Annotated in this window: 406 protein-coding genes, 2 tRNA genes and 2 pseudogenes (2 of these 410 cut by a window edge); 162 read left to right on the forward strand and 248 right to left on the reverse strand. The window is 37.3% G+C overall.

Annotated elements, in window-relative coordinates; translation table 11 throughout:
• A protein-coding gene (locus tag AB1278_RS11795) for a TonB-dependent receptor (RefSeq protein ID WP_429814472.1) crosses the window boundary here: on the reverse strand, positions 1–1,318 show its 5' portion. Its footprint begins 1,067 nt before the window's first position; the window shows 1,318 of its 2,385 coding nt (coding positions 1–1,318); the start codon lies at positions 1,316–1,318; its stop codon lies off the left edge, out of view.
• Positions 1,319–1,500: 182 nt separating this feature from the next.
• Positions 1,501–1,785 carry a bacteriocin-like protein gene (locus AB1278_RS11800; protein WP_002979306.1) on the reverse strand — a complete coding sequence of 95 codons (285 nt, stop codon included), beginning with the start codon at positions 1,783–1,785 and terminating at the stop codon, positions 1,501–1,503.
• A 438-nt stretch (positions 1,786–2,223) separates the two neighbouring features.
• Between AB1278_RS11800 and AB1278_RS11805 the strand changes: the two genes are divergently transcribed.
• Entirely contained in the window at positions 2,224–3,012 is a 789-nt protein-coding gene (locus AB1278_RS11805) for an XRE family transcriptional regulator (protein WP_202840564.1), read from the forward strand.
• Positions 3,013–3,082: 70 nt separating this feature from the next.
• On the opposite strand, the gene xth is transcribed toward AB1278_RS11805, so the two are convergent.
• On the reverse strand, positions 3,083–3,862 hold the full coding sequence (gene xth / locus AB1278_RS11810) for an exodeoxyribonuclease III (RefSeq protein ID WP_429814476.1): 780 nt from the start codon (positions 3,860–3,862) through the stop codon (positions 3,083–3,085).
• Positions 3,863–4,051: 189 nt separating this feature from the next.
• Here xth and AB1278_RS11815 point away from each other — a divergent pair, with 189 nt between their 5' ends.
• Positions 4,052–5,287 carry a YaiO family outer membrane beta-barrel protein gene (locus AB1278_RS11815; RefSeq protein ID WP_429814479.1) on the forward strand — a complete coding sequence of 412 codons (1,236 nt, stop codon included), beginning with the start codon at positions 4,052–4,054 and terminating at the stop codon, positions 5,285–5,287.
• On the opposite strand, the gene AB1278_RS11820 is transcribed toward AB1278_RS11815, so the two are convergent.
• The 7 genes from AB1278_RS11820 to AB1278_RS11850 form a co-directional block, all read right to left on the reverse strand.
• Complete coding sequence (locus AB1278_RS11820; protein WP_429814482.1) at positions 5,284–8,721, reverse strand: sulfatase-like hydrolase/transferase; 3,438 nt, start codon at positions 8,719–8,721, stop codon at positions 5,284–5,286. The genes AB1278_RS11815 and AB1278_RS11820 overlap by 4 nt on opposite strands.
• Complete coding sequence (locus AB1278_RS11825) at positions 8,715–9,782, reverse strand: HEAT repeat domain-containing protein (protein ID WP_343641654.1); 1,068 nt, start codon at positions 9,780–9,782, stop codon at positions 8,715–8,717. The genes AB1278_RS11820 and AB1278_RS11825 overlap by 7 nt, the downstream gene beginning before the upstream one ends.
• Before the next feature lie 9 nt (positions 9,783–9,791).
• Complete coding sequence (locus AB1278_RS11830) at positions 9,792–10,148, reverse strand: response regulator transcription factor (RefSeq protein ID WP_110011584.1); 357 nt, start codon at positions 10,146–10,148, stop codon at positions 9,792–9,794.
• 12 nt (positions 10,149–10,160) lie between these two features.
• Positions 10,161–14,087 (reverse strand): response regulator, encoded by a 3,927-nt coding sequence (locus AB1278_RS11835; RefSeq protein WP_429814486.1) that lies wholly within the window; start codon positions 14,085–14,087, stop codon positions 10,161–10,163.
• 403 nt (positions 14,088–14,490) lie between these two features.
• Complete coding sequence (locus tag AB1278_RS11840) at positions 14,491–15,306, reverse strand: ferritin-like domain-containing protein (protein ID WP_137904970.1); 816 nt, start codon at positions 15,304–15,306, stop codon at positions 14,491–14,493.
• Positions 15,307–15,329: 23 nt separating this feature from the next.
• Positions 15,330–16,040 (reverse strand): ferritin-like domain-containing protein, encoded by a 711-nt coding sequence (locus AB1278_RS11845; RefSeq protein WP_110011587.1) that lies wholly within the window; start codon positions 16,038–16,040, stop codon positions 15,330–15,332.
• Positions 16,041–16,118: 78 nt separating this feature from the next.
• Positions 16,119–16,688: a fasciclin domain-containing protein gene (locus AB1278_RS11850; protein ID WP_110011588.1), complete on the reverse strand. Its 570-nt coding sequence runs from the start codon at positions 16,686–16,688 to the stop codon at positions 16,119–16,121.
• A 399-nt stretch (positions 16,689–17,087) separates the two neighbouring features.
• On the opposite strand from AB1278_RS11850, the gene AB1278_RS11855 reads away from it, so the two are divergent.
• Together AB1278_RS11855 and AB1278_RS11860 are read left to right on the forward strand one after the other, a co-directional pair.
• A complete protein-coding gene (locus tag AB1278_RS11855; RefSeq protein ID WP_395973674.1) occupies positions 17,088–17,597 on the forward strand; it encodes an RNA polymerase sigma factor in 510 nt (169 codons plus the stop codon).
• Between the two features lies 1 nt (position 17,598).
• Positions 17,599–18,423, forward strand: coding sequence for an anti-sigma factor (locus AB1278_RS11860; RefSeq protein ID WP_395973672.1), 825 nt, complete (start codon positions 17,599–17,601; stop codon positions 18,421–18,423).
• A gap of 83 nt (positions 18,424–18,506) precedes the next feature.
• Here the strand turns inward: AB1278_RS11860 and AB1278_RS11865 are convergent, their stop codons facing one another.
• From AB1278_RS11865 to AB1278_RS11875, 3 genes are all read right to left on the reverse strand, one after another.
• Entirely contained in the window at positions 18,507–19,904 is a 1,398-nt protein-coding gene (locus tag AB1278_RS11865) for an alkaline phosphatase (protein WP_429814492.1), read from the reverse strand.
• Positions 19,905–19,982: 78 nt separating this feature from the next.
• Positions 19,983–21,185 (reverse strand): GTP-binding protein, encoded by a 1,203-nt coding sequence (locus tag AB1278_RS11870; RefSeq protein ID WP_429814495.1) that lies wholly within the window; start codon positions 21,183–21,185, stop codon positions 19,983–19,985.
• Positions 21,186–21,188: 3 nt separating this feature from the next.
• Positions 21,189–21,527, reverse strand: a complete 339-nt coding sequence (locus tag AB1278_RS11875) for a MerC domain-containing protein (protein ID WP_429814498.1) — start codon at positions 21,525–21,527, stop codon at positions 21,189–21,191.
• A gap of 86 nt (positions 21,528–21,613) precedes the next feature.
• Here AB1278_RS11875 and AB1278_RS11880 point away from each other — a divergent pair, with 86 nt between their 5' ends.
• Entirely contained in the window at positions 21,614–22,003 is a 390-nt protein-coding gene (locus tag AB1278_RS11880) for a Fur family transcriptional regulator (RefSeq protein WP_429814501.1), read from the forward strand.
• A gap of 66 nt (positions 22,004–22,069) precedes the next feature.
• Here the strand turns inward: AB1278_RS11880 and AB1278_RS11885 are convergent, their stop codons facing one another.
• Complete coding sequence (locus AB1278_RS11885; protein WP_343641637.1) at positions 22,070–22,555, reverse strand: hypothetical protein; 486 nt, start codon at positions 22,553–22,555, stop codon at positions 22,070–22,072.
• Positions 22,556–22,854: 299 nt separating this feature from the next.
• Between AB1278_RS11885 and AB1278_RS11890 the strand changes: the two genes are divergently transcribed.
• Complete coding sequence (locus tag AB1278_RS11890) at positions 22,855–23,919, forward strand: IS110 family transposase (protein ID WP_227944447.1); 1,065 nt, start codon at positions 22,855–22,857, stop codon at positions 23,917–23,919.
• Between the two features lie 302 nt (positions 23,920–24,221).
• Here AB1278_RS11890 and AB1278_RS11895 read toward each other — a convergent pair whose 3' ends face one another.
• Complete coding sequence (locus tag AB1278_RS11895; protein WP_429814504.1) at positions 24,222–25,430, reverse strand: hypothetical protein; 1,209 nt, start codon at positions 25,428–25,430, stop codon at positions 24,222–24,224.
• A gap of 213 nt (positions 25,431–25,643) precedes the next feature.
• On the opposite strand from AB1278_RS11895, the gene AB1278_RS11900 reads away from it, so the two are divergent.
• Positions 25,644–26,135 carry a hypothetical protein gene (locus AB1278_RS11900; RefSeq protein ID WP_062669418.1) on the forward strand — a complete coding sequence of 164 codons (492 nt, stop codon included), beginning with the start codon at positions 25,644–25,646 and terminating at the stop codon, positions 26,133–26,135.
• Positions 26,136–26,198: 63 nt separating this feature from the next.
• Here the strand turns inward: AB1278_RS11900 and AB1278_RS11905 are convergent, their stop codons facing one another.
• Genes AB1278_RS11905 through AB1278_RS11915 form a run of 3 tightly spaced genes read right to left on the reverse strand, consistent with a single transcriptional unit; the run spans position 26,199 to position 27,811 of the window.
• On the reverse strand, positions 26,199–26,426 hold the full coding sequence (locus AB1278_RS11905; protein WP_062669420.1) for a hypothetical protein: 228 nt from the start codon (positions 26,424–26,426) through the stop codon (positions 26,199–26,201).
• A gap of 18 nt (positions 26,427–26,444) precedes the next feature.
• Positions 26,445–26,906, reverse strand: a complete 462-nt coding sequence (locus tag AB1278_RS11910; RefSeq protein ID WP_202840402.1) for an NUDIX hydrolase — start codon at positions 26,904–26,906, stop codon at positions 26,445–26,447.
• 59 nt (positions 26,907–26,965) lie between these two features.
• Positions 26,966–27,811, reverse strand: a complete 846-nt coding sequence (locus AB1278_RS11915) for an AraC family transcriptional regulator (RefSeq protein ID WP_429814509.1) — start codon at positions 27,809–27,811, stop codon at positions 26,966–26,968.
• 90 nt (positions 27,812–27,901) lie between these two features.
• On the opposite strand from AB1278_RS11915, the gene AB1278_RS11920 reads away from it, so the two are divergent.
• The 5 genes from AB1278_RS11920 to AB1278_RS11940 all read left to right on the forward strand — a co-directional run bounded on the left by AB1278_RS11920 (position 27,902) and on the right by AB1278_RS11940 (position 32,538).
• Entirely contained in the window at positions 27,902–28,885 is a 984-nt protein-coding gene (locus tag AB1278_RS11920; RefSeq protein ID WP_343638307.1) for a polysaccharide deacetylase family protein, read from the forward strand.
• A 146-nt stretch (positions 28,886–29,031) separates the two neighbouring features.
• Positions 29,032–29,421, forward strand: coding sequence for a DoxX family protein (locus tag AB1278_RS11925; protein ID WP_343638309.1), 390 nt, complete (start codon positions 29,032–29,034; stop codon positions 29,419–29,421).
• Between the two features lie 454 nt (positions 29,422–29,875).
• On the forward strand, positions 29,876–30,811 hold the full coding sequence (locus tag AB1278_RS11930; RefSeq protein ID WP_395974879.1) for an NAD-dependent epimerase/dehydratase family protein: 936 nt from the start codon (positions 29,876–29,878) through the stop codon (positions 30,809–30,811).
• Between the two features lie 121 nt (positions 30,812–30,932).
• Entirely contained in the window at positions 30,933–31,841 is a 909-nt protein-coding gene (locus AB1278_RS11935) for a helix-turn-helix domain-containing protein (protein WP_343638311.1), read from the forward strand.
• Positions 31,842–31,848: 7 nt separating this feature from the next.
• Positions 31,849–32,538, forward strand: coding sequence for a type 1 glutamine amidotransferase domain-containing protein (locus tag AB1278_RS11940; RefSeq protein ID WP_343638313.1), 690 nt, complete (start codon positions 31,849–31,851; stop codon positions 32,536–32,538).
• Between the two features lie 462 nt (positions 32,539–33,000).
• On the opposite strand, the gene AB1278_RS11945 is transcribed toward AB1278_RS11940, so the two are convergent.
• The 18 genes from AB1278_RS11945 to AB1278_RS12030 form a co-directional block, all read right to left on the reverse strand.
• The gene (locus AB1278_RS11945; RefSeq protein WP_429814514.1) at positions 33,001–34,518 is read right to left on the reverse strand and encodes a TSUP family transporter; all 1,518 of its coding nucleotides are present in this window, start codon (positions 34,516–34,518) and stop codon (positions 33,001–33,003) included.
• Between the two features lie 5 nt (positions 34,519–34,523).
• Positions 34,524–37,400, reverse strand: a complete 2,877-nt coding sequence (locus AB1278_RS11950) for a TonB-dependent receptor (protein WP_429814517.1) — start codon at positions 37,398–37,400, stop codon at positions 34,524–34,526.
• A gap of 385 nt (positions 37,401–37,785) precedes the next feature.
• On the reverse strand, positions 37,786–39,462 hold the full coding sequence (locus AB1278_RS11955; RefSeq protein WP_429814520.1) for an NADPH-dependent assimilatory sulfite reductase hemoprotein subunit: 1,677 nt from the start codon (positions 39,460–39,462) through the stop codon (positions 37,786–37,788).
• Between the two features lie 34 nt (positions 39,463–39,496).
• Positions 39,497–41,209 (reverse strand): diflavin oxidoreductase, encoded by a 1,713-nt coding sequence (locus AB1278_RS11960; RefSeq protein WP_429814523.1) that lies wholly within the window; start codon positions 41,207–41,209, stop codon positions 39,497–39,499.
• On the reverse strand, positions 41,199–42,044 hold the full coding sequence (cobA, locus tag AB1278_RS11965) for a uroporphyrinogen-III C-methyltransferase (RefSeq protein WP_429814525.1): 846 nt from the start codon (positions 42,042–42,044) through the stop codon (positions 41,199–41,201). Before cobA ends, AB1278_RS11960 begins: the two co-directional genes overlap by 11 nt.
• 23 nt (positions 42,045–42,067) lie before the next feature.
• Complete coding sequence (gene cysK, locus AB1278_RS11970) at positions 42,068–42,979, reverse strand: cysteine synthase A (protein WP_429814528.1); 912 nt, start codon at positions 42,977–42,979, stop codon at positions 42,068–42,070.
• Between the two features lie 27 nt (positions 42,980–43,006).
• Positions 43,007–43,837 carry a serine O-acetyltransferase EpsC gene (gene epsC, locus AB1278_RS11975; protein WP_429814530.1) on the reverse strand — a complete coding sequence of 277 codons (831 nt, stop codon included), beginning with the start codon at positions 43,835–43,837 and terminating at the stop codon, positions 43,007–43,009.
• A 6-nt stretch (positions 43,838–43,843) separates the two neighbouring features.
• Entirely contained in the window at positions 43,844–45,082 is a 1,239-nt protein-coding gene (locus AB1278_RS11980) for a sulfate adenylyltransferase subunit 1 (RefSeq protein WP_429814533.1), read from the reverse strand.
• Positions 45,083–45,176: 94 nt separating this feature from the next.
• Positions 45,177–46,085: a sulfate adenylyltransferase subunit CysD gene (gene cysD / locus AB1278_RS11985; RefSeq protein ID WP_062669446.1), complete on the reverse strand. Its 909-nt coding sequence runs from the start codon at positions 46,083–46,085 to the stop codon at positions 45,177–45,179.
• A 12-nt stretch (positions 46,086–46,097) separates the two neighbouring features.
• The gene (locus AB1278_RS11990) at positions 46,098–46,811 is read right to left on the reverse strand and encodes a phosphoadenylyl-sulfate reductase (protein WP_343638333.1); all 714 of its coding nucleotides are present in this window, start codon (positions 46,809–46,811) and stop codon (positions 46,098–46,100) included.
• Positions 46,812–46,894: 83 nt separating this feature from the next.
• On the reverse strand, positions 46,895–47,311 hold the full coding sequence (locus AB1278_RS11995; RefSeq protein WP_062669451.1) for an RrF2 family transcriptional regulator: 417 nt from the start codon (positions 47,309–47,311) through the stop codon (positions 46,895–46,897).
• 324 nt (positions 47,312–47,635) lie between these two features.
• Positions 47,636–48,130, reverse strand: a complete 495-nt coding sequence (locus AB1278_RS12000; RefSeq protein ID WP_429814537.1) for a GNAT family N-acetyltransferase — start codon at positions 48,128–48,130, stop codon at positions 47,636–47,638.
• 114 nt (positions 48,131–48,244) lie between these two features.
• Positions 48,245–50,395 carry a M43 family zinc metalloprotease gene (locus AB1278_RS12005; RefSeq protein WP_429814540.1) on the reverse strand — a complete coding sequence of 717 codons (2,151 nt, stop codon included), beginning with the start codon at positions 50,393–50,395 and terminating at the stop codon, positions 48,245–48,247.
• Positions 50,396–50,478: 83 nt separating this feature from the next.
• On the reverse strand, positions 50,479–51,744 hold the full coding sequence (locus tag AB1278_RS12010; protein ID WP_395973649.1) for an NAD(P)/FAD-dependent oxidoreductase: 1,266 nt from the start codon (positions 51,742–51,744) through the stop codon (positions 50,479–50,481).
• A 7-nt stretch (positions 51,745–51,751) separates the two neighbouring features.
• Complete coding sequence (locus AB1278_RS12015) at positions 51,752–52,750, reverse strand: 4-hydroxyproline epimerase (RefSeq protein WP_429814543.1); 999 nt, start codon at positions 52,748–52,750, stop codon at positions 51,752–51,754.
• Entirely contained in the window at positions 52,747–54,231 is a 1,485-nt protein-coding gene (locus tag AB1278_RS12020) for an aldehyde dehydrogenase (NADP(+)) (protein WP_429814546.1), read from the reverse strand. The genes AB1278_RS12015 and AB1278_RS12020 overlap by 4 nt, the downstream gene beginning before the upstream one ends.
• Complete coding sequence (locus AB1278_RS12025) at positions 54,228–55,151, reverse strand: dihydrodipicolinate synthase family protein (RefSeq protein ID WP_343638347.1); 924 nt, start codon at positions 55,149–55,151, stop codon at positions 54,228–54,230. Before AB1278_RS12025 ends, AB1278_RS12020 begins: the two co-directional genes overlap by 4 nt.
• A 93-nt stretch (positions 55,152–55,244) precedes the next feature.
• Positions 55,245–56,129: an AraC family transcriptional regulator gene (locus AB1278_RS12030; protein ID WP_429814549.1), complete on the reverse strand. Its 885-nt coding sequence runs from the start codon at positions 56,127–56,129 to the stop codon at positions 55,245–55,247.
• Positions 56,130–56,314: 185 nt separating this feature from the next.
• Here AB1278_RS12030 and AB1278_RS12035 point away from each other — a divergent pair, with 185 nt between their 5' ends.
• From AB1278_RS12035 to AB1278_RS12045, 3 genes are all read left to right on the forward strand, one after another.
• Positions 56,315–57,709 carry an aminopeptidase P family protein gene (locus tag AB1278_RS12035; RefSeq protein ID WP_429814552.1) on the forward strand — a complete coding sequence of 465 codons (1,395 nt, stop codon included), beginning with the start codon at positions 56,315–56,317 and terminating at the stop codon, positions 57,707–57,709.
• Between the two features lie 14 nt (positions 57,710–57,723).
• The gene (locus AB1278_RS12040) at positions 57,724–59,895 is read left to right on the forward strand and encodes a DPP IV N-terminal domain-containing protein (protein WP_429814555.1); all 2,172 of its coding nucleotides are present in this window, start codon (positions 57,724–57,726) and stop codon (positions 59,893–59,895) included.
• Between the two features lie 280 nt (positions 59,896–60,175).
• Positions 60,176–60,781 carry a DNA-3-methyladenine glycosylase gene (locus AB1278_RS12045; protein WP_411413157.1) on the forward strand — a complete coding sequence of 202 codons (606 nt, stop codon included), beginning with the start codon at positions 60,176–60,178 and terminating at the stop codon, positions 60,779–60,781.
• Between the two features lie 204 nt (positions 60,782–60,985).
• Here the strand turns inward: AB1278_RS12045 and AB1278_RS12050 are convergent, their stop codons facing one another.
• The 6 genes from AB1278_RS12050 to AB1278_RS12075 form a co-directional block, all read right to left on the reverse strand.
• Positions 60,986–61,414: a hypothetical protein gene (locus AB1278_RS12050; RefSeq protein WP_227942137.1), complete on the reverse strand. Its 429-nt coding sequence runs from the start codon at positions 61,412–61,414 to the stop codon at positions 60,986–60,988.
• A gap of 184 nt (positions 61,415–61,598) precedes the next feature.
• Positions 61,599–62,300: a LytR/AlgR family response regulator transcription factor gene (locus AB1278_RS12055; RefSeq protein ID WP_227942136.1), complete on the reverse strand. Its 702-nt coding sequence runs from the start codon at positions 62,298–62,300 to the stop codon at positions 61,599–61,601.
• Entirely contained in the window at positions 62,281–63,318 is a 1,038-nt protein-coding gene (locus AB1278_RS12060) for a sensor histidine kinase (RefSeq protein ID WP_429814560.1), read from the reverse strand. The genes AB1278_RS12055 and AB1278_RS12060 overlap by 20 nt, the downstream gene beginning before the upstream one ends.
• Positions 63,319–63,487: 169 nt before the next feature.
• The gene (locus tag AB1278_RS12065; RefSeq protein ID WP_429814563.1) at positions 63,488–63,883 is read right to left on the reverse strand and encodes a DoxX family protein; all 396 of its coding nucleotides are present in this window, start codon (positions 63,881–63,883) and stop codon (positions 63,488–63,490) included.
• Positions 63,884–64,246: 363 nt separating this feature from the next.
• Positions 64,247–64,750 (reverse strand): TlpA family protein disulfide reductase, encoded by a 504-nt coding sequence (locus AB1278_RS12070; protein ID WP_238349619.1) that lies wholly within the window; start codon positions 64,748–64,750, stop codon positions 64,247–64,249.
• Between the two features lies 1 nt (position 64,751).
• Positions 64,752–65,180 carry a rhodanese-like domain-containing protein gene (locus AB1278_RS12075; protein WP_202840347.1) on the reverse strand — a complete coding sequence of 143 codons (429 nt, stop codon included), beginning with the start codon at positions 65,178–65,180 and terminating at the stop codon, positions 64,752–64,754.
• A gap of 150 nt (positions 65,181–65,330) precedes the next feature.
• On the opposite strand from AB1278_RS12075, the gene AB1278_RS12080 reads away from it, so the two are divergent.
• Positions 65,331–66,989, forward strand: a complete 1,659-nt coding sequence (locus tag AB1278_RS12080; protein WP_429814566.1) for an FAD-binding dehydrogenase — start codon at positions 65,331–65,333, stop codon at positions 66,987–66,989.
• Between the two features lie 21 nt (positions 66,990–67,010).
• Entirely contained in the window at positions 67,011–67,814 is an 804-nt protein-coding gene (locus AB1278_RS12085) for an SDR family oxidoreductase (protein ID WP_429814569.1), read from the forward strand.
• A gap of 64 nt (positions 67,815–67,878) precedes the next feature.
• Here the strand turns inward: AB1278_RS12085 and AB1278_RS12090 are convergent, their stop codons facing one another.
• Positions 67,879–68,868 carry an aldo/keto reductase gene (locus tag AB1278_RS12090; RefSeq protein ID WP_429814571.1) on the reverse strand — a complete coding sequence of 330 codons (990 nt, stop codon included), beginning with the start codon at positions 68,866–68,868 and terminating at the stop codon, positions 67,879–67,881.
• A gap of 225 nt (positions 68,869–69,093) precedes the next feature.
• Between AB1278_RS12090 and AB1278_RS12095 the strand changes: the two genes are divergently transcribed.
• The 3 genes from AB1278_RS12095 to AB1278_RS12105 all read left to right on the forward strand — a co-directional run bounded on the left by AB1278_RS12095 (position 69,094) and on the right by AB1278_RS12105 (position 73,359).
• Positions 69,094–70,365, forward strand: a complete 1,272-nt coding sequence (locus AB1278_RS12095) for an NAD(P)/FAD-dependent oxidoreductase (RefSeq protein WP_202840339.1) — start codon at positions 69,094–69,096, stop codon at positions 70,363–70,365.
• A gap of 30 nt (positions 70,366–70,395) precedes the next feature.
• Positions 70,396–71,388 carry an SDR family oxidoreductase gene (locus tag AB1278_RS12100; RefSeq protein ID WP_343638383.1) on the forward strand — a complete coding sequence of 331 codons (993 nt, stop codon included), beginning with the start codon at positions 70,396–70,398 and terminating at the stop codon, positions 71,386–71,388.
• 123 nt (positions 71,389–71,511) lie between these two features.
• The gene (locus tag AB1278_RS12105) at positions 71,512–73,359 is read left to right on the forward strand and encodes a chloride channel protein (protein ID WP_429814575.1); all 1,848 of its coding nucleotides are present in this window, start codon (positions 71,512–71,514) and stop codon (positions 73,357–73,359) included.
• 164 nt (positions 73,360–73,523) lie between these two features.
• Here the strand turns inward: AB1278_RS12105 and AB1278_RS12110 are convergent, their stop codons facing one another.
• The 10 genes from AB1278_RS12110 to AB1278_RS12155 form a co-directional block, all read right to left on the reverse strand.
• A complete protein-coding gene (locus tag AB1278_RS12110) occupies positions 73,524–74,468 on the reverse strand; it encodes an aldo/keto reductase (protein WP_343638387.1) in 945 nt (314 codons plus the stop codon).
• 414 nt (positions 74,469–74,882) lie between these two features.
• The gene (locus tag AB1278_RS12115) at positions 74,883–76,691 is read right to left on the reverse strand and encodes a hypothetical protein (protein ID WP_202840331.1); all 1,809 of its coding nucleotides are present in this window, start codon (positions 76,689–76,691) and stop codon (positions 74,883–74,885) included.
• Between the two features lie 400 nt (positions 76,692–77,091).
• Positions 77,092–78,243 (reverse strand): efflux RND transporter periplasmic adaptor subunit, encoded by a 1,152-nt coding sequence (locus AB1278_RS12120; protein WP_202840329.1) that lies wholly within the window; start codon positions 78,241–78,243, stop codon positions 77,092–77,094.
• Between the two features lie 6 nt (positions 78,244–78,249).
• Complete coding sequence (locus AB1278_RS12125; RefSeq protein WP_429814579.1) at positions 78,250–82,587, reverse strand: CusA/CzcA family heavy metal efflux RND transporter; 4,338 nt, start codon at positions 82,585–82,587, stop codon at positions 78,250–78,252.
• A gap of 201 nt (positions 82,588–82,788) precedes the next feature.
• Positions 82,789–83,151 (reverse strand): hypothetical protein, encoded by a 363-nt coding sequence (locus AB1278_RS12130; protein ID WP_202840325.1) that lies wholly within the window; start codon positions 83,149–83,151, stop codon positions 82,789–82,791.
• Between the two features lie 133 nt (positions 83,152–83,284).
• Positions 83,285–83,854: a Crp/Fnr family transcriptional regulator gene (locus AB1278_RS12135; RefSeq protein WP_062669523.1), complete on the reverse strand. Its 570-nt coding sequence runs from the start codon at positions 83,852–83,854 to the stop codon at positions 83,285–83,287.
• A 95-nt stretch (positions 83,855–83,949) separates the two neighbouring features.
• Entirely contained in the window at positions 83,950–84,684 is a 735-nt protein-coding gene (locus tag AB1278_RS12140; RefSeq protein WP_429814582.1) for a siderophore-interacting protein, read from the reverse strand.
• Positions 84,685–84,686: 2 nt separating this feature from the next.
• Positions 84,687–85,862, reverse strand: coding sequence for an MFS transporter (locus AB1278_RS12145; RefSeq protein ID WP_429814585.1), 1,176 nt, complete (start codon positions 85,860–85,862; stop codon positions 84,687–84,689).
• Positions 85,863–85,946: 84 nt separating this feature from the next.
• Positions 85,947–86,555 carry a hypothetical protein gene (locus AB1278_RS12150; protein WP_202840321.1) on the reverse strand — a complete coding sequence of 203 codons (609 nt, stop codon included), beginning with the start codon at positions 86,553–86,555 and terminating at the stop codon, positions 85,947–85,949.
• Positions 86,556–87,132: 577 nt separating this feature from the next.
• Entirely contained in the window at positions 87,133–87,915 is a 783-nt protein-coding gene (locus AB1278_RS12155) for an AraC family transcriptional regulator (RefSeq protein ID WP_429814588.1), read from the reverse strand.
• A gap of 72 nt (positions 87,916–87,987) precedes the next feature.
• On the opposite strand from AB1278_RS12155, the gene AB1278_RS12160 reads away from it, so the two are divergent.
• Positions 87,988–89,193 carry a CynX/NimT family MFS transporter gene (locus AB1278_RS12160; RefSeq protein WP_429814591.1) on the forward strand — a complete coding sequence of 402 codons (1,206 nt, stop codon included), beginning with the start codon at positions 87,988–87,990 and terminating at the stop codon, positions 89,191–89,193.
• A gap of 12 nt (positions 89,194–89,205) precedes the next feature.
• Here the strand turns inward: AB1278_RS12160 and AB1278_RS12165 are convergent, their stop codons facing one another.
• Both AB1278_RS12165 and AB1278_RS12170 read right to left on the reverse strand, forming a co-directional pair.
• Positions 89,206–89,913, reverse strand: a complete 708-nt coding sequence (locus AB1278_RS12165) for a DUF421 domain-containing protein (RefSeq protein ID WP_429814594.1) — start codon at positions 89,911–89,913, stop codon at positions 89,206–89,208.
• Between the two features lie 53 nt (positions 89,914–89,966).
• The gene (locus AB1278_RS12170) at positions 89,967–90,737 is read right to left on the reverse strand and encodes an MBL fold metallo-hydrolase (protein WP_429814597.1); all 771 of its coding nucleotides are present in this window, start codon (positions 90,735–90,737) and stop codon (positions 89,967–89,969) included.
• 92 nt (positions 90,738–90,829) lie between these two features.
• Here AB1278_RS12170 and AB1278_RS12175 point away from each other — a divergent pair, with 92 nt between their 5' ends.
• Both AB1278_RS12175 and AB1278_RS12180 read left to right on the forward strand, forming a co-directional pair.
• Positions 90,830–91,144 (forward strand): winged helix-turn-helix transcriptional regulator, encoded by a 315-nt coding sequence (locus AB1278_RS12175; RefSeq protein ID WP_429814600.1) that lies wholly within the window; start codon positions 90,830–90,832, stop codon positions 91,142–91,144.
• 80 nt (positions 91,145–91,224) lie between these two features.
• Positions 91,225–91,779: a hypothetical protein gene (locus AB1278_RS12180; RefSeq protein ID WP_429814602.1), complete on the forward strand. Its 555-nt coding sequence runs from the start codon at positions 91,225–91,227 to the stop codon at positions 91,777–91,779.
• 102 nt (positions 91,780–91,881) lie between these two features.
• Here the strand turns inward: AB1278_RS12180 and bioA are convergent, their stop codons facing one another.
• From bioA to AB1278_RS12205, 5 genes are all read right to left on the reverse strand, one after another.
• Entirely contained in the window at positions 91,882–93,174 is a 1,293-nt protein-coding gene (gene bioA / locus AB1278_RS12185) for an adenosylmethionine--8-amino-7-oxononanoate transaminase (RefSeq protein ID WP_429814605.1), read from the reverse strand.
• Positions 93,175–93,597: 423 nt separating this feature from the next.
• A complete protein-coding gene (gene bioB / locus AB1278_RS12190) occupies positions 93,598–94,581 on the reverse strand; it encodes a biotin synthase BioB (RefSeq protein WP_202840309.1) in 984 nt (327 codons plus the stop codon).
• Positions 94,582–94,583: 2 nt separating this feature from the next.
• Positions 94,584–95,195 carry a dethiobiotin synthase gene (gene bioD / locus AB1278_RS12195; RefSeq protein ID WP_395973597.1) on the reverse strand — a complete coding sequence of 204 codons (612 nt, stop codon included), beginning with the start codon at positions 95,193–95,195 and terminating at the stop codon, positions 94,584–94,586.
• Between the two features lie 54 nt (positions 95,196–95,249).
• Positions 95,250–96,359, reverse strand: coding sequence for an aminotransferase class I/II-fold pyridoxal phosphate-dependent enzyme (locus tag AB1278_RS12200; protein ID WP_411413178.1), 1,110 nt, complete (start codon positions 96,357–96,359; stop codon positions 95,250–95,252).
• Entirely contained in the window at positions 96,352–96,975 is a 624-nt protein-coding gene (locus AB1278_RS12205) for a hypothetical protein (RefSeq protein WP_110011222.1), read from the reverse strand. The genes AB1278_RS12200 and AB1278_RS12205 overlap by 8 nt, the downstream gene beginning before the upstream one ends.
• 66 nt (positions 96,976–97,041) lie before the next feature.
• Here AB1278_RS12205 and AB1278_RS12210 point away from each other — a divergent pair, with 66 nt between their 5' ends.
• Positions 97,042–98,532, forward strand: a complete 1,491-nt coding sequence (locus AB1278_RS12210) for a PLP-dependent aminotransferase family protein (protein ID WP_343638421.1) — start codon at positions 97,042–97,044, stop codon at positions 98,530–98,532.
• Between the two features lie 446 nt (positions 98,533–98,978).
• Here AB1278_RS12210 and AB1278_RS12215 read toward each other — a convergent pair whose 3' ends face one another.
• The 9 genes from AB1278_RS12215 to AB1278_RS12255 are packed head-to-tail and all read right to left on the reverse strand — an operon-like array spanning position 98,979 to position 112,671.
• Entirely contained in the window at positions 98,979–100,166 is a 1,188-nt protein-coding gene (locus AB1278_RS12215) for a PepSY-associated TM helix domain-containing protein (RefSeq protein ID WP_429814609.1), read from the reverse strand.
• A 2-nt stretch (positions 100,167–100,168) separates the two neighbouring features.
• Positions 100,169–102,610, reverse strand: a complete 2,442-nt coding sequence (locus AB1278_RS12220; RefSeq protein WP_429814612.1) for a TonB-dependent siderophore receptor — start codon at positions 102,608–102,610, stop codon at positions 100,169–100,171.
• Positions 102,597–103,985: an AMP-binding protein gene (locus AB1278_RS12225; RefSeq protein ID WP_343638427.1), complete on the reverse strand. Its 1,389-nt coding sequence runs from the start codon at positions 103,983–103,985 to the stop codon at positions 102,597–102,599. The genes AB1278_RS12220 and AB1278_RS12225 overlap by 14 nt, the downstream gene beginning before the upstream one ends.
• A gap of 4 nt (positions 103,986–103,989) precedes the next feature.
• The gene (locus AB1278_RS12230; protein WP_002979498.1) at positions 103,990–104,235 is read right to left on the reverse strand and encodes an acyl carrier protein; all 246 of its coding nucleotides are present in this window, start codon (positions 104,233–104,235) and stop codon (positions 103,990–103,992) included.
• 1 nt (position 104,236) lies between these two features.
• Complete coding sequence (locus AB1278_RS12235; protein ID WP_343638432.1) at positions 104,237–105,640, reverse strand: MATE family efflux transporter; 1,404 nt, start codon at positions 105,638–105,640, stop codon at positions 104,237–104,239.
• Entirely contained in the window at positions 105,637–107,448 is a 1,812-nt protein-coding gene (locus AB1278_RS12240) for an IucA/IucC family protein (protein WP_429814617.1), read from the reverse strand. Before AB1278_RS12240 ends, AB1278_RS12235 begins: the two co-directional genes overlap by 4 nt.
• Before the next feature lie 7 nt (positions 107,449–107,455).
• Positions 107,456–108,772 (reverse strand): lysine N(6)-hydroxylase/L-ornithine N(5)-oxygenase family protein, encoded by a 1,317-nt coding sequence (locus AB1278_RS12245; protein ID WP_429814620.1) that lies wholly within the window; start codon positions 108,770–108,772, stop codon positions 107,456–107,458.
• Positions 108,765–111,173, reverse strand: a complete 2,409-nt coding sequence (locus AB1278_RS12250) for a GNAT family N-acetyltransferase (protein WP_429814623.1) — start codon at positions 111,171–111,173, stop codon at positions 108,765–108,767. Before AB1278_RS12250 ends, AB1278_RS12245 begins: the two co-directional genes overlap by 8 nt.
• A complete protein-coding gene (locus AB1278_RS12255) occupies positions 111,145–112,671 on the reverse strand; it encodes a pyridoxal phosphate-dependent decarboxylase family protein (RefSeq protein WP_429814626.1) in 1,527 nt (508 codons plus the stop codon). The genes AB1278_RS12250 and AB1278_RS12255 overlap by 29 nt, the downstream gene beginning before the upstream one ends.
• Positions 112,672–112,887: 216 nt before the next feature.
• On the opposite strand from AB1278_RS12255, the gene AB1278_RS12260 reads away from it, so the two are divergent.
• Positions 112,888–113,985 (forward strand): TauD/TfdA family dioxygenase, encoded by a 1,098-nt coding sequence (locus AB1278_RS12260; protein WP_110011213.1) that lies wholly within the window; start codon positions 112,888–112,890, stop codon positions 113,983–113,985.
• 294 nt (positions 113,986–114,279) lie between these two features.
• Here AB1278_RS12260 and AB1278_RS12265 read toward each other — a convergent pair whose 3' ends face one another.
• From AB1278_RS12265 to AB1278_RS12300, 8 genes are all read right to left on the reverse strand, one after another.
• On the reverse strand, positions 114,280–115,092 hold the full coding sequence (locus AB1278_RS12265) for an alpha/beta hydrolase (protein ID WP_429814629.1): 813 nt from the start codon (positions 115,090–115,092) through the stop codon (positions 114,280–114,282).
• 167 nt (positions 115,093–115,259) lie between these two features.
• Positions 115,260–116,237, reverse strand: a complete 978-nt coding sequence (locus tag AB1278_RS12270) for a 3-oxoacyl-[acyl-carrier-protein] synthase III C-terminal domain-containing protein (RefSeq protein ID WP_429814632.1) — start codon at positions 116,235–116,237, stop codon at positions 115,260–115,262.
• Between the two features lie 131 nt (positions 116,238–116,368).
• Positions 116,369–116,956 (reverse strand): Crp/Fnr family transcriptional regulator, encoded by a 588-nt coding sequence (locus tag AB1278_RS12275; protein ID WP_429814635.1) that lies wholly within the window; start codon positions 116,954–116,956, stop codon positions 116,369–116,371.
• 97 nt (positions 116,957–117,053) lie between these two features.
• Positions 117,054–117,575: an N-acetyltransferase family protein gene (locus AB1278_RS12280; RefSeq protein ID WP_429814638.1), complete on the reverse strand. Its 522-nt coding sequence runs from the start codon at positions 117,573–117,575 to the stop codon at positions 117,054–117,056.
• 17 nt (positions 117,576–117,592) lie between these two features.
• Positions 117,593–118,174 carry a nucleosidase gene (locus AB1278_RS12285; protein WP_120231116.1) on the reverse strand — a complete coding sequence of 194 codons (582 nt, stop codon included), beginning with the start codon at positions 118,172–118,174 and terminating at the stop codon, positions 117,593–117,595.
• Positions 118,175–118,209: 35 nt separating this feature from the next.
• Positions 118,210–118,584: a hypothetical protein gene (locus tag AB1278_RS12290; RefSeq protein ID WP_429814641.1), complete on the reverse strand. Its 375-nt coding sequence runs from the start codon at positions 118,582–118,584 to the stop codon at positions 118,210–118,212.
• A gap of 107 nt (positions 118,585–118,691) precedes the next feature.
• Positions 118,692–119,393: a DsbA family oxidoreductase gene (locus AB1278_RS12295; RefSeq protein WP_429814644.1), complete on the reverse strand. Its 702-nt coding sequence runs from the start codon at positions 119,391–119,393 to the stop codon at positions 118,692–118,694.
• Positions 119,394–119,599: 206 nt separating this feature from the next.
• On the reverse strand, positions 119,600–120,796 hold the full coding sequence (locus AB1278_RS12300; RefSeq protein ID WP_411413193.1) for an MFS transporter: 1,197 nt from the start codon (positions 120,794–120,796) through the stop codon (positions 119,600–119,602).
• Positions 120,797–121,051: 255 nt separating this feature from the next.
• Here AB1278_RS12300 and AB1278_RS12305 point away from each other — a divergent pair, with 255 nt between their 5' ends.
• The gene (locus AB1278_RS12305; protein WP_202840277.1) at positions 121,052–121,783 is read left to right on the forward strand and encodes an MBL fold metallo-hydrolase; all 732 of its coding nucleotides are present in this window, start codon (positions 121,052–121,054) and stop codon (positions 121,781–121,783) included.
• 10 nt (positions 121,784–121,793) lie between these two features.
• Here AB1278_RS12305 and AB1278_RS12310 read toward each other — a convergent pair whose 3' ends face one another.
• Entirely contained in the window at positions 121,794–122,135 is a 342-nt protein-coding gene (locus AB1278_RS12310) for a helix-turn-helix transcriptional regulator (RefSeq protein ID WP_202840275.1), read from the reverse strand.
• 599 nt (positions 122,136–122,734) lie between these two features.
• Between AB1278_RS12310 and AB1278_RS12315 the strand changes: the two genes are divergently transcribed.
• Positions 122,735–123,328 carry a Crp/Fnr family transcriptional regulator gene (locus tag AB1278_RS12315; protein ID WP_395973576.1) on the forward strand — a complete coding sequence of 198 codons (594 nt, stop codon included), beginning with the start codon at positions 122,735–122,737 and terminating at the stop codon, positions 123,326–123,328.
• Between the two features lie 41 nt (positions 123,329–123,369).
• On the opposite strand, the gene AB1278_RS12320 is transcribed toward AB1278_RS12315, so the two are convergent.
• Positions 123,370–123,999: a chloramphenicol acetyltransferase gene (locus AB1278_RS12320; protein ID WP_202840271.1), complete on the reverse strand. Its 630-nt coding sequence runs from the start codon at positions 123,997–123,999 to the stop codon at positions 123,370–123,372.
• A 213-nt stretch (positions 124,000–124,212) separates the two neighbouring features.
• Between AB1278_RS12320 and AB1278_RS12325 the strand changes: the two genes are divergently transcribed.
• Both AB1278_RS12325 and AB1278_RS12330 read left to right on the forward strand, forming a co-directional pair.
• Positions 124,213–125,058, forward strand: a complete 846-nt coding sequence (locus tag AB1278_RS12325; RefSeq protein WP_202840269.1) for an NAD(P)-dependent oxidoreductase — start codon at positions 124,213–124,215, stop codon at positions 125,056–125,058.
• A 10-nt stretch (positions 125,059–125,068) separates the two neighbouring features.
• Positions 125,069–125,515 carry a PPC domain-containing DNA-binding protein gene (locus AB1278_RS12330; RefSeq protein WP_429814650.1) on the forward strand — a complete coding sequence of 149 codons (447 nt, stop codon included), beginning with the start codon at positions 125,069–125,071 and terminating at the stop codon, positions 125,513–125,515.
• A 123-nt stretch (positions 125,516–125,638) separates the two neighbouring features.
• On the opposite strand, the gene AB1278_RS12335 is transcribed toward AB1278_RS12330, so the two are convergent.
• From AB1278_RS12335 to AB1278_RS12345, 3 genes are read right to left on the reverse strand one after another with little or no spacing between them, the layout of a single operon-like run.
• Positions 125,639–126,442, reverse strand: coding sequence for a helix-turn-helix domain-containing protein (locus AB1278_RS12335; RefSeq protein WP_202840267.1), 804 nt, complete (start codon positions 126,440–126,442; stop codon positions 125,639–125,641).
• Between the two features lie 18 nt (positions 126,443–126,460).
• Positions 126,461–126,862, reverse strand: a complete 402-nt coding sequence (locus AB1278_RS12340; protein WP_343638465.1) for a GlcG/HbpS family heme-binding protein — start codon at positions 126,860–126,862, stop codon at positions 126,461–126,463.
• A gap of 4 nt (positions 126,863–126,866) precedes the next feature.
• A complete protein-coding gene (locus AB1278_RS12345) occupies positions 126,867–127,658 on the reverse strand; it encodes an SDR family oxidoreductase (RefSeq protein ID WP_429814654.1) in 792 nt (263 codons plus the stop codon).
• 196 nt (positions 127,659–127,854) lie between these two features.
• Between AB1278_RS12345 and AB1278_RS12350 the strand changes: the two genes are divergently transcribed.
• From AB1278_RS12350 to pdeM, 6 genes are all read left to right on the forward strand, one after another.
• On the forward strand, positions 127,855–129,312 hold the full coding sequence (locus AB1278_RS12350; protein ID WP_429814657.1) for a S41 family peptidase: 1,458 nt from the start codon (positions 127,855–127,857) through the stop codon (positions 129,310–129,312).
• Positions 129,313–129,451: 139 nt separating this feature from the next.
• The gene (locus tag AB1278_RS12355) at positions 129,452–130,474 is read left to right on the forward strand and encodes a ligase-associated DNA damage response exonuclease (protein WP_429814660.1); all 1,023 of its coding nucleotides are present in this window, start codon (positions 129,452–129,454) and stop codon (positions 130,472–130,474) included.
• Positions 130,471–132,051, forward strand: a complete 1,581-nt coding sequence (locus tag AB1278_RS12360; protein WP_429814663.1) for an ATP-dependent DNA ligase — start codon at positions 130,471–130,473, stop codon at positions 132,049–132,051. The genes AB1278_RS12355 and AB1278_RS12360 overlap by 4 nt, the downstream gene beginning before the upstream one ends.
• A gap of 19 nt (positions 132,052–132,070) precedes the next feature.
• On the forward strand, positions 132,071–134,524 hold the full coding sequence (locus AB1278_RS12365) for a ligase-associated DNA damage response DEXH box helicase (protein WP_429814666.1): 2,454 nt from the start codon (positions 132,071–132,073) through the stop codon (positions 134,522–134,524).
• A gap of 128 nt (positions 134,525–134,652) precedes the next feature.
• Positions 134,653–135,255, forward strand: a complete 603-nt coding sequence (locus AB1278_RS12370; protein ID WP_429814669.1) for a 2,3-bisphosphoglycerate-dependent phosphoglycerate mutase — start codon at positions 134,653–134,655, stop codon at positions 135,253–135,255.
• A gap of 48 nt (positions 135,256–135,303) precedes the next feature.
• Positions 135,304–135,948, forward strand: a complete 645-nt coding sequence (pdeM, locus tag AB1278_RS12375) for a ligase-associated DNA damage response endonuclease PdeM (RefSeq protein WP_429814672.1) — start codon at positions 135,304–135,306, stop codon at positions 135,946–135,948.
• 60 nt (positions 135,949–136,008) lie between these two features.
• Here pdeM and AB1278_RS12380 read toward each other — a convergent pair whose 3' ends face one another.
• Entirely contained in the window at positions 136,009–137,229 is a 1,221-nt protein-coding gene (locus AB1278_RS12380; RefSeq protein ID WP_429814675.1) for an MFS transporter, read from the reverse strand.
• 150 nt (positions 137,230–137,379) lie between these two features.
• Between AB1278_RS12380 and AB1278_RS12385 the strand changes: the two genes are divergently transcribed.
• From AB1278_RS12385 to AB1278_RS12405, 5 genes are all read left to right on the forward strand, one after another.
• Positions 137,380–137,970 (forward strand): TetR/AcrR family transcriptional regulator, encoded by a 591-nt coding sequence (locus AB1278_RS12385; RefSeq protein ID WP_343638484.1) that lies wholly within the window; start codon positions 137,380–137,382, stop codon positions 137,968–137,970.
• A gap of 70 nt (positions 137,971–138,040) precedes the next feature.
• On the forward strand, positions 138,041–138,499 hold the full coding sequence (locus AB1278_RS12390) for a hypothetical protein (protein WP_343638486.1): 459 nt from the start codon (positions 138,041–138,043) through the stop codon (positions 138,497–138,499).
• A 2-nt stretch (positions 138,500–138,501) separates the two neighbouring features.
• Entirely contained in the window at positions 138,502–138,804 is a 303-nt protein-coding gene (locus AB1278_RS12395; protein WP_343638487.1) for a DUF3817 domain-containing protein, read from the forward strand.
• Positions 138,801–139,163 (forward strand): rhodanese-like domain-containing protein, encoded by a 363-nt coding sequence (locus AB1278_RS12400; protein ID WP_343638489.1) that lies wholly within the window; start codon positions 138,801–138,803, stop codon positions 139,161–139,163. The genes AB1278_RS12395 and AB1278_RS12400 overlap by 4 nt, the downstream gene beginning before the upstream one ends.
• A gap of 178 nt (positions 139,164–139,341) precedes the next feature.
• Positions 139,342–139,848, forward strand: a complete 507-nt coding sequence (locus tag AB1278_RS12405; protein WP_227942070.1) for a pyridoxamine 5'-phosphate oxidase family protein — start codon at positions 139,342–139,344, stop codon at positions 139,846–139,848.
• A gap of 101 nt (positions 139,849–139,949) precedes the next feature.
• Here AB1278_RS12405 and AB1278_RS12410 read toward each other — a convergent pair whose 3' ends face one another.
• From AB1278_RS12410 to AB1278_RS12420, 3 genes are all read right to left on the reverse strand, one after another.
• Positions 139,950–140,183: a thioredoxin family protein gene (locus AB1278_RS12410; RefSeq protein ID WP_343638493.1), complete on the reverse strand. Its 234-nt coding sequence runs from the start codon at positions 140,181–140,183 to the stop codon at positions 139,950–139,952.
• Positions 140,184–140,192: 9 nt separating this feature from the next.
• Positions 140,193–141,077 carry a dihydrodipicolinate synthase family protein gene (locus AB1278_RS12415; RefSeq protein ID WP_343638495.1) on the reverse strand — a complete coding sequence of 295 codons (885 nt, stop codon included), beginning with the start codon at positions 141,075–141,077 and terminating at the stop codon, positions 140,193–140,195.
• Between the two features lie 135 nt (positions 141,078–141,212).
• Positions 141,213–141,668, reverse strand: coding sequence for a cupin domain-containing protein (locus AB1278_RS12420; protein WP_330746358.1), 456 nt, complete (start codon positions 141,666–141,668; stop codon positions 141,213–141,215).
• A gap of 100 nt (positions 141,669–141,768) precedes the next feature.
• On the opposite strand from AB1278_RS12420, the gene AB1278_RS12425 reads away from it, so the two are divergent.
• Entirely contained in the window at positions 141,769–143,196 is a 1,428-nt protein-coding gene (locus AB1278_RS12425; protein WP_429814681.1) for a PLP-dependent aminotransferase family protein, read from the forward strand.
• 145 nt (positions 143,197–143,341) lie between these two features.
• Here AB1278_RS12425 and AB1278_RS12430 read toward each other — a convergent pair whose 3' ends face one another.
• Positions 143,342–144,478, reverse strand: a complete 1,137-nt coding sequence (locus tag AB1278_RS12430) for an Atu1372/SO_1960 family protein (protein WP_343638503.1) — start codon at positions 144,476–144,478, stop codon at positions 143,342–143,344.
• Between the two features lie 115 nt (positions 144,479–144,593).
• On the opposite strand from AB1278_RS12430, the gene AB1278_RS12435 reads away from it, so the two are divergent.
• Entirely contained in the window at positions 144,594–145,397 is an 804-nt protein-coding gene (locus AB1278_RS12435) for an AraC family transcriptional regulator (protein WP_343638505.1), read from the forward strand.
• Here AB1278_RS12435 and AB1278_RS12440 read toward each other — a convergent pair.
• The 16 genes from AB1278_RS12440 to AB1278_RS12515 all read right to left on the reverse strand — a co-directional run bounded on the left by AB1278_RS12440 (position 145,379) and on the right by AB1278_RS12515 (position 158,452).
• The gene (locus AB1278_RS12440; RefSeq protein ID WP_343638507.1) at positions 145,379–146,035 is read right to left on the reverse strand and encodes a DUF6766 family protein; all 657 of its coding nucleotides are present in this window, start codon (positions 146,033–146,035) and stop codon (positions 145,379–145,381) included. The genes AB1278_RS12435 and AB1278_RS12440 overlap by 19 nt on opposite strands.
• 73 nt (positions 146,036–146,108) lie before the next feature.
• On the reverse strand, positions 146,109–147,641 hold the full coding sequence (locus AB1278_RS12445; protein ID WP_429814684.1) for an FAD-dependent oxidoreductase: 1,533 nt from the start codon (positions 147,639–147,641) through the stop codon (positions 146,109–146,111).
• A gap of 20 nt (positions 147,642–147,661) precedes the next feature.
• On the reverse strand, positions 147,662–147,826 hold the full coding sequence (locus AB1278_RS12450; RefSeq protein WP_202840226.1) for a hypothetical protein: 165 nt from the start codon (positions 147,824–147,826) through the stop codon (positions 147,662–147,664).
• 36 nt (positions 147,827–147,862) lie between these two features.
• The gene (locus tag AB1278_RS12455; RefSeq protein WP_202840224.1) at positions 147,863–148,612 is read right to left on the reverse strand and encodes an SDR family oxidoreductase; all 750 of its coding nucleotides are present in this window, start codon (positions 148,610–148,612) and stop codon (positions 147,863–147,865) included.
• 8 nt (positions 148,613–148,620) lie between these two features.
• A complete protein-coding gene (locus tag AB1278_RS12460; RefSeq protein ID WP_343638512.1) occupies positions 148,621–149,418 on the reverse strand; it encodes an SDR family NAD(P)-dependent oxidoreductase in 798 nt (265 codons plus the stop codon).
• Positions 149,419–149,422: 4 nt separating this feature from the next.
• Entirely contained in the window at positions 149,423–149,923 is a 501-nt protein-coding gene (locus tag AB1278_RS12465) for a CinA family protein (RefSeq protein WP_330746351.1), read from the reverse strand.
• Between the two features lie 40 nt (positions 149,924–149,963).
• The gene (locus AB1278_RS12470) at positions 149,964–151,142 is read right to left on the reverse strand and encodes a zinc-dependent alcohol dehydrogenase (protein ID WP_429814689.1); all 1,179 of its coding nucleotides are present in this window, start codon (positions 151,140–151,142) and stop codon (positions 149,964–149,966) included.
• Between the two features lie 49 nt (positions 151,143–151,191).
• Positions 151,192–153,330, reverse strand: coding sequence for a catalase (locus AB1278_RS12475; RefSeq protein ID WP_429814692.1), 2,139 nt, complete (start codon positions 153,328–153,330; stop codon positions 151,192–151,194).
• Positions 153,331–153,388: 58 nt separating this feature from the next.
• Entirely contained in the window at positions 153,389–153,766 is a 378-nt protein-coding gene (locus AB1278_RS12480) for a hypothetical protein (protein ID WP_429814695.1), read from the reverse strand.
• 15 nt (positions 153,767–153,781) lie between these two features.
• Positions 153,782–154,099 carry a hypothetical protein gene (locus AB1278_RS12485; protein WP_202840211.1) on the reverse strand — a complete coding sequence of 106 codons (318 nt, stop codon included), beginning with the start codon at positions 154,097–154,099 and terminating at the stop codon, positions 153,782–153,784.
• 48 nt (positions 154,100–154,147) lie between these two features.
• Entirely contained in the window at positions 154,148–154,735 is a 588-nt protein-coding gene (locus AB1278_RS12490; RefSeq protein WP_429814697.1) for a ferritin-like domain-containing protein, read from the reverse strand.
• 72 nt (positions 154,736–154,807) lie between these two features.
• Positions 154,808–155,611 carry a KGG domain-containing protein gene (locus AB1278_RS12495; RefSeq protein WP_343638527.1) on the reverse strand — a complete coding sequence of 268 codons (804 nt, stop codon included), beginning with the start codon at positions 155,609–155,611 and terminating at the stop codon, positions 154,808–154,810.
• Between the two features lie 267 nt (positions 155,612–155,878).
• Positions 155,879–156,133, reverse strand: a complete 255-nt coding sequence (locus AB1278_RS12500; protein ID WP_429814700.1) for a hypothetical protein — start codon at positions 156,131–156,133, stop codon at positions 155,879–155,881.
• A 199-nt stretch (positions 156,134–156,332) separates the two neighbouring features.
• Positions 156,333–156,929, reverse strand: coding sequence for a Crp/Fnr family transcriptional regulator (locus tag AB1278_RS12505; RefSeq protein ID WP_202840207.1), 597 nt, complete (start codon positions 156,927–156,929; stop codon positions 156,333–156,335).
• Positions 156,930–157,247: 318 nt separating this feature from the next.
• Positions 157,248–157,481: a hypothetical protein gene (locus AB1278_RS12510; protein ID WP_202840206.1), complete on the reverse strand. Its 234-nt coding sequence runs from the start codon at positions 157,479–157,481 to the stop codon at positions 157,248–157,250.
• Positions 157,482–157,567: 86 nt separating this feature from the next.
• Positions 157,568–158,452 carry a DMT family transporter gene (locus AB1278_RS12515; RefSeq protein WP_202840205.1) on the reverse strand — a complete coding sequence of 295 codons (885 nt, stop codon included), beginning with the start codon at positions 158,450–158,452 and terminating at the stop codon, positions 157,568–157,570.
• 97 nt (positions 158,453–158,549) lie between these two features.
• Between AB1278_RS12515 and AB1278_RS12520 the strand changes: the two genes are divergently transcribed.
• Positions 158,550–159,971 carry a PLP-dependent aminotransferase family protein gene (locus AB1278_RS12520; RefSeq protein ID WP_202840204.1) on the forward strand — a complete coding sequence of 474 codons (1,422 nt, stop codon included), beginning with the start codon at positions 158,550–158,552 and terminating at the stop codon, positions 159,969–159,971.
• 136 nt (positions 159,972–160,107) lie between these two features.
• Here the strand turns inward: AB1278_RS12520 and AB1278_RS12525 are convergent, their stop codons facing one another.
• The 5 genes from AB1278_RS12525 to AB1278_RS12545 all read right to left on the reverse strand — a co-directional run bounded on the left by AB1278_RS12525 (position 160,108) and on the right by AB1278_RS12545 (position 163,426).
• On the reverse strand, positions 160,108–160,704 hold the full coding sequence (locus AB1278_RS12525) for a Crp/Fnr family transcriptional regulator (protein ID WP_110008853.1): 597 nt from the start codon (positions 160,702–160,704) through the stop codon (positions 160,108–160,110).
• On the reverse strand, positions 160,701–161,081 hold the full coding sequence (ytxJ, locus tag AB1278_RS12530; RefSeq protein ID WP_110008852.1) for a bacillithiol system redox-active protein YtxJ: 381 nt from the start codon (positions 161,079–161,081) through the stop codon (positions 160,701–160,703). Before ytxJ ends, AB1278_RS12525 begins: the two co-directional genes overlap by 4 nt.
• The gene (locus AB1278_RS12535) at positions 161,078–161,539 is read right to left on the reverse strand and encodes a DUF1569 domain-containing protein (protein WP_262896820.1); all 462 of its coding nucleotides are present in this window, start codon (positions 161,537–161,539) and stop codon (positions 161,078–161,080) included. Before AB1278_RS12535 ends, ytxJ begins: the two co-directional genes overlap by 4 nt.
• Positions 161,533–162,069: a YfiT family bacillithiol transferase gene (locus AB1278_RS12540; protein ID WP_429814707.1), complete on the reverse strand. Its 537-nt coding sequence runs from the start codon at positions 162,067–162,069 to the stop codon at positions 161,533–161,535. Before AB1278_RS12540 ends, AB1278_RS12535 begins: the two co-directional genes overlap by 7 nt.
• 214 nt (positions 162,070–162,283) lie before the next feature.
• On the reverse strand, positions 162,284–163,426 hold the full coding sequence (locus tag AB1278_RS12545) for a DEAD/DEAH box helicase (protein WP_343638544.1): 1,143 nt from the start codon (positions 163,424–163,426) through the stop codon (positions 162,284–162,286).
• Positions 163,427–163,640: 214 nt separating this feature from the next.
• On the opposite strand from AB1278_RS12545, the gene pncA reads away from it, so the two are divergent.
• Positions 163,641–164,246 (forward strand): bifunctional nicotinamidase/pyrazinamidase, encoded by a 606-nt coding sequence (pncA, locus tag AB1278_RS12550; RefSeq protein ID WP_202840198.1) that lies wholly within the window; start codon positions 163,641–163,643, stop codon positions 164,244–164,246.
• A gap of 84 nt (positions 164,247–164,330) precedes the next feature.
• Here the strand turns inward: pncA and AB1278_RS12555 are convergent, their stop codons facing one another.
• Positions 164,331–165,512, reverse strand: a complete 1,182-nt coding sequence (locus AB1278_RS12555) for a pseudouridine synthase (protein WP_429814710.1) — start codon at positions 165,510–165,512, stop codon at positions 164,331–164,333.
• Positions 165,513–165,614: 102 nt separating this feature from the next.
• Here AB1278_RS12555 and aroB point away from each other — a divergent pair, with 102 nt between their 5' ends.
• The 6 genes and pseudogenes from aroB (at position 165,615) to AB1278_RS12585 (ending at position 171,435) form a co-directional block, all read left to right on the forward strand.
• The gene (gene aroB / locus AB1278_RS12560; protein ID WP_343638548.1) at positions 165,615–166,661 is read left to right on the forward strand and encodes a 3-dehydroquinate synthase; all 1,047 of its coding nucleotides are present in this window, start codon (positions 165,615–165,617) and stop codon (positions 166,659–166,661) included.
• Between the two features lie 275 nt (positions 166,662–166,936).
• A complete protein-coding gene (locus AB1278_RS12565) occupies positions 166,937–167,584 on the forward strand; it encodes a porin family protein (protein ID WP_202840194.1) in 648 nt (215 codons plus the stop codon).
• 228 nt (positions 167,585–167,812) lie between these two features.
• Positions 167,813–168,428: pseudogene (locus AB1278_RS12570) on the forward strand (porin family protein).
• Positions 168,429–168,616: 188 nt separating this feature from the next.
• Positions 168,617–169,210, forward strand: coding sequence for a porin family protein (locus AB1278_RS12575; RefSeq protein ID WP_227942044.1), 594 nt, complete (start codon positions 168,617–168,619; stop codon positions 169,208–169,210).
• A 445-nt stretch (positions 169,211–169,655) separates the two neighbouring features.
• Positions 169,656–170,351 carry a porin family protein gene (locus tag AB1278_RS12580; RefSeq protein ID WP_429814714.1) on the forward strand — a complete coding sequence of 232 codons (696 nt, stop codon included), beginning with the start codon at positions 169,656–169,658 and terminating at the stop codon, positions 170,349–170,351.
• A 364-nt stretch (positions 170,352–170,715) separates the two neighbouring features.
• Positions 170,716–171,435, forward strand: coding sequence for a porin family protein (locus tag AB1278_RS12585; protein ID WP_137904080.1), 720 nt, complete (start codon positions 170,716–170,718; stop codon positions 171,433–171,435).
• Positions 171,436–171,524: 89 nt separating this feature from the next.
• On the opposite strand, the gene AB1278_RS12590 is transcribed toward AB1278_RS12585, so the two are convergent.
• From AB1278_RS12590 to AB1278_RS12615, 6 genes are all read right to left on the reverse strand, one after another.
• Positions 171,525–172,472 (reverse strand): glycerophosphodiester phosphodiesterase family protein, encoded by a 948-nt coding sequence (locus AB1278_RS12590; RefSeq protein WP_343638556.1) that lies wholly within the window; start codon positions 172,470–172,472, stop codon positions 171,525–171,527.
• Positions 172,473–172,608: 136 nt separating this feature from the next.
• Entirely contained in the window at positions 172,609–174,108 is a 1,500-nt protein-coding gene (gene purF, locus AB1278_RS12595; protein WP_411413207.1) for an amidophosphoribosyltransferase, read from the reverse strand.
• A 99-nt stretch (positions 174,109–174,207) separates the two neighbouring features.
• Entirely contained in the window at positions 174,208–174,930 is a 723-nt protein-coding gene (purC, locus tag AB1278_RS12600) for a phosphoribosylaminoimidazolesuccinocarboxamide synthase (protein WP_110008841.1), read from the reverse strand.
• 36 nt (positions 174,931–174,966) lie between these two features.
• The gene (locus AB1278_RS12605) at positions 174,967–175,662 is read right to left on the reverse strand and encodes a DUF3307 domain-containing protein (RefSeq protein WP_429814719.1); all 696 of its coding nucleotides are present in this window, start codon (positions 175,660–175,662) and stop codon (positions 174,967–174,969) included.
• A gap of 2 nt (positions 175,663–175,664) precedes the next feature.
• Complete coding sequence (locus tag AB1278_RS12610; protein ID WP_110008839.1) at positions 175,665–176,270, reverse strand: SatD family protein; 606 nt, start codon at positions 176,268–176,270, stop codon at positions 175,665–175,667.
• A gap of 463 nt (positions 176,271–176,733) precedes the next feature.
• On the reverse strand, positions 176,734–178,647 hold the full coding sequence (locus AB1278_RS12615) for an endonuclease (protein ID WP_202840184.1): 1,914 nt from the start codon (positions 178,645–178,647) through the stop codon (positions 176,734–176,736).
• 192 nt (positions 178,648–178,839) lie between these two features.
• Here AB1278_RS12615 and AB1278_RS12620 point away from each other — a divergent pair, with 192 nt between their 5' ends.
• From AB1278_RS12620 to AB1278_RS12665, 10 genes are all read left to right on the forward strand, one after another.
• Positions 178,840–179,979 carry an acyl-CoA dehydrogenase family protein gene (locus tag AB1278_RS12620; RefSeq protein ID WP_110008837.1) on the forward strand — a complete coding sequence of 380 codons (1,140 nt, stop codon included), beginning with the start codon at positions 178,840–178,842 and terminating at the stop codon, positions 179,977–179,979.
• A 23-nt stretch (positions 179,980–180,002) separates the two neighbouring features.
• Positions 180,003–180,500, forward strand: a complete 498-nt coding sequence (locus AB1278_RS12625) for a DinB family protein (RefSeq protein WP_429814723.1) — start codon at positions 180,003–180,005, stop codon at positions 180,498–180,500.
• Positions 180,501–180,873: 373 nt separating this feature from the next.
• Positions 180,874–183,804 (forward strand): reprolysin-like metallopeptidase, encoded by a 2,931-nt coding sequence (locus tag AB1278_RS12630; protein WP_429814726.1) that lies wholly within the window; start codon positions 180,874–180,876, stop codon positions 183,802–183,804.
• A 188-nt stretch (positions 183,805–183,992) separates the two neighbouring features.
• A complete protein-coding gene (locus AB1278_RS12635) occupies positions 183,993–186,212 on the forward strand; it encodes a reprolysin-like metallopeptidase (protein ID WP_429814729.1) in 2,220 nt (739 codons plus the stop codon).
• A 458-nt stretch (positions 186,213–186,670) separates the two neighbouring features.
• Entirely contained in the window at positions 186,671–187,384 is a 714-nt protein-coding gene (locus AB1278_RS12640; RefSeq protein WP_202840180.1) for a glycohydrolase toxin TNT-related protein, read from the forward strand.
• 10 nt (positions 187,385–187,394) lie between these two features.
• Positions 187,395–187,814: a hypothetical protein gene (locus tag AB1278_RS12645; RefSeq protein ID WP_429814732.1), complete on the forward strand. Its 420-nt coding sequence runs from the start codon at positions 187,395–187,397 to the stop codon at positions 187,812–187,814.
• 229 nt (positions 187,815–188,043) lie between these two features.
• A complete protein-coding gene (locus AB1278_RS12650) occupies positions 188,044–188,511 on the forward strand; it encodes a nucleoside triphosphate pyrophosphohydrolase family protein (RefSeq protein ID WP_110008830.1) in 468 nt (155 codons plus the stop codon).
• A 3-nt stretch (positions 188,512–188,514) separates the two neighbouring features.
• A complete protein-coding gene (locus AB1278_RS12655; RefSeq protein ID WP_202840171.1) occupies positions 188,515–189,078 on the forward strand; it encodes a TlpA family protein disulfide reductase in 564 nt (187 codons plus the stop codon).
• Positions 189,079–189,081: 3 nt separating this feature from the next.
• Positions 189,082–189,687, forward strand: a complete 606-nt coding sequence (locus AB1278_RS12660; RefSeq protein ID WP_429814735.1) for a DUF4230 domain-containing protein — start codon at positions 189,082–189,084, stop codon at positions 189,685–189,687.
• Positions 189,688–189,759: 72 nt separating this feature from the next.
• Positions 189,760–189,945 carry a hypothetical protein gene (locus AB1278_RS12665; RefSeq protein ID WP_429814738.1) on the forward strand — a complete coding sequence of 62 codons (186 nt, stop codon included), beginning with the start codon at positions 189,760–189,762 and terminating at the stop codon, positions 189,943–189,945.
• A 98-nt stretch (positions 189,946–190,043) separates the two neighbouring features.
• Here AB1278_RS12665 and leuB read toward each other — a convergent pair whose 3' ends face one another.
• The 4 genes from leuB to AB1278_RS12685 are packed head-to-tail and all read right to left on the reverse strand — an operon-like array spanning position 190,044 to position 194,354.
• Positions 190,044–191,168 (reverse strand): 3-isopropylmalate dehydrogenase, encoded by a 1,125-nt coding sequence (gene leuB / locus AB1278_RS12670; RefSeq protein WP_429814741.1) that lies wholly within the window; start codon positions 191,166–191,168, stop codon positions 190,044–190,046.
• Positions 191,149–191,757, reverse strand: coding sequence for a 3-isopropylmalate dehydratase small subunit (leuD, locus tag AB1278_RS12675; RefSeq protein WP_062669734.1), 609 nt, complete (start codon positions 191,755–191,757; stop codon positions 191,149–191,151). The genes leuB and leuD overlap by 20 nt, the downstream gene beginning before the upstream one ends.
• Before the next feature lie 15 nt (positions 191,758–191,772).
• A complete protein-coding gene (gene leuC, locus AB1278_RS12680) occupies positions 191,773–193,161 on the reverse strand; it encodes a 3-isopropylmalate dehydratase large subunit (protein WP_216444644.1) in 1,389 nt (462 codons plus the stop codon).
• A 29-nt stretch (positions 193,162–193,190) separates the two neighbouring features.
• Positions 193,191–194,354, reverse strand: coding sequence for a 2-isopropylmalate synthase (locus AB1278_RS12685; protein ID WP_082798676.1), 1,164 nt, complete (start codon positions 194,352–194,354; stop codon positions 193,191–193,193).
• A gap of 148 nt (positions 194,355–194,502) precedes the next feature.
• On the opposite strand from AB1278_RS12685, the gene AB1278_RS12690 reads away from it, so the two are divergent.
• On the forward strand, positions 194,503–196,047 hold the full coding sequence (locus tag AB1278_RS12690) for a hypothetical protein (RefSeq protein WP_288444622.1): 1,545 nt from the start codon (positions 194,503–194,505) through the stop codon (positions 196,045–196,047).
• A gap of 287 nt (positions 196,048–196,334) precedes the next feature.
• Here AB1278_RS12690 and AB1278_RS12695 read toward each other — a convergent pair whose 3' ends face one another.
• Positions 196,335–197,309: a dipeptidase gene (locus AB1278_RS12695; RefSeq protein WP_429814744.1), complete on the reverse strand. Its 975-nt coding sequence runs from the start codon at positions 197,307–197,309 to the stop codon at positions 196,335–196,337.
• A 242-nt stretch (positions 197,310–197,551) separates the two neighbouring features.
• Between AB1278_RS12695 and thrS the strand changes: the two genes are divergently transcribed.
• The gene (gene thrS, locus AB1278_RS12700) at positions 197,552–199,471 is read left to right on the forward strand and encodes a threonine--tRNA ligase (RefSeq protein WP_227942696.1); all 1,920 of its coding nucleotides are present in this window, start codon (positions 197,552–197,554) and stop codon (positions 199,469–199,471) included.
• 164 nt (positions 199,472–199,635) lie between these two features.
• Positions 199,636–200,136: a translation initiation factor IF-3 gene (gene infC / locus AB1278_RS12705; RefSeq protein WP_027372223.1), complete on the forward strand. Its 501-nt coding sequence runs from the start codon at positions 199,636–199,638 to the stop codon at positions 200,134–200,136.
• Positions 200,137–200,233: 97 nt separating this feature from the next.
• On the opposite strand, the gene AB1278_RS12710 is transcribed toward infC, so the two are convergent.
• Positions 200,234–200,797 carry a hypothetical protein gene (locus AB1278_RS12710; RefSeq protein ID WP_429814747.1) on the reverse strand — a complete coding sequence of 188 codons (564 nt, stop codon included), beginning with the start codon at positions 200,795–200,797 and terminating at the stop codon, positions 200,234–200,236.
• Positions 200,798–200,955: 158 nt separating this feature from the next.
• Here AB1278_RS12710 and AB1278_RS12715 point away from each other — a divergent pair, with 158 nt between their 5' ends.
• Positions 200,956–202,029 (forward strand): resolvase, encoded by a 1,074-nt coding sequence (locus AB1278_RS12715; RefSeq protein ID WP_429814750.1) that lies wholly within the window; start codon positions 200,956–200,958, stop codon positions 202,027–202,029.
• 306 nt (positions 202,030–202,335) lie between these two features.
• Positions 202,336–202,902: a hypothetical protein gene (locus AB1278_RS12720; protein ID WP_202840157.1), complete on the forward strand. Its 567-nt coding sequence runs from the start codon at positions 202,336–202,338 to the stop codon at positions 202,900–202,902.
• An 81-nt stretch (positions 202,903–202,983) separates the two neighbouring features.
• On the opposite strand, the gene AB1278_RS12725 is transcribed toward AB1278_RS12720, so the two are convergent.
• From AB1278_RS12725 to AB1278_RS12735, 3 genes are all read right to left on the reverse strand, one after another.
• Complete coding sequence (locus tag AB1278_RS12725; RefSeq protein ID WP_429814753.1) at positions 202,984–203,613, reverse strand: response regulator; 630 nt, start codon at positions 203,611–203,613, stop codon at positions 202,984–202,986.
• Between the two features lie 2 nt (positions 203,614–203,615).
• Positions 203,616–205,823, reverse strand: coding sequence for a tetratricopeptide repeat-containing sensor histidine kinase (locus tag AB1278_RS12730; RefSeq protein WP_429814755.1), 2,208 nt, complete (start codon positions 205,821–205,823; stop codon positions 203,616–203,618).
• Between the two features lie 61 nt (positions 205,824–205,884).
• Positions 205,885–208,353 (reverse strand): tetratricopeptide repeat protein, encoded by a 2,469-nt coding sequence (locus AB1278_RS12735; protein WP_429814758.1) that lies wholly within the window; start codon positions 208,351–208,353, stop codon positions 205,885–205,887.
• 976 nt (positions 208,354–209,329) lie between these two features.
• Here AB1278_RS12735 and AB1278_RS12740 point away from each other — a divergent pair.
• From AB1278_RS12740 to AB1278_RS12765, 6 genes are all read left to right on the forward strand, one after another.
• A complete protein-coding gene (locus tag AB1278_RS12740; RefSeq protein WP_076594815.1) occupies positions 209,330–210,151 on the forward strand; it encodes an alpha/beta fold hydrolase in 822 nt (273 codons plus the stop codon).
• Positions 210,152–210,381: 230 nt separating this feature from the next.
• Complete coding sequence (gene rpmI, locus AB1278_RS12745; RefSeq protein WP_034694453.1) at positions 210,382–210,579, forward strand: 50S ribosomal protein L35; 198 nt, start codon at positions 210,382–210,384, stop codon at positions 210,577–210,579.
• Between the two features lie 117 nt (positions 210,580–210,696).
• Positions 210,697–211,041 (forward strand): 50S ribosomal protein L20, encoded by a 345-nt coding sequence (gene rplT, locus AB1278_RS12750; RefSeq protein ID WP_002979659.1) that lies wholly within the window; start codon positions 210,697–210,699, stop codon positions 211,039–211,041.
• Positions 211,042–211,392: 351 nt separating this feature from the next.
• Complete coding sequence (locus AB1278_RS12755) at positions 211,393–212,574, forward strand: M28 family peptidase (protein WP_429814762.1); 1,182 nt, start codon at positions 211,393–211,395, stop codon at positions 212,572–212,574.
• A gap of 58 nt (positions 212,575–212,632) precedes the next feature.
• A complete protein-coding gene (locus AB1278_RS12760; RefSeq protein WP_395973513.1) occupies positions 212,633–213,808 on the forward strand; it encodes a M28 family peptidase in 1,176 nt (391 codons plus the stop codon).
• 195 nt (positions 213,809–214,003) lie between these two features.
• Complete coding sequence (locus AB1278_RS12765; protein WP_395973511.1) at positions 214,004–215,173, forward strand: M28 family peptidase; 1,170 nt, start codon at positions 214,004–214,006, stop codon at positions 215,171–215,173.
• A gap of 89 nt (positions 215,174–215,262) precedes the next feature.
• On the opposite strand, the gene AB1278_RS12770 is transcribed toward AB1278_RS12765, so the two are convergent.
• The 16 genes from AB1278_RS12770 to AB1278_RS12845 all read right to left on the reverse strand — a co-directional run bounded on the left by AB1278_RS12770 (position 215,263) and on the right by AB1278_RS12845 (position 230,902).
• Positions 215,263–216,627, reverse strand: coding sequence for a S41 family peptidase (locus AB1278_RS12770; RefSeq protein ID WP_395973509.1), 1,365 nt, complete (start codon positions 216,625–216,627; stop codon positions 215,263–215,265).
• Positions 216,628–216,690: 63 nt separating this feature from the next.
• Entirely contained in the window at positions 216,691–217,278 is a 588-nt protein-coding gene (hisIE, locus tag AB1278_RS12775; RefSeq protein ID WP_343638627.1) for a bifunctional phosphoribosyl-AMP cyclohydrolase/phosphoribosyl-ATP diphosphatase HisIE, read from the reverse strand.
• Positions 217,275–218,027, reverse strand: coding sequence for an imidazole glycerol phosphate synthase subunit HisF (hisF, locus tag AB1278_RS12780; protein WP_395973505.1), 753 nt, complete (start codon positions 218,025–218,027; stop codon positions 217,275–217,277). The genes hisIE and hisF overlap by 4 nt, the downstream gene beginning before the upstream one ends.
• Positions 218,020–218,742: a 1-(5-phosphoribosyl)-5-[(5-phosphoribosylamino)methylideneamino]imidazole-4-carboxamide isomerase gene (hisA, locus tag AB1278_RS12785; protein WP_227942710.1), complete on the reverse strand. Its 723-nt coding sequence runs from the start codon at positions 218,740–218,742 to the stop codon at positions 218,020–218,022. Before hisA ends, hisF begins: the two co-directional genes overlap by 8 nt.
• 2 nt (positions 218,743–218,744) lie before the next feature.
• A complete protein-coding gene (gene hisH, locus AB1278_RS12790; protein WP_395973501.1) occupies positions 218,745–219,323 on the reverse strand; it encodes an imidazole glycerol phosphate synthase subunit HisH in 579 nt (192 codons plus the stop codon).
• Positions 219,324–219,325: 2 nt separating this feature from the next.
• Positions 219,326–220,420 carry a bifunctional histidinol-phosphatase/imidazoleglycerol-phosphate dehydratase HisB gene (hisB, locus tag AB1278_RS12795; RefSeq protein WP_429814766.1) on the reverse strand — a complete coding sequence of 365 codons (1,095 nt, stop codon included), beginning with the start codon at positions 220,418–220,420 and terminating at the stop codon, positions 219,326–219,328.
• A gap of 83 nt (positions 220,421–220,503) precedes the next feature.
• A complete protein-coding gene (hisC, locus tag AB1278_RS12800) occupies positions 220,504–221,529 on the reverse strand; it encodes a histidinol-phosphate transaminase (RefSeq protein WP_411413223.1) in 1,026 nt (341 codons plus the stop codon).
• Positions 221,530–221,965: 436 nt separating this feature from the next.
• Positions 221,966–223,240 carry a histidinol dehydrogenase gene (gene hisD, locus AB1278_RS12805; protein ID WP_411413224.1) on the reverse strand — a complete coding sequence of 425 codons (1,275 nt, stop codon included), beginning with the start codon at positions 223,238–223,240 and terminating at the stop codon, positions 221,966–221,968.
• A 212-nt stretch (positions 223,241–223,452) separates the two neighbouring features.
• A complete protein-coding gene (hisG, locus tag AB1278_RS12810) occupies positions 223,453–224,310 on the reverse strand; it encodes an ATP phosphoribosyltransferase (RefSeq protein WP_429814769.1) in 858 nt (285 codons plus the stop codon).
• A gap of 247 nt (positions 224,311–224,557) precedes the next feature.
• Positions 224,558–225,655: a glycosyltransferase family 4 protein gene (locus AB1278_RS12815; RefSeq protein WP_429814772.1), complete on the reverse strand. Its 1,098-nt coding sequence runs from the start codon at positions 225,653–225,655 to the stop codon at positions 224,558–224,560.
• Positions 225,652–226,428 carry a polysaccharide deacetylase family protein gene (locus AB1278_RS12820; protein WP_429814775.1) on the reverse strand — a complete coding sequence of 259 codons (777 nt, stop codon included), beginning with the start codon at positions 226,426–226,428 and terminating at the stop codon, positions 225,652–225,654. Before AB1278_RS12820 ends, AB1278_RS12815 begins: the two co-directional genes overlap by 4 nt.
• Before the next feature lies 1 nt (position 226,429).
• Positions 226,430–227,359, reverse strand: coding sequence for a glycosyltransferase family 2 protein (locus AB1278_RS12825; protein WP_227942718.1), 930 nt, complete (start codon positions 227,357–227,359; stop codon positions 226,430–226,432).
• 5 nt (positions 227,360–227,364) lie between these two features.
• Positions 227,365–228,534 carry a glycosyltransferase family 87 protein gene (locus AB1278_RS12830; protein WP_429814778.1) on the reverse strand — a complete coding sequence of 390 codons (1,170 nt, stop codon included), beginning with the start codon at positions 228,532–228,534 and terminating at the stop codon, positions 227,365–227,367.
• A 29-nt stretch (positions 228,535–228,563) separates the two neighbouring features.
• The gene (locus AB1278_RS12835) at positions 228,564–229,376 is read right to left on the reverse strand and encodes a 2,3,4,5-tetrahydropyridine-2,6-dicarboxylate N-succinyltransferase (protein WP_089691708.1); all 813 of its coding nucleotides are present in this window, start codon (positions 229,374–229,376) and stop codon (positions 228,564–228,566) included.
• 72 nt (positions 229,377–229,448) lie between these two features.
• Positions 229,449–230,057: a methyltransferase family protein gene (locus AB1278_RS12840; RefSeq protein WP_429814781.1), complete on the reverse strand. Its 609-nt coding sequence runs from the start codon at positions 230,055–230,057 to the stop codon at positions 229,449–229,451.
• A gap of 299 nt (positions 230,058–230,356) precedes the next feature.
• Entirely contained in the window at positions 230,357–230,902 is a 546-nt protein-coding gene (locus tag AB1278_RS12845; RefSeq protein ID WP_343641090.1) for a C40 family peptidase, read from the reverse strand.
• A 181-nt stretch (positions 230,903–231,083) separates the two neighbouring features.
• Here AB1278_RS12845 and AB1278_RS12850 point away from each other — a divergent pair, with 181 nt between their 5' ends.
• On the forward strand, positions 231,084–231,722 hold the full coding sequence (locus AB1278_RS12850) for a hypothetical protein (protein ID WP_343641088.1): 639 nt from the start codon (positions 231,084–231,086) through the stop codon (positions 231,720–231,722).
• 39 nt (positions 231,723–231,761) lie between these two features.
• On the opposite strand, the gene AB1278_RS12855 is transcribed toward AB1278_RS12850, so the two are convergent.
• Positions 231,762–232,130, reverse strand: coding sequence for a hypothetical protein (locus AB1278_RS12855; protein WP_110008797.1), 369 nt, complete (start codon positions 232,128–232,130; stop codon positions 231,762–231,764).
• 384 nt (positions 232,131–232,514) lie between these two features.
• On the opposite strand from AB1278_RS12855, the gene AB1278_RS12860 reads away from it, so the two are divergent.
• Entirely contained in the window at positions 232,515–233,198 is a 684-nt protein-coding gene (locus AB1278_RS12860) for a hypothetical protein (RefSeq protein WP_429814784.1), read from the forward strand.
• A gap of 336 nt (positions 233,199–233,534) precedes the next feature.
• Here AB1278_RS12860 and AB1278_RS12865 read toward each other — a convergent pair whose 3' ends face one another.
• The 5 genes from AB1278_RS12865 to AB1278_RS12885 all read right to left on the reverse strand — a co-directional run bounded on the left by AB1278_RS12865 (position 233,535) and on the right by AB1278_RS12885 (position 240,223).
• Entirely contained in the window at positions 233,535–235,121 is a 1,587-nt protein-coding gene (locus tag AB1278_RS12865; RefSeq protein ID WP_110008795.1) for a hypothetical protein, read from the reverse strand.
• Positions 235,122–235,282: 161 nt separating this feature from the next.
• Entirely contained in the window at positions 235,283–235,897 is a 615-nt protein-coding gene (locus AB1278_RS12870; protein ID WP_110008794.1) for a response regulator transcription factor, read from the reverse strand.
• Positions 235,894–238,911 (reverse strand): sensor histidine kinase, encoded by a 3,018-nt coding sequence (locus tag AB1278_RS12875; RefSeq protein WP_429814787.1) that lies wholly within the window; start codon positions 238,909–238,911, stop codon positions 235,894–235,896. The genes AB1278_RS12870 and AB1278_RS12875 overlap by 4 nt, the downstream gene beginning before the upstream one ends.
• Positions 238,912–239,303: 392 nt before the next feature.
• Positions 239,304–239,717, reverse strand: coding sequence for an NAD(+)--rifampin ADP-ribosyltransferase (arr, locus tag AB1278_RS12880; protein ID WP_343641094.1), 414 nt, complete (start codon positions 239,715–239,717; stop codon positions 239,304–239,306).
• A 432-nt stretch (positions 239,718–240,149) separates the two neighbouring features.
• Positions 240,150–240,223: transfer RNA gene (locus tag AB1278_RS12885), tRNA-Ala, on the reverse strand.
• Positions 240,224–240,385: 162 nt separating this feature from the next.
• Here AB1278_RS12885 and AB1278_RS12890 point away from each other — a divergent pair.
• Complete coding sequence (locus AB1278_RS12890) at positions 240,386–240,922, forward strand: GNAT family N-acetyltransferase (RefSeq protein WP_411413229.1); 537 nt, start codon at positions 240,386–240,388, stop codon at positions 240,920–240,922.
• A gap of 494 nt (positions 240,923–241,416) precedes the next feature.
• Here the strand turns inward: AB1278_RS12890 and AB1278_RS12895 are convergent, their stop codons facing one another.
• Entirely contained in the window at positions 241,417–242,448 is a 1,032-nt protein-coding gene (locus tag AB1278_RS12895; protein ID WP_429814790.1) for a hypothetical protein, read from the reverse strand.
• Entirely contained in the window at positions 242,435–243,031 is a 597-nt protein-coding gene (gene pnuC, locus AB1278_RS12900) for a nicotinamide riboside transporter PnuC (RefSeq protein ID WP_429814793.1), read from the reverse strand. Before pnuC ends, AB1278_RS12895 begins: the two co-directional genes overlap by 14 nt.
• Before the next feature lie 256 nt (positions 243,032–243,287).
• On the opposite strand from pnuC, the gene AB1278_RS12905 reads away from it, so the two are divergent.
• The gene (locus AB1278_RS12905) at positions 243,288–243,749 is read left to right on the forward strand and encodes a PA2169 family four-helix-bundle protein (protein ID WP_202842374.1); all 462 of its coding nucleotides are present in this window, start codon (positions 243,288–243,290) and stop codon (positions 243,747–243,749) included.
• A 122-nt stretch (positions 243,750–243,871) separates the two neighbouring features.
• Here AB1278_RS12905 and AB1278_RS12910 read toward each other — a convergent pair whose 3' ends face one another.
• The 9 genes from AB1278_RS12910 to AB1278_RS12950 all read right to left on the reverse strand — a co-directional run bounded on the left by AB1278_RS12910 (position 243,872) and on the right by AB1278_RS12950 (position 250,189).
• A complete protein-coding gene (locus tag AB1278_RS12910; RefSeq protein ID WP_202842376.1) occupies positions 243,872–244,483 on the reverse strand; it encodes a DUF4142 domain-containing protein in 612 nt (203 codons plus the stop codon).
• Positions 244,484–244,612: 129 nt separating this feature from the next.
• Positions 244,613–245,221 carry an alpha-ketoglutarate-dependent dioxygenase AlkB family protein gene (locus tag AB1278_RS12915; protein ID WP_062670013.1) on the reverse strand — a complete coding sequence of 203 codons (609 nt, stop codon included), beginning with the start codon at positions 245,219–245,221 and terminating at the stop codon, positions 244,613–244,615.
• Positions 245,222–245,446: 225 nt separating this feature from the next.
• Positions 245,447–246,013: a ferritin-like domain-containing protein gene (locus tag AB1278_RS12920; protein ID WP_343641070.1), complete on the reverse strand. Its 567-nt coding sequence runs from the start codon at positions 246,011–246,013 to the stop codon at positions 245,447–245,449.
• Positions 246,014–246,176: 163 nt separating this feature from the next.
• Complete coding sequence (locus AB1278_RS12925; protein ID WP_429814797.1) at positions 246,177–246,500, reverse strand: alpha amylase C-terminal domain-containing protein; 324 nt, start codon at positions 246,498–246,500, stop codon at positions 246,177–246,179.
• Complete coding sequence (locus AB1278_RS12930; protein ID WP_429814800.1) at positions 246,404–246,766, reverse strand: ferritin-like domain-containing protein; 363 nt, start codon at positions 246,764–246,766, stop codon at positions 246,404–246,406. The genes AB1278_RS12925 and AB1278_RS12930 overlap by 97 nt, the downstream gene beginning before the upstream one ends.
• A gap of 163 nt (positions 246,767–246,929) precedes the next feature.
• On the reverse strand, positions 246,930–248,408 hold the full coding sequence (locus AB1278_RS12935; protein ID WP_343641068.1) for an alpha-amylase: 1,479 nt from the start codon (positions 248,406–248,408) through the stop codon (positions 246,930–246,932).
• A gap of 11 nt (positions 248,409–248,419) precedes the next feature.
• Positions 248,420–249,172 carry an SDR family oxidoreductase gene (locus tag AB1278_RS12940; RefSeq protein ID WP_429814803.1) on the reverse strand — a complete coding sequence of 251 codons (753 nt, stop codon included), beginning with the start codon at positions 249,170–249,172 and terminating at the stop codon, positions 248,420–248,422.
• Positions 249,173–249,196: 24 nt separating this feature from the next.
• Positions 249,197–249,766 (reverse strand): CinA family protein, encoded by a 570-nt coding sequence (locus AB1278_RS12945; RefSeq protein ID WP_411413236.1) that lies wholly within the window; start codon positions 249,764–249,766, stop codon positions 249,197–249,199.
• Between the two features lie 27 nt (positions 249,767–249,793).
• Positions 249,794–250,189 (reverse strand): low affinity iron permease family protein, encoded by a 396-nt coding sequence (locus tag AB1278_RS12950; protein WP_120230957.1) that lies wholly within the window; start codon positions 250,187–250,189, stop codon positions 249,794–249,796.
• Positions 250,190–250,563: 374 nt separating this feature from the next.
• On the opposite strand from AB1278_RS12950, the gene AB1278_RS12955 reads away from it, so the two are divergent.
• Positions 250,564–253,173, forward strand: a complete 2,610-nt coding sequence (locus tag AB1278_RS12955) for a TonB-dependent receptor (protein ID WP_429814806.1) — start codon at positions 250,564–250,566, stop codon at positions 253,171–253,173.
• Positions 253,174–253,263: 90 nt separating this feature from the next.
• On the opposite strand, the gene AB1278_RS12960 is transcribed toward AB1278_RS12955, so the two are convergent.
• Positions 253,264–253,845: a YdeI/OmpD-associated family protein gene (locus tag AB1278_RS12960; protein ID WP_429814809.1), complete on the reverse strand. Its 582-nt coding sequence runs from the start codon at positions 253,843–253,845 to the stop codon at positions 253,264–253,266.
• 162 nt (positions 253,846–254,007) lie between these two features.
• Between AB1278_RS12960 and AB1278_RS12965 the strand changes: the two genes are divergently transcribed.
• Positions 254,008–254,634 carry a hypothetical protein gene (locus AB1278_RS12965; RefSeq protein ID WP_429814812.1) on the forward strand — a complete coding sequence of 209 codons (627 nt, stop codon included), beginning with the start codon at positions 254,008–254,010 and terminating at the stop codon, positions 254,632–254,634.
• On the opposite strand, the gene AB1278_RS12970 is transcribed toward AB1278_RS12965, so the two are convergent.
• Positions 254,635–255,117 (reverse strand): MarR family winged helix-turn-helix transcriptional regulator, encoded by a 483-nt coding sequence (locus AB1278_RS12970; protein WP_429814815.1) that lies wholly within the window; start codon positions 255,115–255,117, stop codon positions 254,635–254,637.
• A gap of 2 nt (positions 255,118–255,119) precedes the next feature.
• Positions 255,120–255,608, reverse strand: a complete 489-nt coding sequence (locus tag AB1278_RS12975) for a GNAT family N-acetyltransferase (protein WP_395973460.1) — start codon at positions 255,606–255,608, stop codon at positions 255,120–255,122.
• Positions 255,609–255,776: 168 nt separating this feature from the next.
• Between AB1278_RS12975 and AB1278_RS12980 the strand changes: the two genes are divergently transcribed.
• Positions 255,777–256,757: a BtrH N-terminal domain-containing protein gene (locus tag AB1278_RS12980; RefSeq protein ID WP_429814818.1), complete on the forward strand. Its 981-nt coding sequence runs from the start codon at positions 255,777–255,779 to the stop codon at positions 256,755–256,757.
• Positions 256,758–256,949: 192 nt separating this feature from the next.
• A complete protein-coding gene (locus AB1278_RS12985) occupies positions 256,950–257,840 on the forward strand; it encodes a C1 family peptidase (RefSeq protein WP_429814821.1) in 891 nt (296 codons plus the stop codon).
• A 165-nt stretch (positions 257,841–258,005) separates the two neighbouring features.
• Here the strand turns inward: AB1278_RS12985 and AB1278_RS12990 are convergent, their stop codons facing one another.
• The 14 genes from AB1278_RS12990 to AB1278_RS13055 form a co-directional block, all read right to left on the reverse strand.
• Positions 258,006–259,421 (reverse strand): efflux transporter outer membrane subunit, encoded by a 1,416-nt coding sequence (locus tag AB1278_RS12990; RefSeq protein ID WP_202842408.1) that lies wholly within the window; start codon positions 259,419–259,421, stop codon positions 258,006–258,008.
• A 91-nt stretch (positions 259,422–259,512) separates the two neighbouring features.
• Positions 259,513–262,659 (reverse strand): efflux RND transporter permease subunit, encoded by a 3,147-nt coding sequence (locus tag AB1278_RS12995; RefSeq protein WP_062670038.1) that lies wholly within the window; start codon positions 262,657–262,659, stop codon positions 259,513–259,515.
• Positions 262,659–263,846 (reverse strand): efflux RND transporter periplasmic adaptor subunit, encoded by a 1,188-nt coding sequence (locus AB1278_RS13000; protein WP_202842413.1) that lies wholly within the window; start codon positions 263,844–263,846, stop codon positions 262,659–262,661. The genes AB1278_RS12995 and AB1278_RS13000 overlap by 1 nt, the downstream gene beginning before the upstream one ends.
• Before the next feature lies 1 nt (position 263,847).
• The gene (locus AB1278_RS13005; RefSeq protein ID WP_034694378.1) at positions 263,848–264,303 is read right to left on the reverse strand and encodes a hypothetical protein; all 456 of its coding nucleotides are present in this window, start codon (positions 264,301–264,303) and stop codon (positions 263,848–263,850) included.
• Positions 264,304–264,419: 116 nt separating this feature from the next.
• Positions 264,420–264,932: an N-acetyltransferase family protein gene (locus tag AB1278_RS13010; protein ID WP_429814825.1), complete on the reverse strand. Its 513-nt coding sequence runs from the start codon at positions 264,930–264,932 to the stop codon at positions 264,420–264,422.
• A 172-nt stretch (positions 264,933–265,104) separates the two neighbouring features.
• On the reverse strand, positions 265,105–265,335 hold the full coding sequence (locus AB1278_RS13015; protein ID WP_002979801.1) for a DUF2007 domain-containing protein: 231 nt from the start codon (positions 265,333–265,335) through the stop codon (positions 265,105–265,107).
• 61 nt (positions 265,336–265,396) lie between these two features.
• Positions 265,397–266,722, reverse strand: a complete 1,326-nt coding sequence (gene lat, locus AB1278_RS13020; RefSeq protein WP_202842420.1) for an L-lysine 6-transaminase — start codon at positions 266,720–266,722, stop codon at positions 265,397–265,399.
• A 111-nt stretch (positions 266,723–266,833) separates the two neighbouring features.
• Positions 266,834–268,384, reverse strand: coding sequence for an L-piperidine-6-carboxylate dehydrogenase (amaB, locus tag AB1278_RS13025; RefSeq protein WP_120230952.1), 1,551 nt, complete (start codon positions 268,382–268,384; stop codon positions 266,834–266,836).
• Between the two features lie 474 nt (positions 268,385–268,858).
• Positions 268,859–269,047 (reverse strand): hypothetical protein, encoded by a 189-nt coding sequence (locus tag AB1278_RS13030; protein WP_034694367.1) that lies wholly within the window; start codon positions 269,045–269,047, stop codon positions 268,859–268,861.
• Positions 269,048–269,125: 78 nt separating this feature from the next.
• The gene (locus AB1278_RS13035; protein WP_110008771.1) at positions 269,126–269,992 is read right to left on the reverse strand and encodes an SPFH domain-containing protein; all 867 of its coding nucleotides are present in this window, start codon (positions 269,990–269,992) and stop codon (positions 269,126–269,128) included.
• Between the two features lie 432 nt (positions 269,993–270,424).
• On the reverse strand, positions 270,425–273,694 hold the full coding sequence (gene ccsA, locus AB1278_RS13040) for a cytochrome c biogenesis protein CcsA (RefSeq protein ID WP_429814828.1): 3,270 nt from the start codon (positions 273,692–273,694) through the stop codon (positions 270,425–270,427).
• A 245-nt stretch (positions 273,695–273,939) separates the two neighbouring features.
• A complete protein-coding gene (locus tag AB1278_RS13045) occupies positions 273,940–275,076 on the reverse strand; it encodes a tetratricopeptide repeat protein (protein ID WP_202842430.1) in 1,137 nt (378 codons plus the stop codon).
• A gap of 137 nt (positions 275,077–275,213) precedes the next feature.
• Positions 275,214–275,795 carry a Crp/Fnr family transcriptional regulator gene (locus AB1278_RS13050; RefSeq protein ID WP_202842432.1) on the reverse strand — a complete coding sequence of 194 codons (582 nt, stop codon included), beginning with the start codon at positions 275,793–275,795 and terminating at the stop codon, positions 275,214–275,216.
• A gap of 361 nt (positions 275,796–276,156) precedes the next feature.
• Positions 276,157–276,792: a cysteine hydrolase family protein gene (locus AB1278_RS13055; RefSeq protein WP_202842434.1), complete on the reverse strand. Its 636-nt coding sequence runs from the start codon at positions 276,790–276,792 to the stop codon at positions 276,157–276,159.
• Positions 276,793–277,154: 362 nt separating this feature from the next.
• On the opposite strand from AB1278_RS13055, the gene AB1278_RS13060 reads away from it, so the two are divergent.
• The 5 genes from AB1278_RS13060 to AB1278_RS13080 all read left to right on the forward strand — a co-directional run bounded on the left by AB1278_RS13060 (position 277,155) and on the right by AB1278_RS13080 (position 283,561).
• The gene (locus AB1278_RS13060; RefSeq protein ID WP_429814831.1) at positions 277,155–279,734 is read left to right on the forward strand and encodes a DNA translocase FtsK 4TM domain-containing protein; all 2,580 of its coding nucleotides are present in this window, start codon (positions 277,155–277,157) and stop codon (positions 279,732–279,734) included.
• A gap of 83 nt (positions 279,735–279,817) precedes the next feature.
• Positions 279,818–280,279 (forward strand): hypothetical protein, encoded by a 462-nt coding sequence (locus AB1278_RS13065; protein ID WP_110008766.1) that lies wholly within the window; start codon positions 279,818–279,820, stop codon positions 280,277–280,279.
• A gap of 143 nt (positions 280,280–280,422) precedes the next feature.
• Positions 280,423–281,070: a LolA family protein gene (locus AB1278_RS13070; protein ID WP_202842440.1), complete on the forward strand. Its 648-nt coding sequence runs from the start codon at positions 280,423–280,425 to the stop codon at positions 281,068–281,070.
• Positions 281,071–281,180: 110 nt separating this feature from the next.
• Positions 281,181–282,638 carry an LptF/LptG family permease gene (locus AB1278_RS13075; RefSeq protein ID WP_137904035.1) on the forward strand — a complete coding sequence of 486 codons (1,458 nt, stop codon included), beginning with the start codon at positions 281,181–281,183 and terminating at the stop codon, positions 282,636–282,638.
• 131 nt (positions 282,639–282,769) lie between these two features.
• On the forward strand, positions 282,770–283,561 hold the full coding sequence (locus AB1278_RS13080; protein WP_202842444.1) for a hypothetical protein: 792 nt from the start codon (positions 282,770–282,772) through the stop codon (positions 283,559–283,561).
• 43 nt (positions 283,562–283,604) lie between these two features.
• On the opposite strand, the gene AB1278_RS13085 is transcribed toward AB1278_RS13080, so the two are convergent.
• The 3 genes from AB1278_RS13085 to AB1278_RS13095 form a co-directional block, all read right to left on the reverse strand.
• Complete coding sequence (locus tag AB1278_RS13085; RefSeq protein WP_062670066.1) at positions 283,605–284,666, reverse strand: 3-oxoacyl-ACP synthase III family protein; 1,062 nt, start codon at positions 284,664–284,666, stop codon at positions 283,605–283,607.
• A 197-nt stretch (positions 284,667–284,863) separates the two neighbouring features.
• The gene (gene frr, locus AB1278_RS13090) at positions 284,864–285,418 is read right to left on the reverse strand and encodes a ribosome recycling factor (RefSeq protein WP_034694343.1); all 555 of its coding nucleotides are present in this window, start codon (positions 285,416–285,418) and stop codon (positions 284,864–284,866) included.
• A 272-nt stretch (positions 285,419–285,690) separates the two neighbouring features.
• The gene (locus tag AB1278_RS13095; protein WP_429814835.1) at positions 285,691–285,882 is read right to left on the reverse strand and encodes a hypothetical protein; all 192 of its coding nucleotides are present in this window, start codon (positions 285,880–285,882) and stop codon (positions 285,691–285,693) included.
• Positions 285,883–286,323: 441 nt separating this feature from the next.
• Here AB1278_RS13095 and AB1278_RS13100 point away from each other — a divergent pair, with 441 nt between their 5' ends.
• Together AB1278_RS13100 and AB1278_RS13105 are read left to right on the forward strand one after the other, a co-directional pair.
• Positions 286,324–287,319, forward strand: coding sequence for a DUF4238 domain-containing protein (locus AB1278_RS13100; protein ID WP_429814838.1), 996 nt, complete (start codon positions 286,324–286,326; stop codon positions 287,317–287,319).
• 461 nt (positions 287,320–287,780) lie between these two features.
• Entirely contained in the window at positions 287,781–289,136 is a 1,356-nt protein-coding gene (locus tag AB1278_RS13105; protein ID WP_429814841.1) for a lipase family protein, read from the forward strand.
• A gap of 81 nt (positions 289,137–289,217) precedes the next feature.
• Here AB1278_RS13105 and pyrH read toward each other — a convergent pair whose 3' ends face one another.
• Positions 289,218–289,925 carry a UMP kinase gene (pyrH, locus tag AB1278_RS13110; protein ID WP_076355472.1) on the reverse strand — a complete coding sequence of 236 codons (708 nt, stop codon included), beginning with the start codon at positions 289,923–289,925 and terminating at the stop codon, positions 289,218–289,220.
• A gap of 167 nt (positions 289,926–290,092) precedes the next feature.
• On the opposite strand from pyrH, the gene porQ reads away from it, so the two are divergent.
• The 5 genes from porQ to AB1278_RS13135 all read left to right on the forward strand — a co-directional run bounded on the left by porQ (position 290,093) and on the right by AB1278_RS13135 (position 293,182).
• Positions 290,093–291,085, forward strand: coding sequence for a type IX secretion system protein PorQ (gene porQ, locus AB1278_RS13115; protein ID WP_110008755.1), 993 nt, complete (start codon positions 290,093–290,095; stop codon positions 291,083–291,085).
• Positions 291,086–291,169: 84 nt separating this feature from the next.
• The gene (gene cmk / locus AB1278_RS13120) at positions 291,170–291,844 is read left to right on the forward strand and encodes a (d)CMP kinase (RefSeq protein WP_429814844.1); all 675 of its coding nucleotides are present in this window, start codon (positions 291,170–291,172) and stop codon (positions 291,842–291,844) included.
• 95 nt (positions 291,845–291,939) lie between these two features.
• Entirely contained in the window at positions 291,940–292,290 is a 351-nt protein-coding gene (locus AB1278_RS13125) for a YtxH domain-containing protein (protein WP_047431084.1), read from the forward strand.
• 79 nt (positions 292,291–292,369) lie between these two features.
• Positions 292,370–292,678, forward strand: a complete 309-nt coding sequence (locus tag AB1278_RS13130) for a phage holin family protein (RefSeq protein ID WP_034694332.1) — start codon at positions 292,370–292,372, stop codon at positions 292,676–292,678.
• Positions 292,679–292,681: 3 nt separating this feature from the next.
• A complete protein-coding gene (locus tag AB1278_RS13135; RefSeq protein WP_202842456.1) occupies positions 292,682–293,182 on the forward strand; it encodes a phosphoribosyl-ATP pyrophosphatase in 501 nt (166 codons plus the stop codon).
• Positions 293,183–293,249: 67 nt separating this feature from the next.
• Here the strand turns inward: AB1278_RS13135 and AB1278_RS13140 are convergent, their stop codons facing one another.
• Positions 293,250–293,975, reverse strand: a complete 726-nt coding sequence (locus AB1278_RS13140; protein ID WP_429814848.1) for a TrmH family RNA methyltransferase — start codon at positions 293,973–293,975, stop codon at positions 293,250–293,252.
• Between AB1278_RS13140 and AB1278_RS13145 the strand changes: the two genes are divergently transcribed.
• The gene (locus tag AB1278_RS13145; protein ID WP_429814850.1) at positions 293,961–296,570 is read left to right on the forward strand and encodes a BamA/TamA family outer membrane protein; all 2,610 of its coding nucleotides are present in this window, start codon (positions 293,961–293,963) and stop codon (positions 296,568–296,570) included. The genes AB1278_RS13140 and AB1278_RS13145 overlap by 15 nt on opposite strands.
• On the opposite strand, the gene AB1278_RS13150 is transcribed toward AB1278_RS13145, so the two are convergent.
• Entirely contained in the window at positions 296,567–297,124 is a 558-nt protein-coding gene (locus tag AB1278_RS13150) for a SanA/YdcF family protein (RefSeq protein WP_395974871.1), read from the reverse strand. The two genes, AB1278_RS13145 and AB1278_RS13150, sit on opposite strands and share 4 nt — an antisense overlap.
• A 56-nt stretch (positions 297,125–297,180) precedes the next feature.
• On the reverse strand, positions 297,181–298,305 hold the full coding sequence (locus AB1278_RS13155; RefSeq protein WP_202842475.1) for a ferredoxin--NADP reductase: 1,125 nt from the start codon (positions 298,303–298,305) through the stop codon (positions 297,181–297,183).
• A 33-nt stretch (positions 298,306–298,338) separates the two neighbouring features.
• On the opposite strand from AB1278_RS13155, the gene AB1278_RS13160 reads away from it, so the two are divergent.
• The 13 genes from AB1278_RS13160 to AB1278_RS13220 all read left to right on the forward strand — a co-directional run bounded on the left by AB1278_RS13160 (position 298,339) and on the right by AB1278_RS13220 (position 312,217).
• Positions 298,339–298,899 carry a TlpA family protein disulfide reductase gene (locus AB1278_RS13160; protein WP_202842477.1) on the forward strand — a complete coding sequence of 187 codons (561 nt, stop codon included), beginning with the start codon at positions 298,339–298,341 and terminating at the stop codon, positions 298,897–298,899.
• A 23-nt stretch (positions 298,900–298,922) separates the two neighbouring features.
• Positions 298,923–299,894: a FecCD family ABC transporter permease gene (locus AB1278_RS13165; protein WP_429814853.1), complete on the forward strand. Its 972-nt coding sequence runs from the start codon at positions 298,923–298,925 to the stop codon at positions 299,892–299,894.
• Positions 299,895–300,236: 342 nt separating this feature from the next.
• Positions 300,237–300,359 (forward strand): hypothetical protein, encoded by a 123-nt coding sequence (locus AB1278_RS13170; protein WP_407846406.1) that lies wholly within the window; start codon positions 300,237–300,239, stop codon positions 300,357–300,359.
• A 769-nt stretch (positions 300,360–301,128) separates the two neighbouring features.
• On the forward strand, positions 301,129–301,506 hold the full coding sequence (locus AB1278_RS13175; RefSeq protein ID WP_227942768.1) for a GxxExxY protein: 378 nt from the start codon (positions 301,129–301,131) through the stop codon (positions 301,504–301,506).
• 95 nt (positions 301,507–301,601) lie between these two features.
• On the forward strand, positions 301,602–302,525 hold the full coding sequence (locus AB1278_RS13180; protein ID WP_429814857.1) for an ABC transporter ATP-binding protein: 924 nt from the start codon (positions 301,602–301,604) through the stop codon (positions 302,523–302,525).
• 165 nt (positions 302,526–302,690) lie between these two features.
• Complete coding sequence (locus AB1278_RS13185) at positions 302,691–303,143, forward strand: MarR family winged helix-turn-helix transcriptional regulator (RefSeq protein WP_062671553.1); 453 nt, start codon at positions 302,691–302,693, stop codon at positions 303,141–303,143.
• 53 nt (positions 303,144–303,196) lie between these two features.
• Positions 303,197–305,590 carry a 3-hydroxyacyl-CoA dehydrogenase/enoyl-CoA hydratase family protein gene (locus tag AB1278_RS13190; protein ID WP_120230936.1) on the forward strand — a complete coding sequence of 798 codons (2,394 nt, stop codon included), beginning with the start codon at positions 303,197–303,199 and terminating at the stop codon, positions 305,588–305,590.
• Between the two features lie 118 nt (positions 305,591–305,708).
• Positions 305,709–306,890 carry an acetyl-CoA C-acyltransferase gene (locus AB1278_RS13195; protein WP_062670092.1) on the forward strand — a complete coding sequence of 394 codons (1,182 nt, stop codon included), beginning with the start codon at positions 305,709–305,711 and terminating at the stop codon, positions 306,888–306,890.
• 118 nt (positions 306,891–307,008) lie between these two features.
• Positions 307,009–308,784, forward strand: coding sequence for an acyl-CoA dehydrogenase family protein (locus AB1278_RS13200; protein WP_202842483.1), 1,776 nt, complete (start codon positions 307,009–307,011; stop codon positions 308,782–308,784).
• A 145-nt stretch (positions 308,785–308,929) separates the two neighbouring features.
• Entirely contained in the window at positions 308,930–309,244 is a 315-nt protein-coding gene (locus AB1278_RS13205) for a hypothetical protein (protein ID WP_429814860.1), read from the forward strand.
• A gap of 26 nt (positions 309,245–309,270) precedes the next feature.
• Entirely contained in the window at positions 309,271–309,606 is a 336-nt protein-coding gene (locus AB1278_RS13210; protein WP_110008738.1) for a YegP family protein, read from the forward strand.
• An 81-nt stretch (positions 309,607–309,687) separates the two neighbouring features.
• The gene (locus tag AB1278_RS13215; protein WP_041461800.1) at positions 309,688–310,134 is read left to right on the forward strand and encodes a phosphohydrolase; all 447 of its coding nucleotides are present in this window, start codon (positions 309,688–309,690) and stop codon (positions 310,132–310,134) included.
• 34 nt (positions 310,135–310,168) lie between these two features.
• Entirely contained in the window at positions 310,169–312,217 is a 2,049-nt protein-coding gene (locus AB1278_RS13220; RefSeq protein WP_202842497.1) for a M48 family metallopeptidase, read from the forward strand.
• Here AB1278_RS13220 and AB1278_RS13225 read toward each other — a convergent pair.
• Both AB1278_RS13225 and AB1278_RS13230 read right to left on the reverse strand, forming a co-directional pair.
• A complete protein-coding gene (locus AB1278_RS13225) occupies positions 312,214–312,930 on the reverse strand; it encodes a DUF2490 domain-containing protein (protein ID WP_202842499.1) in 717 nt (238 codons plus the stop codon). The genes AB1278_RS13220 and AB1278_RS13225 overlap by 4 nt on opposite strands.
• A 71-nt stretch (positions 312,931–313,001) precedes the next feature.
• Positions 313,002–314,813, reverse strand: a complete 1,812-nt coding sequence (locus tag AB1278_RS13230; RefSeq protein ID WP_429814863.1) for a TonB-dependent receptor plug domain-containing protein — start codon at positions 314,811–314,813, stop codon at positions 313,002–313,004.
• A 631-nt stretch (positions 314,814–315,444) separates the two neighbouring features.
• On the opposite strand from AB1278_RS13230, the gene uvrA reads away from it, so the two are divergent.
• A complete protein-coding gene (uvrA, locus tag AB1278_RS13235) occupies positions 315,445–318,237 on the forward strand; it encodes an excinuclease ABC subunit UvrA (RefSeq protein WP_429814866.1) in 2,793 nt (930 codons plus the stop codon).
• A gap of 88 nt (positions 318,238–318,325) precedes the next feature.
• The gene (locus tag AB1278_RS13240) at positions 318,326–319,093 is read left to right on the forward strand and encodes a methyltransferase domain-containing protein (RefSeq protein WP_411413256.1); all 768 of its coding nucleotides are present in this window, start codon (positions 318,326–318,328) and stop codon (positions 319,091–319,093) included.
• Positions 319,094–319,246: 153 nt separating this feature from the next.
• Here the strand turns inward: AB1278_RS13240 and AB1278_RS13245 are convergent, their stop codons facing one another.
• Complete coding sequence (locus tag AB1278_RS13245) at positions 319,247–319,888, reverse strand: NAD(P)-dependent oxidoreductase (RefSeq protein ID WP_123278372.1); 642 nt, start codon at positions 319,886–319,888, stop codon at positions 319,247–319,249.
• A 344-nt stretch (positions 319,889–320,232) separates the two neighbouring features.
• Between AB1278_RS13245 and AB1278_RS13250 the strand changes: the two genes are divergently transcribed.
• The 3 genes from AB1278_RS13250 to AB1278_RS13260 all read left to right on the forward strand — a co-directional run bounded on the left by AB1278_RS13250 (position 320,233) and on the right by AB1278_RS13260 (position 323,404).
• Positions 320,233–321,342, forward strand: a complete 1,110-nt coding sequence (locus AB1278_RS13250) for an epoxide hydrolase family protein (RefSeq protein ID WP_202842511.1) — start codon at positions 320,233–320,235, stop codon at positions 321,340–321,342.
• A 145-nt stretch (positions 321,343–321,487) separates the two neighbouring features.
• Positions 321,488–322,918 (forward strand): S41 family peptidase, encoded by a 1,431-nt coding sequence (locus AB1278_RS13255; RefSeq protein ID WP_343639951.1) that lies wholly within the window; start codon positions 321,488–321,490, stop codon positions 322,916–322,918.
• 414 nt (positions 322,919–323,332) lie between these two features.
• Positions 323,333–323,404: transfer RNA gene (locus AB1278_RS13260), tRNA-Arg, on the forward strand.
• A 92-nt stretch (positions 323,405–323,496) separates the two neighbouring features.
• Here the strand turns inward: AB1278_RS13260 and AB1278_RS13265 are convergent.
• The 6 genes and pseudogenes from AB1278_RS13265 to AB1278_RS13290 all read right to left on the reverse strand — a co-directional run bounded on the left by AB1278_RS13265 (position 323,497) and on the right by AB1278_RS13290 (position 336,062).
• On the reverse strand, positions 323,497–326,460 hold the full coding sequence (locus AB1278_RS13265) for a response regulator (protein ID WP_238349679.1): 2,964 nt from the start codon (positions 326,458–326,460) through the stop codon (positions 323,497–323,499).
• A gap of 495 nt (positions 326,461–326,955) precedes the next feature.
• Positions 326,956–329,463, reverse strand: a complete 2,508-nt coding sequence (locus AB1278_RS13270; RefSeq protein ID WP_429814870.1) for a cation-translocating P-type ATPase — start codon at positions 329,461–329,463, stop codon at positions 326,956–326,958.
• A 75-nt stretch (positions 329,464–329,538) separates the two neighbouring features.
• Positions 329,539–330,003 (reverse strand): heme-binding domain-containing protein, encoded by a 465-nt coding sequence (locus tag AB1278_RS13275; RefSeq protein ID WP_429814873.1) that lies wholly within the window; start codon positions 330,001–330,003, stop codon positions 329,539–329,541.
• Between the two features lie 42 nt (positions 330,004–330,045).
• On the reverse strand, positions 330,046–331,200 hold the full coding sequence (locus AB1278_RS13280) for an efflux RND transporter periplasmic adaptor subunit (RefSeq protein ID WP_429814876.1): 1,155 nt from the start codon (positions 331,198–331,200) through the stop codon (positions 330,046–330,048).
• Between the two features lie 2 nt (positions 331,201–331,202).
• Positions 331,203–335,550: pseudogene (locus tag AB1278_RS13285) on the reverse strand (CusA/CzcA family heavy metal efflux RND transporter).
• Positions 335,551–335,675: 125 nt separating this feature from the next.
• Positions 335,676–336,062 carry a hypothetical protein gene (locus tag AB1278_RS13290; protein WP_202842525.1) on the reverse strand — a complete coding sequence of 129 codons (387 nt, stop codon included), beginning with the start codon at positions 336,060–336,062 and terminating at the stop codon, positions 335,676–335,678.
• A 239-nt stretch (positions 336,063–336,301) separates the two neighbouring features.
• Here AB1278_RS13290 and AB1278_RS13295 point away from each other — a divergent pair, with 239 nt between their 5' ends.
• From AB1278_RS13295 to AB1278_RS13310, 4 genes are all read left to right on the forward strand, one after another.
• A complete protein-coding gene (locus AB1278_RS13295; RefSeq protein WP_395973415.1) occupies positions 336,302–337,246 on the forward strand; it encodes a sensor histidine kinase in 945 nt (314 codons plus the stop codon).
• A complete protein-coding gene (locus tag AB1278_RS13300; RefSeq protein WP_429814879.1) occupies positions 337,243–338,022 on the forward strand; it encodes a LytR/AlgR family response regulator transcription factor in 780 nt (259 codons plus the stop codon). The genes AB1278_RS13295 and AB1278_RS13300 overlap by 4 nt, the downstream gene beginning before the upstream one ends.
• Before the next feature lie 234 nt (positions 338,023–338,256).
• The gene (locus tag AB1278_RS13305; RefSeq protein WP_429814882.1) at positions 338,257–338,505 is read left to right on the forward strand and encodes a hypothetical protein; all 249 of its coding nucleotides are present in this window, start codon (positions 338,257–338,259) and stop codon (positions 338,503–338,505) included.
• A complete protein-coding gene (locus AB1278_RS13310; protein WP_429814885.1) occupies positions 338,502–339,581 on the forward strand; it encodes an alpha/beta hydrolase in 1,080 nt (359 codons plus the stop codon). The genes AB1278_RS13305 and AB1278_RS13310 overlap by 4 nt, the downstream gene beginning before the upstream one ends.
• Before the next feature lie 250 nt (positions 339,582–339,831).
• Here AB1278_RS13310 and AB1278_RS13315 read toward each other — a convergent pair whose 3' ends face one another.
• The 7 genes from AB1278_RS13315 to AB1278_RS13345 all read right to left on the reverse strand — a co-directional run bounded on the left by AB1278_RS13315 (position 339,832) and on the right by AB1278_RS13345 (position 346,784).
• Positions 339,832–341,211 (reverse strand): MBL fold metallo-hydrolase RNA specificity domain-containing protein, encoded by a 1,380-nt coding sequence (locus tag AB1278_RS13315; RefSeq protein WP_202842535.1) that lies wholly within the window; start codon positions 341,209–341,211, stop codon positions 339,832–339,834.
• A gap of 11 nt (positions 341,212–341,222) precedes the next feature.
• On the reverse strand, positions 341,223–341,639 hold the full coding sequence (locus tag AB1278_RS13320) for an Hsp20/alpha crystallin family protein (protein ID WP_202842537.1): 417 nt from the start codon (positions 341,637–341,639) through the stop codon (positions 341,223–341,225).
• A 69-nt stretch (positions 341,640–341,708) separates the two neighbouring features.
• On the reverse strand, positions 341,709–342,080 hold the full coding sequence (locus AB1278_RS13325) for a hypothetical protein (protein WP_202842539.1): 372 nt from the start codon (positions 342,078–342,080) through the stop codon (positions 341,709–341,711).
• Positions 342,081–342,161: 81 nt separating this feature from the next.
• Complete coding sequence (locus AB1278_RS13330; RefSeq protein WP_202842541.1) at positions 342,162–343,214, reverse strand: response regulator; 1,053 nt, start codon at positions 343,212–343,214, stop codon at positions 342,162–342,164.
• Positions 343,215–343,225: 11 nt separating this feature from the next.
• A complete protein-coding gene (locus tag AB1278_RS13335; RefSeq protein WP_202842543.1) occupies positions 343,226–344,413 on the reverse strand; it encodes a PAS domain-containing sensor histidine kinase in 1,188 nt (395 codons plus the stop codon).
• A 119-nt stretch (positions 344,414–344,532) separates the two neighbouring features.
• Positions 344,533–345,408 (reverse strand): universal stress protein, encoded by an 876-nt coding sequence (locus AB1278_RS13340; RefSeq protein WP_202842545.1) that lies wholly within the window; start codon positions 345,406–345,408, stop codon positions 344,533–344,535.
• An 11-nt stretch (positions 345,409–345,419) separates the two neighbouring features.
• Positions 345,420–346,784 (reverse strand): L,D-transpeptidase family protein, encoded by a 1,365-nt coding sequence (locus tag AB1278_RS13345; RefSeq protein ID WP_429814889.1) that lies wholly within the window; start codon positions 346,782–346,784, stop codon positions 345,420–345,422.
• Positions 346,785–347,033: 249 nt separating this feature from the next.
• Here AB1278_RS13345 and AB1278_RS13350 point away from each other — a divergent pair, with 249 nt between their 5' ends.
• The 6 genes from AB1278_RS13350 (at position 347,034) to AB1278_RS13375 (ending at position 354,171) form a co-directional block, all read left to right on the forward strand.
• Positions 347,034–347,696, forward strand: coding sequence for a BON domain-containing protein (locus tag AB1278_RS13350; protein ID WP_202842549.1), 663 nt, complete (start codon positions 347,034–347,036; stop codon positions 347,694–347,696).
• 38 nt (positions 347,697–347,734) lie between these two features.
• On the forward strand, positions 347,735–348,499 hold the full coding sequence (locus AB1278_RS13355; RefSeq protein WP_429814892.1) for an MlaE family ABC transporter permease: 765 nt from the start codon (positions 347,735–347,737) through the stop codon (positions 348,497–348,499).
• Complete coding sequence (locus AB1278_RS13360; RefSeq protein WP_110008721.1) at positions 348,499–349,278, forward strand: ABC transporter ATP-binding protein; 780 nt, start codon at positions 348,499–348,501, stop codon at positions 349,276–349,278. Before AB1278_RS13355 ends, AB1278_RS13360 begins: the two co-directional genes overlap by 1 nt.
• Positions 349,279–349,290: 12 nt before the next feature.
• The gene (locus AB1278_RS13365; protein WP_110008720.1) at positions 349,291–350,334 is read left to right on the forward strand and encodes an MlaD family protein; all 1,044 of its coding nucleotides are present in this window, start codon (positions 349,291–349,293) and stop codon (positions 350,332–350,334) included.
• 436 nt (positions 350,335–350,770) lie between these two features.
• Positions 350,771–351,907, forward strand: coding sequence for an FIST signal transduction protein (locus AB1278_RS13370; protein WP_110008718.1), 1,137 nt, complete (start codon positions 350,771–350,773; stop codon positions 351,905–351,907).
• 2 nt (positions 351,908–351,909) lie between these two features.
• A complete protein-coding gene (locus tag AB1278_RS13375; RefSeq protein WP_411413268.1) occupies positions 351,910–354,171 on the forward strand; it encodes a PAS domain-containing hybrid sensor histidine kinase/response regulator in 2,262 nt (753 codons plus the stop codon).
• Positions 354,172–354,747: 576 nt separating this feature from the next.
• Here the strand turns inward: AB1278_RS13375 and AB1278_RS13380 are convergent.
• Positions 354,748–355,134 (reverse strand): Rid family hydrolase, encoded by a 387-nt coding sequence (locus tag AB1278_RS13380; RefSeq protein WP_202842553.1) that lies wholly within the window; start codon positions 355,132–355,134, stop codon positions 354,748–354,750.
• A 298-nt stretch (positions 355,135–355,432) separates the two neighbouring features.
• Between AB1278_RS13380 and AB1278_RS13385 the strand changes: the two genes are divergently transcribed.
• The 5 genes from AB1278_RS13385 (at position 355,433) to AB1278_RS13405 (ending at position 361,711) form a co-directional block, all read left to right on the forward strand.
• Entirely contained in the window at positions 355,433–355,786 is a 354-nt protein-coding gene (locus tag AB1278_RS13385) for a hypothetical protein (RefSeq protein WP_411413269.1), read from the forward strand.
• 130 nt (positions 355,787–355,916) lie between these two features.
• Positions 355,917–358,226 carry a TonB-dependent siderophore receptor gene (locus AB1278_RS13390; RefSeq protein ID WP_429814896.1) on the forward strand — a complete coding sequence of 770 codons (2,310 nt, stop codon included), beginning with the start codon at positions 355,917–355,919 and terminating at the stop codon, positions 358,224–358,226.
• Between the two features lie 3 nt (positions 358,227–358,229).
• Positions 358,230–359,675 (forward strand): ABC transporter permease, encoded by a 1,446-nt coding sequence (locus AB1278_RS13395; RefSeq protein WP_429814899.1) that lies wholly within the window; start codon positions 358,230–358,232, stop codon positions 359,673–359,675.
• Positions 359,676–361,022, forward strand: coding sequence for a DUF3526 domain-containing protein (locus AB1278_RS13400; protein WP_429814902.1), 1,347 nt, complete (start codon positions 359,676–359,678; stop codon positions 361,020–361,022).
• Entirely contained in the window at positions 361,016–361,711 is a 696-nt protein-coding gene (locus AB1278_RS13405; protein ID WP_202842563.1) for an ABC transporter ATP-binding protein, read from the forward strand. Before AB1278_RS13400 ends, AB1278_RS13405 begins: the two co-directional genes overlap by 7 nt.
• A 97-nt stretch (positions 361,712–361,808) precedes the next feature.
• Here the strand turns inward: AB1278_RS13405 and AB1278_RS13410 are convergent, their stop codons facing one another.
• Positions 361,809–363,104: a cryptochrome/photolyase family protein gene (locus AB1278_RS13410; protein WP_202842565.1), complete on the reverse strand. Its 1,296-nt coding sequence runs from the start codon at positions 363,102–363,104 to the stop codon at positions 361,809–361,811.
• A 187-nt stretch (positions 363,105–363,291) separates the two neighbouring features.
• Between AB1278_RS13410 and AB1278_RS13415 the strand changes: the two genes are divergently transcribed.
• Positions 363,292–363,534 carry a hypothetical protein gene (locus tag AB1278_RS13415; RefSeq protein WP_202842568.1) on the forward strand — a complete coding sequence of 81 codons (243 nt, stop codon included), beginning with the start codon at positions 363,292–363,294 and terminating at the stop codon, positions 363,532–363,534.
• A 13-nt stretch (positions 363,535–363,547) separates the two neighbouring features.
• On the opposite strand, the gene AB1278_RS13420 is transcribed toward AB1278_RS13415, so the two are convergent.
• Positions 363,548–364,675, reverse strand: coding sequence for an MFS transporter (locus tag AB1278_RS13420; protein ID WP_429814905.1), 1,128 nt, complete (start codon positions 364,673–364,675; stop codon positions 363,548–363,550).
• 460 nt (positions 364,676–365,135) lie between these two features.
• On the opposite strand from AB1278_RS13420, the gene AB1278_RS13425 reads away from it, so the two are divergent.
• Positions 365,136–365,747: a GNAT family N-acetyltransferase gene (locus tag AB1278_RS13425; RefSeq protein ID WP_411413274.1), complete on the forward strand. Its 612-nt coding sequence runs from the start codon at positions 365,136–365,138 to the stop codon at positions 365,745–365,747.
• A 50-nt stretch (positions 365,748–365,797) separates the two neighbouring features.
• On the opposite strand, the gene AB1278_RS13430 is transcribed toward AB1278_RS13425, so the two are convergent.
• Together AB1278_RS13430 and AB1278_RS13435 are read right to left on the reverse strand one after the other, a co-directional pair.
• Positions 365,798–366,712 carry a helix-turn-helix domain-containing protein gene (locus AB1278_RS13430; protein ID WP_280211672.1) on the reverse strand — a complete coding sequence of 305 codons (915 nt, stop codon included), beginning with the start codon at positions 366,710–366,712 and terminating at the stop codon, positions 365,798–365,800.
• Positions 366,713–366,788: 76 nt separating this feature from the next.
• Positions 366,789–367,586 carry an SDR family oxidoreductase gene (locus AB1278_RS13435; RefSeq protein WP_311229339.1) on the reverse strand — a complete coding sequence of 266 codons (798 nt, stop codon included), beginning with the start codon at positions 367,584–367,586 and terminating at the stop codon, positions 366,789–366,791.
• 134 nt (positions 367,587–367,720) lie between these two features.
• On the opposite strand from AB1278_RS13435, the gene AB1278_RS13440 reads away from it, so the two are divergent.
• A complete protein-coding gene (locus AB1278_RS13440) occupies positions 367,721–371,062 on the forward strand; it encodes a DEAD/DEAH box helicase (protein ID WP_429814908.1) in 3,342 nt (1,113 codons plus the stop codon).
• Between the two features lie 98 nt (positions 371,063–371,160).
• On the opposite strand, the gene AB1278_RS13445 is transcribed toward AB1278_RS13440, so the two are convergent.
• From AB1278_RS13445 to AB1278_RS13465, 5 genes are all read right to left on the reverse strand, one after another.
• Complete coding sequence (locus AB1278_RS13445) at positions 371,161–372,471, reverse strand: T9SS type A sorting domain-containing protein (RefSeq protein ID WP_429814911.1); 1,311 nt, start codon at positions 372,469–372,471, stop codon at positions 371,161–371,163.
• Positions 372,472–372,712: 241 nt separating this feature from the next.
• Positions 372,713–373,888: an acetyl-CoA C-acyltransferase gene (locus AB1278_RS13450; RefSeq protein ID WP_429814914.1), complete on the reverse strand. Its 1,176-nt coding sequence runs from the start codon at positions 373,886–373,888 to the stop codon at positions 372,713–372,715.
• 156 nt (positions 373,889–374,044) lie between these two features.
• Positions 374,045–374,545 (reverse strand): endonuclease V, encoded by a 501-nt coding sequence (locus tag AB1278_RS13455; RefSeq protein ID WP_227942822.1) that lies wholly within the window; start codon positions 374,543–374,545, stop codon positions 374,045–374,047.
• Positions 374,542–375,363 carry a GNAT family N-acetyltransferase gene (locus AB1278_RS13460; protein ID WP_429814917.1) on the reverse strand — a complete coding sequence of 274 codons (822 nt, stop codon included), beginning with the start codon at positions 375,361–375,363 and terminating at the stop codon, positions 374,542–374,544. Before AB1278_RS13460 ends, AB1278_RS13455 begins: the two co-directional genes overlap by 4 nt.
• Positions 375,364–375,534: 171 nt before the next feature.
• On the reverse strand, positions 375,535–376,575 hold the full coding sequence (locus tag AB1278_RS13465) for a M28 family metallopeptidase (RefSeq protein ID WP_429814920.1): 1,041 nt from the start codon (positions 376,573–376,575) through the stop codon (positions 375,535–375,537).
• A gap of 160 nt (positions 376,576–376,735) precedes the next feature.
• Here AB1278_RS13465 and AB1278_RS13470 point away from each other — a divergent pair, with 160 nt between their 5' ends.
• The gene (locus AB1278_RS13470) at positions 376,736–377,875 is read left to right on the forward strand and encodes an aminotransferase class I/II-fold pyridoxal phosphate-dependent enzyme (protein WP_429814923.1); all 1,140 of its coding nucleotides are present in this window, start codon (positions 376,736–376,738) and stop codon (positions 377,873–377,875) included.
• 164 nt (positions 377,876–378,039) lie between these two features.
• Here AB1278_RS13470 and AB1278_RS13475 read toward each other — a convergent pair whose 3' ends face one another.
• Positions 378,040–380,772 carry a sodium-translocating pyrophosphatase gene (locus tag AB1278_RS13475; RefSeq protein ID WP_429814926.1) on the reverse strand — a complete coding sequence of 911 codons (2,733 nt, stop codon included), beginning with the start codon at positions 380,770–380,772 and terminating at the stop codon, positions 378,040–378,042.
• 135 nt (positions 380,773–380,907) lie between these two features.
• Here AB1278_RS13475 and AB1278_RS13480 point away from each other — a divergent pair, with 135 nt between their 5' ends.
• Positions 380,908–382,629 carry an amidohydrolase gene (locus tag AB1278_RS13480; RefSeq protein ID WP_429814929.1) on the forward strand — a complete coding sequence of 574 codons (1,722 nt, stop codon included), beginning with the start codon at positions 380,908–380,910 and terminating at the stop codon, positions 382,627–382,629.
• Positions 382,630–382,711: 82 nt separating this feature from the next.
• Here AB1278_RS13480 and AB1278_RS13485 read toward each other — a convergent pair whose 3' ends face one another.
• The 11 genes from AB1278_RS13485 to AB1278_RS13535 form a co-directional block, all read right to left on the reverse strand.
• Entirely contained in the window at positions 382,712–383,323 is a 612-nt protein-coding gene (locus AB1278_RS13485) for an inorganic pyrophosphatase (RefSeq protein WP_047495607.1), read from the reverse strand.
• 17 nt (positions 383,324–383,340) lie between these two features.
• Complete coding sequence (locus tag AB1278_RS13490) at positions 383,341–383,853, reverse strand: hypothetical protein (RefSeq protein WP_137903997.1); 513 nt, start codon at positions 383,851–383,853, stop codon at positions 383,341–383,343.
• Positions 383,854–383,877: 24 nt separating this feature from the next.
• A complete protein-coding gene (locus AB1278_RS13495; RefSeq protein ID WP_202842594.1) occupies positions 383,878–385,053 on the reverse strand; it encodes a hypothetical protein in 1,176 nt (391 codons plus the stop codon).
• A 74-nt stretch (positions 385,054–385,127) separates the two neighbouring features.
• The gene (locus tag AB1278_RS13500) at positions 385,128–386,060 is read right to left on the reverse strand and encodes a phytanoyl-CoA dioxygenase family protein (RefSeq protein ID WP_429814932.1); all 933 of its coding nucleotides are present in this window, start codon (positions 386,058–386,060) and stop codon (positions 385,128–385,130) included.
• Between the two features lie 73 nt (positions 386,061–386,133).
• Positions 386,134–387,048 (reverse strand): hypothetical protein, encoded by a 915-nt coding sequence (locus AB1278_RS13505; protein ID WP_429814934.1) that lies wholly within the window; start codon positions 387,046–387,048, stop codon positions 386,134–386,136.
• On the reverse strand, positions 387,045–387,722 hold the full coding sequence (gene radC, locus AB1278_RS13510) for a RadC family protein (RefSeq protein WP_429814937.1): 678 nt from the start codon (positions 387,720–387,722) through the stop codon (positions 387,045–387,047). The genes AB1278_RS13505 and radC overlap by 4 nt, the downstream gene beginning before the upstream one ends.
• Positions 387,723–387,738: 16 nt before the next feature.
• On the reverse strand, positions 387,739–388,317 hold the full coding sequence (locus AB1278_RS13515; RefSeq protein ID WP_429814940.1) for a murein L,D-transpeptidase catalytic domain-containing protein: 579 nt from the start codon (positions 388,315–388,317) through the stop codon (positions 387,739–387,741).
• 16 nt (positions 388,318–388,333) lie between these two features.
• Complete coding sequence (locus AB1278_RS13520) at positions 388,334–389,002, reverse strand: ABC transporter ATP-binding protein (RefSeq protein ID WP_002979895.1); 669 nt, start codon at positions 389,000–389,002, stop codon at positions 388,334–388,336.
• 277 nt (positions 389,003–389,279) lie between these two features.
• Entirely contained in the window at positions 389,280–390,878 is a 1,599-nt protein-coding gene (locus AB1278_RS13525; protein WP_429814943.1) for a 2-oxo acid dehydrogenase subunit E2, read from the reverse strand.
• Between the two features lie 84 nt (positions 390,879–390,962).
• On the reverse strand, positions 390,963–391,964 hold the full coding sequence (pdhA, locus tag AB1278_RS13530) for a pyruvate dehydrogenase (acetyl-transferring) E1 component subunit alpha (RefSeq protein WP_202842607.1): 1,002 nt from the start codon (positions 391,962–391,964) through the stop codon (positions 390,963–390,965).
• A 317-nt stretch (positions 391,965–392,281) separates the two neighbouring features.
• Positions 392,282–392,635, reverse strand: coding sequence for an NIPSNAP family protein (locus AB1278_RS13535; RefSeq protein WP_202844242.1), 354 nt, complete (start codon positions 392,633–392,635; stop codon positions 392,282–392,284).
• A 242-nt stretch (positions 392,636–392,877) separates the two neighbouring features.
• Between AB1278_RS13535 and AB1278_RS13540 the strand changes: the two genes are divergently transcribed.
• From AB1278_RS13540 to AB1278_RS13550, 3 genes are read left to right on the forward strand one after another with little or no spacing between them, the layout of a single operon-like run.
• Positions 392,878–393,480, forward strand: coding sequence for a phosphatase PAP2 family protein (locus tag AB1278_RS13540; RefSeq protein WP_429814946.1), 603 nt, complete (start codon positions 392,878–392,880; stop codon positions 393,478–393,480).
• 8 nt (positions 393,481–393,488) lie between these two features.
• Positions 393,489–393,980, forward strand: coding sequence for a BlaI/MecI/CopY family transcriptional regulator (locus AB1278_RS13545; protein ID WP_227941383.1), 492 nt, complete (start codon positions 393,489–393,491; stop codon positions 393,978–393,980).
• Positions 393,981–394,003: 23 nt separating this feature from the next.
• Entirely contained in the window at positions 394,004–395,788 is a 1,785-nt protein-coding gene (locus tag AB1278_RS13550) for a DUF4153 domain-containing protein (RefSeq protein ID WP_429814949.1), read from the forward strand.
• 62 nt (positions 395,789–395,850) lie between these two features.
• Here the strand turns inward: AB1278_RS13550 and AB1278_RS13555 are convergent, their stop codons facing one another.
• Both AB1278_RS13555 and AB1278_RS13560 read right to left on the reverse strand, forming a co-directional pair.
• On the reverse strand, positions 395,851–396,087 hold the full coding sequence (locus AB1278_RS13555; RefSeq protein WP_330746192.1) for a hypothetical protein: 237 nt from the start codon (positions 396,085–396,087) through the stop codon (positions 395,851–395,853).
• A gap of 86 nt (positions 396,088–396,173) precedes the next feature.
• The gene (locus tag AB1278_RS13560; RefSeq protein ID WP_034696719.1) at positions 396,174–396,524 is read right to left on the reverse strand and encodes an RNA recognition motif domain-containing protein; all 351 of its coding nucleotides are present in this window, start codon (positions 396,522–396,524) and stop codon (positions 396,174–396,176) included.
• A gap of 346 nt (positions 396,525–396,870) precedes the next feature.
• Between AB1278_RS13560 and AB1278_RS13565 the strand changes: the two genes are divergently transcribed.
• The 12 genes from AB1278_RS13565 (at position 396,871) to AB1278_RS13620 (ending at position 408,487) form a co-directional block, all read left to right on the forward strand.
• On the forward strand, positions 396,871–397,284 hold the full coding sequence (locus AB1278_RS13565; protein ID WP_330746191.1) for a DUF6157 family protein: 414 nt from the start codon (positions 396,871–396,873) through the stop codon (positions 397,282–397,284).
• Positions 397,285–397,381: 97 nt separating this feature from the next.
• Positions 397,382–397,777, forward strand: coding sequence for an acyl-CoA thioesterase (locus AB1278_RS13570; protein WP_137903989.1), 396 nt, complete (start codon positions 397,382–397,384; stop codon positions 397,775–397,777).
• Entirely contained in the window at positions 397,774–398,334 is a 561-nt protein-coding gene (locus tag AB1278_RS13575) for a helix-turn-helix domain-containing protein (RefSeq protein ID WP_343643101.1), read from the forward strand. The genes AB1278_RS13570 and AB1278_RS13575 overlap by 4 nt, the downstream gene beginning before the upstream one ends.
• 166 nt (positions 398,335–398,500) lie before the next feature.
• Complete coding sequence (locus tag AB1278_RS13580) at positions 398,501–401,368, forward strand: heavy metal translocating P-type ATPase (protein WP_429814952.1); 2,868 nt, start codon at positions 398,501–398,503, stop codon at positions 401,366–401,368.
• Positions 401,369–401,372: 4 nt separating this feature from the next.
• On the forward strand, positions 401,373–402,101 hold the full coding sequence (locus tag AB1278_RS13585) for a DUF72 domain-containing protein (RefSeq protein WP_429814955.1): 729 nt from the start codon (positions 401,373–401,375) through the stop codon (positions 402,099–402,101).
• A gap of 296 nt (positions 402,102–402,397) precedes the next feature.
• On the forward strand, positions 402,398–403,264 hold the full coding sequence (locus AB1278_RS13590; RefSeq protein ID WP_411413285.1) for a polysaccharide deacetylase family protein: 867 nt from the start codon (positions 402,398–402,400) through the stop codon (positions 403,262–403,264).
• A gap of 64 nt (positions 403,265–403,328) precedes the next feature.
• Entirely contained in the window at positions 403,329–403,988 is a 660-nt protein-coding gene (locus AB1278_RS13595; RefSeq protein ID WP_429814958.1) for a YggS family pyridoxal phosphate-dependent enzyme, read from the forward strand.
• A gap of 56 nt (positions 403,989–404,044) precedes the next feature.
• Positions 404,045–405,229 (forward strand): sigma-54-dependent transcriptional regulator, encoded by a 1,185-nt coding sequence (locus AB1278_RS13600; RefSeq protein WP_110008675.1) that lies wholly within the window; start codon positions 404,045–404,047, stop codon positions 405,227–405,229.
• A gap of 99 nt (positions 405,230–405,328) precedes the next feature.
• Entirely contained in the window at positions 405,329–406,690 is a 1,362-nt protein-coding gene (locus tag AB1278_RS13605; RefSeq protein ID WP_110008674.1) for an MATE family efflux transporter, read from the forward strand.
• A 77-nt stretch (positions 406,691–406,767) separates the two neighbouring features.
• Positions 406,768–407,577, forward strand: a complete 810-nt coding sequence (locus AB1278_RS13610) for a pentapeptide repeat-containing protein (RefSeq protein ID WP_429814961.1) — start codon at positions 406,768–406,770, stop codon at positions 407,575–407,577.
• Entirely contained in the window at positions 407,577–408,203 is a 627-nt protein-coding gene (locus tag AB1278_RS13615) for a nucleotidyltransferase domain-containing protein (protein ID WP_429814964.1), read from the forward strand. The genes AB1278_RS13610 and AB1278_RS13615 overlap by 1 nt, the downstream gene beginning before the upstream one ends.
• Complete coding sequence (locus AB1278_RS13620; protein WP_429814967.1) at positions 408,200–408,487, forward strand: hypothetical protein; 288 nt, start codon at positions 408,200–408,202, stop codon at positions 408,485–408,487. Before AB1278_RS13615 ends, AB1278_RS13620 begins: the two co-directional genes overlap by 4 nt.
• Before the next feature lie 35 nt (positions 408,488–408,522).
• On the opposite strand, the gene AB1278_RS13625 is transcribed toward AB1278_RS13620, so the two are convergent.
• Together AB1278_RS13625 and AB1278_RS13630 are read right to left on the reverse strand one after the other, a co-directional pair.
• Positions 408,523–409,026, reverse strand: a complete 504-nt coding sequence (locus AB1278_RS13625; RefSeq protein WP_429814970.1) for an N-acetyltransferase family protein — start codon at positions 409,024–409,026, stop codon at positions 408,523–408,525.
• Positions 409,027–409,371: 345 nt separating this feature from the next.
• Positions 409,372–409,935, reverse strand: coding sequence for a Crp/Fnr family transcriptional regulator (locus AB1278_RS13630; protein ID WP_429814973.1), 564 nt, complete (start codon positions 409,933–409,935; stop codon positions 409,372–409,374).
• Between the two features lie 76 nt (positions 409,936–410,011).
• Here AB1278_RS13630 and AB1278_RS13635 point away from each other — a divergent pair, with 76 nt between their 5' ends.
• Complete coding sequence (locus AB1278_RS13635; protein ID WP_343643092.1) at positions 410,012–410,707, forward strand: HAD family hydrolase; 696 nt, start codon at positions 410,012–410,014, stop codon at positions 410,705–410,707.
• 123 nt (positions 410,708–410,830) lie between these two features.
• Here AB1278_RS13635 and AB1278_RS13640 read toward each other — a convergent pair whose 3' ends face one another.
• The 3 genes from AB1278_RS13640 to era all read right to left on the reverse strand — a co-directional run bounded on the left by AB1278_RS13640 (position 410,831) and on the right by era (position 414,735).
• Positions 410,831–413,233 (reverse strand): prolyl oligopeptidase family serine peptidase, encoded by a 2,403-nt coding sequence (locus AB1278_RS13640; RefSeq protein WP_429814976.1) that lies wholly within the window; start codon positions 413,231–413,233, stop codon positions 410,831–410,833.
• A 131-nt stretch (positions 413,234–413,364) separates the two neighbouring features.
• Positions 413,365–413,793, reverse strand: a complete 429-nt coding sequence (locus tag AB1278_RS13645) for a DoxX family protein (protein ID WP_110008670.1) — start codon at positions 413,791–413,793, stop codon at positions 413,365–413,367.
• A 66-nt stretch (positions 413,794–413,859) separates the two neighbouring features.
• Positions 413,860–414,735, reverse strand: a complete 876-nt coding sequence (gene era, locus AB1278_RS13650; protein WP_411413289.1) for a GTPase Era — start codon at positions 414,733–414,735, stop codon at positions 413,860–413,862.
• Between the two features lie 347 nt (positions 414,736–415,082).
• On the opposite strand from era, the gene AB1278_RS13655 reads away from it, so the two are divergent.
• From AB1278_RS13655 to AB1278_RS13675, 5 genes are all read left to right on the forward strand, one after another.
• Positions 415,083–415,646, forward strand: a complete 564-nt coding sequence (locus AB1278_RS13655) for a Crp/Fnr family transcriptional regulator (protein ID WP_202842640.1) — start codon at positions 415,083–415,085, stop codon at positions 415,644–415,646.
• Positions 415,647–415,920: 274 nt separating this feature from the next.
• Positions 415,921–416,985 (forward strand): IS110 family transposase, encoded by a 1,065-nt coding sequence (locus AB1278_RS13660; RefSeq protein WP_227944447.1) that lies wholly within the window; start codon positions 415,921–415,923, stop codon positions 416,983–416,985.
• A 233-nt stretch (positions 416,986–417,218) separates the two neighbouring features.
• Entirely contained in the window at positions 417,219–417,551 is a 333-nt protein-coding gene (locus AB1278_RS13665) for a DMT family transporter (protein WP_202842646.1), read from the forward strand.
• Between the two features lie 150 nt (positions 417,552–417,701).
• Positions 417,702–417,959, forward strand: a complete 258-nt coding sequence (locus tag AB1278_RS13670) for a hypothetical protein (RefSeq protein WP_429814980.1) — start codon at positions 417,702–417,704, stop codon at positions 417,957–417,959.
• Positions 417,960–418,166: 207 nt separating this feature from the next.
• A complete protein-coding gene (locus AB1278_RS13675) occupies positions 418,167–418,415 on the forward strand; it encodes a T9SS type A sorting domain-containing protein (protein ID WP_429814983.1) in 249 nt (82 codons plus the stop codon).
• Between the two features lie 55 nt (positions 418,416–418,470).
• Here the strand turns inward: AB1278_RS13675 and AB1278_RS13680 are convergent, their stop codons facing one another.
• From AB1278_RS13680 to AB1278_RS13705, 6 genes are all read right to left on the reverse strand, one after another.
• A complete protein-coding gene (locus tag AB1278_RS13680; protein ID WP_202842650.1) occupies positions 418,471–419,238 on the reverse strand; it encodes a class I SAM-dependent methyltransferase in 768 nt (255 codons plus the stop codon).
• Positions 419,238–420,047, reverse strand: coding sequence for a type I methionyl aminopeptidase (gene map / locus AB1278_RS13685; protein ID WP_110366009.1), 810 nt, complete (start codon positions 420,045–420,047; stop codon positions 419,238–419,240). The genes AB1278_RS13680 and map overlap by 1 nt, the downstream gene beginning before the upstream one ends.
• A 160-nt stretch (positions 420,048–420,207) precedes the next feature.
• Positions 420,208–420,639, reverse strand: coding sequence for a BT0820 family HAD-type phosphatase (locus AB1278_RS13690; protein ID WP_062670258.1), 432 nt, complete (start codon positions 420,637–420,639; stop codon positions 420,208–420,210).
• A 97-nt stretch (positions 420,640–420,736) separates the two neighbouring features.
• Positions 420,737–421,714 carry an acyl-ACP desaturase gene (locus AB1278_RS13695; protein WP_110008663.1) on the reverse strand — a complete coding sequence of 326 codons (978 nt, stop codon included), beginning with the start codon at positions 421,712–421,714 and terminating at the stop codon, positions 420,737–420,739.
• 150 nt (positions 421,715–421,864) lie between these two features.
• Positions 421,865–423,406, reverse strand: a complete 1,542-nt coding sequence (gene gpmI / locus AB1278_RS13700; RefSeq protein ID WP_202842652.1) for a 2,3-bisphosphoglycerate-independent phosphoglycerate mutase — start codon at positions 423,404–423,406, stop codon at positions 421,865–421,867.
• Positions 423,407–423,589: 183 nt separating this feature from the next.
• Positions 423,590–424,519 (reverse strand): DUF2268 domain-containing putative Zn-dependent protease, encoded by a 930-nt coding sequence (locus AB1278_RS13705; RefSeq protein WP_429814989.1) that lies wholly within the window; start codon positions 424,517–424,519, stop codon positions 423,590–423,592.
• 159 nt (positions 424,520–424,678) lie between these two features.
• On the opposite strand from AB1278_RS13705, the gene AB1278_RS13710 reads away from it, so the two are divergent.
• Positions 424,679–425,002, forward strand: coding sequence for a translation initiation factor (locus AB1278_RS13710; protein ID WP_002979957.1), 324 nt, complete (start codon positions 424,679–424,681; stop codon positions 425,000–425,002).
• 2 nt (positions 425,003–425,004) lie between these two features.
• Here AB1278_RS13710 and AB1278_RS13715 read toward each other — a convergent pair whose 3' ends face one another.
• The 3 genes from AB1278_RS13715 to AB1278_RS13725 form a co-directional block, all read right to left on the reverse strand.
• A complete protein-coding gene (locus AB1278_RS13715) occupies positions 425,005–425,904 on the reverse strand; it encodes a leucine-rich repeat domain-containing protein (RefSeq protein ID WP_429814993.1) in 900 nt (299 codons plus the stop codon).
• A 57-nt stretch (positions 425,905–425,961) separates the two neighbouring features.
• The gene (locus AB1278_RS13720) at positions 425,962–428,115 is read right to left on the reverse strand and encodes an alkaline phosphatase PhoX (protein ID WP_202842663.1); all 2,154 of its coding nucleotides are present in this window, start codon (positions 428,113–428,115) and stop codon (positions 425,962–425,964) included.
• A 276-nt stretch (positions 428,116–428,391) separates the two neighbouring features.
• A complete protein-coding gene (locus AB1278_RS13725; protein ID WP_429814996.1) occupies positions 428,392–432,450 on the reverse strand; it encodes a LamG-like jellyroll fold domain-containing protein in 4,059 nt (1,352 codons plus the stop codon).
• Between the two features lie 493 nt (positions 432,451–432,943).
• Here AB1278_RS13725 and AB1278_RS13730 point away from each other — a divergent pair, with 493 nt between their 5' ends.
• Entirely contained in the window at positions 432,944–433,354 is a 411-nt protein-coding gene (locus tag AB1278_RS13730; RefSeq protein WP_202842671.1) for a helix-turn-helix transcriptional regulator, read from the forward strand.
• Positions 433,355–433,542: 188 nt separating this feature from the next.
• Here AB1278_RS13730 and AB1278_RS13735 read toward each other — a convergent pair whose 3' ends face one another.
• Complete coding sequence (locus tag AB1278_RS13735; protein WP_429814999.1) at positions 433,543–435,372, reverse strand: cytochrome-c peroxidase; 1,830 nt, start codon at positions 435,370–435,372, stop codon at positions 433,543–433,545.
• Between the two features lie 231 nt (positions 435,373–435,603).
• On the opposite strand from AB1278_RS13735, the gene AB1278_RS13740 reads away from it, so the two are divergent.
• Both AB1278_RS13740 and AB1278_RS13745 read left to right on the forward strand, forming a co-directional pair.
• Positions 435,604–436,089: a hypothetical protein gene (locus AB1278_RS13740; RefSeq protein WP_429815002.1), complete on the forward strand. Its 486-nt coding sequence runs from the start codon at positions 435,604–435,606 to the stop codon at positions 436,087–436,089.
• Positions 436,090–436,110: 21 nt separating this feature from the next.
• A complete protein-coding gene (locus AB1278_RS13745; RefSeq protein ID WP_062670273.1) occupies positions 436,111–436,965 on the forward strand; it encodes a nucleoside phosphorylase in 855 nt (284 codons plus the stop codon).
• Between the two features lie 311 nt (positions 436,966–437,276).
• On the opposite strand, the gene AB1278_RS13750 is transcribed toward AB1278_RS13745, so the two are convergent.
• Together AB1278_RS13750 and AB1278_RS13755 are read right to left on the reverse strand one after the other, a co-directional pair.
• A complete protein-coding gene (locus tag AB1278_RS13750; RefSeq protein WP_429815005.1) occupies positions 437,277–438,038 on the reverse strand; it encodes a hypothetical protein in 762 nt (253 codons plus the stop codon).
• Positions 438,035–438,463, reverse strand: a complete 429-nt coding sequence (locus AB1278_RS13755) for a MarR family winged helix-turn-helix transcriptional regulator (RefSeq protein ID WP_120230865.1) — start codon at positions 438,461–438,463, stop codon at positions 438,035–438,037. Before AB1278_RS13755 ends, AB1278_RS13750 begins: the two co-directional genes overlap by 4 nt.
• A 110-nt stretch (positions 438,464–438,573) precedes the next feature.
• Here AB1278_RS13755 and AB1278_RS13760 point away from each other — a divergent pair, with 110 nt between their 5' ends.
• A complete protein-coding gene (locus AB1278_RS13760; RefSeq protein ID WP_429815008.1) occupies positions 438,574–438,846 on the forward strand; it encodes a hypothetical protein in 273 nt (90 codons plus the stop codon).
• Between the two features lie 70 nt (positions 438,847–438,916).
• Here the strand turns inward: AB1278_RS13760 and AB1278_RS13765 are convergent, their stop codons facing one another.
• Both AB1278_RS13765 and AB1278_RS13770 read right to left on the reverse strand, forming a co-directional pair.
• On the reverse strand, positions 438,917–440,194 hold the full coding sequence (locus AB1278_RS13765) for a hypothetical protein (protein ID WP_429815011.1): 1,278 nt from the start codon (positions 440,192–440,194) through the stop codon (positions 438,917–438,919).
• 252 nt (positions 440,195–440,446) lie between these two features.
• The gene (locus tag AB1278_RS13770) at positions 440,447–441,007 is read right to left on the reverse strand and encodes a DNA-3-methyladenine glycosylase I (RefSeq protein ID WP_429815014.1); all 561 of its coding nucleotides are present in this window, start codon (positions 441,005–441,007) and stop codon (positions 440,447–440,449) included.
• A 139-nt stretch (positions 441,008–441,146) separates the two neighbouring features.
• On the opposite strand from AB1278_RS13770, the gene AB1278_RS13775 reads away from it, so the two are divergent.
• Both AB1278_RS13775 and AB1278_RS13780 read left to right on the forward strand, forming a co-directional pair.
• Positions 441,147–441,446, forward strand: a complete 300-nt coding sequence (locus AB1278_RS13775; protein WP_114821904.1) for a hypothetical protein — start codon at positions 441,147–441,149, stop codon at positions 441,444–441,446.
• 120 nt (positions 441,447–441,566) lie between these two features.
• Positions 441,567–442,379: an enoyl-ACP reductase FabI gene (locus tag AB1278_RS13780; protein WP_202842680.1), complete on the forward strand. Its 813-nt coding sequence runs from the start codon at positions 441,567–441,569 to the stop codon at positions 442,377–442,379.
• A gap of 143 nt (positions 442,380–442,522) precedes the next feature.
• Here the strand turns inward: AB1278_RS13780 and AB1278_RS13785 are convergent, their stop codons facing one another.
• The 6 genes from AB1278_RS13785 to AB1278_RS13810 form a co-directional block, all read right to left on the reverse strand.
• Positions 442,523–443,962: a glycoside hydrolase family 30 protein gene (locus tag AB1278_RS13785; protein WP_202842681.1), complete on the reverse strand. Its 1,440-nt coding sequence runs from the start codon at positions 443,960–443,962 to the stop codon at positions 442,523–442,525.
• Positions 443,963–444,002: 40 nt separating this feature from the next.
• A complete protein-coding gene (locus AB1278_RS13790) occupies positions 444,003–444,812 on the reverse strand; it encodes a glycoside hydrolase family 16 protein (protein WP_429815019.1) in 810 nt (269 codons plus the stop codon).
• A gap of 96 nt (positions 444,813–444,908) precedes the next feature.
• Positions 444,909–447,131 carry a beta-glucosidase BglX gene (bglX, locus tag AB1278_RS13795; RefSeq protein WP_429815022.1) on the reverse strand — a complete coding sequence of 741 codons (2,223 nt, stop codon included), beginning with the start codon at positions 447,129–447,131 and terminating at the stop codon, positions 444,909–444,911.
• 9 nt (positions 447,132–447,140) lie between these two features.
• The gene (locus AB1278_RS13800; protein ID WP_202842686.1) at positions 447,141–448,565 is read right to left on the reverse strand and encodes a glycoside hydrolase family 30 protein; all 1,425 of its coding nucleotides are present in this window, start codon (positions 448,563–448,565) and stop codon (positions 447,141–447,143) included.
• A gap of 3 nt (positions 448,566–448,568) precedes the next feature.
• Positions 448,569–450,128 carry a RagB/SusD family nutrient uptake outer membrane protein gene (locus AB1278_RS13805; protein ID WP_429815025.1) on the reverse strand — a complete coding sequence of 520 codons (1,560 nt, stop codon included), beginning with the start codon at positions 450,126–450,128 and terminating at the stop codon, positions 448,569–448,571.
• Between the two features lie 11 nt (positions 450,129–450,139).
• Complete coding sequence (locus AB1278_RS13810) at positions 450,140–453,061, reverse strand: SusC/RagA family TonB-linked outer membrane protein (protein ID WP_429815028.1); 2,922 nt, start codon at positions 453,059–453,061, stop codon at positions 450,140–450,142.
• Positions 453,062–453,237: 176 nt separating this feature from the next.
• Between AB1278_RS13810 and AB1278_RS13815 the strand changes: the two genes are divergently transcribed.
• The 4 genes from AB1278_RS13815 to AB1278_RS13830 all read left to right on the forward strand — a co-directional run bounded on the left by AB1278_RS13815 (position 453,238) and on the right by AB1278_RS13830 (position 458,651).
• A complete protein-coding gene (locus tag AB1278_RS13815; protein ID WP_343644038.1) occupies positions 453,238–454,422 on the forward strand; it encodes an MFS transporter in 1,185 nt (394 codons plus the stop codon).
• Between the two features lie 16 nt (positions 454,423–454,438).
• Complete coding sequence (locus tag AB1278_RS13820; RefSeq protein ID WP_110008647.1) at positions 454,439–455,227, forward strand: NUDIX hydrolase; 789 nt, start codon at positions 454,439–454,441, stop codon at positions 455,225–455,227.
• Between the two features lie 128 nt (positions 455,228–455,355).
• On the forward strand, positions 455,356–456,534 hold the full coding sequence (locus tag AB1278_RS13825) for an acyl-CoA dehydrogenase family protein (protein ID WP_110008646.1): 1,179 nt from the start codon (positions 455,356–455,358) through the stop codon (positions 456,532–456,534).
• A 161-nt stretch (positions 456,535–456,695) separates the two neighbouring features.
• Entirely contained in the window at positions 456,696–458,651 is a 1,956-nt protein-coding gene (locus AB1278_RS13830; RefSeq protein WP_429815033.1) for a T9SS type A sorting domain-containing protein, read from the forward strand.
• A gap of 90 nt (positions 458,652–458,741) precedes the next feature.
• Here AB1278_RS13830 and AB1278_RS13835 read toward each other — a convergent pair whose 3' ends face one another.
• On the reverse strand, positions 458,742–461,105 hold the full coding sequence (locus AB1278_RS13835; RefSeq protein WP_411413300.1) for a patatin-like phospholipase family protein: 2,364 nt from the start codon (positions 461,103–461,105) through the stop codon (positions 458,742–458,744).
• Positions 461,106–461,272: 167 nt separating this feature from the next.
• A protein-coding gene (locus AB1278_RS13840) for a PD-(D/E)XK nuclease family protein (protein ID WP_429815037.1) crosses the window boundary here: on the reverse strand, positions 461,273–461,373 show its final stretch. Its footprint extends 2,587 nt past the window's final position; the window shows 101 of its 2,688 coding nt (coding positions 2,588–2,688); the start codon falls outside the window, past its right edge; its stop codon occupies positions 461,273–461,275.

Below are 461,373 nucleotides of genomic sequence, written 5' to 3' on the forward strand. Positions count from 1 at the left end.
CCAGGCGTCCATTGTGTTGATTCACAGTAAACTGGTTGGCACGGTACCGATCCAGAAGTTCAGCATTTTTTGAAAATACCCCCATATAATTCAGTTTGATGCTTGAAATCGGAGAATGGGTAAACTTGTAACCGGATTCAAATATGGCTTTATGAGATAGGCTTCTGATGTTGATGGGACTATATTCTATTTTGGGTTGTGGTTTTCCATGGCTATGTTTGGGGATTTTAGGGATTGCATATCCCGGAACCCCAAAATAGGAGTAAGAATTCTGATACGCGCCTCCTGCATACAATGATTTTCCGATATAACTGGTGCCTACATAAAATGAATTGCTTTCCGAATGACTGTTGGGGATCTCACCATCTTTTGTTTCCACATAATCTTTGATTCCGTTTACTTCACTTTTATATCGGTCTTTCACGGCATCCTGACCAGGAACATACAAATCGTTTTTCGGGTTGGGATAATATTTACCGTCAGCAGGATTGTAATACGTGGAACTGAATGTATACAGATCATCTTCTGAAAGCTCATACTCTATCATATGATCTTTGGCAAACTGGCTGATATAAGGAAAAAGGCTCTTGTTCAGGACACGTCTGGAATCTACATTGATCTGGCAAAGTGACTGTAAAATACTGTTGAAACCTACAAGCTCGGGATCATAACATCTGCCGTCTTTTGATTTTCCCGGAATTCTGACTATTTCCTGCTTCTGATTGGATGCTCCAACCGTCCAGACCCAGTTTTTAGCAATAATTCCTCTGGCTGAAAAAGTCTGTTTCTGACCACTATTACTGCCTCCCTCTAGGAGTCCTTTGAAATTTATCTTTTTTTCCGGAAGCTGTCTGGCAATATAATCTGTTTCAATATCTACAGCTCCTCCAATAGCTTTTCCACCATACAAAACCGATGCAGAATTTTTGTAAACAGTGATATTCTGAACACTGTTCATTTCTATATCCGTATTAAAATCCGGGCTTATTCCCGAAAGATCATTCACTGCCATTCCGTTTTCCAATATTTTTACCCGGTTTCCGCTTAAGCTTCTGATAACGGGAGCTCCGGAATTCGGTCCATATCCCGAATTTTGAATTCCGGGAATTTTACTCAATGTTTCTCCCAGTGTATTGGATTGAATGAAATCCAGTTTTTTTCTTGAAATATTGGCAGCGTTATAATTTGTTTTTCCCTGTACCTGAATGGACTCTATGTCTTTTACCGTTCTTTTTTCGGGGATAATTTTCTGCGCTTTCAGAAGTGATGACGAACAAATAAGTGAGCTGCCTGCCAAAAAATAAAAGGTCCTTTTCATGTGCATATACTTTAATGATCCGGCAAAGCTAGAAAATTAAATTTATTAATGCAACATTGTTGCTTTATTGCGGTTTATCAAAAGCCATTTAATAAATCTAAGTCACTGAAAAGGAATGATATGGATAAGAAAAAAACCGCCCTGAAAAGGGCGGTCTGTTTTTTACATGTAATGCTTTCTGACTAGCAAGTTGATCCGCACTCAAGTAATTTGATGTGGATTACACCATTAACAACACATTGTGTCTGGCATAAAGCGTTAGTTACAACAGTGCTTACACCGCCAACTACTCCACCTACTGTAGATCCTACGCCTGTAACTACGCCACCAACGATAGTACCTACACCGCCTACTACTCCACCAACTACTCCTCCTAGTCCACCTAGAAGTCCGCCGATTGGATCTAGTAATCCGTTACCTGAAATAGCTTTTAATTCGTTTCTGTCCAATTTTTTTAAGTTTTTCATAACTATAATTTTATATGATTATTACATCACGAATATATGAATAATAATAATGAAATTGCAAATTATTTTAAATAAATTAATTATATGTTTATATTATTTAATATTTCATTAATATAAATACAAATAATTGATAATATTATTTTCACTTATATGTGATTGATTTTCTAAAAGTTAAAAAGCATAACTCAATTTGTGGAATTTAGAGTTATTATTTTTGCATTAAATGTTAATTATTGATATTTATTTTTCAATGTGACTAAAACAGTTTCCAATGGTGCTGTAACAGGTAAAATGGATGACCTGAAATACCTGGATTTCCTAGTTTTAGATAAAAAATAAAAAAACATCAATGAAATTTGTATTCTTATCGGGTAAAACCCACTTGGGTTGATTGATAAAGGAATCAAATTTTGTATTTTTGCTGACATACTTATATCAATGTCAGTTTTTTCAAATAATATACGCTTTTTAAGAGCCAGGAGAAAGCTCTCCCAGCAAAATGTAGCCGATGAACTCATGATTTCAAGAGTCCGGTATTCAAAATATGAAAACGGAATTTCGGAGCCTCCTATCGAACTGCTTGTAAAAATTTCAAAATATTTCCATGTGAGTATTGATCTTATGCTTTCAGTAGATATTGAGAAGCATCCGATAGATGAAATGTTAAAGCTTCCGGATAACAGAATCGTTCTTCCGGTTGCAGTGGATACTCATGGAAATGATACCATAGAAATTATTCCTCAGAAGGCATCAATGGGATATCTGGAAGGTTATAGCGATATAGAATACATCGAAAGTCTTCAGCGTATTGCTCTTCCTTTTCTTACCAATGGTAAATACAGGGCTTTTCCTGCGGATGGTGATTCTATGCCTCCTTTCAGAAGCGGATCTTATATTGTAGGAAAATATGTAGAAGGAATCAATGAACTGAAACAGGGTAAAACCTATGTTTTTGTTACTTTAAATGACGGAATTACCTACAAACGTTTTAAAGAAAGAAAGGAAAATGCAATTTGTGTAAGTGCTGATAATTCATTTTATGAGCCTTATGATATCCCTTTTGAAGAAGTAGTGGAAATCTGGCAATATGCTTCAGGAATTTTCCCGGAAGATTTCGAGCCGGGTGATTATGAGAGCTACAACTTTAAAGAGATGTTCCGTGAACTGAGACAGGATATCAGGGATCTTGACAAAAAGGTTTCAGGCCGCCGCCGCAAACAATCTTAATAGTTAAAATAGATATCATATAAAGACTCCTGGTTTATTCCGGGAGTTTTTTATATATGAACTTCAGTTATCAGGGATGATCCGAAAGTTCAATCCAAACCGGAGCGTGATCGCTGCTTTTTTCCCAACCCCGTACATGTGTGTCTACTCCACCGGAAACCAGTCTGGGCTGTAGATAAGGACTTAATAAAATATGATCAAGCCTCATTCCTGCATTGCGGTCGTAGGCTTTGTATAAATAATCCCAGAATGTATAGATTTTCTCATCAGGATAAAGACTTCGCAGAGAATCCAGCCAGCCTTTTTTCTGGAGTTCTTTAAATGCTTTTCTTACTTCTGTTCTGTATAAGGCATCATTTTCCCAGCGCTCAGGTTTATAAACATCAACAGGTTCCGGAATAATATTGAAATCGCCGATAAGGATGGCGGGAAGTTCCATTTTGATAAGCTGGTTGGTTCGTCTCTTAAAACGTTTCAGCCAAGACAATTTATAATCAAATTTAGGTCCCGGATAAGGATTTCCATTGGGAAGATACAGGCAGCAGATGACCATTTGATCTATAATCGCTTCTATATATCGGCTTTGAACATCTTCTGCGTTACCTGGCAAAGATCTTTGTACTTCAGTTATTTCTTTATTTTTGGCCAATATGGCTACTCCGTTCCAGCTTTTCTGCCCTTTCCATATCGCCTGATATCCTGCTTTATTGATTTCCTGTATAGGGAAACGCTCCTGTGGGGTCTTTAGCTCCTGAAGGCAGACGATGTCTGGTGAAGCTTCCTTCAGCCACTTCAGTAAAACAGGAAGCCGGCCATTGATTCCGTTAACATTATAGGTTGCTATTTTCATGAGGAAGGTTTTTAGAAAATCAATTATTTTCAATTACGACAATAATTATTCCATCATAAATATCTGTTATTTGATATTTTGTGGAAGAATAATCTTAAAAAGATAAGTTTTGGTGAATAATCTCTGGGTAGAGAGATAAAAGTTCAATATATTTGTGATAAAGATGTAGCTCATTAATAATAAACTTCGATGAAAAGATATCCGACCTTTTTATTAGCATTACTTTTTCCCATTACCATGTATAGCCAGCAGAATCTTACTGCTGATGAATTGTTTGTTAAAGCCCGCACCACTGCTTTTGAACAGAAAGATTATACTACATCTATTGCCCTGGCAAAAGAGGCGCTGGTAAAAGCTCCCAATTATACCGATATTTCTGTTTTTTTGGGAAGATTATATACCTGGAATAAAGATATTGAAGCGGCAAGAGCTGTGTTTGAAGATCTTGGAAAAAGAGAGGTTCAGGATGAAGATTATTTCCTGGCGTATGCTTCACTCGAATACTGGAATGATCAGAATACAAAGGCAATTGAAATTATAGATAAAGGACTTTCTTATCATTCAAAATCTGAGGCATTACTGCTGCTAAAGGCAAAAGTATATTTTGGAATGGATAATTATGAAGAAGCTGACAAAGCGGTAACCACTCTATTATCTATTAATCCCAAAAATACAGAAGCGAGGGCTCTTGCAGTAAGAATCAAGGATCTGTCTTCTAAAAATGCTATTGGAATTATTTACAACTATTCCCATTTTGACAAGCAGTTTGATGATGACTGGCATATTGTGGGAGTAAGTTACAAAAGAATTACATCTATTGGTTCTGTAATCCTTCGTGGCAATTATGCCAATAAGTTTGCACAAGGCGGAACACAGATTGAGCTGGAAGCGTATCCAAGACTTTCCAAAATGTTCTATTTGTATGTTGGCGGAGGATATTCTGATGATGTAGGTCTGTTTCCGAAATACCGTACCGGAGTTTCCCTGAATGCCAATCTTCCTCATAGTTTTGAGGCAGAGCTGGGTTACCGTCAGCTTCATTTCAGCAACAATATCTGGATGTATACTGCGGCTGTAGGAAAATATTATAAAAATTTCTGGTTCAACCTTCGTACTTATATTACACCTGACAATAAAAATATTTCACATTCTTATACCGGAACGGTGAGATATTACACAAAAGGCGCTCAGGATTATGTTGCCTTTCAGATCGGAACCGGGATAAGCCCGGAAGAATACCGAAATAACCTTCTGGAAAATGAAACCTTTAAGCTTAAAACCTTTAAAATAGGTGCTGAGTATAATTTCTCTTACCGTTCTGTCAATCTTTTTTCTTTAGGAACCATGTATTATAACCAGGAATTCCGTCCTGGTGAGAGAGGAAATCAGTTTGACATTACTTTAGGTTACACCCGGAAGTTTTAAAACTTTGACCTTGTTTTTTTCTTAAAATTAACCATTACCGAATCCGGCATCAGTTTCTTTGTGGAATAAAACCGGACATTCATGCTTTTATACTGATTGAACCGGGTATTGATCTTGTTCAGGGATGCTGCATCATTGGAATTATCTTCCTCCATGTTCTTAAGGGTGAAAAGCTGCCCGTCATGGATATAATATTTCTCAGAAACAAAATCGATAAGCTGGTTTTTACTTTGCATCATAGGGATTCCGGCCTTGCTGATTTCAGAATCTGCTGAAAAGCCACGTCCTACCCATGTAACGGTAGAAGGTGTTTTGATTTGATAATTATTTCTGTAGTACGCCAGAATCGAAGGCGCAATATCAAAATGACTTACCGTTTTATAGAATCGCTTTGATTCTTTTAATAACGGAGAATAGATTAATAATGGCACATGGAATCTGTCAATTTTAGACTGTAATGTAATTTCAGGCATACTGTGATCTCCTGTAATGATGAAAATGGTGTTTTTGAAGTCCGGTCGTTTGCTGTAATTTTCAAAGAAATCTTTCATTGCATCATCTGCATTCAATACCGAAATGAGCTGATTTTTGTGGGCAGATGCCCATTTTTTCTGTTCAGGAGTTAAAATTCCTGAATTAAGCCTTTGATTGTACAGCTTTTCATAATAATCCTTATTGTTGATTAAAAAAGGATTATGGGTTGAAAGCGTAAGTATCATATTGAAATACGGTTGATTCTGTGGTTTCTGCTGCTGTTGCATTTTACTTAAAACAGCCTGATCTTCATATCCCCAGCTCTCCCCGTTGTTGGCAGGAAGTTTACTGTAAGGACTGCTGAAGGAAGCCTGGTCAATAATATGATCTACTCCGCTGTATTCCAGAAACTCACGGTAGCGGTCAAATGATGCATGACCTCCGTAATAAAATCCTGTTTCAAAACCGTTTGCTTTAAGGATATTATAAAGATTGAAATTCTCCGGTGTTTTTTCTATTTCAAGAAAGCCGTTCTTTCCGAAAGGAAGAGATCCTGTTAATGACGGTAATGCTCCGAATGTTCTTCCTGCTGAGCTTAAACTGTTTTCCCAATACAATCCTTTATGGGACAGTGAATCAAGATAAGGAGTGAAGTTTCCGATATATCCTTTTGGGGAAGTATACGCATGTCCGAAACCTTCCATCACAAGAAAAACAAGATTGGGAACTTTCTCAGATCGATTAAAGTAAGAACCTAAAAAATCCGGTGTGTTTTCTTTTCTCCAGAACGGATAGTTTTTATCAATCATTTCTGCATTGGCAGTAAAATCTTCATTATCACTCAGCAATTCAGTGAGTTCCGGATGGTCGCTGATAAAATTGTCTTTATTGGATTTAAAAAAATAAGCCCATTTACTTTTTGCTGCATTTTGATTAAACTCACTTTCGGAACTCAAAATCTTTGCTCCCACTACATTGGAAGGAATAAAAAATGCTGTTAACCCGAAAATCAATAGTATTATTCCCGGATAGATTGATTTTAAAGCTCCTTTTCCTGCAATCCACAAAGGAATCAAGGATCCCACGATTAAAATTCCCAGCAATGCAAAGTTTTTGAAGTTCAGCATTCCGCTTGCCTGCAAAATCTGCTTCATCTCTTCTTTGCTGTAGTATAAAAGGTCGGCACCCAAAACATTTCGGGTTTCAGAAAAATACAGGAACAAAATATATTGAGTAACTGCTACAATAACCAGGGTGATTATTCCCAGAATTTTTGCCCATCCTTCTTTAACAAAATTAATAATCAGATATATAATTCCGACACAGAATGTCAGTTGAAGCGCAAATAAAATGTTTTCTAAGAAAAGATGACCAATAATGGCTGATGTTTCAAATTTTGGAAAAGTATATTTGTACCACAGTGATTCTGCGGTTATTCCTAATAAAAATAAGGCAAAGAAAGCCAATGCCAGCATTCCCCATTTTTTAAGTCCTGCCTGAAGAATGGCATATATCCTTTCTTTCAGCGGTAAATGCTGTGTGCTTTGGTTGAAGCCCTGTCTTGTCATTTCGCCCCAGCCATGGGATTTTTTGAAATAATCTATAAATCCGTTAACGCCTGCTTTTACGACAATAGGATGAAAATAAAAAGGTTCGGAAAAAGCGGTAAAAATTAGTCTAAGGAAGTCTTTCCTTTTGGTATAAACCTGATGGCTGACAAGATCCACCAATATCGCATAGATGGAATAGAGGAATCCCATTGAGATGACGAGGGCAAACAAGATCAGAAAGAAGGGCCAGTTGATAATCCCAAGCAATAAAAAGATGATAAAGATAATATACCCTGAAAATTCGATGAGCGGCCCCAGAAATTCAAAGAAGAACCAGTAAGGAAGACTGATCATTCCTAATTTTTTATATTTCGGATTGAACATGAGTTTTCTGTGTTTCCACAGAGTTTCCATGGTTCCGCGCATCCATCGGTTTCGTTGTTTTCTGAGAATATCTTTGGATTCCGGAACTTCTGTCCAGCATAAAGGATCCGGAATGGTAAGTACTTCGTAAGGCTCATTCTTTTCCTCCATATACTTTCTCATTCTTACCACCAGCTCCATGTCCTCTCCCACTGTGTTTTTATCATAGCCACCGCAGGCCAGTACAATTTTCCGGTCAAAGACTCCAAAAGCCCCGGAGATCAGGATCAGTCCTGATGCTCTGGACCATGCCATACGTCCCAGTACAAAAGCCCGGATATATTCCAATGCCTGTGTTCTTCCCAAAAGAGATTTGGGCATATTGACACTTACTACTTTTCCGTTTTCAATGACACAGTTGTTGGCCAGACGAATCACTCCACCGCAGGCAATAAACTTTTTATCAGTCTGCTCCAGCATTGGTTTTGCGAGTTTTAAAATCGAATCCTGCTCGAGAATACAGTCAACATCAATACAGACCAGATAGTCTCCGGAAGAAATATTGACTCCAACATTTAAGGCATCGGCTTTTCCTCCGTTTTCTTTATCAACAACAATCAGTTTTTTGAAGGCCGGATTTTTACTTTTATAAACTCCTCTTACCGCATTGGTTTCAATTTTTCCCTGAATAAAATAAGCTACAGACTCAAGTTCGTAAGCCTCAATCAGCTTTTGCATGGAATCATCTTTACTTCCGTCATTTACAATGATAATTTCCAGATTATGATAGTAAAGAGATAACAGTGAACGTACATTTTCTACAATGGTCATTCCTTCATTATATGCCGGAGCTATAACGCTGAATACCGGAGCATTGGGATTGGCCGCAATAATGCTGTAGTCTGTAAATGTATTTTCTTTTTTATAACGTAATACAGCGCCAAGCGCATAAATTCCTATCCAGCCATAGATAAGGGCTACTGCTGTTCCGTAAATCAGAAACAGCCAGATAACAACTTCATAGATGATGTGTGAGAATTCTAACATGCTTTTTCCTGTAATGCGTATTTAATAATTTGAATTAATTCTTCAGGAGAGGTTTCCTTTTGGGATATCTCTTTCAGTAATTCCTGTTTCTCCAATGCACATAAAGCTTCTGCTGCATATACTTTTATCCCTGAATCCGGATTTTCCAATAACTGATCTTTCAGAAAATCCGTACTGTATTGGTCTTTTGACTTTTTCATGACTTTGAGAATCTCTTTCTGTACTTCAGCTGGCTGATGGGGATAGATTTCCATAAGATCAGCGATTGTTGAAGAATTTTCCAGCGATAATAAAGTTTGCACCGCCTGAATCCGTACATCAGCAGATGGATGATTCAACAAATCAGTCACTGTTGGATAAAGTGATAATATCTGAAATTTTCTTAAGAGTTTAAGGGTAAAAATAACTACGGATTCATTAGAGCTTTCCATCCAGCTTTTAATGCTGTCTCGGGAATTCTCCGGAATATGTGTTACGGAAATAAGCAGACGAAGCTGCTGCCATTCTGATATTTTGGAGGAAATGCTGTTCAGGAAATGAAGACCTTCGAATCCTTTAAAGTTAACCATTGCATATTGCGCCTCCTGATACACCTGAGCTGAAGGATGGGTTAAAAATGTAGAAATTTTTGGCAACGCTTCCTGTACGTGCATGGCGGTAAGTTCCTGTATTCCTCCTGCAATAATATGTTCCTTCTTTTGATTGAGTTTTTTCAATGCTTCTTCCTGAAGGCCATATTCATGAAATAAATCTTTAAGTTTATTCTGTGCTGCTCCGGAAAATTTTTTCTCGGATTCTGCCAGTTTCTGAAGAAACAGATTTCTGAATGAAGCACTACCAGATGCTGTTGAAAAATTAGTGTCTGCAGCCAATTCTTCTTCACCATATACAATCACTTCTGAGATCTTTTTATTGATCACCTCAGACCATCTTAAAACCCGGATAGATTCTCTGTACTGATAAAAGCTGTAGATCAGTACAACGATGATCAGTAAAAGTACTAAAGATAGCATTCCCAGGAAAACAAGAAAAAGAAAATGCACAGAAGTGGTGAGAAACATGGCTGTAGTTTATTTTGAAGAAAATCTTTTTATTCTTAATATCAATTCATTGGGACTGAATGGCTTTACAATAAAATCGGCTGCGCCCAAATCGAATGCATTCAATACTACTTCCTCCTGCCCCATACTGGAAAGCATGATTACCGGTATCTGCTTGCCCATGGTTTTAATGGCAGAAAGTATTTCAATTCCGGAGGCAAAAGGCATCATAATATCAGTGATAGCCAGATCTACCTCTCTCGTTTTAAGGGTTTCAATAGCGTCTTTCCCGTTTCGGGTCAGGATCACTTCGTGCCCTTCTTTTAATAATTTGTGTTCAATCGTTTTTAGAATCAGTTCGTCGTCTTCGGCGATTAGAATCAGCATAATTTTGGTTTTTTATTGTATTAAATTTTTAATTAATTGTAATCCTTTTGTTATTTCCCGGATCATTTCTTTTTCCATGGAGATAAAATCTATGTCGGGTTCCGCTTTACTCTCCCAGCTGGCCGCATTTTTTGTAAGCGTTACCAATCCTGCTGTTCCTGCTGTTCCTTTGAGCTTATGAAGGATCAGTTTCAGATTGGGACTGTCTTTTTCAGCTGCGCTTTTTTTAATATCTTCTTCAGCCTGAGTAAGCTGTTGCATGACAAGATCCAGGAATATTTTTCTAAAATCTTCATCATCATCACCTATCTGTTCGTTCAGAAGATTTATATCAAGATCATTTTCTGTATCTGTGGTATTCTCGTCCGGAACATTATTCTCCTCTGGAATATTATTTTCACCAGGAATGTATTTTTTCAGTATTTCCAGCAGATCATTTTGTCTTAAAGGTTTAGGAAGGAAGTCATTCATCCCGGAATCCAGACACTTTTCCTTCTCTCCCAACACATTACCGGCAGTGACGCCAATAATTGGGATATCAGAATATTCCGGAAGCAAACGGATTTGTTTTGTAGCTTCAATACCATCCATTACCGGCATCTGGACATCCATTAAAATGATATTGAATTTTTTTCCCTGACAAAGCTGCCATGCCTGGAGCCCATCCGTAGCTTCTGTAAGCTCCGCATCAGGAATCAATGAACCTATCATTTTATGGTTGAGAACCATGTTAACCGGATTATCGTCCACGAGTAAAACCTGTGGTGACTGCATCAAAAAGCAAGATTCGGTTTCCTGCTGTGAAATGCTGGTTACGTCTTTTTCCGTATTTTTCACAGCCCGGCTTAATGTTTTATAGAGTTCTTCTGATTTAATAGGTTTTAACAGGAAGTATGAATCGCTTTCCTGACGGAAATAATTAATCACATCATGTTCTTCAGATGAGGTATGAAGGATAATCAAAGGTGAGGATTCATTCTGCTGATTAAACAGGTCTTTGATTTTTTCTATGGTTTCCAGCCCGGAAATAATTGGCATATGGTAATCCATCAGGATAACATCAAAGCGTTCTCCCGCAAGTAAGATCTGAAGCGCCTCCATTCCATTGGCAGCCAGCTTTGAATCTATATTTTTATAAGCCAGCATGTGCTGAATAATAATCCTGTTGGCTTCATTGTCATCTACGATAAGAACCTTATTGATTGGCAGCTCTTCATCTTCATGACGGTCGGACATTTCATAAGGAACCTCTATATCAAAATAGAAGACAGAACCTTTATGAAGTTCGCTTACCAATGACAAGCTGCTTCCCATATATTTCAGAATATTATTGGAGATGGTCAATCCGAGACCTGTTCCTCCATAGCGTTTGCTGATCGAGCTGTTTTCCTGGGTAAAGGCATCGAAAATATGCTGCTGTTTTTCCTTAGGAATACCAATTCCGGTGTCTCTTACGGAAAATCTCAGGGTGATATTTTTGCTGTCCAGATTCAGTTTTTCTACTTTAAGTTCTATTTCTCCCTGTTCTGTAAATTTTACGGCATTTCCAAGAAGATTGATCAAAATCTGTTTCAGCCTTGATTCATCCAGCCAGATTGTTTCAGGAAGTCCCGGTTCTATATTCAGCAGCAATTCTATATTTTTTTTCTGCGACTGGTAAAGGATAACATTGATTACCTGACTTACCATGTCGTAAATATTGGCTTTTTCCACAATAAGATCCATTTTTCCGGATTCTACCTTAGAAAAATCAAGGATGTCATTGATGATATTCAACAGATTTTCTCCTGATTCATTAATATAGTGGAGATATTGAGTCTGTATCTCGTTCAATGGAGTTTTTAAAAGAAGGTCGGAAAAACCGATTACCCCGTTCAGCGGAGTCCGGATTTCATGGCTCATGTTGGCCAGGAATTCAGTTTTTGCTTTACTGGCAATATCTGCCATTTTCTTGGCATTTTTCAGTTCTCTGTTGATTCTTACTGAGGCTGTAATATTCTGGGCAGAAACAATAATTCCTCCTATAACATGATTGGAAAGATACCATGGTGTCACCTCTACGCTGTAATGCTGAATGATTTCTTTACCAGGAATTTCTATGGCCATGTCTTCATTCTTATAGGCCTTTCCGGCCAGTGCATCCTGATATATTTTTATTCTTTCATCCGGTACATTGGGCGATATCTTAAACATATTTTCACCAATAAGCCTGATGTCATTCATCTGAAACTCATCTTTCCAGCTTCTGCTTACAGAAACATAATTGAGATCTTTGTCAAACATGGCTACTGTAGCAGGTACGTATTTTACAAAAGATTGCAGCATAGCCTCTTTCCTGGCCAGCTCAAGGTAGATATTTTTGAAGGTATCAATATTCTGAATGATTCCATAGACTCTGGTGCATACTCCATCCTCAAATTCCGGGATCCCTTTTACCCTTACCCAGATCATCACGCCGTCATTCTGTATAAGCTGTAATTCTTCATCGTAGGGAACGCCTTCTTTTACAGCCTTTTCGAATAAAAATTCCAGCTTTTCCCTACTTTTTTCACTGTAAAAGCCCAGTGCATTTTCAAAATCGGGCTGGAAATCTCTATCTATTTTATGGATTTCCCTGGTAGACTGTGACCAAAAAACGGTATTGTTTTTCAGGTTGACTTCCCATCCACCCACCTGTGCCACAGCACTTGTCTGTTCCAGCATCTTTTTGGTTTGAACAAGGTCTTTTTCCAAACTTACTCTTTCAGTAACATTCAGGGCAGTACTTACCACATAAGGATTTCCTTCTTTGTTGATTTCCACAAGATTGTGATACATCCAGATCATTTCTTCACCTCCTTTTGTTTTCAGGATCATGGTTCCGAAATCTTCCTCGTTTTTATTGATTCTTTCGAGATATTGCTCGAGAAGGTGCCAGTTTTTTTGGGGAACAAGGTCTCTTAAATTCAATCTTTCTACTTCTTCGGAAGAATATTGCAGGGTTTCTCTTCCTTTTTCATTGACAGCAATGATATTACCTTCCATATCATGCATACTCATCAATCCTATGGCGTTTTCGAAGAAGCTTCTGAAGCGGCGTTCAGAGCTTTCCAGTTTAACCTTTTCTTCTATACGCTGGGTGATATTGATTCCGAAACAAAAAATCTCCGAGTGATTTTGATTGAGCTTTAAATACCATTCAATAATGATGGTTTGAGTATCATCTATCTTTGTTGAAGTCGTAAATGTAACTTCTTCATTGGTATCGGGAAGATTTTTGGAAAGCATTTGCAGCTGAGAATTGTGATTCCCTATCAGATCCATGAAATTCTGATTAATAACCTCTGCTTTATCTAATTGAAACACTCTCTCGAAAGTCGGATTCACATCCTTCAGCACAAAATCCTTATCCAGAACACAGATCAGATTATTGGAAATGGTAAAAGTCTGCTGAAAATACTCAGCCTGGAGATTTTTCCTTTTTCCCATGAGAACTTTTGTGACTGCTTCTCCTATTTTTTTCAGAGTTGAAATCTGATCATCTGTAATTGTTTTAGGTTTGTAGTCGATAACACAGAGTGTTCCTAATACAAATCCCTCATCATCAATCAGGGGAACTCCCGCATAAAACCGGATTCCACCTGCCAGAATAATTGCATTATCAGAAGATCTTTCGTCTAATAAAGTATCGTTGATAATAACAATATCACCACTGGCGATAGAGTATTGACATACAGTATTCTTCCGGTCTACAAAATCAAGAGCAAGCCCCACACAGCTTTGGATAGTCTGGGTTTCGCTTTCCATCATGGCAATAAGCCCTGCCGGGCAGTCTGTCACCAGACACGCTGTTTCTGCGAAAATATCTAACTGGGGGTCTTTTTCAAGGTTTAAAAGACCAAAATACTCCAGTTTCTTCATTCGGCTTTCTTCATTCGCAGGAATTGGATACTTCTTCATATATTATATCAACAATTAGAGACTTTTCTTTTTTGATTATTAAAAAATGATAATCAAGGCCTTAAAGTTTATATTTTAAATATTTTTAAGCGCTTTAAATTATTATTTTAATAAGTAAACCAAATTACAAAATAATTTTGTATTGTATTGCAGTAAATTTGTTAATAAAGCTATATGTGTATTTATTTTAAATTAGCTTACGTGAATTCTGTATTTATATTGAAATAACGAGCATTATGAAAATAAAAGCACCATAAGTGAATATGGTACTTAAAAGATGAATCGGGATGAATATAAGATATTGATTGTGTGTTTTCTTAAGGCCTGAGGATTGATTTAGAAAAAAGTCCATTCCCTGAAAATACGGAAATGGACTCACCACTTATCATCATCCAAATCACAACTATACTATGAACAGGGAAGCAATGGCTTGTGCATCGCTACCGCTTAAAATTTCGTCGTAGGCTGCAGAACCTGCTGCGGCACCAAATAAAGTTCCGGTATTATAACCTGCCTGGTTGGTATTTTCTTCTCCTGCATAAACCGGATTGGTGGCGGAGGGCATACTTCCTCCGTTGGCAAGCTCAATCCATCCTTTATTCGCTCGCATTCTTCTTACCTGTGAGGCATGTCTGGCTTCAACGGAGTGAATCTGTAACGCTGCCTGCAGAACCACTTTGTTGGACATCACATTTCCTGCCTGCCCTTTGTAAGCTCTCACTCCGGTATCTTCAAAAGCCTGCGCAAGGATAAGAAACTGGTTATAATCTGTAAAAGGCATAAAGTTTCCGCCGGCTGTAAAGTCAAAAATAGGTTTATTTCCGGGAGTTGTTCCTAAAGAAGTCAGTGTACTTTTCAAAAAACTTACATGAGCCGATTCATGCTTCGAAATCTGCATAAAAACAGTTCGGTCTCCATTGGGAATCAGTCCCGGGGTTGACAAACCTATGCTGTAATATTCATTTTCAAGATATTCCAGTACCAGCGCTAGTTGTAAAGCATCTGTAAGTGTACTTTTTAAAGCAGTACCTGTTAATGCTGTTTTGGTAGTTTCTGCTTTGGCAGGAGTGGCCATCATAGCACCCAAACCAAGGGGTACAGCTGCTGTAGCTGCTTTTTTCCCGAATAATGAAATATCAGTAATCGTTTCTAATCTTGATGCTTCCTTGGTGAAAAATTTATCATCAGAAAGTTTATCCAGTAATCTAAGAATATTCATAATGTGAGTTTTTAGGGTGATGTTTAGTTGATTCCTCTTTCTTTCCAGGTAAATGGTGTTTTGATAAATGCTCCGGCAGCCATTACGATATCTTTCGGCTCTTTGGCAAGATCAAGTCCGTTGGCGTCGATTACATCATCTCCTGAAAAATCTGCAGATCCGGGATTGATTAAATTTCTGATGGCAGAAGCATGTCTGGCTTCCACAGAAACTATTTTACCGGCAATAACGAGATAAGCCGGATTGGAAATGTATTTTCCTGCTCCATTGTAAGCTGCAACACCGGTATCTTCCAGTGCCTTTGCTGTAGCCAGTACTGAATTTCTATCATTAAAATTCACATTCGGATACTGGAATTCAAGCTTGGGAAGCACATGATCTGTAGCACCACTAATGGCAACTTTGAAAAAATCCCTGTGAATCACCTCATGATGATAGAGGTCTGTAAAAATCTCTTTTTCAATACTGGAAATTCCTGTATAAAAATTGTTGACCACTTTTGTATAAAAATCTGCTTCAAGCTGTTCCAAAGCATAGGCATAATTTAATACCCCTACATCTCCGGTTCCAAGATCGTACTTTGATTCTTCTATAATCTGGAAGTCATCATCATCATTACATCCGATGATGGTAAGGCCTGCAATAGCCAATCCTACTCCACTTAGTTTTAAAAAGCTTCTTCTGCTGGTATCAAGGGTTGCACCCTGATTAGAAACCTGAATTGTTTTTTTCATAGTATTTATTTTTAGTGTTGGATAAATAAGAGATAAAAACAGCACATTGGAATATGCTGTCTGAAATCTTAGAATTTGTTATGGCATCAATACTGTATCGATTACATGAATCACTCCATTAGACTGGTTCACATCAGCAATCGTTACTTTGGCGCTGTTTCCTTTTGCGTCTTTTATGTAAAGATTTTTACCTTTTGTCCAGAATGTAAGATCTTCACCCTGTACAGTTTTCATCATGCTTTTTCCGTTTCCTGCTTTTACAGCGGCCCATATTTCTTTAGCGCTATATCTTCCCGGAAGAACATGATAGGTTAAAATAGAAGTAAGCATCGCTTTATTTTCAGGTTTTACAAGGTTTTCTACGGTACCTTTCGGAAGTTTGGCAAAGGCTGCATCTGTAGGTGCCAATACTGTAAAAGGTCCCGCACCCTGTAATGTTTCTACCAGGCCGGCAGCTTTTACCGCAGCGACAAGGGTTTTGTGATCCTTTGAGTTGACTGCATTTTCAATAATGTTCTTAGAAGGATACATAGGAGCTCCCCCTACCATTACTGTTTTTTCTTTCATCGTTTGTGCAGTTACCTTCCCACTGAATGCAAATGATAGAGCTACCATTGCTAGAACTGTGATTTTTGATTGTGTGTTCATTGTAGTTATTTTTTTGTTAATTATATTTAATTCGTGCTTTTAATGTCATTTACGAGGTTGGTTTTATTTTAGATTGAAAAAAAAGTAAATTTATTTTAATGTATTGATTTTTAGTTTGTTAATTTTATCCCCGTAGTAATTTTATAATACTTTCGAATTTTAAAAACCGTTTTTTAAACCAATTCTGAGGTACAATAATGATATTCTCAACAGGATTATTCTATAGCTTTATAGGTAGAATTTCTGATATTGAATATTTTTCAATGATTTATATAAAATTGTGTACGAAATAAAAGATGTGTTAGATTTTATTGTCTATGTGTTTTATTTTATTACATTTGGAAAGAAAAAATAAAAGCTATTAAAACAACCTATTCTGAAGAGGAGCTTATCGTTTTATTGAAAGAGAAAAACGAAACTGGTTTTCATTATCTGTATGACCACTATTCCGGTGCGTTGTACGGGATTATTCTTCGGATCGTTCAGTCTAAGGAATATACCGAAGAAGTGATTCAGGATGTTTTTGTTAAAATATGGAATTCTATCCATCAGTATGATGCTTCTAAAGGGAGGTTTTATACTTGGATCATCAATATTGCCAGGAATACAGCCATTGATTATTTAAAATCAAAAGCTTTCCAGAATGAGCTTAAAAACCAAGCACTTCCGGATTTCGTATATAATACTGCAGAGCTTTCAACGACTAACCATTCTTCCGATTATATCGGATTTAACAACGTGCTGGAAGGTCTGGAAACAGACAAACAGGAGCTCATCAACCTTGCTTATTACCAGGGATATACCCAACATGAAATATCAGAAAAACTGAAGATACCGCTGGGAACGGTAAAAACGAAAATGCGGAATGCGCTGATGAAATTAAAGGATTTGCTAAAAGATTATCAATAAATTGAACACTAAAGAATACATATCATCCGGAATTATAGAATCTTATATTCTTGGCCATGCTTCTCCCGAGGAAGCAGGGATTTTGGAGTGTGTGATGAAGAATAATGCTGAAGTAAAAGAAGCTTTTGAAGAAGCACAGAAGACTTTGGAACATCTTGCTACAGCTCAGGCTGTAACACCTCCAAGTGATTTGAAATCGAAGATCTGGAACAAAATTCAGCAGGAACAGGTGGTTGAAGAAATAACTCCTGTTCTTCCGGCAGTTCTTCCTGAAGTAAAAAGAGAAACAGAAAATACTACAGAAAGAAATGATTTCAGGAAAAATACACCCTGGAAAACATATGCCATAGCAGCTTCTGTATTGTTCCTCGTAAGTGTTGCCGGAAATGTATTCTGGATGAACAGCCAGTCTGCCAGTCAAAAAGAAATAGCTTTAATGATAGCTGATAAAAAGCAGAAGGATCAGGCTATGGAAAAAATGAACCGAAAGATGGATATGCTTTCCAATCCCGATATGCAGATGGTTATGCTGAAGGGCGTAGAGAAGCACACAGACGCCAAAGCAATGGTTTTCTGGGATAAAAAAACAAAAGAAGTGTATCTGAATGCGGAAAAACTTCCTAAAGCTCCCGAAGGAATGCAGTATCAGCTCTGGGCCATAGAAGATGGAAAACCGGTAAATGCCGGAATGTACACTGAAGATAAAGACAGCAAAATTGCTTTGGCCAATATTCCCAAAGCGCAGGCTTTTGCCATTACACTTGAAAAAGCAGGTGGAAGTAATGTTCCTACTATGGAAAATATGTTTGTAATGGGGGAAATCTAAACCCCTGTTGATACAAAACAAGGCGGACACAATCAATCCGCCTCGTATCTCCCAAATAATTAAATATGAAAAAATATGAATGTCTAAACCAGACAGGCCTTCAGCATCAGATCGTGAAGGTCTGTATTTTTAATAAACGGCTGTAAAAGTTCATTTCCGGGGCCGTAAGCAGCGACTTCCACGTAATCTCCGGAATGATCCATGCTGATCCATCCTACGGAATTTCTGCTTTTCTGAATTTCTGAATACAGTTTAAAAGGCAGTTTCTTGTAATTATAAAGTCCCGCTTCCTCTTTTTCAAGACCGTTGTAGAAACTTAGCATATGCTTAGCTTCATCGTCACTCAGAGTAATCTTGTTGCTCTCATAAATCCAGTCTTTAATGTCTTTTACCGAATCATCTTTGTTAATCTTATTCAGAATGTATTCATTGGTGTATTTGTATTCTGAAATGCTGTTAAAATGTGTAGTAGCCTCTGCTCCGTAAATAGTTCCCGGATTAGCATTTCCATGGTCTGTAGTGATGATGACTAAAGTATTTCCGTCTTTTTCGGCAAAATCCATGACTGTTTTTACCGCTTCATCAAATGCCAGCTGATCATGGATGAGTGCCGCTACGTCATTGGCATGGGCAGACCAGTCTACTTTTCCGGCCTCGATCTGAAGGACAAAACCTTCGGAATGATCTTTCATCTGACGGATAGCAGTACCGGCCATTTCAGCAAGAGTGGGTGTATTTTTATATTCCGGAAGATGCGTTCTGTCGATGCTGTAAGGCAACGCTCCTGTATTGAAAATACCTAGCAGCTTCTCCCCTTCATTGACATCTTTCAGATCATTTTGTGTTTTCAGAATTCTGTATCCTTTTTTGCTGTAAACAGAATAAAGGTCTTTTTTATCTTCTCTTTTGGCAGGATTAAAAAATTCGTCTCCACCACCTAACAGCACATCGAGTTCAAGCTCGGCGTACATTTCAGCAATTTGAGGTTCAGCATTTCTTTTCGAAGAATTTACACAGAATCCGGCAGGAGTAGCATGAGTAATGGTTACCGTAGTCACGCAGCCTGCTTTTTTTCCTGCTTTTTTATATTGCTGCCATATCGGAAGATGTTTCTCTCCGTTAGCTCCGATGTTTAAAACTCCGTTTTTCACTCTGATTCCCCCTCCAAAGGCTGAACTTGCGGCAGCAGAATCTGTCACAACAGAACTTGCTGAAGCGGTGTCCATCAAAGCACGGGTTACCTTTTTATCATGATACAGATTAAGCCAGTTGCTTCCTTTTCCTAAAATATTCCGTGAATAAAGATCTGCCATCGAAAGTGTTCCAAGGCTCATCCCGTCACTGATCATAAAAATAATATTCTTAGCTTTTCCTTTCCGGTGCAGTTCGGTGCTCTTTCCGAAGCTCCAGAGATCAGATGGCGATAAGGTCAATAATCCTGAAAGTATTGCAGATCCTTTTAGAAATTTTCTTCTGTCCATATTGTTTTTGAAATAATGCTGAAAGTTATCGTATTTAATTCTTTATCGTAACTTTGTTGCATTAATTAAAAGTTAATTTTAAATATTCTTTGGGAACGGATCCTCGAAACTTCGTTTCTTATCGAATTGTTCCTTTTCTTTTTCATTAATAAGACATTGCTGAAGATCTGCCAGCATCTGATCTTTGTCCAGATTCTGCCCGATAAATACCAGTTCATTGATCCTGTCACCCCAGTTTTTATCCCATCTGCTTTCTATAAACTTCTGATTGTCTGAAAATGATGAATACTGAATCCTGTGGCTCATCGGCATGCTGCACCACCAGACTCCTGCTTTTTCGAGCCTGAAAGAACCTCCTGCCTGAGAGAAATTCAATGCATCATCAGGTCTTGAAGCCAGCCAGAACAGACCTTTTGCTCTGATGGTTCCTTCCGGATAATGATGATTCAGATATTCCCAGAGTCTTATGGGATGGAAGGGCTTTTTATCTCTGAAAACCAGTGAACTTATTCCATATTCTTCAGTTTCCGGGGTGTGATGATCAGCCTGTAACTCTTTTTGCCAGCCAGCGGATGACTGTGCTTTATCGAAATCAAAAAGCTGTGTATTCAAAATCTTTTGAGGATCAATTTTTCCAAACTCCGATTGTAAAAGGGTCGCCTCCGGATTTAACTTCCTGATTGCTGCTTTTAAAAAGCCAAGTGTCTCAGTATCGATAAGATCTGTTTTGTTTAAAATAATCACGTTGGCAAATTCAATCTGATCAGTCAGAAGATTAACAATCGTTCTGTAGTCGCCTCCCATATCAGTAAGATCGCGGTCCATCAGTAGTTCATTAGATCCAAAATCTTTCATGAAATTGAAACAATCGACCACCGTTACCATTGTATCAACATAACTGAAACGGGAAAGATCTATTCCGCTCTCTTCATCAACATAGGTAAAGGTTTGAGCTACAGGAATCGGTTCACTGATTCCCGTACTTTCAATAAGGAGGTAATCAAAACGGTTTTCACTGGCAAGACGTTCTACTTCTACCATAAGATCTTCACGAAGTGTACAGCAGATGCATCCGTTACTCATTTCAACAAGCTTTTCTTCTGTTCTTGAAAGCGTGTTTTGATTTTCAACCAGGCGTGCGTCAATATTAATTTCACTCATATCGTTCACTATCACGGCTACTTTTAAACCTTGTTTGTTATGCAGAATATGATTCAATAATGTCGTTTTACCCGCTCCCAGAAATCCGCTGAGTACCGTTACAGGAAGTTTCTTAGTCATGTTTTAATGTTTATGATTTTTAAAGTTGATGATATGACCTGTAATCAAACCGATAGCTCCGATATAGATCAGAGGAAGATGAACTTCAAACAGAAAATCTGTCAATATAGAAATGAAAATAAGGCTTAATGATATCCAGAACTGAAACTTCAGCCACCGGTTTTCCATTTTCTTTGTTATTCTCAATACCACAATGGCTCCAATGAAAAGGAAAACCAGATCAATATAAGGATTATGGGAGATTCCCAATGGAACAATTAATAGCAGTGGAAAGACAATACAATGAATCAGGCATAAAACAGCAGCGGAGATTCCTACAGCATCAAGAATTTTTGATTTCATAATAGTATGGATTAATTTTCTTATTGTAACTTTGTTGCAAAAGTAGAAATAAAAATTCAAATAACGCAACTTTGTTGCATTAAAATATGAGACAGGTCAGAAATACTCACGCCAAAACTGAAATTTTAAACCTTATTAATAGTTCGGATGTTGCCCTTACCCATTCTGATATTCAGAAGAAACTTGGAGATCTGTGCAACAGAGTAACCATCTACAGGGTTCTGGAAAGGCTTGAAAACGAAGGTGCGATACACAAGATCGTCAATATTGATGGTGTAGTGAATTTTGCAAAGTGCAGTGGAAAATGTACCCATGAACAGCATTTTCATAATCATATTCATTTCAACTGTAAGGAATGTCATTCCGTTACGTGTATTGAAAACGCTATTCCGGAAATCAGTCTGCCGGAGCATTTTATTGCACAGGAATATAATTTTATTATCAGCGGTATATGCCCGAAATGTGCTGATGCCTGAAAAAGAAAAAGGCAGAAAAGCGAATATGCTGATCTGCCCTTTTATTGTAGTGAAATATAAATTCTGTTATAAAGAAGAAATATAGACTTCTATCTTGGTACCGTCATAATTGAAGGTTCCGTCAGAATTCTTTTTACCCAATACCCATTTCATGTCTACAGGTACATTCCATGCTGATCCTAATGAAAAACCGTTAACAGAACGGATTTCATTACCATTTCCCGTAGTAATAGCCGAATGAAAGAATGTTTTGTCGATAAGCCTGTAAAAACCAATGGCTTTTCCTGCCGGAATAGGGGTATATCCATCCCACTTTTCTCCCGCCGGATAATTGAATAAGGTTAACCATTTTTGTCCTGCAGATTCGGCAAGCTGAGTAGGACTTATCCTGGCACCACGCATATACAATGCATAGGCAACCACATCATGACATACTCCACTGTTGTATTTCGAAATATTCTCTTCCCCAGAGAGAATGGAATGAGCAACGGGTGCTCTTTCAGATAGGGATAGCTGAGCCTTCCTGGCTCCTTCTGGTGTTATAAATGACATATTGTAATATTTTGTTTGGTGACGTAAAGATACGGCTTTAAAATTTAATCACTTATGTTAGAAAATATTTTAAGTTTCGGCTCCTATGTTTGCAAAAGAATAAATTTACATACAAAGCAAAAGGGGTGAGAGAACAGTTTTGGCTAAATAACTCAGGAAGTATATTGTGCTTTAGAAATGTCCTCACTTCTTTATTCCTTTTAGAGTTTGAACAGAATTTAAAGAATCGAAAAAGATATCTTGGATAATAATCAGGAGACAAAACGAAGGAAGACTTGCTTTTATTTAAAGATAAAAATATGAGTGCATTAAAACAGGTTGTAGGAATAGATGTAGCCAAAGATGAACTGGTGGCAAGTTTTGGCAAATTAATGGAAGATCTAAGTACAGAAATCAAAGATTATAAAGTTTTTAGCAACAGCGAAAAAGGCTTTGAATCACTTCTTAAATGGGTGTACAGCAAAAAGACACTTAATATAGAGGTTATTTTTGTCATGGAGGCTACAGGGGTGTATCATGAAAGATTTGCTCATTTTCTTTATGCAAAGGAAGAAAAAACAGTCATTGTGCTGCCTAATAAGATCAGTAATTTCATCAGGACTCTGGATATCAAAACCATTACCGATAAAAGCTGTTCCATAGCTATTACACAGTTTGGTTTAAGCAGAAAACTAGAATTATGGCAACCCGCAAACCTTGTGTATAAAGAACTTCAGCAGCTAAGCCGCGAGAAAAACCAGGTTATTCAGGAAAGGGTAAGGTGTATGAATCAGCTGCATGCTGAAAAGACTCAAGCTCTTCCGAATTCAAGAACCATAAAACGGCTGACCGAGCGTATTTCGCTATTGAAAAAACAGGAGAAAGAAATTAATGAGGATATGCTTGCACAGGTAAAGAAAAGTCCTGAGGCTACCAGGGGAGTTAATCTGTTGAGCAGTATTCCGGGTATTGGAAAATCAACGGCAATTGCTGTTTTAGCTGAAACCAATGGTTTTGAGCTAATCAGAAATAAAAAACAACTGGTAAGTTATGCAGGATTAGATATCCGCGAGAAACAGTCCGGAACATCAATAAAAGGTAAGCCAAGAATTAGTAAGAAAGGAAATAAAAATATTCGAAAAACATTACATTTTCCTGCCATGACAGCCGTCAAAATGAATAAAAACCATCAGGATTTGTTTCAAAGAATTACAGAAAAAACAGGAATTAAAATGAAGGGATTGGTTGCTGTACAAAGAAAACTCTTGGAACTGATGTATATTTTATTTAAAAATAAAACTTTTTATCAGATAGATTTTGAAGAAAGTAGGGTAAAAATCAAAGACGTTCACCCTACGCAAGCTAACTCAAGGTCGCTTTTATAAATATAAATGTATAAAAAATATTTGGAAGTTAACACAGAATCTAAAGCCAATGGAAGAATACTTTATAAAATAGGCGGGCTAAAGCCCGCTTCTATTGATATATAAATTAGGTATTATAGCAGAGACAAATGTAAATATTCAATAGGAACGGGCTTTAGCCCGTTTTAACAATTAAATACAGATATGTCGGCTTCAGCCAAAACTTAATATTGGCTAAGTTCAGGCTGAAACCTTTGAAAAATAAATAATAAAATGTGCGGGTTAAAACCCGCCTCTATTGATCAATATAATTAACAATTCATTTAACAATAATACATGCATTCATAGCTGAAAAGTTTCCCCTCTTTAAAAGTAAAAATAAAGAGCCCGGCATCTCCATTCTGAATGTGATATTCGTGTGGAGAAGAAATCCAGCGTGTTGAAAGCAATTCGCCAAAATGGTTGACAAAATCCTTTTCGTTATAATTAGAATCCATACGTTCATTTCCCAGAATCACAGCTTCGCCATTGTTGAAGGACATTTTGTAAATGCTTCCGGAAACTTTTCCTTTATATTCTTCAAAAGCAACCATCATATCAGAGGTTCTGTAAAAATATTGAGGATCCCAGCCGCATTCAGGGGTATTGGGAATGTCTTTTACCTTCTGCATCTCCAGCTGTTTCATCTGTGCATCAGTGATTTTTCCGTCAAAAAGCTTGGTTTCTTGCCATACAAAATGCATATTTAAGGCTTTCAGCTTTTTTTCATAAGCTTCAGTTCCAGGTTTTTTTGCCAGTTGATCTGCCAGAAGAAGTTCAAAATCAATATCTACTTTTGGATTTTCTACACTGGTATTGGATTCTTTCCAGTACTGTAATGCTTGTTTAAGGTTTTTATCTTCCTGCCATGCAATTTCACGTAATCTTCCCACCTGAGCCAGTTCTTTTTCCTTGTTTTTACCTTTAACTGCGAGATAATCTTTAAGAATTCTGTCGTAAGTAAGTCCGGTTCCCAAGTATTTCATCTGGATATATTCCGGATTCTCATGAAAATGATCCCCGATATAAATCCAGCCGTCCTCATATAAAGGAACATAATCTATACAGACAAGTTCGTTTAAAGCAGCCCTGCGTATGGCTGTACTTTCTGTGGTAGGAGCTTTTCGTACACGCAGCTCAGATACCTGCACATAAAAATGTGGACATTGATGTCCTTCTGTTCCTCTATAAAAATACTGAGCGGGTTCGCCGGCAGACTTTTTCCCACGCATGCTTTTTTGTAACGGCTGACGGTCTATAAATCCAATATCACCGTTGCTTACCTGTACTTTGTATTGCGTTTGGGTTGAATCCAGAACATAAACAGGAGCTTCGGTAGAAAATATTCCTAAAAGATCTTTATTTTTTCCACTTTCACGAAAGAGATATCCCCATTCTGACGTATAAACAGGGCGTTGGCCAGGGCTTTGTGCCATGGTATTATAAAAGCAGCACTGAAAAATGCCGGCTGCCAATAGTATCTTATTCAACATATTGTAATGCATATCCACAAAAACGATCCTGTTTTTTGCAGATGGTTCATAATGGTTTCTGTGGTTATTCCTTCAAAAATAATGAAAAATCAGGGTTTATGCCAAAGTTATTGTTATTCAGAATGGGTATAAATTCCATCCTATTCATCTGTTCCCATTGGGTAAAGTAAATAAAAATACTATTTTTATCGGCCAAAAAAGTAAAAACTCATTATGCCCACTGATGCTTCTCTTAAGCTGATTCCGATGACAACTTTCGTGCTGGAATATTATTCACACGAAGGATATGCCGATCTTCAGATTTTGAATCTGATGAATAATTATGCCAATTTCTTAAAGAAGCGTTTAACTCTTGGAATGTTTGTTCCTGTAGACCGTAAAGGAAATATTCTGAAAGAACCGAAAAATTATACCGCATGGAAATCTCTTGACCATAACGATGGAAGAAGAACGGATATTGTAGGTTTTGAAGAATATGCAGAGTACCAGAAGGCTGAGCAGAACTGTATGTTTGAAGGTTTTAAGGTAGATTATAATGGATATTCAAAAGTGAGAATCATTGCTTCATACGACCCTTCTATCGAATTGTCTTTTAATAAAAATGATCTGATCCCTACAGGCTTCAATGATGTAGAATCACTGACGGTATTTGATGATATCTTTTTAACATCCAGTGCATTAAAAGCAATTGGAATAAAACGATAAATTATAGTTGTACTATATAAAAAACCTTTATCAGTACTGATAAAGGTTTTTTGTTTTCTTGTTCTATCTGACACATTCCCCCGAATGGCAGTGGTAGCCTGATGGACAAAGCCCGTTGATGCAGGGACCGGCAGCATCAGGATAGCATCTTTCATCTGCACGGCAATGAGAATGAGGAGGACAAAGGGAAAGCAGATTGCCAAGGCAAACGCCTACAGGAAGAGGAAGATTCAGTTCTATTCCAATGGCTCCGATCATGTTTTTTAATGTTTTTCTGTTTAATTTTTTCATGGCTTTTGTTGTTAGGTGTTAGTGATTTTTTAATATACTTTCAAGTTCTGTAATGAAATCTTTCTGTGCCGGATTGATCCGTTTTTGTGCTTCCTCTGAAGCAAACCACTCCCATTGGTCCACTTCGGGAATTTCAATTATTTTGCCGGATTTGGGCGGCCATTCTAATGGAAAGCTATTGCTGTAAAGATCTGATGTATCAATATCTCCTTCCAGGGCCCATGCATAAACTATTTTTCCTCCTTTTTGTCTGATGGGTGATAATTCTATGAATTGGCCTTCTGCTGCTTTACCTGTTTCTTCTTTAAATTCCGTTAATGCCCTCACTAATGGATCTTCATCAGGAAGAATTTCTCCTTTGGGGATAGACCATGCGCCAGAATCTTTATTTCTCCAGAAAGGGCCGCCGGGATGAACCAGAAAGTAATACAGACTGTCTTTTTCTTTTTTAAAGAGCAGAATCCCGGAACTTGTTTTCATGGGTTTAAATATTTGATTATTAAAGATATAAAAAAAATATAATCAGATGATCAATAAGATCAGCCTTTCTTTTTAACCTGAGAGGGTGACATTTGTTTGTACGTTTTGAATATTTTATTAAAGTGGCTGGCATCATTGAAACCCAGCTTGTCAGCAATTTCACTGATATTATAATGACTCTGAAGTAAAAGCTTTTCAGCCGTTTTTATTTTATATTGTATAATATGCTGTTGTATGGAGAAGCCTGTCTGTTTTTTGATATAAATGCTGATATAATTGGGAGAAAGCATAAATTCTTCAGCCAGGTTCTCAATTTTCATTTTATCAGCATCGAGAGCATTGACATTGATATAGTACATGATCTTTTCAATTTTGTTAAGGTTTTGGGTGAGCCAGTTTTTTGCAGTGGCATTTTGCATTGTATTCCGGATCAAAATAGTCATAATGCTTGAAAACAGATCAGTAGTTATCTCTTTGTTATAGGTATTTTTATGGCTGAATTCATACAGAAGAATCCGGGCAAGCTGTAAAAGATGCTCCCTGTCTGTTTTACTCTTAATCGCCGATTCGTACACGAAGGAATGATCTTCCATCAGGAGCTGTACAATCTTTTTAAGTTCATTTTTTTTATTTAGCAGAAGATTTTCCCAGATATACTGTTCTGTAAATTTTATATAAATGAATTTTGTTTTGTTTTTAATTGAAAATTCATGTCCGTCACTGGGTCTCAGGAGAAAAACATCACCCTTTTTATAAGGGAAAGTAATGTTGTTGAGGTGATGAAATCCTTTTCCGCTTTCTATGATGATCAGTTCATAAAAATTATGATTGTGATATTCAACATCCCAGTTTTCCTTTTCAATGCTGAAAACATTAAAAGAGTTGAAATTAACGATTCGTTTCATAGCAGAATGAATTTTTACAAAATTACCATTAATTTTTACAATATATGCCAATGGATTATTGATGAATTTTGCCTTATCAATACATTCAAAATGAAATATATAAAACAATCAGTATTGCTGCTTGCCTCAGCAATTGTTCTGATGTCTTTTTCTGATCATCATGACAGGGATACAAAAGAAAAAAAGCAACAGCATGAAAAACAGGCTCCGGCAAAAAAATACTGGCCGAATGGTGCTCAATTGGTCATTTCCGTTTCTATGCAGTTTGAGACCGGCGGACAGCCGGAAGGCGCTGAAAGTCCTTTCAGTGGAACTCCTCTTCCTAAAGGACAGCCGGATCTTCCCGCAGAAAGCTGGTACCGCTACGGAGGAAATGAAGGAATTTACCGTATGCTGGATTTATGGAAAAAATATGACATTAAAGTTACCTCTCATGTCGTAGGAACTGCTGCTGAAAAGTATCCTGAAGTCGCTAAAGCTATTGCAAACGGAGGTCATGAAATTGCAGCTCATGGCTTTACCTGGGATAACCAGTGGAATAAAAATTATGCTGACGAACTGAATTTCGTAAAGAAAGGTGTGGATGTTGTTGAAAAAATTACAGGGCAGAAAGCTGTTGGTTATAATGCCAACTGGTTGAGAAGAAGCCCGAATACACTTAAAGTATTACAGGAACTGGGTTTTCTGTATCATATTGATGATCTAAGCCATGATGAACCTTTTATAACTAAAGTAAAAGGAAAAAACTTTGTAGTCGTTCCTTATACGCTTCGTAACAATGATATTGTCAATATTGAAGGGAAACAATGGAGCCCGGAGCAGTTTTTGGCCCAGCTGAAATTTGAATTTGACCGCTTGTATGAAGAAGGAGCTTCCAAAAGGAGAATGATGAGTATCAGTTTTCATGACAGAATCGGTGGAACTCCTGCAATGGTACATGCCATGGAGGAATTTATTCAATATACACAACAAAAACAGGGAGTCGTTTTTATGAGAAAAGATGATATTGCCAAAATGGTGATGAACGATCCCGATACTCCGGTTGACAACAGCGAAGAAAAGTTTAATAAGTAAGGAAGCTGGAAGCTGGAGGAAGGAAGTTATCGAAGTCTGTAAAAACAAATTAGAGATAATTGAAATGATGATAAACACATTGAAAGTGAATCCCAACAGATTTATATCTTCCAGCATCCCGCTTCCATGCTAAAAAAAATACCTTTATGAACAATACAAAAACAGCCTATTTTTTCCTTCGTGTATCGATGGGAATCAACTTTTTGGGACACGGATTGGTTCGTCTCGTGAAATTGCAGGACTTTGCATCAGGAATGATGAAGGGTTTTGAAACAAGCTGGCTTCCGCAGCCATTGGTGCACCTGTTTGGTGTCACTCTCCCCTTTCTCGAATTTACAATCGGCCTTCTGCTGATCATTGGTTTTAAAACCCGAATTGCGGCGATGGCCGGAGCTTCTCTCATTATCCTGCTTCTTTTTGGAAGCAGTACTGTTGAAAACTGGGAAGCAATGGGAATTCAGATGATTTATGCAGGCCTGTTCTATATTCTGATCAGCAGAATTGAGAATAATTACCTGGCCTTGGATCGAAAATAAAAACAGTAAGGCTGAAAAAAGTAAAGAATTACCTGATTATTATAAATTTTTTTACTCTTTATCCAACCACAAAAGTCACAAAAGGTTTCATTTTAATACACTTAAGTTTATTTAGGTAAAATGATATCGCAGGAAAGTTCACATAAGATGATAATCTTTGATTTTCACAAAACTTTGGTGTACTTATTACACACAATGTGTGGCTCTGAAAAAATTGAAGTATTTAAATCTTTTGTGCCTTTTGTGGTTAAAAATGATTCAATGCAGTATTTTTATTTTCTCAGCCTAATTATTTTCCTGCTTTTTTACATTGTTCAGAGATTATGTTACAACTTCCTTAGATTCAGTTACTCTGTTTTTATAGTTATGCCCGAATTTTGTATCAGAAATAAAAGAAACTGAAAGTATTGGGTTTATTTTCAGTGAAATGGGTAATCCTCAAAATTTAAAAATGATGCAAACTATATTAGGAGCCAACGGCCAGATTGGTGAAGAGCTGGCAAGAGAACTGAAAAGGAATTATACTTCAGATCTCCGTATCGTCAGCAGAAAGGCAAAAAAAGTAAATGATACAGATACTGTTTTTTCCGCAGATTTATCAGACAGGGAGAAGGCAGTTGAAGCTGTGAAAGGAAGTGAAATCGCTTATTTTACCCTGGGACTTCCTATGGATACAGGTTTATGGGAAAAGCAGTTTCTGACCATCATGAAAAATGTTATTGAAGCCTGTAAAATCAACGGAACAAAGCTGGTGTTTTTTGATAATACCTATATGTATCCTCAAAATAATGAAGTTTTAACGGAACAAACCGGATTCGCTCCTGTGGGAAGAAAAGGAAGGGTAAGACAACAGATGGCCGAAATGCTTTTAAAAGAAATGAAAGCAGGAACCATAGAAGCAGTCATCTGCAGAGCTCCTGAATTTTATGGTCCCGGAAAAACGCAGAGTATTACCAACAGTCTTGTTTTTAATGCCATTAAAGAAGACAAAAAGCTGAAAGTCCCTTTAAGAGATGATAAATTACGAAGCCTGATCTGGACTCCCGATGCGAGCCGTGCCACTGCTTTGATCGGAAATACACCGGATGCTTATGGACAGACATGGCATTTACCTGTAGATGATCATAAGCTGAATTATAAGGAATTCATTGCGCTGGCTTCTGAGGTTTATGGAAAAGAACTGAAATATTCGGTTATTCCAAAGCTAGCCTTTTCAATCGGATCCTTGTTCAATAAAAATGCAAAAGAGCTGTTGGAACTGCTTCCCAGATATCAATATAATAACCTGTTTGATGATTCAAAATTCAGAAAGAGATTCCCGGGATTTAATGTAACTACCTACAGACAGGGAATTGAACAGATTAAAAAAGAACAGCAAGCGACAAAATAATCACTTAAAATGAGTACCTTAGAAACACCAATACCACAACCGAAGGACAAAATATTCCCATCCTCCGGAGGGGTGGCGAAAATTCAAAGAATTTTTGACGGGGTGGTAAAAAAGAAATAAAATGAAAGCTCCAGAAAAAGTAACCTCCATCACAGCATTACACAGGTATCTGAATCTGAAAAGACCGTCTAATCCTTTGATCAGTGTGTTTGATTTTAATGAAGTAACTATAGATCCGAAGACTGTTCTGAGTACTGTGACCACAGATTTTTACGTGGTTTCCCTTAAAAAAGATTGTGCAGGGAGATGTAAATACGGACAGCATTATTATGATTTTGAGGATGGAATCATGTATTTTATTGCTCCCCATCAGGTATTACAGTTTGAAGATATTCTGCTTTCCGAAGTAAGAGGAAGTGTACTGGTTATTCATCCTGATTTTTTACAAGGTTATCCATTGGCCGCTATCATAAAGAATTATGGTTATTTTTCGTATTCTGCTAATGAAGCTTTGTATCTCTCCGAAAAGGAAGAAAAATCCGTAACGGATATCATGGATAATATCAGCAGGGAGATAGAAGCCAACATGGATAATTTCACCCAGGATTTGCTGGTTTCCAACATTGATTTACTGTTAAAATACTGCGACAGATTTTACAACCGCCAGTTTTTAACACGGAAAAAGGTGAATCATGATCTTTTGACACAGCTTGAAACTTTACTGGATGATTATTTTAAAAATGAAAAACTGCTGATTGACGGGATTCCTACTGTACAATTTGTGGCAGCTCAGATGAATATCAGCCCCAATTATCTGAGTGATATGTTAAGAGTTCATACAGGACAGACCACACAACAGCATATTCAGAACAGAGTGATTGAAAAGGCCAAAGAACTGCTTTCCACTACTACTTTATCTGTTTCTGAAATTGCTTATCATTTAGGATTTGAACATCCGCAGTCATTTCACCGTTTGTTTAAAAACCAAACTACTGTTTCACCTTTAGAATTCAGAAAATCTTTTAATTAATCGTATCATGATGAAAAAAATATTGCTAATCGTAACGAATATAGATCAGTATGCCAGTGGTAAGTTTAAAACAGGTTTATGGCTGAGCGAGCTTAGCCATATATATCATGCGGCAAAGGAAAAAGGATGGCAGATCACCATAGCTTCTCCAAAAGGAGGAAATACTCCTGTTGACCCCGAAAGCCTGAAACCTCTGGTCCTTGATGGAATTTCAAAAAAATATTATGAAGATCCTGAATTCATGAATGAACTGGCCCATACAAAAAGTCTCAATGAGGTAAAGAATGAATCTTTCGACTGCATTTATCTGGCCGGCGGACATGGAACGATGTATGATTTCCCTGATAATACTACTTTACAGACTATACTCAGAGATCAGTATGAAAATAATAAAATGGTTGCTGCAATCTGCCATGGAGTTGGAGGATTGTTGAATGTAGAGCTTTCAGGAGGAGCATATATGATTAAAGGTAAATCGATTACTGGATTTGACTGGTTTGAAGAAACCCTGGCCAGAAGAAAAAATGAAGTACCTTTTAACCTGGAAGCCGCTCTTAAAGAACGGGACGTACATTACAAAAAAGCATTTATTCCAATGACTTCTAACGTTATTGTTGATGGACATTTGATTACAGGGCAAAATCCTTTCAGTTCTAAAGAAATGGCTAAAGTAGTAATTCGTGAGCTTGAAAAATAAAGAGCGGGGATTGACAGTACAATATATGTTGTAAGATAAAGCGAAAAGTAAAACGCAAAGCTTAAAAAAGTAAGCTTTTTAATAAAGTGAGCAAATGGTTGCGACTATGTCGCTGATGAAGGTTTGGCTATACATGCGCTCAAAAAGAATCAATTGCGAAATCTAAATAATTGATGAGAGACTAAGGTATCCTGTATTTAATTTTATCGGAGATAAAATTCTTGCGCTTTACAGCAGTTTTTTATTAATCATGTTGCGTCTTTGCGTTTTCCAAAAACATTTTATATGTAGTTTAAAAAAAAATAAAAAAACGCAAAGTTTTAATGGTTTCAGATTCTTACTAAAAATGAGTAATGATAGTGTCAATACACTGCATCATTAATTTCCCCCCTGATGCCTCAAAATAAAGTAAACATTAAAATCTCTGCGTTTAATACTTTTTTTCTGTTTTTATATTTGTTCTTATGATAAAAATGATTTTGTTATTGTCACCAGACTCATTATAATTACTACTATTCCCACTACCACGAACATTTTCTTTGTCGGAAGCTTTGATGTAAGCATCGCAGAAAACGGAGCGGTAAAAACACCACCCAATAAAAGTCCCAGAACAATATTCCAATGGTGGATACCTATCGTAAAAATAAAGGTAATGGCACTGGTAATGGTTAGTAAAAACTTTGCAACAGTGGAACTTCCCACTACATATCGGGGAATCCTTCCCTCTTTGATCAGCGTTCCGGTTACCAAAGGTCCCCAGCCGCCGCCGGCAAAGGAATCAATAAAACCACCTACAAGTCCCAAAACTCTAAGATTGGTTCTTCGTTTGGTTTTAACTTGTCCTGATTTTTTATCTTTGAATGCATTTCTTAAGATATTGATTCCAAGATAAAGCGTGTAGCAGGCAATAATTGGTTTTACGATGTGAGCATAATGTTCACCATAATGAGACAGTGTTAAAGCACCGATAACAGAACCCACAATAGCCAATGGAAACAGCGCCCATACCATTTTTTTATTGACATTTCCCAGTTTATAATGGCTGAAACTCCCGGCTGCTGTGGTAAAAGATTCTGCGGAATGAATACTTGCGCTTACAACGGGAGGCGGGACATTCAGCAGTAAAAGGATTGTAGTACATATCACTCCATAGCCCATTCCCATAGATCCGGCGACAATTTCTGCCATAAAGCCCGCAAACAGCATCCAGTAAAAAATATGGCCATCTTTATTCAGAAAATGCTGAATATCATCAGATAAATTAAACTGATACACGACAAGGCCAAATAATCCGAAAAGAAGTAAAACACCAATGATGGCCAGATAAATATTGGCTTTTCTCTGGGCTGTTTTGGTGATACTGATCAGCTTTTGAATTTCTATATCCGGTTTTGCAGCAGCTTTTCCTTCGGACAGATATTCTGTTGTAATCTTATTAAGTTCTTTTACTTTATAATTAAAATCGCCTGTCAGTTGATTACGGATATGCTGCATATTGTCCAATACATGATCCATTTCGTCAGGAATCACTTCGGTAAAGGTTTCTCTTAATCTTTTAGCGATGGTTGGAGATTTTCCATTGGTGGAAATAGCTATTTTAAGACTTCCCTTTTTAACAATGGATCCTAAATAAAAATCACAAAGATCAGGTTTATCCGCAATATTGACCAGTACACTTTTTTGCTGGGCTTTTTCTCTGATTTCCCCGGCCAGTTCAATATCATTTACCGCAATAATGGCCAGATCAGTATCGTTAAAATCATGATCGTCATATGCTCTTTCATGAAGTGTTATATTGGAAAACTGATTTTGTAAAGTTCTGACCTCCGGAATGATTTCTTTGGCTACCAGTTTGATGGATGTTTCCGGTGAATTGCCCAGAACAGATTCCAGCTTTTCAAGGGCAACCTTGCCGCCGCCAATGATCAGAAGCGACAGGTTTTCAAGTTTTAAAAAGATGGGATATAAAGAATTGCTCATCCTGATTACAGTTTTAAGTCATAAGTAAAAGCGAGATAATACAGTCCTCCGATTTCAGGACCTGCTGCATACTGGAAGTAACGGCGGTTCAGCAGATTGGTAGCACCTATTTTAATATTTGCACGGATTTCAGGAAGCTTCCATGTTGCCTGTGCATCAATGGTGTAATAAGCGGGAATTTCTCCGGATGCTAAAGGACTTTCCCACATAAAACCGCTCTGCCATCTGGCTACAAGAGTGAATCCTATATTTTTAACAATCTCTCTGTTTCCTAAGCTTACATTTACCATCCATTTCGGAGTGTTGAAAGCTGTAATAAACAGGTCTGAGTTATTATTGGAAGCCAGATCATTATAGGAAACATTGGTGTTGATATTGTAATTTCCTGTGATATTATATCGGATTCCTAAAGATGTTCCGTAGCTTTTGTAGGTACTGTTGCTGTTCGTATAAACCCTGTATCGGTCCTGTTTACTTCTATCGAGCATCGCAAGTACGGCTGCACTGCTTCCTACCTGACTGTTTTTGGGAACAGCCACTTCTACCTGACCAAGGAATCCTTCGTAGATATTGTAATAAAAATCCCAGTCCAGCACCAGTTTATTATTGAAAAAAGTAGACTTATACCCTACTTCAAACGAATTGATTTTCTCCGGCTGTAATTTCTGAAGATTCGCTACCGTTAAAAGCTGTTTGTTATCCTGAGCTGCCTGAGCCTGGGTTTTTCCTGCGTCAACATCAGCGTTTACTGCTGAGGTAAATTTATCGATGGATGCCAGCGTATAAGAGTTTTCCAGATAGCCTAATCCATCATTCACTTTTGAAAGTCCGCCTACTCTTCTTACATTTCCGTTATTCACGAATGAAAGGGCTTCAAATAAAGATGGAAAACGATAGCCGTTTTGAAAAGATGCCCTGAAATTATGCTGTTTTACAGGGGAATACACTACACTTATTCTTGGATTTAGTTTGGCTTCAAATTCCGGGTTTCTGTCGATCCGTAAAGCGGCATTAATTTTTACTTTATCATCGAAGAAAAGCTTGGTAATCTGTGCAAAAGCCCCATATTTCTGATAGATAACCTCTTTCCCGAAAGTACCATTGGCTAAAGGAATGTTTCTTTCATTGACCGGACGGTTGAAATCAACAAAGTTATTTCCATCCGGAGTAATGCTGTACAAACGGTAATCTACTCCTGCAAGAAGGTTGAATATCTTCACAAACCTGCTGAAATCATAGGTCAGTTCCCCCTGATAAAAGCGGGATTTCTGTTCAAGCTTGGCTCCTCCTGTTGCCGGAGCTCCTGCTACTCCTGCATTGGCCGAATCCCAGTTATTAATTCCAATAATGGTATTTTTTAACTGTTCAAAGGCTGCAGTTCCCGGTACAGCCCTGTTTTTATCAGCTTCCTGACGGGCGAGAATAAATGCTTCGTTAAGATTGATTCCGGCATTCAGGCTGTTCTGAAGCGCGGTCTGGAATATATTTTTCCAGTTGGTATTGGAAAGATTCGTCAGATCAAGATTATCTGCCAAAGGTTTGAGATTATAGGAATCTCCTGTATTTTCTATCGATACATAAGCTCTGAAGGTTAATTCTCTTCCTGTGAGTTCTACTTTATGATTCTGAACCGTAGCATTCTGCAGACGGATTTTATTTCCTCTCTGGAAAGTTCCGTCCAGCAAGCCGTAGCGATACACATAAGATGTTCTCCACTGATCTCCGAAACGGTAATATAATCCAGCATCGAACTTGATATTTTTCACGTCAGGGCTTACCAGGTCTTTTTCCAGATATCCTGTCCGGGAAACATTGAATGTGGTAGGTTTTCCATTGTAATCTACTTTTACGGCAACGCGGTTGTTTCTTTCATCTCCATACTTATTCCAAAGATCTTCTGCGGGATTGTTGGGCAAAGCAAAATTAGGATTGGCGGTGACTAATGATCCTGGATTCTGATCTGTCAGATTATTGGATATCCAGTCGGTTCCACTGAAATAAGAGGCATTGACTTTCACTGCAAAGTTTTTATTGATCACTTTTGCAAAACGGACAGCACTTTCTCCCAAAGAACTTATTTTATGGTTCACATTGTCTACATGATTTACTCCGCCACGGAAATAAACACTTATCCCTTCAGAGGTAAACGGATCTTTGGTCTGTAAACTTGCCAGTCCGTTGATGGCATTCATTCCGTACAATGCAGAAGCCGCTCCCGGAGTCACTTCCATAGATTGAATATCCAGTTCTGTAGGTCCTATAGCATTTCCCAGCGGCACTCCCAATGTTGCCGACTGTACATCTACTCCATCTACCAGCTGCATGAACCGGAAATTATTGGGCGAATTAAAACCTCTTGAATTAGGAATTTTCAACGTAAGGCTTGAGGTTAAAAGCTGTAGTCCTTTTACATTTTCCAGGGTTTCATAAAACGAAGCAGCCGGACTTTCCCTGATGGTTTTGATATCAATTTTTTCAATGGCGATCGGAGATCTTAATATTTTTTCCGGAACTCTGGAGGCAGAAATTACCACATCATCAATAATGGTATTCTGAGGGTTTAAGCCTATCGTTATTTTGTTGGAAGGCGAAAGGATTTCAACAGTTTGACTGCTAAAACCATCTTTCTGAACAACCACCCGGAATGGAATGGTAACTCTTGTTCTGATTTTGAAGTTACCCAACTGATCCGTGAATGCGTTATCCTGTGTATTTTGGATCTGTACTTTTACGGAGTCAAGACCTTTGCTTGTTCCTGTGTTTTTGATGCTTCCGCTAAGCTCTATAAGCTGCTGCTGAGCTTCTGCCAGGTTAAAAAATAGAAATGTAAATGCAATAATGCCTGCTTTTGTTAGAAAATTTCCCTGCTTTTTGTTTTTCATTTTTCTTCATTTTTAAGGTTGAGAATGAAGCTGCCTGAATTTTTACATTGATTATTTTTACCACAAAAGGCACAAAAGTTTTTATTTTAAAACAATTTAGTTCAATTATATAAGTTTAAAAATGACACTGTAGAAAAGTTCACATTAGATGAAAATCAAAGATTTTACAAAACTTAGGTGTACTTATTATGCACAAAGTTTGGCTCTTAAAAAGCTTAAGTGTTTAAAACTTTTGTGACTTTTGCGGTTTTGAATCGAAAAACTTCAAACAGCTTTATATGTATCGTTATTTGAGAATCAACAACACATACACATTCGTCCGCTTAAATGAAGAGGTTGAGTTTTTTTGTTTTTTTTCAGATCATAATGAAAATCAGCCATATAATTAATTTAGGTTAAGTAAGTAACGGTATGAAAAATCACCAAATGTTTCCTCTGCCAGTCTTTTCTGTACATAAATCCCGAAAAGCTCATCCAGAGTGGTCAGAATTTCTTCTTCACCAATATTTTCTTTAAATTTTGTATTCAGTCGCATTCCTAAACGGTCTCCACCAATGTGAAGATTGTATTTCCCATAGGCTGTACCTACAAATCCTATTTCAGCATTGGGAGATCTTCCGCAGCCGTTAGGACAGCCGGTCATACGGATCGTGATATCTTCTTCCAGCAAACCATATTTTTCAAGGATAGGCTCTATTTTTGTGACCAGAGAAGGCAGATAACGCTGGGCTTCCGCCAGTGCCAGTGAACAGGTATTTAAAGCGACACACGCAACAGAGTTTTTACGTAAAGCACTTGCTCCGTCAGTATTTTCTGAGATTCTGTGCTCTTTTAAAATAGCTTCGATTTCAGCTTTATCCTTTTCGTCAATATCAGCAAGAATAAGGTTCTGGTTGCAAGTAAAACGGAAATTGGCTTTTCCTGTCTGCGCAATTTTTAGCAACCCTGATTTTAAAGGATATTCTGCTGTATTAAGGATTCTTCCGTGCTCTACAAATACGGTATAGAACCATTTTCCTTCATGATTCTGTATCCAGCCGTAGCGGTCTTTTCTTTGTGTAAACTTAAATTCACGGGCCGGCTCAAAACTGAAGCCTGCTCTCTTTTCTACTTCAGCTCTGTACTGATCGATACCTAATTTATCAATGGTGTATTTTAATCTTGATAATTTCCGGTCGCTCCTGTTACCAAAGTCTCTTTGTACCGTGATAATTTCGTAGACGGCTTTCAATACTTTTTCCTCGGTATCCACAAATCCAAGGATGGAAGCAAGACGGGCATACGTGGCTTCATTTCCGTGAGTGGCACCTAATCCCCCTCCGGCAGCAATATTGTAACCTACGATTTTATCATTTTCGATAATCGCGATTAAGGCAATATCATTGATGAATACATCCACATCGTTATTGGGAGGAACGGCTATTCCAATTTTCAGTTTTCTCGGAAGATATCTGTCCTGATACAAAGGATCTTCCTCTGCTTTACGATCTACCAGAAGTTCATCATCAATCCAGATATCATAATAAGCTTTGGTTTTCGGAAGACACATTTCACTGATTTTACCTGCCAGTTCGTAGGCTTCCTGCTGTAAAGGGGATTCCGAAGGATTGGCTGTACAGGTTACGTTTCTGTTGACATCTCCACAAGCGGCAAGTGAATCCAGATGCTGAAGATTGAAACTTTGAATGGTAGGTCTTAAATGAGATTTTAAAATACCATGCAGCTGAATGGTTTGCCTGGTAGTCACTTTTATCGTTCCCGTAGAATGATCTTCAGCCGTTTCATTCAATCCTACCCATTGCTCCGGAGTTAAAAAACCACCGGGAAGTCTTAACCTGATCATATAAGAATACAGCCATTCCAGTTTTTTGGAGACACGCTCTTCCCTTCTGTCTCTGTCGTCCTGCTGGTACATTCCGTGAAATTTGATCACAGTCTGGTCATCTTCTCTGATGGCTCCGGTGAAGTTATCTGCAAGACTTTCCTTTAAAGTTCCTCTGAGTCCGTTACTGCCGGTTTTAATTTTTTCTACCGGTGAAAGGTTCTCTTTATTGTTGTTCATAATCGTTTCCTTTAATTTTTACGGGTATTTCTTTTTAATACACATCTTTAGCATATCTGCCGCTCAGTTCCATTTCTTCCAGGTAGGTTACAGCATCATCTTTGCTGCGTTTTCCTTCAGTCTGGATAATGGTGAGAAGCGTTTGTTCTACATCACGGGCCATTGGTTCTTTAGCACCGCATACATACACCGATGCTCCGCCTTCAAGCCAGTAAAAAACTTCCTGGGCTTTTTGTTCCAACCTGTGCTGAACATATACTTTTTCAGCTGTATCTCTGGAAAAAGCAAGATCTAAATGGGTCAGACTGCCTGTTTTAAGAAAATCCTGCAGTTCTGCCTGGTAAAGGAAATCTGAAACAAAATTCCTGTCCCCGAAAAACAGCCAGTTTCTTCCTTCTGCACCTGTGGCATCACGCTCCCAAAGGAATGACCTGAAGGGCGCAATCCCTGTTCCCGGACCAATCATGATGATATCTTTATCCGCTTCCGGCAATTTGAAATGTCCTGCTTCCTGAATATAAAACTCTATTTCCCCTCCTTCTTTAAATTCACTCAGAAAGCCACTGCATAACCCATTATGTTTCTGATGGTCAATAAAGAATTCTGATTTAGCAACCGTAATATGAATTTCCGTATCACCATGAGCTTCCAGGGAAGAAGAAATGGAATACAGACGCGGTGCCTGAGCGGTTAATATCTGTAAGATTTCTTCAAATTCGTCTGCATTTTTTACAGGATAAATTCTAAGAAGATCAAGAAGACTTAATCTGACTTCCGGAATGGAATGCCCTGTTATTTTTGCATATTGAGCCACTACAGATTTAAGTAAATAGCTGATGTTAAGATGCTTGAGTAGAAGTTCTTCCACAGTGTCTGTAACTTTTGCTGTTTCAACCTGTTTTTTAGGATTAATTCCAGTGAGTGTAATAATCTCATCTACAACATCTTTTGAATTGAAAGGGATCACTCCCAAAGCTGCACCTGGTTGATAACTAAGCGCTTCTTCTGTTTCAATTTCAATATGATAGGTTTCTTTTTCTGAGGTAATATCGTTCAGATTGATAATGGCTGAAACTTTCCCCTGATATCTTTTTCTTCCGGCGGAAACTTTTGGGGCTGAAATATTTTTTGTACTCTGCCCCGCATTTTTATTGACTGTTTCAAATACATGCTCTATCCAATGGGAAGCTTCCTGTTCGTAATCAATGTCACATTTCTTTAATGGAATAATACGCTGGGCACCTAATATTTCAAAGCGTGAATCCACATCTTCTCCGGTTTGGCAAAACAGAGGATAACTGCTGTCTCCCAATGCCAGAACTCCGTATTTAAGTCCGCTGAGATCAATTTCATTTTCATGAATATAATCGTAGAATTTTTTAGCAAGAGCAGGCGGTTCACCTTCTCCCTGAGTGCTGATGATAATAAAGAAGAATTCCTCTTTTGTAAGATCTTTAGGCTTGTATTGGGAAAGGTCAGCCAGCTTTACCTGAAGCCCTTTTTTCTTTACGATACCGGCCAGTGCAGTAGCCAGTTTCTTACTGTTTCCGGTTTCTGTACCGTAAGCCAGCGTTATTTTCTTTACAGCATTTTGGGTAATACTAATAGTTTCCTGTGGTGGAAGAACACCCGGAAGTGAGGATCCTCCGGCAATACCCGCAAGATATCCGCTTGCCCAGATGGCTTCGTCTCTGGAGAGGTCTCCGGAGATTTGTTTTAATACATTTAATTTAGATTCAGACAGCATATTCAAAGAAATTTTGAGTAGTAGGGATTAGAGTTCCGTTTTCCACTGATTTGAAATAAAGGCCTTCCTGTTCTGCATTTTCAAGCCATGAAAATTCTTCATGCAGATTGACGATTTTGCCAACCACAACCAAAGAAGGGGAAGCAAAGGTTTTGTCTCCGAATTTTTCGTTAAAATCATCAAATGATGACGTATATACCTTTTGGAAAGGAGTCGTAGCCTGTTCAATGACTGCAATTTTTTTATCACCTGAAATCTGAAGTGCTTTCAGTTTTTCTACAAGAGGAGTAAGATTTCCTTTAGACATGTAGAAAACAAGCGTATCATTGGTGAGAGCAAGTTCTTTCCAATACTCTTCAGTTACAATCTCTGATTTATAATAGGTTAGAAAGCGGACAGAAGTAGAATATCCTCTTGCTGTTAAAGGCATCCCTGCAAAGGCTGCTGCTCCTAAAGCTGCTGTAATTCCCGGAATGATTTCGTAAGGAATATGATTTTCTTTTAAAGCCTGTAACTCATCAAGAATATTCGAGAATATGGAAACATCCCCTCCTTTTAGTCTTACGATGGTTTTATTCTGACGGGCATATTCCACCATCAAAGTATTGATATGAGACTGAGGGGTGGAAGCATTTTTGCTGCATTCTTTGCCTACATAGATGATTTCTGTGTTTTCATTAACGTAGGTTTCCAGAATCTCAGGACTTACAAGACGGTCGCATAAAACAACGTCTGCTTCTGCGATTGCTTTTACAGCTTTTACAGTGATCAGTTCAGGGTTGCCGGGCCCTGCACCGATAAGGAAGACCTTTGGTGATTTTATATTTGTTTTCATTGAAGTAGTTGTTAATTAAGGAATTAGAAAAGTCCTTCTACCGACAGATATCTCTCTCCGGTATCGTAATTAATCGTCAGGATTTTAGCGTTAGGTGGTATTTCCGGTAAATGTTTTGCGATGGCTGCTAAAGCGGCTCCTGTAGAAACTCCTACAAAAAGACCTTCTTTTTTAGCTGCGTTAAGGGCATATTCATAAGCTTCTTCTTTGCCTACTGTAATCACTCCGTCTAAAAGGGTAATATCCAGGATAGAAGGTACAAAGCCGGCTCCTAATCCCTGTAATGGATGTGGCGCAGGACTTCCTCCGCTCAGTACAGGAGATAATTCCGGTTCTACAGCAATTACTTTTACGTTAGGAAATTTTTCTTTAACCACTTTTGCTATTCCGGTGATATGTCCTCCGGTTCCTACTCCGGTAATGATATAATCAAGTCCTTCCGGAAAGTCTTTTAAAATTTCCTGAGCAGTGGTTTCTACATGTACTTTTACATTGGCTGGATTGTCAAACTGTCTCGGGATCCATGAATTGGGTGTTTCTTCAGCAAGCTCATTGGCTTTTTCAATAGCCCCTTTCATTCCTTTTTCTCTTGGGGTAAGCACAAATTTTGCTCCGTACGCTTCCATGATTTTACGACGTTCTATACTCATGCTTTCAGGCATAACAAGGATTAGCTTGTATCCTTTCACGGCAGCGACCAAAGCAAGTCCTATCCCTGTATTTCCGCTGGTAGGCTCTATAATGACACTGTCTTTATTTAATAATCCTTTGGCTTCTGCATCTTCAATCATCGCCAGTCCGATTCTGTCTTTAATGCTTCCGCCGGGATTGTTTTTTTCAAGTTTGATCCAGACTTCATGATCTGAACCGAAGAGTTTGTTGATTTTCACGACGGGTGTATTCCCAATCGTTTCTAATGCATTCTGAAATTTCATATCAATGTACTTTTTATTTTTGTTTTTTTAGATCACAAAGGTTAATGATTCCGGTAATGAAGAATTATCCTTTATTTTTATTTCACTTTTGTGGTAGACCAGAGAGTTGGCGGGGACATCCTGTGTAACCCAGACATTTCCTCCGATAATACTTTCCCTGCCTATGGTAGTTTCGCCTCCCAGAATAGTAGCTCCCGAATAGATAATCACATCATCTTCAATATTGGGATGTCTTTTCTGATGGGCTTTTTCTTTGGAAACATTCAAAGCTCCGAGGGTTACTCCCTGATAGATTTTGACATTATTTCCGATAACCGTTGTTTCTCCGATCACAATTCCTGTTCCGTGATCAATGAAAAAAGACTTTCCGATAGTGGCTCCCGGATGAATATCAATTCCCGTTTTACTGTGGGCATATTCTGAGATGACCCTTGGTAAAATTTTCACTTCCTGACTCCAGAGCTGATGCGAGATACGGTAGACATACGTGGCAAAAAAGCCGGGATATGCCAGGTATACTTCTTCCAGTGAATCAGCAGCAGGATCAAATTCCAGAATGGATTTTGCATCCAGCACCAGCTGATCATAAATTTCTGGTAAAGCTTCAAAAAACCGATTAACCTGTTTTTCAGTAAGGGTTTTATCTCCTGTTACCGTATTGATAAGGTCTGAAAGTGTTTTCTGGAGCGCTTCAAAATTTCTTTTCAGCTGATCTTCAGTATTGTCATCCTGAGGAAGGAAGAGTGTTTCATACAAATCCTTGACCCATTTTTTTGTCTTTATTTTATCAAAGAATCCATGAATACTATTGTGTTTGGTCTGGTGAATTCTTTCTATGAGTTGATCGGAAATTGCCATTTTTTTCTATTGAATTATGCAGGCTGCTACCGTTGAATTGGACGTTTCATCCACCAGAATGGCAGAGCCCGTTGTTTTATTATTGGTAAAGCTGTCATAGACCAAAGGCTGTGCCGTTCGCAGGGTAACTTTTACAATTTCATTCAGTTTAATCTCTCCATCGGCCTGTTCCCTTATAAGAGTATTCACATTGATCTTGTAATCAACCTCTTTTACTACTGCTTTTATCAGTCTGCTGTTTTGCTGCAAAAGGTATTTGTTTCCTGGCTGCAACGGTTTCTGATCCAGCCAGCATAAAAGAATTTCAAGATCTTTTTCAACGGTGGGAACATGTTCTTCCGTGGCAAAAATATCTCCACGGCTGATATCTACATCATGAGCTAGATGAATAACGGCTGGCTGGCCTTCAAAGGCTTCTTCTTTTTCAATGCCATTGATCTCGATTTTGGTGATTTCAGTGGCCAGGTCTGCAGGAAGTATATGGATTTTGTCTCCTTTGGTGAATTTTCCACTTAATATTTGTCCGGCATATCCTCTGTAATCATGCAGTTCTTCGGTTTGAGGACGAATCACGTACTGAACCTGAAAACGGCTTCCGTTATTTTTTTCTTCATGTAAAGTTACTTCTTCAAGATATTCCAGTAAAGAATTTCCTTCATACCAGTCTGTTCTGGAAGATTTTGAAACAATATTATCTCCTTTTAATGCAGAGATCGGGAAATAACTTACATCATTCAGTCCAAGATTTTCTGCAATTTTTGCATATTCTGATTTTATATTTTCAAAAACTTCTGCCGAATAATCTACCATATCCATTTTATTGATGGCTACAGCTACTTTCTTTAATTGTAATAAAGAAGCGATGATAGAATGTCTTCTGGTTTGTTCAATCACTCCTTTTCTTGCATCAATCAGAATAACCATCAGATCTGAGTTGGATGCTCCGGTGATCATATTCCGGGTATATTGTACATGACCGGGAGCATCGGCGATGATAAATTTTCTTTTTGCTGTTGAAAAATAGCGGTAGGCAACATCAATGGTGATTCCCTGTTCTCTTTCTGCACGGAGGCCATCTGTTAAAAGCGCTAGGTCTACCCCGTCTTCATTTTTGTTTTTAGAATGTTTTTCAAGGACTTCCAATTGGTCCTGTAAAATGCTTTTGCTATCGTAAAGCAGTCTGCCGATAAGGGTGCTTTTACCATCATCCACGCTTCCTGCTGTTATAAATCTTAATATATCCATCCGATTGTAATTATAAATGATAAGTGATAAATTATGAATGATAATTGATGAAAATACTTTGTGTAATCATTAATCAATTATCTTTTATCATTGACTAAAAATAGCCTCCTTTTTTTCTGTCCTCCATAGCGGCTTCTGTTACCCTGTCATCAATTCTGGTTTCGCCACGCTCTGAGATTCTTGTAGCTACGATTTCTTCAATAACGGCATCTATCGTAACAGCATTAGATTCCACAGCTGCAGTACAGGTCATATCTCCTACGGTGCGGTAACGGATTTTCTTAGTAGTAATGACGTCTTCCGGTTCTAAAACCACATGGGAAGAATTGGCCAGCCACTGTCCGTTGAAGTCGATTACTTCTCTTTCATGCGAAAAATAGATGGAAGGAAGTGCAATTTTTTCTCTTCGGATATAATTCCAGATGTCAAGCTCTGTCCAGTTGCTGATAGGGAAAACCCTTACATTTTCTCCTTTGTGAATCTTTCCGTTAAAGATATTCCAAAGTTCAGGACGCTGAAGTTTAGGATCCCACTGCCCAAATTCATCACGAACGGAGAAGATCCTTTCTTTGGCCCGGGCTTTTTCCTCATCTCTTCTGGCTCCTCCTATGCAGGCATCGAATTCAAATTCTTCAATAGTATCAAGAAGTGTATAGGTTTGCAGCCAGTTTCTGCTCGGGAATTTACCTTTAGCCTCAGTCAGTTTTTTACTTTTTATCGTGTCTTCCACTTTCCTGACGACCAGATTCACATCTAGCTGTTCCACCAGCTGATCACGGAAATCCAAAACCTCCTGAAAGTTGTGTCCCGTATCTACATGAACAAATGTAAACGGAATTTTTCCGTGGAAGAAGGCCTTTCTTGCCAGATGCGCCAGTACGATACTGTCTTTTCCTCCACTGAATAACAACGCCGGACGTTCAAACTGGCCTGCGACTTCTCTTAATATATAAATAGATTCGGCTTCTAACTGATCTAAATAATTTAAATGATGTATTGACATGTTTTTCTTTTTTTATTGATGAATATGCAGACCGCATTCTTTTTTGTTGGCATCTTCCCACCACCAACGGCCTGCTCTGAAATCTTCTCCTTCTTTGATCGCTCTGGTACAGGGCTCACATCCTATGCTCACAAATCCTTTTTTATGAAGGTGATTATAAGGTAAATGATGATCTTTTACATACGTTGTCACCTGTTCTGTCGTCCAGTGAAGGATGGGATGAAATTTGATGATTTTATTATCAGGATCCCACTCCAGCTGAGGCATATTCTGTCTGTTGGGAGAATGTTCGGATCTCAGACCTGTAATCCATACTTCATAGCCTTCCAGCGCTTTTCTTAAAGGATGAACCTTTCGGATGGTACAGCATGCTTTCCTTTTTTCTACAGATTGATAGAATGAATCAGGGCCGTTTTCTGTTACAAATTCTCTGAGCTCTTCCGTATCCGGATAATAGGCTTTGATGTTCTTTTTAAAGAAAGCCCTGGTGGAAGTCCAGGTTTCATAAGTCTGTTCAAAAAGTCTTCCTGTATCCAGGGTGAATATTTCAATATTTAAATCTTTAATCAGATGAGTGATGACCTGATCCTCGTAACTGAAACTGGTTGAAAAGATCACTTTACCCGGGAATCTTTCAGTCAGTATTTGCAGTGCATTGGTTTGAAAAGAAGCTTCATCAGCCTCTTTTACAAGATTTTCGAATTCATTTTTCAGACTGTTTTCCATTTTGAATTGAGATTTAAGTCTTGCAAATATATATAAAATTCTATAACTCCTATCAAAATAGTAGAATTTAAATAAAAAAAATTTTATTCTTTATTGATGAACTTGGTTAAGGTAGCTTCCATCATGCTTTTTCTGGTCTTTTCACGAACGATCATTAATTCTTTCCTCAGATAACATACCGCTTCATCCACACAATCATCACATGCTTCGTAAAAATTTAAAGAAACGCATGGTGTTAGCGCAATAGGGCCGTCGAAAATACGGTAAATGTCTGCTAATGAGACCTCATCAGGTGATTTTAAAAGGTAATACCCTCCTACTTTGCCTTGCTTGCTGTTGACAAGTTTTGCTCTTTTAAGTTCAAGAAGGATTTGTTCCAGAAATTTTTTGGGAATGTTCTCGTCTTGTGCAATAACGGAAGTTGGCAGAAAGCCCTGGTTATAATTCCTTGCTAATCTGACCATTGCTTTAAGCGCATATTTGCAACGTTTCGACATCATAATTCCTGCAAGTTATGATAAATTATCTGATAAATGAAATGTTTTTATGGCTGAAAACTTTGTATTTTAACCACAAATCGAAGATTCGACGAAGTCAAAAGCCACAAAAGATAAAAACACTTAAGTTGATTTTAAGTACAGATAAACTGCTGAGAAGTTCACTTAAGTTTAAAAATCGAAGATTTTTATAATACACAAACATCTGTGTAAATCTGTGAAATCTGTGGGAAAAGCTAACCACCCCGTCAAAAATTCTTTGAATTTTCGCCATCCCTCCACAAGAGGGGAATTCTAAGCCCTCCGTTTGTAATATGAGCCACAAGTTTACTCTTTCTGTAAAACAAAGTACGCCAGTTCCCTATCTTCTCGTGCAAGATTTTCAACTCTTTTAAAGCCGCTTTTCAAAAGTACTTTTTGGGAGCCGATATTATCAAGATCCGTTACTGCTACGATATCTTTCTGATGATTTATTGATAAACAGTGGTCAACAAGCGCTTTACAAACTTCCGTTCCGAGGCCTTTTCCCCAATAATTTTCTCCTAAAGTATAGCCTATTTCCAGCTGATCCGGATTGTCGAGAAAGATTCTGGCCAGACACATTCCTACAAAATCATTGTTCTGGGGATGGAAAATTCCCCATCTGCTGAATGGTCCCCCTTCATAATCTGCCAATGCTTTGTCAAACATTTCTTTATATTCCTCCGGGGTTTTGTAAGGCAGATATCGGGTTACATTTTCATTTTCAAAAAGAGTGGAAAATAATGAAAATTCTTCAGGGGTAAATTCACGGATGATGATCCTGTCGTTTTTATAATGCATTGAATATTGTTATCAAAGAATAAAATTACATAAATAAATGAAGAACTGCTCATAAACAGGATAAAAAAAATTGGGCTTACAATGAAGCCCAATCAACTGCATATGGATACTAAACTATTTTTTAATGAATTTTTGGGAAGATTTCCCTAAAGAAGTTTCAATATCAATTAAGTAAGTTCCGCTCAGGAAGTGTTTAACCTCAACCTTATCACCAATAACTTTTGCATTCATTTTTCTTCCAAACATATCATAAACAGAAATTGATTTAATTTCCCCTTTTGTTTTAATATTCAATACATCAGAAACCGGATTTGGATAGATGGAAGTTTCTGAGTTGGTTGTATCAACGTCTGCAGTGGAGAATGATAATGCACAAGGTGTTGTAATACTGCCATTTGGTTGTGTATTATATGCAAACTCAGTGACAGAATAATTTGAACCATTGGCCCCAACGCTCACTTTGAAATAGCCGTTAATATCGTAGCCTTCGAATTGGTTTCTAAAACCAACATAAGCGGTTTTACCAGACCAGGTAGTATAGGTAGGAGTATACACATCCAGTTGTCCGGGAGTCCAAGTTGGATACCCTATATTATTTGCATTCGTTATGGTGGTACAGGCTGGAATTAAACTAATATTTCTTGTTCCTGTTTGGCACACTAATCCTTTCCAATAAGTTTCCAATTTTAATTGATTGGCTCCATAGTACCACGCGCCATACCCTGCATCATCACTAAGCTCCGGATTAATGATAAAATATTTCCAGGTTGCCCCTGAGTTGGTGGTTACTGTTGTTGGTGTTGGGTTGGCATAACTTTCCAGAGGAGTTCCTGTAACTATTTTGTAAGGATCTTTATAAGAAAAAGTTAATGCCAAAGCTGTCGTTGATCCTAATGAAGTTACGCCTCCTGTTATAGCCGGATTCAGGAACGTAATTGATGAATTTAAGACCTGACTTTTAGAATGACTGGTTGCTGCACCATTTATAGTAAGTGTAGCTGTAGTAGGGCTTGTAACTACTATACTTGCAGTTAATCCTGCTGGTAATGAAGAAGTGAAATGTGTTCCCGAAGTAAGAGTTGTTCCATTGGGTACGGCAAATGTTGCTGTGTTCAGCGTAATCGTTGATATAGGTGCAGATGCTACTGTTCCATCTAATGACACAACTCCATTATTGTTTAAGTTCTCTGTAAATGTACTGTTGCTAAGGGCTAATCTTGGTGGATTATTGGCAACCCCGGTTGCAGCTAAGTTGGCAGGCTGCCATAAATTTATTCTCGAAGGATGGTTTAATGCTGCCAGCATTCTGTTCACCTGTCCATTGGTAAACATTTTATAACAGCCGGAAGAGCCGTTGTATCCCATATAGTTTTCAACGTTTACTTTTTGTCCAAGACAATTGTTTCCAGAGTTACATCCCAATCCGGAAGAAGCATTTTCTACAGGGGTGTCAGCAACTCCGTCACCATCATTACCAGGGTTCGAAGTTGAACACAGAACATTGAACGTGTGTTGAAGATTTAACCAATGCCCGAATTCGTGAGTAAATGTATCAGAAAACTCGTTTGAAGCCACTGTTCCTGCAGCATTAAATATATAACGTCCATTATACACCACTCTGGCTGTATTTACTGAACTCATGTATGAATCCGGATACCATGCAACTCCTGATTGATATAAATCTTTATTAGCATACAGATCATTTTGGATATACACATTCATATACTTTGTATTATCCCATGCATCTGTGCCAATTTGTGCATCATATCCACCTCCGTTGCCATATCCACCTTTGAAAGGGTGAAATACCACTCCGCTTGTAGCTTTTCCGGTTGGATCAATTTTAGCTAACCGGAATTCAATGCTTAATGCTCCTCTGATAGATTGGAAATAAGGATCTACAGTATTTGAATCCGTGTTGATTCCATTGAAATTTAAGTTGATTTGTTGCAGTAAGTCAACTACTTTTTGGTAATTTACTTTTACATTGCTTTGAGATTCTCCATACACATGAAAAACCACAGGGATGATGTAAGTTGGATTGCTCATCCTACTATTATTCAATGAGTTTTTGTTTGATCCCATTTTTTTTACGAAATCTTTGGTATATTTCTCAAAGTTTTCATATTCTGCCTTAGATTCGGGATGCAGCTCAAAATGTTTTTTCATCATTTCATCTGCTTTACACTCACGAGGTCTGTTTTCCTGAGCAAAACCTATTGCTGGAAATAGGGAAACAAGTAATAGTAATTTAAATTTTTTCATAATTTTTTGGATTTGGTGGTTAATAAATTATTTAAATAATCAAATTGTTTTTGGCTTGATTTGTGTGTGTTATGTGGTGTTTTTTAACTAAATCTTTCAGGGTTGAATATTTTTATCTCAACCGTTGGCTTTTGGTCATGGGCAAGTTCTGAAACTGTTTTTCCAAAAATGGGTCCTAAGCTTAGTCCCATCATTCCGCCGCCACCTGCGATAATCAGGTTTTTGAGTTTGGAAGACTGTCCCAGATAAGGCAGCCCATCCGGAGCGCAGGGCCTGTAGCCGAACCAGATTTCAGATTCTTTGGGTTTCTCAATCTGAAAGTCAGGTAAATAGTTGGGAATAGACCTGGTGATTCCTTCTACCCTTTTCATATTAATTGTATCATTGTGGGAAGCCAGTTCCATCGTTCCGCCAAAACGGATGTGTCCGTTCATAGGAGTTACTGCAACTCTGGCCTCAATTAATAAGGCAGCATGCTGTAAAGTATTAAGAGGATTTTCCGGTTTGTGCATGAATGAATATCCTTTTCCGGGCATCAACTGAATTTTGATTCCTGCCTTCTGAGCCAGTTCAGGGAGAAATGAACCTCCCGTCATGATAAATTGGTCTGCAGTAAATTCTTTACCATTCGCTATGACCTTTTTAATATTGCTGCCGGAAGTTTCAAAGCCAGTTACCTGATGATGGGTATGAAAAACGACATCATTATTTTTAAGATAAGAGATCATTTGTTTCATCAGTTTCATGGGATTCATATGGCCGTCGCATTTATAATTGACTCCTCCGATAACGTCCAGTTGAACATTGGGTTCAAGTTCCTGAATTTCTTTTTTACCCAGAATATCAACGGGTAAACCCATACTGATTGCCTTGTGGGCAAGCTCTGTTTCTTCTTCTGCAACTTTCTCGGTTTTATAGAGCATTAAAATGCCATTCTGACTAAGCTCAAAATCAAATTCATCATTTTGCGCGATCTCATTATAAAGTTTGCTGCTTGCCAGGTTAAGATCCCTGATGGCTGCTGCAGAATAGTCAACATGTTTCTGGTTGGAATGTTTTAAAAATTTCAATCCCCAGGATATAAGTCTCGAATTGAGTGAAGGTTTTACATAAAACGGACTTTTACTGTCGAACATCCAGCGTATTCCCTGTGCTACAACTCCCGGAGCTGCCAATGGGGTAAAATGACTGGGTACAATCATGCCTGCATTGCCATAAGAACAATTGTTGCTAAGATCATTCTGCTCTAGAATCTCCACTTGCCATCCTTTCTGCAAAAGATAATACGCTGAGCTTAATCCTGCTATTCCTGCACCGATGATCAGTGCTTTTCCTTTATTCTGTGCCATATGCCTGTTACATTACCTGAAAACCCTGCCAGTAAGGATCTTCATCATCAATAATTATATGATTGTATCCGGTAATTCTTGCCCAGCCTTCTACTGACGGAATAATGGCTGGTCTCCCATCTAAAGTAGTAGTCTCTTCAATTCTCCCGATAAATCGGGAACCGATATAGCTTTCATGAATGAATTCTTCACCTTCCTTCAGTTTTCCTTTAGCATACCATTGCGCCATTCTTGCCGAAGTTCCCGTACCACATGGCGAACGGTCTAAAGCATTTTCACCCACCAATACTGCATTTCTTCCGCTGGCTTCAGGATCTGTGGGTTTACCCGTCCACTGAATGTGGCTTAATCCTTTAATGTGTTCAATTTCAGGATGGATGAACTGATACTTTTCATTGAGTAATTTTCTGATAATCTTTCCATAATGAATAAGCTGGCTGGCCGTAAAATCAGAAATATCTCTGAAATTTTCCTGAGGATCTATAATCGCATAAAAATTTCCACCATAAGCAACATCGGCTCTTATTAATCCCAGATCCGGACATTCAACTTCCAGGTTTTCAGCATACAGGAAAGACTTTACATTCGTCAGTTTTACAGATTTTACTTTTTTTCCTTCCTGTACATAATCGATGAGGATAAGTCCTGCAGGTGTTTCAAGACGTAATTTTCCCGGGATTTTGGGAACAACAAGTCCTTCTTCAATAGCTATGGTAACCGTTCCGATGGTTCCGTGCCCGCACATGGGAAGACATCCGCTGGTTTCAATATATAAAACTCCGATATCGTTATTTTCATCTACAGGAGGATACAGAATACTTCCGCTCATCATATCATGACCACGGGGTTCAAACATCAATCCCTTTCTGATCCAGTCGTATTCTTCCATAAAGTGCAGCCGGCGTTTCATCATGGAATTTCCTTTTAAAACAGGGGCACCTCCTGCAACAAGACGTACAGGACATCCACAGGTGTGTGAATCTATACAAAAAAATGTTCTGTTCATGTGGTCTGTAATTTTAATGATCCTGAATTCACTGTTCCATCCACCATTCTGCTAATCTGTAATGGATTTTCATTCTTCAACTCATCCGGTAAGAATTCATCCGGCCAGTTCTGAAAGCAAACCGGACGGACAAATCGTTTCACGGCATCCGGTCCTACGGAGGTAAAACGGGAATCGGTAGTAGAAGGAAACGGGCCTCCATGCTGCATGCTGTACACCACTTCTACTCCTGTAGGCATTCCATTGAATAATAATCTTCCGCATTTATCTTTCAAAATAGTAATCAATGTACTGTTATCACGAACATCTTCATGGGTAGCTGCGATGGTAATGGTTAACTGTCCTTTTAGCTGGCGGGCAATTTGCATGAGATCTTCATCTGTTTCACATGCTACGACAATACCAAATGGACCAAAGACTTCTTCACTTAATACCGGATTATTCAAGAAATTTCCGGCACTGGTTTTTATCACTGTTGCGTTGCCCGAAGAACTTTCTGTTTCTGCTGATACAATGATTTCAACATCAGGCTGTTCTAATGCAATGCTTTTATTTTTTTCGAAATTGTCTAATATTCCTTTGTGAAGCATTTTAGCGGGAGCCACTTTTTGAATTTCTTCTTTTAATGTATTGATGAAACGGTTAAACGATTCTCCTTTCAATGCAATAAATACTCCCGGATTGGTACAAAATTGTCCTACACCCAGCGTTAAAGAAGTGATATATTCCTTTGCCAATGCTTCAGCTTTGGTTTCAAGCAGGTTTTGAAAGGCAAATACCGGATTGATACTTCCCATTTCTGCAAATACCGGAATAGGATTTTCACGGCGGCTGGCAATATCAAACAATGCTTTTCCGCCATTAAATGAACCTGTGAACGCAATAGCCCGGATATCCGGATGCTGGGTCAGATAAGCTCCGATCTCATAAGATGTTCCGGTAATATGGCTGAAAATTCCTTCAGGCCATCCGAAAGCTTTAACAACAGCGCTTATCGCATCCGCCATTATCTGTGAAGTCTGTGGGTGTGCCGGATGTGCTTTTATAATGACAGGACAGCCTGCACCGATAGCACTGGCAGTATCGCCTCCTGCAGTAGAAAATGCAAAAGGAAAATTACTGGCTCCGAAAACAACTACAGGTCCGATACCTACATTGTATTTACGGAGATCTCCTTTTTGTTTTTCAGGCTGGGCAAGATCAATTCTGGCCTCCGTATAGATCCCGTCAGCAACAGCTTTTGCATAGCTTCTCCATTGTCCTGCTGTTCTTGCCTTTTCTCCGGTAAGTCTGGCTAAAGGCAATGACGTTTCGGCATGAGTTACTGTTAAAAGTTCTTCTCCCAAGGCTTCAATCTGATCTGCTACAGCATTCATAAATTCGGCCCGTTCATTGATGGTGGTGTTTTTCAGAAACCGGAAGGCTTCAACCGCCATCTGAATTCTTTTGTCTATATTTTGAGTTGATGTTTCTTCCATCATAGCTGTATTTCTGGAATTAATAATACGGGACGATTCGCTCTGCCTTCTTCAATAATTTTTTGAATTCTTTCAGCTTCCTCTCCATGAAGTTCAAGACGTGGGGCTCTCACATAAGGATTGCTTATCCCTTCTGCTGTTGCAGCAAGCTTGATATACTGGATAAGTTTAGGATGAATGTCAAGTTCAAGCAATGGCATAAACCATCTGTAGATGGCAACAGCTTTGTCGTATTCGCCTGCTTTAATATAGTTGTACATGGCCATGGTTTCATTAGGAAAGGCATCTACAAGGCCTGCCACAAGGCCATCAGCTCCAAGCATCAGGGTTTCCAGGCAAATCGTATCTACACCTCCAAGAATTTTGATTCTTTTCCCAAAACGGTTGATCATTCTGGTTACATTCGCAAGATCTCTTGTTGATTCTTTGACAGCCTGAATGGTCGGATATTCAATAAGCTCCTCAAACATGTCAAGGGTGACATAAATTCCGTAATCTACAGGATTATTATAGATAAGGATCGGAAGATCCGTAGCCGTGGCCACCGCTTTGAAATATTCTACCACCTCGCGGCTGTCGGCTTTGTAACGCATTGGAGGAAGTAACATTAATCCATCAGCTCCCAATTCTTTTGCTTTTTGGGCAAAATGAACCGCATTTTTGGTGGTATTTTCAGAAAGATTAAGAATGACAGGAATTCTACCCTGCGTTATTTTTTTTGCGTATTTCAGCAGTTCAAATTTTTCTTCCGTTTCTAAAGCACTGGCTTCTCCCAATGTCCCGGCAAGGATAATTCCATGAACTCCTGCTTTAATCTGGGCTTCTGTATTGACAGCAAACATTTCAAAGTCTATCTCACCCTCTTTTGTAAAAGGCGTTAATACAGCAGGAAAAATACCTTCCCAGTTTAGTTTTGTACTCATATCAAATAATATTTATTCAAAACTAGGTGAATTTTAAAACGGTAAATGTTAATATTTTAATGTATTCTAACCGTATTTTAACATGTTGTTTTTTTATTGCTGTATGGTAGCCTCTTTGTAATGTTTCAGGTATTCTTTAGGAGAATATTTCATGATGGATTTGAAGACCCGGTTAAAATTGGTAAGGCTATTGAACCCACTGTTGAAGGCAACAGAAGAAATACTATACATATTGCTGGCAGTCAATAGTCTGCAGGCCCGCTGTACACGAAGCTCATTAAGATATTCAATATAAGTAATGCGGGTACGTTTTTTAAAAGAACGGCAAAAAGCCTGAGGAGTCATACAGGCTTCTTTGGCAATCAGATCAAGGGTTAGTTTATGTTGGGTAAAATTTTTCTTGATAAAAGTCTGGGCATCAATAATTCTTTTGTCTGTATCGGAAATATGATCAGGCAGTTTCTTTTCCGGAGATAAGGGAATATGCAGATGCCTGTTTTGCATAAGATGGTTTAAAATTCTTATAAAATCTATGATCTGATCTACTCCTTTTGTTTTTTGTAATGCCGCAATATTTTCTCCGATACTTTTTGTAAGCCTGGAAGCCACCTGAAATCCTACTTCTGAATGACTGATAAAGTTTTTAAGTTCTTCAAATTCCGGTAAGTCAAAAAATGCAGCGATCTTTTTATGAGGATCAAAAAAAATAGAGATGGAATGAACCTTCTGCTTTTCATTTTTTTCAAAATTACCTCTGAAAACATGGGACTGATTGGCTCCGAGATAGAAAATATCACCCGCCTCAAAATTAAAGAGATTCTGTTCTATGGCCAGTGTTCCATGTCCTTTAAGAATCCACATGATCTGGGTTTCGGTGTGGCGGTGGAAATAAGGATAGAAATTAGGCATTATATCTTCCTGAATACGTATACTTTTGTTGGTATCGGCAGGAACAGAAAACTGGAGACTCTTCATCATACTATGAATGCTTTACCGGGTTATTAGATTAGCAAGGTTAAAATATTGCTGAAGGTAAGCAAAATATGAACATTAAATATCATATTAAAATCCAAATTTTACATATTCTTATTTTTAATGAATAAAGTACTATAAATACTACAAAATCGTAACTTTAAAGTTTTAAAATAAAAACTATTCATAATATGTTTTCAGCACAAACTTATCAAGACAGAAGAGCAATATTACAGAAAAATGTATCCAATGGAATCTTATTATTTCTGGGAAATATAGAGAATCCTGTAAACTTTGAGCACAACCCTTATTATTTCCGCCAGGACAGTACTTATTTATATTATTTCGGGATTCAGGAACCCCGCATTGCAGCTATTATCGATATTGATGAAAATAAAACCATCATTTTCGGTGATGAGCTAAGTATAGATGAAATTGTATGGATGGGAAGGCAGGAAACCCTTAAGGAAAAAGGCCTGAAATCCGGTGTTCAGGAAACGTTACCTTACGCAGAACTTGCCCAATATATTGTAAAAGCACAGGCTTCCGGTAGAAAAGTGCACTACCTTCCTCCCTATCAGTCTTCCAATAAAATTTTGCTGGAAGATCTTCTTGGAATTAAAATTAAGGATTTGCAGCCTTCTGTTGAAATGATCAAAGCGATTGTCAAACAACGTTCTGTTAAAGAAGCTCAGGAAATTGTACAGATCGAACAGGCTGTAAATGTATCCAATGAAATGCATTTGCTGGCCATGCGTCTTGTGAAACCCGGAATGAAAGAATATGAAATTGCCAATGCGATCCAATATCTTGCCGCCAACCAAGAATGCCAGATGTCTTATCCTCCCATTGTGACGATCAACGGAGGTATTCTGCATAATCATTACCGTCTCAATACAATGAAAGAGGGAGACCTTTTCCTGAACGATTCCGGAGCAGAAACTTCAATGGGATATGCAGGTGATCTTACCAGAACCTTTCCTGTAGGCAAAACATTTACAACAAAGCAGAAGGAAATGTACGAAGTGGTTCTGAATGCTTTTAATCAGGCCCAGAAGCTTTTAAAACCGGGAGTACGGTTTAAAGATATCCACCTGAAAGCAGCACAACATCTCGTAGAAGGACTTGTCGATCTTGGACTGATGAAGGGAAATCCCGAAGATGCTGTAAAAAACCATGCTCATACGTTGTTTTTTCAGTGTGGACTGGGACACATGATGGGACTTGACGTACATGATATGGAAGACCTTGGGGAACAATATATTGGCTATACTGAAGAAGAACCAAAAGATACCAAAACATTCGGACTGAAATCTTTACGTTTAGGAAAAGCTTTGGAGTCCGGTTTTGTAGTGACAGTTGAGCCTGGTATTTATATGATTCCGGAGCTGATTGACATGTGGCAGGCTGAAAATAAAAACGCAGACTTTATTAATTATGATAAAGTAAATGAATACCGTAATTTCGGTGGAATCCGTGTAGAAGATGATTTCCTGATTACGGATGACAGTTACAGACTTCTGGGGAACGGATTGATCAAATCCGTTGAAGACATTGAAAATTACAGAGCTGAACATCTGGCTTAATTCAAATTATATTTATGAAGAACATAAAAAAACTAACAGCTATTGCATTGTATTTCCTGTGTTTGTCACCATTGGCGGCACAGAAGACACAATGGACTCCCGATGGCGATGCTTATTATTCATTTACTAAAAAAGGGGTTGAAATTGTTGATCTATTGCATCCCGGAAAAGATCAGACGCTTTTAAACAGTAGTGAACTGATTCCTGCCGGAAGTTCCAATGCTCTGCAGGTACAGAGTTTTCAGGTATCTCCTGATGGAAGAAGCCTGTTGCTATTTGCCGATACCAAAAAAGTATGGAGGGATAATACCCGTGGAGATTACTGGATTTTCGATAAAAACACCAAAAAACTGATCCAGCTTGGAAAAGGTTTGCCGGCTTCATCGTTAATGTTTGCAAAATATTCACCTGATGGAAAAAAAGTAGCCTATGTTTCTAAGCATAATATCTATATTGAGGATCTTGCAAATAATCAGATCAGTAAAATTACGAATGATGGTACCGACAGAATGATCAATGGTACTTTTGACTGGGCGTATGAAGAAGAATTCGGAACGCAGGATGGTTTCAGATGGTCTCCGGACGGCAGGAAAATTGCCTACTGGAAAATGGATGCCCGAAGTACCAGGAATTTCCTGATGATCAATAATACGGATAGCCTGTATTCGTTTACCGTTCCTGTAGAATATCCGAAAGTTGGAGAAAATCCTTCAGGATGCAGCATCTGGTTTTATGATCTGGCTTCCCAATCAACAAAGAAAGCTGATATAGCAGGTGATGAAGTACAAAATTATATTCCTAGAATGGAATGGGTGCTGGATTCCAGATCGGTCATTCTTCAGCAGCTGAACAGAAAACAGAATCAAAGTAAAATTATTGTTGCAGATGCGGATTCCGGAAGCAGCAAAACCATTCATACAGAAACAGAAACAGCATGGATTGATATAAAATCCCGATGGAATGATAATGATCCAAGCGGCTGGGACTGGATTGAAAATGGGAAAGAATTTTTATGGCTGTCTGAAAAAGACGGATGGAGACATATTTATAAAATAGATATGAGCGGTAAAGAAACATTGATCACAAAAGATGCTTTCGATGTTATCAAACCTGAATTTTTTGATGTTCCCAATAAACTGATCTACTTTTTGGCTTCTCCAGATAACGCTACTCAGAAATATCTGTATAAAGTAAGTATGAAAGGTGGAAAAGCTCAAAAAGTAACGCCTGAAGCTTTTAAAGGTTCTAACCAATATACGATTTCACCCAATGGAAAAATCGCTATGTTTACCAATAACAGTGTGAATGCCATTTCCATTGGATCTGTGATATCGCTTCCCGATCATAAAGAACTGGTTGCTGCCAAAAGATCTGCAAAAGCCGACCCGGCAAGATCTAAAGCAGAATTCTTCCAGATTACAACACAGGATGGTGTTACAATGGACGGCTGGGTAGTAAAACCTAAAAATTTTGATCCCAATAAAAAGTATCCTGTTGTTTTTACAGTGTATGGAGAACCGGGATCACAAACCGTTACCGATAACTTCTACACAGGCTGGAATTATTTATATACAGGTGATATGGCAGAAGACGGCTATTTATACGTGTCCCTTGAAAACCGTGGAACTCCTTCTCCAAAAGGACGGGAATGGAGAAAATCTATTTACCGGAAAATAGGACAGCTCAATATCCGTGATCAGGCAATGGGAGCTAAAGCTTTATTCGCAAAATGGCCTTATATCGATACTTCAAGAGTTGCCGTATGGGGCTGGAGCGGCGGAGGTTCTTCTACCCTGAACCTTTTAGGACAATATCCTGATATTTACCAGACAGGAATTGCAATTGCACCCGTTGCCAATCAATTATTCTATGATAATATCTACCAGGAACGCTATATGGGTCTCCCACAGGAAAACAGAGAAGATTTTGTCAACGGTTCTCCGTTGGCCTATGCTAAAAACTTAAAAGGAAATCTTCTGCTGGTTCACGGAACGGGAGATGATAATGTACACTACCAGAATACGGAAGTATATATTAATGAACTGGTAAAATATAACAAACAGTTTCAGCTGATGTCTTATCCTAACCGTACCCATTCTATTGATGAAGGAGAAGGAACATCACTGCATCTTGCTACCATGTTTACAAAATACCTGAAAGAACACTGCCCTCCGGGAGCAAGATAAAATAATGAAAGTCTCACATGGATGTGGGACTTTTTTATTTTCAATACATTTGATGCCAATAAAAATTCCCCGGATTACTCCAGGGAAAATAAGTGTCAAAACCTATAATTTTTTATAGTGGTGTGAAATGATGTACCTGAAAAATAACAATGGATGTGCCAAATTAGTCACTGTTTTATGAAATCTGACTTTTTGTGGTACCTTTTTAATTTCAGCTTCGTATTCTTCTGTTTTTACAGGATTATCATTACATTTGAATGAATAATTTCCAACATCATTCATGAAACTACCACTCTCCTACTATTCCAATCAGGATGTTCTTTTTCTGGCCCGGGATCTTTTGGGAAAAGTACTTTTTACAGAGTTCAATGGTGAAAAAACAGCAGGAATCATTGTAGAAACAGAAGCTTATTTTGGCGTGAAAGATAAAGCTTCGCATGCCTATGGCGGCAGACGGACAAACCGTACTGAAACGCTCTATAGCCATGGCGGAGTTTCTTATGTTTATTTATGCTATGGAATTCACCATCTTTTTAATGTAGTAACATCCGTGGAAGATGAGCCTCATGCAGTACTCATCAGAGCTGTTGAACCTCTGGTAGGAAAAGAAATTATGGAGCATAGAAGAAATATGCCTGCCTCTAAACCTGCTATTTCTGCAGGTCCCGGATCAGCTGCCAAAGCGTTAGGTATTGACCGGTCCTTTAACAAAAAAGAGCTCACCGGTCATGAAATCTGGATTGAAGATCACGGTATTTCTTATCCTCCGCATGACATTATTGCAGGTCCCCGGATAGGTGTTGCCTATGCGCAGGAGGATGCGCTTTTACCCTGGCGCTTTTTTGTGAAAGGAAATAAATATGTGAGTAAACCTAATAAAGCATAGTGAAAGAGAAATTATTTTTATACAATAATTCAGACTTCTTTTTTTTGCAGGGTTACATAATTTATGAGATTGATTATTGCATTACTCATTGAAGTAAGTGTTGTAGGGCTAAACTTTAATCAAAAAAAAATTGGCTTAAGACATGAGTCATAAGCCAAAACATTATTCAACATTCGAATAATAAACCAACCACATTTTATTGTATTATTGCTTTTCGCCTTCAAAATAAAAAGCTACCTCATTTTCGGATGCTTTCTGAGTGCTGATCTGAAGTGATTTTGATGAAATCATGTAGTTAAAACTACCCTGGCTGTCATTGCCCGAAACACTTACTCCAGCAGAATTGGTAACATTGAAGGTTTTAGAGGTTGCTGCTGAATACGCTTCACCTGATTTAGGCTGTACTTTAACATAGGAATCACCTGTCTTTGAAACATTAACTATTGCATTGTAATAATCTTGCCCCTGGATTTTCATGGTACCCTTGAATACTCCTGTTGCTACTTCAATGCCATGTGAGCCGGGAGCCGGATCATCATCATCATCACTGTTTTTACAGCTGAAGAAAATACTTCCTAAAGCCAACATTAAAAAGAATCTGCTCATTAGTTTTGAAATTCCGATTATTTTCATAATTCAAATATTTATTATTTACAGTTTCAAAGATGTACAAATGAATATGAACCGGAAAAAAATAGCTATAAATGGGCAATTTTTATCTACCAACTTCTTTTTGAGAAAAGTCAGTATTGCAAATACAGGTTTAATAATGGACGAAAAAATAAAATAATAAGGATATTAAATTAAAATACTCATACTAAAGCTCTATCAATGGTTTATAAGTTCTCCCCACCGGAAGCTTTTTTCCATTGATCTGAATAATATTGGCAGATTTTACTTCTATTTTTGACCGGGAAATAATATAGGACTTATGGATACGGGTAAACATTTTGGGGTTTAAAGCTTCTTCTATTTTACTGATGGGCATTTTAAAAGTGAGAGTCTCCGTTTTTGTATGAATATTAATGTATTCTCTTAAACTTTCGATGTAAATAATATCCTGGAGAATAATTTTAACCTTCTTTTTACCACTGTTCAGAAATATAAAATCACGTTCAGAAACTTCGAGTAATGCATCTTCTGCTTCCATTAAATGCTTGAATTTATCAATAGCAGTCAGAAAGCGGTCATAGGGAATGGGTTTCATCAGATAATCCGTGATATCAAGCTCATAGCCTTCTACTGCATATTGATGATACGCTGTTGTAACAATTACAAAAGGAGGATTTTTTACTTTCCTTAGAAAATCAAAGCCTTTTACTACCGGAAGATGAAGATCAAGAAACATTAAATCTACATCATGAATACTTAAAAGACTGCTGGCATATACTGCATCTGCACATTTTCCTACCAGATTCAATTCCTGATCCCGTAATATAAAATTTTCAAGAATTTCTGCTGCAATAGGTTCGTCTTCTACGATAATGCAATTGTATTTTTTAGAGGCTGATGGTGTCATGAAAATCAATGGTTAAAGTTACAGTATAGCGGTTGCTCTTCTCTTCCACGGAAAGCGTATGTTTTGGATAAAGAAGCTCAAGCTGTCTCCGGATATTTTTCAGGCCTATTTTTGTGGAATTTTCATGAGATTTTTCCTGTCTGGAATTTTCTACAAGGTAAGTAAGATTTCCGTTCTTTAAATGAATATCAACGGTAATAAATGCTTCTCCCAGGCTTTCGGAAACGCCATGTTTAAAGGCATTTTCTACAAACTGTATCAATATCAGGGGGGAAATTTCCTGTGAAGGATTATCAATATCTTCAGCAAAATTCACAGTCAGCTGATGGTACCGGATCTTCTGAATCTGTATAAAATCTTTAATATTTTCAATATCCTTGGCTATAGAAATGTTTTTTTCTGCAGCTTCATAAATATTATACCGCATTACTTTGGAAAGCTGGAGGATAACATCGGGAGTTTCATCTGCTTTTTTAAGAGCCATTCCGTAGATGTTATTGAGGGTATTGAAAAGAAAATGGGGATTGATCTGTGCTTTCAGCATGGTAAGTTCCTGATCCAGTTTTTCAGACTTTAACTGAGAGATCTGTTCTTTGAGTATATTCTTCTGCCGGGTAATTTCAACCCCGAAAATAAGACCTGTCATAAAAATAAGATCCATAAAAGAATTGAAAGCCACATAACCATTGATAAATCCGGAAACCTGCTTGCCGTCCAATGTTTCAATAACACCGTAAATATCAGGATATATGATAAAATGTGTTACGAACCGGTGGCCAAAAACAGCTGCTGTTACAATGAAAATATAGAGAATATATTTAAAAACAAATGTAAGATTAACCTTTTCATATACATACAGCAACACATAGGCTAACGGAATTTTAACCAAAAAATAACAGAGTTCCAGCATAAGGGCATTCTGAAGCCTTATTTGCCATTTGAAATCAGGAAACTGATACCTGGACCAGTAAAAGTCAAGGTAAACTTCCAGCGTATAATACAAGATCCAAAAAAGCAAATGAATCCGCCATTTAGATTGACTGTCTGATTTCAAGCTTATGATGATTTAAAAGTACAAAGTACCATTTATTAACCCAAATATAAACATATAAGTCTATCAAATGAAGCCAAAAATCTACAAACTGTTTCTTCTGAATCATTTTACGTGGCAAAGATTCTGGAATAGGTTAACTCTTATTTTTATTCATAAAATATAAAGAGACTTCAGGATACATGAGATTGAAAAAGCATAAGATCAGCAGGACATTGAATTCGATCCCATTGTTTCCGCCTCCTACTACAAACCAACCATTTTGCCAGTGAACATAATAAATCCCGGAAATAAAAATGAGAATATTACAGACCGCTACAGGCTTGATACATTGGTCAATCCAGAGTAAAGGCACTGATAAAAGATGAGTCAGTTTTATGACCCAGGCTATATAAATTCCTGCAGGGCTGAAACCCAATCTGTCCAGATAAGCATGTCCGAAATCATTCACATCCCCACTGAAAATAGAAATCACACTATGCATCAGTAATATCACTGAAAGTGCCAAACGAAGGTAAAAACTCTTTTTCATAGAAACAAAATTAGTATGCGAAAACATACACTTATCATTTTGTATATCAACAACTTTGAAAAAGGTATAAAAGTTTTAGTTTCAGCATAAATTGCAATTTTTATTATTGAGATCTATTGTATGCAATATTAAATCTTTTTAATATTTCAATATAAAGTGATTTAATAAATACAATTTAGTATATTTACATTCAGATAAGACATAATAATGAATTTCCCCCATAATCAGTAATCGGTCTTCATAAGATATTTTACATGATTATAAAAACGATTCTAAGACACAAATGCTTCTATCTTTTTCAACTAAAAAGAGTGGTACAATAACTTACCACTCTTTTATATTATAACCGGAAAAATAACTTGTTTAATTCTGTATCAAATTTTTCTTAATAAAATCTTCCAGTTCCTGGCCATGAAGGTTTTTAGCTATAATCGTTCCCTGTCCGTCAATAATAACATTAAAGGGAAGCTCATCTACTTCATACAGTTTTGCTACAGGGCTTTTCCAGAATTTTAAATCGCTGATCTGTATCCAGTTGATCTGAAACCTGTCGATTGCTTTCTGCCAGCTTTCCTTATTCTTGTCTAAAGAAACGCCCACTATTTCAAACTGATTTTTTTTAACCTGCCCGGAATAAGTGTCATACATTGTTTTCAGTTGAGGTTGTTCTTCTACGCAGGGTGCGCACCAGGTTGCCCAGAAGTCGATCAGAACCAGTTTCCCTTTTAATGCTGAAAGAGAAAATGAAGTTCCATCTGCCTTTGTCATTGTTATTTCAGGAGCTTTCTTCCCTACTTCTATGGTGTTCTGGGCAGAAATATATCCTGAAAACAGTATGAAAAATAATATTGTTAAAGAGTTTTTCATATTAATCATTTGTAGGATAATTTTTATCCAGCCAATCTGTTTTGATGTTTTTCGGAAGGTTTAAAAGCTTTGCATTTTTGAAGCCCAATTCCATTAACAATGCAAATGCAGGACGAATATTAGGACATTTTACAAAAGGACAGCAGCCACAATAGATCACAATTTCTCTGTTCTTAGGAATATCTTTAAGATAATTTCTCAGTTTTTCCAGGTTTTCAGGTTCATGAGTCGGTCCGATGTCTACAGAACCCTTCACAATAGCTTCAGGTCCTACTGAAATGATGACCAGATCGTTTGTTTTTTGATTTTCAATTCTGGAAGCCAGTAATGCCGGATCCATCAGCTGGCTGTCTTTCCATGGATCCTGTTTTTGCTGTGCCTGACTGAATATGGAACAAACCAGGCAGGCAATGATAAACAAATACTTCATACTTTTATTTTTCACAAAGATAAGTTGAAAAGTTCAGAGTTCAGGGCTGATTACTCAAAGCAGGCTTATTTAAATTTTTAATTTTAAACCCGATTCCGAATAATTTTATACATTTATCTAACGTATTGTTGAATCAAAACACGCTTAACAATGGAAGAAAAATTCCAGCCTGATACAATTATTATCGGAACCGGACTGGCAGGGCTTACCGCGGCGATGGAAATTACCAATGCCGGAAAAAAAGTATTGCTTCTGGATCAGGAAACAGAGCAGAATATCGGTGGACAGGCATTCTGGTCATTTGGAGGATTATTTCTGATTAATTCCCCCCAGCAAAGAAGAATGGGAATTAAAGATTCTTATGAGCTGGCACTGCAGGACTGGAAAGGTACCGCTGGTTTTGATCGTCCGGAAGATTACTGGCCCCGCCAGTGGGCTGAAGCTTATCTGAAATTTGCTGCCGGTGAAAAGTACGATTATATTTCCAAACTGGGAATCAGGCTGATGTTTATGGTGGGCTGGGCAGAGCGTGGTGATGGTTCGGCAACGGGTCATGGAAATTCCGTACCCCGTTTTCATGTGAGTTGGGGAACAGGCACAGGCGTGGTAAAACCCTTTGTAGAAAAAGCTTACAAAGCTCAGGAAAAAGGACTGCTTCAGATGAAATTCAGACATCGGGTAACTGAATTGATAGAGGAAAACGGCAAAATGAAAGGCCTTAAAGGAGATATTCTGGAAAATGATAACCAGGAAAGAGGTGCTGCAACGAACAGGAATGTCATCTCTGCATTTGAGTATACAGCGCCTAATATTATCATTGCTTCAGGAGGAATTGGTGCCAATCATGAGCTGGTAAGAAAAAACTGGCCGGAAAGATTGGGAAAAGCACCTGAAAATATGGTCTGTGGTGTTCCTGCTTATGTGGATGGAAAAATGATAGGCATTGCAGAACATGCCGGAGCTCATATCATCAATCCGGACAGGATGTGGCACTATACGGAAGGGTTACAAAACTGGAATCCTATCTGGCCTAATCACGGAATCCGCATATTGCCCGGTCCTTCATCATTATGGTTTGATGCGAAAGGAAAACGTCTCCCCGCTCCTTTTCTTCCCGGTTTTGATACATTGGGAACTTTACAGTATATACAGGAAACCGGATTTTCTTATTCCTGGTTTATTCTTACCCAGAAAATTATTAAAAAAGAATTTGCTCTTTCAGGTTCGGAACAGAATCCGGATATCACCAATAAAGATTATGCTCTTTTTTTGAAAAGGATTTTTGGTAAAAAGGCTCCGGGACCGGTAGAGGCTTTTAAAGAGCACGGAAAAGATTTTATTGTATCAGATAACCTGGAAGATCTGGTTAAAAGAATGAATGAACTGGCAGGAAATAATCTCCTGAAATATGAAAAAATAAAATCACAGATTCAAGCCAGAGACCGCGAACTCAACAATAAATTTTCAAAAGATACCCAGATAAATTATATCCGGAACACCCGGAATTATTTAGGAGATAAACTCGGGCGTGTAGCGGCACCACACAAAATTTTAGATCCTGAAAACGGACCTTTGATTGCTGTACGTCTTAATATTTTAACCCGCAAAACTTTGGGAGGAATAAAAACCAATCTGAATGGCCAGGTATTGAGGGAGGATGACAGCGTCATTGAAGGATTATATGCTGCCGGAGAAGCAGCTGGCTTTGGCGGCGGCGGAATGCATGGCTACAGAGCTTTGGAAGGAACATTTTTAGGAGGCTGCATCTTCTCCGGAATGAAAGCAGGAAAATATATCGGCGGACTTTAAAACTAAATAATAGTATTGAACATGAGCAGTTATTTTGATCATAAAGTCATTTGGATCACAGGTGCATCATCAGGCATTGGAGAAGCTTTAGTGAAAGAGCTTACGAGAAAGAGTAATGCCAAAATTATTCTTTCTTCCAGAAAAGAGGGCCAGCTTCATTCCGTGGCTGAAAATGCCGGCCTAAGTACAGATCGGTATGCGGTCATTCCTTTAGATCTTAAAAATTATAAAGAAATGCCAGCCATTGCAGCGAAGGCAGCTGAGAAGTTTGGAAAGATTGATATTCTGATTAATAATGCCGGATTGTCACAACGGTCGTTAGCCATGGAAACAGATATTGAAGTGGACAAACAGCTGATCGATACTGACTATATTGGAACAGTAGCACTTACTAAAGCAGTTGTACCTTATATGTTTGAAAATAAAGGAGGACAGATTGCTGTTGTATCCAGTCTTATGGGAATTTTTGGCGCTCCTATGAGAAGCGGATACGCAGGTGCAAAACATGCTTTACACGGTTTTTTTGATGCATTTCGGGCAGAATTATTCAGCCAGAATATTAAGATTACGATGATCTGCCCGGGTTTTATACAGACCGATATTTCTATTAATGCAGTCACCGGAGATGGTTCATTACAGGGCACAATGGATGATGCTACGAAGAATGGCATGCCTGTAGATATCTTCGCGAAAAAAATGCTTTATGCCATAGAGAAACAGAAAAGACAGAAAGCGATAGGAGGTAAAGAAGTGATGGCTGTTTACCTGAAACGATTTTTTCCAGGCTTGTTGGCAAAAATAATCCGTAAAGCGAAGGTAGTATAAAGAAAAGCCCGATTCTTTCCTGAATCGGGCTTTTGAGTTAGTTAACGATAATGGTTACCTTTATTTAATCAGGAACCTGCGCCTTTTCATAAATCAGTCCCTCATTTTTTAATTCTTTCCAGAATTCGGCAGGAATGTTGGTTTGCAAGGCATTCATATTATCTTTCACCTGCTCAGGCTGGCTGGCACCGGGAATAATGGAAGCGAATTCGTCAGCGGCCAGTACAAAATGCAGTGCGGCATCAATAAGGCTTATATTGTATTTTTCGGCAATGGAAGTCATCCTGGCTCGCTTTTCATGCATTCCTTTCGGAATCACATCTTTATAATTATAGCGTTCTCTTCCTGCTATATAGCCTGAATTGTACCCTGCTCCCGAAACCAGTTTTACCCCTGCTTTTTTAACTGCAGGAAGAAGACGGTCCACAGCATCTTCATGTTCGAGAATGGAATATTGCGTGGCCGACAAACAGATATCAGGATCAGCAGATTCAATACAGTCTAAAATAGGTTCTATTTTATTAACACCCATTCCCCATGCCTTTATAATTCCCTGACTGCGAAGTTCAGAAAGAATTTTAAAAGCTCCGTTTCTTGCCTGTTTCAGAAAATAAGGATAACGGTCCCCTACCTGATCTTCAGACAGATCATGAATATAAACAATATCAATATGACTCAATCCGGTTCTTTCCAGGCTGTCTTCAATGGATTTTTGTACAGCATAAGATGTATAATCATGGAAGAAGTCATAGTTAAGAGGCTTTTTCCACATCGTTGGAGGAACTTCAGATTCCGGAACCTGTTGAAAAAGTCTCCCCACTTTGGTTGAGAAAATAAAATCATCCCTGTCTTTATCTGTAAGAAAATGTCCAAATCTTCTTTCACTTTTGGTTAATCCGTACCACGGAGAAGTATCATAATACCGCACCCCGCTATCCCAGGCCGTCTGTAATATTTCATGAGCCTGTTCATCCGTAATGTTTTCAAAAGCTGTTCCTATTGCTACACCCCCTATTCCCAGTCGGTGCTTTTCTGTTAAAATGTCTGATTTCATATGTTGAATATTTAAAGTGTTGGATGATTGTTACAGTACAAACATCATGCTGCCCTCCATAGAAATGTTAAAAAGAAAATTGTAATGAAACACTGAAATCCGTACCAGCTGCCGGAACAATAGCTATTTCAGTATTTTGAATATTATGTTAAATATTTATTTCGCAGCTCCTTTGGTCTTGTTATTGAATGAATTTCAGTACACCATTTGAAATAATCACATACTATGAAAAAGCATATTCTAATCGTAGGAGGAGGATTTGCGGGCATCAACCTTATCAAATCTCTCAGAAATGATAAAAGGTTCAGAATAACTCTGGTTGATAAAAACAATTATCATTTTTTCCCGCCACTTATCTATCAGGTAGCTACTTCGTTTATAGAAGCTTCCAATATCAGTTATCCTTTCAGAAAACTGTTTTCAAACAATAAAAATGTGAAATTTCACATGGGCAGCCTTCTCAGGGTAAATCCTGAAAATAAGACCATAGAAACTGATACGGGGATTCTCAGTTATGATTATCTGGTACTGGCATTAGGGACAGAGACTAATTTTTTTGGAATGGAAAATGTAAAGAGATGTTCGCTTCCGATGAAAAATATAGAAGAAGCACTCTATCTGAGGAATCATATTCTGCTGACTCTGGAAGAAGCCGCTAGAAATAAAGACATTAAAGAAGCCGAAAAACTTCAAAATATCGTGATTGCCGGAGGTGGACCTACAGGAGTAGAACTGGCAGGAATGCTTGCGGAAATGGGAAAATATATAGCCCAGAAAGAATATCCGGAAATCAAACTGGGACTTTCCAATCTTTATCTTATTGATGCTTTACCTACTTTACTTTCGCCTATGAGCCAGCTGGCCCAGAAAACGGCCTATGAGAAGCTGAAAGAATTAGGAGTGAAAATCCTTTTGAATGTATCTGTAAAAGATTATAAAGACTGTAAAGTCATTCTGAGCGATGGAAATTCTATTGAAACAGAAACCCTGATCTGGACTTCCGGTGTCATTGGAAAAGAAATCCCCGGTCTGCCGGAAGAAACTATCGGGAAAGGCAGACGAATATTGGTGGATGACTATAATAAAGTAACCGGAACTACCAATATTTATGCGTTGGGAGACATATGTCTGATGCTGACAGAAGAAAAATATCCAAAAGGACATCCTCAGCTGGCTCAGGTTGCCATTCAGCAGGCTAAAAATCTCGCTTCCAATTTTAAACGGATAGAAGACGGAAAAATCCTGGAACAATTCCGGTACAATGATAAAGGAAGTATGGCCATCATATCAAAATACAACGCGGTAGTAGATCTTCCGAAAAATTCCTTTAACGGTTTTATAGCCTGGCTTACCTGGCTTTTCATCCACATCATTCCGCTGGTAGGGTTTAAAAATAAACTTCAACTGGCCATGGACTGGTTCCGGCTATTCATCACCAATAATCCATCCATCCGGCTTATTCTCTTTCCGAAAAGAAATACAGGAAACGGGTCATGATGAAATACAAACACTTAAATCTATCATATTATGAAAAATCAAAGAAGGCCTCCGTTTTTTGGAGAAACAGTCGTCATCACCGGTGCTTCAAGCGGAGTTGGTAAGGCTACGGCAGAAGCTTTTGCCGAACAGGGAGCTGATCTGGTATTGGCAGCAAGAGGAGAAGAAGCACTTACAGAAACCGCAGAATTATGCAGAAAACTGGGAGCTACAGTGATTGCTGTTCCTACCGATACTTCTGTTGCAGAAGATGTTCAGAACCTTGTCAGAGAAGCTTTGGAATTCAGCGGGAAAATTGATTATTGGGTGAATAATGCCGGAGTGCTTGCATTTGGAAAATTTGAAGAAATTCCGGTAGATATCAGCGATCAGATTGTGAAAACCAACCTTTTGGGGTATATGCATTCGGCACATGCAGTGCTTCCTGTTTTTAAAAAGCAGAAAAAAGGAGTCTTACTGAATAATATTTCTATTGGCGGATGGATGCCGGCACCTTATGGAACAGCCTATACGGCCTCGAAATTTGGCGTTCGCGGAATGGTAGAAACCCTGCAGGGTGAAGTTTCAGATTTTCCTGACATCCATATTTGTGCGCTTTATCCCGGTTTTCAGAAATCATCAGGAATAGAACATGCTGCCAATTATTCGGGAATAAAGCTCAGCACACCTCCTCCATCGTTTGATCCCCGTGAGCTGGCTGCTGCTATTGTGAAAACAGCTAAAAATCCAACTGAAGCCTCTTATCCGGACTGGTCTGCTGTTGTGTTTAAAAATTTATATGAAATGTTTCCGGGAATCATCCGTTATGTATCTTCTGCAGGAATGAGAATGATAATGAAGAAAGCCAATAAGGCAGAAAATACAGGTGGAAATGTCCGCCAGTCTTCCTCAGGAAATATGGAAATTGATGGGAAAACACTATTATCTGTTTCTACAAGACCTTTGATTTTGGCAGGAGCAGGAATCATTGGAGCATTGGCTGTTGGGCTGATTTTTTCAGGAAAAACGAAAGAAATAAGGTAAGATTAATAGAAATAAACAGTCATCGCTATAGTTTGAAAAAGGCTCTTTACTATATTTTTTGTGATATATTTCATAAATTTACAGAACTGTATCAATCTGATGATAGTGTAAAATATTTCGACGGTGAAAATTCACAACAAAAAAAAGTACCTCAGTTTCCTTAAATTTAAAAGAGATTTCCAGAAATACGGACTGGAAAAAGCACGCAGTTATGAGCTTATCCTGCATTGGCTGAACAACAGACTGAGTAGAAATCAATTTCTTGTTCTTTCCGGAATTCTGGTAGGCTGCACGGCGGGTCTGGCGGGAGTTATCCTGAAAACACTGGTGCACAATATCCATTATTTCATTACCAATAAGGTTCATTTTGAATATCAGATTTTATTCTATATTGTTTTTCCTTTCTTAGGAATCGTTCTGACAACGATGATTGTTCTTACCTTGTTTAAAGGTCAGGATCGTAAAGGAATCGGGGCTATTTTATACGAAATTGCACAGAATTCCAGTATTGTGGCTTCTGTTAAAATGTATTCCCAGGTAATACAAAGTGCTGTTACCGTAGGATTGGGAGGGTCTGCTGGATTGGAAAGCCCTATTGCCGTTACCGGAGCTGCTATTGGTTCCAACTATGCACAAACCTACAGGTTAAGTTATAAAGAACGTACGTTGTTACTGGCCGCCGGAGCAACTGCCGGGATTGCTTCAGCATTTAATGCCCCGATTGCAGGGATTATGTTTGCCTTTGAAATTCTTTTAACCGGAGTGGTTTTCACCGATTTCATTCCGTTGGTTGTAGCTGCGGTTTGCGGAAGTCTTTTATCAAGGATTTTACTTCAGGAAGATGTTCTTTTCAGGTTTTATACCAGGGATCCCTTCAACTATAAAAATGTTCCGTATTATCTTATTTTAGGGATTGTTACAGGATTGTATGCCCGTTATTTTGTGATTATTTCTCAAAAAGTAGAACATTTTATAAAAGGACTGCAGCTTTCGAGAATGCGTAAAGCTATGTTTGGAGGCGCCGTACTTTCCCTGTTATGTGTTCTTTTTCCACCGTTGTTTGGGGAAGGTTATGAAACAGTAAAAGCTTTTACGAATGGAAACACCTACTCCATTATTGAAAACAGTTTTTTCAGGTATTTTGAGATCGGAGACTGGACTATTATCATATTTCTTGTACTGGTATTGCTTTTAAAGGCATTTGCTACTTCATTTACAATCTTTAGCGGTGGAAATGGCGGTAACTTTGCTCCGTCTCTTTTTGCAGGTGGAACTCTGGGCTATCTGTTTGCGTTGGTATGCCAGCATTTAGGGTTTACAGATGTTCCGGTGACCAATCTCGTTTTGGTAGGAATGGCAGGAGCAATGAGCGGTGTTTTGTATGCTCCTCTTACTGCAATTTTCCTGATCGCTGAATCCAGCTTCGGGTATGATTTGTTTATTCCTCTAATGATTGTATCCATTATATCTTATCTTATTGCCAAATGGTTTTCCCCGATTTCTCCTGAATTAAAATCATTAGCTGATGAAGGAAAAATTTTTACGAATAAACATGACAAGAACCTGCTGTTTGCTTTAAGAACTGAAGATTTTATTGATCAATATTCACAGACAATTAATGAAAATGCTTCTGTTACAGAACTGTTTGAAATGTTGAAGAATGGTAATAAAAATATTTTCGCCGTTGTGGATGAGAACAGAAAATTGAAAGGAGTTCTGACGTTGGATGATATAAGGCCTTATCTTTTTAATAAAGAAATTGAAACGTCCCAGACGGTTACCCAGATTATGAAAGCACCACCTGCGGTTCTTCATCGTGAAAATAAACCTCTGGATATTCTCCAGACCTTTGATGATACAGGTGTATGGAATCTTCCGGTAGTGAATGATGGTAATGATTTCATCGGTTTTATCTCAAAATCCTCAATATTAATGAGCTACAGACAGCTTCTGAAAGAATATTCCGATTAATAGTAACAACAGAATATAACAATCGGAAACCTCAATTCCCCCTCCTCCGGAGGGTGGCAAAAATTCAAAGAATTTTTGACGGGTGGTTATCATCGTCTACTCAAAAAAAAACCGTTCATTGCTGAACGGATTTAATTTTTAATCTATAATGAAAGTCGAAAAAATTAGTTGCTCGCTCTATTAAGCAGCTCAATATCTTCCTGATCCAGAACAAGTTTTGGTGCATTGAAGACTGTTTCAAGCTGGGAAGCACTGGTAGCACTTACAATGGGTGCTGTAATCAGAGGATTGGTTAACAGCCATGCCAGAGAAACTGTCCCCTGTGTTGTATGATGCTTTGCACTTACCTGATCCAGCGCTTTTAATACTTCCAGTCCTTTAGGATTTAAATATTTTCTTACGCCCTCACCTCTTGCACTTTTTGCCAGATCTGCTTCATCACGGTATTTACCGGTTAAGAAACCTGCTGCCAAAGACCAATAAGGAAAGACACTTAAACCAAACTGCTCTGCCAGAGGGGCATAATTTTGCTCAAATCCATCTCTTTCCATTAGGTTGTAATGAGGTTGTAACGCAACATATTTGGGCAGATTATTCTTTTCTGCTGCTTCAAATGATGCTTTCAAACGTTCCGGTGATAAGTTGGAAGCCGCAATATAACGTACTTTTCCAGCCTTAATGATCTCATCATAAGCAGAAAGTGTTTCTTCCACGGGAGTAATATTATCGTCAAAGTGTGTATAATAAAGATCAATATGATCGGTCTGAAGTCTTTGCAGAGACTCATCTACAGATTTAAGAATATGTTTTTTGCTGATATCATAGCCATGTTCTTTCGTTTCTGAGCCTACTTTCGTAGCTAAAACGATATCATTACGGTTACATCTGCTCTTCATCCATTTTCCGATGATCTCTTCAGACTGTCCGCCTTTTCCATTCACCCACCATGAATAGGTATCTGCAGTATCTATAAAATTGAATCCTGCTTCAGCAAAGCGGTCCAGTATTTCAAAAGACTGTTTCTCGTCCAATGTCCATCCAAAAACATTTCCTCCGAAGTTGATGGGTGCAATCGTTAAATCGGTGTTTTTGATCTTTCTTTTTTCCATAAAAATAATTTTACTAAGTGATCTCTAAGGTAGGGAATATTAAGCCTGGAAAATATTCAAAATGACCATTCCGGCCATAGTTATTATAAATGGGAATGCTGATGTTTCCTCAGTTTTTTTGATTAATTGAATGTGTTGGAAAAGCGCAAAGGCGCAAATAATTTAAAAGCTAACTGCTTTAAGACGCAAAAATTTTATCTTCGATAAAATTGAATACTGCTTATTTTTATGTTTTTTGCAAAAAATCTATAGAATCTCTTAACATATCATTTTCTGAAAATCTTACATTGATTAAAGTTGAAATGTTCTTAGGCCTTTGCCGCTTCTAACAAAAATACATGTGATTTCATTAGTAAAAAAAATAAAAACAGCCATGTAAAAGCTGTTTTTATTATCTATCAATTAAAAATACGGTTATTTTTCAACCTGAGGAATGTCAATAGCGATAAGCTGAAGTTTGTATTCCTGTAACTGATGATAAATGGTTGACAAACCGTTGCTGAAGAATGGTGATGCTTTAAAAAGCTCATGATAATATTCGATACCCTCAAGAACATTTTTCCTGAAAGCATTCCATTTTTTTGTCTGCGAATGGGTAATCTGTGCAGTGGATTCGGTGATTTCCTTTCTCAGATAATCCACATACATTTTTAATTCATTAATAAACATATTCGGACGTTGGTTGTCTGAAAGAATATTGGAGTTTCCGTAGATATGTTTTACCATTTCCGAAAGAGAAACTTCCTTATCAAAAAAGGCAATATTCGGTCCCGGACATATTACAACGCCTTGCTTTTCCCCTTTGATTTCCAGATTCTGCTCCATGTATGCAGCATTCACAAGTCCTACACACAGACACGCTTTATTCGTAATGTCGGATTTTCTTTTATTAAATTCCTTTTCTGTAAGGGTTTCCTTATTGTCGTACAGTTCTTTGAGTTTGATATCCTGGTATTTTCTGGAAGCGGTACAGGTTCCTTCCGGAGAAAATTCTTTGCTTAATGCCAGAAGTTTTTTGGGACACGAGCTTCCATATTTACCTTTTGCTTCTTTTTCAAACTTTAACCGTTCATTGGATGTTCCTTTTACTGTATTGAAAGGCACTCCTAAAGGCGAAATATTACTCAGATAGAAATCCTGTTCTTTTGATCGTAAAAGTAAATTTCTGGTTTCTGCATCTACCGATGTTGCTTCGGGTACCAACAAAAACGGAGAACCCCATCCTATGCTGTCTACATTATAATTTGCCAGTAAAAACCCGTGTTCTTCAGCAGTTCCTACTCCACCCTGAACGGTAATTTTCATTTCTAAAGGTTCGGAAACTACATGCTTTCCTTTTTGTTCCAAAGCAGCTGTCATTAAGGAATGGGCTGATTGTATCAGATCGTTTTTTTTCTGCTTGAATTCTTCCATGATAGGCCCGAGAAGCATTCCTTCAGTGGCAAAAGCGTGACCTCCGCAATTCAATCCGGATTCTATTCTGTATTCAGAAACCCATAATCCTTTTTTGGCCAGAAAGTTCCCCTGAATCATTGCAGAACGGAAATCGCTTACTTTAAGGATAATTTTCTTTTTGATGTTTCCGTTTTCGTCCGGGAAAAAATCTTCAAACTCCTCCATATAGCTGTACAAACGGGGATTCATCCCTGCAGAAAGAACCATTGATGATGATAATTTGCTTTTGGCAAATCCGCGCAGTGAGGCATGAGCATCATTATACATCACAGGAAGCTGTTCATTATTCTGATAGTTGTCTTTATCTACTTTCGTCATGATATTGACATCAATACTTCCCGGTTTTAAATTCGATTCAATGAAGTTTTTAATATTGGAACTCCAGTTATCTTTTTGATTGATAAGATTTTGAAGGCTGTTTTTGAGGTCTGATGTATTCGGAAGCATAGCCATGAATTCCTTCAAAGCTTCCTTGTTTTTGCTGATTTCCTGTTTGAAAGATTCAAATTTTTCATTCACGATATCATCTACCATATCCAGATAAGCGGTAACTCTTTTTGCTCTGTAATCTTCTGTTTTTGTTGAGATTCCGAAATAGTCAAGATTGAACTTTTTGTTGTAAAAGTTCTTCATTTTTTCCAGGATTTCATCATCAATAATAGAGATGACGGAAGAAATTCCATACTGGGCAACACGAATCGGGCTGTCTATGGTATAAGCCAGTCCCATTACCGGAATATGGAAATTGTGCAAAGGTTTTTGTGTCATAAAGTTTTGATAAAAGTTTTTTATTGTTCATCTAAAAATCTTTACAACTATTCACTTCTTAAAAATATTATTTTAAAATGAATTATGCGTCAAATAGTATTTTAATTATTGAAAACATGTCAAATGTCATTTTTTTAATTGTTTGAAATAAAAAAGATCAGCTGAATAACTGATCTTTTCTTCTTGTCTGTTTTATTCTAACCACAAAAGTCCCAAAAGTTTTTGACACTTAACTTCTTTTCATAAGAACCTTGCTTAAACTTAATAAGTACACCTAAGTTTTTGAAAATCTTTGATTTTCGCTTATGTGAAATTTTTCTACATCATTATTTTCAGCTTAGTTAAGTGGCTAAAGTGTTTCAAAATAAAAGCTTTTGTGTCTTTTGTGGTTTCACATTAATTATTCTGCTTTGTTTTTAAGCATCATCAGAAGACTGTAAGCCCCTTTCTGTACAATTTTCTTATCCTTTAAAGCATCTGCTTTTACAATCTCCGTAAACTGATCGTCAGCAATTCCGGTGACCACTGGAATCATTTTGTAATTGGATTTTCCAAGGTCTTCAAAAACATAATTTTTGTTTTCAAAAGAAACGATCGCTTCGTTGGGAAGTCCCTGAGTGTAACGGCCGCTGATATTGACTTCGGCATTCACATACATTCCTTTTACAAATTCCCTGTTCACAGAAGATAATCTGGCGATTGCGGTTGCAGAACCGCCGTTTTCGATACTGGGAACTACACTGACAATTTTAGCATCGGATTTCACATCCGGATTCTGATTGTTGTACACCAGAATTTCCTGCCCCACTTTTACATCATTCACATCATTTTCAAAAACCTTTAATTCTAAAAGTAATCCAGCTGGATTAATCAGCTCAAATAATGTATCTGCCGGGTTGATATACTGCCCGTTATTCACAAGAATTTTACTTACAAAACCTGTAAAAGGAGCATAAATGTTGATTTTACTTCTGATATTTCCGGTAGTCAGACCTTTGGCATTAATTCCGATGATTCTCAGTTTTTCCTCAAGTCCTTTTAAAGTAGCATTCAAAGTAGAATAATCTGCCTGAGCAGTCTGCAGGGTTTTGTCACTGCTGGCTTTGCTTGTATTCAAATCTTTCTGACGGTTGAAATTCAGTCTTGCCGCTTCGAGCTGAGCTTTGGTCACCAGATAATCCTGCTGTAACTGTATAAACTGAGGGTCTTCTACTACTGCAAGCACTTGTCCTTTGCTGAAATGACTTCCATTAATGACATTGATCGATTTGATATGTCCACCCATGATACTGGAAACCAAACTGATATGAGATGGTGCAATTTCTGCCTTTCCGTTGAGCCTTACCAGCTTTTCCATATTCCTGTTCTGAATACTGGTTGTTGTTAACCCTACAGACTGAATCTGTTTTTCTGTAAGATGAACAGAGTTTTTGTCGTTCTTGGAAAATTTGGTGTTTTCGTAAACCGTTTTTTCTTCTTCTTTTTTACCGGAACATGAAGATAAAGTAAGGATGAAAGCAAGGCTGTATAGTGGTATATTCTTGAAATGCATGATATATTATTTTGAAATTAGGAATTGAAGTTCGGCTCCCGTTTGATTAAGCTTTTCCAGCTGATCAATATAATCTGCTTTGGTTTTTACGGCCTGATTCACAAGTATGACCCAGTCCAGATAATCTATTTCCCCCACTTCCATCTGTTTCTGAGCCGTTTTTAGAATAGTTTCAGATTTTGGAAGCTGTTTTTGGTCATAATTTTCGATGATCTGCTGTTGGTTCATATAGGTAGTCAACTGTTGTTTCAATCTGTTTTTAAGTTCAATTTCTTTTCTCTGGTACTGATTCTCGGAGATGGCTATTTTTGCCTGTGCTGCCTTTGCCAAAGCTCTCTGTCCTTTGGTGAATAGTGGAATTCCTACTCCTATCTGAACCGAATTGAACCGATTATTATTGATGTTTTTCATACTTTGATTGGTGTATCCTATAAGAAGATCCGGAAGCAGCCTGCTTTTTTCAAGCTGTACTTCTGCCTCTCCTACTTTGATCTGCTGCTGCAGATATTGAAGCTCAGGATGCTGTTGTACCATTTCTTCTGAAATCTGTAGACCAATATTCATCGTGGGACGATCGGCAACTGGTTGGTATGGAACCTCTGACTGAAGTAATAACTGAAGCTGAAGTTTTGCAATATTCAGGTCGTTTTCTAACGTATTCAACTGTACTTTGATCTGTTCTTTCTGGATTTCTGCGGTGGATTCCTCCAGAATATTCGCTTCTCCCTTTTTTAATCTTAATCCGGCTTTGTCTGCAAAATTATTGTAAAGCTGGCTGATGTATTCAAGCACTTTTTTCTTTTCCTGAAGCACCAGTATCCTGTAGAAAACACTTGTTACTTCCTTGGTAAGCTGTGTTTTGGTCAGATTCTGACTGATAACACTTGCAGACCATTCGGCATCCAGCATTTGTTTTCTTTTTGAATACACTGTTGGAAAACTGAATCTTTGAGTGATTCCGAATGAATTATCCGTTTCCTCGCCCTGAATCTGGCCAAATCCTCCGGTAATTTCCGTTTGTGGAATATCCAGATAACTGGATTTCAGTTCTTCCTGATACTCTGATACCAGTTTTGAATTTTTAAGCGTTCCGTTCTGCTGATAGGCTTTTTCCAAAGCCTGTTGATAAGTGATATTTTCCTGGGCCTGATAGCTTCCAAAGGAGATCATCAGTAAGAAAACAGACAGTTTTTTATAGTTGGTTTTTTTTGAGAATTTCATTTTATCTTTATTAATATGTTCAAAGAGGACGTATAAAATTGGAAGGACAAACAAGGTTAAAAGGGTGGCAAGCATCAATCCTCCGATGACTACGGTGGCCAGAGGTCTCTGTACTTCTGCTCCTGCACCGTTGCTGATGGCCATGGGAAGAAACCCCAGAGAAGCTACAAACGCAGTCATTAGAACCGGGCGAAGCCTGATTTTTGTACCCATGAGTACAATTCTGCTGGTGTTATTTATTCCGTTCTTTTTCAATCGGTTAAATTCTGATATCAAAACAATTCCATTAAGTACGGCAACTCCAAATAAAGCAATGAATCCTACCCCGGCGCTGATGCTGAAAGGCATTCCTCTCAATGCCAGAAAATACACCCCTCCTATCGCAGATAATGGAATAGCAGTATAGATTAACAAGCTGTGTTTTACAGAACCGAAAGCAAAGAATAAGAGCAGGAAAATCATCACTAACGAAATAGGAACTGCGATTCCCAGTCTGGCTTTGGCTTCATTTAAGTTTTCAAAAGCTCCTCCATAAGAAATGGTGTAGCCCGGTGATAATTTCAGGTTTTTATCTGCTTTCTGCTGAAGTTCTTCCACGATACTCTGAACATCTCTTCCTCTCACATTAAAACCTACAATAATCCTTCTTTTAGTATCTTCCCTCTGGATCTGGTTCGGACTGTTTTTAAGCTCTACTTTAGCCAATTGTGACAAAGGAATCTGTTCTCCTGAAGCAGTAGGAATCAAAAGATTCTGGATGCTGGTAATATCTTTTTTATGTTCATTATCCATTCGGACAACGATATCAAACTTTTTCTCACCTTCATATAAAGCGCCTGCAGTTTGTCCGGCAAAAGCCATATTAATTACCCTGTTGATATCCGCCACTGAAATATTGTATCTGGAAAGTTCCGAACGGTTATAATCAATCACAACCTGCGGAGCACCTACTACTGGTTCGATATATAGATCCTGAGCACCTTTTACGGTGTTGATGATGCTTCCCATCTTTTTTGCATAGGCGGCAAGGCTGTCCAGGTCTTCACCATAAATCTTGCAGACTACATCCTGCCTTGCTCCGGTCATCAGCTCATTGAAACGCATCTGTACAGGAAATTGAAAACTGGTTGTCAGCCCCGGAATAATGCTTAAAGCTTTGCTCATTTTGTCAGAAAGCTCAGAAAATGTCGTTGCAGAGGTCCATTCCTTTTTAGGCTTTAAAACGACGATCATATCTCCGGAATCCATCGGCATAGGTTCTGTGGGAATTTCTGCACTACCAATTTTCATGACTACTTTTTCTACTTCAGGAAACTGTGTTAAAAGAATATGCGCCGCCTGTGTGGTGGCTTTCTTGGTTTCATTGATATTACTTCCCTGAAGAATTCTCATTTCGACAGCAAAGTCACCTTCTTCCAAAGATGGTATAAATTCTCCACCCATTCTGGAAAGCGTAAAAACAGAACCTGTAAACAGGATTAGCACGCCAATAATGATAGTTTTTCTGAATTTAAGAGCTTTCATCAGTAATCGCTGATGTCCGGTTTCCACTTTACCCATGACGCGGTCCGAGATGTTTTCTTTTTCTTTTTTCTTTCTGCTTAATACCAGAGAACTCATCATCGGAATATAAGTCAGGGAAAGAATAAATGCTCCGATCAGGGCAAAGGCAACAGTTTGAGCCATAGGCTTAAACATTTTTCCTTCAATTCCCTGCAGGGTAAAAATCGGAAGATATACAATTAAGATAATAATCTGTCCGAAAACTGCACTGTTAACCATTTTGGTCGCAGAGCCTGAAACCTGATCATCCATTTCTTTTTTGGTGAGCATATTGTCTTTCCCAAAGTGCTTTTTATGGTCAAGCTGATGCAGTACGGCTTCCACAATAATGACAGCACCATCTACAATAAGACCGAAATCCAGCGCTCCAAGGCTCATCAGATTTCCTCCAACCCCGAAAATATTCATCATAATAATGGCGAAAAGCATGGCCAAAGGAATAACGGAAGCCACCAGTAATCCTGCTCTAAAATTTCCTAAAAATAATACCAGAATGAAAACAACGATCAAAGCCCCTTCCATCAGGTTTGTTTTTACAGTACTGATGGTATTGTTCACCATTTTAGCGCGATCAAGGAAAGGCTCAATCACCACTCCTTCCGGTAAGGACTCCTGAATTTTTTCCAGTCTTTGTTTGATATTTCCAATCACGACATTGGCATTTTCTCCTTTCAGCATCAGAACAATTGCTCCTGATACTTCTCCGGTGTCATTATAGGTCATAGCACCATATCTTGTCGCATAACCGATCTTGACAGACGCTACATCTTTAATATGCACGGGAATTCCTTCTTTAGTTTCCGCTACCTGAATGCTTCCAATATCTTCCGTACTTCCCACAAGTCCTTCGCTGCGGATAAACAGAACGGTTTCTTTCTTTTCAATATATCCACCTCCGGTATTCTGGTTATTCTTTTCCAGTGCTGCAAAAACATCATTGATGTTGATGTTAAATGCCTGTAATTTATTAGGATTAATGGCAATTTCATACTGTTTCAGTTTTCCTCCGAAGCTGCTGACATCCGCCACACCTTTTGTTCCCAAAAGCTGTCTTCGGACCACCCAGTCCTGGATCGTTCTGAGCTCCGTTTCATCATATACATTTTCGTAACCCTTTTTGGCCCTTACCACATATTGGAAAATCTCTCCCAATCCGGTTGAAATAGGACCTAATTCCGGTTTACCGATTCCGGCAGGGATATTGTCCTGAACAAGCTGTAAACGCTCCTGAACCTGCTGTCGGGCCCAATACACATCTGTCTTGTCATCAAAAACTACCGTCACCAATGACAGCCCGAAACGTGAAAAGCTTCTCAGCTCTGTAATTCCGCTGATATTGCTGGTAGCCTGCTCGATAGGAAACGTAACAAGACGTTCTATATCTGCTGCACCATAAGAAGGAGCAGTAGTAATGATCTGAACCTGATTATTGGTGATGTCAGGCTGGGCATCAATGGGAAGTTTAGAGGTTTCATAGACTCCAAAAAGGATGAGAGCTACTGTAAACAGAGCAATGATGAGTTTATTCTTTACAGAAAACTCAATAATTTTATTTAACATGGAAAAACTATTAATTGATAATCCGGAATGCTTTATAAAAGCTGAAATGCTCCCAAAACTTAAAGTATCAAAACATGCATTTGTAACTTCTTTGGTTAAGGCTTAAGCATCAATACAATGCATTACGAATTAATTGATATGTAACAAAAATTCACTGCTTTAGGTAAGAACATAAAGCATTAATTTTCAATGTGAAGTTGATTAAGAAAGCCGCGGTGGCTGGAAAATCTGAGAAAGGTATTGGTTGGAAAAGTCTTTTTCCTTGTAAATACTGCTTTTCTTTGAAACAGTAATTTCCTTAGGTTTTTTTATTTCAAATGAAAGTTCCGGAAGCTGGGCATGTACAGTCAGTACGATAGGAGGATTGATAAAAGGCAGTTTCTGATCGGTATCCCAGTCTGAATCCTGTTTGTGATTATCATAATGTTCCATTACAAATTCTGAAAGACTTCCGTGGTATTCCATGAAATGTTCCACAAACATAGGCACTTTCAGTACTTCCCCCGCATTGGTGGTAGCCAGCACATACATCATTGAACATAATATGGAGAACCATTTTAACATGAGTGCAAATATAGGGCTTAAATTTTTTCTGAATGGGCTTTAGTATTAATTTTTTGAGAATTTTAGCCAGTTTAAAAGCAGTTTAAATAAATAATAACTCGTCGTAAAAATGTTAGGTTTATCAAACAAAAAATCAAAGCCTTGACTTTAGTCTGCTCAATGTCTCCTGTGAGATATTAAGATAGGAAGCCACCAGTTTGTTGGAAAGCCGGCGTACAATAATCGGATTTTCTTCCAGTAACTGTTTGTATTTTTCAAGAGCATCCTGCACCATAAAAGACATCAGCCTTTTAGTGTTGGCAATACAGGCAATTTCAATATAAATTCTGTAAAATTTTTCCCATTGAGGAATAATGTCCAATAAATGATAAAAATCCTGATGGGTAATATAATAGACCTCTGAATCTTCTACTGCCTGAAGAAGTTCATCAGAAGGTTCCGAAGTAATAAAGGTATGAAGCGCTGTAGCGAACTGATTTTCAAAAGCAAAATATCTTGTAGAATCCTGCCCTTCCTTATTAATGTAAAATATCCGTAAACAGCCTTTTACAACAAAGAATGTTTTTTTGGGAGAATGAACATTGGTAACGAGAAGCTCGTTCTTTTTTAATTTGACAGGTTTGAAGTAAGAAAGAATAACTTTCAATTCTTCATCTGTTATTGATATTTTGCTTTTAATATATGAAACTAATACGTCTTCCATTTATTTAAATCAGTCACCGCAAATGTAGCAATAAATATGTTAAAACTTATTGCTGTTCCTGCTTCTTAAGTGCTTTCAGAAGTTTTTCCTTCCGGTTACCCTGCTCTCCAATAGGAACAGGTGTATAGGGCTTGGGTGTCCCATTTCAGGTTTGTTTTAAAATAGGTGCGAAGCTCATGTACAGTAGTATATTCTGCAGCGATGTAAACATATTCTTTCAATACACCTGATGGAAACTGAACAGATTTCACCACTTCGGCAAGCATGCTTCCCTGCTCAGGATGAAGATTGTACAGCCATTCAACTGAAATATCAGCTGCAGAACAAAACATAAGCTCATCCTCTTTACCTGCCACTTCCAATATTATTTTTGCTCTTACGTAGGAAGGAAACTGTTCTGCGATGGCACAGATCACAGGCAGAGCCGTTGCATCTCCTGCCATCAGATAAAAATCAGCATCCGGAATTAAAGGTTTTGTGCTTTCTTTCATTCCTATTTCCAATACATCACCTGGATTGGCCTTCAATGCCCATGCAGAAGCTGGTCCGTTGTCACCATGGGCGACAAAATCAATGCTTAATTCCCGGTTTTCCAGATCAATCTTTCTGTTGGTGTAGGTTCTGATAAGTGGCGTACTTCCCTTTTCAGCCGGGACAAAAATTTTATTATTAGAACCAGAGCGTACATGAGACAGCAATTCAGCCTGGCTATCATCAATATCAAATATCACACGGATAAGATGTGGTGTAAGATATTGTTTGTTTTTAACGGTAAATACAGAATGTATTTTTTTCGTTTCTTTTACTTGAGATATTAGGGAATGTTCCATTTTTATTTTTTGTTAAACAGTAAAATAATCATTGCAATCACACAGCTGATGCCTCCGAAGAGATAAACGGTCTGGTAATCAAACCAGCCTGCAATTAATCCTGCAATAGGCCCCGCGAGACCTAATGAAAGGTCAACAAATGCGACATAGGCTCCTAGTGCTGTTCCTCTCATCTGTGGCTTTACTTGTTGAATGGCAAGAACTCCCAAAGCCGGAAAGACCAATGAAAATCCTACTCCCGTCAATCCACATCCGATAATGGCCAATGTTTTGGATGCAGAGGTCCAGATCAGCATTTGTCCAGCCACTTCGATAATCAGAGAGATTAAGGCTATTGTAAAGCCACCGTATTTATCCGGAAAAGATGCAAAGAGAATTCTGGTCAGCACATAACATGCTCCCAAAACCATAAAGGGCAGTGAAGCATCACCCCAGTTTTTTTGGGAGAAAAACAAGGCAATAAAAGAAGCAATACATCCAAAAGCCATTGATGAAAAAGCAAGGCTCAGACCCTGACCCGATATGGTACCAATTACTTTGTAGAAAGGCATTCTTACATGATCTTTATCCACGGGAATAGAAGGAAGTTTTGCTGTGGAAAGCCAGCTTACCAGCGGAAGTAAGGCAATAAGAAGAAAAGCAGGAAAAATATTGTATTCTTTACTTAACCAGATACTAATGGGAGCTCCGATTGCAATTCCTGCATACATCGCGATACCATTCCACGTCATTACTTTGCCTGAGCTGGAATGGCCTGCGAGGCCTATTCCCCAGGTTAATGCACCGGTAACCAGGAAACTTTCGCCAATCCCATGAATAATTCTTGCTATCAAAAGGAAGGAAAGGGCCAGGAAAGGATGCGCCTGAAATAATACAGCCATTATATAAAAAATCCCGGCAGCAATGGCTAATATTACTCCCGACATTTTACTTTGCTTGGCACCTCTGGTATCTGTAATTTTTCCGGAATAGGCTCGGGTTAAAAGTGTAGACAATGACTGCAGTCCGATGACAAGACCTACAATAATACTGTCAAAAACTAAAGTGTTCTGAACAAATCCGGGAATTACTCCCAAAGCAATTCCTATGGTAAGATACACTCCAAATACCGAAATGATAATAGGAACAATCGCCTGATAGAAAGTAATAGTTGGTCCCTTTTCTAATGTTGTACTCATAAATTTTGTTTAAAATATTCGGGTGCAAAGGTCTCCGAACAATCAACACAAAACTTTGATCTAAGTCAAAAAAGGTACAGCCATTTAATCAAAATCCAGAAAACTATCAGTAAGCTGCTTCCACTGTATTTTTGCAATTCCCATCATTCCCCCTATAGCAATCGCGAAATTTCTGATGACATCCAGAAACTTAGCATTTCGGTTAGGTCTTTCATTTCGGCCGTATACAGCTGCTTGTAGATAATCGGTACTTCTGGATATTATGAAGGTTGAGCTGGCTGCAGAACTATAAAAATGAGCAATGTGACCGCTTTTCTTATTTTGAGGATTTACTGAAGGTTCGCATGTTATGGATAGGCTCTCTGAAAAACTATCCTCATAGAAACAGATATCTGTTATTTTTACCCAATCATATCCTTTTGCCTCTGCTTCTCCCGGGCCAGGAATATCAATCCGGATAAAATCTCCTATCAGAGGTTCGCGGTCGACAGGATCACCATTAAAATTATGCAGTTTAAATGCTGCAAATGCTTTCCCGCTGTAACTTTCCCATTGATTAACTGAAAAAAATCTTTTTTTTAATATTTCAAATTTTTCCGGAATCAGAGCCTGGTCAAATACTTTTCTGCTTTCCGTGTCATGAAAGCCTCCTGATTTTTGTGCAGGAACACCCTTAAGTATTTTTGGAATCATATTAGATTTTTAAGCAAAGTAGCATAAAAAACGTACAGAATTTATGCGCAGGATCATATAAATAGTTAAACAACTGTTTGAATACTAGCCGAGATAAGACATATTTTGACAATAATTCACTTTTTGGTATTTCTTCATTTTGGTTAAAAATCGTGTGTACAATTCTTCAGATGGCGAATTATATTTATTAGCATAGGTTTTTGTATTGCTAATTTCGGAATCTCAAAGAAATTAGGAAAGATTTAGGAAATAATTATTTTTTGATAAAATCCATAATTTTTAAAAAAAATAAGCTTATGATGTTTTGCATAACATGATTTTTGTTTATATTTGTGAATCGAAATAATTTTTTTTCATCATTTGTGTTTTTTTAAGGTCTCCATTCGTGGAGACCTTTTTATTTTCAATAATATCATAATTGAATATTGACTATTGAAGTGGAAAAATGGTGAAAATGTGAAATATTTTATTTTTCGATCCTGCTAATTGCTTTTGTTTAAGGGAATAGGATGAGTTTTATAATGTTAATAACTCTTCTTTTTGACAAATTTAAACTGTCTTTATACAGGTTTAAAACCTATTGAATGGTTTTAATAAAATCAGTCGGCCTGAACTTCATCACAGACTGAAAACTTCTGGTATAAGCCTGAACACTCTTGTATCCTACTTCATAAGCCGTCTCTGAAACCGTAAGACTCCCGGAGCTCAAATATTCCAGACTTTTGATGATACGAAGCATTTGCTGATATTTGCTTAAAGTAAGACCTGTTTCTTTTTTGAAAATACGCTCCAGAGTACGGAAAGATAAAAGCGCTGTATCACTCAGGTCTTCCATTTTGATCTCATTTCGGTAATGACTGTGGAGATGTTCTATGACTTTAGCAAGGCGTTTATCTTTAGGAAGACTGATATGAAGAGTCAGGGAATGTTCTACAAACCGTGGAAGTTCGTTGAACAATGCTTTCAGAAACAGGCTTTCATGATGATCTGGAGTCATCATCTTAGACCATTTCTCTGCATATTTTATCATTTCCTTTAAAACCGGAGGAACAGAAAATACCTTCACTTCTTGAGCAAAAGATTCTTGGATACTGATCTCCGCAAACATGATCATCAGTTTGATCTTTTCAGAATGGGAATTGGTTTTATGGACTGCATTTGGTGGGATCCATACGGCATGATTTTGAGGGAGGAGATAGATTTTTTCTTCGATAGTAATATACTGGAAACCACTCTCTACATACACGAGCTGCCCTTTCTGATGGTGATGCAGAACATTATCATGCACCCAGTTTTCTTCAAACCATACAAAATATGGTTTTTTGAGGTCATCTATTTTTATACTGTCATTAGCATTCATGTCGTTTCAGGTTAAAACTTTGGCAAAATTAAACAAAATTACTGTGCTAATTTTGTACAAAAATTTTTTATTATGATGAAGAGTGAAGTAAAAAAGAATGCTTCGTATGTTTTATTAATCATTAATGTTCTGGTTGTTATCTTGATTTCCAGCAATCTCCGCTCGCCGATTGTCGCAGTGGCTCCTGTTCTCGGAGAAGTAAGAGACGCTTTACAACTGGATAATTTTCAGGTGAGCCTGCTCACTTCTATTCCACTGTTTATGTTCGCTGCCTGTTCTGTACTGGTGAGCAGATTTTCTAATAAGTTTGGAATCAGTAAGCTTCTGATGTATTCCCTGATTATTTTAAGCTTCGGATTATTTTTGCGAATCACCGGATCTCTATGGCTTTTGTTTTTGGGTTCTCTATTTATTGGTTTGGGAATATGCATTGGAAATGTGGTTACTCCCGGATACGTTAAAAATAATTTTCCGAAGCAGATTGGTCTTATGACCGGAATTTTTGCTGTATCGATGAATCTTACCGCAGCTTTAGCTTCCGGATTCAGCGTGAAAATAGGAGAACTTACCGGATTGGGATGGAAAGGTTCTCTGGGAATCTGGCTGGTGATTGCCGCATTGGGTTTCCTGGTTCTATCATTGGAATTCATATTTAACAAAAGAAATCCGGCTCCATCTAAAACAACGCTTAGTACTTCAGATTTTAATATGTTCAAATCTGCCCAGGCATGGAATATCAGTATTTTTATGGGATTGCAGTCTTTATTTTATTATTGTCTGGTAGCATGGCTTCCTTCCTTTCTTGCTGACTTTCATATGCAGGGAGAAAGTTCGGGCTGGGTGTTCTTTGTGATTCAGATTACGATGATTCCTGTGACATTCTGCTGTCCGATTATTGCCAGTAAAATGAAAGATCAGAGACTTATGATCCTTTTCATATGTACCCTGATGTTCAGCAGTACAATGATGTTTGTCTTTCTGAAATCTCAGTGGATTTATGTGAATGCTGTGATTATCGGAATATCTAATGGATTGTCTTTCAGCCTGTCGATTCTGTTTTTTTCCACGAGAACGAAAAACAGCAGTAATGCGGTTAAAATATCAGGAATGGCACAGTCTGTCGGCTATCTGATTGCTGCTTTCGGTCCGCCATTGTTTGGAAAGCTGCATGATTGGGATATCTCCTGGAACAGTTCATTCTATCTGTTAAGCTGTGCTGTACTGCTGATGCTGTATTTTGGAATGAAGGCGGCAAGAAATAAATGTGTTGAGGATTAGGAAAGTTAAAGGTCAGGTTACCCGTCTTTTATTGCTGGACGCTACCCATTCTTCTTTTTGGCATCTTGGGCAGCTTCCGGCATTACCTGCTTTTTTATGCTCTGTATATCCGCAGAATATACAAGAATAATGTTTGTCTTCATGAATATATTGTAACGGATTATTTAATGAGTCTGGCATAATAGGAAGCCCGTATCTTACAGATTCTTCTTCTAAAAAGAAAACGCTGATCTCTCCTGATATTTCTTCTATGGCCATTTCAACCTGTCCAAGCTGCGAAACTCCTTTTAGCCTGAGTTCTGCAAAAAATTCGTCACTCCCGAGATTTTCTTTTTGAAAGTTTTTAATGGAGAATTCACCATTTTCTATCAGGCAGATGGACTTTCCTTCCACCAGATTTTCAAATTTTTTACTTTTTCCTATAAAATGGGTCACAATAGAATACAGGAGAATAATAACAATAAAAACTATAAGGGAAGAAATAATTCCGACATCCTTATTAAACATAGGATCTCCTGCTGCTGATCCCAGGCCGATAATGACTACCAATTCAAAGATTGAGAGCTGTTTTACCCCTCTTTTTCCTAAAATTCTAAGTCCGATGATAATAGCCAGAAACATAATCATCGTACGAAGAATGATCTCTAAAAGAAAAGACCATTCTTCATGTCCTAATAATAATTCTTTCCAATCAAGATTTAAGAGAAAAACTGACAGCATACACGTTATTTATCAGGGAATATTCAAAAAATAAGCCATAAAACCTATTTGTTTCATAGATATTTAAGGCTTACCTCTTCACCATCATCAAGTATAAAACATCTTCCCGCTATTCCGTTTTCATGGATCTTTTTCAGAATAAATTTTCTGTCTTCCCTGCAGTGGCTTAAGGCTTCCAGATGCGTTACCCAAACAGTGGATTCCGGAGCAGATTCACATACTTTTACGATATCTTCACTGGTCATAATAATAGGATCTCCTACGGAAAAAGTAGCAGCTCCACCCGCTACAATGATGTGCTGTGGCTGATGTTTGTCAATTTCTGCAGCAATTTCATCATACCAGATCGTGTCTCCTGCGATGTATACGGATTTATTGTCTTTTTTAAAAACAAAACCATTCACGATTCCCATTTTCTCTCCGATTTCCCCGGTTCCGTGCCGGCCTTTGGTTTTGGATATTTCAATAGTATTCCATTGAAGCTGATCCTTCAGAACGATGATATTGGTGAAGCCTTGTTCTGCAATCTGTCCTGAAATAACATCGGAACAGATGACCGGAATATTCTTGTCCAGGAGTTCAATAGCAGCAGCATCCCAATGATCAGGATGAAGGTGGGTAACAGCAACTGCGTCTACTCTTTCCAGCTTTTTCTTTAATTCTTCTTTATCAAAAGGCAGGTCTACAAGAGGATTTAGTAATTCACTGTCTGTCATGGGCATTTTTCCTCTGAAACCTTTGTCGCCGAGCATCGGATCTATCAGGATAGAAATTCCGTCAATATTAAGCAGTAATGTCGCATTGCGCCATAATTGTAATTTCATTTTGGGTATTTTTGTTTGACAAATGTATTACCAAATAACAGCAAAACAATCGAAGGTTACCAAAAAGTTAACCATAAATATTCAATTGACTTATGAATTTTGAGGAGTTTAAAAACTGTGGATTAAGACGAAGCCTGAATATTCTTTCAGGTAAATGGAAACCATTGATCCTGCACAACCTTTTTGAAGAAGACCGGGTACGCTTTGCGGAACTTTGGCGTTCTATGCCCCGTGTTTCCAAGAAAGTACTGTCCGAGCAATTGAAACAGCTGGAAGAAGACCGTATTATTGAAAGGATTGAAGTTTACAATTTCCCGCCGGAAGTCTATTATAAACTGACTGAAAAAGGCCGGAAGCTGGGCCCTATTCTTTTGGAATTGCATTCATGGGGAAATGAATTGGGATAAATTATTTTTAAATATTTTATATATTGTTGAAAATTACAATGTAATTTTAAGGACATAAAAACTAATAACAATCTTTACAAATGAAAAGAATCATTATTTTGATCTCCTGCGCAATAGGCACATGGGTAACTGCACAGATAGGGCCACCACCAACGATTCAAAGATCCAACACCACATCCCGCAGCCTAACTGTCAATTCAAGAAAAGGGACATTAATTGAGAAGAAAATCAGTAATTTAGGTAAATTTAAAAACCTGAATATTCAAAAAATTGTAACGACAGATGTTTCAGAAAATTCATCGGATACTTTTCTTGGAATTATGTATGAATATGAAACTTTTGATGAAATCTCCAAAAAGACACTCACTATTGACAAAAATGAATTGGGAAAACTGATTCAGGCTCTTCAGATGGTAGAACAGAAAGAAAACGAAAAAGCTGGCCAGGAAACCAGATATAAGTTTGTAACGACGAGTAATATTGAATTCGGAAGTGTTTACCGTGAAAAACTTTCTTCGTGGGTGAATTATATAAAAATTCCATCCAATCATTTTAATCAGAACTTACTGGAATTCAGTAAAGATGAATTAAAAGAATTGATAACTATTTTGAAGAAAGCAGAACAGGAAATTTAAAAAATACAGGTGCTTACATTCAACATAAAAACCTTATAGGTTTTCACAACCTATAAGGTATATTAAAAAAAATTAAAAATAATTATTACCGGAACGGATCGTTTATTCTCTAAACTGATCCAGCACCTCCGTAATATTCTGATAAACAAAATCCAATTCTTCTGATGTAATGCAGTATGGCGGAACCAGGTATATTACATTTCCCAACGGCCTCATGATAATCCCTCTCTGTAAGAAATCATTGTAAAGCTTCTTCCCTATTTCATTGAAATAAGAAGTATCATTCCCGGTTTTGAAATCGAACGCTAAAATAGTTCCGATCTGACGAACCTTTTCTACACGAGGATGTAAAGCAAGTGCTTTCACAAACTCTGAATGTTGATGAGTGATGCGGTTGATATTCATTTGAGTTTCATTTGTCAATAGTAATTCCATACTGGCAAGAGCCGCGGTACAGGCTAAAGGATTCGCTGTAAACGAATGCCCGTGAAATAAGGTTTTATAACGGTCTTCAGAAAGGAAAGCATCATAGATGTCATTGGAACAGGTAGTGATTCCCATGGGCATGGTTCCTCCTGTCAATCCTTTTGAAAAACACATGATATCCGGCTTTTCCGTAAGATAATCTGCTGCGAAAAGTTTACCTGTTCTTCCAAACCCTGTAAAAACTTCATCCTGGATCATGAGAACGCCTTCTTCTCTACAGAATTTCATTAGCTGGCTTAGGTCTTCAGCTTTATACATCAGCATTCCGGCAGCACCCTGAACTAATGGTTCATAGATAAAACAAGCGACTTCATCAGCTAATTCTTTAATCTGTTTCTGCAGACTTTCCAGGTTTTCTGCATTGGGTGTATCTATAAAAACAACTTCAAACAACATACTTTCAAAAGGTCTTGTCCAGAAGCTTTTTCCACTTACAGACATAGCCCCGAAAGTATCTCCGTGATAGGCATTTTTAAAAGCTAAAATCTTTGTTTTCTTTTTCTCTTTATTGTATGCATATTGAATACACATTTTCAAAGCAACTTCTACTGCGGTAGAGCCATTATCCGAATAAAAGACCTTTTCCTGACCAGCCGGAAGAAGTTTCAGTAAATTTTCTGAAAGCTGTACAGCAGGTTCATGGGTAAATCCGGCGAAAATCACCTGTTCCAGTGTATTCAACTGTTCAAAAACACGTTGAGCAATATAAGGATGAGAATGTCCATGTAGAGTTACCCACCATGAAGAAACGACATCCAGATATTTTTTTCCTTCGGTATCATAAAGATAAATTCCTTTTCCTTTTACAATAGGAATGGCATCATCAGCTGTTTTCATCTGGGTGTACGGATGCCAGTTGACCGTTTTGTCTCTTTTTTGAAGGCTGATTTCTTTTGTTATTGTATTCATATTTTGATGTAAAAAATAGAAATGAGTGATGGAGATGGATTTAACAATAATTTAGTTGAATATATTGAAATGTTGGATTGATCGCAAAGGCGCAAAGTTTTGTCATAGATTGCGAATATTTTAAGGCGCAAGAAAATCAAAGATTTTCAGCAAGGAATGTGTTATAATTTTCCCGTGGATTTTTTATATCATCTGTTTAATTTACACAATCTGCAATAGAATAAAAATTTGCAATGTTAAATTTTATCGTAGATAAAATCCTTGCGTCTTAAAGTATTACTTACTACAAAAGCTTTTGCGCCTTTGCGTTTTCCAACTTGTAGAGCAGTTTATAAAAATTCAAAAACCAATTTTATAATAAGCGCTATAATAAAAATAATCCAACTCATCACTCATAATTTATCATTTATAATTCATAATTATCTAGCAGCATGTTTCTTTTTTCATCATAGGTCTCAATCCTAAGGTCTGCAGCATCTGCATGTCTTCAGAAACTCCTGGATTAGGCGTTACCAATAAGGTTTCTCTTTCTCCCGTGAAAATGGAATTGGCTCCTGCCATAAAGCACCATGCCTGTTCTGTTTCAGTCATTTCTATACGTCCTGCGCTTAATCTCACCATGGAAGATGGCATTACGATTCTTGCTGTGGCAATCATTCTTACCATTTCCCAGGTATCTACTTTTTCATTATCGGCTAATGGTGTTCCCGCTACCCTCGCTAATGCATTGATGGGAACGGATTCCGGGTGTTTAGGCATTGTTGCCAACGTTAAAAGCATTGAAATTCTGTCTCTGTGAGTTTCGCCTAGTCCGATGATTCCTCCGGAACATACTGTGATTCCTGCCTTTCTTACATTATTGATCGTATTGATTCTGTTGTCAAAAGTTCTGGTAGATATGATTTCTTCATAATACTGTTCTGAAGTATCAAGGTTATGATTATAAGCATATAATCCGGCTTCCTGAAGTCTGATGGCCTGTTCTTCGGTAAGCATACCCAATGTACAGCAAACTTCAAGGCCAAGTTCGTTTACTCCTTTTACCATATCAATCACCCGGTCAAAATCACGGTTATTACGAACTTCACGCCATGCTGCTGCCATACAGAATCTTGAAGATCCCGAGTCTTTCGCTTTTTGAGCGTGAGCAATTACAGTTTCTGTAGGTAATAAAGCCTGTACTTTAATATCCGTGTGATAACGGGCTGCCTGTCCACAATAAGAGCAGTCTTCAGGACATCCACCTGTTTTGATGGATAATAAAGTAGATATCTGCACTTCGGAAGGATCATGCCATTCGCGGTGTATGGTGGCTGCTTTATAAATCAGTTCCATCAGAGGAAGGTGGTAAATCTCTTCGATTTCTTCTTTAGTCCAGTCGTTTCTCAATGTTGTTTTTGTATCCATTATCATAATTTTGTTATTACTAATTGCTTTGCAGCATGTTGTACAGATTCCTTATCCGTATTTCTGATTTCCGGGATCTTTATAACTTTTGTTTCTTTTTCGATAAAACTGCAGATTACTCTTTCTGTATCTTCCGGAAAATCTCCGTTAAGAATTAAATATTCCAGCTGAATTTCTCTCTGTTGTAAGGCTAAGATTGAAAGCAGGCTATGGTTGATACAGCCCAGGTAGTTTCTTACAACCAGCGCTGCAGGAATGTTTAATTCCTCAATCAGATCAATCATAAATGTAGTGTCTGAAATGGGTACCATAAGACCCCCGGCTCCTTCTACAATGAGTGGATTTGCTGTTTTGGGGAGTTGAAAATCATTCAGATTGATAGTGGTATTTTCTTCTCTTGCAGACTGATGTGGTGAAGCTGCCAGCTTTAAACGGTAAGTTTCCGGATGGCAAAAGTTGGTGTCTGTCCATTCTTCAATTTTATGACTGTCTGTATAATGAAGATCACCAGATTGTATCGGTTTCCAGTATTCTGTTTTAAAATGCTGAACCAAAACGGCTGAGCAAACTGTTTTTCCTATTTCGGTTCCTATTCCTGTTATAAATAATTTCATGTTTTTGTGATTCGGGGTTCAGAATTCGTGTTACGTGTTTTGAATCTTTTTGCTTTAAATAAATTCTTTAATGATTCCTTTCAGTTTTATAATTTCCTCTTCTGAATTGAAGCTGTGAAGGCATATCCTCAAACGTTCGCTTCCTTCTTTTACCGTTGGGCTGTATATCGCATAGGTCAAAAATCCTTCTTCAGATAAAATATCCTGTAATTCTTTCAGTCTTTGATTGTCCGGGATCACAATAGCCTGAACCGGACTTGTTTCTGCCGATGGAGACTGTAATTTACTGCTTCGGAAAACTTTGATGTTATTCTGAAGTTTTTCAGCCAGTTCATGATTTTGATCTAAAAATTCATATCCTGTTTTGATGCTCATCCATTGAAAATCCTGTGCTGATGTGGTATAAATGAAAGGACTTGCAAAATTGATCAGGTAAGATTTCACTGTTTCATTGCAAAGAATTGCTGCTCCATGAGCCCCGAGAGCTTTTCCATAGGTCACCACAGCTGCTGAAACATGGTTCTGTAACTGTAATTTTTCAATCAATCCATATCCAAAAACGCCGAAGGCGTGGGCTTCATCAACAATCAAAGAAGATTTATATTTGCTGGCAAGGGCAGCGATTTCCTGAACAGGAGCAAAATCTCCTTCCATCGAATAAAGACTTTCTATTGCGATATAACAATGTCCTTTCTGTCTTTTTAAAATATTTTCAAGATCTTCGATATCATTGTGTTTGAATTTCAGTTTTTTAGCATTGGATAGTTTGCAACCATCATGTACTGACCGATGAATCTGTTCGTCCACAATAATGGCATCATGACGGCTGGGAAGCGTTGAAAACAAAGCCAGGTTGGCATTGTATCCGGATGGGAAAAGCAATGCCGATTCAAAATGATGTTTCTGCGCAATCTCATTTTCCACGGAAACTGCAATATCACTGTTTCCGCTAATTAACCTTGAACCTGTGCTTCCCGAAAGCAGTTGAGGGTTATCCATAATCTTTTGCAGCAGTAATTGTTGAAGGTCTTTACTTTTTGCAAACCCCAGATAATCATTGGAATAAAAATCAATTCCATCGGATTGAAGCCTCAAACTTCTTAAGGTTCCCTTCTCTTTTCGTTTATCAAGGGATTCCTGAAAATGGGAAGTATTGCTAAGCATAATTTAATTGAGCTACTTCTTCTGTAATCGCATTAATCCACTCTTTATGCAGTTCTTTTTCTATGTCCAGAATATGGTCTGCATGATGCTTCCAGTCTGGCGAAAACTCATTGAGCTGATGAATCATTTCTTCCAGATGTCCTTCTTCTTCAAGGATAATGGATTTTACCATAATTTTAGAAGAAGCTTCGGTAAGTGCCTGCTGATAAACAGGGTAAAGTTCATCCGCCCGAACCTCAATAGCATAGGTTACGAAAAGATAGGCCGCATATTTGATATCTGTTTTATTAAGTTGGAAAGCTTCCTGAAGATAACGGCAGGCTTTAATATCTAATGAGTGAAGATATTGACTTGTTGCGATAGGAGCCAGAAGTTCTGTGCTTTCATAGGTTTTGCATAATTCAGGGTTTATTTTCCCAATCTGCTTTTTTAAATAATAAGCGTGGCGGTGTTCTTCAGCAGCGTGTTTCAGCTGGATTTGAGAAACTAATGTTGGATGTTCACATTTTGATATTTTTCTTGCACCGGCATTTTCCATAAATGAAAGCGTGTTCAGCCATTTGGCGTGGGTACTTCCTTCCTGTACAATTTTTTTTAACAGATGATGAAATTCCATAGATTTTTATTTTGATGTCAAAAGTAGTATATTGCCGGATGGTTGTATGGTGCCAGTTTTGATATTATGGATAGTCCGGTTAAAATTCCTTACGAAAGTTTTATAAAAATTGATAGAAAATCAGAAACATCTATTTATCTGCAGGTCGCTAATCAGCTGATCAATGCGATTCAGCGGGGATTTTTGCCTTTCGGAACCAAGCTTCCGGGGACAAGAACTTTCAGTGAAATGCTGGAAATCCATAGAAATACAGCGGTTGCAGTGTATGATGAACTTTCTGCGCAGGGCTGGACGGAGAGTTTTCCCAACAAAGGAACTTTTGTGATTGGAAAAGATCAGGAAAAACCTGTTAAGTTGAATGATTTTAAGCAAAATAACCTTCAGAACTACCCTGTTTCGACTGGTTTTTCATTCAAAACATCCAATATTTTAGATAATCCTTTTGAGCATTCCAATTGTGAATATGTCTTTAATGACGGGGTACCGGATATCCGCTTAACGCAAATCGGACAGCATTCACGGTTTTACAGTTCTATCCTGAAACGCAAATCCAGCCAGAAAGCTTTTGGACATTATAATCATGACGGAAGTGAATTTTTTAAAGAACATTTATCCCAATACCTTAATCTTTCCCGCGGACTTCCTATTTCTAAGAATAATCTCCTTATTACCAGAAGCACGGAAATGAGTATTTATATTGTTTCCGAGATTCTTCTTTCCAAAGGTGATACCGTATTAGTAGGAGCTTTAAGCTATTTTTCCGTTAATATGATCTTTATGAAAGCTGGGGTTGATATTGTTTCAATTCCGATTGATCAAGAAGGAATTATCGTAGAAAGCGTTCGCGAAGCTTGTAAAAAGCAGAAAATCCGGATGCTTTATCTGACACCGCACCACCACTATCCTACTACCGTTGCTTTGAGTGCACAGAGAAGATTTGAATTATTGGAATTAGCGAATGAATACGGATTTATTATCCTGGAAGACGACTATGATTATGAATTTCATTATGATAAAAGCCCCATTCTTCCTTTAGCCAGTGCGGATACGAACGGAATGGTGATCTATATCGGCTCTTTTGGAAAGTCTTTGGCTCCGGGATTCAGGACAGGATTTATTGTTGCTCCAGAGAATCTGATGACAGAGATGCGTAAATATCTGGGGATCATCGACCGTCAGGGAGATATTCTGATGGAAAGGGCATTAGGAGAAATGATTGCAGAGGGAGAAATCAACCGTTATCTGAAAAAATCTTTAAAGGTATATCAGGAAAGGCGTGATTATTTTTCTTTGTTGTTAGAAGAGAATTTGGGTGATTTTATTACTTTTCAGAAACCTTCAGGAGGGCTCGCTATATGGCTGGAATGGAATATTCCCTTGAATCTGATGCAGCTGAGCCGAAACTGTGCAAAAGACAATCTTTTCATTCCTAAAACGTTACTGTATCAGAATAAAGGTCTTACAGCGATGCGTCTGGGATTTGGAGATCTTAATTTTGAAGAGATGAATAAAGGGATTGAGGTGTTTTCAAAAAATGTGAAGGGATTGATTGGGTGATTAAATCTCTCGCAGATTTAGGAGATTTTGCAGATTTTTCATAGATACCAATAAAGTTTGTGAAAAAATACATCATATTTCCTGCTGAAAATCTAATATTGAGCGAAGTCGAAATATTCTTGCGTCTTAAAAATGCATGAATATTAAAAAAATTGCGTCTTTGCGACTTTCCAAAAAAAGATTATTTTATTTTTGAACGCGAAGGCGCAAATAATGACCAAAACAATGTGTTTTAAGGCGCGAGGATTTTATCTGCGATAAAATTGATACTGGATATTCTTGCTTTGAATAGTAAAAGTGAAGAGGCTACGTAAAGTGTCATTCTGAACGAAATGAAATGTAGTGAAGAATCTCTTAGTTAAATTATAATGAGATTCTTCCTTCGTCAGAATGACAAAGCCACAAAAACCACGTCATTTGACTTTTGAGATAACCTCTTCTCTTTATTAATGATGAGTAGGAAAAACTACTTTGTTCTTCTTATGTTTTGGTTTCTTCTTTTTCTTATTCAAATAGATAATAAAACCGGTAATCGGGAGTGATAGTGAGATAATTGCTGCCAGAAAATAGATAATTCTGGTGGTCAGTCCCAGGATACTTCCGGTGTGAAGATCATAATTTCTTTCTCTTAATGCGGTTCCATATCCTATATTTTTGTTTTTATACGATTGAGATTTTAAAACTTCTCCTGAATATTGATCAAAATTAAAATGTTCATTTCTGTATTGTCTTCCGTCATACGTCAGCTCAGCATAGTAGGTTCCTTCTTCCGATCTTGGAAAGTTGACAAGTACAGATTTTTTGTCTTTCAATCCTTTTTCCATAGTATTTCCAATCAGATTGAGAATATTTTCCCGGTTTGAAAATTCTTCGGAAGGAATTGTACTCTTAGCTTTCTTTTCTGTGGGCGTATTTCTGTTCAATGTGTTCTTTACCCATTTATCTACATCTTTAAAGCTCCATATCAATGCAGAATAAGAGATTAAAAGTAAAGGAATAATGGCATAGAATCCCAAAACATTATGAGCGTCATAATTAATCCTTTTCCAATTGGCCGATATTTTAATGAAAAACATTCCTTTCAGCATGGCTTTACTCATTTTTCGGGGATACCATATCACAAGTCCTGATAGAAGAATCACGGCAAATATCAATGTGGAGTAGCCGGTAATCGCTTTTCCGATTTTTTCACCCAGCAGAAGTCTTCTGTGAAGATCCAGTACAATTTCAAAGAAATCTTTTTTGGCATCTTCTACTTCCTGTACTTTTCCGGTGTAAGGATCTACGTAAATTCGATAATAATAAAGATAAGTTCCCCAATACGTCCATGCTTCGTTATCCATTTTTAAGGTACGGAATACATAGGTTCGTGAGGGATCGGAAGGAATGACAACTCTTTTGACTTTTAAACCTTCGGGAAGTGCTTTTTCTGCTTTTTCCGTAAGTTCAGACAAGGAAAGTTTTTTTCTTCCGATATTTTCAACGTAATATCTGTTGGGGTGAACAATATGTTTTAATTCTTCTTCAAAAGCCAGGATACATCCTGTAGCGGCCATGATAACAACTATAAGCCCGGACGTTAGTCCGAGCCATAGATGTAACTGATAGGCAATTTTTCTGAATTTCAGCTTCATTCTTAAAATTTAAAGCTTACCTCAGCAACAAAATTACGAGGCATCTGAGCGACTACCACTCCCTGCCCTGCAAAATATTGTGCATTCCCCAGGTTGTTCATTTTAAACCCTAATCTGTATCTTTCTTTTTCAAGAGAAATGGAAGCATTCACTAAAGTATAGGCAGGAAATACAAATTGTCCGGTAACCACTTTATTTCCGGTAATCTGTTTTCCAACACGATTTACCCCGAAACCAATTCCTAGTCCCTGAAGTCCTTTGATCGGAAGAATATAACTGATCCATGAATTGAATACATTGGCAGGACCTGCAGATTCCGGACGGCGCCCATCTACAGCGGGATCAGCCTTTTCATATCTGCTGTGATTGTAGCTATATCCGGCCATGATATTTAATCCCTGAACAGGGTTCATGATGGTTTCGATTTCAATCCCTTTGCTTCTTTGCTTTCCATCCTGAACAACAATATTGTATTCTTTTCCGTCACGGATTACGCCACTTCCTCTCTGGATATTATCGACAAGGATATCGTAGTATCCAACCGTGAAACTCACTTTGTTTCTCCAAAGATTTCCCTTGATTCCTACTTCCCACTGATTGGCCATCTGTGGTTTCATATCTCCGTTATAGTCCGGTAACTGCTGGGTAACAGGAGCTGTATAGCTGAAGCCGTTCATATAATTACCATAAGCAGATAACTGGTCTTTAAGGATCTGGTATACGATTCCAACTTTTGGAGACCATGCGGTCTGGTTAAAATCGCCCGTACGCTTGTTATCATTGAGGTTAAGCTGTCCTTTACTTTCATAATGATCCATACGTAAGCTTAAAAGCGTAATCAAACGGTCCGTAATATAAGTGACGTTTGAAATATAGGCTCCATAAAGGTTGGATGCAGAATTATTTCTCACCAAAGGTGTTTTACCTGCCTGAATGGCTGCCTGTGTAAATGCCTGGATTTTTTGAAGGGCAAGATCTTTAGAAATATTCGGGTATCCTTCTAAGCTTTGTCCGTTGACATTATCAAAGACTACAATTGGAGAATGGTTATTATTGATTGTCTGATTCAGATAATCCAATCCGATCAATACTTTATTTTTAATTTTCCCGATATTAAATTGTCCATTGAAGTTCTGCTGAACACTTGTAGAAGAAGCTTCAGAGTTCTGCCACTGTACATTACGTTCCAGCAGGGCATCACTGGTTGTCCCTCTGATAAACTGGTATTGATATAATCCTTCCGTTTTTCTGAAGTTTCTTGAAAGCAAGGTTTGCGAAGTCCAGTGATCCGAAATTTTGTAATTAGCCTCTGCTTTTACATTAATAGACGGAGCTTTTAAGGTCATATCATTGTTGGAATATGATCTTTTCCAGTCAAAGCCTAGTTCATCAGGATTATGGGCAAAATATTGCCTTGTTCTCGGAAGGAAAATAATCGGAGTATTAGTTCCTTCATAATTATAAATCTTAGCTCCCAGGTTAAATTTCAATCTTTCATTAACCTGGTAGCTTACAGTTGGGGCTACAAAGAATGATTTTCTGAATTCGGAATCTCTGAAACCATTCTGATACTGATAGGCTGCATTCAAACGAAATAACATATTTCTGGATTCTGTAATCGGGCCGTAAACATCAGCGGTAACACGGTTCAGATTGTAGCTTCCCATCAGATAAGAAGCTTCTCCTCCGAAATAATCTTTCGGTTTTTTGGTTACTGCGTTAATCAAACCTCCAAAGGAAGTTACAGAACCTCCATACAACGTTCCTGAAGGTCCTTTGATGACTTCAAGACGTTCAATATCGGAAGGATCAATCTCACCATTGGTATTGGCTGGTACACCATCTACCATCGATACTTTGGTAGGAAAACCTCTGAGGCTGTAGTAAAAACTTCCGTCTCCGGAACCTCTTCCCGGGCTTCCCTGCATTTTTACCATACCCGGAACATTTTTCAATACTTCCGAAATATCGTAAGTAAGCTGTTCTTTCATGATCTGCTGGTTGATGCTTGTATAAGCCTGTGGATTTTCAAGAACTTTCAAAGGCATTTTGGCCACTGAAGTACTGTCTTTATCCAGAAATTTATTTCTGCTTACTGCATATACGGTAATTCCCTCAATTACATTATTGTGTAACGGGGCATAGATTGCAGGGATTTCATAGACATCTTTCTGAATTTGGATGGGTTCCCTCATCAGTTCGATATCATTTAAAACCACCTGAAGCGTATATTCTCCAGGTGGCACATTTTCAAAGTAATATTCTCCTAAATTATTGGTTTTTGCCTGGTAAGGCGTGTTGACAAGCCTTAAAACAGCGTTTTTTACCGGTGCTTTTTCAGACAGCATGATTTTGCCATGAATCCTGTCGCCCTGTTGTGCAGAAAGCGAGTTGGAAGATAAAGCAATACCAAGAAGTAATATAAGGGTTTTAGATGTTTTCATGCTGTAGGTTTTGTAACAGAGGATAATTTATTTTACCGTTTTGTGATAATGGGAATGATTCTATACGTTCTGTGCGTACATACTGCGGGTTGATACGCAGTTTATTTTTAATGGTTTCGGTGATGATCTGAGGATCTATTTCCGGATTGTCATACAATACCACGATTTTTTTATCATGGGCATTCAGACATACGAAAGTATTGCCCTGCATTTCATTTTTAAGGATAAACTCTACCTCATCAAGATTAAGACGTATTCCGAAAAGCTTCATGATACGTTTTATTCTACCTGTGATATAATAAACTCCGTTCTCACCTTTTCTGGCGGTATCTCCAGTATGCAGTACGGAGGGCTGCTCATAAGTGGCAAGATCCTCCAGTTTATTCGCATACCCTCCGAAAATACTGACATGAGAAAACAGCAATTCATCCGTTTCAGGATCAATTTTGAAGCTTCCTCTTTCTACCACATTTCCAATTGATGTTTCTTCTTCCAGCAATCCTTCTGTGGTTAGGTAAGCCATTCTTCCTCCTGCTTCTGTCTGTCCGTATTGTGCAAAGAAATCTTTTTTAAACTCATGGCAGTAAGAGAAAATGATTTTTCTCAATTCCGCGTTAATCACGCCTCCGGTGTGGGTAAAATATCTGAGACTTGGAGAATCTTTTCTGAAAAATCCAATTCTGTTCAGATTTTCATAAAGAAAGGGAACTCCACCCAAAGTACTGTAACCGTATTCCTCCATTTCATCCCAGAATGCTTTCTGCATAATGTCTTTATCCGTACACACGATTCTTCCGGCACGCATACAGTTGGTCGTGAAAATAGAGAATCCGTATACAAAGTTGATCGGTACGTTTAAAGGAACCACATCTGTTCCCTGAATCGGCATGTACTGAAGGATGCTCAATGCGTTCTGATAAAGGCTTTCATCAGATAACTTAACCAGTTTCGGAACACCTGTTGTCCCTGAAGTACTCAAAAGGATTTTGATGTCAGGATGAATGGTAACTTCACTCTTATAATCATCCTTTGCGAAGATGCTGATGTTGTCTGAGAATGCTTTCAGAGAGTATCCTTCAATGGTTTCCCTTTGTGGATCAAAGATGTATTTCGGACGGTATTCTGCCTCAATACGTTCTTTAAATTCCTCATGAAGTTTCTGTCCCAGTAACGCAATGGTATGTGCTGTTCCATAAAAATTGAGGAGCACTTCAATGCTTGGAAGCTGATTATCATTGTATAAAAAGAGTAACCCTTTTTCTACCGGGTTTAAGCCTAAAGACCGGTACAGTGTTCCCACCGGTATTGTTGTACCGGTGGAAGCATCTGTAAACCTTAAGTTCTTATTGGCAATTACATTTTCTAAAATTTTCATAGGCTTAGTTTTCTACGAATACATCGTATTTTTTCATTTTTTCGCGAATCTTTCCGACGGTTCCCATCTCCAGAATATCGTTAAAATCAAACTTGATCTGATAAAACTGTTCAAGCGCTTCTACAATAAGAAGATGAGACATAGAATCCCATTCCGGGATTTCCTGATACGTTAGTTTTTCATCTACCAATTCTTTCTTTATGGCGATGGCAGAGGCGATAATTTCATAAAATTCTTCTGTAGTGTTCATTTTAAATTTTTATAGTTTTCCATTTTCCATTTCTAAAAATCATCAGGAATAACACTGCTAAGACAATTTCCGAAGAAACGATAGCGGTAAATATTCCTGTCAGTTCCCAATGAAGCTTTACCCCCAAGAGATAAGCCATAGGAAGCTGAATCACATAAAACATGACGATATAAAGTAGTGTAACCTGCATAATATTTCCAGCAGCATTCAGGGCACGGCTGATGACCATGGTAAATCCTAACAGCAGATAAGCCATTGATACCACATGGATATACTGCACAGCATATCTTGCGACCTCTGATTCTGTAGTGAAAAATTTCACCACATATTCCGCTGCAATCTGCCAGAATAGAGCTACGATCACCAGATACGTCATGTTGATCGTTCCGGCTCTCCAAACTGTTTTTTCAGCACGTTCCGGCTCTCCGGCACCCAGATTCTGACCAGTAAGCACTCCGGCAGCATTTCCTATTCCCCAGGCAGGCATCGTGGCTACCGAAGCAATACGCTGGGCAATAATATATCCTGCAAGGGCTGTAGTTCCGAAAGTGGAGATGATCTTCACCATAATCAGCCAGCTGGATGTTGGGATGATATACTGAACCAATCCTCCAAAGGCGAGTTTCAGAATCTTCTGCAGCAATGGAATATCAAGCTGAAAAGGAACTCTGATGCTGATGCTGGTTTTTCCTGTGGCGAATATGAATGCCTGATATACAACTCCTAATGTCCTTGATAAAACCGTAGCATACGCCAATCCCATCAATCCGAAAGCAGGAATAAATCCTAATCCGAAAACAAGGATCACTGCAAAAATGATATTCGAAATATGACAGATCCAAAGTGATTTCATGGCAATATCAGCATCACCAGCCCCTCTGAAAAGTCCATTCACAGACAAGCGGAGAATCACAAGCCCGATACTCAGGAAGACCAGTCTTGAGAAAGAAACTCCTTCGGTTACCGTACTGGCATTGATTCCCAGAAAATCAACAATTTCTGATGCAAAAAAGCTGGAAACCCCACCAATAAGCACTGCAAAAAACAGAGCCAGCAAGATGATGTATTGGGCTGTTCTTCCCATTCCTTCTTTATCTTTTTCGCCTGCTCTTCTGGCGGTAAGGGTTGCTGCTGCAATTCCCAAACCTACTGCTATGGCATAGGCAAAGTTGATGTAGTTATCTGTAATTCCCACAAGCCCAAGAACCTTGTCGCCTAATTTTGCGATAATCAATAGATTGACACTCACAAAAACAGACTCCATCACAAGCTCCATCACCATGGGAATGGCAAGACTAAAGATGGAACGGTTGATACTTCCGGAAGTCAGTTCAACTTTCTTTCCGGCTATGGCTCCATACGTAAAAACCGCTCCTTCTTTTAAGATATGCAGGAATTTCCTCATACTGCTGCTACTGGATTTCTATTGGCAATCTGATACAGCGGGTTAGGCAGTGCTCCGTCTTTTCTCGGAATGGCAAATGCCTTGTTTTCACTGTAACCGTTATTTTTCAGACGCAGACTGTTGATATAGAATCTTTTGAATGCCGGAACATACAGGTCATACTTTTCGTAACGTTCCTGAAGGTGGGTATTCTCAGCTTTATAATTTTCTACACAGTTGTGAACCAGTTCCCAGAACGTCTCTTCATTAAAGTTGGAATACGTATGTAAAGCATTCGACAGGTATCTGAAGAAGGCATCAAAAACTCCAAGCAAAATAAACAATGGGATATTTTCTTTATTGGAAGACTGGATCAAACCGTCTGCAAGATGTGCAGGAAGCTTTTCTCTGGCCTCTGTAGTAAGTACAATATCATCCACAAAGTCTTTGATGACGATTCTCTTCGGAACTCCGTTTTTCAAAACCACCATAATGTTTTCTCCGTGCGGTGTTACACATAATGAATGCGTGTAATAAATGTGTAATAATGGGGTAAGATAAGCATCAAGATAGCTTTCAATCCATTCTTTGATACTTACACCCGCTTTTTCTGCAAATGCCTGAACTAATGGAACTCCATTTTCATCTACATAAAGCAGAGAAGCCATGGTTACCATTTGCTCATCTTCTTTCAGATAATTTTCAGCACTTTCTCTCCATAATGCGCCAAGGAATTCATTATATTGGTAAGGTACGCTGGCAATAGCTCCATATTGTGGATGTAAATAAGTGATGGCAGCTTCTTCTCCTAGGAAAATAGTCTCTTTGTTCTCAAGGTAAGCATCATCTTTAATTAAGCCTTTTACCCAATCTGTAATAGCAGGAGCAATTTTCATCTGCTTGGGCGATAATCCTCTGATATTCCCTGTGCTCAGAATAGAAACCGCCGTTTTAAGGTATCTCTTTTTAGGATGATCTACATTGAATAAAGTACGGATACTCTGCTGCGGACTGTAGGTGTCACTACCCTCACCCAATTGTATTAAAAGTCCGGAAGCAATATCCCCGGCAAAATGAATCTGAAGCTTATGCTCCCACTGCCATGGATGTACAGGAATAAAATGATAGTCTTCAACAATCTTTCCTTCGCTGATCAGTTGCTGCTGAAAATCATTATACAGCAGGGCTCCTATTTCGGAACGATAAAACTGCTCTCTGTCAATATGTTCCAGAGACTGGAATGAAGATCTGCTTTTATGGGAAGCCAGCCAGATCACTTTTAGATTCTCATCGGCTTCAGGGGCAAATGTTTTCAGATCTCTTGGAGAAAAACCTAATCGGCTTTTGTTCACAATTACCCAAGGATGTCCGGTCATATTGTGCTCTACCGTCTGATAATCTGCATCAGCAAGGTCTTTTGAAGACATTACTCCTTTGGATAAAATTAAAGCATCACAATACAGCGTATGCAGTAATTCTTCCGTATATCTTGCAATGGTATAAGGATCTAAATCAAAAACAGACTGCATTTCAAGGAAGAAGGCCGCTACATCTACCGAAGACAGATCTTTACCGTTTTCGGTTTTTGTAATGCTGTTTTTATCGATGTGCCAATAATCCATCATTCTTTCCTGTCCGCGGAAGCTGTATGAAATATTTTCAAATCCTGTTTCCAGCTTGAAAACTGTATATCCGTCCTGATCTTCAAAGGTTACGACAGGTTTCAGAAGCTCTTCATGCATTAGTTCTGCGATGGTTTTGGCCATTAGGTTTCTGTTAGCCTGATTCCAGTTTTCCTGGCTTATTGTATTTTTTAAGTTGGTGTTCATTTTTTGATTAAATTTTGGCAGTTGGTAAATCAGCATATTTTTCTACATCAAAATCCTGGAAAGCAATTTTCTTTTCAATTTTATAATGCTCTCTTCCCAGAATATCATTGATGATGTAAGAATTACGGTACGCAGCCATTCCCAGATCGGTAGAAATATAGCTGTGGGTGTGCACTTCAGCATGAAGCACATAGATTTCGCCTCCGTTGTGGTCTATTGAGTAATTTCTGTTGACATCAAACAATCCGCTGGAATCTCTTTTGATTCTATCCTGAATATTCTTCAGGAACCCAGGCTCGTGATAACGGTATCCGGTTCCCAGAATCAGATAATCCGCTTCCTGATCATAAGGAACTTCCTGTTCCAGTTGGGTAAACTCAAGATTGATGAAATCCGGATTACTGTTGTCTACTCTGTTCAGCTGGCTGTTAGGAATAATTTTAAGATTAGGATCCGCATTATCGATATTCAGATCATAAATAAAATCATAGATATCATTGATCAGATCATAATTGATTCCTTTAAACTGAGCTTGCTGTTTGCTTAAAATGGTTTTCCTTGCAGATTCGCTTCTGTTATAGAAATAGTCTACATAATCTGGTGAAGTAAGCTCCAGTGTCAGTTTAGAATATTCCATAGGGAAAAATCTGTCGGGACGGGAATACCAGCCAAGATGCGTTTCTTCATTTCTGTTTTGAAGAAGATCATAAAAAACTTCTGCTGAACTCTGTCCGGATCCGATAATGGCAATTTTCTTTCCTTGAGATAACAATTCCTCTTTTCTATACAGATAAGAACTGGTATGAATAACACGGGAATCATCCTTCGGAATGAAAGAAGGAATATGAGGTTGTGTCCCTGTTCCTAAAATCAATCTTTCCGTTTTGAAAACCGTAGTTTCTTTGGTTTTGGTGTGAATCGTAGTCACATGATATAAACCGTCTTCATACGTAATATCCACTACCTGAGTAGAAAAACGGCATTGCGGAAGCTGTTCAATCACCCATTGACAATAACGGTTGTATTCTTTCCTCGGAATGAAAAAGTCTTCTCTGATAAAAAATTTATACAGTCTTCCGGTTTCTTTCAGGTAATTCAAAAGGCTTAAAGGATTTGTTGGATCGGCCATGGATACGCAGTCGCATAAAAATGGAGTCTGCAGGGTTACATGGTCGATCATCAGTCCCGGATGCCAGTCGAAACCATCTCTCTGGTCCAGGAAAAGGGTTTTCAGTTCCGAAATCGGATTGGATAATGCGGCAAGTCCCAGATTGAAAGGGCCAATCCCTATGCCTATTACATTGTATACGGCTTCGTTAGTCATTTTTTGTGATGTTTGTGGTGATTTGTACCTCTTTATTCTGGGGGAATTTTTCCCAGTACCATTCTCTGTAACAGAAGTTCAGATTGGCTTTTTTATGAGGCATTTCAATTACTTTTTCTACTTTGAAACCTACGTGGGCCTTGTTCATCATAGAAGCAAGAGAGTCTACAGATCCTTCGCCAACCATTTTTCCTACCTGTGGCTGTGCAAAAACATAATCCACCATAGATTGTGTGGATGGAGAAACGAATTTTTTCTTTGGATCAGTCGGTGCAATAAACTGGTGCGTTCCGTAATCTGTTGGCAATACTTCATAATAATCGCCTACGATATCTCTGCAAGCCCAATACACCTCGATATTGCATGAAGGTTCATCGTTTCCTGCGATGATGTAACTGTGGGCTTCATCACTTGGAAGCATCAGTCTGTAATAGGTTTCCAGCTCATCAATAGGCCAGTTCATCTGCCAGATTTTTACGGCATGTTCACGGTTGAACCATTCATGAAGCATTTCAAGGTCATTTTCAAGATCTATAGGACGCATACTCATAGTAACATCCTCTTTCTGGAAATACCTTTTGAAGAAAACCTCTGTTCCCTGCGGATTGATTAACTGATCCGAAAAGAAATGTTTGTGAAGAAGGTTCGGAACTTTAGCATAAGAAATTGAAGAAGCATTCACGCCTCCGTCTACATCAGCAACCGCCGACTGAAGGTTTGATTTTACGGCCCAATATCTTTGATTCAAAGCATAATCCGTTAAAGATGAAGGTTCACTGTCATGAAGATTTTCAAATTCCCTGTACAGAATATGGATTAATCTTCTTTCTTTCACCAATCCTGTTTTACCTAATGAAGCGATCAGAGCACTTAGATTGCTTACGAGAAGATGGTGAGAAACAATATCCAGAAGGCGTTCATCTCTGATAAAAAGATCTTCCACTTCAGGATAATCTTTGATCAAAGATTCATATTGTCCTTTGAAAGTTTCTTTGATTAAATAACCTTGTCCATCTCTCACATAAATAGATTGAGGAAGCAATTGATTATCCAATTGTACAAGCAGATTCTGCTGATGAACTTCCGGCGCCATGCCTAATTGATTGTACAATCTGTTTAAAGGAGAAAGCAATAGATTTACATACTTTTCAAACCAGATTATAGCTGCTTTTTCTGCATCTACACCCAATTGATTCGCAACATTCTTAAAGAAATGCGCCGTAAAATTGAATCCATCTGTAGATTCGTCCTGACAAAGCCTTGCCAATAGAATCACTTTATCTTCATTGGAAAAAGGATTTTCACGGAGCAGTATATTCAGACTGTCCATATTCTTCCCTTCATAATGAACGCTTAATGTGGAAGGCTCCAGCAATAGTTTAAAATTCGGAAAGTCATTTTCAAATGAGGCTTTTTCCTGCTGCCACCAGATAGCGGAAGCATATCCTCTGTTGAGATCTTTTAAACTATTGGCTCTCACGGAGCCTGTCATTAAAACATGCAGAGAGAATTTCAACATCCAGCTGAAATCCGGATTGTATACCGTTCTTATGGAGGATGTTGCATAAAAATCCTCACCTAGTGGTCCGATATGAATGATCTTACCGGAACCCAGCATTTCAGGGTATTCTGCTGTTGATAAAAGATATTGTGCCTCCCATGGATGGCATGGAACGATGTAAAAATCATTGATGTTTTCAAAATCGTAGCTTTCTGGCAGTGAAGTCCATTTTTCAAAGATTTCTTTTGCAGAAATTCTTGGAAGTGACTTTTCCGTGATGCAGTCTTTATGAATCAGGAAATAGTCCAGCTGGAATCCTTTTCCGAATTCAGGGCCGTATAACAACTGTTCTTCCTCAGAAAATCCCATTCTTGATTTGGTGAAAGGATGCAGATTGTGGCCTGCGGGAAGCATTTGCTCAGATTCAAGGAAAGAATACGTTAAAAGCTGATCATCCTGAAGACAGGCTTCTGTTGTCAGTTCCAGATTTCTTAAGCTGCTTTGAATTCTTTCCACAAAGTTTCTGAAACCCGTTTCATTTGTAGTTTCAGAAAGTTCTTTGTAAACCAGTTCAGTAAGCTTTTGATCATTCACTTCAAAAACTTCCTGGTTTTGATGATCTACCGCCCACAAAACAGATCCGTATTCATGAAAAAGAGTTTCGGAACGATAGGAAACCGGAGCAAATAAAAACAGTCCGCTTTTTTTCATTTCAAATCTCATAAACAATGAATAATCACTGTTCTGAAGAGCCTTTGCTGTAAGAAGATCATATTTCGGAACGCCCTGATAGAATTTTCCGTTTCCCAGTTCTCTCAGCATTCCGTTCAACAGAATTCTGAAAGTAATTTCCCGGGCTTTTTCTCCCGTTTTATTTTTCTGAATTAAAGTCTTTCCCATGCTTTTTGATTGTGGTGAGTATTTGATGAATGTCTTCCGTAGTCGTAATCGGGTTCAGGAACGTGAATTTCAGATAGAAATTACCGTCAACCTTTGTACTGGCTACAAGGATTTCTCCGCTGTAGAACAATTTCATCTTGATGTATTGATTCAAGGCATTCAGATCACTGATTTCCGGATTTACATACCTGAAAACAAGAACACTCAAGTCGGAATCTGAAAGGAGTTCAAAATCAGCATCTTCAGAGATCATCGCTGCAGCATCTTTGGTAAGATCGATCACGGTATCTGTATATTCTGCCAATTGTTCTTTCCCCATCATTCTTAGGGTAAACCAAAGTTTTAACGCATCAAATCTTCTGGTACTTTGCGTAATGGATTTATTGATCTGTGCCGGAATTTCTTCTTCATCCATTTCTTTCGGATTCAGATAATCGGCGTGGTGCTTAAGAATCAACAGTTCTTTTTTGTTTTTCACAATAAAAGCACTGCTGCTGATCGGCTGGAAGAATGACTTGTGGTAATCAATCGTTACAGAGTCGGCTCTTTCAATACCATTAATCAGGTCACGGTATTTCTCACTTAATAGTAAGGCACATCCATATGCTGCATCTACGTGCATCCAGATGTTATAGTGTTCTGCAATATTGGCAATATCATCCAGTGGATCAATGTTTCCAAAGTCTGTAGTTCCGGCTGTCGCTACAATTCCGATAGGAATATTTCCTAATTGCTCTTCCCTCTTAATGTATTTCTTTAAAAGAGAAATATCCATACGGAAACGTTCATCGGTCGGAACTTTAACAATACTTTTCTCACCCAATCCCATAATGGAAGCATTTTTCAGATTGCTGAAGTGAGATTTATCGGAAACGAATATTCTGAAACGGCTTGCCTCCGCTGGCAGACCATCCATTTTAATATTGTGATTGTATCTTTTCTGAGAAAAGCAGTCACGCATCATGACCAATCCCATCAGATTACTCTGTGAGCCTCCTGCGGTGAAAACGCCATCGCTTTCATTGGTATTGTATCCGATCTGACCCGCAGTCCAGTCGATCAGTTTTCTTTCCATAAAGGTTCCTCCCGCGCTCTGATCATAAGTATCCTGAGAAGAATTGATAGCACTTACAAGGATTTCTCCTGCCAATGCCGGGATTACTACCGGGCAGTTAAGATGAGCTACATATTGTGGGAGGTGAAAAGCGGTGGCATGTTTCACATAGATTTCATCTACTTCAGCCAGCAGCTCATTATAGTTGGAAAGTTTTTGATTAAGATCAATCTGTTGTACCATTCCTTTCATTGTTTTGGCTTCTATACCACTGAAAGGCTTGTTGTTTCTGTGAAGAAATTCCTGAACCAGGTCTAAAGTACTGTTGACAGCATTACGATAATGATCATAATTGTCAGGGTGAAAAATATTCCCAAAATTCCCCGAAACATGAGGTGAAGTTGTGCTTGTGAGCTCTTCAAGGGATATTAAATTGTTGTTCATAAAAGTTTTGTAATGTGATTTTTTTAATCTGTGAATTGTTGTGGTTTTTTCGATATATGGTTATATATATCTGATAGTCAGGTTTTTAAATTTTGCATTTTTTATTATATTTTATTTGGTGATTACGTAATTATTACTAAATTTGACTCGGCTATTGTTATTTAGAATAATTAAAAACAAAGATAAAAATTATTACTTAACACCAAATTTTTTTTAATGAATTCTACAGAAATTTTAGATAAAGACTGTTTAACAGCTGTAAAACTGCTTCCTACGGTCATAGAAGTCACCTCTCAGGAAAGAAGAATGATAAAAGATGCGGCTTTGCATCTTCAGAAAAAGTACGACACTTATGAAAACCGTGATTTTATAAAACATGTACATCAGCTGGCGTCTTATTTTTTACCAGAGAGAATTTTAAATATAGCGGCTGATTTTGCGAGTGACTTTTCAAAAAATCAATATGGTGCACTGATCTTTACCGGACTCATGGATATCGATCAGGAGAATATAGGCTCTACTCCTCCCAACTGGCAGGCGGCCGATTATTCAAAATTTAATTTATATGGCTTTGCATGTGCCCTTATCCATGGCGCACTTCCATCAAAACCGGTACAATATTATTCACAGCGTAAAGGCGGCGGACTGATCCATGCCATCATTCCTGATGAAAAAATGAAAGAAACACAGACAGGATCAGGATCTTCTACAGATTTATATGTCCATACGGAAGACGCTTTTCTGAAACATCAGGCTGATTTTTTAAGCTTTATGTATGTGAGAAACGAAGAGCAGGTTCCTTCAACGCTATATTCCATCCGTTCTCATGAGTCTATCGGGGAAAAGTACAGAGCACTTTTTGATCCTATTTATAAAATTCCGAAAGACGCCAACCTGGAAACGGGAAACAGTGAAGAAGAAACCCTGGATTCTGTATTGTATGGCAATTATAGCCTTCCTTTCATGAGATTCGATGCTGCTGAACAGCTTTTCAATTCCAGCATCAGACAGTCTGATGAAGCGCAGAATACACTGCATGAATTCTGGGAAGAAGCCCGACATTTGATTTATTCAGGATTTACTCCTCAGGCTGGTGATGTTATTCTTGTTAATAATCACTTATGTGCTCATGGAAGATCGGCCTTCCGTGCGGGAATAAGAAATATTGACGGTGTAGAACAGCCATGTGAAAGAAGGATCATGCTTCGTATGATGAGCAAAGTAAGTCTTATCGATATGAGAGCACACACCCTTACGGAAGATCCGTTCTTTGTGATAGAGGAACATCTGGGGAAAAATTTTCAACATTTTTAATAGAATGCCTGGTTAGTTGGCATTTTTGAACATTCAATCAATCGAAAACCTTTTTGGGCATAGCTCAAAAAGGTTTTTTATAAATTTTAAAACTTTACAAACCACAAAAGTCACAAAAGCTTATATATTAATACATTTTAGTTCAATGAAGCAAGTTTAAAATGATGCTGCAAAAAAAGTTCACACTAAGTTGAAAATCAAAGATTTTAGCAAAACTTATGCGTACTTATTCCGCATAAAAATTTGCTCTAAAAATTTATTTGGTTAAAAACTTTGTGTCTTTTGTGGAGTAATTTACTGTTTAAAAAATCTGTCAAACAAAGACAACTGTTCAGATAATGATCTGCTCCAGTATTCCGGAACGTGCCCGCCTAAAGATTCTGTGTAGAGATGCTGGATCTTCATTTCAGTCAGCTTTTTATGAAAATTCCTGTTCATAGTAATCATTTGAGTGTCTTCTGTACCACAGTCGAAAATATATTGCTGATCTGCTGCGGTCATCAGTTTTATTTTGCTGTCGGTAAGGAAACTGGGATTGATGGATTCGAGTGGTCCTAAAACTTTATTCACCATATATTTCTGATATCCTTCCCCGAACGAGTTGAAATCCAGTGCTCCACATGAACTTCCCACGATTCCAAATGTCTTGTTGTACGTAACCCCGATATTGGTAGCTCCATAACCTCCCATACTCCATCCTAAAATCCCGCGGAATTTTTTCTCAGCTTTCACAGGATAGTTTTTATCAATGAATTCTACCAGCTCTTTTCCAATAAAGGTCTGATACTGGGAATCCTTAACCATCGGGCTGTCTACATACCATGAACTGTAGTTTCCATCCGGAAGCACATAGATTGTTTTCAATTGCTGAGCTTTTTTAACCAGATCAGGAATATCCTGTTTGATAATCCTGTCCGGATTACCGCTGAAGCCATGAAGAATATAGACAGATGGATACCTGGTATTAGGCTGTAAATTGGGAGTGATGATCACTGTTTTGATTTTTTTATTCATTTTCGGACTGAAAATTTCCTGATGAATAATTTTTTGTGCTGATAACTGTACAAATGCAGTCAGTACAAATACAATGTTGATAAGCTTCTTCATGCTGAAAAATTTTTAATTAATCATAATCACTGGTATCATATTTCTTTAAACATAGTGTGTACCAATGCATCTTTAACAGAGCAAAATTGCAGCATAAAAAAAAGAAAAGCCTCAACCTATGTTGAAGCTTTTGTTAATTCTTTTCATAAAATTAGATCAGTCAATGATTAATATTTCCAAAGCATTAATCCCGCCTGATAGCCTGTTCCCAGTGTCCATATGAGAATATAATCTCCTTTTTTTAATGATTTTACTTCTTTTTGATATTGGTCTAAAGCTAAAAATGGACTGGATGCTCCGGTATACCCAAGCTCTTTAGAGTAAAAAGGAATTTTTTCCTCCGGCAACTGAAAGTAATCGCGGATAATATTGATATTCTTGATAGAAAACTGTGAAAATAAAAACAAGTCAATCTGCTTCAGACTTATCTGATTGCACTTTAAGAAAAGGGGGATATTTTCCAGTGCAAAATTGACACTTGCCATTCCGTCGAAAACACGATCCCAGGTTGCCAGATCGCCATGATGATGACCTGAACTTCCTTTAGGTGGGTAGAGCACGGTATTACAAAAGCTGCTGTCTGTATGATATAGTACATCTATTAACCCTGAGGTGTCGTCCCCATCATTTTCTACGATGAAAGCAAAAGCAGAATCTGAAAGACAAAAAGCAGTAATCGGGTTGTCAGGATCTAATATCCTCGAGAATTTTTCGGCACAAACTACCAAAGCTTTTGTTCCGGACCGGGTCCCTTTTAAATATTTTGACACCTGATCCAGCGCTATAAATGCTCCAATACAGTTGGCATTGATATCATAACATAAGGTATCCGGTTTTCCCTCTAATGCATGATGGATCTGGATAGCATCACAGGGAATATGATGTTCAGGAGAGCTGCTTACAAAAATAATAATATCTATATCGAGGATAGAAATATTACTTTCATTAAAAACTCCTTTTGCTGCTTCAATTCCCATAGAAAGTGTAGTTTCAAAAGAATTCTCCGGAACAATAAAACGTTCTGCCCTGCCTAATGCATTCTGGATTTTTTGTATTGAAATTTCCTGGTTTTCAAAGTGTTCAATAACAGCTGTATTATTTTCTACAAAATCAGGATGATAGAAATACGTGTGATGTAACTTCATGTCTGGTTAATATTTTAATTATATCTCTTATTTGTGATATAATGTAAATTTAACATAATGACAGGATATATCCCAGAAACATGAAATAAATCACTTTATAGGTGATTATTAAAAATGGATGGTAAATTTAATCAGTGCTTATCTCCGCTAATTTCCTTTTTGATCCGGCTAAGCTGTGTAGGTGTTATGCCCAGATAAGAAGCAATGTGATGCTGTTTTAATCTGTTATAAAGAGTGGTGTTTTCAAGCAACTGCAAATACCGTTTTTTAGCTGTTTCGTATTTGAGGGAAACTTCCAGAGGTTCTTTTTTAACTACCCAGTTTTTTTCCAGATAATACATATGAAAAAGAGCAAGGTCATGGTGTTTTTCAAGCAATCCCCGATAGGCTTTTGCGGGATATTGTATTACTGAGCAGTCTTCCAGTGCAACGATATTAAAATCGCTGGGTTCATTTTTTATAATAGCAGCTGTAGAAGCAACAAAGCTGTTTTCTTCAAAAAAGATTTTGTAAATGGTATTCCCCTGTTCATCTACTGTGTAATATCCTATCAGTCCTGACTTTAAAAAGTAATAATATCTGGCCATAGAACCGGATTCCAGCAGAAGATCGTTTTTGTGGTAGTATTCTTCTGTACAGATATCCAATAAATCTTTAATGGTTTCCTCAGATAAAGGATAATAGTGATTAATATGTTTTACAAATTCTGAATGCTTCATTTTGGTATTTGGAAAGTATAAAGGACTGTATTACACAATCATCTGTGAAACCCTGTGTAATCAGTGGTTACATACAATCTTTCTGTTTTGCAGAAAATTAATCCAATACTTTTTTCATCATCAGATCGGTCTGTTCTTCTTCCCCAAGCCTGAAAATATGCTTATCAAACTCAACGAATCCATTTTTTCTGTAAAATTGTAAAGCTTTCAGGTTTTTTTCCCAAACCCCAAGCCATAAGTATGATTTACCAAGCTGCTCAGCTGTTTCCAAAGCCTGGTTATAAAGAAGCTGGCCCACTTTTTTACCGTGATGGCTTTTCTTTACATAGATTCTTTCAATTTCAAGGGCGGTATCATCCTGAAGTTCGGTCTGTGCCTCTCCGGAATTGACTTTCAGATAGCCTACAGGATTGTCTTCTTCCCAGGCAATATAGAAAAATGAATCAGGATTATTCAACTCTGATTTTATTTTTTCTGTATTAAAACTTTCTTCCAGATACTTTTTCATGGCCTCTTCCGTATTATCTTCTGCAAAAGTTTCAGAAAACGTCTGTATTCCTAAACTTTGTACAATTTCTACATCTTCAGCGGAGGCTTTATTAATGATAATTGAACTCATAATGATAAGAATAAATGTTATGAAAAAAGGATTTTCTTAAATGCTTCGGAAGCCAGATGTACCTGTACACTCCAGTCGTCAGCAGCATCACTTCCTGCATCGTCAGAAATATATTTCAAACATAAAAACGGAATGTTTTCCTGTTGGGCAATCAATGCCAGTGGATAGGCTTCCATGTCTACAATATTGTAATCTGTCTCAGAGTGGTTCATTTCAAAACTGTCTCCGCTTCCACAGATTCCCTCTTTCAAAGTATCCATTTTAAGACCGTATTCCAATACAGGTGGTACTCCGGATAATGGTGTTTCATACAATTGAAACCCTAATCCTCTTACGTCCATGTCTCTCTGGATGAACTTTGTACAGCATACCACTTCTCCTTTGTGAAATCCTTTACTTCCTGCAGAACCTAAATTCACGATCAGTTTAGGTTTTCTTGTATGAATTTCTTTGGTTAATTCTATCGCTGCATTTACTTTTCCGATGCCGGTAATTAATTTGTTTTTATCGTCAAAAACGGTTCCTGCTTCGGAATCTAATGCAAAAACAAAAAGGGTATCATCTATTGAATAATGACTTTCGTTGTTAATTTTTATCATTGAGAAATCAGATTTATACAGCTATTGACACTGTATTACAAAGATACAACAGGTTTTCCTTTTTTTGCATTAAGAACGATAAATATTAAATAACATACAATAAACAGAAACAAAGGAATCTTGAATGCAAAATAATTAAACTTTTCTATGGGAGTTTGCACTATCCTGCCCATAATGGGTGAAAGCATCATCATAAAACTTAAAATTGTTACGAGTACTTTATTTTTCCATCTTGTAACATTAAGTATAGCACCTAAAAGCCCTAATATAGCAAAAATTTGCTCTATATTCCAGAAATCAAAAGCAGTAAATAGAAGCCAAAAAATAAATGGTAATCCTATCATTTGTCCCATTAAGATAATGAACAGGTAAGAAATAATTGAGGTATATCTAAAAATGTTAATGTTCATTTTCTTAAATCTTAGCGGATTTCATTGAAGTCTATCAAATATATAAATATTCAATTATATACCTAATTAAAAACCCCAAAATAAAACTATTTTGGGGTTCTCATATCTTAGATGCTGCATCCGTCTGCATCACAGGAAGCTCCGTTCTCACCGGAAATATCCTTAAACGGGCTCACCGTTTCTTTGTAAGTCTGCTGGAGTGCATTTTCAAATACCTCTGCAGGCTGAGCTCCGGAAACAGCATATTTACCGTTCAGAACAAAGAAAGGAACCCCGGAAATGCCATTGTTTCTTGCCTCCTGAATATCCTGATTCACTTCATAATCCAGTTGATCTGTTGTAATAGCCTGCAGTGCTTCTTCTCTGTCAATCCCTAAGCTTTCAGCAAGAGCTGTCAAAACTTCAGTATCTCCAACATTTTTGCCGTCAATAAAATGAGCGATAAATAATGCCTCTTCCATTTCATTGGATTTGTTGTGCTTTTTAGCCAGATGAAGCAATTTATGAGCGCTGAATGTATTGGTGATCAATGTTTTTCCGAAGTTGAAATCAATTCCGGCCCCTTTTCCCATTTGGGTAACCTGTCCCAGCATTTGAGCAGCCTGGGCTTCAGCTACTCCTTTTTTCTCTCTGAAATATTGAATGGTATCCTGAGTTTCTTTCGGATCTAAAGTTGGGTCCAGCTGAAAACTCTTCCACTCTATTTCTACTTCATCTTTAAAAGGAAGCTTATTCAAAGCCTGTTCAAAATTATTTTTTCCGATATAGCAAAACGGACACATTACGTCCGACCAGATTTCTATTTTCATTGTATTTAATTTTAAATCAAATTAATAGTACAAAGATAGGGTATTTTATTTAATGTAACAAAAATTATTACAATTTAATCCTCACAGCTGGGAAGAACCTGGCTGCGTTCTGCAGATCCGCGAATTGAATAAACATGAAAATAGAAGAAGCGGGATTTTATCTTTGATAAAATCCCGCTTCTTAAACAAATCAGAAATATTAAAATTTACATCGCTGCGTTTGCTTTATTGACTTTTTTTGAAAACAAAATATGGGCAATCAAAGCCAGTACTCCAAATACAGTTCCTACAAGACATACGCCGGTCCATTGAGCCTTTTGCCAGGCAATAGAAGCCAGCCATGTTCCCAGTGATCCTCCAATAAAGTAAGAAACCATATACACTGTATTCAGTCTGTTAACGGCATTGGATTTAATCAAAAAATAATTGGTCTGGTTCATAATATGGCTTGACTGTACCCCTAAATCTACAAGAATTACTCCTACAATCAGTCCCCAATAGGTTTCACCTGCAAAATAGGTAAAGCCCCAGCTTCCGATGACAATCAGTAAAGAATACAAGATAATTCTGTTAATATCCAGATACTTTTGAAGTTTTCCCACCTTAGCAGCAGCTAAAGCTCCTACAGCCCCGGCTAATCCAAAGCTTCCCACGACAGAAGAACCTGCATTAAAAGGTGGTTTTTCCATATGAAAAACCAATGTGGTAAACAAAGCACACATAGAACCGAATGCCATTGCCCCACGGAATGATGCCAGCTGAAGAACAGGCTGTGTTCTTGCAAGATGAGCTACAGACTGCATCAGCTCTTTATAGCTACCTTTAAAATTGGGCGACATTTCCGGAAGCATCTTATAGACAGCTAACCAGACAATGACCATCAATCCTGCCGCTATTCCAAACATAGCTCTCCAGCCCCAGACTTCTCCTACAATTCCTCCCACAAAGCGGGACAGAAGAATCCCGAGTAATAATCCGGACATTACCAATCCGATGTTGGAGGATTTTTCATTATCTGATGAAAGTTCTGCTGCAATAGGGACAAATAATTGTGGAATAACTGAAGTTGTCCCGATCAGTAAGCTGGCTGCATACAGCATCCATAATTGAGTAGCAAAAGTCATCCATAAAAGTGATCCGAAAACAAGAAACAAATCAATTAAAATGAGTTTCTTGCGGAAAAATTTGTCTCCCAACGGAACAATCAGCAAAAGCCCTAACGCATAACCGATCTGAGTCAGTACAGAAATTTTACCTGCTGCACTCTCAGAAACCTGCAGTTCCTCTGAAATAAGGGCCAGTAAAGGCTGATTATAATAATTGTTCGCCACCACCAGTCCGGAAATAACGGCCATAAGCCAGATAACAGTCCGGGAAATACCATTGGAAGAATTCTCCTGCATTACGTATAAAGTTTTATTTGAATTGAAAGTAGTCTGAAAGCAGATAACGATATATACTGTCAGATTTTTAAGAGATCAAAGATAATCATTAAAAAAGGAAATAATCTGCTCTTTTCTTTTACATTTTTACGAATGCTGCGTGATTTTGAGATAAGTAGAATGATTTCAGTATTCTGTCTGTCTGATTGTTTTTATGGATAATATATATTGACGAAAAACTTTTTGAATCTTAGAAATAATAAGGAAATTTGCAGCATGAAAATCATTCCACTTAAAGAAGGCAATTTTTCGGCAAGCAAAACCAAGGATTTTACGCTTTTAACAGAAGAAAATTTTGATAAGGCTGGTGGAATCAAAATGTCGGTTCAACCATTTCTTATCATCACTGAGAATGACCATATCCTTCTGGATGCCGGCATTGGCTGGAAAAACAGTTCCGGAACAACTGTGGTTTCAGAAATTCTTGAAAAGGAAAATATCCGTCCTCAACAAGTCACCAGGTTATTGCTGTCCCATCTTCATAAAGATCATATTGAAGGAGCTGTGAAGCTCACAGAAAATGGTTTTGAAGCCGCTTTTCCAAACGCTCAGATTTATATACAGAAACGCGAACTGGATTTTGCAATGGAAAATAAAGGCAATCCGTCTTTTGATTTTGAGATCCTGGAAAAACTGATTCAGCTCCCGAATATCACATGGATGAATGATGATAAAGGACAGATCACAGATGAAATTTCCTATGAAGTTGCAGGCGGACACACGCCTTTTATGCAGGTGTTCTGGATCAGAGAAAATAATGAAACTGTTTTCTATGGAGCTGATGACCTCCCGCAGGCTTCTTATTTAAAATATCATTTAGCTTACAAAAGTGATTTTGACGGTAGAAAGGCGATGGAATTACGGCTGAAGTGGGAAAAAGAAGCAAAAGAAAACCGCTGGAAAATCCTTTTGTATCACGATTTGGATAAAACTATTGTAGAAGTTTAAAAAAAATGGTTTAAATTTCATTAAACCATTTATAGATATCAAATTCCGAAGGGATATTGAGTTTTTTTCTGATCCTGTTTTTCCTGTTTTGTATCGCTTTTGGAGTTACAAAAATACAGGTTGCAATTTCCTTTGTTGTCATATTGAGCTTAAGGTAAATACAAAAGATCAATTCAGAATTTTTTAGTGCAGGCTGTATAGCAGATAACTTCTTAAAAAAATCGGGATAGACGAGTCTGAATTTATTCAGCAGTCGTGGAGAATTTGCTTTGGCAAGAGCCATAATTTCGTCTTGTACAAGAATCTTTTGATTCAAATCCTCTATGTTCGTTTCAGGTTTTTTATTTTTCATAATACTTTCTCATCTCTACTTATTTCAGATACGGCATCTTTTGCGCATATCAGTACAAAGTCTTTTTTTCTCTTTTCTATCTGTATTTTGCTGATTTACTAATTGAGGGTAAATTAATTTTTATGTATTCAAAATTCTGTTACTTTTAGTTAATATAATGTAATATTTCATAGTGTATAGGTTGTATTTATTGAATAATTATGTTAAAAAAATTCCACATGTGAATTTTATATCAATTTTATATTGGCAAAGAAAGAAAAAATGATTAAAATTTTATTAAAAGCGTGTACCACATAGATACCACGTTATTTTTTTAATAAAATTTCTTAACAGCTTTTATCAGCCTGTTTGCCATTGTTTGTACTGTTACTTTTTGATGGGTTGTAAATGTAGTGGATTACCAAGGTTACTTTTTATGATCTGGATCAATATTTAAACAAAAGAATTACTCAAAAAAAGTGATTATATGTGGTATATTAATGGTACCACATTGCATAGGAAATCAGGAAAATCACTGTTCCTTTATTATTATAAACTTTGAAGCATTAAACAGTCTCTTAAAGAGCATTTAAAATTTTAGCTGAAAATAAATTAGAACTATGATCACTGAAAATTTGCTCATCTCATTTGGAGCCAAGATTAAAAACTATAAAGCAGAAGATATCATTTTCCGGGAAGAAGATTCGCCAATGTATTATTACCAGATTGAAAAAGGAAAAGTTAAGCTTAATAATTATATGGAAGACGGGAAAGAGTTTATCCAGAATATATTATCAGACGGCCATAGCTTTGGAGAATCCTTACTTTTTGTAGACAGACCCTACCCGATGAATGCCATTGCAATGGAAGACTCCGGTATTTTCATCATGCCGAGACAGAACTTTCTGAAGCTGATCCAGGGTAATCCCGAAATTTCATTAAATATCTATCAGTGCCTTGCAGAAAGGATGTATTATAAATATATCATGCTCTATAATCTTTCTTTTCAAAATCCGGTTTCCAGGCTAAAACTCCTGATGGATTATCTGAAAAGCTATCATGATGATAAAAAGCCTTATACTTTCCAGATTCCTCTTACCCGGCAGCAGCTTGCTTCATTGACGGGATTACGTGTGGAAACCGTTATACGCACCATAAAACAGATGGAAAAGGATCAGATCCTGAAAATAGAACGTGGGAAGATTTATTACTAAAAACAAAAGTCGGTTTTAAGTCCGGCTTTTGTTATAATGTCTTATTCCTGATTCAGTTCTTTCTGGAACTCTTCCAGGTATCTGGCTATATGAATGCCGTCTGCCAACCCATGATGTGCTTCAATAGAAACGGGTAGATATTTTCTGCCTCCACGGATATTGAATCTTCCAAAAGCGATTTTTGGAACTGATTCTGTTGTATTAAAATCTGTAGGATGCAATATCGCACTGAATGAATTCCATGGAATAGTAGTATGTCTGATGTGATCTTTTCCCAGCCTTCCGTTGCTTAATCTTAGCCCCGTGGTTTCGTGTACTCCTTTTATTTCCTCCTGCAGTGCTGCATTGAATGTTTCAAAATCTTCTGAGAAAGGAGTGAATGAAAAACCGAAAGTACCATCCGGTCTTCCGATCGTACTACCGGCATGAACGGTGTCAAACTGTATCACCTGCCCATCAATAATTCTGAGTTTCAGCTCATCTACTCTATTAACGGCCACCATAGATTTGTGAAAATAATAGGCAAAAAATGAATACCCTTTTTCTTTGGCGGTATCATAAGCTTTTGTACAGTCCACCTCCGTTGTAAATCCAAAATAAGGGCTTGCCATATTAGAAAAAAATTCAAAATGTTCTTTTCTGTTCCAGTTGTCTATATCTACGATCTTCATTAATTCTTATTTGCTGCAAATTTCTGAAAGTTTATCCGGTTTTAAAAGCTTATGGATAAAAATATAATTAAAACTTAATTGGGTAAAGGGATTGTTTGGTCGATATTTTGCTGCAAAACAAACGTATTTTATATACTCATTGATCTCCTTTCAGAGGACTCATCTTCAATCAGGATATTAAGACTTACTCAATAAAAAAATAGAAAAAATACTATGGAAAAAATCGGATTCATCGGATTAGGAAATATGGGACATCCTATGGCAAAGAATATTGAAAAAGCTGGATTTCCGCTTTCAGTGTATAACAGATCTTCTGAAAAAGCCAAGGATTTTGAAGAAAAATCTACAGTCTGCATCCAGATTAAAGACCTTGTTCAAAACAGTGATATTATATTCACAATGCTAACCAACGACACTGCTGTAAAAGCAGTATACGAAGAAATTCTTCCACTAAATATTCAAGGGAAACTCTTTGTAGATATGAGTACGATCTCACCCGAAGCGTCTGCAGCAACATCTGCTGGTGTGAAAATAAAAGAGGCCTCCTTTATTGATGCACCTGTAGCAGGAAGCACCCAGCCGGCAAAGGAAGGAACCCTGATCATTATGGCAGGAGGTGAAGAAAAAGACCTTCAACGGGCTATACCCTACCTTTTGAAAATGGGAAAATCTGTAAAACATTTAGGTGAAAACGGAAAAGGTATTGCAGGAAAATTATCTGTCAATTATTTTCTGTCTGCCATTTATCAGGGGCTTGCAGAAACAGTTTTATTGGCCGGAAAGCTGGGGATTGAAAGATCAGACATGCTGGAAATAATCAACGAAAGTGCGAGCGGAAGCGGGGCAACCAAAGTAAAAACCCCTATGCTGACTGCCGATCAGTACGCTCCGGCATTTGCCCTTGACCTGATGCTGAAAGATATCCTTCTTGCCAAAAATGCAGGTGCCGATTATCCTCTGTCTGAGGCTCTGGTTCAAACCTATCAGAATGCACATGATAAAGGATTCGGTCAGGATGACGTTATAGGAATCATCAATTATTTGAAAACAATACAATAATATGGAAATCATGAATTATAAAGGAAACCATTGGTCTGCAAGGAAAGTGGATCATATTTACATCGTTAGTATTGAAAATCATTCCAATATTGTAGAAACTTTAACCGACTTTATCCAGAATCAGAATATCCGGGCGGGAGAAGTAACAGGAATAGGAGCTGTGAGTGAAGCCACTCTCCGTTTCTTTAATCCGGCCACCAAAAAATATGTGGACAGGACTTTCAAAGAACAGATGGAAGTCACCAATATTTCCGGAAATGTTTCTGAAATAGAAGGAAAACAAACCCTGCACCTTCACATTACGCTCGGAAGACAAGATTACACAGCTTTGGCCGGACACCTTCTGGAGGCAAAAATTCAGGGTGCCGGAGAATTTATTTTTTACCCTTTGGCAACGAGAGTTGTAAAAATTAAAAATGAAGAAACAGGAATCAACTTTTATGATTTTGATAAATAATCCGGTTCCCGTGTAGTATTTTTAATCAAATATTTATTGAATGTTTTATTCGTTACATAAAGGTAAATACAAAGACACAAGAGTATTTCCTGTGTCTTTGCATTTACGGCAAACCAGCAATGCTTAAACCTCCGTAGTCGTTACTCCGAATTTCTTTTTAAAAGAAGAATAAAAATGAGATAAATTCTCAAAGCCCAGATCAAGATAAATATCTGAAGGCTTTTTATCCTGAGTTTTAATCAAATAATAGGCTTCCTTCAGTCTTTTTTCTTTCAGCCACTGTTTGGGAGCCATTTTAAATATTTTACTGAAATCCCTTTTAAATCCGGAAAGACTGCGTCCCGTAAGCCTTGCAAAAGCATCTACGGAAACATTGAACATATAGTTTTTGTTCATAAACTCTGCAAGATCAATCTTATGAGGCCCGGAAAAATCAAAAAGAAGATTTTTAAAATCCGGATTGCTCAGCAAAAGTAACTCTATGGCTTCTTTCACTTTTAATGCCGCTAACTTTGGAGGAATTTCCTTTGTTTTATTGATGTAAGGAATAAGAGAAGCAAAATAACTCCCAAAGAAATCATCAGGCTCAAAAAACAACTGCTGATTACCCGGAAAAGGTGTATTTGCTGCTATTCTGTTCTCCGTGGCATACTGTCTTAATGTTTCATCATCAAGCGTAATAGAAATAAACTGATACTTTTCGTTAGCGGAAGGATATTTGATCGTTCTGATCAGTTGATTTTTCCTCACCAGAACTACTGTATTTTCTTTGATCACAGTTTTCCCCTGTTCATGAAAAGCATGCGTTTCTCCTGAAATCTGAAAACCCAGAAAATAATCAGGAATAAACTCTTCATGACCTCTGTAAGATTCAAATGCGCATGAATAAACCAGTTTATCAAATATGATTTCAGAAGTATTTTCCATGATACAAATATCTGAAATTTACGCAATAGCCTGCGCTCCTGCCTCGGCAATTTCTTTATCCTGTTCCGGAGTTCCCCCTGAAGAACCTATTGCGCCGATAATCTTTCCGGCTTTATCCTGTAATACGACACCGCCTGCGATAGTCAGAAGCCCTCCGTTAGAGTTCAGCATTCCATAGCCATGGACACCTGTTTCTGAAATGATTTCTTCCATGATATCACTGTTAACTCCAAACATAGCCGCCGTTCTTGCTTTTTTAAGGGCAAAATCAATCACTCCGTAAACACTGTCCAGTCTGGCTAATGCGATAAGATGTCCACCGCTATCTACCACGGCAATGCTCACAGGAATATTCATCAATAATGCTTTTTCCTTTGCTGCATGTAAGACTTTTTCGGCAGTTTTATAATTCAGTTCCATATGATTAGCTTTTTGTGTTCCATGCATCTGCCTGAAGCTGTTTTACAAAATCTTCAGTCTCCTTTGGATGTACATTCCTGAAATTACTGTTGTCATCTAAAGCTACATTTACAATTACTTCAGCCATAGATTGAGGATCAAGCTGGTGCGCTAAAGATTCTGCAGCTCCATCAAAAGCAGATTCCGGAGTGAAATTGATTTTCGGATCATACCAGTGGAAAATAGAATCTACTCCCCTGTCATTGAAACCTGTTCCAAATACACCCGGATTACAGGTTGCAATCTTGATATTGAATGGGGCAAGTTCAGTTCTTAAACCTTCTGCAATAGATTCCAGCGCATGTTTTGAAGCACAATAAGCAGCAACATAAGGAACAGTCCATAAACCTCCCATTGAAGAGGTGAAAACAACCTTCCCGCTTTTCTTTTCAACAAATTTTTTGATAAAACTCTGTGCAAGATTCAACGCACCAAAAACATTCACTTCAAACATAGAACGGATAATATCTACCGGTTGTTCTGCAATGGGACCTCCCTCCATAATTCCTGCGTTACTGATCAGAATATCTATATCATTGTATTTCTTTACAATATACTCCACATCTCTTGGGTTGGTTACATCCAGTTTATCCACGATCAAGGTTATTCCATGTTCCTTGGCTTCACGGATTAAATCACTCATCTGAGGATAGATCTGTGCAGTAGCAATTACCTGATGCCCTTTTTTAGCAAGCTCGAAAGCAGCAATCTTTCCAAATCCGCTTGCTGCGCCTGTAATTAAAATTGTTTTACTCATTGTATTCTTTTTTAATGATGCTCCAAAATTCAAAAATTTTTCAAAGGGCAATATTGGCTCAAGGTTCATTTTTATATTGCTGAAAAGCTCAAAAAAAAAACAGTGGAATAAGATTTTGTTTAATAACCTCTTTTTACATCATAAAAAGATAGATTTATCGTTAAATTTGTAACCTTTAAAAACTAAAAACCAACCTATGCTTAAAATTAAAATACTCCTTTTAATTTTTATCTCCTCTTCTTCTTTTAGCTATGCTCAAAACTGTAATTGTGAAAGTAATTATCAGTGGGTAAAAAAGACTTTTGAAGAAAATGATGCCGGATATCAGTATATCATTGATAAAAAGGGAATTTCAGCTTACCAGGCCCATAACGATGATTTTCTGAAAAAAATCAAAAATGCAAAATCTGATACGGAATGTACCCAGACTATTTATGATTGGCTTACATTCTTCAGATCCGGGCATTTTTCCATCAGAATGATCGAAAAAAGTAATCAGCAATCTCAGTCTCAAGCACCAGCCTCAACCACAAATGGAAAAACAGAAACGGTAACAATAGATATTGATAAATTTAAAAAAGAAATTGTTTCTAAAAAAGATTCTGATATTGAAGGAATCTGGGAAACCGAACCTTATACCATAGGGATTAAAAAATTTGGAGATGTATACAAAGGTTTTATCATCAAATCCGGAGCTGAAAACTGGAAACCGAATGACTTAAAACTGATTTTCAGTGCCGACAGGTCGAAAGGAGCTTTCTATGTAAGAAATAAATCCGGTCAGGAAATAAAGAGCATACGTTTGGTGGGAAAAAACTATCTTGAAATCAATGATTTTATCCTGAGAAGAGTTTCCCCTGCATTTGAAAAGGAAGAAGGAATTGAAACACACTATGAAGCAATAAAGGCTCAAAAACCTTTTCTGAAACCACTTAACAAAACAACATTGCTTTTGAGGATTCCTTCATTCAACGGGGCTTTGAAAAAAGATATAGACAGCGTAATTACAGCCAACAAATCTAAAATCGAAAGTACGGAAAATCTTATTATTGATATCAGGTATAACGGAGGCGGTAGTGATAACAGTTTTGCTAAAATTATTCCTTATCTCTACACCAATCCTGTCAGAAGTGTCAGAACGCAGTTTTATTCTACGAAACTGAATAATCAGAGAATGCTGGATCTTTATGAAAATTACCAGAAATACGGAATACCGGAAGACGAAAGAGAATATCTGAAAAAAGCGTATGATAAACTCAGCCAGAATCTGGGTAAGTATGTAAGTTTACAGGATGATGGAAGTACTGTAGGAATCAATAAGATGGATGAAATTTCTCCTTACCCTAAAAATGTAGGAATTATCATCAATAATGGAAATGGTAGTACTGCAGAAGAGTTTTTACTCGTTGCCAGACAAAGTAAAAAGGTAAAACTCTTTGGAACAACTACTGCCGGAGTGCTGGATATTTCCAATATGTATTTTGTAAATTCACCCTGCAACGAATTTAAACTGGGATATTCGCTCTCCAAAAGTTTCCGTATTCCGGATATGGCCATTGATGGAAAAGGCATTCAGCCTGACTATTTCATTGATCAGTCCATCCCAGATTATCAATGGATTGATTATGTAAACAATGTTTTGAATGAAAAATAAAATAATGAGCTGTTTTCAAATGGAGACAGCTTTTTTTGATGTTTTTCCGTAAAACAATCAGTTTTTACTTAATAAAAAATACCATATTATTAAAATTGGTTAAGTTTTTGAAGCGTATTTTTGTAAACCAGTCACACCATTGAAATTAATCACATTTACTAAAAAAGGAATTTACTGCCCGCAAGGGAAATTTTATATTGATCCCTGGAGACCCGTGGATATGGCGGTTATTACCCATGGCCACGCCGATCATGCCCGTTGGGGAATGAAAAAATACCTTTGTCATCATTTTACAAAACCTATTTTGTACCAAAGAATAGGACCGGATATCGAATGCCAGGGCGTGGAATATGGAGAAGTTATTACCATTAACGGAGTAAAACTTTCGCTTCATCCTGCAGGGCATATCATTGGTTCTGCACAGATAATGCTTGAATATAAAGGATATGTAACCGTAATTTCAGGAGATTATAAAGTTCAGAATGATGGATTGAGCACTCCTTTTGAGCTGGTAAAATGTAATGAATTTGTGACAGAAAGTACTTTTGGGCTTCCCATCTACAACTGGCTGGAAGTTCCGGATTTAAATAATAAACTTCAGAACTGGGTACTGAAGAATAAAGAAAATAACAAAACCTCTGTTTTCATTGGATATTCTCTCGGGAAAGCCCAGCGTATTATGAAAGCCGTGGAAGAACTGGGAAAAATATACGTTCACTATTCCATCGGAAAACTGAATGAAGCCTTTGAAGCAGTGGGAATTGATCTTCCTGAATATACCATTGCAGATTTCAGGGAACGTCCGAAAGAAGTGGAACACGAAATTGTGATTGTTCCGCCTGCTTTACTCGACAGCAACGTAATTAAAAAGATTCCGGATCCGGCTACTGCAATATGCTCCGGCTGGATGCAGGTTCGCGGTGCCAGAAGATGGCGCAGTGCGGACGCAGGATTTGCGATGAGTGATCATGCAGACTGGAAAGGATTGTTACAGACTGTGAAAGCAACAGAAGCAGAGCTTGTACACGTAACGCACGGACAAACCGAAGTTTTTTCAAAATATCTGAACGAAATCGGAATCCAATCTGATGTGGTCGAAACATTATATGGTGAGGATGAAGAAGAATCTGAAAAAGAAACCCTTGAAACCCCGGAATCATGAGACATTTTGCAGAACTTATCAACGCTTTGGAAACCACCAATAAGACCAACGCTAAAATTGATGCCATCATCGATTATCTGGAACGTGCTCCTGATGAAGACAAAGTATGGTTTATCGCCTTATTTACCGGGAAAAGGCCCAAAAGAAATGTCAATACCAATTACATGAAAGATTGGGCACTGGAAATTACCCGGCTTCCTTACTGGCTGTTTCAGGAATCTTACTCTTCTGTTGGCGATTTGGGAGAAACATTATCCTTAATACTGCCTCCTCCCAAGGAAAAAATAGAACGTACTTTATCAGAATGGATGAATGATATCGTAAGTTTAAAAGGCAGGACAGATGCAGAAAAAAAAGAATTTGTACTGCAGTCTTGGAATGGCCTGGATTATACCGAACGTCTGATTTTCAATAAATTAATTGGCGGGAGCTTCAGAATCGGAGTATCAGACAAAACGTTGATCAATGCCCTGACCAGGTTTTCCGGCCAGGAACCGAGTGCCCTGATGCACAGCTTAATGGGAAAATGGCTGCCGGATGAAGTTTCCTTCAGAGAACTTATTGATGCGGAAAATGTGAATCCTGACAATTCAAAACCCTATCCTTTCTGCCTTGCCTATCCTCTGGAAAAACCGGCTGAAGAATTGGGAAATCCCGACGAATGGCTGGTAGAATACAAATGGGACGGAATCCGCGGACAAATCATCAGAAGAAATGACGAAGTTTTCATCTGGTCAAGAGGTGAAGAACTTGTTACAGAACAATTTCCTGAAATCACAGAAGTCATAAAAGCCATGAAAGGTAATTTTGTACTGGATGGAGAAATACTTGCGGTAAAGGAGGGTAAGGTTTTAAATTTTAATGAATTACAGAAAAGATTAAACAGAAAAACTTTAACAAAAAAAATGCTCTCGGAAATTCCGATTGAAGTTTTTGTCTATGATTTATTGGAACTTGAAAATAACGACCTGAGAGAAAAGCCTATTTCCGCAAGAAGAGCTCTTCTTGAAGAGTTATTATGGAATGAAAAGCCCGAAAATATCAGTATTTCAAAAAGTCTGGATTTTGAGAAATGGGAAGAACTGGATGCTCTTCGTGAAAATTCAAGGGAAATAAACAGTGAAGGACTGATGCTGAAACAAAAAAATTCTCCCTATCATTCCGGACGGAAAAAAGGCGACTGGTGGAAGTGGAAAATCAATCCGCTAACCATTGATGCGGTCCTGATTTATGCTCAGAAAGGAAGCGGCAGGCGGAGTGCTTACTACACCGATTATACTTTTGCCGTGAAAAACGGTGATACATTGGTAACTATTGCTAAAGCCTATTCCGGATTAACAGACAAGGAAATCATGGAGGTGAGCCGGTTTGTAACCAAAAATGCCATTGAAAAATTTGGTCCTGTAAGAACTGTAAAAGCAGAACTGGTCTTTGAAATTGCTTTTGAAGGCATAGGATTCAGCAACCGTCATAAAAGTGGTGTCGCCCTCCGTTTTCCCAGAATTGTAAGATGGCGAAAAGACAAAACGGTAGATGAGATTGATGATTTGGAAGAAATTAAAAAATTAATACAATAGTATTTTAATCAAATATAAATTGGCAGCTTTTGAACATACCACCGGATTAAAGATCATCCAGCAATGGATGACCGATAAAGGTATTGCCCCTTTTAAATTTCAGCTGGAAACCTGGAAGAAATTTGGAAACGGATACAGCGGAATGGTGGTTGCTCCCACCGGTTTTGGAAAAACTTTTTCCGTGTTTTTAGCCTTGGTTTCAGACTTTCTCAATCATCCTGAACAATATAAAAAAGGATTGAAAATGATCTGGATAACACCCCTTCGTTCTCTTTCCAAAGATATTGCAAAAGCAATGCAGGAAGCTATTGACGAAATCGGACTTGACTGGACGGTAGGTGTAAGAAACGGAGATACCGATCCCAAAGTAAGACAGCAGCAGGTGAAGAAAATGCCGGAAATTCTTGTGGTAACCCCTGAAAGTCTTCATTTGCTTCTCGCTCAGAAAAATAATGAACGTTTTTTCACCGGAATGAAATGCGTGGCTGTGGATGAATGGCATGAGCTATTAGGTTCAAAACGTGGTGTGATGGTAGAACTCGGTATTTCACAGCTTAGAAAATATACCCCAAAAATGAAGATCTGGGGAATTACGGCAACGATCGGAAATCTGGATGAAGCCATGGATGTGCTTATTCCCTATGATATTAAAAAGACAAAAATAACCGCCAAAGAGCACAAAAAGATAGATATTATCCCGGTTTTCCCCAATGAAATTGAAATATTGCCATGGGCCGGGCACCTTGGCAATAAGCTCGCCGATAAAGTGGTTCCCATTATTCTGGATTCAAAATCTACCATTGTTTTTACGAACACCAGAAGCCAGAGTGAAATGTGGTATCAGTTATTGTTGGATGCACATCCGGATTTTGCGGGACAGATTGCCATTCATCACAGTTCTATTGATGCTCATTTAAGAATCTGGATTGAGGAAAACTTAAGTTCAGGAAAGTTAAAAGCTGTTGTCTCCACATCATCCCTCGATCTGGGTATTGATTTTAAGCCTGTAGACACCGTTATTCAGGTTGGATCTGCCAAAGGAGTTGCCCGTTTCCTTCAAAGAGCAGGACGCAGCGGCCACTCCCCTTTTGAAACTTCAAAAATTTATTGCGTTCCGACCCATTCTTTAGAACTGATTGAAGTTTCAGCGTTAAAAGAAGCCGTAAAGCAGAAAGTCGTTGAGCCACGGGAACCCCAGGTCCTGTGTTTCGATGTTTTGGTTCAGTTTCTTATGACATTGGCTGTTGGAGATGGCTTTTATCCTGATGAACTCTATGGAAGAATCAAAAAAGTGTATGCTTTTCAGGAAATGCTGGATGAGGAATGGAAAAGCATTCTCGAATTCCTGACCATTGGCGGCAGTGTATTAAAAAACTATGAAGAATTCCACAAGATCGTCATTATGGAAGACGGTCTGTATAAAGTCACTTCAAGGAAAATTGCAATGCTTCACCGGATGAATATGGGCGTGATTGTAAGTGATGCCATGCTGAAAGTGAAATTTATTTCCGGAGGCTATATTGGAATGATTGAGGAATATTTTATTTCAAAACTTAAAAAAGAAGAAAAATTTATTCTGGCCGGAAGAACCCTCGAGGTCGCCATGATTAAAGATATGACAGTCTACGTAAGAGCCGCTAAAGGAAGAGCTTTAGTCCCAAGTTATCTTGGTGGGAGGCTGCCGCTAAGTTCCAATCTGGGTCACTTTTTAAGAGAAAAGCTCTCCCATGCATTAAGTCCGAAAGCTTCTGAAAAAGAACTGAAGTTTCTGCATCCTTTACTGATCAATCAGGAAACCCGTTCCCATATTCCCAAAGAAGATGAATTTCTGGTGGAAATGATCAAGAACCGTGAAGGTTACCATTTGTTCATGTATCCTTTTGAAGGGCGTCTTGTGCATGAAGTCATGGCTGCTCTGATTGCCTACCGTATCTCAAAGCTCGCTCCTATTTCCTTTTCCATGGCCATGAATGATTATGGATTTGAGCTGTTCAGCGATAAGGAAATCCCTTTAAATGAGGATAATCTACAGCAGATTTTAACTCGCGAAAACCTGATGAATGATGTTATTGCAAGCATCAATTCTGCGGAAATGGCCCGGAGGAAGTTCCGTGATATTGCCGTCATTTCAGGAATGGTCATTCAAAATTATGCCGGACAGCAACGCTCCAACAAATCGCTGCAAAGTTCTGCAGGATTAATTTTTAAAGTATTGGAGGACCATGATTCCAATCATTTTTTAATAAAGCAGGCGTATACAGAAGTTTTTAATATGCAGCTTCAGGAACAAAGGCTTGTAGAGGCTTTTAAAAGAATTGAAAAATCGGAAATTATTTTAAAACATTCCCGTTCCTTTACACCACTGAGTTTTCCGATTAAAGTAGACAGCTTAAGACAAACGCTTTCCAGCGAAGGTCTGGATGCGAGAATTAAAAGAATGTTGAAACTGTCTGATATAAGTGATATTTCATAAATGAATTCCTAAGTTTCCTTCAATTTTAATCCTATTCTTAGCCTAATATTCTATGTTAATTTTCTTGATAAGATTAAATAATCATCGTAACTTAGAATATATCTTATAGAAGTTTAATAGAATTTAAAATGGAAAAATTGTTCCTGGTCCGTCACGGACAGTCACTCTGGAATCTTGAAAACAGATTTACAGGCTGGAAAGATATTGATATAACAGAAGCGGGTATTGAAGAAGCAAAAAAAGCAGGTATTGCCTTGAAAGGAGAAAGAATTGATATCGCTTTTACTTCTGCACTCATCAGAGCACAGCATACCCTCTCTATCATTTTGGATGTCATTGGAAATCCTGATATTCCTGTCATTCAAGATAAAGCACTCAACGAACGCTGTTATGGAAACCTTGAAGGATTAAATAAAGCAGACACCGCGCTGAAATATGGAGCCGAACAGGTTCACATCTGGCGCAGGTCTTATGATGTAGTTCCTCCCGGCGGAGAAAGTCTTAAAGACACTTATAACAGAGTGATCCCTTATTTTGAAAGAGAGATACAGCCGTTATTGAAACAAGGCAAAAATGTATTAATTGTGGCCCACGGAAATAGCCTTCGTGCCTTAATTATGTATCTGGAGCATCTTTCTCCCGAAGAGATCTTAGAAAGAGAGATTGCTACGGGTTTTCCTCTGACCTATATTTTTGATGAAAAATTTCACGTCAGCCGGAAAGTTAGCTGATCCGGTTTAAATAGCTTACCTTTAAACCTTCAATTTTCAATCCATCAAGTGTTTATAGCAACTAAAAATATTTCCATCCAAAATGAGACTTTCATTCTGACCAATCAGCGGGCGGCATTCTGGCAAAAAGAAAAAGCGTTAATTCTTTCCGATCTTCACATCGGGAAAACCGCTCATTTCCGAAAAAACGGTATTGCACTGGCCAATCATATTATGAAAAGTGATCTGGAAAGATTATCTGCTCTGATTGAATATTTTCAGCCGGAAAAGTTTGTGGTGGTTGGAGATTTGCTTCATGCCGGAGACAATTCTGATGTGGATGAATTCTGTATGTGGAAAAATCAATACCCTGATATTCAGTTTTATCTTATTGAAGGAAACCATGACCGGATTTCAAAAACGCTGGAAAAAAAGTTATGTTTTAATCATAAATCTGAATGGCTGGAAATAGATGATATTACGTTCATTCATGATTTTGATTCATCCAGATCCGGATTTCAGATTACCGGACATATCCATCCGGGAATTGTGCTGAATTCTGCGGTAAAGAATATCAGACTTCCCTGTTTTGCTTTAAGCAGCAATCAGTTATTACTGCCTGCATTCAGTGAATTTACAGGACTGGACACGAAAAATCTGCCTAAGAAAAGTACATTTTTTGTGTTTACGGATGCAGATATTTATGAGATTTAAGGTTCTTTTACTATTAAAAAATACCCCTGTCAACGTAAAAACCTTGACAGGGGTAAAAAACTATATATTTTTCTTGCTTAAACGGATACTGTAGATGGTTATTAAAACCGTAACAAACAGGAATAAAGCTCCTATCCATGGTGTGCTTGCCAGTCCTAAAGAGGATGTTACAATCATTCCACCTGCATAAGATCCGATGGCAATACCAATATTAAAAGCAGCAATATTAATCCCCGAAGCAACGTCTTCAGTTCCGGGCAGTTCTTTTTCTGCAATCTGGACTACCAACAGCTGAAGTCCGGGAACCGAAGCAAATGATAATGCTCCCAGAAGGAAAAGTGTAACGATACTGAATACCGGGCTGTTTACAGTGAAATAAAATGCCAGTAGTATCAGTCCTTGTGCAGCAAACATCCATAAAAGGGCATTCAGAGGATTTTTATTGGCTACTTTTCCTCCAATCAGGTTTCCCAGGGCAATGGCAATTCCATAAATCAAAAGAATAAAAGTGACTGTAGATTCCTGAAACCCTGTGATTTTCTGTAAAATGGGCGACAGATACGTAAATACCACAAACATACCTCCATATCCCATTGCGGTCATTAAAAAAGCAAAAATCAAACGCTTGTTACCCAGTACTTTAAACTGGCTTTTTAAAGAAGCTGTTTTTCCATTCTTAAGATTTTTAGGCACCAGTAACAAGCTGGCAACCAATCCGATAATTCCAAGGATCGAAACGCCGATGAAAGTCGCTCTCCAGCCGAAATGCTGTCCTATGAATGTTCCCAGCGGAACTCCCGTTACTATGGCGAGAGTAAGCCCGGCAAACATGATGGAAATTGCGGTAGCTCTTTTCTCTTCAGGAACCAGTGAAGCTGCAATGGTAGAACCTATAGAAAAATAAACCCCATGGGCCAATCCTGTAAGTATTCTGGCCAGCACCAATGTTATAAAGCTTGGAGCAATAGAAGCCAGCCCGTTTCCAATAACGAATAGCAGCATGATCGATACCAGCAGCATCTTACGCGGCATTTTCCCTGTGAGTGCTGTTAAGATCGGTGCTCCGATAGCTACTCCTATCGCATAAAGACTTACCAGAAGCCCTGCTGAAGGAATGGTAATTCCAAGGTCTGATGCTACTGTGGGAAGAAGTCCCACAATGACAAATTCCGTTGTTCCTATTCCGAATGCACTTATTGTTAATGCCCATAAAGCAGCAGGAAGACCTCTTTTGGCTGTCTGTGCTTCAGTATTGATCTGTATTTCTTTTTGAAAATTCATTGTCTTGTAATTTGTTGATATTGACAAGGCAAATTTCCGATGAATATTTGTATTATAAAAATTATTTAAATTCTATCAAAGTATCAGAATAATGATAGTTTTATTTTCCCTGTAAAATTTGTTTCTTTGCAACAATAATCAGCAGTTTTAATGAAGAAATCAGAAGCAACCCGTCTTACTATTCTCCAGAAAGCGTTCAAATTGATCTATGTGAAAGGTTTTCAGACTACAAGCATTGATGAAATTATTGCAACGACTCGGGTGACGAAAGGTGCTTTCTATTATCATTTTAAAACCAAAGATGAAATGGGGCTGGCTATTATCACAGATCTGATGAAACCCAACTTCAGAAAAACTTTCATTAACACTCTTCACAACAATCCGGATCCTTTAAAAAGCATTTATGATATCATGCACCATCTTTTGATGGAAAATGATTTTTTAAAAGTGGAATACGGCTGCCCTACTTCTAATTTTGTGCAGCAAATGGCTCCATGGCATAACGCCTTTACCCAGGCTCTTCACGAACTGTCAAAAGAATGGGAACTGGCGCTTGCAGAAAGTATTGAAAGAGGTAAAAATGCCGGATTAATCAAAAAAGAAGTAAGTGCAAAAGAAGTGAGTGTTTTTGTGATTTCTGGGTATTGGGGAGTAAGAAATCTGGGCAAACTTGAAAACTCAAAAGAAGTATATCTCACTTATTTAAAAGGGCTTAAGTCTTATTTTAAAAGCCTTCAGTAATTTTTTTATTAAAAAACATACTAAGTAGTATGTTTTTTGTTTTACCTTTGCTCTGTTCAAAAAATAACCCATGTATCAAACCCTGACTTTTTTACATTCCCAAACCCGTTGGCTGGTTTTAATAAGTTTAGTCTACGCAATTTTCCGGGCTTTTAAAGGATATTTCTCAGACCGGAAATTTACAGCAATAGATAATTCTGTGAGACACTGGACCGCTACAATTGCTCATATCCAACTGATTATAGGAATGATTTTTTATCTCAAAAGCCCTGTGATTCAATACTTCTGGAAACATTTTAATGAAGCTAAAGATTCATTTGAACATCTGTTTTTCGGGTTAATCCATATCGTACTGATGATTACAGCGATTGTCATTATCACAATTGGCTCAGCGCTGGCTAAAAGAAAGCTTTCAGATAAAGAAAAATTCAAAACGATGGGCATTTGGTTTTCCTGTGCGATGATCATTATTTTCATTGCCATTCCCTGGCCATTTTCTCCTTTTGCAAACAGACCTTATTTCAGATAATTATGATCAATTTATTTAAAACAAAAATCGGCAGACTGAGAATTCTGGCGATCCTGGAAGGAATTTCACTCCTGAGTTTGGTATTTATTGCTGTTCCGGTGAAATACTGGATGGGAAATCCCTTGTTTGTAAGGCTTATCGGCCCTGTTCATGGAACATTATTCCTGCTTTTCCTGTTCAACACATTGAGTGTAGGTGTAGAACAAAACTGGAAATGTAAAGAAATAACCTGGAAGGTAATTCTTGCCTGCTTTATTCCATTCGGGACATTTTATATTGACAAAAAAATACTGAGCAAGCTATGAAAAGTATTCTCCTCATTTTGGGTGCAGTTTTTATTCTGTACATTGTGTATAGGGTTTACCGGATGCAGACCTTGGACAACGGATTGCCCGAACTCATCAGAAAAGGAGCTGTTATTCTTGATGTAAGAACTGAAAAGGAATACCAGACAGGGCATATAGAAGGTTCCATTAATATTTCTTTAGGGACAATCAGAGAACGGTATGGAGAACTGGATCCTGAAAAAACATATATAATAGTATGTTCACACGGGCTTCGAAGTGTAAAAGTTGAAACTATTCTGAAAGAAAAAGGATTTAAACGTGTATACAACGGAGGCGCATGGAGTGATCTTCAGACAACATTAAGTAAGAAACAATAATCTTTCGATCATAATTTTAAGGAGAGATTAACTTTAAACCGAGTTTTCTAAATAAATTAAGCTTAGGTACCACACTTTGTTACTTTTTGGTCAGGTATTTGAAAGACTTAAGCAAATTATTCATCATTCTGCTGAATAAATTTCTTTTAGTTTACATTAATCACTTAAAATATTTAATATGTCAACAGAAAATCTTACCCACCTTGAAGCGATCAAAAAGATCAAAGAACTGTCAGAAAAAGCAAGAATATGTATGTTCTGTACAGAACTGGAAACCACTCCCATCAATTCAAGACCAATGACCCTTCAGGAAACAGACGACAGCGGAAATTTGTGGTTTATCAGCAGTGGAACCAGCAATAAGAATTTTGAAATCAAAGAAGACCGGAGAGTACAGTTGTTTTTTATGAATAACAGCGACTCCCAATATCTTTCGGTGTATGGAGAAGCTTCTGTTTATAAGGACAAAGCAACCATAGAAGATAAATGGTCTCCAATGGCTAAGGCCTGGTTTGATGGTAAAGATGATCCCAATGTTACGATTATCCGTGTGGAACCTAAAGAAACCTATTACTGGGATACTAAAGCAGGAAAACTGGTAAGCCTGTTTAGTTTTGTTGCGGCCGCAATCACAGGAAATAAAACCGATAATTCGGATGGTGTAGAAGGAAATGCAACGATTTAGAAAGCTCTGAATAAGCAATACATTTTCCCACAGATTTTACAGCGGGAAAACAAATAAACGGCTCAAGAAATTGAGCCGTTTATACTACAAAATTAATACTGTTAATTTTTCACCTCTTCCATAGAAGCTCCAAAATTAATATGAAGCACATTGCCTTTTGGTGTCACTAGAGCAGGCACAGATTTTACTCCAGCCTTTTCCGCGTCCTCAATTTTGCTTCTGTCATTACCCAAATGGACAATTTCTACATTTTCCAAACCTATAAGGTTAACGATATCATGCTCAGCGCTGATACATACAGGGCATCCTGCGTGGTAAAAAATGGATTTTTTCATAAGATTATATTAATTGATAAGGGTTTTCATAATATTTTTTAATTCTTCGGTTTCTTTTTCGTGAAGCGGTTTCAGAGGGCTTCTCAGATTTCCCCCATCTTCACCCAGAATATTCAGACCTGATTTCACTGCTCTCGGCAATCCTTTGTTTACAATAAATTTTAAAAGGTCAAACTGCTGATAGAAAATCGTTTTTGCTTTTTCAAGATCACCTTCTTCTACCGCATGATAAAGGCTGATATTCAGTTCAGGAATAAGATTAGGAGCTGCCGTACACCAACCCCTTGCTCCCGCGGAAAATGCCGCCAGAGCCAAAGGATTGGAACCGTTGTAGAAGGCAACGTCTTCTCCCAGTTCTCTTCTCAGATAATGCATTCTCTGAACATCTCCTGTACTTTCTTTAATCATCGTTACATTGGGAATTTCAAGCAGCCTTTTCAGTAAAGCCGGAGACATATCTACTCCACTGGTTGCCGGATTATTGTATGCCATAATCGGGATCGATATTTTGCGTGCTACCGCATCATAATGCGTTACAATTTCGTCATCGGTAAGTTTCCAGTAGCTCATAGGAATGATCATCACCGCATCGGCTCCTGCTTTTTCTGCGAACTGAGCATGATGGATGGTTTTCTCCGTGGTAAGGTTGGATACACCTACAAGCGTTGGAATTCTGCCTTTTACCTGCTGTAAAGTAGCTTCCGTAACTTCTTCTTTTTCTTCGTCAGATAAATAAGGCATTACCCCTGTGCTTCCCAATGGGGCAATTCCGTGGCTTCCGGAAGTGATCAGTCTTTCTACCAGATGTTTAAAAAGAGGAATATCTACTTTTTCATTTGGGTCAAAAGGTGTTATGGGATAAGCAATTATCCCTTTGAATGGAACATTTTTCATGTTTTGCTGATTTAAAATTTGAAAATAATTTTAACCATTAAGAAATATTGAGCATAGTTTCGCTTTGAAAGGAAAAATCATATCCGATATCAATAATTAACATACAAAAATTCTTAACGGTTTAAAGTTCTGGTATTAAAGGTCTCTGCCTTCTTCCTCTCTTAAGGCAACTCCCAAGTTCTGCAGCTGAGGCGCATTTTCGCAGGCAATATATTTGGCAGGTTCTGTATCGCTGAGATTCTGGTGTTTATGCCATGCCCATGAAGGAATATATACCGCATCTCCGGCTTCCCAATATACTCTTTCATCTTCTACTTCTGTCCATCCTTTCCCTTCAATGACAAATAAAACGGTTTCATAGGTGTGGCGGTGTCTGTTGGTTTGTTGTCCTGGGATAAGCCCGCCAATCGTCATGCTTACATTTTTACTCGGAAGATCTACAAAAAAAACCGGGTGTTTTCTTTCTGTTGAAAACTGATTGTGTTCTCCTGCATTTTCTACATTTTTATGAATCAAATGACTCGGTTTTACATACTTTGGTCTTGCAAAGGTTTCGTGGAAGTCTTTAGAACTGAATTGTTTCTTGTCCATGATTTTAAATTATTAGGGTTTTGTGCTTTATTGCATGGCAAAATTATTCTATCTTTGGACTGTTTAAATGATTCAGTTTTTATATAAATAGATAGTCCAGATGTTACGCCCTTGGAAATTAGAATTAGAAATTGATAAAAAGCTTGAAAAAGCAGTTTATCTACAGATTGCGGATACGATCATCTCTGATATACGTTCAGGAAGGTTAAAAACCGGAGACGCACTTCCGGGAAGCAGAAATCTTGCCCAGACCTTGAAAATTAACAGGAATACTGTTGTAGAAGCCTATCAGGTGCTGATCAATGAAGAGTGGGTAATTTCCAGAGAAAGGAAAGGTATTTTCGTATCGGAAAGACTCCCGGCTTTGCATGAAAAGAATGCAGAGGCATTACATAACCCATCTCATCAGCAGGTAATGTCTAATGGAATTGTAATCAATTTCGATGATGGACATCCCGACAGTAAAATTGCCCCTGTGACAGAGCTGGCCAGAGCCTACAGACAAATTTTCGGCATCAAAGCCAAGTGGCAGATGATGGGGTATGGAAATGAACATGGTGACACAGAATTTAGAAAAATGATTTCTCAGATGCTCAACCACCAGCGTGGAATGCATATTCATGAAAATGAAATTTCCATTACAAGGGGCAGCCAGATGGGAATGTTCCTTACCGCTCAGACACTTTTAAATCCCGGAGACATGGTTATTGTGGAAGATCCGGGGTATCAGCCTGCATGGCAGGCATTTGAGTATGCAGGAGCAAAGCTTTTGTCGGTCCCTGTAGATCAGGAAGGAATCCATATGGAGACTGTTGAAAAGCTTTTAAAGCAACATCAGAATATTAAAGCCCTGTATATTACTCCTCACAGACAATACCCTACTACAGTTACTTTGAGTCTGGCAAGACGATTACAATTAATTGAGCTGTCCAACCAATACAATATAACCATTATTGAAGATGATTATGATAATGAGTTTCACTTTGGATACCGCCCTATTCTCCCCATTTCAAGCTTTCCCGAACTGAACAATTATGTATACATCGGAACTTTAAGCAAGGTGGTAGCTCCGGCTTTAAGGATCGGTTATCTGGCCACTAAAAATCAGGAATTATTAAAAAGAATTGGTGATCTGAGAAAAATTATTGATGTACATGGAGATGTTATCATGGAACAGGCAGTTCTCCAGCTGATTAAAGAAGGAGCCATAAAAAAGCACATCAGAAAGGCCACTGTTCATTATAAAAACAAAAGAGATTTTGTCTTTGAACTGTTGACAAAATACATGAAAGATATTGCTGACTTTACATTGCCTGAAGGAGGCCTTGCCTTTTGGATTGTTCCCAAAACAAGGCTGGATTGGGATGCTGTAACAAAGCTTTTACTGGAAAAAAATATTAAGATTATTCATCCTAAACAATACAGTAAAAGCCAGGCAAACGGATTCCGGTTAAGTTACGGAGCACTTTCTGAAGAGCAGCTGGAGCAAAGTATCCCTGTTATCGCAGAGATTATCTCGGGTTTTTAACTTCCATAGATTTACACGATATTTATATAATCAAAAAATCAAATATTTTTTAAACTTATGTGAACTTCTCAGCAGGTTATCTTTAAACTTAAAAATCAACTTAAGTGTTTTAAACTTTTGTGATTTTGTTGTTTAGACCGGAAAATTATTCTACTTCAAAAACCGCCTGAATCTCTACAGAAGAGCCCACAGGAATGGAAGAAGCTCCCAAGGTAGCTCTGGCATGTTTTCCTTTTTCCCCGAAGATTTCAACAGCCAGATCAGAAGCCACATTCATCAGATCAGCATGTTTTGTATAATCATCTTTTGTATTGAAAATTCCCGTAAGCTGCACGCATTGTTTTACTCTGCTCAAATCTCCTCCTACAGCTTCATTTAACACTGAAATCACATTCAGCATGGTTACTTTTACAGCGTCTTTTACCTGCTGCTCATTCACTTCAACACCTAATTTACCCGGATTGAAAATTTTACCGTCTTTTAAAGCAACCTGATTGATAAATACAAGATTTCCGGAACGGACGAACGGCTGATAATTTCCCGCCGGCTTTGGAACCTGTGGAAGAATAATGTTTTTCTGTTTTAATATTTCACCAAAATTCTGATGATTTTCCGTAACAGCTAACGTTTTTTTAGGATGCGTATCTTTTAATGCCAATGTTATTTTTGCAAAATTTCTTCCCTGAATTTCAGCCATATTCCGCTCTCCTTTCGTAGGTCTTTCCACATCTTTTAAAGAAGCCATGCTGGTAATTCCCAAAACAGTATTTCCTTGCGGAATGGCTTTGTTCAGTTCTTCTGTTCCACGTATTCCATTAGACACGAGAACCATTCCGTGGACGGCAAGGCTGTTCCAGAACGCCTGAAGAGCAAGCTCCTTTCCTGCTCCGCTCCCGGCAGACATAAAAACAGTAGCCGGAATTCCTTCCAACGCATGATTGGTCCAGAGCTGAACAGTTCCGGATAAAAATTCACTCATTCCTGTGCTGATATTTCCGAAATAAACCGGTGAACCAAAAGCGATTCCGTCATAATGGGCCAGCTCATCTGGTGTTGCAACCGGAAGATTTTTCAGGTTTGGATTTTGTGATGCTTTGACAAGTTTTATATGGGAAACTGCGTTATTTTCACTTTCAATTCCTTTGGCGAGTTCCTTAGCCAGTTCGTAGGTTCCGCCATTGTCCGAATGAATAAGAACCAGTATGTTAGCTTTATTTTGTGCCATGATGTGGGTGGTATTTGATAATAAAATTAAGATAAAAAAAAGACATAGTTTTTTCATTCTGAATAAGATATAGTTTTTTTATGTGTTAAATCCTGTACCATGACAGTGACAGTACAAAATTACTATTGTCGTTTTTATTAAATTTGCCAAAATATACATTCAAAACGACAAAATGAAATGCGGACTGATTGAAAAAACGGAAAGCCACTTTGTAGATTCTATCAACAAGGAAGCTTATGTATGGTGTGAAAAAAACTGGAAACATGATGATTATGAGCACAAGCACAGCCGGGCTCAGCTCACTTTTGTGGAAGAAGGCTACCAGTACTTCCATATCGACCAGAAAATTTATCTTGTTCCCCAGCATCATGTCATCTGGATTCCTTCGGAAAAAGCCCATAAGATCACTTCTGAGGCACAAACAGTAAATCTGATGGTATTCCTGTTCAAATCCGTTTTTGAAGATGAATTTTACCGGCATGTTCAGGTATTTGCTGTTCCTGCTGTTTTAAAAGAAATGCTTTTGTATGCCTCAAAATGGAACCAGTTATTGGATGAAAATGAAGAACAGGACATTTTTTTTAAAGCTATTTTAAAAAGCCTTCCCAATTTCTGCAAAGAAAGCAGCAGTCTGCAGATTCCTGTTCCTACGGATTCAAGACTGATTCCTGTATGCAATGAAATTAATTCCAATTTTAAATATAATCCGGACATGGATGCTCTTGCCGAAAAAGCACAAATGTCTGTGAGGAGCCTCCAGAGAATTTTTAAAAATGAAACGGGAATTACGATACAGAAATACCTTCAGCTGACAAGGATTTTAAAAAGTATTGAACTGATAGATACCAGACAGTACACGTTGAGTGAAGTAGCCTATAAAGTGGGCTATCAGAGTTTGTCAGCTTTTACATCGTCGTATTTTGCCATTATGCAGACAAAGCCGAAAGTGAATAAAAATCAAGGCGTTTCGTCATGAGGCATATCAACGGGTTTTGATTCCGGAGAACCTTTTTCGCGAAGCCATATAGAGAGAAGAACCAGGGAAGCAACCGCCAGGAATTCACTCTGCCAGTTTTGAAAAGACTCAAACCAGAACCGCGATTCTGAAATGTATTGAAAGGCCGTTACAGCAGGTTTACTTTTCATCATTTGTTCATCATTAAAATCCTTAAGACTGCCATAGAAATGCAAAATGAAACTCGCCAGAAAAAGGAGAGCAAAAGCAATTGATAACGAATGTTTGTAGAGTTGCAGCCATATTCCGCCTTTTTTCACAGGCCATGGCGCTTTGGGGTGTGGTACAGGTTCTTTGTCAACATCTTCCTCTTCTGTCATAGATTTTGATTCACTGGAGCCTTTTTGCCTCAGAGAAATCGTTAATAAAACATACAGCATCATCTGGAGAAATTCGCTTTCCCAGTTTTCAAAAGTAGCCTGTATAAAATGACCGCTATGAATGTATTCACCGATCTTTAAAACAGGCTGGCCGTTTTCAATGAGTTCTTTATTTTCTGTTTTCCAGCCCATAAAAAATTGTCCTGCAAGAAAAATAATCATCAGAGTAATCAGAACAATACTTAAGCTGTTGCGATACAGGAAACTGGTGCGTGACATAGTTCTGAGTTTAAGGGTTAGAGTTCAATATTTAAAGTTTAAGGTTTAAAGTTTAAGGTTTAAAGTTTGGAGTTTATGAATCACGTTTTTGATAAGGGAATACCTTCTGGAGGTTCTTTGTGGTGGGTCCGGTAAGGATTTTTCCGTTGACATTAAATCGGGAACCGTGACATGGGCAATCCCAGCTCAACTCCGCACTGTTCCACCGGACTTCACATCCTGCGTGTGGACAGGTACTTCTGAGCAGATGTAAAGTGCCGTCATTTTCTTTGTAAAGAGCATAAGATTCTGATTCATATTTGATCACTTTCGCTTCACCTTCACCAACTTCTGAAAAAGAATCAATTTTCTCGGTTAAAATCTTATCTTTTATAAAATCAAAGGCCATAGTTGCCGTTTCTTTTACAAAATCTGAAAATCCTGCAACAGGTTTGATTCTGGAAGGATTGAACAGCTCTCCATATTTACTTTTTCCTGTCAGGATAAGGTCATGCAGGATCTGTGACGAAAGTGTTCCGAAGATCATTCCGTTTCCTCTGAAGCCTGTTGCCACAAAAATTCTTTCTTTGCTTCCGGGAAGTTTTCCTATATAGGGAAATCCGTCCACTGGCTCGTAATATTGGCTGGACCAGCTATAATAGACTGTTTCTACCTCAAAATATTTTCTGACATAATTTTCAAGTCTTGAAAAACATTCTCCGGTATTATCAGCATGCCCTGTTTTGTGATCTTCTCCTCCTGCAATCAATAGATTTTCGCCTTCAATATTCTGAATACGGTAATAATGATAGGGCTCGCAAAGGTCATAACCAAGCTCCCACGGATATTTGCCATTTTTCATGGTAAAAGCCATGGCATAGCTTCTGTAGGGAGCATTTGTAAAATGAAGAAGATTGACTCCAGGCGGAATATGGGTAGCATAGACTACATTTGAGGCCTTTATTTCCCCTTTTGAAGTTTTTAAAACTACAAAATCATTTTGCTCATCATGTTCTTCACAATGGCAGTTTTCTACAATAAAGCCGCCCAGTTTTATAAAAGCTTCGCAGAGCGCCTTACTATATTTTACTGGATGAAAATGCCCCTGCCCGGGAATAAGCACCGCTTCTCTGAATGGGATGGGAAAAGGAATTTCATTCACATAACTCATTTCATGACCTACCCTGGCTGCTCCTTCTACAATATCTTTTAACTGTTCTTCCTGTTTTTCATCCAGGGCAAAAAGGTAAGCTGACTTTCTTGTGAAATCACAGCTGATCTGATATTTCTGAATATTATCTTCAATAATGCTGATGGCATCAGTTCCGGATTGTGCATACAGTTGTGCATTATCCAGTCCAAAATCACGGATAGCCTGATTAAAGGTTGTATCAAAAAAATCGTTTAAATGGGCCGTTGTGCCGCCGGTAGTTCCAAATCCTATATTGGCTGCTTCGAGGATAACACATTTCTTTCCGGATTCCTGAAGTTTCAGCGCTGTTGAAACTCCTGTAATTCCACCTCCTACAATGGCAACATCAAATAATGAGCTGAGATCCGTTTCTGTAGAAAATTTTCTGATCTCTTCCTGCCAAATACTTTTTCTTGCACCGTCTCTGTACATCATCAGAATTTTTTATTGTTAACTTATTTGATACTCAGGGTATCACTTTCGGGCAGACCGGATTTATCGGTATTGGACGAACTGCTTTTCTGATCCCTTTTCTGGTTTTCGTCTTCATCAATATTACATCGGCAGGAAGTAAAAGCAAACAGGCTGATAACGCCTAAAATAAGTGCTGTAGTTTTCATATTTTAAATATTTTTATGTTTATACTTTTATATACTTTAGCCATTTACTATCAGCCCTCCATTGGGGTGTAGTACCTGGCCCGTAATCTGTGACGCATCATCACCTGCCAGAAACAGGAAACTGAAAGCGATTTCTTCAGGAGTAGCATTTCTCTCCAATGGAGGTTTATTGGGATTTTCTTTCTTTTCATCAAAAGTTTCTTCGGTAAGTGGTGTAGCCACTGGTCCCGGAGCAACGGCATTGATCCTGATTCCTTTGGGTTTTGCCTGCAGTGCCAGAGAACGGGTGAAGGAAACAATAGCGCCTTTTGTTGCAGAATAATCAAGGAGTTCAGGATGTCCCTGATAGGCGGAAACGGAAGTGGTATTGATAACGCAGCTTCCTTCTTTTAAATAAGGGAATACTACTTTTGTTAACAAAATCATTCCGACAATATTGGAATCAAAGGTCTGTCTGATGTTTTTCTCTTCAAGCTGCTCAATACTTTCTGCAGGAAACTGAATTCCGGCATTATTGATGAGAATATCAATTTTTCCGAATGCCGAGATCACTTCTTTTACCGTTTCTTCACAAAAATCATAATCATTGATATCTCCTTTGAAAATGAGACACTTTCTATTCAGATTCTCAATTTCCGCTTTTGTTCTTCCGGCGTCGTTGTCACTGGAATGATAAATAATGGCAATATCTGCACCTTCCAGGGCAAAAAGAAGGGCAACAGCCTTTCCTATTCCGCTGTCTGCACCGGTAATCAAAACTGTTTTATTGTCTAGTTTTCCTATCATAAGTCTTTTTATTCTTCTGTTGAAGGTTTCTGCATTTCTGCCATTCTATGAGCCGCCATACTGTCACTGGCTATATTCGCCATTGCTACAGAAAGTTTGTTTTTTAACCCTGATATTATTTTATCATCACCATTCATCAGAGCATGATAACCATCAGCAGCCACTTCTTCCGGAGATGCCAGATTATCACGGTCTTCAAGTATTTTGCTTCTGTTCATATCCGCTTTATTAAAGAAATCGGTATCGGTAGGTCCCGGTAAAAGAGCCGTCACAGTAATTCCGGAATCTTTCAGCTCTTCACGGATGGCCTCAGACCATGATAATACAAATGCTTTAGTACCGTGATATACCGAATGCCACGGGCCGGGAGCTTTGCTGGCTACAGATGCCAGATTTAAAATCTTTCCTGACCCCTCGGGCAGCCGGTCCTTTAAAAACAGTTTGGTCAATATGATGACTGAAATGATATTTAACTGAACAATGTCTACTTCCCTGTGGATATCCGTATCCTGAAATTTCCCGTACACTCCCTGCCCGGCATCATTCACTAATATTTCAGGGCTTATTCCATTCATTTTTAATTCGGAATAAAGAGAATAGACTTCTTCCTGTAAGAATAAATTTTTGGAGATGCTGATTACATTCACTCCGTAATTTTTGAATTCATCGGCTTTTCTTTTCAGCTCTTCATGATCTCTGGCCACAATAACAAGGTCATAACCGTCTTTTGCAAACAGTTTTGCCAGTTCGTAGCCTATACCGCTGGTAGCACCTGTAATGAGTGCATATTGATTTTTGCGTTCCATAGATTTATTTTAAGATTAAAAGCCTGTTGAGTTCACTTTTAAAACATCCCAAAATAAATTCGGTGTAATATAGCTGGGCATTCAGGGCTTGAGTTTTAGGATGTAATTCCAGTTTTTTAGTCAGGATGATCTCACCTTTGTAAGAAAATGAGAAATAGGCAAAAATTTTATACCCGGAATTGCGGATTGGTGTACAGTAACCGGTGGTGGCAATAGACCAGTCGGACTCGTAAAGCCTTGCTACATTTAAAGCCATCGTCTCTGCAATATTTTCTGAAACGCAGTCACATTCTTCGGCCTCCTGCCTGTTAACTTTCAGTAATTTTACTTTTTCTGACAAAGAATAGGCTGTCATTCCTCCTTTGTAGAACATGGTAGCATTTGGCATCTGTGAAAAAGCCAGCTGCAAACACCCTGAAGTAACACTTTCAGCAATTGAAATGGTTTCATCCGTGGTCATGAGTGACTGACTTATATATTCGAGAAGATTTTTTTGAAAATCCATACTATTAAATTTTGAGTAATTGGTTTATCGTTTATTTTAATTAAAAGCCTGCGAGCTTCCAGGGGTCAAGAACGACCTTTACACATCCGTCTTCTTTTTTATCAAAAATTTCGTATCCTTTGCTTACTTCATCAAGAGATAAACGATGGGTAATAACATCATCAAGGGTGATTTTTCCGGTCACCACATAATCCATGAGTTTGTCTATAATAGGATGAACATTGCACTGTCCTGCTTTAAGTGTAATTCCCTTGTCAAAAATTTGTCCAAGTCTGAAATTGTCATAATTAACGGGATAAACTCCCAGAACAGAAACAATGCCACCTCTCCTTACCGCACTCATGCATGCTTCCAGTACTTTGACAGAGCCTTTCTCAAAGTTTAAAACAGCTTTTGCACGGTCTATAAAACTTCTTTCCGGTTCAAAACCTACGGCTTCAATACATAGATCTGCACCCCGCCCGTCTGTCATATCCCTGATGTGTTCAATAGTGCTTTCAGCATCTTCCCACAAAATGGTTTCACATCCTGTAAGCATTTTGATTCTGTCTAATCGGTATTGAAGCGTATCAATTACAATAACTTTACTGGCGTTATGAAGAACAGCGCTTTTTGTGGCCATTGTCCCTACGGGGCCTGCTCCAAAAACAGCAACATTTTCTCCTCCTTTAAGCTCTCCCCACATCACTCCTGTGTAGCCTGTTGGGAAAATATCAGTAAGAAATAAAACCTGTTCATCACTAAGATTTTCCGGAACTTTTCTGGGACCAAAATTCGCGTAGGGAACTCTTACATATTGGGCCTGGCCACCGTCATATCCTCCATACAGGTCGGTGTATCCGAAAAGAGCTCCGCCTTTTTCTTTAAAAATACCTCCTTCCGGGCCGTAATAATCGGGATTACTGTGTTCACATGCGGTGGGAAGATCATGCTGGCAGAAGAAACAGCTTCCACAAGCAATGGGAAAAGGAACTACTACCCTGTCGCCTGCTTTCAGGTGACTGATGTTTTTCCCGGTTTCTTCTACGATACCCATAAATTCATGTCCCATTACCATGGGTCTGGCCTGCGGAATTCCTCCTGAATACATATGGAGATCACTGCCACAAATCGCTGTGGAAGTTACTCTCAGAATAATATCATTTTCATCCAGAATTCTGGGATCTTCTACGGTATCACAGGTAATATTACCTGGTGAATGAAAAACGGCTGCTTTCATAATCTAAATATTTAAAGTGATTGGTGTTGGTGTGAAGGGTGTTTTATGATTACGCGTTTCTCTCCTTTTCAAGATCCCAGACTCTGTGTTGGGCAATAGCCTGGATGAATTTATCTGCCGGATCTCCGTCTTCCCATGTAATGATTCCGGGATCCTCATGTTGTTTAGCGGCTACATTGGAATTGTGGTAAAGCACCTCCGTATCTTTTCCGAAGTAAATTGCTTTACAGTGTTTATAAGCTTCATTGATGAAATGCAGAACCAGATGTTTGTTTTCAGCAATCATCAGCTCTTTTACGGAATCTTCTCCCGGGCAGATCGCAAGGGCATCAAAACAGACACTTGCCGTACTGCTAAGAGAATGTTTCGGAGTCAGTTCTGAACCGTCATTCAGTTTTACGGGAGCAACACTTGTTGCAATCAGTTCAACTCTGGCACCTTCTGCTTCAAGTTTTGTTTTAAGATCATTGACAACTCCTCCATCAGCGCCATTAGCCAGAATAAAGCCAATTTTACGGCTCTTAATTGTATTTTTAACCGTATTCTTCATACTTAAAGCATCGGATATCTTTGTATGAGGTTCTCTTTCTTCGCTTTGAAGGTCTATGATGTTACTATCCGCCGGCAGACTTTGATTGGGCCATTCCAGTTTTTTAACTTTCACTCCTAATTTTTCTGCTACCTTCCAGGCAAGGTCTGTATCAATATAGGCAAGCTGTCCTACCAGTCTTTCTCTGATCTCAGGACGGGTTACTTTTGATAATTCAAAGATCAATGCATTCTGAAGGTGTGTTTTCTCCGGTGCAGACTGGCTGTTATAGAATAATTTTGCCTGTGAATAATGATCCACAAAACTTTTACTTCTTTCTCTGATCTTAACTCCGGAAACTCTTTCCTGCTGGGAGGTAAAGCCGCCTTCAGACATCATCGCCTGGAAAGGACATCCGCCGCCTATGGAATTCGGTTCATAACTGCTTTTTCCTTTCACGATCTGCTGTCTCATATGACCATCTCTTTGGTTGTTATGAACCGTGTTGATAGATCTGTTGATCGGTATTTCATGGAAATTGGGAGATCCCAGTCTTGAAAGCTGAGTATCGGTATATGAAAATAATCTTCCCTGCAGCAGCGGATCATTGGTGAAATCTATTCCTGGAATGATATGTCCCGGGTGAAAAGCAATCTGCTCGGTTTCTGCAAAGAAATTATCCGGATTTCTGTTAAGTGTTAATGTTCCGAAGAGCTGTACAGGAACATCTTCTTCAGGAACTATTTTGGTAGGGTCAAGAAGATCGAAATCAAATTTGTGCTCATCCTCTTCCGGTATGAGCTGTACTCCGAAATCCCATTCCGGATAATCCCCGTTTTCTATGGCCTCCCAAAGATCCCGCTTATGGAAATCAGAATCTACTCCGGAAATCATCTGAGCTTCGTTCCAGGCTACGGAATGAACACCTAACCTGGGTTTAAAATGGAATTTTACAAAATGTACTTTTCCTGCCTCATTGATGAATTTAAAAGAATGTACTCCAAAGCCTTCCATCATTCTCAGACTTCTCGGAATGGCTCTGTCACTCATCAGCCACATGATCATGTGCATACTTTCGGGCATCAGTGAAATAAAATCCCAGAATGTATCATGAGCAGATGCAGCCTGCGGAATTTCATTGTCCGGCTCTGGTTTTACAGCATGCACAAGATCAGGAAACTTAATAGCATCCTGAATAAAAAATACCGGCATATTATTGGCAACCAGGTCATAATTTCCTTCTTCGGTATAAAATTTTACCGCAAAACCACGGACATCTCTCGCGAGATCGGTACTTCCTTTACTCCCTGCGACGGTTGAAAACCGTACAAAAACAGGTGTTTCTTTTCCCAGCTCTGTTAAAAATTTTGCTTTGGTGTATTCTGCAAGGCTTTTAGTAAGCTTAAAAACGCCATGTGCACCGGAGCCTCTGGCGTGAACTACCCTTTCAGGAATTCTCTCATGATCAAAGTGGGTAATTTTTTCCCGCAGGATAAAATCTTCCAGTAATGAAGGGCCACGTTCGCCGGCTTTTAAAGAATCCTGATTGTTATTGATCTTTAAGCCCTGATTGGTAGTCAGTTTTTCATTATCATTGGAAGTACTGTGTACATCCAGTTGTTCTGCTTTTTTGTTGTGTTCGTTGGTGTTCATATTCATAATCTTTTTGTGGTTGGTGTATTTTCTTTCAAAAGCAGTAGATCATGGGACACAGAAATTAATCTGTCTTATTTCCCAGAATTTCAAGAATCCTGTTGATATATTCTTCTTCCTTCAGAACTTTATAATAAGCTGTTTTGGCATACAACGTGAAGGCAGGAGACTCATATCTTATTTCAGCATCCAAATCTGTGGTTTTCGTTGTGTTATTAAAATGAAACTCACGGATATTGAGGATGTATTCTTCCATATAATTGTCTATCACTCCTTTCAGGACTTCACAGGTAGCATTATTTTTAATCTTTTCTAAAGACTTGATCAGAAAAGCTGTAACTCCGTAAGAATTCATAATAGACGGAAATAAAGACTCATTCTCTATTGCATTATTTTTATCATTCAGGCCGGAATGTTGTAAAGTGTCGTTTTCAAAAGTCATATTTAAGAATGGTTTTTAGTTATTAGAAGCTTCCAGATATTTTTCAAAATAATGAAGGTCATTTTTATCTTTTATGGATAAATAAAACATGATCTGTTCCGGTTCTTTTAATCCGATACTGCCGAAGCAGTCGAAGTGAGCAATTAATGCCTGTATATTTTCAATATCAATATCTTTCAGAATAATAAATAAAAGAAAAATATTTTTTTTGATCTCTTTTGCATAGATTGCTGCCCCGTCTTCAAAACACTTCCCGGTATTCGGTATTTTTATAAAATCCTTATGTCTCAGTGTCTTTATTATTTTCTGGCATTCCATATATTTTGATTTCATGATTAAAATAAGCCATATAGAACAAGCTACATGGCTTATTACATAGTTTTAGTCTTCCTGTTCTGCATCAAAGTTGATGGATGTTTCTGCAATATCTGTAAGATAAGAATCGGTGTCTTCTTCTTCCTGAAGCGTTCTTTCAAGCAGATCGGCTGCCTTATCATGTCCCATAGTTATGGCAAGCTGGGCCAATCCGCCATAAGTGGCAATTTCGTAATGTTCTACTTTCTGTGCTGCAATAATAAGGGCAACATCTCTTGTTGCGGTACCGTCTTCTGTAGCTTTGATGACTTCTTCCCCTTCTTCAATAATCCCTTTGATAGCCTTACATTCTTTCTGTTCAGGCTTTTCATCAATGAGTTTGAAAACTTTTTCCAAACGCTTAACATGTTTTTGAGTCTGAAGGTGATGGTCTTCAAAAGCATCTTTCAATTCTTCAGCAGTAGCTGCTTCCTGCATTTTTTCCAATGCATCCAGAATGGCATTTTCAGCAAAATAAATGTCCTTCAGGGCACTCACAAAGAACTTGTGAAGGGGTGAATTTTTCATTTCATCCTGGTTGACAGTTGTCTTGTCTGCCGTACCTTTTTTGGTGGCAGAAACTGCCGTATTGGTTTCTAATATTTTATTGGGCATGGTGTAAATGGTGTTTGTTATTAAAGGATTACCTCTTTATATATGGCTAAAGAGGCAATCCTGGAAAAAGAATTATGAATTACGTCTGCCTCCGAATCCGGAACGACCTGAAGATCTTCCGCCTCCGTGGGAAGCTTGGCCTCCCATTCTGGCTATTCTTGTACGCTCAGATTTACTCATTGCAGCAAATCCTCTTCTTGAACTTCCTGAATTAGAGTTGGAGTTCGAGCCTCCTCTTCCTGAGCTGTTACTGTTGTTTCCTGATCTGGATGAACCTCCTCTTCCTGAATTGGAACCTGAGCCTGAAGATCTTCCGCCTCCGTGGGAAGCTTGGCCTCCCATTCTGGCTATTCTTGTACGCTCAGCTTTACTCATGGAAGCGAAACCTCTTCTTGAAGTACCATCTCCTGATGATGACCTGCCTCTGCCTCCTGATCTGGAGCCGGAACCAGAACTTGAACGTCCGCGGGAACCACCACCGGAGTTTCCTCCACGAGAACCACCTCTACCAGAAGTAAATCTTCCCTGGCTGTCTCTCTGCTGGTTACCGTTTCCGCCTCTGGAACCACCTCTTCCTCCTCTACGGCCTCTCTGATCATCATCATCGTCTTCTTCTTCGTCGTCATAATCATCATCTTCTTCATCATCATAATCGTCGTCGTATTCATCATAATCATCTTCATCGTAGTCATCGTCATAATCCTCATTTTCATTATCAAAATAATTTTCATATTCTGAAAAATCATCATCATAATCTTCATCTCTGGTTGCATCGTTGAAACCATGATCATATCCTAACTGATATACTTCTTCAAGGTTTTCTGATGAATGTGACTGTCCTCTTGAACTGCGGTTTCTTGAATTTCTAGTGTTCATAACTGAATTTTTTTTATTAATATTTGGTGATGTGTATTGCAGCCCGTGACTAGTATTAGACGGCAACAGTTGGATGTCGGTAATTTTAAAATGATAATAAAAGCAAATGCTTTTTACGTTCCTTTTTTACTAAGGTTTAGAAAATTGGATTGAAAATTTATATTTCAAATGTACGTCAGAATAATTCACTTTTTTATGACCTGGATCATGTTAATGCGGATTAATACAAAATTTTTCAGTCATTTATGATAATTCTGCCAGATTTTTTCATCTTTTCAAGAGCCCGGAATACATTTTCCATATGCATGTCCGTAGGATTGACAATCTGTTGTCCTGCCAATTCAATGTGGAATATTTTAGACAGTCTTCATGGTGATAGCTTTTCAGGTAATCCGGTAAACCTTTCAGCCTCCGCACAGCATTTTCTGATGCAAGACTCTGTCCCATTTTTAAAGTATAATAGATTTCCTGCGATAAGCAGGCATTCACTTCCATTGAAAGATCAGGATTCCCGTCTGTCATTTCAAAGAAAATATTTTTGGAAAGTCTTATAATACGGGAATCCTTTTTTTTGAAAACTGATTCCCGTTTTTATAGTTCCTGTCCTCTGCACTCATGGAGTACAGGAGACTTTCATCAATATTCATACAGCTTATCGTTTTCATATCTTCAGAAAGATTTAAATGAAAAAAATCACAAAATTTTCTATGTCAAATGAATGCTAATATAAAATTTTACGATTTTCAATTCTTACGATTTTATCCCTTTCCATATGTTTGATGGTCCTTATTGCGGTTTCTACACACAAACCTGTAAGACTAGCCATCTGTTGTCTAGTTAAAGGAATCAGGAATGAATAAGGACGTGCATCTTTCTGGAAACTCTTCAAATAATCCATCAGTCCTCTAAGTCGTATCGAAGGATTTTGCGATGAAAGATTCTGCATCATGATGAATTTATAGTAAAGGCGTTCGGAGAGAAAACTGTTGACCTCCATGTATAATTCGGGGTTTTGGTTCAGCAGATTGAAAAAAATGGATTTATGAAGCCTTAAAACAGTACATTCTGTAATAGCTTCAGCATTCATAGGATAAGGTTTTTCTATAAAAAGAATAGATTCTCCACAGCTTTCTCCGTCGGATAAAATATTCTGAATAAATTCTTTTCCTTCCTCATTATAATTATTGAGTTTTACTTCTCCGTTAATAATCTGGTAGTAGTAATTGGGTATATCCCCCTCGCAGAATATCACTTCTGAAGGGTTATAGTGTCTCGTTTCTGCTCCCGCTGAAATCAAAATGTTTTCGTCGATAACCATAATAGTTGTTTTTGGTGTTGTTTTCTTCTTCTCCTCTTCTTAATCTTAGTAAAATATATATTGGTAATCGATACTTAATGAGTGCAAAAAGTACACCTTAATGATTGTTTTAAAAGTTAAAAAAAGTTAAAAATATTAATAACTCTAATTGTATATTTTATTTATTGGTTAAGTATTACCACTAAAAATGCAATTAAATTGATTTTTTGATACCACATATTTAAGCTGTAATTTCAACAATTTGTAGAAATACAAAATAATAAAACCCATTTTTACTTAATAAAAACGGGTTTTTCAAAGTAATAACAGAAAAAACTGCTATTTCTTTGGAATTTTATTTTTAGGGGTTGTCGTGGTATCTGTAAGTTTTTCTGAGGAAACCGTATCACTGTGTACTGTATCGGAAGGGATTGGATTTACCGTGGAAACAGAATCCGTTCTGATGGTATCAGCTATGACAGTATCTGTTGTAACATTGGTTTCTGTTTTGGATTCTTTTTTACAGCTCAGGACCATAAATCCTATAAGCAGGCTTGATATAATAAACTTCATAATGCTCTATTTTGTGGTGATGTATCAAAAATAGACTATTGTGAAGCCGTTTTCTTATGACTTGAGTCATAATGCTTTATATTTAATTATTTTGCAAATTTTTTAGTTCCTGCAACACATAAGATGACGCCCACTGTCACCCCCAGCATTCCCACACTTACCTGCTCATGAAGAAGCCAGGCTGCGAGTGCCAAGCCAAAAAAAGGCTGGAGCAGCTGCAGCTGTCCAACAGTAGCAATTCCGCCTTGTGCCAGTCCTTTATACCAAAATATAAACCCGATAAACATGCTGAAAATCGAAATATAAGCCATTCCAAACCATCCCTGAAAACTAACATTTTCAATATCATCAGGAAAATAGATAAAAAATAAAGGAATCATAACAGGCAGTGCCAATACCAAAGCCCAGGAAATTACCTGCCAGCCGCCTAATGTTTTAGATAGCTTCGCGCCTTCAGCATAACCCATACCACATAAAATAACGGCAAGCAGCATCAGAATATCGCCAACAGGTGACGCTGATATCCCCTGCGAAACAGCATAGCCAATCACCAAAAGACTTCCTGTAATAGAGAAAAACCAAAATATAGGATGGGGTTTTTCGCCACCACGCATCACTCCAAATACAGCTGTTGCCAAAGGCAGCATTCCAAGAAATACAATAGAATGTGCTGAAGTAAGATATTGAAGTGCCAATGCAGAAAGAAGCGGAAAACCTACCACACAGCCAAGGGAAACCAAAAGTAATGGAATTAAATCTTTTTTAACAGGACGTTTTTCTTTACCCAGCCATAATACGATAAGCGCAAGAATTCCTGCAACAGCCGCACGAACAATCGTTACAAAAATGGGGCTCATTTCCATTACGGCTAACTTTGTGGCCGGCAAACCTCCACTAAATAATACGACACCTATAAAGCCATTGATCCAGCCACTTATATTTTCATCTTTTGATATTTGTTTTGTCAACATGGTATTCAAACTTTTTAACTGATGTTCAAAATTAGAAAGGATAATCCGATAAACACAGTATCAGTTTTGTATATTTGCATGAGCACAGTTTGACAATATGAGTAAAGAATTTTTGTACACGGAAATTGCAGACGGTATTGCAGGACAGATCAGAAATGGTATTCTTAAGGCCGGAGACAAGCTTCCTTCAGTGAGAATGCTATGTCAGGAACATCAGGTAAGCATGAATACGGCCAAGCGTGTCTTTCTGGAACTGGAATCCCAGTCTTTGGTAGAATCCAAACCGCAGTCCGGCTATTTTGTAAGTCAGCTGCTTTCAGCAAAACTCCCTTTGCCGGAAGTAAGCCGTCCGTCATTGATCGCCAATAATGATGAACCGGATGAGCTGATCAGTAAAGTATATGAAAATATGGGTAAAAAGGATCTTACCTTCTTCTCTATCGGAATTCCGTCGGGAGATCTTTTGCCGCAGGCTAAACTAAAAAAAGAAATTGTGAATGCCACCAGGGAATTAAAAGATGGTGGTACCGAATATGAAGAACTTCAGGGAAATCTGAAATTAAGAAGAATGATTGCGGTACGTTCCTTACAATGGGGAGGCAATCTGAGCGAAAATGATCTTATCACCACCAATGGAGGAATGAATGCCCTTTCTTTCTGTTTGATGGCTTTAGGAAAGCCAGGAGATACCGTCGCGATCGAAAGTCCCTGCTATCCCGGAATTCTTCAGCTGGCCAACGGGCTGGGATTAAAGGTACTGGAGCTTCCTACACATCCTACTACAGGAATAGAAATTGAGGCTTTAAAAAAGTTAATTCCCAAAATAGATCTTTGTCTCCTGATTCCCAATTTTAATTCACCGTTGGGAAGCTGTATGCCTGATGAAAATAAAAAAGAAATTGTAAAAATACTTTCTGAAAATAATATTCCGTTGATAGAAGATGATGTGTATGGAGACCTTTATTTTGGTTCCAGCCGTCCGAAATGCTGTAAATCTTTTGATAAAGACGGAAATGTACTGTATTGCAGCTCTATTTCAAAAACTCTGGCTCCTGGTTACCGCGTAGGTTGGATTGCTCCTGGAAAATATAAAGACAAAATCATGAAGCTGAAGCTTCTGCACTCTACCTCTTCTATTTCCATTGTGAATGAAGCGGTGGCTAATTTCCTGAAATCCGGAAAATATGAAAAACATCTTCAGCAGCTGCGCAGAACATTACAGATCAATTATCAGAATTATGTTCAGACCATTGCAGAATCTTTTCCGGAAGGTACGAAAACCAGCCGTCCACAGGGAGGCTTGTCTTTATGGATAGAATTTGATAAAAATATTCGTACAACAGAATTATATGATCTGGCTATCAAACAGAACATAAGTATCGCGCCCGGAAGAATGTTTACTTTTCAGGAGCAGTTTGAAAATTGTATGAGACTCTGCATAGGGCTTCCATGGTCGGAAAATACACAGGCCAAACTCAGACAGGTTGGACAGCTAGCCAAAAAGATTGATTTGAGGTAAGGAAGATAGAGGCTGGAAGATGGAAGTGATTATAGTTTTAAGAATAGATTTTTTCAATTCTTATTAATAAGGGTGTTTAACAGTTCTTTGTATTGATCAGAACTTCTGGCTTCCCTCTCCCATCTTCCAGCTTTTTTTATTTATTATCCGGGATGAAATTTTTCCTTGCCAGTTCTTTTCTTACTCGGCTCAGACTCTCAGGAGTAATTCCCAGATAAGATGCAATCATCCATTGCGGAACTCTCAGCAGTAAATCCGGATACATTTTGATGAATTTCATATATCTTTCTTCTGCAGTCTCTCCCAGCAAAGAGTTGATCCTGTTCTGAAGGCTTCTGATGTGTTTCTGAAGGAGAAAATCACTTCTTTCAATACTGTTCGGAAATTGTTCTACCAGTTTGTTGAAGAAGTCAGGATGGAGAAACAAAACCTCAGAATCCTCCACGGCTTCTATATAATAAATAGACTTTTCATTGAAATAAAGACTGCTTCGGTCAGAAATCAGCCAGCTTTCCGGAGCAAACTGTATAATATGTTCTTTTCCGTTTTTATCAATGGAATACATTTTTAAAAGCCCTTTTTCTACGAAGAATATATGACGGCAAATTTCACCATACTGAAGAAGAAACTGATTTTTTGGAATTTTCTTTACCTCATAGTGCAGGCTGCAGGTGTTCACATTCTGAAGTGGAACATTTAAAACTTTGGCTAAATAATTATTTATATTCTTCATGATACAATCTGGCTTAAAGAAATATCCTGGTGTGAAGCACTGTTAACAGGTTTTCCGTTCTCTATGACAATCAGCTGCGGACTTTCGTGTCTGATCTCAAAATCTGCGGCTATTTTGTTGGAAACAGGTCGGTGAGCCAATAAATCCAGATAGTATACATGTACCGGCTGCTCTGAATTCTCTACTTCTTTTTCAAAATTTTTCAGAACAGTTCTGCTGATAAAACAGCTTGTAGAATGCTTGAATATGGCGATCTTATTTTGAAAAGAATCTTCTATAGCTTTGGTAAGATCCTCTTCAGATTCTATCTTTTTCCAGAATGTTTTTTGCTCAGGGTTTTCACTTTTCCCACCGAATATTTTATCAAAAAAACTCATACATTAAATTGTTTTAGATGATGATCAAGATGCTTGTATTCTAAAAATGTCCAGTCTTTTTCAGTCATGTTTCCGAATAGTCTGTGGTGATCCGGCAAATTGCCATTTTCACAGGCTTCCCGGAATTCTTCCAGCGTTTTCAGCAGATTGGTTTTTGATTCATCAAAATCACATTCAAAATTAACGATTAGTTTTTGAAAAGTAGGCATGTTTCTCGGAATTCCATTATTGAAAACATACATTTCTATTTTAGTAAAAACCCCTATTGTTCCAAACAAGAGATTGATACGGGGAAGTTCCAGATTTTTCAAAGCTACCTGAAGAACCAGATCACAATGTTTTAGCATTTGGCACACGTTCATTTTTCCCCATCTTCCGGTGGAGTTTTCAGATAACAAAGAAATTCTATCTATAATTTCCTGATAGTATATTGGATTATTGAGACTCTTCCTTACCAACCTTTCTCAATCTTCAGGTTTTCAATATGAGCAAAATGATGATCACAGTGCCACACATACAATGCAAGACTTTCTCTTAAATTATAATTTTTCTGATGCTCGGGATGATGGAAAGTCCTTTCAAACTGTTTATTGGTAAGGCTTTTAAGAAGCACTACCCATCTCTGGTGGGTTCCTTTTAACATTCTCATAGCAGGTTTTACAGGCATATGAAAGCTGTCCTGAAGCTCTGCCCATTTTGCCTCGTTATACAGTTTTATGGTAGGGTTATCTTCTGTGAGAGCCAGTTTAAAGCGGATAAAACTGTTCATATGACTGTCTGAAAGGTGATTTATCAGCTGTCTTACCGTCCAGCCTCCTTCTCTGTAAGGTGTATCCAGTTGGTCGTCTGTAAAGTGTTCAATGAGATTCTTTAGCCGGCCGGGAAAGTCTTTAATGACTTTGATATAAGTATCCAATGTGATATCACAGATGTTTTCTGGCACTTCAAACGGTCCTATCGGGAACTTTTTTTTCTCTAAATCACTCATTGCTCAGGTTTTAATTTTTTAATGATTGCCGATCTGTATTATTATTTATTAGAATAATATACGAATTTCAGCTTGTGCGAATTTATCAAAAATTCAAGAATTTAAAGTGAATAAAGCATTAATTGTACCGATAATAATTTTTGTGGTACCGATTTTTTTATTAAAAAAGGTTTCAATTGTATACACTGAAACCCTTTTTATTTATTATAAATGATTAATATCCATGTAAATCAATACCTTCTGTTCTTTGCAGGGTTACTTTTCTACCCATTTTCTTTTGAATCACCCGGAAATGCTGTAATTCATCATCCGTCAGAATACTGATTGCGATTCCCTTTTCGTTAGCGCGTCCTGTTCTTCCAATACGGTGAATATAATCCAGAGGTGAACGCGGCAATTCATAATTGATAACACATGGCAGAGATTCAATATGGATTCCTCGTCCAATTAAGTCTGTAGCCACCAAAATCTGGGCTCCGTTTACTTTAAATTCTTCCAGGTTGTTTCTTCTCGCTCCCTGTGACTTCTGGCTATGAATGGCCACAGCTTTTATTTTATTCTTTTTAAGTTTCTCTACCAGATTATCCGCAGACCTTGTAGATGAGACGAAAACAAGTGCTTTTTCAACTTTCTTTTCTTTAATTAAATATCGTAAAAAAGGTCCTTTATTTTCGGGAGCAACATGGTATGCCAGCTGTTCGATATTATCAATTTCAACCTCTTCTTTTTTAATTTCTATAATCGCAGGATTGATGGAAAGACGTTCTTTCATTTCTGAAACTTTATCATTCAGGGTTGCTGAAAATAAAGTAGTCTGTTTCGCCACAGGCATCATGGCAAAAAGTTTATTCATTTCTTCGCCAAAGCCGAGCTGAAACATTTTATCAGCTTCGTCAATCACCAAATGCTTAATTCCTGAAATACTCAATGCATTATGATCAATTAGGTCTAACAGACGTCCCGGTGTGGCAATCAAAACTTCCACACCAAACATTCCTTTCATCTGTGGATTGATAGAAACACCTCCGTACACTGCCATTGTACGGACTTCTCTCTTTAGGTTATCAGTGAATGCCCTGAAAACTTCATCGATCTGAATAGCCAGTTCACGGGTAGGAACCAATATCAGAACCTGAACATTACGATCTTTTTTTACTTCTGCATTCTGTAATTTTTCTAAAATCGGCATCACAAAACACGCCGTTTTCCCGGAACCTGTCTGCGCAATTCCCATCAGATCTTTTCCCTGCAAAATGACAGGAACAGCCTGCTCCTGGATTGGAAACGGTTTTAAATACCCTAACTTTTTGACAGAACGAATAATATTGTGTGATAATCCTAACGATTCAAATGACATAAAATACTTATTTCCCGCAAAGATACGCTATTGATATTTGGTTCATGCCTCAAAACAGCATACGTTGCAGACAAAATTCAATTATTTTAAGTGTTAAGTTCTTCGTTGATAAGCATTGAAAAATTTATGTTGCCGATTTGTCCGATAATTAGGGTTTGGACAAATTTTTGAAGATTAGTTTTGTAAATTTATCAAAAATTCGAGAAATCAATATATGAAAAAAGCGTTAATAATAGTCGATGTACAGAATGACTTTTGTGAAGGCGGAGCACTTGCTGTCCCTGGAGCCAGCGAAATTATTCCATACATCAATCTCTTGATGGAGGAAAATGAATATGATCAGGTGGTTCTTACACAAGACTGGCATCCTGCAGGTCATAAAAGTTTTGCAAGCAGCAATGGAAGAAAGGTGGGGGAAAGCATTATTCTCAATGGAGTTCCGCAATTTATGTGGCCGGATCATTGCATTCAGGGGACTTTCGGAGCAGAATTCCATAAAGATCTGAACAGAGATAAAGTAACCCATATTATACAAAAAGGTAAAAATATTGAAATTGACAGCTACAGCGGTTTTCAGGATAACAATCACTTTATGAAAACCGGTTTGGATGATTTCTTAAAATATCACGACATTCAATTGGTAGAAATCGTAGGACTGGCATTAGATTATTGTGTTAAGTTCACTGCACAGGATGCAGTAGCTAATGGATATATAACCTGTCTTCATTTCAATGGAACACGTGCAGTAAATGTAAAACCAGACAATGCCAGAGATGCCATCTATGAAATGATTGAGAAAGGAGTAACTGTTCTGGGATAATAAATAAGACGTACAACGATATAAAAACAAAAAGCGCAGAATTATTTTCTGCGCTTTTTTATTCTTTACTCTCAAAAGTACTGTTTAAAGCATTTTAAGGTTGTTTACTTCTAGTTCTGTAAGGATTCTCCAGTGTCCTCTTTTGATATTCTTCTTCGTTAATCCGGCAAACATTACTCTGTCTAAAGCTTCCACTTCGTATCCTAATCTTTGGAAAATTCTTCTGATAACACGGTTCCATCCGATGTGGATCTCAATTCCGACTTCGTTTTTAGGTTTTCCCTCAATATATGAAATCTGATCAACAACAGCTAATCCTTCATCAAGACGGATACCTTCTGCAATAAGACGTAAATCTTCACCGGTAAGTTTTTTATCCAATGTTACATGATAAATCTTTTTGGCATCAAAAGACGGATGCGTAAGTTTTTTAGTCATGTGACCGTCATTGGTCAGTAAGATAACTCCTGTTGTGGAACGATCCAGTCTTCCCACCGGGAAAAGTCTGTATGGAGAAGCATTCGCAACAAGATCCATTACAGTTTTTCTGGCTTTATCATCTTTGGTAGTAGAAATATACCCTTTCGGCTTATTCAACAGGACATATACAGGCTTTTCAGGAGTAATGCTTTGTCCGTCAAAAACCACTCTGTCTGTTTTCTGTACCTGGTATCCCATTTCAGTTACCACCTTTCCGTTGACTTCTACCAATCCCTGAGTAATCAGCTCATCAGCTTCTCTTCTGCTGCAGATTCCGGAATTAGCAATATACTTATTAAGACGGATGCTGTCTTTGTTAACGTCTTTTTCAATTTTATTCAATCTCCTTTTCTGAACAAAAGATCTCGTTTTGTCATCATTCCTGTCATCACCGCTGGAAGGTCTTCTTCCGTATTTCAGACTGCCTCTTTCATACTTATCTCTTGTATCGAAATTTTTTCCTCCTCTCTTAGGCTTTCCAAAAGATTTCTTCTCATAGCTCTCACTTTTATTCGTGATATAAGGTTTTCTTTCAGATTTTGAACCAAAATCGTCATTGGAATTTTCGAAACTGTCCGTATTTCTTTTAAAAGGTTTCTTTTCAAATCTTGAGTTGGATCCTTTATGTTCCGGCCCTTTTTTTCCTCCGTCTTTAGAGAAAGGCTTTTTAAAAGGTTTTGATCCTGAAGAATTTCCAGATCTGGAAGCACGAGAATCATCAGAACTTTTCTTGGTTGAAATTCTTGGTCTCTTTGGTCTATCTGAATTATTATTATCTCTGCTCATTCTAAAAATTTATGCAAAGATAGTAATTTAGTTACGAGTTAAAAATTAAGAATCATAACTTTGCACTATAGTTTACATTTTTAACTTTACATACAATCAAAGATGATAACAATATTAAACGATAATTTTTCACAGCTCAACGAGTTTCTTCACCAGAAATCTTTCAGTAAAATTTTTATTCTTGTAGATGAAAATACTCATGAATACTGTCTTCCGGTTCTTCTGGGCAATATGGAAACTGATCTTGGCTTTGAAATTTTAGAGATCGAAGCCGGAGAAGAAATGAAAAATATCCAGACAGCCAATCAGCTGTGGGAAATTCTTACGGAAATGCAGGCAGACAGAAAAGCACTGGTTATCAACCTTGGTGGTGGTGTAATTACCGATATGGGAGGATTTGTTGCCTCTACTTATAAAAGAGGAATCCAATTCATTAATATCCCTACTACCCTTTTATCGATGTGTGATGCTTCCATAGGAGGAAAAACAGGGATTGATCTGATGCACTATAAAAATATGGTGGGAACTTTTGCTTTTCCTGAACAAATCTTTATTTATCCAAAATTCTTAGAGACACTGCCTTTTAAAGAATTAAGAAGCGGATTTGCAGAAATGCTGAAACATGGACTAATTGCTGATAAAAATCATTGGGACCAGCTGATTCAGATCCGTAAACTGGAAGTGGAAACCGTTGTTCCTCATATCCAGGCTTCTATGAATATTAAACAGAATGTAGTAGATCAAGATTTCCACGAACAGAATATCAGAAAAACGCTTAATTTCGGGCACACCATCGGACATGCTGTGGAAAGTTTATGTTTACAGCAGGAAAATCCTATTCTTCACGGGGAAGCAGTTGCGATGGGAATGATTGCCGAAGCTCATCTGGCATATCTTGAAAATCTTATCTCTGAAGAAGATTCAAAAATTATCATTGAAAACATCCAGAGATACTATCCATACCTCGACATCAGCGATTTTAAAGATGAAGATATTACCGCATTATTACTGAATGATAAAAAGAATACAGACAGTAAAATCAACTTTTCTCTGCTTACAGGGATAGGTTTCTGCAACTATGATCATCAGTGCAGCCAGAAAAATATCATTGAAGCTTTATCTTTTTATAGAAAACTGAATGATGCCTAGTAATTTTCATAAAATAATTTCATTTTAGAATACCACTTTTGACAAAAATGTCAATTTAGACAACATCTAAACAAATGTTTATTTAAAGATTTAAGTCATTAATAATCAAATGCATAAAATTAAAACCACTTAAACGCTAAGTGGTTTTTTTATTGATTTTAATCATAAAAAATATTTTTGGCAAGCAATTTGAAAGATACTCAGCGTTCAACTGAAAATGCTGAACAGTAGTAAAATTTAAAATTAAGAAAGAGTAAAATTAAAAAATTAAAGTTATGAAAAAGTTAATTTTAGGATTAGCGTTAACTGCAGGAACATTCGCATTCGCTCAACAGACAGGAAACACATCTTCTAATCCGGTAACATTTGGGGTAAAAGGAGGAATGAACGTTTCTTCACTTTCTAACGGTGCAGATTTAAGTGATTCTAAATCAAAAATTGGTTTTAATGCAGGAGTTTTCGCCAACATCCCATTAGCAAGTTCTTTTAGTGTGCAGCCGGAAGTTCTTTATAATGACTTAGGTTCAAAAGTAACAAGAGAATATTCAGTACTTGGTAATAATTATAAGAGCGAATATTCAAGAAATTTAGGATACGTTGCTGTACCGGTAATGTTCCAGTATAATGCAACACCTGAGTTCTTCCTTGAAGCAGGTCCTGAATTTGGATTTCTTGTAAGCGCTAAAGATAAGTTAAAAAGTTCAACAAACAACAGTAACAATACACAAGTTGCCACTCTTGACAAAGATGATTTCCAGACTTTTAACTTTGGTATAGGTATTGGTGCAGGATACTACTTCATTCCTAATTTAGGAATTACAGCAAGATATACTGCAGGTCTTACTGACATTTACAAGAATAATTCTGGTGATGCTGTAAAAAACAATGTATTCCAGGTAGGTTTAGCTTATAGATTCAAATAAGCTTACATTCACTAACAAATTTTATATTCAATATAAAAGATCAGATTAATTTTTTAATCTGGTCTTTTTTTATGTTAAAATAATATGGAGTTAATAATTCACCATCAATACCTCCCATATAGTTGATTTTTCATTCGTTAAAAACATATAAAGTCTATATTCATGGGGTTTGACAGCATATTGTTTGTTGCTTCGCGAACGTTAAACAACATAAAATTAAACTAATCTATGAAAAAGATTTTTCTAGGCCTGGCCATTATCGCAGGTACTTCACTTTGCTCAGAGCACTTCTGCATCTACTGAAGCTACTACTCCATCCACATCTTCTAAAATCAAATTCGGTTTGAAAGCAGGTCTGAACATTTCTACCCTTTCCAATATGGATATGAAGTCAAAAGCAGGATTCTATGGTGGTGTATTTGCCAATATTCCTGTAGCTAAGGATTTTTCAGTGCAGCCGGAAGTTTTATATAGCGCTACGGGGGCAAAAGGAAAAGGAGATAATAATACCCAGCTTAATTTAGAATATCTTTCTGTTCCTGTCATGTTCCAATATAAGGCACTTCCTAATCTGTATGTAGAGGCAGGCCCGCAATTTAACTTTTTGATTGATGCCAGATTAAAGAAAACTGCTTCTACGAGCCTTCTTAAAAATGGAACTCAATCTTTCGATTTTGGGATCGGATTGGGAGCGGGTTATTTTTTTACCAAAAATATTGGGGTGAATGTGAGATATACCGCAGGCTTATCTGATATTGTAAAAACAAAATATCAGTACGGATATGACAGAGAGGGATCTGTAAAAAATGGCGTATTCCAGATAGGATTAAACTACAAATTCTAAAGTTTACTAAGTTTTTTAATGACAAGGAGGCCGGATTAATTTTAATCCGGCTTTTTTACCGCAGATAAAAAAATATTCTTAAAAAATGTATACTAAGTAGAAAATTAAGAACATAAATTGATTTTGGCACGTAGTTTGTTTCTTAAAGAAATGTTAAATAAAACTTAATAACTATTAAAAATAAACTTATGAAAAAGATTTTTTTAGGCCTTGCGCTTGTAGCAGGTACTTTTGCTTTCTCTCAGAAGACTTCAACTTCTACTGCTTCTTCTTCTCCAGTTAGATTTGGTGTGAAAGCGGGTCTTAATATTTCAACTCTTACCGAGAATGATTTCAATTCAAAAGCGGGATTCTACGGAGGATTATTTGCCAATATTCCTGTAGCTCAGGACTTCTCTTTCCAACCAGAAGTGTTATACAACGGAATGGGTGCAAAAATTAAAGGGACTAATGATATAAAAGTAAACCTGGATTATATTTCTGTACCGTTAATGCTTCAATATAATGCCCTTCCTAACCTATACGTGGAAGCAGGACCTCAATTCAGCTTTTTGATTAACTCAAAACTGAAAGCTGATTCCAATTCTGCAGATGCTAAAGATCTGTTCAAAGGTTTTGACTTCGGAATCGGTCTGGGAGCAGGATATTATTTCACAGACAATATCGGAATTACCGCAAGATATGTGGCTGGTTTAACGGATGTTGCCAAAGACAGACCGGATCTATCTGAAGACAAAGCTAAAAACGGAGTATTCCAGGTAGGTTTAGCATATAAATTTTAAGAAATCAGTTTAGCTTTTTAAAGCAGACTTCTCATCAATACAGAGCCGGATTTAATATAATCCGGTTTTTTTATTTGTCCCGATATTTTGGCAAGAAATTTGCCTGTAGAATAATTGATTGTACTCTATCCGGAATTTTTCCAACTTACGGTTCATGTTTCACAATGAGTATGCTTTGATTCATTTGATATTCAATTGAATATCAGAATTACAATCTAACTATTACCATTAAACTTTAACGGAACTGTGTCAGCCAAGCTGGCAATATGAGTACACAACAGAATATGGAAAATATTTTGTCTGTTCAATAAGATACATTTTGATTTCAATAGAAAAAGTCAGGTTTATTAGTTTACGCCTGACTTTTTCGCTTATTATGACTTTTATCACTTTATCCTTTTGTGGCAGATATTTTGATCCAAAAAAGAAAATTAAACTTTAAATCATGAAAAAACTCTTTGCAGTAATTGTAATTGCAGGTTGCCTTTTCGCGAATGCGCAGGAAAAACATCAGTCAAAATCTTCTCCTGTCACTTTTGGTGTTAAAGCAGGTTTTAACGGTTCTACACTTACCAGAGGAGATGGCTATGAATATGATAACAATGAGAAAATCAAAGCAGGTTTTCATGCAGGAGTGTTTGCGAATATTCCTGTTTCTAAGAAATTCAGCATCCAGCCAGAGCTTCTTTTCAGTCAGCTGGGATCAAAATCAGACTATAACTACAGAACCAGCTCGGGAAACTACAGAAAGACACAACACTATGATTATAGGACAACATTAAATTACCTTTCTCTTCCTGTAATGGTTCAATACAATATTCTTCCGCAGCTTTATGTAGAAGCAGGTCCTGAATTCGGATATCTGCTGGGAGGAAAGACAAAAGGAGATTTAACCACTATCGAGACTACCGGAAATTCAGTTACAGTACAGCGTACGGAATATATTTCACAGAGCATTTCAAAAAGCCTTTTTAATCGTTTCAATGTAGGATTAGGTATTGGTGCCGGATATTATTTCACTGAAAACTTTGGCGTAACCGCAAGATTTACGGCTGGGCTTACCGAAGTTTACAAATACAACGACGGTGATAAAGTAAGAAATAATGCACTTCAGGTAGGAGTAGTATACCGATTTAAATAGAGATATTTATTATTTTCAAAACTGGTGCCGGGCTTTAAAAAGTCCGGTATTTTTATTTTTATTCTTAAAAAGTACCCGGAAGTCCTTTTAATTCATGGAAAAGCCAATTCCAGTTCAATTTTTTTTATTATTTCAATTATCAATAATAAAGTGTAATGAGCCTTCAACTATTTTCACAAAACATTCATTATATAAAATATTTATTCATCAAAAAGGGATAAATGGTTTAAAATAAACTTTTCAAAAATCATCTCAAAAGCCCTTTAAACAGGCATTTTTCGACTTTGGCAAGCAATTTGCAAAATACTTGGAGTCTGATTGAGAGATATCCGACACACAAATAGTAAAATTAAAAAATAAAATTATGAAGAAGTTATTTTTAGGATTAGCATTAACTGCTGGTACACTAGCTTTCGCTCAGGAGACAGAAACAAAGACGGAAACTAAAACAGTCAATGCATCACCACTAAAAAAAGATGTACAACCCATTAGATTCGGAATCAAGGCCGGAGGAAACTCAGCTTATTTCAGTGAGCAAAAGTTTGGAATTAACACACAACAACTAGGTTTCCACGCAGGTGCATTCGTTAATATTCCACTTTCAAAACATTTCAGCTTACAGCCAGAGGTATTATACAACCAAATGGGAGCAAAAGATGTAATTTCATCTACAGAAACTGATAATGGAATTACGAATGTAAAAACTAAAGAAGAAGGTAGAGTAAAGATGAACTATATTTCAGTTCCATTGATGCTTCAGATGAGACCTACAGAGAAATTTTACGTTGAAGCCGGACCTGAATTCAGTTATTTCATCAACGGAAAGACTAAAGGAGAAAGAAGTGTAGCAAGTACTACAGGAGGTGTTACTACAACCACTACAAGTTCTAATACTGAAGATATCGACAAAGATCAGATCAATAAATTCAATTTCGGATTGGGTCTTGGTTTAGGATATGATATCACATCTAACATCGGTATCAGCGCAAGATATGTAAATAGCTTGACAAAAATTGATAAAAGCAGACCTGCTGCTGAAAACAACAACAGAGTATTTCAGTTAGGTCTTAACTACAAATTCTAATTAGAAACCAATTTTTTAACCGAAGTGCATTAACCTTGCACGCATAAAATAGCCGGAAGATTTTCTTCCGGCTATTTATATCAAAAGTTTTATTCAAATATTCTCGGATCATCACTGATCACCCCATCTATTCCCATTTCTTTTAATTCCTTTAATCTTTCTCTGGTATTCACAGTCCATGGGATTACTTTCATGCCTAATGAGTGGCATTCCTTTACTAATTGGGGCGTTACAAGATTATGTTCCGGGCTGTAAATTGTAGGAGTAAAACTCAGGAACTTCATATCTCCGGCTACTCCATTCATATGATCAGGATACATTCTGAACTTTTCTACCGGAATATTTTTAAAATAAGCCTGCTGCTGGGCCAGCTTTTTATCATCAACCTTTTCTACGAGTAAAGCAGTCATTATTCCAGGATATTCTTTATGAAGAATTTCCAGTGTTCTTGGATCAAAAGACTGAATGATCACCCTATCCTGGATCTTTTTTTCAATAATGATCTTCATCATCAGATCCACAAACTCTTTGGGTTCGGGATGGAATATATTGTCTGAGAAAGGACGTGTTTTGGTTTCTATATTATAATAAGGTAACGGCCTTTTCAATTCACGGGCATAAGCTTCAGATGCATCAATGACGTCTGAAAAGAGAGGTTTCTGAACCTTCATTTTCTTTTGATCAGGATAGTTTTCCAGTTTTTTCATTCCTACATCAAAGGTTTTGATCTTTGCATAAGACATTTCATAAATTTTATAATAAAACCCCGAATCCTTGGGAATATAGGTTCCATTTGGTTTTGTTACCAATTCAGGTGAAAGAAAAGCATCATGGGAAAGAATTACTTTTTTATCTTTTGTTATGGCCAGATCCATTTCCAATGTGGAAACATTCATTTTTAATCCGTTTTTCATAGCCGGTATTGTATTTTCCGGGTAAAGGGATTTTCCTCCGCGGTGTGCCTGCCTGTCAAAAGATTGTGAAGCATAAAATTGGGTAAATACAATAAAAATACCCGTGAATAGTGCATTTTTCATATCCTGAAGTTTTAATCTTACAAAATTAAAACTCCACTGTATATTGTATAATAAAGGAATATTAAGCTTTTGCTACATTTCTAAAACAAAAGAACCAGGTTGTACACCCGGTCCTTTTTATATTTCAATAAAGAGACTAATTGAATAAATCTACTTCTTCTCCTTTTCCTACAGGATATTCTTCTGTAAAGCATCCGAAGCAGTGGTTGGCTGATCCTAAAATATCTTTCAGGTTATCGATACTTAAAAACTCTAAGGAGTCTACTCCCAGGTAATTTTTAAGTTCTTCCGTAGTCATATTGGCAGAAATCAGATCATCTTTGGACGGAGTATCAATTCCAAGGTAGCAAGGAGCGATAATTGGAGGGGAAACACTTCTGAAGTGAATTTCCTTTACTCCTGCATCTTTTAAAATTTTAACCAGTCTTTTAGATGTTGTTCCACGAACAATAGAATCGTCAATAATGACTACTCTCTTGTCTTTCATTTCAGAAATGATCGGGTTCAGCTTAAGATTCACTACCCTTTCTCTCATTTCCTGTGTAGGAACGATGAAACTTCTTCCGATATATCTGTTTTTGATCAAAACCGGACGAAAAGGTATTCCTGAAGCTTTAGAGAAACCAATAGCAGCCGGAACTCCGGAATCCGGAACTCCAATTACCAGATCAGCTTCTACAGGAGCCTGTTCCCAGATTTTCTCTCCGGATTTTTCTCTGATCTCGTAAACATTGATATTTTCTAAGGTAGAGTCAGGTCTTGCGAAATAAATATATTCGAAAGAACAGATTCTCTGCTTACCTTTCGCTTCATCCATCATATAAGAATGAAGTTTTCCAGGTTCGTTTTCGTTGGTATAAATGATCTCACCAGGAAGGATATCACGTACATACTGAGCACCCACAGCATCCAATGCTACAGATTCTGAAGCTACTACATAAGATTTTTCATCAATAGCCCCCAATACTAACGGACGGATACCGTTGAAGTCTCTGAATGCAAAGAATTTGTTTCTGGTCATCCCTACTACAGAATAAGCTCCTTCAATCTTTTCCATGGTTGCTTTAATCGCTCCACGAAGACCTAAATCAAGGTTTTTCTGAATCAGTCTCAGGATAACTTCAGAATCGGAAGTCGCTCTGAAAACTACGCCTTCAGCTTCTAATTCTGCTTTTAATTCTTTGGCATTGGTAAGATTACCATTGTGTGCTATAGAAAGTATAATCTGGTCATATTCGTTTTTCGCGAAAAATGGCTGAAAATTATATTTCTTCTTATCTCCTGCAGTGGTATAACGGGTATGCCCAATTGCAGAATTTCCCATAAAAGTTTCAGGTTCCTGAATGTCTTTATAAACATCTAAAACCAGTCCTTCGTCTTTCATGTTTGTGATTCTTCCATCCTTTAAAACGGAAATACCACAAGCCTCCTGACCTCTGTGCTGTAATGCAAAAAGGCCAAACTGTGAAAGAGAGAAAGTATCCAGATCATTATCCGAATACATTCCGAAGATCCCACATTCTTCATTAGGAGCATCCAGTCTTTCCTCTTCCTGAGTTCTGAAAAGATTTCTTCCGTAGGTCTGGGTTTTAAACTGTTTTAAATATTCACTTTTATGAATGTCTAAACTTTTCATTTCTATTTTTTCTAAATTAAAAGATTAAAAAATTTAATGATTAAAAAGATTACAGCCTGTTTAATTTTTAAATGGTTTAATCTTTAAATAAATTAAATCTTATTTCTGTAAAAGATTTTTAAGACGGTTGTAGATTTCAACATAAGCCTCAGTAACTTCTCCTAAGTCTCTTCTGAATCTGTCTTTGTCTAATTTCTTCATGGTATCTTTATCCCAAAGTCTGCAAGTATCAGGAGAGATTTCGTCTGCTAAGATGATTTCACCGTCTGAAGTTTTACCTAATTCGATTTTGAAATCTACCAGGATGATATTGATTTTGTCAAACAGGTCGATAAGGATATCATTGATATCTGAAGATAACTCATACATTTCGTCAAGTTCTTCGTAAGTAGCTGCTCCTAAGAAAACGGCATGGTGATCATTGATAAGCGGATCTCCCAATTCATCTTTTTTATAACAGATATCGAAGATCGTTACAGGAGATTTAATTCCTTCTTCCACTCCTAATCTTTGCGCCATGCTTCCTGCAGAGTAGTTTCTTACCACCATTTCCAAAGGAATGATAGAAACCTTTCTTACCAGCTGCTCTCTTTCGTCTAATTTTTTGATGAAATGAGTTTTAATCCCTTTCTCATTTAAGTATTCAAAAATAAGGGTTGTGATTGCGTTGTTCATTTCCCCTTTAAGGTCTACCTGACCTCTTTTTTGAGCGTTAAATGCTGTAGCATCGTCTTTGAAACGTACTACTACTTCATCAGGATTATCGGTTGCAAATACTTGTTTTGCTTTCCCCTCGTACAACATTTCTTTCTTTTGACTCATAATTTTACTTTCTAAATTGTAGTTAGATTTATTGATTTATTTTATTATTATTCCTGTTAAGACAGCCAGTCCAAAACTCAGCAGTGTACCAATTAATACATACTCCGTAAGTTTTCTCTGTTTTGCCTGTGCAAGGTCGCTGAACCTGAAAACAGATTTGGCAGCTACCATGAAACCTACGCCTTCCCAATGATTCACCATAATAAAAGTGAAAACCAGCAGACGTTCTAAAATTCCGATATATTTTCCGGCACTTGATAAAGATTCGGTTTGAATAGTGTTGGGGCCATCCGGAGCAGGTGTCCAGGATGACAATAAGGTTTTGATAAAAATAGAAGCAGGTGTTGTCAGAAACAGCGCCGCCATAATTACCTTCAAAAATTCCTGATTTTGTACGAAGCCAAAACTGAATTCCCCGAAATAAAAAGAAACTCCGGCAATCACTGAAACATGCAGCAGCTGATCAATGAAAAACCATCTTTTCTTAGTCTTTACATTTTGAAATATAAGTTTGGAAGCATCAATCATAAAGTGAGTAATTCCCACCAATACAGCGACCCACCAAAGCTGAAGATCCCAAAGGAAAACAAGGCTTAAAATAGTGTGAATCAGAATATGAAGGTATAAAAACTTACTTTTCAGTTTATGGTTCTCCTTATCTGCAACCCATGAATTTGGCTGAAGTATAAAATCTCCGAGTAAATGTGCCAATATGAGTTTGATGAAGATCATGCCTATAATTCTGAGATTTTCTTTCTGAAATACTGATTGGTTTCCACGATGAGCTCATAGTTGGCTCGTTTCAGTCTCTGGCTTACCGAAGACTGTGAAATAGCAAATCTCTTAGCAAGATCTTCCTGAGTGATATCCTGATTCATAATCATCTCATGAATGATCTCTGCCGTAGCCATTGTCCAGTTATCAAAATCCTTGGACGACCATTTCAACAGGATATTAAGATCTCTGTCCACCGGATCACTTGATGTTTTGATGGCAACAGTATGCCCGTCACTTTTAAGGTCATTAAGCAGTCTCCCGGAATTGACATAGGCTGTACCATTGGATTCAGTGATTTTCTCAGAAGAAAAACTTTCCTCACCAATACCTATGGCCATCCTTACATCTAAATTTTCAACACTTTTAATAAGAGATTTTATGGCTAGAAAACGCCAGAAAACGTCATCAATTCTGCATTTGAACTGGAACTCATCTCCTCTGTAGATTTCCCATGTGTGAGGAGCGCTTCCCCATTTTTCGAGAAGATGTTTAAGCCTGGTAATCCAAACTTCAGTGTCCGCATGCTGTGAATTTATAATATCACCGGTAATGACCGCTATCATACTGCAAATATAAGCATAATTACTTATATATAAAAAATATAAGCAGAAACACTTATAGATATTGATTATTAGTGAATCAGCTTATATCAATGATATAGTAAACATAAGGTTTTTAAGGCTTTATATAAAACTACTGAATAGCAAAACAGCAAAAAAATGTTCAATCTTTTATTATGGTGTCGACTTTAACTCTACTTTTTTATACTTTTTTTATAGTAAGAAGCTGTTCCTGCTATCCGCTCATACTCCTCGCGCCTATCTATTCCAACTCCTTAACCCTACAACTCTCCCACTTCTACTGCGGGGTAACCGCTGCTATCAGGGCTAGGACAGTCATTGCGGGTAAAGCGAAGCAATCTCATCAATTCCCTTTGCGTATTATTTAAAAATAAACCTAACAGGTTTTAGAAACCTGTTAGGTTTGGCTTGTCACAAAAATTATAGTATTCAAATTTGATTTTATTTACCTTTTAATAAACTGATGTACCTTTTCATCAAGCTTCAGGAAATAAGTTCCCGTTGGAATCCCTTGTACAGAAATATCTTTTTTATACCTGAAAGGATCTTTTTCAGTATAAATCACTTTTCCCGAAAGATCTATGATTTGGGCTGTCTTTATATGGGTAACTTCTCCGTTCACATACAGATAATCATAAACAGGATTCGGATATATTGTAAACTCATTATTAACAGTCATCAATTCCGCTGTAGACAATGTGCCTCCCAGATTCTGACAGTAATTGGACGGATAAGAATCCCATTCACTGCTAGTAAAAGTATTATTGGGTTGATTGATGGTGTTTTTTCTGTATAAAGATACGTTCCCGTTATTATTGGTCGTGTATTTTACCCCGATAGCATCCACTGTAACCGTTTTATTATACGCAAGTTCCACATAATTTCCTCCCGCAAACATCATAGGATCAGAAGCAGTTACAAATCTTGCCTCGCCAAGAGTATAGCATGATAAAGTGCCTTTCGGATTCAGGATAACAAAAGTTTCGTTGTTTCCTACCTTGCCTTCCAATTCGTATGTGTCGCCATTATAGAAATCTCCTGATATATTATTTTTAAACTGAATATTAATTCTGTAATTATTTAAATTAACCTCATGTCCTGTTTTATTGACAATTTCCAGCGCATTATTTTTCACAGATTCCGTATTTGTTCCGGATATATATTTGGTAATGATAAGATCCGGGGCATAGGAATCCGAAGCAATTGTTGAGGCTGTTACCATATTACTGAATGGAGATTCCAGGTATGCTTTATCAAAGGCTTTCACCGTAAAAGTATAGGTGGTTGACGGGCTCAGGTGATCGATGCTGATGGAAGTCCCTTTTGTAGTGGCAACAGGCGTTACAGATCCATTCATATAAATCCTGTATCCTAAAATATCCGCATCAGGAGAAGCCGTCCAGCTCAGATTCACAAAATAAGCATTCTGCTGGGTTGAAACCAGTGATCCGGGAGCCGCAGGAGCAATAGTATCAGGTGTTTCGGACCAGATCATATCAATCCACTCAGGATGATCAATAAATGGGTTTCTGTTTTTTTGTATAGTATAAACAGCATTGTTCCGGTCAATTTCTCTTTGCGAAACCGGATCTGCCGTATTCCACTGTTTCAGCATGGCAATATAGGCAAGATCAACTGCTCTTTCTTCCGTTCCGTCCAACGGACATTGGTCTGTAGCAGGAGTAAGATTGGCAGATGTGGTATAAGCGGTATTGAATGAACCTAACTTTCCTTCATAGCGTACTGCAAAGTATAACAATGACCTTGCAATATCACCTTTGAATTCATTAATAGGTTCATACACTCTTCCAGTATAAGGGTAATTGGGAATCGCTGCATTGGATATTCTCGAAGTGTTGGAAAAAATATAATGATTGGTATTATTTCCTGTTCCATATGGATAATTGCTTCTTCGCTGGTTGATCCATCCATCAACAGGAATTATAAAATTCAGATCCGAATACATAGGATAATCACTGATAGATGAGCTTGTACTGAATGTACTCTGCGGCATCATATGTTCCCGGTTGTACCCCAAACCTTCCGCACCAACACCTGCTACCAACTGATCTGTAGTATATTCATAAGAATCCGGCCCAGACGGAATTTCAGAATAGATATCCAGCAGATACTGAGTATTGGAAGCATCATGATCATAATATTTATCCAGATCAGTCTGGGCATATAACACTTTAAGATCGTCATAATGCCAGTTGATCATTTTTTCTGAAATAATATCGTGGATCTTTGATTTCAGGGCATATCCCGTCAGTCCGGCTGTTCCATCATAATACCCCGCAGGTGCCTGCGCAGCACTATAAGAAGAAATCAAAAGGATTGGAAGTAGAATTTTTTTCATGCCTTAAAAATTGGGAAACTAAAAATAGTGAAATAAAAAACGAATATGCCAGAATATTTTATTAAGAAAGTATTAATTCTCAAAATATAAAAAATTGAAAATTAGATGTATTGGTCGTTAATAATGCTGGGAAAATAATTTTTCTTTAGCATTCCATCAATTTGGTTATCTTTGGGAACTAACTATTATTATATGAATACTGAGACTATTGACAACATCAAAATGATAGCGGAGACGGCTAGAGAATTTGCAGAAAAGAACATCAGACCGAATATTATGGAATGGGATGAAAGCCAAACATTTCCAAAAGACTTATTCCACCAGTTGGGTGAGATGGGTTTTATGGGAATTGTAGTTCCTGAACAATATGGAGGTTCCGGCTTAGGCTATCATGAGTATGTTACTATTCTGGACGAAATTTCTCAGGTTGACCCATCTATTGGTCTTTCTGTAGCAGCACACAACTCACTTTGCACCAACCATATTTATGAATTTGGAAATGAAGAACAAAGACACAAATGGCTTCCTCAGCTGGCTTCCGGAAAAGTAATCGGAGCTTGGGGACTTACAGAGCACAACACAGGTTCTGATTCAGGAGGTATGTCTACAACTGCTGTAAAAGATGGTGATGAGTGGATCATCAACGGAGCTAAAAACTTTATCACCCACGCTATTTCAGGTGATATTGCCGTAGTAATGACGAGAACAGGTGAAAAAGGAGCTAAAAATAATTCTACAGCCTTTGTTTTGGAAAAAGGAATGCCTGGTTTTACTTCCGGAAAAAAAGAAAATAAATTAGGGATGCGTGCTTCTGAAACAGCAGAATTAATTTTTGATAATGTACGCGTACCGGATTCTCACCGTTTAGGTGAAGTTGGAGAAGGTTTCAAGCAGGCTATGAAAGTGTTGGATGGCGGTAGAATTTCTATTGCTGCATTAAGCTTAGGGACTGCAAGAGGAGCTTATAAAGCAGCTTTGAAATATGCAAAAGAAAGACATCAATTCGGAAAACCTATTGCAGATTTCCAGGCAATCAACTTTATGCTGGCAGATATGGCAACAGAAATTGATGCTGCTGAACTTCTTATCCAGAGAGCATCTACTCTTAAGAATGCAAAACAAAAAATGACAAAAGAAGGAGCTATGGCTAAACTATATGCTTCTGAAGCTTGTGTAAGAATCTCAAACAATGCAGTTCAGATCTTCGGAGGATATGGTTATACGAAAGATTTCCCTGCTGAAAAGTTTTATAGAGATTCCAAACTTTGTACTATTGGAGAAGGAACTTCTGAAATCCAGAGACTTGTCATTGGAAGAGATATTACAAAATAATTTTAAAAATAACACCGATACAAATGATTAAACAGGCACTTTTAGGTGAATTTCTGCATGAAGCAGAAAACACCAGAAAAATTTTACAGGCAATCCCCGACAGCGCACTGGATTGGAAACCGTCCGAAAAAAACTGGACAACCGGACAGCTTGCGTCTCACATTGCTGAAGTATACAACTGGTATGAATCTACTTTCAATCAGGACGTTTTTGATATGGGAACGTACAGGTATGACAAAGGAGACATTTCTAAAGCAGAAAATATCCTTGCAAAATTTGAGGAAAATGTTGCCAACGCACAGAAAGCTCTTGAAAACTCTGATGAAAATACCTATTTCAACGAGTGGAAAATGGAAATGGACGGAAATGTACTTTTCCCTCCTATGCCAAAGGTTCAGGTGATAAGAGCTTTTCTTTATAATCATTTGTACCATCACAGAGGTGAGTTGGTTGTTTATTTAAGAGCAACCGGGAACAAAGTCCCTGGACTTTACGGACCTACTGCTGATGATAAAATGTAGTTAAACATTGCATCAATATAATAGAAGCTGTTTCATTTTGAAACAGCTTTTTTTGTAGGAAGAATACAGAGCGGTACGGCAATATTCACTAAATATGATTTATCAATATTTATTTGCTAATAATTGAATTATTAATAAAATATATTGTCTCATTTTAATAAATTAACAAACAGAAAGCCGATATATTATTTTTTTAAAATTAAAATTCATTTTACGACTTTTATTTTTCTTTTATTAATGAGCATTTTCCATTATATACAATGTATTACATAATATATTATATACAAAGTCTAAATATTCCTTAAAAAATTTTGTTTTTCGTAATATATTTTTTATTAGATTTGACATTCCACAATCAAATTTAATATTTAATATGAAAAAACAATTAACGCTGATTGGAATGCTCCTTATTTCGGGTATTTCTTTCGCACAGACTGACCGTCTTTGGTCTGAAGGTTCAAAAAGAACTTCATCAGAGATCTTTGAAAACAAAACCAGTATCAGCAATCCAAAGGTTTACAGCCTGGATATCAACGGATTGAAAAACATTCTGGCAAAAGCTCCCAAAAGGCTGGCTGCAGGCGAAAAATCTGAAATCATTATTTCTTTTCCAAATTCTGAAGGCAGAATGGAAAATTTTAAAGTGAGGGAGAATTCCAATTTTGCCCCTGAGCTGGCAGCCAAATATCCGGACATCAAATCCTATGTGGGACAAGGTCTGGATGATCCTAATTCCACAGTCTATTTCAGTGTTTCTCCGCTAGGACTGTCCTCCATGGAAATTTATGGTGATAAATCGGCCGTTTTCATCGAGCCTTACACCAAAGATCTTTCTTCGTATGTAGTATACAGAAAATCTGACAAAAAAGATGATCTCAACAAGTTTGAATGTACAGTGGTAGATGCCGCACAGAAAGGAGTTTCCAATTCTTCTCTTGCTGCAAGACCTAATGCTGATGATGCCAAACTGAGAACATTCAGACTGGCACTGTCCTGCACAGGTGAATACACCACTTATTTCGGAGGAACAAAAGCTCAGGCTTTAGCAGCGATGAATACTACAATGACCCGTGTAAACGGTGTATTTGAAAAAGATTTCGCAGCGAGAATGGTTCTTATCGCCAACAATGACGCTGTCATCTACACCAATGCATCTACAGACCCTTATTCCGCAGCTTCAGGAATGAGCAACTGGAATTCCCAGCTACAAAGTACACTGACTTCTGTAATTGGTGAAGCCAATTATGATATCGGACACTTGTTCGGAGCTTCCGGAGGTGGAGGAAATGCAGGCTGTATCGGCTGTATCTGTACAAACGGATCAAAAGGAAGCGGATATACTTCTCCGGCAGATGCTATTCCTTCAGGAGACAATTTTGATATTGACTACGTAGCTCATGAAATGGGACACCAGTTCGGTGGAAACCACACCTTCTCTATGAATAATGAAGGAACAGGTGCCAATATGGAGCCAGGATCAGGATCAACAATCATGGGTTATGCAGGAATTACCAGCCAGGATATTCAACCGCATTCTGACGCATTTTTCCATGCAATAAGCATCCAGCAGATCACCAATAATATTAAAGCTAAAACCTGCTCTGTTAATACCAACACCGGAAATGCAATTCCTACAGCTAATGCAGGATTAGATTATACCATTCCAAAAGGAACTCCGTTTGTTCTTACAGGTACAGGAACAGATGCTGACGGAGATTCTTTAACCTATATCTGGGAACAAATGGACAACGCTTCTTCTTCCCAGACAGGAGCAAGTTCCGCTGCAAGTGCTACAAAAGCTTCAGGACCTAACTTCAGATCATGGACTCCTACTACTGGACCGGTAAGATATTTCCCAAGAATGGCTTCTGTTTTAGCAGGTGCCACCACTACCGCAGGTTCTGAAATCACAGTTGAGGCTCTTTCTTCAGTTGCCAGAACATTAAACTTCAGATTTACTGTTCGTGATAACAAAGCAGGAGGCTCAGGAAATAATTCCGATGATGCTGTTATCACTGTTAACGGAACTGCCGGACCATTCAATATCACTTCACAGAACTCTGCAACAACATACGCCGGAGGAAGTTCTCAGACAGTAACATGGAATGTGGCAGGAACTACAGCCAACGGGGTAAATGCTGCTAATGTGGATATCCTCTGGTCAACAGACAGTGGAAATACATGGACTACTCTATTGGCAGGAACTCCGAATGATGGCTCACAGGCAGTGACCATTCCTAATGCCAATACAACGACAGGAAGAATTATGGTAAAAGGATCAAATCACATTTTCTTTGATGTTAACAATGCTAACATCTCTGTAAATGCAGGTTCCGGAACTCCTGACACGGTTGCTCCTACAGCTCCTACCCTTGCTGCTTCAGGAACTACAGCTACAACCACTAACCTTTCATGGTCTGGAGCTACAGATAATGTTGGTGTTACCGGATACGATGTATACCAGGGAGCTTCATTAATTGGTTCTACGGCTTCTACTACATATACTGTAACAGGACTTACACCGGCAACTACGTATTCTTTCTCTGTGAAAGCAAAAGATGCGGCAGGAAATGCTTCTGTTTCCAGCAACACCGTAAGTGTTACGACTCTTTCCGGAGGAACAGTTACTTATTGTTCTTCTTCGGCCTCAAATACAGCAGATGAGAGAATTGGAAATGTGACATTCGGATCTATCAATAATACGTCTACAGGAACTGCAGGATACGAAAACTTCACTTCAGTTTCTACCAATGTTACAAGAGGAAGTGCTTATACAATTTCCATTACTCCGGTGTGGACTTCTACAAAATACAGCGAAGCCTACGCAGTTTATATTGATTATAACGGAGACGGAGACTTCACAGACAGCGGAGAGCTGGCATGGACAAAAGCAGGTTCTACAACCAGCCCTGTTACAGGATCTATTACAATTCCTGCTACTGCCACAGTTGGATCTACTAGAATGAGAGTAATGATGAAGTACAGCTCAATTCCTACATCTTCATGTGAAGCATTCACTTACGGACAGGTGGAAGATTACACCCTTAATATTATTTCTTCAGGAAAAGGAGATCTTCATAATACAAATGATCTGATCACGGATGTGAAGCTTTATCCAAACCCTGTGAGAGATATACTATATATTTCCAATACAGCATCAGAAGATTATAAGATCTTCGATATGGGTGGAAAACTAATTGACTCAGGAAAACTTCAAAGGGGCTCTGTGAATGTAAGCAACCTTATCAAAGGAGCTTATATGATTCAAATTGGAGAATCTTCTAAGAGATTTATTAAAAATTAGTAACGAATAGACTTTTTAAAATTAAACGATGTGAAAAACCGTTCTGCATAGAACGGTTTTTCTTTTTTTTAATTTTATACCATCTCTCACTTTATCACCTTTTCGTATCGGTATATCCGATAAAAAATTCATATAAAGAATACATTTTCAGTAAGTTTTTTTACTATTTTTGCTAAAAATACATGTAAGTGAAAAAACAATTATTGATGACGGGAATGCTCGCATTGTCGGGTATTTCTTTTGCACAGACCGATCGTTTATGGACTTCAAGCTCCATTAAAATATCCTCTCCCGTTCTTGAAAATATGTCAGTTTTTGAAGATCCGCAGCTTTTTCATCTGAATATAAGCGGATTAAAAAATGTATTAGCAAAGGCTCCAAAAAGATTAGCAGGGCAATCCGAAGTCATTATCTCTTTTCCCAATTCAACAGGGAGAATGGAAAATTTCAGGGTAACGGAAAATTCTAATTTTGAACCGGAACTCGCTTCTAAATATCCGGATATCAAATCTTACATCGGTGAAGGTGTCGAAGATCCTGCTTCAAAAGTTTATTTCAGCATCTCTCCTTTAGGATTATCTTCTATGGAAATCTACAGAGATCAATCTGCCGTTTTTATTCAGCCTTATACCAAAGACCTTTCCACTTATATTGTTTATAAAAAGTCTGACAGAAAAGACCATTTGAACAAACTCGAATGTACAGTTTCTGATGCTGCTCAAAAAGGTAATTTAAATGTCGTAACCCATAAAAATGCGGATGATGCTACATTAAGAACGTTCAGACTTGCACTTTCCTGCACAGGAGAATATACTTCTTATTTTGGAGGAGCAAAAGCTCAGGCTTTAGCAGCCATGAATAATACCATGACCCGCGTGAATGGTATTTTTGAAAATGATTTTGCAGCGAGAATGGTCTTGATTGCCAATAATGATGATCTTATCTATACCGATGCCGCTACAGATCCTTATTCTTCCTCTTCACAAATGAAAAACTGGAATCTGGAGCTGATGAACAATCTGAGCTCTTCCATCGGAAATAATAATTTTGACATAGGACACCTTTTTGGCAGAGACGGTGGTGGCGGCAATGCAGGATGTATCGGATGTATTTGTGACAATGACATGTCTACTTACCAAAGTCAGGGTATAACCTACCCAAGCAGCTATAAGGGAAGCGGATACACTTCTCCAGCCAACGGTAATCCTTCGGGAGACACTTTTGATATCGATTTTGTAGCTCATGAAATGGGACATCAGTTCGGCGGAAATCATACATCTTCTTATCGCGTTGAACCGGATTTAAAATCTGTGGAACCAGGTTCAGGATCTACCATTATGGGCTATGCGGGTGTTACCAGTTATGATGTTCAGAATAACTCTGATCCGTTTTTTCATGCCATAAGCATTGAACAGATCACCAATAATATCAAAGCAAAAACCTGTTCTGTGAATACCAGTACCGGTAACTCAATTCCTACAGCCAATGCGGGTCCTGATTATATTATTCCTAAAAGCACTCCTTTTATGCTTACCGGATCAGGAACTGATGCTGACGGAGACCAGCTTACCTATATCTGGGAACAGATGGATAAAGGAACTTCTTATGAAACAGGAGCTAATTCTGCAGCACAGGAATCAAAAACTCGGGGACCTATATTCAGATCATGGGCACCTTCAGCTTCTCCGGTAAGATATTTTCCGACAATGTCCTCCATTCTGGCAGGTTCTCTCAAAACCGCAGGAACAGAAATAGATGTTGAAGCACTTCCTTCTGTAGCCAGAGCTTTAAATTTCAGACTTACTGTTCGCGATAATAAAGCCGGAGGCGGAGGCAACAATTCTGATGATACAAAACTCACTGTTGATCCGGCAGCCGGACCATTTATGATAACCTCACAAAACACTGCTGTTTCTTATGTAAAAGGAAGCTCACAAACGGTTACATGGGATGTAGCAGGCACTACAGCAAATGGTGTGAATACCGCCAATGTAGATATCCTCTGGTCAACAGATAACGGCAGCACATGGACAATACTTATGACCGGAACTCCTAATGATGGTTCGGAGAATATTACAATTCCTGATACTTTAACCAACTCCGGAAGAATAATGATCAAAGGAAGCCATCATATTTTCTTTGATATCAATAATGCCAATATTTCTGTAAAAAATTCTAATGAAGATGCTGCTCCATCCTCTACCGAAATCAAACTGTATCCCAATCCTGTAAAAAATATTCTTACCCTTACAAACACCAGTAATGAAGGATATAAAATCTACGATATGTCCGGCAGGCTTGTAAGTGGAGGAAACCTCGAAAGCGGAACGGTCAATGTCAATAAACTAACCAATGGAACTTATGTCATCCAAATTCCAGAATTCACAAAACAATTCATTAAAAAATAGAAAAAATAGATTTGAAACAATAAGCTGCTCATTCGGGCAGCTTTTTCGTTTATTGAAATGCAAAATATGATCTTAAATCTATTTATCATTACAATAAATTTCAGAATAATAATTTATTTTAGATAAAACTACCAGAATTTGAGTTTTTTAATTTAAATTTATCGCATAACAATATTTCATTGTACCGTTTACCCAGATTGTATTTAAGGGAGCTCCAGATCGTTTTTGACATCTGATGCCATTGCTTCTTTTGAGTTGATTTTGGCATGAATTGGTTATTTACGGTCAGAAATCACATTATTAATCCAGATTCCGGTCCTTAAAATTTCTGCTATAGACCGGAAAACATCAGCAATACTTACGTCAGTATTTACTTAAGATCTTTATCAGGAAAGCGATGTTTCAAAAAGGTACCCTTCAAATACCTCTGTAATTTTAAAATATTTAAAATTTTTAATATGAAACATTTATTTAAGTACATTTTTTTTCTAGCCATTACTTCGTTCTCGGTTGCCTGTAGCTCTGACGATGATGAAGTAATAGACGTCAATCCGGATGTGACCACCGTATTCTACAAAAATGCAGATGAACTGGCAGTAACCTATGACTCCAATAATTCGGTAAGCCAGGCTATAAGAAATCAAGCTTATGACTTATACAAAAGGGGAAAATGGAGTGAACTGGAATCTCTTTTTAAGGCTAATAATTTAAATGGCGGATGGCCGCCTGCCAACGGAGGTTATAATATTGTTGATGATGTTCCTTTACAGGTTGGGCAGAAGTTCGACAGATACAGCGGCGCTGTCGGCAGTTATAACGGAACCGGGGTTCCTACATTAGGAGGAAGCTTTACAAGCCCTATCATCAACGGATATGTTTATACTTTTACACAAAGAGCTCTAAACCAGCCTGAAGACAAATACGATTTTTATTATGAAATTGATGTACTGAACAACTCCATGCAGTTTAAAACCCAGACAGCAGACATTATTCCGTGGTTCAGCCAGGCAGGAAAAGGTAAACAAACGATGTGGAAAATTCCTATTGATATCAATACAGGTTACCAGAAAACATGGAATAAGCTGGCAGAAGAAGGTTATATTAAAATTACCATTAAGAGAAGCCCAAGCGGAAAATATCCTAACTTAGCAGGCACAGTTATTCAGCCATAAATCAGCTCAGATGTATTCATTATCAGAAAAAATAAACATTATTGGAAAAGCTTCTGTTGAAAAAAACGTCTTTATCAATGACGAAGCTCTCCCATCAGCAATCACCACTTTCACCTGCTCTCATTGCGGAAACAAAAATAGAATTGCAATAGCACCTTATGAATCAGGGTTTCCTGTTCTGCAGCTGTATCATGAAGATAAAGTGGTATCTAAAAATGAATTGCTAAACCACGGAATGGTCAACGGAACCTCTCAAAGAATGTTTCATTTCGGAGAATTGACAGTTAATGATCTGCCAACTTTATATTTTGGAACCGACTGTTCTTCCTGTCATTCCAGTTTCATCTGTCTATTCAGCTATGGAGAAAAGCAGCCGGGTTTGATGATACTTACCATCTCCGGAGTCTGGAAATATGAAGAATCTAAATAATTGAGTATAATTGAATCACTTCAAAATAAAACCACAATTTTCAAGTTGTGGTTTTTAATTTTTATGGATTAAATTTCCCCATTGATAATACAGATTTTTGCAGTTTTTGGTTTAAAGATAGGATTGTATATTCAAAAACATTTTCCCAGACACTTTATTTTTACATTTCCTGCTGTACATTTCACATTTTGCAAATCCTTTTCTATCTTTGTGGGAAATAAAAAAATTCATGGATAAAATTGATAGTCTGAACCAAGTAGCAGAATTCCATACTACTTTCAAAGCCCCTATTTTAGATACCCCACAAATTCCTTCTCCGGAAAGATGCAATCTGAGAGTAGAACTTTTACAGGAAGAATTAAACGAACTGAAGCAGGCAATTGCTGACAATAATATTGTAGAAATTGCTGATGCATTGTGTGATCTTCAGTATGTTTTGAGTGGTGCGGTACTGGAATTCGGACTTGGCAACAAATTTGTAGAGCTATTCAACGAAGTTCAACGCTCCAATATGTCGAAAGCATGTGATAATGAAGAACAGGCAGAGGAAACTGTAGAATTTTACAAAGCGAAGGAAGTAGAATCTTTTTATGAAAAGTCCGGAGAAAAATTTAATGTTTACAGAAAGGCAGATCATAAAGTATTAAAAAACAAATACTACTCTCCTGCTGATTTAAAATCAATTATCGAAAAATAAAATATGAAAAAAATTATTACCAATATTGTTGCCTTTTCAACCTTGTTTTTGGCTTCACAGCAGCTTACTGCACAAAAAGTAGTGGTAAACCGTGAAGTTGAAACCCAGAATGATGGCAAAATGCTTTTGGGAAACCAGTTGAAAGAGCAGTTTTTAAAAGCTCCTTATGCAGATTGGTATGTGAAAGAACATGATGAGTATGTTCTTGATCAAAAGGCAGTCAGTGAATTAAAAAAAGAGAAAATCGGAACCTATGATATTATCGTTTTCATGGGAACCTGGTGTGAAGACAGCCACAGAGATTTTCCAAGACTGATGAAAATATTGGAAGCCGTAAGTTATCCGGAAAGTAAATTGAATATTATTGCTGTTAACCGTAAGAAAGAATCTCCTACCGGGGATGAAAGTCTTTACAATCTTCAGAAAGTTCCTACCATTATCCTGAAAAGATATGGAAAAGAAGTGGGCAGAATTATCGAAATGCCTACGACAGGATATATTGAAAGGGATTTGGTTCAAATTCTGAAAAAGAACGATTCGTCTGTTATCAAAGAAATTTTTAAATAGATTTTGAGAAATTATAGAACAATATTATCTTTTGCTGCAGGTGCCGGCGCAATGGTACTGCTCTTTTTTGGCCTGAAATCCTGCCTGAACCTTGGAAATAAAACTGAAAAGTCAGATTATTATATCCTGACCAATCAGATTTCCAAGATGAATAAGATGGTGGTCATGGAACAGAATACATCCAGCATGCAGAAAACCAAAATGGGTTATGAGGTTTTTGGAAAAGAAGTTTCCAGCAACAGTATTATTACCTACACAAAGACTAATGCACAGGTTTCTTATGATCTCAACAAAATGAAGATTGAAGTAGATTCCATCAACAAAAAGCTGATGATTACCGAGCTTCCTGATGCTGAAATCAGAATTACACCTAGCGTTGAAATTCAGTCTTTGGATGATTCTTTTTTTAACAGGATTTCGGAGAAGGATATTAAAAATGTTACCGCTAAAGCTAAGGAAACCGCAGAGAAATCAATTGATCAGAATCAACTGAGAAGTGAAGGCCGCAAACAACTCATGGAAAACCTGAATAATATTTTTGTATTGGCTAAGGCTTTGAATTATGAAATAGAAGACAAGACCGGAAAAATTGGTATTCTGGGTCTTTAGGTTAAAATATTTCTGTTTGGCAAACCCTTTGAATGATACTATCCATATTGTTTACATTTAAAATTCAAACTCATGGATACAAAAGGAAAAACCACCAGGAAAGAATCTGCCAATACCGCAGAAACCCAAAAGCAAAATCAGGATTTCCAGAATATTCCTGCCGCATCAAAAAAGGCCAATCCGCCTGATATTGATAAAGAAGATGTTCAGAAGTCTTCCAAAAACAAATCAGGAAAAACGGATAACACAAAAAAATAAAAGAGCTTTTAAGGCTTTATTTAATAATGAAAAACGAAAAGTTCCGTCTCATATGAGATGGAACTTTTCTTTCTAACTATCTAACTGAACTTTTGTTTCTATACAATGGTCGATTTTCCGATCTTAATATTTTCAAAATTGTAATAAGACTTTTCGGAATATCTGATATGATCGGCAATAAAGCTTCCCACTTCACTTGTGGAGTAATACTGTTTGCTATTAAGATCAATTGTGACATACTTATTTTCAATAGCATGCTCTACCGACTGTCTTAATTTTTCGGCTGCGGTCTTTAAACCAAGATGATCCAGCATCATCGCCACACTTAAAATAGAAGCAACAGGATTGGCAATTCCTTTTCCTTTCGCCTGCGGATAAGATCCGTGAATAGGCTCAAACAAAGCATTCTTCTCTCCTACTGAAGCAGATGGTAATAATCCTATAGAACCTCCGATCACACTTGCTTCATCGGAAATTATATCACCAAACATATTTTCCGTTACAATGACATCAAAATGCTTAGGATTAAGGATCAGCTGCATGGCTGCGTTATCTACAAACATATAATCAAGCTCTACATCCGGATATTCCGGTGCAATTTCCTGACACGTCTTTCTCCACAATCTTGACGTATCCAAAACGTTGGCTTTATCAATAAGCGTAAGCTTTTTCTTTCTTTTCTGCGCTTCCTGAAATGCCATATGCGCAATCGGAATAATATCTTCACGGCTGTATTTGCAGATATCATAAGCGTAAGCACCTTCCGGATCTGTAAATTTTTCACCGAAATAGATTCCGCTTACCAGTTCTCTGAAAATCTGAATGTCAGCGCCTTCAATAATTTCTCTTTTCAATGGGCTTTTATCAATCAGAGAGGCGTAGGTTTTTAAAGGACGGATATTGGCAAACAACCCTAACTCCTTGCGAAGTTTCAATAATCCCTGTTCAGGTCTTACTTTCGCTTCCGGATTATTATCAAAAACCGGATCACCAATAGCTCCGAACAGTACAGCATCAGACTCTTTGCAGATTTTCAGCGTTTCTTCGGGCAAAGGATTTCCAGTTTTAAAAATAGCCTCTGCACCGATTAATCCATATTCAAAATGGAATTTACATTGAAAAGCTTCAGCAATAGCATCTAATATTTTAATGCTTTCACCGATGATTTCCGGGCCAATCCCATCTCCGGGAAGAACCGCAATTTTAAAATAATTGTCGCTCATTTGCTTTTTGTGTTTTTAATTCAAATTCTGTGATCGTCTGCTTTCTGCTGATTAAAAAATCAATATCGTCATAGCCGTTCAGCAGGCATATTTTTTTATAGGAATCAAGCTCAAAGGTTTCTGTGGTGTCTTTAAAGCTGATGGACTGTAATTCCACATCAATAGCGATTTCATTATCAGGGTTTTCATTGATACCCTCCAAAATTTCTTTTAAAAATTCTTCGGAAACTTTTACAGGAAGAAGTCCGTTATTCAAAGCATTTCCTTTAAAGATATCTGCGAAATAACTTGAAACAATGACCTTGAATCCATAATCCGTTAAAGACCAGGCTGCATGCTCACGACTGCTTCCACAGCCGAAATTATTTCCTGCAACAAGAATCTCACCACCGAATTTGGGATTGTTTAAAACAAAGTCCGGATTAGGTTCTCCTGTATGAATATTGAATCTCCAGTCTCTGAACAGATTTTCTCCGAAGCCTTTTCTGTCTATACTTTTCAGGAATCTTGCCGGAATAATCTGGTCTGTATCTATATTTTCTGCCGGCAGTGGAACTGCGCGGGATTTTAAAACAACTAATTTTTGCATTTACTTTTAATCTGTTTAGTTTAAACTTTCAAAAGCTGATATTTTACCTTCTATGGCTGCTTTTGCTGCGGTAAGCGGGCTGGCAAGAATTGTCCTTGAACCTTGTCCCTGTCTGCCTTCAAAGTTTCTGTTGGAAGTGGAAACACAATATTCTCCTTCCGGGATTTTATCATCATTCATCGCCAGACATGCCGAACATCCCGGCTGACGAATCTGAAATCCTGCATCACTGAATATTTTATCCAAACCTTCCTCATAAATCTGTTTAACCACCTGTTGAGATCCGGGAACAATCAGCGCTTTTACAGCCTCAGATTTGCTTTTCCCTTTAATATACTGGGCTGCAGAACGGAAATCTTCTATTCTTGCATTGGTACAGCTTCCTATGAACACATAATTAACCTTGATACTGTTAACTGCCTGTCCGGCTTCCAGTCCCATATATTGTAAAGCTTTCTCTTCAGATTCATTTTGCGGTGCCGGAATCACTTCGCGGATTGAAATCCCCATTCCTGGATTAGTACCGTAGGTAATCATAGGATAAATATCCGAAGCATCAAAGCTGAGTTCCTGATCAAAAACAGCGCCTTCATCTGTTTTCAAGGTTCTCCAATAGGCTACTTTTTCATTCCAGTCTTCTCCTTCCGGGGCGAATTTTCTTCCCTTTACGTATTCAAAAGTAGTTTCATCCGGAGCAATCATTCCGCCCCTCGCACCCATTTCAATACTCATGTTGCAGACCGTCATTCTTCCTTCCATTGACATTTCTTCGAAGACATTACCTGCATATTCGCAGAAATATCCTGTTCCGCCGTCTGTTCCTATTTTTGAAATGATATAAAGAATCACATCTTTAGGCTGAACATTTTCGTTTAATTTACCATTGACGGTAATTCTCATTGATTTCGGCTTGTTCAGTAATAAACACTGGCTGGCAAATACCTGAGCTACCTGGCTGGTTCCAATCCCAAAGGCAATTGAGCCAAATGCACCATGGGTAGAGGTATGGCTGTCACCACACACAATGCTCATTCCCGGCTGGGTAATCCCTAATTCCGGAGCGATGATATGAACAATTCCCTGATATTGATGTCCCAATCCGAAAAGTTCAATATTATTTTTTTTACAGTTTTCTGTAAGCTGTTCTACCTGATTTCTTGAAAGATCATCTTTAATAGGCTGATCCTGATGCAAGGTAGGTACATTGTGATCCGCGGTAGCTACAATCTGTTCCGGTCTGAAGATTTCCAGATTTCTGGATTCAAGTTCTGCAAAAGCCTGAGGGCTGGTTACCTCATGAATAAGATGTTTGTCGATATAAATGATCTGAGGTCCGTCAGGAATGGTTTCTACCACATGGGCGTCCCATACTTTATCAAAAAGTGTCTTTTTACTGTTGTTCATTGTTTACTTTATCTTGATTTAAATCAAACCTATCCTATTTTTCTGGCGAAAGAATCCATCATAACACTCAGATCATCGTTGTCTATTTCTTTTTTAAGGTCAGCGATTTTCAAAAATTCCTGATACAGATAATCAAGTTCATTTTTGGTAACCTCATAACCGATATGCTTGAAACGGTAAGCCAATGCTGAACGTCCGCTTCTTGCTGTAAGAATGATTGAAGAGGCATTCACACCTACTTCTGCAGGATCTATAATTTCATATGTTTCCCTGTTTTTAATCACCCCATCCTGATGAATTCCTGAGCTGTGAGCAAAGGCATTAGCTCCTACGATGGCTTTGTTTGGTTGTACAGACATTCCCATCAGATCAGAAACCATAGCACTCATTTCATTCAGCATTCTGGAATTCACATCAGTATGCAGATTCAGATTTTTATGCTGTTTTAAAATCATGACGACTTCTTCCAGTGCTGTATTTCCTGCCCTTTCACCCAATCCGTTGATCGTACATTCAATCTGGCGGGCTCCATTAATTGCTCCGGCAATAGAATTGGCAGTAGCCAGTCCCAGATCGTTATGGCAATGACATGAAAGCACTGCTTTTTCAATTCCCTTTACATTTTCTTTAAGATATTTTATTTTCTGACCATACTCTTCCGGCAGGCAATATCCTGTGGTATCAGGAATATTCAGGACAGTTGCTCCTGCTTTGATCACCGCTTCACACACTCTCGCCAGATATTCATTATCCGTTCTTCCTGCATCTTCAGCATAAAATTCAACGTCTTCAACATATGTTTTCGCATATTTTACTGCTTCTGCTGCTCTCTCAATAATATCTTCTCTTGTTGAGTTGAATTTGTATTTAATATGAGAATCCGAAGTCCCGATTCCTGTATGGATTCTTGGTTTCTTTGCCAACTTCAGCGCTTCTGCTGCTACATCAATATCTTTTTTGTTCGCTCTTGTGAGTCCGCATACCTTTGCATTTTTCACCAGTTTTGAAATTTCTGAAACTGATTCAAAATCTCCCGGGCTGGAAATCGGGAATCCTGCTTCAATGATATCAATTCCTAATTCGTCAAGCCTTTCAGCAATAATCAGCTTCTGTTCCGTATTCAGTTTACATCCCGGAACCTGCTCCCCATCTCTCAGTGTCGTATCAAATATTTCGATTTTTTCGGAATTCATAAGTGAAGTTTTTTACTTAATTTTGGATCAAAACTACAGCTTGCGATATTTTTTCTTTTTCACTTTTTCTGAAAATTACAATATTCAACAGCTTAGAAAACAATTATATTTATTTGTTAATCAATAATTTAATTCCCCAAAATTTACAATGGCAGAATTGCAGAAAGATTTTTTGTTTGTATTGGTAAAGTCATTGACGACCTCTGAAAAAAGACAGTTTAAGCTCTACGTAAACCGCCTCGGAATTAACGTAGATGCCAAATTCCTATTGTTATTTTCTGAGATGGATAAGATGAAAGAATATGATGAAAGTATTATTATTGAGAAAAAGATATCTACAAAACAACAGCTTTCTAATCTTAAAGCCCATCTTTATAAACAGATTCTTGTAAGCCTTCGAATGAACCCGAGTCATCAGAACTACAGAATCCAGCTTCGTGAACAGTTGGATTTCGCCAACATTCTGTATCAGAAAGGGCTTTACAAGCAGGCTTTAAAAATATTGGATAAAACCAAACAAACGGCACTGGAACTGGATGAAAAAAGTATCGCTTCGGAGATTATCGACCTTGAAAAAGTAATTGAATCACAATTCATTACACGAAGTATCGAAGGCCGTGCAGAAGAGCTTATCAAACAATCTCAGGAGATCAGTAAACAAAACCGTTATACAACAAAATTATCCAATCTTTCGTTGAAATTATATAGCGAAATGCTGACCCATGGTTATGTAAAAAACGATGCAGACCGGCAGGAAGTCATGGACGTTTTTAACTCCGAGATTAAAAACATTAATCCTGAGAAATTGAATTTCACAGAGAAATTATGGTATTACAAAGCCCATGTCTGGAAAAACCAGCTTTTACAGGACTATAAATATACCTTGAAATATGCTTATCAATGGGTCGATCTTTTTCACAAGAAACCTGAAATGATCTATAGCCATCCTGTCTGGTATATCAAAGGGAATACGTATTTGCTGAAAATTTTGTTTTTATACGGAAATATTGATATTCTGGAGGAACATTTCCAGAACTTCAATACAATGGTTCATTCGGAGAATTTTGTTCAGAATGAGAACCTTCAGTCTCTTATTTTTCTTACTCAGTACAATACGCTGATGAATATTCACTTTGTAAAAGGTGAATTTTTTACAGGAACCAAGCTTATCCCTGAAGTGGAATTAAAAATGGAAAAGCTCAGAGAAAGGATTGATGAGCACCATTTTATGATTCTTTACCTTAAAATGGCCGCCATGTTCTTCGGAAGTAAAATGTTTGAAAAGTCCATTGAATATTCTATGAGGGTTATAGAATCCAAAGGAAATGTACAGGAAGACCTCTTGTTCCATACAAGAATTCTGATCTTAATGGCAAAATATGAGTCTGGCAATGATGAAGATTATGATGAATTTATTGCTTCTACTTTGAAATTTGCGAAGAAAATGAAAAAGCCGGAAGAATTCCATTTTGAAAGCATTCAGTTTTTTAAGAACCTGAATAATCAAATCCCGGATCAGAGACAAAAAGCTTTTGAAAGCTTTGATAAAAAGCTGGAAGAATATTCCAATAATGAATATTATAGACGTTCGTTATTCTATATTGACATCCACGGATGGATTAAATCTAAAGTTCAGAATGTGGACGTAATTGAGATTATCAAGCAGAAAGTAAAGTATAAAAGAAAGCATTAAATAAGAATATATAAAAATATATTTTTCAATAATTTACAATATTTTATTTCATGTAAAATAAAACATCAAAAAACATTTTTTAATATAATCTTTTATAGATTTAGGTATTAACAGGTCGCTCCTCCGGAGCTCTGATTTAAAACCAAATATTTTAACAGTTAGCTCCTATTGGGGCTGCTTATGATCCTGTCGGGATCTTCTGTTAGTAGAAAATGATGAAGTCCCGTAAAATAAAGCTCCTCCGGAGCGACCTGTTAATTATGCTGTGATGTAATCGGATGATGATTTTATTTATACATCTTCTTTATAAAACTCAATGCATTTTTATGGCTGATTTTTTCCATCAGTTCATGTGAAAAACGCTTCTCAATTTCTTTATTGATAGCATTAAATGCAGATGCATCATCATATCCTTTAAAGAAAAATGGATGACGGGATTTATCAGGATGGTTTTTACAGAAGAAAAAATCGGCACCATACGCAACTGCATCTTCTCCACCCAAATCAAGGCCGTACTGAATATGTTCATATAACATTTCCGGATTTGTATCATCGACACAATTGCGGATAAAATTGAGTCCGATCAGCCCTTTTCTTTTAATCACTTCTTTCGCCAGTTCATCGGGAAGATTTCTCTTTTTATCATGTACCTGTCTGTAGTTGGAATGGCTTGCGATAACAGGAATTTTGTAGTTTCTCTGATCAATATAATTAAGAATTCCATAGGCAAGCTGATCACTGGTGTGGGCAAGATCAATAGCAATGTTTTTTTCTGAGAAATAGTCAAGCAGAACTTTACCGTCATCTTTCAATCCTACATCGGAATTGTTTCCTCCTCCAAAGCGGTTTTCAGTATGATGGGTTATTCCAAGGTAAAGAATTCGTTGTGTTTTTTCAATCATCGCTTCCAGATTTTTAAAACCCGTTTCCAAAGTGTCATCTTCGCCACAGAAGCCGGATGCATTTTCAATAGAAGCGATAACTCCTACTTTGCCTATATTTTCAGGATTTTTATAATTGTTACCATCGAATAAGAAAAAACTTTCATTTTGCAGGAGATCTGAAAATATTTCGCTCTGTTTTGCTCCGTAAGCAGTACTATTTTGCCCTGTCGCGGAGTATATAGCCATCACCTGAAGCTTTACATTTCCTTCTTTTAAATAAGGAAGTGAGCATCCAAGTTCTTTGTCGTTAATTAATGAACCCGGCTCTAGCAAATAGCATAATAAATCGCAGTGAAGGTCAACATTTATAGCATTCATATTAATTGTAATTAATTTGTTTTTAAAGACTTACAAATAGACTAAGTATCTTAATATTGGTGTTATCTTGAATAAAAAATCAAAGGTATTTTTCTATGAAAAACGAAATATGGAATTCAGTGAGACTAAAACCATCTGCATCTTTTACATTTTTAATATTAATTCTCATTCTAAATATATGCTAATATAGTATTTTATCTAAAAATTCCGTATTTTTGCCTCTTAAAATTTCTTAGTAAACAATGATAAAAATTACACTTCCAGACAATAGTGTCAAAGAATTCGAGGGAGCAGTGACTCCCCTTGATGTGGCAAAATCTATAAGCGAGGGATTGGCTAGAAACACCATTTCCGCAATTGTTAATGACAAACAAGTAGAAACGACCACACCTATAACCACGGATTCTACGGTACAGCTTTTGACCTGGAATGATGATCTTGGAAAGAAGGCTTTCTGGCACTCTTCTGCTCACCTTTTGGCGCAGGCAATCCTTGAGTTTTATCCTGATGCTAAGTTGACCATCGGTCCTGCTATCGAAAGCGGATTCTACTATGATGTAGATTTCGGGGATGAAAGTCTATCTGAAAAAGATTTTGAGAAGATTGAGAAAAAGATCCTGGAAAATGCGAAGAAAGGCTCAACCTTCTCTTTATATCCGGTTTCAAAAGAAGAAGCTTTGAAGACGTATGCAGATAACCCCTACAAAGTGGAATTGATCTCTAATCTTAATGATGGGGAAATTACTTTTGTAACCCACGATAACTTCACAGATTTATGTCGTGGTGGTCATATCCCGAATACAGGAATCGTAAAAGCGGTTAAAATATTAAATGCAGCAGGAGCTTACTGGAGAGGGAATGAAAAGAACCCACAATTAACAAGAGTATATGGTATTTCTTTCCCTAAGCAGAAAGATCTTACAGAATATCTTGAAAGATTGGAAGAAGCCAAAAGAAGAGACCACAGAAAATTAGGTAAAGAACTTGGAATCTTCGCATTCTCTGAAAAAGTAGGTGCAGGTTTACCACTTTGGCTGCCAAAAGGTACTGCTTTAAGAAGAAAACTGGAGAATTTCCTTTCTGATGCTCAGAAAAAAGGAGGTTATGAATTCGTTATGTCTCCACATATTGGAGCCAAAGAATTGTATGTAACTTCAGGACACTGGGATAAATATGGTGAAGACAGCTTCCAGCCGATTAAAACGCCGAATGAAGGAGAAGAATTTTTGCTGAAGCCGATGAACTGTCCTCACCACTGTGAAATTTACAAAACTTCACAATGGAGCTACAGAGATTTACCAAAAAGATATGCAGAATTCGGTACGGTATACAGATATGAGCAAAGTGGAGAGCTTCACGGTTTAACGAGAGTTCGTGGATTTACTCAGGATGATGCTCACTTATTCTGTACTCCGGATCAGCTTTCTGAAGAATTTGAAAAAGTAATTGATTTAACGCTTTATGTTTTCAAATCTTTAGGTTTTGAAGATTTTGTGACTCAGGTTTCATTAAGAGATCCTGAAAACAAACAAAAGTATATCGGTTCTGATGAAAACTGGGAGAAAGCAGAAAGTGCGATCATCAATGCAGCAGAAAAGAAAGGCTTAAAAACAGTTATCGAATACGGAGAAGCAGCATTTTATGGTCCTAAACTTGACTTCATGGTGAAAGATGCTTTAGGAAGAAAATGGCAGTTAGGAACAATCCAGGTAGATTATAACTTACCGGAAAGATTTGATCTTCACTATATCGGAAATGATAATGAAAAGCACAGACCGGTGATGATCCACAGAGCACCATTCGGTTCTATGGAGCGTTTTATCGCTATTCTGCTGGAAAACACTGCAGGTGATTTCCCGTTATGGCTGAGCCCGGATCAGTTTATTATTCTACCAATCAGTGAAAAATATGTAGATTATTCAAAAAAAGTTTCACAATTTTTGGAAAATCACGATATTAGCGGTCAGATTGATGAAAGAAATGAGAAGACAGGTAAAAAGATCCGTGATGCTGAATTGAAGAAAATCCCTTTCATGCTTGTTGTAGGAGAAAATGAAGAGAAAGAAGGCACGATTTCTGTAAGAAGACGTGGTGAAGGAGATCTTGGAGCGATGAAGCTGGAGGATTTCGTTGCTTACTTCAAAAAAGAGGCAGCAATCTAAATTTTAAATAAAAAGATTGAAGGATTAAAAAATTAATAAAATCTTTCAATTTTAAATATTTAAATCAATTAAATTAAGTAATTAACCAATAAAATTATAATACAATAGCACAAAGATTTAACAACAGGGGCCCACAGAGACGTCCGGTACAAGAGGACGCTCACTTGATCAACGATAAAATTCGTGTGAGAGAGCTTCGTTTAGTGGGCGATAACGTAGAGCCAGGAATTTATCCAATTGACAAAGCAAGACAAATTGCGGCGGAACAAGAATTGGATTTAGTAGTAATTTCTGACAAGGCAGAACCATTTATTGCAAGAGTATTGGAATACAAGAAATTCTTATACGAGCAAAAGAAAAAACAGAAGGAACTTAAAGCCAAGCAGGTAAAAGTGGTTGTAAAAGAGATCCGTTTCGGACCTCAGACTGATGACCACGATTACGAATTCAAAAAGAAGCATGCTGAAAAATTCCTTGAAGAAGGTTCTAAATTAAAAACCTACGTATTTTTTAAAGGACGTTCGATTATCTTTAAGGACCAGGGAGAAATTTTGCTTTTAAAACTTGCTCAGGAACTTGAGCATGTGGGTAAAGTAGACCAGCTTCCTAAACTTGAAGGAAAAAGGATGATTATGATGATGAGTCCTAAAAAACCAGCAAAATAATTAAGTCATTATTTTATATAAAGAAACCTCAAATTACTTTGAGGTTTTTTTTATGCTAATGTTTTAAAAAAGATTGTGCCGGAGGCTACTCTGCTGTTTATCCTTCAAAATCCCCGCAATCATGCTCTGTGAAAAGGGGCAAAACTTTTTTGGTGGTAAAATATTTCGAAACTCTCTTGTTTTTTAACTCCAGCTTTTTACCTTCTATAACGAGTTCATAGACAGGTACTTTATCTATTTGAGTTAAAATATAGGTTCTTTCCGGTGTTTTAAAGATCGTTTTATTTCCTTCAATAGTATAAGAAAAATCATCAATTTCAAAAGTGTCTTTTTCATCACAGACGTTGCTCCATCTGATCTGCTTCTTTGTGATAGAAAGACTGGCCAAATCGCATGAGTAACAGTTCCCGGAAAATTCTATACCATATTTATCATGCACATTAGTGCTTTTACTATTCAATACATCAATAGGAACCAAGGTAGAAAAATCACCGGGTATCTCTACTATTTCCGGATCATTCTTCACGGGTTCCGGTTGAGATGCTGCCACTTCTATTTGAGTTTCCGGAGAAGTATTGGTTTCTGCTTTTTTGTCTGCAGAAGGTGAACAGGACGCTAATAAAGCAGTCACCATTGAAAGGCTGATTATTAAGTTTTTCATTCTTATAAAGTAAATTACAATATTGGGGTTATCATTTTGTAAAATTCTCCAAAATCCATCGTTCAAAATATCCCTGTTTTCGGCCATTTATTCCCTATATCAGGAGGTTTTGTTGGCTGCTGGTCTTAATACTGATACATTTGCGCAAAAATATAAAAATGAAAGTCATCAATCAATTCTTTATATCATCCCTGGTAATTCTTGCAGGATGTAACCAGAAGGATAAAACATCAGGGACACATCATGTAAAAACCGAAGTAAAGCAGAAAACGGTAACATTTGCCGATTTCAAAAAAATACAAGGCGTGGACAATGTTCAGGAGGTACCGTTTCAATTATTTACCAAACTGGATTCTGTACAGTTTTTTACCGCTCCGAGTACAGATGCTGCCCATTTGAAAATACCATACAATAAACTCGATAATTATTATGGATTTGAAGAGTTTGAGGACTTCTATTCTATTCACTACAGCATTAATAATAATATTTCGAACAGTATTGAAGCGTTTGTCCTGAAGTCGGAATTCACACCGGCATACGAACTTACGTTAAATGGGGTTGACCTTTATGAGATCAGAAGCAGCACTTTTAGAGAATCTAGTGATTTTAAGAATAAATCTTTTAAGAAATTCGGAACCATCGTGGAGATTTCAGAACAGGAATTTAAAGCCAGTTCAAAAAAACAAATTGGTGAAAAGCTGGTAAAAAATCCCAATATACAACTGCAGGCAGATAACTGGGTATACAAAGAAAACGGCAGAGAAGACGTAATTACGCAACATGAAAGTGTCTCTACCGAGACCGGACCGTTTGCCAATGAATATGTAGGAAGGTCGCCTTATTTAAACCTGGAAGTATTCAAAGAAAATTCTGATGAAGTTGCAGATTCCTACTATTCTTTTTACAGTTTAAAAAATGCAGTTATGTTTGAACTGAGTACCGAAGGTTATCCGCAAATTCTTCCTTCCAAAGGCTGGGTTACCTTCGTCTCTTCCAATCATGATGTGGGGAGTAATTTTGTTATTTCTAAATACTTTCCTCAAACTAAGAAACAGGACAACCTTTTATATGTGAATTTCACCAACTTTAAAATAGCAGATGATAAAAAGGCTTTCTGGACCGATAATGACACCTTCTTCGCAGAAGTCTACCCTCTTAATTCAGACTCTGGAAATGGTAAAAAACAGAAAACGGCTTATATAAAAGTCCAGTTAAAGGCTGATCTGTTTTAGTAAGAAAACTGAGACAATTAGAATCTTAATGGAAATAGAAGTTATTAAAGGAATATGAACTTGTGTAAACTTTTATATTTTGAAACATTAAGATCATATTAAGATGTTGAGAGTATTAAGGTAAGCTTCGCTTTAAGCTAAAAAATCAGAATGATTCATCTCAACTATACTTTATTTCTCAAATTCTTCTTAATGGTTTTATTTGATGAAAATTTCAACAATTTCAATAATAAAAACCCCTGAAATCAGCGAGTGCACAGGGAAATAAAGTCTAATATCTTTGCCGCAATTATTTAAAGAGATACAATGAAAAAATTAAGTTTGACCCTTCTTTTTTGTTTATTAAGTTTTATGACTTTTGCACAATCTTTAAAAGTCGTTATTAAGCAGGATGGAAAAGTAATTGAACCCGTGAATGATGTTTATGAACTGAAAAAATCTCCTTTTTTATTTGAAATCACGTCTTCCCATCTGGAAGGATTTTTAGTGGGTGCCACAACAAATAAAGACATCTATGCAGGAGCTTTGGGCGTTTTGAATACTGAAGTTCAATGGTTCCAGAATACAGGTATGGCCGAAGAGCTCTATAACAAGGATAAAGAAATGTTTCTGATGGATTCCGCGCCTTCATACTGGTATTATACAGATGCAAAAGATCACAGATTTGATAAAAACCCTAAAGGCAATGCAAAGCAATGGACTGCAACCCGTACGATTACAAGATTTTATGATATCATGGTAGATCAGCCCATCAGTTTAAAAGATTTTGACGGCAGCGTTTTCATCCTGATGTATCAGCCGGTTTACAATGACGAATATGATTTAGTAGACAAGAAGAATCTGTTCCAGGCTGCGTTGAAATTCAAAGATTAAGCGTACACACCCAAATTATTTGATTATATAAGAAAAAGGCTGCTTACATGATGTGAGCAGCCTTTTTTCGGGATGATTATTTTATTCGATAATCAAGCCGTATTCTATAGCTAATTTTATAGCTGAACTCAGGTTGGAGGTCTGAAATTTTTCGATAAGATTTTTCCGGTGGCTTTCTACCGTGTGCGGACTTATAAAAAGCTTTTCCGCCATTTGATTGGTGGTAAGTCCTTTTGCTGCTTCACCCAGAATTTCTTTTTCTCTTCGTGTCAGTTTCGGAACCTGACTTAATCCGTTTGTTGATTTTTTCTCCAGAACAGTTTGGGTTTGAGAGCATAAAAACCTGTTACCTGAATATACAGAGGTTATTCCTTCAAGGATTTCGGAAACTGAAGCATTTTTTTGAATATATCCCAAAGCCCCTTCAGCAAGAGTACTGTTGATGACGGGCAGTTCGTTATGAACACTAAGGATAATAATCTGTAGGCTGCTGTACTTTTTCTTTAAAGGCTTGATAAGTTCAATGCTGTTGGTATCTGCCAGATTAATGTCGAGCAGCAGAATATCAACCGCCTGTTTTGCAAGGCCTTCATTCATTTCGGAGACACTTTTGAAACAATCTACGACATCTATTGTTTCGCTGTTGCCTAAAATATTTTTCAGTCCTTCCAATAGAAGCGGATGATCGTCGGTTATGGCTACTTTTATCATGTTTAATGAATAGGGATTTGAAGTTCTATACTGGTGCCAATATTTAATTCGGAGGTGATATTTATGGTTCCTTTTAAAAACTGGACTCTCAATTCTATATTGTGAAAACCTGCCGTTTTTCTAACGTCTAAATTGGTATGATCGAAACCTTTACCGTTATCTTCTACTGTAAGATTTATTAGGTTTTCTTCTTCGCTTACCTGAACAATAATTTCGGAAGGATCAGCATGCTTGATAGCGTTGTTAACCAGTTCCTGGATGATTCTGTAAATAACCAGCTGCTTTTCCTTCGATATGGAATTGCTGTAATTGATAAACTCTGTATGGATTTCCAGAGCATGATTGGAAATTCGTGAAGCAAACTCCTGAATAGCCACTTCCAGACCGTATTTTGTTAATAAATCAGGCATTAGATTATGTGCCACCCTTCTCAGTTCTTCTACAGCACCATCGATCTGTTCAATTGATTTTGAAATTCCTTCTTCAATATTTTCGGATTGATGAGGATTTAAATAAGAAAGTTGATGCTTAGTTCCAGACAGCAAACCTCCCAGTCCGTCATGGAGATCACGGGCCAGACGGCCACGCTCCTGCTCCTGCCCTTCAAGCAATGCAGTAAGGGTAGATATTTTCGAGTTTTGCTTTTCCTGTTCAATGGCTAAAGCATGCAGTTCGTCTCTTCGTTTAATAGACCTGGCACGCTGCTTATAGGCATACAGCAACAAGAGAATCAAAATGATGAAAAAGATAATAAAAAAAATGTAGTACGTATTGATCTTTTCCTTGAATGCCAGAAGCTTTTTAAAGGTATTAATATCGTTATTCTTCTGTTGGGTTTCCAGTTTGGCCAAACGAAGCTGCTGTTCTTTTTTCTCGGATTCAAGTTCTGAAAATTTCAGTCTTTCACGCTGGTTTTCTTCTACCAGTTTTAGGTTGTTATAAACCTGTTCACGCTGTGCACGCAAAATATTAATAAGCTTAATTTCCTGAGCTTTCTTGTCGCTTTCGAGCTGTAGCTTGATGTATTTCTGCTCCTGCCGTTCTTTATCAAACTGGGATTCTAATCTTTTGGTGATATCCAGTTTTTCCTGATCGTAAATGCTCTTGTATTGATCAACATAGCTTTTATAATAAGTCAGTGCTTCTTTATAATTGCCCTGCTCTTCACTAATTCTGGATAGAGATTCAAGGATAGACAGTTCTATCATATGATTTCTTACCGGGCTTTTCCCAATTTCCATGGAGGCTTTCAGAAAATAAGATTTGGCTAAATCATAATTTTTATCCTGCAATGCCAATTCTGCCAGAATTCCAAAGGAAGAAGCAATGTGAATAGCATCACCAATCTCCAGACTCACTTTATTGGCTAACTGCGCATATTGCATAGCTTTATTACTGTCAAACCCAGTATATAAATTAGCTAAATTGATGGCAGCATATGAAAGGCTGTTTCTGCTAAGCATCGCATCTTTATTTTTATTAAAAGTCGCAATAGCCTGTAAATAATACTGTTCCGTTTTATTTCGAAACATTGTATTGGATGGCTCCTGTGTATATTTTTGTTCATATACGTACCCCATCCGCATGTAAGCATCAAAGATAAGATTGGGATCATTTTGTTTGGAAGCTAACAATAGAAATTGTTTGCTGTATTTTTCTTCCAGCTGATATTCATTCAGGTCAGAATAAATGGCAGATAATTCCTTGGCTGCATTACCCAATCTTCCATATAGTGTGGAAGTGGTTGGTGAGTTTTCATAATATTCCATCGCTTTCAGGTAAGCAGCGACAGCATCGGTCGTTTTATTATTGCGTACCAGAATCCAGCCTTTTGCATATTGTACATAACCTTTTGCTTCATTACTATTCGTTTTTAAGCTGTAGGCCTTTGCCATATCGAGGCTTTTTGAAGACTCCGCGGTTTTATTATCCAGCCGGTAATTCATGGCCTGCACCGCGTACAAAATTGTGGCATACTTTCCATCCGCCTGTCTTGCAGCAAGGGAAATATTAGTATCTAAAATCTGGTAAGATTTGGACTTAAGATTATGAAAAAATAGTGCTGTAGCGTACCTGGGAGCCAGGTTGAGCTGTTCTGCCGTATTGTTTGAGGCATGGCTGTATTCTCTTTCTAATTTGCTTAAAACATCCTGTGCCTGAGCAAAAAACGGACAAATAAGTAAAGTAAATATAAATAATAACCTGTGCATCAAACCCTTATCTTTATTAAATTGCATTCCATTAAGGAACGTAAATATAGGCAAATCCCTGCTAATCTGTTTCGAAACCATGCTTTTCAGCAAAAGCACTCCACTTCAGGTATTTCTTATCATTTTTAAAGGCCGGATCTTCACCATAATAATATAGCAAACGTTGAGTTGCATATTCGTAGGCACTGTAAATATTGGCCTGCTCATAATACTTAATGGCTTTCTTCAGATCCGTTTTTACTCCCATACCGTGCTCGTAGATAATGCCGTAATAAATCCCGGAATAAGATTGATCATAGTCTTTCTTCAAGTACACCAAAAGGTTTTTATAGTCTCTTAACTGGTAATAGATTTCTGAGATTTTATCGTAATTGTAGGCGTATTTTTTCTCAGCTTTCTGATAAAAATCCAAAGCTTTACTGTAATCCTGCTTCACGTGTTGTCCAAAATAATACAGATCACCCAGGTTGACAAGTGCCATTTCGTCACCAAGCTCGGCACTCTTTTCATAGGCCTCAATTGCTTTTTTGATATTAAAAGAATACCCTATTCCGTTGTGGTATAAAGCCCCGATATTATTCCAGGCTATAGGATGGTTTCGTTGTGCTGCTTTTTCGTAATATGTAATGCCTCTTTGCAGATCAAATAATGATTCTATTTCAGGATTCGTAAGCAGTAGCCCTATTTCTACCAAACTATCCATGTCACCCTTTTGAGCAGATAACTCAAAAAGACGAAGTGCTTCGTGGTAATTCTGGTTTTCCTTTTCGTCAAAAGCCATTTTTTTAATCGTTCCAACCTCCATGAATTGTTCGGCGTTCTTACCCGTCTGGCTTTTCCAACGGTTATAAAAGGAAGTAAAGTATTCCAGATCTTTTCCCCGGAATGAATACCGGTCCAGATAAACGGCACCATATTCGGAAGCCTCTACCCGGTGAATGCTTTTGTCTTCATGCATGCTCAACATATTTTCACCCTGATACAGAAACAACAAACCTTCTTCTGTTCTGTAATTCAAAGGATTGGAAATATAATCATACAATTGGGCTGACAGACCATTTTCAAAATCGAACAATTGATACCCTTCATTTTTTTGAACCGATAAAAATCCATTTTCCAGATAGTGAATCTGCTTAATTTCCGGCTGGGGAGTGATTAACCAATTTTCATTACCTGCATCAAAAAGTCCTGATCCTACGTTGGTTTCCAGGATAAAGACATTATTTTTATATCCGGCATTGTACTGTGCTTTTATTTTACTAATAGATTCATTTTCCAGCAGAAACTGGTGTTTTAAAGCATGATAAATCTTCCAGCTTTTGTCTTTACGAACAGCAAGAGTTTCATAATTATCAATTAAGATCATCTGATCTGCTTCGTCTATAATGAGGTGCCCTTTCTCGTCAATCAATCTACCCTTTTTGTCAAATTTGTTCGGTTTGATCCAGAAACAGGTACTTGCTTTTGAGATGCTGCCTTCTAAAAAGTCTCCGAGATAGTTTCCTTCTTTCGTATAATATTTTCGTTTGCCGGTACCTTTTTGCCTGGTGAAAAATAATTCAGGGAAATAATCATATTCATAAGGGTTTTCGCTTTCAACAGGAATAACCAGTCCGTTTTCATCACTGTAAACTCCAAATTTGCCGTCTTTTTCTACCCCAAAGAATCCATAGGCTGTTCTTTCAATAGCATCGTATTCCGCAGGAACCATCCATGTGTTTGAATAGATTTTTAAAATCCCTGATTTTCCATTCACTTTTACTTCACCTAAAGGTTCCTGCCCAAAATCGAATACGTCAAAAGCATCTTCATACACCGGAGAAATCCATTCTTTTCCGTCACTTTGCAGGTAACCGAACAAAGCCCCTTTTTGAATTACCGATATATTGTAGTAATCATCTGCTTCAAAAATATCGTCATAAACCGCAGGAGCTAAAACAGCACCTTTTGCATCTTTAAGGCCGAATTTCCCGTTCTCTTCAAATACAGAAGATGCCGCTTTTTTATAGGCAAGCTCTTCAAAATATCCTAATCCGTAATTAATCCAGTCGGTTTGTAAAATTTCAAGAAATGAGGAATATCCTGTCTGTGAGAACAAGGAATCCAGCAGCGAAAGATTGCGGGCTTTAACAGCCTTTTTATACAGCTTGCTTTTCTGCTGAATTTCTACCAGCCATTCCTTTGCCTGTACCGTATGTTCTTCTTCGTTCATATTGAAAACATCTGTTGCATTCAATACAAAAGTGTCATAAGGTAAAGCTTCCAGAAACTCGAACATTTTATTAACGGGTTCGTAATAAGCCTTCTTGTAATGAAGCTGATAAGTATCTGCCAGCAGATTGAAAAAATAACGCAGCTGAACAATTCCCTGATTTTTATCGGAGAAAAATTCAACGCCTTCCACTTTGATGTCTTCTGCGAGCAGAGGATACAGCAATAATGGAATTTCATAGTTCCACTCGCCCAGATAGGTATCGAATGTCTGATTTGATTTCTGATCGTAGTTGTATAAATAAATCCGGTGTGCCATTCGTCAAATTTTATAATGTCGGAAAGCATTACAGCATTCCCTGTTACCTGAAGTTACCTCCAGAGTAGCTGCATAATTCCAAAGATACGCAGCAATATTACTTTTACAGCTTCTTCCTCACTCCATTGTATCTGGCTAGTGTTTTTACCCATAGTTTTTTAGTGTTTATTCGAAATAAGAATTTATCGTTAAATCGGGTGTGAAAAAGAAAGCTATAAAAGTTATAAATTATTGTTTATCCGGGAGAGATTTTAACCGTTTTATCTTTATTAGATTTTTAGGTCAAAGATAAAAATAGAGACAGTATAAAAACATCCCTGATATCAGTGGTTTTTAGTTTAGTCTGTTTCATAATATAATGCATCGCATCTTCTTTATGGCCTGTAGGTTTCGGCCTGTTCAAATAAGATCATGTAACAATAAAATGCAGTTAAAACTACTCCGATAAGGCCGGAAATAAGAAATATAAGAAGGTAATACACCACTTTTTTATCTTTCTTTTGTATAAAATTGATAATGAAAGTAATCAGCGTGCACAGGAATCCTGCTCCAAAAAATATAATTAAGACAGCAAAAAATAAAGCTCTTTCCAGGTGTAAGTCTGCAGATGAAAGCATAAGGGTTTAAATTTACAGGTTAACAATAAGTTCAGCAGGTTCGACTGAACATAGAAATGATCAAACCTGCCTTAATTGTATGTTTCATATTCATCGTCAATATTAGAGAGAACCGTCAAATACCACAATCCCAATTATCAGGTATATTTTGTGCTGCCTTACTTTTTTGAGTGTTTTTCTTCATAACAAAAAGATTTTCAACCCACTTACTCTTTGAAAAGTGTTACCAACACAATACTATTGTTGACAAATTTTTAATCAATTATTATCTTAGATCAAGGTATTCTGAAGATTTTCTATCTACATTTGTGATATAAAAAATCAAACACACTATTTATTAATATTAAAAAAAAGAAACAATGAGCACACTTACATTAAAAGACGGAACAGAAATTTATTACAAAGATTGGGGGAAAGGACAGCCGGTTTTCTTTCACCACGGATGGCCATTATCAAGTGATGACTGGGATGCCCAAATGTTCTTCTTTCTGGAACAGGGTTATAGAGTAATTGCTCATGACAGAAGAGGACACGGAAGATCCGAACAGACACCTTACGGACATGATATGGATACTTATGCTTCTGATGTGGCAGAAATTGTTGAAGCGCTGGACTTAAAAGATGTGATTCATGTAGGACATTCTACAGGAGGCGGTGAAGTGATCCGCTATGTAGCAAAGCATGGTAACGGAAGAGTGGCAAAAGCTGTTCTGGTAAGTGCAGTAACTCCTATTATGGTTCAGAATGAGAACAATCCTAATGGAGTTCCCATCTCTGTTTTTGATGATATCCGAAATAATACGGCGAAACACAGACAACAATTCTTTATTGATATTACCTTCCCTTTTTATGGATACAACAGAGAAGGAGCCAAAGTTTCTGAAGGTATTCAGAGAAACTGGTGGAGACAGGGAATGAGCGGTTCTATCAAAGCACATTATGATTGTGTGAAAGCATTCTCTGAGACAGATTTCACCGAGGATCTTAAAAGCGTAGAAGTTCCGGTATTGGTAATGCATGGCGAAGATGATCAGATTGTACCTTTTGAAACCACAGGCAAGGTAGCTGCTACCCTTCTTAAAAACGGAAAACTGATTTCCTATCCTGGTTTTCCACACGGAATGCCAACTACAGAGGCTGAAACCATCAACAGAGATCTTCTGGAGTTTTTTAAATCATAATAAGAATAAGAACATCATTACGTTTTTATGAACGTATAGCACTGAAGGCAAATCCGTATTGATATGGGTTTGCCTTTATAATTCAACCCAAAAGACCTTCCTGTTGATATACATTAAAAATTCCTTTCGTGTATCACTTTTTTTTCGTAATTTTGCACACTATTATTCCTAATGTCTTTAGGAGTAGCCAAAACAGATATTGATAACAAAAACAATAAAAAAGCAAAACAATGCCAAAATTAAAAACGAAATCAGGTGCTAAGAAACGTTTTGCTCTTACCGGAACAGGTAAGATCAAAAGAAAAAACGCTTACAAAAGCCACATCTTAACTAAGAAAGAAACTAAGCAGAAGAGAAATCTTACGTCTACTTCTTACGTAGCTAAAGTGGATGAGAAAAGCGTTCAACGTCAATTAGCAATTAAGTAGTTTTTATAAATCTATATTCGGTTTATAAGAATTCAAACAAATTCACAATTTTAACCCTGAAACGGTGCAAATAAGAGCAATAACACTGCCGCCCTTTTCAAAAAAACAATTTAAATTATGCCAAGATCAGTAAATGCCGTAGCTTCAAGAGCTCGCAGAAAGAAAATTTTTAAGCACGCTAAAGGTTATTTCGGAAGAAGAAAGAACGTTTGGACTGTAGCTAAAAACGCGGTAGAAAAAGCAATGCAATATGCTTACCGTGGTAGAAAAGAGAAAAAGAGAAATTTCAGAGCACTTTGGATCACTCGTATCAACGCGGGAACCAGAGAGCACGGAATGTCTTACTCTCAATTTATGGGAGCTCTTAAAAAGAACAACATCGAACTTAACAGAAAAGTTTTAGCAGATTTAGCAATGAATCACCCTGAAGCTTTCAAAGCTGTTGTAGATCAAGTAAAATAATGTAGAATAGATTTTGTTATCAATATAAGTCCCGGGTTTTCCCGGGATTTTTTTGTTATATACTTTTCAATTTCTTATATGGTAAATTCCATTCTAATTGCCATATCAACAGTAAACTTTATGAGTTAGAATTCACAAAAGATGAATTTATCATTAAACATATTCAATAATAAAGAAAAATTTACCTAAATTTTATTTATTTAGCGAATTTTAATCTATCACAATAATAAATTTAATAAAAAGATAAATTATTATTGATAAATCAAACAAATAAGCGCTATTCTAGTTAATAATTAACAATAAATGATGATTTATTGCTATATTAGCAATCTCTAAAGAAAGTATCAAAAAATGAAAAAAGTTGCAGCTTTTTTGCTCACATCCATTGCACTGCAGAATATAAGTGCACAAAGTTTTATTCAAGCTTATAAGGACAGAGCAGATATGGTTACCCAAACCAATATTAGTACAAACCTTCAGGAATTTGCAGGTTTTGGAATTAAAAAAACTGGTACAACAGCCAATAACAATGCTTTTGACTGGCTTAAAAACAAATATCTGTCCTACGGATATACAGCAACTAACATGTCCGAAGATTCTTTTACTTACGGAAGCAGCACTTCAAAAAATTTAATTATTACCAAAACGGGAACAGTCTACCCTAACAAATATGTTATTATCTGCGGACATTATGATACAATTGTAGGCCCTGGAGTAAGTGACAATGGAAGCGGCACTTCCATTATTCTTGAAGCAGCAAGAATATTGAAAAATGTTCCCACGGAATATTCTATCAAGTTTATTCATTTTTCCGGGGAAGAACAGGGGCTTGTGGGAAGTAACCATTATGTAAATAATGTAGCTTATCAGAATGGCAGTCAGGTTCTGGATATAAAACTGGTTTTAAATATTGACCAGGTGGGTGGTCTTCTTGGAAATAACAACAATACGATTACCTGCGAAAGAGATACTGGTGGGGTGTCTTCCAACAATGCAGCCTCTACTGCTGTAACACAGGAACTGATGAACTGTACTACCCTTTACTCTCCTCTTCAGACGAATCTTTCGTATGCTTACAGCTCAGATTATATGCCTTTTGAAGCAAAAGGATATACCATTACCGGGTTTTATGAAACCATCCAAAGTAATAATGAGCATACCGTAAGTGATACTTTTGCCAATCTGGATCCCGTCTATGTTTTCAACGTAGGAAAAGCAGCCGTGGGAGCTTTGCAGCATTTTGCTGTTGCCTCTACATCCAGTAACCTGTTAAGTACCAACGAAAGCCCTGTACAAAAATCAGGTGAAGCCATCAGGATCTATCCTAATCCTGCAAAAGATCTTGTGACTGTAGAATTTCAGGAGAAAGTAAAACACTTCAAAGTTGAAGTCAATGACATGGCAGGAAATACTGTTTTAAACCTTGAAAATCAGAAAAAAATAAATACATCAGGGCTAACAAACGGGATTTATACTTTTACTGTTACAACCGATAAGGGAAATACCACAAAAAAAATTATCATTAATCAATAATGTCTGACGAATATTCCGCATCTGTTGCATTCAGGATATTCAGCATTACTCTCATACAATGAAAAAAATCGCTGCTTTTTTATTCGCTTCTGTTGCTATGCAAAGTATTGGAGCTCAAAGTTTCATTCAGGCTTATCAGGACAGGGCGGATATGGTAAATCAAACCAATATTACCACTTACCTTCAGGAATTTGCTAATCTAGGGGTGAAAACCACGGGTTCACCAGCTAATGCCAATGCGCTGACATGGCTCAAAAACAAGTATCTTTCTTACGGATATACAGCCAGCCAGATTGGAGAAGACCCTTTTACAGCAGGGAGCTATAATTCTAAAAACCTTGTTATTACCAAAACAGGAACGGTATACCCCAATAAATACGTAATCATTTGCGGACATTTCGACAGTATCACTGGCCTGGGAATCAATGATAACGGAAGCGGAACGTCTATCATTCTTGAAGCAGCAAGAATTCTGAAAGATGTTCCGACTGAATATTCTATAAAATTCATTCACTTCTCCGGGGAAGAGCAAGGACTTCTGGGAAGCAAACATTATGTCAACAATGTAGCGTATCAGAGCAGCACCCGTGTTCTGGATATTAAACTTGTTTTTAATCTCGATCAGGTAGGTGGTGTTATGGGAAATAACAACAATACCGTTTACTGTGATGAGGATCAGGGCGGACTTTCTTCCAATAATGCCGCTTCGGCTGCTGTAACTCAGGAACTGAGAAACTGTACAGCGCTCTACTCTCCTCTTCTGACTGCCGTAGATCCGGCTGCTGATACAGATTATATTCCTTTTGAACAAAAAGGTGAAGTGATCACAGGCTTTTTTGAAAGAATAAGAAGTACCTATCCACATACAGTGAATGATACTTTTGCCAACACTGATCCTGTTTATATTTACAAGATAGGAAAAGCTTCTGTGGGAGCATTGCAGCATTTCGCCGTTGCCACCGGTACGTTGGGAACGAATGAAACCATCGGAAAAAATACGTTGGAAAGTGTGAAAATCTATCCAAATCCAGCCAAAGATGTTATCAATATTGAACTTCCGGACTCCGGAATTAAAAATTTCACTTTTGAAATAACAGATTTTCAGGGGCGTTCCATTTTCAGGAGAAACAATGAAACAAGTATTAATGCTTCAGGCCTGGAAAACGGAGCTTATATCGGAATTTTAAAAATTGGAGATCAAAAGGTTGTCAGAAAAGTGATGATTGAAAGATAAACCAGTATACAATACGAAAAAAAGACTTTTGAAGCTATTCAAAGGTCTTTTTTTTTGCCAGAACTGCATTATACTATTCATAAGGTAATTACGATAATTAATATGATATTCATAATAAATATTATTTTATTTTAACACATTAAACACTTCGTTGTGATTTATTTACTACATTCGTGTCACCAAATAATATTATATATGAAAAAATTCACAACACTTTTATGCTCAGCATTGATGATGCAGAGTATTGCGGCTCAAACTTTTATTCAGGCTTACAAAGACAGAGCAGATATGGTTACCCAAACCAATATCACCACCAATCTTCAGGAGTTTAGTAATTTAGGGGTAAAAACAACAGGTTCAGTAGCGAATACCAATACATTGAACTGGATCAAAAACAAGTATCTTTCTTACGGTTATACGGCCAGCCAGATAGAAGAAAGTCCTTTTACCTTTGGAAGCACCAGTTCGAAAAATTTAATTATTACCAAAACCGGAACGCTTTATCCTAACAAATATGTTATTATCTGCGGACATTTCGATACCATTTATGGCCCGGGAGTGAATGATAATGGCAGCGGAACTTCAATTATACTGGAAGCCGCAAGAATTCTGAGAAATGTTCCTACTGAATATTCTATAAAGTTCATTCATTTTTCCGGGGAAGAACAAGGGCTAAAAGGAAGCAGCCATTATGTGAATAATGTAGTATATCAGGGAGGTGTCCGCAAATTGGATATCAAACTGGTTTTCAATCTGGATCAGGTAGGCGGCGTGAAAGGAAATAATAATACCACCGTATATTGTGATGAAGATCAGGGAGGAGTATCCAGTAATAATGCAGCTTCTGCAGCTGTCACACAACAACTGAGAAATTGTACTGCACTCTACTCACCTCTTCTGACTGCCGTAGATCCGGCAGCTGATACGGATTATATTCCTTTCGAACAGAAAGGTGAAGTGATTACCGGATTTTTTGAAAGGATAAGAAGCACTTATCCTCACAGTTCTAAGGATACTTTCACCAATATGGATCCTGTTTACGTATACAAGATCGGAAAAGCAACCGTGGGTGCCCTACAGCATTTTGCAGCAGCATCAACTACCATGAGCAAACCCGCATCAAAAAATTCACTGGAAGCTGTAAAGATCTATCCTAATCCAGCCAATAATCTAATTAATATTGACTTACCGGATTTTAAGGGAATGGATTTCAGTTTTGAAATCAGCAATTCTTTGGGAAGGTCACTTTTAAAAGTAAATAACGAAAGAAAGGTTAATGTTTCATCCCTTCAGAACGGAGTCTATGTTGGAGTTTTGAAAGTGGGTGAAGAAACCCTTGTTAAGAATATTATGATTGAAAGATAAGAAATCAATTCATTGATAATAAAAAAACAGCAGGGTTATTCTATTTCTGCTGTTTTGTTTTTATGCATTAAATACAACCACATAGAATTTTAAAGTTCTTCAACAATCTGTTCTCTTGTTTTGTTATTTAAATCAATAACTTTTATAGGGATAAGCTTGTTAGGTAATATATTTCCTGCCGGCCTGATCCATTCTTTAACCCCAAAAAGGAAATCAAGTTTGGTGTTGGGAGTCTGAAAACTAATCAATTCACCAAAATGATTGGGATGTCCTCTTTCAGGTGCTTCACCTACTACTTCTGCCAATTTGTTATCCAAAACCATGACGCTGAACATCATAGCACTGGAAAATGTATTTTTCCCAACAATGATATAAGTCTTCCCATGGAATCGCAACGGATTTTCATCCGCTGTTACAGAACGAGAACGGATCGGATAGTAATCACCATCTTTTATTTTGCTATATTCTGCAGATTCTTTATTGTTTGCTTTTAAATAATCAGCGTATTCTTTACTTTTTTTAAATTTTCCCTGATAAGTATAATACGTTTTATCTGAAAAATAGTTAATAAGCAAATTTCCAACCGCAGAATTTCCTCCGGAATTGTTGTGAACATCAATGACTAAATTTTTAGCATTGTCTTTTTTGATCTGACTGAAAATACTGTCCAATTTTGTTTTCCATTCTTCCAGAGTGAATGTATTTCTGTCATCAAAAGTATTGACTGTCAAATAAGCATAATCCTTTATTTTTTTATAATCAAGAGGTTTAAGATCTTCTTTTTTCTTAGGCTGAGACTTTGAAGCATTGGCTTTCAGCTGTTCCAGAGAAATACTTTTAACCACTGTTTGCAGACCGCTTTTAAACTTCAGGTTGTAGTCATCTGTGATAAAGTAACAGTACTTATTAATCATTATCCAAAACCGATCAACGGCTATGGGTATTCGTTCTTCTTTAGCGCCCGGAATAGTCTGGGCACAGGTCTCCAGGACTTCATGAATTGGTATATTATTCAGCGAAATCACTTCGTCACCAATAGTAGGTTTACTGTCTGAATAGTTTTCCGTAAGAAGCATTTTGCCATTTTCATATTTGAATTTCAACGGTAAAACTTTCATGCTTTTTCTAATGCTGTCAGTAACGCAAAAGTCAGACATTGAACTATGTTCGTCGTTCAATGTGACAATCAAAGGCTTTGCGAGGTAATAAAAATCCTTCTGAGTCATACCATCTTTCAGAGAATTACGGATATCTGTATATTTTTTTTCAAATTCTGATTTTGAAATTTCTGTATAGGGATTGACGTGTGCATTGGTTATTTTGGCCTTAATAAAGTCTACATCCTGCTCCAGCTGCTGCTTAGTAAATTTCTGAGAATAAAGTTCGTTACAGTTTTTCTGGGCAAAAGCAGATTGAACAAACAAAACTGCAAGTAAGGTTAATTTTAATTTCATAGATATTCGTTTCCGAAGGATTAGTGGCTTGATATTTACTTTTGTTACAGTTGAGAAAGTTGTTTATTTATTCCTGCTTTTAAGAATCTCTTCAATCTCCTCCATTGAAAATCCTTTGGCTTTCAATAAAATTAAAAAGTGATACAGCAGATCTGCAGCTTCGTTTTTAAAGAGATCATCATTATTGTCTTTTGCTTCTATAACCAATTCTACGGCTTCCTCTCCTACTTTTTGAGCCATTTTATTGATTCCTCTCTGATATAATGAGTAAGTATATGAGTCTTCAGCCTTCGTATCTATTCTCTGAGAGATTTTTTCTTCCAGTTCATACAGAAATCCTTTAGTATTCTTTTCCCCGAAACAACTAAAACTGCCTGTATGACAAACCACATTTTTCGGAACAGCTTTAATTAAAATGGCATCCTGATCACAGTCGATGTCAATACTTTTTACCGTTAAAAAATTACCCGATTCCTCACCTTTTGTCCACAGTCTGTTTTTGGAACGGCTGAAAAAAGTAACAATTCCTTCTGCCTGTGTTTTTTCAAAAGCTTCCTCGTTCATGTAGCCCAGCATCAAAACCTGCAATGTTCTGTTGTCCTGAATAACCACAGGTACAAGGCCATTATCTTTATTAAAATCTATTTTCATCGTATTTGAATTTTTTGAGTTTTTAACTGTTGTTTTAAATCCTGAATCCCTATTTCATTAAAGTGGAAAATACTGGCTGCCAATCCTCCTGTAGCTTTTGTTTCATTAAATACTTGAACAAAATCCTGAATGGTACCAGCACCTCCGGAAGCAATCACCGGAATGCTTATATTTTCTGAAACCAGCTTTGTAATCCTAATATCAAAACCGTTTTTAGTACCGTCACCATCCATGGAAGTCAGCAATATTTCACCTGCTCCTAATGCTGCTGCTTCTTGAGCCCATTCCATCGTTAAAAGTGCTGTGGCTTCTCTTCCTCCTTTGATATGCACCAGATCTTTATCACCTACTTGCTTTGTATCAATAGCAACCACTACACACTGGCTCCCGAATTCTTGGGCCAGATCAGAAATAAGACCTGGATTTTTTACGGCTGAAGAATTGATGCTGATCTTGTCTGCACCTGCTTCCAAAAGCTTTCTCACATCCTCTACAGACGAAATCCCGCCTCCTACTGTAAAAGGGATACTCAATTCTTTTGCGATCTCTTTTACCAGCTCTACAAATGTTTTTCTATCCTCAATTGTGGCGGTAATATCCAGAAAAACAAGCTCATCGGCACCTTCCCGTTCATACTTTTTGGCAAGTTCCACAGGATCTCCGGCGCTTTTAAGATCTTCAAAGTTAACACCTTTTACCGTAGCTCCATCCTTAATATCCAGACATGGGATAATTCTTTTCTTAAGCATTTTCAATAAAATTTTGAAGTTGTTGTAAGCTTATTTTTCCCTCATAAATCGCTTTTCCGATGATCGTCCCTGCACAGCCGATATCCTTCATCTTATAGACATCAGCAATGCCTGAAATACCGCCGCTTGCTACCAGCTGAACGGATGTTTTATATAAGATCTCAATATAAAGCCCTGTTGAGGGACCTTCCAGCATCCCATCTTTTGCAATATCGGTACAGATAGCGGTCTGTATTCCTTTTTCCTGATACTGAAGGATAAAATCAATGATATCATGGGCACTTTCTTCCAGCCATCCGGATGTTTTAATCTTTCTGTTTTCACAGTCTGCACCCAAAATAATTTTTTCCGCTCCATATTTTTCAATCATTCCAAAACAAAATTCAGGATTCTGAACGGCAATACTTCCTAAAGTGATCTGCTTTGCCCCGGAATTAAAAGCGGTTTCAATATCTTCCTGAGTTTTTAGCCCTCCTCCAAAATCGATATGCAGCGAAGTAGAACGGGCAATATTTTCCAGAACTTTCTGGTTGACAATATGCTTTGATTTCGCCCCATCAAGATCCACCAAATGAAGGTATTGAATCCCAAAGCTTTCAAACTCTTTTGCCACTTCTACAGGATCTTCATTGTATATTTTCTTTGTATTGTAATCTCCTTTTGACAAACGGACACATTTCCCGTCGATAATATCAATAGCCGGAATTATTTTCATGATTATAAATTTATAAAGTTCTTAACAATCTGATTTCCCACTATTCCCGATTTTTCCGGGTGAAACTGTACTGCATAGAAATTGTCTTTCTGCAAAGAAGCACTGAATGGCAGGATATAATCACAAACCGATGTTGTATAGTCTGACAGTTCACAATAATAGCTGTGGACGAAATACACATCACTGCACTTTTCAATTCCTGAAAACAGTGGCGAAGTCTGTCCGGAAACGGTATTCCAGCCCATATGGGGAACAATATCCTTTGCCGGAAACTTTCTGACATTGATATCAAAAATCCCCATTCCTTCGGTATCTCCTTCTTCATTTTCCCCGCACATCAGCTGCATGCCCAGACAGATTCCCAAAACCGGCTGTGTAAGACCAGGAATCAACAGATCAAGCTCTTTTTCCTTCAGCACTTTCATGGTTGATGAAGCTTCTCCCACACCCGGAAAGATCACTTTATCAGCTTTTAAAATCTGTTCGGGATCATCGGTGATCACAGAATCAACATTCAGTCTGTTGAGGGCATTCTGAACGGAATTTACATTTCCTCCGTTGTATTTTATTATAGCGATCATATTTATAAACTTCCTTTTGTAGAAGGTAAACTGTAGTTAGCATCCGATTGGTTCACTGCCATTTTAACAGCTTTTGCAAAGGCTTTAAAAATGGATTCAATTTTGTGGTGTTCGTTATCTCCTTCTGATTTGATATTCAGATTGGATTTTGAAGCATCAGTAAAGGATTTAAAGAAGTGAAAAAACATTTCCGCAGGCATGTCTCCAATTTTTTCTCTTTTAAACGGAGCATCCCACACCAGCCACGGTCTTCCGCCGAAATCGATAGCCACCTGAGAAAGACAGTCATCCATCGGAAGCAGGAAACCGTATCGCTCAATACCTTTTTTCTTTCCTAAGGCTTTTAAAATAGCTTCTCCCAGCACAATTCCGGTATCTTCTATCGTGTGGTGTTCATCTACGGCAAGATCTCCGTTCACTTTAATCGTAAGATCCATATTTCCGTGTCTGGCAATCTGATCCAGCATGTGATCAAAGAAGTGAAGCCCCGTTGAAATATCTGATTTTCCGTTTCCATCAAGATTAACTTCAATTTCAATATCAGTCTCATTGGTCTTTCTGGAAACTTTAGCCTTTCTCATTCCGGATTTTAAGAACTGATAGATTTCTGACCATCGCGTTGCAGACAGCTCTGCCGCCTCGTTGAAGTTTTTATTAAGATAAATAGCTTTAGTACCAAGATTTTTAGCAAGTTGAACATCAGTACTTCGATCACCAATTACATAGGAATTTTCAAGGTCGTAATTCCCATGAATATATTTCCCAAGCATTCCAACCCCTGGTTTTCTGGTAGGAAGATTTTCAGATTCAAAGCTTCTGTCAATTAAAATATCACTAAAAATGATCCCTTCATTTTCGAATGCCTGCAGCATTTTTTCCTGTGGTTTTATGAAATCTTCTTCAGGAAAACTTTCAGTTCCCAACCCATCCTGATTGGTTACCATTACCAATTCATAATCTAATTCATTGACAATTTTTGCAAGGTTTTGAAAAACTCCCGGATAAAACTCAAGCTTTTCCAGAGAATCTACCTGAAAATCTGTAGGCGGTTCAATAATTAACGTTCCGTCGCGGTCTATAAAGAGTACTTTTTTCATATGTTTTTTATATTTTTTTAACCATTAAAATGAATGAATCTTAAATTTCTTATGATCTTCATTTTTTCTTAATGGTTTATGTTTTACATTCCTTTTAAAAAGTTAATTAATTTTTCATTTTCAGTACGGTTTCCCACATTAATTCTGATACATCCGGGAATCGCAGGATCTCTTCTGCTGGTTAAAATCTCTTCTTCAAGCATTTTTCCGTATACACGATCCACATTATCCATTCTGATCAGGAAAAAATTGGCATCCGTTGAAAAGACTTTGGAAATACATTGAATTCCTTCAAACTGCTGTTTTAGCCATGTTCTCTCTTCCAGAATACGGTTTACGTTTCCCTGAAGTCTGTTTTTATCCTCCAGCGTTTTTAAAATCAACTCCTGGCTCAAAACATTCACATTATAAGGCGCTTTTACAGTATTAATAAAGCTGATAATCTCTTCAGATGCATAAGCCATCCCTACTCTTGCTCCGGCAATTCCCCAAGCTTTGGAAAACGTCTGCAATACAATCAGATTGGAATATTGATTCAACAGCTCCAGACTTGATTTTTTTTCTGAAAATTCAATATAAGCTTCATCCACCACGACAATGCCGTTGAAATTCTGAAGGTAAAATTCAATATCATCCACACTGTTTCCGGTAGGGTTATTAGGAGAACATAAAAAGAAAATCTTCAGTGAAGAATCATCTGCCATCTTTAAGAAATTATCTTTTACGATTTCGAAGTTTTCATCCAGATCCAGTTTCAGAACTTTATTTTCATTGATGGCTGCATAGAAACCATACATCGCGAAAGACGGATTCATCATCAGAATGGCATCTTTTTTAGGCTCACAGAAAATTTTGATGATAAGGTCTATCAGCTCGTCACTTCCGTTTCCTATGGCGATCTGTGAAGGTGAAAGGTTTTTAAGCTCTGCAAGCTTGGTTTTAAGCTTTTTTTGGGTTGAATCCGGATAGCGGTTGCATTCTCCAAAAGGACTTTCATTCGCATCCAGCATGACAGGAGCATTAAATTCATTATGATCCCTGAAACTGATGTAGGGCTGTAATTGTAATATATTGTCTCTTACTAAAGTTTTGATACTTTTATTTTTCATTGCATTGTTTATTTAAAACTATTTTTAAACCATTAAGATGAATTAAGTTATTAAGAATAATGAAGAAAATATCTTCCGATCTTTATTAAGCATTGAGCTAAATTCAAATGTATTTGAATCTTAATTTTACTTAAAAGTTTCATTTTTCTTAATGGTTTAAATTCTTTTTTGGGTAAACGCAAGGGCGCAAAGTTTTTTAATCTTTATGTTTCTTCAAGGCGCAAGAAAATCAAAGATTTTCAGCAAGTGATGTGTCATTATTTTTTTCCACAGATTTCACAAATTTCACAGATTTTTCATATTTGCCTTCTTCATTTGGAGAATCTGTGAGAGATCAAAATATTTGGCATTCAATTTTATCGGAGATAAAATCCTTGCGTCTTAAAAAGGGTTTTCATTATAATTCTCTTGCGTCTTTGCGTTTTCCAACAATTAATTATTTCAATCTTATCGAAACTGCATTTTTGTGAGCAAACAAACCTTCTGCTTCAGCCATGAGCTCTATGGTTTTTCCCAAATTTTGAAGTCCTTCTCTGGAAAGTTGCTGGAATGTTATTTTCTTCACAAAACTATCCAGGGATACGCCGCTGTAATTCTTTGCATAACCATTGGTAGGAAGTGTGTGATTGGTTCCGCTGGCATAATCTCCTGCACTCTCACAAGAATAGTTTCCTAAAAAAACCGAACCTGCATTCTGAACCTCCGGTATATATTTTTCAAAATCATTGATGGCCAGAATAAGGTGTTCAGGAGCATAAAGATTGCTGAACTCAAGAGCTTCTTTCAGGGTATTGATCAAAATGAAAGAACTGTTTTCCAAGGCCTGGGCCGCAAATTCATTTCTTGGTAATTCTTTGATTTGCTGCTCAACAGTACTTATTGTTTCATTAAAAACTTTAAGATCTGTAGTGATAAAAACTACCTGACTGTCGCTTCCATGTTCTGCCTGTGAAAGAAGATCTGCAGCACAGAATTCAGGAACAGCCTGTTCATCTGCAATCACAAGAACTTCACTCGGTCCGGCAGGCATATCAATAGCTACTCCATACCGTTGTGCATATTCTTTGGCCGCTACAACAAACTGGTTTCCAGGACCGAAAATCTTATTGACAGCCGGAATACTCTCTGTTCCAAAAGTCATTGCCGCAACAGCCTGTGCTCCCCCCGTTTTAAAGATTTCTGAAACACCGCAAAGCTTTGCTGCATACAGGATCGCAGGATTAATATTCCCATCTTGATCCGGCGGCGTACAAAGAACTATTTCTTTACATCCGGCAAGATTGGCAGGAACTGCAAGCATCAAAACAGTAGAAAATAAAGGTGCTGTTCCTCCCGGAATATAAATCCCGACTCTTTCTACCGCACGGTTTTCACGCCAGCAAACCACTCCTTTTGTTGTTTCAATTTTTTGAATCTCCTGTTTCTGAGAGGCGTGAAATGTTGAAATATTCTCCTTCGCCTGTTGAATGGCTTGCTTTAATTCATCTTGAATCTGATTTTCTGCCTCCTTGATCTCAATTTCAGAAACTTTTAAGATTGAGGTTTCTGCTTTATCAAACTTTTTGTTGAATTCTATTAAAGCTTTATCACCATTTTTTTCAACTTCTGCAAATATTTCTGTGATCAGACCTGAAATTTCTTTCTGTTCCAAAACAGGGCGTTTTGCTAAGTCTTTCCAGCTGTCTTTTGTGGGATATCTATATATTTTCATTGTATTATTTTTAATTGTTTTTTACGCAAAGGCGCAAAGTTTTTAATTCCTATATCTTTTTAAGGCGCAAGAAAATCTTAGATTTTCAGCAAGTATGTGAGTATTAAACAGTATTCAATTTTATCGCAGATAAAATCTTTGCGTCTTAAAACAGTCTTAATTTTTATTCTATTGCGTCTTTGCATCGGCCAACATTAACCATTCTTATTTTTTTAAATAACCATTTTATCAATTGGAATGATTAAGATATCCTGAGCACCATTTTCTTTCAGTTCATCAATCACTTCCCAGAAACGTTCTTCATCAATCACGGAATGAATACTGCTCCAGCCTTCTTCTGCAAGCGGAATCACCGTAGGGCTCTTTAAAACAGGAAGAACATCAGCTACTTTCTGGATTTTTTCGTTGGGAACATTCATCAGAATATATTTTGAGTTTTTTGCTTTTAAAACGGCTTTGATTCTGAAGACAAATTTTTCAAGAATGGCTTCTTTGTCAGTTGATAGATAGGGCGTTTGAGCCAGCACAGCTTCCGATTTCAGCAAAGTGACTGTTTCTCTTAATCCGTTTTTGAATAGAGTACTTCCGGAACTTACAATATCACATATTCCGTCCGCCAGACCGATATTAGGAGCTATTTCTACAGAACCCGAAATGACGTGAATGTCTGATACAATTCCCTGGTTTTCTAAAAAGTTTTTGAGGGTGTTAGGATAAGAGGTCGCAATTTTTTTACCCTGAAAATAAGAGATGTCGTCCGTTTCTACTTCTTTGGGAACAGCCAGTGAAACACGGCATTTTGAAAAACCAAGCTTCTGGATAGTTTTGATGTTTTTACCTTTTTCAACCAGAAGATTTTCGCCAAGAATGGCTACATCCACTACTCCGTCTTCCAGGTATTGCGGGATGTCTGAGTTCCGAAGGTACATGATTTCCATCGGAAAGTTATCGACTGAAACTTTGAGCTGGTCTTTACCGTTGTTGACAAAGATTCCACAGTCTTTGAGAAGCTGAAGAGATTCTTCATACAGCCGGCCGCTTTTTTGAATTGCAATTTTTAATTTACTCATTTTGCCTTTTTTTGGGTCCGAGTAAATAAAAACTGATCTGTTGAAATTTCTGAGGAGAATTCAGGAAACAAAAAAACCGCCTATTTACTCAGACGGTTTTAATTATTTTTGATTTTAGCACATACTTATATCAATCAATTCCGTCTAGCAGAGATGATGATGATAATGATGTAATGCTAAAAATATTGGTTTCATTGTTTGAATTATGATGCAAATGTAGGATTTATTTTTAAAATACAAAGTTTTTTCAGAGAATTTTTTGATAAAAATTCATAAGCTCCTTTGCAATGGGTTCGTCATTAAACTTCTGAACAAACTCGAAACCCTTTTCCTCACGGCGTTTTCTCTCGGATTCATTTTCCCATAGAAATTTTAATTTGGCCCGGATATCGAGATCGTTATCCGGATTCACATACACAGAGTCTTTTCCGCCCGCTTCAGGCAGACAGCTGGTATTGCTCGTCACCACAACCGTTTTGGAGAAAAGTGCCTCAATAACGGGGATTCCAAAGCCTTCAAAGAAGCTTGGATAGACAAAAATATCCGCCAGTTTATAAAGACAAGCCAACTCATCCATAGAAACGCCTTCCAGGAAAAGCACCTGCTTCTCCATTTTGTTTTTTTTCAGGAAACTTTCTATTTTCTGATAGTATTTTGTCTTTCTTCCCACGACTACAAGAGGAATTTCCGTTCCGTTGATCGCTTTTACAATATTCAGAAGATTTTTGCGGTCTTCGATGGTTCCAACATTCAGTACAAACCTTTCGGGAAGCTTAAATTTCTCTTTGACAGCTTTCATCAATTCCGGAGATTGCTGTTCTTTAAAAGCATGATGACAGCCCTGATAAATGACTTCAATTTTAGACTCAGGAACTTTTAAATATTCAATAATATCTCTTTTGGTCTGTTCCGAAATCGCAATGATTTTATCAGCGGTATCAACTGCTTTTTTGAATTTCCAGAAATGGATTTTCCTGTCAAAAAAAGAATAATACTGCGGATATCTTACGAAGATCAGATCATGAATGGTAACGACCTTTTTAATAGGCTTTGGATCCCATTTTAAGGGAAGTTCACCTGATAATCCATGAAAAATATCTGCACCCTGCTTCTGGGCATCTTTACCCATTTTCAGCTGACGTGAAAAATTTCCTTTTGAGGTTTCAATAAAGTGAACATTCGGGCGTTCCAGAATATCTTTCCCTCTCTCGGACTTATTTTTGTTCAATAACAGATATTCATTCTCCGGTTCATATTCGGAAAGAATTCTTACAAGATCTCTCGAATAGTTCCCCAGACCGGATGTATTGTGGAAAAACCGTTTGGCATCAAAGGCAATCTTCATCGTTGAATCTGTTTTTGAAATTCCTGAAATGTGCCGAATGTATGACCTTTTTCTTTCAGCCAGCCTACAAACGAGTCAAACCTTTCCACCATCTCTTTTCCTGAGTTTTTTACCGTAAATCCAGGAAGTTTAAAAGCTTCATCTTTTATTTCTGCAAATTCCCAGGGATGGAAATAAATATTCAGATATTGATCTTTTTTCAAACAATCCGAAGCCAGTTTTTTGTAGAAAAACAAAGGAAAATTGTGAAAGCTTAACCAAAACAAAGGAATCCTGAAATTAGGAGAAACCGAAGCCGGAATCTGCGTTACATTTCCTTCTTTGAAATACGTTCTGGATACTTTTAAATTATTATATCTTCCCGGCAAAAATGTAGGGTTGATAGAGGAATTGTATGCGTATCCTGCTTCTTCCACTGCTTTTTCATCTACCGGCATCATTCTCGGCATTCTTAATCCGGTCACCTTTGTGGAAAATAATTCTTCCAGCCTTTCTCTTGATTCTTTCAGGTGTTTGTCTTCAAATTCTGAATGAAACCACGTGTGAGAGGCCAGCTCATGCCCTTCATGTAATAACCTTTCAATAAGGTGCTTGCTGTTTTCTGCAAAAACTACCGTGGAAAAAAAGGTAGCTTTGGCATTATGTTTTTTAAGGATATTGAGGATTCTCTCCAATCCTGTCTGTGAAATTGAAATCTGCTTTTCAAAGGGAATTTCACCCTTATATTCTAATGGCATATCAAATTCTTCAATGTCAAAACTCAATAAAACCATTTTAAAAATTTTTGTTTTTAATAATATAATTAGGTCTGTCTTTCACCTGTTTAAATATTTTACCCAAATAAATTCCCATGATTCCTAAGATAATGAGCTGAAGTCCTCCAAAGAAAACAATGGTCATAATCAAAGATGCCCAACCGGAAATCTCTGTTTTGGCAATAAATGAATGAATTACGTAGGCTCCATATCCGATTACTGAAAGCGCTGAGAATAAAAAGCCCAGATATGCTGCCAGGTAAAGCGGTTTCACACTGAAAGCAGTGATTCCTGTAAAAGCAAAAGTAAACATCTTTTTAAGGTTGTAACTGCTTTTTCCTGAGAGTCTTTCTGCTGCAGTAAAGTCGATTCCTGTTTGTTTGAACCCCATCCAGCTCGTTAATCCTCTAAGGAACAGATCGTCTTCATTAAAATTTCTCATCACTTCAACTGCACTTGCATCCAACAGTCTGAAATCTGAGCCGCCGCCTTTCGTTAAGTTAACATCTGAAAGGCTTGATAAAAGCTTGTAAAATAAGTCTGATGTTTTTCTTTTAAAAAAAGAAATCTCTTTAGGATACGTTCTAAAGGTAAAAACGACGTCATAGCCTTCTTCCCATTTCCGAATCATTTCCGGAATAAGCGCCGGCGGATGCTGAAGATCTCCATCCATAGAAATGACTGCATTTCCGTGGGCATTGTCCATACCTGCCTTTACAGCCGGCTGGTGTCCGAAATTACGGGAAAATTCAATGAACTTTACTTCATCATACTGACTGGAAAGTTCTTCTAATTTTTGCTGGGTATTATCTCTGCTGCCATCATTGACAAATATGATTTCAAAGTCGTAATTTCTTAAGCCATCAAAAACTTCTTTAATTTTCTGATGAATCATTGCGACATTTCCTTCTTCGTTATAGGCGGGAATTACAATTGAAATTTTCTTCATATGTATTAATTCAGGCTGTAATTTTTCTCAAAATCTTTAGTCAGAAGTTCATAAGTCACTCTCAACCAGATCACAATACAAGGTACGGCTTTTAATGAATATTTGATGATATAATTCTCTTTTACAAATTTCGGGAAAAGATCCGAAGTGGAGAAACAGGTAAAAATAATGACAAAAACCAGCAATCCAATAATCAATGGTGTTCTTTCTTTCTGAAGGAAAAACCAGATCAGCACTCCTACCACCGCAATAATATAGGTTGGAGATTCTGAACTGGAACTGAACAATACCAAGAACAGTAATGTTGAAGCCAGAATCATCAGTTGGAATGCATAATGCTTGTATTGCTTAATTCTGATGTAAGGCAAAACAAAAAGTGGTAGTCCGCCTGCTAAAAATACAAGATTTGAAATAGATGCATCTCCCAAAATTCTTCTGACAAAGCCCATTAAAGAGATGTCCTGCATATTTCCCAGAACCTGATTTTCATTATTCTTCTCTACAATAGACTGAAACCAGTCTGAGTAGCACTGAATGACAAACTGTGGACTTGAATACGCCATTGGAAGCACGAAAAATAATAGGGCAATAGCAACTCCTGAAAGAATAAATTTAGTTTTGTTTTTAATAAAGAAAAACTGCGTTAGTCCTACAATTCCGTAGATTTTCACAAATACCCCAATTAAAATTGCGGTTACAGATTTTACTTCTTTTCTTTCGTAAATATAGACGGCAGATAACAACAAAAGGCCTGTCAGCGCTACATTGAACTGCAAACTTAAAGCTGCTGTGATGTATTCCTGAAGACAAAGCAACCCGAAAATCGCTTTCTTGCTGTCTGAAAACGGCAGTTTATAAATTCCGTAGATAAAGATGAAAGTATTGGCAATATTCCAGAGTGATATTCCCAGCCAATCCGGCATCATGGCGAATGGTGCGATCAATGCACTGAAAAATACACCATAATGGTTCAGATCAAAATAAAGATCAGGATAATGGATAAATAAGTTTTTCTGATGAATGGTATTAAAGAATACGTTTTTAAAAATCAGATAATTATTGATCGCATAATCTCCTCTCAGATATTTGGAAATTGCAGTAACAACGGATATAATAAGATAAACCCCAAATATATATTTAGGGTTTAATAGTATTTTAAGAAATTTTTCTTTCAAGATTGTGGTATTAGCTTAAAATATTAATCTTAAACAGCTACATTATTCTCTCTCAATGCATCATTCAGAGATGTTTTCTTGTCTGTAGATTCTTTTCTCTGACCGATAATCAAAGCACATGGAACCTGATATTCTCCAGCCGGATACTGTTTTGTATAGCTTCCTGGAATAACTACTGAACGTGCAGGAACTCTTCCTTTGATTTCAACAGGTGTATCTCCTGTAACGTCGATAATTTTTGTAGAAGCGGTCAATACTACGTTAGCACCCAATACAGCTTCTTTTTCTACGTGAACTCCTTCCACAACGATACATCTTGAACCGATAAAGCAGTCATCTTCAATGATTACCGGAGCTGCCTGTAACGGCTCCAATACTCCACCGATCCCAACACCTCCACTCAGGTGAACGTTTTTACCGATCTGTGCACAGCTTCCTACTGTTGCCCATGTATCTACCATTGTTCCTGAATCTACATAAGCTCCAATGTTTACATAAGAAGGCATCATAATTACTCCGGGAGCAATATAAGCTCCTTCTCTGGCAACCGCATGCGGTACAACTCTTACTCCTTTTTCAGCATAATTTCTCTTTAAAGGCATCTTGTCATGAAATTCAAACGGACCTACTTCAATAGTTTCCATTTTCTGGATCGGAAAATACATTACCACTGCTTTTTTCACCCATTCATTTACCTGCCATCCGTTTTCAGTAGGCTCTGCTGTACGAAGTTCACCCTTATCAACCAAAGAAATTACTTCTCTAATTGCCTTTTGGCTGTCTTCATTCTGCAATAAATCTCTGTTGTCCCAGATATTTTCAATAGTTTGTTGTAACGACATGTTTCTTATTTAAAATTATACCGGCCAAAGATACAAAAAAGTTCAGCAAAACTGTTTTTAACATTAGTTTAATTAATAGCCCAGCATACGCTTCACTCTATTTTTATAGGTCAGGTAAATTTCTCCGTGTTCCTTTAGCAGGAACTCTTCTTCAAGCCTGATTTGAATCTGCATTAAAATATTTCCCGTCAGAAGAAAAGAAAAAGTAATGACAGTAGGAAAAACAAGAAAAAATCCGACAAGACTGATGGTCATGCCCAGAAATACAGGATTTCTTGAAAACCTGAATAATCCGTCAGTGACAAGTTCTGTTTTTGTTGTGCTGTCAATCCCGATACGCCACGAGTTTTTCATTTGCAACTGGGCAATAACAACCCAAATCAAGGCCATCATCATAAAACCTAACCCTGTGTATTGAATGAGATTATATTCCAAAGCATTGATTTTAAAAGCAGAGAACATGTCTTTCGGAAAGAGTAAAAGAAGTATTGTATACATAAACAAAGCCAATAAAATCAGCTTAAAATAAAATCCAACCAATCCGTAAGCAGAATCATCTTTGGGAAGGACGTTAGGATTTTTGCCAATCCGTTTTGCGACTCTGTAACTTATTCCCACAAAGGAAACAGTAAAAAAAATAATAAAATAAAAGGGAATAAAGAATCTGATGAAATCTGTCATAATGATAATAGTTTTGGACAAATTTCATGAGTTTTGGGATGCAATGTTATTGCAATGACAAGAATATTATTGATTTGCAGAAATGCGAAGTTATAAACCTGGCAATTCCCCTCCTCCGGAGGGGTGGCAAAAATTCAGAGAATTTTTGACGGGGTGGTTAAAGAATATAGTTATAAGTTTTGGCTAAAGCCAATTGATTGTTTGATTTTTCTATTGAACGGGCTAAAGCCCGTTTCTATTGAATTTCAACCCTTCCCTGCATGACAAAATATTAATTCCTGTTAGTACGTTTTAAAGATTTACAGCACTCTTTGAGCATGAAGATAGGCCTTATTCCAGTACTTTTCATTCAGAGATGAAATAATAACACCTTTTGAAGTAGAAGCATGAATGAATTTCACTTCTCCATCAGGACCGATATCATGAACAATTCCTACGTGAGAGACTCTGCTTCCTCCGGCTGTTGCAAAAAATAAGAGATCTCCGGGTTTTACGTCTTTTATATCAATATTTTTTCCGGCCTCGGCCTGATCAGAAGATCTTCTGGGAAGATTAAAATCATTTTCTTCAAATACTTTTACGGTAAATCCTGAGCAGTCAAATCCTGAAGAAGTACTTCCTCCGAATTTATAGGGTGCTCCGATATACTTTTCTGCATCTTTCAGAATATCATTGATTGATCTGGATACACTTCCGTTAAATTTTGAATCCAGTTTTCTGAGGTTTTCAGCTTTTGCAACGCTCTTTGTATTTGATTTTTTACTGGCGGAAGCGCTTTTCGAGGATCCGCAGGAAACCACCAAAACAGAGGCTGCCAACACAATAGCAATCTGCTTTATTGTCATTTTTTGTTGAAATAATCCCGTTCCCATACTCTTCTGATTTATAATTAATTAACAAAACGTAGTACAAATATACATTTTATATTGTAATTATAATATAACTATACTACAACTATATTATAAATATATGTTAAAATTTTGATTTTCATTATTTATTGGTATATTTGATTTCTATTTTAAAGACATGGCAACCTATGAAAGTGTAATCAAGATTACAGGAGCGGTGGGCGACCTGGTATTTTATAACCTGAACGGCAAAAATGTGGTTCGGAAGAAAAGCGGGTTCAATAAAACTGCGTTTAAAAAGAATCCGTCATATGAGAAGGTAAGACAGAACAGTTCTGAATTCGGGCATTGTTCCAAAATGGGAAAAGTTATCCGGAAGAGTCTGGATGACTATATTAAAGAATCAGGAGATCCCCTGCTCTACCAGAAGTTTGCCAAGGTGATGACGGCCATCAAAGATTTGGATACAATTTCTGAAAGGGGAAAAAGAACAGTTGAAAATGGTTTAAAGACTGAAGAAGGAAGAAAATTGCTGGGAGCATTTCAATTCGGCACCATTAAGAATGTTTCTGATTGTATAAGGATTAAAGATCATGTTCTGTATAAAAATGATCATTGTACATCAGACCATGCGGTGATTTTAACTTTAAAATTAGATTCTGAAAATTATAGCGTAGAAAGTAATGAAGAGATTATGAGTTGGAATAAAGAGCAAGATCAACCGTTAAAAAAATTTTTTTCTGATGAGGATTTTCTGCTCTGTTTTGCAGCATTGAAAAATGAACATGATGAGATTACCCGTATGGGATTTGTATAAATAAAAAAGTCTGCAGTATATCCTGCAGACTTTCTTGTTTTATTTCTTTTCTCCTTTCCAGGTTCCTGATATGGAAGGTGTGGGAAGTGAGTTGGACCAGTTTCCGTTTCCTTTTTTATCTGTAGATAATGTTCCTCTGAATTCTCCTTTCGAAGGAAGTCCTACCGTTGCGTTCAGATCTCCTGTTTCACTTAAATTCCCGGAAATGTTATAGTTTTCATTATTGACATCGGAATGCATTGTTCCCACCACTTTACCACTCTCATCTACCACAAAGTTCCAAACTCCTTTATCACCTCCTTCATAAGAACCAGACCATGTTCCTACATAATCATAAATAGTATCATCATCAGAGCTGCAACCGATAAATAAAAACGCCGTAAATAAAAGTAAAAAAAGTTTCTTCATAGTTTCAGTAGTTTTATAACCTAAAATTCTGTTATTCTCATCTGCCTTCCTTGCAAAAATACAGCTTACTGAGAATATTGCTTAATATGTATTATTTTTTTGTTCCGTGCAAATCTACTAATTTTTTCATTCAAATTATCTGAATTTTAATCAGCGTTCAATATGTTTGTTAAAAAACAACATATTTCGGCTAAAATACAAATATTTTTCAAACAAACAGAGACTGTACAAATTTGAGTTAATTAAAAATATAAGGTTAAAATTGGATAGTAATATGTTCAAAATTCGTTTACAATTACTTTATACTAGATTGCAGATCATTTGCGGTATGTTTTAAAGATATTTCTTACCTTAGTGAAAAATTTAACCTTTTCAAAAAATTACATGAAAACAAAAACATTATTTTTGGGAGCACTTGCTATTTTTGGCAGCTCAACGGCACAGGTTGGGATTAATACCGCCACTCCAAGTCATACTTTGGATGTGAATGGTCTGGTAAGAGTAAGAGGACTTTCAAATGCTGAAAAAAAGATTGTTGCGGCAGATGCACAAGGAGTTTTAACGCTTATTTCTCCAGAAGAAATTTTTGCGCCAAAGGCTATACTGAACACATCTACCTCTTCCAGTGAACAAAGATCGACTGTATACGAAGGAAAATGCTTCCAACCTGGCGACAATGCTTCTTCCTGTACCGTTTCTGTAAACCATTACTCTTCTTGTGCGGGATTCAGTAATCCTGTTGACACTCAAATTATTGTAGGGCAGGGAATTAATACAGGAAACGGACAATTTCTAGGAACATGGACAGCCCGATATGTTGATAATAAAGGGTTTGCCAATGCAACTGCTGTGGCTAATCAGACAGCACCTGACTATCCCAGAATCTCTTATCCAAGTACCAATACAGTGAACTATTTAGGAAGTGGAAATTTTGCGGGTCAATGTAATACAGATTTGGTTACTACCATCAATCAGGCCACCGGAGATATAAAAGTAGAGTCTGTAAAGCGAAGCATGTACGCACACCTTGTGTACCTTATTAATATTGCCCGCTCCAGATCTTTATAATAGTTGATATTTGATTTCAAAAAGGCAGCCACAATATTTTCATTGTGGCTGTTTTTTTGATACAACGAACCCTCTTTTTTGAAAAAAAGCCTCTAAAAAGAGGCTAGAAACTATTATTGGATGATGAAAAACTTATCCCAAATGTATGATATATTCGTATCTGGTTTTATGAGTACAGTCATATTGAGAATTTTACAGTAACATGATTTCTGTTTATCAGAAATCATGTTACCGCTTGAAATAAAAGTAAACAAAAACTGCAAAGAATTAACCTCGCAGCTTTTGTTTTCATAGTATGTTTTTAGAATCTTTTCTGGTCTGATAACTATCCGGAATTTAATTTTGGAACTTTACAAAATCCAGATAAAAAGTAGGGTTCCCAACATTAAACCCAGATGGAACTACAAGATTAGTCTTATGAGCAACTATAGGGTAAACACCGGGGGCTGCAAAATATAATACTCTGGTTTGATCTCTTGGCACAAAATTAATAGGATCGGGACTGGCAGTTCCACAATATGTTTTCCATACTTCCCCTATCCCGGGAATGTAAAACCAGTAATCATTACAGGTAGAAGTTATTGTAATTCCTGAACGGAAAAAATACCATCCTTTAGCAGGAATATTCACAGAAATTCCTGTTGGCAGGTTATCTCCTCCTGAGTTTCCGGTAAAAGGATTAACCAGTGTTCCAGTGTAAGATGTCCAGTTATCAGCAAATGCTGTAGTAACAGTGGAAGACCATGTAGCCAGTCCGTTAGCATCACTGGTCAGTACGTACCCCAGCTGCTGGGTGCCGTCTTTAATCTGAAGTGCTCCATTGGCTGTTCCGTTATCAATAACAACTTTTGCACTGGCAGCTCCCGCCGGCACTGTATTGGTTCCCACCAGGACTTTTCCTGTACCATTGATACTTAAATTATTTCCTGCTGTTGCAATATCGGTTGCCTGTGAAAGGGTTCCTCCCAATTTTACATCTGTCCCGGATAAACTAAGACCGTTACTTGCTGTGATATTGTTATTAATGATTGTTGTACCGCCATTTCCATTACCTCCTGCAAGCTCAGTTACCGTCATAAAACCTATTGTAGGGTTCAGCTGTGCTGTTCCGGCTCCTCCCAGCCTTACTTTTACAGAGGTATCAACTGTTGGCCTGTAAATAGCATAGGCTTCCGGCTGGCCGCCAATAGATGTTGCCGGATAATTATTTATGGCATCAACAACCCCTGTTGTACTGGAAGGAAGAACGGAATTATTGGAAGCATCTACCCATTCATACACGAAGAATCCACCTGCCAGCGAAAAATCTGTAGCATGAAGCTGACAACGGAGAACATAGGTTTTACCTGCTTTCAGATTGAAAACACCTGCGCTATAAGTAATATTATTGGAGGCAATCACAGATCCAAATGTCACATCTGATCCTGTAGATACTGATTGGGCTGCGTTTGGCTTCACAATAATATAATCCCCTGTTGAAGATGTTCCTGTTGAAAGAAGTTCCCATGTAGAATTTGTTCCGGTGAGACCCGTGCTCACGAGTTCCACACTCTGATTGGCTGGTACTGAAATACTGGCATTTCCGTTAATTGTTTCCGGAGCTACAGCATTCACTGTGATCTTAAAATTTGTATTGTTTTTAATTCTGTAAATCCTCCCTTTGAAGTTTCCAACCCCACTGACAGAAGGTGGTAAACCAAATACAGCATCTGAACTCCCATTGTATGAAACATGAAAGTCTGATAATACTAAATTATAAGTGGCTGTAGTAACCGCTTTATAATTAGCTGCCAATGATCCGTTAATATCCATAGTAGAACCTGGATTCACTGTGTTGACCCCAACATTTCCTGCCTGGGCAAAAGCAATAGCCGGACTTAAGGCTATCATTGCAAAGATTAGTTTTGTAGAAATTTTAAACATTTATCATTATTTTATTTACATTAATAAACTCAATTGTTTAACATAATGTAAAAGTATCAGAATAAATTCTACAAGAAACATCACCAAGCGTAGAAAAAAACTAAGCAAATTGTAGAAAATTTTCTACACTCAAAAAATTGTTTTATTCATAAAATTCAGTATCAGGACATGTAAGCTTCATACAGTTTAATAAGATCAGCCAGATTACTTGTTTTCAGTTTTTTATGGATTCTTTTTTTATAAGTACTAATTGTAGACATTTGAATATCCATCTCATTTGAAATTTCCAGGTTTCCGTTTCCTTTTACCATGAGCATAAAAATTTCATATTCCCTTTCTGATAAACTCTTTACAGCATCCAGTGCGGACGGCTGCAACAGCTTATTGACAAAGCCATTAGGATAATAATTTCCTTCTGAAAACATCTTCATGACTGCTTCAGAAATTGTATCTACTTTACTGAGTTTATTAATGTATCCATCTGCCCCTTCTTTGATATATTGTATGGCTATTTCCTCTTCATACGCCGAAAAAACAAGTATTTTCAAAGCAGGATCAAGCTGTTTGATTTCTGAGATCATTTTTTTGTTTCTGCTTTCAGGCATATTAATATCCAGAATAAGCAGATCAAATTTCTGTCTGGAAATTTTATCGAGGGCTTCAGGATAATCTGAAGCGGTATCTATCAGTACATCAGGAATGCGTGCTTCTAAAATGATAGCGGTTCCTGTTAATACAATATCATGATCATCTGCTATAAGGATCTTTTTAATCATTTTTTTGATTTTTTTATAATTAATTGGAAAGAAGTGCCTTTGTTCTCGTTTCTTCTGATTACAATTTTACTTTCCAGCATCTGGAGCAGCTGCAGGATCAGATGAAGTCCCATACCATATTTCTGCAATAACAGCTTTTCATTTTCAATATTCTCCTGAAGTTTGGTATAATATTCAATTTTATGGTCGTCCATCCCGATTCCTGTATCTGTAATTTCCAGAATAACAGTTTCCGGCTCATCTGCCCCGATGATTGTAATTGTTCCGTTTCTTGTATATTTTACAGAATTATCCATTAGATTATGAATAATCACAGCAAGAATATTTTTACTGATTTTCACCATTAATTTTTCATCTACATTATTAACAATTGTCGTGTTGTGATTGGCTGCAATCTCATCAAAAAGGATTTTCTTTTCCTGCACCAGATCATAGAAAGAATACAGCTCTGTTTCATCAGTCCTGTATTCATTATAAATATCAGCATACTCTTTCAGTGTTTTTGTAAAATTGTACAGCTGGTTAGATGATTTGTAAATAGAATTAAGAATTCTTTCAGTACGGTAGGCATTCTTTTCATCATAGTCCAAGGCTTCTTTGCTGGTTAAAGCAATAAATTTCAATGGTGTGGTAATATCATGGGTAATTGTTCCGATGAGCTTTTTCTGCTGTTCAATTTCTTTTCCCAGCTTTATCTGAGTGATTTCCAGATTTTCTACAGTTTCTGAAAGAGTTTTGGTTCTTAAGCGGATAATTTCTTCCAGCTCACGGTTTTTCTTTTTATGAAAGCTCGTCCTCCATCTCACGGATACATACAGTAAAAGAAGAAAGATAAAAACAATCAGTAGTTTAAACCATAATGTCTGATAAAAAAAGGGAGGAATGATAATTTTAATTTTTTTGAAAACGTATTCCTGCTTATCAGAAACGAGCATCCTTACGATAAGAAAATGGGTGCCATGGCCAAGATTATTGAGTAAAAATTTCCGGTCTTTTCCTACAGACAACCATTTATTGGTTCCATCGTCATCCAGTTTTGCTTCAATGACAATATTATCAGGGTTTGCATAGTAAGGGACATCGATAAACAGTTCAACCTGTCTGTTCTCCTGACTCAGTTTCAGGACATCTGTAAACAATCTTTCTTTATCATCAACGAGAACCCTTTCTATATACATCGCTGCGGGATAATAACTTTTAACTTTCAGCGGGTTAAAAAATACCAGTCCGCTTAATGAAGGCAAAACAAAATCTCCGTTTTTCAATTTGTTGCTATTGATATTACTTCCTCCATTAAACTCGTTGGTACTAAAGCCGGCTTCTTTTGAATATCTGTAATAGTTCAATTTAAAATTCCTGTTTTGCAGGTATTTTAAAAGCATGCTTTCTCTTATTTTATACAAGCCATTATTGGTTGGAATCCAGAAGTAACCATTAGGATCTTCCATCAGGGTATGCGGTGATAAAAGATTGCCTTCAGAATCACCCGGCAGCTTTATAAGACGGTTGTTTCTTAAAAGATAAAAACCTTTTCCAAGTGTGGTTACCCATATATTTCCGTCTGCAGTAAGTACGATATCACGAACTGATAATTCATTTTTACCGTTTAAACTATAGATTTTGTTATGATTGACGGATATTTTATACAATCCTTTTATCGTACCAACCAGAATATCTCCTGCTTCTGTCAATACCATTTTGGTTGGTTCGTTGGCAAACAGGTATTTTTTCTTTAATGACTTAAAAGGCCAGTTTTCATAAATGCTTAGTGTGCCTGTGAACTCGGTATTTCCTTTTTTTTGTTTCACTGCCAGCACGTAATATTTCCCATTGGCAAAGAAGAAATCATTCAACGTGTCTTCTCCGGTGGAAATACTTTGAAAATCTGTAAAATCAGACTTTTTACTGTATACAAAAAGAGTTTGTTCTCTCCGGGTTACAATATTGCCCTGTCTGTCAAAATTTAAAAAATACGATATACTTTTATCGAAGTTTTTGCTTTTAACCAATCCATAGCGGTTGTAGATTTCCCCTGCAGGATTAATTACACACGAATCATTATAAGGCTGGATCGCATAAAAAACAGCTGATGATTTTGGGATGTTCTTTTTCGAAGAGGTAAAATCTGTTAAGCTCACTATTTTGAGCCCGTCTGTACTGCTTCCAAGGTAAAGTTTTTTATATTTTTCATCATAATAAATGCACATCAGATTACTTTCGTCTATATGATCCAGCCGGATCAGTTTTGATAATTTAAGCGTTCCGCTATTGTAGATGCATCTGTAAAGGATATTATTATTCAGGACAAATCCTTGTCCATTGGTTCTGTTCCAGAAAATTTTGCTTCTGACATCCGCTACAATGGGCAGATCATAAGAACCGGTAATTTTCCCTTCTTCTATTTTTTTAACTTTTTTAGCATTCCGATCAATATAAAACAGAATATCTCCTATTGTAAAGGCATTTGGATCATTTTTAAAAAGCGGCTTCACGTCAAGTTTAACCTGTGATTTTGAAAGAAAATCTTCATAAACAAAGGAATTCTGTGTGATAAAATACCTTCCTTTTTTGAAGTCCATAAAAAAATAGACTCCCGGAGACGGACTGTAGCTGTAATTTGAAATACACAGATGATAGTTGATATTCTCCCTAACAATAATTGTTGGACATCTTTTTATGTTTTTAAATACTTTTGGAATTTTTTGATGGATTAAAACCGTTTTTCCATCATCTACCGCCGTAAAAATACTGTCCTTATCAGCATCACCATAAAAATAGGTAAACCGCTGGCTATTGAGTGGAAATTTTTTATGAACAAAAAAATTAAGCCCGTCATATCTTACAATTCCGTTTTCTGTAGTCAGCCAGATAAAACCATATTTATCTTTTATAATATCTTTTACACTATTCTGAGGCAGTCCGTTATCTGTATTGAAAAACTGCACCGTGTATTGTTGAGAATAAAACAAAAGAAAAGCAAACAGAAAACCAACCGTAAGAATATTTCTACACAAAACCAATCATTTTTACCAATAGTGTAAAGATAATTTATTTAAAACACTTTATTGCTAAAATATAAGACATTACCTATAAAGTAGGTATTTTTCATGCTAAATATTTCCACAGACCGTAAATGAAGTTCAAAGATCCCTTGTCTGGTTGATATCGGTAATCGCAAAGCCTTATGTATTCAAAACTGTTGATCACAAATCGGCATTTCTGGATTTCAGAAGTATATCTGGAAATAGGAATGATTTTAATAAGTTGCCCGATAAAGTATTTGCCGCATCAGAAAAGAAATAGTAAAAATTGGGCTATTGATCTCCGAAATAACGGAGGTGGAAACTCTATGCTTATTGATAAAATCTTGGAATATATTAAAGATCATCAAAAATAAATGCGGAGACTAATTGATAATCTCCCCATTATGGTTTTCCAGCTTTTCGCGGAATCTCTGAAGATCTTCAGGAGCTGGTCTGGTCCAATCTGTCACTTCTCCGATAATTTTCAAAGGCATTTCGGAACGATAAGAGCGGGTGGGATTTCCGGGAAATTTCTTATCGGTAACATTGGGATCATTCTCAAAATTTCCTGTTGGTTCTACAATATACACACGTTCTGTACCCTCTCCTTTTGCTAATGCAGCAGCGAGTCCTGCTCCGTTTACCAAAGCGGTAAAATAGATATGATTCATTTTCAGGTCAGACTGATAATTGGAACTTCCACCTGCTTTCAGTAAATCTCCAATTTTTAAATCTGCTTTTGTTCCGTGATAAAAAGGTCCTTTATCGGACGGATGGTTTTTTAACTGTAATGCCAGTTCAGCATTCTTTTTTGATATTTCTGTATCTCCCGACTTCTCCCAGCATTGAGCAATGTTCTGATAAAGAGCAGGCAACGCGCTTTTAACAGTGTCATCATTAATTTTTAAAGCAAATTCTAAAGAAGTTTCAAGCCATTTCAACTGATCCTCAGTTGTTTTCTGGTTACGTGACAGATAATAAGCTGCCAGAAACTTTTCGTGGTCATCCGTAGCTTCTTCCCAGGCTTGCAAAAATAATTCACCTGCTTTTTCATGCATTCCTTTGTCTTCAAAATTCATTCCTTGCAGACAAAGCTTAATCACAGGATTAAAAGGAGAAAATTCCATGTTTGATTTTTTATTTCAAATCTAGTGTATTCTGTTGGAATTACCGGGACAAAACATCAACCACAAAAAAGAGCTGTAACACATTATATTACAGCTCTTTAGTGGAGAATACGGGATTCGAACCCGTGACCTTTTGACTGCCAGTCAAACGCGCTAGCCAACTGCGCCAATCCCCCGTATTTTGTTTTTAAAGCGGTACAAAAGTAAGTATTTAAATGGTATTTGCAAATATTTTATCGTTTTTATTGAAATAAATTAGCTTTAATCTTCATAAAACTTGAATTGCCCATTGAATAACTACCAATTACCACTATTTTTGTCCGAAATTATATTACCTTATGCAGCTCTACACAGAAAGATTAGTTCTACGGGACATTACGATTGAGGATCAACAAGACATTTTCGACTACCGTTCCGATGCTGAAGCCAATAGATTTCAAGGCTGGATCCCTGAAACGCTGGAAGAGGTGGAAAATTTTATCCTGAGAAATACTAAAGAATTTAACCAGCCTGAAAGCTGGTATCAGCTGTTAATTACGGATAAAGAAACAAAAACGGTTATCGGAGATATCGGAGTTCATTTTACCGGAGATGAAAATGCACAGGTAGAACTGGGAATTACATTAAATACGTCTTTTCAGGGAAAAGGATATGCTTCTGAGGCTTTAAAAGGCATCATAAGTCACCTGTTTGATGATTTACATAAACACAGAATTACAGCGTCTGTGGATCCGGACAACACAGCTTCTATTCTATTGATGGAAAGAATCGGTTTACGAAAAGAAGGTCATTTTGTAAAAAGTCTGTTCTGGAAAAATAAATGGGTTGATGACGTTATTTATGCGATTCTTCGGGAAGAATGGCCTGCCAGATAAGAATACAACTCCTTTCCGGGGATCAATATCACCATCAACAGTTCCGGCCATCTATTTTTACAAAAGTAACAACAGAAATCAACTTACAGTACTGTATATTTTTCGTAAAATGGAGTGAGTTTTGTTCTTACGATAATTAAAGTGACTAAGTCATTGCATATTAAGCAGGATATGATCATTGTCCTGTACCATTCTTTAATTGTAACCGTAATCCAGTTATCATTTTCTACCAATGGATACCTCTCTTTTTTAAAATACATAATTACATGATCCTTCCTCTTTCCGTTGAGTGAAAATAAGTCTTTCATAATGTTTTTGTAATCTGGTTGCTCTTATTTTAGCAGGTGTTATGTTGGGCTTACTTCAGGCTTTAGTTTATTCCAAATATAGTGAAATAATTAAAATTTATTGTACAATATTCACCGTAAAGAATATTATTAACAAAATATTCACATAAAATACTTATTAAAAGAAATATTTTCTGAAACTTTAACTCAGAAAGAAAAGTCCAGATCATCTGCAGAAGGCCTGAAATTGGAATGCATAGCTGCGGTAAAATAATCGCAAAATATCTGATACACTGCAGAATCAGTATCGGTTGCCTGGATTCCCAACTGTGTATAAACAGTAAGGATCTGACGGGATAATTTTTGAACCAGCTCTACTCCATACTGATGAATCACGTGTTGTTTATCCTCCGGAATCTTTTTGTGATCACCGAGTATATGTTCTACTTCTCTGGCTATGCTTAATACTTTTCCCAAATGTTTTTTAACAGACTCTGCGAAACTTTTGAAATGGATCTCAGGACGAATATATTCTGCTTCTTCAATAAAATGAGAAGCCATTCCCAAATAGTTGACCAACAGTGTCAAGTCTGCAAAAATCCGAAAAGGAATAGTGTCCAGAATATCATTCGTGAAAAAAATATCGTAAACAAAGCTGTAATCTTCACTGACAGTGACATTTTTAATGGCAAAGGAATAGGTTCCGCTGGCTTTCATTCCCATAGAGCTCCAATTGGGAATAATATGAGCCTCCTCTTTCGGAATGATGAATGAATGGATGATCTCATTATCATCTTTATCCGTTACGGGATTCCCGTTTTCCGTAATGATGGCATTCAATGTAAAATGAGTCAGATGAGGTGCTCCTGTTGCGAAATTCCATGAACCGTTGATCAGATAAGTGCTGTCATCCTGTTTTTCTGCCGTCCCGCCAACCATTCCGCTTCCTCCAAAGCAGGTTTCAGAATGAGTGAAGAGTAATTGAGCAATTTCAGACTTGATATTTCTCGAAAAGTAATTGGCACCGGCACAAAGTGTCATCATCCAGCCGAAACTTCCATCGGTTTCAGCCCAGCCAAATAAGGCTTTAAGCCCCTCTTCAAAACGGTAGCCGAGTCCGCCATATTTTTGGGGAACCCAGATCTTAAGCAGTCCTTCCTCATGAATATGCTGCATTACTTTATCAGAAATTACAGAGGCGCCATGAAGTTCTTGCCTGATCTCTTTAATACTCAGCATTAGCTTTGGATTTAATGATTCTCTGCCATTCTATATATCCTGAAATGGCCACTAAAAATAAAAACGATGTTAAAACAGCATAGAGATATAATTCTTTATGAATCATTAGCGGGATTGAAATAAGATTACTGACATTCAGTATTACCCAGTTTTCAATTTTTCTTCTTGCCATCAGCCACATTCCCGCCCAGGCAAAGGCGCTCACCAGAGAATCCCAGACCGGAACATCCGAGTCGGTAAAATGAGTCAGGAAGAACCAGAATAAGATAAAAGTTCCCAGAACAATTCCTCCCGTAATCCATTTTTCTGTGGTGGTGGTAACAGAGATTTCCATTTCTGATTTCTGCTTTCCGAATTTCCAATATAACCATCCATAGATGCTCATGATCAGATAATAAAGATTTAAGGTAAATTCAGCGTACAGCTTGGAAGTAAGCATCACATACAGCGTAAGCAGAATACCTGCAATTCCGAAAAGATAGTTGTTGACATTGTTTTTACGGGCCAGTAAAACCTGGATTACTGAAAATAATACTCCGAACCATTCCGGTAAGGTAATTTGTTTTAAAATGTCCTGCATCATATTAATTATTAGAAATCAAATGATGAGATGATCAGTAAGCAATCCCTACGCCGGCATTATCCGGATCAGGTGTGGAAATACATTCCTGGGTATCATCTCAGCCACCGTTATCTGTAGCACCCCATTGTTGGGCAAAGGTGCAGCTTTTTGTTGAAAAAAGAAAGGACTTTAGCCTATTATTTTTGAGATATGATCAGGATTATAAAGAGTCCGTCAGGTAAGTTTTAATTTTATAGCTCACTTTAAAAATTATATTATGGATCATCAGCAGGAAATATCAGTACTTAATGACTTACTACACATTACCAACGACAGAAAGGAAGGCTTTGAAAAAGTTGAGGGAAAAGTCTGGGAAATGTATCCGGATGTAAAAGATGAGTACGAACATATGATTTCGCAGTCGAAAATCATGAAAAATGAACTGATCAACCTCATCACAGAAAAGCAAGGTACTCCGGAGGACTCAACGTCCATGGCAGGAGCTGTTCACAGAACATGGATTGACATTAAAAATTCTTTTACCATGGGAAACCTGATAGAATCTACATTAGAAAATGTAGTGTTTGGCGAAAAAGCAGCTATTGAAGCCTATCAAAATGCCCTGGACACAGGTGAGCTCAGCCCAAAAAGTACTGAGATTGTGTCTGAACAGCTTCGCATCCTTAAAGATTCTTACAGACAGTTTAAGAAAATTGAAGAATATAAAAAGAAAGAATAATCAAAAAACTCCTCTTAAAAAGAGGAGCTTACTATAATCAAGAACAAAATAATATTTAATCAATTCAAAATTATTAAATATTGTATGCTCATACTTATGATGCAGGTCATAAAAACTCAATATTATTTGACCACATTTTTAGCTTTTTCCGATTCCTGCAAATGATGTTCAAGTGTCGGAAGGGTTTTCGCTGCGAAAGATTTTAATGAGGCTTCTGTTCCTTCTGACACCTCTTTTTTGAATGCTTCTACATCTTCCTTGTGGTCACTGACCATTAAATCTGTATATTTTTTGTCAAAGTCTTTACCTTTCTTAGCTTTCAGGTCATCATACATCTTCTGCTTTTCGGCATCCAGACTTGTGGGTAAGGTATACCCTATTCCTGATGCCCAATTCTTAAGCTCGTCGTTCGCTTTGGAATGATCGGTTACCATCATTGCTCCCAAAGATTTTACCACTGAGTTTTCAGCGTTTGTTGCGGCCAGTTTTCCCATCATTACCTCCATCAGTCCTCCTATGGCTGCAGCATCCGCAAACTTTTTGTCCTGATCGCTGAGAGTACTTTTCTGATCTTTGGTGTCTGACATTTTGGTGGAGTCGCTTACCGTCATCCCGGATTCTGCAGGGGCAGACATTGTGGTACTTTCCTCAGATTGACTCGTGGTTGTCGGTTCGTTTTTTTTGCAGGCCGTTAAAGCAGCTAATGCAAAAATTGTTACTACAAGATTTTTCATAATAATAAATTTTAAGTGGTGATATTAATGAAGTCAAACAATGACTTTGTTTATAAATGCAACAATTTATCTGCCAAAAACCGATTACAACACTTCTAACCTAATCATAAAACATTATGAATAAATACCTTACAACTTATTAACCAACCGGAATGTAAGATTAATACGCTCCTTCATAGCGGTTAGAGACTTGGCAATACGATGTTCCCAGTTTTCCTGAAGGTCTCCTTTCATAATCAATAATGATCCGTGAGGAAGAGGCAGGCTGTATTTACTCTGATGATGGTCTTTTTTCCTGAAATCAAAATTTCTGGTCTGCCCCAGACTTACTGATGCAATCACCGGACGTTTCCCATATCTGCTTTCCTTATCCCGATGCCAGGCAACAGAATCGTTATGATCTCTGTAAAGGTTCAACAATACGGAATTGAATTGATAGCCAAATGTTTCTTCTATTCTTTGTTTTAAAGAAAACAGTTCGGGTGTCCAATGATGGGCATCCAGTTCATTGTCTGAAGGATAGGCATTTTTCTCATCTCCATACCAGGCGGTTAAGCGAGGTGTGAGAACCATCTTATCATACATTTTCTGGGTACGTTGTTTCCAGGGAGCTGTTTCAAGCAGATGAATTTTAAGGCGGTCAGCTTCTTCCTGATTCAGGAAATGTTCTCTGTATTCCAGAAGGTCTTTTGGAAATTCGTACAGATCTGCTGAGTCGAACAGGCTAAGTTGGGTCATTTTTAAACTTTATAAATGGTAGAATACAGTTTTCTTTTACAGTATAAGAGTTTTGTTATTCAATTACAGTTCATTTAAAAAAACTAAATTGATACAAATTATATCCACAAATATACTACAACTGATACAAAATCAACCAAGATAAAAATGTTGCATTTTAAACCTTTCCGGATTTCAATAAAAAGGAGACCTGATTTTTTCAGGTCTCCTTTTTAAAGATTGTATTTACATGGCTTTGCTGTTAAGATTGGTATCAGCAACTTTTGTAAGCAGTTCATCACATTTTTTTTCTTCTTCCAATGTGCTTAAAAAGTTTTTAAGACACTCTTCTTCCTTCAATACTTTTGCGAATGCTGCCAGTGTTCCATAAGTAGCAATTTCATAATGTTCAACTTTTTGCGCTGCTGCAATAATGCCCGCATCTCTTACTGCTCCCGGTTCTGTCTCTTCCATAATGCTCTTTCCTTCATCCAGCAATCCCTGCATAGCATCACATTTTTTTGCCTGGGCTTTTTTTCCTAATGCTTTAAAACATTCTTCCAATCTTTCCACATGGCCTTCTGTTTCCGTGATGTGCTTATCAATGCCTTGTTTAAGCTTTTCACTGGTTGCATTTTTCATCATTGCCGGCAGCGCTTTCAGCAGTGCTTTTTCAGCCCAGTAAATATCTTTCAGCGCATCTTCAAAAAGATCTTCCAAACTTTTGGCTGCATTTTTTTTAGCCGGAGTTTTTGCTTTTGCTGGTGTTGCTTTTTTGGCTGGTGTTTTTTTGGTTGCCGTTTTAGTTTCCATATTATAATAATTTAGTGATTGATTGGTGGTAAATCTGCAACTATAAGACCATTTTTGTCCAAAATACTGAGATGTGGTATCTAAAATTACAGGAGCTTATATGGTAAGTTAAAATTAGAATAGCTGTTCGCAGAGAATAAAAGGCCTGAAAATTTGCCAATCATTACGGTGTTTGTTTTTTTACCCATATACTTACCGAACCCGAATTTACAGTAAACACCGCTTTCCCGTCTTTATCCGTATAAATTTCTTCATGACGGTTCTTTAAAAAATCGGTATAAACCGAATCCGCATGTTCTTTTCCCAATTCTATTTCTTTATAACCTTCTTCGCTATTAGACATGATTACAATGCAGCCCGCATGCTTTTCATCTCCTTTCCGTACAAAAGCTACACAGTTGGGATGATCAAAATAATCGGTCTGTTTACCATATGCAAAAAGCTTTCTCGCTTCAAGCAAACCAGGAAGTTCTTCAACCTTCGGCATGATGATATGCACTTCCTGCTCATCACATGGCCTTCTGTTTCCGTGATGTGCTTATCAATGCCTTGTTTAAGCTTTTCACTGGTTGCATTTTTCATCATTGCCGGCAGCGCTTTCAGCAGTGCTTTTTCAGCCCAGTAAATATCTTTCAGCGCATCTTCAAAAAGATCTTCCAAACTTTTGGCTGCATTTTTTTTAGCCGGAGTTTTTGCTTTTGCTGGTGTTGCTTTTTTGGCTGGTGTTTTTTTGGTTGCCGTTTTAGTTTCCATATTATAATAATTTAGTGATTGATTGGTGGTAAATCTGCAACTATAAGACCATTTTTGTCCAAAATACTGAGATGTGGTATCTAAAATTACAGGAGCTTATATGGTAAGTTAAAATTAGAATAGCTGTTCGCAGAGAATAAAAGGCCTGAAAATTTGCCAATCATTACGGTGTTTGTTTTTTTACCCATATACTTACCGAACCCGAATTTACAGTAAACACCGCTTTCCCGTCTTTATCCGTATAAATTTCTTCATGACGGTTCTTTAAAAAATCGGTATAAACCGAATCCGCATGTTCTTTTCCCAATTCTATTTCTTTATAACCTTCTTCGCTATTAGACATGATTACAATGCAGCCCGCATGCTTTTCATCTCCTTTCCGTACAAAAGCTACACAGTTGGGATGATCAAAATAATCGGTCTGTTTACCATATGCAAAAAGCTTTCTCGCTTCAAGCAAACCAGGAAGTTCTTCAACCTTCGGCATGATGATATGCACTTCCTGCTCATCCTTTATATCGATATAGTCTGCACCAAAAAGATCGGGATAAAAGATGCAGGGATAAGCTTCATCGGTAAGAAGAATAATAGCATAAGCCAAGGGTTTGAACCAGTCTTTCACCGCAGATTCAAGAGCCTGAAGCTGCTGTGTATCGTGATTTTCAACAAAAGAAACTGAGAATACCGGTTTCTTCTCCAGGAAGCTTCCTTTTAAAATCCGGCTCATATCGTAGTCTTTACCATCCTGTGATGCTTTAAAGAAATTATAATGCAACGGAGCATCAAAACAAGAGATAAGATCAGACATTTTATCGGAAAAATACTCAATTTTTTCTGCCTCGTCTTTCCAGAATTCGCCTAAAACAAAACATTCAGGATTTACTTCTGTTTTAATATAGGAGATCCAGTCTTTCAAAAAGTCTGAGGAGATATGTTTTAAGGCATCCAATCTGATTCCGTCTACTTTCGTTGTTTCCATATACCATCTGATCCAGTTTTTCATTTCCTCCACAACATAAGGATTACGGTACTCTATGTCAGCTCCCATCAGATAATCATAATTACCGAACTGATGACTTACGGCATCTGTCCACTCCTCACCATATTCATTATGGATTTTAAAAACACCCTTCATCTCCTCTCCTTCTCTGATCACATAATCAATACCGCTGAAACAGTGATGATCCCATATAAAGTTCGAATACACTCCTTTTCTTCCCGGAAAAGTAAATTTCGTATAGGCTGAAACCTCCATATTTTCGGAGATTCTTTCATTACGGTTTTCTTCATTCAGCTGATGTACCATAATCTTTTCTTCTTCATCTCCTCCCATCCTATGGTTTAAAACGATATCTGCATATACAGACATCCCCGCTTCATGCGCTTTCTCTATAGCCATTAAATATTCAGCTTTCGTCCCGTACCGGGTTGGTATGCAACCTTTCTGATCAAATTCTCCCAAATCATAAAGATCATAGACATCATAACCACGGCCTTCCATATTGAGACTGCATTTATTGGCAGGAGGAAACCAGACGGCAGTAAACCCCAAATCTTTTAAATATTCTGCTTTCTCAGCAAACTCATTCCATAGGTTTCCGGGATGATACCAATGGAAAAACTGAATAATAACTCCATTCATATCCGTTAAGATTAACCGTTAACAATTAAACCTCCATTAGGATGAAGAACCTGTCCCGTTATCTGTGATGAAGCATCTGTGGCAAGAAATAGAAAACTTGCTGCCACTTCTTCGGTAGAAGCATTACGTTCTAGCGGCGGTTTATTCTGATCTTCATCTTCTTCCCCGAATGTTTTTTCCGTAAGCGGCGTGGCCACCGGTCCGGGTGCAACAGCATTCACCCGTATTCCTTTAGGTTTAGACTGCAGTGCCAGTGAACGGGTGAACGAAACAATAGCGCCTTTGGTTGCTGAATAATCCAGTAATTCTTCATGTCCAAGATAGGCAGTAGCTGAAGTAGTATTGATAATAGAATCCCCTTGTTTTAAATAAGGAAATACAATCTTTGTCAGCAGGATCATTCCGATAATGTTGGAATCGAAAGTTTTGCGGATATCCTCTTCTTTAAGATTTTCTATACTTTCACAAGGAACCTGGGTTCCTGCATTATTAATCAGTATATCTATTCCTCCGAATTTAGAAACTACCTCATTAACAACAGATTCGCAAAATTTGCTGTCATTAATATCTCCTTCAAACGAAACGACTTTTCTTCCTGTTTTTTTTAATTCCTCCACTGTTTTCATGGCATCTTTAGCATCATGATAGTGGATGAAGGCAATATCAGCTCCTTCCTTAGCAAATAAAAGGGCGATTGCCTTACCAATTCCGCTGTCTGCTCCTGTAATAAGGACAGATTTATTTTTCAGTTGTAAATCTTTCATAGGTAGTTTATTATTGAAATAGGTTTATTCTTTGTTTTTCCGGTTCTTATCCAGTTCCAGCTTAAAGCATCCCAGAATGAATTCACTGTAATAGAGCTGGGCATTAACAGGTTTGGTTCTGGAGTGCAGATCTAATTTCTCTGAAAGAACCACTTTTCCTTTGTGAGCAATGGCAAAGTAAGCGAAGAGCTTCCCTTCTGATTCTTCCACCGGAGTGGCATATCCTGTTACTCCAATAGACCAGTCGGTTTTGTAGAGTTTACCTGCCTGCAACGCCATTGTCTCAGCAATATGAGGAGATACAGAGTTATATTGTCTTGCTTCCATAGCATCTACATCAAGAAGGTTTACCTTTTCTTCTAAAGTATACGCTGTCATGCCGCCTTTAAAAAATTGGGAGGCATCCTTCATCTGGGAAAACGAAAACTGTAAAAATCCGGCTGTAACACTTTCAGCCGTTGAAACAGTTTCCTGTCCGGAAAGAAGATATTCACCGATACGTTTAAACAGTTTCTCCAATTCTATGACGAAATGCACCAGGGATTTCACTGACAATGAATCAGCGTGGGCAATTTGAGAAGATTTTAAAATCATGCTATATATATTATAATAGTATTAAGACTATTTTTGCACGGGATCCTGTGAATGTTCTTTTTCTTGAGATAGTTGTCCAAGTTTCTCATAATATTTGTGAAGCTTGTCCAGTTCTTCTTCCGTCAGATCTTCAATATCCACCAGTCTGTTACTGGCTTTTTCATAGGAGGCTATCAATTCGTTGAGTTTTATCTGAATAGCCTTAGAGTCTTTATTCTGGGTTTTTTGAATCAGAAATACCATCAGGAAAGTAATAATAGTGGTACCGGTATTGATAACAAGCTGCCAGGTTTCTGAATAATTGAAAACAGGTCCGCAAACAGCCCACACAACTACCAGTAAACTGGCTCCCATAAAAGCACCCGGACTTCCGGTTATACAGACAACACGATCTGAAAACCTTTCAAAAAAATTTTTTTTCATAAATAATACAATTTTGAATAAAATGGTAATACAAGTTATCAAAACAACAGTATAAAAATTATGATTCAAGTCATCTCTGACTTTTAATACATAGCTATTATTATAGTATATTTTCCAAGAATATTTAGTTTTATTTAAAAATATGGAGAAGCACATAATTATTTTTATCCGTTAAAAACAAGCCCTTTTTTTGATCAATCTCTTTTATAACAAATTGTAAACGAAAGATGTGGAATAATTAACATATTCAAAAAAGCGAGAAATAAAGCATATTCCAACAACTGAATAAAATCACTTCGTTAAGATTTAATACTTAATTAAAAAATAATTATCCATCTTTGCAGCCTTAAAAATCAAACACGCTAGTTTATTTCATGAGCATTACTTTTAAAAAGCGACTTATTATAGCGCTTGTATTACCTACGGCCGCCATATATTATGGGCAGAGTACGAAGGATTCTTTAGAGAAATCCAAATCTATTGATGAGGTTATGTTGGTAGGTAGAAACCTTTCCCAAACAGCCAAAGAGAGAAAAACACCTGTTGCGGTTTCCAACATTAAGGCTGCAGAAATTCAGGAGAAACTGGGAAACAGAGAATTCCCTGAAATTATGAAGTCTACTCCATCCGTTTACGTGACGAAAGTAGGTGGAGGATTCGGAGACAGCAGAATCAACATGAGAGGTTTTGATGGTGCCAACATTGCGGTAATCATCAACGGACAGCCGGTGAATGACATGCAGGGAGGTACAGTGTACTGGTCCAACTGGACCGGTTTGGCTGATATTGCCAGCAATATTCAGATTCAGAGAGGATTGGGTGCTTCTAAATTTGTAGTACCTTCTGTTGGAGGAACTATCAATATTGTAACCAAAGCTACCGATTCCGAGCAAAAAGCAATGATCAAAGGAGAAGTCGGAAATGATAACTACTCCAGAATTTCTGCCATGTACTCTTCAGGGTTAAAAAACAAGTGGGGAACAACCGTATTGCTTTCCCGCTGGCAAGGTGACGGATACATCAACGGAACCAAAGGAGAAGGTTATTCATGGTTTTTCTCAACAGGATTTAAGCCTAATGAAAAACATGCGTTCAATTTAATTGCAACCGGAGCACCACAGGTACACGATACGAGAAGGTCTTCTGCAACCGGAGCCAATGTTGCCACTTTACAGCAATTTGAAACTTACGGAAGAAGATATAACCCTCAAACAGGAATGCTGAATGGTTCTCAATTCAATTTAGCTCCTAATTTCTACCATAAGCCTATCGCCTCTTTGAACTGGGACTGGACCATGAATGACAACCTGAAGTTATCTACAGTGGTTTACGGCTCATGGGGACGCGGCGGCGGCGGTACCGGACTTAACGGTTCTATCAAAAACGCTGCAGGACAGACCATGAATTTCATGAATTATGGTGCAGGCGGAGACGGTACCATCAACTGGGATATGATTTACCGTTATAACAGAGGCGGTATGGTGACGGATTATAATGGAAATACCTTCCAGAAATCTACCTTTACGGCTCCCGCAGGATCTCCCGGTGATTATAACGGCCAATATGTCTCTACTCTGAACGGAACCACTGGTATCGTGAGAAAGCAGAGTATCAATGCTCATGACTGGTATGGTGTAATCGCAGACCTTAATTACAAAAAAAACAACTGGACTTTCAACGGAGGTATCGATCTTAAAACGTACAAAGGGGCATTGTATGACATTGTAACTGATATGCTTGGTTCAGATGCATTATTCGTTCCTACTACAGCCAATGCTCCAAAAGGATATTATATTAATCAAACCGTAAAACCGGAGCCGCTTACCAAGCTTAAAGATGCTCAGAAAGTATCCATACACAACGAAGGTCTTGTAAAATGGGCAGGGATCTACGGTATGGTTGAATACAGCTCTGAAAAGCTAAGTGCATCCGTTCAGGGATCTGTTTCCGAGCAATATTACAAGAGAAGGGATTATATGCTGTACACTCCCGGGAATCAGGAAACAAAATGGTATCATAAAACAGGTTATATTGTAAAAGGAGGTGCCAACTATAATATTGACGATCACCACAATGTATTTTTCAATACAGGAGTTATTTCAAGACAGCCTTTATTCAATGCTTTATTCCCTTCAAACCAGAATATTTACAATGATGCCAAGAATGAAAGAATCTTCTCTGTGGAATTAGGTTACGGTTTCAAATCCCGTTATGTGGATGTGAACATCAATGCGTACAGAACACAGTGGGATGACCGATTTATTTCAAGAACATTCAATGCTACGGCTGCAGATGTTGCCAAATTCTCTCAGTTAACCCTTGGAAATGCTTATTTCTATAATGCATTGAACGTTGGGCAACTACACCAGGGAATCGAATTGGAAGCCAAAGCAAGACCTTTCACAAATCTTAGATTGAGAGGAATGGTATCATTGGGGAACTGGAAATATAAAGGAAACGCTAACTTCAACATCCTGGATGTTCAGAACAATCAGGAAATAGCAGGAGCAACCGGAATGATCAATATCAAAGACCTGAAGGTTGGAGATGCTGCCCAGACAACAGCAAGCATCGGAGCAGATTACAATATTACCAAAGCTTTCAGTATCGATGCCAACTGGGAATATTATGACAAGCTGTATGCTCAGTTCAACCCGATCAACTTCCTTACTGAAGCGGCAAGAGAAAAAGGAATTGTAAAACTGCCAAGCTATCATTTATTTGATGTAGGAGCTTCTTACAAATTCACGCTTGATGCAAAAAAATCTTTGACATTGAGAGCAAACGTATACAACTTATTCAACAAATATTATATTTCTGAATTAAGCTCCAATATCTTTGCAGGCGATAAAATTGCCAATGGTCCGGATGCCGGAAAAACGTATCAGGAAGCTGGCAGAGTGTATCAGGGTGTTGCAGACGGTAATACAGGATTCCTTGGTTTCGGAAGAACCTGGTCTGTTGCAGCGACTTTGAGATTCTAATACAATATCATTTCAATAATGAAACTATTAAACAGGCTGCTCCTTTTTGGAACAGCCTGTTTTTATATCTATTAATCATCAATAAGAAAATTAAAAGTTTTTCGGCTTCCTGTTCTGAGCGGCCTGTCTCGCGATTTCATCTATACGGTTTTTTCTCGTTTCCGGTCTTTTGGCCAACACAATCCATTGCAGCATCATTTTTTTTACAGACTTGCTCAAACTTTGAAAAAAGGCTTCAGAACCTTCATGAATTTTAAATGCTTCAGTCAGATCTTCCGGGATTATCAGGTCTTCCACACTGTCTAAAATAGTCCAGGAGCCGTTTTCTTTGGCAATTCTGATGGTTTCAAATCCCGCTTTCATCATCAGATTATTTTTGATCAGCTTCTGAACCTTCTCTTTATTAATTTTTGACCAGGTACTCTTCGGCTTGCGTCTGCTGAATAACTGCATAAACGAGCCTTCATCAATAGTCTTTCTTGTACTGTCAATCCAGCCGAAGCAAAGCGCTTCATCTACCAGTTCGCTCCAGGAAACATTGGGTAAATTGGATTTTCTGGTATTGCAGATCAGCCATACCGATTGTTCTGTATGATGATTCTCTTCCAGCCATTGCCGCCATTCTGCCCTGGTATTAACATTGAAAGTTTGTTTCTGTGCAATTTTTCCCATAGCTTTTATTTTATTGATGATGTAAAATTAAAATACTTTAGTGACAATAGTTTGTCAGTATTAAATATTTAATTTCATAATACGCAAACTTATCTTCAAGAAATAAATTATAAATTAGGCAAAATAAATCATTAAAAAACATTCTATTTTTTTCACTTGGATATGGACAGAGAAACTATAGATTATATTATCAGATATTTTAGCAAATTAATGACCAAGGATGAAGCTTTAGCACTGAATCATCATATGTATACTTTGAAGAGCTCTGAAAATACACGTATGAGAAATATAATGATTGAGCGAGGCTGGATAAATTCTGATCCTGAAGTCATACAACTATTAGAACATGGATATGAAGTTTTTGAACAAAATGTTGTAACCCGGATCATGAAAGAAACTCCTGAAAAAGTTTTTTTCAACAATTGTCCTAAATGCCACAAACTAGCCCGTACTCCACGTGCAAAGCAATGCAGATATTGTGGATATAACTGGCATCATTTAACGGTTGCTCAATTTCAACTCAATAATACATTTCAAGTTACAGGAAGAAATTTTTTCTTATTAGGACAAATTGCAGAAGGTAAAATAAAAGAAGGACAAAGAATAGATTTAAGAATATTGGGTCTTAATAAAAAGCCTAAAATTCAATCCATTGAATTTGCCCTTACACGTCAAGACGGAAAAGCATGGGAAGATATTGCACTGGGTATAGCTGAGTTAACTGCAGAAGATAAAGAATATTTAATAGGTATCACACCTGCCAGAGATCCGCTTGACATCATAGAATAATTATTTTTTCACATTCTTCACCTGCAACGCTCTCTGATAAAAAGACTGATTGGCAATTTTCTCTTCTGCTTCATCAATCGCAGCAAGCAGATTATTTTGATTGTCTGCGATATCTCCCAAAACCTGTGACATCAGTTCCCAAACGGGTTTCATTTTTTCAATGAGCTCCTGCCCTTTTGAAGTAAGCTTAAAAAGCCTTTTGCGCTCGTCCTGTTTATCTTTTTCCCATTGGATCAGCTCCTGCTTTTCAATTTCTTTGAGCAGTGTTATGGTGGATGGATGGGTATAACCGATCTCGTTGGCTATTTCTACTACACTTGCTATTTCTTTTTTATAAATCGTGAAAATAACCGGAAACCATTTCAGCTCAAAATTGATTCCAAATGCTTTATAAATCAATGCTCCATCTTTCCTCAATTGTTCACTGAGGCGGTGTAGCCTTGTGGATATGGCAAGAATTCCTGCTTCGTTGATTACATTCATATTCAGTCGAGATTTAAGTGGTAAAAAACATCATCGGCACTCATTAAAGGAAATTTCGCAGGAAGATTGCTTTTTTCAATCTTTACAAAATGATTCCTTTCATAGAAACGCCGGGCTGCTTTCAGTACCGTTATGGTTCCCAGATATAGATCATCAATTCTGTTTTCACGGCAGAAAGAAATTAAAACTTCCAGTAATTCTTGCGCAATATTCAGTTCTTTTCCTCTGAATTCCTTTTTAACAAACATTTTCCTAATGGCTCCTGCCCTTTCGTCAAATTTAACCAAAGCGATAGAACCTACCAGCTCACCATCTGCAAAAGCACCCCAAAAGTTACCTCCGGCTGCTGTGTAAAAACTTTCTATCTGCAAAAGGTCAGGCTGATCTTCTATGGTAATCGGAATATTAAACTCTTTCTGCTGGATCGTCAAAATCAAATCAATGGCTTGTTCCGAATAAGAATTTCCTATGGGTTGTATTTCTAATTTCATAGTGTTTACCTTTTAAAGTACAAAACTACGTAGTTGAATACATAAATACAAATCAATTCTTCTTTTTAAAAAATTTTAACACTAAATTTTCAAAGCCGGAATTTCTACATGATGATATTTATGTAATTTCCTCAAAAAAATAATACCATTCAAAACTTCACTTTAACAATGAAAATAGAAAACATAAAACCTTTTAACGGACAGCATTGTGAAACGACCGCAACGGGAACATTATTACAACAAATCGGGATCGACCTTTCCGAACCAATGCTTTTCGGATTGGGTGAAGGGCTGGGCTTTATCTATTGGAACATGAAAACAATGGACTTCCCTTTCATTGGAGGAAGGATAAAACCTGACCTGCTCACTCAAAATTTAGCCAGAAATCTGAATCTGGAATTAACCGTAAAGGAAACTTCTTCACAACAAAAGGCCTGGGATCAGGTAAAAGAACTTCTCGATGACGGACACGCAGTAGGATTGAAAATGGATTGTTATCACCTGGAATATTTCTCAAATCCTTTCCATTTTGCAGGACATTATGCAGCCATTTATGGTTATGATGATGAAAATGCTTTCCTGATTGATACCAGACAACAGGGCGGGCAGGTACAGACATCCTTAAAAAGCCTGGCAAGAGCAAGGGCTGAAAAAGGACCGATGGCTTCCAAAAATCTGTCTTATACCCTCAGGAAAACAGGCCGAAAATTCGATCTGCAAAAAGTCATCATCACTGCGATTAAGAATAATGCGGCTGAATATCTGAATCCACCTATTACCAATATTTCTTACAAAGGGATTTTAAAAACAAGTACTGAAATTGTCAAATGGTTCAATACAAGTAAAGATATTGAAGGAGAATTTAAGCAAGCGGCTTTACTAATGGAAAAAGCAGGAACCGGAGGTGCATTGTTCAGAAATTTATACCGTGATTTTTTGAAAGAAAGCTATGAACTCCTTCAGCTTGATCCTTTAAAATCAGGCTATGAAGCCTTCACTGAAATTGCCGGACTCTGGACAAATGTGTCTCAGCTGTTTGAAAAAGTAAGCCAGACAAAGGAAATTCAATATATTCATCAGGCTTCGGATATTTTAAAAGAGATATCTGGAAAAGAAAAAAGAACTATGGAGATATTGACAACTTTATAGCTGGAAAAGAAACGGGTACTCCTGTTATAATAAATTCACAAAATAATGAATAATATTAACACCCATCAACAAATCGATAAATAAAAACATACAAACACATAAAAAAAGCTAAAACAATAGATTATTCGTAAATTATATCGCGATTATATGAAAATAATTTATATTTTTATATAATAAATTTTAAATAATACAATGATGAAAAATCTAAAATTAATTGCAATCGCATTAGGGATGCTATCTCTGTCTTCATGTAACAGAAATGAAGAAGAACAAAATACTCAGCAGCCTAAGCAGGAAAATCAGGCAATGCGTTCCTTAGGAGCAATCCTGGTAGATGACAAAACTTACAGTTCATTTGCTAAAGCTGATATAGATGCATTAACTATAAAATTTAAGGGCAAATCGGCAGAAACGCTTATAGCTTCTATTCCATCAAGTTATACCATACCCAACACTCCTCCAATAGTAAATCAGGGACAGGAAGGTTCATGCGTTGCATTTGCTACAGCTTATGCTGCTGCAAGTATTCTGGAATATAATTTTAAAGGGATAACAACCCCAAGAAGCCCTGAGTACGTATATAATCAGATAAAGATAAATGGCTGCGCTAATGGAACTTATGCATCCAGTGGATTAAATTTAATAAAAGATCAGGGAGTTTGCAGCTGGGATGAAATGCCCTACACAGATGTAGAGTGCTCTACACAGCCCAATGCAACACAAAAAAGTGCAGCAAGTACTCATAAATTTACAACCTGGGCTACTGTAGATAAGACCAATATCACCAATGTAAAGACACTTTTAAGCATGAATTTACCAATAATTATTACGGTGACGGTAGATGGAAGCTTTGATAGTTTAAGCTCGGCAAACAATTGGATATGGAAAAGTCATTCTGGTGCTGTAAGAGGAGGACATGCCATTTGTGTAGTGGGTTATGACGATGCTAAACAAGCTTTTAAAGTACAAAATTCCTGGGGTACCACATGGGGAAACAATGGATTTTTCTGGATAGACTATGCATTTTTTGCCAAGGCTAGAAAAGGAGCTATAAATGAATCTTATGTAGCATACGTTCAATAAAAAAGTTATAAAAATTAAATTGAGGCCGGAATAATTCCGGCCGTTTTTATGTCTTTAAACATCATCATCTGTTTTGTAATATAATATAACTTGTGATCTTTGTCAAAAAAAAAACGTATGCCATTGCTGACATACGTTTTTATGATATTACATTGCAGAATACGGTTATTTCCAGCCTCCGCCCAAAGCCTGATAAAGCTCTACGGCAGCTTTCATTTTGCTGTATCTTGCATTGGAAATGTTAAGCTCTGCATTCAATGAATTCACACTTGCATTCAGCACTTCAAGATAGTTGGCCATCCCATAGTTCACCAGTTCCTGGGAATAATCTACTGATTTTTTGTAGGCATCAAGTTCTTTTTGTTTCAATTCAATAAATGAATCCTGAACAGAGAAAACCCTGATGGCATCCGAAACTTCTTTTCCAGCAGTCAAAACTGTTTTTCTGAAGTTAAGGTAAGCCGTTTCCTGATTGGCAAGACTTACGTCATAGTTGGTCTGGATCTGTCTTTTATTTAAAATCGGCTGAGCCAGTCCTGCCACTACATTTGCAAATAAAGAGTTTACACTGAATAAGTGGTCAATATCCACAGACTGCAATCCGCCGCTTCCTGTCAGTTTTAAAGTAGGATAAAACTGAGCTTTGGCAGCATTCGTCAGTTGGAAAGCATTCATTAAGTTAAACTCTGCTCTCATCACATCCGGACGGTTGGCCAGAAGCTGAGTCGGGTAACCCAGTTTTAAATCAATCGGAAGTTTTTGCCCTTCCAATGTAGATCTTTCAATAGAATGAGAAGGCTCTCCCATCAAAAGGCTCATTGTATTTTCAAGCAGCTGGATCTGTGTATCAATATCAATCAGTAATGATTTGGCATTGAAAACAAGCGCTTCGCTTTGCTGAACTGCTACTTCAGTAAGAGAACCGGAAGCTTTTAAAGCTTTTGTGGCTTCAAGATTTTTCTCCCTTACAGCAATTGTTTCCGTGATAATTCTTTTCTGGGCATCAAAAGTCAGCAACTGATAATACGCAGAAGCAATGGAAGACACCAAGCTGCTTTTAACGGCTTTATGAGCGGCAACAGTTCCTAAATAAGTCGCAAGCTGGGCTTTTTCCTGTGCTTTCAATTTGCCCCAGATATCAGCTTCCCATCCGATACTTGCCGTAATGTCGAACTGGTTTACATAACGTCTTTCTCCGATGATCTGTCCAAACTGGGTATTGATAGACTGGGTCTGAAATGTATAATTGGGTCCGATAGAAAGCGTCGGCTGATACGCTGCCTTACTCTGTTTAAGATAGGCTTCCGCAGAATTAATACTTTCTAAAGCAATTCTGATATCAAGATTGTTTTCCAGTGCCTTGGAAATATGCCCCTGCAATATCGGATCAGTGAATATTTCTTTCCATGAAATATCTGCAATATTCGTACTGTCCGAAGGAAGCATGTCTGTACGAAAAAGCTTTTCGTCTACAACATTTTTCGGTCTTTCATATTCTTTTCTTGCCATACAGGATGAGATGGCTCCGAGTATGAAAACTGAAAAAGTGATTCCTTTTATGATGTTTAATAAACTCTTCATTATTTTTAATTAGAAGTTAGAGTTTAGAAGTTAGAAGTTAGTTTTTAGACTTATCTCTAATTGCTAACTTCTAATTTCTTAAATCTTAATTTTATTCTGCTAAATTGATATCTTCTTTTTTGATAGGTTTAATTTTTTCCTGCAGTGTTTCAAAAATCACATACAGAACCGGAATTACAAATAATCCCAAAACAGTTCCTATCAATAGTCCGATTGCCGCTCCCGTAGCGATAGATCTGTTACCTACTGCTCCGATTCCACTTGCCAGTACCAACGGCAATAAACCGAAAATAAAGGCGAATGATGTCATCAGAATAGGTCTTACCCTGGCTTTCGCAGCATTAATAGCTGACATCACAATCGTTTCTCCATGATGCCTTCTCTGAACAGCAAATTCGACAATAAGGATTGCATTTTTCGCCAGTAATCCCACGAGCATGATAAGGGCAATCTGGAAGTAAATATTATTTTCAAGTCCCATGATCTTCTGGCCGAAATAAGCTCCCATTACCCCAAGAGGAAGAGAAATAATAACAATCAGCGGAAGAATATAACTTTCATACTGGGCAGAAAGGATAAAGTAAACAAAGATCAAACTCAGTCCGAAAATCAGAAGTGTCTGAGATCCTGAATTTAATTCTTCTCTCGTTAACCCGGTAAATTCTACGGCATAGTTTTGATTGAGGGTTTCATCTGCCACCTGCTGCACCGCAGCAATCGCATCCCCGGAACTGTATCCGTCAGAGTTGGCTCCCGTCACCTTCACTGAAGTAAAGAGGTTGTAACGGCTTACGGATTGTGGTCCGTATGCTTTTGTCAATGTTACAAACTGTGAAATCGGAGTCATGATCCCTGATCCTGTTCTCACATAAAGCTGATTCAGGTTTTCAATATTCTTTCTGTTTTCAGGAAGAGCCTGAACCATCACTCTGAACTGCTTTCCATACTTGGTAAAGTCTGCCGTATAAATACCTCCGATATACCCCTGCATCGTAGCCAGAATTTCATTAACAGAAACGCCAAGCTGTTTGCTCAGGGGAACATTAATTTCCATCTGATACTGAGGATATTTGGTATTGAATGAAGTCTGTGCAAACTGAATTTCCGGTCTCTGCATCAGCTTACCGATGAATTCATTGGTTTTAGCATCCAGATCAGCATATTCTCCACCTGATTTATCAAGCAATACCATTTCAAAACCTGCACTGTTACCAAATCCCGGTACACTTGGCGGTTGAAAGAATACTACTTTAGCATCAGGAACAGATCCTACAATTCCAAATAATTTTTTGGTGATATCTTCAGAAGTCTGTCCGTCTTTTTTTCTTTCTTCGAATGGTTTCAGCTTAACAAAGGCAAGACCGTTGTTACTTCCGTTTCCGGACAAGAACCCTCTACCTGTTGAAATCGTTACATTCTGCACACCAGGCACTTTCAATGCTTTAGCCTGAAGAGTTTTCAATGCGTTGTAAGTTCTTTCCATAGAAGCTCCCGGAGGAAGCTGAACATCGGTAAAGATAATCCCTCTGTCTTCTGTAGGTACAAACCCTTTCTTCATGCTGCTGCTTGCCCAGAACAGAATACCTCCGGTAACAGCGAAAATAATCAGGGTTACCCATTTATGTCTCAACAGGAATACAAATCCTCTTCCATAACGTTCAGTAGTTGTTTTAAAAGCAATATTAAACTTATAGAAAAACTTCTGTAACAGGTTCAGATTTTTATATTCTGCATGATGCGCTTCGTGAGGTTTTAAGAATAATGAACATAAAACCGGGCTCAGGGTTAATGCATTAATCGCAGAAATGATGATGGCTATAATCAACGTAATACCAAACTGCTGGTAGAATACCCCTGTAGGCCCCGTAATGAACGTTACCGGGATAAATACTGCTGCCATTACCAAAGTAATAGAGATAATAGCTCCTGTAATCTCATCCATCGCCTCTACAGTTGCTTTTTTAGCATCAGAAATACCATGCTCCATCTTGGCATGAACGGCCTCGACGACGACGATGGCATCATCCACTACAATACCAATGGCCAGTACTAATGCAAATAGGGTCAAGAGGTTCAATGAATATCCGAAGAGATTCAGGAAGAAGAATGCCCCCACAATAGATACCGGAACCGCGATAGCCGGGATCAGCGTAGATCTGAAGTCCTGAAGGAAAATATATACTACGATAAATACCAGAATGAAGGCTTCAATCAGGGTATGGACTACCTTTTCAATAGAAGCTTCCAGGAATTCGTTGGTATCGAAGTTGAAAGTATACTTGATTCCCTGCGGGAAAGTTCCCTCAGCAGATTTCAGATAGGCCTTGATATTTTTAATAATCTCCTGTGCGTTGGATCCCGGAGTCTGGAAGATCCCCATACTGATGGAAGGATTGTTTCCGTTCTCCCCGATTCCTGTGTAAGACTGTCCTGCAAGTTCCACTTTAGCAACGTCTTTCAGCATCAGGTTTTGTCCGTTTGCAAGAGATTTGATGATGATATTATCGTATTGTTCTTTATCGTTGAATTTCCCTACGTATTTGATGATATATTCAAAAGAGCTACCGCTGTTCTGCCCGATAGAACCTGCCGCCGCTTCTCTACTCTGCTCATTGATGGCATTGGTAACATCAGTAGGCGTTACACTGTAGGCAGCCATTTTTGCAGGATCAAGCCAGATTCTCATCGAGTAGTTTTTACCCCCGAAAACGTTTGCATCTCCAACACCATTTACCCTTTTCAGGTTAGGAATAATATTGATATTCAAAAAGTTCTGAAGGTATACGTCATCCAGGTCTTTATTTTCAGAGTAGAAAGACATATACATCAGGGCACTGGTCTGCTGCTTCTGGGTTACTACCCCTGAACGCGTTACTTCGGCAGGTAACAGCGGCGTAGCTCTCGCTACACGGTTCTGTACGTTTACCGCTGCAATATCCGGATCTATTCCCTGTTTGAAGAAGACCTGGATCTGGGCAGAACCGTCATTTCCGGCACTGGAAGTGATATAATCCATACCTTCCACCCCATTGATCTGTTCTTCCAAAGGTACTACTACACTTTTCATTACCGTCTCGGCATTGGCTCCCGTATAGTTTGCGGAAACACTTACCGTGGGCGGTGCAATATCCGGATACTGTGTAACCGGTAACGAGATCAGTCCCAGCACACCGAGAATCACAATCAGGATTGAGATTACGGTGGATAAAACCGGTCTGTTAATAAAGTTTTTTATCATTAGAATTTCGGTTTTATTGATTGAACAAGACTATCCATTTTAATTGGCTGCGGTTTCACGGCTGTTCCCGGTTTCAGACCTCCGATACCAGCTGCAATAACTCTTTCACCTTTATTAACTCCGGATTTGATAAGAGCCATATTGTCGATTCTGTCGATAACATTCACAACAACGTTTCTGGCAGTATCTCCTTTTTCTACTTTGTAAACGTAAACAATACCCTGCTGCTCATAAGTAGCACTTTCAGGTACTACAAGTACATTGTCATAATGCTGAGGGAACCTGATCGTTCCACTGTTCCCATTACTTAATAATTTCTGGGCATTCGAGAAAGCAACTCTGAACTGAATGGTTCCGGTTGTAGGATCAATCTGGCCGGTAATGGCTTCAATTCTCCCTTTTTCAGGATAAAGACTTCCGTTGGCTAACTGAAGTTCAACCATAGGTAAGTTTTTGATTTTCTCAGGCATAGAAGCTCCCGGAGATTTTTCAAGGAAATCAAAATATTCTTTTTCATTCATGGCAAAGTAAGCATAGATCTCAGAGGTATCAGAAATCGTTGTCAGAGGAGTCTGATCAGACGGCCCTACCAAACTTCCTACTTTCAATGGCAGTCTTCCGATTACCCCTGAAATAGGAGCACGGATAATAGAATATTCGATGTTGGCTTCTACTCCTTTATAGTTGGCTTCTGCCTGTCTTTTAGCAGCATTGGCCTGCTGAAGCTGTGCCTGTGCCTGTGACAGCTGAGCCTGAGCGGTCTGTAACTGTACGTTACTGATGATATTTTTCTGAACCAGTGGTTTAAGTTTGTTGACTTCAACCTGAGCTGCATTTACAGAAGCCTGCGCTGCGGCAACGCTTGATGCTGCAGCACCGATTCCTGCTTTGGAAGCAGCTGCATTTTCGGTCAGGATATTGGTTTCCAGACGAAACAATGGCTGTCCTTTTGTAACATATTGTCCTTCATCTACCAATACCTGGGTAATATATCCCTGTATTTTTGCACGTACATCATTGTTTACTCTACCCTGGATGGTAGCCGGAAACGTCTGATAACCCACTATATTTTTTGACTCCACTGAGATAACAGGATATGGCTTGGCACCATCCTGTTTCGGAGCTTCTTTTTTGCAGGCAGTCAGTGAAAGCGCTGCAATGGAAAGTATAACTAGCTTATTATTCATTTTATAGTTTATTAAGAGATTCCTGAATATTTTCTATGTTTTTATTTAAGAGTGCTTTGTAAACTTCTATTCTTTCGTTGTATCCATCGTCTTTACTTTTTTTAAAATTGTTTAAATCATCTAATAGTCTTAGTTCGTCCTGCATTTTCTGGACAATTTTCTCGAATCGTATTTTTTTGTATTCATCATTGATGAAAAAATACCGTTTCCGTTCATCCATTTTGTTATGGTCTACGATAAGCTGAGCATTCAGTAGTAATGAAATACTGGTGGAAACAGAACTTTTGCTCGCGGAGAGCACTTCAACGAACTCGTCAAAAGTAATTCCTACTTTCTCATAGTCAAAAAGAAGGTAGGAATAAATTTTTGATGCTAAAGGAGGTAAGCTGAACACAGTACCATAAAATTTTACGGCATCCTGAAAAATTTTTTCATCAATTTCTATACTTTGGTGCATAATATAAAAATTTGAACAAAAGTAGAAATTAGTTCAGAACCAAACGAACAAACCCGATAGAGTTTATAAATACTGGACGTTTTAAAAATTCAATGAAAGTTGATTTAACTTTTTGCCTAAATTATAATCTTCTCAAAAGCTTTCCTCATCCCGTCTCTTAAAAGAACCTCTCCACAATAGGAATACCCTCTGCCTTCAAGAATTTTTAGCATGGCAATATTATCATGGTTGGTATCTACTTTAATACTCTGAATCCCATGGGATTTGGTAAACTCTTCAATCTGATCAAAAAGCTTCTTTACCATTCCCTGTCCGGCAAATTTTTCATCTACGGCCACTCTGTGAACCACAACAAATTCACCATCACTTAGCCATGCTCCTTCAATGGTACTGTACGCCGGTTCATCATTCAAAATCAGGGCTGCATATACTGCAATTTCTCCGTCTACGGTCAATACATGCCCGAATCCTTTCGCAATATCACTTTCTACCGTTCCTAGATTAGGGTATCCGTTCTGCCATTGGGTGCTTCCGTCCTGTCTTCTTCTTTCAATGGATTGCTGGATGATTTTCCAAATAATGTTTCTGTCTTCAATTTCCGCTTGTCTTAGTTTAATCTCTGGATTCATGTTATAAAATTTGATTAAAAGATTGAATGATTTAAGAATTTAAAATCAGAATTGCTGCTTTCCGTTCAATCTTTGAAATATTTATTTTTTGATGGGTTGCAATTAAAAAACCGAAAATTAATTAAAATTAATTTTCGGTTCGAAGTAGTAAAATTTAAAATTATGAAATTGTTTATTGATTTTCACTTTGTTGAAGGTAAGCATCAATAATTTCAAATGCTTTGGATTCATCTTCCAGATCTACCATTACCTTCAGCGAAGTGGCTGTTGGCGTTGTAGTAAATGTAAGATAGTTATTTTCAACCGTGTTTGTAATCTGTGCGTCATCCAATTTAGATTTAACCAACTGAATTTCTGAAGGGTTATCACTTTCATAAACTGATACTCTCGTACTTCTTTCCATATTCTAATTGTTTGAGTATCTAAATATACAATGTTTTTTTTAAAATTACAAATTCCGGATTTTAAATTTTATTAATATTGTTTTCAATTTTGTCTAAAGCAAGCTGGATTTCTTCTTTAGTAACATTCAAATGAGGTCTGAAACGAAGAGACTGATCCCCGCAAGGAAGAATAATCAATCCGTCATTGAAAAGCTCATTCATCAGGTGGTTTCTCTGTTCTGCAGTTGGCAGATCGATCGCACACATAAGCCCTCTTCCTCTTGCATTTGAAATTTTCTCAGGATATTTTTCTGCCAGAGCTTTTAAGCTTTCCAGTAAGAAATCTCCCACTACTCTTGCATTTTCTACAAGATTTTCTTTTTCGATCACCTCCATTACCAGCTGGAAACGAAGCATATCAATAAAGTTTCCTCCGAATGTTGAGTTGATTCTTGAACTTTCCCTGAAAACATTGTTTGGAACCTGATCAAATTTTTCCTTATTAGCCAGCACACCACAAACCTGAGCTTTTTTCCCGAAAGAAATAATGTCCGGTTTTGCTGTAAAATGCTGGAATGCCCACATTTTCCCTGTAATGGCAATTCCCGTCTGAACTTCATCAAAAATAAGTAAGATTTCGTTATCATCACAGATTCTTCTTAATCCCAGCAGGAATTCGTCTCTGAAATGATTGTCACCGCCTTCAGCCTGAATAGGTTCGATGATGATACACGCCACTTTATCGGGGTTCATCAAAATAGCCTCTTCAATCTGAAGTAAAGCAAGGTTTTCGTTTTTGATAGTTTCTTCAAGGTTTTCTTCTGTAATCGGGAACTTTAATTTGGGATTTAAAATTCTCGGCCAGTTGAACATCGGGAAATATTGGTATTTTCTCGGATCAGCAGTGTTTGTTAAACTTAAAGTATAACCACTTCTTCCGTGGAAAGCCTGTTTGAAATGAATACAGATTCCTGCTTCAGTGTCTAATCCTTTTGCAAAGTTTTTGCGGGTTTTCCAGTCGAAGCATGCTTTCATTGCATTTTCAACGCCCATCGTTCCGCCTTCGATAAAGAAAGCATATTGTAATTCTTCAGGGATAACCACTCTTTCGAATACTTCAAGGAAGTGAGCGTACTCTTCTGAGTAAACATCCGCAAGAGTAGGTTTATTAACAGCCATTCTTCCTAACCATTCTGATCTTTCAACAAGATAAGGGTGGTTGTATCCGATGGATGCAGATGCAAACATAGAGAACATATCCAGGTATTCTCTGTCTGTCAGTTTATCATAAAGCCATGATCCGTGTGACTTTTCAATATCCATCACAAAATCGAAACCGTCTGCCAACACATGTTTTCCTACTGTTTCTTTTACTTTATTTGCTTTTATATCTAATGTGTGTTCCATAATAAATTGTAGTGTGATTTAATAAATGAACGATTAAATGATCCAAAAATGAAGCCTTTAATCATTCAGGTTATTAAGTTTTATGTTTTTTGAGTGCTTTAAGTAAAGCTTTTATAAATCAAATTTAATTCCCTGTGCTAAAGGAAGTTGTGCGGTGTAATTGATAGTATTGGTTTGTCTTCTCATATAATACTTCCAGGCATCAGATCCTGACTCTCTTCCACCACCGGTTTCTTTTTCACCACCGAAAGCTCCACCAATTTCAGCACCGGATGTTCCGATATTGACGTTGGCAATTCCACAGTCTGAACCAGCGTGAGAAAGGAACAATTCTGCCTCTCTTAGATTCTGGGTCATGATTGCAGAAGACAATCCCTGAGGAACATCATTCTGAATAGCGATCGCTTCTTCTAATGTTTTGTATTTGATCAGATATAGGATTGGTGCAAAAGTTTCGTGCTGAACAATTTCATAAGAGTTTTTCACTTCAGCCACACAAGGTTTCACATAGCATCCGGATTCGTAATCTTTACCAGATAAAACTCCGCCTTCAACAACGAATTTTCCACCTTCTTTTTTACATTTTTTGATGGCTTCTTCGTATTGGTTTACAGCATCAGTATCAATAAGCGGTCCTACATGGTTTTTCTCATCCAATGGATTTCCGATTTTCAACTGGCCATAAGCTTTTGCCAATCTTGTTTTCACTTCATCATACACACTTTCGTGGATAATCAGTCTTCTTGTCGAAGTACATCTCTGGCCTGCAGTTCCTACAGCTCCGAAAACAGCTCCGATAATTGACATATCAATATCAGCTTCTTTTGTAATAATGATTGCATTGTTTCCACCCAATTCAAGGATAGACTTCCCGAATCTTTCAGCTACTTTAGAAGAAACCATTCTTCCAACTCTTGTAGATCCAGTGAAAGATACCAGCGCTACTCTTTTATCATCTACCAGTTTCTGCCCGATTTCGTGGTCAGATACCAATACACTTGAAATTCCTTCAGGAAGATTATTTTCCTTCAAAACTTCCATCATGATATTCTGGCATGCAATAGCACAAAGTGGTGTTTTCTCAGATGGCTTCCAAATGGTAACGTTACCACAGATCCATGCTAATGCAGTGTTCCAGGACCATACGGCTACCGGGAAGTTGAATGCAGTGATGATTCCCACTACTCCAAGCGGATGATACTGTTCGTACATTCTGTGTCCCGGTCTTTCAGAGTGCATGGTGTATCCCTGAAGCTGTCTTGAAAGACCTACTGCGAAATCGCAGATATCAATCATTTCCTGAACTTCTCCAAGACCTTCCTGTAATGATTTACCCATTTCATAAGAAACAAGTTTACCCAGGTCGTCTTTATATTCTCTTAATTTTAAGCCCAGCTGTCTTACCATCTCTCCTCTTTTGGGAGCCGGAATCAGCCTGAATTCCTGAAATGCCTTTTGAGCAGTTTCAATTACTTTGTCATAATCACTTTCTCCGGAAGTTTTTACTTTAGCAATCAACTTTCCGTCCACAGGAGAAATGCTTTCTATCACCTTTCCTGATGCGAAATATTTTCCGCCCACTGAAGTCCCTTTGTTCTCTTCTTTAATCCCAAGATTTCTGAGTGTTTTTTCGATTCCGAAATCTTTTACTTTTTTTGACATAAAATCTTACTTTTCGTTCTCTCTAAAGATAAAAATATTATGTGAACCTCAAAACTTTAATTTTTAATAGGCTTTTTATTTGGACTAATTATAAACATGCTTATCTTTGTAAAGTAATCATTTTGATAATCACCAATGGAAAATTCACAGGAAAATAACTCAAAGCTTAAAAAGTGGTTCAAGCGTGTGGGATGGGCAGGATTAGCTTTCTTTACCATTAAAGGCTTGATTTGGCTCGTCATATTCTACGTTGGAGCAGATAGTCTTCAAAGTTGTATACAATAAAAAAGCAGAGAAAATTTCTCTGCTTTCTTTTTTGGTATAAGGTTAACTGAATTGTTATTTCTTTATTGAAAAGCTAAAAAAGAAGCTCTTTTTTATATTTTCTGTAATTTTAAAAAAGGGGGATATCATGATTTTTTGTGGGTATACCTCCCCAAAATATTATCATTCCTTCTCTATTCTTTCCTTTATTTACTCTTTTTTCTTTCTCCCCGCGTTAACAAGACTCTGATGCAGCAGGTATTCTATCTGTCCGTTTACACTTCTGAATTCATCATTGGCCCACTTTTCAAGGAGTTTATAAGTAGACTCGTCTATTCTTATCACAAAGGATTTTTTGCCTTTGCTTTCTGAAGAGTTCTGAGCTTTTTCTGATTTCATTTTTTTAATTCTCTAACATTATTTACAGTTGCTGTCAGTATAGAAACTGTCTGTACCAAAAGCCCACTGTTAAATTTCTTAATTGTAAAGTGTTCCTGCATTTAGGATAGGTGTTGCCGCTTTTTCACCGCAAAGAACCACCATTAAATTGCTTACCATCGCCGCTTTTCTTTCATCATCCAGTTCAACGATATTATCTTCAGAAAGCTTTTTCAGGGCAAGGTCTACCATTCCTACCGCTCCTTCCACAATCTTGGTTCTTGCAGCCACAATCGCAGTAGCCTGCTGTCTCTGAAGCATTGCTCCCGCAATTTCTGAAGCATAAGCCAGATGGGTAATTCTCGCTTCCTGGATAATGATTCCTGCCGGTGCCAGTCTCTCTAATAATTCCTGTTCAAGAATTTTGTTGACCTGATCCCCACCGTCCCTTAAGGTAATGTTAGCATGTTCATCTTCAAGGTTATCATAAGGAAAGCTTACCGCAAGGTGTCTTACTGCGGCCTCACTCTGCATTCTTACATAATCCGTGTATCGTTCTACTTCATAAGCTGCCTTGTAAGTATCTCCTACTTTCCATACAATTACGGCTGCGATTTCAATAGGATTCCCCATCTTGTCATTTACTTTTAAAGTCTGCCCCTGAAGGTTTTCGGAACGAAGACTTATTTTCTGTGATGAATAAAGCGGGTTGATAAAGAAAAGTCCGTTTTCTTTTACCGTTCCAACATACTTTCCAAAAAAGTTAAGTACTCTTGAGTGGTTAGGCTGAATAATCATTAATCCTTTTAAGAAAAAGCATGATATCAGAAAGCACAGCATAGCGAGCGCAACAAAAGTTATATTCTGGTCTACTCCGGTAATAAAAAAGTAGACAGCTGCAATAAACAAAGCCAGGCAAATAACCAATGTAAGATAGCCGGACATAGGTTTTAAGATTTTTTCCATGATTGAATTTTATTTTGATATTATTTTGATATCATAAAGATAGTAATGAATTTTGAATTGTGAATGATAAATTTTGATTTTTTTGAGGTGCGAGGTTTGGGCTTCGGGGTTCGAGGTACGAGGTGCGGGTCACGGGGCTCGGGGCTCGGGATATAGGATTTGGGTATTTTTAACTAACACAAAGTTCGCGAGGTTCATTTATCATGATGTATTTTATTTTAGTTCGCAAAGCCACTTCGTTTAGCAAAAACCCTTATTTTCTTTGCTGAGTGAAACGCCTTTGCGAACGATATTTTATCATCATCAAAAATCATTGCGAACCTAGCGTTAAAAAAACACAAGCTCTTGACTCACCCCAAAACCAGCAACAATCAGGAATAAAAAAAATCCCGGAAAGTGAATTCCGGGATTTTAAATTATAGGTTCAGTATTTTATTTCTTTGTTAAAGTTTTAAACTTCCAATAAGAAACAGCTGATAAGATGATCATTGTTGAGATTCCGATGTATACCCAGGCTGGTACCGGTACCGGATCTCCCGCTGCGTATGAGTGAAGTCCGCTTAGATAATAGTTTACTCCGAAGTATGTCATTACCATTGAGCAGAACGCAAACATTGTTGCTACGTGGAATGCCCATCTGCTTCTCAATCCAGGTACTAATCGCATGTGCAGTACAAATGCATACACCATAATGGAAATGAAAGCCCATGTTTCTTTCGGGTCCCAGCTCCAGTATCTTCCCCATGATTCGTTGGCCCAGATTCCTCCTAAGAAGTTTCCTACTGTTAAAGCAAACAATCCGATGGTTAATGACATTTCAGAAACGATTACCAATTCTTTCAATGTCGTATCGTGGTGAATTTTATACGTTTCTTTATTGGAAATAATATAGAATACCAATGAAATTACAGCAATAATCATGGAGAGCGCGAAGAATCCATAACTTGATGTAATAATAGCTACGTGAACAATTAACCAGTAAGATTTCAGTACAGGAACAAGCGGTGTAATCTGCGGATCAAGTGCTGAGCCTCCGTGGGCAAATCCCATCATGATAACTGCCACCATGAATCCGGCTGCAGGAATCAATGCATTGGCATTTCTGTACAGGATCAAACCTGCCGTAATACCTACCCAGGAGATAAAGATAATTGCTTCGTATCCGTTACTCCAAGGAGCATGACCTGAGATATACCATCTTGCAACAAGTCCTAAGAAATGACACAGATATCCAATTAAACCAATTGCAATGATTACTTTAATTGCTTTATTTAATACTTTATTTGATTTGAATAATTCAACAAATCCCAAGATCAGAAGAAGACCACCGATAAGCGTGTAGAAGATCAATAATTTGAAGTTAATATCTACTTTATTCATAAATACTTCAAGATCTACTTTGGATTTAGCAGGAACAACTGCTTTACCCCATTTCTGCTGATAGTCTGAAAGCTTTTTCAATTCTGCATCTGCTTTGCTCCAGTCACCGGTTTTTTGTGCGGTAAGCGCTTCTGCAAAATAAGGTCCCATTACCTGCTGAGATTCCATATCCGGTTCGAATTTCTGATCCAGCCATGAATGCCATGTGTGATTGGCATCATTTTTCACAGGAACAATTCTCATAAACTGACCGCTGAAGAACTCATTGAAGATCTGTACTCTTTCGTTTACAGCAATTACTTCTTTATCGTAGTTTGTTTGCTCAGCCGGTTTCTTACGGAATGCGGTGTTGTAATCATGCTCAAGAATATAAGTAAGATTACCGTTTGCATCTGCCGGGAAAAGGTTCATCAGAGAAGTATAACCATCTTCATCTGCTTTTGTTTTATTCTTCAGCTCGTCCCCTCCTTTAGTTCCTACTTTAATAATCGGAACCATTGTCCAGCTCGGAGTATCTGTATTGATAGAAAGGAACCATTGGTTGGCTGTAAGAGATTTTCCGTCTGTTCCTTTAAATTCGTCTTTCTTGTATAATTTTCTTAAAATATCGATTGCTTCTGTATTGATAGGAACAATTCTTCCTTCAAAGTTCTGAACCAAAAGATATCCGAATTTATCAGCGTGTTCTTTACTGATTTTGTTTCTTGCAATGATCTCGTCCGGAGAAATAGTTCTCATTTTTCCCATTGGAGTTGCCAGAGAGTTCTGCTTTGGAGCAGCGCCATCAAGCGGCTGGGCAGACGGTGCCGGAGCATGGGAATGATTGTCTCCTTCAACATGAATATGTTCTCTGCTTCCGTCGGTAGTTCCGTGAGTTTCGATTTTTTGTGCATGTAAACCTAAACTTAAGAACAATAAAAGGATACCTGCTGCTTTCTTTTTATTCACGTCAGCCAGCATTTTATTTAATTTCCAGAAATGAGTTCCTTTCCAGAAGAAAATGACAAACATTCCAAGGAATAAAAGTCCGTATCCGATGTAAGAAATCAAAGTTCCCCAGTAATCGTGGTTTACAGAAAGAACGGTTCCCATTCTGTCCGGATCAAAACTCGACTGGAAGAAACGGTATCCTTTATGGTTAAGAACGTGGTTCATATAGATTTTATAAGGAGTTTCTTTACCTTCGTCAATGATTTTTACGTGGCTTTCATAAGCACTTGGAGATGAACTTCCCGGATATGTTTCCATCACGAAATCATCCAGTTTCAATGCGAAAGGCGTGTTGTATACTTTAGGTCCGAAACCTACCATGATGTTTAAACCGTCCATAGTAACCTGCTTGTAAGCATTCGGGTTTCCTTTTTCAACCGAAAGGTCTACAATTTGTTTTGTTTTTGGTCCCTGAAGCTCAATCTGAAGCATATCAGGAACATTAGCATCTTTCTTTCTGTCGCCTTCAATAGCCATAAGTCTTCCTTTTTTAAGACCTTCAGGTACTACCAGCTTCAGCTCGTTGATGGTATATAAACTTCTTAATGCCAAAGGCTGAAACGCATCTTTCACTGTAGTTCCTGTTGCTTGTGTAGCCATGGTCATATAGCTGGCATCTACAGGAGTTTTGATGAATAATTTTCCGCCTTCATTTTTAAATTCAACAGCACCTTCAATCGCTCTGTTGAATGTCACCAAAGTACCGTTGATGGATTTTGTTTCTCCCGGTTTGATGTAAATATTCTGTCTTCCAGTATTTCCGGTAGAAACCAGATGAAGATACTCAGCACCATTTGGCTCAGCTACAAGGCTGTCTTTTTTTCTTTGGATGTATTCCTTGGCAAACACTTTCACTTCTTTTCCGTGGAAGTCATAAGTTGCTTTGAAATCTTTGTGTAACGGAGACATCAGATAAGGAACATCCTGATAATTCAGTACATCACCCTTTTCTTCGATCTGAATTTTAAAGAAATTTTTATCGGTTACGATTTCGTTGGACGTTTCACCTTCTCTGATGTGCATTGTTCCTTCAAAACTGATGTATCTGGTGATGGCACCACCGATAAAAATAAAAACAAAGGCAAGGTGGAAAACAAGAACCGGCCACTTATCTTTTTTCCACAGTCTGTATCTTCCGATATTTCCTATGAAATTGAGAATCAGTAAGACCATGATCAGTTCGAACCATTTAGCCTCATAAATTAATGCTTTTGCTGTAGGAGTTCCGTAGTCGTTTTCTAAGAACGTTGCATAAGCCATCGCGAATGCGTACACCAGCAACAATACAGCCATTGTCCTGGTTGAGATAAGAATATCTTGGAGCTTCTTCATGATTTATTGTACTTGACATGCAAAAATAAGCATGATAAACCACAAAGAGCTTAAAAAAAGCTGTTTTTTATCACTTTGGCCTTGGTTTTGCTTATTTTGAAACGTTCTTAATAAGCCCCAGAAACATTAAGAAAAATTCAATTTTTAAAAATGTAAATATCTGGATTTATATTGCCTATCCGACTGATTGAGAAACTCTATAACCAATTCCATATTCTCAACATAATCAACTCATATAAAACATTTTACGTATCCAAAGTATGATTCACCTCCATTTTTAATTTCAGCTTATTGATTAAAGTATCAATTCCGGTGAATGATCCATCCATTTTCTTAGCTTTTAAAAACAAATCCATTGCTTCCTGATACTCCATTTTTTTCATATGGTAAATTCCTAAATTTTTATAGGCATCAGCATTTTGCGAATCAAGCTTTAATGAATCTTCAATATCTTTACGTCCTTCTTCACAAAGGTTTAATTTAATTTTTGCCAGTCCGCGGTTATTATAGGAATATGAAAACTTTTTATCCACTGAAATAGCTTTGTTTAATAAAGGGATAGACTCTTCGTATTTTTCGAGGAGAATTAGTGTATACCCTTTATTATTTAAAGCAAATTTGTTGTCCGGATTTATTTTTAAGGCTTTATCATAATATTCAAGAGATTCTTCCAACGATCCTGTTTCAGTAAAGGTCAATGCAAAATTCGTCCAGTCATCCGTAGTCATGGAAGAATTATTTTCTTTGAATGTAATGGCTGTCTCTTTTGCTTTTTCAAAGTTCTTAGCATTAATATGAGATACTATTGCCATCCTGTAGATATCAAGATCTTTTGATTCCTGCAGTAAACTGTCAAAGATTGATGCCGCTTCACAATACTTCTTTTCGTTAAATTTATAGATTCCTTCTGTATATTCTTTAGGCAGTTTTTTCTGACGGATAAGATTGACAATAGCTTTTCCATCGTTAAATATTAATCTTCCATCACTCATATAAATAGGTTTGTGGCTCGGAAAAATATTGATCAAAAAATCAATTGCTGAAGAAACCATTAAGATGATGAAAAACAAAGTAAGAAATTGAGTATTTGAAATGATTAAATAAGAGAGTAAAGCCAGTAATAATGATGCAGCCGGCCCTCCAAATACATATAAAATATGCTTATTGACAGAAAATCTTTTTTCTTCACTTTCACAGAGTCCTCTTCCCCATTTAAGGGGATTTTTAAAAATATAAAAAGAAAAATCTTTGAAATTGATGAGAAAACTGTTATCCTTATCTCCGTAAGAACCCATAAAGACATGTACTTTCTTTCTTGTCACCAGCCAGGCGGTAACGGCATGCCCCATTTCATGAAAAAAGACTGTTAAAGGTCTGATCAATATTAAAAAGATGAAAATAAAAATTCCGGGGACACCAAAAAATTCCATTAAAAAGTCTTCAATCGGTTATTAATTATCATTCTTTATCCTAATCGGATACAAATCCTGATATGATAAAGAAAACTGTTGCAATATACTTATTTTTCCAATGACATTTTCCTCCTGATTTTGCTTAAAAACTCATGGGTAATTCCCAGATAGGATGCTACCTGCTGCTGGGTAATCCGTTGTTCCAATCCAGGATACTTTTCAAGGAATTCAAGATATCGTTTGTCTGCTGTTTTGCCCGTTAAGGAAAGAATTCTTCTCTGCAACGCTACCGAAGATTTCTGGTTCATGATTCTGAAAAGCTTTTCTATCTGCGGCATTGTTTTATACAGATTTTCTTTATCTTTTCTAGAAATCATCAAAACTTCACTGTCTTCAAGGGCTTCAATATTGAGAATACTGGGAACGGTATTGATGAGGCTGTCAATATCAGTAATCCACCAGCCTTCAACCGCAAAATATAAGGTTTGCTCCAATCCGTTTTCATTGAGATAATAGATTTTAAAACACCCGTTCAGAACAAATCCTTCAAAGAAACAATAATCTCCTTCTTTGAGCACCACTTCTTTCTTTTTAAATGTTTTGCGTTCAAAAGGCTTTGCAAACTTTTGAAAATCCTCTTCTGGAAGATTGATATATTGACTGATATTTTTAAAAAGTAAATCGGACATCGGATTATTTAAGCAAAATAAAGGTATCAAAATTATTGGCACCTTTATCAAATTAAGTTATGTTAAGCTGTTTTTATATTAAGCAAATGATCTTTTTAAATAAGTTTATTAGAAATCTTCGGTATTTGCTAAATAAAAAATATTAGAAAACGCAATGGCGCCAAGATTTTTTTGAAATATCAGCAGTTTTTAAGGCGCAAGGATTTTATCTATGATAAAATTTATTAGATTCATTTTGCTGGAAATCTTCGATTTCCTTGCGTCTTAAATTAAACAATACGTATGATAAAACTTTGCACCTTTGCGTTTACCCAACAAAAATTGAAGTTCATTGTACACGTTCCCTATCTAAAAAACAGCCTTATTTTAAAAGTTCATCAGTATTTATTACACGGGCATAAAGATTTCCAAGAGCAGAAATCCCGGCCAAAAAGGATCTTTGAACTTCTTCAGCCTTTATCACTTCCCCATTCAGTTCACGGTTTCTGGTTGCTGTAGCATCTCCGATAATGGTATTGGTAAACCCGAAATCAAAAGCAGCTCTGGTTGTAGATTCCACACAGACATCTGTCATCATTCCTGTAATCACCAGATTTTTAATTTTCTTTGACTGAAGATAACCTAGAAGATCCGTCTCTCTGAAGCTGTTGGGAAAATGCTTAACGATAACTTTTTCATCTTCCCTCGGTAAAACCAGATGATTGATTTTAGTGCCCTCTGTACCCGGAAGGAAAAACGTTGCACCATCATTGGTAGAAATATGCTGAATGTGAATGACAGGAAGATGATTGTTCCTGAAATATTCTAAAATTCTTCTGGTGTTTTCAGCGGCCTGTACGCTTTTTTCCAGTGTCATTTTTCCGCCCGGGAAATAATCGTTTTGTACGTCGATAATTAATAGCGCCGTGTGTTCCGTTTTTTGTTGTTGTGCGTTCATTGTAATCATTGAAATTAATATCAGACAAGAGGTCAGAATAGTTTTAAATTTATTTTTCATGAGTAAAATTGTATTGGCCAAAATTACAGAGGCTTCACCTCCTGACCTTTGAACTAGTTCAAAAAACACTGTTGCTATCTAAAAACTTTAATATTGTTAATTTTTTTCATCTCTGTCCGATTAAATCAAAAATTTTATTACCTTTTTAAAGAAAAACAACTCATAAACAGTTAATATAATTTAACGGTATCAGATTTGGATAAGCCAAAAAAATAACCTTATTTTATTCTGTCATAAGAGAAAATATTCTTAAAGTAAAAATTTTAAATACCCTTTATAAAAGCGGGATTACCAAAATGTTTTTTGGATAAAAAAGATTTATTTAGTGTTGAATAAAACATTAAATTTGCGACATTGATATTATGGATAAAAAGACACAAAAAAAACCGACTGAATCGCCTGAGAAAGGCAGAATCTTATCTAAGCCACGTATTTTTTTTGGGCTTACTTTTATACTTTTATCGGCTGTTCTTGCACTCTCATTCGTCTCTTATCTGATGAACTGGAAAGCAGATCAAAGCCAGGCCGGAACCATGCTGGACAAAAGCATAAAATCTTCCAATATCTTTGGCAAGGTAGGTGACTGGCTTGGAAATATTTTCATTTTTGAAAGTATTGGTATTGCTTCATTTATCATTGCATTTTTATTCCTTGTAGTGGGGACTCTGATCCTTAAGAAGAAAATCTTCAAACCGTGGAAAACGATCGGCCACTCTTTATTTTTCATCTGCTGGCTTCCTATTTTTATGGGGGCACTTACGAAAGGCCAGGGTGTTTTAGGCGGTGTTTATGGATATCAGATCATGGACTATCTTAACTCTATCATCGGAGCAGTAGGTCTGTGGACGGTATTAGCTGCAAGCATTCTTCTCTATTTTATTCTTGAATTCAATCTTCGTCCAAGTTCTATCAAAGCGAAACTGGATAAAATCAATGAAAATACGATTGGAAAAGTAAAATCTATGATGCCGGACTCCAATGATGATTTCGAAGCTGATGAGGAATTGAAAGAGGAAGCAGAGGAAGCGGAAGAAGAGACGCTTTCCAGAGTTACGGTGAGTGATGTTGCCAACAAGCCCGTTACAACTCCTGTCAATACAATGAAAGAACCAGAACCTGTAAGTGCTCCGAAAGGATTTCCTGAGGTTCCGGTTTCCAACGAAATAGAAACCATTTCCACACCCAACCATACTTCTTTTGAAGCAGAACCAAGAGATGTTTCTCAACAGGTAAGCTTAAACCTTTCTACCAAGCCCATTGTTCCGGTTTCAAGCCCCGAAGAAGCATTTGATATCAGACCTTCTGCTCCGTCTCCGGCAGTAACCACTGCTCCGGCACAGGAAAATATTAAATTCAATGTAGAAGTGGCACAGGTGGTTGATGTTTTGGATGATTCTGATAAAAAGTCTCAGGAACTGGTAGAAAAGCATGGTTTATATGACCACAAGCTAGATCTGGCCAACTTCCAGATGCCACCTGTAGATTTGCTGAAAGATTACGGTAATGAAGAAATTTCTATCAATAAGGAAGAATTAGAAGAAAATAAAAACAAGATTGTCGGACTTCTTAAGAATTTCAATGTTGGAATCGCAGAGATTAAAGCAACAATCGGTCCTACAGTTACGCTGTATGAAATTGTTCCTGAAGCAGGAATCAGAGTAGCAGCGATTAAAAAACTGCAGGATGATATTGCGCTGAACCTTTCCGCATTAGGAATCAGAATTATAGCGCCAATGCCAGGAAAGGGAACAATCGGTATTGAAGTGCCAAGAAAGAATCCTACCATGGTTTCTATGCGTTCTGTTATCGCTTCCCAGAAATTCCAGAATACGGATATGGATCTTCCGGTAGTTTTCGGAAAGACCATTTCCAACGAAATCTTTATGGCTGACCTTTCAAAAATGCCTCACTTATTGATGGCAGGAGCAACAGGTCAGGGTAAGTCTGTTGGTATTAATGCTATCCTTACTTCCCTTCTTTATAAAAAACATCCGAGCGAACTGAAATTCGTCATGGTAGACCCTAAAAAAGTGGAACTTTCATTATATTCTAAAATTGAAAGACACTATCTGGCAAAACTACCGGATGCAGAAGAAGCCATCATCACAGACACAAATAAAGTAATCAATACACTGAACTCTCTTTGTATTGAAATGGATACCCGATATGATCTTCTGAAAAATGCTTTTTGTAAAAACTTAAAAGAGTATAATAAAAAGTTTACGGAAAGAAAATTAAATCCTGAAAACGGGCATCGTTATTTACCGTATATCGTATTGGTAGTAGATGAGTTTGCAGATTTGATCATGACGGCAGGAAAAGAGGTTGAATTACCGATTGCCAGACTTGCACAGCTTGCAAGAGCCGTAGGAATCCACCTTATTGTAGCTACACAGAGACCTTCCGTTAATGTTATTACAGGTATGATCAAGGCTAACTTCCCTGCAAGAGCTGCCTTCAGGGTAATTTCCAGTGTTGACTCCAGAACCATCCTTGATTCTCCGGGAGCAGATCAGCTGATTGGTAAAGGAGATATGCTTTATTTCAACGGAAACGAGATCCTGAGACTTCAGTGTGCTTTCGTGGATACTCCGGAAGTGGAAAGACTGGCAGAGTTTATCGGAGAACAGAAAGGGTATTCTTCAGCATTATTACTTCCTGAATACGTATCTGAAGATTCATCAAGTACAGTAGGTGCTTTTGACCCGAACGAAAAAGATGCTTTATTTGAAGAAGCCGCAAGAATAATCGTTTCTACCCAGCAGGGATCTACTTCAATGCTTCAGAGACAATTGAAACTGGGCTATAACAGAGCCGGAAGAATTATGGATCAGCTGGAAGCAAGTGGTATTGTGGGAGGATTCAATGGTGCTAAAGCAAGAGAGGTTCTGATCAGTGATCTTCATTCTCTGGAACAGTTTCTTGAAGATTTAAGAAACTAATTATAAAAAATCATCAATACAAAGATTAATCCCGGATACTCCTGATTGGAGACCGGGATATAAGAATCACTAAAACTATTACCATGAAAATTACATTAAAACAAACTATTGCATTGAGTCTTCTGGCATGTACATTAACATTATCTTCATGCGCCTTAAGAACTGTTCCCAGTGATTATGCTTCTGTGAAACTGGACGTTATTGATAATAACACGCTGGGAAATGGCAAAGTACTTATTTATAACGGCGCCGGAATTCTCCATAAAATGGATAACACGGCAAGATTGAATATCGGACTTGATGGCAAATCATTAGGACAAATCAGACCGAAAGAATATGTTATTGTTGATTTAGAGAAAGGAAAACATGAGTTTACGGTTCTTCATATAGATATGGTAAATATGAGAAGTAAGCATCAGGTTGAAATTGATGAAAATACTAAAGTAATTAAAATTGAACCAACCATTACTTCCAATAAGTTAACTGTGACCAATATTCTTCCTGAAAAATTTGATCAGTACATTGAAAGACCGGAAACAAGATAATCTGTAACCTATCTGCCATAAAGTATCAGGCATTAAAAGGTGGATTTTGGAACAGTTTTTGGAAGATCTGCGTAGTTAAAGGAAAAACACATCGTTTTAACCTTAAGAATTAAAGAAAATCTAACGATTATTAAATTAAGAAAATGAAAAATATTATTTCAAAAGTTATATTGGGAAGTTTTGTTGTAGGTGCAGTAGGTATGGCCAACGCTCAGAAGATTGATGCTAAAGCTAAAAAGATATTGGATGATATTACAGCCAACTACAATTCTAAAAAGAATTCTTACTTCAAATTTTCTTTTGGAAGCGGCCTTAACGGACAGGTGACCAAAACAGAACCTGGTATTTATTATGTTGCCGGAGAGAAATACAAACTGAAGATCATGGATACGGAACAGATCTTTGACGGAAATAAAATTTACAACATCAACGCCGATGATATGGAAGTTACCATTGCCAAGCCCAACGGAACCAGCACCATGTTCTCCCCTATCAACTATCTTACAACGTATAGAAACGATTATAATGTAACATACAACGGTAAGAAAATAGTGAATGGCGTGAATGCCGATTTTATTAAACTGACTCCAGTAAAAGCCAACGGAATAAAGTATGTATACCTTTTTGTCGATTCAGCGAAAAAGCAGATGGTAAAACTGGAACAGCACGGAAACAATAAAGATGTTGCAGTAATTGCTATTAAAGAATATAAAGAAAACCAGGAACTGGATCCTAATATGTTTGTTTTTGACAAAAATAAGTTTAAAAACTACATCGTTACAGAACTTTAAAAAGCTGAAAGTGAATCCGCAACTAAGTAAATTTACTTTTATCGTTAAAAAAATAAGAAAATATAAAAAGCCACAAGTAAACTTTGTGGCTTTTTGATTAATTTTGGCGCATGTTAAAAATACTAGACCGATATATCATAAAAACCTTCTTTGGACCGTTTTTCTTTATATTCAGCGTATTGTTTTTCATTTTTATTGTAAACATTATCTGGGTACAGTTGGGACAGTTTATGGGAAAAGGATTAAGCTACTGGCAAATCCTCAAACTTCTTTTTTATCTTGGGGTAAACGTCATCAGTATGGTGCTTCCGCTTACCATCCTCCTGGCCAGTATTATGTCGTTCGGTGAATTTGGAGAACGGTACGAGCTTGCAGCCATGAAAGCCGCAGGAATTCCACTGACCCGTGTAATGACTCCTCTTCTTGGAATTTCAACAGCCCTTGCTATCATGTTGTTTTTCTTTTCCAACAATATTATTCCGGATTTTCAGAAAAAAGCCAAGAATATGCTTTTTAATATTGCTCAGACCAAACCGGCCATCAACTTTACTCCGGGACAGTTTATTGATCAGATTCCCGGTTATATGGTAAAATTTGATAAAATATACGGGGAGAACGGTGAAAATATTGAAGGGGTTTTTGTTCATAAAAAAGCCAATGCTTACGAAAACCAGCAGTCTGTTGTTGCAGAAAAAGGAAAATTTGTTCCAGCGGCCAACAAGAACTTTTTAAAATTGGTACTGTATAACGGTTATGTATTTGAAGATGCCTTTGCCGGAAAAGGCGATAACGTAAGGCTGAAACAGCCGGACCAGGCTATTAAATTCGATACACTGGTTTCTCACTTTGACATCAGTGAAATCATCAATAAAGCGATCGAAAAGGAACAGATTACGGATGACTACCGTTTCCAGACCTACAACCAGCTTGACGGAACGATTACCAAAACCAAAAAAGACAATAAACAGTTCTTTGACAATATAGGTTCGGAAGTTCTTAACCAGACCAATTCTGTGATTACCTATATGGATAAAGGGAATAAACATAAAGCTGCTCCGAAAACCCAGATCAAACTGGATACGGTAAAAGGTGAAAGAAAAATGGAAATCATTTATAATTCCTACACCAGGCTGGACAACCTGAAATCAACACTGGAATCCAAAAAGAATGAATACAGTTCTAATGTAAAATACTTCAGTAAGGTAGTGATTTACCAGCAGAGAATTGTTGCCTATTCTGTGACCTGTATCATCTTCTTTTTGATTGGATCAAGTTTAGGTTCTATCATCAGAAAAGGAGGAATGGGGCTTCCGGTCATCATCGCTATCGTTATTTTCATCATCTTTTATGTCATGAATGTCGGGGTGGAAAATATGTCATGGAGCGGGAAAATGAATCCTTATCTTGCAGCATGGCTTCCCAACCTGATCCTTCTTCCCTTTGGAGTCTGGATGACGTATAAAGCACTTACAGATTCGCAACTGTTTGATGCAGAAAAATACAAAGCATTGTTCAAACCTATCACCAAAAGGTTTACCAAAAGTAAGGAACATCAGAGATACCAATAATTCTGATTTTAAAATAAAATTAAAAGCTTCGGAGAAATTCCGGAGCTTTTTTGTTGATTATTATTACAATATTTAATTGATAATGATTTTGAATTTAAAAATTTATATTTGTGGGAATTTAAAACAAAACCATGAAGAAATTACTACTTATTGGCCTGTTCGGTCTTGTGTCACTCAATGCCCATGCTCAGGATCAGGATGAAACCGGAACCTACAACGGTGAAAAATACGGCTACATCATTGACAAATCCGGAAAGAAAATTGAAGGTGTCGTACATCTCCACGGCGGCTATTCAAGTCCGTGGCAAAATCAGTTAAAAGTAAAATTTGCGGCCATTGCTGATATTGACAAAGTAAAGAATAAGATAAAATTCAAAACCTACGACACAGACGATATCAAAGAATATATGTTGTATGAAGGTGACACTCCGAGGGTTTTCAAGTCTGTAAAATACTCAAACATGAGAGAAGCCTTGAACAGCTCTGAAAGTTCAACAGGATTATCGGCCGGCTTTAAGGCAATCAACAATCTGTCAAGAACAGAACAGTTTGCAGAAGTCGTAACGGAGGGCAAAATTACAGTTTATAAGCTTTATGGCTACCCTACGGCTCTTTCTGCAAACAGTACTCAGGCCATCACGCAGAGAGAAACAGACCGGTTAAGAGAGAATCCCAATTATATTTTTTCAAAGAAAGGAGGAAAAGCTGAAGAATTAACGCCCGCAAAAGCCAAAATTATCCTGGCAGACTGCCCTTACGTAAAAGCAAAAATAACAAAGGGAGAATATGGTTCCCTGAAAAACGAAGAGAAGAAAAGAAGCGGTCTTGGAAAATTCATCCGGGATGAAATCAACAATTCAACGGTGGATAAACTTTCAATTATCAATGAAGTGATCTATGATTACAATGAGAACTGTAAATAGAATATACAAAAAGAGGTTTCCGGTTGGAAACCTCTTTTTATTTTTAAAACTGATACACAAAAGCATTGATATTCATCCCTGCTCCTACTGAAGCAAATAATACGATATCATTTTTTTTGATTTTATGATGTTCCAGTTCGTCCTGTAAAATCATCGTCAGCAAAGAAGGAATCGTAGCCACACTGCTGTTACCCAATTTATGAATAACCATAGGCATGATATTTTCCGGAACGGGTTTTCCATACAGCTGATAAAACCTGTTAACGATGGCTTCGTCCATTTTTTCGTTCGCCTGATGAATAATAATTTTATTGAGCTGGTCAATAGAATATCCACTGTTGTCCAGACATTTTTTCATGGCATCCGGAACATTCACGAGAGCGAATTCATATATTTTACGACCATCCATCTTAATATACCGGGTATCCGGGCATCTTTCGTTGTTGTAAGATTTTCCAAAATACAGATAGTCTTTTTCTTCAAGGGTATAAGAAGCTGACAAATGGGATTTGATCCCGGCATCATCATCCTGATTTACTTCCAGAACAGCCGCCCCGGCACCGTCGGCATAGATCATACTGTCTCTGTCGTGGATATCTACCACACGGGAAAGTGTTTCTGCTCCAATAACCAGGCATCGCTTCGCTATACCGGATTTGATAAACGCGTGAGCCTGAATTACCCCTTCAATCCATCCCGGACATCCGAAAAGAACATCATAGGCCACACAGAAATTATTTCTGATTCCCAATACATGCTTCACCCTTGCAGCAAGGCTGGGCACCGTATCAGACTGAACCGTTCCGAAGCGAACATCCCCAAAATTATGGGCAAATATAATATAGTCTAATGTTTCAGGATCGATTCCTGCATTTTCTATAGCTGCACGCGCCGCAATGACGCCCAGATCTGAAGTGACCTGTGTACTATGTGCATATCTCCTTTCTTCAATACCTGTAATCTTTTTAAGCTTATCCGTAATGGAAGCGTTATTCTCCTTTAATAAAATCCCTTCTTCATTAAGAAAAATATGTTTATCAAAAAATAAATTGGTTATTGTTTCCGATGGGATATAATTTCCTACCCCGATTATTTTTGTCATCATTATAGTATCTGTTTCCTGTTTTTTAATTGAACGTCAGGAATAATTCATTAAATATAATGAATGAACGTAAATACTTCACAATATAGTATGGAATAAGAATGCATTGCATCATAAAAAGTTAAAATAATGGCTGAAAAATAATAAAAAAAGAGGTCTCACATCGGAAACCTCTTTACAAATATTTTAAAAACTGAAAATTATACTTTCATAATTTCAGCTTCTTTTGTCTTAAGATGCTCATCGCAAAGCTTAACGTATTTATCAGTGTAAGCCTGGATTTCTTCTTCCACGCCTTTTACGACATCTTCAGAAACTCCTTCCAGTTTTTTAAGTTCTTTCAAACCGTCCTGTCTTGCATTTCTTACCGTTACTTTAGTGTTCTCAGTTTCCACTTTAGCCTGTTTTGCAAGCTCCTTTCTTCTTTCCTCTGTTAAAGGCGGAACATTAAGGATAATGTTTTCTCCGTTGTTAGAAGGCGCAAACCCAAGGTTTGAGTTAATGATTGCTTTTTCAATCGCATTGATTGCCGTTCTGTCCCAAGGTTGAATAGAGATTGTCATTGCATCCGGAACAGAAACATTCGCAACCTGGTTGATAGGAGTCATTGCTCCGTAGTATTCTACCATTACATCCTGAACCATTGTCGTAGAAGCACGTCCTGCTCTAATTCTTTGAAATGCGTGATCCAGGTGCTTTACAGCTGCATCCATGTCTTGTTTTACAGATTCTAATATAAGATCTAATTCTTCCATTATTATAGTATAGTTTGATAAATTACACATCTATTAATCCATCTGAATATCAATCAATTAAAGCTAAAAACGCTGTAAACATCAGGGTTTTCTTACTATTTTAAATTATTTTTTACTATTCAGTGCTGCAAAAATAATGATTATTTCCATATTCTGGTAAGACTGCATTCTGTATTTTGTGAAAACGTTGATATTTTTGAATAGGACGCTGTACAAAATTATTTGTTTTGTTGTAAATACGGCGTTGAACTCAACGGAAAAAGAAAAGACGATTATAAACCGTCTTTAAAATTTAAATAATCGATAATCAATTCCCTAGGAATTCTAATGTCAACAGAATAAGAAAACTCCTTAGAATGAAATCCATCAGCTAATTCATGCATTTTTGATAAATATTCAACAGCGACAGAATCTGTTCTCATTTTTAGGTACAAAATAAAATCCTCTAACATCTCTATTTTCATTACTACGCATTTTTTAAATTGTTCCTTAATGCTTAATCTCTAATATCGGAAAAAATAATTAAAAAACCTAACAAATTGATAACTTTAATTTCTACAATTTCCTAGAAGAAAACGGATATCAAAAAAAGATTATTCGTGAGGCAAACGGAACGACTTTCTGTACAAACTACCAGAAAGAACTATAGAGAATATTTGGAACTCTCTAACGATCCATAAGGATAAAACAATAACGGATATATCGCCTAAGGATGAAATTGTATTTATTCAACGATATCAGCCAACTACAAAAGAAGAAGCAGATCTTCTTTTAAAAATAAACTTAGGAATTATTAATTGTCTAATTCCTTGATGTTTTGCTTTCAGTTACAGTTGAAGCTTTCTGTATTTAACTAATTTTTTATCTTTGATAAAAGCTATAAATATTCTTTATTATAAACAATAATGGCAAAAAAAAACCAACATTATATACCTAGGTTTTATCTTCGATATTTCTCTTTTATGAAAAATTTGAAGCAAATTGGTATATACAATGTAAATACTAATTTTTTCAAACAAGATGTTCCTCTAAAGCATCAATGTTCAAAAGACTTTTTTTATGGAGAAGATGAAAAAATTGAAAACTTTTTATCTAAATTAGAAGGTCAATTTGATTCTTGTATTAAACAAATAATATTTACTAAAGATTTACTTAAAAAAAATAAGGAAGAGCTACACATTCTTTTAGCATTTCTTGTTATTACTGAGATGCGAAGTTTGACAAATATTGAAAACATGAAAAGTTTTCATGCAAGAGTAAATTCTTTAGATTCTGAATATAACTTTCCTAATTTAGGGCATCAGCGAATTGTAGATATTATATTTTCCGTATTTCTTGATGTTCTTCCAACTGTTTTAGATTTAGAGTATAAACTATTTAAAAACGAAACTAAAACAGCATTTATTAGCTCTGATTTCCCTATAGCAAAATATAATTTATTATTCGAAAATTTGCCTAAATACTTTTCTTCAACAGGATATCGAAGCAAAGGACTATTAGTCTTTATACCAATTAATCCGTTTCTAACAGTTATTTTCTACGATAAATCAACATATAAAATTGGGAATAAAAAAGATAACGTTATACCTATTGTAAATAAGCTTGAGGTTGATCAATTAAATTTACTGCAAGCTTTAAACGCTAATGAAATAGTATTTTTTAACGAATTAATTAATAAAGAATATATACATCTTTTGATTTCAAAAGCTAATAAATATAATAAACCTAATATCGCACATACATATAAAGCCAAGCTATTAAAAGAAAATGGTGAGGAAGGAGAAATTGTAGTGAACAAACAAAATACCGTACACATCGGTCTTAAAATAAGTTCCATCAAGATTCATTCGGGCAGTAAAAAATCTAGTGTAGATCCTTTAAGAATAAATTTAAGAAATTAACAATAAAGCTGTTAACGACACAATCTGTTTTAAATCCTAAACTATACTTTGATTTGCCCATAAAAAATGCCCCTAAAAAGTGTCTAACTTTTTGGGGGCAGTCTAATTTCATTACTTGTATAACATTATATCCCAAATACAGTAAAAGAAACGAACCTACTATAGAAGCAATTGATTCCCTTGTTAAAAATTTAAGTAGAATTTCTGACCATTTCTTAATCTGCTCCATTTTACCTTTAATATCAACTTCAAGCAAAAAACTTCAGGTACAAATACCTATCGAACATTTTGGTTATTTCTACTTAGTGTGATATCATTTTTTATAACGTCCTTTACTCTATTCTTTTAAACGAAACGTCGCAGGTATTTTACATTGAAAACTTGCCGTAACAAACGAAAAGTCTTGAAGAAGATATTTTGCAGAAATGAACAATTATAAACTAATTTAAACCAATCACATCATGACAAATCCATCTTTAGATGCCTATCAACAAGTTTTTGGTATGGCAGGTCTTGCCAACCGTGCCGGAGGCTACAACGGTTTTGGTATCCAACTGCAGCAACAGCTTCAGTATGATTTATCCTATTATTTTAACAATGTTCCTCCGGTTAAAATAATGGATCAGAAAACACCCTCCATAGCTAATCCTTCAGCCGTATCGGAATTAGGAAACTGGGATCTGGTCTGGGGACCTGCCCTGATCGAAGAAAAAAATGAAAAAGGAATTCCTACCGGTGTTGCAGATAATGCATTATATGTTGTTAAATCTGATGCTGTCGCATTTCCGGGAGGTCCTACATTGCCTACCTACGTTGTGGCTATTGCTGCCACTAATCCTTCCTCTCTTTACGATTGGGAAACAGAAGATTTTTCGGTAGCCGAAGTAGTCAACTGGACGACTTATAACCCTTCCAACTTTGCTCCATCAGCCTTTAACGGCATTGACCCTTATATTTCAAAAGGAACGGCTACCGGGGTTGGTATACTTCTGGGACTTATAAGTCCGGGTGATGCCGCCGCACCCAATACCACGCTTCAACAGTTTCTTGCCAGCTTAAGTCCGGATCCGGGTACCGCCATTATATTTTGTGGACACAGTCTTGCCGGAGCATTATCACCTACCCTTGCCCTTTATCTGAAAGAGAATAAGGATCTGGATGCCTTCGGGGTTACGCTTGTATATCCTACTGCCGGACCAACGCCAGGTGAGGCAGCATTCGCCAATCTTTTCAACAGTAAATTCCCACCATTGCCTCCGGGATGGCAGCAACAGACAGGTACTTATCAAAGCTGGAATACCATGCACTGGAACGATCTGGACGTTGTTCCTCATGCATGGCCGGTATCGGAACTGGGAAAAATAGCAACGATTTATGGTCAGGCTCCTACCTATATGACGGCTGCCTTATTAAACGCTTTACAAAAAATGGCGATTGCTGATTCTTCAAATTCAGGAGCCAGTTATACAAGAATACAGAACCAATCGCTGCCAGGCCGGCTCCAACACTCAAGCGCCTCCTCGGTGAGCATTAAGACACCTCCTGAGTCTTTGCAGGACTATATGCTGCAGCTATCCGTACAGCATGTGGGAATGTATAATGGCATTCCTGCGGAAGGATCCAATCCACAGGTAGAAGGACTTATTTTATCACAGCCATTACCAAAACCAGACGTGAAGCTGGTACCGGGAGTAACTGCTGTCACCGAATTGGAGATGATTCTTAAAATAATCGATCAGATCATCGGATGGATTTCTTCCCGTTATGTTTTGGTTGAAAAGGAAAATGCCACACAGAATGTTGAAGCAGACAAATAAGTATTTAAAACAATCATTAATAAAAAACACCTGTCACAATTACTGTAACAGGTGTTTTTATATTTTAAACGGTTAAACTGATTATAAATCAACTAAAGTACCTACATTTTCTCCGTCTACGATTTTTTCTAAATTTCCATCTTTGTTCATATCGAATACAATGATTGGTAATTTGTTTTCGTGGCTCAGAGTAAATGCGGTCATATCCATTACTTTAAGGTTTTTCTCAAATACTTCATCAAAAGATAATGAATTGTATTTTACAGCATCTGCATTCTTTTCAGGATCGCTGTCGTAGATTCCGTCTACCCTTGTTCCTTTTAAGATCACATCAGCTCCGATTTCGATCGCTCTTAAGGTAGCCGCTGTATCTGTTGTAAAATAAGGATTTCCTGTTCCTGCCCCGAAGATCACTACTCTTCCTTTTTCAAGATGTCTTACCGCTCTTCTTTTGATGAAAGGTTCAGCTACTTTATCCATTTCTATAGCAGACTGAAGTCTTGTTTTAATTCCTGCATCTTCCAATGCTCCCTGCAAAGCCATTCCGTTGATTACCGTGGCCAGCATTCCCATATAATCACCCTGCACTCTGTCCATTCCTTTGGCAGCTCCTGCAACACCACGGAAAATGTTTCCTCCTCCAATTACGATCGCTACTTCACAGCCTTTTTCAACTACCTTTTTGATCTCAGCTGCATATTCCTGCAGTCTTTCGTTGTCAATACCGTATTGTCTGTTTCCCATTAAGGCCTCACCGCTCAGTTTCAGAAGGATTCTTTTATATTTCATCTTTTATTTTTAATAACTTTTTATTAGTACCGGTTTCCCCGGAATTTGATTTTGCAAATATAAACATTAAAGATATTGATGAAAGAAAAATATTTAAATAGAAATAATGTCAGAAATATTTTGAAAAGTACGAAAAAGGATTATTTTTGCATTAATTATAAATTGAGTTGAAGAAAATTATCATTTTTTCATTATTTCTATCAGGAATTGTTTCTTATGCGCAAACAGGAACAAATGTTTATCCTTTCTTAAATGTACCTGTATCTGCAAGACAGGCTGCTTTGGGCGGAGATGCAATTTCGGTAAGAGATTATGATGTTTCCTTTGCTATTGCAAACCCTGCCCTGTTAAATAAAGATTCTGACAAACAGCTTTCTGTAAACGCAACGGCTTACCTTGCCGACTCGAAATACGGAACGATTGCTTATGCCAAAGACTTTGAGAATGGCCATATGGCTACCATCAATGCAAGGTATATGAGCTATGGAAGTATTCCGAGGACGGATGAAAGCGGTTTTGAAAACGGAGAATTCAAAGCTTCAGATGTAGCGATTGGCGCAGGCTATGCCTACCAGTTTGAAGAAGACTGGACGATTGGTGGAGGACTTAATTTTATTACCTCAAAAATTGACAACTATACTTCTTCCGCGATCTCAGGAACAGCGGGAATTACCTATCATAATAAAAAGAGCAAGGAAGTCGTTTCACTGGTCATGAGAAACTTTGGGTTTCAGCTGAAATCCTTTAACGGGACAAGAGAAAATCTTCCTTTCAGAATCGATCTTGGATATACCAAAATCATCAAGAACTTCCCTCTTGCCATTACTATTACCGCACATGACCTTCAGAAGTTTGATATTTCTTCAGAAGAAAACCTGGACGGGCAGAAAGTGGGTGCCGGCAGAAAGATTGCCGATCACTTTTCTTTGGGAGCCGAATTGTTTCCGGAAAAGAATTTCAATATCAGGCTGGGATATAATGTAAAAAGAGGAAATGAGCTGGCGGTTGCGGATCAAAGAAATTTCTCGGGACTTTCTGCAGGATTTGGAGTTAAAGTTTCCAGATTCCGTATTGATTATGCCCACGTGAGATATCACAACTCTTCGAACGTCAATCAGATAGGAATTTCTATGGACCTTTCCAGCCACAGAGGAGAATAATCTTCCTGGCCGGAAATTTCTTAATTATTCCGAAAATTTCTTACTTCCTCTTGATTTTCTAAAAAAAATCTTGAAATTTGCAGTATGAAAAAACCTGTAATTGCTATCGATGGGTACTCGTCTACCGGAAAAAGTTCTATCTCTAAAATCATTGCTGATCAACTGGGACTTATTCATATGGATACAGGAGCGCTTTACAGAGGAGTTACCTGGTATGCTTTGCAGCATTGTCTGAATGAAAACGGCGAGATTGATCTGAACACGCTGTTCTCTTCTTTTGACCAGATTAAACTTGAATTTAAAAACAACGACGGCACGCTTATTCTTTTCCTGAATGACACAGATATCTCTACGGAAATCCGTACCAATATCGTATCTGATAATGTGAGCCTTGTTGCCAAGCAAAAAGAGGTGAGAGATTTCCTCCTGCAGTCACAGCGCACTTTGGCAGAAAAAGGTGGCGTTATTATGGACGGGCGTGACATCGGGACAGTAGTTCTGCCAGATGCAGACTATAAATTCTTTCTTACTGCCAGTATTGATGAAAGAACCAACAGAAGGTTTCTGGAACTGAAAGGACTGGGAATTGAGGCGGATAAGGAACAGGTAAAGCAAAACCTTATAGAACGCGATAAAATCGATAGTGAGCGTGAAATAGCCCCATTGAAGCAGGCTGACGACGCTATTGTTATTGATAATTCGGCACTCACCAAAGAAGAAACCATACAGCTTATTTTATCTCACATCAAAAAGATTTAACAATTTTTAATAGGCTTCAGGCCTCCTTTGGTATACAAATTGTAAGTTTTATTACTGTAAAAACTAATCTATTATTAATTATTAAAAAACTTAAAATGTCTAGAAAAGGAAATAATACAGCAGGTATATTGGCAGGACTTCTTGCAGGTGCTGCGGCAGGTGTAATCTTAGGAATGTTATACGCACCGGAAGAAGGTAAAGAAACCAGAAAAAAAATCAAAACGAAGGCAAATGATCTTAAAGATCAGGCAAAGAACAAATACGGTGAGGTTTCTGAAAAGGTGAAAGACCAGTACAGCAATATTTCTTCTACTTTCAAGGAAACAGCTAACAGCGTAGCACATACTGTGAAAGACGGATATGACAAATACAAAGATCAGATTGTTTCTAAAACTGCAGATTTGGCAAAAGATGTAGAAGCAGAACTGAATGATCTGAAAAAATAAGTAATTTATCTTTTTAAGTAAATTACAGAAAGGAACTTTTGTGCGAAAGTTCCTTTTTTTGTAACTTTAAAAAAAAACAATGATAGAAACTATTAAAGAATACGCCTCCAAGAGAATCGATCTTCTGAAAATTGAAGCGACTGAAAAGTCGTCACTTTCTGCCGGGCTCATTACTTACTTTGTAGTACTGCTTGTTGCTTTTGCTTTTTTTATTATCCTTTTCAACTTTGGAATCGCTTTCCTTATCGGAAAAGCACTGGATAATTATTCCTATGGATTCTTAATTGTTGCTGCATTTTACGCACTGGTAATGGCGTTTGTTGTTGCCTTTAAAACAAAAATTGTGAATACTGTTGCAGATCAGGTTATTAAATTTTTAAATCATTAAACTATGGGCAGAAAATACGAGAGCATAGAAGAATTAAGAAGAAAGAAAAAACTGCTTCAGGGTGAAATTAGTGATCTTGAAAATCTTCTGACCTTCAAAAATACAAAAGAAAGCCTGAGTGCATTTACCAATGGTTTAACTGATCAGTATCTTCAGGAAAAGATTGATGAAGACGGTGATGAAAAAGTGGTCCTAAGGAAGGATGTCATTGCCAAACAGCTTACTTCAGAGGTGAAAGACCTTTTGATCAGCAAAAATACGGCTGTAGGAATTGCCAGCTCTGCTTTCAAAGGAGGAAATCTTACAGACGGGCTTGTAAAACTGGGGGTTACTGCTATCGTAGGGAACTATGCCAAAAAGAATATGAAAAGTTCCAACTGGAAGAAAAAACTGATTGGTGCAGCATTGATTTACCTTGCTCCTATTGCGCTGAAATATGTCAGAAAAAAGATAGAAGTATACCAGAAAAACAAAAGTGTTTCAAGTATGGAACAACTGATTTAAGGAATTAGGGCTTAGGATTTAGAAAATAGTTTTACATTTTCACTTCCTGGGCCCTAATTTCTGAATCTTATTTTGAAAATAACTGTCCTAAAATAATCCCGGCAGCCATTGACACATTCAGGCTTTCTGTAGACTGGGATTTTCCAAATCTAGGAATACTGATACTTTTTTGTATAAGTTTTTCCGTCTCCGGTCTCATTCCGTTTCCTTCATTTCCTAAAATAAGGTTTAGCTTTTCGGGTTTCTGAAAAGTATAAATATTCTCCCCTTCCATATCCGTTCCGATATTTACATTCTCTGTTTTGGAAAGATATTCCACCAGATCCGTATACACAACATTCACCCGGGTAAAAGATCCCATGGTTGCCTGAATCACTTTCGGATTGTAAACATCTACGGTATCTTCACTACAGATGATCTGTTCAATACCAAACCAGTCTGCAAGACGTATAATGGTTCCCAGGTTTCCGGGATCCTGTATTCCATCCAAAACCAATTGTATATTCTTATCTTCCCATTTTTCTTCCTCGGCAAGATAACATACCGCCACGGAATCTTTTGGAGTTTTAAGAAAACTTATTTTTTTTAATTCATTTTCAGAGATATGGGTAACAGGAACGTCAGTACGGTCCAATTTTTGTGGATCGGTTGACAATATTTCTTTAACTTTAAAGTTAGAATTAGAAAGTTCACAAATGATTTTATTACCTTCAACCAAAAACAAATTGTATTTTTGTCTGAACTTCTTTTTATCTAAAGATTGTAAAACTTTTATTGTATGAGCTGTAAGCATTATAAGAATTCTCCTCAAAAATATTATAAAATTATCTCATTTGCAACATTTGTTGGTCTCCTTTATGCTTGTAGTACGACAAAAAAAGTTCCTGAGGGCGAATATCTGCTTACCAAGAACAGTTTAGAGTTCGAGGATAAGAAAGTATTTTTCGATGAGGAACTTAAAGATTATATTCAGCAGAAGCCCAATAAAAAGCAGTTTCTTTTCATGCCATTAAGTCTCCTTCTGTACAATATGGCGGATCCGAAATACGACACTATACTTAATGAATATATGACCTATCCCGGCGAGATGAGAAATCAGAAGCTGAGAGATTCTTTATTCCTTAAATATAATATGAAAAGCAGTGTCGGAAAAAGTCTTCTTTTCGACCGTTTACTGCACAACTGGGGAACACCGCCGGTCATTCTTGATCAGACAAGAAGTGAAAAAAGTGCTGAGTCTATCAAGAAAAGACTTACCTACAGGGGATATTGGGATGCTGATGTCAATTTTAAACATACACTGGATTCCGCTTCCAAAAAAGCATCGGTTAATTATTCCATCAAACATAATGAACCTACGCGTATCAAGGATTATTTCTATAATATTCCGGATCAGGGGATCAAAGGGTATTACAACTATAATCTGAACAGAAGTCTTGTAAGATCCGGACAGATCCTTGACCAGACCGTTCTGGAAAGAGAGGTTACCAGAATCACCGATCTGATGAGAGAGTTTGGTTTCTACAGGTTCAATGCTTCCAATGATGAAGTTTATTTCGTTGCAGATTCCCTTAAAAGCAGAAAACAGGTTCCTTTAACCCTGGAAATTCATAAAGACTCTCTGGATACCCCTTATAAAATAGCCACTTTTGGAAATATTGATGTTGCCATTGTGGATGAACCCGGTGACTATCCTAAAAACACCAAAAAAGACAGCTTAAGGAGAATAAGATTCCATACGATGAATGATAAATATAAACTTTCATCGGTGTGGAGAGCTATTATTCCGGACAGTAAAAAGGTTTTTGATCAAACGAAACTGGACGTAACCAAGAGAAATCTTTTATCGATGAATAACTTCAGCATCGTTAAAGCAAGAGACTCACTGAGACAAGGCGGAATGACCTCTCCAAACGACAGTATTGTAGATGTTTTGTATGTACTGAAACCACTTCCGAAATACGAACTTAAAGTGGGAACAGATATCAACTATTCTCAGGTTTTAAACCTGGGGATCTCTCCTTCTGTGGACCTTACCACCCGAAATGTTTTTAGAGGAGCGGAAAACCTTTCTACCAGTCTTTCAGGAACATTTGGTTCTATCAGAAGTACAAAAGATATCAGTAAAAGAGTTGCAGCCTACGAAATATCAGCTCAGGCATCCCTGAACTTCCCAAGACTGCTGCTTCCTTTTAATTATTATAAGTTTATTCCAAAACGATACACGCCTACATCATCTATTTTGCTGGGGGCGTCGATACAGAACAACATCGGTTTGGGAAGGTTGATTTTCAATACGGGACTGAATTATCAGGCAAGTGTTAATGATCAGGTGTATCACAAGCTTACTTTATTCAATACTCAGGTCAGTCTGACAAAAAATAAAGATGCGTACTATGACTACTTTGTGAATGACGGAAGGGTAAAAGATGAAGTATTCGGAAATTATTTTATGTTTAACCCGGAAACTGCGCAGACCGGACAAGATTATAAAGATGGAAAACTCAGTGTAGATGAAGTTTCCAAAATGATTATTGAGAACGATGCTTACCGTGGAAGTCTTAATCAGCAGGGAAGAGATCTTTTAACGGCCTTTACCGGAACATTGGTCAACAAAGACAGACAGACCCAAGATGTCCTTATCTCTTCTATGATCTATAATTTTGTTTATAGTGAAATTGGAAAAAAGGAATATCCAAATGCCTTTTATTTTAACGGAAAAGTTGAGCTTGCGGGAAATATATTGAGTATATTCAATAAAAAGGATAACGGCGGAGGTATTGTTACCGGCCCGCAAGGAACTATTTTCGGACTGCCTTACGCACAGTTTGTAAAATTTGATATTGATACAAGAAAATATTTCAAGTTTAACGGAAACCAGACATTGGTGCTGCGCCAGTTTATCGGAGTTGGAATACCTTACGGAAACTCTCAGGATATGCCCATCATCAAGTCTTATTTCAACGGAGGTTCCAACGATATCAGAGCCTGGGTAGCCTTTGGAGGATTAGGTCCTGCCGATTCTCAGGTAGACGAAAGAGTTCGTACTTATATGACGGATAACCTGAAGCTTACCACCAATATTGAATATCGAATTCCTTTCAATAAAACCTATGAAGGCGCACTATTTACCGATATCGGTAATACATGGAGTCTTCGTAATTATAATGACGGATACGGAGATGAATTTAAGTTCGGTAAGTTCTGGAAACAGGTAGGTATCGGAAGTGGATTCGGATTAAGATTAAATATTGCCTATGTAACGGCGAGAATTGACCTTGCGTATAAGATCTATGACCCGAATAAACCTGAAGGCGACCGATGGAGATTCAAATTCATCCAGCCTTTCAAACCTACAGTTAATATCGCGTTCGGATATCCTTTCTAATCCGGAGAAACGCCTAAAATAAAATAGACTACAGCAATCACACGGGCGAGGATTTCCCTCGTCTGGTTTCTGTAGAAACTCTCGGGTTTTGTGACATCCTGCGCATCAAACCCCAGGGCATTCATATCATTATTTCTTGCAAAAAACAATGCTCTCAGGTTGTGATATCCCTGAGATACAATAATGACATTCTTCTTCTTATAAACATCCTTACAACGCAGAATGCTTTTATAGGTATTGAACCCTTTCGGATCTTCTACAATAATATCTTCCGGAACACCTTCCTGGTTAACCAGATAATTTCTCATAGCTCCCGGCTCGTTATAACCTTTGCTTTTTTCCCCGCTTACTATAATTTTCTTGATTTTTCCATGATGGTAAAGAAGGGCAGTCGCATCCATTCTTTTGGTGAAATAAGGGTTTGATTTTCCTGATCTCATTTTTGGAGATGTCCCCAGAACCAGTGCAATTTCCCTTGGCGGAATTTTTGAGATTTTGGTATAAGTTCTTCCGTTGGTAAGCCCGAAAACCCACACATTACAGAAGCATATCATCAGAATTCCCAATTCCAGTGATATAAATCCAAGGTTAAATATGTTCCTAATAATTCTCAACTAAGATCAAAGTTAAGCTTTATTTTTTTACTTTTCACAATAGACATACAAGCTAAAATATGTCCCTGCTCCTCCTCTTTTTCGGTAAGATACTCATTCTCCAGCAGTTCTACTTCCCCTTCCTCCAGAGAACATTCACAGCTTCCACAGATTCCTGACTTGCAGGAATAAGGAACAGGGAATTTCTGCATCAAAAGCTGCTGTAAGATTTTATCCTTATTATCAGGCAGATAAGTGGTGTATTTCTTTCCAAGCATGGTAAATTCAACCTCTATATTTTCAATAAGAGGAAATTCTCTTTCCACAGGATAAATATCGTCATTAAATTCTTCAAAAAGTTCAAAATGGATATTCTTTTTCGGAATTCCGTGATGATAGCAGGCATTAGCCAAAGTTTTGATCATTTCACCTTTTCCACAGATCAGCACTTCGTCTACAGCATCCCAGATGGTAGATTCCTCGTCTGTATCATCCAAATGAAGGATCTGATTGATGATAAGATTCAGCTTTTTTTCATCAAGTCTTCCATAAAAAAACTGATCTGCCGTTTTCTCCTGAGAAAAAAAGTAAAATATCTGAAGTCTGTCACCACATGTTCTGGCAAGATTATCCAGCTGTTCGCGATAGACTAAATCTTCTGAACTTTTATTTCCAAAAAATAAGAACAGCCGTGTTCTGGGTTCGTTGTGGAGAATATTTTTAAAATGACTCAAAATGGGCGTAATCCCAATACCAGCAGCAAAAGCAACAATAGTTCTGAATTCGCTGGGCTTGGATACAATGGTAAATCTTCCGGCAGGTTCACTTACCCACAGTTCATCACCTTCGTTATAATTCTGAAATAACTGAGAAGTAGCTCCTTCAGAGGAATTCACCTTTATCCCCAGACATATTTTCCCTTCATAAGGAGCCGAAGTCATTGAATAATCATTAATAACCTCTTCCCCATGTGATTGAAATCGTATACTGACGAACTGCCCGGCTTCAAACCTGAAATTTTCTCTTAAATTCTCAGGAATTTCGAATTCCAGAGAAAAAGTATTTTTGGTCAGCTCTTCCTTTTTCGCTATTTTTAACGGATGAAACTGTATCAGTTTCCCTTTATAGATTTGTTGTTCCATAACTTCAATTCAAAAATAGATAAAAAATAATTTATGAAGAAGATAATTTTTTCCACGTTACTTCTTACTGCTCTCTACAGCTGTAAAAAAGAAGGTCAGAAAACTGAAGACACAGCTGGCACAGACCCTGTTTCTGTATCTCAAACTACAGAATCTGAAGGAAGTACAGCTATCCCCCAAGAACTTTCTCCTGAAAATGTAAGCCAGCATTTGGCCAAAAATAATGATACTTTATATGTAACCAATTTTTTTGCAACCTGGTGTGGTCCATGTATGAGAGAAATTCCAAGTTTTAAAAGTAAAATGGAAGAATTGAAAGGGAAACCTGTAAAATTCACTTTCGTCAACCTTGATGATAAGGCAGATTGGGCTGGTGCTGTTAAGAATTTTGCTGCAGAAAATAAATTGGGAGGCAGCATTATATTACTGGATGGACAAAAATTAGATCCAAACTTCTTTCACAACAACTTCAAACAATGGGACGGAGGTTCTATTCCTTTTACTTTCATGAGAAAAGGTGATAAAACCGACGAATATCTGGGAATGATGACGGAAGATGTTTTGAATTCTAAAATCGATTCTTTCCTAAAATAAATAGACTGAACTCTTTCTGAATCATGTCAAAAAGATTTAAAATCCTGTGTTTATTATTCGTGATTGCTATTATTGCAAGCGCAATTATTAATCTGAACACAGGATTTTTAAGTTTAAGCTTCCAGGATTTCTTCCAGGATTCTGCTCAGAATCAAATTGCTGAAATCCGTATCAACCGTGTTCTGGTGATGATGCTGGCTGGGATTTCCATTCCTACTTCTGGTTTCCTGATGCAGGAATATTTTCAAAACCCGCTAGCTGGGCCTGATATATTGGGGATAACATCAGTCGCCAGTTTATCAGTTGCCTTTTATATTTTCTTTTCCCATACTATTTCCCTTCCTGAATTTTTACAGAACAGTTTCCTGAGTTTATCAGCTATTGGGGGAAGTTTACTGCTAATGTTGATCCTGCTGTCAATGTCTAACAGATTTCAGGACAAATCATATCTTATTATCTTTGGATTTCTTGTCTCTGCTTTTGCCGGAGCTATTGTTTCTCTGCTTCAGTTTTATGCAGAAAATCAGAGTCTTAAAAACTATATTTTATGGTCTTTCGGAGCGAATAATATGGTAACGAGGAATCAGATCTATGTACTTTCCGTCCTGGTTTTAACCGGAATGTTGATCTGCTTCAGAGCGATAAAACCGCTCATTGGAAATTCTCTGGGCAATTCCTATGCACAAAGTTTAGGGGTCAATCTGAAACAGCTGAAACTCTTAATTATAGTAGCATCTTCTCTCCTATCCGCTTCTGTTACTGCATTTTTAGGACCTATTCTGTTTATTGGAATCATTGTGCCGCACTTTTGCAGACTTGTTTATAATCCATCCAGATTATGGCAGCAATGGATTCTTAATATGTTTCTGGGAATGCTGATTATGTTATTTTTCTCTGTCATTGCCGAAAAAACACAGATTCCTTTGAATGTAATAAGCTCTGTATTCGGAATTCCTGTGATTCTGATGATGCTGTTGAAACAGAATAAAGTGTGATTTTTTGTTGGATAAACGCAAAGGCGCAAAAAACTTTTAAAAATTTTATATTTTTAAGACGCAAAGATTTTATCTCCGATAAAATTGAGCACCTCATATTCTAAACAAAAAATTTCTCCAATACCTTGCTGAAAATCTTCGATTTTCTCGCGCCTTAAAATATTACATAAAAATATTAGAAACCTTTTCGTCTTCGCGTTTACCCAACAGACTTCCTAATAAACTTAATATTATAGTTTTGAAATGTTGATAAGCATATACTTGCATCTATTATACTTATCTAACAATTCATATATTTAAGCTCAACTATGCTAGGAATAGATTCTTGATATGTTTCTGGGAATGCTGATTATGTTATTTTTCTCTGTCATTGCCGAAAAAACACAGATTCCTTTGAATGTGATAAGCTCTGTATTCGGAATTCCTGTGATTCTGATGATGCTGTTGAAACAGAATAAAGTGTGATTTTTTTGTTGGATAAACGCAAAGGCGCAAAAAACTTTTAAAAATTTTATATTTTTAAGACGCAAAGATTTTATCTCCGATAAAATTGAGCACCTCATATTCTAAACAAAAAATTTCTCCAATATCTTGCTGAAAATCTTCGATTTTATCGCGCCTTAAAATATTACACAAAATATTAAAAGCCTTTGCGTCTTCGCGTTTACCCAACAGACTTCCTAATAAACTTAATATTATAGTTTTGAAATGTTGATAAGTACATACTTACATCTATTATACTTATCTAACAATTCATATATTTAAGCTCAACTATGCTAGGAATAGATTCTTGATATGTTTCTGGGAATGCTGATTATGTTATTTTTCTCTGTCATTGCCGAAAAAACACAGATTCCTCTGAATGTGATAAGCTCTGTATTCGGAATTCCTGTGATTCTGATGATGCTGTTGAAACAGAATAAGAGGTAACTTTTTTGTTGGATAAACGCAAAGACGCAATAAAAATGAGTTTGACATTGTTTTAAGGCGCAAAGATTTTATCTCCGATAAAATTGAACACCTCATATTCTAAACAAAAAATTTCTCCAATACCTTGCTGAAAATCTTCGATTTTCTCGCGCCTTAAAATATTACACAAAATATTAAAAGCCTTTGCGTCTTCGCGTTTACCCAACATTTCGCATCAATAGGCATACTATGTTCCAAAATCATTAGTAACAGTCTTTGTAATTATTAAGCAACTATTCATATATTTAAGTCCAACAAAACACAAATGACAGAAAATGAATTATCAAAAGTAGTTTTTGAAACAGGTTTAAAGATTCACAGAAAACTTGGAGCAGGATTATTTGAGCATGTGTACGAAGAATGCATGTTCTATGAGTTAACAAAAGCAGGATTTTTAGTAGAAAAGCAAAAGCTACTTCCAATCATTTATGAAGATTTGAAAATAGAGAACGCTTTCAAACTCGATATGATTATTGAAAACAAAGTAATTCTGGAAATAAAAACAGTTGAGTATATATCACCTACTCATAAAGCGCAGCTTTTAACTTACTTAAAAATGACAAACTGTAAATTGGGACTATTACTTAACTTCCAATCTGATGTTTTCAAAAATGGAGTAACAAGGATTGTAAACAACTTATAAAGTAAAGAGGATAAAATTTGACAAAGTCAAATTTCTTGCGCCTTAAAACATTATTTTTGTAAAACAATTTGCGCTTTCGCATATAACCAACAAACATGCATCTACAGATCAAACAGGCAAATATCGGCTACAATACAACTTTAATCTCCAATGCCAATGCAGATTTAAAGCTTGGCGATGTATGCCTGCTGATTGGTAATAACGGTGTAGGAAAAACAACATTAATCAAATCTATCCTGCATCAGCTCCCTTTACTGAATGGGGAAATTTCTATTAATGGAAAAAATGTAAAAAATCTTTCGGTAAAAGAGATTGCAGAGAATATTGCCATTGTTTTTTCAAAGTCGGTTATTCCGCAACATTATACCGTTGAAGATCTCATTTCTCTGGGAAAGTATATCTACTACCCTTTTTATTTTGAACTCAAAAAAGAAGATCGTGAAGAGGTTGGCCATATTATTGAAGAACTGGATCTTAATCAGTACAGATATACTCTTTTGAAAAACCTTTCTGACGGAAATCTTCAGAAAGCGTTTATCGGACGGGCTATCACCCAAAATTCGCCTATTATCATTCTGGATGAGCCTACTACCCATCTGGATGAAAAAAATAAAATCATCATTCTTAAAACCCTGAGAAAGCTGGCTAAGGAACAGAATAAAATCATCCTGTTTTCGTCTCACGACTGGCGCCTTGCCAAAGAGTTTGCGGACAAAATATGGTATGTAAAGGAGAATCATCTGTATTCGGGAATTGTTGAGGATATTTTGCTTAAGCATAATGAACTTACAAATGCTTCCTTATTTCAAATCAATGAGACCTTTATTCCGCCAGTAATCTCTGCCCCGCAGTTTCACAAGGAAATGCTGTATTCTCTGCTTCAAAAAAACTTCCAAAAAGACCTGTCTGACCTGAATTTCGAATTTCAGAACCCATTTTGGGTAATTGCTAAGGATTCCTCCACCTATCAATGTGAATCTTTTGAAGAAATTATCATTTTAGTCTCAAACATTCATTAATACTTGATTTTCTTTGATTTATCCACATACTATGCATGCATAGTATTATGCTAATCATACAATTTAATCCATTTATTTACAGCCTATTAACAAAATTTAACGTTAATAAATATTATGCATGCATAATATTTATTAAATTTGGGTAAAACCATTGGCGCAAAAATGATGGATCATAATAAGGAAAAAATAGAAAACGTAGATTTAATTTTAAAACAGACCTGGTTGGCTGTTTCTAAAATGTACACAGAATTAGCCCAGGAACATGATTCCACAGCGGTACAGGCACTCACACTTTTAAAAATAGATCCTAAAGAAGGAACCCGAAGTACCAATCTTGGACCCAAGATGGCTATTGAACCCACTTCATTAACAAGAATCATCAAACTTCTTGAAGATAACGGATACATCTATAAGGAGAAGACTACCACTGATAAAAGAGAGGTAATCATCAAACTTACAGATAAAGGATTAAACTCCAGAAATATGTCTAAGGAAGTCGTTGTGAATTTCAACAAGAAGGTGATGGAAAAAATTTCTCCGGAAAAACTGGAGGCTTTCAAAGATGTGATGGGTGAAATCATGAAAATAGCCAACGAATTATTAAATAACAGGAAATAAATTATGATGAAGCCTTCGGGCTCATATCATCTTATACAAATAAAAATTTACATATGAAAAGAAGAATCAAACATGTAACGGTTCTTGGTTCAGGAATTATGGGAAGCGGAATCGCTGCTCACTTCGCCAACATCGGCGTTGAAGTATCACTTTTGGATATTGTTCCTTTTGAACTTACTGAAGCTGAACAGAAAAAAGGTTTGACCAAAGATGACAAAGCAGTAAGAAACAGAATTGCTTCCGAAAACTTTGAAAAACTTAAAAAAGCAAGTCCTGCACTTCTTTATTCACCAAAGTTTGCAGACAGAATCAAAATCGGAAATTTCGATGATGATTTGCCGAAAATAAAAAATACCGACTGGATCATTGAAGTAGTCGTTGAAAGACTTGATATCAAGAAGTCTGTGTACGAAAAAATTGAACAGTTCAGAAAACCGGGAACATTAATTTCTTCCAATACATCCGGTATTCCTATTCATCTCCTTACAGAAGGAAGAAGCGAGGATTTCAAGAAGTACTTTGCCGGAACACACTTCTTCAACCCGGTAAGATATCTTCCTCTTTTAGAAATTATCCCAACCAACGATACAGCTCCTGAAATTATAGATTTCTATATGAATTACGGAGCAAAATTCTTAGGTAAAACGACTGTTTTAGCCAAAGATACACCAGCCTTCATCGCCAACAGAATCGGGGTGTTCTCCATGATGGATCTTCTTCACAATGTACAGAAATTAGGACTTACCGTTTCTGATGTTGATAAATTAACTGGTCCGGTAATCGGACGTCCAAAATCTGCTACATTCAGAACAGCCGACGTTGTAGGTCTTGATACTTTGGTAATGGTAGCCAACGGTGTCCGCCAGAGCGGTGCTGAAGCAAATGACTTCAATGATGTATTTGCCCTTCCTCCTTATATCCAGAAAATGATGGATAATAAATGGCTGGGTTCAAAAACAGAACAAGGTTTCTATAAAAAAGTGAAAAATGCAGAAGGAAAATCTGAAATTCACGGATTAAACCTTGATACTTTGGAGTATGAACTTCAAGGAAAATCATCCTTCCCTACTCTGGAATTAACAAAATCTATTGATAAGCCAATCGACAGATTCAAAGTATTGATCGGCGGTAAAGATAAAGCGGGTGAATTGTACAGAAAGTCTTTAGGGGCATTATTCGCTTATGTTTCTCACAAAGTTCCTGAAATCTCTGACGAAGTTTACAAAATTGACGACGCCATGAGAGCCGGTTTCGGATGGGAAAACGGACCTTTTGAAATCTGGGATGCCGTAGGTGTTCAGAAAGGTATTGAACTGGCGAAAGATGCAGGATATGAAGTTTCAGACTGGGTGAAAAATGTAGAGACTTTCTATAAAGTGAATGACGAGGGACAAAGTATTTATGTTGATAAAAATTCAGGCGAGTACAACAAAATCCCTGGCCAGGATGCATTCATTATCTTAGATAATATCAGAAAAAATAAAACACTCTGGAGCAATTCAGGTGCTGCTATTCAAGATTTGGGAGACGGAATTATCAACTTTGAGATCCGTTCAAAAATGAACTCTCTTGGAGGCGAAGTTCTTGACGGATTGAACAGAGCGATTGATTTGGCAGAAAAAGAATATGACGGATTAGTAGTTGGTAACCAGGGAGCTAATTTCTCTGTAGGTGCCAATCTTGCGATGATTCTTATGATGGCAATCGAACAGGATTGGGATGATCTGAATATGGCGATCGCTTACTTCCAGAAATCAATGATGAGAGTACGCTACTCTTCTATTCCTGTAGTAGTTGCTCCTCACGGAATGACTTTAGGTGGAGGATGCGAAATGACGATGCATGCAGACCGGGTGGTTGCCGCTGCAGAAACCTATATCGGACTTGTTGAAACCGGAGTTGGAGTAATTCCTGGTGGTGGAGGTACTAAAGAATTGACTTTAAGAACTTCCAGAGAATTCCACAACGATGATGTTAAAAATAACAGACTTCGTGATGCATTTATGAACATCGCCATGGGTAAAGTAGCTACTTCTGCCTACGAAGCTTACGATATGGGAATCCTTGAAAAAGGGAAAGACATCGTTTCCGTAAGCAAAAACAGACAGATTGCCGAGGCTAAAAAAGTAGCAAAACTATTAGCGGAACAAGGCTATACCCAGCCGATCGAGCAAAAAGTAAAAGTTCTTGGTAAAGACGCATTAGGAATGTTCTATGTAGGAACAGACCAGATGCTAACCGGAAATTTCATCTCTGCACACGATAAGAAAATTGCTGATAAACTAGCCAACGTGATGGTAGGTGGAAATCTATCAGAGCCAACAGTTGTAACGGAACAATATCTATTGAACCTTGAAAGAGAAACTTTCCTTCAGCTTTGTGGGGAAAGAAAAACTTTAGAGAGAATCCAGTACATGTTACAGAACGGAAAACCATTAAGAAACTAATACTTTCAAAAATAATTAACAAACACTTTGTCATTCTGAAGGAATCCAAACATTGAATAGATGCTTCCAGCATGACAAACAGTATGGTTAATTTTTATAACAATTAATTAATAAAACAATGTCAAAGACAGCATATATAGTAAAAGGTTTTAGAACTGCCGTTGGAAAAGCTCCAAAAGGAAGTTTAAGATTTACAAGACCTGATGTCATGGCGGCTACCGTTATTGAAAAATTAATGGCTGAGCTACCCCAATTAGATAAAAACAGAATTGATGACCTTATCGTAGGAAATGCAATGCCGGAAGCTGAACAAGGGCTTAATGTGGCGCGTCTGATCTCTTTGATGGGGTTAAATACCGATAAAGTTCCGGGAGTTACCGTGAACAGATACTGTGCATCAGGAAGTGAGGCAATTGCTATTGCTTCTGCGAAAATTCAGGCTGGTATGGCAGATTGTATCATCGCTGGTGGTACAGAATCTATGTCATATATTCCTATGGGAGGTTATAAGCCGGTTCCTGAAACGGATATCGCAAAAACAAACCCTGATTACTACTGGGGAATGGGCTACACTGCGGAAGAAGTTGCAAAACAATATAATATTACAAGAGAAGAACAGGATCAGTTTGCTTTTGAATCTCATATGAAAGCTTTAAAGGCTAATCAGGAAGGTAAATTTGCCAACCAGATTGTTCCGATTCCTGTAGAGTATAATTTCCTGGACGAAAATCAGAAACTGCAGACTAAAAAGTTTGATTTTTCAGTAGATGAGGGGCCTAGAGCAGATACTTCTTTAGCAGGTTTAGCAAAACTAAGACCTGTATTTGCCAACGGAGGAAGCGTAACTGCCGGAAACTCTTCTCAAATGAGTGACGGAGCGGCTTTCGTAATGGTAATGAGTGAGGAAATGGTAAAAGAATTAGGACTGGAGCCTGAGGCAAGATTAGTGGCTTATGCTGCAGCCGGATTAGAACCAAGAATCATGGGAATGGGGCCAATTTATGCTATTCCAAAAGCATTGAAACAAGCTGGTTTAGAATTAAAAGATATCGATTTGATCGAGCTTAACGAAGCTTTCGCCTCTCAATCGGTTGCAATCAAAAAAGAATTAGGCTTAAATCCTGATATCTTAAACGTAAACGGAGGAGCAATCGCCCTTGGACACCCGCTTGGATGTACAGGAACAAAACTAACGGTACAACTTCTTGACGAAATGAGAAGACGCGGCAACAAGTACGGAATGGTTTCTATGTGCGTGGGAACAGGTCAAGGAGCGGCTTCTATTTTTGAACTTTTATAGTTGTATAATGTCCGTTGTACAATGTATAAAGTATTAAAACTTACATAATAATAATTTCATAAAAAAGTACAATGTACATTTTACATTATACTTTTTACAAAAAATAAAAAAAACAAATATGGCTACATTAAAAGGCGGGGAATTCCTGATCAAACAGATTCCTGCAAATGAAATTTTCAGTATTGAAGAACTGAATGAAGAACAAAAGATGCTTCGTGATTCTGCGAAGGAATTTATAGATAGAGAAGTAGTTCCTCAAAGAGAGCGTTTTGAGAAGAAAGATTACGCATTTACTGAAGAGACCATGCGTAAACTGGGAGAAATGGGAATGTTGGGAATTGCCGTTCCTGAAGAGTACGGAGGCCTTGGAATGGGCTTTGTGACTACAATGCTTGCTTGTGATTATCTATCAGGAACTACAGGTTCATTGGCTACAGCTTATGGAGCCCATACGGGAATCGGTACGCTTCCTATCGTTCTTTACGGAACTGAAGAACAGAAGAAAAAATACCTTCCGGATTTAGCAACAGGAACAAAATTCGGAGCTTACTGTCTGACAGAGCCTGATGCCGGTTCTGATGCCAATTCAGGAAAAACAAAAGCAAAACTCTCCGAAGACGGAAAACATTATATCATCAACGGTCAGAAAATGTGGATCTCTAATGCAGGATTTGCAGATACATTTACATTATTCGCTAAAATTGATGATGATAAAAATATCACTGGATTTGTCATCAACAGATCTGAACTTGAAAACCCTGAAAGCTTAACTTTCGGTGAGGAAGAGCATAAACTGGGTATCCGTGCTTCTTCTACCCGTCAGGTTTTCTTCAATGATATGAAGATTCCTGTGGAAAATCTTTTAGGAGAAAGAAACAATGGTTTCAAGATCGCTTTAAATGCATTAAACGTAGGCCGTATCAAATTGGCTGCCGCTTGTCTTGATGCACAAAGAAGAATCTTAAACCACTCTATCCAGTACTCTAACGAAAGAAAACAGTTTGGTGTTTCAATCGCTACTTTTGGAGCGATCAGAAAGAAACTGGCAGAAATGGCAACCGGAGTTTTCGTAAGTGAAGCAGGTTCTTACAGAGCCGCTAAAAATGTTCAGGATAAAATTGATGAGCTTGTTGCAGCAGGATTAAGCCATCAGGAAGCAGAATTAAAAGGTGTAGAAGAATTCGCTGTTGAATGTTCAATCCTTAAAGTTTTCGTTTCTGATCTAGCACAACACACCGCAGACGAAGGAATTCAGGTGTACGGAGGAATGGGATTCTCTGAAGACACTCCTATGGAAGCGGCTTGGAGGGATTCAAGAATTTCAAGAATCTATGAAGGTACCAACGAAATCAACAGATTGCTGGCTGTAGGAATGCTTATTAAGAGAGCCATGAAAGGTGAGCTGGATCTTTTATCTCCTGCAATGGCGATCAGCAAAGAATTGATGGGCATCCCTTCATTTGAAGTTCCTGATTATTCAGAATTCATGAGCGAAGAAAAAGCAATTATCGCCAATCTTAAGAAAGTATTCTTAATGGTTTCCGGAGCAGCTCTTCAGAAATATATGATGGATATTGAAAAACAGCAGCATTTATTACTGAATGCATCTGAAATCCTTAACCAGATCTATATGGCAGAATCCGCAGTATTAAGAGCAGAAAAACACTTCTCTCCTGAATCTGTAGAAGCAGCTATGGCTCAGTTAAACCTTTACAAAGCTGTGGAGAAAATCATTACTGCAGCTAAAGAAGGAATTGTTTCTTTTGCTGAAGGAGATGAGCAGAGAATGATGCTTTCAGGACTAAGAAGATTCACAAAATATACCAACCATCCAAATGTGGTAGCCCTTACTGAAAAAGTAGCAGCTCACTATATTGAGAAAGGAGCTTATTAGTCTTTAATAATATAAATTTGATTCAGCGTCCCAATTTTTGGGGCGCTTTTTTGATCTTTATCAATGATGACATCCATTGAAATTAATGGTATTTAGCAAGGTTATTCAAAAAAAATTATTATTTTTATTTTAAAATAACTAACACATGAAAATTTTATTATTTCCAATACTCCTTATTTCCGTTACTTTTTCAGCACAAAAAAAAGACAATTTACTTCCTGTTCCCAAGGTAGATACCACAAAAATTGTTGCTAAAGGGAAATTCCCGGGATATTTTACTCTGAAACCCGATCAACCTCAAAAAGAACTTTACAAAATATTAACGGTTAAGCCCAATGATACAATTCTTTATCTGGCTTTAAAAGAATCTTCAAAGGATTATTCACAATATAAAATTTTAAATTCGATTACTCCTGATAAGCTTCAGGTCAATCGGAAAAAAATACTACCATCCAAATAACATAACACAAACTAAAAACTATTACCATGGGAAAATTTATTATCTCTAAAAGAACAAACGGAGACTTTCAGTTCAACCTCAAAGCTGGAAACGGACAGGTCATTTTAACCAGCCAGGGATACAGTACCAAACCTTCCTGTGAAAGCGGAATCGGATCCGTAAAACTCAATGCACAGGAAGATGCAAAATTTGAAAGAAATACGGCCAATGACGGCAGATGCTATTTTAATCTAAAAGCCGGAAACGGACAGATCATCGGAACCAGCCAGATGTATGAATCTGACAATGGTATGGAAAACGGAATAGAATCTGTAAAAAACAATGCTCCGCATGCTCATATAGAGGATGAAACAAACCTGTAAAATCATCTGAAAATATTCTTCATAAAAAATGCCTTAGTTCTTAAGGCATTTTTTATTTTTGTACTCTATTTTTCATTAGCAATGACAAAAGAAGAATTACTGAATAAAGCAATCAAAATCGCCGATAAGGCTCATAAAGGACAAACCGATAAATACCATGCTCCATACATTGCCCACGTAATGCGTGTGATGAACTATGGTAAAACACTGGATGAAAAAATCGTTGGAGTACTTCACGATGTTGTAGAAGACCATCCACAGGAGTTTAGTCTGGATTATTTAAGATCTGAGGGATTCCCTGAATATATTATTTTTGCCATCAGCTGCCTTACAAAGCTTGATCCGGAAGAAGATTATGATGAATTCATCAAAAGAACGGAACGATCTCTCCTTTCTGTAGCTGTAAAACTAAATGACCTTCGTGATAATATGGATCTCAGAAGAGTAAACAGAGAGCTTACTCCTAAAGATATCAAAAGATTCAATAAATATCTGAAAGCCTATCGTTATCTGATAGAGAAATACTAATCTGATAGAGAAATACTAAATAAAAAAAACACACATGACTAATAACCTACCCAAAATTTCATCAGCTTATCAATCTAAGCTGGTTTCTGCTATTGTATCCATTTCAGTTTTTTTCCTGATCTATCTGATACTTATACTCGCCTCACTCCTGATGATATTCTTATTAGGATACGGAGCAATAAAACTGTTAAGCATTTCTCTCAATTACTTTACCGTTTTTGGTGCAGCAGGATTATTAAGTGTTGGAATTTTTGTTTTTATTTTCCTTGTCAAATTTATTTTCAGAAAAAACCATTACAGTACGCGTCATTTGCTGGAGGTTAACAAATCCCATCAGCCTCAGCTTTTTGCTATTATTGATGAAATTGTGGCTGAAACAGGAGTGAAAGCTCCTCAAAAAGTTTTTCTTTCTCCGGACGTAAACGCCAGTGTAAGCTATAATTCTATTTTCTGGAGCATGTTTTTGCCGGTAAAGAAAAATCTGACGATTGGAGTTGGGTTGATCAATACTACAAGTGTAGGAGAATTGCGGACAATTCTGGCTCACGAATTTGGACATTTCTCTCAAAAAAGCATGAAAGTCGGCGGCTATGTAAGCCAGGCAGAAAAAATTATTTTTGAAACCGTTTACAATAACAAAGACTACGAAAACTTTATCATGGAATTTTCCGGAGGAAATGCTATCTTTAAAATTTTTGGTTTGATTTCAGTTAGTTTTATTAATGCATTTCAGTCCGTTCTTAAAGGCATGTCCAGTTTTCTTTTCAAAAATCATGCTTCCCTGCAAAGAGAAATGGAATATCATGCAGATGCTATTTCAACCTATATAACCAATCCTGATGAGCAGACATCATCTTTATTAAGACTGGAATTAAGTGATGTTGCTTTTATTGGTTCTTTTAATTTTTATATTGAAAATAATCAGAAATATCTTCCAAAGGATCTGTACAAGAATCAGATTTCTTTAATGAAAATTCTCTCCGAAAGGAATAACCATCCTTATATCAACGGACTTCCAAAAATAGATACTGAAGATCTTACACGTTATAATAAATCAAAAATAGAAATTGAAGATCAATGGACTTCACATCCGGATATTTTAAAAAGAATTGAAAGGATTAAAACAAACAAAACCAGAAATACAGCTGCAGACCACAGATATGCAAAGGAAATTATCAGCGGATTTGATAAAATTTGTGAAATTATGACCTCAAAATACCTGACATTACGCACGGTAAAAAATGTAGGTGAAGTGATAGAGGATGAAGCGTTCGTCAGACTGTATCTGGATCATAATATCTATCAGACCTTCAGTTCAGATTTTAACGGATATTACGAAAGACATAATCCTGTTATAGAAAACATTGAATCTGTTATTTCTGATATTCCAGCTCATCAGGGCGAAGATTTTTTCAGTGACAGAAAGGTATCTTTAGTTTACGAAAAATCAGGGATAGAAGGTGATATACAGATTTTGCATTATCTGGTTTCCCATCCTAAAGAAATAAAAACATTCAGATTTGACGGCACTTTATACAAAGCAAAAGATGCTGCAGGCCTCATCCCTCAACTGGAAAATAAACTGGCGAGAGTAAAAGAAGAACTTTTGGAAAATGACAAAGCTATTTTTCAGCATTACTATCATATCTCCAATGAAAACCTGAAAAAAGACCTTCTTAACAAATACAAAAAGTTTGCGTTAATCGATAAGGAATTCGATGATTTTCAAAAAGGCCTTAATGACTTTACACCCTATCTTCAGTTTATGGCTGTTACCTTACCTTTTGAAGAAATACGTAAACACAGGGCCAAACTATTGAAAGCAGAAGAACCTTTTAAACTGATAACCAAGCAACTGATTGAAAACTCGGCTTACCAGGATGCTTTAAAAGCTGAAGATAAAAACCTCTTACAGGAATTTGTAAACTCTGAATATATCTATTTCAACAAAGATAAATACCTTGAACATGAAGTAAATGCCATATCGTCAGTAATTGAAAAATATCAGACATTACTGAATGATCATTATCTTAATTCTAAACTCGAGCTGCTAAACTTTCAGGCCGATTTACATAATAATTAATCCGCACCCGGGAAATCGTAACTCTTCGTGTGATGATCTGTTCCATCGATGTTGATGTTTAAAGCAAGGTAAACGAAATGTAAATTTTTGTTCCCTTTTGCTTCAAATTCACGCTGCCACAGATATCCGCTCACGATTCCAAAATAATCATCGATCTGATAGCCGAAACCGCCATAGACTCTGTTTCTGGCGAAAGTAGGCTTCATCGGAGAGACAAAGAATACTTCGTCATAAGCATTGGCGAAAACAGTTCCTTTCTTGATGGTTTTGGCGTTTAAAGGAACACTTACATTCAGACGGTATCGGTAACGCATTCTCTGGGAAGTCTGATCTGTTTTCGGCTCATAGAACCAGCTCTTTTCAGCACGAAAACGGTTTTCAAACTTTACAATACCTTTTTTAACATCGATAACATCCTGAAGCCATACCCTGAACTCTTCTCTGCTCAGGCTATGTTCTTTATAGTTGACATATCTTCCCAGCCCAACAAAAGGTTTGTGGTTTTTGGTAAGATTATACCCTAATCCCCCTTTTATCTCATAATAATCGGGGTAAGTATAATCTTCGTTACCACGCAATTGCCCCTCTGCGTACAGGAAAAATTTCGGATGAAACTTATAGGTCAGAGTCACTGCATTGAAGCTGGAAATGTGTTCCTGTGCTTTAAAAAAAGATATTCCAAGTAATAAACCTAAGCCTATAAGACGTTTCATAAAAAATTTTTGCAAATGTATATTTTTTAACAATTTGTTAATATTAACTTTCATTAATATTAAATTAACACCTACTTAATATTAATTGTATAAGAAAACCCAATGTGGAACCACCTTTGCGGCATCCCGACACCAAAAGCTTCTGTATATTTTGTATTGGTCAAATTGTTAATCAACACATATACTGAGTAATCTTTTTTAGCAAAGCTCAGCTTCTCATCTACAAGATTATAGGTTCCCAGATTGACTCTTTCATTGTAACGGTAAACAAGCTCATTGGTAAAGTTTTTCAGGAATTTCACCTCTAACTTGGACACAAACTGATGCTTCAGATTGTCCAGAATATATCTTGAAACCACACCATCTTTTTTTTCATACTTACTGTCAATATAAGTATAGCCAACGGTATATTTTAACCAGTCTGTCGGTCTGTGGCTCCACTCTGCTTCAATTCCTTTGGTTTTGATATCACCTACGTTTTGGGCGTACCATATTTTATCGCTCAGATCTTTTTTTACCCAGTCAATAGAATTATTGGAGTTTCTTAGAAATCCACTGATTTTTGCTAAAATCCTGTTATTTAGATATTGATATCCCACCTCTGAAGAAATCGCATTTTCAGGCTGTAAATCCGGATTTCCCTGCTCCGTTTTACTCACATAATACAGTTCGGTAAAAGTGGGTACACGGTGTACTTTTGCAATATTTCCGTAGATTTTAGAATTAGTATTAAAGTTATAGCCTACGTCAAGCCCCGGATAAAAGAAATTTCCTTCTTTAGAATAATTAGCCCATGAAATTCCCGGACTGATGTTCAGTTTTTTATCCAGTAATGAAAAATGATGTTCAAAGAAAACCTGAGATACAAAACGGTTTCGATCACCCAAATTACTGCTTATTAAAAATTCTTTTCTCAGTTCAACACCAATTCCGGTTATTCCCAACCCCCACTGATAGCTGGAATTTACCTCTCCACCTGCATTATTTCCAATGTGCATATTTCGGTAAAAATCCGGATTCCATCTGTCATAAAGGTACATATCCTGTCCTCTTCTCCAGTATACATTAGAATTAAGTTTCAGCTTTCCAAAAGTCTGCTGATGAGCTACACTTACGATAGAAGCCTGCGTTTCCTCATACTGCTTCGTTGCAGCACTGGAAGCATAAAAGCCATTGGCTCCGAATTTCTTTTCCGAAAAGCCGGCCTGAACTCTCACATCTCCGTTTTTGATATTCAGTTTTCCCTGATAAAATACATTCCTGATCTCATAATCAGTATTGAACATGTACCCTTCTGATGAAGCAGAATTAGCCTGAAGGGAGTTTGTGAACTTCTCATTTCCGATCTGAGCATTAAATCCCAGACCATAACTTCCATAATCTCCTCCCTCAGCGCTTATCTTCACTTTTTTCCCCGGAAAAGTTTTGGTGATGATATTGATAACACCGGCATAAGCATTCTGTCCGAAACGTCTTGCAGCCGGGCCTTTTATGATTTCTATCTTTTCTACTTCATCCAGATCTACCGGAATATTCATATTATTATGTCCGGTCTGGGAGTCATTCATCCTGATTCCGTTCAACAACAGAAGAACCTGCTCAAAAGAACTACCACGGAAACCGATATCACTCTGCACTCCATTGGCTCCTCTCCTTCTGATATCCATTCCCGGCACCTGCTGAAGAATTTCGTCAATACTTTTAGCCGGAGAATTTACAATATCTTCTCTGGTGATAACGCTGATGTTCTGGTTAGCGCTTTTATAAGGTGTAGAGATAAATTTACCCTGAAATTCAATGCTTTCAATATCTGTAGTCTTTTCCTGTGCATTTACCCAAAGTAAAGATCCCAGAAAAAAAACACTTCCTATCTTTTTGATCATAATCGTTTCCGTAGTTTTTTAAGAGAGTCCAAAAGTAAGGGAGTTCACCAAGACAGGCAAATGATAGTTGTCATAAAAAAGATGCAGCTTCACGCTGCATCTTTCTGAGGGAGTAATTTCTATCTTTTTCTCATTAAATGTGTAACCAGATCTCTGAATAATTTTCTCATTTCTCTATTACATATTTATGAATGCAATTTTAAATAATTTTACAATATAAAACAATAGTTCAATAAAAAAACACAATATATTTTAAAAAATTATATAAAACACTGTAAAATAAACAGCAAAATAAAATTAAGTCCACAAAACATACATCTTTTCAGGTGGTTTTGAAAGCAAAATATGGGTTTAACCTGTTCAATGTAACGATCATTATAACAATTTTTAACAATAAGATAAGCGTAAATTTTTCGCTAAAATTTCGTAATTTTGTGGGTCTTAATTTTACGATGAAAGTATTCTATTTCAACAGTAATTTTGCCAGCGTTTATAAAAATTGCAGCAACAGATTTCAGAGGAATCAGGATATATGTAAAAGTTCAATTGATACCGGCCACAGAATATTTGTAGCCAAACACCATTACTGACAGCCTTAATGCTGTGCAGTCTTTATATGAATAAACAAAATATGGCTAACACAACAGAAATAGATATAAAAAAGCAGATTTTCGTTAAGAATGCACATCTTAATAATCTGAAACATATAGACGTCCTTATTCCAAAGAACAAACTGATTGTTATTACAGGAGTTTCGGGAAGCGGTAAGTCATCTTTGGCTTTTGATACGATCTACGCAGAAGGACAGAGAAGATATGTTGAAAGTTTAAGTTCTTATGCCCGTCAGTTTTTGGGGAAATTAGAAAAACCAAAAGTAGATGATATCAAAGGACTCGCCCCTTCTATTGCCATCCAGCAGAAAGTAATTTCTTCCAACCCTCGTTCTACGGTAGGAACTTCAACAGAGATCTACGATTATATGAAGCTCTTGTTTGCAAGGATCGGGAAAACCTTTTCACCGGTTTCGGGAGAAGAAGTGAAGAAAGATTCGGTTTCTGATGTAGTCGACTTCATCAAGGCTTCAAAAAAAGATACTTCCTTTCTATTAACTGCTCCATTGGAATATGATGCAGACAATTTTAAAGAAACCCTGAATGTTTTAAAACTGGCAGGTTTCACAAGACTTGAAATTAATGGAAATGTAGCCGGGATTGAAGATCTGGAAAGTTTTGGTTTTGCCCCGGAAAAAGGAATGACGATCAACCTTGTCATCGACCGTTTTTCTTACGAAGAAGACGAAAGCTTTTTACAAAGACTTGCAGATTCTATTCAAATGGCATTCTATGAAGGACGCGGATATTGTTCACTAAAGAACATCGATACAGAAAAAGTAAAAGAATTCTCCAATAAATTCGAGTTGGACGGCATGGAGTTCCTTGAACCCAACGTTCATTTTTTCAGCTTTAATAACCCATACGGAGCATGTCCGGCGTGTGAAGGATACGGAAAAGTAATCGGAATTGATGAGGATCTTGTAGTTCCTAATAAAACATTATCCATCTACGAAGATGCCGTTGTCTGCTGGAGAGGAGAAACGATGAGCGAATGGAAAAAAGATTTCATCAAAAAAGCAGGTGATTTCCCTATCCACAAACCTTATCATCAATTAACAAAAGAACAGAAAAACTTCCTTTGGAAAGGTGACGGAAGGAGCAGTTTCCCTTGCATCAATAATTTCTTCAAGATGCTTGAAGAAAACCTTTATAAAATCCAGTACAGAGTAATGCTTTCCCGTTACAGAGGAAAAACCCTTTGCCCGACATGTGAAGGGTTGAGACTTCGTGAAGAAACAAGCTGGGTAAAAGTAGACGGACACAATATTCAATCGATGATTGAGCTTCCTTTGGATGAGCTGGCTCCTGTCATTAATGGATTGAAGCTTTCTGATCATGACAAAGAAGTAGCCAAAAGACTGATCTATGAAATCACCACCCGACTGGAATTTTTATTAAAGGTAGGATTAGGATATTTAACCTTAAACAGAACGTCCAATACCCTTTCAGGAGGAGAAAGCCAGAGAATTAACTTAGCAACCAGTTTAGGAAGTTCTCTGGTGGGTTCTATTTACATATTGGATGAACCTTCTATCGGACTGCACTCTAAAGACACCGAAAACCTGATCGAAGTATTGAAAAATCTTCGTGACCTTGGAAATACCGTTATTGTAGTAGAACACGACGAGGATGTGATGAGAGCGGCAGACTATATTATTGATATTGGTCCGGAAGCAGGTTATCTTGGTGGCGAACTGGTATTTGCCGGTGATTATAAAGATTTGAAAAAAGCCAATACCCTTACTTCAGAATATCTTACGGGAAGACTTGAAATTGAAGTTCCGAAAAAAAGAAGAAAAGGAAAAGAATGGATTCATATTAAAGGTGCGCGTCAGAATAACCTTAAAAATATAGATGTAGACGTTCCTTTGGAAAGTCTGGTAGTCATTTCCGGAGTTTCAGGAAGTGGAAAGTCTACTTTGATGAAAGAGATCCTTACCAATGACATCCAGATCCAACTTGGAATGGGTGGTAAAAAAGGAGACTATGATTCTGTAGAATTCCCGAAAAAACTGATCAAAAATATTGAATTGATTGATCAGAACCCGATTGGAAAATCATCCCGTTCAAACCCTGTCACCTATCTAAAGGCTTACGATGATATCCGTGATCTTTTTGCCAAGCAGAAAGTGGCCAAAATGATGGGTTACAAGCCTAAGCATTTCTCTTTCAACGTGGATGGAGGTAGATGTGATGAATGTAAAGGAGAAGGAGTAATCAATGTGTCTATGCAGTTTATGGCAGACATCGAGCTTGAATGCGAAGTTTGTAAAGGAACCCGATTCAAAAATGAAATCCTTGAAGTAAGATTTGATGAAAAAAACATCTCTGATATTCTTCATATGACCGTAGATGAAGCATTGGAATTCTTTAAAGATAATAATGAAGAAAAGATTGTAACAAAGCTGAGACCTTTGCAGGAAGTAGGATTAGGCTACCTGCAGCTGGGACAAAGCTCTTCTACCCTTTCAGGTGGTGAGGCACAACGTGTGAAACTGGCTTCTTTCCTTGTAAAAGGAGTAACCACAGATAAAACATTATTCATCTTTGACGAACCTTCTACAGGGCTTCACTTCCATGATATTCAGAAATTACTGAAGTCATTGCAGGCTTTGATTGATCTTGGACATTCAGTGATTGTTATTGAGCATCAGCCTGATATCATCAAATGTGCCGATTATATTATAGATATCGGTCCGGAAGCCGGAAAACATGGTGGCGAAGTTGTATTTGCAGGAACACCTGAAGATCTGACTAAAAATAAAAAGTCCTATACGGCAAAATACATCAAAGAAAAATTGGAACAATAAATACAATCGGCTGTTTTAAAAACAGCCGATTTTTATTTAGATTCTTTATCTTTATTCAACTTATTAACCCATTACAAAATTATTATTTATGCCCTGGAATCCCGAATTATATGATCAGTACAAAGATGTACGTTATAAGCCATTTTATGATTTAGCAGCATTAATCAAGCCTGAAAACAATATAAAAGCTATTGACTTAGGCTGTGGAACCGGAGAACAGACCTCTATTCTTACGGAAAAACTGACAGGCTCTACATTCTTAGGAATTGATTCATCAGCAGAAATGCTTGAAAAATCGAGGAAATATGAAAACGATCATTTACACTTTAAGCTTCAGAGCATTGAAGAAACATCCCAGTCTGACGAGAAATGGGATCTTGTCTTCAGTAATGCCGCTTTACAGTGGGCTGATGATCACGAAACTTTATTTCCCAAAATCATTGGATTACTTTCAGAGAATGGACAGTTAGCAATACAAATGCCGGTTCAGAAAGAAAATATCCTCAATCAGATTTTAACAAAAATGGCAGGTGAAGAACCCTACGCATCCCAACTAAATCATTTCAACCGTGATTCTCCGGTACTTTCAATGGATGACTATGCACAGATATTATTTGATAACGGAATTCAGGATATTGAAATATTTCAGAAGGTATACCCTATTATTGCGGATGATCACGAGGCTTTATACACCTTTATTTCAGGAACAGCATTGTTACCTTATTTAGAACGCATGGAAGGAGAACAGAAAGAACAATTCATCTCCGAATTTAAATCGCGTATCGCCAAAAGGTTTACAAAATATCCGGCTATCTATGCATTCAAGCGCATCCTGATGTATGGCCGTAAGAAATAGAAAACCTTAACGCCCAATAAAAAACTGCCACAATTGTCATTCTTACGAAGGAAGAATCTCATTAATAACCAATGATATGAGATTCTTCATTACACTTCGTTTCATTCAGAATGACAAAATTGCGACAGCTGCTTCTGTTTATTAATAAAATAGTTACTCTTTCAGATTATACAAAAACGGACTTTTCCTGATATACTCAGAATTTTCAATCTGAGAAACCAGAAAATCCGCCAGATCTGTAGCACTGATGCTTTCTCCTTTACAGTCTGTAGGATTTGTCTCCGTTGGAAAGCTTTCCTCTGTAAGATGAATGAGTGGTAATCTTACCAATGTCCAGTCCAGATGGCTTTCCAGAAGAAGTTCATATTCTTTCTGCTTATCAGCGGTTGTCTCAGGATAGTTCTGATACATCCAGCCTGTAGCCATTTTTACCTTTTCATTTTTATGATCGGACGGTGTATTTACACTCAAGCCTGTAGTTACAATATAACGACCGATTCCATGATGACTCATTGCAGAAATGATATTTTTTGTAGCATCACTAAAAATAGACTTCTCTCCTTTTGGCTGCCCTAAAGTACTCATGACAAGATCAGTTCCTAGAATCAATTTATCGATCGCTGTTGTATCCCTTGCATCTCCTTTTACCACTTCAATTAATGGATTTTGAAGGGTGAAATTCTTGGGATGCCTTAATAAAAGTTTAAGATGATATCCTTTCTCAAGAAGGTTTTGTACCAGATATTGTCCGGATTTTCCGGTTCCGCCGATGACGGCAATTTTATGGATTTTCATAATGATTTTTTTTAATATTAAATATCAATAATCAGCAGCTGATTCACCGCTAATGACCATTAGTATTATAAAAGATGAATTGTCTTTTCTTTAGATAAGAATAATAGCTATATAGGGTTCAGAAAATTGAACCTAAGATGTTCAGGCTTAAAAGTAACACCTGACTCATAGTAATATGTATTACGAGATTTTAATCAATTAAAGTTACATTTTTTCCCTCAAAAAAAATCAAAAATTTATGATTTTGACAACATGTATTAAAAGAGAAAGTTTTTAACTTTGATAACTATCTTACTGTCAGTATTTTCCTTAAAACAAACTTACACCCAATAAAATATCATAATATGGAACCATTTACAGTAAACATACCCGAATCGGTTATAACCGATCTTAAAAACCGTCTGCAAAATGTCCGCTGGCCGGGAGAACCGGAAGGATCCGGCTGGAACTACGGCACCAGTGAAACATACCTGAAAGAACTTACCCGCTATTGGATCAATGATTACGACTGGAAGATGCACGAACAGCAATTGAATCAGCATCCACAGTATGTCACCCGGATTGACGGAATTTTGATTCATTTTCAATACATCAGAGGAAAAGGGTCAAATCCTAAACCGCTGATTCTTACTCATGGCTGGCCAGACAGCTATTACCGCTTTCATAAAATTATTCCACTGCTTACGGAAGGTGAACAGAGTTTTGATCTGGTTATTCCTTCCATTCCGGGATTTGGCTTTTCTGATAAAACAGCGGTCAGCAGTGAAAAGGTGGCAGATCTGTGGAAACAACTGATGACTGAAGTCCTAGGTTATGAAAAATTCTGTGCTGCCGGAGGAGATATCGGAATGGGAGTCGTAAAGGCATTGACTTCAAAATATCCTGAAGCCCTGGAAGCTGTTCACCTTACAGATGTTGGCTACCCCACCGGCCAGGAAGACCCTGCTACAATGAGTGAAGAGGAACAGAAATTCGCACAGTTTGTTCAGCAATGGTGGTACAGTGAAGGAGCTTACGCCATGGTACAGTCTACCAAACCTCAATCTTTGGCCTATGGTCTTAATGACTCTCCTGTCGGACTGGCAGGCTGGATCATAAGTTTTATCAATGCAGGCGCACCACCTGAAATGATTGAAACAGCATTTGGCGGAAAAGATGAGTTGCTTACCAATATTATGATTTATTGGGTAACCCAAACCATTGGTTCTTCTGCAAGAATGTATAAGGAAGATGCAGCCGCTATATGGAGCGGAACACATTTGCATCAAAAGAGCAATATTCCGGCTGGAGTGCTTGTATTTCCCCGTGAAGCTCAGTTTCCGAAAGAATGGGCAGAACGTTTCGTGAATGTCACCAGCTTTAAAAAGATGAATGAAGGTGGCCATTTTGCGGCCCTGGAATTACCTCATTTATTTGCAGATGAACTGAGATCATTTTTTTATTCTGCCACATAAACAATTCATGAGCTACAATCGGTCCTGCCTTTTTGCAGCTCCTTTTTGATGGTAAAATGTTAATCCTTCTAAACCATTACTAAAATATTGTTAATAGAGTATAAAGTTGTTGGCAAGTTTTTTATTTTAGCCAAAATTAATAACTATGAAAAAATTGTCCTTCACGATTATAGCAGCATTTCTATTCTGCTCAGTGCAAGCTCAGATACAAAATGCCGGTTTTGAGAACATGACCGATGGATTACCCAATCACTGGAATATAAAAAAAGCAGATTCGTACGAAGGAAAAGTAGATTATACCCAATATTTTGGAGGAAAAGCCTCTATGCAGCTTATAGGAAAGGCTGATCATTCCAAAGACTTTCAATCTTTTTCTCAAAAAATACCTCTTGATATTCAGCAATTGCAAAAAATAGAAATCAGTGCCTATGTAAAATCTGAGAACACCAATGGGAAAATCAATCTATGGACACAGGTGAAGGATGAGAAGGGGCAGATGATAGACTTTGGAAACTCAGAGTCACAACAAAAGTCCATTGCATTGAATAAAGACTGGACAAAATATTCTTTAATTTTCACTGTTGATAAAAATGTAAAAAGCCTTCTTCTTGGAGGCGTATTCTCAGGAAACGGAACGGTTTGGTTTGACCACTTTGAACTGAACAGAATTGCATTTTCAAATGAAGAACCTTCGAAAAAATCTGCAAAATATATTCAGGAGTTTAAAGATATTGTGAAAAAGAATTCAATCTTTTCAGACCAACTGGACTGGAAAAATATTGAAACCAACCTTCAATATCTTTCAAAAGGCATGAAAACCATTGATGATACAGACCCTGCATTGAGCTATATTATACAAAATCTAAGACAGGTTGGTGATAACCATTCATTTATTTCCGGCAAAGAACGTTCAGAAAAACAAAAGAAAAGCAACACCAATGAGGCAAAGCCCGATTCCAGACTAATTGATCAGAGTATTGGCTATATTTCTGTTCCCGGCTTTGGTTCCGTCAACACAGAAGTTGGAAATGATTTTGCCCTGCAGATTCACAATATGATTAAAAAACTGGACTCTGAAAATACGATTAAAGGCTGGATTGTAGATCTGAGAGGCAATACAGGAGGAAATATGTATCCTATGATCGGAGGTCTCGGAAGTCTGATTGGAGAAGGAACTTTGGGATATTTTGTATATAAGGATAAAAAAACTCCATGGATTTATAAAGACAGGAAGTTTGGTTCCAATAAAATTACAGAACCTTATAATCTTAAAAGCGGACAATCTAAAATTGCAGTTCTGATAGGTCCAAACACCGCCAGTTCAGGAGAAGCTACAACAATTGCATTTATTGGAAAAAGCAATGTAAAACTCTTTGGAAAACCATCTGCGGGCTATACTTCGGCCAATAGTATTTATCCGTTAAGCGATGGTAAAAGCTTTGCTCTGGCTTCTTCTTATGAAATGGACCGAAACGGGAAAGTCTACTACGGGAAAATTGATCCGGACGTTCCGGTAGAATCCAAAGAAGGTCACGATATGGATCTGGAGACTGCTAAAGCCTGGATTTTAAATTAGTTTCAGACTTATCCACAAAAAAATGTGGATAACTTGTGAATTTTAACATTTAATTCATTTTTCGTATTAAAATAATTACTACATTTACTATGTAATAAACATCGAAGTGGAAACTTTATTTGCTTTTCTTACTACTCTTGAAATTGCAATTAAATTTGAAATAAAAATTTAAGCACAGCATTGTCGGCTGTGCTTTTTATTGTTGTCTAATTAAAAAAATGAGATGTATTTATCTACTGGATCTGCCTCTAAAGGGCAGATTCTTTTATCCATATACCCTTTTATACAAGCATTTTCGCATATTTACTATTCAACAGGTACAAAACGGTACAAACATCTTTGCCAGTCTCCATTCTCTGCATTAATTGTTGATTATTAAAATTAAATAATTTGTATTTTTATGAATCAAACCAAGGCCTCATAGTTCAATGGATAGAATAGAAGTTTCCTAAACTTTAGATCCAGGTTCGATTCCTGGTGAGGCCACAAATTTGCCAAATGGCACTAGCTAAATAAGATATATTATTTTATTTTCTTTCTATTTTAAGAAGAAATCAAGTCCTGTTTTTTCATCATTTCTAAACGATAATATATTTTTTGAGTACTTCAAGAAGGTCCGCCTGCTTTACAGGTTTGGGAAGGAAATCATTCATTCCGGCTTCAAGGCACTTTTCTTTTTCACCCAGCACATTTCCAGCTGTAACACCTATGATAGGTATATGTTCATACCCCGGAAGCATTCTAATATTTCGTGTTGCCTCAATACCGCTCATTACCGGCATCTGTACATCCATCATAATAATGGAAAACTGTTTTTTCCTACATTCTTCCAAAGCCTGCAACCCATTAACGGCTTCCGTTAGATGTATACCAGGTGCAAGAGATCTCATTATTCTATTATTCAGGACCATATTCACTACGTTATCATCAACCAAAAGCACTTCTAATTCCGAATCAAATACATGCGAAGTTTTCTCAGGCTGATCCTTATTAATTTTCACTGTATAACTTTGGTCTACCTTTTTTAAGGTTTTGTATAGATCATGAGATTTGATGGGTTTCAATAATAAATGTGCATTTTCTATTTTTCTAACTGAGCTAAGTATGCCCAGTTCTTCAGAAGAAGAAGAAAGTACTATAAATGGAGAAGTCTCATTTCGCTGATTGAACAGTCCTGTTATTTTATCTATTGTTTCCAATCCGGACATAACAGGCATATGATAATCCATCAGGATCACATCGAACCGTTCACCTTTCAACAGGATCTCTAAGGCTTCCATCCCATTAGAAGCCAAGGTAGACTTGATATTTTTATAGGTAAGCATATGCTCAAGAATGATCCTGTTGGTTTCATTATCATCAACCACTAAGGCTGTTTTAATAGTTATCTCCTCCTCGTCTCTCAATGGAGGGATCTCGTAAGGAATCTCAATGTCAAAGAAAAATACAGACCCTTTTTCCTTTACGCTGCTCAGCGACAAATGGCTTCCCATATATCCCAGGATATTGTTTGAAATCGTAAGTCCCAGACCCGTGCCACCATATTGTTTACTAATGGAACTGTTTTCCTGTGTAAAGGCATTAAAAATGTATTTTTGTTTCTCAATAGGGATGCCAATCCCAGTATCTCTTACTGAGAAGCGCAAAGCAATAGTACGATCATCCATGCGCAATTTCTCAACTTTCAGCTCAATCTCTCCCTTTTCTGTGAACTTCACAGCATTCCCGAGAAGGTTGATCAGGATCTGTTTTAACCTTGCTTCATCCATAAAAAGTATTTTGGGAAGACCCGGCTCAATATTGAGCAGAAGTTCAATATCTTTTTTCTGGGATTGATAAATAATCACATTGATCACCTGGCTCAACATATCATAAACATCACATTTTTCAATCAAGAGCTCCATTTTTCCGGATTCTATTTTAGAAAAATCCAATATATCATTGATGATGCTAAGAAGATTTTCCCCAGACTCATTGATGTAATTCAGATATTGCATCTGGGTTTCATTCAGCGGTGTCGTGAGGAGAAGGTCTGAAAAACCTATAACTCCGTTTAAAGGAGTCCTGATCTCATGACTCATATTGGCAAGAAATTCGGATTTTGCTTGGCTGGCTGTATCTGCTGTTTCTTTGGCATTTTTCAGTTCTTCATTGATCTTAACAGCATTGGTAATATTCTGTATGGAAATAATGACACCGCCTACTTCATTTTTTGTAAGATACCAAGGTCCCACTTTAAGGTCGTAATGCTGAATTTCTTCTTTTCCTTCCACCTTTAACGTAAAATCACCGTTGATGTACGTTTTTCCCAACAGCGCATTCTTATAGATCTCTTTTCCTTCTTCGGGAATATTAGGTGATATTGTGAAAAGATTATTACCGATAAGATCTATATCATTCATATTAAATTCCTCTCTCCATCTGCTGCTTACAGCAATATAGTTAAGGTCTTTATCAAACATAGCCAAAGGAACAGGAACATCAGTGGCAAAAGACTGCATTATAGCCTCCTTTCGGGTAACTTCAAGAAACATTTTTTTGAAGGCATCAATGTCCTGAATGATTCCGAAAACTCTTTTACAACTATCACCTTCAAATTCGGGAATGCCTTTTACTCTTACCCAGATCGTAGCGCCATCATTACGCAATAGCTGAAGCTCCTCATCAAAAGGAATTCCTTGTTGTATTGCCCTGTTAAAAAGATATTTTATTCTATCCCCGCTTTTTCCTTTGTAAAATCCAAGGGCATTTTCAAAAGTAGGCTGGAAATTATTTTCTATTTTGTGAATTTCTCTTGTACTTTGAGACCAGAAAAGCTTTCCCGTCTTCATATTAGCTTCCCAGCCTCCCACCTGGGCTACTGAACCTGTTTCCTCAAGCATTTCTTTAGTATAAGACAGGTCGTTTTCTAACTTACTACGACGAATAAGGTCAGATTTTAGTTGTATATAAACAAAAAGGGTTACACCGATAGCTGCAACAGCAGAAAAGATGATGAATAAAACAGTCCGATTGGAAGATTTGTTCAGATCTTCATTTTTTATGGCAAGTTGAACTTCCTCAAGTTTTACAAATTTCTGAACGAGCATGCGGCATCTATCCATAGCCTCCTTGTTTTGTACAAGTTCTGCCGGACTCATTACAATTCCTTTTTTACGATTCTCAATAAGCAAGGCATATTCTTTCATCAACACCTCTGAAGTATACAGCAGTTCATTTAGGATATTAATCTGATCTTTATCTCTAAGATTAAGCCTATCTTTGTGAGAGACAAACTGCGGATATTCATTCTTGCTTTTATTGAAAGGTTCAAGAAAATTCTCCTTCCCGGTAAGCTGATATCCCCGATTTCCAGTTTCAGCATTTAAAAGAGTACTTAAGATATCTTTTGCTAAGCTTATAGATTCCTTATTTTTTAATAACTCTTTCCTATTCTCCATCTGCTTATGTATGCTGATATAAGATGCTATGGAACTAGCAATCAGAAGCATCAAAGAAATTACTACTCCAATTTGAAGATTTCTAATAATTTTTTTTGGCATTTAATCGTATTTTGGCAATAAAATACTAAAAATAGGTCATTTTGTAATATTAACAAATTAATTTAAAAATTTGTCAGCAGATATTGGAAAATGAGTACAATTAAAGTGTTAAAGATGGGTTTATCAATTTTATAAAAGTTTACTTTGTATATCATCTTTCTCCATTGGTGTTTATTTTAAAAAACATGATTACAAGAGATATTCGATTAAAAAATAAAATTTTTATACTTGTAAAGCTTTTGCGACCAGCTCAAAAGTTTAACGTAAATTTTGGAGAGTAAGTGAAAATGATTTCCCGGGCATCGTAGTTTTATTAAAAATCAATTCCTAACATCTTACCATTTCCGGTCATTAATTTGCTAAAAAGCAATTTCTTTTACTTCTATAGTTGATTTTTACCCTAAATTATGAAAAGAAAAATCCCCGGATCTCGCCGGGGAAAAAATCAAGTCAATATTCCTGCATACGATCTAAATTCTATTTTCTTATTATAGATTATTTCCTAAAATAAAGTCTTTTTATGAATTTATAAACCTCAAACCACAGTACGGAAACTGAAGCAGTGAGCAGTGCCAGTCCAAGTTCTTCTATGCTGAGAGGGGTTACGCTGAAAAACCCGGAAACAGGAGCTGCATAGAGAATAATCAGAAGGAAAATTACAACCAATACTGAAATCCCGGCAAGCAGGACGTTTCGGTTCTTAAAACACTCCAACATGCTGTAATAGAAAGAACGGTTCACCAGACTTAGCAGTATATTGGAAAATATAAGCGTAGTGAAAACCAATGCTCTGGTTTTAGCTTCACCATTTCCATGACTGACAGAGTACTGATACAGCCATAATATCCCTGCGGTAATGATGATCCCCTGAATAATGCTTATTGTGAGTTCTCTCCAGTTCAGAAAAGTATCTGTCAGTGCTCTTGGAGGTCTTTTCATTGCATTTTTTTCCATTGGCTCATTTTCATAAACAATGGAACAGGTTGGCCCCATAACCAATTCCAGAAAAATAACATGTACCGGAGTGAATATATGTGGAAATACCCAGCCCAGAAATAAAGGCAAAGAAACGGTGAGTATAATGGGAATATGAATAGAAATAATATACTGGACCGCTTTTTTTATATTGGCATAAATTCTTCTTCCAGCAGCAACACCAATTACGAGCTTATCCAGATCGTCATTGGTGATGACCAGTGCTGCGGCTGATTTGGCAATTTCAGTCCCTTTATTTCCCATGGCCACTCCAATATGAGCTGCCTTTAAAGCTGGCCCGTCATTCACACCATCTCCCAGCATTGCTACTACGCGGCCTTGAGCTTTCAAGGCAGAGACCACTTCCAGCTTTGCTTCGGGAAACATTCTTGTAAACAAAGTAGTCTCTTCAGAAAGTTTTATAAGATCTGATTCTGAACACGCGGCTATTTCACTTCCATTAACGGGCGGAGTATTGTTTACTATTCCTGCCTGCAATGCAATGGCTTTAGTAGTATCTGCATTATCTCCTGTAATGACTTTTACCTGAATACCGGCGTCGTAAATATGTTTAAATACTTTTTTTATTCCTTTTTTAGGAGGATCATAAAATACAGTCAATCCTAAAAAGTCAAATTTAAAATCCTGCTGTTTATCAGGAAAATCATTTCCTTCAAAATGAGATCTGGCAACACCGAGAACTCTGTATCCTTGTTCTCCGAAATTCTTTATTAACGTTCTTATTTTATTTTTTTCTTCTTCTGAAAGACTGGAAACACTTATAATGGCTTCCGGAGCTCCTTTAGCTGCTATAATTCTGTCTTTGTGCTCATTTTCAAAAAGATGGGTCATCATCGGAGGCTTGCCTTCCAGCGGGTACTCATGAAACAGCTGATAGTCTTTTCTTTGATCAGGCTTACGATTCTGTTCATAGACCTTATGTAGTGTTATTTCCATGGGGTCAAAAGGTACAGGTTCACTACTCCACATTGCATAATCAATAAGTTCATATAGTTCTTTTGTTTCAAACTCTGTTTCTTCATAAATTCTGTCAGAACGGTAATCATAAAGATGCTTCAACTGCATGGAGTTTTCCGTAATCGTTCCTGTCTTATCAGTACAGATTACAGAAACGCTTCCCAGCGTTTCTACAATACTGCTTCGTTTAATAATAATTCCTTCCCGCATCAGTTTCCATGCACCCAAGGCCATAAAGGTCGTAAAGGCTACAGGAATTTCTTCAGGAAGAACAGACATTGCTAATGTAAGCCCACTCAATAAACTGGTCACAAAATCTCCTGTTTTGACAAAGCTGAAGATGCATACTGCCAGGAAGATGATGAGCCCGATAACAGCCATCCCCTTTACAAAGTTCCTGATCTGAAGCTGTAAAGGCGATATTTCTGTTTTTATATTGAGTATGGACTGTCCTATTTTTCCTACTCTTGTTTCCTTTCCAATATTTTCAACCTCAAAAACCGCAAGTCCGGAAACCGTAATTGTTCCGCTATAGACTTTATTATCTTCAGATTTGCTGTCCTTGAAAACAGAAAAGCTCTCTCCGGTAAGGGAAGATTCGTTGACAGAAAAATCGTTGCTGTAAACAATTCTTCCGTCCGCATTGATGAGGCTGCCTTCTTCGGTAATGCACAGATCTCCGACTGCTATCTCAAAAGTAGGAATATCTATAATCTTTGAATCCCTGATGACCTTACTTAAAGGTTCATTCAATTTTTCAAGTTCTTCCAGTGCCTTTTTGCTCCGGTTATCCTGGTAAAAAGAAATTGCAGTAACTCCAACAATAGCAGCAAACATAAATAAAGCCTCGCCATAATCTCCTGTAAGCACATAAATGAAGGAAACACATATAAGAAGAATCAGCATCGGCTCTTTCAGGATATTGAGAAGAAGATCTGCCCATGATTCTTTCTTAACTGCTTCGAGACGGTTGTATCCGTATTTTTTTCTGGAAGCGGCTACTTCAGATTCTGTAAGCCCTTTCAAATCTTCCGGTATATTGTAATTCATACGAAATGGATATGATATTAAATTTACTGATTGTTTTTGTTATATCAGAATACTATTTCTTTTTTTAACAACCTGCTATTCAATCTGCTTTTTGGTTTCTTTTACCCACTGTTCTATTTCTGGCTTTTGGGTATCAGACAACTTTGCATTCTGATGAAGAACGGTATAGGATGTAAGGGGCATCTCTCCCTCTCTGATGGTTTCTGCAACCTCATCAAGTTTCTTTAATTTTTTTTCTTTCGAATAGCTGTTAAATTCATCAAAATTGAAATGCCGTTTTCCTGAGTTCACATGATCTGCCAGCCACCATTTTATAGGCTGTATGTTATTGTACCACGGATAAGCTGTAGTGTTGGAATGACAGTCATAACAGCTTGCTTTTAATAATCCCTGTATATGATCCGGAACCTGGTAATGCTTTTCAATAGCATTTTCTGAAGGAGCTGCCGCTATATTTTTATCAGTATCAAAAAACTGAATTGTAATCAGAAACAAGACTATAAAACCTGCTCCTGTTTTTAATAAAGATGATGTTTTCATAATTTGTATTTATTTATAAGTTCTTTTATTTTACTATAATTTTTATTCATCTGCAGTGTTCTTAAGTTTCATAAGAAGTGTATAAGCATTTTTGATGACTATCTTTTTATTTTTAAAATCATCTGTATTCATAATCTGTACGAATCCGTTTTCTGTTTCACCTAACGTTACAGGAGTCAATCGGTAGGTCTGTTTCTTTTCTTCAACGAAGACAAAGTCTTTTCCTTCGAAATTGACAATACTCTCTTCAGAAACAGCATTGGAAAAAGAAGTACTGGTTTCGATCTCTGCATTCATATACATTCCCGGTACAAGGCTCTGGTCATATTTTTCAAAATGACAGTGTACTTCAGCCCATCCGCCCGGGCTCACATCTTTGCTGATCAGCAGAATTTCACCGTAGTATTTTTTATCGGGTTCAGTATTGGTATACGCAGCAAATCTTTGCCCCTTCTTCAGATTAGCCAGATCTTTTTCATATACTTTAAGATTAAGATGAATATCTTCCGGATTAATGAGTTCAAAAAGAACATCGGAAGGATTGACATATTTACCGATGTTCACGTTGACTTTGCTTACAAAGCCATTGATACTGCTGTAAACCGGTACGCTTTTCTGAATATTTCCCGAATTGAGAGATTCAGGATTGATATTGATAAGGCGGAGCTGCTGATCCAGGGAGTTCATCAGGATTTTCTGACTGTTCATTTCAGACTGAGCCTGCTGCATTACCTTATCGCTGGTGGCCTGGCTTTGGTTAAGGGTTTTCTGGCGGTTATAATCCAATTGGGCAAAATGATTTTTAGATTTTGCCATTAAATAATCCTGCTGAAGCTGAATAAACTGTGGATTTTCTATCACTGCAATCACCTGCCCTTTTGATACCGGCTTTCCCGGAAGCAGGCTGCTCGATTTCAGGTATCCGCCTAAAGGAATACTGACAGAAACCAGATTTTGCGGTGGTACATCTATCATTCCGTTAAGTTTTAAAACAGAGGAAATCTTCTGTAAAGAAAGTACCGTTGTTACGACAGGTGCATTTTTCAGTTGAGCATCCGTAAGCGTTACAACATTTTCATCTTTAGAAGATACTGCGGCTGGTGCCGGCTTGGCTTTTCCATGGTCTTGACACTCATAAAACATGAGCAATCCTATTATTGACAGGGAATATGATATAATTTTAAATGTACGTTTCATTGTTATGGATTTAAAGTGAGATATTCCAGCTCTATAGCACTCTGATTTAGTTTCCAGACTGCATCGGTATAGCTGTTTTTTAAAGTAACCGCCTGATTGATCAGGATGACAAATTCCAGATAATTGATTTCGCCGGCAAGAAACTGTTTTTTAGCTGTTTCAGTGATGATATCGGCATTTTTCAGTTCCGAGTTTTCATATTGCGAAACAATATCAAGGTTAGCCTGATAAATTCCGGATGCCTTTCTGTATTGATTCTGCAGGTTGAATTCCATATTGGCAATATCACTGTCCACAACAGATTCAGCAATTTTTGCGGCCTGAATTCTGGCTTTCTGTCCGCCTGAAAAAACAGGAACCGAAACCCCAAGCTGTACAGAATGAAACTGTGGTGCACCGTTGTAGACTTTTTCATCAGCACCCGTCCCTCTAAAGCTGTTGAGGTTGTAGGCCAGCTGAAGTCCGGGAAGCATTTTTGCTTTTTCAAGGGCAATCTGCTGTTCAGAAATATTTTTCTGTTGCTGTAATACTTTAATAGCCGGATGCAAGCTAAGCTCCTCTTTAAAACCTCCATGGTAAATTTTCTGATCTTCAGGAAGAAAATCTGTTTCTGTATTTAAAAGCCACTGAAGCTGATATCCCAGCACAGTAAGCTCCTGGCGCAATTGCTTCAGCTGAATTTCAATAGAAGATTTCTGATTGGAAGCCGTAGTTTTTTCCAGAATATTGCTTTCTCCTGCTTTCAGACGGATATTTGCCTTATTGAGAAAATCAGTGTACAGCTTTAATGTTTCCTGAAGCAGCTTTTCTTTTTGTTTCGCATACAGAATATTATAAAAGGTAAGACTCACCGCTTTCTTCAGTTCATATTCCTTAAGAGAAACGTTCAGCAGAGACTTTTTCCATTCTTCCGTGTATACATTCTTCTGCTTTTTATACACAGTCGGAAATGCTATATTCTGTGAAATTCCGAATTTCATATCCGTCAGTGCACTGTTGATCTGACCATAATCTACTGTTACTCCCGTTTGAGGAATATCAGATGATGACCTGATAAGGGCTTTTGTATATTCTGATTTTAATTTTTCATTTTTAAGATTTCTGTTATTTTTCAAAGCAATATCAACAGCATCCTGCAATGTAACGGAAGTCTGGGAGTTTACCTGCCCCGCAAAACCGAAACATATAATAAAGACCAGAACGGAAATCTGTTTTTTATTTTTTATTTTTTTCATTTTTAAATCCTTTTTCAATAGTTACATACAATAATGGTAAGACGAACAGAGTAAGAAAAGTTGCGACCATCAGACCCCCAATAACCACTGTGGCCAAAGGTCTTTGTACTTCTGCTCCAGCTCCGTTGCTGACCGCCATCGGAATAAATCCTAATGAAGCAACAAAAGCCGTCATCAAAACCGGACGAAGCCTCGATTCTCCACCATCTATAATGATTCTTACAATATTTTTAATTCCTCTCTTTTGAAGACGGTTGAACTCTGAGATCAGCACAATTCCATTGAGCACTGCCACTCCGAAGAGCGCAATAAATCCCACACCCGCACTGATGCTGAAAGGCATTCCTCTAAGTGCCATCAGAAATACACCACCAATAATAGAAAGTGGAATCGCGGTGTAAATTAACAAGCTTTCTTTAACGGAATTAAAGGCAAGGAAAAGCATTACGAAAATAAGAGCCAGAGCAATGGGAACTGCTATCATGAGACGCTGTTTGGCATTATTGAGGTTTTCAAACGAACCTCCATACGTCATATAATATCCTGTAGGAAGTTTCATCTTCTGATCTACCTTCTGCTGAAGTTCTTCTACAATACTCTGAACATCCCTGCCTTTGATATTAAAACCTACTACAATTCTTCGTTGGGCATTTTCCCTCTGAATCTGATTGGGACCATTCTTCACTTCTACTTTAGCAAGCTGAGACAGCGGAATCTGATTTCCAAACGGTGTAGGAACCAAAAGATTTTTAATATCGGTCACATTTTTCCTGTCTTTGTTATCCAGGCGTACGACCATATCAAAGCGTTTTTCACCTTCAAAAACCAATCCGGTACTTTGCCCCGCAAATGCGGTATTAACCACCCGGTTGATATCTGAAACAGATAAATGGTACTGAGCGATCAGAGGGCGGTTATATTCAATGATTACCTGCGGCATTCCCGAAACAGGCTCTATATAGAGATTCTGGGTTCCTTCCACTGTTTCTATAATCTTCCCGAGCTTCTGTGCATTTTGGGAAAGTATATCAAGGTCTTCCCCAAAAATTTTGATCACGACGTCCTGTCTTGCCCCGGTCATCAGTTCATTAAAACGCATCTGAACAGGATATTGGAAGCTGGCAGTAATTCCTGGTACATCCTGCAGTTGTTTCCCCATTTTATCAGCCAGCTCCGGAAAAGTGGACGCTGAAGTCCATTCTTTTTTATCTTTTAGAATAACCATCATATCAGAAGCATCCATCGGCATCGGGTCTGTAGGAACTTCCCCGCTTCCAATTTTTGTGACCACTTTTTCCACTTCAGGAAATCTGGATTTGAGAATGTGTGCTGCTTTCTGGGTACTTTCGATAGTTGTCGTCAGATTACTTCCAGGTAAAACCCTGGTATCTACTGCAAAATCACCTTCTTCAAGGGAAGGAATAAATTCACCACCCATTTTGGACAAAATGAAAACAGCAGTTATAAATAAGACTGCCACTATCCCAAAAACTATTTTGGGCACTCTGAGAAGTTTGAGCAAAACTGCCAGGTATACCTTCTCTACCTTTTTCATCATTCTGTCTGATAATGTAGGCTTACCGCTTCTTTTTCTAAGCAATAACGCGCTCATCATTGGAATATAGGTCAGTGAGAGCAAAAATGCTCCCAGCAGTGCAAAAGCTACGGTCTGGGCCATAGGCTTAAACATTTTGCCTTCAATTCCCTGCAGGGTAAGGATCGGGAGATAGACAATCAAAATGATAATCTGTCCGAAAACAGCGCTGTTCATCATTTTTCCTGCAGATTCTATAACGACGGTATCCATTTCTGATTTTCCGACAGAGAAAATCTTTTTAAACTTTGAATTATGACTAAACTGATGTAAAACAGATTCCACAATAATCACTGCTCCATCAATAATCAGCCCGAAATCCAAAGCCCCAAGACTCATCAGATTCCCGCTGACTCCAAAGAGGTTCATCATACATATTGCAAAAAGCATCGCCAAAGGAATAACAGAGGCAACCAGCAACCCTGCTCTTATATTCCCAAGAAATAAAACCAGTACGAAGACTACAATCAATGCCCCTTCTGTAAGGTTTTTTTCTACTGTTCCTATGGCATTGTTCACCATTTTGGTTCTGTCCAGAAATGGCTCTATCACCACTCCCTTCGGAAGCGATTTCTGAACCTGGGCAATTTTTTCCTTTACATTTTTTATGACTTGATTACTGTTCTCACCTTTGAGCATCATTACTACAGCACCTGACACTTCTCCCTCATCATTAAAAGTCATCGCTCCATAACGCGTAGCAAACCCCGGCTTTACCTCAGCAATATCCCGTATAAACAGCGGAACATCATTTGTTTTTGTCGCAATAGAAATATTGTTGATTTCTTCAATACTTCCTACTAACCCTTCACTCCTGATGTACAGAACAGTAGGCCCTTTCTCAATATAGGCACCTCCTGTATTCTGATTGTTGGCCTGCAATGCATCAAATACGTCATTGATTGTTATTCCATAGGCATTAAGCCTGTCTGGATTTACAGCAATTTCATATTGTTTCAGCTTGCCTCCGAAGCTGCTCACCTCTGCCACTCCTTTTACTCCCAAAAGCTGTCTTCTTACAATCCAGTCCTGAATGGTGCGGAGTTCTGTGATATTGTATTTTTTTTCGTATCCCTTTTCAGGTCTTACTACATACTGGAAAATTTCACCAAGCCCTGTAGAAATAGGCCCAAGCTGTGGATTTCCTATTCCCTGCGGAATAACAGCCTGTATCTGCTGAAGTCTTTCGGCAACCTGCTGCCTCGCCCAGTAAATGTCAACATCATCTTCAAAGACAATAGTCACCAGGGAAAGTCCAAACCTGGAGAAACTTCTGATTTCCTTTAATCCTGAAATATTATTGTTGGCATGCTCTATAGGAAAAGTAACAAGCCGTTCTATATCTGTTGCACCAAATGATGGCGCAGTGGTAATAACCTGTACCTGATTGTTGGTAATATCCGGTACCGCATCTATCGGCAGTCTGGTAACCTGATAGGCGCCTACACCAATAAGTCCCAATACCAACAATGCAATAATGAGTTTATTCTTTACAGAAAACTCAATGATTTTTGTAAGCATATAATGATTAATTAATCTTAATTATCGTAATAAAATTCTGGTATTCTGACGCATAGACTCAATGCATCCGCATGACATACAGATACAGAATACCTTTCCGGTCAAAAAATGACTGGGAAAACAGATTAAGATTGACAAAATCTTGGCGGCTGCCAGATAGAATTAAGAATTTCCTTGTTATAAAGTGCGTTTTTGTAAAAGGTCTTTTTTATTTCAATAGGATTACAAACCTTTTCTATACAATGAAAATCTAAGGAAGAATTAATAGTGAAAACCACAGCTAGCAGGTTTGCATGTGAAACAAAAGGTAATCTCTGGTCCTGATCGTGGTCACTGTCTTTTACAGGATGATCGTAATGGGTTTTCAGAAATGCAGTAAATGACATTTCAGGATTCAGGTCTTTATGCTGAATGTAATGCTCAATGAGCAACGGCATTTTCAAAAGCTGATAAAGTTCGGTTGTAGAAACCAAATACAATGTTAACAACAGTATGGAAATCAGCTTTTTCACTCTATCAAAATTACAACTTTTTTCATTAAGAATGATTTTAAATAACAGGTTCTATAGCTCATAATAAAGATTTCTGAAGCAAAGCAGTCAGTTCATCCTTTAATTTTCCAGTTTCAGCATTTTATTTCATCATATTAAACTTAATATTTATTTTCTTTGTATAAATGATTAAAAACGAAGGAAAAATATATTTTTACAGTTCACTATTGATTACTTTAGTAGTCAATTCAGCTAAACTCATGGCACTTAACACGAATGGAATTATTGCCCGCTACTGGCACTTCAATATTTGGGAATATAGTTTTCAGTTTCTTTATAACTTCGTATTTTGTCTTCTGCTGTTTTATTTTAATCTTTCCCGCAACAGATTTTTTGGCATATTCAGAGAAAACAAACAATGGATCAGGTTCTATCTGGCAAATACTTTTCTTATTGCTGTTTTTTTTATTGCCGGAAGTACTATCCATTATATATTTTTCGGTACAGTGCATCTTCCGGGGACTATGATCAGAGGATATTTTGCCAGGTTTTTACTCAGTACCATTATGATTGCTGTAGTCATCCGGCTAATTCTGCTGATGCGGGAGAGCAGAAATAAGGACCAGATTAATGAGCAACTGCAAACAGCCTATCTTCAGGCCCAGCTCAGACAGCTTCAGGAGCAGCTTAATCCTCATTTTCTTTTCAATACCCTCAGCAGTCTGTCTGCCATTGTCCGGGAAAATCCCCAACAGGCACAATCCTATATTGTACATCTGTCTAAAGTTTTCCGATACACATTGGTACACACGGGTAATGATTTGGTAACTATCAATCAGGAACTTCTGCATCTTTCTTCCTATACCCAACTGCTTAGCATGCGTCTGGAAAATAGTTTCCAAATCAACATCGCCATAAGCCAGGAGACTTTACAGCGGGAGATTCCGCATTTATCCTTGCAGCCATTGGTTGAAAATGCGGTTAAGCATAATATTGCTACAATTTCACAACCTTTGTGTATTGATATTTATAATGAAAACAACAGTCTGGTTGTCCGAAACAATCTTCAGCCTTTACCTCATGAGACGGAAGGTACTGGACTTGGGTTAATTAATCTGGGTGAAAGATACAAGCTGCAAATACAACATGAGATAGAAATTCATACAACAAAAGAATATTTTATTGTAAAACTACCCTTATTATGAGCCAACAACTTCGCATGGTAATTATTGAAGATGAGGCTGCCACAGCAAGAGATCTTGAGTTTATTTTAAAAGAAATCAATTCTGGTTTTGAGATTACAGTCATTTTACAAACTGTCCGGGATTCAGTACTGTGGCTTTCTTCAAACGCGGATCACTATGATCTTATATTTTCGGACATCCATCTCTCGGATGGTCTCTCATTTGAAATTTTCCGGCAGATTCTTATCCTGAAACCCGTTATTTTTGTGACAGCTTATGATGGTTATGCATTGGAAGCTTTCAGGAATAATGGTATTGGTTATATTTTAAAACCTTTTGATAAAGAAGAAATCAACCGTTCTTTACTGAAATATATAACGCTGACTGCTACTGATAATGGTCTGGAACAATCAAAACTACTTGCCTTATTACAACAGCTACAATCTTCTGTGAGTCGTTATAAAAAAACATTTCTTATCCATTACTGCGGAAAGCTGATTCCTGTTGAAGCTTCTAAAATTTATTGGTTTCAAACTTCCAATGAAATGGTATATGCCCAGCTGGAGAACGGACAAAAATATATTGTAGAATATACTTTAGAACAACTTGAGCAGCAACTGAACCCGGAGCTTTTTTTCCGTGCCAATCGTCAGTTTATAATTAATAAGAAGGCTATTGATTCTATTGAGTATTTTTTCAATGGAAGGTTATCCGTTATAATACATCCTGCTCCGGAGGAACAAGTACTTATAAGTAAAGCAAAAGCACCAGCTTTTCGAAAATGGATAGATCAGTAACAATTTCACCCCCGGATTTAGTCGGTTGACCCTTTTTTTCTTTATAAAATCTACCTGCATTATTACATTTGTTTCATTAAAAACTAAAACTTATCAAATATGCATGTAAAAACAATAAAGAAAATGCTTCTGTTTACTGCAGTTATATTATGTATACCCTTTACAGTATCTGCACAAAGTAAAAGCCTCAAACAAGCTACCCCCGAACAGAGGGCAAAAATGCAGACTGAATGGATGCGAACGAAGCTTGCATTAAACACGATACAAGTTGAACAGGTATATGCTCTTAACCTTCAGTATGCCCAAAAGAATGATCCCATTATTCAAAGTAAGGAGGGCAATTTTTCTAAATTCAAAAAGATGAAAGCTTTACAGAATGAAAAATCTAATGCCCTAAGCCAAATTCTGGATGCAGGACAATATAGAAAATATCTGGAAGCTAAAGATCAGATGATTCATAATATTAAAGACAAAAAACAATGAAAAAACTATTTTATCCATGGGTAATGATAATGTTTATTACCACTTCGGCATGCTCTCAGAGTAATAACGATACTGAGGAAGGCTCTTCTCAACAATCCAAGCTCACCAACAGTCTTCAGGGACCTATACAAAAACCTGCATCAGGGTATGGCTCAGATGGAAATTATGAAGTTGCTGAAATTGATTTTAATAATCCGCAATACGCAGGAACACAAGTTTCCATTTTCTATCCAAATGGGATTACTTCACCCAGACCCACTATATTCTTTTCGCATCCGTTTGGTGGTGAAGAAAAGGATTACAATATAGAGCTGTATCATTTTATTGCCAAGAAAGGCTATGTTGTGGTATTTGTACCATACCGTACCGTAGATATAAGTGTTGATCACCGTTACCAGACACTTTGGGAAGGATTTATAAAAGCTGCAACAGATTATCCCAACATCATAGATACGCAGAAAGTAGGTTTTATGGGACATTCTTTTGGTGGTGGGGCCAGCATAGATCTTGCCTATAAAGCATTTACAGAAAGAGGATGGGGACAAAATGCACGCTTTCTTTTTACCATGGCACCCTGGTATTCTTTTAACTGGAACAGCCCGTTAACCACACAACAGCAACTGCAGAATTTTCCAGCCAATACCAAAATGATTACCCAGGTTTATGATGAAGATACTGTAAATGATCACAGAATGGCAATTGATATATTTAAAAACATTAATATTTCTACAACTGAAAAAGATTTTATTTATTTTAAATCGTCTGCTATTAATGGATACAATTACATCACTGATCATGCTATGCCAAGTTCACGGAAAGCTTTTGATGCCTTGGATTATTATGGGGTATACCGTCTTCTGGATGCCATGATGGATTATAGCTTTAATGGAAATGTCAATGCCAAGAATGTTGCTTTAGGTAATGGTTCAACGGCACAGGTTACTATGCCGTCCTACAACGGACAGATAATGGCCCCACTCGAAGTCACAGATAATCCTACCCCGAAGTATTTGCAAAGTAAATATCAGTTTTTCTGCGGAAGCAATACCAATCCACGAAACAATTATTGTAATTGAAATTGAAAGAAGAATATCCGATATATCTCATTAAATAATCCTAAAAAATATCAACAATAAAGAGAGGTTTTGTTCCTGAAGGAAAAAGGCCTCTCTTATTTTATGCTTTCTGTTATATTATTATATAGACCTGAACTTTATCAGCAAGAAACGTACCGTGGAGAATTGGAAAAATTCATTGTGGTTCACTTTTATCTTTATGGACACCATTTCAGTGGCAATGCGGTTTATCATTTAAAATAATAATTTCCTATTCCGCTTGTGCTAAAATACTTTCTTCATCTTTTTTAAGAATCTTAACCGGGATCTGAAGTTCCGTCTGGATTTTTACCCTGAGGGCTTCCAATGCAGACAGCTCACCATGGACAAGCATGACCTGCTTTGGAGGAATTTTATATTTTCTGATCCATTCCAATAATTCAGCCTGATCTGCATGAGCGGATAACCCTGTAATTTCTGCAATATGGGCTCTGACCTCATAGTATTTTCCGTGCATTTTAAGTTCATGAGATTGATTTAACAATGCCCGGCCCCTCGTACCTTCAGCCTGAAATCCAACGATCAGCACTGTATTTCTCCTGTCGCCGATATAGTGTTTCAGATATTCAAGCACTCTTCCGCCTGTAATCATACCACTTCCTGCAATGACAATTTTTGATTGCTTTTCTGCAATTATTTCCTGGGTTTCAGTATAATCTTTTGTTATGCAAATCTTTTCCATAATATCATTCCATTGCTGCCTCTCAACTAATGTATAATCTGAGTATCTTACCATAATTTCGGTAGCAGCAGCTGCCATAGGACTATCCAGAACCACTGGAATACTGACCGGGATTTTATTCTTGTTTTTAAGTTCCTGAAGGATATAAATGATTTCCTGTGCCCGCCCCACTGCAAAACAGGGAATAATTATATTTCCCCGGTCTTTTACAGTCTTATTAATCCAATATTCCAACTGATCAGATAAATCTTTATTTTCGTGGAGTCTGTCTCCGTAAGTTGATTCCATAACCAAAAAATCAGCCTGTGTAAAAAAATCGGGAGGAGCTAAAACTGCGCTGTGATTTCTTCCTATATCTCCTGAGAAAACTATTATTTTCCCAAAGCAGGTAATTCTCACAGAACAGGCTCCTATAATATGCCCACAGGGTTTAAACATACAGCTTATATGCTCGCTTAGCTTAATTTCCTTATTCTCATCAATCACAAAAAACTGTTTGAAAGATCTTTCTGCATCATTTACCGTATACAGAGGTTTTGCCGGATGATGTTTTGTATAATGATGACGGTTGGCTTTTTCGGCATCTTCTTCCTGAAGTTTGGCGCTGTCAAGTAATATCAGTTTTGTAAGTTCCTTAGTAGGGCCGCTCATGTAAATTTTACCTTTAAACCCATTTTTTACGATAAGCGGAATATATCCGCAATGATCAAGGTGGGCATGGGTAAGAATAATGGCATCTATTTCCGAAACATCGGTATCCAGCTGCATCCAGTTTTGCTCTCTAAGGTATTTTACGCCCTGAAACAGACCACAATCAATAAGAATAGTAAGTTCAGGAGTTTTTAATAAATGTTTCGATCCGGTAACTGTTTCTGCACCGCCAAGTGATTTTAAAGTAATCGTTTTCATTTTGATATAATTTACTGGACCTTTACTTTTTTATTCATCTGTTTTACGGTATTGGCTTTACCCATTTTAATGTACAGCCGGCCATTTTTATAGTGGGCTTTGATATTACTGATATCAATACCTTCCGGAAGCCTGAAACTTCTTGCAAGAGAAGAGGTTAAAAATTCTTTTCTTACATAATTTTTTTTAATTTCTTCTTTTTTATCTGATGTATAAGCCTGAATGTTCAAAACGCCGTTTTCTATCTTTATCTTAAATTCATCTTTCTTAAAGCCGGGAGCATTAACCTGTATCTTGTAATTTCCGTTTTTATCAATGATATTGACTGAATGTTCTATTTTAGCAGGCTGGTTAACAATTTCGTTTTTACTCCAGAACTCTTCTGTTAATAGTTTTACTGCAGATTGTTTTTGGGCTAAAGTTTTCATAATAACCGTTTTTGATTAGATATCAAAGGTACCATAAGACGTATTCAGAAACCGTGACAGTGATTGCACTTAATTGTGATCGTCATCATCCTTCTGCCACCTATTGATAATATTGATAACTTCCCAGGCACCGGACGGATCTGCATTTCTGATAAATGTCCATCGTAAACTGTCATTCCGTATTCCGGGCACATCATCTTTTAAAGGGTCGTTAAGCCATGCTATAATATATCTGACTCCTAATGAAATAAGAATTTCAAAAATAGAGGGCGAAACAGAACAGGCGTCACCGGTAATGATAACAACATCCTTTGCCTGGGCAAAATATACTGTTGCTTCATCCAACGGGACGCTGATGATGGTCATTTTATGTCTTTTATGATTGGCTAAAGCAAGAAATTGTTTGTCAATCTGACTTATATTATATGCGATCACTTTCATAGCTTCTGTTCATTCATCAAATGTATTGAAGAATAAAAAAGCCAGCCGTGTGCAAAATCATTATTAAAGATGATCTGTATTTTAATTTTTCATTTTCTGTAATCGGCTAATGTCCAAAATTGTAATTCTCCCTGCATTTCTATCAATAAGACCTTCTTCTTTAAAGTCTCCGAGTATCCTGCTTACTGTCTCGATAGCCATACCGGCCATAGAAGCGAGATTCTCCCTGGAAATTTCAAAATTTCCCGTCTCCGGATGCACCTGATATAATCTGCTGAGAATTTCTGCCATCCTTTTTCTTACTGAAAAATAAGCGAGATGTAAAAGCTGCTGTTCATGATTGACCACATTTTGTGCAAGAATTTTAATAAACTTTTCTGCCACATCAGGATATTTACAGATCAGCTGATCCAGCTCTTCTCTGGGAATAGAACATAAGGCAGCATCTTCAAGTACTTCGGCCGTTTCTTTATACTCTCTTCCTGTAAACAATGAAGTAATTCCAAAATATTCGTCAGGATAATATACACATGTCATCAGCTCCTTTCCCTCCTCCGTCATTTTTGTAGTCTTTACCGACCCTGAAAGTATGAGATAAACAGCATTTGCCGTATCACCTTCAGTGTATATAATCTGTTTCTTTTTGAGAGTTTTTATTTTGCGAACATCAAAAGATCTTTTCAGTTCTTCAAGGCCGCTTACAGATCGGAACAAATGATTCATCTGATCATCATTGGTGCTATAAGACTTTTTCTGATGCTCTCTTTTCTTAAGCCTGCTCTCAATAGCATTTAAAAGTTCAATATCATCAAACGGCTTTGTCAGATAATCATCAGCTCCCATTTCTATTCCCCTGCGTATTTCTGCCCTGTCCGCTTTAGCTGTAATAAAGACAAAGGGGATCAGTGAAGTTTCTTCTCTTTTGCTTAAAAGATATAATACTCCATACCCATCGAGCTCCGGCATCATAATATCACACAATATAATGTCAGGTATATATCTGATGGCCAACTCCACTCCCTGTCTGCCATTTTTTGCCTGCAAAACCTCATAGCCGGCCAGTGTCAGAATTTCAGAAGTGCTTTCCCGGATGTCATCATGATCCTCAATGATCAATATTTTTGTTTTTTCCATACATAATGAACTTATTTTCTTGTAAAAGACAACGTAAACTGAGTTCCTTTACCAGGTTCGCTATTAAAATCTATATTCCCGTTCATCAGATTAACATACCGGAGAACAATATTTAGTCCCAGCCCGGTTCCCGGAATATTACCAATGTTATGAGCCCTGAAAAAAGGCTGGAAGAGCCCTGCATGATCATCTTCAGGAATGCCTATTCCATTGTCTTTTACCGTCATCAGGTAATATTCTTTATTTATTTCCGTACAAAACTCAATAAGTGTATTTTCCCCGGAATACTTTATGGCATTACTGATCAGATTCATGAGACAGTTTCTTAATAAATTCTGATCCAGATTGACAATATTTTCTACTCCGGTATGCTGATAAATTATAATTTGATTGTCTTTGGTAATCAGCTGCATTTCTTCCACAAGTTCTTCTGAGAATTTTATAATATCAAACTCATTATAAGCCGGGGTTACCATACCCGCTTCCAGTTTTTCCAGGGAAAGAAAATCATTAAGAATCCCGTTGAGACCAGCAATTGCATTTTTTATTTTATGAAGATGTTTCAGGATTTGAGAATGATCAGCAAGCTGAAGGTATTTTTCAATAAGAACGACAGAAAGCTGCATAGAGCTTAAAGGGGTACGGAATTCATGCGAAGCCATAGATACAAAACGGCTTTTCATCCGGTTAAGCTCCTTTTCTTTTTCAAGGGAAAGATTCGCTTCTTCTTTTGCTTTTTCCAAAGCACTTAGCATCTCCTGAAGAGATTTTGTTCTCTTTTCAACCAGGTCTTCAAGTTCTCCGGTGTATTTTTTAAGGAATTCCTCAGCTTCTTTCTCTTTAGACAAGTCGTGGATAAACCCGGTATAAATAACCCTGTCCTGGAGCTGGACTTCGCTTACAGCAAGCCTGAATGGAAACTGGGTGCCATCTTTCCTAAGCCCTTTTACTTCTCTGCCTTTACCAATTATTTTTTTCTCTCCTGTCTGCTGATAGCGCAGAAGATAGCCATCATGTCTGCTATGATCGGGTTCCGGCATTAACACAGAAATATTTTTACCAATTAATTCTTCTTCTCTATACCCAAATATCTTTAACGCAGAAGGATTTAAATTTTCAATCTTACCCTGACTGTCAATAGTAATAATTCCGTCTATTGCTGTTTCTATAATTGCTTGTAAGAGTCTGGCGCTTTCCATAAAAAATAAATACTTACCCTTATTAAAGATAAGTATTTTAAATCAATTTTCTATGAAACACTGTAATATGTTAACAAATAAATATTTTTTAATTATTATTTTTATCAATATTTTGGAATCTAAAAATAGATGTGCCCTCCTTCCGGAATAATCAATAAAGGAATCTGTAAATCGTGAGCTTGTCTGGCTGCATGACTACCGGCAATAAGCCTGCTTATAAAGCTTTTTTGCTGATGACCCATCACCAGCATATCGATGCTTTTCTCTTTTAAAATGTTCAGTCCTGCATCAATGCTCTCACTTTCAATATAATTATAACAGATTTTTCCTTCAAGATCTCTAAAAAAAGTATCTTTCTTCTGCTGATAGGATGTATTATCTATAAGATCAACAGCGGTGTCTGTGATATGGGTTATAAGCAGTTCAGCATTGAAATACTTCGCAAATTTGATCAGCGCATGTGATATTTTTATATCCTGTATATTCAAATCTGTGGCAAATGCAATCTTTTTCAGGTCCTGATATTGATATCCTGCCGGTATGAGAAGTAATGGATATTCAGTATGCTCAATCATTTTGATACTGTTGCTCCCCAGAAGAAACCGTGCAAGATTGCTTGCTCCTTTCATTCCCATTACCACCAGTAATGTTCTGTTTCTAGCCGCTGTATCGTTGATCAGCCGTATGGGATCTCCTGTTTCGCATGTATAATAGATGGAAGGATGAAAAGGAAAAGAATCCTCTCCCCACAAATGCTTTTCTTTATATTCAATACTTTTTACCTCTTTCTTCAATTCATCCTCATATTCTTTCTTTAGTACAGGATATTCATATAAAGTCCATGCGGTCTGTCCGAGCATGGGCTCTTCAACAGGTATATGGAAGGCATGACACAGTTCTATATTACTTTTTAATGTATGTGCCAGGTGAAGAGCATATTCTGCGGCAGCTCTGGCGGGCTCTGAAAAATCGGTGGGTACTACAATTGTTCTCATTATTTTAGTTATTAAAATTGAAGTTTACGTTCCAGGATAGGATCAAGATTATAAATATCATTATAGAATACCAGCTTTCCGTTTTTGATAAGGCAGGTAAGGTAAGCAATCATGATAGGAACCGGATGTTTTAAAACAAAATCTTTTCTTTCATAACGATCCATAAAAGATTTCATAAGCGGGATCTCTTTTTCAGCTCCATCATATTTCAGCAGCTGGGCAGCCAGGTCTCCTGCATTTTCTACACGGATGCATCCATGGCTTAAGGCCCGCTGCGTCTTTTCAAATAATTGTTTCTGAGAGGTATCATGAAGGTATACCCCATAGGAGTTTGAAAATCTGAAAACGACAGCTCCAAGCGCATTATCACAGCCGGAAGACTGCCTTATACTGTATTGATACGGGTTTTTATATATTTGTTTCAAATTTGAAGAAGTAGCAGGTATTGCTTTTCCTGATCTGTCATACAGTGAATAATGATGATCTTCGAGATACCGGCTGTTTTTTACTATTTTAGGAAGCATTTCTTTTATGAATATATTTTGAGGAACTTTCCAGTCAGGAGCAGTTGTAAAATAATCAACGGTACTCTTTAAAACAGGACTTGGCGTAGAGGGTTTTCCTACAATCACCTTATAATGGAGTATCCTGTCTTTCTGAACGAAATCCAGGGAATAAGCAGGAATATTCACCAACAGATAAGTATCTCTGCTTGCGTCCATCCAGCGCAAACGCTCCATATTGATAGCTATCTTTTTAAATTCTTCTTCCCGGCTTTTAACACCATCGCCATAATTCACATTCAGATAATTCTGAAAATCAACGTATTCCTTAATTTCAGACTGAACATCCAGGACTGTTTTTTGTAAATCATCTTTCTGTAATGCCTGATGCAATATCTCTACTGCCTTAAAACCTTCTATATTATTACCATCAATAAAAGACGAACTGTAAAAAGGATTGTATTTTCCAAAGTGCAGGTAATTGATATAAGTAATAAGAGCATCTGTCATTAAAATATCAGTTACAGCATTTTCTTTGGTATCTGTATATTGAGTTTGCTCTGCAACAATATTTAAAATTTCCGGGGTAAGACTCTGTCCATGGTAATCTTTGGAAGACAATCCCCTTTTACCGGTATCTTTCAATAAAAGAATGGCATCCTGAAGCAGGCTCTTCTTTACAGAAGGATTGATCCAGACATATTCAAACCCGTGTTGATGATAAAACTGGTTTACAGATTTTGGAAAGTGCAGTTCCGTAAGTTCAGCTTTATCACGGAGTACAATTGCTATTTGATTGGCAGCACTTATATCTTGTCCGTGGAAAAATGTAATACTGAAAATAACAGTTATCCAATTCAATAAAGTCTTCATAATCCTTAATTTATGAATGTAAAGTTCCAAATTCATTGCCTGATGAATAATGACCCTTATCACATAAAAAAATGACATAATCCTGTACTCTATTTTTCTTATATGAATACAGCAATCATCTGTTTTGATAAATCAACTTAAAAATTATATGCACAACCATCATATGATCAACATCATTTTTCAGAATGACTGCCATCATTCCTTTAACTGTAAGTCTTCCTGAACTTTGAAGTATAAAATTGACTACAGATGAAAACAAACGAACAATTACAGCAAGATGTACAGGATGCCATCAAGTGGGAACCTCTGCTCCACCCTGCAGAAATAGGAGTTACGGCAGCAGATGGGGTTGTATCTTTAACCGGAACTGTTGATAGCTTTTCGAAAAAGAAACAGGCAGAAAATGCAGCCAGAAATGTAGCCGGAGTAAGGGTACTGGTCGAAAACATCCAGGTAAAACTTCCGGATTCAAAGGTAAAAACGGATGCTGAAATTGGTGCTGAAATCATCAGTGCTTTTGCTTCCAATGTTATTATTCCTCAGGATAAGATAAAGGTTAAGGTAGAAAACGGATGGGTAGATCTGGATGGTGAGCTTCCCTGGGATTATCAGAGAGAGATTACTGAAAATGCAGTACAATTCCTCCCCGGAATAAAAGGTATCTTTAATAATATCACCATCAATCCCGATACTGATGATACGGTCAGTAAAAATAAAGTAGAAGAAGCATTGAAAAGAAGTGCTGTTGATGAAAGAGAAATAACGGTCTCTGTAACTGGTACAACAGTAACCCTGACAGGAACTGTCCATTCATGGCAGCAAAAGGAAGAAGCAGGCCGGATTGCCTGGAAAACTCCTGGTATTAAACATTTAAAAAACAAACTGGAAGTCGATTATGAATACAATGTATAAGTAAACGATTCCGGTTATCAGAAATTAAACAGAATATTGTGAAATCTTTTCTTACAAAAAGCTTTGCTATTGCAGGCAATATTGCCTCCTTTTCTGCCCGGTTTTTCAGAGAAATGGTGAAATCCGGTTTTGAATATAAAGAGTTTACCAGACAATGTTTTGTTGTGGGATATCAGTCATTACCTCTGGTAACCGTAACTGCTTTTATCATGGGGCTGGTACTTACCATTCAGTCACGTCCGGCGATGTCCAGATTTGGGGCTGAATCCTGGATACCGGGTATGGTTTCCCTTTCATTAATAAGAGAAATTGCTCCGGTTATTACCGCTCTGATCTGTGCAGGAAGAGTTTCATCCGGAATAGGTGCCGAGCTTGGGTCTATGAAGGTTACCGAACAGATTGATGCTATGGAGGTTTCTGCCATTAATCCTTACCGTTATCTTGTTGTAACAAGAACCCTTGCCACAACATTAATGATCCCTGTCCTGGTAATTTTTGCCGATCTGGTGGGAATTCTGGGAGGTTTTATAGGAATCAATATTCACGGAGATAATAGTATCAGTCACTATTTTTCCCATGTTTTTGAGTCACTGGAATTTGCCGATATTCTTCCGGCAACCCTGAAAACATTTTTTTTCGGTTTTTTTATCGGAATTATCGGCTGTTATCATGGTTTTAGTGCTGAAGGAGGAACAAAAAGTGTAGGAAAAGCTGCCAACACAGCCGTAGTTTCAGCTTCCCTGATGATTTTTATTATTGATTTGCTCGCAGTACAGATCGCGGATTTATTTTTTGAATTGTAATGAAAACATATGAAAACCTTAACGCTGAATTTACCTTACCTCAGATTAACGGACCGCTAATCGAGTTTAAGAATGTATGCAAATCTTATGGCAATAATAAGGTATTGGACGGGATCAGCTTTCAGGTTAAAAAAGGAGAAAATCTGGTGATATTAGGAAGATCAGGTTCAGGAAAGTCCGTTACGGTAAAATGCCTTGTAGGTCTTACCAAAATTGATGAAGGAGAAATCTATATTGGCGGAAAAGCAATAACCAGCCTTAATGAAGAAGAGCTTAACAAGGTGAGGAAAAAAATTGGTTTTCTGTTTCAAAGCGGAGCTTTATATGATTCTATGACGGTGAGACAAAATTTAGCATTCACCTTACAGCATCATAATAAAAATCTGAGTGAAGAAACAATATATCAAGCCATTACAGAAGCGCTAAGCAATGTTGGCCTTGAAGAAGCCATCGACAAAATGCCATCGGAACTTTCAGGAGGAATGCGCAAAAGAATAGGCCTCGCAAGAGCTCTGATCATCAAGCCTGAAATAATGATCTATGACGAACCAACCGGAGGGCTGGATACGATTACTGCCAAAGAAATTATAGAACTGATACGCAGCATTAAGCAGAAGTTCAATACAACTTCTATCATTATCACCCATGATTTATTATGTGCAAAGTATACCAGTGACCGGGTTATTGTACTGAAAGATGGAAAGGTCAATATGGAAGGAACCTATCAATCTATTGAAAGCAATATGGACAGCTGGATAAAATCATTTTTTGAAAAATAAACGGAGGAAGTCATGAAAAACGAATCATCAAATAATCTGAAATTAGGAATCTTTGTTATCGCAGGGATCATCCTCTTTATATTGACCATCTATTTTATTGGCCTTAAAAGAAATATATTTGGTTCTAACTTTATTCTGCGTTCAGAATTCGAAAATGTAAGCGGATTAAAACAAGGCAGCAATGTACGCCTTTCCGGGATCAATATCGGAACTGTCAGTAAAATAGATTTTATTTCTGATTCACTGGTTATGGTAAAAATGAGCATCAAAAAAGATGTTCAGCAGTATATTAAGACAGATGCGGTTGCAAGCATCGCTTCAGACGGATTGGTTGGTGATAAAGTACTTGTTATTTCTCCGGGAACAGGTTCTGCCAATGTAGTTGGTAATAATACTGTAATTGCTTCATACAAAAGCACGGAAATTGAAGATGTCCTTTTCAGCATTAAGAAAAGCGCAGACAATATCCGGACCGTTACCACCGGACTGGTTGATTTCACAGCCAAGATGAACAATAAGGACGGTTTACTGGTAAAAATAATGACCAGTAAGGATTTTGCGAACCGTATAGACAAAACGGTACAGAATCTTCAGACAAGCATGAATGATTTCGCTTCATTCACTCCTGTTCTCCACAATAAGGATGGAATTATCTACAGGGTATTTGCTGATAAAAGTCTGAGCGATAATATGGAAAGCAGTATTCTTGATTTAAAAAACAGTGCAGGGCAGATCAGCCTTTTCGCTGCGAAACTCAATGATAAGAACAATATACTTTCTCAAATAACGACAAATGATACTTTAGCGGCCTCACTGGAAAAAACATTGACAAATCTGGAGAAATCTTCTGAGGATCTGAAAAAATTCACTACAAAGATCAACAATGACGAAAATGTAGTTTCCAAATTGGTTGATAATCCAAGATTGGGAAGGTCTGTAGATTCTACCATCAATAATATCGGTAAAGGGGTTGATGAACTCAGGGAATTAGAGGCTGCGGCCCGAAACAACTTTTTATTGAGAGGATATTTCAAAAAAAAGACTAGGAATAAGTGAGAGCCTGTTTTAATAGATTCAAATACTCACCTACTACTTTCATACACTATATTCAATAATAATCGATTATAATTTAAATTTATCAATCTTTATGATAAAATAATTCATTAGTTGATGAAAATTACTTATTTTAGTAGTAAACTTAAAACTAAAACCAACGCAAATGTGTAAAATATTTATAGCCGACGATAATAATTTCTTTGGAGAAATGTTAAAATATCATCTCCCGCTAAATCCCGATTACGAAGTCCTGCTATTCAGAAATACAAAAAACTGCATTTCAACCCCATACAAATATCCTGGTATAATTTGTACTGACTTTCGATTACCTGACATTCAAGATGGTGAACTCTTTAAACAGATTAAAGCCATCTAAAAGAAATAGGAAAATCAATTATTTATAAGCGATTAATAACCTTGAAACAGCAATAATTACATGAAAGTTGCCAAATTACTTTTTATAAACGGAGATTTCAAATCAGAAAGAAATGAAGAAAAGCTTGACTATCACGAAGTGCAGCTCGTCATAGGATTTGGAACCAGAAATATTATAGAAAAAGAGGACTTTTTTATTCTTTTAAAGAAAAAGTTTCCGAATGCAGAGATCGCCCTCTCCTCTTCCTCAGGAGAAATTTTTTGTAATGAAGTGTATGATGGAACAGTTGTTTTAACCGCAATCAGTTTTTCAACATCTTTCATAAAAACGTCACAAATTGATATTGAAAATTTTTCAGACAGCTATGACGCAGGAAAAAAATTAATTGAAAATCTGCCTTCAGAAGGGCTTAGATGGGTATTCATCCTTTCAGATGGCAACAAGGTAAATGGCAGCCAGCTGGTACATGGACTTAACGCCAGCCGTCCGGAAAAAGTTTTGATCTCAGGGGGACTTGCCGGAGATGGGGATAAATTTGAAAAAACAGTGGTTGGGCTCAATCAGGTTCCCCAGCCCAATAAAATTCTTGCTGTTGGATTTTATGGAGAACATCTTGAATTATCACATTCTTCAATCGGAGGCTGGGAAAGCTTTGGACTTGAAAGGATAGTTACAAAATCACAAAATAATCTTCTTTACGAGATTGATAATAAAAACGCACTGGATCTCTATAAAAAATATCTGGGAAAATATGCTGAAGAGCTTCCCGGCTCTGCCCTGCTTTTTCCATTATCGCTTAAGCTATCCAAAGATCCGTCATCAGTAGTAAGAACGATTCTGTCCATTAAAGATGACACAATGATTTTTGCGGGAGATTTACCGGAAGGAAGCAAAGTAAGGTTTATGAAAGCCAATATGGACAGGCTTATTGATGCAGCAAATGACGCAGCCAATGAATGCCTACGGATGACCCAACATAACATTAAACTGGGAATCATTATCAGCTGCGTGGGAAGAAAGATCGTACTGGGTGACAGAGTGTATGAAGAAGCAGATATTGTTCGGGATGTTTTCAAATCAGATACGGTACTGACCGGATTTTATTCATATGGAGAATTATCTCCTTTAAGCCCGTTTGGCAACTGTGCTCTGCACAATCAAACGATTACCATTACCACAGTGAATGAAATTGAATAGCTATGGAAATCAAATTACACAATTTGCTTGAAAGGCAGATTAATAAATACCTTACGGACGACTGTAAAAATCATTCGCAGTTTACTAATTTCATCAATGCAGTTAATGAATCCTACAAATCATTTGACAGGGATAAGGAACTCATGGACTACGCTTTCAAACAAAGTGAAGAAGAATATCAGGAGCTTTATCAAAATCTTAAAGATGAAAATACCCTTAAACAGGAATCTATCAGCAATTTATACGAGTCATTAAAGATTATTGACTCCGATATTGAAATAAAAAAATCAGAAGACCTTAAAGAATTATCCCTGTATCTTTCTGAACAGCTGAGAAAAAGAAAAAGGGCCGAAGATTACATAAAGCAACAGGAAGAAAAATACCGTAATATTATTGCTAATATGAATTTAGGGCTCATTGAAGTAGATAATCATGAAATTATCCGCTACGCTAATCAGAGTTTTTGTGATGTTTCAGGGTTTTCACTGGATGAAGTCATTGGCAAAAATCCCAGTGAACTTTTCCTGTATGGAGAAAATAATATCCGTTTCATACAAGATCAGATAGAATTAAGAAAAAAAGGAGTTTCTAGTGTGTATCAGCTTCCTGTCAGGAATAAGAAGGGGGAAACAAGATGGTGGGCCATAAGTGGAGCTCCCAGTTATGATGATCAGGGAAATTTATTAGGGTCCATAGGAATTCATCTTGACATAACCGACCAAAAAAAACTGGAAGACGAATTAAAACTTGAAAAAGCAAAAGCCCTGGAGGCCTCAAAAGCAAAAGAGGTTTTTCTGGCCAATATGAGCCACGAAATCCGAACTCCTCTTAATGGCATCATTGGTTTTTTGCGTGAACTTAAAAGAAGCCACCTGTCTTCAGATCAGCAAGAATTTGTAGAAAACAGCTATAATGCTTCACAACATTTATTATCAATTATCAATAACATACTGGATATCTCTAAAATTGAATCGGGAGAAATGTCTCTGGAAAACAAAAGTTTTTCTTTAAAAGACAGCATTCAAAAGGTGATTTCTGTTCTTAAACCAAAAGCGGATGAGAAAAAACTCAAACTGATTACCTATTTTTCACCTGATATTTTTTCTGTTTTAAAAGGTGATTCGTTAAGGCTTGAACAGGTTCTGTATAATATTATTGGGAATTCCCTAAAATTCACCAATGAGGGCCAGATCAGAGTTGAATCCAAGGTCCTGAAAAATTTCCCCGACCAACAGACCATTTCAATCAGCATTACGGACACAGGAATTGGAATGAGCGAAGAATATGTACGTGATATATTCAAAAAATTCAATCAGGAAGACAGTTCAATTTCGAGAAAATATGGAGGTACTGGTCTTGGAATGTCTATTACACGGGAACTTATTTACCTTATGAAGGGTGAAATTAATGTAGAAAGTGAAAAAAATACGGGTACATCTATTACAATAACTTTACTTCTGGACAGAGGCAGTGAAGAGGATCTGAAAAAAAATGACTGGAAAAATCAACATATTTCCATCGCCGGCACAAGAGTTCTTTTGGTGGAAGATAATGCCCTTAATCAGCTGGTTGCCGAAAAATCACTACATCATTTTAAATGCAGCGTCGCCAAAGCCGAAAATGGTAAAATAGCCATAGAAATTTTAAAAAGAGAAGAATTTGACATTATTTTGATGGACCTGCAAATGCCGGAAATGGATGGTATCGAAGCAACTAAAATAGTAAGAAAGGAACTTGGAATTAAGACTCCCGTAATAGCACTTACGGCCAATGCTTTTAAAACAGAAATAGATCATTGCATTAACGCGGGAATGAATGATTATATCACTAAGCCTTTTAATGAAGAAAATTTACTGAATATCATTTATAAGTATGTCAAAATTCATGAAAAAACTGCAGAGACAGTATCTGATACAGATGAAAAAAGCCTCTACAACCTGAAAAAGATACAAGCACTCAGCAGGGGTGATAAAGAATTTATACAGAAAATGATCTCATTATTTATTGTGCAGACCGAGACAATAATTCCATTGGTGGAAAAAGCGTTTGAAGAGAAAAACTACACCGAAATTGCAACACTGATGGATAAAATCAGACCGGGCATACAGTCTATTGGAATAGTTTCTATTGAGGATGTTGTAAAACAGCTTGAATTACTTGCAAAGGAACAAAATAAGGAATTTCCTGAACTGTATTCCTTATTTGAAAAAATAAAAAAGACCCTTGAAATAGTTGTGATTCAATTGAAAGATGAGATTAAATAGCCTCATCTGTCTGAGCCGGAAGTATGATTGATCTTATTTTCAGATTGCAATCTTCCTGTCAATCCATAATATCATAAAACAGTCTTCCAAAGCCTGCTTCCCTGGTTGAATCTGATATACCAAATTATACAATGAAAAATCCCCGGATCTCTCCGGGGATAAAACTTATAAAAAAAATTTGATTAACATTTCAAAATTAATAAATCTCCATAAATTGAGTTATGATTATGGTCATAAAAAAACCTCCCTGAGGAGGCTAAAAAAACTTTCTGTACTTATTGTTATTTAAAACTTTGTAAATATACGGATAAGCTGTAATCATTCTCTACGGGAAACCGTAATGTTAGCGTTTAATTATTTGTATTTTAGGAAAATAAATAATAATCATGAAACAAATTGTACATTGTTATACTTAAATTTTTTCAACAAAAAACCTCCCGAATCACTGAGAGGTTATACTGTAATTTGTCAGAAATATGAAATTTTCAATGGCCAAATATAATAAAGTGCCAATACCGTCGAATATGATCTCAATCATATACCGGATAAAACAGTACAAAGAATTCTGATAATCCTTTAAACTTTAGCTGTAACTTTAATTTCCACTTTCTGTCCGGGAAGTGCCAGCTCAGTCACTCCGACAATGGTACTGGCAACCATACAGAACTCACCATAAAATTCTTTTCCTAAAACCTTTCTGCTTTCAAAGCCTTCCTGCATATCGGTAACATAGATGACTTCTTCTGTAATATGGCCGGCATTTAATCCAAATTCACTCAGCAACTTGCCTATATTCTGATAGGTCTGTCTGAACTGGTTCTCCATTCCTTCTGCAAGATTTCCCTGCATATCGTGGCCCAATTGTCCGGAAATCCACACTGTGTCACCGCTTTTTACAGATTGCACATAGCCATATGCCTTTTCCCAGGGCATATCAAAAGTTCTGAATTCTTTAGTATTCATAATGTATTTATTTTTACAATAATCTATAATCAATAAACAGGCACAAAATCATAATACATTGATTATAAACTTATTTAAATGGAGTCACCAAAAAATACTATACGAAATACCGTAGTTTTATAAGTGCTTTATTTCATATCAGTGCTTATCAATATTGCTGCAAACCCAAATAGACAATCATTTCGATCCGGTAAATGATAGTTGGAACTGAATTATTTTAATTTTTAAAGAAAACATCACCTACTTTTTCTTCATCATTCAATTTTTATCAAATTAAATTGTACATTTGTTTTCTATTATGCAAAAATTTCTCAGGGTCTTTTTTGTTTTTTCTTTACTTCTGATATTTGTTTCAAATGTCAGCGGGGTAACCACGTGTCTTGATCATGCCAGACACGCCAAAAGTAAAGTGATCTATAAAAAAGGGTCAAAAGAAGAGAAAATTCTTTCCATTTCTCAGGACGACGAATGTCAGTGTGCCCTTCATATGCATATGACACAAATTCTTCTTCCTGACTCTTTGAACATGGATTTTGCCATTGACACAACCAGTGATAATGAAATGCCGCAGCCAAAAGCCATTTCATATCGTTGTCTTCTTGACTTTTTCAGCTCCAGAGCTCCCCCAGCCTTATTTTCCGCGGTAGCTTAATCGATGCTGCCTTAATATTTCGTTTACAGATTTTTTGGTCTGTACTGTAATTCCGTGGATACCTGTGTCTTTACACAATTAAGGATATCCTTTTATTAATGGGCCATTCGCTGCCCGTACATGCTTATTCATGACTACCAGTAATTTTAATTATTCGGGAATAATTTATTGTATTTCCCCAAATCCTGTAAAGCTTTTCAGCACAGGCTTTATCACAGTCTCATCACTTCTTTGTGCTCAGTCACGTCCGGAAGATTCGTTATCTACGGTGGTACAAACTGTTGAGGTTATCGGAAGAAAGTCTAAAGATTATACTTCCGACTACTCTTTTGCAGCCACCAAGATTGCGATGAAAAACAAAGATCTCCCTTTAACGCTCAATACCGTTACCAAAGAACTGATCACCGACCGCCAGGCTTTTCAGCTTGGAGATGTCATGAAAAATGTGAACGGTGTTTCTCCTTCAAGCTATTATAATCAATACAACATCCGTGGGATCAGCCAGAATGAAGAAGGCCAGATCATCAATGGAATGCGGACAAGGCAATATTATTTTTTGCAGCCCATGACTTCCAATATAGAACGTGTGGAGGTCTTCAAAGGTCCGGCAAGTATTACTATGTCCAGTGTAGATCCCGGAGGAACCATCAATATGGTTACTAAAAAACCATTATCCAATCCTCGTCATGAAATCAGTTTATCCGGTGGAAGCTTTGAAACTTATCGTGTTACTACAGATCTTACAGGTCCTTTAAATAAGAGCAAAACTTTATTATACCGTTTTAACGGAGCGTATCAGAATGCCCGTTCATTCAGGGATCATGTTAAAAACAGTGGTATCCTGATCTCCCCTTCCATCACTTTTGTTCCGAATGAAAAAACATCCGTGAATGTGGAAATGATTTTCAATAATCTCTATGGAAATCTGGATCGTGGACAACCTATTTTCGGGGCAGTGGCAGGAAAAACAGATTTATACAGCACTCCACGATCTTTGAACCTGGGAGCTCCTGATGATTTTTTTAAAACAAGGGAACTGATCCTGATGGGAACCGTTGCCCATCATTTTAACCAATATATCAGCTTTAATGCATCTTATATGAAGCAATACTGGAGAGAAAATCTTCAGGAGCACAGAACTACCAATTCATTTGTTCCTGATATGAACAATATCCCGGTTTCCAGCCTTGCTATGATGCAGTTTGTTCAAAGAAAACAAAACTGGGCAACAGATAATATCAATGCGTATTTCAATTTTAAATTCAAAACGGGTTCTGTTCTGCATCAGGCTCTGATAGGTTACGACAGCCAGATCTGGGAGAAACGCAAAGGCGGAGAGCAGAATGCAGCAAGAGGTTTTCTTTTAAAGAATGGCTCTGTGATTTCCTCTTATAATCCTGCAAAAGCGTCAGATTATCAGACCATCAATTATAATGGAACAATCATTCCCAGACCTAATGTAACACCATTTGACCTGAATCCGGGAGCAGCCAATTATCAGGGTACTGATTTTAATACCCTTAATGTGATCACACCCTTGCCTTCTGCTCTTACCACAACGCATGCTGCTTATATTCAGCATCTTCTTACCTGGAAAAAGTTGACAATATTATCGGGAATACGTCAGGAATGGTTTCAGGATATCACCAATTTCAAAGAAGCCAATGAGTCATCGTTCAAAAATAATAAACTGCTGTACAGATTCGGGATTACCTACAGTGTAACGGATCATATTAATCTGTACGGAACTTATTTAACCGGGTATCAACCTCAGTCCAATACGGTAACGCTGATGCCCAATACCTCAGTCCTCACCGGATCTGCAGCAAGATTTAAGCCTCTGACTTCTGATCTTAAAGAACTGGGAATCAAAGCGCAGCTTTTTGGTAGAATTTCATTGAATCTTGCAGTGTATGAAATCAAACAAAGAAATATAATCATCAATGCCAATAATCCTTCAGAACCTGATGAACTTGTACAGCGTGGTGCTGACCGGAGCCGTGGATTTGAAGCTGAGTTTTCCGGACATATCCTTCCTCAATGGCATATTTACGGAGGCTACAGCTATATTGATGCTAAAATAATGGATGACAGTAACCCCGATGTCATAGGTAAAAGAAAGGAAAACACGTCTAAGAATTCGGTGAATATCTGGACACGCTACAATTTTTCAACTATTGAATTCCTCAAAGACTTTGGGATTGGTGCCGGAATACTTTATCAGAGTTCTAAAGTTCCGTGGTTTACAAGGAGTTTTGAGCTTCCCGCCTATACAACAATAGATGCAGCATTGTATTATACTCCTGCAAAGACTGTCCAGCTCTCTTTTAATCTGAATAATATCACCAACAAAGTCTACTGGATAGGAGCTCAGAACTATTTAAGACTGTTTCCGGGAACTCCAAGAAATTATTTACTAACTGCTACTTATAAATTTTAAATTATGGCCATTTCAAACTTACAACTGATGGTGAGAAAAACCTGGCAGGATTTGTTTAAAGGAAAACAAAATCTGCTCACCACGATTGCCGTACTCCTGTTCTGTATGCTGAGTATTGGTATAGGATATACAAAATACACGGATTCTTTTTCGAAAATAAAAGAATACCGGAAAGAAGTCCGGGAAAACTGGGAGCACAGACCAGACAAACATCCGCACCGTATGGCTCATTATGGTTATCTGGTTTTCAGAATCGGGCATCCACTAAATATTTTTGACAACGGACTGGATGATTACCTTGGAAATGTCATATTTCTGGAGGCGCATAAACAAAATACTGCCAACCTTTCGGAAGCCGGAAGTTCCGGAACTTTAGTCAGATTTGGGGCATTTAGCAGTGCATTTATTCTGCAGAGCATTGTTCCATTGATTATTCTTTTTCTAGGATTTGGATTAATTGTTCAGGAGCGTGAGAATGCTACTTTAAAGATCATCAGTGTGCAGGGAACTTCCGGAAGAGCGATTATCTGGGGCAAAATTCTGGGACTCTGGCTGTTTTCTCTCTGTTTTCTTATTCCTGTAATTCCTGTTGTTTTCGTCGCTGCACTGATGTCCGAGACAACAGATTCAGCGGATATTGTATTACGTCTGTCATTACTGCTGCCTGCTTACATGATTTACTATTTTTTTATCTGTACATTAACAGTTGTCGTGTCGGCAAACAGTAAACGTACCTCATCAGCACTGATCAGCCTTATTGGTTTCTGGCTTCTTTTCATCATTGTTTTGCCTAAAGGAATTCAGTTTGCAGCGCAGAATTTATATCCTGCCCCTTCCCGGATTGCTTTTGAAACGAGCCTGGAAAAGGATATTTTAAAGTCTGGAGACAGCCATAATCCTGATGATCCGCATTTCAAAAAAATCAAAGACTCTCTGCTGGCAAAGTATCAGGTAAAAACAACCAATGAACTTCCTTTCAACTATGGCGGATTCGTTATGAAGGAAGGGGAAAAAATAAGTTCACATATCTATATCAGACATCAGAAAGAACTGCAGAACATTTACAGTAAACAGCAAAATCTGACTGATATTTCAGGATTCATTAATCCCGCCATTGCCATTAAAAACTTTTCCATGACTGCTGCAGGAACAGATTTCTTCTCTTATAACCAGTTTCAGAAACAGGCAGAAGAATATCGCTATAAAATGGCTCAGCACTTAAATGATTTACAAATCGAGCACATCAGCAATATTAAACCGGAAAACGGCGGACCGGCCGCTGTGATCGACAGGCACAACTGGGAAAAGTTTCCGGATTTTCAGTATCAGTATACTTCTGTTCTGAAAAGTTTAAAGCAACAGCCAATACCTGCTGCTGCATTAGTTCTGTGGATGGTTATCTGCATCATTGCTATCGAAATAAGTGGAAGAAAATTAAAACTCATCTAAATGAACCGTTATTTATATATCCAATTTTACCGTAATAAATCGTACATCATTGCACTTCTGTTTCTATTGATGGCAGGACTTATGGCTATTTATACAGGAAAAAAATTCCTGGACAGGAACGAAGACATCATCTCCCGAAGCGGAGCATTTCAGAAAGAAAGTATTGAAAGAAATACGAAATTTCATAAGGATGATCTGGGACTGGTTCTTTATTATATTAAATTCAATCTGGTGAATGAAACACCCAGGCTGGCTGCTTTAAATATCGGAATGCGTGATTTAAACCCTTCTATTCAGGGAGTAACCATCCGGAATCTGGAAGAACAGCGCTATAATGCAGATTTTTATAATCCCGCCAATGCAGCTGTTGGAAATTTTGACTTTAGTTTTGTTGTTGTTTTCCTCTTTCCACTGGTGATTGTCGCATTCTGCTATAATCTGATTTCTGAAGAAGAAGAAAAAGGAACTTGGAAGCTGCTGTCCGTTCAGAGCGGTAATTTACAAAAGTTTCTGGATCAAAAGATGTTCGTACGTCTTTTGGCTGTTACAGCTGTTTATTTCGCATTAATTATCATCGCTTCAGTCTGGATAAAAATACCTTTAGATTCTTATTATACTGCCTTTATCATCAGTGGCTGGCTGTATATTATTCTTTGGTTTGCCTTGTGCAGATGGATGGTATCGTTCCGTAAAACATCGGCCCAGAATGCATTAATTCTGCTGATTGTTTGGGTAGGCATCAATTTTATTATCCCGATGAGCAGTAATATTCTGATACAGAAGCTTTATCCGGTTCATGAGTCCCTTAAAGCTGTGATGGAACAGAGAGAAGGCTATCACAACAAATGGGATGAAGCTAAGCAGCCTACGATGGAAAAGTTCTACAGAGCATACCCTCAATACAGAAATTTTGCCGTGGAAGAGAATGATGCATTCACCTGGACATGGTATTATGCCATGCAGCATATGGGAGACCTGGAATCTGCAAAATCATCCGAACTGTATACGGAAAAAATGCAGAAACGAAATCAGGCTGCAGACTATTTAGGCTATTTCCTCCCGAATCTTCATACTCAGCTGGCACAAAGCCATTTAGCAAAATCTGACATGGATAATCATTTACAGTATGCTTCATCGCTCAAAAAATTCCATGAGAAAAAAAGGCTGTTCTTCTATCCTTTAATTTTCTCAGGCAAGAGTGCGGAATCTGTCAACTGGGCACAGCAAACGATAGAGGTTTTCAAATTCTCTTCCACTATCAAATGGATACAGATACTTCTTCCCTATCTCATCTTCATTGCTTTATTCATCATTCTTTCACAATATAAATACAGAAAACTATGTTAAAAACAGTCAATCTACATAAAAAATACAACGATTTTACCGCACTTCATTCTCTTAATCTGGAAGTAAAAAAAGGTGAAATTTTTGCACTGCTCGGACAAAACGGAGCTGGAAAAAGTACAACGATCAATATTCTTTTGGGACTCATTAAAGCAACATCCGGAGATGCTTTCATTAATAATATTTCGGTAAAGGAGGAACCTCAGAAAATTAAAAGACATCTTGCCTATATCCCTGAAACCGTTCTTTTATATCCTCATCTTACAGGAATAGAAAACCTTGATTTTTTCTCCAAAATTGCAGGTTTTGATTACCAGAAAGATGAACTGTCTGCGCTCCTTAAACGTACCGGTTTGCAGGAAACCGCCCATCATAAAGCATTGGGCGGTTATTCCAAGGGGATGCGCCAGAAAGTTGGAATTGCCATTGCCCTGGCCAAAGATGCCAAAGTGCTTCTTCTGGATGAGCCTACCAGCGGCCTGGATCCGATTGCTACTGCAGAATTTACAGAAATTGTAAGGCAGCTGGGTAAAGAAGGCAGAACTGTTTTAATGGCAACTCATGATATTTTCAATGCGGTAAGTGTTGCTACCAATATCGGTATTATGAAACAGGGAGAACTTGTCCAGAATTTACCTTCCAAAGCGTTTACAGCACAGGAATTACAGGAGCTGTATCTGAAAACAATCTGATGATTCCGTTACTTCTGTAAGTAACTTTTCATATTAATATCAATTGGTTGATGCCCGGTGACAATTTGTTACCGGGCATTTTGTTGATACCTGATATTTATGCCAAAGCTTTTTTGTATTCGGATAAAGCTCTTTCGCGGGCAAAGGTGTGTTCTACAATAGGTGATGGATATGCTGGTGTATTCCATTCAGGGAGCCATTTTTTGATGTACAGTAAGTCTTTATCAAATTTTTCTGTCTGAGCCGTTGGATTAAAAACCCTGAAATAAGGTGCTGCATCACATCCCGAGCCTGCAGCCCACTGCCAGTTTCCATTGTTGGCAGACAGATCATAATCATTCAGTTTTAATGCAAAATACGCTTCCCCCCAACGCCAGTCGATCAACAGATGTTTGCATAAAAAGCTCGCGACAATCATTCTTACCCGGTTATGCATATAGCCTGTCTCATTCAGCTCCCTCATTCCGGCATCTACAATCGGATACCCTGTGGTTCCTTCACACCAGTGCTTAAACTCTTTTTCATTATTCCGCCAGTGGATATTATCATACTGCTTTTTGAAAGACTGATGAACTACCTGTGGGAAATGATATAAAATCTGCATAAAAAATTCACGCCAGATCAGCTCGGACAGCCATACCGTATTATGTTTTAATGCAAAACCCACACACTTTCTGATGCTGATGGTTCCAAAGCGTAAAGCAATTCCGAGCTGTGTGGTATGCTGTAATGCGGGAAAATCACGGTACTTATCGTAATCATCAATAATAGACGCATCCAGAACCGGTTTTTTAAAATCAAAATCTGTTTTTTTGAAACCTATTTCCTTTAATGCCATAATCTCAGAATATTCCTGTGGAAAGAGGTTCTTACAATCCAATTCAACAGATTGATAATGTTCAGGAGTTAAAGTTTCCCGCCACTTTTTGGCAAAAGGAGTGTAAACCGTGTAAGGCAAACCGTCTTTTTTAACAATCTGATCCTTATCAAAAATCACCTGATCTTTACAGGCTTTAAAAGGAATATTCTTTTCTTTGAAAAAATAATAGATTTCCTTATCTCTTTCAATCGCCTGAGGTTCATAATCTCTGTTGCAGAAAACACTTTTGATAGTGTATTCTTCAAACAACTTTCTGAATATCTCTATAGGTTTACCATGATAGGTATTGATTTTTGAATGATACTTTTTTAATGAAATATTGATATCCGTCAAAGCCTGGTGGATATAATCAACCCTGCGGTCTTCTTTATCTTCCAGCTTCCCGAGAATATCAGTATCAAATATAAAAATGGGTAGTACCGGTGCATCAGACTGCAGAGCGTGGTGAAGTCCGATATTATCTTCCAATCTCAGGTCACGCCTGAACCAGAAAATGGTGATTGTATCTTTCATAATTGCTTAATTCAAATTCATTGATCATTCCTGCTTTGAAATGACTCCATAACTAAGGATAAATATACAGATTTACTCCATTAATATTTTTAACAATTTGCATAATCCGGCTTTATCATTACAGTTTATATGATGATATGAATTAAAATTTTCCGACATTTGCTCCAATTATAATAGAAGCTTACGCATGGAAGAATTTGAAGTACCGGTAACCTATAAGGGTAAAGATCTGCTTTTCAACGGAAAGCTTGCCACATTCTCTTATGGATACAAACTGTACGTGGATGTAGACGGAACTGAAGTCGTTATTGAGCGTGATGATCACGGTGACTTAAGAGCTCTTCTCCCCGATGCTGCTTCCGAAAAAAATGTAGATAAAGGACTTATTGAAGCCATTATAGAAGTATTTAAAGAGCTTCAGGTTTTATGATTTGTTAAATTCATTATGATTTTCTGAATACTTTCATCTGTCCGGCCATAATAGCCAGTAATATTCCAAAGCAGGCAAAAAGACCATATGAATACCTAAGATCAAAGCTTTCTGCAATATATCCGATAAGAGGCGGCCCCATCAGAAATCCTAAAAATGATATGCTGGAAACAAATGATAAAGCAATACTCGGAGCTACTGTACTCACTTTTCCTACTGTACTGTAAACGGAAGGCACACTCAGGGAACTTCCAAGACCAATGATCATAAAAGCAATGATGCAGATCCACAGTTCCGGAAAGAAAACACTTAGAAAAAGTCCGCTGCTCATCAATAGCCCACAGCACTGCAGAACAATCTTTTTTCCATATTTTTCAATGATTTTATTCCCGATAAAACGACCTAAAGTCATCATTAAGATAAAACTTGTATATCCCAGTATGACAAGGTTTTCAGGTGCTTTAACTATAGTTTGAAAATAAACCCCGCTCCAGTCGAACATCGCTCCTTCAATCGCCATACTCAGAAAGCCTATAATTCCCAAACCAATCAGTGTAGGATTCACTGCTTTGAAAATTGAACGGGTCTGCGGTTCTGCTTTATGAATAATATTGGTCAGATTTTTTGTACTGTACAACCAAAGTATTCCTACCAGAAGGAAAATAACAGCAAAATGATAAAAAGTTCCTACATGGAGATTAATCATCAGCAAACCTATGACTGCCCCCGTAAGCCCTGCAAAGCACCATGCTCCGTGATAAGAAGAAAGAAGAGTTCTTTTCGTAATAGATTCTATCTCAATTGCTTGTGTATTGATGGCAATATTGCACATATTCCCGGACACACCGAAAAAGAACAGAACAGCCCCTAAAGTCCAGTAAGAAGGTGATAAACCAATTAAGAGAAGAAAAAAAGGATACAGCATAAAGCATCTTTTAATAATTCCGCTGCTTCCGTAGATGCTGATCAGTTTTCCGGCCAGAACCATCGTCGACAGCTGTCCTATCGGCATCAGAAGCAACAGCGTTCCCAACTGTGCTTCAGTAATGGAAAGAGCAGTTTTAATGATAGGAATCCGGCTCGCCCAGGAGGAAAAAACAAGCCCGTGGGCAAAGAATAGTAAAAAACAGGCGGTCGGCATTTTTGCATTAAAAGATGGGGTCTCGTTCATTATAACAGGGTAATAAAAATCCTTTTTGCAAATTTAGACACGCTGCGCTATTAAAATGTAGTTCATTTTTGTCATTTTTATGTTCCATTTTGACCAATTAATGAAATTGCCGACCTCATTATGGTGGAAAATCACATTATTTTTTGAACACAAATTTTTATTTTCAAGTCTGTTTAAACTTAACCACAAAAGTCACAAAAGTTTTTATTTTCTAAACACTTTGGTATACTTTAGAAAGTTTAAGTAAATACCGTGTAATTAAGCTCACATAAGATGAAAATCTTTGATTTTCAACAAAACTTTAGGATACTTTTATACACAAAGCATATAACTTTAAATAGTTTAAGTGTTTAAAAAGCTTTTGTGTCTTTTGTGGTTTTATAACGTTTAAATAACTTTTTCATTAATTTCGTTGTATAAATAATGAGCCATGAAAGAAAAATGGATTGCTTATCCCACCATTTTGGAAGGGGAAACAGTTGAATTAATTCCTCTTGAAAAACAGCATTTTGAAGAATTATATACTGCCGCATCAGATAAAGAACTTTGGGAACTCATTCCTACTGACTGTTCAGAGGAGACGATGTTTTATAAAACTTATGAATTCGCTTTATCAGAAAGAGAAACCGGAAATCAGTACCCGTTTGTCATACGACATAAAGAAACCGGAAAATTGATCGGCTCCACCCGCTTTTTTGAAATATATCCAGCAGACAGAAAACTGGAAATCGGATGGACATGGATCACCAAAGAGTTCTGGGGAACAGCCATCAACCTGGAATGCAAATTACTACTGCTCACCTTCTGCTTTGATGTACTGAAAACAAACAGGGTACAGTTGAAAACGAAAGACGATAATTTCAGATCACGAAAAGCGATCGAAAAAATCGGTGGTGTATTTGAAGGTATTTTACGTAAAGACAAAGTTCTCAGGGATGGAAGCACAAGAAATGCGGCTTATTATAGTATTTTGGATGATGAATGGGCCACTGCAAAATTTAAAATTGAAGCTTTGATTAAAGAAAAGCAAAGTATTGGTTAAAAGTATACCATAAAAAACACCCGATATTTGAAACGGGTGTTTGTATTTATTTAATTGAAAGACTGTCTGTAACTCAATGGTGTTTTATCGGTTTTCTTTTTAAAGAGCTTATTGAAAGACTGCGGATGTTCAAATCCAAGAGCATACGCTACTTCAGATACAGAAAAACCTGTGGTAGTAAGATATTCTTTCGCCTTTTCAATCAGTTTTTCATGAATATGCTGCTGGGCATTTAATCCGGTAAGGTTACGAAGCATATCACTCAGATAATGGGGTGACAGATTGAGCGTGGAGGCCAGAAATTCTACCGTAGGAAGCCCTTTATTTAAGGTTTCCTGCTCGTTAAAATACTTTTCCAGCACAACATCCATTTTAGCCAGTACATCATTATTAACTGCCTTTCTGGTGATAAACTGTCTTTTATAAAAACGGTTGCTGTAATTAAGAAGCACATCAATATAAGAAACAATAACGTCCTGACTCACTTCATCAATAGCTGTATTGAGTTCATTTCCAATATTATCCAACAAGCCTGTTATCGTTGTCTTTTCCTGATCAGACAAGTGCAGTGCTTCATTTGTATCATAAGAAAAGAAACCGAAGTTTTTGATATTCTTTGCCAAAGGATAACTTCTGATGAAATCCGGATGTACCAACAAAGTATATCCGCAGTATTCTGCATTCTCATCAGTAGAAAGAACCTGACCGGGAGCAGTAAACATCATTCCTCCCTCATTGAAATCATAATATCCCTGTCCATAGCCCATTTTTCCAACCGTGGAATATTTATACGAGATCTTATAAAAATTCAGGATAAAGCTTCTCTTCAGCATATCTTTTCTGATGCTCATTTTCGTATTATCCACAAGGCTTACCAACGGATGAAGCGGCTTGGGCAGCTGCAGCATATTGTGCAATTCTGATATGGATGAGATCTTCAGTGGAATATTATCTTTCTTTTCCATGATATAAAATTATAAATTATTGGGTGAAAAAGACAGTACAAATGTAATTTACTTATACTGTCTTTCAAAAACCTGATTACATAAACTGTTTTCCGAACTGCTCTCTGAATGCTTCATCACCTAGTTCAAGACGCTGTGCATAGATGGCTTTAGCATCTTCTCCGGCCACATATCTCAGTTGTTTTTTACCATCTGTTGCAGCCTCATAGACTACTGCTGCAATCTGTTCCGGTGTAGAAGCCGCTTCCATCATCCCTTCCATTTTAGAAAACAGAGAATTCGTCATGTCTTCATAAGCAGGACTGGATGCTGAGTCCAGAGAACGACTTACAAAATCCGTCTTGATTCCTCCGGGAGAAACAGTTTTAATATCAATCCCCAAAGTATTAAGCTCAAAAGCTAAGCTTTCACTCCACCCTTCAAGCGCCCACTTGGTCGCGTGATAAGTAGAACCCAATGGGAACGCTACCAGTCCTCCTATAGACGTTGTAGAAATGAACATTCCTCTTTTCTGTTCTCTGAAGTAAGGAATAAATGCCTGTGTAACGCGTATAACCCCTAATAAATTCGTGTCAAGCTGTTTGACGATCTGATCATCAGAAAGCGCTTCCAAAGGTCCTATAAGGCCATATCCTGCGTTATTATACACCACATCGATGTCTCCAAGTTCAAGAGCCTGCTTTACAGTAGACTTAATCTGTTCCGGATTGGTAACATCCAGCGGAAGTACAGTTACATTCTCCAAAGCCGCAAGATCAGCAGCTGCTTCAGGGTTTCTCATAGTCGCGATTACTTTCCATCCGTTGTTTTGAAATAATTGGGCTGCTGCTTTTCCTAATCCTGTAGAAGCACCTGTTATAAAAATTGTTTTCATTTTTCCTGGTTTAAAATTACAGGACAAAGTTCTGCATTACAACAAACGCCGGAGTTGCCAAAATGGGGTAAGGTGTAGCCAAAACGGATTCTTCAATACATTTGTTTTTTGTAAGTTTGTCCCGATCTATTTTTATGGCAGAATATATTCTTGACAACATCAATATCAGTACACTTTCCGTATATGACCTGCTGAAACATACCTCAGACAGTACGTTTATCGGGATCAGGGATTTTCGTGAGATCTATCCTGTTGCTATTGAAAACAATACAGGAATATTTACAAAAGAGTCTTCATTACAGGATTTTCCGGTGGTTACCATCAGCAAAATAAACAGCACTCTGCTTTGTTCATGCACCTGCAGCAATGAAAAGAACCAGCTTTGTTCTCATCAGGCAGAAATAATCTACTGCATTATTGAAGATAAAAACTATCGCCTGTTTTTTGATGAAGCACTCCGCAAAAAAACCTTTCTTCCCAGAGCAAAAGAATATGGTCTGGAAAATGAGCCGGATCTGGATCACTATTTTGAATTGGAGTATACTGAAGGTAAAATTAAAATACTGTCCAGAATCAAAGAAATGCTTCCTGCAGATGATGTGATGCTGACAAGGGATCTTCTTCCTCAGCTTCCTTCTAAACTGGATGAGCTGGCAGTATTGGAATCGGGTAAAAAGCAGATATTGGTTATCGGTAAACACCGTTATTACAATCATATGACCTTCTCACTGATGGAGGCAGAAATAACACAGACAGGAAAGCTCAAAAATCCCGTAACTCCTGTAGATGCTATGCAGCTTATCTGGAAAGCAGAGAAACCGGCAGACATCAAATTTTATACTGCCATTACTACTTTTCAGAACAACTATAATGAAGATTACAATCCTGCAGAACTGGAAGCGTTAAAACTTATTGTACGGAATCCTCTGGAGCTGGAAGTCTATTATCATGACCGGGAAATCGCAGAAACCGTTTCCGCAAAGTCACTTTCTCATATTGAACTAAACACTTTAGATGCAGAGGTTCAACTATCTGTCTTTAAGAAATATCCGTTTTTTGAAATCACCGGAGAACTGTTGTTTAATGACATTGCTCTTCCCTTTAAAAATATTGTTCTCAGAAATGAGTATTTTGTGTATAACCGAAATATTTTCAGCTTTGTAGACAATCCGGACATGCTCAGAATCATCCGGTTCTTTAAGGCTCATAATGAAATTCTACTGGTTCATTCTTCAAAATATGAAGCTTTCATGCAGGACATTCTGTCTGCTTTAGAAGAACGTATTCATATTAATTACAGCTACATACAACCTGCAACGAAAGTACAGCTTGAAGACAAGAATTATCAGACTGAAAAAGTCATTTATCTCCGTCAGCAGGAAAATTATATAGGAATTACTCCCGTCATGAAATATGGTGATGTGGAAGTTCCGGTCTATTCCAGGAAGCAGCTTTTTGATACAGATCAGAACGGAAATCCATTTAAAATAGAAAGAAATGAATCAGCCGAAGCCCGCTTTACTTCTTTGGTGATGCAGCAGCATCCTGATTTTGAAGACCAGATGGACGGCTATCAGTATTTTTATCTTCACAGGGATAAGTTCCTGGATAACAACTGGTTTCTTGAAGCTTTTGAAACCTGGAGAAACGAAGGGATCATCATACTTGGCTTTAACGAATTAAAAAACAATAAATTAAACCCTCACCGGGCAAAAATCAATATTCAGATTACCAGCGGACTGGATTGGTTTAACGCTAAACTGAAAGTAGGATTTGGTTCCAAAGAAGCTTCTCTGAAACAGCTTCACCGGGCCATCCGGAATAAGAGTAAATTCGTCCAGCTGGATGATGGCAGCATGGGAATTCTTCCCGAAGAATGGATGGAAAAGATAGCTGCTTATTTCAGAGCAGGAGAAATTGATGAAGAGCTTTTAAAGATTCCGAAAATCAATTTTTCGGAGGTAACGTCACTATTTGAAAAAGAAATTCTGAGCAAGGAGATTCAGGAAGAACTTACCTCCTATTCTACAAAGTTTTCAAAAGTAAAAGACATCCCGGAAACGGCTGTTCCCGCTGAGCTGAATGCTGAGTTGAGAGATTACCAGCATGACGGACTCAACTGGCTTAATTTTCTTGACAGTTTCAACTTCGGAGGATGTCTTGCTGATGATATGGGGCTTGGAAAAACCATTCAGATCATTGCTTTTATTCTTTCACAGAGGGAAAAAAGAGGCCACACCACCAATCTGATTGTGGTTCCTACTTCCCTGATTTTCAACTGGCAGGAAGAGATCAGCAGATTTGCACCTTCCATAAAAGTTCTGCTTCATTATGGTGCAGACCGTCCAAAAACAACCGCTCATATGCCTGATTACGAAGTAGTTCTTACCACTTACGGAATGCTACTTTCGGACATTCAATTTTTGAAAAAGCTTAATTTCAATTATGTGTTTCTGGATGAATCACAGGTGATTAAAAATCCTAATTCAGAAAGGTATAAAGCGGCACGTCTGCTTCAATCAAGAAACAGAATCGTACTAACGGGGACGCCCGTTGAAAACAGCACTTTTGATCTTTACAGTCAGCTTTCTTTTGCCTGTCCCGGATTGTTGGGAAGCAAACAGTATTTTAAAGACATTTATGCTATCCCTATTGATAAATTTGAGTACAGCAAACGTGCCATAGAGCTTCAGCAAAAGATAAAGCCATTTATCCTCAGAAGAACTAAGAAACAGGTTGCCAAAGAACTTCCGCAGAAAACTGAAACAGTAATCTACTGTGAAATGAATACGGAACAGCGCAAAATTTATGATGCTTATGAAAAGGAACTTCGTGAGTTTATTGCCGCCAACGATGACGATGATCTGAACAAGAACAGCATGCATGTTCTTACAGGCCTTACGAGGCTCAGACAGATCTGTAATTCCCCTGTTCTGATGAAAGAGGGATACTCCGGTGAAAATGCCGTTAAAATCGAAATTCTGATGGAGCAAATCCTTGGGAAGTCAAAAGATCATAAAATCCTTGTTTTCTCACAGTTTGTAGGCATGCTTGATTTGATCAAAGCTGAACTGGAACACAACAGCATTCAGTTTGAATATTTAACGGGTCAAACGAAAGACAGAGGGGAAAAAGTAGCTCATTTTCAGAACAATGAAGATATCCGTGTATTTTTGATCAGCTTAAAGGCCGGAGGTGTCGGTCTCAATCTTACCCAAGCAGATTATATCTATCTTGTTGACCCATGGTGGAATCCTGCAGCTGAAAACCAGGCTATTGACCGCAGTTACCGTATAGGACAGACTAAAAATGTAATTGCTGTACGGATGATATGCTCCAATACTGTAGAAGAAAAGATTCTTACGCTTCAGAAAAAGAAAAAAGAACTGGCTCAGAATCTATTGACCACTGACGGAAAGAAGCTTCAGGGATTGTCTAAGCAGGATTTGATGGATTTACTGGGATCTGAATCATAATATAAAAGCTTAAAAACAGCAAATAAAAAACCGACAGGTAAAAGACCTGTCGATTAAAAAACAAAAATTGATATGGATATGATTTAGATATGATGTTTCTATTTTTTAATAATTTTTTCTGTAACTGTTTTCTGATTTTTTGTATGAATTTTGATCAAATAAGTTCCTGGAACAAAACGGTCCATTGAAATCGTCATCGAATTACCTTCCAGCATCTTTTGTCCGGACATGTTATAAATTTCATATTTCTCCAATCCTTCTTTCATCTTGATTGTTACAGAATTAGCGGTAGGATTTGGATATATTGTAACAAGAGTCGATACCTCTTTGGAAACTTCAAGGATTGAAAGACTCTCAGGCTGAATATTTATAGTATAATCTTCTGCCTGACCGATAAACCAATCTGAAGGACACGGAAGATTCTTCAAAGCTCCCATCCATGAATTGGATTCATAGGCTTTTACCAGTCTGAAACGGGTTTCTCCCAACTGTGCTCCTGCCGGAATGGTGATATTTCCCGTTGTCACCCCGGACTGCCGGCCGGGAACCGGATTGGAATTATCCAGATAGCCCAGATTAAACTGCTCATCGGCATCAAACTGATTATTATGGTTAAAATCAATATAAGCATATGCGGATACGGTGGTTTGGCCATGGGTACCACCTGTAATATTTATAGGATAGCTATTTCCACGGTTCACATTGAAAACTGTTGCTGTAAAGTTTTCAAGTACATCAGAATTCCCGTCAAGTGCACTGTTTCTGATAACTCCGGCAAATTCTACCGTACTGATTTCACTCACGCTTGAGCTTGTAATATTTTCAGTACCGCAATAAGGAGCCGGGAAACTCGCTGTATTTCCAATGATATTCACTGTATAATCTTCCGTCTGCCCTGCTCTTAAACTGCTGTCGCAAGCTGAATTGATAGAATTAGCCGCTGCCGGATTTGAATAAGCCTGAACATTGGTGTTTTTAAGAACTCTCATTCTTGTACTTCCGCTGGCAACATTAGCCGGGATTGCTATGGTATTATTGACTGTAAAAGCATTGGCCGGGATAGCGGCATCAAGTCTTCCGATATAAAAGCTCTCTCCTGCATCATCAAAATTTCCGTTCTGATTAAAGTCTATAAAAACAACTACATCGCTGGGAAATGTACTGGAAGGACCTTGCACAGAGATTGGATAAGAACTTCCCGACTGCAGATCTGTGGAGATTGCCGTAAAATTCTCATAAATTTGTGCATTGGAGGACTGAACAGATGATGAATTATTAATCGTTCCGAAAGTCACATTACTGATCATATTACTGTCAGCTCCATACTGAAAGGTTGGCATACAATATTGCAGCTGCGCATTCGTCAGGGATGCAAGTACAATACCAGAAAGAGTAGTTATTTTTTTCATTTTCTTTGTTCAATTTCTTGGGACAAATTTATATTTATTTAGAATGAATAAAAATAAGAATGTAATGATATTTGTCAGTTTAATAAAAATAGAGCTTTAAACCTTCGTCTGTAATCATTGAATATTCTGTTTGACCAATGGATAATCAATCTGTTACCAACACAAAAGATCCTTCTCAAATTTAACTTTAAGAAAGATCTTTTTTAATATAATAATTGGAATCTAAAGTATTTTATCCCTTTTAGCCCATACTTTCAATAAGAACGGCGGAAGCGCCTCCTCCTCCATTACAGATGGCGGCAATTCCATACTTCCCTTTTTCCCGGTGTAAAACATTCACTAAAGTGGTCACAATTCTTGCTCCTGAAGCACCGATCGGATGCCCTAATGCCACTGCACCTCCATATACATTGACTTTGTTCAGGTCATAACCCAGGATTTTCTGATTGGATAAGATGACTGAAGAATACGCTTCATTAATCTCGAAAAAGTCGATATCTGACAGATTGAGACCTGTTTGTTTCAACAATTTCTGAATAGCGATGGAAGGTGAAGTGGTAAACCATTCCGGTGCCTGCGCAGCATCTGCATAGGCTATTATTTTTGCCAAAGGTTTCAGATTATGGTTTTCTATAGCTTCTGAAGAGGCTAATATTATGGCAGAAGCTCCATCATTCAGATTGCTGGAATTGGCTGCTGTGAGGGTCCCATCTTCTTCAAATGCAGGTTTCAAAAGAGAGATTTTCTCCGGGATAAGCTTATCAATATCTTCGTCTTTATCAACGATTGCAATTCCTTTTTTACCTTCAATGGATATTAGGATCAATTCGTTGCCAAACTTGCCGTTTTTTGCCGCTTCCTGAGCTCTCTGGTATGAGAGAAGGGCATAATCATCAAGCTCCTGTCTGGTAAGTCCATATTTCTTCACACCTAATTCAGCTGCACTTCCCATGTGGAAATCATTGTAGACATCCCAAAGTCCATCTTTAATCAATCCGTCCGTAAGATTGATATCTCCCAGCTTTATTCCCTGGCGGATTTTGACATAATGCGGAACGTTGCTCATGCTTTCCATTCCTCCCGTCATAACAATATGATCCATCCCAAGCTGAATCTGCTGTGCACCCATCATTGCCGATTTCATTCCGGAAGCACAAACTTTGTTGATTGTGGTAGCGTCTTTGTCGACAGGAATTCCGGCAAAGATAGCCGCCTGCCTTGCTGGCGATTGTCCCAATCCGGCACTCAGCACATTTCCCATGTATACACTGTCTATATGTTCCGGAGCAAGTCCGATACTTTCGTAAGCATTCTGAATGGCCAAAGCCCCCAGCTGAGGTGCTGTAAATCCTGACAGACTTCCCATAAAACCACCAATCGGGGTTCGTTTTGCTGCTACTATAAATACTTCTTTCATAGATTTTATTTTTAAATATACCGACCGGTATATTATTGTTTTTAAAAAAATCCTTTTTTATTTTGACAAAGGAATATAGCAAAGATAGCTAAAATATACCAATCGGTATATTAATAAGAAGGAAAAAATCTTACTTTCTGGGTAAGATTTTATTATTTATGCTCTGCTTAGCTGATCGAGTTTTTTTAATAATGTAGGAATCCTGTAAGCGCCATGCATTTGCTCTACTTTCGACTGAACTTCATCTACATTCATTCCTCTGGCAGTAACAAATAGCGGAGTCTTGCTTTCTCCACGAAATACACTTCTCCGCTGGAAATCCGGCGTTGTAAATTCATTTTTTGCAATCCCAACTATAGGATACTTTTCTTCCAGTTCTTCATACAGATGACCACCCAGGCCAATTTTCCCGTGATCATCCAAAGTGACGTATCCATCCACAATAATGATATCTCCGGATTTTAATGTAATTTTCTTCAGCAGGCTTACAATACAGGGCAATTCTCTTTTATAGAAGGCTCCGCTTTCATATTCTGAACTCACAGGAGTTTGTTCTATAAACGTTTCCACTTCTTTTTCAGAGGTCCAGTCTTCAAATGCAATACACACGGTATTAGCATAATCCTCATAATAATAGGTATCAAATGCGTAAATCATATTTCTTTCTTAAAAAACTCACCGAAGTGCCACAATATTCCTGACGGATCATGTACAAAGCACTCTTTCCCCCAATCCATTGTTCTTACAGGAGTAAGCCTCACACTTTCATATTTTTCTGTAAGCTCCAGAGACAAGAGTTCTTTCCAGAATTCATCGGTATCGGCAACTTCTATAAAGATCATGGTATTATCCACCCAATCTTTTGCATAATAATCCTGAAGGTAAAAGCCTATTTCTTCTCTTACAAACAGTGATAATTTCGGTTCAAGGACAACTTCCTCAAATCCCAGATCTCTGTAAAAATTTCTGCTGATCTCAAAGTTTTGTGCTCCGATAAAAGGTCTGATGGATTTTAGTTTTTGGGACATCATATTTTTATTTTTCCAGTTTTCATAAGTCATTTCAAACCTGATTTCTCCATTTCCGTGAGTTCCAGCTTCCTTCCAGCCAGATTTTCTGTAGAAGATCTCAGCTCTTGTTTTTGGTGAGGTCCCCAACCATACGGAATCTTTGTTTTGTTCAAAATACCAGTTGAGCATAATATCATGAAGTTTTCTACCCAATCCCTGGTTTTCAAAATCCGGATGTACAAAAAGTGCCCAGATATTGTTTTCTTTCAGATCTGCAATGGAAAAACCAACGATCTGATCTTCCACCTCACAAACCCAGCCTTTCCCTCTTTGAAACAGAAACTCTTCACAATCTTTATCAGTAACCAATCCAGGATCTGACAGCGTGTTTTCTTTCACAGCGTTTCTCACAATCTGTATTTGTGGAATATCTTCTGGCCTTGCTTCTCGGATTATGGTTTTCATGTTGATGGTTTGTTGGTAAACGCAAAGGCGCAAAATATTTTATGATGAAGTTTTTAAGGCGCAAGGATTTTATTTTCGATAAAATTTGATCATGTTCAAAGCGCTATAAATAAAAGATACTTTATGCCTTTGGGCCTACCAATGTATTTCAGTGTAATCTAAAATTAATAATTATTTTCTGTCAACCACAATTCTTTCTTCCCTGTTGGCAATATCCCATGCTGTGGTAAAAATAAGCTGGGTTCTTTTTTCCAATAACTGATAATCAATCTTTTCGGGATCGTCACTTGGTTTGTGATAGTCTTCGTGAATACCGTCAAAGAAGAAGGCTACAGGAATATTATGCTTGGCAAAATTATAGTGGTCTGAACGGTAATACAATTGTTCAGGATCATTCAAGTCATCGTATTTGTAATTCAGTTCCAGGTTGTTGGTCCTTTTGTTAGCTGCTTCGTTAATGACTTTAAGCTGAGAGCTTAACATATCAGAACCAATTACATAAACATATTGCTTACCTCTGTTGGCAGGATCATCACGTCCGATCATATCAATATTAAGGTCAACAACGGTATTGGCTAATGGAAAAACAGGGTTTTCGGAATAATATTCTGAACCGAAAAGTCCATGTTCTTCTCCTGTAACATGGAGAAACAGGATTGATCTTTTAGGCCCTTTTCCTGCTTTTTTAGCTTGCTGAAATGCTTTGGCTATTTCCATTACAGCAACGGTTCCGCTTCCGTCATCATCTGCTCCGTTGTATACCACTCCATTTTTTGTACCTACATGGTCATAATGTGCTGAAACCACTACAATCTCGTCCGGCTTTTCACTTCCTTCAATAAACGCTAAAATATTTTCAGAATCAGGAAGATTGCCACCACCTCTTTTCTTCATGAATTCAGACGGCACTTTCTGATAGTAAGATCCTAATGCTTTAGGAGCTGCAATACCCAGATTTTTGTAATAATTAATCATATACTCACCCGCTTTTTTCTGCCCCTTGCTTCCGGTATCGCGCCCTTCCATATCATCTGCTGCAATAACGTACAGGTTTTTCTTTAAATCCTCTGCATTAATCTCTTTATAGGCATTGTTAAATGCTTTGTTATGTTTTGTTGAAACAGAATGTGGCGCGCTTCCGTCAGCTATTTTTGCCGTTCCGCAACTGGTTACTACCGCCATGGCCAATAACGGGATAAGTATTTTTTTCATAAAGAATAAATTTCTTAAAAATAACAATTTTTATTGAATCCCCGCATTGATAATCAACAGGACAAAATAATATGCAGTTCATTACAAATCTACCAACACATAGGCCTAAGTATAATTTTGATATTAAAATTTTATTATATTTGATAAAAATACAAAATAAGTGAAAGAAATTTACGGATTTACTCATTATTCCTTTTTTACGGAAATGTCCGAGCTGGCAGCCAGGCACGGAAGCTTTGATCTTTCTCTGGGACTTCCCGATTTTGATATTGATGAACGCCTGAAAGTATTTTTAAAGGAAGCTGCTGAGCACAACACGCATCACTATGAACCTCTTGCAGGCAATCCTCTGCTGATGGAGAGCATTATCAGATTCAATGCAAAACGAATTCATCAAATAACGGTTACCACAAAGGAAATCACGATTGTACCCTGTGCAACCTTTGCTTTATATACTGCACTTAAATCAATTCTGAATCAAGGTAATGAAGTTATCATTATTCAACCTTCATACTACACTTATGGGCCAGCTGTTGTTATGAATAGAGGAATTCCTGTTTATTATGATCTTGATGGTGATTTTACCATAGATTGGGATCTGTTTAAAGACTGTATTACTGAAAAGACAAGAGCAGTCATTGTCAACTCTCCCCAGAATCCAACCGGAAAAATATGGAAAAAAGAAGACTGGAATCAGCTCTATGAACTGATCAAAGACCGTGATATTTATTTGATTTCAGAAGAAATATATGATACTTATTGTTATGATGAAACTGAACATTACAGTTCTTTCATCCATCCTGAACTCAGGAAAAAGACTTTCTGTATTTTTTCTTTTGGTAAAATGTTTCATACTTCGGGATGGAAAGTGAGTTATATGCTTGCTTCAGAAGTTTTAACAACAAGATTTCAATGTCATCAACAGTATATTTCTTACAGTGCCAATGCTCCGGCACAATATGCCATCGCCAAATATCTTGATGTATTTGATCCGCTTATCAATAAAAAACTCATGCAGAAGAAAAGAGATATTTTTAATGAAATGATGAAGGAAACCCCTTTTCAGATTGAACAACAAGCGGAAGGAAGTGTTTTCCAGGTTGTAAATTTCAGGAGTATTTCTAAAAGCATGACAGATGTAGAGTTTTCAAAATGGCTTACGATAGAGAAAAAAGTTTCCTGTCTCCCACTTTCTGCTTTTTATAATTCCAGAGACAATTCAGATTATATCAGGTTTAGTTTTGCTAAAAAAGATGAATTGATCATTCAGGCCCTGGAGCATTTGAAAAGGAATCTTTGATGTTGCTGCAGTTGTTTTTCCCACAGATTGCACAGATGCTTTTTTTAACCACAGATTGCGCAGATTTTCACAGATGATTGTAGATATTTATTTGTGTGAGTTTCGTTTTATAATCTACAAAAGCATCGCCCTGGCGATGCTTTTGTACTATTTATGCTTTGATTTTAAAGAGCCAATACTCTTACATCAATTCTCCTGTTTTTTGCTTTACATTCATCAGTATCATTGCCTTTACATACAGGATATTGTGATCCGTATCCCTCTGCTTCTATTCTGTCTGCTGCAATACCTAGCTCAAGCAGTTTGAGTTTGGCTGTCTGCGCTCTCAGATTGGATAATTTAAGGTTACTGTCCTCGTTACCACTGTTGTCTGTATATCCGCCCAATTTTATTTTCAGATCGGGATAAGCATTTAAAATTTCTGCCAGCGTATTGAGCTGAAGTGCGGATTCCACTTTCAGATCGCTGGAACCTGTTTCAAAATAAAGGTTTTCAATGGTGTACCATTTATTGGGATCTAAAGCCGATTTATCTTTTTGTTTCACCACATTATAAAGTTGGTAAAGCTGGCTTCCATCACCTATGGCAATTGTTTTTCCTCCATTCAGTTTTATTTTCTGAAGATTTCCTGTTTCATACACAAAGTCCCCGTTTTCGTTAAGATATCCTTTAATTTCTCCGGGAACAGCAGTAATGATCGGAGTATCGCCACTTACAGCTGATGCCATACCGGAAACTCCTGTAAGACTTTCAATTTTTGCTTTTCTGTTGGCTTCAATTTTATCTTTATGCAAAACAGCCAAAGTAGGTGCAATTACCAGAGAAACAATTGACATTAATTTAATCAGAATATTCATCGATGGTCCTGATGTATCTTTAAACGGATCTCCCACCGTATCACCTGTCACAGATGCTTTGTGAGGTTCTGAGCCTTTATAATAAGTCTGACCATTGATGTCAACTCCTTTTTCAAATGATTTTTTGGCATTATCCCAGGCTCCGCCTGCATTGTTCTGGAACATTCCCATCAAAACGCCGCATACTGTAGCACCAGCCAGGAATCCTCCCAGTACTTCGGGACCAAAAATAAATCCTATTAATAAAGGAGAAACGATGGCAATTGCGCCGGGAAGCATCATTTTTCTGATGGACGCATCGGTAGAAATGGCAACACATTTTTCATATTCGGGCTGTGCTTTTCCTTCCAGGATTCCCGGAATTTCGCGGAACTGTCTTCTTACTTCTTCTACCATGGCCATGGCAGCCTGTCCTACTGCGGTGATCGCCAATGAGGAGAAGATAAACGGAATCATTCCTCCGACAAAAAGTCCGGCAAGAACGTCTGCTCTATAAATGTCGATACCATCAATTCCTGCGATTCCTACAAATGCTGCAAATAATGCTAAAGCAGTCAGAGCAGCTGAAGCAATGGCAAATCCTTTTCCGGTAGCAGCCGTTGTATTTCCTACAGCATCCAGAATATCTGTTTTTTCACGTACTTCTTTGGGAAGCTCACTCATTTCTGCAATACCTCCGGCATTGTCTGCAATAGGTCCGAAAGCATCAATAGCAAGCTGCATTGCTGTGGTAGCCATCATTCCAGCTGCGGCAATGGCCACTCCGTAAAGTCCGGCACACAGATAAGAACCATAGATTCCTCCTGCCAGTACAATGATGGGAAGTAAAGTAGATTCCATCCCAACGGAAAGTCCGCCGATAATATTGGTTGCGTGCCCTGTAGAAGACTGTCTCACAATACTGGAAACCGGTCTTTTTCCCATGGCTGTATAATATTCTGTAATGATACTCATTAAGGTTCCTACTACTAATCCCACCATTATCGCTCCGAAAACACCCATTTTAGTAAACTCATGTCCTCTTAAAACCATTTTTTCAGGAAGGATATACGTTACCAGGAAATAGGAAGCAATAGCCGTAATCACAATACTTCCCCAGTTTCCAAGATTTAATGCATTCTGTACGCTGGAAGTGGATGAACCTTCATTATCATTAATTTTTACAAATAAAGTTCCGATCATTGAAAATATAATTCCCGTTCCTGCAATCAGCATCGGTAAAAGAATCGGGGCAAAGCCTCCGAAGGCATCATCAGAAACAGTTTCTCTACCTAATACCATCGTGGCAAGAACTGTCGCCACATACGATCCGAAAAGGTCTGCTCCCATTCCAGCAACGTCTCCTACATTGTCTCCCACATTATCTGCAATGGTAGCCGGGTTTCGGGGATCGTCTTCTGGAATTCCGGCTTCCACTTTTCCCACAAGGTCAGCACCTACGTCTGCCGCTTTTGTATAAATACCGCCTCCTACTCTTGCAAAAAGGGCGATAGATTCAGCACCCAGAGAAAATCCGGTGAGAATTTCAATGGTTCTTTCCATTTCGTGGGAATCTACGGTAGCTTCAGGGGCAAAAATCTGCTTAATGATCAGAAATAAAGCACCTAATCCTAAAACAGCAAGGCCAGCTACTCCCATTCCCATCACAGAACCTCCGGTAAAAGATACTTTAAGGGCTTTTGATAGTGAAGTTCTTGCCGCTTCAGCTGTTCTGACATTAGCTTTGGTAGCGATTTTCATTCCGATAAAACCTGCACATGCTGAGAAAATAGCACCTACTACAAAGGCAATTCCTATACTCCAGTGTGAATTGGCATTACTTGACCCCATCACTGCCAGTAAAATGGCAACGACTACAACAAAGTACGTTAAGATTTTGTATTCAGCCTTTAGAAAAGCCATTGCGCCATCTGCAATGTGGCCGCTGATTGTTTTCATTTTTTCATTTCCGGCATTCTGTTTATTGACCCAGCTGCTCTGAAGAAATGTATAAAGCAAAGCTATGACACCAAAAATTGGCACTAACACAAATAGATCCATAGTTTATTATTTTATATTAAAAAATTGAGATTAGTCTTATAAATATAATGAAATTATAAACACGCAATAAAATTCACTAATAATAATCTATTATTTTGTAAATTTGTTTCTCACCACAATTTGAATTAATTATTTATGAAAAGGATTTTATATACACTTTTTTTATCTGTAAGCATAAGCAGTTGTCATAATAAGATACCTAAAGAAAAAGCTGAAATACTCTATTTTGGAGGTCCTATTATAACCATGGAGGATTCTCTTCCGCAAGTTGAAGCAGTAGCAGTTAAAGACGGGAAAATACTTTTTGCCGGAACAAAATCGGAGGCAGAACGTTTTTCAGAGCCGGCCACCAAAATGATTAATTTAAATGGAAAAACCCTTCTTCCCGGTTTTATAGATGTTCATGGGCATCTTACTTCAAGAGCAGGAATTATGGATGCTGTAGATCTGTCTCCCGAACCCTATGGCACGGTGAATTCAATCAAAGATTTGCAGAATACAATTAAAAACTATATCAAAAACAATAAAATTAACGGTCAGCAGCCCATTATCGGAAATGGTTATGATGATGCAATTATGACAGAGCATCGTCATCCTACAAAAACAGAACTGGATGCCATCAGCAAAACCAATCCTATTATTGTTATTCATGCTTCGGGCCATGCCAGCGTTGCAAACAGCGCCATGTTACAACTGCTGGGAATAACAGAGTCATCAAAAGATCCTGAAGGAGGACACATTGGCAGGGACAAAAAAACAGGAAAACTGAACGGAAAACTAGAAGAGAATGCCAGTTTCACTGCTTTATTGACCTTAACGGAAAAAATGAATACAGGCAAAGATCCTCAGGCTCACGCCATGGAAAACCTGATGAAGGCTCAGGATGAATGGCTCAGCTATGGACAGACTACCATTTGTGATGGGAGAACAATGGGCGAAAGTGTTGCTCTGTTAGAAAAGGCAGCATCTCAACATCTTTTTAAAGCTGATGTTGTATACTTTCCCGATTATGAATATTTCAAAAAGGATTTCAACAGTTTCAGACCAAAATATATGAAATATGAAAACCGCTTGAAACTGGCCGGGTTCAAATTTTCTGATGACGGTTCTCCACAAGGTAAAACGGCCTGGCTCACTCAGCCTTATTTAGTTCCACCTGAAGGTCAATCTACAGATTACAAAGGATTTCCCATCTTTACGGATGAAACGTTATATAACGACCTGAAAACACTTTTCCAGAATCATATAACCGCACAGCTTCATGTGAATGGAGATGCTGCAATAGATCAGGCTATACGGGTTATTAAAAGGTTAAAAGATGAAAATATTTACCATCCGGAATTGCGGGCAACCTTAATTCATGTACAAAACAGCCGCCCGGATCACATTCAAAAAATAAAAGAATTGGGGGTAATTCCTTCTTACTTTTCTACTCATGCGTATTTATGGGGAGACTGGCATTATTCAAGTGTTTTCGGCCCTGAAAGAGCTTCTTTTATAAGCCCGGCAAATTCAGCATTAAAAGCAGGAATTATTTTTACCATTCATCATGACGCTCCGGTTACACCACCCGATCTGATTACCGCAGTTTATGCAGCAGTGAATAGAAAGACGCGTTCGGGAATGATCTTAGGACCTAATGAAAGAATCACTCCCATGGAAGCTTTAAAAGCGATTACCATTAACGGAGCCTATCAGTTGCAGGAAGAAAATAAAAAAGGTTCTATTAAAGCAGGTAAAATGGCTGACTTTGTTATTCTTGATCAGAATCCTTTAACGATAAGCCCTGAAAATCTCAGAAATATTAAGGTGCTTGAAACGATAAAAGAAGGAAATTCCGTATACAAAAGAAACTGAATTTATTGATATCATAAAATATTCACAAAGAAAAAGCAGATGAATTTTCATCTGCTTTTTTGTATGCGTTGGGAAGAAAATCTTATCCTCCGAATTTTTCTGCGTAATCAGCCTGAGAAGCTTTGATCACTTTTCTTGCGTGCTCAGCTCCGTAAACTTCCTGGATTCTGCATTTTGCAGGCTCATCCGGTAAGTTTTTATAGGTAAGGAAGTAGTGCATTAATCTTTTTACTTCTGCTTCCGGTAATTCAGAAATATCTCTGAAGTGTCCGAAAGCGTGGTCATTGATCATTACAGCAACAATTTTATCATCCGCTTCACCACCGTCGATCATTTTGAAACCACCGATTGGAATAGCTTCCATCAATAAACCTCCTGCATGGATGTTGTGAGAACTTAAAACACAGATATCAAGCGGGTCATGATCTCCCATCGTTACATCATCAGCTCCAGCCTCTATAGCAAGTTTCATTACTTCATTGTGGCAGTAAGTTCTAGGAACAAAACCATATAAAGCAGGGATAATGTTAGAGAATTTCTGCGGCCTGTCTACCTTTAAATATCCTGTTTCTTTATCTACTTCATATTTAATAGTATCTGAAGGAACAATTTCCACAAATACGTTTACAACATTTGGCGCATCTTCTCCTGCAGAAATTCCGTGCCATGGATGTGCTTTAAAATTTGGAATCATTATTTATCTGTTAATTTTTAAGTTATTATTAAAATTTCTTTTCTTAAATCTTCAATGGTTTCAGCAATATAGTCGTTGCCTTCCATATAGTTCATGATGAAAATCGTTTTGAATTCATCCAGCTGAACTTCTCCTTTTAACCCGTCATAAGTTTTATGAAGCAGTTCTATAATTGCATTTTTTGAGTCTACGATATTCTTCCAGGAGTTTTTTGTAATGTATAACTGCTGTGAAGAGTTGTATTCAAATTCTTCATTGATCGCCTTTTCAGTCAGGAAAATAAACTCATGAACAGCCAGTCCCCTGTCGAACCTCTGTATAAGGTTTGATGGTTTCATTCTGTCCAGAAACAAGGTCATTCTTTCATAGGAATGTGCTTTGTTCTCTGAATTGGATTTCACACTAAGTAATTTGATTTCCTGGTTCTTAAGAGTAATATATGAGTGTACAAATTGTCTGAGCAAAACCAGAAAAGGAATTGCAATAATCAATGCAAATGCATAGGGTAAATATCCTGATAGACTCGTCATAATTTTAGACTGCAAAATTACTAATTATTTTCCGTCTTCTAAAGAGTTTTTAAAGATATCCACTTTAGAAATTTGTATATAGACCAATGCAAGGATAATTATAAGATAAAAGCCAAGCATCATCCTGTTTACCAGAGACGGAAAAACCAAAAATCTCAGCATGACAGTTGTGTAAATAACAGCGAAAAACAAGAGCTGAGCCTGGTTCTTTTTATTGTAAAATGAGAAACGATTGGCTAAAATGATTACAATAAAAATCAATAAGATTGGAAAGTAGGAAGAATTGAACTCTAACATTACATTACTTTTAATAAAGTGAATATAATCTTCAAAGGAAAACGGATCAGGCTGTGACACAGGATAAATCTGAACTTTGGTAAACTGATTCATAAAGAGTGCAGACCAAGAAACCTGATTAAAAGCCTGTATTAAAAAGAAGGAAAGAAATATATATCCGTATGCTACCAGTAATGAACCTGTTTTAATCTGAAAGTTATTTCTATAAAAATAAATAAGGGCGTACAGGAATGAATAGAATATAAAATATTCCGGCCTCGTAAGCACACACAGCATAGCCAATATGCTTGCGAAAAAGAAATTTTTTCTCACTAAAAATACATAAAAGCTCAAAAGAAGCAGCAAGCATGATAAGGAATCTGCTGAAACATGCCGGGCCGATTCCGGCAAAGGCTTGAACAGTGAAATTAAAACAGTAAGGATAAAGGCAAGAGGATAATTTCTCAGAATTTTTATCAAAAAGCTGAAAATCAGAACTAGAATCAAAGCATAAGAGATAACTGAAATCAAAGAGATGGAAGCAGAAGCACTGAAACCTAATTTGAATAATGACCAGCTTATAAAATTATAAAAAGGTTTCACCACAAAAAGCTGCAGCTCTTCTTCGTAGGCTTTGGGATTTTGCGAGATGATTTTATAGTAAGTGCTCTCCCCTTTTGCTACTTCCTCAGCCATTGGATTAACAGGACCAAGTCCCGCGAAATCAGGACTTTTTTCTCTCAGTTCGTCATATACCTTCTGATGAATTTCTTCAATTTTCATTTCAGGACATTCCGTTTTATAGATGAGTCCCATATAGGCTTCCATATCAGTATTGTAGTAATGATGGGTATACAGGTAGTATGACATCATGCATACATAGATTGAAAATATAAAAACAAGAATATTCTTCTTTTTTCCCATACACTGATATTAAGGATACAAATGTAAAAAAACTATCATTTAAAATGCCTAAAGAAAGTTTTTATGAAAGTTCCCTAAAGTTCAAACAGGGCGGGTCTTTGTGTTACTTCATGATAGCACACACTATTTTCATCAAAAAAATGATAGACAAGACTTTTCCTCGTTCTGTTCTTATCTGTGTGAGGTTCTCCGCCATGAAGAATATTGGCGTGCCAGATCAGTAGATCTCCTTTTTTGGCTTTAAAAATTTCTTTCTGTAAGCCTAATTCTTTTACTTTATCTTCCAGAAAGGTTTCATAGGCTCTGTAGCTTTTCTTTCCTATTTTCAGGGCTGTGCCTTCATTATCATAATCGGAATTCAGGAAATAAGGAAGCTTATGACTTTTAGGAATATAATGAAGCGCTCCGTTACTTTCGTCTACATCTTCCAGGGCAATCCATACTCCAAGCAGTCCTCCCAATGGATAAGTAGTCATGTGAATACTGTCAGAATGGGTTTTCTGCTGGCTGCCGTTGATGAAGTTGATACTTTGGAAAAGCTTGGATTTTCCGTCCAGTAAAACAGATAAAAAGTCTAACAGTTCTTTATCACTTCCAATATTTTTAATGATTTCTGAGTGATGGATTGCAAACATCAGCTTTCCTCCGTAAATAAATTTCAAAGTCCCATCCTTCATCAATTTATCAATTTCAGTATTGATTTGATCTGCTGTTTCCGGACTAAGGAAATTTCTCAGAATCATATACCCATTCTCATCATACTGAAGAGCACTTTCTTTATTTTCTTCAGAAAGCTTCTTAAAAAAAGGGGTTTCCTTCAATTTTGTATAATCCAGTGTCCTTTCGCTGGTCGGAAGGTGGGCAAAATCCTTGCTAGAAATACTTGAAAAATAGTTTTTATTGATTCCGTATTTTTTATATAATGGAATATTATGCTTTAATTTATTCTTTTTAAACAAGTTATAAAGCATGTATGATAATTTGTACTGACGAATCTGTTGTAACATAACTGTTTTACTAAGGATTTTATAAAGTTACGGAATATTACTTAATTAGAACCAATCTAAACAATGCTTTTCATCATAAAAAAGACTTTCCTCTCAATATAAGATATCCTAACTTTTTGAAAAGGTTTTTTTTTGAATTCTCAATAATTCCGTAAGGCCTTAATTCCGGCCGGAATCCACGGAAAAATTCCTCAATATTGGGGAGTTCTCCTCCTTCAAAATCAAATATATGAGTTGCAATGTTCTCTTTAATGACATGATCAATCAATACGGATGCTCCTGATAATCTGACATAGTCTTTATCATTAAAATTTCCTAAAAGCGCTACCATACCACAGTCCGTATAGGTAGCAATTATATTGATAATCTTATGCTGATAGTAAAATGCCGTAAATTTGAGGTAACCAAGATGATGAAAACTTTCAAAGATCCTCATGAATTCTCCGAGATCATTTTCTTTGCTCAGCCCTATAGTATTCGCTTCAATAAAAGCTTTAGCTTTATCGTAAGGGATTGTTTTAATTTCTGATTCTTTTAAAACCGCTTCATCTAACCGAAGTTTTCTTTTTCTTTTGGGTGAATATCTCGAATATACTTTCTCATAAGCATCAGGATACAGTAAAAAATTCTTCTTGATTCTGATCTTTGTACGAAGCTGATTGACATCATTGAAAGGATATGCCCTGATCATATAGTTTTTTTCCAGATATTCCAGAAAAGCCTCATTAAGATCCACATCATCTTTAACGGAAAAAACACCAAGCTGCTGACAAAGCTTAGGGTTGTGCACGATTTTCATTCCATATTTTCTTACGAAAGGAACAGGCATTACTGCTTGGTAATCTTTATAAACAAGAATTTCCCAGGGCATTGTAGAAGTAGTATCTAAGAAATGCTTTGTAGCAGAATATTTTCTCTGCTCGGAATTTTCTAAACACTGAGCATATTTTACAAAGTCAATTTCATGGTATTTTAATCTTCTAATCATAACAATCCTGCGTCCGAGAAACTAAAATAAGCATCCTGCGTGACAATAATATGGTCTAAAAGCTGAATACTTAGTGTATTTCCTGCTTCTTTTATTTTCTGTGTGATATTGATGTCTTCCCGGCTTGGTTTTAAGCTTCCGGAAGGGTGATTGTGGGCAATGATAATGCCGGTTGAAAAATGATCCAGTGCGGCTTTATAAAGAGTTCTTACATCTACAATAGACTGGCTGATTCCTCCCTGGGTAAGCTGGGAAACATGAATCACTTTATTACTGTTGTTAAGGAAAATCGCCCAGAATTCTTCTGTTCTCAGGTCAGAGAGCTGGTTTCTGAGAATGACATAGGCATCGTGACTGTTTCCAATCACCGTTTTTTCAGGAATTTCCTGAACAGCTCTTCTTTTTCCGATCTCTAAAGCTGTAATGATTGAAATAGCTTTTGTAGCACCAATTCCTTTGAATTTCATCAGGTCTTTAACGGATAGCAAACTTAGCTGATGCCAGTTGTTATTGACAGAATTCAGAATTTTTCTTGCAAGCTCTACAGCATTCTCATCCCTGTTTCCACTTCCCATAATAATTGCCAACAGCTCAGAATCCGAAAGTGAGCTCTTGCCTTTCTGCAAAAACTTTTCTCTGGGTCTGTCATCTTCTGCAAGAAATTTTATAGCCATGGAAAGGAATTATAAGTTAATAGAATGCATATAAGATGATCGGCTTCTTCGACTGATCAATATATTTTGCCGTTTCTTTAAAAGCATTTATTGAAAGCATAGGACAGCCTAAACTTAAACATGCAGGATTCCGGGATTCAGTATCCGGAATACATCCGTACGAATGGAGAACAATGGCTCTCTGCATAGCATTACTGTTGGTAGAATCCAGACCTGCCAGCCGATACGCTTTACCAAATTTTCCTACATAGCTTTCTCCAATAGCATATTTTCCAAGGGATGACTGGTAAGATCCTTCAATATTACTGAATTTTAAAGCATCTGACTTTGGAATAACTGAACCTGAACCATGAGAGACAACAGCCTGCTGTAAGATTGTATTGTTTTTCAGGTTATAAATAAAATAGCGATACTTTCCTGAAGGGATTTTAAAGTTGATAAAAACAGCCAGTTCCTGATTGTACTCTTTTCCTTTAATATAATTTTTAATCTCCGAAATCCTTGCCTGAGGAATACCCAATGGATTCAACTGCTGGGAGTCAGCTTTTGAACAGGAAATTACTATTAAAAAAAGAAAAACAAAGTGTTTCATCATCCGGTTTTGTATACTGCTACTCTATGATCATTCCGTCTTTCATAACAAGCTTACGGTCTGTAATTTCTGCAAGATTAGGGTTATGGGTTACAATAACAAAAGTCTGGTTGTATTTGTCTCTCAGATCGAAAAACAATCTGTGAAGATCATCCGCATTCTTGGAATCCAGGTTACCTGTAGGCTCATCTGCAAAAATGATTTTCGGTGAATTGATTAAAGCCCTTGCCACCGCTACCCTTTGCGCTTCTCCACCAGAAAGCTGGTTGGGTTTATGATTCAGTCTTTGCTCTATCTTCAGATCTTCAAATAAAGCATAAGCCTTTTCGATAGCTTCTCTTTCGTTGGCTCCTGCTATTTTTGTCGGAAGCAATACGTTTTCCAACGCGGTAAACTCCGGAAGAAGCTGATGAAACTGAAATACGAAACCGATATTCTGATTTCTGAATTTTGAAAGCTGCTTATCATTCATATTGATAAATGATTCACCTGCTATTTCAATTTCAGTATCGTATTTCCCGGACTGGGTGGGATGATCCAGTGTTCCTAAAATCTGCAGCAGTGTAGATTTACCTGCTCCCGATTCTCCTACAATAGAAACCACTTCTCCTGTTTTGATATGAATATCAACTCCTTTCAGTACCTCTAAATTCCCATAAGATTTATGGATATTTCTTGCTTTAATCATGATTCAAAAATAGTGAATTGCCTGCAAATAAAAAACCGCTTTTTGAAGCGGTTTGTATTTTATTTTACTTTTTGAATGTTTAGATTCCGGCAATCTACTTATACAGTTCTTTTCTATTAATTTTTTAAATTATTACAGTCTTATTTTTTATAAAAATATTTGTACCAGAAGCTTTTTCTAAACCTATAAGGTTTGTCATTCATCATCATTTCCATTTACCCAAAAAAACAAAAAAACCTCCCAGTCCGGGAGGTTTCAATATTTTCAATTCAGAAAATTACAGTAACAATGTTAATGGACTTTCTAAATAGGTTCTTAAAGTTTGTAAGAACTGAGCACCCGTAGCACCGTCTACCACTCTGTGGTCACAAGCCAATGAAAGTTTCATGGTGTTTCCAACTACGATCTGACCATCTTTAACGATAGGCTTCTCGATAATCGCTCCTACTGAAAGGATAGCAGAGTTTGGCTGATTGATGATACTTGTAAATGTTTCAATTCCGAACATTCCTAAGTTAGAAATAGAGAATGTAGATCCTTCCATTTCATTAGCCTTAAGACCTTTACTCTTAGCTCTTGATGCCATATCTTTTACAGCTGCGGAAATCTGGGTATACGTCATCTGATCTGTATTTTTCAATACAGGAACTACCAATCCGTCCGGAATAGCTACTGCTACACCAATATTGATATTTCCTCTGTGGATGATCTTATCACCAGCCCAGCTTGAATTTACCTGAGGGTGTTTTCTTAAAGCAATTGCAGTGGCTTTAATGATCATATCATTGAAAGAGATCTTGGTATCCGGTAAAGAATTGATTTCTTTTCTGGCCTCAATTGCCTTATCCATATTGATCTCAACCATCAGATAGTAGTGAGGGGCAGTGAATTTACTTTCAGAAAGACGTTTTGCAATAATATTTCTTACCTGAGAGTTTGGAGTTTCTGTATCTTCACCCTGTACAAAGCTTACTGCGACAGGAGCAGCGCTTGCTGCAGGAGCTGAAGCAGCTTGTTTTACAGCTGGCTGATAGTTTTCAATATCTTTTTTAACGATTCTTCCGTTTTCACCAGATCCCTGAACACTGCTGATATCAACTCCTTTATCCTGAGCCATTTTCTTAGCCAGTGGAGAAATTGCCACTCTGTCAGAAGATGAAGAATTGGCAGCCGGAGCAGCTTTTTCTTCTGGTTTAGCTTCTGTTGTTTTTTGTTCAGCTGGTTTTTCAGTTGACTGACCCGCAGCTTTTGGAGCCCCTACAGCGGAAACATCTGTTCCTGCAGGGCCAATGATTGCTAATACGGAATCAACCGGAGCAGCACCTCCTTCTTCTACACCTTGCTTCAATAGTACTCCATTGAATTCAGATTCGAAATCCTGTACCGCTTTATCTGTTTCGATCTCAGCAAGAAGATCTCCTTCTTTTACTGTATCACCTACATTTTTGTGCCATTTAGCCACCTTACCTTCTGTCATTGTATCAGAAAGTCTCGGCATTGTAATAATTTCAACTCCTGCCGGAACTTCTGCAGCAGCAGGCGCAGCAGTTTCTGCTTTAGGCTGTTCTTCTGATTTTTTTTCTTCAGTTGCAGCAGCGGGAGCAGCAGCCCCACCTGTCAATCCTGAAATATCTTCTCCTTCATTCCCGATAATAGCTAAAACAGAGTCTACAGCAGCAGCAGATCCTTCTTCTACACCTACGTATAAAAGAGTACCTTCTATTTCAGATTCGAAATCCTGAACTGCTTTATCAGTTTCAATTTCAGCTAAAATATCTCCTTCTTTTACTTTATCTCCTACTTTTTTATGCCATTTGGCCACCTTACCTTCCGTCATTGTGTCGGACAGGCGGGGCATCGTAATTACTTCTGCCATAATCTATATTGATTTGAGATTCGAGATTTGAGATTTGAGATTTCAGAAATTTCAAACTTCAAATTTCAAATTAATTTTTATTTTTTAGTTTTCTAATTTGTCTAGGAATGGATAGTCTTCCTGAGCATATACATACTCATAGATTTTTTCTGCATCAGGATACGGAGAGTTTTCCATAAATTCGATACACTCTTCAACAAAGTCTCTGGACTTGTTATCGATAGCTTCCAATTCTGTTTCTGTAGCCCATCCGCTTTCTAAAATTCTATGTTTTATCAATTCGATCGGGTCATCATTTTTATGAAGAGCTACTTCTTCTTTAGATCTGTATGGCTCAGCATCAGACATTGAGTGTCCTCTGTAACGGTAAGTTCTTGCTTCAATAAATGTAGGTCCGTCTCCTCTTCTTGCTCTTTCAATAGCTTCGTAAGCAGCTTCTGCTACTTTCTCAGGATCCATTGCATCTACAGCAAGGCAAGGCATTTCGTATCCTAAACCTAATTTATAGATATCTTCGTGGTTGGCAGTTCTTTTTACAGAAGTTCCCATTGCATATTGGTTGTTTTCCACAACAAATACTACCGGAAGTTTCCAGTTCATTGCCATATTGAAAGTTTCATGTAAAGAACCTTGTCTTGCAGCACCATCTCCAAAGAAACAGATGTTTACAGCTTTTCTGTCGAAATATTTATCAGCAAAAGCAATACCTGCACCTAAAGGAATTTGTCCTCCAACGATACCATGTCCTCCGTAAAAACGGTGTTCTTTACTGAAAATGTGCATAGATCCACCCATACCTCCGGATGTCCCTGTAGCTTTACCACAAAGTTCTGCCATGATTCTTTTAGGATCCACACCCATCGCCATTGGATGAATGTGACATCTGTAAGCAGTAATCATACTGTCCTTTGTCAGATCCATTGCATGTGTAAACCCGGCAGGGATAGCTTCCTGACCGTTATACAAATGTAAAAATCCTCTGATCTTTTGTTTTAGGTAAAGAGAACGGCATTTGTCTTCAAACCTTCTCCACATTGTCATATCTTCATACCACTTCAGGTATACCTCTTTAGAAAATTCTTTCATGTGTTAGCTCTTGCTTTTTTATGATGAAATAGTTGAGCAAAATTATGAAAAAAACTTTGTTTTTATTCTATACATAGATAACTTTTCGATTTTTCTGTAAAATCTACTTGCAGGCCGGACGGATTATTCTTAATTTTCGAGCCTTTGAAACTCTCATAAAGCAACCTTTTATTAATCATTTTCTTATCATGACAGCTAAGCAATCAGCCTGTTAATGTGGCTTTTCCGAAATTACAATCAAGATAAAAATACAGGGAAATGATTATGCTTCACTCTCCATTTCCTTCCCCTTTAATTATCGTTAATATATCTTTTGGTTATTTCAATAGCTTTTTTTTCGGAGAAAAACCGGTAAGTTTGAGCGTTCTGTCTTCAATTTCATTAACAAAATTGCCATATTGGCTGGCTGTTCTTGCTTTAATTTCCTTCCATTCCTGATCTGCCAAAAATCCTTCCCAGGCCGTTTTCATAGTGGCTTCATCTTTCCATTCAAGCAGATAAACAAATTCTGTTTTATCTTTAAATTCCGACTCCCAGATAGACACAATGGTAAACCCATATTTTTTCATTATTCTCAGAGCATGATCTCTGAAACGGTCCAGAAAAACCTGCTTGTTCTCTTTGGGAATTTCATAAATTCTTAATTGATGTACAGGTGGCGGCGAAGAAATATTTTTCCGTGAAAACCTTTTGTCCGAAAGTAAAAAATCCTAAGATAACCAATACGAATGTGAATAGGTGTTCATAATAATGATGATTAAACTGATCAATTAAAAGTAAAACATTTCCTGCAAAATTTAATATTAATCTAAAAAAGTAAAAAAAGCTTAGCGCATTTATCCATCAAATTCAACCGGCTTCTTCCCCTTGTTTTTTGATGTTATAATGGTATATTTGACCTTTAAACTTGATTATGGAAGAAAAACAGTCTTCATTATTACATAAAATTTCAAAAGTCATTTCTGATTTTTTTAACCCTTTAGTCTCTCTGATCATTTTCTTTACCTACATGAGCATCAGGGAATATTCTCTTAAGGATTCTATGCTGTATTTTCTGCCTGTATTATTAATGATCATTATTCCGGTTGTTGTATGGCTGGTATGGAATGTGAAAACGGGAAGATATACCAATATGGATGTCTCCAATCGTGTTCAAAGGAAAACCCTGTATATATTTATTGCAGTCTGCGTGATCATTTATCTTCTTTTCAATTATATTAAAAACGGATATATTGATCTTGTCATGCTGTTTATTCTGGTACTGCTTTTCGCCCTGCAGATCAGCAATTTTTTTATAAAAAGCTCGATGCATACAGCATTCAATGTATTTGTAGCAGCATTATTTTTCTCACTTGACTGGAAAATGGGTCTGGTATGGCTGGGAATTGCTGTTTTGGTCGGAATTACCCGTATCATTTTAAAAAGACATACCGTAAAAGAAGTATTTATGGGGGCTGGAATAGCTTTTCTGGTATCTTTTATCTATCTTTATTGCAATATTCAATTTCAACATTAGAATACTCTATGAAAATAAATCATCTTACTGCCGCAGAAGAAAACTTTATGAAGCTGTTTTGGAAAATGGAATCTTTCTATCTGAAGGACGTTATGGAGCAGCATCCGGAACCGAAACCACACCAGAATACGGTTTCCACTTATTTGAAAATATTAGTTGAAAAAGGCTATCTGTCTACTGTAAAAGAAGGAAGAATCTTCAAATACAGCGTGCTTGTTCCTTTAGAAGAGTATAAAAAATTCCTGTTAAAAGAGCTTTCATATAACTTTTTCAATCATTCAGGAAAGGAAATTCTGGAGCTTTTATTAAGTGAAAAATTAATTTCCCAGGAAGACATGAAAGGTTATTTTGATCTTAAAATCGAAATAAAGCCGGCAAAAATTGAAGAACCTAAGTTCGAAGTAGCTGAAGAAATCCTGAATCCCAAAAAAGAAAAGAAAACCAAAGGAAAGGAAAAAGACAAGGACAAGGACAAAAAGAAGAAAAAGAAAAAAGATTAATTTAAATTAAAAAACACCAAATCATGAAAACAAAATTCCAGGAAACTCTAAGCCGGGCCAATGAAGCCATTTTCCGATATCCGATGGTTTTGGTAATGGCTTTATTAGCTTCTGCCGGTGCCATATGTATTGCGGAAACAGATCGCTTTGAAATCACTTCTTATATCAAATTTACCATTTGTGCCTGTTTGGGAATTTCCCTGATGTTTGCATTAAAAATGCTGTCACAAAGAATCGGAAAAGAATTATTATTGCACGTATCCGGCGTTATCTTTCTCATCGGTTTTTATTGTATTCTCCCTGACAGAAAGGAAAGTTTTACAGAAGTGCATGCTTATCTTATTGCTGTTACCGCTCTTCTTTCCCATTTACTCGTATCATTTATTCCGTTTCTGGAGAGAGACAGAGAGCTCAGGTTCTGGCAGTACAACAAAAATCTTTTTATCAATATCTTTCTTACTGCCGTATTTACAGGAGTTTTGACTGGTGGCGTTGAATTGGCAATTCTGGCCATTGATAAACTTTTTGATTTTAACTTTCATGACAGAATTTACAGAGATACTTTCTTTGTTCTCGCTATTTTCGGGAGCAGTTTTATTTTCCTTTTATTTAATGATAAAGGCTTAAACAACCTTGAAAAAGATGGTACCTATCCCGTCGTTCTGAAGTTTTTCACTCAGTTTATTTTAATTCCTTTACTCCTGATCTATGTAACGATCCTTTATTTCTATTCTGTTAAAATAGTCATCAACTGGCAGCTTCCGAGAGGCTGGGTTTCTTATCTTGTTTTAGCGTACAGCATTGTGGGTATCCTTGCATTACTTCTTGTACATCCTCTGAAACAAGAAAACGCAAAATCCTGGGTCAGGATATTCTCAAAAGTATTCTATTATACAATACTACCTTTGATTGCTCTGCTTTTCACTGCAATTTTCACCAGAATTTTAGAATATGGCTATACAGAACCAAGGTACTTTGTTCTCCTGCTTGCTTTATGGCTGTCAAGCATAGTTGTCTACTTTATTTTCAACAAAAAAGCCACCATAAAATTCATTCCTGTCAGCTTATTTTTATTTGGTGTTTTTGCATTGATTTTCCCTTACCTTAATGCTTTTAGCGTGGCTAAAAGAAGTCAGAAAACGGAATTAATGAATATCTTAAACCAGCATCAGCTGATCAGTGCCGGCAAGATTAATTTCCAGAAAAAAGTTACAGATACGATCCGTACTGAAATTGCCAATAAATTTGAATTTCTGGCTGAAAGAAAACAAGGGGCATTCCTATCGGGTTTACTGAATGAAAAAGATCAGGCTGAATTATCGGAGAATATTAAAAAAGGTTCCTTTTACAGCATCAATTACAGCATTCAGAATAAATTTTCAGATGTGAATGTCACTGTAAAAAACAGGGCGTATGAAATGAACAGACTCGTTCTTATTCGTAAAGAACAGGCTGTAGAAATCGGGAATTATCAATATTTAATCTCTTTCCATCGTTATAGCAGAGATCCACAACAACTGAATAATGACCAGTTTGAGCTTACAGACCAACTGACAGAAAAATCCTCATTAAAACTAAATTTAAATGATCAGGAAGAAGTAGATTTCGGACCACAGATCATTAAACTATTTGAGGAAAATAAAAACAAAACAGGAAACGTAAAACTTCCTGAAATTGCGATGGAATCTGACTTAGGCAAGTATCACGTTAAACTTATTTTCAATGAGATCACAAAAGAAAAATACTCTGAAAATGACACTGCCGATATTTATTACGAAAACGTTTACATTCTTATAAAATTAAAATAGCGTTCCAATAAAAAAGAGACTACCTTCTGGATAGTCTCTTTTATTTATCTGAGTTGTATAATTTATCTGTTCGTTCCGGAACTCCAAAGCGGAGAGTTTCTTCCGTAGATCACAAGATTTCCGTCATCCTGAACGGATAACTTGTTTGCTCCTTTGCCATCTGTATTTGAACTGAAGGCAACGCCATTTCCACGTGTATATACTACCAGATTACCATCTTCCTGGAAAATTGCTCTTACTCCTCTGCTGGTTGTCTTTGCTTCCCATACAGGAACACCGGATTTGTTATAAAATACCACAACATCTCACCACAAAATTATAATTAAATGATTTACTGGAAATTAAATTTCCATAAAAAAAGCGGCTTAAAAGCCGCTTCATATTTTTACCAACGATTTCCGCCTCCGCCACGGTTGTTACCATAGCCTCCGCCTCTATTGTTGTTGTTACCATAACCTCCACCTCTGTTGTTATCGAAGCTTCTTCTTGGTTTTTCTTCTCTTGGTTTAGCTTCAGATACGTTTAGAGTTTTTCCGTTGAATTCTTTTTGGTTAAGAGCTTCAATAGCTTGCTTTCCTTCTTCATCACCCATCTCTACGAAACCGAAACCTCTGGAACGACCAGTTTCTCTGTCTGTAACGATTTTAGCTGATGATACATCTCCAAATTCTGCGAATAGATCGTGCAACTCATACTCTTTAGTTGCGTAATTGATGTTTGAAACAAAAATGTTCATTTTAAATAAATTAAAAAATTAATAAAAATTTGGTATATAAAAGAAAAACAACATAAATTAATGAACAAATATTGATTCCAAATATAAACGTATGCAAGATACAATTAAAAATTTCAAATCAAAGCTTTTTTTACATATTTCTCACATTATGTTGAGTACAAGCGATCAAAAAGGACATGAAAACAATTTAAATAACTGAAAATCAAATAATTAAACACCACATTATCATTTAGTTAATTTATTTAACATTTGACGTAAAAAACAACCTTTATCCAACTTAATCCTGCATTTATATTGACGCACTTATTTTCATTTTAAATTCGAAAAAACATCAAATCATCAACATATGAAACAGCATACCACCAATTACACAGATACTCTTATTGAAATTGCTGAAGACTGTCCGGTTTCCCAGGCACAGATTCCTCCGGAAAAGAAAACAAAGACACTCGCCAACCTTCAATATGAGAAGCTGATAAAACAGCCTTATCAATACTCGTCCGATGATCTTATTTTTGAATGTTATGCAATTAAAAATGATCTATCAGAAAGCGAAAAACAAAGTGAAAGAGAAAAATTCTTTTCCAAAGGCCAGCCCTGCCTCCGCTGCTCTCCTCTTGCAAAAAAATACGGATTCGGGTTTCATCACAATTCCGAAGGAAAAGTTGCCCTGATTCCTGTGGAGAGTGAAGAATATCAAACATTGCTGAATGAACCTTCCATAGCAAAAACAAAAGCCATGCGCTCCAAAAGAAAATGATTGAGAACATGAATGATTCTTTTCAGTTCAATAAATACTATTCTTTTGAAAAGATCAGCTTTTAACACTAAATTTGTACTTCAAATTATTAAAAGATATGAACTACCATACCAGAAAATGGGTGAAGCCCGAAGATTTAAATCCCAACCATTCACTTTTCGGAGGAAGACTTCTTCAGTGGATTGACGAAGAAGCGGCATTGTATGCTATTATCCAATTGGAAAACACAAAAGTAGTAACCAAATTTATCTCTGAAATCAACTTCGTGAGCTCCGCCAAACAGGGAGATATTATAGAAATAGGAATTGAAGCTACTCATTTCGGTTCTTCTTCCATTACTTTAAGATGTGATGTAAGAAACAAAATGACGCATCAGACGATTATTACTGTAGAAAGAATTGTTATGGTCAACCTTGATGCGGAAGGCAATCCGGCTCCTCATGGTAAAACCCAGATTGAATTCGTAAAAGACAGGTTAAACAAAAGCTTATGAAAATATTCATAAAGAATATGGTCTGCAACAGATGTATTGCGGCAGTAGAAAATATTTTCCGCAATGCAGATGTAAGGATAAGCAATATCTTATTAGGTGAAGTAGAAACAGAGAATGAAATTTCACCTGAAAAAATGCAGAGGATAGAAAAGGAATTGCTCGATACAGGTTTTGAAAGGATCATGGATTCTGCACATCAGACCGTAGAAAAAATCAAAAACCTGATTATTGTAAAAATAAGTAATCTTGATATCTCAGAAGATTTTCTGCTTTCAGAATTTTTAAGTTCAAAATTTCATAAAGATTACAGCGCTCTTTCAAAAACATTTTCACAAAACGAAAATATCACATTAGAGCAGTTCTTCATTCTTCAGAAAATTGAAAAGGTAAAGGAACTTCTTTTGTATAATGAATTCAATCTTACCGAAATCGCAGGAAAGCTTGGCTACAAAAGCGTTCAGCATCTTTCTTCCCAATTCCGCAATATAACCGGATTTACTCCGACAGAGTTTAAAAAACTTAAAGAGCACCATCGCAAAGCGCTTGATAATCTTTAATACATTTGAGTGTTTGAGTGTTTAATAAGTGAAGGAGTTAAATATCCCTATTACACTTACAAACTCTCAAACTCTCCCACTCCACCTAATTTTATAACTATTATCCTTAAATTTATAACAACCTTAGGTTTCCATTTTGGAAATTTGTAGTATAAATTTAAGAATCATGGAACAACAGTATAAAATACTCGGAATGACCTGTTCCGGCTGCCAGAAAAAGATATCCAACCAACTGAACAATGTTGAGGGCGTCACTGCCGATGTAAATCTGGAAACCCATACCGCCACCATCACTTCTGATCATGGAGTGAAACTTTCAGTTTTGAATGATGCTTTGGCAGAGATAGGAAAATACAGACTTGAAGATCCTGATAATCCTGAGAAAACTTTTATAAAACCTCAGGACCGTGTATCGCCGTCTTCTGTATACTATTGTCCGATGGAATGCGAAGGAGATAAGGTATATTTCAAACAGGGCGAAAGATGTCCTGTCTGTAAAATGTATCTGGTTCCTATTGAAGAAAAGCTGGCTAAGGATCCTAATCATAAACCAACCTATTCATCAACCAACCTTCCTGAAAACTTTAAAGACAGCATAGGAAAATACTATTGCCCGATGTTTTGCGAAGGGGATAAAGTATATGATGAAAAAGGTAGCTGCCCTGTTTGTCATATGGATTTGGAGCCCATCACTGAAGAACTTGTACAAAATGTAAGCCCTCATCAGCATCACGCTCATTCCCATGCTCACAACCATCACGATCACCATCACAGCCATCATCACGAAGCGCCAAAAGTGACCGATGAAATGGCCGGCAGATATTACTGTCCGATGTACTGTGAAGGTGACAAAACCTACGATTCCAATGTAGGGTGTCCTGTCTGCGGAATGGACCTTGTAAAATATCCTGAAAAGAAAACTGCAAAATACACCTGTCCTATGCATCCGGAAATCATCCGTAACGAACCGGGAGACTGCCCGATCTGTGGAATGGATCTCGTGAGAATGCCAGACAGCGGTGATAACGAGGAAGATGAAACCTATACCATATTAAAGAGAAAATTCATTACCTCACTGATATTTACGATTCCGGTTTTCATTCTTTCTATGGGAGGAATGCTGATCAATTTCCCTTTTTCTCATCAGGTTCAGGGATTTATTGAGCTTGCTTTAACGCTTCCGGTCATGTTTTATTCAGGATGGTTTCTGTTGAAAAGAGGCTGGGTTTCCTTCAAAACATGGAATCTCAATATGTTCAGTCTTATTGCTCTTGGAGTAGCCGCAGCATTTATTTTCAGTATTGTGGCCTTATTCTTCCCGGATATTATTCCACATGAAATTCGTGGACACAATCATGAAATTCCATTGTATTTTGAGGCTGTCTGTGTGATTTTAACCCTTGTTATTTTAGGTCAGCTGATGGAAGCAGCAGCTCATAAAAAAACAGGAAATGCCATTAAAGAATTAATGAACCTTTCACCTGATGAAGCCAATATTATGATAAACGGTGAAGAAAAAAAAGTACTGCTTTCCCAGGTAAAAATAGGAGATTTATTAAAAGTAAAACCGGGTGAAAAAATTCCCGTAGACGGAAAAATCATTGAGGGAAATTCTATCGTAGATGAAAGCATGATTACCGGAGAACCCGTTCCCGTTGAAAAAAGTGTAGACGATAAAGTATCTTCCGGAACCATCAACGGTAACCAGGTATTCATTATGAAGGCAGAAAAAGTAGGTGATGAAACACTGCTTTCCCAGATCATTAAAATGGTGAATGAAGCCAGCCGCAGCAAAGCTCCTATCCAGAAGCTTACCGATAAAGTTTCTAAAGTATTTGTTCCTGTAGTCATTCTTATTGCTGTGCTTACTTTTATTCTGTGGCAGTTTTTCGGTCCGGAAGGGAAAAGAACCTTATTTGCTTTTGTGAATGCTGTTGCAGTTCTTATTGTGGCTTGTCCCTGTGCCCTTGGGCTGGCAACTCCAATGTCTTTAATGGTTGGAATCGGAAAAGGTGCTAAAAATGGAATTCTGATCAAAAATGCAGAAGCTCTTGAACAGATGAATAAAGTAAATGTTCTGATTACCGATAAAACAGGAACTTTAACAGAGGGAAAACCTTCAGTAGAACATATTGAAACGGTAAACGGAGATCCGAATCACATTTTAAAACTGGCTTTTTCTCTGAACCAGAATTCTGAACACCCGCTTTCCAATGCCGTCATAAAAAGAGCAAAAAAAGGGAATATAAGTGCTGAAAAAGTAGATCAGTTTGAAAACATATCCGGAAAAGGAGTCAAAGGAAATATCAACGGTAAGACCGCTTATCTTGGAAATGAAAGTCTATTGACCTCGCATCAGATTATGATTCCGGAGAGCTTAAAACAGAAAGCAGTAGAAGTTCAGTCTAAAGCTCATACTATTTCTTATATCGCAAAGGAACAGCAGGTGCTGGGATTTGTAAGCTTTACAGATAAAATTAAAGAAAGCTCTAAAAAAGCCGTAAAACAGCTGATGAGCGAAGGTATAGACGTCATCATGATGACCGGAGACAACGAACATACTGCCAAAGCTGTTGCTGATGAGTTAGGAATCAAACATTTCAAAGCCAACTGTCTTCCTGAAGACAAACTGAATGAGGTAAAAAAACTACAGCAGCAGGGCAAAATTGTAGCGATGACGGGAGACGGAATCAACGACTCTCCTGCCCTTGCCCAATCCGATGTGGGCATTGCCATGGGAACAGGAACTGATGTTGCCATTGAAAGTGCTGAAATCACTTTATTAAAAGGTGATATCTTAGGTGTTGCAAAAGCTAAATTACTGAGTGAAAAGCTTCTCAAAAACATTAAGGAAAATCTGTTCTTCGCATTCATCTATAATGTACTGGGCGTTCCGGTTGCGGCAGGATTATTGTATCCATTCTTTGGAATTCTCTTATCACCAATGATTGCAGCTGCTGCGATGAGCTTCAGTTCCCTGTCTGTGATACTGAATTCATTGAGATTAAACTCCGTGGATCTGGATATAAAATAATAACATGACAAAAGAAAATCTTTACATAGGGTGTTCGGGATTTTATAATAATGACTGGAAAGGGTCTTTATATCCTGAAAATGCCCCAAGTAAAGATTTTCTTTCTTTATACTCAAAAACGTTCAATGCCGTAGAAATCAATTCTACTTTTTACAGGAAGCCAACCTCAAAAACACTGTTGAAGTGGCATGATGAAACACCCGAGGGATTCAGATTTTTCATTAAAATTCCAAAGGTAATTACGCACCAAAACCGGCTTGAAAATTCCAAGGACGAGATTGCTGTATTCTGTGAGCACATTCAGGACAGTCTGAAAGATAAACTTTCCGGATTTCTGTATCAGCTTCCTCCTTCCTTTAAAAATACTGCAGAGAATACAGAACGGATTATCAACAATATCGATTCCAGATTTCTGAACGTCATTGAATTCCGGCACAGCTCATGGTGGCAAAAAGAGATATTCGGTCTTTTAAAACAACATGATATTGTCTTCTCAGGCGTAAGTTTTCCAGGCCATCTTCCTGAAGACTTTATTATTAATCATCCGGAAATACTCTATTACAGACTTCATGGAAAACCAGTTCTTTACAAATCAGAATATAGTAAAGATTTCATAGATGCATTAGCTGAAAAGATTAAAAATACCTCTCAAACCTCTTTCATTTTCTTTAATAATACCTGGGGAACGGCAGCTATTAAAAATTCGCTGTATTTAAAAAGCATTCTAAAATAATGAACTGACTCTAATGATTTGATTTTGTTAAAATAAAATAATTCCCCGTCAATTGAAGAATATTGAAATCTTAACAAACATAGAAAAACACTATCGTTTTCATATTTATAAATGTTAAATTTTAAAGAAAAGAAAATCATAAATTTACAACTTGTCAGGTAATGGAAATCTCCCTTAAAATAAAGTTCTTAAAATAAACTTAAAAAGAAAAAACACTGCACAGCTTGGCATATAATTTGTTAATTTTCAACTGTTATTTTTAACGATTTTTAACAATTTAAAATTCCATTATTTTTATGAGAAAAATTTTTGCGGGAAAGTCAAAAAATATGACTTTTCTTGGGATGGTTGCATTGATGAGTGCAACTTCAGCATTACTGAACAGCTGTAATTTCAAAAACGAAGTGAATAATGACCCCGTCGTCAGTTCACAGGAACATCCTTCCGCAGAAATAGTCCCCGATAATAATGAAGAAGAAGTAGCCCCTGATAAAAGAGTGATTTATCTTACTTTCGATGACGGCCCCAACCAGGGAACCGAAAATCTTTTAAAAATCCTTGATAAAAGAAACGTTTGCGCAACTGCCTTTCTGGTTGGTAAACATGCTTATGGAAGTAAAAGACAAAAAGATGATTTTCAGCTTTTGAAGCAAAATCCCCTTATAGAACTGGCCAATCACAGTTTCACGCACGCCCATAACAAATACACTGATTTTTATAAAAATGCTGACGCTGTAGTTCATGATTTTGATATCGCCAAAGACAGCCTGAAGCTTACTGATAAAATAGCAAGAACTCCAGGAAGAAATATATGGAGACTCAACAATATTAACGTAACAGATATTAAAAGCTCAACAGCCGCTGCAGACGGCCTTAAAAAAGCCGGCTATAAAGTTATTGGCTGGGATCTTGAATGGAGACCTTCTCAAAAAATGACTTTAAAAGGAAGTCATGAAGCCATGATCAAGAAAGTAGACAGTATCTTCTTAAACGATCTTGAGAAGACATCGAGGCACCTTGTATTCCTTACCCACGACCAGTATCTTAGAGATGCAGACTCTATCAATGAACTGGATATGTTTATTGAGAAATTGCAGAAGAGCAACAAATTTGTATTCAGAAAAATATCTCAATATCCTAAAATCAATGAGGTTTTGAATTAATGACCCCAGAAGACCTGATATCACTAAGCTTTGAACATTCAGAGAATTTTCGGACATTTGTATTATGAGTATTAAAGAGAACTACAACACTATAAAAAACCAGCTGCCATCCACTGTGCAGCTGGTTGCCGTTTCTAAAACCCATCCGGTTTCTGCAGTACAGGAAGTCTATGATCTCGGACAGAAGGTTTTTGGAGAAAACAAGGTTCAGGAACTGATGGAAAAAGCTCCTCTCCTTCCTCAGGATATCCAATGGCACCTGATCGGACACTTACAGACCAACAAAGTAAAGTATATTGCTCCTTTCATAGATACCATACAAAGTGTGGATTCTGAAAGATTATTAACAGAAATCAATAAAGAAGCAGAAAAAAATAACAGAATCATCAAAGTCCTTCTGCAGGTAAAAATTGCAGCTGAGGATAGCAAGTTCGGGCTTGAAGTTTCTGAAGCAAAAGATCTTTTCCAACAATACATTGAGGGTAAATTTCCGCATGTTGAAATTACCGGCCTCATGGGAATGGCCACATTCACCGATGATGAGCAGCAGGTTAGAAATGAGTTTTTAACCCTAAAGAAGCTTTTTGATGAATTAAATCAATCAAAAGCATTAAATACCTTATCAATGGGAATGAGTGATGATTTCCCGATAGCAATCGAGTGCGGAGCCAACTCTGTGAGGGTCGGATCTGCTATTTTCGGGAGAAGAGACTACTCCAAATAGAATATTTAGGTACAGTTTTTGCTAATAATTGAAACAAAAAATTTAAATTTGCAACTATGCAAAAAATCCTTATAGTAGAAGACGAAAAAGCAATCTCGGGAGTACTTCACAGTATTCTTTCGGATGAACTCACCGATTATGAATTTGTTATTGCCGAAGATGGCCTTGAAGGTTACAAACAGGTAGAAAAAGAAGATTTCGCATTGGTGATTTCTGATATCAAGATGCCTAAGCTTTCAGGAACCGAGCTTTTGAAACAAAGTCTTGCCTTAAAACCGGAAACTACTTTTATCATGATCTCAGGCCACGCAGACATCGATTCTGCTGTTTCCTGCCTGAAAGAGGGTGCATATGATTTTATTTCCAAGCCCATTGACATCAACAGACTTATTACAAGTGTGAAAAATGCATTGGTAAAAGAAACCCTGAAGAAAGAAAACAAAAACCTTCAGACAGAAAATAAAACCTTAAAGAAAAAAGTAAGTAAAAAATACCAGATGATTGGTACCTCTCCTGCTCTTCAAAAGATTCAGGATATGATTGAAAAGGTAGCCGCTTCTGATGCCAGAGTTCTGATCACCGGGCCTAACGGTGCAGGAAAGGAATTGGTGGCTCATGCGATCCACAATCAAAGTGAGCGTGCAAGAGGTCCCATGGTAGAGGTAAACTGTGCTGCGATTCCGTCTGAACTTATTGAGTCTGAACTTTTCGGACATGTAAAAGGATCTTTTACAGGTGCTATTAAAGATAAGCAGGGAAAATTTGAACAGGCCAATGGCGGTACTATTTTCCTTGATGAGATTGGAGATATGAGTCTTATTGCTCAGGCTAAGGTATTGAGAGCACTTCAGGAAAGCAAAGTTTCTCCTGTGGGAAGTGATAAAGAAATTAAAGTTGACGTAAGAGTAATTGCGGCAACCAATAAAAATATGCAGAAAGAAATTGAGGAAGGAAAATTCAGAGAAGACCTTTATCACAGACTTTCTGTTATTGAAATCTATGTTCCGCCATTAGATGAAAGAAAAGAAGATATCAAATTATTGGTTGAGCACTTTTCAGGAATGATTGCTGATGAGCATGGTACTGCTGCGAAAAAGTTTGATGATAAAGCTATTGATGCTTTAAAAGCGCTTTCGTGGACTGGAAATATCAGAGAATTAAGGAATGTTGTCGAGAGATTGATTATTCTTGGTGGAAACACTGTTTCCGAAGGTGACGTTGCAAGTTTTGTAAGGAAATAATAAGCTATTATTGACCATATTATAAAAATTTGCAGTGTTACACTGCAAATTTTTTTTTGATCCTATTTGAATGATAAACTATATGAATCTTAAAATATTATGAACTTTTTAAACAAAAATTATACGAAAGAATGCCTGACTTTGGCTCTGCCTGTAATGCTTACTCAGGTGGGGCAAGTTTCAGTAAACTTATTCGATAATATTATTGTCGGAAAATTATTGGGTGCCGATGCGCTGGCATCTGTTTCATTGGGGAATGCTGTGTTTTTCTCCATATTTGTGCTAGCCCTGGGCTTTTCATTTGCCATTCCACCATTGGTTTCGGAAGCACATTCCAGAGAGGATCATGCTACGATCAACTCTGTTTTCAGCCACGGTTTTATTATCAATATGTCTGTAGGGATTATCCTGATGGTCATCTTATTGTTGGGAATGCCGCTACTCTATCATTCCGGACAGCCTGCCAAGATCATTCCTGATACGGTAAGCTTCCTGAGCATAATGGTAGTGAGTATGATTCCGTTCATGGCATTTCAGACCCTTCGGGAAGTTTCTGAAGGACTTTCTTATACGATTGGAGTTACCAAAGCAACTATTATTGCCAATATCATCAATATTGCCTTAAACTACGTATTTATTAAAGGACTTTGGGGAATTCCTCCAATGGGAGTTAAAGGATCTGCTTTGGCAACTTTGATTTCCAGAATTTTCATGGTGGTTTTCCTTTATTTTGTATTACTTAAAGAAAAAAGAACAAGACGTTATATCAAAGATTTTTCTTTAAAAATTCAGAATTTTTCAAAACAGATGTTTGATAAAATGGTAAAACTGGGATTGCCTACAGCGTTACAGATGTTCTTTGAAGTAACCGCTTTTGCCGGAGCCGCGTTTATCTGTGGATTGATCTCTGCTCATGATATTGCTTCCCATCAGATCGCTTTAAGTATGGCTTCATTTACCTTCAACCTGTGTGTCGGTTTCAGTGTTGCATCTACCGTAATGATTGGCAGAAAACTGGGTGAACAGAACTTTGTGGAACTGAGAAAAGTAGGAATCAACAACCTGAAAATTGCCTTTATTTTCATGTGTATCTGTGGACTGGTATTTATTTTAGGAAGAAATATACTTCCGACTTTCTTTACCAAAAAAGAAGAAGTGGAAGTGATTACACTGGCTGCGAAATTAATGATCATCGCCGCTTTATTCCAGCTTTCTGATGGAATTCAGGTGACTGCATTAGGAATGCTCAGAGGTTTGCAGGATGTGAAAATTCCTTCTATTTATACTTTTATTGCATACTGGGTGATTACCATTCCTTTGGGATATTTCTTTTGTGTTACTTTGGAAATGGGCGCATTCGGAATGTGGATCGCACTTGGACTGGGATTAACAGTCTCTGCTGTTTTCCTGGTGAAACGATTCCTGAATATGTCTGCGAAAAGAATTAAGCAGAATTCATAAAAACAAAATAGTAAATATTTAACGCAGAGTTTTTAAGCTTTGCGTTTTTTATTTATATTTGAAAAACAATAACCGTTATGACCACTAGTGAGAGAGAGAAAATCGAAGATCAAATTATAGATTCAGACCTATCCAAAAACGACAATTATCATAATAAATATTTTATTAGGATTGGTTCTAAAAATAGAAATTTTATTGAAGTCAATTTTTCACACACATACTTTGAAAACTGTTATTTTAGAAATGTTACCTTCAATTCATGTAATTTTAATGGTTGCAAATTCAATAATTGTAATTTTCATAATAGCACATTTATAGATTGTAATTTCGATTACGCAACTTTTGAAAAATCATATATTGATTCGAGCATATTAGATACTAACCTCTCAAAATTTAATAATCTGAGAGCAAAATTTGCTAGAACGCTGAGGATTAATTTTCAAAGTATTGGAGATCAAGAAGCTGTTAATAAAGCAATAAAAGTTGAGCTTAAGGCTAAGTCAGAACATCTTTTTGACTGCTGGTATTCCTCAGAAAGATATTACAGAGATAAATATCAAGATATTGAAAGATTGAAAGTTTTTATTGAATGGTTATGGTTCAAATTACAGGACTTAATTTGGGGAAATGGTGAAAAACCCAAAAATTTAATAAAACTAGGATTCCTATTATGGATACTTGCCACTATCTATGATACTATAGCTTTTAAAAATTGGAATCTAGTAAACAATTATTTTGATTCATTAATAGAAGTACCAACTTATTTCTTGGGGGTTAACAAACCAAGTAAATATAGTAACTTTTATATTACCTCGCTTGCATCAATTCGTTTAATTGGATTTGCACTTTTTACATCATTAATAATAAAAAGATATAGCAGGAGATAATGGATATATATATATTTGGTTCTGTAGTTAGAGGAGAAATTGATAAATTCTCTGATATAGATATGCTAATAATAAAAGATAACAATGAGAATTTAAAAGATATATCTCCTGAAGTATATTCGATATATACATATGATAGAATAGGCGACCTATGGAAAGAAGGTAACCCATTTGCATGGCATTTATATCTGGAGTCAAAATGTGTTTTTACGGATAATAAAGTTTCTTTTATTAAATCCCTGGGTAGACCCAATAATTATAAAAACTTAAAAAAAGATTTATATAAATTTTATAAACTATATCAAGACTCACAAAAGTCTATTCTTGAAAGTCAACATTCTACAGATTTTGATTTATCAATGATCTTCTTAGCTATAAGAAACTTCGCAGCATGTTTTTCTTTAGGATTTGTGGGAAAAGCCAATTTTACTAGAGATTCAGCGATTAATTTAGATTCGTACTCACTTAATATCAATAACAATGTTTATAATAATTTAAAAAAGGCAAGATTATTAGCTACAAGAGGTATTGGTAAAACAGTAACAACAGATGAATTAAATGAAATAACAAATGAATTTATTGAAATTGAAAAATGGTTTAACAAAATTCTAAACTTAATATCATGAATGATTTTTTAAATAGAATTACAGCTCAAAGAACTGTTACAAGTATAGTTAACAAAGAAACAAAATTTAATTTTCCATTAGTTGGATTATCCGCAAAGGCACTTGAAAGATGGAAAAATGAAAATAATATAACCGAAAATTCAGAACTATTAAAAGAACTTTATTTAATATCAACAAAACTTTTCTTTTTAGGTAATAAAAGCCAAGAACAAATTACAGATGAATATAAATCTTTAAGTAAAAATATTACTGAATTAATAAATAACTTACATAGTAAATTATAAGAGAGGTTTTTAAATTGCCATAGTAACAGGTATATTTAATCTATCCTCTTTCCTAAAATCTTCAGACTTCTTTCCACACCATCCAGAATGGCTACATTAGGAAGGCTTCCCCAATCTTCGAACCCAAAGTGTCTGAATAACTTCAAACTTGGCTCATTATGAAGGAAAATAAGGGCTACAAGGTTTTTTACTCCAAATTTTCCGGCGTTATCAATACAATACTGAAGAATGGTTTTTCCGTATCCTTTTCCTCTGCAGGATTCGTCCAGATAAATACTTACTTCTACCGTACCGTTATATGCTGCCCTTTCATGGAATGAACTGAAACTTACCCAACCAACGGTTTGATTCTGGTCATCTTCAACTACCCAAAGCGGCCTTGTCTGGGGATTATGCTCTTCAAACCATTTTAGCTTGCTTTCCACAGAAACTTCTTCCATATCTGCAGTCACCATTCTTGAGGCAATTGTTGAATTATATATAGCTACGATTTTATTTAAATCTGCCAACTCAGCATTTCTGAATTTTAATTTTTCCATGAATATTAGATTCAACTAATTCTAATACAAAAATACAAAATTTTAAAAACACCCCTGTAGATTTAATATATTTTATCCAAATTTTAATATTAAAACAGAAAACCCCCTTGTAATAACACCAACACTCGCATCTGTTTTAATGTTTTTTTTGGAATACGCAAAGGCGCAATAAGGTTGAAAGCTAGAATATTTTTAAGGCGCAACGATTTTATCTTCGATAAAATTAAATTCTGATCATTTTATTGCTTGAGGATTATGCTGATTAAAATTGCTAGTGAAAAATCTACGCAATCTCTTCATTCTGCGGGAAAAATTACCGTAATTCCATTAGCATATTCAACAAAATTATTTCAAATCTTTTAAAATTCTATTTAAACTTCTTACTGTAATTCCTAAATAAGCCGCCATATCTTCTTTGGAGATATGAATATTCTGCTTTGCCTGCATTTGTAACAATTGTTTTAAAGTATGTTCTACCGTATACAACTGCTGATAAGATGCTCTGCTGGAAGTATTGATAATTCGCTCTGCAAAAGATTCTAAAAGAAGATGGTTCAGGGTAAGGTCATTTTTAATCAAAGCTTTAAAAACCGGAATCTTTACTGCATACACTGTCACTTCATTGAGAGCTTCAATACTGCACAGACAGTTTATATTTTTGATTAATTCTACTTCCCCGATGATTTCACCGCTTCCCAGAAACTCAACGATGTATTCTTTTCCGTTTTCTTCGGCTAGAAAGCATTTGACAATCCCTTCTTTAATCATCATGACATGAGAAAGCTGATGATCCTGCATCAGTATTTTATCCCCCGCAGAAAAAGATTTTACTATAATATCGTCACTCCTGTTCTGCTTTTTATGCAGTTCATCAAGATAGTTTAAAAATGTCTGATTCGTCCTTAACATATTCTCCCGGGACAAATGTCCTTTTCTTATTGATTTTTTATACTGAATTTTGCGGACAGAAAATTACAAAACAAAAATGAATAATCATATTACAACCATTGCTTTTGATGCGGATGATACACTTTGGATCAACGAACCTTATTTTCAGGAAGCAGAAAAAGAATTCTGTGTACTTCTTGAAGATTATCTTCCTCAACACTCGGTATCACAGGAATTGTTTAAAACAGAAATGCAGAATCTTCATTTGTACGGCTATGGAGTGAAAGGATTTATGCTTTGCATGGTTGAAACCATATCCAGAATATCCAACAATACAGCCTCATTAGAACTGGTTAATAAAGCTATTCAACTAGGCCGGGAGCTTCTGCAGAAACCTATTGAATTGCTGGATAGCGTTACAGAAACCCTTGAAAGTTTAAAAGGAAAATACAGGCTGGTTGTTGCTACGAAAGGAGATCTTCTGGATCAGGAACGTAAATTGAAAAACTCAGGATTACAGGAGTACTTTCACCACATTGAAATCATGAGTGACAAGAAAGAAAATGACTATAAAAAACTGCTGAAACATCTGGATTGCCAGCCTGAAAACTTTCTGATGCTTGGAAATTCCATCAAATCAGATATTTTACCGGTACTGGAAATCGGAGGTTTTGCAGCACATATTCCTTACCATGTCACATGGAGCCATGAACAGCATGATGTTACTCTGGAGCATCCTAATTTTATGGAGCTTACAAGTATTGACGAGATCCTGAAGCATCTTACCATTTAAACCGTTAAGATTGATTAAGCAGGTAAGATTATTAAGGTGAGCTTCGCTTTAAGAAATTTTACTTCACCATTATATTTTAAGTAAAAAAAGAGACTGTTTATAGCAAACAGTCTCTTTTGTCATTTATTTCTTCAAACACTTTTCAAGGAACTGATCCTGTTCCCATAAAAGGTGTAAGATATTTTCTTTAGCCTGGTATCCGTGTGCTTCTTTTGGAAGAAGAACCATTTTTACCGGAGCACCCAGATTTTTCAATGCCTGGAAGTATCTTTCCGTCTGCAATGTAAATGTTCCCGGGTTATTATCTGCATCACCGTGAATCAGAAGAAGCGGTGTCTTCATTTTGTCTGCATGCATGAACGGAGACATCGTATTATAGATTTCCGGAACATCCCAATAGTTTCTTTGTTCACTCTGGAACCCGAATGGTGTTAATGTTCTGTTATAAGCACCACTTCTTGCAATTCCACATGCAAAAAGATTAGAATGGGTCAAAAGATTTGCGGTCATGAAGGCACCGTAAGAATGTCCTCCTACAGCTACTTTCTTTTTGTCGATATATCCCAGATGATCCACGGCATCGATAGCAGCAGCAGCATTGGCTACCAATTGCGTAATGAAGGTATCATTAGGTTCTGTTTTTCCTTCACCGATAATCGGGAAAGCGGCATCATCCAGAACAGCATATCCTTTCGTTGTCCAATACACAAAAGATCCGTAATACGGGAATGTAAAGTCATTCGGGTTTTGGGTATTCTGTCCTGCTGTATTTTTATCTTTATATTCAGTTGGATAAGCCCAGATTAGCAACGGAAGCTTCTCTTTTTTTGCTTTTCTGTCGTAATTAGCCGGAAGATAAAGAGTTCCTGTTAAGGTAACACCATCATTTCTCTTGTAGGTAATCACTTCTTTGTAAACGTCTTTGATACTTTCAAAAGGATTCGCAAAATTCGTTACAGCTTCTGCTTTATTAGATTTAATATTCTTTCTGAAGTAATTCGGATAAAGACTTGGTGATTGCTGAGTTGTAAGGACTTCACCCTTTGAGGCATTAAGGATATCAATGATTTCTTCTTTACCGTTTTTTATATTAGATGTATAAAGTCTTTTCTTTTTCAGTGATTTAACATCCATTTCATCAATAAATGGGTGCTGGCCGTCTTTGGTAAATCCGTCCCCGATCAGATAAGCTTTTCCACCTTTCATATCGATTACATATCTCCCGTATTGGTTTTTCGTTGTGTTAAATCTTCCCGGATCGCTGTATACATCCTGATAATTTCTGTCATCAAAAACTTTGAATTCACCGTTGTTAATATCTATCAGGTAAGATTTTGTATTTCGTGTGTCATACCAGCCTTCAGAAACAATTGCATAATGATCATTGGTCCAGACTACATCTTCATATCTCTGTCTGGTTTTAAAGAAGGATTTTGGAGCGGCTGTAAACGGAGCCTCCCAGGTAAATATTTCATCTCTGTAATCTGCTTTTTTAGACTGGTCTCCTCCATCCAAAGCTTCAGCATAGGTAAGTGTAGCAGGAGCATCACTTCTCCATGCCATATCTCTTTTTCCGGTTCTTACAGAAGAAAATCCTTTCGGCATGATTTCATTCAGAGGAACATCATTTACTGTTTTCACAATATTTCCTTTCCTATCGTAGACAACCGTTGTGGATGGGAACCTATTAAGCGGAACGATATAGGAAAATGGTTTCTTGATCATGGTAGCCATCAGATAGTTTCCGTCCGGAGAAAAACTTAAGCCGGCATACATATCCTGCTCTTTCAGTTTCTTAAGATTTCCTGTAAGATCTACGTTGTAAAGTTCGGAATTTGTAAGGGTCTCAAAGTTTTTTTCGTCCTGAGGATTCTTCAAAAGATCCTGATACGTTCTGTTCTGGGACACTTTACCGTCTGCTGTTGAAACAATCGGGCCTGTAGGAAGATCTTTAGCGGCATCAATAAGAGCAGCTCTGTTTTGCGGAAGTGTTCTGATCAGGAAGCTTTGAGAGTCATTATACCATACATAAGGCATTCCCAGATTGGCATTCAGATTATCTGCTGTAATTTTTTTAGCAGATGCAGTTTCCATATCCACTACCCAAAGCTCCACTCCTTTAGCGGTTGTATTGGTAAAAGCCAGTTTTTTTTCATCCGGTGAAAATGAAACATAGGCAATTTTTGGATTGGAAGGCAGATTTTTTACCTGAATCTCATTTTTATCATTGATCTTTCTGATCTTCAGATTATTTGAGTAGGTCATGCTGCTTGAAATATTAGTAACCGGGTTGATTCTAAGTCCACCAAGCTTCATTTCACTCTGGCTGAGATCTTCTAATGTTTTATATGTTGGACGATAGGTAAAAACTACCCAGTCTTTTTTGCTGTTCATCAGAACACCTGGAGGTCTGTCATAATCTGCCAGTTTTAAAATCTCAGCAGAAGGCTTTTGATACGTAATATTTTCCTGTGCATCATAAAAATTGAGAAATGCCAGAAGGCAAATAGTCAGTTTTATCTTCATATATATTCATTTTCTACGAATGTAGTGAATTTTAAAAGAATTTAACATTAAAAAGTCACTTATCACATTGCAATTATAAACAGAAAGGCACTTCATTTCCTGAAGTGCCTTTTATTTATTGTGTTGTAAAATTACCAGTCTGAAGCTCTTTTTCTTCTTTCTATCATATGATCTACTGAAACTTTCCCGGCTCCGGTTACCATGAGTAGAAGATAAACAGAAAGATAGACAAGTGCCATTTCTCTTTTTTCAAAAGGATCTGCTCCGTGTACTGCAAAAGCAGCAATGATCATGGTAAAGATCAGGAAGCCTAAAGAAACTCTTGTAAAAAGCCCTAAAATAAGTAGTATCGAACATACAAATTCAGCAAAAACCGTAAGAATCAGTGAAATCTGAGGGCCAAGTCCCATAAAATCGAAAAATTCGATTTTACCGCCTGCCAACAGCATCTGAAGTTTTGGAAAACCATGGGACAGCATGGCAAAACCAACAAACACTCTCACTGCTAATAATATAATATCTTTAGGTATTGAGCTCCAATTTGAATTATTATAGTTCATCTACTAAAAAATTTATACTAAGGTAATAAAAATCTTTTAATACAACGGGATTCCGGCTATTTTAGTTTATCTGTAACCGAAATTTTTAAGATCTCTGTCGTTCTTTCTCCAGTCTTTTTTCACTTTCACAAATAAGTTCAAATGAATTTTTTTGGTGAAAAACTTCTCCAGATCTATTCTTGCTTCAGTTCCTACTTTCTTAATCGCTTCTCCTTTGTGCCCGATAATAATTCCCTTCTGAGTATCTCTTTCAACATAGATAATTGAATCGATAAAGATAATTCCTTCTTTCTCCTTGAACTGTTCTGTTACCACTTCTACAGAATAGGGAATTTCCTTATCATAATTCAAAAGGATTTTCTCACGAATGGCCTCATTTACGAAAAATCTTTCCGGTTTATCCGTGTACTGATCTTTATCGTAGTAAGGAGGGTTTTCGGGAAGTAAAGATTTTATTTTAGGTAAAATAACTTCTGTGTTGAAGGCATTCAGTGCAGAAATAGGCAGAATTTCAGCTTTTGGAATTCTGTTGTGCCATTCTTCAACCAATTTTTCAAGGCCTGCCTGATCGGTCTGGTCTACTTTATTCAAGAGAAGAAGTACAGGTACGGGGATTTTATTCAGTTTATCAATTAAGAATTCTGATGGTTCCGCTTTATCGGTAACGTCTACAATAAACAGGAAAATGTCAGCATCCTGTAAAGAATCCTTTACAAAATCCATCATTTTTTCCTGCAGTCCGTATTTTGGATCCAATACTCCCGGAGTATCAGAAAATACAATCTGAAGGTCATCTTCATTATAAATACCAAAAATTCTGTGGCGGGTTGTCTGAGCTTTCTGCGTTACAATCGCCAGCTTCTCCCCCATTAATTGGTTGAGCAAGGTCGATTTTCCAGCATTGGGCTTTCCAACTATATTTACAAATCCTGCTTTGTGCATAAAAATAATATTACGAACTGCAAAGTTAGTAAAACAAAATTGGTCTTTACGGTTAATCTTAATTTTTAAAGGAAAAAAGAGAGTTATAGTTTGAAATAAGGGATGTTGAAGAGGAAATATAAAGGGATTCGATGGCTGAGCTAACCACCCCGTCAAAAATTCTTTGAGTTTTCGCCACTCGTCCAGAGGAGGGGAATTTGCTATTTTCGTTGTAATATTGACAGTAAATAAACTGAATCCGGAAGAATTTTGATCGTAATCATTACAAGATTTCTGACAAAAATTAAGGGATAATTTTGTATTGCATTACTTAAAACTGATATTTTTGAATATTAGAATTCATCTTTATGAATATAGACCAGATTCTTGATAAGGTTTACCTTCTTCCTGAAGCATCAAAAAACAGCTTAAAAGAGCATATTACTGAAGTTTCCTATCCTAAAGGATTTTGTCTGATGGAAGCCGACAAAGTGATTCCTTATCTTTATTTTATACGAAAAGGTATTGCGAGAGCCTATTCTTCAACAGCTGACAATGATATTACCTTCTGGTTCGGAAGTGAAGGTCAATGCATTCTCTCGATGAAAAGCTATGTGAAAGATCAACCCGGTTACGAGAGCATCGAGCTTCTGGAAGACTGCGACCTCTATCGAATGGAAACGGAAAGCCTCAGAAAACTGTTCAATGAAGATATTCATATTGCCAACTGGGGGCGAAAGCTTGCTGAAGCAGAAATGATAAAATCCGAAGAGCTGATTATTTCAAGACAGTTCAAAACTTCTTTGGAACGCTACAAAGATATTATGACCTATCAGCCTGAGCTTCTTAAAAGAGTACAGCTGGGTTATATTGCGTCTTATCTGGGGATTACGCAGGTGAGTTTAAGTAGAATCAGGGGGGAGATTAAATAAATTTAAAGATTCAAAGATTTAAGAATTGAAAGATTTAAATATTCTTATGTTTTGGCTCCTATGTTTGCAAAAGAATAAATTTACATACAAAGCAAAAGGGGTGAGAGAACAGTTTTGGCTAAATAACTCAGGAAGTATATTGTGCTTTAGAAATGTCCTCACTTCTTTATTCCTTTTAGAGTTTGAACAGAATTTAAAGAATCGAAAAAGATATCTTGGATAATAATCAGGAGACAAAACGAAGGAAGACTTGCTTTTATTTAAAGATAAAAATATGAGTGCATTAAAACAGGTTGTAGGAATAGATGTAGCCAAAGATGAACTGGTGGCAAGTTTTGGCAAATTAATGGAAGATCTAAGTACAGAAATCAAAGATTATAAAGTTTTTAGCAACAGCGAAAAAGGCTTTGAATCACTTCTTAAATGGGTGTACAGCAAAAAGACACTTAATATAGAGGTTATTTTTGTCATGGAGGCTACAGGGGTGTATCATGAAAGATTTGCTCATTTTCTTTATGCAAAGGAAGAAAAAACAGTCATTGTGCTGCCTAATAAGATCAGTAATTTCATCAGGACTCTGGATATCAAAACCATTACCGATAAAAGCTGTTCCATAGCTATTACACAGTTTGGTTTAAGCAGAAAACTAGAATTATGGCAACCCGCAAACCTTGTGTATAAAGAACTTCAGCAGCTAAGCCGCGAGAAAAACCAGGTTATTCAGGAAAGGGTAAGGTGTATGAATCAGCTGCATGCTGAAAAGACTCAAGCTCTTCCGAATTCAAGAACCATAAAACGGCTGACCGAGCGTATTTCGCTATTGAAAAAACAGGAGAAAGAAATTAATGAGGATATGCTTGCACAGGTAAAGAAAAGTCCTGAGGCTACCAGGGGAGTTAATCTGTTGAGCAGTATTCCGGGTATTGGAAAATCAACGGCAATTGCTGTTTTAGCTGAAACCAATGGTTTTGAGCTAATCAGAAATAAAAAACAACTGGTAAGTTATGCAGGATTAGATATCCGCGAGAAACAGTCCGGAACATCAATAAAAGGTAAGCCAAGAATTAGTAAGAAAGGAAATAAAAATATTCGAAAAACATTACATTTTCCTGCCATGACAGCCGTCAAAATGAATAAAAACCATCAGGATTTGTTTCAAAGAATTACAGAAAAAACAGGAATTAAAATGAAGGGATTGGTTGCTGTACAAAGAAAACTCTTGGAACTGATGTATATTTTATTTAAAAATAAAACTTTTTACCAGATAGATTTTGAAGAAAGTAGGGTAAAAATCAAAGACGTTCACCCTACGCAAGCTAACTCAAGGTCGCTTTTATAAATATAAATGTATAAAAAATATTTGGAAGTTAACACAGAATCTAAAGCCAACGGAATGATTTTTTATATTATAAGCGGATTAAAGTCCGCTCCTATTGATATGAGGCAATCTTTTCTTTTTTCTTGCAGCTTACTATTCAAATCCTCCAGCTTCCAGCTTGCTTTTATTTTTTAACAATTGTAAAATTTTTTCTCCTGTCAAATTCTGAACTTTGCAGTAGAAAAATTTAAAAAATGAATTGGTTACTATTAGTTATCGCAGGATTATTTGAAGTTGCCTTCGCATCATGTCTGGGAAAGGCAAAGGAAACGTCAGGAACTGAAATGTACCTGTGGTATGCGGGATTTCTGATCACCATGACGATCAGTATGCTTTTGCTGATTAAAGCAACTCAAACGCTGCCTATCGGGACTGCTTATGCAGTATGGACAGGCATCGGAGCAGTGGGAACTGCCTTAATGGGAATTATCTTTTTTAAGGATCCTGTAAGTTTTTGGAGGGTATTTTTTATTGTAACACTTATCGGTTCTGTGGTAGGATTAAAGGCTGTATCTTCATCACACTAGAAAGCGCATAAACTTCTATCAATATTTAAAAATGGGCCGTCTTCGTCATGAAGGCGGTTTTTGTTTGTCTTAATTTTCATCTGGATGATCCTTATAAAAGAGCAAACAGTAAGTAATTCTTTTTCTATCTTTACCGGAAACTTTTAACCTATGAAAAAAATTCTATTCCTTTTAGCAGGTGGTTTACTGACTGCCCAGCAAACTTCTGAACTGCTTTCCAATAATTGGTATATTTCCAAAATGGTGACCAGTAGCGGCCAGACCACCAACACCCCTTTAATAGATAATGGAGTGCCTGCTACTACATTTAATTCGGCAGGAGGTACAAGCTATGTTATTAATTCCAGATATTATAATACGTCTATGATGAGTTTCGGAGTTATGCCTGGAAGTAACAATCTTATCTAAACAGCCAGCTCGTGTACTCTTTTGTTTTATAATGGCGGAAATGCTCCAGCCGTTCGGGCCTACGATCAGAAAAACTGTGACACTTACGTATCGGGAGCCTATGCATCTATATACAGCTATCAGATTATTACAAATGGCAGCCTCAAAACGCTGATAATAACGGATCCTTCAGGAAATAAGGTCTATTACAACAATAATACTGCACAAATGAGTACGAAAGAAACTGAGGCCGCTGCAAAAACGTTTAAAGCCTATCCAAATCCTGTAAAAGAGGTTTTACATCTTGAAAATATTGAGAGAAACCTTTCCCTTAAGATCTACGATCTGTCAGGAAAACTGGTATTTGAAACGACAACAAACGGCAGCAAAACGTCAATTGATACAAGCGGTTTACAGAAAGGACAATATATGATCAAGATAGAAAATTATAAGTCATACCCTTTTGTCAAAGAATAACAACTGACTTTTCAATTATACAAAACCCGTTTCAACTTTTGAAACGGGTTTTATTTTATTTTTTATAAACTACCGGTAAGATTTCGTTATGTCTTAACCCGTATTTTTTTATTTCTTCTTCAGAGAATTTCTGTGAATAGAAGTTGGGTTCTATTTCAAAGCCAGCTTTTCTTAAACGGTCGAAATAATCCATTCCGTACCAGCGAACGTGATCATACTGCCCGAAATGCTTCTGACGTTCCTTTGGATCTTTAATGGTAAAATCTTCATAGGTTTTCTCCAGTGAGTTTTTCATCGGAACCTGAAGAATTCCCCATCCGCCGGGTTTCATTACCCTGTATAGCTCGCTCATTGCTTTTGCATCGTCTTCAATATGTTCCAGAACATGGTTACAGAAAACAATGTCAAAGCTGTCATTTTCAAAAGGCAAATCCAGAATATCAGCTTTCACATCTACAATCGGAGAATATAAGTCTGCCGATATATAATTCAGGTTGCTCATTCTCTTGAATTTTCTTAAAAATTCCTGTTCAGGAGCGATATGCAGAACTTTATAATTTTTAATAAAAAAATCGGTTTCGTTCTGAAGATACAGCCACATCTGGCGGTGTCTTTCCAAACTTAACGTTCCCGGAGAGAGTGCATTTTCTCTTTGTTTTCCATATCCGTACGGAAGGAATTTTCTGTAAGATCTTCCGTCAATGGGATCTAAAAACTGATCTCCTTTGAAAAACTGATAAATAAGCGGTCTTGCCCAGATGCTCATTTTAATAAGCATAGGACGTGGAATTTTATTCAGTAAAAGCTTAGTTACCTTTTTCATTAAAAATCCAGTTGGAACTGCTTTTCTTCATCACTTACAATCCCTAAAGCTTCATATACATAATCAAATGTTGAAAGCAATACCGGCTTACCATTGATCACTGCTACATCATGTTCGAAGTGAGCAGATGGCATGTTATCTAACGTTGTTACCGTCCAGCCGTCGTTATGGAACTTCACTTTTTCAGTTCCCATGTTCACCATCGGTTCAATAGCAATTGCTAAACCGTCTTTAATGACTTTTCCGCTTCCCTGTCTTCCATAGTTCGGAACCTGCGGATCTTCGTGCATTTTTCTGCCTAATCCATGGCCTACAAGCTCTCTTACCACTCCATATCCTTCTTTTTCACAATGTGCCTGAATCGCATGGGAGATATCTCCGATCCTCTTTCCTCTGACACACTGCTCAATCCCTTTGTACAGAGATTCTTTGGTAACCTGTAGTAATTTTTTAATCTCAGGCTTTACTTCCCCGATTTCAAAAGTGTAGGCATGATCTCCTACAAAACCGTTTAGAATAACTCCACAGTCTACAGAAAGAACATCTCCTTCTTTTACCACATCATTGTTTGGGAAACCATGAACAACCTGCTCATTCGGAGAGATACAAAGAGAGTTTGGAAATCCTCCGTATCCTAAAAATGCAGGTTCAGCACCATGATCTTTAATAAAATCATGAGCCAGTTTATCTAAATATAAGGTAGTAATCCCCGGTTTAATTTCTTTTGCCAACATTCCCAATGTTTTAGAAACCAATCGGGCACTCTCCTTCATCAGACGTAATTCGTCTATCGTTTTTAATTGAATCATTGTTGTATAGATGTTAGATATTAGATGTTAGAAGCTAGATTACAGCATGATGTGTATTTCTATATTATAACAATCTATAAACTTTTTTTGATAAAAAAACAGAAGCTTTAATTAGCCGTTAAAAACTAACTTCTAATTTCTGGCTTCTCATTTCTGTATTCTACCAGAAAAGTCCTTTTTTCTTTTCTTTTTTAAGTTTTGAATAGGCAAGAACCTCTTTTCCTTCCACACGGAATTCTATTCTTTCCTGAATGATGTTGTAGATTTCACCCCATCCCGGGAATCCTCCTAAATTTCTGTCGTCAATAAACCAGTCTGCATCTAATTTTCTGGACTGATTTTCAGGATCAAAAACTTCCCCTTCAAAGCTTGAGTTCACAGCATAAAATTCTATTCCGTTTTTTTTGCAGAATTCTACCGCTTCATCTAATGTTTTTCCGTGTCTGTATGTCCAAAGTATCAATCTGAATCCTTCAGACTGAAGTCTTTTTAAAGTTTCGAATGCAAAAGTTTTCGGTTTTCCAATGGCCGGGTAAGCATCATCAACAATAGTCCCGTCAAAGTCAACAGCAATCTTTTTATTATTTAACATTTTGTCTTTTTTTAGCTTTGCAAAGATAAGAAATAAAAAGAGTGCCAAAAAGAAAGGCACTCAATACTTTTATATTTTAATAATAATAAAGATCGTATTAGCTTTTTACCCAGCTAAACTGGAACTGAAGATCGGGAGTAGAAACTCTGTCTGTGATCTTCTGCAGCCTTGCAGGAAGCTTCATCAGGTATTCCTGAGCTTTTTCAGCTTTTTCTGTAAGTCCTTTTACGTGCTCAATTTTCCATTCATCTAAAAGGTCTTTCATAATGTTGATATAATCCTGGCCTGTGTACACCATACATCTTTGTGCAGCATCTGAGAAATGCCCCCAAAGTTCACCTGCTTTTTGTCCTGACTGTCTCATTAAGTGAGCAGGCATTACAATTTTTTTACGCATCATATCTTCAAACGCAAGAATCATTTCCGAAGGGTCTACTTCAAGGATTTTTGCTACGAAATGTTTGTATGCTTTAGCGTGTCTTGCTTCATCTGCAGCAATCACACCACACATTTTTGCCAATTTTCCATTTCCGGATTGTTTAGCCAATGTTCCTACTCTTCTGTGAGAAATATTAGTAGCCGTTTCCTGGAAACTCGTATAAATGAAGTTTCTGTATGGGTCCATACTTGTTCCCAGATCGAATCCGTCATTAATCAGGTATTGGGTAGTGATTTCCACTTCTCTCATGTTTACTCTTCCGCACAGATAAAGATATTTGTTTAATAAATCTCCGTGTCTGTTTTCCTCAGCGGTCCACGCTCTTACCCAGTTGGCCCAGCCTACTTTTTCTTCCTGATTGATTCCGTCAACGCCCATTAACCAAGACTCATAAGATGGAAGTGCCTCTTCCGTGATACAGTCACCAATCAATGTTACAAAAAGATCATAAGGCATTTCGCGGGCAAAAGTCTGAATTTCTTCTAAGTCGTGTTTAAATTCTTCACTTGAAGGATCTGGTAAATAATCGGAAGGCTGCCATATTTTTTCAATTGGCGTTAAAAATTTATCAAGAAAAGAACCTACTTCCTTTTCCAATAATCCCATTACTTCTTTCCTAACAAGCTTTTGATACATTTTACTATTCAGTTTTAATTTACAAAGATATGATTTATTTATTATTTAACGCATAATAAAGTATGACTTGCATACTTTATCTGACATAAATCATAAAAAAAATGCCGCTACTAAAGCATAACGGCATTTTTTTAACAATATTATTGAATATTAATTAACCAAAACTTCTCCAGTCATTGCATCTGGTATTTCCACATCCATTACTTTAAGGATTGTAGGGGCTACATCGCCCAGTTTTCCTGGTTTTAAATTCCATGTATGGTCTTTATCCATCACAATAAAAGGAACCAGGTTTGTGGAGTGCTGGGTATTTGGAGTTCCGTCCGGATTGATCATTACATCTGAGTTTCCGTGATCGGCAAGAATGAAAACAGCATATCCGTTTTCATAGGCTGCTGTAGCCACTTTTTCTATACATTGATCTACCACTTCTGCTGCCTTCACTGCTGCTTCAAAAACACCTGTATGGCCTACCATATCTGTATTGGCGAAATTTAAGCAGACAAAATCAGCTGTTCCCTGCTCCAGTTCGGGTACTATAGCATTGGTAATATCATAGGCCGACATTTCCGGTTTCAGATCGTAGGTAGGAACATCTTTCGGGCTTGGGCAAAGCAGTCTTCTTTCTCCTGTAAATTCCTCTTCCCTTCCTCCTGAGAAGAAGAAAGTAACGTGAGGATATTTTTCTGTTTCTGCAATTCTGATCTGGGTTTTTCCATTTTTCTCCAGAATTTCACCCATGGTTTCTGTCAGTACGTTTTCATCAAAAACAACCTGCACATTCTGGAATGTTTTATCATAGTTCGTCAATGTGATATAATAAAGGTTCAGCTTCTTCATTCCAAATTCCGGGAAATCTTTCTGGGAAAGAACTTCTGTAATTTCTCTTCCTCTGTCTGTACGGAAATTGAAGCAGATCACCACATCATCTTCAATGATTCTTGCTACCGGTACTACATTTCCTGTAGCAGTAGTATTCACTAAAATAATAGGCTTCAGGAACTCATCGGTTACATTATTATCATAATACATCTTGATTGTTGCCAAAGCATCCGTTGTCTGTTCTCCTATTCCTTCCACAAGGGCACCGTACGCTAATTTTACACGCTCCCATCTTTTATCTCTGTCCATGGCATAGTATCTTCCTACCACTGTTGCCAGCTTTCCGGTAGTTGCTTCCATATGTTTCTGAAGTTCATCGATAAACCCTAATCCGGAATGCGGATCACAGTCTCTGCCATCGGTAAATGCGTGAACAAAAACATTCTCATTTAAACCGAATTCTTTAGCAGCGGTCAGTAATCCTTTTAAGTGATTGATATGTGAGTGTACACCTCCGTTGGAAACCAATCCGATGAAATGTACTTTTTTATTTTCTTTTTTGGCGTATTCAAAGGCATCCTGAATCACTTTTTCCTGACCCAGTGTTCCTTTTTCGACGGCCATGTTCAGTTTTACCAGGTTTTGGTATACTACTCTTCCGGCTCCCAGGTTCATGTGTCCTACTTCAGAATTTCCCATCTGTCCGGCTGGTAAACCTACCGCCAGCCCGCTTGCTTCAAGGGTGGTATGTGGAAATTTCTGGTAACAGCTGTCTATGAATGGTGTATTTGCTTTATCTATTGCAGAAACGTTAGGGTTTGTTCCCAATCCCCATCCGTCAAGAATGGCCAGTATTGCTTTTTTCGACATTTTGTAAAACTTTTGTTAGACAAATTTACCTAATTTCCTATGAATAGAAGAATTTGAAGTCTTGAATTTTATGGACTGCTGATGATTAGTCAATTAATTTTGAAATTTTAACCGTGTCAAGGTTTAAAACCTTGACACGGTTCGTATAATGATGAACTTTTAAATTGCCAGCAGTATTCCATTTTATTCTTTAAAAAAAACTTCAAAACTGCTATTATTTTGCTTCACATATTCTCTGATATACCGATCCAAAAGGCCACTCTCTTTAAGAAACAGAAGAGGATTCTGAATATGTAAGATATCGTCAATAGCTTTATGCTTATCTGACTGTTTATTAAAATATGCCTCAGAAATCTTATACCCAATCCAGTAGCCCAGATCGTTCGGTCTGTTGTCTTTTTTGCTGGTTCCGTAAAGCCAGTCTGTAGGATCATTTTTCTTGAGTACCGTTACAAATTCTTTGTATAATTGATCAGAATGAGCCTCTCCATATTGATAAAACGGGCTGTTATGGCTTTCTCCGGACACCAGCTCACTGATAAAATCAGCACTACCTTCGCTTAATGTGTATTTTAAAAGGTTATCAGTTCCTTTGATATCCTGTTGAAAGTGAATCGTCTCATGTGAAACAAGTCCTGCAATTCCATCCAGATTCTGAAGAGTTTCGGTACCGATCATAATGCCGTCTTTAGAAAATGTTCCTCCCGTATTAAATCTTCCGTATACAAAATATATGGGTGGAAATTTTGCCTGCGGATACCAGTATTTCAATGCGCTGTACACCGCTCTGATTCTTTTTTCTTTTTGATTGATTCCTGACAGAACATTCCGGCTTTTAAGATAATCTTCTTTTCTCTTTTTTACCATTGTATATAACGAATCAGCATTGATTATGCGGTATTCCATAAAACCTTTTACGCCCGGAGATCCGTTACTGATATAATCTCTAAAAGGATTTTCTTTTGAAGCCTCCATTTTATCGAATGCTTTCCAGAACCGGTCTGTATCTCTGGTTTCAAATACAGCGTTCAATGGATCAGTGGAGAAACCTGTCTGTGCTTTTGCAATTCCGGAGGCTAAAAGAAGACATGTAAAAATATATCTGGTTTTCATATTAGTTTTTAAAGATATCTTATCAAACGGCTAAAAATATAAAAACTTATACAGAATAGAAATAAACGCTGTCAAGGTTTGAACCTGACAGGGTTGAAAAATTAAAATTTCGTTGATTATTTCAGTTCATTAATCGCTAATTCTTTTTAATTTTGCGGTATGGATTTACGAGATCAATTGAAGAATCTTTTTCCTGATCATGAAGAGCAGGATTTTGAGATGCCTGAAGAAGAATTCAAGCAGAAAGAGCCATTGGTATGCAAATTTGAGAAAAAAGGAAGAAACGGTAAGCCTGTAACGATTGTTGAAGGCTGGGAAGGCAGCGAGGAAGACCTGAAAAAAATCTCAAAGAAAATAAAAACCACCTTGGGTATAGGCGGCTCTGAGAAGGATGGAACGATTATCATTCAAGGAGATAACCGTGATAAAATCATGAATATCCTTAAAGAAATGGGATATAAAACCAAACGTGTTGGCGGATAGTTCTAGAAATAGATCTGGGTTTCCGGCAGTAAGGTTTTTAAGTTTTCAATTTTAGATTTTTCTATAGGATTTCCTGTAAGAATCAATGTTTTCAGATTTTTAAGCTGTTTGATTTCTACAGGAATGTCTTTCAGATCATTATTGGCCAGATTCATGCTGACGATATTTTTCAGCCCTTTTACTTTGGGCGATATTTCTGTGATATGATTTCCGCTTACATTCAGAAATTCAAGCTTCTTTGCTTTAAAAAGGTTTTCCGGAAGCCTCATAATAGCATTCTGCTGCAGTTCAAGATATTTTAAATTTTCCGGAAAAGACAGATTTCCAAGATCATTGATCTGGTTATCTGAAAGGTTGAGAAATTTCAGATTTTTGATCTGATCCAGTTTGTCTGCAATAAAACTTATCTGGTTTCCCTGAAGGTTGATTTCTTCCAACGCGGGAATTTCCATAAGGGCTTCGGGAAATATATTTAGATTATTAGCATCAAAATGTACCACTTTTAAGTTCTGAAGCTTTGCAAGATTAGGATTAATGCTTGTCAAGCTGTTCAGATTCATAGAAAAAGTAGTCAGTTTCTTCAGATTGCTTACCTCATCAGGAATAAATTTAATGCTGTTTTCATTCACATTTAAAATTTCCAGTTCTTTTAAAGCAAAAAGTTCCTGATCCATTTTCTCAAGCTTATTCGCCATAATATTCAAAAAGAATAATGAATCCAGTTTTACAATCTGAGGAGGAAGATTAAAAAGACCTTTTTCTCTGAAACTTATACTGTAAACCGCTTTTTTACTTTTTAAAGCATCTTCAATATTGGTAAATGTAGGATATTTCACCGGATCAATCTGTGCTTTGATCTGAGAAAGTGAGATGACGGAAATCAATAAGAAAAGCTTTTTCATAAAAATAAAAGGTCTGCCAGCAACCAAAGCTGCCGACAGACAAGAATTATAAATAATTTATTTCTTTACAAGTTTAACTGTTTTCTGGAATCCTCCTTCAGCTTCAATATTTAAAACTAAAACTCGTGATCCTTCCAACTGTTGTGTGAAATCAAGATCCAATGCTTTATTGGTTCCGTTGAATTTCTTCGTGTAAACGATTTTCCCGTCCATGCTGTAAGCTGTTACAGAAATATCTTTCAATCCTTTTACAGAATTGATTTTTACCACTCCTGAAGTTGGGTTCGGTGCTACCGTTACTGTATTCTCTTCAATTTTGGTATCAATAGTCCCTAAAGTTCCTTCAGTTCCAAGATTATTTTTAAGGGCAATAACAACTGTTGCTGATTTCCCTCTGTAATCAATCGTATTTCCTGTTGCATCTACGTCTGTAGAAATCGTAGAATCCGGATGCTGGATAGAGAAGAAACCAAATTTATGATCAGGAGTAAATGTCAATCCTGTAGGTTCCGAACCAGCCGGCATAGAAGCAAATAGTCTTACTTTCGGATTGGCCTGTGTATGATCCGGAGCAATGACCCAGATATAGTTTTTACCACCATCCTGAAGTACCCAAAGGTTTCCAAGTTCATCGAAAGTAAGGTTGTCATTTCCGTCTCCCCAGGCTTCAGATTTCATTCCCTGAGCTGTATTGAAAGAATATACAGAAGAACTTCCACCTACAAATGTTTCTACCTGAGAAGCAGTAGTTCCGTTATCCTGTAAACGGTATACTCTGTCTAATCCTTTGGCTGTAAAATAGATTTTACCATCCAGCGGGCTGATATCAACATCTTCTACCCCGTTGAATTTTGTTCCACCTAATGACAGGGCGTTGGTATTGGTATTATTCTGATCTGCTTTTTCTTTATTCGGAACCTGAATCCATGTCGCTGTAGTTCCTACCGGATCTCCTGCAGCCGTTAATCCCTGATCCAGTTTTAATACGTAAAGGTTTCCAGAAGAGAGATCATTAGGAGTATCCATTACATATTTGTACACCAAGTGAGTTCCACCGTCTTCTCCATAATATGCTATAGTTCCCGCATTATTGATCACCACGTTCTCGTGGTTCATGATTCCCATCTGCCAAAGCTTACCTTTTGTCCCGTTAGGGTTTTTAGATATAACCTGAGCAGTAGCAGGATCAATCTCTACCAGCCAGCCATAATCTTTATAACCGTCATTGTTCACATCATTGGAAGTTACAGATTCTTCTGCAGTGACTATAGTTCCCCACGGCGTAACTCCTCCGGAACAGTTCCTGATCGTCTGTACCAAACTTGGATCTGAGAAACTTACCGCTCTTGATTTTGTCAGCTGCCAAAGTTTTGAAGTCGCGTTATAGTTGATTTCTGCCATGGTAACTCCTCCGGGATTCGTTTCATGATTGACAGAAAGGTATCCGTTGGTACTACTTCCTGTTTTTGGAACATAACCGGTAAAGTCATTCTGACCTCCTACCAATCCTCCGCCTTCGGTATAGCTGTCTCCTTCTTTTAAAATAAGCTGGTATTTGTGTTCAGCAGGAATAATTAACTTATTGGTTTGTGCTGTAGGAACAATTGAAGTAAAACAACTGATATGCGTTCCGTTACAAGCTACAGGAATAGTTGTATTGGTAGTCGTTTTCAGATAAGCATCAATTCTTAAGTCTGAACTGGTTGTACTTCTGTTATGTAATTCAATAGAAAATCTGTTAACACCGTTTACAAATTTTGATTTTGGAATTGAAAAAATGTTATAAACACTCTCTGCTGCCCCGTCAATAGTAGTACTGGAGAAAGTATTGAATGTAACAGCACCTGCAGGCATATTATCTCTTACAACTTCTTCTCCGTTAAGGTATACAATAATACCATCATCTCTCATCACACCAAACTCTATAGTATCGGAAAGCGTTGAAAGATCTACCGTAAAATCTTTAGCAAAATAGGCTGTAGTAAGCCCTGAATTGATGGTAGTAGTTACAGGATCTCCATATCCCAACGGACCGTTTCCTACTGCCCATGTTGAAATATCATAGGTTTGGGCATTCCAACCGGCTGGCTGCGCCTGGTTGTTATCTTTATAGCTCCATGACGCATTCTTATTGAATATCAAGGTCTGCGCCTGAAGACCAGAACTGGCCAGTATAGCCAAAGCTCCCACTGCTAGTAGTTTTTTCTTCATTTTTTATTTGATTTATTAGACCTTGCAAAACTATTTTTTTAGCGCTTTTTCTCTGTTAATAGGATTTTAAATCTAAATCATCGAATATTAACTTATCAAAAACCTAATGTTAAGTGGATTAATTTTTTGTTACAAAAGCATAAGGTCCCAACCTTTTTTTCGGAACACAAGTATCTGAAATCCTAATTAAGATTATAAAATTTTAGAAAAAGGACAATCAAAAAAATAAGGTATGCCAACTGACATACCCTATAAATCAAATATTGTTTTTAAAATTTATTTAATGATGAATTTTTCCCGAGATGTATCGGTTTTAGATAGATAGGATGCTATATATGATCCCTTAGGAAGGTTCAGCATAATGTTTTCTTCAGATTTTAAACTGAATATTTCTGCTACTTTTTTACCGGACATATCATAAATAATTAATTGTGAGCCCACCCACGCTTTTGGTACGCGGACTGAGATTGGAGTGCCCTGAGCAGAAGGGTTGGGAACAATTCTTGGCAACTGATTTTTCACAACCTCGGAATTAACTCTGGATAATGTAGAAGAAGAATTGGTTAGAAAAAACTGACTGAAAGAATTTACATTTAAATTTGTGTTAAAAGTAACCTTTGTGTTAAGACCTGTACCGGAAACCTGATCTGCATTATCGACGCTTGTTCCCCAGGTGCTTCCAAAGTCATTGCTCCCTCTTTTGAAGAGACTGTAAGAAGATGGATTCAGATAATTGCCAAATCCTGTATTTTTATAAAATGATAAGGAGGCAAGCGGTGAAAATGCAAGGTTTGTCCCATAATTGTTTATAATCGTATAGAAGCCGAAATTAGTATCTGTATTTGGTAGTTGATCCGGATTAATTGTACCTCTTGATATCCATACATCACCATTCGGATATGTACCTGAGTTAAACTCCATAGAAATCCCGGAAGCTGTAAAATCTTTCACACCAGAAGACGTAATATTCATTTTTTCGCTTACTCCTTCAAAAACAGGAGCATTTGAAGCTAATCTTGTATATCCTGTTCCCTGATAGGATGCAAAAGTTCCTGAGTTGTTTTTATTAACCGTAATATTCCCGGCCGATTCATTGAACTGAAGATAATACACCAATCCATTTAAAATAGGATCTCCGGCAATACTTTTTGTCAAGTGTCTCCATTGTCTGATTTCATCAATGGATAGCGGCCTATTCCAGATGGCAACTTCATCCATTTCCAATTGGGTAAATCTGTTCGTATAACCTCTTCCATAGCTTCCTAAAAACAAGACGTTGAAAACTTCAGACGGTAATGCTGTATTATTTACACTTTCTTTTCCGTTAACATATATTATTACATTCGTTCCGTTGCTTACCAATGCGATGTGTGACCATTGCCCTACCGGAGCCTGTAACCCGGAAGACCAGCTCCAGTCCGGGTGAAAGCCGATAGTGTTGTTGCCTTCTCTGAAATTCATTCCAAATGGATTACTGCCATCCTGAGACATAAAAACACCGCTGTAATCGGTCTGGATACCGTTGGGTTTTATCCAGCAAGAGAATGTAAAAGAATTTTTATTAAGGTTGGTGTTATCTACTTTAATATAATCGCCTGTGGTTTGACCTGTAAGTTTTATGCTGTTTCCAGGGATTTTGTCCGGCTGGCCAGTTCCACACTGATTATTGATTTCGATAAAATTATTGAGTGTCTGCGTGCTTGTTCCATATTGATCTGTCACCGTTAAAGTTACGGGATAGGTTCCGTTCGCTGCTCCCGCATAAGAAACCAATGGGTTTTCTAATGTGGAAGTGGAAGGAGTACCTCCCGGAAAGCTCCATTGCCATGTAGCACTTGCATTATGTACAACGGAATAATCTTTAAACTGGACTTTTTCTGCAGCCGGACAGCTAATTTTATTATTTCCCACTGATATTAAAGCACTGGGAGGACTTATCTCATATAAAGCATGCTCAAATGCACCTCTGGATGTTCCTATTTTTAATTTATTTTCATTGTAATTGATAAACATAAAACGGACATCACACATGGGCAAGCCATTACCCAGCATTACCCAATTCTGCATCACATTATTTCTGTAAAATATTCCTGCTTTATTGCCTACATACACACCGCCGTTTGATCCTCTCTGGAAAATAATTTTCGTAATAGGAGAAGTAGTGAGTACAGAAGAACTGAGATTAGTCCAGGTTGCTCCTCCGTCACCCGACTTTAATACTTTGCATGAAGACTGAACACCGCTGTAAGTTATCCATATTTTGTCTGGATCATCATCTCCAATGGCAATATCTGATATATTGGTTTGTCCGGAAGTTACCGTGGTATTAGGGGTAATATCAGTCCACGTAAGCCCGGCGTCTGTCGTCTTCCAAAGTTTATTATTGGTTAAACCTTCAACAACAATCATTACATTGGGATTTTTAGCAGAAATCTTTTCTCTGAATACCTGATTGCCAAAGGTTTTTACAATAGATATACTATTTCCGTTGTCTTCGGTTTTAATAAGAGAATTTTTCCATGTTGCCAAATTCGGGTTGCCTGTCGGATATTGACCTGCATGATGGGTAATCATGGTATAGTATTTATTGGGATGGAATTCTATGGAATTAAAATAAGCATAAATTCCTCCTAAATCCAGAAAATTAGGTTCATTAATCAGTGTATTCACGCCGGTCCTGAAATACCGGTAATTACTATATCCCTGGCTGTAAATATACCGGTCATCTAACGGATTAACGTCTGTATTCCCTTGATCTGCCCCTGTTCCGTTATACCAATCAAAACCATTGGCACTTTCCTTAATCATTACGGGGCCATGATTATTTCCCGATGCAACCAGATTGGTTTTGAAAGCACTTCCGAAACCCCAAAGCTCATGATTACCAATACTGTTGGTTAAAGTAGTTATTGTGACTCCCAAATTGCCGGATGCTGCCATTTCCCCATCACTGCCTGTTACAAATTTTCCGTTCACGAAATCCATGGATCTGATATCAGGATGGGTATATGACGCAGGAGTAGTAAAGGTAACTCCATTATCTGTGGAAATCCTGATTTGATCCACTCCATAAGTTCCATATACAATCTTATTTTCATCATTACGGTCCATTTGTATGTCGCCATGATGCAGACTGTTAATTCCTCCGGAACCGGGAACCATATTGATTCTGGAATTTTCAACTGCTCCGGTTGTCTTATTAAATTTATAAAGATGAACCGCCTGATGCCCATAAGCATTAGCACCGCTACCTGCCGCTACATAGAACGAAGAAGTATTATTTGTGGGTAAGAAGACTTTAACCCAGCCAATAATTTGCCCATTGGCAGTAGTATCCAGGGTAGTAGAATTTAATTGGGTAAAGCTAACTCCCTTATTAGTTGATTTATAAACTTTGAAAATATTATTGTTTGATGAACTGCCAAAATAAACCGAATTCTCATCATTCGGATCCCATTCCAAAGATTCACTCTGCGTTGAAGAATCCCCAATCTGATAATCTGCAGGAAGACTGGTTTGAACGGCACTCCAGGTATTTCCGCCATCACTCGTTCTGTACAATGAGGTTCCCCAGTGAACCACAGCAATATTGGCATTTGAAGGAGAAACTGCAATATCATAAGCTTTTCCGGAATAGTTTGCGGAAGTCATCGTGGTGGCAGTCCAGTTAAGTCCACCATCTATAGATTTAATGAGCTGGGTATTGCTTAATGCATACACTGTTTGCGGGTTGGCAATACATACGTCAATGTCATTATATTTAGAATCAGGAAAACCATTGTCTACCAGATTCCAGGACGTTCCTCCATCTATGGTACGCCATAGCCCTCCGGTTACGAAGGATACAAACATCTTTTGAGCATTGGTAGGATCTATCCTGGTTAAAAATACATACCCTCCGTGATTATACTTGTTGGAATAATTTGTACTCGCACTATTCACCGGCCCTATTATTGTCCAATCACCAACTTGTGTTTGTGTGGGTAATAAGGCAATATTTTTTACTTTAGGTTGATTAAACAATAAAGGTTCTGGGGTAACTTTCCCTTGATTGTCCAAATAAAACAATTTTGTTCTTAGCCAGTCTTCACCAATGCTTCTCGGCTTGCTTTTTTCCCATCTGTGATTCCCAAAATATTTGTCGAAACTGGCTTTTACTTTAAAGTAATCGGCATTGTCTTTCATTTCAGAAAACCAGGGCTGAGACTTGTGCCTTAATTCGTATTCAATGTCTTCATCCTCCTCAGTCTCGTTTCTTGCTGCCGGAAGATTTTGGGTATGGTAAAGTGCTGAGATCAGCAATGTAGGTAAAAGAAGTCGTTTTATTTTCATCATTATTATTATTTAAATATTACATTAATATTAATGAAGTAAATTTAAACAATAACAATAATACCTATATGAAATACGAATATTTTACTAATATTTTACATTTTCAATTAATACAATAAAAATATATAACATTGGCTCTTCAGTTGTTTATCTTGCACCTAGACAAGCTTCAATAGATTTAAGGTATACAAAAGTCTAAGAACATTTTATGTAAAAAAAGAACAATTAAAGAAAAAGAAATTTGATAATAGTAAAGAAAATGAACAAATACTACGGGTTTCAGGGTTCGGATATGTGATGTAAGGCACAATTATTTCATATTCTTCTTGGATACTTATCTTTATTAAATTTGTTAATTGATTCAAAACAAGTCATATTCAGTAAGCTAAACCAGTCGGAAAAGAGAAATTTTATTTAGAAACAAGAATATTTTAGAAGGTAATTTATTTTAAAAACGAGTTTTATTCTTATCTCTTAAAACTTTATATTTGTTATTATGATTGACACAGCTATGCAAAATAAAAAAATACATCAAGGCAAAAATATTAAACGTTTCCGTGAAATGCTGGGTATCAAGCAGGAGGCCTTAGCTTTCGAATTAGGTGACGACTGGAATCAGAAGAAAATCTCTCTTTTAGAACAAAAAGAAACAGTAGAATCTGATATTCTCGCTCAGGTGGCTCAGATTCTTAAAGTTCCTGCAGAAGCAATTGAAAATTTTGATGAAGAACAAGCGATAAACATTATTTCTAATACGGCCTCTTTTGATAATTGTCAACAACCGGCTTTTTTTAATAATCAACCCACTTTCAACCCCCTCGACAAAATGGTTGAACTCTATGAGCGTATGCTTAAACAACAACAAGAGATGATTGATAAGCTGGAAAAGCTGATTCAAAACAAATAAACAAACAGATTGATCCGATCTGTAAAATAACTTAAGACTAAATTCTAAAACGAAGGTAGATTACATTTACACCCGTTTCAGAATTTAGCCTGTTTTTATTAAAACCATATCATTCCTACTGAATCTCGTTCCTCAGAACCCCTAATCTCTACCCTCCCACTCTAAAACTCTCAAACCCTCCAACCCATCTACTTCGCTTTACTCACATCCGTAAGAGCATTCAGAAAGGCGATGATCTGTTTTATTTCTGCTTCGGTGAGGTTCAATTTATCGGGTGCCAGCGTCTGATTTTTCATTTTTAATCCTAAACCTTCTCCTCCGCCTTCATTATAAAAATCAAGAACTTCTTCCAGGGTGTTGAAAGCTCCGTTATGGAAATAGGGCTTTGTAAGTGCGATATTTCTCACTGTCACGGTTTTAAAAGAGTAATCATAAATCCATGACTTTTCTTTTTTCACCGGGCTGTTTCCTCTTCCTAAGTCCTGATCAAGTTCTACCGGAAACTGTTTGATCGGCGTGGTAGTTACTCCCAGTACTTCGGATTCATTTTCATTAAAAAACGGCGGTACCAATCCGGAAAAGGTAGGTGCAAAATGGCAGGTTGCACAATTGGCTTTTCCCATAAAGAGGTTGAATCCTTTTTTCACATCATCGGAAACATTTTTTTCATTCCTCATAAAACGGTCAAAATCGCTGTCAAATGAATACAATGAAGCCACATAAGAACTTAATGCTTTGGAGAAGTTTTCTTTACTGATTTTTCCGTCTTTAAATGCAGTACGGAACGCTTTTTTATACTCAGGTTTTGTTTTTAATTTCTGGATAATGCTTTCATAGCTGGTATTGAATTCCTGCTCATTATAAATAACATGTTCTGCCTGCTGTTCAAGATAGAAAGCACGAAGATCATAGAAAAATCTCCTGGCAAAAACAGCATTATATAAAGAGGGCGAATTTCTCAACACTGTTTTCCCTTCCACATTACTTTGTGATTTTGCTTTCAGATCTGTAAAAGCGTTTTCCTGAAGATGGCATGTGGCACAGCTCATTTTCCCGTTACCACTTAAGTTCTGATCGTAGAAAATGGATTTTCCAAGATTTCGGAGTTCCGGACTGTCTTCCGAAGATTTCAATAAGGTATAAAAATAAGGATCTAAAAAATCACTGCTGAAAAAGTTCTTATTCCCCACATTCCAGCCTGAAAATTCTTTAAGGTCATCCGGTCTGCCATCCCATTTCCCAAGTTCTTCATATAAAGGCTGCACGTATTTTTTATAAAACTCAATCCTGTCAAAGGTTTCAAAGTCGGTATTTTTTGAAAGATAACTGATGGCTTCTGTTAAAATCTGATTGGCTTTCTGAGTATTATAATTTTTAAAATAAAGATCATCATTGATGTACTGCTGTATTCCTGCAAAAGCATGGCTGGTTTCTTCGGAAATATTCAAAGATCCCGGCGTATCAAAACCTGAAACACCCAGTGAATAGATCCTGATCAACTCTATTCGCAAAGGCAGTGTTTTGTTATTTCCTTTGCTCAACCCATTTTTTAAAGCACTTAAATAAAACCCGGAAAAGCTGTTATACAAAAAGGTAGTGATGGTTTTGATCTTTTCTTTTTCATTTCCTGCTTCCTCTGAAAATATAAGTTCATCAAGCACCTGCAATCCTTCAGGAGGAAGTGTATATGACGATGTCCCAGCTGCTTCGATGTGAAACAATGGCGCTGCATTAAGGTGGCTTTTGGTAAATTCAGGATAATGGTAAGCAATATAAAATTCTATTTCCTTGAATGAGTTTCTTGTACTGCTCAGCGATTTTTGCAGTTCTTCCAGAGAAATACGGTCTTCAGAGAACTTATCAACATCAGATTTCAATTGTTCAAGCTTTATTCTAAAGTCGGACAGCCCTTTATTGACAAATGTATTTTCGTTTTCTCTTCCTTTGTAAACAGGATTAAAGGACATTACTGCAAATCCTATCAGAAGGACAATTACAAGCAGTGGATAAGATCTCATGAATTTTTAGCTGCAAAACTATTGATCTGATGTTATCTGAGTTTTAATAAGAGATTAAATAATGTTTATATTTCTGATATCATATTTTTCACTAATTTTAAACCCCGAAATCAAATTCATTATTCTGAAGAAACGGTTTTTCAAAATACCAATAAAAAAATAATGGCGGGAGATTATTGGGAGAGGATTTTTTCAATTAAATTCAACACATCAAAAAAACTAAATAGGAGTATGAAAACAAAACTATGGTTTGCTGTTATGGCAAGTTTCCTTTCTATGACGGCATTTTCCCAAAAGAAAAAGCAGCAGGAAAAACAACCTGAAAAGAAACAGGAAATGGCTGTTTATGCTGAGAAAAGAGGTTCTGATTATTATTTGGTCCGCCTGGAAAAAGATAAAAATATTCCCAATGTCTATATACATTCCAATGGGGTAACCAAGCCTTATAAAAATTATTCTGACCTGAAAGATATTGTTACGGAGTTCCCAGGAATGATGACTTCCAACAATTCCACAAAGGAAGAACTGATTTCTATTCTTAAAAAAGAGGATCACTTCTACGAAATCACTTCACAGAGAAAAGATCCTAAAAATATTGAAAAAACCGTTGTTACCGTATATGAAGTAATGAACGGCCAGAAAAGAATTGTAGAAGAATACAATGACATCTACGAAGTGATGGCATCTCCTTATAAAGAGGCCATTATGATTAATTAAAAAACAAAAAATATACATATTATGCTAAACAAACTTGCTGCCTCAGAACTTGTTCTGAATGAAGACGGAAGTGTATACCACCTGAATCTTTTACCTGAAGATATCGCTGACAAAATCATCCTTGTGGGTGATCCTGACAGAGTGGCAAAAGTTTCAAAATACTTCGATACCGTAGAAATCAAAAAAAATAAAAGAGAATTCTATACGCATACAGGAACGCTTCGTGGAGAAAGAATTACCGTAATGTCTACAGGTATCGGAACTGAAAACATCGATATCGTGATGAACGAACTGGATGCTTTGGTGAACATTGATCTTCAGAACAAAGAATTCAAGACTGAGCACAAAGCGCTTGAGCTTTTCCGTATGGGAACCTGTGGAAGTGTAAACCCTGACGTACAGGTGGACAATATGCTTGTAACTCAAAATGTAGTTGGATTAGACGGACTGATGCATTTCTACCAGGACTACAACTTCGAAAATGAGTTTTCTAAGAGTTTCCTTGAAAAATTTCCCTACGAAAGAATCAAGCCAATGCTTTATTTCTCAGACTGGGCAGAAGAAATGGGAGCATACTACAAAGATGCCAAATACCACGGAAATACAGCAACATTCCCGGGATTCTATGCTCCACAGGGAAGACAGCTTCGTTTGAAAGCGGTAGATGACCAATTCCTGGAAACATTGAATGATCTTGGAATTACCAATTTTGAGATGGAGACCTCTGCGATCTATGCTCTTTCAAAATTATTAGGCCACAAAGCCATTACCGTAAATAACGTTATTGCCAATAGAAGACGCGGTGAGTTCTCTGCAGATCACCATGCATCTGAGAAAAACCTTATTGAATGGGTGTTGGAAAGAATTATCAAGTAATTTTTATTTGATAAAAACTAAAACCTCCGGAAACAGTTTCCGGAGGTTTTTTATTAGGTTTTGGCTAAAGCTGATGGATTTTTTTCTATTTTTTAACGGGCTAAAGCCCGTTCCTATTGAATTGTATCTTGCTGAAAATATTGATTCTTTTACGATGAACAAAGCTTACCACTCACCTTATCATTCCCTAGGAATCTAAATACAAAACTTTAAAAACAGCGTAGAGATTCCTGCGGAATTACAGAGTTGTCAATAGAAATCTTGTAAGTAAAATAGTTAAAGGCCGATAATCATTAATACAAATGCCATGATTACAAATGAAAACTCCTCGGATCCGGATATTGAAATGTATACTCCAGTTCTGAAATGAGTTTGGAAGACATTACTTTCTTCCCTTTCACTTCAAACTCTTCTTCATCAAGTAGATTTTTCTGTGCGTTAATCACCTGACTTTTCGCAGGATGTACAGGAGCCGTAACATTATAAAGTTTTGATTCACTTTTCTGTTCAATCATTTCTGAGATAATCCTGCTGATATCAGCATAATGAATATGATTTACCGCATGGTCCAGATCACCTACATTATAATTTTTTAAAAGTCTGTTATCTCCCATCAACCCTCCAAGTCTCAGAATATTCAGTTGGGGATATTTATTTCTCAACATTCTTTCGCCTGATATTTTCTCCAAAGGGACATCTTCTTCTGTAAATTCTTTAGCAATATCGGGATAAACACCTGTAGAACTCATCAGAAACATCTGCCCTTTAAAGTCTCCTATAAAAGCTGACAAATTCTGAATCCTGTTATACAAAGAGCTTACACAACAGCTTTTTTCAGAAACAGGAATTGTAATAATCAAAACTTCCATATTTTTAACTTCTCCCCATTGGGAAAGAGGTTCTGTCAGCTGATAATCCGGGAAAGAAGCCATTACAGCATGAATTCCTTTATTATTTAGTAGATTTACTTTACTTTCTGTTGTAGTTGTAGTTGCCAGTGTATATTTTCCGGATAAGGAAGATGCGAGTCTTTGTCCCAGCCAGCCATAGCCTATAATTCCTATTTTCTTCATTGTTCGGACACGGTTTGAATGGATAATATTTCGTCTAAAGAAGCCATCAGTTGAGTTTTTACTTCATTACTCAGATGCATACAATTCTGAACAGCTTCAGGAATATATTTTGCTTTTTCTTCGAGTTTTGCTCCCTGCTCTGTAAGGTTGATCAATACTACTCTTTCATCTTCTGAGCTACGGGTTCTGATGATCAGTCCGTTTTTTTCCATACGTTTCAAAAGCGGGGTAAGCGTTCCGTTGTCCAGATGAAGATGTTCACCAATCTTTCCTATATTCATTCCGCCATATTCCCATAAAACAGTCATGACAAGATATTGAGGATATGTAAGTGAAACTTCCTCCAGGTAAGGCTTATATAAACCCGTGATATATCTGGAAACGGCATATGTTTTAAAACATAAATGTTCTGATAGAGGGATCATTGTCTTCTTTTAGTTTACAAAGATAGTTTATTTACTTTGTGCACAATATTTTTGTTTAAAATATTTATTCTTATGCTTATTTTTTTATTTTAGCAAAACTAACCTTTGCTATGAAAAACACACATCAAACTGAAAACAATAAACTTTTGGATCTTTCCACTGAAGAACTTATCAAAGAGGAAAAAAAACGTTCTGCAGCTCATATTTCCTTTTGTATAATTATGGGAATGCTGGTAGGCGTCTGCATTTATGTTACCGCTAAGAAAGGGTTCAACGGTATCACTCCGCTTCCTCTGTTTTTTTTCCCTTTATATCTTATTATTAGAAAAAGCTGGCAAAATGCCCGTAAGGAACTTCATTCCCGTAAGCTTAATCAAAATTAAACAGTAGTAAAAAAGGACTTCCCATCCGGAAGTCCTTCACACCATATCAACTATAATAAAAAACTATTATTTAAAACTCATTGATCATCACATAAAAATGTCCGGAATACAGGCTGTTAGCAGTTTCTGAAATATTAGTGAGATTAATTGTAATACTCGAAGCAGAAGTCAGCCTTGGATTCGAGATGGAAAATGAGGAATTTCCAGGAAAGTCTCCTGCAGGAGAAACCACAACGACAGCTCTTGTAGAACCAGACTGATAACCTGCCGGAACCGGAATATCGATGGTTGTAGATTTTCCCGGAGGCAAATTATTAATCGAAATTCCGGGCCATGCTTCAAAACTAATCTGGCTCTTCTGGACACTGCCCCTTTCTCCCAATTTAAACTTACCGTTTACATCCAGCTTTGCAGAGACATTCGGAGCACTGGTACCAATACCTACATTTGCATTATCATTTCCCAGAACAATGGCATTGGCCTGTGAAGTCACAGCACCATATCCTACAGCTGTTGAAAATTGTCCCAAAGCATTGGCCTCCGAGCCTAAAGCAGTTGAATTCTGACTATTGGTTACCGCATTATATCCCAAAGCGGTCTCACTATTGGTATTTGTTTTTGCATTATATCCTAATGCGATCGATTGAAATCCATCTGCTGAAGAATTATTTCCTATAGCCACAGCTTCATTGCTGCCGGTTTGAGCATGAAAACCTATTGCTGCAGATCTAAAGCCTGCTGCAGTTGTTTTATTTCCTACTGCTAAAGCTTCATTTCCGGAAACTACGGTTGAGTTTCCAATGGATATTCCCATAAATGCTGAATTTGCATTTCCAAGAGCAATACCATTTTGCCCAGCAGCTGATCCTATTCCAAGGCTCACAGAATTATCAACCCCCAATCTTCCGGCTGTTAAAGCATTTACTTTAAAGATCAAATCATCATATGTTTTTGTTCCCAGAGCGAGGGTTGTATTGGCTGCACCATAATTTCCGGCATTCGTACCGGTAAGATTCCAGTATGATCCATCCTCTGTTTTAGTAGTATTTCCTCCGTTAGCCAGAATTTTGTTCCATTTTGATTCAAACCAATAGTAAAATCCGATGTCTTTTAATATTCCGTTTCCATTGTTCCATACGATAAGCCCATCTGCCGGTGAAGGAACAGTAACGTTGTCTGTAATGGTAACCAACGCAACACTTGGAAGAAGCACTCCCTTGTTGTACGCATTGATATCAAGCATTGCAGAAGGAGCAGGAGAAGAAGTTCCTATCCCAACCTGTGCACATATAAAACAGTTAAAAAAGAGTAAAAGAAGAATGTATTGTTGTTTATATTTTATTTGCATTACCTGCGTTTTTTGAGGATGCAAATATACGAATTTTTAATAATTAAGTGATTATATTAAAAATTTCATAATCAAAAACACATCAGTGTGATTAAAACGAAATTTATTCACAACACAATGAAAATTGTTTAATTATCAGATATTTACCAAACACAACATTCATTAGACTTTTCAGATATTTTACTCTTTACGCTTAATATTTCAAATTATACAATTAACAATAAAATTCACTGATTTTTGAATAAAGTTTAATTATTTTTCCCTGATAAAACATTCCTGTACATGGTCATTGACCATTCCGGTAGCCTGCATATGGGCATAAACTAGTGTAGATCCGACAAATTTGAATCCTCTCTTTTTAAGGTCTTTAGAAATACGGTCAGAAATCTCTGTCGTAGCAGGAACTTCAGACAATTTCTCCGGATTGTTATCGATTGGCTTTCCATCTACAAAACCCCAGATATAGTTGGAAAAGCTTCCAAACTCTTTCTGAACTTCCATAAATCTTTGAGCATTGGTAACCGCTGCAAGAATTTTAAGTCTGTTTCTTATAATTCCTGGGTTGTTCATTAATTCTTCAATCTTTTTATCAGAATAGGCAGCTACTTTTTTATAATCAAAATGATCAAAGGCCTTCCTGAAATTTTCCCTTTTGGATAAAATGGTATACCAGCTCAGGCCGGCCTGAAAGCACTCCAGAATCAGGAACTCAAATATTGTTTCATCATCATAAACAGGTCTTCCCCATTCTTCATCATGATACTTTCTGTAGAGATCATCTTTTTCGCACCAACCACAGCGGATTTTTTCCATAATTATCATATTTTACAGGTTAAAGTTACTATTGATTTTGAAAAGTATAACAAAATATTATGAAAAGTTTAACAATGACCTTCAGTTTTAGGAATGGTTATTGTTTAATTAGTATTACCAAATTAAAATTTATACTATTATGAACAATTCAGAGTACAACAAAGCGGAAAATGCAGTAAACAATGTAGAAAATTCTTTACAGAATGCAACGGACAAAGCCAAATGGAAAATCGATGAATTGGCAGATAAGGCTAAAGATTATATTAATGAGAAAAGGAATAATGATCAGGAAGCAAGCCAGGAAGACTGGCTAGACAGGGTAAAAGCTAATGTATCCGATGCCTGGGAAGATATTAAGGATAAAGCAGATGAGGCATGGGAAAAAACCAAAGATGCGGCGGAAGATGTAAAGGCAGAATGGAATAAGAAAACCAATTAGTATTTCAGTCATATAAATATTTTCAATAAAATGGAGTCTTAAATTGATAAGGCTCCATTTTTTATTATGCCATAAGCACAATTATTGTTACATTTGTATTATAATAAACATTAAAAAATTATGTCATACGGTTTACTTAAAGGCAAAAAGGGAATTATTTTTGGAGCCCTTAATGAACAATCTATCGCATGGAAAGTTGCTGAAAGATGCCATGAGGAAGGTGCTGAATTTATCTTATCTAATGCTCCTATAGCATTAAGAATGGGAGAACTTAATGGTTTAGCAGAAAAAACAGGTTCTGAAGTAATAGGTGCTGATGCTACTTCTGTAGAAGATCTTGAAAAACTTTTTGATGCCGCTGTTGCAAAATTTGGAAAAATCGACTTTATCCTTCACTCTATCGGTATGTCTATCAACGTAAGAAAAGGAAAACACTATACAGAAATGAATTACGACTGGTTGGAAAAAGGCTGGGATATTTCCGCTGTTTCTTTCCATAAAGTAATGCGTGTAGCATGGGAAAAAGACTGTATGAACGAATGGGGAAGCATTTTGGCGCTTACTTATATTGCAGCTCAGAGAACATTCCCGGATTACAACGATATGTCTGATAACAAAGCGTACCTTGAAAGTATCGCAAGAACTTTCGGAAACTACTGGGGAGAAAGAAAAGTACGTGTAAATACAGTTTCTCAGTCTCCTACAATGACTACTGCCGGAAGCGGTGTGAAAGGTTTCGGAGGATTCCTTGGATATGCAGAAGATATGTCTCCACTGGGAAATGCTACTGCTCTTGAATGTGCAGACTACTGTGTAACGTTATTCTCTGATCTTACTAAAAAGGTAACGATGCAGAACCTGTTCCATGACGGAGGTTTCAGCAGCTCAGGAGTTACTCAGAAAGTGATCAGTAAATATGACGCTGAAAAATAATGAACTGATAAAGTTTCATTTACAATACATAAGGCCCATGAAGTTTTTTCATGGGTTTTCTATTTTTATCATCTGAAGACAAATAAAAATCCGGCGGCCTCTTTGAGGCCGCCGGATCTGTCAAAAATAATATTAATATGATATTACAAAATTACGGTCTGTATAGAGTGCGCAGGAGCATTCAGTTTGGCAGCCATACCTTCTATCCATAGATTCGTTTCAATATCATTGTCTGAATCGTTCATGATAACGGTTACCAGCTGGCCGTTTTCGTTCATAAAAGCAGAAGATGTAAGCGCTGCTCTGTTGGAAGAGCTTCCGATTCTCTGCGCATTGGGTTTGATATATTTTGAAACATGGCCTATATAATAGTATTCATAGGTATAGAAAACCTCACCGGTTTTGGTATCTGCAATAATCGGGGCAAAGCAGAAGTTTCCCTTATGGTTAGGTCCTCCGGTTTCATCCAATAAAATATTCCAGTCAGTCCATAAAGCATTTCCTTTGTTAAAATCGTTCAGCATATTTTTGCTGTAAAGTTCCCCCAGACTTACATCATAGATTTTATCCATATTGAACTGTTCTTTACATCCTTCCGTAAAAGCCAGGAATTTATCAGGAAATGCTCTGTGTGTTTCTGCCAGATTGTCAAAAAGCTGCGTTTTATTATTCCATGTTTCATACCAGTGATACCCAATACCGCTGGCATATTTTGAGGTTTCAGGATCACTTAATGTAGTGGTTGCTCTTTGATAAATAAGGTCTCTGTTGTGGTCCCAGATCATAACTTTTTTATCTTTGTAACCGTTTTTCCAAAGCGTTGGCCCCAGGTTCTTTTTCAGGAATTCTCCTTCTTCTTCGGCAGTATAGATGCATGATTCCCAGCTTTGGGTAGCCATTGGTTCATTCTGAACGGTTAACCCCCAGATGTTGATTCCTCTCTTTTCGTATTCTTTGATGAATTTGATATAATAATCTGCCCATGTCTGGTAGTATTGATTTTCCAATCTTCCTCCTTTGTACAAACTTTTGTTGGATTTCATCCAGGCTGGCGGGCTCCAAGGCGAGAAATAGAATGTGAAGTTATTACCAATGGCTTTCTGAGCTTCTTTAATCATCGGAATTTTATACTTCTCATCATGAACAACGTTAAATGTCTTCAGAGAAGTATCATTATCCTCTACATAGGTATACGAATCGCTGGAGAAATCACAGGAATTCATATTGGTACGAACCACTGTGTATCCCAATCCGTTTTTTCCGAAATAAGCATCCAGAATTTCTTTCTGCTTATTCTTTGGCATTTTATAAAAAGTCTCTGCTGAAGCGTCTGTAATAGCACCTCCGATTCCTATCAGTTTCTGATATTTAAAACGGGGAGCCACAAAAATACAGGCCTCAGTTTCTTTAGGCTGTCCGAACTGTTCAAATGTAACGGTTCCTTTATCCGCCATCTTCTCATTCACTTTCGAGTTGGTAAGGATTACTTTAGCTGTTTTTCCTGCATTCTTCTTCCAGTAATTCTGAGCATTAACATTGATGAAAACGCCTACTACAAAACAACTTACAATTAATTTTCTCATGATTTTTTCTGTTTCCGGACCCTTCTGGTCCTCATTTTCATTATTTATTTTGATAGACTCTTACGTAGTCTATATAATACTTCTGTGGAAATACAGCATCATCAATGCCTTCTTTCCCACCCCAAAATCCACCTACTGCCAGATTTAAAATGATAAAGTAAGGTCTGTCAAAAGGCCATGCTTCATCGTTTTTCTCTCTGTTCACATACGTGAAAAATTTTTTATCATCTACATAAACATCAATCTTTTCAGGAGTCCAGTCTGCCTTATAGACATGGAATTTTTCGCTGGCATCTTTTACAAACAAGGTATCTGTTTTCTGTGTTCCCTGGATATGGTTGTATTTTTTGGTGTGAACAGAAGCATGTATAAATCCCTGATTGTATCCTACATGTTCCATAATATCCAGTTCACCGTCATCCGGCCATTTCTTCATATTTTCACTCATCATCCAGATGGCAGGCCATGTTCCACGTCCTTTGGGAAGCTTTGCTCTAACTTCTACTGTTCCACACTGAAAGGCAAATTTTCCTTTGGTTAAAAGCCTGGCAGAAGTGTATTTATTATTTTCCCAATTTTCTTTTCTGGCTTCAATGATAAGGTTTCCCTTTTCCATTCTGACATTCTCAGGTCTGTTTTTGGTATAAAACTGAGCTTCTTCATTTCCAAAACCTCCTCCTCCTACATCGTAATTCCATTTTGATGAATCAGGTAGCCCTTTACCGTTAAACTCATCACTCCATATCAGCGTTCTGCGGGCTTCAGGTTTTTGCGAAGCGCAATTCAAAACAGTAAGGAAAAAAATTCCTGCTGCGCATATTTTGATGATATTTTTAGCTTTGAGATTCATACATAAGTAGATTTAAGTTTTGGCTAAAGCCATTTTTTTCTGACTTTTGATTAAGCGGGCTAAAGCCCACTCTTATTGAATTGAATTGAATTCAATTTATTTTGTCCAGGTGATTCTTTTGGTCTGAACATGTTGAGAATCCGTCCCGACCATAATGTCAAATTCCCCGCCTTCCCAATCAAAATTCAAGTTATCATCATAGAATTTCAGATCTTCGGGAGTCAGTTTAAAATCGATCTTTTTGCTTTCTCCTTTTTTGATGAATACTTTCTGGAAGCCTTTCAATTCTTTTACCGGTCTGACTACTTTCCCGAAAAGATCCCTGATATACAGCTGTACCACTTCTTCTCCGTCATATTTTCCTGTGTTGGAAACCGTAACGCTGATATTCAAGGTCTGATTTCCTGTAAGGTTTGTGGAATTTAAAACCATATCAGAATATTTGAAATCCGTATAGCTTAAACCATATCCAAATGGGTATTTGGGATCATTATCAAGATCTATATACGCGGAAACATAGTTTCTGTCTGTATTATTTTTTGCAGGTCTTCCTGTATTGTAATGATTGTAGTACACAGGAATCTGCCCTTCTGTTCTTGGGAAAGTCATTGGAAGCTTTCCACCGGGATTCACTGTCCCGAACAAAACATCTGCAATAGAGTTTCCTGCTTCTGTTCCCAGCCACCATGTGTACATAATGGCAGGAATATTGTCTGATGCCCAGTTGAAAATCAGAGGCCTTCCGGCATTGATCATCAGGATGATTGGCTTACCTGTTTTGGCAATTTCTTTCAATAAATCTTCCTGAACACCTGTAAAACCAATATTACTTCTGCTTTTTGCTTCTCCACTCATCGCATGGCCTTCACCCAGCGTCATGATGACAACATCTGCTTTTTTCGCCGTTTCTACTGCTTCGGCAAACTGGCTTTTATCCTGATCGTCAACATTGCAGCCTTTTGCATATAATAAAGTAGCGTTTTTATCCAGCTGGTTTTTAATTCCGTCAAATTGAGAAACAATTCTTTGGCTGTCATCTTTGAAAGCAACAGACCAGAAACCGTGATTCGCTACCGTTTCTTTCCCGAAAGGACCAATCAGCGCAACTGTTTTTACACTTTTCGAAAGCGGAAGAATATTTCCCCGGTTTTTAAGAAGAACAATACTTTTAGAACCGAATTCTCTTCCGAATTTTCTGTTTTCCTGATTATCGGTCTGTTCTTTTTGTCTTTTTTCATTGCTGAATCTGTAAGGATCATCGAAAAGTCCCATTTCGAATTTCTTGGTTAAAATTCTACCCGCTGCATCATCTACCAGTTTTGCATCTACTTTTCCTTCTTTCACCAGTTTTGGAAGCTCTGCCATATACACACGGCTTTCCATATCCATATCACTTCCACCCTGTATTGCTCTTTCAGCAGCTTCAGCTCCATCTTTGGCATAACCGTGAGGAACCATTTCCCCGATACTTCCCCAGTCTGACACCACAAAACCTTTATAATTCCATTTTCTTTTTAAGAGGGTTCTCTGTATATATTGGTTGGCTGTTGCAGGAATTCCGTTAATATCATTGAAAGAGTTCATGAAAGTGGCCACTCCTGCTTCTGCTGCAGCTTTGAATGGTGGAAGATAAGTTTCATTCAATTGTCTGAGACTCATATCTACAGAATTGTAATCTCTTCCGCCTACAGCGGCTCCGTAGGCTGCAAAGTGTTTTGCACATGCCATTATGGCATCAAGACTTCCCAAGCCTCTACCCTGAAATCCTTTAATTCTTGCCAGTCCTATTTTTGTTCCAAGGTAAGTATCTTCTCCTGAACCTTCCATTACTCTTCCCCATCTCGGATCTCTGGCAATATCCACCATCGGAGCAAACGTCCAGTGAATACCGTAAGCGGCAGCTTCTGTAGCAGCAATTCTTTCTGACTTTTCAATCATGGCCAGATCCCAACTTGCCGCCTGTCCGAGATTGACAGGGAATGTGGTACGATATCCGTGAATAACATCCTGCCCGAACAGTAAAGGAATTTTCAGCCTTGACTGCATCGCCAGTTTCTGAAAAGCTCTGGTTTCCTCTGATCCTGCAACATTCAGCATAGAACCTACTTTTCCCTTCCTGATTTCTTCCAAAACAGCCGCGGAATTGGATTGCTGGGGTCCTGTAGCATATTCAAAACCACTATATTGCACCATTTGTCCTACCTTTTCTTCAAGGGTCATTTTAGACAGCAGCTCTGCTACTTTCTGATCAATGGTCTTCTGTCCGTAAGCATTCAATCCCAATGCAGAAAATGCCAGTAAGAAATAAACTCTTTTCATAGTATCAAATTAAAAAATATAGGTTGCTGTAGAACGTCCCGAAATTGTTACAGCAGCGGTTTTCCCGGCAAATTTAATATTAAAATTTTCATCTGCCTGATTATCGTTCTGCACAATTAAAACTATTTTCCCAAATTGAGTCTTAAAGGCAGCCGTTGAAAGCTTATCAGTCTGAGTGGAAGCGATACGCTGAGATCCTGCCGGAATAAATTTTGAAGCGTGTGCAATGATATAGTAAGAAACATTTCTGGTGAAATTCTCACTGTCGGAAACCGTTATGGCTCCTTTACACTCCGTACATCCGCCATCTGTATGAGGGGCAAATTTTGGATCGTTGGCAAGATTCCATTCCAAAGCTGTTTTGCTCCAGTTTCTCATAGAGCCTATGATTACATTTTTCGTATGCCAGTTCAGGTCTTCGGTAAAAGTGCCTTTTGAACCTGTCCATTGTTCAGTAAAGTATAAATTCTTACCCGGAAAAGCATTATGTACCGTACTTAATGCAGAAATATCGCCTTCGTACAGATGAAAAGCAGATCCATCTATATATTTGCCAGCTTCAGAATCTTTTAAAATATCAAGAGCATATTCAGGTTTGTTGCAATTGTGATCATACACAACAATTTTAGTAGTGATTCCGTTGGCTTTAAAAACCGGACCAAGATGGTTCTTAATAAAATCTCCCTGCTGCTCAGACGGCATATACAAACTTGGATTATTTCCGGGATGTAAAGGTTCATTCTGAGGAGTTACGGCATCAATGGTGATCCCTTCTTTTTTCATGCCCTGGATATATTTTACAAAATATTGAGCATACGTTCCATAGAATTCAGGCTTTAAACTCCCTCCTTTTGATTTACCGTTGTCTTTCATCCAAACCGGAGGAGACCACGGGGCAGCAATGATTTTAATGGAAGGATTAATTGCTAAAATTTCCTTCAACATCCCAATCAAAGCCTTGTCTTTTGCCAGATTGAATTTTGAAAGAGAAGGATCAGTCTGTCCTTCAGGCAGATCATCGTACGAGAATACTTCTCCATCAAGATCGGAAGCGCCAATACTCAGTCTTAAATAGCTGATGGATATTGAATTTTTATCATTTCCAAAAAGTTCGTTAAGCAGTGCTTTTCTTTTGGAAGGCGACAACCGGTTGATTACCTCAACACTTCCTCCTGTTAATGTATAGCCAAAGCCATCAATATATTGAAACTTTTGAGTATCATCAATTTCAATATTCTGAAAGCTGTTGGAGCTGTTTACAAATTTAACGGAAACCTGCTGTTGTAATTTTACACTTTCATCCCCTTTTGTAAGCCAGTACTGCACTTCATTTTCTTTATTGGAAGCCACTGAGGTACAAGATAAAGAAAAAAGGGCCACACCACTAAGCAGTGCGGCACCTCTAAAGAAACTATATAAGTTGTGAAACTTCATATTTTAGTAACCAGGATTTTGTTTTAAAGCTGTATTCGGCAATTCATTGAAAGGAATTGGAAGAATTTCATTTTTATTGGCTTTAAATCCTTTGAATGCAAGTACTGATGGAGCATCTCCCCATCTTACAAGGTCAAACCATCTGTGTCCTTCTCCGGCAAGCTCTCTTCTTCTTTCATCTTTAATAGCCTGTAAAGAAACAGGAACTGATGGTAACCCAACTCTTGCTCTTACTGCATCTAATAATGCCTGTGCTCTTGCTCCGGTTGCACCTAATGCTTCAGCCTCCATTAAATAAGTATCCGCCAATCTGATGGCAATATAATTTTGCCTGAAATTAAGCTCAGGAGGCCCTGGAAGTGATGTTTTTAAAGCGTTTGTAGGTAAATACTTGTTGAGGAAGTATCCGGTATCTGCAAAAGCAGGCGTATAAGTAACCTTACCCTCTGTCACCAGTTTTTTTGCATTGAAAACGGTAACGTCCAGTCTTGGATCTCCCTGCATAAAAGTGACAAAGTTCTCTGTTACGGTATTAAATGCCCAACCGGAATAGATATCCGGAGCATTGTTATTCGGGATATCTTTTAAGAAATAAGAACGAGGTCCTACCATCACATTGATAGAGTTTCCTTCGTCTTTTCCCTGTCCCCAGAATCCCCAGTCAGAGCTTCCTTTATTGGTATGCATTACTTCAAGAATTGATTCTGATGGGAATTTGTATTTGTTTGGATCCTGGTCAGTTTCCAATGCAACTTTAAATAAATCTGCATAATTTGCCACAAGTTTGTAGCCATACTGGCTGGTTCCTCCTGGCGTACCATTTACTTCAGCAAATTGTGCGGCGGCCTGGGGCATTTTTTTATCATAAAGATAAATTTTACCTAATATAGCTCTGGCCGTTCCCTGCGTGATTCTCCCCTTATCACTGATACTCGGCGTCATCATAAGGTCTGGAATAGCAGCAACAATATCGCTTTCTATCTGTGCATAAACATCACTTGGCTTGGCCTGTGGAACGTTCCAATAATTATCATCGAACTTTATGGTATTAAGAATCAAAGGAATATTTCCAAACATTCTTAGTAATTCAAAATAATATAAAGAACGAAGGACTTTAGCTTCTGCAATATATCTTTTTTTAAGATCCTCATTCATATTTGCCCCCGGAACTCTTTCTATTAAAAGATTAGCACGGGCAACTCCCTGATAGTAATCTCTCCAATAGCTGGCTGGCATTGTATTGGCGTTGATCATATAGTTATTCATTCCCTGGATACCCGCTCCGTCATTGGAATTTCCCCCACCGGAATAAAAATCATCAGATCCTGCATTAAAGAATGTTACGGTATTTTCAAATCCAGCCGAATACTTTCTTAAAGGATCATATACGGAGATCAATGCACTGAAAGACTGCTGCTCATTCTGAAAATATAAATCTGTATTAAAAGATCCTGAATTCTTTACATCATCCAGATAGGAATCACTACAACCGATATTGGTAAAACTCAGACCTGTCAGAAACGCTACGGCAAGTCCTTTATATATTAAATTCTTATTTTTCATTTTGTTGGTCATTAAAATTGAATATTAGCTCCTATAAGGAATGTTCTAGCTTGTGGATAGTAAGCTCTGTCTACACCGATAATATCCTGCTCAGAATTATTTCTTCCCGCAATTTCAGGGTCATATCCTGTATATTTTGTAAAAGTAACCAGGTTCTCTCCTGTGATGTACAGTCTTACCTTGCTCATTCCAAAACGTTGGGTAACATCCTGAGGAATAGTATATCCTAGCTGAACAATTTTCAGACGCACATAATCTCCTTTCTGAAGGTAATAGTTAGACATCCATGAATAGTTGTGGTTAGAATCAGTGCGGGTAAGTCTTGGATTATCATTGGTAGATCCCTCACCTGTCCATCTGTCTAAGATTCTTGTCTGGTAGTTGGCATCAGGCAAATCCAATCTTCTTAACCCCTGGAAAATCTTGTTACCAGCCTGTCCTTGCGCAAACATCATCAGATCAAAATTCTTATAGCTCATATTCACGGTAAGTCCGAAAGTATATTTTGGGATAGAGCTTCCTAAGTTTACTTTATCATTGTCATCAATTTTACCATCTCCATTATTATCCTGCCAGATAAAGTCCCCAGGTTTTGCATCGGGTAATAATTTTACACCATTGGCATTTACATAATTGTCAATTTGTGCCTGATTCTGGAAAACCCCACTATATGTTTGTCCGTAAAATGATCCGTAGGGCTGCCCTACTGCTACTCTGGATACCGCTCCCATGGTCTGGAAAGAAGCCAGGTTAAAGTATTCAATATCATCCTCTAGTCTAAGAACTTTATTTTTTATGGTTGCGAAGTTACCATTAACCGAAATGCTGAAATCTTCCCAATTTTTCTTGTAGCCTAATTCAAGTTCAACACCTGAGTTTTCCATATCTCCTACATTTGCCCAAGGTGAAACAGGAACTCCTACATAACCAGGGATATTGATTTGTCTGAGAATATCAGTAGTCTTCTTTTTGTACCAATCTGCTGTTAAGGTAAAGTTGTTGAATAATTTCAGATCTGCAGCAATATTCAGCTGGCTGGTCTGTTCCCACTTCAAATTAGGGTTTTCCAAAGTACTTTTCGCATAACCAATGATGATATTATTACTGGAGTTGGTATAATTACTACCGGAAACCATGAAACTTGCAAATCTGAAGTTATCCATTTCGTCATTCCCTAACACTCCGTAACCTCCTCTTAATTTTAAATTATTAACAACTTTGTTCTCCGGCCAGAAGTTTTCTTTATGAACGTTCCATCCCAGTGACATAGATGGGAAAGTTCCCCAGTGCTGGTTGGTAGCAAATTTTGAAGAACCATCTCTACGGATTGTTCCTGTAAATAAATATTTATCTGCATAATCATAAATGATTCTACCAAAATAAGATGCTTTACGGGTCTCGATTCCGTCCCATCCTTTTGCTGTGATATTTTCTCTGGGAATATCAAAATTGAAGGAAGCATCCTGCCAGTTATCAATAGGAAGGTTACTGTAAGTCAAACTGGCACCACCGGCAATGTTGTATCGGTAAACACCCTGCCCAACCATGATATTGATGTTGTGATCACCAAACTTGTTCTGATAGGTCAATGTATTTTCCATGCTCCATTCGAACTTATTTTCATCCACCTTATTCAAACTGTTAAAACCGGTGTTATTAAAATTTGGGCTTAAATAATATTTCGGTGTAAAGGAGCGGCTTCCCCAATAGGATTTCTTACCATTTAAACTTGTTTTGAATGTAAAGTGATCTAGAAACTTGAGTTCTGCAAAAACGTTCCCCACAAAATCATCAGACCAGTTATAATTACCTTGTTGTATATGACGGAAAGCCTGCGGATTGGTCATCTCGTTATTTACATATGGGGAAATTCCGTAAGGACGTCCCTCCGAATCACGGATGATATAAGGACTTTTATAACCATCCGAATCTACCATTGACCAATCTGTCACGACAACCGGAGTGATAGGATCCAGGTTTACTGCTGAAGCCAACGGTCCTCCAAATTCTTCGTTTGCACTTACTCCCTGAGACTTCACGTGTGTGTACGCAAAGGTTTGCCCTATGGTCAGGTAATCTGTAACTTTATGGGTTGAGTTAAATCTTGCATTGATTCTTTTGTAATAAGAAATATCACTCATTACAATACCAGTCTGATCAAAATATCCAAAAGAGGTATAGTAGGTGGATTTTTCATTCCCTCCGGTAATGCTTACTTCGTGAGAAGATTTTTCACCGGTTCCGAAAATAGCATCCTGCCAGTTGGTACCTTTCCCAAATGATTCAGGATTAGAAAATCTGGGTGCCTGTCCGTCATTAACAAAACCTTCATTAATAACTTTAGCATATTGTGTAGCATCTAGGAGATCCAGTTTTTTGGATGCATTTGAGAAACCATAAAACCCGTTATAAGAAAGACTAAGTTTTCCTCTCTTTCCTTTTTTGGTTGTCACCAGAATTACTCCTTTTGCTGCAGAGACTCCATAGATTGCAGACGATGCTCCGTCCTTTAACACTTCTATACTTTCTATATCTGACTGGTTAAGCCATCCGATATTGTCTACCACAATACCATCTACTACCCACAATGGGCTGTTACTTCCAGCTCCAAAACTGGTAATCCCTCTTACACGTACAGTAGCAGCAGCACCAGGCTGTCCCGAATTCGTAACAACAGAAACCCCTGCAGCTCTACCTTGCAATACCTGTTCAGGCTTACCTGCCGGTATGTTTTCAATGTCGCTGGCTTTAATACTCGCAATAGCTCCCGTTACATTACTCTTTTTCTGAGTACCGTAACCGATGACTACCACTTCGTCTATTTTGTTTTCTTTCGCAATTGTGTCCTTCGCCTTGGTGGTCTGGGCACTGAAGTTGGCCGTAAAATAGAGGACGGCAACCACTCCTACGCTTCTTGATATTCTTACATTCATATACAGTTATTGTTTAATTCTCAAATTGAGACAATAAAAATATATTTTTTTTCAATTAATTAACATTCTATTCATAAAAATTTTAATTTTTCTTTTATTTTTCAGGGTTAGAAGCCCTATCTTCGCATCAATATTTCATAAAATATCATAAAAAATTAATAAATTCATCTCCCAAAATGACCACCAAGCCTTCCAAAATTTCTCTTCCGTTAAAACTTACCTTTCTCATTTTTTCAATGGTTTTAAACTGTATGGGGTTGGTGATTCTACAGCTGTCTGAAGAGAAAATCACCTACGGAGAACTGGGGTTTTTAGAATCTTTTAAAGATCTACCCATTGCTTTTATCTCGCTTTTTGCAGTGAGCTTTATCAATAAGACAGGACCTAAAAAGGCATTAATCCTTGCCTTGGCCATTGTTGGATTCTGTTCCTGCCTTCTTCCTTTTGTAAAGGTTTTCTGGTTTTATAAACTGTGGTTTGCGATTATAGGAGCCTGTTTCGCTATTGGTAAAATCTGTGTTTTTGGAATTATCAGGAATAATATTTCGGATGAAAAATCCCTGGCAAAGACCATGAATAATGTAGAAGCCTCTTTTATGATCGGAATTTTCGTGGTTAATACCGGTTTTGGGTGGATAATTTCCAGCCAGTACTCGGAATTCTGGAAGTTTGGTTTCCTGATGATTGCTTTATTATCAGCATTTACCATTTTTCTGCTGTCAAAGATAGAAGTAGCAGATTCCAGGCCTATGGAAAACAAAAGCATTCTCTCAGAACTTTCCGGGTTTACCACACCTACGGTAGCTTTATTTTTAGGAGTGATCTTTTTTATCGTCTTTGTAGAGCAGGGATTCAATTCATGGCTTCCTTCTTTTTATAAAAACCATTTGAAGGTCAATTCTTTTTTTGCGCTTCAGGCCACTTCTTTTCTATCCGTCTTTTCTTATGCCGGACGAACGGTTACTGCCAATATCATCAAAAGGTTTTCATTGCCCAGATATTATATTACATGTATGGCTCTTATTATCACCTTACTGATTATTATACTGGGGATACAGTATTTTGATTCGGAGGATTCCAGCTATTTACTTTTTTTATTTCCGGTTATTGGTTTGTTTCTTTCCCCCCTCTACCCTGTAATCAACTCAAAAATGATTGCACAGGTGGATAAAGACAAGATTAATCTTTTCACCTCGCTTATTGTTATTTTTTCTTCTCTGGGCAGCTCTGTAAGCTCTATCATTATGGCTGTTTTATTTGAAAAACAGCTGTTGAATTATTATCCATTATACATCTTATCTTCTGTAATTCTGCTTTTTGTGATTAGTTTTATATATTTTACTGTCACAAATAGAAAATAGTTTTATTTTTACTGCCATGAAAATTAAAGACACAAAAAGTAAAGAAACGCTACAGGAACTCATTGACACGAAAGATTTCGTAGCGCATATTTCCGTTGACTGCACCATATTCGGCTTTCATAATAACATTCTGAAAGTTTTGCTTTTAAAATATCATGATCTGGATCTATGGTCACTTCCGGGTGGTTTTGTTTTTAATGATGAGGACCTGAGAGAAGCTGCTGAAAGGGTTTTGTTTGAAAGAACCCATCTTAAAGGATTATTTTTGAAACAGTTTCACACCTTTGGAAGAATAGACCGTACGGAGAATAATGTACATCAGATCCTTCTTAAAAATAAAGGAATAACCGTTCCTGAAGATCACTGGATATTCCAGCGTTTTGTTACAGTAGGTTACTGCAGCCTCATTGATTTTTCACTGGCTGATACTTTCCCTGATGCTTTCAATGAAAGCTGTGAATGGTTTGAAGTCAACAACCTGCCTAAAATGGCATTCGACCACGACAGAATTATAGAGACAGGTCTTGAATACCTGAGAATGAATATCAATACAGAGGTTGCAGCAAGTAACCTGCTTCCTGAAAAATTTACCATGAAAGATCTTCAGGCTCTTTATGAAACTATTTTAGGACAGAAATTCAGAAGAAATAATTTTCAGCGAAAAATTTTAAGTTTAAATATTCTGGACAGAATGGAAAAACTCTATGACGGCTCGGCCAATAAAGCTCCTTATCTGTATAAATTTAAAACTAAAGTTCATAATTCTACCAATCAGTATCCCATCTCTAATGATGAGGAATCATAAAAATATAAATTTAACTCAAATTATCAACAAAGTAGCAGTAGCCCCCTGAAAATCAATAGTAAAACAAGTTTTTAAAAAAATTTTCAGAACATCACGAAAAATGTTACTTTTAACCAAATCAAAAAATCATGTCATATTATCCTCTTACAAGCATCCCTGATTATTATGGAATTGATGCTTTACTTACTGAAGAACATAAACTAATCCGCCAATCTGTGAGAGACTGGGTTGAAAGTTTTGTAATGCCGCAGATAGATCAGGCCGCTCAAAATCATACAGATCTTCCTAATCTTATGAGAGAATTGGGGAAAATCGGAGCATTGGGACCTTATATCCCGGTTGAGTATGGCGGTTCAGGATTAGACCAGATTTCTTATGGTCTGATTATGCAGGAGCTGGAAAGAGGAGATTCTGCAGTACGTTCTGCTGCTTCGGTACAGAGTTCATTGGTGATGTTCCCTATTAACGAATTCGGTTCTGAAGAACAGAAAAAGAAATACCTTCCAAAGCTTGCTGCGGGAGAAATGATCGGATCTTTTGGATTGACTGAGCCTAACCACGGTTCTGATCCTGGTTCTATGGAAACTTATTTTAAAGATATGGGAGATCATTATCTTTTAAATGGGGCAAAAATGTGGATCACCAACTCTCCTTTATGCGACATCGCTGTAGTATGGGCAAAAAATGAGGAAGGCAAAGTACAGGGATTGATCGTTGAAAGAGGTATGGAAGGTTTCACCACTCCTGAAACTCACAATAAATGGAGCTTGAGAGCATCCAAAACCGGAGAACTGGTATTTAACAACGTAAAAGTTCCCAAAGAAAACCTGCTTCCGGGAGTAACAGGACTGAAAGGACCTTTATCTTGTCTGAATTCTGCAAGATATGGAATTTCCTGGGGAGTAATAGGTGCTGCTATTGACTGTTACTGTACTGCCGTTCAGTATTCCAAAGAAAGAAAACAGTTTGGAAAACCAATCGGTTCTTACCAGCTTCAGCAGAAAAAATTAGCTGAATTCTTAACAGAGATTACAAAAGCTCAGTTACTGTGTCTTCAGCTAGGAAACCTTAAAAACGACCATAAGGCAACTCCGGCCCAGATTTCAATGGCTAAACGTAACAACGTGAAAATGGCAATTGACATTGCAAGAGAATCAAGACAAATCCTAGGAGGTATGGGAATTATGGGTGAATTCCCGATGATGAGACATGCCGCAAACCTGGAATCTGTAATTACTTATGAAGGAACACATGACGTTCATTTACTGATCACTGGATTGGACATCACAGGAATCAACGCTTTCTAAAAAATATACCAATATAAATAATAAAGAGTCTGGCCAATGGTCAGACTCTTTTGTTTACTCACTTTGCAGGGATTTTATATTCAATGAATAATTATTGATCTTATAAAGTTTTTGTTGTTTTATTAAATTTATTACTTTAATACCACGCAAAAACAAACAATATGAAAAAAATCACAACTTTTTTACTAAGTCTTACAGCTCCATTTTACTTTGCACAGCAGGCGGGTGATGTTGTAAGTGCCGAACAGAAACTGGATTTAACACCACAGGGAGTCATCAATTTTATAGCCAATAATCTTGGCGATCAGAATGCTCCTGAGTTTGCCAATTACCTGAACAGTTTCAATATCGGGCTGAAAGGATACAAAATCACTTATTACACCAAAAATGAAAACAATGTTCTTGTAAAAGCTACAGGACTATTGATGTACCCTAACGTACCTTTCAAACTCTCAACAGTAGTATCTGACCATGGAACTACAGACAGCAGGCACAATGTTCCGTCTAATTTCAAAGGGGCTTTAACAGCAGGATTTGTTGTTGAATTATCCTATGTACTCAACGGGTATATTCTGATGGCCCCTGATTACGTAGGGATGGGAACCGGGGACGGAACTCACCCATATGTAGATTATGCCACAGAAGCCGGAGCTACCATAGATTTCATTACCGCTGCCAATAAAGTACTGGCACAACTGAACATCAAACGTTATGATGAATATTTCCTGGCCGGATATTCTCAGGGCGCACATGCTGCAATGTCTACCTTAAAAAGATTAAGCATTTCAAATCCTGATAATATCAAATTCAAATATGCTTACATGGGCGACGGCCCTTATGATTTTTCAGGAGTAACTTTAAATAAAGGAGTCCTTGAAAAAGATATTTATCCTTTCACCTCATTCCTGGCGAATGTCCTTCATACCTGCAACAATACGGGATATAAAACCTATAATAATGACATTTCAGAAGTTATTTCTGCAGAATATCTGGACAAATACAACTATCATGTCGTTCAGGATAACGGCGGACTTTTGTGGGGCCCTGTTATATGGAGAAAGCTCTTTACCACCAGCTTTGTAAACGATGTCACCAATAATCCCAATAACAAGCTCAGACAATGCATGAAACCTAAGGATGTGTATGACTGGTACAATAAAACGCCTATGACACTGGGTCATTCAACTGTCGATTTAGCCATTCCGCCTGAAAATACCTCCAAAACTATTGATGTTCAGCGGGGTTACTATCCATGGTGGGATCTGAACAAGTATAAACTGGATTCCTTCTACTGGGGACCGCTAGGACATGTAGGTGGAATTCTGCCTTTCACTTTAGCTTCCAATGCAAAGTTCAATACCCTGAGAAGCGGCGGCCTTCTTAATGAATGGGCGATTGCAGGTTCAATTTTCGGTAAGCAACCGGAGAAAACTTCTGAAAAACCTTCCCTTCTGTCTTCACAGATAAAACCGGACCTAGGCAGTATGCAGCTGGTTGAAATTACAGATTTCAATAAAGAAAAAGCCCAGAGCAGAACAGCCGGTAGTCAAAATTTATCTGATTTAAAAGACGGAGTTTATTTATTGAAAGTATCGGAAAACAATGAAGATAAAATAATTCCATACATCAAAAACACACCTCAGGAAGTTACCGAAAACGAAATTGTACAATCTGTGAATGCATCCCTTTTGCAATTAAAAGTAGATCAGGAGGAACTTACTGCTGTACATATTTTTGATGAAAATAAAACCCTGATCAAAAGTATTTCCAAAAAACAGTATCGGGAAACCGGAGGAATCAATATTCAGAATCTTGAAAGCAAAAACTATACGTTTGAAGTTGTTACTCCATACTATAACCTTCAGTTCAGTAAATCGGTGGGAGGAACAATATCATCGGAAAACAGTACTAATATTTATACTCAGAGACAACAAATTGTAGCTGCATCCACCAATGATATTAAAAATATTACTATTTACAGTATATCTGGCTCTCTGATCGTTCAGCAGAACGTTAATAAACCAGTGTTTGAATCCAGAAACTTAGAATCAGGAGTATATCTTGTACAAGTCACTCTTTCTAATGAAAGAATCATCAGTAAAAAAGTAAAACTATAAATCAATCACTCCTCTATATCTTTATTTCAAGTTAATTTTTGGCACTTCAGATGAAGTGCCTTTTTGAAATATTATAAATGGAGCATATCCTTAAAACTTAAATCCGACACTAAAATATATTCTTGAAAAATCAAGTTGACTGTTTCTGGAAATATTCATGCTGATAGGACCGATAAGCGATTCGTAGCCCAGGTTCAATCCGTACCCAAACATATCAAAACTGTCATTAAAAGGAGAAAACTCTTCACTCACCTTTCCATAGCTGAATGAAGGAGTAAGATAGAGTTTTTTCATAATTCTGTACTGAAATGACACAGCAGCCTTAGCCACAGAAGTCATCGGAAGTTCTTTTTGACGAAGCCCGTTGAATTCGGGGCTTAGCAGATCATAATTATATTCACTCCCACCCAGGTTATACTTTTGATTCAAAAACAAATACGGAACCTTATCTTCTTTCTTGGAACCGAAACTCGTTCCTAGAAACACATTCGCTTTTACTGTCAGTCTTCTTGTGATGGGGTAGAAAAAGTTCTCATTCAGTGTAAATGAAACGAGATTTTTAGGTTCAAAATAGTAAGACTCTTTCGGATTAAGAATCAGATAAAGGAGAGGCTGTACTGTATTCAGATCATAAAGTTCATACTGATCTCCATAGTAAAATCTTGTGCTCACCTGAAGATGATTCCCCCTGGTTGTAAAATACCTTTTATTAAGATTATTCTGTTCAAATTTCAGGAAAGTATTGAAATTGCTGTGATTATAGAGCTTTTTGCTATAATTATCTACTTTTGACTGATCTACTTTATCCAGTAAGCTGTACATTCTTTCCGTACTGAATTCCGTTCCCAGAGACAGGTAAGAATTGGGATTGATATTATAATTCAGTGCAATTTTTCCGGTTATGTTACGGTACATATGGTTCGGAAAACGGTCGCCGCCATCTTCACTTATATCATATAACCTGAAGTTCAGGTCATTACTTTTAAGATGAACCATTTTAGCTTCCAGATCCAGCCATAAACGTTCACCACTGTCTAAAAACTGCTGGTAAGCAACTTTAGCTTTAAAACGTTCGGAAATATCTACTGTTGCCAGAAACCTGGATCTGTTCAGGAGAATATTTCTGTACGTATAATTGACAATAATTCCGACGGACTGTTCCGTATCATAGTGCAACGCCAGTTTAAATGCTCCCTTTTTTGCTCTTTTCACAAAAACATTCATCACAAGACCGTCGTCTACATTCGTGTAGGTATAATACACCTTTACATACTGCCGCATTCCGAAGACCCTGTCTATAGCCTCATTAATGGTTTTTACATCGTAATACTTCCCTTCCGTAAGCCCCATCTGCTTTTTCAGCACTTCAATTTCTGCAGCATCTGTAATGGGTGTTCCGTCTTCTTCGTTAAAAGTAAATTTTGTTGTAGGCAGTTTCACTTCTTCAATCATTGTATGCTCATACCTAATTCCGGCTTTGCGCTGAGCTTCTGCCAGGGCGACAAACTCAGGAAGATGCTTTCTCGCCTCCATCTCTCCTATTTTTATGATCCTTCTGAATTTGGCAAAATCTTTCGTTGTAATTTCTCCCAGTGGATCTACAAAGTCGACCAGAATATTTGATAATTCTTTCTGATGTTTAAAATCTTCTACAGAGCGGATGGCATGAGTCTGATAGATCATCTTCATCGGATTTTCAATCTCTTTTTTCGTAAAAAGTCTGAATCCGGTGTAGCCTCCGATCACAAAACCGGCACCCATCTCACGAACTTCATTGGCCGGATAATTACGATCCAGACCGCCATCAACCAAAAGCTTTCCATCAATATAAACAGGAGCAAAAGCGGCAGGAATAGCCAGCGTAGAGCGAATAGCCAGTGGTAATGATCCTTCTTTCTGCATTACCAGACCGCCATTTTCAATATCGGAAGATGTAAGCTGCACAGGAATTCTCAGTTTACTGAAATCGTTGATATGCTTTGCGTTGAAAGTAAGCGTATTAAGAACTTCTCCCATGTACTGCCCTTCAATATAAGAGCTTGGAAGAGTCGGAAACCCTCTAACTACAGGAAATTCAAGGATATACTTGTCATATTCATCTTTTTCACTGATATTGACTTTGTTATAAGGAATTTTATTACTCAGAATTCTGTTCCAGTCCATTTTATAAATGGTATGCTTCATCTGGTCAGCATTATACCCCATCGCATATAATCCGCCAAGAATTCCTCCCATACTGGTTCCTGTAATGTAGTCTACTTTAATTCCCAATGAATCGATCATTTTCAAAATCCCGATATGGGCAAATCCTTTCGCACCGCCGCCACTGAGCGCAAGGCCAAACTTAGTATCTTTGGTTACATTCTGAAGCACAATATTCAGGGAATCATTCTTTTGCTGAGATTTGATAATGAGAGAAAAAGCAATGGCTAAAAATATCAGGATCTTTTTCATTGGTGCTGCTTAATGTATCTGATTTAAACTTTATAAGTTTTTAATAAGTAGTAAAGATACACAAAAAGTTACCTGCTTTATCACAACATTTCGTGAAGTAAACGATTCTAAGCCAGCTTATTTATTAAGAATAAACAGAGAGAAAAAATATACTAAGACTAAAATTTTTAATATGTTTTTATCGTTTCCACGAAATTGATATCCGGATTCAGGATTTCAAGAATAAGACTTTTAACTGATTTCATGGCATCATCAATATTTCCTTTAT

Source organism: Chryseobacterium sp. NRRL B-14798 (assembly GCF_050470705.1).
GTDB classification, from domain to species: domain Bacteria; phylum Bacteroidota; class Bacteroidia; order Flavobacteriales; family Weeksellaceae; genus Chryseobacterium; species Chryseobacterium cupriresistens.

What these genes read in the sequence shown, in the direction of transcription:
- hisC (WP_411413223.1), bottom strand. Translation starts at nt 221,529, where the DNA reads ATGAAAAATAAAAGTATCAAAACTTTAGTAAGAGACAATATATTACAA.
- AB1278_RS12580 (WP_429814714.1), top strand. Translation starts at nt 169,656, where the DNA reads ATGAAAAAACTCTTTGCAGTAATTGTAATTGCAGGTTGCCTTTTCGCG.
- AB1278_RS13195 (WP_062670092.1), top strand. Translation starts at nt 305,709, where the DNA reads ATGTCAAAGACAGCATATATAGTAAAAGGTTTTAGAACTGCCGTTGGA.
- AB1278_RS11915 (WP_429814509.1), bottom strand. Translation starts at nt 27,811, where the DNA reads ATGAAACGAATCGTTAATTTCAACTCTTTTAATGTTTTCAGCATTGAA.
- AB1278_RS13485 (WP_047495607.1), bottom strand. Translation starts at nt 383,323, where the DNA reads ATGATTCCAAATTTTAAAGCACATCCATGGCACGGAATTTCTGCAGGA.
- AB1278_RS12000 (WP_429814537.1), bottom strand. Translation starts at nt 48,130, where the DNA reads ATGCATTATAAAAACGACAGGATCATCATCCGTGAATTTACCCCTGAA.
- AB1278_RS12500 (WP_429814700.1), bottom strand. Translation starts at nt 156,133, where the DNA reads ATGACAGACGGGAATCCTGATCTTTCAATGGAAGTGAATGCCTGCTTA.
- AB1278_RS13095 (WP_429814835.1), bottom strand. Translation starts at nt 285,882, where the DNA reads ATGAAAATAGAGATGTTAGAGGATTTTATTTTGTACCTAAAAATGAGA.
- AB1278_RS11925 (WP_343638309.1), top strand. Translation starts at nt 29,032, where the DNA reads ATGAACAATACAAAAACAGCCTATTTTTTCCTTCGTGTATCGATGGGA.
- AB1278_RS13605 (WP_110008674.1), top strand. Translation starts at nt 405,329, where the DNA reads ATGAACTTTTTAAACAAAAATTATACGAAAGAATGCCTGACTTTGGCT.
- AB1278_RS12890 (WP_411413229.1), top strand. Translation starts at nt 240,386, where the DNA reads ATGCAGCTCTACACAGAAAGATTAGTTCTACGGGACATTACGATTGAG.
- AB1278_RS13645 (WP_110008670.1), bottom strand. Translation starts at nt 413,793, where the DNA reads ATGAACTATAATAATTCAAATTGGAGCTCAATACCTAAAGATATTATA.
- AB1278_RS12525 (WP_110008853.1), bottom strand. Translation starts at nt 160,704, where the DNA reads ATGAAGAATATAAATAATTATTTAGCCAAAGTTTTAAATGTTCCACTT.
- AB1278_RS13640 (WP_429814976.1), bottom strand. Translation starts at nt 413,233, where the DNA reads ATGAAGATAAAACTGACTATTTGCCTTCTGGCATTTCTCAATTTTTAT.
- AB1278_RS12360 (WP_429814663.1), top strand. Translation starts at nt 130,471, where the DNA reads ATGAGACATTTTGCAGAACTTATCAACGCTTTGGAAACCACCAATAAG.
- AB1278_RS13710 (WP_002979957.1), top strand. Translation starts at nt 424,679, where the DNA reads ATGGATTTACGAGATCAATTGAAGAATCTTTTTCCTGATCATGAAGAG.
- AB1278_RS12080 (WP_429814566.1), top strand. Translation starts at nt 65,331, where the DNA reads ATGGAAGAAAAATTCCAGCCTGATACAATTATTATCGGAACCGGACTG.
- AB1278_RS13805 (WP_429815025.1), bottom strand. Translation starts at nt 450,128, where the DNA reads ATGAAAAATAAGAATTTAATATATAAAGGACTTGCCGTAGCGTTTCTG.
- AB1278_RS13775 (WP_114821904.1), top strand. Translation starts at nt 441,147, where the DNA reads ATGAACAATTCAGAGTACAACAAAGCGGAAAATGCAGTAAACAATGTA.
- AB1278_RS13455 (WP_227942822.1), bottom strand. Translation starts at nt 374,545, where the DNA reads ATGATTTACGCATTTGATACCTATTATTATGAGGATTATGCTAATACC.
- AB1278_RS13550 (WP_429814949.1), top strand. Translation starts at nt 394,004, where the DNA reads ATGAAAACAAAATTCCAGGAAACTCTAAGCCGGGCCAATGAAGCCATT.
- AB1278_RS12865 (WP_110008795.1), bottom strand. Translation starts at nt 235,121, where the DNA reads ATGTTTAAAATTTCTACAAAACTAATCTTTGCAATGATAGCCTTAAGT.
- AB1278_RS13350 (WP_202842549.1), top strand. Translation starts at nt 347,034, where the DNA reads ATGAAAACAAACGAACAATTACAGCAAGATGTACAGGATGCCATCAAG.
- AB1278_RS13160 (WP_202842477.1), top strand. Translation starts at nt 298,339, where the DNA reads ATGAAGAAGATAATTTTTTCCACGTTACTTCTTACTGCTCTCTACAGC.
- AB1278_RS13615 (WP_429814964.1), top strand. Translation starts at nt 407,577, where the DNA reads ATGGATATATATATATTTGGTTCTGTAGTTAGAGGAGAAATTGATAAA.
- AB1278_RS12645 (WP_429814732.1), top strand. Translation starts at nt 187,395, where the DNA reads ATGTATTCATTATCAGAAAAAATAAACATTATTGGAAAAGCTTCTGTT.
- AB1278_RS12910 (WP_202842376.1), bottom strand. Translation starts at nt 244,483, where the DNA reads ATGAAAAATCTTGTAGTAACAATTTTTGCATTAGCTGCTTTAACGGCC.
- AB1278_RS13140 (WP_429814848.1), bottom strand. Translation starts at nt 293,975, where the DNA reads ATGCTTACAGCTCATACAATAAAAGTTTTACAATCTTTAGATAAAAAG.
- AB1278_RS13165 (WP_429814853.1), top strand. Translation starts at nt 298,923, where the DNA reads ATGTCAAAAAGATTTAAAATCCTGTGTTTATTATTCGTGATTGCTATT.
- AB1278_RS13570 (WP_137903989.1), top strand. Translation starts at nt 397,382, where the DNA reads ATGAACTACCATACCAGAAAATGGGTGAAGCCCGAAGATTTAAATCCC.
- AB1278_RS13800 (WP_202842686.1), bottom strand. Translation starts at nt 448,565, where the DNA reads ATGAAGTTTCACAACTTATATAGTTTCTTTAGAGGTGCCGCACTGCTT.
- AB1278_RS12070 (WP_238349619.1), bottom strand. Translation starts at nt 64,750, where the DNA reads ATGAAAAACTCTTTAACAATATTATTTTTCATACTGTTTTCAGGATAT.
- AB1278_RS12460 (WP_343638512.1), bottom strand. Translation starts at nt 149,418, where the DNA reads ATGGAACGCAAAAATCAATATGCACTCATTACAGGTGCTACCAGCGGT.
- AB1278_RS11825 (WP_343641654.1), bottom strand. Translation starts at nt 9,782, where the DNA reads ATGTTTCTCACCACTTCTGTGCATTTTCTTTTTCTTGTTTTCCTGGGA.
- AB1278_RS13395 (WP_429814899.1), top strand. Translation starts at nt 358,230, where the DNA reads ATGGCCATTTCAAACTTACAACTGATGGTGAGAAAAACCTGGCAGGAT.
- AB1278_RS13125 (WP_047431084.1), top strand. Translation starts at nt 291,940, where the DNA reads ATGTCTAGAAAAGGAAATAATACAGCAGGTATATTGGCAGGACTTCTT.
- AB1278_RS13030 (WP_034694367.1), bottom strand. Translation starts at nt 269,047, where the DNA reads ATGAAATCAGAAAAAGCTCAGAACTCTTCAGAAAGCAAAGGCAAAAAA.
- AB1278_RS12025 (WP_343638347.1), bottom strand. Translation starts at nt 55,151, where the DNA reads ATGAGTACAAAACTAAACTGGGAAGGTATTTTTCCTGCTGTATTAACG.
- AB1278_RS12980 (WP_429814818.1), top strand. Translation starts at nt 255,777, where the DNA reads ATGAAAATAGAAAACATAAAACCTTTTAACGGACAGCATTGTGAAACG.
- AB1278_RS13200 (WP_202842483.1), top strand. Translation starts at nt 307,009, where the DNA reads ATGGCTACATTAAAAGGCGGGGAATTCCTGATCAAACAGATTCCTGCA.
- AB1278_RS13060 (WP_429814831.1), top strand. Translation starts at nt 277,155, where the DNA reads ATGGATAAAAAGACACAAAAAAAACCGACTGAATCGCCTGAGAAAGGC.
- AB1278_RS12770 (WP_395973509.1), bottom strand. Translation starts at nt 216,627, where the DNA reads ATGAAATTAAAATTAACCTTACTTGCAGTTTTGTTTGTTCAATCTGCT.
- AB1278_RS12295 (WP_429814644.1), bottom strand. Translation starts at nt 119,393, where the DNA reads ATGAAAATAGAAATCTGGTCGGACGTAATGTGTCCGTTTTGCTATATC.
- AB1278_RS13765 (WP_429815011.1), bottom strand. Translation starts at nt 440,194, where the DNA reads ATGCAAATAAAATATAAACAACAATACATTCTTCTTTTACTCTTTTTT.
- AB1278_RS13675 (WP_429814983.1), top strand. Translation starts at nt 418,167, where the DNA reads ATGAGTACGAAAGAAACTGAGGCCGCTGCAAAAACGTTTAAAGCCTAT.
- AB1278_RS11945 (WP_429814514.1), bottom strand. Translation starts at nt 34,518, where the DNA reads ATGAGCAATTCTTTATATCCCATCTTTTTAAAACTTGAAAACCTGTCG.
- bioD (WP_395973597.1), bottom strand. Translation starts at nt 95,195, where the DNA reads ATGAAATTATTTATAACAGGAATAGGAACCGAAATAGGAAAAACAGTT.
- AB1278_RS13475 (WP_429814926.1), bottom strand. Translation starts at nt 380,772, where the DNA reads ATGGATCTATTTGTGTTAGTGCCAATTTTTGGTGTCATAGCTTTGCTT.
- AB1278_RS12275 (WP_429814635.1), bottom strand. Translation starts at nt 116,956, where the DNA reads ATGAAGCATTCAGAATTTGTAAAACATATTAATCACTATTATCCTTTA.
- AB1278_RS12520 (WP_202840204.1), top strand. Translation starts at nt 158,550, where the DNA reads ATGAGTAAAGAATTTTTGTACACGGAAATTGCAGACGGTATTGCAGGA.
- AB1278_RS12615 (WP_202840184.1), bottom strand. Translation starts at nt 178,647, where the DNA reads ATGAAAAAAATTCTACTTCCAATCCTTTTGATTTCTTCTTATAGTGCT.
- AB1278_RS13420 (WP_429814905.1), bottom strand. Translation starts at nt 364,675, where the DNA reads ATGCCGACCGCCTGTTTTTTACTATTCTTTGCCCACGGGCTTGTTTTT.
- AB1278_RS12820 (WP_429814775.1), bottom strand. Translation starts at nt 226,428, where the DNA reads ATGGTTTTATTGAGTTTTGACATTGAAGAATTTGATATGCCATTAGAA.
- cmk (WP_429814844.1), top strand. Translation starts at nt 291,170, where the DNA reads ATGAAAAAACCTGTAATTGCTATCGATGGGTACTCGTCTACCGGAAAA.
- AB1278_RS13785 (WP_202842681.1), bottom strand. Translation starts at nt 443,962, where the DNA reads ATGAGAAAATTAATTGTAAGTTGTTTTGTAGTAGGCGTTTTCATCAAT.
- AB1278_RS12215 (WP_429814609.1), bottom strand. Translation starts at nt 100,166, where the DNA reads ATGAAGCTGAAATTCAGAAAAATTGCCTATCAGTTACATCTATGGCTC.
- AB1278_RS13450 (WP_429814914.1), bottom strand. Translation starts at nt 373,888, where the DNA reads ATGAAAGAAGTATTTATAGTAGCAGCAAAACGAACCCCGATTGGTGGT.
- AB1278_RS13410 (WP_202842565.1), bottom strand. Translation starts at nt 363,104, where the DNA reads ATGAAAGATACAATCACCATTTTCTGGTTCAGGCGTGACCTGAGATTG.
- AB1278_RS13500 (WP_429814932.1), bottom strand. Translation starts at nt 386,060, where the DNA reads ATGTTACAACAGATTCGTCAGTACAAATTATCATACATGCTTTATAAC.
- AB1278_RS12170 (WP_429814597.1), bottom strand. Translation starts at nt 90,737, where the DNA reads ATGAAATTACAATTATGGCGCAATGCGACATTACTGCTTAATATTGAC.
- AB1278_RS13255 (WP_343639951.1), top strand. Translation starts at nt 321,488, where the DNA reads ATGAAAAAATTGTCCTTCACGATTATAGCAGCATTTCTATTCTGCTCA.
- AB1278_RS13460 (WP_429814917.1), bottom strand. Translation starts at nt 375,363, where the DNA reads ATGAAAACCATAATCCGAGAAGCAAGGCCAGAAGATATTCCACAAATA.
- AB1278_RS13270 (WP_429814870.1), bottom strand. Translation starts at nt 329,463, where the DNA reads ATGAATTACAATATACCGGAAGATTTGAAAGGGCTTACAGAATCTGAA.
- AB1278_RS12385 (WP_343638484.1), top strand. Translation starts at nt 137,380, where the DNA reads ATGAAGAAATCAGAAGCAACCCGTCTTACTATTCTCCAGAAAGCGTTC.
- gpmI (WP_202842652.1), bottom strand. Translation starts at nt 423,406, where the DNA reads ATGTCGAAAAAAGCAATACTGGCCATTCTTGACGGATGGGGATTGGGA.
- AB1278_RS12760 (WP_395973513.1), top strand. Translation starts at nt 212,633, where the DNA reads ATGAAAAAAATCGCTGCTTTTTTATTCGCTTCTGTTGCTATGCAAAGT.
- AB1278_RS12850 (WP_343641088.1), top strand. Translation starts at nt 231,084, where the DNA reads ATGGCAACCTATGAAAGTGTAATCAAGATTACAGGAGCGGTGGGCGAC.
- AB1278_RS13545 (WP_227941383.1), top strand. Translation starts at nt 393,489, where the DNA reads ATGAAAATAAATCATCTTACTGCCGCAGAAGAAAACTTTATGAAGCTG.
- lat (WP_202842420.1), bottom strand. Translation starts at nt 266,722, where the DNA reads ATGGAACACACATTAGATATAAAAGCAAATAAAGTAAAAGAAACAGTA.
- AB1278_RS12960 (WP_429814809.1), bottom strand. Translation starts at nt 253,845, where the DNA reads ATGGGAAAAATTGCACAGAAACAAACTTTCAATGTTAATACCAGGGCA.
- AB1278_RS11900 (WP_062669418.1), top strand. Translation starts at nt 25,644, where the DNA reads ATGCCCACTGATGCTTCTCTTAAGCTGATTCCGATGACAACTTTCGTG.
- bioB (WP_202840309.1), bottom strand. Translation starts at nt 94,581, where the DNA reads ATGGATACAAAAACAACATTGAGAAACGACTGGACTAAAGAAGAAATC.
- AB1278_RS12860 (WP_429814784.1), top strand. Translation starts at nt 232,515, where the DNA reads ATGAAAACAAAAACATTATTTTTGGGAGCACTTGCTATTTTTGGCAGC.
- AB1278_RS13190 (WP_120230936.1), top strand. Translation starts at nt 303,197, where the DNA reads ATGAAAAGAAGAATCAAACATGTAACGGTTCTTGGTTCAGGAATTATG.
- AB1278_RS13175 (WP_227942768.1), top strand. Translation starts at nt 301,129, where the DNA reads ATGACAGAAAATGAATTATCAAAAGTAGTTTTTGAAACAGGTTTAAAG.
- AB1278_RS12130 (WP_202840325.1), bottom strand. Translation starts at nt 83,151, where the DNA reads ATGTTAAAATGGTTCTCCATATTATGTTCAATGATGTATGTGCTGGCT.
- AB1278_RS13665 (WP_202842646.1), top strand. Translation starts at nt 417,219, where the DNA reads ATGAATTGGTTACTATTAGTTATCGCAGGATTATTTGAAGTTGCCTTC.
- AB1278_RS11865 (WP_429814492.1), bottom strand. Translation starts at nt 19,904, where the DNA reads ATGGACAGAAGAAAATTTCTAAAAGGATCTGCAATACTTTCAGGATTA.
- AB1278_RS13820 (WP_110008647.1), top strand. Translation starts at nt 454,439, where the DNA reads ATGAAAATTAAAGACACAAAAAGTAAAGAAACGCTACAGGAACTCATT.
- AB1278_RS12035 (WP_429814552.1), top strand. Translation starts at nt 56,315, where the DNA reads ATGTTTTCAGCACAAACTTATCAAGACAGAAGAGCAATATTACAGAAA.
- AB1278_RS11980 (WP_429814533.1), bottom strand. Translation starts at nt 45,082, where the DNA reads ATGGATATATTAAGATTTATAACAGCAGGAAGCGTGGATGATGGTAAA.
- AB1278_RS12230 (WP_002979498.1), bottom strand. Translation starts at nt 104,235, where the DNA reads ATGAACACTACAGAAGAATTTTATGAAATTATCGCCTCTGCCATCGCC.
- hisG (WP_429814769.1), bottom strand. Translation starts at nt 224,310, where the DNA reads ATGAGTAAATTAAAAATTGCAATTCAAAAAAGCGGCCGGCTGTATGAA.
- AB1278_RS12315 (WP_395973576.1), top strand. Translation starts at nt 122,735, where the DNA reads ATGATCACTGAAAATTTGCTCATCTCATTTGGAGCCAAGATTAAAAAC.
- AB1278_RS12165 (WP_429814594.1), bottom strand. Translation starts at nt 89,913, where the DNA reads ATGCTGTCAGTTTTTCTCTTAAATCTTGATTGGAAAGAATTATTATTA.
- AB1278_RS12405 (WP_227942070.1), top strand. Translation starts at nt 139,342, where the DNA reads ATGTCAACAGAAAATCTTACCCACCTTGAAGCGATCAAAAAGATCAAA.
- AB1278_RS11920 (WP_343638307.1), top strand. Translation starts at nt 27,902, where the DNA reads ATGAAATATATAAAACAATCAGTATTGCTGCTTGCCTCAGCAATTGTT.
- AB1278_RS12305 (WP_202840277.1), top strand. Translation starts at nt 121,052, where the DNA reads ATGAAAATCATTCCACTTAAAGAAGGCAATTTTTCGGCAAGCAAAACC.
- AB1278_RS13320 (WP_202842537.1), bottom strand. Translation starts at nt 341,639, where the DNA reads ATGAAAACTTTAGCCCAAAAACAATCTGCAGTAAAACTATTAACAGAA.
- AB1278_RS13780 (WP_202842680.1), top strand. Translation starts at nt 441,567, where the DNA reads ATGTCATACGGTTTACTTAAAGGCAAAAAGGGAATTATTTTTGGAGCC.
- AB1278_RS13760 (WP_429815008.1), top strand. Translation starts at nt 438,574, where the DNA reads ATGAAAAACACACATCAAACTGAAAACAATAAACTTTTGGATCTTTCC.
- AB1278_RS13065 (WP_110008766.1), top strand. Translation starts at nt 279,818, where the DNA reads ATGAAAATTACATTAAAACAAACTATTGCATTGAGTCTTCTGGCATGT.
- AB1278_RS12840 (WP_429814781.1), bottom strand. Translation starts at nt 230,057, where the DNA reads ATGACAGATTTCATCAGATTCTTTATTCCCTTTTATTTTATTATTTTT.
- AB1278_RS12990 (WP_202842408.1), bottom strand. Translation starts at nt 259,421, where the DNA reads ATGAAGAGTTTATTAAACATCATAAAAGGAATCACTTTTTCAGTTTTC.
- AB1278_RS11805 (WP_202840564.1), top strand. Translation starts at nt 2,224, where the DNA reads ATGTCAGTTTTTTCAAATAATATACGCTTTTTAAGAGCCAGGAGAAAG.
- AB1278_RS12465 (WP_330746351.1), bottom strand. Translation starts at nt 149,923, where the DNA reads ATGGATTTTCAAAAAAATCTTCTCGAATATATAAGTCAGTCACTCATG.
- AB1278_RS12005 (WP_429814540.1), bottom strand. Translation starts at nt 50,395, where the DNA reads ATGAAAAAATTTAAATTACTATTACTTGTTTCCCTATTTCCAGCAATA.
- AB1278_RS12395 (WP_343638487.1), top strand. Translation starts at nt 138,502, where the DNA reads ATGATCAATTTATTTAAAACAAAAATCGGCAGACTGAGAATTCTGGCG.
- AB1278_RS12245 (WP_429814620.1), bottom strand. Translation starts at nt 108,772, where the DNA reads ATGACTAACGAAGCCGTATACAATGTAATAGGCATAGGGATTGGCCCT.
- AB1278_RS12400 (WP_343638489.1), top strand. Translation starts at nt 138,801, where the DNA reads ATGAAAAGTATTCTCCTCATTTTGGGTGCAGTTTTTATTCTGTACATT.
- pncA (WP_202840198.1), top strand. Translation starts at nt 163,641, where the DNA reads ATGAAAAAAGCGTTAATAATAGTCGATGTACAGAATGACTTTTGTGAA.
- AB1278_RS13185 (WP_062671553.1), top strand. Translation starts at nt 302,691, where the DNA reads ATGGATCATAATAAGGAAAAAATAGAAAACGTAGATTTAATTTTAAAA.
- AB1278_RS12640 (WP_202840180.1), top strand. Translation starts at nt 186,671, where the DNA reads ATGAAACATTTATTTAAGTACATTTTTTTTCTAGCCATTACTTCGTTC.
- era (WP_411413289.1), bottom strand. Translation starts at nt 414,735, where the DNA reads ATGCACAAAGCAGGATTTGTAAATATAGTTGGAAAGCCCAATGCTGGA.
- AB1278_RS11950 (WP_429814517.1), bottom strand. Translation starts at nt 37,400, where the DNA reads ATGAAAAACAAAAAGCAGGGAAATTTTCTAACAAAAGCAGGCATTATT.
- AB1278_RS12565 (WP_202840194.1), top strand. Translation starts at nt 166,937, where the DNA reads ATGAAAAAGTTAATTTTAGGATTAGCGTTAACTGCAGGAACATTCGCA.
- AB1278_RS12415 (WP_343638495.1), bottom strand. Translation starts at nt 141,077, where the DNA reads ATGAAAAATGTTCCATTCAAAGGGATAATTGCTTATCCCATAACACCT.
- AB1278_RS13075 (WP_137904035.1), top strand. Translation starts at nt 281,181, where the DNA reads ATGTTAAAAATACTAGACCGATATATCATAAAAACCTTCTTTGGACCG.
- cysK (WP_429814528.1), bottom strand. Translation starts at nt 42,979, where the DNA reads ATGAAATTTCAGAATGCATTAGAAACGATTGGGAATACACCCGTCGTG.
- AB1278_RS12090 (WP_429814571.1), bottom strand. Translation starts at nt 68,868, where the DNA reads ATGAAATCAGACATTTTAACAGAAAAGCACCGACTGGGAATAGGGGGT.
- AB1278_RS13085 (WP_062670066.1), bottom strand. Translation starts at nt 284,666, where the DNA reads ATGATGACAAAAATAATCGGGGTAGGAAATTATATCCCATCGGAAACA.
- leuC (WP_216444644.1), bottom strand. Translation starts at nt 193,161, where the DNA reads ATGAACAACAGTAAAAAGACACTTTTTGATAAAGTATGGGACGCCCAT.
- AB1278_RS13220 (WP_202842497.1), top strand. Translation starts at nt 310,169, where the DNA reads ATGACTAATAACCTACCCAAAATTTCATCAGCTTATCAATCTAAGCTG.
- AB1278_RS13490 (WP_137903997.1), bottom strand. Translation starts at nt 383,853, where the DNA reads ATGACGAGTCTATCAGGATATTTACCCTATGCATTTGCATTGATTATT.
- AB1278_RS12620 (WP_110008837.1), top strand. Translation starts at nt 178,840, where the DNA reads ATGAATACTGAGACTATTGACAACATCAAAATGATAGCGGAGACGGCT.
- AB1278_RS13295 (WP_395973415.1), top strand. Translation starts at nt 336,302, where the DNA reads ATGGCACTTAACACGAATGGAATTATTGCCCGCTACTGGCACTTCAAT.
- AB1278_RS12050 (WP_227942137.1), bottom strand. Translation starts at nt 61,414, where the DNA reads ATGAAAATAATCGGAATTTCAAAACTAATGAGCAGATTCTTTTTAATG.
- aroB (WP_343638548.1), top strand. Translation starts at nt 165,615, where the DNA reads ATGATAACAATATTAAACGATAATTTTTCACAGCTCAACGAGTTTCTT.
- AB1278_RS11885 (WP_343641637.1), bottom strand. Translation starts at nt 22,555, where the DNA reads ATGTCATTTATAACACCAGAAGGAGCCAGGAAGGCTCAGCTATCCCTA.
- AB1278_RS12250 (WP_429814623.1), bottom strand. Translation starts at nt 111,173, where the DNA reads ATGGGAAAGACTTTAATTCAGAAAAATAAAACGGGAGAAAAAGCCCGG.
- AB1278_RS13215 (WP_041461800.1), top strand. Translation starts at nt 309,688, where the DNA reads ATGACAAAAGAAGAATTACTGAATAAAGCAATCAAAATCGCCGATAAG.
- AB1278_RS12740 (WP_076594815.1), top strand. Translation starts at nt 209,330, where the DNA reads ATGAGCACACTTACATTAAAAGACGGAACAGAAATTTATTACAAAGAT.
- rpmI (WP_034694453.1), top strand. Translation starts at nt 210,382, where the DNA reads ATGCCAAAATTAAAAACGAAATCAGGTGCTAAGAAACGTTTTGCTCTT.
- AB1278_RS13465 (WP_429814920.1), bottom strand. Translation starts at nt 376,575, where the DNA reads ATGAAAAAAATACTTATCCCGTTATTGGCCATGGCGGTAGTAACCAGT.
- AB1278_RS11890 (WP_227944447.1), top strand. Translation starts at nt 22,855, where the DNA reads ATGAGTGCATTAAAACAGGTTGTAGGAATAGATGTAGCCAAAGATGAA.
- AB1278_RS13135 (WP_202842456.1), top strand. Translation starts at nt 292,682, where the DNA reads ATGGGCAGAAAATACGAGAGCATAGAAGAATTAAGAAGAAAGAAAAAA.
- AB1278_RS11815 (WP_429814479.1), top strand. Translation starts at nt 4,052, where the DNA reads ATGAAAAGATATCCGACCTTTTTATTAGCATTACTTTTTCCCATTACC.
- AB1278_RS13440 (WP_429814908.1), top strand. Translation starts at nt 367,721, where the DNA reads ATGGCAGAATATATTCTTGACAACATCAATATCAGTACACTTTCCGTA.
- AB1278_RS13080 (WP_202842444.1), top strand. Translation starts at nt 282,770, where the DNA reads ATGAAGAAATTACTACTTATTGGCCTGTTCGGTCTTGTGTCACTCAAT.
- AB1278_RS13705 (WP_429814989.1), bottom strand. Translation starts at nt 424,519, where the DNA reads ATGAAAACCAGATATATTTTTACATGTCTTCTTTTAGCCTCCGGAATT.
- AB1278_RS12330 (WP_429814650.1), top strand. Translation starts at nt 125,069, where the DNA reads ATGAATTATAAAGGAAACCATTGGTCTGCAAGGAAAGTGGATCATATT.
- AB1278_RS13630 (WP_429814973.1), bottom strand. Translation starts at nt 409,935, where the DNA reads ATGTTAAGGACGAATCAGACATTTTTAAACTATCTTGATGAACTGCAT.
- AB1278_RS13230 (WP_429814863.1), bottom strand. Translation starts at nt 314,813, where the DNA reads ATGATCAAAAAGATAGGAAGTGTTTTTTTTCTGGGATCTTTACTTTGG.
- AB1278_RS12075 (WP_202840347.1), bottom strand. Translation starts at nt 65,180, where the DNA reads ATGAAGTATTTGTTTATCATTGCCTGCCTGGTTTGTTCCATATTCAGT.
- AB1278_RS12945 (WP_411413236.1), bottom strand. Translation starts at nt 249,766, where the DNA reads ATGATTTTAAAATCTTCTCAAATTGCCCACGCTGATTCATTGTCAGTG.
- AB1278_RS12725 (WP_429814753.1), bottom strand. Translation starts at nt 203,613, where the DNA reads ATGATAAAAGTAGCCATAACCGACGATCATCCGCTTCTATTGGAAGGA.
- amaB (WP_120230952.1), bottom strand. Translation starts at nt 268,384, where the DNA reads ATGTCAAAAAAAGTAAAAGATTTCGGAATCGAAAAAACACTCAGAAAT.
- AB1278_RS13345 (WP_429814889.1), bottom strand. Translation starts at nt 346,784, where the DNA reads ATGAAGACTTTATTGAATTGGATAACTGTTATTTTCAGTATTACATTT.
- AB1278_RS13210 (WP_110008738.1), top strand. Translation starts at nt 309,271, where the DNA reads ATGGGAAAATTTATTATCTCTAAAAGAACAAACGGAGACTTTCAGTTC.
- AB1278_RS13205 (WP_429814860.1), top strand. Translation starts at nt 308,930, where the DNA reads ATGAAAATTTTATTATTTCCAATACTCCTTATTTCCGTTACTTTTTCA.
- AB1278_RS11840 (WP_137904970.1), bottom strand. Translation starts at nt 15,306, where the DNA reads ATGAATATTCTTAGATTACTGGATAAACTTTCTGATGATAAATTTTTC.
- AB1278_RS12175 (WP_429814600.1), top strand. Translation starts at nt 90,830, where the DNA reads ATGAATTTTGAGGAGTTTAAAAACTGTGGATTAAGACGAAGCCTGAAT.
- AB1278_RS13405 (WP_202842563.1), top strand. Translation starts at nt 361,016, where the DNA reads ATGTTAAAAACAGTCAATCTACATAAAAAATACAACGATTTTACCGCA.
- AB1278_RS13305 (WP_429814882.1), top strand. Translation starts at nt 338,257, where the DNA reads ATGCGAACGAAGCTTGCATTAAACACGATACAAGTTGAACAGGTATAT.
- AB1278_RS13180 (WP_429814857.1), top strand. Translation starts at nt 301,602, where the DNA reads ATGCATCTACAGATCAAACAGGCAAATATCGGCTACAATACAACTTTA.
- AB1278_RS13750 (WP_429815005.1), bottom strand. Translation starts at nt 438,038, where the DNA reads ATGAAGAAAATAGGAATTATAGGCTATGGCTGGCTGGGACAAAGACTC.
- AB1278_RS12515 (WP_202840205.1), bottom strand. Translation starts at nt 158,452, where the DNA reads ATGTTGACAAAACAAATATCAAAAGATGAAAATATAAGTGGCTGGATC.
- leuB (WP_429814741.1), bottom strand. Translation starts at nt 191,168, where the DNA reads ATGAGCGACAATTATTTTAAAATTGCGGTTCTTCCCGGAGATGGGATT.
- AB1278_RS13745 (WP_062670273.1), top strand. Translation starts at nt 436,111, where the DNA reads ATGCTAAACAAACTTGCTGCCTCAGAACTTGTTCTGAATGAAGACGGA.
- AB1278_RS13575 (WP_343643101.1), top strand. Translation starts at nt 397,774, where the DNA reads ATGAAAATATTCATAAAGAATATGGTCTGCAACAGATGTATTGCGGCA.
- AB1278_RS13770 (WP_429815014.1), bottom strand. Translation starts at nt 441,007, where the DNA reads ATGGAAAAAATCCGCTGTGGTTGGTGCGAAAAAGATGATCTCTACAGA.
- AB1278_RS13480 (WP_429814929.1), top strand. Translation starts at nt 380,908, where the DNA reads ATGAAAAGGATTTTATATACACTTTTTTTATCTGTAAGCATAAGCAGT.
- AB1278_RS12610 (WP_110008839.1), bottom strand. Translation starts at nt 176,270, where the DNA reads ATGATAGCGGTCATTACCGGTGATATTATAAATTCACAGCATGCGGAC.
- AB1278_RS13390 (WP_429814896.1), top strand. Translation starts at nt 355,917, where the DNA reads ATGACTACCAGTAATTTTAATTATTCGGGAATAATTTATTGTATTTCC.
- purC (WP_110008841.1), bottom strand. Translation starts at nt 174,930, where the DNA reads ATGAGTCAAAAGAAAGAAATGTTGTACGAGGGGAAAGCAAAACAAGTA.
- AB1278_RS12870 (WP_110008794.1), bottom strand. Translation starts at nt 235,897, where the DNA reads ATGATTAAAAAGATCCTTATAGCAGATGATCATGATATTGTATTAACA.
- AB1278_RS13415 (WP_202842568.1), top strand. Translation starts at nt 363,292, where the DNA reads ATGGAAGAATTTGAAGTACCGGTAACCTATAAGGGTAAAGATCTGCTT.
- AB1278_RS12625 (WP_429814723.1), top strand. Translation starts at nt 180,003, where the DNA reads ATGATTAAACAGGCACTTTTAGGTGAATTTCTGCATGAAGCAGAAAAC.
- thrS (WP_227942696.1), top strand. Translation starts at nt 197,552, where the DNA reads ATGATAAAAATTACACTTCCAGACAATAGTGTCAAAGAATTCGAGGGA.
- AB1278_RS13830 (WP_429815033.1), top strand. Translation starts at nt 456,696, where the DNA reads ATGAAAAAAATCACAACTTTTTTACTAAGTCTTACAGCTCCATTTTAC.
- pnuC (WP_429814793.1), bottom strand. Translation starts at nt 243,031, where the DNA reads ATGATGCAGGACATTTTAAAACAAATTACCTTACCGGAATGGTTCGGA.
- AB1278_RS13385 (WP_411413269.1), top strand. Translation starts at nt 355,433, where the DNA reads ATGCAAAAATTTCTCAGGGTCTTTTTTGTTTTTTCTTTACTTCTGATA.
- AB1278_RS12120 (WP_202840329.1), bottom strand. Translation starts at nt 78,243, where the DNA reads ATGCATTTCAAGAATATACCACTATACAGCCTTGCTTTCATCCTTACT.
- AB1278_RS11845 (WP_110011587.1), bottom strand. Translation starts at nt 16,040, where the DNA reads ATGAAAAAAACAATTCAGGTTTCTAATCAGGGTGCAACCCTTGATACC.
- AB1278_RS12470 (WP_429814689.1), bottom strand. Translation starts at nt 151,142, where the DNA reads ATGAAAGCAGCCGTTTTTCATTCACCAGGTAATATTACCTGTGATACC.
- AB1278_RS13380 (WP_202842553.1), bottom strand. Translation starts at nt 355,134, where the DNA reads ATGAATACTAAAGAATTCAGAACTTTTGATATGCCCTGGGAAAAGGCA.
- AB1278_RS12055 (WP_227942136.1), bottom strand. Translation starts at nt 62,300, where the DNA reads ATGACACCATCAGCCTCTAAAAAATACAATTGCATTATCGTAGAAGAC.
- AB1278_RS11875 (WP_429814498.1), bottom strand. Translation starts at nt 21,527, where the DNA reads ATGAAATCAAAAATTCTTGATGCTGTAGGAATCTCCGCTGCTGTTTTA.
- AB1278_RS13505 (WP_429814934.1), bottom strand. Translation starts at nt 387,048, where the DNA reads ATGATTAGAAGATTAAAATACCATGAAATTGACTTTGTAAAATATGCT.
- AB1278_RS12155 (WP_429814588.1), bottom strand. Translation starts at nt 87,915, where the DNA reads ATGAATGCTAATGACAGTATAAAAATAGATGACCTCAAAAAACCATAT.
- radC (WP_429814937.1), bottom strand. Translation starts at nt 387,722, where the DNA reads ATGGCTATAAAATTTCTTGCAGAAGATGACAGACCCAGAGAAAAGTTT.
- AB1278_RS12970 (WP_429814815.1), bottom strand. Translation starts at nt 255,117, where the DNA reads ATGAATGTAATCAACGAAGCAGGAATTCTTGCCATATCCACAAGGCTA.
- AB1278_RS11820 (WP_429814482.1), bottom strand. Translation starts at nt 8,721, where the DNA reads ATGTTAGAATTCTCACACATCATCTATGAAGTTGTTATCTGGCTGTTT.
- AB1278_RS12835 (WP_089691708.1), bottom strand. Translation starts at nt 229,376, where the DNA reads ATGTCGTTACAACAAACTATTGAAAATATCTGGGACAACAGAGATTTA.
- AB1278_RS12555 (WP_429814710.1), bottom strand. Translation starts at nt 165,512, where the DNA reads ATGAGCAGAGATAATAATAATTCAGATAGACCAAAGAGACCAAGAATT.
- AB1278_RS12410 (WP_343638493.1), bottom strand. Translation starts at nt 140,183, where the DNA reads ATGAAAAAATCCATTTTTTACCACGCAGGATGCCCTGTATGTATCAGC.
- AB1278_RS13825 (WP_110008646.1), top strand. Translation starts at nt 455,356, where the DNA reads ATGTCATATTATCCTCTTACAAGCATCCCTGATTATTATGGAATTGAT.
- AB1278_RS11935 (WP_343638311.1), top strand. Translation starts at nt 30,933, where the DNA reads ATGAAAGCTCCAGAAAAAGTAACCTCCATCACAGCATTACACAGGTAT.
- AB1278_RS12985 (WP_429814821.1), top strand. Translation starts at nt 256,950, where the DNA reads ATGATGAAAAATCTAAAATTAATTGCAATCGCATTAGGGATGCTATCT.
- AB1278_RS11930 (WP_395974879.1), top strand. Translation starts at nt 29,876, where the DNA reads ATGCAAACTATATTAGGAGCCAACGGCCAGATTGGTGAAGAGCTGGCA.
- AB1278_RS12280 (WP_429814638.1), bottom strand. Translation starts at nt 117,575, where the DNA reads ATGAGTTCAATTATCATTAATAAAGCCTCCGCTGAAGATGTAGAAATT.
- AB1278_RS11830 (WP_110011584.1), bottom strand. Translation starts at nt 10,148, where the DNA reads ATGCTGATTCTAATCGCCGAAGACGACGAACTGATTCTAAAAACGATT.
- AB1278_RS12335 (WP_202840267.1), bottom strand. Translation starts at nt 126,442, where the DNA reads ATGGAAAATACTTCTGAAATCATATTTGATAAACTGGTTTATTCATGC.
- AB1278_RS12420 (WP_330746358.1), bottom strand. Translation starts at nt 141,668, where the DNA reads ATGGACAAGAAACAATTCAGTTCTAAAGACTTCCACGAAACCTTTGCA.
- AB1278_RS12455 (WP_202840224.1), bottom strand. Translation starts at nt 148,612, where the DNA reads ATGATAGGAAAACTAGACAATAAAACAGTTTTGATTACCGGTGCAGAC.
- AB1278_RS12065 (WP_429814563.1), bottom strand. Translation starts at nt 63,883, where the DNA reads ATGAAAAAGAGTTTTTACCTTCGTTTGGCACTTTCAGTGATATTACTG.
- AB1278_RS12590 (WP_343638556.1), bottom strand. Translation starts at nt 172,472, where the DNA reads ATGAAAAATGCACTATTCACGGGTATTTTTATTGTATTTACCCAATTT.
- AB1278_RS13635 (WP_343643092.1), top strand. Translation starts at nt 410,012, where the DNA reads ATGAATAATCATATTACAACCATTGCTTTTGATGCGGATGATACACTT.
- AB1278_RS13600 (WP_110008675.1), top strand. Translation starts at nt 404,045, where the DNA reads ATGCAAAAAATCCTTATAGTAGAAGACGAAAAAGCAATCTCGGGAGTA.
- AB1278_RS12180 (WP_429814602.1), top strand. Translation starts at nt 91,225, where the DNA reads ATGAAAAGAATCATTATTTTGATCTCCTGCGCAATAGGCACATGGGTA.
- AB1278_RS12450 (WP_202840226.1), bottom strand. Translation starts at nt 147,826, where the DNA reads ATGAAAACTACAGCACTTATTTTAGGCGTTATCAGCCTGTTTGCTTTT.
- AB1278_RS11870 (WP_429814495.1), bottom strand. Translation starts at nt 21,185, where the DNA reads ATGACTAAGAAACTTCCTGTAACGGTACTCAGCGGATTTCTGGGAGCG.
- AB1278_RS11995 (WP_062669451.1), bottom strand. Translation starts at nt 47,311, where the DNA reads ATGATGTCGAAACGTTGCAAATATGCGCTTAAAGCAATGGTCAGATTA.
- pdhA (WP_202842607.1), bottom strand. Translation starts at nt 391,964, where the DNA reads ATGAAAGAATTTTCTAAAGAGGTATACCTGAAGTGGTATGAAGATATG.
- hisD (WP_411413224.1), bottom strand. Translation starts at nt 223,240, where the DNA reads ATGAAAATATATAGATATCCCACAAAAGACAGCTGGAAAGACTTAGCA.
- AB1278_RS13670 (WP_429814980.1), top strand. Translation starts at nt 417,702, where the DNA reads ATGAAAAAAATTCTATTCCTTTTAGCAGGTGGTTTACTGACTGCCCAG.
- AB1278_RS13335 (WP_202842543.1), bottom strand. Translation starts at nt 344,413, where the DNA reads ATGGAAAGCGCCAGACTCTTACAAGCAATTATAGAAACAGCAATAGAC.
- AB1278_RS13445 (WP_429814911.1), bottom strand. Translation starts at nt 372,471, where the DNA reads ATGAAAAAAATAACTACTCTTTCTGGTATTGTACTTGCATCCCTGACG.
- AB1278_RS12260 (WP_110011213.1), top strand. Translation starts at nt 112,888, where the DNA reads ATGAATTCTACAGAAATTTTAGATAAAGACTGTTTAACAGCTGTAAAA.
- AB1278_RS12445 (WP_429814684.1), bottom strand. Translation starts at nt 147,641, where the DNA reads ATGATGTACAGAGACGGTGCAAGAAAAAGTATTTGGCAGGAAGAGATC.
- AB1278_RS12380 (WP_429814675.1), bottom strand. Translation starts at nt 137,229, where the DNA reads ATGAATTTTCAAAAAGAAATACAGATCAATACTGAAGCACAGACAGCC.
- AB1278_RS12150 (WP_202840321.1), bottom strand. Translation starts at nt 86,555, where the DNA reads ATGATTCCAAAAATACTTAAGGGTGTTCCTGCACAAAAATCAGGAGGC.
- hisH (WP_395973501.1), bottom strand. Translation starts at nt 219,323, where the DNA reads ATGATCGCTATAATAAAATACAACGGAGGAAATGTAAATTCCGTTCAG.
- rplT (WP_002979659.1), top strand. Translation starts at nt 210,697, where the DNA reads ATGCCAAGATCAGTAAATGCCGTAGCTTCAAGAGCTCGCAGAAAGAAA.
- AB1278_RS12730 (WP_429814755.1), bottom strand. Translation starts at nt 205,823, where the DNA reads ATGCACAGGTTATTATTTATATTTACTTTACTTATTTGTCCGTTTTTT.
- AB1278_RS11835 (WP_429814486.1), bottom strand. Translation starts at nt 14,087, where the DNA reads ATGAAGAAGTATCCAATTCCTGCGAATGAAGAAAGCCGAATGAAGAAA.
- AB1278_RS13360 (WP_110008721.1), top strand. Translation starts at nt 348,499, where the DNA reads ATGAAAACATATGAAAACCTTAACGCTGAATTTACCTTACCTCAGATT.
- AB1278_RS12085 (WP_429814569.1), top strand. Translation starts at nt 67,011, where the DNA reads ATGAGCAGTTATTTTGATCATAAAGTCATTTGGATCACAGGTGCATCA.
- AB1278_RS12425 (WP_429814681.1), top strand. Translation starts at nt 141,769, where the DNA reads ATGTTACGCCCTTGGAAATTAGAATTAGAAATTGATAAAAAGCTTGAA.
- AB1278_RS12665 (WP_429814738.1), top strand. Translation starts at nt 189,760, where the DNA reads ATGGATACAAAAGGAAAAACCACCAGGAAAGAATCTGCCAATACCGCA.
- AB1278_RS11940 (WP_343638313.1), top strand. Translation starts at nt 31,849, where the DNA reads ATGATGAAAAAAATATTGCTAATCGTAACGAATATAGATCAGTATGCC.
- hisF (WP_395973505.1), bottom strand. Translation starts at nt 218,027, where the DNA reads ATGCTTAAGAAAAGAATTATCCCATGTCTGGATATTAAGGATGGAGCT.
- AB1278_RS11990 (WP_343638333.1), bottom strand. Translation starts at nt 46,811, where the DNA reads ATGGAAAACAGTCTGAAAAATGAATTCGAAAATCTTGTAAAAGAGGCT.
- AB1278_RS13250 (WP_202842511.1), top strand. Translation starts at nt 320,233, where the DNA reads ATGGAACCATTTACAGTAAACATACCCGAATCGGTTATAACCGATCTT.
- AB1278_RS12325 (WP_202840269.1), top strand. Translation starts at nt 124,213, where the DNA reads ATGGAAAAAATCGGATTCATCGGATTAGGAAATATGGGACATCCTATG.
- hisA (WP_227942710.1), bottom strand. Translation starts at nt 218,742, where the DNA reads ATGAAAATAATTCCGGCTATTGATATTATCGACGGGAAATGTGTCCGT.
- AB1278_RS12690 (WP_288444622.1), top strand. Translation starts at nt 194,503, where the DNA reads ATGGCAGAATTGCAGAAAGATTTTTTGTTTGTATTGGTAAAGTCATTG.
- AB1278_RS12010 (WP_395973649.1), bottom strand. Translation starts at nt 51,744, where the DNA reads ATGGCACAGAATAAAGGAAAAGCACTGATCATCGGTGCAGGAATAGCA.
- AB1278_RS13690 (WP_062670258.1), bottom strand. Translation starts at nt 420,639, where the DNA reads ATGTTAAATAATAAAAAGATTGCTGTTGACTTTGACGGGACTATTGTT.
- AB1278_RS11850 (WP_110011588.1), bottom strand. Translation starts at nt 16,688, where the DNA reads ATGAACACACAATCAAAAATCACAGTTCTAGCAATGGTAGCTCTATCA.
- AB1278_RS13810 (WP_429815028.1), bottom strand. Translation starts at nt 453,061, where the DNA reads ATGAATGTAAGAATATCAAGAAGCGTAGGAGTGGTTGCCGTCCTCTAT.
- AB1278_RS12300 (WP_411413193.1), bottom strand. Translation starts at nt 120,796, where the DNA reads ATGCAGGAGAATTCTTCCAATGGTATTTCCCGGACTGTTATCTGGCTT.
- AB1278_RS12815 (WP_429814772.1), bottom strand. Translation starts at nt 225,655, where the DNA reads ATGAAGATTGCCTTTGATGCCAAACGGTTTTTCCACAATACATCCGGT.
- AB1278_RS12965 (WP_429814812.1), top strand. Translation starts at nt 254,008, where the DNA reads ATGGACAGAGAAACTATAGATTATATTATCAGATATTTTAGCAAATTA.
- AB1278_RS13370 (WP_110008718.1), top strand. Translation starts at nt 350,771, where the DNA reads ATGAAAGTTGCCAAATTACTTTTTATAAACGGAGATTTCAAATCAGAA.
- AB1278_RS13515 (WP_429814940.1), bottom strand. Translation starts at nt 388,317, where the DNA reads ATGATGAAACACTTTGTTTTTCTTTTTTTAATAGTAATTTCCTGTTCA.
- AB1278_RS13325 (WP_202842539.1), bottom strand. Translation starts at nt 342,080, where the DNA reads ATGAAAGTGATCGCATATAATATAAGTCAGATTGACAAACAATTTCTT.
- AB1278_RS12020 (WP_429814546.1), bottom strand. Translation starts at nt 54,231, where the DNA reads ATGATGGAAGAAACATCAACTCAAAATATAGACAAAAGAATTCAGATG.
- AB1278_RS12650 (WP_110008830.1), top strand. Translation starts at nt 188,044, where the DNA reads ATGGATAAAATTGATAGTCTGAACCAAGTAGCAGAATTCCATACTACT.
- cobA (WP_429814525.1), bottom strand. Translation starts at nt 42,044, where the DNA reads ATGAAAACAAATATAAAATCACCAAAGGTCTTCCTTATCGGTGCAGGG.
- AB1278_RS13660 (WP_227944447.1), top strand. Translation starts at nt 415,921, where the DNA reads ATGAGTGCATTAAAACAGGTTGTAGGAATAGATGTAGCCAAAGATGAA.
- AB1278_RS12655 (WP_202840171.1), top strand. Translation starts at nt 188,515, where the DNA reads ATGAAAAAAATTATTACCAATATTGTTGCCTTTTCAACCTTGTTTTTG.
- AB1278_RS13070 (WP_202842440.1), top strand. Translation starts at nt 280,423, where the DNA reads ATGAAAAATATTATTTCAAAAGTTATATTGGGAAGTTTTGTTGTAGGT.
- AB1278_RS12140 (WP_429814582.1), bottom strand. Translation starts at nt 84,684, where the DNA reads ATGGAACATTCCCTAATATCTCAAGTAAAAGAAACGAAAAAAATACAT.
- AB1278_RS12540 (WP_429814707.1), bottom strand. Translation starts at nt 162,069, where the DNA reads ATGAGTGATTTAGAGAAAAAAAAGTTCCCGATAGGACCGTTTGAAGTG.
- AB1278_RS13740 (WP_429815002.1), top strand. Translation starts at nt 435,604, where the DNA reads ATGAAAACAAAACTATGGTTTGCTGTTATGGCAAGTTTCCTTTCTATG.
- AB1278_RS13150 (WP_395974871.1), bottom strand. Translation starts at nt 297,124, where the DNA reads ATGATATGCTTCTGTAATGTGTGGGTTTTCGGGCTTACCAACGGAAGA.
- frr (WP_034694343.1), bottom strand. Translation starts at nt 285,418, where the DNA reads ATGGAAGAATTAGATCTTATATTAGAATCTGTAAAACAAGACATGGAT.
- AB1278_RS12485 (WP_202840211.1), bottom strand. Translation starts at nt 154,099, where the DNA reads ATGAAATCAAAATATATGGAATGCCAGAAAATAATAAAGACACTGAGA.
- AB1278_RS13730 (WP_202842671.1), top strand. Translation starts at nt 432,944, where the DNA reads ATGATTGACACAGCTATGCAAAATAAAAAAATACATCAAGGCAAAAAT.
- AB1278_RS12995 (WP_062670038.1), bottom strand. Translation starts at nt 262,659, where the DNA reads ATGATAAAAAACTTTATTAACAGACCGGTTTTATCCACCGTAATCTCA.
- AB1278_RS13595 (WP_429814958.1), top strand. Translation starts at nt 403,329, where the DNA reads ATGAGTATTAAAGAGAACTACAACACTATAAAAAACCAGCTGCCATCC.
- AB1278_RS12045 (WP_411413157.1), top strand. Translation starts at nt 60,176, where the DNA reads ATGAAACTACCACTCTCCTACTATTCCAATCAGGATGTTCTTTTTCTG.
- AB1278_RS12855 (WP_110008797.1), bottom strand. Translation starts at nt 232,130, where the DNA reads ATGAAGAAACTTTTTTTACTTTTATTTACGGCGTTTTTATTTATCGGT.
- AB1278_RS13100 (WP_429814838.1), top strand. Translation starts at nt 286,324, where the DNA reads ATGGCAAAAAAAAACCAACATTATATACCTAGGTTTTATCTTCGATAT.
- hisIE (WP_343638627.1), bottom strand. Translation starts at nt 217,278, where the DNA reads ATGAAAATAGATTTTAATAAAGATAATGGCCTTGTACCTGTGGTTATT.
- AB1278_RS12845 (WP_343641090.1), bottom strand. Translation starts at nt 230,902, where the DNA reads ATGACAATAAAGCAGATTGCTATTGTGTTGGCAGCCTCTGTTTTGGTG.
- AB1278_RS13725 (WP_429814996.1), bottom strand. Translation starts at nt 432,450, where the DNA reads ATGATGAAAATAAAACGACTTCTTTTACCTACATTGCTGATCTCAGCA.
- AB1278_RS13365 (WP_110008720.1), top strand. Translation starts at nt 349,291, where the DNA reads ATGAAAAACGAATCATCAAATAATCTGAAATTAGGAATCTTTGTTATC.
- AB1278_RS13655 (WP_202842640.1), top strand. Translation starts at nt 415,083, where the DNA reads ATGAATATAGACCAGATTCTTGATAAGGTTTACCTTCTTCCTGAAGCA.
- ytxJ (WP_110008852.1), bottom strand. Translation starts at nt 161,081, where the DNA reads ATGAGTTTTTTTGATAAAATATTCGGTGGGAAAAGTGAAAACCCTGAG.
- AB1278_RS11895 (WP_429814504.1), bottom strand. Translation starts at nt 25,430, where the DNA reads ATGTTGAATAAGATACTATTGGCAGCCGGCATTTTTCAGTGCTGCTTT.
- AB1278_RS13560 (WP_034696719.1), bottom strand. Translation starts at nt 396,524, where the DNA reads ATGAACATTTTTGTTTCAAACATCAATTACGCAACTAAAGAGTATGAG.
- AB1278_RS13245 (WP_123278372.1), bottom strand. Translation starts at nt 319,888, where the DNA reads ATGAAAATCCATAAAATTGCCGTCATCGGCGGAACCGGAAAATCCGGA.
- AB1278_RS12200 (WP_411413178.1), bottom strand. Translation starts at nt 96,359, where the DNA reads ATGCTTAGCAATACTTCCCATTTTCAGGAATCCCTTGATAAACGAAAA.
- bioA (WP_429814605.1), bottom strand. Translation starts at nt 93,174, where the DNA reads ATGAATACAATAACAAAAGAAATCAGCCTTCAAAAAAGAGACAAAACG.
- AB1278_RS13145 (WP_429814850.1), top strand. Translation starts at nt 293,961, where the DNA reads ATGAGCTGTAAGCATTATAAGAATTCTCCTCAAAAATATTATAAAATT.
- AB1278_RS12205 (WP_110011222.1), bottom strand. Translation starts at nt 96,975, where the DNA reads ATGGAATTTCATCATCTGTTAAAAAAAATTGTACAGGAAGGAAGTACC.
- AB1278_RS12100 (WP_343638383.1), top strand. Translation starts at nt 70,396, where the DNA reads ATGAAAAATCAAAGAAGGCCTCCGTTTTTTGGAGAAACAGTCGTCATC.
- AB1278_RS13375 (WP_411413268.1), top strand. Translation starts at nt 351,910, where the DNA reads ATGGAAATCAAATTACACAATTTGCTTGAAAGGCAGATTAATAAATAC.
- AB1278_RS12125 (WP_429814579.1), bottom strand. Translation starts at nt 82,587, where the DNA reads ATGTTAAATAAAATTATTGAGTTTTCTGTAAAGAATAAACTCATCATT.
- AB1278_RS13835 (WP_411413300.1), bottom strand. Translation starts at nt 461,105, where the DNA reads ATGAAAAAGATCCTGATATTTTTAGCCATTGCTTTTTCTCTCATTATC.
- AB1278_RS13715 (WP_429814993.1), bottom strand. Translation starts at nt 425,904, where the DNA reads ATGAAAAAGCTTTTCTTATTGATTTCCGTCATCTCACTTTCTCAGATC.
- AB1278_RS13275 (WP_429814873.1), bottom strand. Translation starts at nt 330,003, where the DNA reads ATGAAAACATCATCTTTATTAAAAACAGGAGCAGGTTTTATAGTCTTG.
- AB1278_RS13620 (WP_429814967.1), top strand. Translation starts at nt 408,200, where the DNA reads ATGAATGATTTTTTAAATAGAATTACAGCTCAAAGAACTGTTACAAGT.
- AB1278_RS12950 (WP_120230957.1), bottom strand. Translation starts at nt 250,189, where the DNA reads ATGAAAAAAAATTTTTTTGAAAGGTTTTCAGATCGTGTTGTCTGTATA.
- AB1278_RS12695 (WP_429814744.1), bottom strand. Translation starts at nt 197,309, where the DNA reads ATGAATGCTATAAATGTTGACCTTCACTGCGATTTATTATGCTATTTG.
- AB1278_RS12630 (WP_429814726.1), top strand. Translation starts at nt 180,874, where the DNA reads ATGAAAAAACAATTAACGCTGATTGGAATGCTCCTTATTTCGGGTATT.
- AB1278_RS12320 (WP_202840271.1), bottom strand. Translation starts at nt 123,999, where the DNA reads ATGAAGATCGTAGATATAGACAACTGGAACAGAAAAGAACATTTTGAA.
- AB1278_RS13610 (WP_429814961.1), top strand. Translation starts at nt 406,768, where the DNA reads ATGACCACTAGTGAGAGAGAGAAAATCGAAGATCAAATTATAGATTCA.
- AB1278_RS12350 (WP_429814657.1), top strand. Translation starts at nt 127,855, where the DNA reads ATGCTTAAAATTAAAATACTCCTTTTAATTTTTATCTCCTCTTCTTCT.
- AB1278_RS13680 (WP_202842650.1), bottom strand. Translation starts at nt 419,238, where the DNA reads ATGAAAAAGGTAACTAAGCTTTTACTGAATAAAATTCCACGTCCTATG.
- AB1278_RS12340 (WP_343638465.1), bottom strand. Translation starts at nt 126,862, where the DNA reads ATGGAACTGAATTATAAAACTGCCGAAAAAGTCTTACATGCAGCAAAG.
- AB1278_RS13105 (WP_429814841.1), top strand. Translation starts at nt 287,781, where the DNA reads ATGACAAATCCATCTTTAGATGCCTATCAACAAGTTTTTGGTATGGCA.
- pyrH (WP_076355472.1), bottom strand. Translation starts at nt 289,925, where the DNA reads ATGAAATATAAAAGAATCCTTCTGAAACTGAGCGGTGAGGCCTTAATG.
- AB1278_RS12390 (WP_343638486.1), top strand. Translation starts at nt 138,041, where the DNA reads ATGTATCAAACCCTGACTTTTTTACATTCCCAAACCCGTTGGCTGGTT.
- AB1278_RS13425 (WP_411413274.1), top strand. Translation starts at nt 365,136, where the DNA reads ATGAAAGAAAAATGGATTGCTTATCCCACCATTTTGGAAGGGGAAACA.
- AB1278_RS12220 (WP_429814612.1), bottom strand. Translation starts at nt 102,610, where the DNA reads ATGAAAACATCTAAAACCCTTATATTACTTCTTGGTATTGCTTTATCT.
- AB1278_RS12925 (WP_429814797.1), bottom strand. Translation starts at nt 246,500, where the DNA reads ATGCCGAAGGTTGAAGAACTTCCTGGTTTGCTTGAAGCGAGAAAGCTT.
- AB1278_RS13495 (WP_202842594.1), bottom strand. Translation starts at nt 385,053, where the DNA reads ATGGGAAAAAAGAAGAATATTCTTGTTTTTATATTTTCAATCTATGTA.
- AB1278_RS13225 (WP_202842499.1), bottom strand. Translation starts at nt 312,930, where the DNA reads ATGAAACGTCTTATAGGCTTAGGTTTATTACTTGGAATATCTTTTTTT.
- AB1278_RS13790 (WP_429815019.1), bottom strand. Translation starts at nt 444,812, where the DNA reads ATGAATCTCAAAGCTAAAAATATCATCAAAATATGCGCAGCAGGAATT.
- AB1278_RS13695 (WP_110008663.1), bottom strand. Translation starts at nt 421,714, where the DNA reads ATGTATCAAAAGCTTGTTAGGAAAGAAGTAATGGGATTATTGGAAAAG.
- AB1278_RS12585 (WP_137904080.1), top strand. Translation starts at nt 170,716, where the DNA reads ATGAAGAAGTTATTTTTAGGATTAGCATTAACTGCTGGTACACTAGCT.
- AB1278_RS13000 (WP_202842413.1), bottom strand. Translation starts at nt 263,846, where the DNA reads ATGAATAATAAGCTAGTTATACTTTCCATTGCAGCGCTTTCACTGACT.
- ccsA (WP_429814828.1), bottom strand. Translation starts at nt 273,694, where the DNA reads ATGAAGAAGCTCCAAGATATTCTTATCTCAACCAGGACAATGGCTGTA.
- AB1278_RS12160 (WP_429814591.1), top strand. Translation starts at nt 87,988, where the DNA reads ATGATGAAGAGTGAAGTAAAAAAGAATGCTTCGTATGTTTTATTAATC.
- AB1278_RS11960 (WP_429814523.1), bottom strand. Translation starts at nt 41,209, where the DNA reads ATGCTGTCTGAATCTAAATTAAATGTATTAAAACAAATCTCCGGAGAC.
- purF (WP_411413207.1), bottom strand. Translation starts at nt 174,108, where the DNA reads ATGAAAAGTTTAGACATTCATAAAAGTGAATATTTAAAACAGTTTAAA.
- AB1278_RS13735 (WP_429814999.1), bottom strand. Translation starts at nt 435,372, where the DNA reads ATGAGATCTTATCCACTGCTTGTAATTGTCCTTCTGATAGGATTTGCA.
- AB1278_RS12715 (WP_429814750.1), top strand. Translation starts at nt 200,956, where the DNA reads ATGAAAGTCATCAATCAATTCTTTATATCATCCCTGGTAATTCTTGCA.
- AB1278_RS12270 (WP_429814632.1), bottom strand. Translation starts at nt 116,237, where the DNA reads ATGAAGTTACATCACACGTATTTCTATCATCCTGATTTTGTAGAAAAT.
- AB1278_RS12040 (WP_429814555.1), top strand. Translation starts at nt 57,724, where the DNA reads ATGAAGAACATAAAAAAACTAACAGCTATTGCATTGTATTTCCTGTGT.
- bglX (WP_429815022.1), bottom strand. Translation starts at nt 447,131, where the DNA reads ATGAAAAGAGTTTATTTCTTACTGGCATTTTCTGCATTGGGATTGAAT.
- map (WP_110366009.1), bottom strand. Translation starts at nt 420,047, where the DNA reads ATGATTCAATTAAAAACGATAGACGAATTACGTCTGATGAAGGAGAGT.
- AB1278_RS12370 (WP_429814669.1), top strand. Translation starts at nt 134,653, where the DNA reads ATGGAAAAATTGTTCCTGGTCCGTCACGGACAGTCACTCTGGAATCTT.
- AB1278_RS12440 (WP_343638507.1), bottom strand. Translation starts at nt 146,035, where the DNA reads ATGTCACGCACCAGTTTCCTGTATCGCAACAGCTTAAGTATTGTTCTG.
- AB1278_RS13400 (WP_429814902.1), top strand. Translation starts at nt 359,676, where the DNA reads ATGAACCGTTATTTATATATCCAATTTTACCGTAATAAATCGTACATC.
- xth (WP_429814476.1), bottom strand. Translation starts at nt 3,862, where the DNA reads ATGAAAATAGCAACCTATAATGTTAACGGAATCAATGGCCGGCTTCCT.
- AB1278_RS13590 (WP_411413285.1), top strand. Translation starts at nt 402,398, where the DNA reads ATGAGAAAAATTTTTGCGGGAAAGTCAAAAAATATGACTTTTCTTGGG.
- AB1278_RS12310 (WP_202840275.1), bottom strand. Translation starts at nt 122,135, where the DNA reads ATGAAAAATAAAAAACCTGAAACGAACATAGAGGATTTGAATCAAAAG.
- AB1278_RS12115 (WP_202840331.1), bottom strand. Translation starts at nt 76,691, where the DNA reads ATGACACAAAAACCTTTGCACAATTTCCATATTCCGGTAATGGGACTG.
- AB1278_RS12290 (WP_429814641.1), bottom strand. Translation starts at nt 118,584, where the DNA reads ATGAACATTAACATTTTTAGATATACCTCAATTATTTCTTACCTGTTC.
- epsC (WP_429814530.1), bottom strand. Translation starts at nt 43,837, where the DNA reads ATGGCAATTTCCGATCAACTCATAGAAAGAATTCACCAGACCAAACAC.
- AB1278_RS13050 (WP_202842432.1), bottom strand. Translation starts at nt 275,795, where the DNA reads ATGTCCGATTTACTTTTTAAAAATATCAGTCAATATATCAATCTTCCA.
- uvrA (WP_429814866.1), top strand. Translation starts at nt 315,445, where the DNA reads ATGGCTAACACAACAGAAATAGATATAAAAAAGCAGATTTTCGTTAAG.
- AB1278_RS11905 (WP_062669420.1), bottom strand. Translation starts at nt 26,426, where the DNA reads ATGAAAAAATTAAACAGAAAAACATTAAAAAACATGATCGGAGCCATT.
- AB1278_RS13525 (WP_429814943.1), bottom strand. Translation starts at nt 390,878, where the DNA reads ATGGCAGAAGTAATTACGATGCCCCGCCTGTCCGACACAATGACGGAA.
- AB1278_RS12720 (WP_202840157.1), top strand. Translation starts at nt 202,336, where the DNA reads ATGAAAAAATTAAGTTTGACCCTTCTTTTTTGTTTATTAAGTTTTATG.
- AB1278_RS11880 (WP_429814501.1), top strand. Translation starts at nt 21,614, where the DNA reads ATGAGACAGGTCAGAAATACTCACGCCAAAACTGAAATTTTAAACCTT.
- AB1278_RS12575 (WP_227942044.1), top strand. Translation starts at nt 168,617, where the DNA reads ATGAAAAAGATTTTTTTAGGCCTTGCGCTTGTAGCAGGTACTTTTGCT.
- AB1278_RS12915 (WP_062670013.1), bottom strand. Translation starts at nt 245,221, where the DNA reads ATGACCCAACTTAGCCTGTTCGACTCAGCAGATCTGTACGAATTTCCA.
- AB1278_RS12235 (WP_343638432.1), bottom strand. Translation starts at nt 105,640, where the DNA reads ATGAGGAAATTCCTGCATATCTTAAAAGAAGGAGCGGTTTTTACGTAT.
- cysD (WP_062669446.1), bottom strand. Translation starts at nt 46,085, where the DNA reads ATGTCAATACATCATTTAAATTATTTAGATCAGTTAGAAGCCGAATCT.
- AB1278_RS13430 (WP_280211672.1), bottom strand. Translation starts at nt 366,712, where the DNA reads ATGGAAAAGAAAGATAATATTCCACTGAAGATCTCATCCATATCAGAA.
- AB1278_RS11800 (WP_002979306.1), bottom strand. Translation starts at nt 1,785, where the DNA reads ATGAAAAACTTAAAAAAATTGGACAGAAACGAATTAAAAGCTATTTCA.
- AB1278_RS12225 (WP_343638427.1), bottom strand. Translation starts at nt 103,985, where the DNA reads ATGAAAATTTTAGAAAATGTAATTGCCAATAAGAACTTAAGGTTTACA.
- AB1278_RS12095 (WP_202840339.1), top strand. Translation starts at nt 69,094, where the DNA reads ATGAAAAAGCATATTCTAATCGTAGGAGGAGGATTTGCGGGCATCAAC.
- AB1278_RS13310 (WP_429814885.1), top strand. Translation starts at nt 338,502, where the DNA reads ATGAAAAAACTATTTTATCCATGGGTAATGATAATGTTTATTACCACT.
- AB1278_RS12135 (WP_062669523.1), bottom strand. Translation starts at nt 83,854, where the DNA reads ATGGAAGACGTATTAGTTTCATATATTAAAAGCAAAATATCAATAACA.
- AB1278_RS11910 (WP_202840402.1), bottom strand. Translation starts at nt 26,906, where the DNA reads ATGAAAACAAGTTCCGGGATTCTGCTCTTTAAAAAAGAAAAAGACAGT.
- AB1278_RS12240 (WP_429814617.1), bottom strand. Translation starts at nt 107,448, where the DNA reads ATGAACACCAACTTAAAAAATACAATAAGCCAGGAAAACTGGAATCAG.
- AB1278_RS13540 (WP_429814946.1), top strand. Translation starts at nt 392,878, where the DNA reads ATGGAAGAAAAACAGTCTTCATTATTACATAAAATTTCAAAAGTCATT.
- AB1278_RS12905 (WP_202842374.1), top strand. Translation starts at nt 243,288, where the DNA reads ATGGATCATCAGCAGGAAATATCAGTACTTAATGACTTACTACACATT.
- AB1278_RS12825 (WP_227942718.1), bottom strand. Translation starts at nt 227,359, where the DNA reads ATGAAGAAAATTTCAATTGTAATTCCCGCCTATAACGAAGAAGGAAAT.
- AB1278_RS12030 (WP_429814549.1), bottom strand. Translation starts at nt 56,129, where the DNA reads ATGATGAAGAGTCTCCAGTTTTCTGTTCCTGCCGATACCAACAAAAGT.
- AB1278_RS12765 (WP_395973511.1), top strand. Translation starts at nt 214,004, where the DNA reads ATGAAAAAATTCACAACACTTTTATGCTCAGCATTGATGATGCAGAGT.
- AB1278_RS13340 (WP_202842545.1), bottom strand. Translation starts at nt 345,408, where the DNA reads ATGAGAACAATTGTAGTACCCACCGATTTTTCAGAGCCCGCCAGAGCT.
- AB1278_RS12955 (WP_429814806.1), top strand. Translation starts at nt 250,564, where the DNA reads ATGAGCATTACTTTTAAAAAGCGACTTATTATAGCGCTTGTATTACCT.
- AB1278_RS12935 (WP_343641068.1), bottom strand. Translation starts at nt 248,408, where the DNA reads ATGAATGGAGTTATTATTCAGTTTTTCCATTGGTATCATCCCGGAAAC.
- AB1278_RS12710 (WP_429814747.1), bottom strand. Translation starts at nt 200,797, where the DNA reads ATGAAAAACTTAATAATCAGCCTTTCAATGGTGACTGCTTTATTAGCG.
- AB1278_RS12210 (WP_343638421.1), top strand. Translation starts at nt 97,042, where the DNA reads ATGGATAGTCCGGTTAAAATTCCTTACGAAAGTTTTATAAAAATTGAT.
- AB1278_RS13330 (WP_202842541.1), bottom strand. Translation starts at nt 343,214, where the DNA reads ATGGAAAAAACAAAAATATTGATCATTGAGGATCATGATGACATCCGG.
- AB1278_RS12480 (WP_429814695.1), bottom strand. Translation starts at nt 153,766, where the DNA reads ATGACTTTTGAAAACGACACTTTACAACATTCCGGCCTGAATGATAAA.
- AB1278_RS12285 (WP_120231116.1), bottom strand. Translation starts at nt 118,174, where the DNA reads ATGATAAAAATTAACAACGAAAGTCATTATTCAATAGATGATACCCTT.
- AB1278_RS12975 (WP_395973460.1), bottom strand. Translation starts at nt 255,608, where the DNA reads ATGAAATTAGAAATACAACCCATAGGAAATTCTTATTCGGAACAAGCC.
- AB1278_RS12345 (WP_429814654.1), bottom strand. Translation starts at nt 127,658, where the DNA reads ATGAGTAAAACAATTTTAATTACAGGCGCAGCAAGCGGATTTGGAAAG.
- AB1278_RS13015 (WP_002979801.1), bottom strand. Translation starts at nt 265,335, where the DNA reads ATGGAAAGAAGTACGAGAGTATCAGTTTATGAAAGTGATAACCCTTCA.
- AB1278_RS13520 (WP_002979895.1), bottom strand. Translation starts at nt 389,002, where the DNA reads ATGATTAAAGCAAGAAATATCCATAAATCTTATGGGAATTTAGAGGTA.
- AB1278_RS12920 (WP_343641070.1), bottom strand. Translation starts at nt 246,013, where the DNA reads ATGGAAACTAAAACGGCAACCAAAAAAACACCAGCCAAAAAAGCAACA.
- AB1278_RS13815 (WP_343644038.1), top strand. Translation starts at nt 453,238, where the DNA reads ATGACCACCAAGCCTTCCAAAATTTCTCTTCCGTTAAAACTTACCTTT.
- AB1278_RS12505 (WP_202840207.1), bottom strand. Translation starts at nt 156,929, where the DNA reads ATGGTTATCGACGAAAACATTTTGATTTCAGCGGGAGCAGAAACGAGA.
- AB1278_RS13280 (WP_429814876.1), bottom strand. Translation starts at nt 331,200, where the DNA reads ATGAAACGTACATTTAAAATTATATCATATTCCCTGTCAATAATAGGA.
- AB1278_RS13580 (WP_429814952.1), top strand. Translation starts at nt 398,501, where the DNA reads ATGGAACAACAGTATAAAATACTCGGAATGACCTGTTCCGGCTGCCAG.
- AB1278_RS12895 (WP_429814790.1), bottom strand. Translation starts at nt 242,448, where the DNA reads ATGCTGAGTATTAAAGAGATCAGGCAAGAACTTCATGGCGCCTCTGTA.
- AB1278_RS12605 (WP_429814719.1), bottom strand. Translation starts at nt 175,662, where the DNA reads ATGATCTTCATCAAACTCATATTGGCACATTTACTCGGAGATTTTATA.
- AB1278_RS13170 (WP_407846406.1), top strand. Translation starts at nt 300,237, where the DNA reads ATGCTGATTATGTTATTTTTCTCTGTCATTGCCGAAAAAACACAGATT.
- AB1278_RS13010 (WP_429814825.1), bottom strand. Translation starts at nt 264,932, where the DNA reads ATGAATCCAGAGATTAAACTAAGACAAGCGGAAATTGAAGACAGAAAC.
- AB1278_RS13055 (WP_202842434.1), bottom strand. Translation starts at nt 276,792, where the DNA reads ATGAAAAATAAATTTAAAACTATTCTGACCTCTTGTCTGATATTAATT.
- AB1278_RS12930 (WP_429814800.1), bottom strand. Translation starts at nt 246,766, where the DNA reads ATGGAAACTAAAACGGCAACCAAAAAAACACCAGCCAAAAAAGCAACA.
- AB1278_RS12475 (WP_429814692.1), bottom strand. Translation starts at nt 153,330, where the DNA reads ATGAATATGAACACCAACGAACACAACAAAAAAGCAGAACAACTGGAT.
- AB1278_RS13625 (WP_429814970.1), bottom strand. Translation starts at nt 409,026, where the DNA reads ATGGAAAAATTAAAATTCAGAAATGCTGAGTTGGCAGATTTAAATAAA.
- AB1278_RS12110 (WP_343638387.1), bottom strand. Translation starts at nt 74,468, where the DNA reads ATGGAAAAAAGAAAGATCAAAAACACCGATTTAACGATTGCACCCATC.
- AB1278_RS12685 (WP_082798676.1), bottom strand. Translation starts at nt 194,354, where the DNA reads ATGAATTCCGAAAAAATCGAAATATTTGATACGACACTGAGAGATGGG.
- AB1278_RS13265 (WP_238349679.1), bottom strand. Translation starts at nt 326,460, where the DNA reads ATGCCAAAAAAAATTATTAGAAATCTTCAAATTGGAGTAGTAATTTCT.
- AB1278_RS13300 (WP_429814879.1), top strand. Translation starts at nt 337,243, where the DNA reads ATGAGCCAACAACTTCGCATGGTAATTATTGAAGATGAGGCTGCCACA.
- AB1278_RS12755 (WP_429814762.1), top strand. Translation starts at nt 211,393, where the DNA reads ATGAAAAAAGTTGCAGCTTTTTTGCTCACATCCATTGCACTGCAGAAT.
- AB1278_RS13315 (WP_202842535.1), bottom strand. Translation starts at nt 341,211, where the DNA reads ATGAAAACGATTACTTTAAAATCACTTGGCGGTGCAGAAACAGTTACC.
- hisB (WP_429814766.1), bottom strand. Translation starts at nt 220,420, where the DNA reads ATGAAAAAAGTACTCTTTATAGACCGCGACGGAACGTTAATTATTGAA.
- AB1278_RS12265 (WP_429814629.1), bottom strand. Translation starts at nt 115,092, where the DNA reads ATGAAGAAGCTTATCAACATTGTATTTGTACTGACTGCATTTGTACAG.
- AB1278_RS13035 (WP_110008771.1), bottom strand. Translation starts at nt 269,992, where the DNA reads ATGGAAAAAATCTTAAAACCTATGTCCGGCTATCTTACATTGGTTATT.
- AB1278_RS12435 (WP_343638505.1), top strand. Translation starts at nt 144,594, where the DNA reads ATGAAATGCGGACTGATTGAAAAAACGGAAAGCCACTTTGTAGATTCT.
- AB1278_RS13005 (WP_034694378.1), bottom strand. Translation starts at nt 264,303, where the DNA reads ATGCACCAAAGTATAGAAATTGATGAAAAAATTTTTCAGGATGCCGTA.
- AB1278_RS12545 (WP_343638544.1), bottom strand. Translation starts at nt 163,426, where the DNA reads ATGTCATTTGAATCGTTAGGATTATCACACAATATTATTCGTTCTGTC.
- AB1278_RS12430 (WP_343638503.1), bottom strand. Translation starts at nt 144,478, where the DNA reads ATGAAAAAACTATGTCTTTTTTTTATCTTAATTTTATTATCAAATACC.
- AB1278_RS12145 (WP_429814585.1), bottom strand. Translation starts at nt 85,862, where the DNA reads ATGAGTACAACATTAGAAAAGGGACCAACTATTACTTTCTATCAGGCG.
- AB1278_RS12510 (WP_202840206.1), bottom strand. Translation starts at nt 157,481, where the DNA reads ATGAAGTTTATTATATCAAGCCTGCTTATAGGATTTATGGTCCTGAGC.
- AB1278_RS12495 (WP_343638527.1), bottom strand. Translation starts at nt 155,611, where the DNA reads ATGAACACTAGAAATTCAAGAAACCGCAGTTCAAGAGGACAGTCACAT.
- AB1278_RS13130 (WP_034694332.1), top strand. Translation starts at nt 292,370, where the DNA reads ATGATAGAAACTATTAAAGAATACGCCTCCAAGAGAATCGATCTTCTG.
- AB1278_RS13720 (WP_202842663.1), bottom strand. Translation starts at nt 428,115, where the DNA reads ATGAAGAAAAAACTACTAGCAGTGGGAGCTTTGGCTATACTGGCCAGT.
- AB1278_RS12490 (WP_429814697.1), bottom strand. Translation starts at nt 154,735, where the DNA reads ATGCCCAATAAAATATTAGAAACCAATACGGCAGTTTCTGCCACCAAA.
- AB1278_RS13565 (WP_330746191.1), top strand. Translation starts at nt 396,871, where the DNA reads ATGAAACAGCATACCACCAATTACACAGATACTCTTATTGAAATTGCT.
- AB1278_RS12940 (WP_429814803.1), bottom strand. Translation starts at nt 249,172, where the DNA reads ATGAAAGATTTACAACTGAAAAATAAATCTGTCCTTATTACAGGAGCA.
- AB1278_RS12735 (WP_429814758.1), bottom strand. Translation starts at nt 208,353, where the DNA reads ATGGCACACCGGATTTATTTATACAACTACGATCAGAAATCAAATCAG.
- AB1278_RS12255 (WP_429814626.1), bottom strand. Translation starts at nt 112,671, where the DNA reads ATGAACAACAATTTAATATCCCTTGAAGAGCTCACAAGCACAACTTCA.
- AB1278_RS13585 (WP_429814955.1), top strand. Translation starts at nt 401,373, where the DNA reads ATGACAAAAGAAAATCTTTACATAGGGTGTTCGGGATTTTATAATAAT.
- AB1278_RS13240 (WP_411413256.1), top strand. Translation starts at nt 318,326, where the DNA reads ATGCCCTGGAATCCCGAATTATATGATCAGTACAAAGATGTACGTTAT.
- AB1278_RS13435 (WP_311229339.1), bottom strand. Translation starts at nt 367,586, where the DNA reads ATGAAAACAATTTTTATAACAGGTGCTTCTACAGGATTAGGAAAAGCA.
- leuD (WP_062669734.1), bottom strand. Translation starts at nt 191,757, where the DNA reads ATGCAAAAATTAGTTGTTTTAAAATCCCGCGCAGTTCCACTGCCGGCA.
- AB1278_RS13155 (WP_202842475.1), bottom strand. Translation starts at nt 298,305, where the DNA reads ATGGAACAACAAATCTATAAAGGGAAACTGATACAGTTTCATCCGTTA.
- AB1278_RS11955 (WP_429814520.1), bottom strand. Translation starts at nt 39,462, where the DNA reads ATGAACAACAATAAAGAGAACCTTTCACCGGTAGAAAAAATTAAAACC.
- AB1278_RS12015 (WP_429814543.1), bottom strand. Translation starts at nt 52,750, where the DNA reads ATGAACAGAACATTTTTTTGTATAGATTCACACACCTGTGGATGTCCT.
- AB1278_RS13755 (WP_120230865.1), bottom strand. Translation starts at nt 438,463, where the DNA reads ATGATCCCTCTATCAGAACATTTATGTTTTAAAACATATGCCGTTTCC.